A 453,776-nucleotide genomic window follows, 5' to 3' on the forward strand; every position below is an offset into this window, starting at 1 on the left:
GCGTGTCATGTGGCCCTTTTGGGGGTGGGTCTGCTTTGAGACCTCCACCAGGAACACGCCCGCCGCCATCATCGCGGGCAAGCGCCGTCCGACCCGCTCGATCATCGCGCCCGACTTGAGCCAGAACCGGCGCGAACTCGGCAATCGGTAGAGCGCCGCCGCATGCTGCTCGATAGTGAACTGATGTGCGCGCAACTGGTTTTCCAACTGGGTGAGCGTATAAGGGCGTCCGTAGCCAAATGGCGTCTCGTCCGATCTCGCCCAGAGCCCCGCGCGGTTCGGGACAATAAAGATCGCCCTGCCCCGCGGCCCCATCACGCGCCAGCACTCATCCAGCAAGGCCGAAGGCTGCTCGGAGGTCTCAAGCCCATGAAGCAGAACCAAACGGTCGACACGCCCGGTTTCCACCGGCCATGAGGTCTCCTCGCAAAGTACGGATACATTGGGCATCCCGGCTGGCCACTGCATCACGCCCTGCGGCCCCGGCATCAGCGCCATGAGCCGGCGCGCTTCGCTCAGGTATGGGCGCAGCAGTGGCGCCGCAAAGCCAAATCCCGCGATCGTCTCACCGGTGGCATCCGGCCACATCCGCAACAGCTGCCCCCGGATCGAGGCCTGCGCCGCGCGCCCCAAGGTGCTGCGGTAATAGAAATTCCTCAGATCCTGCACATCCAGATGCATTGCAGACGCTCACTGCTTCGGTCACTCTGGGGCAGTCTAGCAATGTGAAAGCGAATGACCATGCCCGATCAGACCTCTTTCCCCTCCACCGTGGCAAATGGCCTCGAAATCGTGACGGTTCCGTGTCTTGCGGACAACTATGCCTACCTCGTCAAAGGACCCGATGGCGTGGCGCTGATCGATGCGCCCGAGGCCGAGCCGATCCTGACCGCTCTGGAGGCGCGGGACTGGTCGCTTGGGGTCATCATGATTACCCATCACCACCACGACCATGTGGGCGGTGTCGCCGCACTGCGTGAAAAATTCGGCTGCCCGGTCATGGGGCCCAAGGCCGAAGCCGATAAGATCGCAGCCCAGGGGGTCACACTGGATATGGAACTGGAGCCCGGCTTTGAAGGCGGCACCGGTGCCGGGCGCTGCCAGGTGCTTGCAGTGCCGGGCCACACGCTCGGCCACATCGCTTTTTATTATCCCGAGGCGCCGGCCCTGTTCAGCGCCGACAGCCTCATGGTGATGGGCTGTGGACGCCTTTTTGAGGGCACGCCCGCGATGATGTGGCAGACGATGACCACGCTTTCTGCGCTCCCTGACGAGACGCTGATCTATTCCGGTCACGAATACACCGAGAGCAACGCAGGCTTTGCGCTCAGTCTGGAGCCGGAAAATGCAGCACTGCAAAAAAGAATGGATGAAATCACCAAAACCCGTCAAAACGGCCAACCGACCGTCCCTGCCCTTCTGTCGCGCGAAAAACAGACCAACCCGTTCCTGCGAGCTGGCGATCCAAACCTGAAGAAAACGCTTGATTTGGAAGGGGTTGAAGACGCAGAGGTCTTTGCCCATATCCGTGCGGCGAAGGATAAGTTCTGACACCAGTTTGTGGACAGATGTGCATCGCCACACAAGATATGTGAACACAATGTCGGGAATTGTGACCACAATCGCGCAAAAAGCCCTTGAAGCTTACGATCTATCAACCAAACTCTAACACTATGAGGACACGGTTATGGGACAGGACCGGCCCGCCCGGTGGCGGACGATCCCCATAACCCAAGACAGAGGAGCACGCCCGTGCCTTCATTCTCGAGCACACTGGAACAAGCCATTCACGCGGCGCTGGCGCTGGCGAATGAACGGCGTCACGAATTTGCAACCCTGGAGCACCTGCTTTTGGCCCTCACCGAGGAGCCGGATGCCGCACGCGTCATGCGTGCCTGCAGCGTGAACCTCGACGAGCTGCGATCGACCCTGCTGGAATTTGTCGACGAGGATCTGGCCAATCTGGTCACCGACATCGACGGTTCCGAAGCCGTGCCCACCGCAGCCTTCCAGCGCGTGATTCAACGCGCAGCCATCCATGTTCAGTCCTCCGGCCGCACCGAAGTGACCGGCGCGAACGTGCTGGTAGCAATCTTTGCCGAGCGCGAGAGCGACGCGGCCTTCTTCCTGCAGGACCAGGACATGACGCGCTATGACGCGGTGAACTTCATCGCGCACGGCGTTGCCAAAGATCCCGCCTACGGCGAGAACCGCCCCGTGACAGGCGCCAGCGAGTCCGACGAAGAAATCGGCGGCGGTCCGTCCATGGGCAGCCCAGAGGGCGAACAAAAAGAGTCGGCTCTGGCGAAATACTGCGTCGACCTCAACGCCAAATCCCGCGAAGGCGACATCGATCCCCTGATCGGGCGCGACAGCGAAGTCGAGCGCTGCATCCAGGTGCTCTGCCGCCGCCGCAAGAACAACCCGCTTTTGGTGGGGGATCCCGGCGTTGGTAAAACCGCCATCGCTGAAGGTCTCGCCCGCAAGGTCGTGCAGGGCGAAGTCCCCGAGGTTCTGTCGGAAACCACCATCTACTCGCTCGACATGGGCGCGCTTTTGGCCGGCACACGCTATCGCGGTGACTTCGAAGAGCGGCTGAAGGCCGTGGTGACCGAGCTTGAAGAGCATCCCGATGCGGTGCTGTTCATCGACGAGATCCACACCGTGATCGGTGCAGGTGCCACCTCGGGCGGGGCAATGGATGCGTCAAACCTGCTGAAGCCTGCCCTGCAGGGCGGCAAGCTGCGCACCATGGGATCCACCACCTACAAGGAGTTCCGTCAACATTTTGAGAAGGACCGCGCGCTGTCGCGTCGCTTCCAGAAGATCGACGTCAGCGAGCCTTCGGTCGAAGACAGCATCGCGATCCTCAAAGGGCTGAAACCCTACTTTGAGGACCATCACTCGATCAAATTCACATCGGATGCGATCAAATCCGCGGTGGAACTTTCGGCGCGCTACATCAACGACCGCAAGCTGCCGGACAAGGCCATCGACGTAATCGACGAAGCCGGCGCCGCGCAGCACCTTGTGGCCGAGAGCAAGCGCCGCAAGACCATCGGAGTCAAGGAGATTGAGGCCGTGGTGGCCAAGATCGCCCGCATCCCGCCGAAAAACGTCTCCAAGGACGATGCCGAGGTGCTGAAGGACCTCGAGGCGAGCCTGAAGCGCGTGGTCTTTGGTCAGGACGCAGCCATCGATGCGCTGTCTTCAGCGATCAAACTGGCCCGTGCCGGGCTGCGCGAGCCGGAAAAACCCATCGGGAACTATCTCTTTGCGGGCCCCACCGGTGTCGGCAAAACCGAGGTGGCCAAGCAGCTCGCAGATACGCTTGGGGTGGAACTCCTGCGCTTTGACATGTCGGAGTACATGGAGAAACACGCGGTCTCCCGCCTGATCGGCGCGCCTCCGGGCTATGTCGGCTTTGACCAGGGTGGTCTCTTGACAGATGGCGTGGACCAGCATCCCCACTGCGTGCTGCTTCTCGACGAGATCGAGAAAGCGCACCCGGATGTGTTCAATATCCTCCTGCAGGTAATGGACAATGGCCAGCTCACGGATCACAACGGCCGCACGGTCAATTTCCGCAACGTGGTTCTGATCATGACCTCCAACGCGGGCGCCTCGGAACTGGCGAAATCCGCCATTGGCTTTGGCCGCGACCGGCGCGAGGGTGAAGACACAGCCGCCATCGAGCGCACCTTCAGCCCCGAATTCCGCAACCGTCTGGATGCCACGATTTCCTTTGGGCCGCTGCCCAAGGAGGTCATCCTGCAGGTGGTCGAGAAGTTCGTTCTGCAGCTTGAGGCGCAGCTCATGGACCGCAACGTCTCGATTGAGCTTACCCGCAAGGCGGCCGAATGGCTCGCGGACAAAGGCTATGATGACAAGATGGGTGCGCGCCCCTTGGGCCGCGTCATCCAGGAGCACATCAAGAAGCCGCTTGCAGAAGAGCTCTTGTTCGGCAAGCTCTCCAAGGGCGGTGTGGTTCAGGTCGGCATCAAGGACGGCAAACTTGATCTTCGGATCGAGGGTCCAGGCAAGCCCCGCCTGAGCGGCAACAAACCACCGCTCCTGACTGCGGAATAGCGCTGCTTCGGCACCACACAGGAAGATCACGCGCCCGCCTCTGACCTCAGACGGCGGGCGTTCTCTTACGCACGGCTCAAATGCCTCAGGCCCTCAACTTCATCAGGCCCTCAACTGCCGCAGGCCGCGACAAGGTCGATGCTGCGCCGAAGAGGCCGCGGCACACGCTCCAACCGCGGTCGAGGGCGCTTTTCGAACAAAAAACGAGAGATCAGGCGCGGGTTGCCGGACCACGCAGGGCGCGAAAGATCATCATCAGTGCGATCATCAGCACGATCTGCCCGATCATGTCTCCGACAACAAAGGACGCCAGTTCCCAGAGCGTCCCATCCGGCGCAATGATGCCCGAGAAAATCAGCGTCTGGCACACCGAATTGAAGACCGATGCCAACAGCCCGGTCAGCAGCAGTGTCCGCCAGTTCACCCTGCGCCCGCCACCCGCATAAGACGCGACCCCAAGGAGGCGCAACACCTCAAACGCGGCATAGGCGGACAACACGCTCATCAGGATCGACACCGACATCTTGCCCTGCATCAAGTCCAGAATATGCGAGCTGGTAAAGATCATGTTGGCGGCCACTGCACCAGCAATGAGCGGGAGGATCGCGCGCCAACCTACCAGCCAGATGCTCAGAACCCTGACGCCATGCGGCAGATAGGCCAGGCTTGCGATCACCGACACATCATCGAGAAAGAAACGCTGCGCAGGGGCGATCACCCAAATCGTGACGCCGTGGCAAACGATGTAGGTCAGCGCGATCAATCCAAAGCCGCTCAGACCAGGGGCAAAACCGTCAGATCCTCTCATACCCAAGCTGTAGAGGCGAATGCGCGCGGTGGCAATTCCTCTCGGCGACGACCTTGAGGAAACTGTTTTACGGTAACATAATGAAATGAAGCGTCAGATTTTGCGGCTCTAGATCAGGTTTTAGTCGTGCAGCAGATCCTTGCGCACCATGTAGTGCTTGGCCCGTGCGCCTTCTGGTCGCTCTAGAAAGCCGAGCTCCAGGAGCGACCGAAGCGCGCGGTGGAACGTCGCCTGCGCGATGCCTTGGGTCAGGGGGTGCTGGCGGATCTGGTCGGACACGACAAGCTGGCCCGGCACATCTGTCAAACGATGCGCGGCCTGAAAAACGTCCTTCTCAGCGGGGCTCAGGCTTTCCAGCCCGATATCACGCTCCATCTGTCGCAGCATGTCACGCAGTTCAAATATCGCGCGCAATCTGTCCAAAAACGTCTCTCCTGAAACCAAACCGCTCATATTGCGGTCAAACACACGTCCCTATGCCAAACTGTAACACAAAGCGCAGCAGAAAAAACTCTCACGGGTGATAATTTATTGGAAAATCGCCTGAGTTGTGCTAAAAGTTGTCTGGGCGAAACCAATTAAGCCGTGAGTGGTGGTGCCGTCCTCATTTCAAATTCCCATTTTCAGCATGCAGGCTCTGGCAGGTCACACTGCCGGAGCCTTATTTTATGGTGGATTATCCAAAACGACGCCACCGCCTGTCAGCGTTCCGTAAGCTTCAATTCGATTCGGCGGTTCTGCGCGCGCGCCTCAGGCGTGTCAGCTGGATTGACCGGCTGGAACTCGCCAAATCCGTTGGCCGCAAGACGTCCCGGGGGGATGCCCAGCTCATCAATCATGTAGCGCACAACCGAAAGCGCCCTGCCCTGGCTCAGCTCCCAGTTGTCGGCGTATTTGCCCGCCCCAACAAAGCGCTGGTTGTCCGTGTGCCCATCCACACGGATGATCCAGTTGATGTCATCCGGGATGGCGGCGGCGACGTTTTGCAGGATGCGCGCCACCTTGGCGATTTCGGCCTTGCCGGCCTCTGAGAGCTCGGCGCTTCCCAGTGCAAACAGCACCTCGGAGGCAAAGACAAAACGGTCGCCTTCGATGCGTACACCTTCCTGATTGCCCAGGACGCTGCGCAACTGACCAAAGAACTCGGAGCGATATTGCTCCAGATCCTTGGCTTCATTGGCGAGACGTTCGCGCTCCGCCTCAAGACGTTTGCGCTCCTGTTCTTCGAGCATGCGGCGGCGGCGCTCTTCAGCGGCGGCACGCGCAAGCGCTGTATTCAGATCCTGGCCCAGGCTCTGGAGCTGAATCCCCTGTGCTGCGTCCCGTTCCTTGAAATCGTCCAGAAGCGACTGCAGCCCACCAAGCTGTTCACGCAGCGCCGCCACCTGCTGATTGAGCAAGGCCGTCTCGCGGCGCGCGTCTTCCGAGATCTGTTTTTCCTCCGCAAGTGCAGCGCGGGCCTGCGCCAAGAGATCCGCGCGCTGTTCTGCGAGGGTGCGCTGTTCGGAAATCTCCTGCGCAAAATCGTCTTTTTGCGCCAACGCGGCGAGAAGACGGCTCTGCAGAACCTCCTGATCGCTTGCCGCAGCCTGCGCCCGTTCCAGCGCCTCAAGCGCGATGAGCAAACGCTGTTCAACCGAAGCGCGTTCCTCTGCAGTGGAACTCGCAGCCGCGCGGGCTGCAGCCAGATCGGCCTCGGCACGCGCCAAACGCGTTTCAAGCCCACTGCGGGTTTCTTCTGCCTGACCACGCAGCGCGGCAAGCTGGTCTTCCAGATCACGCCGCGTGGTATCGGCCTGTGCCTCGAGGGTCGCAAGGCGATCTTCCAACGCTCGGCGCTCGGCGTCAAAACTCTCTTGGGCGGCGCGCAGTTGGGCCTGATATTGGCTCTCGGTTTCCACCGTCTGCGCCCGCTGTCGGATCAGCTCCGCCTCAAGGCGGCTGCGCGTATCTGCGGCCTCCTGGCGCGCCGTCTCCAAGTCTGCAGTCAGACGCTCGCGGGTTGCAGTATTCTCGTTTCTGACGCGTTCCAGCTCCGCTTCAAGCGCCGAGACTCGCGCCGTTGCCGTGCTTTCGGTGACTTCCATCTGGGCCAGAACGCGGGTCAGGCGCTCGGCCAACTCGTCGCGATCATTGACCTGCGCCTTAGCTTGCTCAATCGCGGCCAAGGCCTCTTCAAGCTCCGTATCAAGCTGGTCGCGCGCCGCCTCCGCAGCCGCCAGAAGCGTCAGCGTGTCCTCGGCCTTCTTGCGCTCTTCTTCCAGCGCAAGCGTCATTGCAGTGAGTTCCGCATCCGCGTTTTCCAACCGCGCGCGCAGGGCCTCTGCCGCAGCGGCCTCAGCCAGCCGGGTCGCCTCTTCTTCAGAGAGCGCCTCTTCGAGCGCACTCACGCGTTCAGACTGCGCCGCCCCTTCTGCGCGCAGATCCTCCACCAGCGCCTGCAAGGCCTCAGTCTGAGCGGCGGCAAGACGGGCGGCTTCGGCCTCCGCGTCCACCTCTTCGCGCAGTTGGGCCAATGCAAGGTTCAGCGCCTCCTGTTCGGAGAGCAACTCGCTGCGCGCCGCATCAAGCGCGTCCCGCTCGGCGGTGAGATCGGCAATCTGAGCCTCGGCACTTTCACGACCAGCGATCAGAGCCGCCACCTGGGCCTCAAAGTCGGAAATCTGCGTGCGGGCCGTTGCAAGATCCGATCTCGCGGCATCACGTTCCTGCGTCAGGGCGCTGATCCGCGCGGTCTGGTTCGTAATTTGCTCTCGCGCGGCATCAAGATCAGAGCGCGTCGAGGACAGCGTCGCCCCCAGCGCGCCCAGTCGGGCCTGCAACTGGCTGGCCTCGCGTTCCTTGACGCCAAGTGCCTCTGCCAGCGCCCGCACCTCGGTCGAGAGTTCATCAAGCTCGGACTCCTGACCCGAGATCGTCTCGCGCAGCACAAATTGCACCACCATAAAAATGGTGAGAACAAACATCAGAACCAGCAAAAGCCCGGTCATCGCATCCACGAAACCGGGCCAGATCGAGCCTTGAAACCGTTGACCAGTGCGCCGCTTGAGGGCCATGGGTTAGCTCTCTTTCCGCGCCGCGCGATCCATGCCACGCGGGCCTGCGAAAGCTTTGACCAGCAGGTCGATGTCCTTGCGCAGCTCCGAGAGGCTCTCTTGCCGTCCAGCGGAGATTTCCTCGAGGATGCGCAGCATTTGTACGTCGATCGAACGCAGGCGCATGCGGCTCTCGGCGTCGATGCCAACGTCACCATGGGCCCGCATCAGTTCGGCGAGCGTCTCCTGACCAACCGCGACACGCTCGAGCGCACCGGAAATCGACGCCACATCATCCTGACGGCGGTTCATGTCCTCGATGGTGTCGATCAGGCGCGAGAGCTTGCCTTCGACCTCCGCGCGTCCCTTAGCGGTTTCCACAAACATCGCCTGAAGCGCGTCCATCTGCTCCGCCATGGTATCAAGCACTCCCGCCACGAGGTTGCTGTCGCCGGTGCCGCCCTCCTCGCCCGAGGAAAAACTCACACGGGTGAAGGACGACAGCCATTCCTCGAGTTCGCGGTAAAAACGGTTCTGCCCGTGCCCTGCAAAGAGTTCGAGCAGGCCCACGATGAGCGATCCCGCCAGCCCCAAAAGCGAGGAGGCAAAGGCCACGCCCATACCGCCCAGCTGCGATTCAAGTCCCGTCATCAGCCGGTTAAAGATAGCGACACCCTCTTCGCCATCTTGGGGCGCAAGGCTGCGGATGGTGTCGACAACAGCTGGCACCGTGGTCGCCAGACCGTAAAACGTCCCCAAAAGACCAAGAAAAATCAAAAGGTTGACGATATATCGCGTGATTTCGCGCTCTTCGTCGATGCGCTCTGCAACGGAATCCAGGATGGAGCGAGTCGAGGCCGAGCCAAGCTGCATCCGCGCCCCCCGCGAGCGCAAGAGCGCAGCCAGTGGCGCCAGCATCGAGGGCGCGCGATCCTCGTCGGTGGTGACGCCGGCAGCGAAACGCTCAATCCAACGCACCGAGTTGATGAGCTGCATCACCTGCCAGAAGGTCGCCAAAACCCCGACGATGAACACAAAGGCGATAAAGCCATTAAGATAGGGGTTGGCTTCAAAGACCGGCATCACCCGCGGCAACGCCATAAAAGCGCCCGCCCCCGCCAGTCCCAATGCAATCAGCATCATGACAACCTGACGCACCGGCTGTGAAAACTGTGGCCGGCCTTCGCGTTCGTGATGCGCCATTTCTTTGCGGCTCCCGATAGGCTTTGTCTTGGTTCTGCGCCTGCAGCCTAGACCGAAAGTCCCATGGTCGCCAAGGATTTATGATAAAATATGTCGGACCCGCTCCGTGAGCCAGTTGAGGTCCGGATCGCTGAGGCCGATTTCATCGAGATGGCCCGCAGTGTTGAAGAGATATTCGCTGTTGGGACCGCGCCCACCGACCGCATGGGCGATGATCTGCGCCTGTTCTTCAAGCTCCAGATGGCAATATTGCACATGATGGGGGTCGATCACATAGACCACGGCATTCACGCGCTCGCCGCTCTCGAGGTCCACATCGAGAAACCGCTCCACATAGGCCGAAGAGATCAGCTCACGTTCGCGCAGGGCCGTAAGGGTCGCCTCCTCGTGGCCTGCCTCCACACTCAGGGCCAGCCCCTTGCAGTGGGCCTCGTCCTGTTCGTCGAGCGCCAGTACCAGCCCCGGAGCCTCTTCGCTGCCACGATGGTGGATTGATCGCATACAAAAGGAGCGCGCATAGCCATGCAGCGTCGCCACCTCGCGGCGCGCAACGGGGAACTCCGGGTTCCACAGAAGAGAGCCGTATCCAAATACCCACATCGTCATGTTACTGGTCCTTTGTTGCGAACGCCTATAAACAGCAAAACGTCCACAAGCAAAAGGGGTTCCACGGCATGAAACGCGGTCTGAAGATCCTGTTTGGGCTTTGTGTGGTCTGGTCGCTCTATTGGGCCGTTGCCGCATGGGGACTACGACAGAGCGTTGCTGGCTGGTTCGAGCAACAGGCTGCGCGGGGCTGGCAGGTGGAAGTCAAAGAGATCACCGCGCGTGATGGGTTTGGCGGCTATCCCTGGCGGCATGTGACCCGGATCGCGCAGCCCGCCCTCGCCGATCCCGGCACCGGGGCCGCATGGCGTGCGGACTGGCTGGAGCTGCAGAGCCCCGCGATCTGGCCCGGCCACCAAAGCCTGCGTTTTGCCGACGGCGACCAGCGCCTCTCCTACTATGATCAGACCGCGGTGATCACGACCCAGGGACTGCAGGCCGATCTGTTCCTCGCGCCAGGCCTTGCACTGGAGCTCGAAGAACTGGGGCTCACCTCGGGGAGCTGGCGCATTGGCGACGACGCTGAAGCGACGCTCTCGGCGGATGACCTGAGCCTGCGCATGGTGCAGGGATCGGTGGCCGAGTCCTATGAAATCAGCGCCGAGGCCCGCGCCTTTCGCCCCGGCAAGGCGCTGCGCCGCCTGCTGCGCGCCGCGCCCAAACTGCCGCAGGCCTTTGAAACCCTTAGCCTTGCGATGGATGTGACCTTTGACAAAGCCTGGGATCTCTCCGCGCTGGAACACCGCCGCCCCCAGCCTCGTCAGATCGACCTTGCGCTGCTGGAGGCTCATTGGGGCGAGATGCGCCTCAAGATGTCGGGCGCGCTCGAGGTTGACGAGGCTGGCATTCCCACCGGAGAAGTGGCCCTTCAGGTGGAAGCCTGGGCGGAGTTTCTGGAACTGGCGGAAGATACCGGATTGCTGAGCCCGACGCTGCGCGAGCAGGCCAGCCGGGTTGTGGCCGTGATGGCGCGTGCGAGCGGCAACCCGGAGGATCTCGACATTACGCTGGGCTTTCGCAATGGCAACATCACGATCGGCCCGATCCCCCTCGGTCCGGCGCCGCGGCTGATCATCCGCTAACTGAGCGAAAAGCCTGTCATGCCCGTACCCGCACAAATGCGCAGGTGTCGAAGCAAGGTCCGGTTGGATCAGCGACAGTAGCGCCCGCTGCGATGACGCGCCACATCAAGGTGGAAGTGATCGCGGTGATAGATGTCCGCCTCCGGCCCGAGCACCGTGCGAAACGGACCACAGGCCGCTTTCCAGATCTGCCGGAGCGCTCTGCTTGTCGACGCATCGGCCCAGCCCCTCAGGACGCTCACCACGGTCCCATCTTCGAGCTTGAAGCCCGAAATATCGATGGCACGGCCACGCCCATGTTCCGAGATCTTGGCGCCAGGACGGTTGTTGCGCGTGCGACAGCTGTAACCCGCCGCAACCCGCAGCTCCACGACCCGGTTGGAGCGCCCAAAGGCGGTCTCCACATCGCGCGACACCCATTTGTTGAGCGCCTTTGCAGTCTCGCAGGTCATCACTGCAGGCCGGCTGAGCCCTACGCCAGAGATCGACCGCACGCGCACGGCATCACGCGCTCCGCATCCCTGCAGCGTTCCGGCAATATTGCCCGCCTCTTCGCCCTGAATATCGATGTCGCCGCAAACGGATCCCCGGCGCCGCTTTGCGCGGCCAAACAGCACCTGTTGGGTGAATTCGGGTGTGCGCATCATGGGACGAAGGGTGCCATCGGGTGCAACCGGGATCTGCTCGGTCGGGCGGGCTGCGGCGGCAAGAATCTGAGCCGATACCGGGCGCAGCTGCGGTCGCAGTGCAGGGGCGGGTTGAGGCAAGATCGCAGCAGTGGCAATCGCGGAGACGCGTGCAGACTCGGGTGTCGCTCCTCCACGCACCGCAGGGGGGCGCAGCGTCGTTTCCGGAGCCGCCACAACAGGCATGCCCGTGAACGCGACACAGGCCAGGGCCAGCCCGGCCAGCGTATGCCGCGCCAACGCCATCACTTTTTCGCCCCGCGACCAAAGTCGGGTGCCGCGGTGTCCTGACCGGCTTCGATAATGCCGCGCCGGATCGAGCGGGTGCGAGTGAAATAGTCATGCAGATGCTGACCATCCCCGGTCCGGATCGCGCGTTGCAGCGCAAAAAGCTCTTCGGTGAAGCGGCCAAGAATTTCGAGCGTGGCATCCTTGTTGGTCAGGAACACATCACGCCACATGGTCGGGTCCGAGGCCGCAATCCGGGTGAAGTCTCGAAACCCCGCAGCCGAGTATTTGATCACCTCGCTGTCGGTGACGCGGCGCAAGTCATCCGCCACCCCCACCATCGTGTAGGCGATGAGATGCGGCGTGTGGCTTGTCACCGCTAGCACCAGATCGTGGTGGTCGGCGTCCATCTCGTCCACATGCGCGCCCATGCCTTCCCAGAGTGCGCGCAGCCGCGCAACGGCCTCTGGCGCGCTGCCGTCCACTGGCACCAGAAGGCACCAGCGGTTATCGAACAACTCGGCAAAGCCCGACTCGGGACCGGAATGCTCGGTGCCCGCAAGCGGGTGGGAGGGCACAAAATGCACGCCTTCGGGGATATGGGGTGCCACATCCTCGATCACATGGCGTTTCACCGACCCCACATCCGAAACGGTCGCTCCCGGCATCAGCGCCGGGGCAATCTCGGCGGCCACGCCCCCCATCGCCCCCACCGGCACACAGAGCACCACGAGGTCCGCGCCCTCCACCGCTGCGCTTGCCGTGTCGCAGACCCGATCACACAGACCAATCCGACGCGCGGTGTCTCGGGTCTCCGCGCTGCGGGCGTAGCCGGTGACTTCGCCTGCAAGGCCTGCGCGTTTGATGGCCCAGAACATCGACGAGGCAATCAGCCCAAGTCCGATCAGCGCCACGCGGTTGTAGACGGGCTTGGCGGTGATCTCGCTCATTCTGCCGCCCCGGCCTTAAAGTCCTTCACCGCTGCGGCCACCGCACGACAGGCGGTCTCATCGCCGATGGTGATCCGCAGCGCGGTGGGCAGGTTGTAGCCCGCGACCCGACGCACGATCAGGCCGCGCTGCTTGAGGAAATCATCACAGGACTCGGCCTCGGATTGCGAGGCAAACCGCGCCAGAATGAAATTGGTGCAGGAGGTATCCGAGGGCACCCCGAGTTCTGCCAGCTGATCCGCCAGCCAGCCTCGCCATTTGGCATTCTCAAGGCGACAGCGCTGCACATAGTCAGTGTCACGCACGGCAGCCTCAGCGCCTGCAAGCGCCGTTGTCGAAACATTGAACGGCCCGCGCACGCGGTTCAGGACATCGATGATTTCCTGTGGGCCATAGGCCCATCCCACCCGCGCACCGCCAAGACCGTAGATCTTGGAAAAGGTCCGAGTCATGACGACGTTGTTGCGCGCGGCGATCAGCTGAGCACCTGCGTCAAACCCCTCGACATATTCAGCATAAGCGCCGTCCAGAACGAGGATCGCATCCTCCGGGATACCGTCAGCGAGGCGGGCAACCTCTGCCTCAGAGATCATCGTGCCGGTGGGGTTGTTGGGATTGGCGATAAACACCAGCTTGGTCTGCGCCGTGCAGCCCGCAAGGAGCGCATCCACATCGGTTACACGCTCGCGTTCCTTGACCTCCACCGGGGTCGCCCCGGCGGCCAGCGCCGAGATGCGATACATGGCAAAACCATGCTCGGTATAGAGCACCTCGTCTCCGGGCCCGGCATAGCACTGGCACAGGAAGGCGATAATCTCGTCGCTTCCGGCACCGCAAATGATGCGCTCGGCATCGAGCCCGTGAGTCTCGGCGATAGCGGCGCGCAAGGTGGCATGATCGGAGCTTGGGTAACGATGCATCGTGGCTGCGGCTTCGGCCATAGCCTCAACTGCGGCCGGGCTGGGCCCAAGCGGGTTCTCATTTGAGGAAAGCTTGGTCACATTGCTCACCCCGTCCACATGGGCCGCGCCCCCCTGATAAAGCGCGATGTCCATGATACCGGGTTGCGGCGTGATTTGGGTCATATCGTCTGAGCTCCTTGGCGAACCTGTTCCTCATAACGCCAAGAGCGCGATGGGAAAAGGCGCAACTGCGTGAGCAACCGGATCAGCGCTTTGGAGCGCGCAGTCTTCACACCGCGATCACCGTATCCACCCGCGCCAGCAGGCCCGCGATCAACGCCGGCCTCAAGCGCTTGGTCAACAGCTGATGTCTCGCGGCAAGTATTCGCTGCCGGCGCGTCTCTGTTCGCTGGCGGCATTGTCGGCGTGACATATCGTCAGGCTCCGCACGCAGACTGCGCCTCGATAAAGCCCCCCTTTCGAAGCGGGGGCGGCGCGGGCAAAGCCCGAGGCGAAACATCCCGGGCCTCGGATCCCGTCCCGGCATCAAAGACAGGGTAGTCTTCAGGCTGCCCGTGGCTGGAAGCGCGCGGTGCTCGGATCCGCATCGTAAGCTGCCGCGATATCTTCGGCCTCCAGCACCAGCGCCTTCACGCTCTCGATCACATAATCCACGGTCTCTTCGGCCATCAGGTAAGAGAAGTTCAACCGCACCCAGCCCGGTTTCTGCAACTCCCGCCCGGCAAGAAGATCCCCAAGCAGGGCCTCAGACTGAGGCTCGTCGATCTCAAGCAGCCGGTGTGCATAAGGTCCCGCGCAGGCGCATCCACCACGCGCCTGAATGCCATAAACATCGCTGAGCATGCGGGTGAAGAGTTGCTGATGCACCGGCGCACCGGAGGCCCCTTCCACGGTAAAGGAAAAGATCGGCAGCCGGTGGGCATGCGCGTGCCCCAGAAGCGTCAGCCCCGGCACATCCGCCCAGGCCGCGCGCGCCTTTGCAGCGTACTGCGCCTCGCGGGCCTCGATCTGCTCCTGCCCCACGGCTTCCTTGACCAAAAACGCCAGCGCCGCACGAATGTCACCCACCACATTGGGCGTGCCGGCTTCTTCTCGCGCGCTGAGACTGTCAGCGTAGCGATGCGACCAAGGCGAGACAAAGCTCACCGTGCCCCCCCCTGGCCATGAGGGGTTTTGCGCCCGCACCGCATCGCGGCGCAGCACCAGAACGCCAGAGGCCCCCGGCCCGCCCGGAAATTTGTGCGGCGACACCACAACAGCGTCCTTGGGCTCGGCGCCATGCGCGCCCATGTCGATGGGCAGATAGGGCCCACCCCCGGCATAGTCCCAAACCGCAAGTGCGCCATGCGCGCGCAACAGCCGCGTGACCGGGTCGGTATCGGTGATGATCCCCGTCACGTTCGACGCCGCCGAGAAGCTGCCGATCTTCAGATCCGCCTCCGCATGCGCAACCAAGGCCGCCTCAAGGGCTGCGAGATCCACGCCGCCATCAGGGCCTTCGGGGATTTCGACCACCTCGGCGCGGCTCTCGCGCCACGGCAGGATGTTGGAGTGATGCTCGTAAGGGCCGATAAACACAACCGGGCGCGTGGCCTCTTCAATCCCCAAAAGCTTCACCAACCGGTTCAAACCCGCCGTGGCACCGGAGCCTGCAAAGATCACCTCGCAGTCGTCCCCCGCACCCGTCAGCCGCGCGATTTCTGCCCGCGCCTCACGCCGCATCCGGGTCACATACTGCCCGCAATAGGACGCTTCGGTGTGCGAGTTGGCATAAAACGGCAGGAGCTTTTCGGCAATGAAGTCTTCGACTGGGCGCATCGCGCGCCCAGAGGCCACATAGTCTGCATAGACCAGCGGCACGTCGCCTCTGAGGCCGGGAATCATGACCCCTTCGCCAATCAATGTCGCGGCCAGTTGCCCCGCGTCCGCTGTGTTTTTGATCGACGTTTTGAACTCATCAAAGATCATATGCGCGCCCTCATTGCTATTTCTGCAATGATAGACCACCTATGAGCGTTCATTTTCACCTAAGTTCACGGGTGACAGCGGTATATCCATTTCATATGATCGATGAATGTCGAAGAACTTAGATCAGATTGACCGCGACCTTCTGCGCGCGCTGCAGCGTGATGGCAGCCTTTCGCAACGCGACCTCGCGCAGCGAGTCGGCCTTTCGCAGAATGCCTGCTGGCGACGGCTCAAGGCCCTGCAGGACAAGGGCATCCTGCGCGGCACCCGGGCCGAACTGGACCGCAGCCAGCTCGATCTCGGTCTGGTGGTGTTTGTCATGTTGCGCACACGGCATCACTCCGCAGAGTGGCTGGCGCAGTTTCGCCGCCATGTGCTGACGATCCCGGAAGTGGTAGATTTTCACCGCATCGGGGGCGACTACGACTACCAGCTGAAGGTGGTGACCCGGGATATGGCGACCTACGACAAGGTCTACCAACGGCTGATCGCGGGCGTCGAGCTCGATAGCGTGACGTCCTATTTCGCCATGGAAGCCATTGCCGAAAGCCGCCCGCTGCCGGTCTGAGGGGCATACGCCCGTCACCACAACGCGTGTTCACGACGCATGACCTCAGGTGGTGAGAACCAGCTTCTTGCCCACCGCCGTCGGCGTTTCGCGATAATCGACAAACCCCATGGCGCTGTAGTAGCCCAAACCTTGCACGTTATCGGCGCCGATCAGGGCTTCGATCGCGGGCAAACGCGCAGCCTCCGCCGCCGCGCGCGTCACTGCAAACAAGTTACGCCCAATCCCTTGCCCGCTCGCCTCAGGATGGAGATGCGTGCCGATCACGCCCCATCCCGCCGGCGCACCATAAGGATTGCCCTCCGGCGCAATCTGCAAGGACTGAAACCCCAGCAGTCGCCCCGCAGAATCAATCGCGACCGAACAGGCGATGCGATGGCTATTCTCAATGTAAGTCTCGCGTATAAATGCCGCGTCTCCTGCGGTCTTGCGCCTCCCCGCTGACGCAGAGCCTCCAACACGGCGGCAATGCTTTCGGCGTCCGCTGACACGGCCGGTCGAATGGCTATCATATTTTTTCCGATGAATTACTTGAAAAATAAGGGGCGAAGATCGCGGCGCACCTCCCCTGCCCCCTTTCGATTTCAGTGCCCAAACGCCGCGTTCGGCATCCACTTCGGACGTTTCCCCGCAGGCCCTGCCCGCATGTGCAAACAGGCGGTATTGGTGCGCTGGAACCACAACGCCTTGAGCGGATACCAGCCCGCTTTCGGGACTTCGACCTCCACAGCAAAGGTTTCCTCGCAGGGCTGGCGTCCATCATACTCCCCAACCACCTGACCGCCTACGGTGGCATGCAGCCCGTCATTGGTCAGAAAGTCGATCGTATACACCCCCGGCCTTTCAAACCGGACGTAGCCGCGAATATCCGCCACCACGCGCTCGGCTCGTTTGGCAGTCAACACGTTTTGCCCAAGCTCGGTATCGCGATAATCCAACCCCGCAAGAGGCGCCCCCTGCTCGACCTTGTATTTGAGCGCATTGCGCGCAGCAGAGAGCGTTTTGACGTCGGCCGGATAGGCGTAGCGCACGGATAGTCCCGGCTTCAGATTTGAGGGTTGCGGATCAGCCGGCGTGAGCTTCAATGGCGCAGCCAGTGCCACGGCCGATAGTGCAACGGTCAATGTCGCGGCCCCCGCCAACGCGCGACACAGGGTGGAAATCTTCGACATAGTGGTCTCCCCAATCTCAAAGGGGCACAGTCTTGGCTGCGATGCCCCGGCTTTTACGCTACCCTAAGCGGCAAAACCCCTGAACCCCAAGCCTTAGCTGCACGCACAGCGGACAAATGACCAAAATGCAAAAAGCCGCCCCAATCGGAGCGGCTTTCGCAATGTCTCTGCATGCGCCCGAACGGCGCTGCGAACTTAGTTTTTGGCGTAGAATTCGACCACGAGGTTCGGTTCCATGACGACCGGGTACGGAACGTCAGCCAGGCCGGGTGCGCGCACGAAGGTGGCGGTCAGCTTGGAGTGGTCCACTTCGATGTAGTCAGGCACGTCGCGCTCGGCGAGCTGAACAGCCTCGAGAACGGCAACGTTCTGCTTGGACTTTTCGCGCACTTCGATCACGTCACCCTCTTTCACGCGGTAGGAGGGGATGTTGACGCGCTTGCCGTTCACCAGAACGTGGCCGTGGTTCACGAACTGACGGGCCGCGAAAACGGTCGGCACGAATTTCGCGCGGTAAACGACGGCGTCCAGACGACGCTCCAGCAGGCCGATCAGGTTTTCACCGGTGTCGCCCTTCACACGCTCGGCTTCGCCATAGATGCGGCGGAACTGCTTTTCGGTCAGGTCGCCGTAGTAGCCCTTGAGCTTCTGCTTGGCGCGCAGCTGGATACCGAAGTCAGAGAGTTTGCCTTTGCGGCGCTGACCGTGCTGGCCGGGGCCATATTCGCGACGGTTCACCGGGGACTTCGGGCGGCCCCAGATGTTTTCGCCCATGCGGCGGTCAATTTTGTACTTGGCAGACGTGCGTTTGGTCACGGCTGATCTCCTTTATATTTGGCTCCGCAACTCGCTCCGAAAACCGGTTCCCACTTTTCGGGTTGCGGACGCGCGCGACGCACAACCGTCAGAACCAGATCAGGCTCGCCACGGCGATAAAGGGCGTTGTCCTCTTGGATTTGGATCTGATGATCCTCGACCTTGACAGGCATCCCCTTGCGGGGGCCACCAACACCAATGAAGTCGCGCTTCTACAGGAACGCGGCAGGGTGTCAAGCGCGAAGCTCAGGCGCTAGCCCAAATACCGGGGAATTCCCGCGCAGGGGCGTTGCCCCTCTTGGCCTTCGGCCAATTCACCCCAGGATATTGTGGGTTAGAAGAAGCCGCAGGTGCTCCCTCCTTCTTCTAACGTCAAATATCCCGGAGCGCGAGGCAGAGCCTCGCACATAAGAAAACTCAGCGCCAAAGACGCTCCATTAGGCTGCGCTATGCCTGAGAATCGCAGCCTCAGAGGCTGACAGATTGCGCCGCGCAAATGCCCCGTAGCTTGCGGGGTCATGCTCGATCGAAGGCAATCTGCGCAACAGTCGCTTGCGATCCATATCATCAAGCGCGCAAAGGGCTGCGTGGGCGGGGTGGAAGCTCTCGGTCTCGACGCCATTGGCCCAGATCACCTGGTGGTGTTCCAGAAGCAGGTGGACATAAGTCACCTCGCGCACGGTGGTGTCCACATCAATGGTATGCCCGTTGATGAGATCCCGCGCCGCCACCAACACCTCGGATTCGTTAAACAGCGCCCGTGCCGCCGCACCACGCACAAGCATCCGATGCTCTGGCGAGACCAGCAATTCGCGCTCCGGGCGGTCAATGCCCAGGGCTCCGGCGCGGATGCGGACCGGACGCAGCGCGGGCATCACAAAGAGACGCGCACCGCTCATTCGGCGCACCCCGATCCATTGCACGACCTGGGCGCCGTTGTCGCGGGTCTGAACCCGGTCGCCTTCGCGCAGGCTTTCGACGGGCTTTGGCCCTTCGGGGGTGGCAATGCGCGTGCCCGGGGTGAAACAGATTACCCCCGGGTTCTGTGGAGCTTGGTCCGCGCCCATGTAGCCAAGCGCGTGATGGACCACCCAGAGATCCGTGTTGCGCGGCGGAATGTCATCGACAAACATCAAGAGTGGCGGACGTCCACGCCCCGCCTCGATCACCGTCACGGTGTAGCTCTGCACGCCGTTGGTGACAATGAAACTACTGTCGGACACAGGATCGTCAATCTCGATCGCATGAACATCGCTGCGATTCTGCACGGCAGCGCCCACAAGGCGTCTTACCGTGCGCGCTGCACGGCGTCGGAGGTCCTGTTCTCCATCTGCCATATCCAGACGCAGCAGCTCTGAGGGTCCATCCACGCGCAGGGCGTCGCCATGCCATGACCACGCGGCTCCCACGTCGAGTGCCGCAACAGGTGCAGCATCGAGCCCATCAATTTCCGTTTGCGTCCAAGAGATGACAAACGTGCCTCGAAAGCCCGTCTTCATCCGCTCTAGCCTGCCTCAGTTGAGTTGATCTCAATCCTTAACGAAGCGTTAACAAATCAGACCCCTAGGCGAAAGTCTTAATGTCTGACCAGAGGGTCCTTTTCACACGCGCACCGTGGCGAAAAAATCACTTTAAAAGGTCCAGCGCAGACGCAGAGAGCCAACCAGTTGCCCTTCGGGCTGGCTGGAGAGCTCTTTGCCCAGATAGGTAATCCCGTAAAAGAAGTCGCGCCCATCGCCTTGCCAATGCAGACCCGCGCGCAGGCGATCGCGGCGTGCGTTCAGATCATAGCCCCGTCCCTCGGGCAGGTAGACGGATTGCGCCACATGCGCCACATCTGCCCCAAGCGTGAAGCTGATGCCGCGCGTTTCATACATGGTTCTATAGCGTTGTCCGGTGACAGGGTCGCGCACCATGAGCTCGCCAATGCCGGCCGACCCGAAGGTCCAATCCGCGCCAATGCGCACCAAGGTCTCATCCCCTGCCCGCGCTTCGACAAAGGGGCGAAGGTGACTGCGCGGGCCAAGAGAAATGGTTCTGCCAACCTCGGCCACCAGGGTCGGGCGAATGGTATTGGAGACCTGCGCCGCTCGTACCGCGTCGGATGGGCGCGTGGTATTGGCGAGGTCGTGCAGCGCATCCTGAAAGTCATCGAGTCCTGTTTGCGGGCCGATGAATACGAGATCCCCACCGAGCGAGAGCTCCAGCGTGCCGCGCCGCATATGGGTATGCACCCCGAGCGACAACGCCCCGGCCCAGGGCCGATCTCCGGCTGCCGGAGAGCGCAGGTTATCTGGCGCCAGAATCTGACCGAGGAAACGCAGTTCCAGAAGTTCGCCGAACCCCGCAGGAGCCTGACCGTCCCACCCGAAGCCATAGATCCGCGACGACGCCACCGAACCGGTGCGCCAGCGGTCCTTTCCATCCCCGATCAGATCATTGTCGATCAGATGACCATAGCCAATGCGATGACGTTTCAAAGGTTCTGCTCGGACCGGATCGGCTGCAAATGCAGCGCCCGTCGCAGAAAGCGCAATCGCGGCGCACAGAGCCAGCGCAAGAGATCGGATCATGGGTGTACCTGCTGGAGGAGAGGGTCTTTGGTTGGTTACATCTGATTAACCATCCTCGCAGCACCCCACTAGTGCAGCCGCGCCACAGATGCGCGCAAAGCCCGACTCCGCTGCCTTGGAATAGCCCTGTTTTGGGCGGGTTTTGAACGCCTTATGCGACTCTGCCGGCGAAGCTTAGGACTCGTCCACAGGCTCCACCACCGGCCCGCCAGCAGAGCGCCAGCCGGAAAAACCATCGCTGATATGCGCGGCCTCGAACCCCATATCCTGCAAGAGCGCAACCGAGAGCGCCGAGCGCCAGCCAGAGGCGCAATGGAAGATAAACCGCTTCTCCTCGGCAAAGATCTCTTTGAAATAGGGGCTGTCGGGATCGACCCAGAACTCCAGCATGCCTCTTGGACAGTGAAAGCTACCGGGGATGAATCCCATGCGTTGACGTTCACGCACATCGCGCAGATCGACAAACACCACATCGGGCGCATCATGCAGCGCAATGGCGGCGGCGGCGTCGATCTCTTCAATGCGGGCGCGGGCGGCGGCAACCATCTGTGCCGATGAGGTCTTGAGCTGAGCCATGAAGGCCTCCTGAACCGTTTGACCTCAACACTCTAGGAGGCGCGGGGCGGCAAGACCACCCCGCATGCGCCACGCCGTGCGCTCTGCTGTTCACAGCGATTGACAGCTGCCCTGCCCTGCCCCAGTGTCGCCTCGACGCCGGGCCGACTGCGCCCATTCGGCAGACCCCCAAAACACTCGAGGAGCCCAGCGTGCGCGCAGACACATCCCTGTCCCAATCCAACGCCGAGCCAATCTCTTTGTGGGACCATTCGTCCGAGGAGCCCGCCTACGCAAATCCAAACGCCCGTGAAAGCCGCGTTGACGTGGCGATCGTCGGAGGTGGCTACACGGGTCTTTCGACCGCGCTCCATGGCGCGCTCAAGGGGCTGTCCTGTCATGTGCTGGAAGCCGCAGAAATCGGTCACGGAGGCTCCGGGCGCAATGTCGGGTTGGTCAATGCCGGGCTCTGGCTGCCGCCACAGCAAGTGGAACACCTCTTGGGCAAGACGCACGGCGGCGCCCTTGTGCGCACGCTGGGCGAGATGCCAGACTATGTTTTCTCGCTGATCGAGCACCATCAGATCCGCTGCGAGGCAACTCGCGCGGGCACGATCCACGCGGCCCACGCCGCCTCGGGCCTGCGCGATCTCGAAGCGCGCGCCGCAGGCTGGCAGGCACTTGGCGCTCCGGTGCGGCTGCTGTCGGCCGAAGAAACCGCCGAGAAGACCGGCACCGTCAAATTTCACGGGGGCCTCCTGGATGCCCGCGCGGGTACCATCAATCCGATGGGGTATGTGCGCGGATTGGCCCGCGCCGCACGGGCCGCCGGGGCCGAGATCTCCACGCAGACCAAGGTACTGTCGCTGCAGAAAGACGGTGCGGACTGGAAAGTGGAGACCGATCGCGGCGTGATTACCGCTGGACGTGTGGTCCTTGCCACTAATGCCTACAGCGCGGACCTCTGGCCGAAACTGGCGCAGAGCTTTACCCCAATCCATTTCTTCCAACTTGCCACGGCCCCCTTGGGCGCTGAGGCCAGCGCGATCCTCCCCGATGGTCAGGGCCTTTGGGACACCGGCAAGATCATGTTCTCTCTGCGCCGCGATCGTGCGGGGCGGCTGATCATCGGCTCCATGGGGTCGGTCGTGGGCGGCACCGCAGGGCTCTCGCGCCGGTGGGCGGAACGCAAGTTGCGTCGCCTGTTTCCAGATCTTGGTACACTTGACTTTGAGGATGCTTGGCACGGGCAGATCGCCTTCACTCCGGACCATCTGTTTCGCATTCACCGCCTCGACGAAGGGCTCTATGCACCGGTGGGCTATAACGGGCGCGGCATAACAACCGGGACACTGTTTGGTCGGGCGTTGGCGGATCTTTTTGCCGGCGCACCCGAAGAGAGCCTGCCGCTGCCGATCTCTGACCTTGTGCCGGACAGGGGGCGCGCTGTGAAAACACAGCTCTATCGGAGTGCGTTTCTCGCCAAACAGGCGGCAGAGAGCATTCTCTGACACCAGGTGGGGCGCCCGTAAGACGCGCGCTGACCTGAAACTCCGGGGCGCATCAGTTCGCAGCGTCCTCCCACACGGCATCAAGCGTGGCGTTGATCTCGGCGGCCGCGGTTTGCAGTGCCTCAAGATGCAGGCGCGCGAATTCTTCGACAGGTTTGTAGGGCCTGAGCCAGAGCACCGACAGACCGCCCACCACGCGCCCACGGGCCTTGATGGCGACGGCGATGGCGCGCAAATCGGTGTCCCAATCCGGATCGCTCATCGGCGCAGAGAGGCGCTCTGCATAGCCCACTTGGCGCACCTGTTCGATCCGCGCCATCAGCCCCGCGAGGTCCAGCCCGAAACGCACCGGACCCCACTGAAGATCGGGCTTGAAGGCCTCGTAGATGGTGGCGATTTCAGAATCTTTCATCTCTGCCAGACAGGCGAGCCCGGTGGCCGAGCCAAAATGGCTGACACGCTGGTTGATCTGGCCGCGCTCGACGTGAAAGGTGCTGGCGTGGCGGGTATTGTCGATGATCCGCATCGCACGCGTTTCGCGGATATGGATGTCGGACGGCCAGCCAATCTCCTTGGTCAACGCAAGCGCCCGCGGGATCGCCGCCTCTGAGATATGCAGCATCCCCTTTGGCATGACCTCGCCCGAAATATCTGGAAATACAACCAAGGTCCGATAGAGCTTGTCTGCAAGGGAACGGCGCACAATCTTGCGCGCAATCAAGGTCTGCAAAAGACGGCGCAGCGTGCTCTTGGGCAGGCCTGTCGCCCGGTGCAGATCCGCAAGCGACATCGCTCCCTCGCGCGCGAGGGTTTCCAGAATTTCGATACCACGATCCAGAGAGCGATTTTCTTTCAGCATATCTCGTCATGCCACCCAGCGGCATGTTTTGCCAAAGGGTTTTTGTGCCTCCCGACCTAACCTATCGTCGTTTTGGCACTCGGAACAAGGCATGCGCTATGAATATTCTCTTTATCATGTTCGACCAGCTCCGGTTCGACTACCTGAGCTGCGCGGGCCACCCGCATCTCAAGACGCCTCATATCGACCGGCTGGCCGAGCGCGGCGTGCGGTTCACTAACGCTTATGTGCAATCCCCGATCTGCGGCGCCGCACGGATGAGCTGCTATACCGGGCGCTATGTGTCCAGCCACGGGGCGCAATGGAACAACTCGCCGCTGCGGGTGGGCGAATGGACCATGGGGGATCACCTGCGCAAGGCGGGCATGGGCTGCTGGCTCATTGGCAAGACCCATATGAACGCTGACAGCGAAGGCATGGCCCGCCTCGGTCTCAGCCCCGACAGCGTGATTGGCGCACGCCAGGCCGAATGCGGCTTTGACGTCTGGATCCGCGACGATGGCCTCTGGGCCGAGGGGCCGGACGGGTTTTATGACCAAAAACGCAGCCCCTATAATGAATACCTTAAATCAAAAGGTTACGCGGGTCACAACCCCTGGCACGACTTCGCCAATGCGGGTCTTGAGGGCGAAGAAATGGCGTCCGGCTGGTTCATGGCCAATGCGCAGAAGGCCGCAAATATTGCCGAGGAAGACAGCGAAACCCCGTGGCTCACCACCAAGACCATCGAGTTCATTGAACAGGCCGAGGGGCCATGGTGCGCGCATGTGAGCTATATCAAGCCGCACTGGCCCTATATCGTGCCCGCGCCCTATCACGACATGTACGGACCGGAGCATGTGCTGCCCGCCGTCAAAGACCCCGCGGAGCGCGACGATCCGCACCCCGTTTATGGGGCCTTCATGGGCAATGCCATCGGTCAGGCCTTCTCGCGCGAGGAGGTCCGACAGGCCGCCATCCCCGCCTATATGGGCCTCATAAAGCAATGCGACGACCAGATGGGGCGGCTGTTTCAGTACCTTGAGGACACCGGCCGGATGAATGATACGATGATCGTGATCACCTCTGACCACGGCGACTATCTGGGCGATCACTGGCTGGGCGAGAAGGATCTCTTTCACGAGCCCTCCGTCAAAGTACCGATGATCATCTATGATCCCCGCCCCGAAGCCGACGCTACCCGGGGCACCACCTGCGATGCACTGGTGGAAAACATCGACCTGCTCCCGACCTTTGTGGAGGCCGCAGGCGGCGAGGTCGCAGATCACATTCTGGAAGGCCGCGCGCTTACACCATGGCTGCATGGCCAGACACCCGAAGCGTGGCGGGACTACGCAATCAGCGAATACGACTATTCCGGCACGCCGATGAGTGTGAAGCTTGGCATCGCCCCCCGCGATGCGCGGCTGTTTATGGTGACGGACACGCGCTGGAAATTCATGCACGCCGAGGGCGGCCTGCCGCCAATGCTGTTTGATCTGAAAAACGACCCGCAGGAATTTCACGACCTTGGCCGCAGTCCAGACCACACTGAGGTGATCGATATGATGTATGCGCGCCTCGGGCAGTGGGGGCGGCGCATGTCGCAACGCATCACCCGCTCGGACGCGCAGATCATTGCGGGGCGCGGCGCTTCACGCGGCAAAGGCATTTTGCTTGGGGTCTATGAACCCGAGGACGTCCCCGCTGAGTTAACCGTAAAATATCGCGGCAAACCGCCGACCTGAGACAGAATGCGCCCGGTTTTGAGCCGGGCGCTCACTTTCTCAACTCAGCTCAGATACGTCGCCGCAACCATGTCCCGCGCCTCTCAGGAGGATCGTGACGTAGCGTAAATCGACCTGCCCCCGGTGGCCGCACCGCAGCGCGAAACGCGGACATCCCTCCCCGCGCGCAGTGCATTGCAAAGGCCCGGAATAGCACGGGTAAATCCTCTCGACGCCGCGCCGTGCAGGAGGTGCCTAAAATCTAGTCAGTTTCTCGATTTCCCCGCCGATCACGGCGTTGCAGCCGTGTTATGATACGCATGCCCTTTAAAAATTACCTTTTTCTTATATGCTTTTGGTTGAGAACTTCGATCTGAGAGCAACCATGGAACAACCAACAAGCTTTGATGAGATGTGGGGAACAAGTGGGTCTCTTAGGGAGCCCTATCGTGAATTTCACGATTGGTTTGGCAGTGAGGATCCGGCCCGCCTGCGCAAGAAACAGCGGGACGCGGACAAGCTGTTTCGGCTGACCGGGATCACCTTTAACGTCTACGGAAAGGCCGAGGCCGAAGAGCGCCTCATCCCTTTTGACATCATCCCCCGCATCATTTCAGGCAGCGAATGGGCGCGCCTGTCGCGCGGGATTGAGCAGCGCGTGCGCGCGATCAATGCCTTCCTCTATGACATTTACCATAAACAGGAAATCGTGAAGGCGGGGCGGATCCCCAAAGAGATGATCAGCCGCAATGATGCCTTCCTGCCCCATATGATCGGGGTGGAGCCGCCGGGTGGGGTCTACACGCATATTGTCGGCATCGATCTGGTGCGCACCGGCCCGGGCGAGTTTTACGTGCTGGAAGACAACGCCCGCACCCCCTCTGGCGTGAGCTACATGCTTGAAAACCGTGAAACCATGCTGCAGATGTTCCCGGAGCTTTTCAGTCAGAACCGGGTGCAGCCGGTGTCAAATTACCCGACCGATCTGCGCCGGTCTCTAGCGGCAAGCGCACCGCAGAGTTGCACCGGCAAACCCGTGGTCGCCGTGCTGACCCCGGGCATCTACAACTCCGCCTATTTCGAACATGCGTTTCTGGCCGACAAAATGGGCGTCGAGCTTGTCGAGGGGCAGGATCTCAGGGTGATCGACGGGCGCGTCGCCATGCGCACGACCCGAGGCTACAAACCCATCGATGTGCTTTATCGCCGGGTGGATGACGAATTTCTCGACCCGCTGAACTTCAATCCCGAGAGCGCGCTGGGCGTGCCGGGGATCATGGATGTCTACCGCGCAGGCAACATCACGATCGCCAATGCGCCCGGCACCGGCATCGCCGATGACAAGGCGATCTACAGCTACATGCCGGAGATCGTCGAATTCTACACTGGCGAGCGCCCCCTGCTGCAGAATGTGCAGACCTGGCGCTGCTCGGAGCCTGATGCGCTGGCCTATGTGCTCGACAATCTCGAGGATCTGGTGGTCAAGGAAGTGCATGGATCCGGCGGCTATGGGATGCTGATCGGGCCGACTGCCAGCAAGAAGGATCTTGCCGCCTTCCGTCGCAAGCTCAAGGCGCGGCCGGGCAACTATATCGCGCAACCGACCTTGGCGCTCTCGACCGTGCCGATCTTTTCGCGCGCGGGGCTGAGCCCGCGGCATGTCGATCTCAGACCCTTTGTTCTGTGCAGCCCCAACAAGGTGCATATCACCCCCGGTGGTCTCACCCGGGTTGCGCTCAAGAAAGGGTCGCTCGTGGTCAACTCCTCGCAGGGAGGTGGCACGAAGGATACATGGGTGCTGGAGGACTGACGCAATGCTGGGAAAAACCGCAAATGGTCTGTTCTGGATGTCGCGATACCTTGAACGGGCAGAAAACACCGCACGCCTGATCGAAACAGGTCAGCGCATCGCGCTCACACGGCTCGGCAGCGCCGAGGATGAGTGGGTTTCCATCCTGCAATCGGCCGGGTCACTGGGCGGCTTTCGAGAGGCCTATGACACCCATGGCCAGGATGCGGCAGTGGACTGGATGCTGCGTGGCAAGGACAACCCCTCCTCCATCATGTCGTCGATTGCGGCCGCCCGCCAGAATGCGCGGCTGGTGCGTGCGGCGATCACGGGAGAGGTCTGGGAAGCGATCAATGCCACTTACATGACCGCAAGCGACCTGCTCGCGCGCAAAGTGAGCGCACGCGACCTGCCGGATGTTCTGGCGTCGATCCGCCAGCACACCGCACTGATGCGCGGCATGGTCCATGGCACGATGCTGCGCAATGACATCTACGATTTTCTGCGCATCGGCACCTTTCTTGAGCGGGCCGACAACACGGCACGCATCCTCGATGTGAAATATTACGTGCTGCTGCCCTCCGTGAGCGCCGTCGGCAGTTCCATCGACAATGTGCAATGGGAGAGCATCCTGCGCTCGGTCTCTGCGCGCGGTGGCTTTCGCATGGAATACGGCGCCGATGGCGGACCGCAGGAAATCGCGCATTTCCTGATTTTCGACAAGCGCATGCCACGCAGCCTTGCGTTTTGCGTCAGCAAAATCAAAGACAACCTGCGCTATCTCAATGCGGGACAGCCGACCCCCTCGCCATCCCAAGAGCTCGTGACCCATCTGGAGAACACCTACCTGTCTCATGGGATCGAAGAGGTCTTTGACTACGGCCTGCACGAATTCATCGAGAAGATGCTCGAACTCCTCCTGGAACTCGCACATCAAATCCAACTCGACTATCGCTTCTATGAGTAAGCCATGCGCCTGACCATTCATCACACAACCCGCTATCGCTTTGACGAACCGGTCTCCTTTGGCCTGCAACAGCTTCGCAAAACGCCAAAAACCAACACCAACCAACAGGTTGTGGAATGGCAAACCCGTATTATCGGGGGCCAGAAGGAGGTTTCCTTTGACGACCACCACCACAATGTGACGGAACTTATCAGCTTTGAGCCCGGCGTGACGGAGCTGGAGCTGGTCTCAGAGGGCGTGGTCGAGCTGACCGACACTCACGGCGTGGTGGGGCGTCACCGAGGCCCTTCGCCCCTGTGGCTCTATACCCGTCCCACCGCGCTGACAGAGGCACGCGCCGGGGTGCGAGAATTGATCCGCGATCTCGACGACAGCAACCCTGTCGACATGCTGCACCAGCTGTCCGCCCGCATTCGCGAGGCCATCACCTATCAGATCGGCGTCTCGGAGCTTGGCTGGAGCGCGGAAGACGCGATCCAGTCAGCGCATGGCGTCTGTCAGGATCATGCCCATGTCTTTATCGCCTGCGCGCGCAAGCTTGGCCTGCCGGCACGCTATGTCTCGGGTTACCTCATGCTCGACGATCGCACCACTCAGGATGCCATGCACGCCTGGGCGGAGGCTCATGTCGAGGGGCTCGGATGGGTCGGCTTTGACGTCTCCAACGGCATCTCGCCCGATGCGCGCTACGTGCGTGTTGCAACAGGGCTGGACTATTCTGATGCGGCCCCTGTATCTGGAACGCGAATTGGAGGCGCGGGCGAAGCGCTCGACGTTCAGATCGAAGTGGCGCAACAGTGAGGCCTAGATGACATATTGTGTGGGAATGATGCTCGATGCCGGGCTGGTTTTCATGTCCGACACCCGCACAAATGCAGGGCTAGACAATATCTCAACTTTCAAAAAGATGACCTCTTGGGAGACCCCCGGCGAGCGGGCCATCACCCTGCTGTCCTCGGGCAATCTTGCCACCACGCAGGCCGTTGTGAGCCTTCTGGAGGAACGCCCCCACGCGCACGGCGAACGCGACCCGTCGATCCTTGGCGTGCCCTCGATGTTCCAGGCCGCTCGGTTGGTGGCGGATACGCTGCGCGAGGTGATCGCACAGCATGATGCTGCGGGACAACAGGCCGACAGCGCCTTTGGGGCCACGTTGATACTGGGTGGTCAGATCAAAGGCGGGCCGCCGCGCCTCTTCATGATCTACCCCGAGGGCAATTTTATCGAAGCCAGCTCGGATACGCCTTTCTTTCAGATTGGCGAAACAAAATACGGCCGCCCGATTCTGGTCCGGGCGTATGATCCGAAAATGTCCTTTGAGGCTGCGATCAAGCTGCTCCTCGTGAGCTTTGACTCCACCGTCAAAGCCAACCTGTCGGTGGGAGCACCGTTTGATTTTCACTTCTATCGCAAGGACTCGCTCCAGCTCGACACCACGGGGCGTATCGATGCGGACAATCCCTATCTGCAGCTGATCTCTCAAGGCTGGGGCGATGCGTTGAAAAACGCGCTCGAGAGCCTGCCAGACTTCGCGCTCGAGTGATCTGCCCGCCTGCACCCCTATTGGTGTGGGCCAAGGATCCGCATACATGCGGCAGAAACGCTGGTCACACAGAAACGCAGGCACATCAAGCCAGCTTGCATGGATGCGTTCTGATGGACCGTGCAGGCCCGGAGCCCCTGTTGCAGGCCGGGCCCAAGATCTAGGCCGGAATCCGAAGCGCCGCGATGAGGGCCTGCATGTCCTCGGGCAGCGGCGCCTCAAACCGCATCATTTCTCCGCTCACCGGATGCTCGAACCCCAGAACGGCCGCGTGCAATGCCTGTCTTTGAAAGCTGTTGATTGCCGCAAGCCCGGCCGCGCTCAGCGCCTTGGGAGAGATCTTGCGCTTGCCGCCATAGGTGGGATCCCCCAAGAGCCCATGGCCCGCATGCGCCATATGCACCCGGATCTGATGCGTGCGTCCGGTTTCAAGCCAGCACTCGACCAAAGAAGCAGCCGCGGGCGCACCAAAGGCCTCGATGATCCGGGCGCGAGTGACCGCGTGGCGCCCGCCCTCAAACAACACCGCCTGACGCTGGCGGTCGGTTTTATGGCGTGCAAGCTGCGTGGTGATCTTGAGGATGTTGCCCGGCTCGAAGCTGGCACCGCGCACCCCGCGCAGACGGGGATCATTGCCATCCGGCACCCCATAGCAGACCGCCTGATAATAGCGTTCCACCGTGTGACGTTCGAACTGCGCCGCCAGACCCTGATGCGCGGCATCCGACTTTGCCACCACCAAGAGCCCCGAGGTCTCCTTGTCGATCCGATGCACGATGCCGGGACGTTTGACGCCCCCCACCCCGGACAGATCCGCGCCGCAGTGATGCAGAAGCGCATTGACCAGCGTGCCGGAAGGGCTACCCGGAGCGGGATGCACCACCATGCCAGCGGGTTTGTTGATGACGATGAGGTCGGCGTCCTCGTGGATCACATCAAGCGGAATGTCCTCGGGGCCGATATGACTGTCCTCGGCCTCTTCGACGGTGATGACGATCAGTGCGCCCTCGGCAACGCGGGACTTGGCATCATTGGCGCGGGCGCCATCCACCGAGACACCTCCGCTTTCGATCAGACGCGCCAGACGGGTGCGCGACAGGTTCGCTTCCTCTGGCACATCGCGCGCAATCGCTTTATCAAGCCGCTTGGGCGGGTTGTCCGCGATCACAAATTCAATGCGGCGGCTGGCCATGACACATCCTTCCGAACCTGAAGACATTACCGAACCGACGCAGCTGCGTTTCCTGCGCCGTCTCGTGACCACGTTGACCGTGATCATGGTGGGCGGGGTTCTAGTGGTTATTGCGTTGCTTGTCATCCGTTTGTCGGATGATACCCGCGCACCGCAAGTGCCGGCAGATATTTCCTTGCCCGAGGGCGTCACCGCGCGTGCCGTGACCTTTGGCACCGGCTGGCTGGCGGTGGTAACGACAGAAGATCAGATCCTGATCCTCGACAGTGAAACCGGCGCTCTGCGCCAGCGAATTCAGATCGACTAGGCCTCGCCCGAGCGACAAAACCCGACAGCTTTGCCGCCAGCGCGGCAAAGCATTGATCCCGCACCAATCGGCAAGATGCCTGCATGTCGCAAGCGAAGGTTTTTAGCAATCTGGGGAGGGTGGTACCACCTCCTGGTCTCGAACCAGGGACCTCTTGATCCACAATCAAGCGCTCTAACCAACTGAGCTAAGGCGGCACTGAGGGCGATTTACATCACAGAAAATCGGAGTGCAAGAGCCCATGTCACAAGTTTTTTGCACTTTTTTGCGCGGCGGCAAATTCTTGTGGATTTCTCCAAGCACCACTTGGCGGTCACGCAGGCACTACTCCGATGGAGCCCGGAGGATCCCTGTTCTGCGCTGCAAAACACCTGCGCCAGCGGGATGGTGATTCCCTTGTTTTGGGCCGTGTCGCGCTCTGGATTTACGCTGCAGCGCTCTGATGCACCGATGAGGCGGACATCTTGCATTTTAGAGGGTTGCAGGCTAGCACGTTGGCTCACCGCGACCCGAAGGAGCTCGACATGGGGATCAACACCGAACGTGACATTGAGGCGAACATGCAGATCGGCCCTACTGATGTCGGGATGGTCCGCATCTTTATCGAAGCCGATGGGCTAGAGATCCCGATGGACTTCGATCCCGAAGAAGCCGAGGAAATCGCTGACGAAATCCGCGCAGCCGCGCAGGCCGCCCGCGCCGTCAGCTCCTGATCCCTCGCACACAGCCGACGAGATCGCCGGGCCTTGCGCCCGGCTTTTTTGTGTCACGGTAACCGCCTTCTTGCCGCGCCCATCTCACTCTTGCCCATAAAGTTACCGCAAGCACCGGCGCGATCACGCGCGCGGCCAAGCTATGCTGCAAAATCAATAGGATTTTAGGGGCTCCGTTTACGGAGGTTAGGACCGTGTTAACCTATCCCTCCAAATGATTAACGGACGTCAAGTGTTTGCTTGGAGCGTAAGTGATGTACCATTTTACAACCCCGCCGTTGGGACCAGTCGTGATCTTACCGAGCGCCATCGCCACCGCGAATGGCCCCCAAGCTGCCGCCGTCTCCATTTCTGACAGTGAGAGCCTGACCACAAATCAGTTGCACAATCAGCTGTCCGAGGCCCGTCGCGCTCGTGACAAGATGATCGAGCAAGTCAGTCGGCCACCGGAGCCCGGCTGGAAATCCGCGATGCATCAGATCTCGGATACCGTCGACCACATGGAGAAAGTCCTCGATCTCCTGCGCTCTCATGTTTCCGCCTTGCCTGCGTCCCCGGCGACAGGGTCAGATCCGCTTGCGGTCTACCCATCCGGCGTCGCAATGCAGCAGTCTGGCAGGACGCCAGACACTCCACCGTCGGTGGCAGAAGCCCCGGCGGCCCCAACCGCTGTGTCCGATCCGGCAGCCCCCCCCGCGGCTGGCCCTCAGGACCCCAATGCAAGCGCTCAGGCGCTGGCCTCCTCGCAGCCACGGGTGATCTACGTGATGAATGACGGCGTTGTCATCATCGGCCTCCCCCAAACCGAAGCGGACGCCACCACCGGGACCGCTGAGGCGGCCTCCCCCGCCTCGCGCGACAACAGCACTGATGCGGCAGGACGTGCCGATCCTCTGCAGCCCCCGCAATCAGGAGCACCCATGACCGCCAATACCGTGATCAGCCTGCCCCTCACCGAAGACCAGAAACGTGCCAGCGCTGATCTGATCGCGCTGGCTAAAAAGGCCTACGCCTATCAGGCTCAGCCTCGGGATGCACAAGCGGCAGAGCTGATTTCTGACGAGAATGTGGGCCTCACCGGTGCACTGTCCGAGTCGCCTGAACTCAGCGCCCCTGACCGGCCGGAGCGGGCTCCGGTGCCGCGCATCCTGACGGCGGAGCTGGCGCAACCCGATGCCGGGTCGCAGCGCCCTGCGGCCAATGATGATCCGCTGATTGCCGCCGCAGCACCGTATGCCCGCGACCCGCAGCGCGAGGCGGCACAGGCCCAGGAACAGCAGCAGATCCTCGCGCTACAGCTGGATGGCCATCACGACATCATCTATATTGTGCCTCCGGCGCAGGCGGCGATTGATCTGACGGCTTGATCCCGCGCGCATTCTAGAGGCCTGGGCGCCGGTGCGGTCTGGCCGAGATATACCCGCCAGACGCAGCGCAGCGAGTCTCGCCTCAGCTGTCGCCGTGCACCTCTGACACCGCAAAGGCAAAGGCCTCATGTCCGGGGCGTGGATCACGCAGCCGTTGCAGGCGACGGGCCGCATCCATGGCGAACTTCTGTGTCATTTTCTTGCGGCGCGCTGGTGCCACTTTCTGCTCAGGCCCCATGCGTACCACCTCTGCGTCATAGGCATCCGCAAGGATCAAACCGGTGCCTTCGGGCAGAAGCTCGGTGGGAAACTCCACATCCACCGCCCAGAAATACCGGTCGCACCACTCAAGGTAGCCCTGCCATTTGCCATCGCTTTGAAAATCGGCGCGGCTGGATTTGCATTCGATGACCCAGAGCTCCCCCTTGGGACCCAAGGCCATCACATCGACCCGCAAACCGCGCTGCGGAACAAATTCTTCAAGCGCCGCAAACCCCATGGATCGGAGGTAGCGACTGACGCCACGGGCAAGACGCTGCCCCGGCTGCATGAGCGCCAAAGTCGCCGCATCCGCATCCATATCGCCTGTTCCGACCTCTCCCTGATCCGCCTCGTCGGCTGGGCGCCCCTCCGCCTCAGACCGATCTGGGGCTTGGGTGTCGAAACCTTCGGTGATTTTGTGTTGCTCTGCCATGATCCAAAAGTGAACAATTGGTGAACAAAAATCAAGCACAACATCTGCGCCCGCCCCCTTGTGCACAAGCGCGCTGCGCACTACCTATGGCGCAGGCGGGTTCTCCCCTTCTCGTGACAGGCAGCATTCCAGTGGCCTTAAGCAATTCCGAGGGAGCTGGCTCTGTCCGGATCCTGGTCCGTTTACCTGGCGCCCACCTGTACATACAGGTCCTCGGGAATCAACGCCGCACGGTTGACTGGTGGTTCCCGCCGCTTCTCCCCCCAAGATACTCAAAAGCCGCGCAAACTGGGCGCGGCCTTTTGGTGTCGGGTGATGACGACGCCAGACAGTGCTGGCTATCAGCGAAGGGTCCGGCGCTGCGGCTTGGAGGCTTTGGCCGGGATCGGCACGGGCTGCATCTCGGGGCCAACCCATGTGCCGCCGCGCGGAGTATCATCGCGCTCCGCCATCGCCATGATCTTAAAGCCAAACTGCACACCTCCAAAAACCACTGCGTTGGAAATCCACAGCGCCAGAACGGCGATCACGCCCGAATCCGAGCCAAAGACCAGCGCGCCGAGATTGGCAATGTTGAACCACAGCAGGATCGCAACAAAGAGAGCGGCCAGCACCAGCCCCCAAAGGGCGCTTTTGATGTAGAGCTTGATCAGTTCAGGCATGGCATCCTCCTCAGGTGTGTCACACCATCAAGGTAGAATGCCTCAGCATCTCTTTCCAGAACGCATAAGATAGTGCGACGATTTTGCACGTATGCTGCGTATAATCTGAACTATTGCGCAGGCATCTGCTTGCCAAAGTAGGAGCAAACCCGTGAACGCAGAGCTCGGGGACAGGCACAGGGACGCGACAGATATGAAGATCACCCGCCGCATCGGCCGCTTTCTGGTCAACCAGCCGCATCTGATCAACTGGGGCATCGGCGCCGCGATTGTTGCCCTGCCCGTGGTGGTCTGGATGGACCTGATGGCGATCACCGATCAATCGCTGCGCCGCCAGGGGCAGGCTCTGGACGCGGTCTTGGACACCGTGCGCAGCTATTATGCCCGCAATGTGATTGGCCGCTTGAATCCGGACGGGTCGACCTTTGCCACCCACGACTATCACGACCGTGACGGGGCCATCCCGATCCCCGCGACCATGGCGATCGAGCTCGGCGATCAGATCGGCACCCATGGGCTGAACGTGCAGTACCGATTTGCCTCGGACTATCCCTTTCATGGCCGCGAGACGACAGAGCTGACCTGGGCGGAGGATCACGCGCTGAGCCGGTTTCGCGAGGGGGTGGACGATCACTACCTGTTCTACCGGGGCGAAGAATCCGGGCTGCTGACACATGCAGTAACAATGATCACTCCTGTGGTGATGGAAGAGGCCTGCGTTGCCTGCCACAACAACCACTCCGACAGCCCCAAAACCGATTGGGCGGTTGGCGACATTCGCGGCGTGCAGTCCTACAGCATTGTGCAGCCGGTGGCGGTGAGCCTGTTCTCCTTTAGCCACCTGCTGGCCTATATGGTGGTCGCTGGCGGCTTTGGTGCGTTTTTTGCACTGCATCAGCTGCGACTGGCGCAGCGATTTCGCAAGATAAGCGAGGAGCTGTCCTCCAACAATGAATTCCTCGCCGGGATCTCGATGAAGATTTCGCGCTACCTGTCGCCGCAGGTATATCGGTCGATCTTCTCCGGCGAAAAGGACGCCTCGATCTCCACCGAACGCAAAAAACTGACGGTGTTCTTTTCCGACATCAAGGATTTCACCCAGACGGCAGAGACCTTGCAGCCGGAGGAGCTGACGGCGCTTCTGAACGAGTATTTCACCGAGATGTCCGCCATCGCGGCCAAACATGGGGCGACCATCGACAAGTTCATCGGCGATGCCATCGTGGCCTTCTTTGGTGATCCTGAAACGCTGGGCACTGCTGAGGACGCGCGGGCTTGCGTGCGGATGGCGCTGGAGATGCAGGAGCGTTTGAGAGAGCTGGAAAAAGAATGGCGCGCGCGTGGCATCGACAGGCCTTTCCGGGCGCGCATCGGTATCAACACGGGCTATTGCAACGTCGGCAACTTCGGTTCGGAAGAACGGATGGATTACACCATCATCGGCGCGGAGGCCAATCTGGCCGCCCGCCTGGAGGCGGCAGCGGAACCGGGAGGCATCGTGATGAGCCATGAGACTTATGCCCATGTGCGCGACTTCGTGGCTGCCACCCCCATGCCGCCGATGCAGTTCAAGGGCATCACGCGCGACGTGCATCCCTATGCCATCGCGCCGGGGCAATCGGGCAACCTGCCACCCACCGAGACCAGCATGGACGGCAAAAGCCTAACCGTGCATTTGGAGCGGCTCGACGACACCACGCGCGCGCAGCTGGAGGCGATCCTCGGCAAGCCGCTGAAAGGCTGACCGATCCGCCCTGTCCAGACTGACCCTATCCGCAAACCCAAATGCAAAACGGCGCCCCCGCATGGGAGGCGCCGTTTCTGTTTTCCGTGATCTGAGGGCCTCAGCGGCCCTCACTTAGGTCGCTTTTCGCTCGCTCATCAGGCCGCGCAGGATTGCATAGCACATCACCAACAGCACAACCGTGAACGGCAGGCCCGTAGAGATCACCATGGACTGCAACGATTGCAGGCCGCCGGCGCTCAGGAGGAGAACGATCGCAACCGCACCTTCAAAGACGCACCAGAAGGCCCGCTGCGGTACCGGCGCATCTACCTTGCCGCCAGCGGTGATGGTGTCGATCACCAGCGACCCCGAGTCCGAGGAGGTCACAAAGAACACGATCACCAGCACGATGCCGACCAGCGAGGTGATCCCGGCAAGCGGCATCACATCCAGCATCTTGAAGAGCTTCAGCTCCAGCGCCGCATCCTGCGCTACGGTGTAGCCATCAGAAAGAACCTGATGGATCGCAGTGCCGCCGAATACGCTCATCCACAGGACGCAGACCATCGACGGGATCAACAGCACGCAGATGATGAATTCACGCACGGTCCGGCCACGGCTGACGCGGGCGATGAACATGCCCACGAACGGCGACCAGGAAATCCACCACGCCCAGTAGAACGACGTCCAGCCCTGCATGAAGTTGACATCCTCACGTCCGACCGGGTTCGAGAGCGCCGGGAGATACTGGAAATAGGCCATCAGCGAGTCCCAGAACAGCGACAGCAGGAACACGGTCGGCCCCACCAGCAGCACAAAGACCAGCAGCACAAAGGCCAGCCCCATATTGATCTCCGACAGGATCTTCACACCGCCATCAAGCCCGCGCAGCACCGAAACCAGTGCGATTGCGGTGATGGCCGAGATCAGGATGACCTCAGTAGTGGACCCGATCGAGATGCCAAACAGCTCATTGAGGCCCGCATTGGCTTGCGTTGCGCCAAATCCGAGCGAAGTTGCCAGGCCAAAGAGGGTCGCAAAGACGGCAAGGATGTCGATCACATGGCCAACCCAACCCCAGACGGCATCGCCAAAAATCGGATAGAAAGCAGACCGGATCGTGAGCGGCAGGCCCTTGTTGTAGCTGAACAAGGCCAGCGCAAGCGCCACAACGGCATAGATCGCCCAAGGGTGAAGCCCCCAGTGAAAGATCGTCGCCGCCATCCCGAGGCGCACGGCCTCGGCTTCATTACCACCTGCGGCCCCAAGTGGTGCCCAGTCGGTACGCACGCCGCCCTCGGATGCGGTGCCCCCGATGGAAGAGGCAAAATGGCTCAGAGGTTCGGAAACCCCATAGAACATCAAACCGATGCCCATACCGGCTGCAAACAGCATCGCAAACCAGCCAATGTAGCTATAGTCGGGTTCTGCCTCCGTGCCGCCGAGCCTCACATTGCCAAAGGGCGTCACGATCAGGAACAGGCAGAAGATCACAAAGATATTTGCGGCACCGAGGAAGAACCAGTCAAAGCCCTTGGTCACTGCGCTAAAGAGCCAGGAGAACACGTTGCCGGCCTGCTCGGGCAGTGCGAGCGTGTAGAACACGAAGGCCACAACCGCGATCCCGGAGATGGCAAACACCGGGTTGTGGATGTCAAAGCCAAAGGGGCCAACGGATCCCTCGACGTTGTCCTGCCCGATTTCATAATCCGTATCAATGATATGTGCTGCGCCGTCCGGGCTTGGGATGCCGTCGGGCGTTTCCGTCGTTTGGTCGGTCATAACTACCGCCTTTCGTTTCGGAGTTTCAGTTCTGTTATTCGTTAATCACGCACCAAGAGCACCGATGCGGCACTATGGGCGGCAACATGCGCCCCGTGACCGGCCCAGATGTAGTCTGAAATATTCGGCACATGGGTCGCCATCACCACCAGATCTGCCTTGAGATCCGAAATCGCGCGTTCCAGCGCCTTGTTGAGATCAACGGCGGGATCATGGCTCATAATGGCATGGGCGCTGGCGGTGATCCCGTGTTGTGCGGCCTGGCTTTGGGCAAACTGCTCCAGCTTGGAGGCATATTCCTCCGGGCTGCGCGCCACCGCCCCCGGATTGGCCGAGGCCACCCCCACATAGCACACGTCGGCGGAATGCGTTTTTGCCATAGCAGCCGCCACATCCAAGGCTCTCTGCAAGGCGGCTTCATGTGCCAGATCCACTGGCACGACTATTTTTTGAAACATGTCCCCTCCTGTTTCTTGCGGCCCCGATGGGGCCTATTCGTTTCCGGGTAGGACAGCGGCTGCACATTTCACAGGCAGGTCTGTCCAGTACTCTTAAGCTGACACCTTTTCACGGTTGACGCAAATTTTCCGGGAAAACCCGAAGATTGCGTCAGATGAGGCCTATGAACTGGTCCCAGATCTTCAGGTTTCAACAAAAAAAGGCGCAGGACTTATCGTCATACGCCTCTTTACTGCTGTTTTGCGCTCTATCTCAGAAGGCTTCGGGCTTTGCCTCACGTGCCATGTGATCCAGCACTGCATTGACAAAGCTCGCCTCGCGCCCTTCCGGGAAGAAGGCGCGCGCAATATCAACGTATTCATTGATCACCACTTTGACCGGCGTGTCGCTCTCGACAAATTCCGCTCCGGCAGCGCGAAACAACGCCCGCAGGGTTGGGTCGATCCGCGCGATCGGCCATTTCGCCACAAGGGCACGGTCGGTCATCTGGTCGATCTTGGCCTGATGGTTCACCGCATCATTTACCAGCTGGCGAAACAGCTTGGTATCGCCCTCGGCATATTCGTCACCCTCATAGGTCGCGCCAAAGCGATGGTCTTCGAATTCCACGATCACCTTGTTGGTGCTCTGATCGCTCTGCTCCATCTGAAACAGCGCCTGCACCGCATAAAGACGCGCGGCAGAGCGCGCCTGCGTCTTGTTCTTTCCCGGTTTCGGGGCGTCTTTGGAGGTCATGAGCGAGGGATCCGTTGTTGAAATCAGGCGAGCCGGTACGAGTCGGAGGCAGGTTTAAACCCAACTCCCTTGGTCTGGGCGCCCCACTTACGCGCGAGCGCGATCAGATGCAAGGCCGCAGCTGCCGCGCCGCCACCCTTGTTTTGATCCTCGGGGTCCGCGCGCACTTCGGCCTGTTTGCGGTTTTCTACCGTCAGAATACCGTTGCCGATGCAAAGCCCCTGCAGCCCAAGCAGTTGGATCGCGCGCGAACTGTCGTTGCAGACCGTATCGTAATGGGTGGTTTCGCCCCGGATCACACAGCCCAGCGCAACATAGCCGTCAAAGTTCGAGGCCCGATCCGAGATCCCGATCGCAGTGGGGATTTCCAGCGCACCCGGGACCTCAACAACCTCATAGGTTCCGCCGACGGCTTCGATTTCGGCCACGGCACCGGCAACCATATTATCAGCGATGTCCTTGTAATAAGGCGAAACCACGATGAGCAGCTTTACCGGCTTGTCAAACTCAGGGCGCGGCAGGATGTAGTGGCTTTCTTGTCCGGCCATGGCGGAGGACTCCTTTAGCTGTCTCGGGACAGGATGGGACGGGTGCCGACAATCGACAGCCCATAGGCATCCAGCCCAACATATTTGGTTTGCGGCGAGTCGGTGAGCAGGATCAGTTCCTCAACGCCGAGTTTATTCAGAATTTGCGCCCCGAGACCGGTCTGTTTGATGGTGCGCACCCCTTCCTCGTCGGAGGCATAGAGCGCGTTGCGCGGCTGGCGGAACAGACAGACGATCCCGCGCCCCTCGTCGGCGATCAATTCCATCGCGCGCGGCAGCTCCCCAGCGGGCTTGGGACCAAGCCCCAACAAGTCGGACGCCTCATGCAGCGCATGAGTGCGCGTCAGCACCGGCTCTGGCGTGGTGATGTCGCCCTTGATCAGGACAACATGCTCCACATCATGGGTCTGATCGGTGAAGATCCGCATCTCCCAGTCGCCCCCATATTCCGAGGTAACGGTAGAGCGGGCGGTCTCACCCACGAGGTTGTCGTTCTTGGCGCGGTAGGCAATGAGATCCGAGATGGTGCCGATTTTCATATCGTGGGTTTTTGCAAATTCCACCAGATCCGGCAGTCGCGCCATGGTGCCATCGTCTTTCATGATCTCGCAGATCACGGCCGATGGGTGACAGCCCGCGATGCGCGAAATATCGACAGAGGCCTCGGTGTGCCCGGCGCGGACCAGCACACCACCACGTTTTGCGCGCAGCGGGAAAACATGGCCCGGCGTTGCAATCGCCGCCATGGTATTTTGCTCATTGATCGCCGTGGCCACGGTCAGCGCACGATCCGCCGCGGAAATCCCGGTATCGACCCCCTCTCGCGCCTCGATCGACACAGTAAAGGCCGTCTCGTGGCGCGAGGAATTGTTCACCGCCATCATCGGCAGGCCCAAACGATCAATGCGCTCGGCCGTCATTGGCAGGCAGATGAGTCCACGCCCATAGGTGGCCATGAAGTTGATCGCATCCGCGTCGGCAAACTCCGCCGGGATGATCAGATCACCTTCGTTTTCGCGGTCCTCATGATCGACAAGAATATACATCTTGCCCGCGCGCGCGGCGTCGATGATCTCTTCAATCGGACTGATGGCGTCGCGCAACTCAGACTCGACTGGACCGGGCGTCTCATAGCTCATATGCAACAGGCCTTTCGCTCATGGGGCCGCACGGTCAAGAAACCCTTGCCCGCGCCGCTGTCGTCCCTGCCGGGATAGACCACGCGCTGCGCAAATACCAGCCCCGCAAACGGCATATGCCCTCTCGCGAGCGGCACGTACGAAGGGGCTTTGCCCCTCTTGGCCTTCGGCCAATTCACCCCAGGATACTTTACGTTGGAAGAAACAGGGCATCCCATGCCGTCTTCTAACTCCAAATATCCCGGAGCGCGAGGCAGAGCCTCGCATGACCAATGACCCGAGGACGCGACCGATCAGGGCCTCCGGGCAGAGGCGCCAAAATACTCTGCAGCGCTCAGATAGGCGGCGGCCCGACCAGCGGCGGCCCATTCGTTTTCCAACGGGGCATCACCGATAACCAGCACCGACGCCCCTGACAGTCCGCGCTGACGCATCACGCCTTGGAGCTTTGCGCGCATCTCTGTCCAGCCCTCGGTAAAGACGGGGGCGGTGTCGGCGGCATCAATCTCGGGGTTGACCCGAGCCACCTCTGACGGGCGCAGCGGCGGGTAGGTCAGGGCCAAGCGCTCCGCCCGTTTAAGATGCGCCAAGCGCGCGCGCTCCACTTCCGGCAAGCGGGGGTCTTTCAACAGACGCAGCGCATTGGAGGAAAACAATAGCCCCAACACATCCTGCCCCGAAGTCTGGCGCACCTTTGCGTAGGTCTTGTAATCCATGCCCAACTCCGCCGCTCGCTTCAGCCGCATCTGCAGCACCAGCTTTGGGAGTGTGTTGGGCATCAGTTTCTTTTGCGCCGAGCGCCAGGCATGGGTGCGCCAGAGCGCGCCGGGCTCCAGACTGGGGCCGCCGTTGTGGCCAAGCCCCGGCACCGATCCAAGCGTCGGACGCCCCCCCATCAGAGGCTCTCTTGCAGCCGCGCGACATAGCGGGCCAGCGTGTCGATTTCGAGGTTGATGAGATCCCCCACCGCCACATCACCCCATGTGGTGACCTCCTTGGTGTGCGGGATGAAATTGATCCCAAAGTTACAGCCCTCCACCTCGTTTACCGTCAACGAGGTGCCATTGAGGGCAACCGAGCCTTTGGGGGCAATGAAACGCGCAAGCTCCTTGGGGGCGCGCAGGGTGACCCGGGTGCTGTCGCCTTCATCGCGCATGGCCACCACCTCGGCCACGCCATCCACATGGCCCGACACGATATGGCCGCCAAGCTCGTCACCGACTTTGAGTGCGCGTTCGAGATTGACGCGCTTGCCAACGAACCAGCCCTTGTGGGTGCCGCGGGCATCGATGTTGGTTTTCGACGTGGTTTCTGCCGAAATCTGCACATCGTACCAATCTGGCCCCAGAGCCACCACGGTCAGGCATACGCCGTCCGAGGCAATCGAGGCCCCCATGTCGATGCTGCTGGTGTCATAGGCGGTCTGGATACGCGCGCGCAGATCGCCAGCTTGTTCCAGCTCGGTGATGGTTCCCACATCGGTAATGATCCCGGTGAACATGGGTGAACTCCTTGATAGTGCCGTGCCCGCGCGGTGCGGGTGCTTCTCGACCAGAGCTAGCCCCTGCCCGCCTTGGGCTCAAGGGGCGTGCTGCGGCGCATAAGGTAATTGGTCACACTTTTGCTCTAGTTTTAGTCTAACCATCTTTACCACGATATGACTTTCGGCAGATAAAACGAACATTCCGACACGCGACCGAGCGGGCCTCAGGAAGAGAGAAAAACCCTCCGCCCCCGCCGGTGAGAGCACTGGATCGAGCACCAATGCCAATGAGATCGAAAAATGGATCAGCTGACGCCCGCAGCTTCCTGTTTCTGCAGGGGCCTCATGGGCCGTTTTTTGCAGCTCTGGGGCGCATGTTGCGCGCAGCGGGCTGCAGTGTGCACCGGGTTGGGTTCAACACGGGCGACCGCGTCTTCTGGCCGGACCGGCAGAGCTATATCGCCTATCGCGATACACCAGAGGCCTGGCCGGAAAGGTTTGGCGCGCTCCTGGATCAGCGCGCGATCACCGACATCGTGCTCTATGGTGACACCCGCCCGATCCACGCGGATGCAATCGCGATCGCAAAGGCACGCGGTATCACAGTCCATACTTTCGAAGAAGGCTATCTGCGCCCCTACTGGGTCACCTATGAGCGCGACGGCACCAATGGCAACTCGCGCCTGATGCAGATGCCGGTCCCTGAGATGGAGCAAGCGCTGGCAAACAGCGACCTCGAAATGCCAATGCCTCCGGCGCATTGGGGCGACACACGACAACATGTGATTTACGGCGCGCTTTATCATTGGTTCGTCATGTTTCTGAACCGGGGCTATCGCAACTTCCGCCCCCATCGCGCCCTGCCGGTCACAAAGGAGTTCCAGCTCTATCTCAACCGGCTGCTGATGATGCCCTTGCATGCCTTGCACCGCCGTCTGGCCACGATGCGCATTCAGCGCGGCGGATTTCCCTATCATCTGGCGCTCTTGCAGCTGGAACATGACAGCGCGTTTCAAGCCCATTCGCCTTTTTCGACCATCACCGAATTCCTCGAGGTGGTTGTGGCCGGCTTTGCCGAGGGCGCGCCGCGCCACCACCACCTTGTCTTCAAGGCGCACCCGCTTGAGGATGGCCGAGCCCCGATCCGACGGGCGTTGAAACGTCTGGCCGCGGAACATGGCGTCGAGGGGCGCGTACACTATGTGCGCGGCGGCAAGCTCGCCGCGCTTTTGAATGAGGCGCGCACCGCCGTCACCGTGAACTCCACGGCAGGCCAACAGGTCTTGTGGCGGGGCTTGCCGCTCAAGGTCTTTGGCCGCGCGGTTTATGACAAACCGGAATTCTCCTCGACCCAAAGCCTGCCGGAGTTTTTTACCGCTCCCGCCCGCCCCGATGGGCGCGCCTACAAGCAATATCGCCGCTATCTGTTGGAAACCTCTCAGTTTCCTGGCGGGTTTTATTCGCGCTCCGGGCGGCGCCAGCTGTTGCGGCAAGTGGTGGATATGATGCTTGCTGCCGACGATCCCTATGACGCGCTCCTGCGCGGCACAGCAGCGCCACGGCAACACTTGCGTGTCGTGAGCTGACCCCAGATGCAAGCGCGACTGGATTTTTGCGTGACAGTCCGCTAATTTGGGCGCAAAACTTGAGGCAAAATAAACATAGGTCGAGGAGACCGAGCAGTGAAACCCATGACTTTACGGTGGGCGCGCCCCGTGGCCTTGCTGGCTGCGGTTGCCCTCGCAGCATCATGCGGGCTGCCCAAGGTGGGCCCGAACAAACGTGAGATCTTTGCAGGGTCGGTACAAAAACAGGGCGATGCCTTTGTGGTCTCGGTCAACGACCGCGTTGCCCGGGCAACAGCCGTGGTACCCGCACTTGGATTTTCCGACGCCTTCACCAAAGCATCGGTTCTTACCTCCGACATCATTCGCCCCGGCGATATCCTTGGCCTGACGATCTGGGAAAACGTCGACGACGGGCTGCTTGCCAGCGCCGGCGCCAATGCCACCCTTCTCGAAGAAGTGCAGGTTGATGGTGCGGGCTTCATCTTTGTGCCCTACGCAGGCCGCGTGCGCGCCTCGGGCAACACACCAGAGCAGTTGCGCGAAGCCATCACCAAGAAGCTCGAAGACCAGACGCCCGACCCGCAGGTTCAGGTGCGCCGCCTTGCCGGCGATGGCGCTACAGTCAGCCTCACCGGAGCGGTGGGCGCGCAGGGGGTCTATCCAATCGAACGTCCGACGCGCACTCTGGCCACCATGCTGGCGCAGGCTGGCGGCGTGGCGATCGAACCCGAGATTGCGCAGGTCTCTGTGACCCGCCAAGGGCAGACTGGCACGATCTGGTTCGAGGACCTCTACGACCACCCCCAGATGGACATCGCGCTGCGCAATGGCGACAAGATCCTTGTGGAAGGCGATACGCGCTCCTTTACAGCGCTGGGAGCGACCGCGGCGCAGGCCCGTGTACCTTTCGAGAGCCAGAACCTTTCGGCGCTTGAAGCCCTTGCACAGGTCGGCGGCCTGATCGCCACGGCATCCGATCCCACCGGTGTCTTTGTCTTCCGCAATGAACCTGAAGCGATCTCAAATCAGGTGCTTGGGCGGGACGATCTGATCGGCGCGCAGCGCATGATCTACGTGCTGAACCTCACTCAGCCCAACGGTCTCTTCATTGCCCGCGACTTCGTGATCCGCGATGGCGACACCATCTATGTGACCGAAGCACCCTATGCCCAATGGACCAAGACGCTGTCTCTTCTGACCAGCCCGCTGTCCACGGCTGCAAGTGTCGAGACCCTGTTCGGCGGCAGTTAAGCAGCAATGATGCAAGGGCCTTTGCCGCATCTGGACGAGACCAGAACCGGGAGCAAACGCTCCCGGTTGTTTGTGTATAACGGAGGGTTTCTGACCCAGTCCCGTGTCCGGCGCATTCTTGATCTAGCGGGCTATGACATCCGTCTGGGCCTGCCCAAAGAGGGCGATCTGGTCGGTATCTGGGGCAACAGCCCCACCGCCCATCGCGGCCGCAAGATTGCCCAAGAACATAACGCGCCCTTGGTGCGCATTGAGGATGCGTTCCTGCGATCGGTGCATCCGGGCCGCGATGGCGAGCCCCCGATGGGATTGCTGATTGACCGCGCTGGCGTGCATTTTGACCCGGCCCTTCCAAGCGACCTCATCACGCTCCTGAAAGAACACCCGCTCGATGACAGCGCCTTGATGAAGCGCGCGCGCGACGCCATGGCAAGGCTTCAGGACGCGCATCTGAGCAAATACAACGCCTTCCATCCCGATGTTCCCCCACCAGAACCCGGCTACGTGCTGGTGGTGGATCAATTGCGCGACGATGCGTCCGTCAAGGCCTCGATCCCCTTCCCCGGCGCGGACCGGGGACGCTTTCAGGAAATGCTGGCCTTTGCGCGCGAAGAAAACCCCGGCGCGCGCGTATTGATCAAGACCCATCCGGAAACCACCAAGGGCCACCGTGCCGGCTATTTCGACGCGCGTGACACCAACGATCAGGTGGAACTCTTTGATGCGCCAGTCTCGCCACATCTGCTGCTCGAGGGCGCTGTGGGCGTCTATACCGTGTCGTCGCAACTCGGGTTCGAGGCCATCCTTTCCGGGCACAGGCCGCGTATCTTTGGCCAGCCTTTCTATGCCGGATGGGGCCTGACGCAGGATGAGTTCCCCCCCGCGGGGCGTCATCGTCGCCTGACCCGCGCACAGCTTTTTGCGGCGGCCATGATCCTCTTTCCCACCTGGTATGATCCCCATCACGACCGGCTGTGCGAGCTGGAGGACGTGATCGACTCTCTGGAGGCGCAGGTCCGGGCCTGGCGCGAAGACCGCGCTGGCTGGGCTGCCTCAGAGATGCGTCTGTGGAAGCGCGCGCCCTTGCAGCAGTTCTTCGGGCGCCACAAGCGCATGAGTTTCACCGAAAAAACCGCAACCGCCAAAAAGAGCGGCAAGAACTGGATGGTCTGGGCCAGCAAGGCGACCAAGGATCACGCCGGGGCGCATCATCTGGAGGATGGGTTCTTGCGCTCGCGGGGGCTCGGGGCTGAACTGGTGCCGCCCTTGTCATTGGTGCTGGATCGTCAGGGCATTTATTATGACCCGACCCGTCACAGTGATCTGGATGACCTGATCCGCGAACGCGTCACGCTGAGCCCGCAGCAGGAACGCCGGATCGAGGCGCTGGTGATGCGGCTCATCAAACATGAGGTGACAAAATACAATCTCGATGGCGCACTGCCCGATTTGCCCAAAGGGCATCGGGTTCTGGTGCCCGGCCAGGTCGAGGATGATGCCTCCCTGCGGCTCGGAGCGGGTAAGATCAACACCAATATGAAGCTGTTGCAGGCCGTGCGGGCGGCGCGCCCCAATGCGGTGGTGATTTACAAACCGCACCCGGATGTGGAGGCAGGCCTGCGCAAGGGCCGCATCAGCCACGCCGAGGCCTGGGCGGATGTGGTGGCAGAGCATGCCAACCCGGCGGCGCTGATCGACAGTGTCGATGAGGTCTGGACCATGACGTCGCTCCTGGGATTTGAGGCCTTGTTGCGGCGGGTGCCGGTGACTTGTGTGGGGCTGCCGTTTTATGCTGGATGGGGGCTGACGCGGGATCGGCTTCAGGCGCCCCATTGGCGCGATGCGCGCCCTGGTATCCTTGGGCTCGCCCATGCGGCGCTCATCGACTATCCGCGCTATTTTGATCCGGTCTCAAAGCTGCCCTGCGCGCCCGAGGTTGCTGTCGATCGGCTGATTGCCGGAGAGCTGCCTGCGCGCAGCCCCCTGAACAGCAGCCTCTCGAAATTGCAGGGGCTCTTTGCCTCATTTGCTCCGCTCTGGCGCTGAGGGGAAAGCGAGGCGCTGCCTCGCGCTCCGGGATATTTGAGTTAGAAGAAAGCCTGCGCTGTGCGCTCAGTTCTGAGGGCGACGCCAGCGGTGCAGGATGTCGGCGCCAATCGGGCGTGTCTCATGAAGGTCGAACCTTGGGGCCTCTGAAAGGTGGCCAATGCCAAGCGCCCCGATGGAGGGCAGCCCTTCGGCACCGATCGTCAGACCAGCACTGAAGCCCACCAACTCATCCACGAGGTCATGCGCCAGCAGGCTGGCCGCCAGCGCGCCTCCTCCTTCGCAGAACACGCGTGTGAGTCCTACGCTGCCCAGTTGCTGCAGCACATCATGCGGGTCAAGCTGGGTGCCAAGAGCGTTGCACGGCAACAGATGCGCTCCCAGCCCGTCCCAGGCCCGCAGACGTTCGATATCCGCGCCTGTGCCATGGCAAAGATAGAGCGGGACCTCCGCCGCGCTGCGCGCAAGCTTGCTGATGAGCGGCAGGTCAAGATGGCGCGAGACCACCACCCGCGCCGGCTGCTGGTCAATCCCCAGATCGCGCACGGTGAGCGAAGGGTCATCCGCGCGTGCCGTCCCTGCCCCGACCATGACAGCATCGTGACGCGCACGCATCGCATGCACCACACGGCGCGCCTCCGGCCCGGTGATCCACTGGCTTTGACCGGAGCCGGTGGCAATACGACCATCAAAACTCGCGGCGAGTTTCAGCGTCACAAAAGGGCGGCCCTGTTCCGTTTTCAGAAAGAACCCTTCGTGATCAAAGCCAGCCTCCTCGGCGCGCACTCCGGTGGAAACGGAAATCCCCGCCGCGCGCAGCATCTCAAAGCCCTGACCGCTGACACGCGGGTCGCTGTCTTCGATGGCGGCGACGACACGGGCAACACCGGCCTCGATCAGCGCTTGCGCGCAGGGGGGCGTTTTGCCGTGATGGGCACAGGGTTCGAGGCTCACATAGGCAGTGGCGCCGCGCGCTGCGGCTCCCGCCTGCGCCAGCGCCATGGGTTCGGCGTGGGGACGGCCTCCGGGCTGGGTCCAGCCCCGGCCCACCACGCGACCCTTTTGGACAATTACACAGCCGACCGCCGGGTTTGGCCAAGTCCGACCCTGCCCTCGCCGCCCGAGCGACAGGGCGAGCCCCATAAAACGGTGGTCGTCGCTTTTGCTCAATGGATCAGACCTTTTGCCAGACTCTGCGCAGGCAGCGAGGCCGGGATCTCAGCTCTCGGGCGGCGCAGGGGGGCGCAGCTCGTGCACAAAATCCTCAAAGTCGTCGGCCGCCTGAAAATTCTTGTAGACGCTTGCGAAGCGAACATAGGCGACGGTGTCGATGCGGGCCAGAGCCTCCATCACGATTTCGCCGATCTTTTTGGAAGGAATATCCGTCTCGCCCATGCTCTCCAGACGGCGCACGATGCCCGAGATCATTTGATCGATCCGTTCCGGGTCCACCGGGCGTTTCTGCATCGAGATGCGAATGGAGCGTTCTAGCTTGTCGCGGTCGAAATCCTCGCGCTTGCCGTTGGTCTTGATCACCACGAGGTCGCGCAGCTGCACCCGTTCATACGTGGTAAAACGGCCACCGCAGGCAGGGCAAAACCGGCGTCGGCGGATCGAAACGTGATCCTCTGCCGGACGCGAGTCCTTTACTTGCGTATCGACATTTCCGCAAAATGGGCAACGCATCCTCTGGCCCCTCCCCTCGCGATAAATTGTTCTTGTGCGCAGGTTTGCGCATTTATCCACAACTATAGGGGACCAGCTAGGATTTGGGTAGAGGGGAAATGCGACCCCAAGACCTTGGTGGCGCCGGTGGGAGTTCGCCCAGTTGTCAGGCCAGATGAGCAACGATTTGGCGCTGATGTGGAGCGTCACGGTGCTCAAAAAGATAAATCCCCTGCCATGTGCCCAAGACCATCTCGGCGCTCGAAACGGGGATCGAGAGACTCACCGGCATCATCGCCGCCTTGATATGCGCAGGCATGTCGTCGGGGCCTTCATAGGTATGGCGCAGGTAGGACATCTGCGGATCGGTCGTCGGGGGCACCAAGCGCGCAAAATAGGCCTTGAGATCCCCCTGCACCTCCGGGTCTGCGTTCTCTTGGATGAGGAGCGAGCAAGAGGTATGGCGCACATAGAGAGTGAGCAGCGCCTGAACAGCACCGCTTGAGCGGACAAAGCTGCGGATCTCATCGGTGATCTCGTAGAGACCCTGGCCGTGGGTAGAGAGCGTAAAGGTGCGCTGTTGGATGTTGCTCATGCGATCAGAAGAAGAACACCGGCTCAATGTCTCGACAGAGGCTTTCGCCGGTGGAAACGCTGAAATTGTCGCCGAGCTTGAAACCGAACGTCTTGATAAAGGGGCTCTTGTCCGTGACGCTTGGCACCGGAGACAAGGAGAATGTCACAGCATCAATGCGCCCGCTGACCGTGCTGGGTGCGCGTCCTTTGGCAACATATATGTCCTGTGACCAGCCCGCGCCGAGAGCCCTGCGGGCATATTCTGAGGCGGCGCACCAATATGCAGCGCCTTCGGCACCGATCTCTGGCACCACTTCGAAACGGCCATCCTCAAGCGCGTAGATCCGCGCTAGCGCGCGGGACGAGAAGTAATCAGCCTGCGGCCCGGTGCTTTGAATATCCGCGCATCCGGCCAAAGCGGCTGTGACTGCCAGCGCAGGCAGCGTAAATCGGCGGGTCATGGATTGAGAGCTCTGGCGCATGGAGGGCCTCCCTTTGGCCGTTTGGCCAAAATGTAGTTCAGCCCTCAGCCGGGAACAAGGGATCCCTCAGAAATCAGAATTCATTCGTAAATTGCGATCCGACATCGGATTGCCTGCCTTGTTCGCATAATTATGCTCGCCCGGCACGTCCACCGCTTGGGAATTTGATGATTTCGGCGGTATGGCCGTTCCCCAGCGTCTTTTCCAACATGTCCAGAGCTTGTGGATTTGGCGTCTCCCCACCATCGGCCCGGTAGCGCACCCGTGCTTTTTGGCGCAGCATATCGCGCGTTTCCTGCGGGCTCATCCGGATGAGTTCTTGCTCATGTTCGCGCAGGGCCGAGACCAGAAAGGAATTCACCTCTGTCATCGTATCCAAAGCATTGAGCTTTTCATCCAATTCGCTCAGCGCGTTTTTCATTTCGTTCGTTCCACTCATCGTCACCCCCCGGTGTATGGATTGAATGTATCATAGGAACTCGAAGCGAAAATAAGTTATCGAAAACTTAAATCAATATTCCGACGGTCATAATAGTTAACAAAACCGGGGGAATTGGTTAACAAAATGCGCGCTCCGGCGCGGCGTGTCCGCATAGCCAGAAGTTCGCTTTGCGCCGCGCTCGTGAGTCTACCGTGAAAGGCCAGAGGTGTCGGTCAATTCCGGGCCTGCGCGGCCAGTTCTTGCGCGTCCCACAGGGGCAACGGATAGCCCGCATCGATTGTGCCAGGATCGCAATCCAGCTCTGCCAAGGTTTCCTCACCCTTTTCGACCATGACCCCCGCGGTCAGAGCGGGCTCGCCCTCCGAGAAGCGATCAATACTGTAAAAGACCCGATAAGAGACATCTCCGTTGCGAAACTGGAAGTCCTCCCAGATGCTACGCCCCACGCCGGGCCATGGGGTCATCTCCACCTCCTGCACGGGACGAGCGAGCGCGAGATCCGGACGTTGTCCCGTCTTTCCATAGGCATAGGTTGCGAAGTTGCCCAATAGGCAGGTCTCAAGATAGGCGCTGCCGGATTTCAAGCTGCAAGATACCAGAGGGGTCGCGCCTTGCGGACATGATAACGCCGGGGCTGCAATAAACACCGCAAATATCGGGGCGATTTTGAATATGGATGTCATGTCATTTTGACCTTTCGACAAAACCTTGGACAATACCTTTCGCACGTTCAGATCACATGCTGCGCCCATATAACAGAGGGGGTGCAGGATCCCGCACGCTGTATGATTGGGCCAAACATGCCTCCCTTTGCAGGTGCCGTCAGAATGAATTCTTCGCAAAACACCTCGGCACCTTGCGAGACTCCCAGAGTGGACGCAAAAGGCAGCGGCTCAACCAGCCCATTTTTTTCAGAGGGTCGTACAAAAAACGCCCCCTTCCGGGGGCGTCTTTACGTTAACACTTTTTACTGATCGAGGAAGCTGCGCAGCTTGCGAGAGCGGCTCGGATGCTTGAGCTTCCTGAGCGCCTTGGCCTCGATCTGACGGATCCGTTCGCGGGTCACGCTGAACTGCTGGCCCACCTCTTCGAGCGTGTGATCGGTGTTCATGCCGATACCAAACCGCATCCGCAGCACGCGCTCCTCGCGCGGGGTGAGCGAGGCCAGAACCCGCGTGGTGGTTTCCTTGAGGTTTTCCTGAATGGCGCTGTCCAGGGGCAGCACGGCATTCTTGTCCTCGATGAAATCGCCCAGCTGGCTGTCTTCCTCGTCCCCGATCGGAGTCTCGAGCGAAATGGGCTCCTTGGCGATCTTCATCACCTTGCGGACCTTCTCGAGCGGCATCTGCAGCTTTTCTGCCAGTTCTTCCGGCGTCGGCTCGCGGCCGATCTCGTGGAGCATCTGACGGCCGGTGCGGACCAGCTTGTTGATGGTCTCGATCATATGCACCGGGATACGGATGGTGCGCGCCTGATCGGCGATCGAGCGGGTGATCGCCTGACGGATCCACCAGGTTGCATAGGTCGAGAACTTATAGCCGCGACGGTATTCGAACTTGTCGACCGCCTTCATCAGGCCGATGTTGCCTTCCTGAATGAGATCGAGGAACTGCAGACCGCGGTTGGTGTATTTCTTGGCGATGGAGATCACGAGGCGCAGGTTGGCCTCGACCATTTCCTTCTTGGCCTGACGGGCCTCTTTTTCACCTTTTTGCACCTGCTGCACGATGCGGCGGAATTCCGAGATGTCCAGACCGACGTACTGACCGACCTGTGCCATGTCGGCGCGCAGCTCTTCGACCTTCTCGGTCGAGCGCTCGATGAACATCTGCCAGCCCCGACCGGGCTTTTCGCTCATCTCGGAAAGCCAGTTGGGGTCAAGTTCGCGACCACGGTAAGCTTCGACGAATTCCTTGCGGTTGATACGGGCCTGGTCAGCGAGTTTGACCATGGCGCTATCGATCTGCATGACACGGCGGTTGATACCATAAAGCTGGTCGATCAGCGCCTCGATGCGGTTGTTGTGCAGGTGAAGACCGTTCACCAGTTCCACGATTTCAGAGCGCAGCTGCTGGTACTTGGCTTCGTCATCAGCCGAAAAGGACCCATCCTCATTGAGCGTCGCAGAGATCCGCAGATCCTGCATTTCCGACAGCATCGCAAAGTCACTGGAGATCCGCTCGAGCGTTTCCAGAACCCGATCCTTGAGCGCCGCTTCCATGGCCGCAAGGGACATGTTGGCCTGATCATCGTCGTCGTCGTCATCGTCGTCGTTGTTGAGGATCGGGTTGCCATCGGCATCAAGCTCGGGCCCGGAGTCTTTTTCTGGCTTTGCAGCGCCAGACACTGCAGAGGGATCGACAACCGGCTCGGCGACGTCGCCGTCCTCGTCCATCTGATTGCCAAAGGTCGCCTCAAGATCAATCACATCGCGCAGGAGAATATCCTCGGAGAGGAGTTCGTCATGCCAGATGGTGATCGCCTGAAATGTCAGCGGGCTTTCGCAGAGCCCGAGGATCATGGTGTTGCGCCCGGCCTCGATGCGCTTGGCAATCGCGATCTCGCCCTCGCGCGACAACAGTTCCACACTGCCCATTTCGCGCAGGTACATGCGGACCGGATCGTCGGTCCGGTCGAGCTTCTCAGTCGCAGCGCCAGCCACGGCGACTTCACGGTTGGATTCCGTGGTCACCAGTTCGGTGGTGCCTTTGTTCTCTTCTTCCTCGGCCTCTTCATCTTCGATGATGTTGATGCCCATTTCCGACAGCATAGACATCACGTCTTCGATCTGTTCGGAGGAGACCTGATCCGGCGGCAAAACCTGATTGAGCTGATCGTAGGTGATGTAGCCCTTCTCGCGGGCTTCGGCGATCATCTTCTTGACTTGCGCCTGGCTCATATCGAGCGAAATTTCGGCGTCCTGATCGTCAGGCTTGCGGTCGTCAGTATCTTTGGCGGCCATTCATTGCTCCTCTAAGGGGCTGCGGGCGATTCGAGTGGAGCGAATCTTTAGAGTGCTCTCGTGATTCGTCACCCCGTTTACCCAATTTTTCTATAGGCTTCTTTAGCAAAACGTCACATCGCGGCGTCGCGGACACAGTTGAGCCCGCGAATCGTGCTCATTGCGTCATTTGCTGTTGAAACCGATTCGCTTGAGCAGGTCTCCGAAGGCATCGCGCTCATCCCGGTTGAGCCGCGCCCCGTTCTCCCCCACGTCGTAAGTTGCCTTATCCTCATTTTCGCTGCGCACAGCCCGGTTGCGGGCCTCTGCCGCCTGACGCAATCGCCAGGTCAGGGCCTCATCCGCCAGACCATCCAGATCTTCCTCGGCTTCCGCCAGCTCAGCATTCAGCCCCGCGATGCTCTCGAGTTTTGCGAATTCCTCGGCCAGGGTCAGGCTGGCCATATCCAGGTCGCCAGGTTTGCGCACGCAGGGGCTAATAGCCACATGGCGCAGCGACAGCAGGTTTTCAAGAGCGTCCGGCCCAAGAGCATAGGCAATTTCATCGCGCAACCGCTCCGGGGCCTCGATCCCATAGCGCAGAACCAGATCGCGCAGGTGGGCATGTTCCATGTCCTGACACTGCATGCGCTCAAGATTGATTTCGAATTCCGGGATCACCGTGGGCGTGGTGATTGCTGTGGCGAGGATCACCGCCTCGCGCACGCGGGCAAAGTCCTGTTCCTCGGAGGAGGCCACCATCGAGGCCCGTGTGGTGCTGCGGGGCGGGGGCGGCGCACCCCAAGGCATGCGGGCGCCGTCGCGAAATCCACCCTGCATGCGGGAGCCCGGTTTGAAACCGCCGTGCCGCTGGCCATAGCCGGTGCCCCCCTGCCCGCCACCGCCACGCTGACCGCGAAAGAGTTGAAAGCGAAGCTCCTTGATGTCATTGGCGTAATGCAGGCGAATAGAAGGGTCACGGATCAATTTGATCTTTTCACGCAGGGACTTGTCCAGGGCCGCTTTGCGCTCGGGGCTATCAAACACCCGCCCTTCGGTCTCGCGGCGCCAGAGCAGCTGTACCATCGGGATCGCCTGATCCAGCACCGCCTGCACCGCCTCTGGTCCCTCGGCGCGAATAAGATCATCTGGGTCCTTGCCCTCGGGCATGATGGCAAAGCGCAAGGACTTCCCGGCCTCGAGCAGAGGCAGCGCCATATCGATCAGCCGCATCGCCGCGCGCAGACCAGCCGTATCCCCATCCAGCGCAATCACCGGCTCGTCCGACATGCGCCATAAAAGATGCAGCTGGTTGTCGGTGACGGCTGTACCCAAGGGCGCCACCGCCGACTGGAACCCCGCCTCGGACAGCGCGATCACATCCATGTAGCCTTCGGCCACGATTAAGGTGCTGCCCCGTCCCGAGGCCGCGCGCGCGGGCCCGTGGTTATAGAGATTGCGCCCCTTATCAAACAACTCGGTTTCCGGCGAGTTCAGGTATTTGGCGTTGTCATTGGGATCCATCGCCCGGCCGCCAAAGGCGATCGCCCGGCCCCGCGCATCCCGGATCGGGAACATGATCCGGTTGCGAAACACATCATAGGGCTTCTTGCCCTTGTTCGAGGGTTTGGCCAGCCCGGCACCGAGGATCAGATCATCCGCGATGTCCTTGCCTTTGAGCGCATCCCAAAGGTTCTGCCAGCCATCGGGGGCAAAGCCGATCTCCCAGCGGTCCAGCGCTGCCGCATCAAGCCCCCGACGCGCGAGGTAGGCGCGCGCCTCACTCGCGGCTTGAGTCTTGAGTTGCAGGCGGAAGTATTTCACCGCCTGTTCCATCACCTCAGTAAGCTGCGTGCGACGGTCCTGTTTCTCAGCCGCTTTGGGGTCGCGCTTGGGCATCTCCAGCCCGGCCTCGCCCGCAAGAATCTCTACCGCCTCCATAAAGGAGACATTCTCTGTCTCCTGCACGAATTTCAGCGCATCCCCTTTGGCGTGACAGCCAAAGCAGTAGTAGAACCCTTTGCGATCATCCACATGAAAAGAAGCGGTTTTTTCATGATGAAAGGGGCACGGAGACCACATGTCGCCCTTGCCCGGCTGGCTTTTGCGCTGATCCCACATGACCTTGCGCCCGACAACGTCAGACAGGCTGATGCGGGTGCGCAATTCATCAAGGAAACCGGGGGGCAGCGACATTCACAAAAGGTCCAGTGCTCAGAGGAAAATGCAGCCCGGCAGGCCGGGCTGCGCAGATGCGGGCGTTAGCCTCCGGAGAGGTTCTTTTTCATTTCCTGGATCTGATCCCAGTTCTCGACACACTGGGTTTCAAACACTTCACCCAAGTCGATGTTTTTCAGATCGCGGCGCTTCATCTGGTAGACATGCTGGGTGAGTTGCGGAATCGCATTGGAGAAATTCTCTGGCCACTCTGGATTGCTGGCGCGAATGGTCTCTTCGACCTTGGCTTCGGGCACCCGGTCCAGACGCGCAGCCTGCACGGCGGCCATCACTTGCCCCTGATATTTGCAGCTGTCTTCCTTGCCATAGTCATCGGCACTTGCAGGAGAGGCGAAAAGGGGCGCGGCCACAAGCGCGGCAGCGAAGATGTTGCGGATCATGGATCAGCTCCGGAATCAGTTTCGTGATCCCTATCAATCTAGCCCCGTGCCGCCACGGCTTCCATCGCTCTTTTCAGATCATGGATCAGCGTCTCGGAAAACGACCGGAACACCATGATTTGAAACGCTTTTGGCCCAATGCGCGTGATCGATCCCATCATGTGCTTGATCTCGGTGCGCGCAGTGTGGCCGCGTTTGAACACCGTGGCGCGCAGATCAATGGGGATGAGACGGGCCAGCACATTCTCGGCCTGATCCCCCTCTAGGCGCACCACCGCCCAGCCATCGCTGAGATCGGTCAGAGCCGCATGCGCTGCAAGGCTCGGATCAGCCGCGGGCCCGATCAGCAAAGCCTGCGCCCGGCCAAACCAGATGGCACGCCCTCCGACTTTGCCGGTCGCGCGATTTGGCGCAGGAAACGCCATGCCATGCGCCGCGTTCAGAGCCTTGCTCAATGCGTCCTTGCGCCCCTTGTAGGGCGCAATCAACGTCATGGCGGCGGGCATGTCCTCGGTAAGGGTCACATCACCTATGGTCAGCGGCAACAGCCCCTCACAGGGGGATTTTGCGGCAAGTTGCATCTTGATCTCAGCCACGAACGCGCCCTCCCTCAGGGTCAAAGAACACAGGGTTCACCACTTCACACAGGGTGTCGATGCCCCGGGTGTGATCCACCAGACGGATGGTGTCGCCCATCCTGTCCGGCCCGCCCGACAGCATCGCCAGCCCGATCATATGCCCCAATGTCGGTGAGAATCCCACCGAGGTGACATATCCAAGGTCATTGACCCGCTCGACAGTGGCGTCGGGATCAAAGAGATGCGCCCCTGCGCTCATCTCTTGTGCCGCGCCCACGGGCTTGAGGCCCACAAGCCGCATCCGGTCGTCATGCATCAACCCATCCCGTTCGGACAAGGCCTTGCCCCAGCAGGATTTCTTTTTCGAGATCAGTCCCTGCATACCAAGGTCAAAGGCCGTCACCGTGCCATTGATCTCCGCGTGGGTGATAAAGCCCTTCTCAATCCGGAGCACATTCAACGCTTCCATCCCGTAGGGTCCACCGCCCAGCGCCTCAGCCCGCTCCAGCAGCCGCTCATAAAGTGCCTCGCCGTAGCGCGCGGGCACAGCGATCTCATAGGCGTGCTCGCCCGAAAAGGAGATCCGGAACAGCCGCCCGGCCACCCCCTGCACGGTGATCGCCCCGCAGGCCATGAAGGGGAAGGTCTCACCGTTGACGCCCTCATCCACCAGCCCGTCGATCAGATCGCGCGCCTTGGGGCCAGCCACCGAGAACTGCGCCCATTGATCGGTCACAGACGTGAAGCGCACATCAAGGTCCGGGCGCACCACCTGCGTGAGATATTCCAGATGCGCCATCACCTCTCCCGCCGCCGCGGTGGTGGTGGTCATGACATAGTGGTTTTCCCCTAGGCGCGCAGTGGTGCCGTCATCCATGACAAAGCCGTCTTCGCGGAGCATAAGACCATAGCGGACGCGCCCTACCTTCAGGGTCGAGAAGAGGTTGGTGTACACCAGATCCAGCAGCTCTGCCGCGTCCGGTCCCTGAATGTCGATTTTGCCCAGCGTCGAGACATCGCAGACCCCCACGGCATTGCGCACCATGGTGACCTCGCGGTCGCAGGATTGCCGCCAGGTGCTCTCGCCGTCCTTAGCGAAATAGCTGGCGCGATACCACAGGCCGACCTCGATGTTGGCCGCTCCGCGTGCCAGCGATGCCTTATGCGAGGTCAGATAGCGCTGCGGCATAAACCCCTGATCCTCGGCCCCTGCCCCCATCGCGGCAATGGACGTGGGCACAAAAGGCGGGCGGAAGGTGGTGACACCGGTTTCCGCAATGCTGCGCCCGGTGGCATCGGCCAGCACCGCCAAGGCCGCCACGTTGGAGTTCTTGCCCTGATCGGTGGCCATGCCCTGTGTGGTGTAACGCTTCATATGCTCGACCGAGCGGAAGTTCTCCCGCGCTGCCTGCGCCACATCCTTCACGGTGACGTCGTTCTGGAAATCCAGCCACGCCCGCCCTTTGCCCGGCACTGCCCACAGAGGGCTGATCTGGTAGGGCGCATCACTGGCCTCGGGGACAGCCACCGCAGCAGCAGACCTCCCGATCTTGTCCAATGCCGTCGCGGCCGCCTCGGCCCCGTCTCGAAGGGCACCATGGGTAGAAAACACCCCATTGGCAGCCCCTGCGACCACCATACCCGGCACAGCATCCGGTTTGGGCAGGAACGCCGCCAGCTCCCGGTTCCACTCCGGGCGCGCGCCCATGTGGCAGGTCAGATGCACCGAGGGGTTCCAGCCGCCAGATACGGCCAGACAATCGGTTTGCAGCTTTTCCTCGCCATTGACGCTGCGGATGGTGACACTCTCCAGCCGCTGCCGCCCGGCGCTGTCGCAGATCACCGCGCCCTTGATGACGGGGAATTCGCCACTGTCGGGCGCGTCATGGCGGCTGTCGACAACGGCGGTGACATGCACGCCCTCCGCCACCAGATCCCGCGCGGTGCGATGGGCATCATCATTGTTGGCAAACACGGTGATCCGCTCGCCCGGCGCAACTCCCCAGCGATTGAGATAGGCCCGCACCGCCCCCGCCATCATGATGCCGGGGCGGTCGTTGTTGCGAAAGGCAATGGGGCGTTCAATAGCCCCCGCCGCCAGCACCGCGGCTTTGGCGGCGATGCGCCAGAAACACTCGCGCGGGCGATGCGCGGTCTTCAGGGACTGGCTCGGCGGAAGGTGGTGCGAAACCCGCTCGAGCGCCGAATAGGTCCCTTGATCGTAGACGCCGGTGACCGCGGTGCGCGGCATCAGACGCACGTTCTCCATGGCCTCCAGCTCCGCCAGCACCTCTGCCACCCAGACATCCGCAGGCTTGCCGTCGATCTCCTCGATCTCCGCCAGAAGACGCCCGCCCATCCGGCTGTCATCCTCGGCGAGGATCACATCCGCCCCCGCACGCCCTGCCGTCAGTGCAGCCATCAGCCCGGCTGGGCCAGACCCGATCACCAGCAGGTCGCAAAAGGCAAAGGCCTTCTCGTAAGGGTCCTTGTTGGCCGCCCCGGACAAGGCCCCAAGCCCCGCCGCCCGGCGAATGATCGGCTCGTAGAGCTTCTCCCACAGGGGCGCGGGCCACATGAAGGTCTTGTAATAAAACCCCGCCCCGAGGAAGGGCGCTGCCAGATCATTCACCGCCATGACATCGCGTTCGACCGAAGGCCAGCAGTTCTGGCTCTGCGCTGCCAGCCCCTCAAAAATTTCCTGCTGGGTGGCGCGGATATTTGGATCTCGCGCTGCCCCGCGTCCCACGCTCACCAGCGCGTTGGGCTCCTCGGAGCCTGCTGTCAGGATACCCCGCGGGCGGTGGTATTTGAACGACCGCCCCACCAAGTGCACATCATTGGCCAAAAGCGCCGAGGCCAGAGTGTCCCCCTCCAGCCCCATGTAGGCCTTGCCATTAAAGGAAAAATTCACAGTACGGTTGCCGGACAGAAGCCCCTTGCCAGATACTCTCATGACGCCTCCCCCGGCACTGCGAGTTCCGCGTCCTCAGCCAACATCACATCTAGCATCTCGTGAGTTGCAGTATTGCGCCGTACCTTCAGCCATGCCCCGCAACCCATCGAATGCTGCCAAAGCTCCTCATGTGGTCCAGCCGGATTGTCGCGCAGATGCACATGCGCGTCCCACGCGGCCTCTCCGGCGTCGAGCGCAGGCACTGCCAAGGCAGCCCCCCTGTATGTAAACTCGCGGTGGTCGCGCGCGCCGCACAGCGGACAGGTGATCCTCATGAAAACCGCCCCTTCATCTTCTTAAAAATATCCCCGCCGGAGGCTCCCCAGCTGCGCGAAAAGCGCTTAGTGCAGATTATGTTGCGCACCGGTGCCCTCCTCGTCCATTAGACCAAAGCCGCTGCGGAACCGGTCGAGCCTGAACCGCGTGGCCGCCTCGTGCGGGCGACCGGTGGCGATCAGATGCGCGAAACAATCCCCCGACGCAGGCGTCGCCTTAAAGCCGCCATAGCACCAGCCTGCATTGAGATAGAGACCATCAATCGGCGTCACATCAATGATGGGCGAGCCATCCGGCGTCATATCCATGATGCCGCCCCAGCTGCGCAACAGACGCGCCTTGGTGACGGCGGGCACCATGGCGGTGATCGCCTCCATCGTATGTTCCTGCATCGCCAGGTTGCCCCGCGCCGCATAGGAGCTGTAAAAATCCAGATAGCTGCCAAACACCAGACCGCCCTTGTCGGACTGGCTGATATAGAGATGCCCTGCCGCAAAGGTGATCACATGGTCGATCACCGGCTTCAGCCCTTCGCTCACAAAAGCCTGCAACACATGGCTCTCGATGGGCAGCGTCAGCCCCGCCATCGCCGCTACCTGGCTTGACCGCCCCGCCGCCGCCAATGCAACCTTCTTGGCCTTAATCGGGCCGCGGGCTGTTTGCACGCCGGTGACCTTTCCGCCATCGACATCAATGCCGGTTACTTCGCAATTCTGGATCAGATCGACACCGTATTGATCTGCGCCACGCGCAAAGCCCCAGGCCACCGCGTCATGGCGTGCCGTCCCCGCGCGGCGCTGCAGCAATGCGCCCATGATGGGAAAGCGGTTGTTGTCGTAGTTCAGGAACGGCACCAGCTTTTTCAGCTGATCGCGATAGAGGATCTCTGCATCGTCACCCTGATTGATGATGGAATTGGCGCGGCGCACGGCGGCATCGCGCTGACCGTCGTTGTGAAACACATTCAGGATGCCGCGCTGGGACATCATGGCGTTGTAGTTGAGATCCTGCTCCATCCCCTCCCAGAGCTTCAGAGAATGGGAATAAAACTCCGAATTGCCGGGCAGATAATAGTTGGCGCGCACGATGGTTGTGTTGCGCCCGACATTGCCGCCGCCAAGGTAGCCCTTTTCAAGAACCGCAATATTCCTAAGCCCGTGAGTCTTGGCGAGGTAATAAGCCGTAGCCAGCCCGTGCCCACCTCCACCGACGATGACCACGTCATATTCGCGCTTGGGTTCCGGGTCGCGCCAATGAGCGGCCCAGCCTTTGTTGCCGGTCAGCCCCTCTTTCAAAACGCGCCAGCCGGAAAACTTTTCCGAAAACCCCATGGCCCACTCCTCAAACGGTGTCTCGACGATGTGCAGCACTGATACACACCGCAATCTCTGTGCCAAGTGCTAGCGGGTTTGAGCCAGCGCTCCTAGCCCACGGGCGACAAAACCACAGTCTATTTGCACTAGGTGGGCACGAACTAGGCACTTATGTCCAGTGCAATTTCATCTCCATGCAACTGCCCTCTGTTTTCGCCGTTCTTTCCCGTCTCGATTGCCATTACCGACTAATGTCGGTAATAGAGTGTATGCGTACCCGCCTCTCCCGCAGTGCCCGCAGGGCCGAAATCCTAGGAAACGCCCAAAAGCTGATCGCCGCGCGTGGCTTCAGTGGCACCGAGATGGAAGACATTCGCCTTGCCAGCGGCATTTCACGGGGCGGGCTCTATCATCATTTTGCCAACAAGCATGCGGTCCTTGATGCGCTGGTAGCAGAGGAGGTGCGCCGTCTTGCAGACCAGCTAAAAGCCGCGCAAGGCTCTCCGATCCCCGCGCTTCTCCGCGTAGGGTCGAGCGACCTTGGCAATGATCCCGGTCTGGTCTCGCATCTTCACACGCCCGAGGAGAAACGCGCTTACCTGTCGAGCCTTGAACAGGCGATACCCGCAGAGCTCGGCCCGGTGCTGCACGAAAGACTGCGGGGCCACACCGCTGAGGGCGCAGCCCCCGCCCATGTCGCCGAGCTCTTTTTGACGATCACCGCTCATATCAACCGCCGCCGCATATTGAACGAGTGGCCCCCAGAAGAGGCAGCGGGATTTACCGCGACGGCGCTTCGGGCTCTGTTGCCCTTGCTGACATCGCAAGCGGCGCTCCAGCCGATCATCGCAGAACTGAAGCGGGTGGCGGCGACATCCTGATGCTGATCGGTTTTCTCGCGCTGACCTTTGGCATTTCGCTTTTGAGCTTTGCCTGCATTGTTGCGATCCCAGCGGCCCAAACGCCCGAAAACGCCGCCGGTTTGCCTTTTTGGCTCGTCATGGTCTGGGGGCCATCACTCGCGGCCATCCTGATCAGCGCGCAGAACGGTCAACTGCCCGCTTTGCTGTTGCACAGCATAGAATTCTCCACCGTCCCGCCGGTCGTCTGGATCTTGGTGCTTTCACCGCTGCTGATGCTGCTCATGCTCCGCCCCTTCGCGCCCGAGCAGCGGCGTCCGGTCGGTCCGGGCGTCATCGCAGCCATGGTTGGGCTCAATCTGATCCTTGGGCCACTCGGCGAAGAACTCGGTTGGCGCGGCATCATGCAGGCAGACCTCAATCCACGGATCGGGTGGCTTTCGGCATCGCTTCTGATCGGGGTGGTCTGGCTGATCTGGCACCTGCCCCTTTGGACGATCGACACGCCACATTCCCAGATCGCCCTGCCGTTGTTTGCCGCGCACTGTCTGCTCTATGCCGTGATCATCGGCGCGGCATACACGCTGTCAGGCGGCTCGATATTGCCCGCGATCCTGATCCATCTGACCGTCAATCTTGCTTCGAACTTTGCCACCTTTGCCGGGTTTCGCGATCCCAACGCATGGTTCAAAGCGAGCCTCTGGCCCTATTTGGCGCTTGCTGCTGGCGCGGTTGCATTGGTCTATGCGCATCTCGGCCAGTTTGGGCTCTGGCCGCAGCCTTGAGTTCTGTTTCGGGTCACAAGACGGCGCAGCGGGCCTGTCGCGTGATCATCGCCCATAGAAAAACGGCGGGATAACACCCGCCGCTTTCCAAAGATATGAATAGGGCTCAGAGGCCCTTGGCGCGGTAGCTCGAGGCAACCTTGTCGATGGAGACGAGATATGCGGCGGTGCGCAGATCAGAGACGTCATCGCGTTCGTGCCACACCTGCCGCATGGACTGATAGGCAATCCGCATGGTGTCATCGAGACCCGAGCGCACCAGCTCCAGCTCACCTGCACCGCGGAGGTATTTTTCCTTGAACTTGGGATCGAGCGACCATGTCTTGCCCATGCTCTCAGAGAGCATTTCCAGTTGATCGACCACAAGCTGGTGGCGTGCCTCTTCCTGACGGCGCTGCATCCGGCCAAAGCGGATATGCGAGAGGTTCTTGACCCACTCAAAGTAGGAAACCGTCACACCGCCGGCGTTGGCATACATGTCTGGAATGATCACCGTGCCCTTCTTGCGCAGGATCTCATCTGCGCCCGCGGTCACAGGACCGTTCGCAGCCTCGATGATCAGCTTGGCCTTCACGTTTTCGGCGTTGGAGAGGTTGATCACCCCCTCAAGCGCCGCCGGGATCAGGATGTCGCAGTCCTCTTCGAGGTATTTGGCGCCGTTCTTGATGTAGCGTCCCGACGGGTAGCCATCGACGCCGTCATGCTTTTCGATCCACGCGCGCAGGTCTTCGATGTCGAGCCCGTTCTCATCGTAGAGACCGCCATCGCGTTCAATCACCGCAACGATCTTGCAGCCATCTTCCTCGGAGAGGAACTTGGCCGCGTGATAACCCACATTCCCGAGGCCCTGCACGATGACGCGCTTGCCATCGAGGGTGCCCGAGAGACCGGCCTTGGCCTTGTCTTCCTCGTACCGGAAGAACTCCTGCAGCGCGTACTGCACGCCCCGGCCCGTGGCCTCGACGCGGCCTGCAATACCGCCAGCATTGAGCGGCTTGCCGGTGACACAGGCGCGGGCGTTGATGTCCGTGGTGTTCATCCGGGCGTATTGGTCCGCCATCCAGGCCATCTCGCGTTCGCCGGTGCCCATGTCGGGCGCGGGCACGTTCTGCGAGGGGTTGATCAGGTCGCGTTTGGCCAGCTCATAGGCAAAACGACGGGTGATCAGCTCTAGCTCGTGTTCGTCATACTGACGCGGGTCGATGCGCAGACCGCCCTTGGAGCCCCCAAAGGGCGCTTCCACCAGCGCGCATTTGTAGGTCATCAGCGCCGCGAGCGCCTCCACCTCGTCCTGGTTCACCCCCATCGCGTAACGAATGCCGCCTTTGACCGGCTCCATATGCTCCGAGTGGACCGAGCGATACCCGGTAAACGTGTGGATCTGCCCGCGCAGGCGCACCCCAAAGCGGACTGTGTAGGTGGCGTTACAGACGCGGATCTTTTCCTCAAGCCCCGGCGGCAAATCCATCAGCGCCACGGCGCGGTTGAACATGAGATCCACACTTTCACGGAAGCTTGGTTCTTTGAGATTGCTCATGGGGTGATCCCGTCCTTCTGAAACGACTCAAGTGGTTACTATGCGTCCCATCTATGCAGAGAACGTTACCAACTGCGACTGATATTCCCCGACTTTGCACAATTTTTTGGCAGTTTGTGAACTTTTCTGAAAACGAATCGAATGAAGCCCGCCCGCACCCCGAACGTGAGGCTGCGAGATTGTTTCAAACCCGCCAACAACCCCCAAACTCCGATACAATTAAGCTCAAACTTGCACCAGAAACGCCAATTTGGGCCGGTTTTCGCCCCAGTTCGGCCACCTTCGTCAACGAATAATGAAGAGTAATTTTACGTCCTCCTGCGCGCGCCCGCTTTCGCCCCTGAGCGCTGTGCGCCGTGCCCGCGGACAGAAGGAAAGACGGAAACATGAAGGTAAACTTCTGGACTTCATCTGCCCTGACCGGTGCGCTCGGTCGCCGGGCCATTGTGGACCGCATGCGTCAGTTTCGCAGGGACGAAAGTGGTGTCCTTGCCAAGCCGATGATCATGATTGTGGTCTTGATGTTCATGATCGGCGGTCTGGGTATGGATATGGTACGTCTCGAACGCGACCGTACCAAACTGCAATACACTCTGGACCGCGCAGTACTTGCGGCGGCGGATCTCGACCAGCCCCTCGATCCCGAGGCAGTGGTTCTCGACTATATGTCAAAGTCGGGCCTTGGCGATTACACCACGGTGGTCGTCCCTGAGGTTTCACCCACGGCGAAGCGCGTAAAGGCGAGCGTCGATACCAATTTTACCGCATCCTGGATGAACAACGTCTTTTACGACGACTACATCCGCAATCCCGATACTTACCAGCTTGAGCCAATCACACTCCCGCTACTGGCGTCCTCGACGGCGGTGGAGAGCATCGGCAACGTCGAGATCTCGCTGGTGCTGGACGTTTCGGGATCGATGCGCAGCAATGATCGTCTGGTGAACCTCAAACGCGCCGCCAAGGAGTTCGTCCAGACGATGGATGACAACACCGAAGACGGCAAGATGAGCATTTCCATCGTGCCCTACTCGACACAGGTTTCCATGCCGGAGGCCTTTCTTGATGAGTTGAACGTCAGCAGCGAGCATGACTATTCCCACTGCATCAACTTCTCGGGGTCCGATTTCAACAACGCCGGGATCAGCACGACCCAGGCCTACGAGCGCACCATGCACTTCACCGTCTGGAACAGCGGCGACTATCGCTCAAGAACCCGCCTCGTTCGTCAGCCGACCTGTGCCGCCCATTCCGACAACCCAGAGCGCACCGCGCTGTTGTTGTCGGACAATGTCACGCAGCTGCAAAACTACATCGACGCCTTTGTCCCATCCGAGAACACATCGATTGACCTCGGTATGAAATGGGGCTCTGCCCTTCTCGACCCATCCGTGCAGCCCGTGATTGCCTCGTTGGCTGATGATGCAAATCCCAATCAGTCCATCGCATCGCGCTTTGCCAACCGTCCCGTCCCCTACACGGACACAGAGACGCTGAAGGTGATCGTGATGATGACCGACGGTCAGAATACGTCGCAGTACTACCTCAGGAACAGCTACCGCGAGGGCGACAGCCCGGTTTGGTACAACGCCCAAGAGCGCGTTTATTCCACCTATGACCCCAACCGCGGTTCAAAACCCTATTACTGGGACAACCTGCAGCGGTGGGCGGATCACCCCTATGGCAACGGCACCTACGAGGAAACCTACTGCACCGGCACGCTCTACTACGGCAACTGCTATTACGGGTCCTGGCAGACCCGCACCGTGGACGAGCCCGGCACGGCCGTACAGCTGAGCTATCCTGATCTCTTTGCCGACACCTCGCTCAGGTATCTGCGGGATCGCCTGTTTGGCGACTGGATGAGCAACGCGAATTACTACTGGTTCTCCGGTCTGTTCAGCTCTGTCGGCTCCACTACAAAGGACGCACGCACGCTGGACATCTGTGAAGCGGCCAAAGCCAAGGGCGTTGTGGTCTTTACCATCGGGTTTGAGGCTCCGAGTCGAGGCCAGGAAGTCCTGCAGGCCTGCGCAAGCTCTGCATCCCATTACTACGATGTTGACGGGCTGGAGATCTCCGATGCCTTCGCTTCGATTGCCTCCGCGATCCGCCAACTGAGGCTGACAGAATGATCCATCTGCGTTTTATATCCAAACCGTTCCAGCAGTTCCGCCGCGATGAAGAAGGCAATGCAACCGTCGAGTTTGCAATGCTCTTTCCCCTGATGCTGATGGTGCTCTTTGCCTCGGTGGAGCTCGGCATGATCACTTTCCGTCAGATCATGCTGGATCGTGCCATGGACATGACCGTGCGCGACATTCGTCTCGGTACCGGCGGAGACATGCAGCATGACGACATTCGCGACACGATCTGCGCACGCACCAGTTTCATCGATCAAGCCTCTTGCGATGTGTCCCTGAAGCTGGAGATGGTGCGCCTCGATCCCTTCAACTGGGCGGGCATCCCGCCAGAGCCCGATTGCGTCGACAGTGTCGAAGAGGTCGATCCGGTTCTGACCTTCACCAACGGGGCCTCAAATGACCTGATGTATCTGCGCGCCTGCGTCAGCATCGAAGCGCTGTTTCCGCATTGGGGTCTCGGCAAAGCCATTCGCAAAGATGACGATGGCCGCCTGAACCTCTTTGCCTCCAGCGCCTTTGTTCAGGAGCCTCAGTGATCCATGTTCAGAAAAATCGCACATAAATTTCGGGCGTTTCGCCGCGATGAAGAGGGCAACATCGCCGTCGAGGCCGCGCTCTACCTGCCACTCTTGCTGTTTGTCTTTGCGGCGACCTACACGCTGTTTGACCTGTTCCGTCAGGAAACCGTCAACACCAAGGCCGCTTATACCGTCTCGGACCTGATTTCGCGGGAAACCACGGCGCTGAACGACGAATACATCAACAGTATCTATACCCTCAGCAAGCTGATGGCGCGCGCGGGCTCTGATATGTCGATGCGCATTTCGGTGATCCGCTGGGACGCTGCGGATGATCGCTATTATGTCGATTGGTCCGTCGAACGTGGCAACCAGCTCGACATCTGGACGGATGCCACCGTCACCGCGATCAACGACAAGCTCCCCACCATGCCTGATCAGGAACGTGTCATCGTGGTCGAGACATGGAACAACGTCGACCCGGCGTTCAAAATCGGGATCGGGCAGCGTGAAATCTACAATCTGATCTTCACCCGTCCCCGTTTCGCCTCCTTGGTGGCCTTTGAAGGCACCGTCGTAAGCGATGGCACGGTGCATGACGATGACGTGACGGACACGGGTTCCTGATCGCCGCAGCGCGCAAGCGTTCGAGTTTGAATTGCAAAGGCCGCCGGAGCTTGAGCCCGGCGGCCTTTGCTGCTCTGTCAAAGATGGGACGCGGATGACCCGCGCGGGATTAAGGATCGATCACCAGATGCGGTTGCCCGTCAGAGGTCTGCTCGCGACTGAAGCCTTCAGGGCCAATCACGCCGTTGACCCGGCGTCTGAAACTGGAGAACCGCTGTGATGTGACCACGTCAACCGGCACCTCCAGATCCAGCTCCAGCCTGACCCAGCCCACGCGCCCCTCTACCGCGGTCGCCCGCAGCACGCGCGCGGAAAAGGGTTGCGACAGGTAGCGCCCCCGGACCACCTGCCCGGGCTGGTAACGCTGCGCCTCGGCCTGCGACAGCATCGCAGCGCATAGGTTCCAATCGCGAAACCCCAGCTGCCGGGCCACATGTTCAAGCGCCGCGCCGTGGCGCAGGCTCTCGCCCGCCTGCTGGCGCGCTGCGCGCCACTCTCTAGCCATGGCTTTGGCCAGTGCAATCGTTGGCAAATTCTCGGTCATGCGCAGCGCTCCTGCACTTTGGAGGTCACTTGGTCACGCCTGCGACGAAGGTCCAGCAGAACCAGCCCCGTCAGCACAAGGAGCCCCGCCTCGGCAACGGGCGCAGCAAGCCAGATCCCGGGCTCCCCCCAAAGCGCAGCAAGCACAAAGGTCAGCGGGATCGAGAACAGATAGGGTTTGGAGAGCCCCAGAAGCGCAGCCCGCGGGGCATCTCCTATCGCCTGAAAATGCATTGCCACCATCATGAGCGGCCCCGCGAGCACAAAAAGAGCGCCAAGAATGGGCAGGATGCGCGCAACATCTTCGATAACGCCCTGATCGTCCACAAACCACGCTGCAATCCATGCAGCGCCCCACGTCAGACCGGCCTGCATCACCGCGCAATAGATCAAGGCGCTCACGACCGCGAACCGGAGGCTTTGCCCCACTCTCAGGGTTTGACCTGCCCCATACAGGTTCCCGGTGATGCTCTGCATCGCATGCGACAGCCCCAAAAGCGGCAGGAACGTGAAGGTCAAAAGTCGTGTGATGACCCCATAGGCGCTCACCGTTGTTGCATAATCAGAGACATCAACCCATTGCAGTGTAAACATAATCACCGCCGACCCCAAGGCGATGCCGATAAAGTTGAGACTCTGCGGCGCGCCCAGCGCAAGCATCCGCCCCCAGCCGCCCCAAAGGCTCTGTCGCCAAAGACAGCTTGGCCGCAAAACTGTATCGCCACGCAGGCGGAACGCCACGATCAGCGAGAGCGCCAGAACCTGCGCCAAAGCCGTTCCCAACGCCGATCCCGCCACGCCCAATCCCGCCTGGGCGATCAGCAGATAGTTGAACGCAATATTCGACAGCGAGACGACAAGGCTCATGAGGGCCATCAGTCCGGCCCGGCCCTCGTTGCGCAAGGCGTCGGAATTCACCGAGAGCACGAAAAGGAGCGGCGTACACCCCACAGTGATCCGCAGATAGGTGTACCCCATGTCAGCAAGGAGGCGGTCGCCCCCGGCGGCGGCATGCGCCACAGCGCTCCCCCAGAGCGCAAAAGCCGCCATGAGGCCCACCGCGACCGAGAGCGCCAGACCATGCGCCGCCGCAAAATCGGCCTGCGCCGCCTCGGTATCGCCCGCACCGAGATGACGGGCCAGCCGACTGGCCATGCCGCTGGCCACCAGCGTTGCCAGAGCCACAACCAACATGTAGCCGGGAAACATCAGCGTCACAGCGGCCAAAGCCTCGGGCCCGACGAAATGCCCCAGAAACAGCGCGTCCGCCACGGTCAAAAAGCCGTTCATCCCCATCACAAATATGATGGGCAACGCAGTTTTTGCATAAACCGGCCCCAAGCGGGCGGTCAAAAATCGATTTGGAGGGGAGGTAGACATATCCCCGATCTCCTCTTGCAGGTATCGCGCAAGAACTGGATGGGACCCGCATTACCACCCGCGCGACAGGCGTGGAGGATGATCAAAAGACATATCCGTCTGCAAGACTTCACCAAGGCCAGAATGGCCAGCGGGCGGCAGGGGCTTGCTCCCTCGTCTTTCGTTAGGCCCTCGCGTCCCCTGCGTCAAGCCCAATGGCGGCACGGGACGCAAGGGCTGCGTAAAGGAGGTAGTAACGGTTTCTTGACCGCACGCGGCTATGGTGACTGTCGAAAACGTATCTTTTTCTTTGGGTATGTCCCCTGATGTCTGACCTCGACGCCTCGTGGATTCTGGTCTGCGCGCTTCTTGTGCTGCTGTTGCAGGCTGGCTTCCTCTGTCTTGAGGCTGGCACCGTTCGGGCGAAAAATTCCGCCAATGTCGCGCTGAAAAACCTGTCCGATGTCTGCATCGTCAGTACCTGTTTCTGGCTGGTCGGCTTTGGCCTCATGTTTGGCGAGAGCTTCAATGGCCTCTTTGGAACCACACAGTTTTGGCTCGCGCTCGACAATGACAGCGGTCACGCGGCGTCGATTTTCCTGTTTCAGATGGCCTTTGCGGCAAGTGCAGCCACGATCGTCTCGGGCGCAGTTGCCGAGCGGGAGCGATTTCTGGGCTATATGCTGGTCTCTGTTGCACTCAGCGCCCTTGTGTATCCGGTTGTCGGGCATTGGATCTGGAACCAGGCGGGCTGGCTGCGCCAGATGGGATTTGTCGATTTTGCGGGCGCGACGGTTGTACACAGCGTGGGGGGATGGACCGCTCTGGTGACCATTATCATCCTGGGGCCGAGGCTCGGGCGATATGGCCCCAAGAAACGTCGGTTTGATGAGTATTCGCTCTCTCTGGTCACGCTGGGCGGATTGCTCTTGTGGGTGGGCTGGGGTGCGTTCAACGGCGGCTCCGCCATGGCGTTTGGGACCGGTGTTGGCCCGATTATCGCGCGCACCATGCTGCTGGCGGCAGGCGCAGGGGTGGCGAGCATTGTCATCGGACTTGGCCTTTTTCGGCACGTCAGGGCAGAGCTTTTGGTGAACGGCTTTCTCGGAGGATTGGTCGCGGGCACCGCCGGGGTGCACCTGATGACAGCCACAGTTGCCTTTGGCATCGGCGCCCTTGGCGCAGTCACCGTGATCATCGCCCGCGATATACTCGACGCGCTCAAGATCGACGATGTTGTGGGCGCCGTCCCCGTGCATCTGGCGGCAGGGTTGCTCGGGACGCTCTCGATTGCCTTCACTGCCCCGGTTGACCTGTTGCCCGCAGGCAGCCGGCTGGCACAGCTGGGCGTTCAGGCGCTGGGTATCACTGCAGTTGGCGGATGGGTGGTCTGCTCGATGGCGCCGCTCATCCTGCTGCTGCGCGCAAGAGGTTTGCTGCGCGTCCACCCCAAGGACGAGGTGCGCGGGCTCAATCTCACCGAAAACAACCAACGAAACGCGCTTATGGACCTGCTGGCCGAAATGAAACGGCATCAGCGTTCCGGCTCTTTCAGCCGCCGCGTACGCATTGATCGGTCCACCGAATACGGTGTGCTTGCCTACCGCTACAACCGGGTTCTCGACCGGGTGGAGGCGGAAATCAACGCACGTGTCGACTCGATCCGCAAGGAACGCATGAGCCGCCTTTTGGCAGAAGAGGCGTTTGAATCCATGCGCGAGGCGCAAGAAGAAAGCGCCTGGTCGGCGCGGCATGACAAACTCACCGGACTTGGCAACCGCAAGTACCTCGAAGAGGTTGCGGTCGAGACCAGCACCGGACCACTTGGCGCGACTTTGCTCATTGCGATCGACCTTGATCGGTTCAAGGAGATCAATGACACCTACGGCCATGAGGCAGGAGATGTGGTGCTGGAACACACTGCCCAGCGGCTCTCTGAAAAGATCAGAACAGGGCGTGATTTTGCCTTCCGCATCGGCGGTGATGAGTTTGTAGTCCTCATGGAGTTTGCGGGCACCCAAGACGACGCTTTTGAATATTGCTCGGACTTGTTGTTCGAATTGCTGCAACCCGTCAGATACAAAGCAACCGATCTGCAGGTCGGTGCCTCCATTGGATTTGCCCTCTGCAAGCCGCCCGAAACGCTCGGCGCGGCGCTGCGACGCGCAGATCTTGCGCTCTATGCTTCAAAGGCTGACGGACGCTCCTGCGTCAACGCCTATTCTGCCTCCATCGGATCGGCCCATGACGAAAAGATGAACCTCATACGCGATTTCAAACAGGCCTTCGCCAATGATGAAATCGAGGTGACGCTGCAGCCGCAGATCGATGGCAAGACCATGGAAATCGCCGGCTGCGAGGCGCTGGCGCGCTGGCACCATCCCGTGCGCGGCATCGTGAGTCCGGATGTTTTTGTACCCGTCGCAAAAGAAGTGAACATGCTGGCCGATCTTGATCGCCGAATTCTCGATCTTGCCCTTGCGGCCTATTGGAATTTCGCGAGCCACGGCATCGCGCTTCCCAGCCTCTCGGTGAATGTCTCGGCGGAGCGGCTGGGGCACCCCGACTTGATCAAGGAACTCCAGCAGCGCGAGGATCTGCCACCAGATGGATTGGCGTTTGAACTTCTTGAAACGGTCTTTCTCGATCAGTTGACCGAGAATTACGCCAACCAGATTGCCGCGCTCAAGGCGATGGGCATCGCAATAGAAATCGATGACTTTGGCACCGGGCACGCCAGCATCGCGGGGGTGCTCGCGCTGAAGCCCGACCGGCTCAAGATCGACCGGATGTTCACCTCCGGGATTGATGAAAAACCCGCCAGACGCGATCTGATGCGCGGCCTCATTGAGATGGCTGCAAGTGCTGGGGCAGAAACGGTGGTTGAGGGTGTCGAGACGGAGGCGCAGGCACAGGTTCTTTCGGAGCTAGGCGCAGATGTGCTGCAAGGCTTTGCCTTTGCCCGCCCGATGGATCAGGAGCGCTTTTTGCTCTGGGCGCAGGACTGGAATGCAGCGCGCCAGATGCCAAAGACCGGATAAGGCCCTAAAAAGGCGCGCATCATCTGTGGTGCGATCTTTGGCGCGGTCACCAGCCGCTCAGCCTGCGTCGCGCTCGACCATCAGTGCCGCAAGAATCTCGGTCATGGTCTTGGTTTGGGAGCCGGGAGTCACCCCGCCCACACCGATGCGCCGTCCCATGCGCCACCAAAGACCGGGATACCAGCAGCGCTCTGCAGATGTCGTGCTGCGCATAAGGAACCCGTTTGAAGGCTTGAACGCAAAAAAGCCGCGATCAAGATGCTGCAGATCTTGGATGCGAATGATCTCGGTGCCATCCGAACAGCGCAGCCCCGCCGCCGTGAGCTCGATGCGATGCGCGGTGGCATGCCACATGCGATAGCCCATCCAGAGCGCCAAGCCCGACACCAGCATCAGGAACCCCTGCCATGCCACGCCCGGTGTGCTCGCCATGGCGACATAGAGGGTCATCAGCCCCAGCCCGATCAACATGGCCACGCCAATCACCCGGCGGGCTGGCGATGCTTCCACGGTGGCGAGCACTTCGCCGCTGTCGATTTCGTGGCTCATTTACGGTCTCCCTCGGATCACTGGCGATGGGTTAGCGAAAAACACCGGGATCGAACAGCCCTTTTGGTGATCGCGCGACGGATCAGCTCAGGGCCCCGAGATGGGTGCAGGCCCAGAACACCCGCGCTTTGTCAGGGCCGGTGCTACGCACACCATGGCGCAGGGTACTGTCGTAATAGGCGCAATCTCCGGCGGCGAGGATCACTGGTTCGTAATGCTCCACCCGCAGTTCGACCTCCCCTTCGAGCACCAGCAACAGCTCCTCGCCATCATGGCGGTCCAAGTGGGCAGGCACCCCTTCGCCCTTGGCGCAGATGGTGCCGATCAGCGGGATGATCTTCTTCCCGGTGAGCCCGTTGCACAGCACTTCATAATCATAGACCTTGCCCTCGACCGAGCGCCCCTGCCCCGCCCGCGTCACAGTGAGCCGGGTGGTGTGAACCTCGTCTTCAGGTTCAGCGATGAGCTTTTCAAGCCCAACGCCATAGCCCCGCGCGAGTCGCAGCAGATTCTCAAAACTCGGGGATACTTTGCCGTTTTCGATCTTGTAGATCGTCGAAACGGCAAGTCGCGTGCGCTCGGCAGCTTGCTCGAGCGTCATCCCCGCCGCGCTGCGTAAGCCTTTGACTCGCCTGCCGAGTTCAAGTCGTATGCGCTGTTTTTCTCCTTCATCAAGCACCGCCGAATGCGTGTCGGCGGAAAACGAAGACTCTTTTCCTGTTGTTTCAGACATATTTTTTCTTATTTTACCAAAAATTTCCCATAGGCCGGAAGCGAGATCGATTTGGGTGAAAGTATGCATGACCAACACAGGCGAGGCCAGCAAATAGCCATGAAACCTGCCTACACCGCCAGGCCCAACCCCGCAGTACGCAGTCCAAACCTGAGCCTCGCCGGGTCGCCTGATGGCGGTCCTCGCGCCCGTTGCGGCGTTTCCAAGACAGTCCGACGCAGACGCACGCCCTAGGCAGGGGCCGCATCCCTAACTGGGCCGTAGTGCCCTCTCACAATGTCCAAGTTCGTTCATTCCCAGTGTGTTTTTGTGTTTCAGGATCATGTGATGACCCCAATTCCCCGCTCTTGCTGCTTAGATTGCCACCGGCCAAAGCGAGCCGAACATGATCGGGATGTGATCCCGCGCCACCGCGCAGAAACTCTCGGCTGGTTAGGGCCTCTCTGCACGCTCCGCACAGTTCCCCCACTCGAACGCCACGCGACGGGTTGACCCACCCTCCCACGTACTCACCAACGGCCAGCCCCTTTTTTTTGGCGGATCACAGCGCCCTGGGGGTCGGCCTTCTTCACGATAAAGAGGACATCTTTTATGCCATTGCAGAAAACGGACATCCGTCCCTCCATCGGCCTAGCGCTGCTGCCGATCGTGCTGACGCTCGCCATTCTTGGGGTGCAGATCTTTTACTTTGGGGATTTCACCCCCCATATCCCACTTGCAATCGGGATCGCCCTCACCGCGGTGGTGGGCCTGATCGAAGGGCTGAGCTGGGATGAGATCGAAAAAGGCGCCTTTCATGTGATCGCAGTGTCTTTCCCGGCGGTGTCGGTGCTGATCCTTGTCGGCATGATCGTTGGCACATGGATCGCCTCCGGCACCGTTCCCACGCTGATCTATTACGGGCTGTCGCTGCTTTCGCCAGAGCTGTTTCTCGCGGCGGGGATGATCCTCTGCTCCATCGTCTCGCTTGCCCTCGGGACATCCTGGGGCACGGTCGGCACAGTGGGTCTCGCGCTGATGGGCATCGGCGAAGGCTTTGGCATCCCGGCCTACTGGACTGCAGGCGCGGTGGTTTCAGGCGCCTTCTTTGGCGACAAGATCTCGCCCCTTTCGGATACCACCAACCTGGCCCCGGCCGTGACTGATACGCAGCTATTTGACCACATCCGCAACATGTTGCCGACCACTGTTCCCGCGATGCTGATCGCGCTGGCGATCTACACTGTGATGGGGTTCAACCTTGGTGACGGCGCGCCCTCCTTTGAACGCATCGAGAGCTTCAAGGGCGCGCTGGAGGGGTCGTTTGACATCACGCCCTGGCTGCTATTGCCCGCGCTTTTGGTGGTCGGGCTTGCAATGATGCGCATGCCGGCGATCCCGACTCTGTTCATCGGTGTCGTGGTAGCGTCTCTGATTGCGATCTTTGTGCAGGGCGCATCGCTGCATGACGTTTTCACCTATGCCAACTACGGCTATTCGGTCGAAACCGGCGTCGCCGCAATGGACTCGCTGATGAACCGGGGCGGGATCCAGTCGATGATGTGGACCATCTCTCTGATCCTGATCGCGCTTGGCTTTGGCGGCGCGTTGGAGCGCACGGGCTGCCTTGCGGCCATCATCGAGCTTTTGACCAAGCGGGTGAAAACCATCGCGGGTGTGCAGACCTCGGCGATCCTGTCCTCCATGGCGACCAACACCGTGGCGGGCGATCCCTATCTCTCGATCGCGCTGCCTGGGCGGATGTTCAAGCCGGTCTACGACCGTATCGGCTATTCGCGCCTGAACCTGGCACGCGCCACCGAGGAAGGCGGCACCATCATCTCGCCGCTGATCCCGTGGAACGCCGGTGGCGCCTTTGTGATCTCGGCCCTCGCGCTGGGTGTCTCGGACGGCAAGATCGAAAACCTGCTCTACATCCCGCTGTCCTTTGCCTGCTGGCTGGCCCCGGTCTTTGGGATCTTCTACGCATGGACCGGCCTTTTTACACCCAAGGCCGAAGCGGCTGACACCGTGCGCGCAGAAGCCGCGCAGCACCCCGCAGAGTAATACTCACAAGGATATGCGCCTGACTACAAATCGGGCGCATATCACCCTGCATTCCTGCACAGACGCAGTGAGCCAGTGCAGATTTTCCTAATCCGACATCTCACCTATTCTTGGGACACACCCTCTCATCAGGAGAAGTTTCATGTCCCTGCGCCCGATTTTGGAAAAACGTTCAGCCCAGCCAACCATGGAAGGCGCTGGCGTACATCTGCACCGCGCTTTTGGGTTTCAGGATCCAAGCGAGCTGGACCCTTTCCTGCTGTTTGATGATTTCCGCAACGACCATCCGGAGCTGTATCAGCAGGGATTTCCCTGGCACCCACACCGCGGCATCGAGACGATCACCTATGTGCTGGCGGGCTCTGTTGACCACGGTGACAGCCTCGGCAACACTGGCACGCTGGGCGCAGGGGATGTGCAGTGGATGACCGCCGGTTCGGGTATCCTGCATCAGGAAATGCCGAGCGGAAACCAGAAGGGGCAGATGCACGGGTTCCAGCTTTGGGGCAATCTGCCGTCGGCCCAAAAGATGACGGCCCCACGGTATCAGGATGTCCAGGGCAAGGATATTCCCGAGGTGATCGACGATGACGGCACCCGCGTCAAAGTGATCGTGGGCGAATTCTGGGGCAAGCGCGGCCCGGTTGATGGCATCGCCGCCGACCCGCAATATCTCGACGTATATGTCCCCGCCGGTGTCAAAAAGACGTTCAAAATCGACACATACCGACGCGCTTTTGCCTATATTTTTGAAGGCCAAGCCGCCTTTGCGGATGCCTCCCAGCCGCAGGGTGTCCTGTTGGAAAAAGAGGTTGCAGGCCAGGAGGTCAACATCCGCGATCTCTCGGGAGATCGCACATTGGTGCGTTTTGGCACTGGCGACGAGATCACCGTGCAGGCCGGCCCCGAGGGCGTGCGTTTCCTGCTCATTTCTGGCGCACCGATCGAGGAGCCGGTGGCATGGCATGGCCCGATCGTGATGAACACACAGGCCGAGCTGCAAAAAGCCTTCTCCGAGTTGCGCAACGGAACCTTCATCAAACCCGCTCACTGATAGGGAGAACCGCCCCCCCCTTTTCTCTCGGGGCGGTGCAGGCCACAGGATGGCAAACCCAGATTGAGTCCACACCCAATGCGGATCGGGTCAAGGGGCCCAGCGGCCCCGCCCGGCACGGGCGGCGTGCCCTTGACGCGCCGACGTCAATTGAAACTTGAAAAGGCTCCTGAGGGCAGACCTGCCCCTCGGGGCCGTCTCAGCCCAAACGCGCAAACACCCGCACCAAACGAGACGCCAGAGATCGCCCATCGCCTTAAGGCCTGCTGAACAAAAGCCGCGCGGAAGCGCTCCACTTTGCAGCGCCTTGAAAACTCAGCCCCGTGCGGCATCCCAAACATAGGTCATCTCACCCGAGGCAGTTTTCTCGCCGGGTTCAAATCCGCATTTCTCGAGGACACGGGCCGAGGCGGCGTTCTCGGCCATCACGCCACCGGACAACACCACGGGCGTTCCTCGCAGCTGATCTTGCAGCGCGCGCAGCATCTCGCTGGCATAGCCCTGCCCCCATGCCCGGCGCGTAAAGAGATAGCCCAAATTGCGCTGGCCCGCGGCGTCATGGGCAAAAGACAGGATTACGAGACCGACAATCTCTTGATGTTGAGCGCTCAGCGCGACGACCTCGGCCTCTTGTTGCAGCGCGTCAATGAGGTGACGCCGCGCTGCATCGGTCCTCAGGTTTTGAAACCCCGGTGGAAGGAACGCCACAACCTCCGGCGCGAACAAGGCTTCGCGATCCGCCGCCGTCATCTGCGCAGGCTCCGTTGCATGCAACCGCCCGGATTTCAGATCCTTCAGCTCCATCGCGCTACACCCCGACAGATTTGCGCACCATATCCCAATAGAGCGTCTCCACCTCTACAAGCGACAACCGCCCGCCATCACGATACCACGTCAAAACCCCGTTCAGCATCGCAATCACCGCAAGTGCTGCGATCTTGGTATCTGGCACCTGAAACAGCCCTTGCGTGACCCCGGCCTTCAGGATGCCTTCGAGCTGGTCCTCATAGGTGCGGCGGCGTTCTTCGATGCGGGCGAAGTTCTCATCGGTCAGGTTGCGCAACTCCATATACGCAATAAAGACCGCATCAGGGCGTTCGAGGTTATAACGGATGTGAAACCGCACAAACCGTTCCAACTGCCCCATTACGTCCTCAGGCAGATCCTCCGCTGCCCAGGCCGTCAGAAGCCCCTCCATATGAGCCTGCATCAAGTCAAACAGCAGGCTCTGCTTGTCAGCAGTGTAGTTATAAAGCGCGCCCGCCTGCACGCCCACCGCCCCGGCGATCTGACGCATGGAGACCGCCGCATAGCCATGACGGGCAAACAGCTCCTGCGCCGCTGCGCGAATACGCGGGCCGGTGATGTCGGAATGAGAACCTTGAGTACGTGCCATATATACAGAGTAACTGAACATATGTTCAGATAAAAGCGGCATAACGGGCGACGCGGATTAACTTGTACCCACAGGCGCATTTGTGCATCAAGGGCAAAAGCCCCGACGGAAACTCCGGTACGCCCATGACCGCCACACCCGCTGCCCGCCTGTTTTTTGCACCTACGCCGCGCTCGACGCGCCTTGGGGTGCTCCTCGCCTGCACCCTACTGAGCCTCGCAACCGCCTGCTCGCGCGTACCGGAACTTGAGGACCGTCTCCCGGCGGATCTGCGCAGCCAGCCCTACCCGGATCTTTTGCCGTTGGAGACCGCTCTCAGCGATGAGCCGCTGCCCGAAGATGAAAGCGCCGCGCTCTCGGAGGCACTCGACGCGCGCGCCGAAGGTTTGCGCAGACGCGCAGAAGAATTGCGCCGCCGCCAATTCTGACCCCCCGCTCACCCTGTTGAGCGTTGCACCAAAGGGCCAGAGCCGCTAAGGCGGCATCGAACCCATAGATCGTCAAGACAATAAGGACCTCCACTATGACTGAACCGCTTCGACTGGGGATTGCAGGTTTGGGCACGGTCGGCATTGGCGTGGTGAAGATCATTCGCCGCCATGCTGCCCTGTTGGAGGCGCGAACTGGCCGCCCGGTGGTGATCACTGCCGTTTCGGCCCGCGACGCCACCAAGGATCGCGGCGTGTCGCTCAAGGACTATGCGTGGGAAACCGATCCAGTCGCCCTTGCCACGCGCGATGATGTCGATGTGTTTGTCGAACTGATGGGCGGGCACGAAGGCCCGGCTCGGCTTGCAACGGAGGCTGCGCTGGCAGCCGGCAAGGATGTGGTCACCGCAAACAAGGCGCTCCTGGCGATCCACGGCCAGGATCTGGCCGAACGCGCAGAGGCCAATGGCAGCGTCATCCGCTTTGAGGCGGCGGTTGCCGGTGGCATCCCCGTGATCAAATCCCTGACCGAGAGCCTTGCAGGCAATGAAATCACCCGCGTCATGGGCGTGATGAACGGCACCTGCAACTATATCCTCACGCAGATGGAAGCCACAGGCCGGGGTTATAACGCTCTCTTTGAGGAATGCGGCAAGCTTGGCTACCTGGAGGCCGACCCGCTGCTGGACGTGGGCGGTATTGATGCCGGCCACAAGCTAGCGCTCCTGGCCTCTATCGCGTTTGGGACCAAACCGGCCTTTGACGATGTCAAACTCGAAGGCATTCAGCGCATCGCCATTGAAGACATCCGCCACGCCGCCGATATGGGCTATCGGATCAAGCTTCTGGGCGTTGCACAGCGTTCGGCTCGCGGGCTTGAGCAGCGCATGACCCCCTGCCTGGTGCCCGCGAATTCTCCGCTCGGGCAGCTTGAGGGCGGCACCAACATGGTGGTGATCGAGGGCGACGCCATCGAACAAGTGGTGCTGCGCGGCCCCGGCGCGGGCGAAGGCCCCACCGCCAGTGCGGTGATGGGCGATGTGCTCGACATTGCGCGCGGCCTGCGGATCTCGACCTTTGGCCAGCCGGCCAAGACGCTCTCGGAAGAGCCGGCCGCACAAACCGGCCTGCCTGCACCCTATTATGTGCGTATGGCGCTGCAGGACAAACCCGGCGCGCTGGCCAAAGTCGCCGCAGCATTGGGGGATGCGGGGGTCTCCATCCACCGGATGCGCCAGTATGATCACGCCACCACAGTGGCTCCGGTGTTGATCGTGACTCATAAATGCACGTCTGCCATGCTGGAACAGGCCCTTGAGGCGCTGGCCGCAACAGGCGTGGTTGAAGGCGCCCCCGTGGCGCTGCGCATCGAAGAGCTGTGAGGCAGAACCTCTGAAACGCGCCGCGTGCGCGCGCTCGGGTGCAAATGCCCAAGGGCGCGCTCAAGGCGCAAAATATATGTTGTTAGCGACATCAGCCGCGCTGCAGCCTTGCCCCCGTGGGGCTGGGCGGGCTATGCCGGGCGAGATCGCGCAAGTTTGAGATAGGATTACTGGGAATGACTTCGACCACCGCCGACGCGCCGTTTCACGACCGCCTGCTGTCCCTGGGCCTCGCCCGAGTTGCGGAACAGGCTGCTCTGGCCTCTGCCCCGCTGATCGGACGCGGCGATGAAAAGGCCGCAGACCAAGCCGCCGTAAACGCGATGCGCGAACAGCTGAACCTTCTGGACATCGCCGGTGTGGTGGTGATCGGCGAAGGCGAGCGCGACGAGGCGCCGATGCTCTATATCGGCGAAGAAGTGGGCACCGGCAACGGCCCCGGCGTGGACATCGCGCTGGACCCGCTCGAAGGCACCACGCTCACCGCAAAGGACATGCCCAACGCGCTCACCGTGATCGCCATGGGTCCACGTGGCTCCATGCTGCATGCGCCCGACACCTATATGGACAAGCTGGCCGTGGGTCCGGGCTACCCCGAGGGCGTGGTCTCTCTGGACATGTCGCCACGCGAACGCGTTGAGGCGCTGGCCAAGGCCAAGGGCTGCACACCCGCTGACATTACTGTCTGCATCCTGGAACGTCCCCGCCATGAGGCGATGATCGCTGAGGTGCGCGAAACCGGCGCGTCAATCCGCCTGATCACCGACGGCGATGTGGCGGGCGTCATGCATTGTGCAGAAGCAGAGGTCACGGGCATCGACATGTATATGGGCCAAGGCGGCGCGCCCGAAGGCGTGCTGGCGGCAGCGGCACTCAAATGCATGGGCGGTCAGATCTTTGGCCGTCTCTTGTTCCGCAACGACGACGAAAAAGCCCGCGCCGCCAAGGCCGGCATCACCGATCTGGACCGCGTCTATTCCCGCGACGAGATGGTGACACAGGATGTGATCTTTGCCGCTACCGGCGTCACCGGAGGCTCGCTGCTGCCGCGCATCAAGCGTGAGCCGGGCTGGGTCGAGACCACCACACTGTTGATGCGCTCCAAGACCGGCTCGGTGCGCCGCATGAGCTATCGCACACCTCTGAGCGCGCATCAGTAACCCAGAACAAACCTCAGCGCTTGCCGCGCGGAGCGGGATTTAGGTATTTGGGAAAAGATGAAGGCCGGGTCCCACGCGGGTCCGGCCTTTTTTACACAGAAGACGAGGGAATAGAGTTGAGCTTTCTGGGTGTCGAGACCTCACTGACCGGACGCCGCTGGGTGGGACCCGGTGTGGATCAGGCCCGCGCAAGCGAGCATCTGGCGCAGGAAACCGGGCTACCTCCTGCGGTGTGTCAGGTCCTCGCACGCCGGGGCGTGCCCGCGCATGAGGCCACCGGGTTTCTGACGCCGCAGCTCAAGGATCTCTTGCCCGATCCGCGCCGCATGAAGGACATGGAGACCGCAGCGGCGCGCTTTCTGCAAGCCGTGGAGCGGCGCGAGCGGATTGCGATCTTTGCCGATTACGACGTCGATGGCGGCTCTTCGGCGGCGCTTTTGCTGGTGTACCTGCGACAGATGGGCCAGCAGGCGACACTCTATATTCCGGATCGCATTGATGAGGGTTATGGCCCCAATGATGCGGCAATGGCGGCGCTGGCGCGCGATCATGACCTTATCATCTGCGTGGACTGTGGCACACTTTCGCACGGGCCCATCGCAGCGGCGAAGGGCGCGGATGTGGTGGTCCTGGATCACCACCTTGGCGGCGAGACCCTGCCCGACTGCGTGGCAGTGGTGAACCCCAACCGGCAGGATGAGGACGGCGATCTGGGCTATTTCTGCGCCGCTGGTGTGGTGTTCCTGATGCTCGTCGAGGTGCGGCGTCAGGCGCGCGACAAGGGGCTTGGCGCAGGCCCGGATCTGATGGCGATGCTCGATCTGGTGGCGCTGGCCACCGTGGCAGATGTGGCCCCCCTGATCGGCGCGAACCGCGCGCTGGTGCGCCAGGGTCTGAAAGTGATGGGGCGACGCCAACGTCCGGGTCTGGTTGCCCTCGCGGATGTGAGCCGGATGGATTCGGCGCCCTCAACCTATCACCTCGGCTTTCTCCTGGGGCCGCGGGTCAATGCGGGCGGGCGGATCGGCAAGGCGGACCTTGGTGCGCGCCTGCTGTCGACGGATGACCCGCATGAGGCTGCTGCACTCTCCGAACGGCTTGACCAGCTCAATACGGAGCGGCGCGACATTGAGAACGCGGTGCGTGCTGCCGCACTGGAACAGGCCGAGGCGCGCGGCTTTGACGCGCCTTTGGTCTGGGCGGCGGGGGAAGGCTGGCATCCGGGCGTGGTCGGCATCGTCGCCTCGCGCCTCAAGGAAGCAACGGGTCGACCTGCGGTGGTCATCGGCCTAGACGGCGAAGAGGGCAAAGGATCGGGGCGCTCGGTGTCGGGCATCGACCTTGGGGCCTCGATCCAGAAGGTCGCAATGGAAGGGCTGCTCTTGAAGGGCGGCGGGCACAAGATGGCTGCGGGCCTCACAGTGGCGCGCAGCCAGCTGGAACCCGCGATGGCCCGCCTTGCAGAGCTCTTGGACAAACAGGGCGCAGGCGATCTGGGCCCCGCGGATCTGAAGCTCGACGGGATGCTGATGCCCGGCGCCGCCAGTGTGGAGCTGATCGAGCAGATCGAACAGGCCGGGCCGTTTGGCGCTGGGGCCCCTGCCCCCCGCTATGGGTTTCCTGACGTCGCCGTACGCTTTGCCAAACGGGTTGGAGAATCGCATCTCAAGGTCAGTTTCACCGATGGGATGGGCGGCAATATCGACGCCATCGCCTTTGGCGCCTTTGACACCAACCTCGGGCCGCGCTTGCTCGAACACGGAGGCGCGCGCTTTCATGTCTCCGGACGGCTAGAGGTCAACACCTGGGGCGGGCGCCAAAGCGCGCAATTGCGACTGGAGGACGCAGCCGAGGCCTGAACCTCGCTAGAAATGGCGAGGACTTCGCCTGTGGATAAGAATTTTCCGCTGTAGATGTTTTTTTCCCTTGCGACGCCCGCCGCAAAACCCTAAACACCCGCTCACACCAAGAGTGCTCCGTTCGTCTATCGGTTAGGACGCCAGGTTTTCAACCTGGAAAGAGGGGTTCGATTCCCCTACGGAGTACCACTTTACTCTCCCGTAGAATTGCAGATCAGACATGACCTCGCTGCTAGGCTGCGAGTCTCAGCGTGCGCACCCTTGTTGCGGCTCGCGTCGTACTGCATTGATAAATATACCTTTTGTCTGAATGTGCGGAGCTTCTCAAAAACTTTGGGATTTGTGTTATTTTCCTCTTGCACGGCCGCGCGTGCTTCAGTAAACACCCGCTCACACCAAGAGTGCTCCGTTCGTCTATCGGTTAGGACGCCAGGTTTTCAACCTGGAAAGAGGGGTTCGATTCCCCTACGGAGTACCATTTTTCTCTCTGAGAAATTGGCGCATTCCACCACTCACGCACCGCCGAGAAGCAGGGGATTATCCTGTTGAGGAAATCGTCGCGCGCAGGCGCGACAGGGCTTCTGCCTGCTCATCAAGATCATTGAGGCAGGCGCCCAGAACCACCCCATTGAAGGCGCCCGCGCGGCGGCTGTAGCTCGAGAGCGCCTCAGCACCCACACCGGCTGCGCGTGCGGCTGTTGTCACGGTCTGATCGCAAATTTCGGGACGCAGATGCAGCACGACCTGCATGCCAGCTTGGTAATCCTCCACATGGCCCACATCAGAGAAATCCGAGCGCAACCGCGCGATCAGGGTCCGGTGCCGTTCTGCATAGATTCGGCGCACCCGGCGCAGGTGCCGGTAGAACTCTCCGTGCTGCATAAACTCCGCCAGAGCCGCTTGGGGCATGGCACTGGCACGCGCACCCTTGCGACGCATCGCCCGCACGAGGCGCTCCACCAGCGCCTCGGGGGCCACGATGTACCCCATCCGCAAGCTGTTCGAGAAAATCTTGGAGAAGCTGCCGATGTAGACTGTCCGCCCCTGCCCGTCGACACCTGCCAGCGCGGGAATCGGTCGGCCCGCATAGCGAAATTCCGAATCGTAATCGTCCTCGATGATCCAGCCCTGTGACTGCGCCGCCCAGCGCACAAACTCTTGTCGCCGACCCGCGCTCATCGCGCCACCAAGCGGGTATTGATGCGACGGCGTCAGAACCACCACATCGGTGCCATCGCCAGTTGTAGGGACTTCGGCCCCTTGGGAATCGAGCGCCAAGTCTCGGATGCGACGCCCCTGCGCCTGCGCAAACCGTCGGATCGGGGGATAGCCGGGATCCTCCACCCCAACCGCTCCGGTGTTCGAGGCCAGCGCCGAGAGGCAAATATCCAACGCCTCGGTCGCGCCAGAGGTGACCAGCACCTGATCCGGCCGCGCGGCGATCCCGCGCCAATCGTTCACATGGGCGGCAATGGCCTGGCGCAGCTCCGGATGACCAAAGCGCCCGCAGCCCATCAACATATCTTCTGGACGTGTGCGGCAGAGGCGAGCAACGGCTTTTGCCCAGGCGCGGTGCGGAAAGAGACGCATGTCCGGCTGGCCAGCCTCCAAGAGCAGGTCTCCCCGCTCGCTGAGGTCCGCAGGTGGCGTGGGCGTCCCTTTCGCCGGAAGCTCCACCTCGCCCATGGCACAGACGGTATAACCCGATCCGCGCCGCGCCATGAGATAGCCCTCGGCCACCAGCTGCTCATAGGCCGTCACGACCGTCGCACGCGCCACCCCCAGATCCCCCGCAAGCGCCCGCGTTGCCGGGAGCCGCGCCCCGGTGGCAAGGGCTCCGGAGCGAATTCGAGATCGCAAGGCCGTGCAGATCTGCTCAAAGATCGGCACATCAGATCGCCGATCCGGCGTAAAGGCGGGCAAATCGCTTGGCATAATTGGTCCGATCAGAGTGTCCTCTTGGCAACGTTATGCCTGCGCCAATCGACAGACAAGCAAAGACCGGGCACAACGCCCGGCCCCTGTCTTTCCCAGATGCGCACTCACTCGGCGGCGCGCACCCCGGCATAGGCGCGCAGCTCAACGAAGGTCTCGTTATAGCAGGCCCCGTCGCCAATATCGGTGCGTACCTCCGCCGGGATCAGAGCGTTTGCGGTGAGGCCCGTCTTGGAACTGATGCGCCATGTACCCTTGGGGGCATACGTCACACCGCGCTGCATCGCATCCGAGATCTTGAGACGGAACGTGACGCTTCCGCGGGCGTTGGCAACCTCGACCAGATCACCATCCTGCAGCCCCCGTGCGGCGGCGTCTTCGGGATGCACCTCGATGCTCTCGGGCCCTGCGGAAAGCGGCGCGCTGCCGAAAGTGGCATTGATGCGTTTGTCCGAACTCGGGGTGATCAACACCAAGGGCAGGTCCTGCGGCATCGGATCATAGCGCGGCACGCCAAAGCCGGTCTCCGCCTCGAGCGCGGCGCTAAAGAGCTCAATCCGGCCTGTTTCTGTGTCAGGCGTCACCGTCTCGCAGAGGATCAGAGCAGCGCCATCGCTTTTTTGCATTTCCAACGCGCGATCCACCGGCATCTGGCTTGGGGGGCGGCCTTCAAATTGCGGATGGCTGGCATCCATCGCGTCATCCATCAACTGCACGTCCGAAGCCTGATGCTCTGGCTCGATATAGCCAAAACGCGCGGCCAGACGGCGGAAAATCTCCGTGTTCGGCAGACTTTCCCCGATGGGCGCGATCACGGGCTCGGCCCGCTGGACATAGTTCTGACCATAGGCGGCAAAGATCTCATCGTGCTCAAAGTGGGTGGCTGCGGGCAGGATCACATCGCAATAGGCCATGCTGTCGGTCATCACCACGTCGCAGCCAACGGTAAAGATCTCAGGCTGACTCAACGCCGCAATCATCCGAGTCTGGTCGGGGTGTGTCGCGACAGGATTGTGGTTGTAGATCATGACGGCATTGATCGGTTTGGATTGCTCGCGATCAAGCATCAGCTGTGCCACATCAAGGATATTCACCACCCGTGTTTCAGGGTCGATCAGGTGATCGCCCTGCAGACGGGCACGTGTCTTGGGGGAGGCCAGTCCGGATTTGGCCACCACCCCGGCTCCCAATCGCCCGTGCTGCCCCAGGAGCGCATTGAGCGCCATCGCCGCGCGCAGCCCCGAACCTCCGGAGCGTCCCCGTTCCATCCCATTGCCGGTGGAGGTGGCCAGCCTCTGCGCAGTCTGCATCCAATCCGCCAGCTTCAGGATATCGCTGACAGCGAGGCCGCAGATTTCAGAAGCGTTTTCAACGCTGTGCTTGCGCGCCTCGTCCATATACTCGTCAACGCCATGCACCCAATGCGCAATAAACTCCACATCAAATGCGCCGCGCCGTTCGAGTTCAGCCGCAAGCGCATGGGCAAGCACCACATCGGTTCCGGGTCGCACCTGAAGATAGAGGTCGGCCTGCTCTGCGATCTTGATCCGCTTGGGGTCAATCACCACCAGACGCGCACCCTTGGCGCGGGCCGCTTTGACGATCCGTGTCAGATGCAGGTTGGACACCGTCACATTGTTGCCCCAGACCACGATGAGATCGGCATGCTGGGCCTGTTCGGGCGGCATTCCGGGAGCATTGCCATAGAGGCTCTCATAGGCGAGGCTGCGCACCCCGCCGCAGAGCGGGCCGCGATCCATTCGCGTGGCGCCCAGACGGTAGAAAAATCGCCGATCGAGCGAGCCCCCCGCCAGCTCCCCGTGAGGTCCAGCATAGTTCAGCGGCAAGATCGACTGCGCGCCATGCGCATCAATGGCAGCGTGAAACCCTTCGACCACAAGATCCAGCGCATCCTCCCAACTGATGCGTTCAAACGTGCCAGCCCCCCGCGGCCCCACCCGCCGCAGCGGATGTGTGAGCCGCGCCGGACCATGTACAAAGTCAGGGTATGCGCGCGTGACCTTGTTGCAGACCACACCGGCCGTAAACGGATTGGCATTTGAGCCGCGTACGGCAGTAATCTGATCGCCCGTCACCTCGACGCTGAGGCTGCAGGTGTCCGGGCAGTCCAACGGGCATACGCTGGGCACGACACGCGTGTCTTGAGAGGATCTGGCTTGTCTGGACATCGAAGGCTCCACTTTTGGCGTCCTCTCCGGCTAGTGCAAAAGAAGCCCTATCAAAAGCGCCAATATCCGAGAAAAAGAGCAGTCCAATTTTAGACTTCGAGCCATGCCAGATCGAAAAGGCCCACACGGAAGAAATCCGTATGGGCCAAATACCTTTTGCGCGAAAGCGGCGCCGCGGAGAGGTATGTGCGCTGTCAGGCAGACTTGCTGTTTTGCTCGACCAGATCCATCTCATCTTCGAGGCTGGGCGTATAGAACATATGCTGCGCTTTGCCCGCCCGTTTGGAGGCGTAGAGCGCAAGGTCGGCCTGATGCAATAGCGTCGCCGGCAGAGGCTGCGCGACATCCGTGGACAAGGTGGTGCCCGCAGAGGCGGAAATCCGGCACTCATCCGCGCCATACATGATCGGCTCTTCAAGGCGCTCGATCAGGCGGCAGGCCAGGTCATTGATCCGGTTGCGATCCATCAACCCCTCAAACACCAGCACAAACTCGTCACCACCGATGCGCGCAACGGTGTCAGATTTGCGTGTACACTCCACCATGATGGAGGCCACCCGCTGCAACACCGCATCACCTGCGGCATGACCGTAGGTGTCATTGACAGATTTGAAGAAGTCGAGATCGACATTCATCAGGGCAAAGTCGCGCCCGCCGCTGATCAGGCGGTTCAACACATGGTCCATGGCGCGACGGTTCTTCAGCCCGGTCAACGTATCGGTAAAGGCCTGCTCCTCGGCGGCAATCTTGGCCCCTTGCAAGCGCAGGTTCAGCTGGCGCGACGCCTCCATAGCGGCGGATTTCGCCTCCACCAGGTAAAGCATCTCGATCGTGAGATCCGTGGGCGAGAAATCCTGACTGGTCAGATTGAAGTCGCGCACCGCATCCAGCACCGAAATCCCGAAAGAGAGATTTATGAATGCGCCCCGCCCCTTGGGGAGCGGAACCAACACGCCCTTCATCCGGGTGTGCGGCGCGTCATGAAGCTGAAAGTGCAGTTTGCTGCCAGCGGTATTCATGAGATCAGCAACGGCTTTGACGGAGCGAGGCCGCTGCAGGTCCAGCACCTCGAGCACCGGTTTGCCCAACCAGCCATTGTCGCCCCGAATCTTGTCGAGGGTCGGACCGTGGCTCACGATCAGGCCATCCGCATCGATGATCACATGCATTGGGCAGAGTTGGTCGGCAAGGCCGGTCAGCTGTTCGAAGGTCATCATAATGTATGCGCCCCCAGTTCAAACGCGCGCCCCTCGCTGAAATCGCTTTCCACGAGAGTGATCGAAATCACGTCGGAGCCCTCCTGCTCGCCCACGAGATCAAGGATCACCAGAGCGCCGTAATCATCCGCCATCGCACGAAGAACCCCCGTCATCACCTGTGCATAGCCCGGCACGCCCGGTTGGCACAGCAACTGGAACTGACCCGGCGCCTGTTCGATCAACTCAAGCCCCGGCAAATGCAGATCCGACACTGCAAGGCGGGCGCGATCCGGCAGGTCATCAAGCGAGTGCAGGAATTCAACGTAGTTCACGCCACCAAAGCGCAGCAGGCGCCTGAGAGCCTCGACCTGAGGGTTGGAGACCAGAAATGTCCCCACATCTTCGAGGATTTCATCAAGGGGGCGTTCGAGTTTGGCTTCGACCGCGCGCAGCATTCGAATCGATTGATCTTCAGGGTACACAAGCATGGCCTCGAACTCGGTAAACCCGAGCCCGCTTTCATCCATGATGTCTGCCCAGCGCTTGTCACCATAAGTGCTTGTGACAAAAGCCTGAACAGCCCTGTTGATCAAACCGTGCATACGGTTGCTTCCCTATTTCACCTCTGTTTTTTCTTAAGCAAACAAACTTAAGAAAGCCCAAAGACCTCCCCACATCGACGGGCTTGAACCGAAAAAACTCGGCGCATTGCGTCACTTTTCTCAGACCAAGCGGGACACCATGCCGGTGGCACAAGCAAAAAACCGGCAGCGGGATGTCTCCCACGGCCCAATACCACCACCAAGACTTGTAGTTTCAACGCGCTGCGCACTGTTCAGTTACACTGCTTGCGAATTTCAAGATTCGAAAGCTCTGAACGAATTCAGCCCCTACCCCATTCAATCGTATCTGCGCCTATCATACCGCAAGCACCATGGAGGCTCCAACCCCATAGTGCCCGCTCCCCTTGTGGAAGCGCGTAAAATTGCTTGCGCCGCGTCAATTGAGTAACAATGGTTAAAAATCTGTGGGGGCTCCGCCTTCTTCCTTCCGGCGGGCGACGAAGGCCTGCAGCTCTTCGCGAATGCCCTCATCAAGCGTCGGAGCCTCGAATTCGTTGATGATCTGCTTGAAGAGACCGTTTGCTCGCTGCGCGGTCCAGGTTCCGCCCGCGGCCTCCCAAGCCTCATAATTGTGCCAGTCGCTCAGGAACGGCTGATAAAAGGCTGTCGCATAACGATCCTGCGTGTGCTGGATGCCGAAGAAATGTCCATCATTTCCGACCTCCCGGATCGCATCGAGCGCGATTTCCTCGGGGCCGGTGGCATTGATGACCGGATCCATGTAGCGCTGGATCATCTGCAAGACCTCGCAATCCATGATGAATTTCTCTGGAGAGGCGATCAGCCCGCCTTCGAGCCAGCCCGCAGCGTGGTAGACCATATTCGTGCCCGACTGCACCGCTGCCCAAAGCGAGTTCGACGTCTCCCACATGGCTTGCCCATCCGGCACATTGGCCGCGCAAACGCCGGAGGACCGCATCGGCAATCCGTAAAATCGTGCCATCTGCCCGGTCATTTGAGTCGCGCGCATATATTCAGGAGTTCCAAATGCAGGTGCTCCGGACTTCATGTCGACATTGGAGGTAAACGTCCCGATCGCGCAGGGCGTGCCGGGGCGGACATATTGGAATAGGGCAATGGCGCAGAGCGCCTCTGCCAGCGACTGCGCCACGGCCCCCGCCATGGTGACTGGAGCCATCGCACCTGCCAGCGTGAACGGTGACACGATCACGGGTTGGCCCCGCCGCACCAGCCTCAGCGCACCATCAATCATCGGCTCGTCATGCTTCAAGGGCGAGGTGGAGTTGATGTTCGTGTACATGTGCGGCTGGGCGTCGAATTCCTCATGGCTCAGACCACCCGCGATGCGCACCATCTCCATCACGTCCTCGACCCGCTCTTTGCCGAGCGAATAGGCATGCATCACCTTGTCGGTGAGCGTGAGCTTGTCATAAAGCACATCGAGGTGACGGATCGAGGCATGGAGATCGACAGGCTCCACCGGATAGCCCCCCGCAAAATGGATGCAGTTGAAATACTGCGTCAATTTCAGCAGGTTCTGGCAGTGTTCACGGGTGCCGGGGACCTTCTTGTTCAGGTCCATATCCCAATAGTTCGGCGGCGAGGACACATTGCCAAAGACGATCGAATTGCCGCCGATGCGAATGGCGCGCTCTGGGTTGCGCGGCGTCAGGGTGAACTCCGAGGGGGCCTTGCCCACCATCTCCATCACAAACTCGCGGTCCATGCGCACCAAAGCGCCATCCACCTTGAGCCCCGCCTCCTTGAAGATCTCAAGCGCTTCGTCGTTCAGGAACTCGACGCCGATCTCCTCGAGAATGCGCATCGCGCCATCATGGATTGCGGCAATACCCTCTGCGGTGAGCGGCTCGACCGGGCGGTCAATATTGACCGGAGGCTTCCATGGCATCTGCTCCAAAGTGGCGGCTCCCCGACGGGCGGCTGCACCGGCCCGGCCTCCTCCCCGGCGTCGGCGCGCTTGTGTCTGCGACATGGGATTCCCTCTCCTGCGACGGATTTTTTACCCGTCCAGATTGGGCCGGATGACACCAGACACACCTGTCCAATACCGACACCTCATGTCGCATTTGCCCTTCGTGATGCCGCCGGAGTGCGTTCCAGCCTCAGGCCTGCGCAAGCCAGTCCGGGATATGACCGATATTTGGCAGCACTACATCGGCCAAATCGGCCAGATCCTCGGCGCGAGCCAAACCGGTCAGAACGCCGATGGTGCGCATCCCCGCTGCACGCCCCGCGATCAGGTCGTGGCGGCTGTCGCCGACCATCGCGGTTGCGTCGGGGGCGACACCCAAATGGCTACAAAAGGCCAGGAGCGGGTCGGGATCGGGTTTGGCGCCAAACCCGCTGTCAGCCCCGATCACCATGTCAAAATGGTCATAGACGCCAGAACGGGTCAGATGCCGTTGCGCCGAATGCGCGCCGTCATTGGTCATCACGCCCAACTTCAGGCCAGACGCGCGCAAGTCCGACAGAAACGGCGCAAGCGGTACCGCCTGTGCCAATTCGGCCTCACCCGCAGTGCGGATCAGGTATTGCTCAAGATCAGCCTCACTCATCTGCGGCACATGCGGCGACAGCACCTCGGCCACCTCGTCATTGGTGCCTGCGATCACCAGGCTGTCGGGACGAAAGGCGCGTTCGGTCAAATCGTAGCGCACCGCCTCGGCCATCGCGCCCAGACGCCCTGTGTCCTCACCGGCCAACTCCGTGAGCATCCCCAGCGCCCAGCCATTCCAGGTCTGGGCAAAGTCAAAGAGCGTGCCGTCCTTGTCGAAAAGAAGCGCAGAGAGAGTCATGAGAAGTCCTTGGGAAAATCCGTTTGGCAGCGTGTATCACGTCCAGTGCACCTGTTCACCCCCGGGCAGCGTCGCGCGGGCTTCCACAAGCGACGGATATGGCACGCCCTCATGGTCACAAAACGCCATCACCCAGGAATCGTCCATCAGCAGAAAGTCCAGCACTGCGCCGAGAAACTCCGGGTCGTTCACGCGGTCGCGCAAATCACTGAGCGAGGCTCCGCTGGACCCCAGAAAGATTGGCAAGAGCTCTTCGTTCCCGGCCAGCCAAGTGAGCGCCTTTAGGCCCAGAACCTCGGCGCGATCGGCGGAAAATGGCATAACGGCCTCCTTGTCGACATTTTTAAGTCAATTTGCACTACCCCCGAAAGGGTTTGTTAACCAGTCTCAACAACACTCAAACACAAGCAAAAGCCGGGAATGAAGGTGTTTTCAACGTGCAAGGCACGATCCTAGTCATAGATGGGGTATCCACCAATCGCATCATCTTGAAGGTGCAACTGACAGCAGCCTGTTTCCAGGTGCTGCAGGCCGACAGCCTGTCGGCCGCGATGGCCCTGATGAAAGACAACCGCCCGGATCTCGTCCTCACTGCAATGACCCTGCCGGACGGCGATGCCGCGGATGTCAAACGCGCCCTGGACCGGGTGCGCCATGGCGCCGGGGTGCCGGTGATTGCGCTCTGCCCGCAAAACGATCGCGGCACCCGCATCATGGCGCTGTCGGCGGGTATCGACGAGGTGCTGCCGCTTCCGGTGGACGACATGATCCTGCAGGCGCGCATCCGCAGTCTGTTGCGCATGCGCATGCAAGACGACGAACTGCACCTGCGCGAAGAGGGTGTTGCCGCCTTCTCCGTACCGCTGAAGGACACCACCGCCGCTCAGATCACACAATCGGATGCGACTGTCGCATTGGTTTGTCATGATCTGCAGACGGCGCAGAAGTGGAAATCCCGCCTCAGCGCCAACGTGGACTTCCGTCTGAAAGCTTACAATGTCGACGCGATCCAGGATCTGATGCGCACGCCGGTGCCGGATGTGATCGTGATCGAGCTTAACGAACACTCGGCTGGCATGGCGCTACGTCTGTTGGCGGATCTGCGTGCCCGGATCAGCACCCGCGACAGTGTGGTGATCGCGGTGCCGAACCCCGCCGATGCCAGCATCGCGGCAGAGGCGCTGGACCGGGGGGCGCATGACGTCTTGCACTGCGGCTTTCAGGTGGATGAACTGACCCTACGGATCACCGCGCAGCTTGCACATCAGCAGCGCGCCGAAATGATCCGCAACACCCTGCGTGATGGCTATCGTGCGGCGATGCGTGATCCGATGACCGGGCTCTACAATCGCCGCTACGCACGCCCGTTCCTCGAACAGGTGACCCAAGACGCCCAATCTGCGGGATCAAATTTCGCCGTGATGGTTGCGGATCTGGACCATTTCAAGCGCATCAACGATGCCTATGGCCACCCGGTGGGCGATGCGGTCCTGATCGAAGCCGCGCGTCGCCTTCAAGCGGAGTTGCGTGGTTGCGACCTGCTGGCGCGGATCGGTGGGGAGGAGTTCATGCTGGTGCTGCCGGATCTGCACCCCGACGAGGCAAGCACCGTGGCCAACCGACTGTGCCGCGCGATCAGCGGCAGCCCCTTTGTGGTCAAAGGCTGCGCACAGCCTCTCGAGGTCACGATCAGCGTCGGCGCCATCGTCGCGCAGCAAGGCACGCAGCCGTTGAGCGCCGATGATCTCTTTGTGGCAGCGGACCGCACGCTCTATGAGGCCAAGCACGCGGGCCGCAATCAAGCCGCGATCAAGGGGCTCACACAGAGCGCCGCCGCCTGATCCCTCTGCATCCATAAGATCTGCAGATCACGCGTCCTTCGGGGATTATGGACGATCTTCGCGTGGCTTGCGAAACCGTGCAATGTGGTCCCTTACCTTTTCGGCAAAACCTGCACGCTCTGCGGGCGTCATCTTCTGCAGCTCTGCAATCCAGACCTCATGCATGGAGCTGCGGAAGGCCTGCGCAGACTGGCTCTGCGCGTCGATCTCGGCGCGCAGGCGATCGGCATCAAGCGGGTCCTGCTGGATCACCTCCAGCAGCACATTGAGTTCGGCCAGCCGCCGCTCGACAATGTCGCCGTGCTTGCCACTTGCGAGCCTGCGCAATGCGCGCCGCTCCGCATCATCAAAGGAGCGATACATCACCGCCCCGATTGCATCTGCCGCCGCAGGAGGTGGAGCCTTGTGGCGATGCGGACCGGGACGACCCTCGCGCAGCGCGGCACCCACCATGATCCCCACCACCGCGAGATTGCCCGCAAGCGACAGCGCAAACACGGCCTTCAGCCAGCGTGGCATCCGCGAAATCCCCTTGGGTTCAGCTGTATGTGTCATTGCAAATCCTCAGCCAGCACCGTGGCCAGATCAAAAGTTTCATAGGCCGCATAGTCTGTTGTCTCACTGCCTGTGCGGGCCAGCGTCTGCAAGCCCGGCGTGTCCAGCATCAGGTCCGGTGCATTGATCCCGACCCAGAGCCCGACGCAACTCGCGGCCACCAGCCCTCCCAGCGACGGCCAGCCCCCCAGCGCTGCAATCAGAACCTCAATCGGGCCACGCCGAGGAGGCTCTGTCGCGGTGCTGCTGAGGTGCCCCGCCTGCGCGTCGGCTGCATCGGCGAGGATGGACTCCATCAGGGAGGCGGGCACCTCGGGACGGGTCGCGCGCGCCTCGGCAAAGAGTGCGTCGAGATCGTCAATTTCGGTCTGGCTATTTGGCTTGTTACCCATCTTGATACCCCAATTCCTCGCGCCGACCCGCCAATGCTGCGGCCAAAGCGCGTTTGCCCCGTGCGGTCAGGCTTTCCACGGCCTCCACGCTGATCTCCATGACCCCGGCGATTTCCGGGTTCGTCAGTTCCTCGATGTGGCGCAGCACCACGGCCTGACGTTGCCGCTCGGGCAAGGTCATCAGCGCATCTTGCAGCGCGTCCCGGCGCGCCCCCTCCTGAAGAGCCTCCGCCGCCCCGGCCGCAGGGTCAGGAGGTTCCGGGATCGCGTCCAGATCCACATGCCCGCCACGAACCCGGCGTTTGTGGTCGATGCAAAGATTCATCCCCACACGATAGAGCCAAGTAGAGACGCGGGCCTCGCCATTTCGCCAGTCGGGCGCGATTTTCCACAGCCTGAGCATCGCTTCCTGGGTCACGTCTTCGGCCTCTGCGCGATTGCCCAATACCCGTGTCGCCAGTGACAGCACCCGCGGCGCAAGCCTCCGGGTCAGCTCTGTCGCCGCCGAAGGATCGCCATTGCCGAAGCGGATCAGCAAGGCTTCGTCGCTGAGCGCGGGCTCCACAAAGGTGGCCCGCGTCGCGCCATGCGCACGATCAACGCCCGTCTCGGCGGTCATCGGTGCTCCGCTCGCAAGCGGAGACACCGGTTTTTTGGCACCCATATGCACTGTGTCGTTTGGATCAGGTTTACTCCGAGTCCTGGCCCGCACCTGCACGATGCTTTTCGGGCCCACCGCGATGATGCTGACGCTTTCTGATCTCTTCGACAAGAGCCTGTGCGGTATCGAACTCCGCTTTGGAAATGGAGCCATTGCCATCGGTATCCGCCTTTTCCAGCAGATTGATCGCACCGTGGCGGCGCGGCATTTCCTCGGCGCTCAGGCCTCCATCCCCATCAGTGTCAAACCGCTCGATCATCTTGGCTGTGCGACGGGCCATCCGCTCTTGCGCGCGGGCATTCAACTCGTCGGCGCTCAGGACGCCATCCCCGTTTTGATCAGCCTCGGCAAACCGCGCTTGCCCGCGCGCCGCAAGCTCGTCTTGGGTCAGCGCGCCATCGCCATTGGCGTCCAGCTGTTCAAACGTGGGCTTTTCATGGCGCGGGCCAAAGCCTTGCTTGGCCAGAACCTGCCCCCCCGCCAGAGCGGTGGTGAGCGTCAGCAGAGAGGCGATCAGGATCTGTTTCTTCATGACATCGTTCCTTCGTTGAGCCGCAGCAGCACCATGCTGCCCGATGTATGAGTAAAACGCGCGCCCCCGCAGTTTCCGTCGCAGATTGTCGAAATTTCTATGTCGCCCTCGGAAAGGTAAGTTTTTACGGAGGTTTTACCCCCCCGCGTCACCCGGTCACAGCGTAATACATCTGTGATTTGCATATTTGGGATAAACCATTGAAGTAATCACGACCACTGCACACGAATTATTACCCAAGCGCGCATAGGTCACGGAGTATTCAGATGACAGACACGCAAGGCCTCACCCCGCAGCACGCCTCCGTTGATGAGGAACGTCAGACCAAACCGGCCCTCTGGAAGGGCTGGCGCGGACGTTGCCCGAACTGCGGCGAAGGCAAACTGCTGCACAGCTATCTCAAGGTCAACGACAGCTGCTCTGAATGTGGTGAGGAGTTCCATCACCACCGTGCCGACGATGGCCCCGCCTATCTGACGATCCTGATCGTGGGACACCTGATGGCCCCTTTGATGCACTATATGGCGTTTGAGTGGCGGCCCTCGCCCTGGGTCATGGCTTCGGTATTCTCGACCGGCTGTCTGGCGGCCTCGCTCTATCTGCTGCCGCATCTCAAGGGCGTGGTGGTTGCCTATCAATGGGCCCGCCGCATGCATGGGTTCGACAAGACGCCAAAAGAAAAGACCTCCGCCGCCTGATCGCCCCCTTTTCTTTCCATGTCAAAGACGTGACACTGCAAACGGCCCGCCCCTGCGGGCAGTTTTCTTCATGTCAGAGGGCACAGCGATGGCAGCGACCGGTGCAAGCGACACAAGCATAGACAAGACCACGATTCGCGATGCCGCGACGGTGATCGTGGTGCGCGATAGCAAAAGCGACGACCCCAAGGTCCTGATGGGCCAGCGTGGCGCCAAGGCCGCGTTTATGCCCAACAAATTTGTGTTCCCCGGTGGCGCAATGGATCTGGGCGATCGCGAGATTGCCCTGGCCGGTGACATTGGTGCGCCCTGCCGGAACCGCCTGCAAGAAGATGGGGGAGCAGAAGTCTGGCGCGCGCTCTGCGTGGCCGCAGCCCGTGAACTCTGGGAGGAAACAGGACTGATCCTTGGACAGCCGGGGTATTGGCCCGCCGAGGTGCCCAAGGATTGGCAGAGCTTTGCCGCAACGGGCCATGTTCCGGATGCTTCGGCGCTGACATTCGTGTTTCGCGCCCTGACCCCGCCGGGTCGCCCGCGCCGCTTTGATGCACGGTTCTTCTTGCTCAAAGCGGAGGATCTGCGCGGCGATCTAGATGACTTCTCCCGCGCCTCCGACGAGTTATCCCACCTGCAGTGGATCCCGCTCAGCCAGGTGCGCAGCTTTGATCTGCCGTTCATCACCGAGGTCGTGCTGGCAGAGGTCACCGCCAACCTGCGCCACGAAAGCCCCCCGGAGAGCACGCCCTTTTTTCGCAATGATGATGAAGAGAGCCTCTTTTTGCGCTTGCATGGCCGCCCGATGTCGCAGGCGGATTGAGCTCATCCGCAGCGGGTCGGGCGCGCTCAGAGCGCCAGAATAAGCGCGAGGATCGAGAGCACCAGGAGGGCCATGCCAATGATCTCCCGCCGCGTCACCTCTTCCTTGAAGACCAGAAGGGATGCGAGGAGAGACAGCAGAAGTTCCACCTGGCCCAGCGCTTTGACATAGGCTGCGTTTTGCAAGGTAAAGGCCAGGAACCAGCAAAAAGAGCCGCCCATGCTGGTGAGCCCCACCCAAACCGCGACCCGGCGCGCATCCCAGACCCGCAGGATCTCGCCGGGATCTCGCGACAGCAGCCACACAAGCATCATCGCGGTCTGCAAACAGACAACCACCCCTAGTGTGACCGCCGCCCGCAGCACGGCGTCCGGCTCCTGCAATTCAAGTGAGGCGCCGCGATAGCTCACAGCGGAAAAGGCAAAGAGCACCCCCGACCCCAGCCCCAAGAGCGGCGCGCGCCCGGTAAGTTGCCCCCAAAGCCCCTTGGGTCCGTCCTTGGTCTTTGACAACACCAGCACCGCCACCAGTCCAATGAGGATCGCAACCCACCCCAGCGGGGAGACCTCATCGCCCAAAATAACCAGACCCACGATCGCGGTCTGGATCACCTCGGTTTTCTTGAAGGTGATGCCAACCGCAAAATTGCGCTCCTTAAAGAGCGCGACGACGCAGACCGTTGCCAGGATCTGCGACAGGCCGCCGATTATGGCAAAACCCCAGAACGCTGCGCTCAGGGCCGGCAGCTCGGCGCCCGTTGCGCCCACATAGGCCCAAAGCAGCAGCAGGATCAGGGGCGCCGAATAGACGAACCGTGAAAACGTCGCCCCCGCCGCGCTCAGGGTGACGCTGCTCAGGACCTTTTGCAGCATGAAGCGCACGGTCTGAAAACTGGCAGCGGCGAGGGTGACGGGGATCCAGAGCGGCATGGGTTGACCTTATGGTATACTATCGCATACCGCCCTTATGCGCCTTTACTCGGAGGATTTCCAGAGCGGATGTGGCACCGGGTCTTTGGCGCGAAAGGCAAACTGGCGAAACACGCTCGCATAGCTGGGCAGCACATAGCCGTCATTCCGGTCCTGAAAGCGCGCGCGGTGCTGACGATAAAGCCTGGGCAACCGGTGCCACGGTACGCCGGGATAGAGATGATGCACAATATGGAGATTGTTGTTCAGGAACAGAAAACTCAGGATCCAGCCGAGCACTCCCCGTCCCTCCACGATTGCCGTGCGGCCGTGCATATCCTCATGGGCGCGGTGTTCCAGATAGGTACGGATCTTGAGCAATGCCAGTCCGATATAGGCAGCGCCCAGATAGGCAAGAACCGACATCTCCGAGAGGCTCACGATCCCCAAGACCAACAGGATTCCGATCCCGTGCAGCGCCCAATCGCGTCCGATCCCGCGCACACCATTGCGTGCCAACCGCCAGTCCGTCTGCATAAAGCAGATCTGCCCGATCATTGGCCCCAAGAGTATGCGCCCCAGAAGCGTATTGTTCACACGCAAGAGGCTCTGTCGCCATTTTGGCAGGCGCGCCCAGATCTCCGGATCCATGAAATTGCTCTCGGGATCATCATAAGGATCGGTGAGGTTTTCATCCTGGTGGTGCGCAAGATGCGTGTCGCGAAACCGGCCATAGGGCACACAAAGATTGAGCGGCAAAAACACCAGCGCCTCGTTAAGCGCGCGCCTCGCAAAGGGGTGCCCGTGCAACACCTCATGGCAGAGCGAGGAATGCAACGCCAACATTAGCCCCGCCGCCACGACGGCCAGAGCCTGCGATACCTGCGCCAGACCAAAGAGAGCGCCTGCCCAAAGGAGATAGCAAGCCACAATCAGGAGGAAAGTTCCCCATTCCGGATGTTTGGGCAGGACCGCTCGGGCCTCTGCTTCGGAGACGTCGATCGCGGGCGGGACCTCCAGCAAGTTCTCGGGCATCCCGATCGCGCTCTCGGCTGTCCTTGATGCCGGTTGCATGGCACTCATGTCATGCATGGTGACGCCCCCAGCGGATGCCCGCCCAAACCCGCTCGTAAATCAGATAGCTCAGGAAGCCGAGCGCGGTATTGATCCCCGCCATCATGCCACCTGCACTCAAGGAGCCGGTGGCGATAAACCCCACCGCCGTCATCGAGATCAGCCCGATCACATTCCACACAATCGCCTTCACGAGGGAGCGCCCGCGCGTTTCCATAGGTCCTCCAATGTTTGCTACACCTGCAAACTAGGCCAACGGCAGACTGTGCAGAATTCTGTATGTGATTAACAAAATTCATCAGATGTGATATTTGTCATCACATGACGGATAAAATCGACAAACGCCTCCGGGCGGTACAGTTTCGGGACCGCCTTGAGCGCGCGCTGCGCGACAGCGGCCTCAGTCAGAGCGCTTTGGCGCGCGCCACCGGTGTGGATCGCTCGACAATTTCGCAGCTCTTGACGGACGATGGCGCGCGCTTGCCCAATGCGCATGTGGTCGGCGCCTGCGCAGAGGCATTGGGTGTGTCGGCCGATTGGTTGCTGAGCCTCTCGGAGCGCCCAGAAAGCGCCGCGGAACTGTTGGCCTCCTCTATTGCGATGACCGAAGCGCCACGCGCGCTGGTGGATGAACGGATTTACGAGTGGCATCGCGAGGCCGCCGGCTACAAGATCCGCCATGTGCCCGCGACGCTGCCCGATATGCTCAAGACGCGCGCGGTGCTCGAATGGGAATATGCGCCACACCTGGGGCGCACCGCCGATCAGGCCATCGGCGCTTCCGAGGACCGGCTCACTTGGATGCGGCAGGCCGGGTCAGATTACGAGATCGCGCTGCCCATCTATGAGGTCGACAGCTTTGCCAAAGGGGTAGGCTATTACGAGGGGCTATCGGCTGAAATCCGCATCGAGCAGCTTGAGCATCTGGAGCGGCTGACCACGCAGCTATACCCGCGCCTGCGGGTCTATCTCTACGATGCAAAGCGATTATATTCGTCGCCGTTGACGGTGTTTGGGCCGCTCTTATGCGTGTTCTATGCCGGCAGTCACTACATGGCCTTTCGCGATCGCGCGCGGGTGGAAACCTACACCGGTCATTTTGATCGCCTGGTGCGCGAGGCAGACATCACCGCCCGGCAAGTTCCCGGGCGCCTGCGCGCACTGCGCGCACAGATCGGGGTGGCGACGTAGCGCTGCGCCATCCGGGCGGCTGGCGGCACCTGATCCGAGTGACCAAAACGCTCCGTGTTTGACGCCGGTCCTATACCTTCGGATCCGGGTTTTCCGTGTGGCCATCCACCGCAATGACCTGACCGGAGATGCGCCGCGAAGCCTCGGAGCCAAGGAACACCGCCATGTTGGCCACATCCTCAGCCGTGACCCAGGTGCGCATAGACGTGCCCGCGGCATAGCCCTCGTGGACCGCATCGCGGCTCATGCCTTTGAGTGCCGCCTCGCGCGCCAGAACGCCCTCCATGCGCGGCCCCTCGACCGCGCCGGGGCAGATCGCATTGGCGCGGATACCAAAGGGGCCGAGCTCCATCGCGAGGGTTTTCATCAGGCCAATCACAGCCCATTTCGCGGCCGCATAGGGCGCACGATTGGGATAGCCGTAGATCCCCGCCGTAGACGATGTAAGCACGATGCTGCCCTGCCCGGCCGCTTTCATGAGCGGTGCCGCGTATTTCGCCGCCAGAAAGGCACCCTCGAGGTTGACGCTGACACAGGCGCGCCAGTCCTCCAGCTGGATGTCTTCCACCAAGGCGGTCGGCCCGGCCACGCCAGCATTGGCGCAGAGCACATCAAGCCCGCCTGCCTGCGCAATCTCGGCAAAGAGCGCGCGCATCGCGACCTCGTCGGTGGCATCGACCTGCCGCGCGTTCCACCCGTCGGGCAGCGCGGCCAGGGCGTCGCGATCCACATCGGAAACCCAGACTTCGGCGCCCGTCGCGACAAAGCCCTCTGCCATGGCGCGCCCGATACCGGACGCGCCCGCCGTCACCAAAACGCGCATTAGCGGGGCGCACCGATGGCGCGACCCAGCCCTTCGGGTGCGGGCAACGCCGCATGTGCCTCGGCGAGCTTCACAAGATTGGCCTCGATATGCGCGGCCGGCGGTGCCGAGCGGCGGGTTTTCAGATCCACATGCAAGAGCATATGCTCGCCGGTCGCCAGGAGGCGGTCGCCTTCATACATCTCGTGCCAGAGGTGCATCTTCTTACCCGCGCCCATGATGACCCGCGTTCGGACTTGGACCGGGTGGCCCGCGTGGACCTCGTCGATATGGCGGATATGGGTCTCGGCGGTGAAGTAGCTGCCGCCTGAGGCGATATAGTCGGCGTCACAGCCGATGATCTCCATCAGCCGGTCGGTGGATTGGGCAAAGGCATCCAGATAGCGGCTCTCGGTCATGTGGCCGTTGTAGTCGGTCCAATCGAGCGGCACGACGCGGCTCTGGGTGAGAATGGGCTGCGACAGATCGGCAACGTCCTCCATGCTGCGCGCAAGCCCCGCCTCTGACAGGCGCGCGGCGTCATGAGCATTCTGAAGCGCCCCGGCACCCCAGTTGTTTGCGCCCAGCGCCCGCATCATCCCCACGAGGTTGTCATCGCGGATACGCTCGAGCTCGCGGATGGAATACTGCCCTGACTGTGCGTCCGACTGGCCTGCGATCAGGTCGACCAACGCATCATTATACTCGGGCACATCCATCAGTTTGGTCCAGGGCCAGCTGAGAGCCGGGCCGAACTGCGCCATGAAATGCTTCATGCCCGCCTCGCCGCCCGCAACGCGGTAGGTTTCAAACAGCCCCATCTGCGCCCAGCGGATGCCAAAGCCATAGCGGATTGCGTTGTCGATCTCTTCGGTGGTGGCGATGCCATCTTTTACCAGCCACAGCGCCTCGCGCCAGACCGCCTCAAGGAACCGGTCCGCCACATGAGCGTCGATTTCCTTTTTCAGGTGCAAAGGATACATGCCGATTTCGGTGATGATCGCCTTGGCCTTGGCAATCATCTCGGGCGTGTTCACATCAGTTGTGACCACCTCCACCAGCGGCATGAGATAGACCGGGTTGAAAGGATGCGCCACCACGATCTGCGCGGCGTTGGTGAACCCGTCCTGCAATTGCGAGGGCTTGTAGCCCGAGGTCGACGAACCAATCACCGCGCCGCCGGGCGCATGCGCCTCGAGCTCTGCGTATACTTTCTGTTTCAGATCGAGCCGCTCGGGCACGCTCTCCTGTACCCAGTCGACGCCCTGCACGGTTTCCGCGAGGGTCTCGTGATAGCTCAGACTTCCTTCGGGTGGCAGCGCCACATTGCCAAGCCCGGGCAGGCTGCGGCGGGCATTGGCAAGAACATCGCCAATCTTGCGCTCGGCTTCGGGATCCGGGTCAAAGACCCGCACATCCCAGCCATTGAGCAAGAACCGCGCGGCCCAACCGCCGCCGATAACGCCACCGCCAATGATTGCTGCTGTTTTTGTCATATCCCGTTGTCCCTAGTTCTGGGGCACCATCTCCAGGGCCCCGGTGTCATATCCATTCTTGCGCAGGACCGCTTTTGCAGCCTCCAGCTCTGTCGCGCTGATGTTGGGCGTGCGGGCCAGAATCCAGCCCTGCTTGCCTTTTGGCGTGCCGATGACCGCCACCTGATAGTCCGCGTCCACGTCCAGCACCCAGTAGTCCCCCCATGTGAAAGGCAAGAGCCGCAACCAGGAGACAAAGCTCACCTCAAGCTTGCCAGGCCCTGCGACGCGCGCCACGCCTTCGGCCGTTTCCAGCGGTCCCGTCACGCCACCCTTGCGGCAGCTGTTCACCACCTTGATGCGATCCTTGGGAAGCGGGCTGTACTCTGCGGTCACCGCCGCACAGCCCTGCTCAAACCGGTTGGGAAACCGCGCGATCTCGTACCAAGTGCCAAGATAGCGCGACAGGTCCAGATCCTCTTGCACGGTCATCGCAACATCGGTGTCGCGATACCCTGCAGCCTGCACCGGTGCCGCGAGTGTAAGAGCAACCAGGGTGGCGGCGAGTGTGGAGCGAAAAGCAACTGCAATCATGATACGGACCTCCGGGGGCAAAATGTCTTTCAACTCTAACCCCTGCCCCCGGCTTTCGTTCCCGATTACTTGGTGATCGGGGCGCGTTTCTGCAGGCCAAGCTTCTCGCGCACTTCTGCCGGCGTGATCACACGCGCGCCAAGGTTGGACACGATGGTGCCTGCGCGCTCCACCAGTTGCCAGTTTTCGGCCAGCACGCCCTTGTCGAGATAGAGGTTATCCTCCAGCCCCACGCGCACATTGCCGCCTGCCAGCACTGAGGCCGCCACATAAGCCATCTGATCACGCCCCAGCGAGAACGCCGACCAGTTCCAGTCGTCGGGCACGTTGTTGACCATCGCCATAAAGGTATTGAGATCATTGGGCGCCCCCCATGGGATCCCCATGCAGAGCTGCACCAGAGCATCCGATTTCAGCACGCCGTCTTTGACCAGTTGCTTGGCATACCAAAGATGCCCGGTGTCAAAGGCTTCGATCTCGGGCTTCACACCGAGATCCGTCATCATCTGCCCCATCGCCTGCAACATGCCGGGCGTGTTGGTCATCACATAGTCGGCCTCGGCAAAATTCATGGTGCCGCAATCCAACGTGCAGAGCTCCGGCAGGCATTCCGCCACATGCGCCACACGCGCGCTTGCGCCGATCATGTCGGTGCCGTCTTCGGTCACGGGCAGCGGGCGCTCGACCCCGCCAAAGACGATATCGCCCCCCATGCCCGCAGTAAGATTCAACACCACATCGGTATCGCTCTCGCGGATGCGGTCGGTGACCTCGCGGTAAAGACCAAGATCCCGCGAGGGCGCGCCGGTTTCTGGGTCGCGCACATGACAATGCACAATCGCGGCCCCTGCCTTGGCGGCGGCAATCGCGCTTTCTGCAATTTCCTTGGGCGAACGAGGCACATGCGGGCTGCGATCCTGCGTTCCCCCAGAGCCGGTCACTGCACAGGTGATAAAGACCTCTCGGTTCATGGAAAGCGGCATTTTGTGTATTCCCTCTGATGTACAGGGTTGTGCCCCGGGTTATCCCCAGGCTTCTCCCCGGATTCCAATTTGCGCTGATCTGCAGTCTGGCTCAGCCTTGGCAGCAAGAGTTGACGCGAAGCGAATCGAAGTTGATGAAATCCGCAAAAAACATCCTCCAGCCGGAGAACCGCCCCCTCAAGACCGCCGTTCTGGTGATGGATGAGTGTAACACATTGTCCTTTGCCGCAGCAGTCGACCCCATGCGCGCCGCCAATCGGCTGGCGGGGCGGGCGGCTTTTGACTGGGACTATGTCAGCGCCACAGCCGAGCCGCCGATGCTCACCTCCGGCCTCACCGTGCCGACCACGCCGCTGGCGCGGTTGGATGACTGTGACCTCTTGATTGTCGTTGCCGGCTTTCAACTGGCACGCCATGCCACACCAAGCCTTCTGGCCGGTCTGCGCCGCATCGCGGGCAGTGGCGCCACCATCGCCGGGATCGACGGGGGCCCCTGGCTCATGGCCGAAGCCGGGCTGCTGGACGGCCATGCGGCAACGACCCATTGGGAAGATCTGGAGAATTTCTCGGCCCGCTTCCCCGATATTCACTGTCGCACGGATCGCTTTACCGTCTCCGAGGGGCGCATGACTTCAGGCGGGGCGACGCCGGCAATCGAGATGATGTTGCATATCATCGGCGCGCGTCACGGGCATGGCTTTGCCTCACGGGTGGCAGGCCTCTTCCTTTATGACGGCACCGCCTCGCCCCAGCGCAGCCAGAGCCGCCTTGGTCATCACAAGCACAACGCCCTCACCGCGAAGGCCAACGCCATAATGGAAGCCGCGCTGGATGACCCCAAACCGCTGGCGGAAATCGCCGAAGTGCTCGGCACCAGCCCCCGCAGCCTGCAACAGCAATTCCGCCTGCGCCTCAACACAACGCCACAGGATCACTATCTGCAACTGCGTCTGGCAGAGGCCCGCCGACTGGTCACAGACACCAATCTGCCCTTGATGGAAATCGCGGTGGCGACCGGATTCACGTCGCAATCCACCTTTGCGCGCGCCTTTCGCACCGCGCATGGGCTCTCGGCGCGCGAGCTACGCCAGAACAGTGCCGAGACCGCGTTTGCAAGCTACCCTGTGCTCAAGGCAACCAGCCACGCCAGCCACAGCACCAACTAGCCCTTCATCTTTTTACAAATATCCCGGGGGTGAATTGCCCGATCAGGGCAAGAGGGGGCAGCGCCCCCTCCGTTGGCCTCAGTACGGCATCGCATGGGCGCGATGGGCCTGATCGATCTGAGCCAGAACTTCGGGCGCCAGTTCAAGATCCGCACCTTCAAGGATATGCGCGAGCTGCGCCACATCGGTCGCACCAAAGATCGCCGAAGCCATAAACGGCCGTGTCCGGCACCACCCCAGCGCCATATGCACCGGATCCAGCCCATGATCGGCCGCGATCGTCAGGTAGGCCGCGACGGCCGCCTCTACCCGATCAGACTGCCGCCCGCCCATCTCCGGGTTGATCGACTTGCGCGACTTCTCCGGCACCGCACCCTCTTGATATTTCCCGGTGAGATACCCGGCCCCCAAAGGAGAGAACGACAGCAAGCCAACATCCTCATAGTGGCTCAGCTCTGCCAGGTCCGTGTCATAAAGCCTGCACAGCAAAGAGTATTCGTTCTGGATCGAGGCAACCCTCGGGCCCTTGCCCTCTTCCGCCAGACGCAGCCATTGCGCAGTGCCCCAGGCGCTTTCATTGGAAAGCCCAAAGGCGCGGATGTTGCCCTTTTCGACTTGCGCCTGCAACGCGGCGAGGCATTCTTCCATATCCGCGATCACCTGCGCGCGATCATAAGAAGAAGCGGTCGGATCATAACTCCAGTTCTTGCGGAACATGTAGCTGCCGCGGTTTGGCCAGTGAAACTGATAAAGGTCAATGTAGTCGGTCTTGAGCCGCTTCAACGATGCCTCAACGGTCGCCGCAATGGTTTTGCCTGTGATCGGCGCCCCATCGCGCGCCACGGAGCCCTCGCCCGAATGTTTTGTCGCAAGAATATAGTCCTTCCGGCGGCCTGTCTTTTGGTTCCAGTTGCCGATGATCTCTTCGCTCAGACCAAGGGTCTCCGCCCGAATGGGGTTCACTGGATACATCTCAGCGGTATCGAGGAAGTTGATCCCCGCTTCCAGTGCCATGTCGATCTGCGCATGCGCATCTGCTTCATCGGTCTGAGTGCCATAGGTCATGGTCCCAAGGCACAGATCGGTCACCATCATATCTGTGCGGCCAAGCCGGTTCTTCTTCATCTCGCGCTCTCCTGATGTTCTGTTCCTCGCGGACCCTAGCCCGCCGGGGAGCGGATGCAAGTCATTGAACGGCGCTCCTGGGGCGCGTTGCCCACCCTTTTACCTACTTGCCTCAAATCTGGTCCTTTCCCCTTTGCATGCCCGACACCCCCTTGCACAGGCCAGCGCCACACTGCGATCTGCGCCGCATTGGCCACAGCACATGAAAAACGACCCCCGAACGTCGAAAACGCAACTGCACCGATCTGGCAAATCCCTATGGTCGGCCCTGTTATGCGCACGATCCTCTCTTTTGCCGCCCTCTTTCTTTCCGTGATTTTGCTTCAGCTCTCGACCGGAGGCGTGGGGCCGCTGGATGCCATTTCCGGTGCCGCGATGGGGTTTGACAACCGCCAGATCGGCCTTCTGGGCTCGGCGCATTTCTTTGGCTTCTTTATCGGCTGCTGGTGGACCCCGCGCCTTATGGGTCGTGTTGGACATTCGCGCGCTTTTGCGGTTTGCACGGCACTTGGCGCGATGGGCCTCTTGGCGCATACGCTCACGGACGATCCCTACGCATGGGCCGCCATGCGCATCGCATCTGGCCTCTGTGTCGCGGGCTGCTACACGGTCATCGAGGCCTGGATCAACGCAAAGGTCACCAATGAGAACCGGGGCCGCACCTCCGGTCTCTATCGGATCGCCGACACCAGTGCGTCTCTGGCGGCGCAGCTGTTGATCGCGGTGCTGCCGCCTGCGCATTACATCTCGTACAACCTGCTGGCGATCCTGTGCTGCGCAACGCTGCTGCCGCTGATGATGACCCGCGCGAGCCAGCCCGAGATGCCCGCCGCCCCGCGCCTGAGACCCCGTCTGGCCTGGCGTTGTTCACCCCTCGGGGTGGCCGGCGTGATCGTCTCCGCCCTGAGTGGCGCCTCCTTCAGGATGGTTGGCCCGATCTACGGTCAGGAAGTCGGACTGGTGATCGACCAAATCGCCTTTTTCCTTGCCGCCTTCGTTCTCGGCGGCGCACTCGCGCAATACCCCGTGGGCTGGCTTGCGGATAAATTCGACCGTCGCTGGGTGCTCATCTGGCTCTCAGGCGTCTCGATGATTGCCTGCGCCGTAACCCTGCCTGCAAGCGGTGGCGGCACGATTGCCATCATGGCGTCGGCGGCTTTCTTCGGCCTGACGACAGTGCCGATCTTTTCTGTCTCTGCCGCGCATGCCAATGACTTTGCCACCTCCGAAGAGCGGGTGGAGCTCTCGGCGGCCTTGATGTTCTTCTACGCCACGGGCGCGATTGCCGCACCCTTTATCGCCTCGGCCCTTATTGAGGCCTTCGGGCCAGGGGCGCTATTTGTCTTTATCGCAGTGGGGCATGCGGGGTTGATCGTCTTTGGCCTTGCAAGGATGCGCAGCCGCGCCACCCCAACCGAACGCACCCGCTACGTCTATGCGCCGCGCACGTCATTCACGATCGGCAAGATGCTGAAACGCGCCCGTGAAGGGCGACAGTAGGAGTGCCCAACCTGTCAAAGGCGAGGCAAACCTGTCTGTCTGAGATTGGGACTAAGTGAGCATTCGCTGCAACTGCGCCAGTGGCGTCTTTCGAATGGGCAGCGAGATGGTTGGGGGTACGCGCGCTAGTATTCTCAAGCACTCTATGACGGGGCTTTGGTGTCTTCGAGCAGTTTAAGACGATTCGAAACCTCATTTTCTTTTGACTTCGCCATTTGGGTACGCCCAAACATCAAACCGGCGCAGATGAAATACCAACGAAAGAACCACGGGCTGACAATTGCCAAACCCCCGAGCCCTAGAACCAGGCTGAAGACTGCCCCCAAAAACCCTGTGTTCTCAAGCAGGACGACTGACAAGATGCCAATCGGGATCATTGGCAAGAAGAACCAAATCCATAGAGTGCCAAAGGCGAATAGGGCGAACAAAGGTACTTTTTGCGCGGCTTTGACCGCCCAAATTTCATGCCGATTAAAGTTCAGTTTTACCCAACGGGAGACTCTCTTTAAACGAGATGACCCACGATTTTCGCTTGCTTTCACTTCAATCATCCAAACAAGAGTTGTTTCTGCAGGCTCTGAGTAGCAGACGTTTGTCCTACTTGCAGCATCCGTCAAGATGGACTCAAAGCTGCCAAACCCGTATTCACATTCCATCGCGCCCAAAACAAAAAGGGCCAGCGCGCGGCCAGCCCTTTCCGATGTCTCAGCGCATCAGCGCTTAGTGAACCTCTGAGGTCTTCGCCTCATCCGTTGCCTCCGGGTCGGCGGCGACTTCGGGGGCGATGTCATTGCCCTCCAGCATGCCGTTCACCACGCCGGACACGCCGTCCTCCATGGAAATACCCAGTTCACGGCCGAGTGTTTTGAGCGCCGGCATCTGCACCGCCATGCCCATGATGGAATCGAGCGCCTGATTGACCACGGGTTTGTCGCCAGAGGCACCGGCCCCGGTACTGCTGTAGGCCGCACCGCCGCCCACGCCGCCGACCTGATGGATCTTGATCGAGTCGATTTTCTCGGCCGGTTTCACCATCTCTGCAATGATCGAGGGCATCGCCTCGATGCGAGCGAGGTCAACCTTCATGCGCACCAGTTCCGGCGAAAGCGCATTGTCAGCGTCGACCAGCGCGCGTTTACCTTCGGCCTCCGCCAGCATGTCGTTTTTCTTGGCCTCAGCGCGAATATTAAGCGCATCGGCCTCGGCCTGTGCTTCCTCGCGGCGCGCTTCGGCGCGGTCGGCGGCAGCTTCTTTTTCGGCCTGTGCGGCCAGACGAATGCCGGTGGCTTGGCGCTCCGCCTCTCGCGCGGCCTCAATGAGGACAATCTGCTTTTGACGCTCGGCCTCGGCCACCTGACGGGCGGTTGCCACGGCCTCGGTCGCCTTGATGGCCTCGGCACGGGCGAGGTCGGCAGAGGCGCGGGCGCGGCTTTCTTCCTCGGATTTCTGCGCAATGATGATCTGGCGTTCCTGCTCGGCCACCTCCAGTTCGCGCTCCTTGGTGATCTCGGCCTCGCGGATCTTGCGCTCGCGCTCAATATCGGCGGCGCGGATGGCTTCTTCGCGGGCGATGCGGGCGCGTTCGGTTTCACGCACCGAGTCCTCGGTCCGGGCTGCGATCTCCGCCTCTTGGGCGACTCGCATGGTCTCGACCTTTTGCATCTGCTCGATGCGGGCCTGCTGTTCATCCTGCTCGATCAACAGCTTGTGACGCTCGGCTTCCATTGCGGCGCGGCGCACGGCGACTTCTGCCTCTGCATCGATCTGCGCGCGCTCTTTTTTGGAGGTCGCAATCACCTCTGCCAGCTTGCGCATACCGACCGCGTTAAAGGCGTTGTTTTCATCCAGCGCCTCAAAGGGTGTCTGGTCGAGCGCGGTCAGCGAGACGGATTCAAGCGACAGACCGTTTTTCAGCAGATCCTCGGAGACGGCATTCTGCACCTCCTGCACAAAATCGGCGCGGTTTTCATGCAGCCCGTCCATCGTCATCTGGGCCGCCACGGCGCGCAGACCATCGATGAGCTTGCCTTCGATCATCTCGCGCAGCTGCTCAACGTCGAATGTGCGATCCCCAAGCGTCTGCGCCGCGCGCGAAATCCCTTCTTCGGTGGCCATCACCGAGACGTAGAACTCCACACCCACATCGACCCGCATGCGGTCCTGGGTAATGAGTGCCGCCTCACCCGAGCGCTGCACCTCCAGACGCAGGGTCTTCATGTTGACCGGGCTGATTTCATGCAGCAGCGGAACCACAACCGTACCGCCGTCCATAATGACCTTTTTGCCGCCAGAGCCGGTCTTTACCAGGCTGACTTCACGGGTGGCCCGGCGATAGAGCCGTCCAAGGACAAGCCCGATGAGGGCAACCAGCGCCAAGATACTGATGACCGGCACCAATAGGAAAGATCCATCCATCCCAATTCTCCTTTTTGTTCAAATAATTCGTATCGCTTTGAAGTCTGAGCGCCGCTTATTCAGAGAGCGGCACCAGAACATATCGTTTGCTCCGCCGATCCCGGATCACGAGCACCTCGGTGCCCTGCGCAATCTTTTCCTGATCGCTCAGGGGTTCTGCGCGCAGGTAGTGCGCGTTTCCATAGCGGTCGGTGACGCGCACTTCGGCGGGGCGACCGCGTTGCGCGGTGCCTTGGGTGATCACGCCGCGTCTGCGGCCCAATGCGCCCTCCGAGACGGCTTCGGTCTCGGTCTGTGGCAAGATGCGCGCAAAAACGGCGCCAAAACCACGCGTGAACCAGAGACCAAACACACCTGCAGGGATCGCAACCAGTCCGGCCGGTGCAAAGCTCTGAAAGAGGCTCCGCGCGCCCAGCTGCAACGCCATACCAGAGAGGCCAAAGGCCAAGCACAGACAACCGATCCAGATCAGGAAGGGCATGCGGCCGATGCCAAGCCAACTCAGAACACCGCCCCCGCCAGTGACGTCAGGCGCGGCCGAACCCGTGTCGGCTTCAAGACCCTCCACTGACTCAAAGTTCAGAGCCTCCAGATCCGCGCTATCCAGCGCATCCAGATCCACAGCCCCCATATCGAGATCCGCATCCAGTTCAGGCCCGCCGGGGCCATCCAGATCGGCATCGCTGTCACCTCCAAGGAGGCTGCCTCCCAAGAGCAATGCCAGAACTTCCATCCCCACCAAACCGAGCAAAAGCGCAAGAGCCACGGTGAATGGGGCAAAGGCCCCGTCGAGAAGAAGATCTGTCATCTGCAAAGATAGTTCAATATGTATGCCATTGTATGCAAATCGATATGTTCACGCATGCGCGAGGTTTCAAGGGCTTGGGCGTCAAATTCGCCTCGAACCTCCCCGATGCGGTGCCGTCGGTCAAGGCAGGATGCACCCGAAACCCGAGCGTTTCACCGGTTTCTTTGCCTTGCACAGGATCATGGGGTTTTCGTACCTTCCCGCATGGGATAGACGGGCTGCCAGACAAGCGACGTGGATGGACGATATGGCCCGAATTCTCATCACCTCGGCACTGCCCTATATCAATGGGATCAAGCACCTCGGCAACCTCGTGGGGAGCCAACTTCCTGCCGATCTCTATGCCCGCTACAACCGGGGACGCGGCCATGAGGTCATGTTCCTCTGCGCGACCGACGAACACGGCACCCCCGCAGAACTCGCCGCAGCCAAAGCCGGCAAGCCGGTGGCCGATTATTGCGCCGAAATGCACGCCGTGCAGGCCGACATCGCCAAGCGGTTTGGCCTGTCGTTTGACCATTATGGCCGCTCCTCGAGCCCGCAGAACCACGCGCTGACCCAGCATTTTGCGGGCAAGCTCGAAGAGGCTGGCCTGATTACCGAAGTGTCGGAAAAACAGGTCTATTCCAACGCCGATGGCCGCTTTCTGCCTGATCGCTATATCGAGGGCACCTGCCCCAACTGCGGCTTTGAGAAGGCGCGCGGCGATCAATGCGAGGAATGCACCAAACAGCTCGATCCGACCGACCTCATCAACCCGCGCTCTGCGATCTCGGGGTCGACCGACCTTGAGGTGCGCGAGACCAAGCACCTGTTCCTGCGCCAGTCCGCAATGCGCGACCAACTGGACCAGTGGATCGACTCCAAGACCGACTGGCCGGTGCTCACCACCTCGATTGCCAAGAAATGGCTGCATGATGGCGACGGTTTGCAGGACCGGGGCATCACCCGTGACCTCGACTGGGGGATTGCGGTCAAAAAAGGCGACGCGGACTGGCCTGGCATGGAAGGCAAGGTCTTCTACGTCTGGTTCGACGCACCGATTGAATATATCGCAGCCGCTGGCGAATGGGCCGAGGCCCATGGCAAAACCGATGCCGATTGGGAGCGCTGGTGGCGCACCGACAAGGGCGCGGATGACGTCAAATATGTGCAGTTCATGGGCAAGGACAACGTTCCCTTCCACACCCTGTCCTTCCCCGCGACCCTGCTGGGGTCGGGCGAGCCGTGGAAGATGGTCGATCATCTGAAATCCTTCAACTACCTCAACTATGATGGCGGTCAGTTCTCCACCTCGCAGGGGCGCGGCGTGTTCATGGATCAGGCGCTCGAGATCCTGCCTGCCGATTACTGGCGCTGGTGGCTGCTGTCCCATGCCCCCGAAAGCTCCGATTCCGAATTCACCTGGGAGAACTTCCAGCAATCGGTGAACAAGGATCTGGCGGATGTGCTTGGGAACTTTGTCTCGCGCATCACCAAATTCTGCCGCTCGAAATTTGGCGAAGAGGTGCCCGATGGCGGCACCTGGGGCGAACAGGAACAGACCCTCATTGAAGAGCTCTCCACCCGCATCGGCGCCTTTGAACGCCATATGGAGGCGATGGAGGTGCGCAAATCGGCGCAGGAACTCCGCGCGATCTGGGTTGCGGGCAATGAATACCTGCAATCTGCCGCGCCTTGGTCGGTGTTCAAGGAAGACCCCGAGCGCGCGGCAGGTCAGGTCCGCCTCGGCCTCAATCTGATCCGTCTCTATGCGGTTCTGTCGGCGCCCTTCATTCCAGATGCCTCCGATCGCCTGTTTGCCGCTCTCGGCACCGAGGATCGCAGCTGGCCCGAAGACGTTGCCGCCGCACTCGCCGCCTTGCCCGCAGGCCATGCTTTCACGGTGCCGGAGGTGCTCTTTGCCAAGATTACCGATGAGCAGCGCGAAGAGTGGCAAGAGCGCTTTGCCGGAGGTCGCAGCGCCTAAGGCGCGCACCGCACGCTCAACCGCATCAAAGGCCGCCCCACCCGGGCGGCCTTTTTCATTGCCCATCCCCCATTCGCAACTTTGGAAAAATCAAAGTTTGCCAAGGGAAGAATTAGCCGATTGACATATCTGACCAAATAAATCAGGAATAAGGCAATCCAGCCAACCTGTGTGATACAGGCCAGCCGACAACCTGAACCTTGCGTCCCGCACATGTTGAACTTCACTGGCCAAATCCCCACGCGCACCGACCGTGATGCCGACCCAGAGCCCGTTGCGGATCTGTGGCAGACCGTCCTGTCGGAAGAATTGCCCCAGCAAAATTCATGCGTTGAGTGGCTGTTCGACAAGGTGGAGCAGAACACGCACAGACAGAGGTCTCTTTTATGAGCAACCTGAAACCGATTTCCCAAGCCGACATCACCGCCGCCACGCAGCCGGAAACCTATCCGACCTACCACGCCGAGGATCTCACGCGCGGGGGCGTGCAGGCGCGCATTCTTCTCAATGGTCAGATCTACTCGCTGCGGATCACCCGCGCGGGCAAGCTGATTTTGACCAAGTGACCCCACAGGCGCCCCGCGCCTCTTTTTCAAAATTCCAACGAGGATGATTTTATGAAAACGCCGCTTTTCACCGGTGCTGCCGTGTTGGCTCTGGCCGCAGGGACCTCTGCTGCATTCGCCACGTCCAAGGGCGAAGTGCTGACCAACTACGCCAATATCGCCGAAGCAAAATACGAGGACAGCCTGATCACGGCCAAGACGCTTCAGGCGGCGGTTGGGGCCCTGATCGACGCGCCCTCCGCCGAGACCCTCGCCGCTGCCAAAAAGGCTTGGCTGGCTGCCCGGGTGCCCTATCAGCAGACTGAAGTCTATCGTTTTGGCAATGCCATCGTTGACGACTGGGAAGGCAAAGTGAACGCATGGCCTCTGGATGAGGGTCTCATCGACTATGTGGATGCCTCTTATGGCGGCCCCACGGATGAAAACGCCGCAGCAGTGCTCAATGTGGTCGCAAACCCCGATTTCAGCCTGTCAGGCCAGGCGATCGATGCGTCCGAGATCACGCCCGAGCTGCTGGCAGAGACCCTGCACGAAGCGGACGGCGTCGAAGCAAATGTCGCCACCGGCTACCACGCCATTGAATTTCTGCTCTGGGGGCAGGACCTGAACGGCACCGAGCATGGCGCCGGCGCGCGGGCATGGACCGATTACGCCACTGGCGAAGACTGCACCAACGGCAATTGTGACCGTCGGGGCGCTTACCTCAAAGCGGCCACCGATCTGCTGGTATCGGATCTCGAGTGGATCACTGCGCAATGGGCCGAGGGGGGCGCCGCGCGCGCCGAGGTGCTCTCTGACGAGAACGCGGGCATTACCGCAATTCTGACCGGCATGGGCTCACTGTCCTATGGGGAACAGGCTGGCGAGCGCATGCGTCTGGGCCTGATGCTGAACGATCCCGAGGAAGAGCATGACTGTTTCTCCGACAACACGCACAACAGCCACTATTACGATGGGCTGGGCATCCAGAACGTCTATCTGGGTGAATACGTGCGGGTGAATGGTGCGTTGGTCTCTGGTGCCGCGCTCGCGGATCTGGTCGAAGCCGCCGATCCCGCTTTGAACAGCGAACTCACCGCCAAGCTCGCCACCACCATGATGAAGCTCGGTCGCATCAAGACCGCTGCCGAGGCGGGTTTCTCCTATGACCAGATGCTCGCGCAGGGCAGCACAGCGGGCGAGGCCCTGGTCATGGGCGGCGTTGACGCGCTCGTGGACCAGACCCGTTCAATCGAACGTGTGGTGGCGGCGCTGGAACTCGACGCCGTCTCCATTGAGGGCTCGGATTCGCTGGACGACCCCTCGGCGGTCTTTCACTAACGCAGGTCCGGTCCCCGATCTGTCCGGAGTCGCGCCTTGGCGCGGCTCCATTTTTGATACTCGGACCTGAGTTTTGGCCACCCAAAGCCTGTATGCGGCCCATTTTACAACTGCGGCTCACAATTTCCTGATCAAAACAGTCCGATTTACCCTTGAAAGCTTATTCTTTTACTCGGATATTGATCCAAAGCCTGTAGCTTACAGAATCTCTTGGGATCGACGCCCCGCCATGATCATCTGCCACTGCACCGCCATTTCGGATCACGACATTCATGCAGCGATTGACTGGATGCGTGCCTCTGACCCACAAACCATTATCACTCCTGGGAAAATCTACCGCGCCTTGGGCAAGCAGGCGGAATGCGGAGGCTGCATGTCGCTCTTTCTGGACACGATGCGCGCCAACGCTAAGGTGGTTGTACCTGCACAGCTGCAGAACTTGCGTACAGCCATATCTCCGGAGAGCAATTATGAAGGGCGACCCCAAAGTCATCGAATATCTCAACAAGGCACTTAGGAGCGAGCTGACTGCTGTCAGCCAGTACTGGCTGCACTACCGGCTCCAGGCGGACTGGGGCCTTGGGCACATGGCCAAGAAGAGCCGCGAGGAAAGCATCGAAGAGATGAACCACGCGGACAAGCTGATCGACCGGATCATCTTTCTCGAAGGTCATCCCAACCTGCAGACACTCGACCCGCTGCGCATCGGCCAATCCCCCAAGGAAACCTTGGAATGCGATCTGGCCGCCGAACAAGAAGCCCGCGCGCTTTATAAAGAAGCGGCAGAATACTGTAGGACCCATGGTGATTTCGTGTCTGAGGAGCTGTTCAAAGAGCTACTCGCAGACGAAGAAGGCCATATTGATTTCCTGGAGACCCAGCTTGAATTGCACGACCGCGTTGGCGCCGAAAACTACGCGCAGCTCAACGCCTCCAAGATGGACGAAGCCGAGTAACTCGGCCCCAGTTCTCGGTGCGGCCCTCGCTCTGGTGCTGGCCGCACCGCTTCATGCGACGGACCGCCCTGCCCCCGCGGCGCCTGGTTTGGCAGAGCCGCATCTGTCGATCTTGCCCCGAACCACACATGAAACCCGTCGGGTGGAACGCGTCACCGCGCCCACTGAGGACTTTGCTGCACCCGAAGCGTTCGAGGAAAACTCTGCCGGAACTGCGACCCTGCCGCACAGAGATGATCGCGATGCCTTCAGCCAGCCGCCCGCAAACCTCACCTTTGAGCAAGGGTTGGAGTTTCATCTCGGGGAAGCGCTGTTTGACAAACTATGGGTGTTTTCTCCGGCCTCGACGCTGGCGTCAGATGGGCTCGGCCCCGTCTACAATGCCCGCGCCTGCCAGCGATGTCATATCCGCGACGGTCGTGGTCGTTTGCCAGAGGGGCCGGACTATCGCTCTGCCTCGACGTTTTTGCGCATATCGGTTCCCGCCCCGGTGCCACCGCACCTGCGCGCCATTCCAGACTATATCGGCATGGTGCCAGAGCCGACCTATGGCTGGCAGTTGCAGGATTTTTCTGCCCCCGGCGTAGATCCCGAATACCGCCTGTCCGTCACCTTTACCGAAGAAGAAATCGCCCTGAATGGCGGCGAGGTCGCGCATCTGCGCAAACCCCAATTCGAGGCGTCTGCGCTCAAATACGGCCCGCTTGATTCAGAGGCTATGCTGTCACCGCGCGTCGCTCCACCGATGATCGGGCTCGGCCTTCTGGAGGCCATCCCGGCCGCCGACATCCTCGCGCTGGCCGACCCGGACGACCTGGACGGCGATGGCATCTCGGGGCGCGCCAACCTCGTATGGTCGAAGGAATTCGACCAGATCATGCTTGGTCGGTTTGGCCTCAAAGCCGGGACCGCCACCATTCACGAACAATCCGCGGCGGCCTTCTCTGGCGATATCGGCATCTCGACCCCTTTGTTTCCCCAGCCCTATGGGGACTGCACCGCTCAGCAGGTTGATTGCCGCGCTGCCCCTCATGGCGATGAAGACTTGCGGGGCACTGAAATCGACCAGCCCAATATGGATCTCGTGACCTTTTACAGCCGCAATATAGCAGTACCGGCCCGCCGCAACTTGGATGCGCCAGAGGTGTTGCGCGGTAAATCCGTATTCTACGAGATCGGCTGCACCAGCTGCCACACCCCGAAGTTTGTCACCCACCGCCTGATAGACCGCCCCGAACAGAGCTTTCAGCTCATCTGGCCCTACTCTGACCTGCTGCTTCACGATATGGGTGAGGGGCTGGCCGACAACCGCCCCGAAGCGCGCGCCACGGGGCGCGAGTGGCGCACCGCCCCGCTCTGGGGGATCGGGCTGACGCAACAGGTCTCTGCTCGCGCCACGTTCCTGCATGATGGCCGCGCCCGCACCCTTCTTGAGGCGATCCTCTGGCATGGCGGCGAAGCACAAGCTGCTCGCGACCGGGTGGTGGCCCTGCCCCCTGCCGACCGCGCGGCCCTTATTTCATTTCTGGAGTCCCTTTGATGCCCCTCTTGTCCCGCCTCACCGCCACCGCCTGCACTGTTGCCTGCACCGTCTTGGCACTTTCGAGCGCCGCCCGCGCGGACGCACTTGCAGAGGCGGTGATCGATCAGCATATCCTGCCGACCTACGCCCAGCTCACGTCCGAGAGCGCCGAGTTTGCAACCCTCGCCCAGAGCGACTGCGCCCCCACCTCAGAGGCTGTGCGCAATGCCTGGGGAGCGGCCTTTGACGCCTGGGTCGCTGCGAGTCATCTGCGCTTTGGCCCCTCAGAGGTGGACAATCGGGCCTTTGCCATCGCCTTTTGGCCCGACAGCCGCGCCAAGACCCCCAAAGCGCTGCGCAGTCTGTTGACCAACCGCAGCCCGGTGGTGGACACGCCCGAGGATTTTGCCACCGCTTCGGTCGCTGTGCGCGGGTTCTACGCGCTCGAATACCTCTTTTTTGATCCGGCTTACGCGGATCTCGGCGATCCGGACTATGCCTGCGCATTTGTTCAAGCGGTTGCACGGGACCTTGCGCGAAACAGCGCCGCTATTCTCGATGACTGGGAACAGGACTACGCCGATCAATTGCGCACCCCGGCAGCGCGCTACCGCAGCGAGACCGAAGCGCATCAGGAGCTGTTCAAGGCGCTGACCACATGGCTTGAGATTCTCGCCGACATGCGGATCGGGCGCCCGCTTGGCACTTTTGATGCGCCAAAGCCGAACCGCGCCGAGGCCCGTCGCTCTGGCCGCTCCCTGCGCCATATCGAGATCCAACTCCAGAGCCTGCGGGAACTGGCCCTGCTCTTGTCGGCCAATGACGGGGCACTGACCGAGCACCTGACCCAGGTGTTTGACAAGGCCGACCGCCACGCAGATCAGCTCTCGGACGATCCAAGCCTGGCGGGCATCACAGATCCGCAAAAGCGCTTTCTGCTGGAGACACTGCAACAGGACGTCTTTGAGATCAAAGAAATCGCCCTGCGTGATCTCGGCTCCAAACTGGGTGTCGAGGCTGGCTTCAACGCGCTGGATGGCGACTGACCACGTGTCGCATTGCACTGATACAGGAGTTTCAACATGCCCTCTCGACGCGGCTTTCTTGCAGGTCTGTTGGCCAGCAGCGTGACGCCAACCGCCACATGGGCCGATGTCGGTGCGCCGGCCTATCTCTCTGCGGGCAAGGACGCGCTGGGGCTGTTTGTGATGGCCGGGCTTTCGGCGGTGGGCGAGGTGCTGTTTCGCCACCCGCTGCCCGATCGCGGCCATGCGGCCAGCGCTCACCCCACACGCCCCGAAGCGGTGGCCTTTGCCCGCCGCCCCGGGCGCTTTGCCGATGTGATCGACTGCCGTAGCGGCGCGCAGCTGGCTCGCCTTGAGCCCCCCGAGGGGCATCATTTTTATGGGCACGGCGTGTTCTCGCCCGAAGGCGAGGTGCTTTACACCACCGAGAACGACTATACGCGCGGTGCAGGCGTGATCGGTGTCTGGAACGCAGGCGACTATCGCCGCATTGGCCAGTTTTCCTCCGGCGGCATCGGCCCGCACGAGATGCTCTTGCGCCGCGACGCCCCCGGTCTTGTGGTGGCCAATGGTGGTATCGAAACCCATCCTGAGAGCGGCCGCGCCAAACTCAACATCCCCTTCATGCGCCCCAATCTCAGCTATCTGAGCCTTTCGGGCGAAATACAGCACCAAATGGAACTGCCCGCCGATCTGCACAAGAACTCGATCCGTCACATCGCGGTGCGCAGCGATGGCGCGGTGGGCTTTGCGATGCAATGGCAGGGAGATCTGGGCGCTGATGTGCCCATTGTCGGCCTGCATCAACCCGGCAGCGCACCGCGCTTGATGGCTGAGGATGACCCGCGCCTGCGCAACCTCAATGGCTATGGTGGCTCGATTGCGTTCTCAGGAGATGAGACCGCACTCGCTGTGACCTCGCCGCGCGGCGGTGTGGTGCAGGTGGTGGACTGCACGAGCGGTGCCTTGCATGCGGAACATGCCCTCTCGGATGTCTGCGGTTTGGCGCCGCTGAAAGACGGTTTTCTGGTGAGCACCGGAACCGGGATCATGGCCCAGATCGGCACAGAGGTAACGACGCTCGCACAGGCGCCCCTGGCTTGGGACAACCACCTCATCGCCCTTTCCTCGGCTGCATCTGTACCACGCCAGCCCTGAGCAGATTCGCGTCAAACACCGAGACAAAGCCCCTCTGCCCTTGTGCGAGGGGCTTTCTTTTTGATGCCACCCAATACCAAAACGAAAATCAATAGTGACAATATACCTGCATTCGCCTAAAAGTATTCGCGAAAAGGAAAGCAAATGGACGCCAACGACCGCCAAAACGAAATCCTTTCCTTGCTGACCCAGCAGGATCGCGTCGAGGTCGAAGACCTCGCGCAGCGCTTTGGCGTATCCTTGCAGACGGTGCGAACAGACTTGCGTGACCTCTCTGCCCGAGGGCAGCTCAGCCGCGTGCATGGCGGCGCGGTGCGCATCAGCTCGGCGTCAAATCGCGGCTATGCCGAACGGCGCAGCCTCAACGCGACCGGCAAGCGCGCGATGGCAGCTCTGGCGGCTGAGGTGATCCCGGAAAACTGCTCCATCGCGCTCAATATCGGCACCTCCACCGAACAGGTCGCGCGTGCACTCTCTGGCCACAAGGGCCTCACGGTGCTCTCAAACAACATCAACATTATCAATATGATGATGGAAATGGAGACGCGTGACCTGATCCTTGTTGGCGGCTCCATCCGGCAAAGCGACGGCGCCATCGTCGGCGAAGAGGCCGTCGAGTTCATCAATCGCTATAAGGTCGATTACGCCGTGATCGGCGCCTCTGCCATGGACGCCGACGGTGCCATCCTCGACCACGACGCGCGCGAAGTATCCGTCGCCCGCGCGATCCTCAAAAACGCCCGCACGCGCATCCTGATGTGCGACGGCAGCAAATTCGACCGCTCTGCCCCAGTGCGCATCTGCGCGCTGGCCGAGCTGGACCTTGTCATCACCGACCGCCCCGTTCCCGCGGAATTTGCCGAGGCCGCAGAGGCCGCTGGCACACGAATCCTCATCGCAGACGGCGGCGCAGAAAACGAAAGCAGCGCAAATGACTGATTCCTCGCAAAGCACCGAGATCACCGATCTCTTCATCATTGGCGGCGGCATCAATGGCTGTGGCATCGCGCGCGACGCAGCAGGCCGTGGGCTTTCCGTGACCCTCGCGGAAAAGAACGATCTCGCGTCCGCGACATCCTCGGCCTCGACCAAGCTCTTTCACGGCGGGCTGCGCTATCTTGAATATTTCGAGTTCCGCCTCGTCCAGGAAGCCCTGATCGAACGTGAGGTACTGCTGCGTGCGATGCCGCATATCTCCTGGCCAATGCGTTTTGTGCTGCCCTTTCACAAAGACATGCGGTTCGACAACACCACACCAACCTCCAAACTGCTCACCACCTTCATGCCATGGATGAAAGGCCGCCGCCCTGCGTGGCTGATCCGGCTGGGCCTTTTCATGTACGATACGCTTGGCAAACGCGGCATCCTGCCCGGCACCACGACGGTGGATCTGACCCGTGACGAGGCAGGCAAGCCTCTGCAATCCAAATTCAAAAAGGCCTTTGAATATTCCGACTGCTGGGTCGAGGACGCCCGCCTCGTGGTGCTCAATGCGCGCGACGCCGAAAGCCGCGGCACAGAGATCCTGACCCGCACCGAAGTCATCAACGCCACCCGCCACGCCGATCACTGGGAGATCCGCCTCAGGGATCTTGCCACCGGTGAGGAAGAAACGCGCCGCGCCAAGATGCTCGTCAATGCCGGTGGCCCATGGGTTGCAGATGTGCTGCGCCAGAAGCTGGGCCAGAACAGCCGCGAAAACGTACGCCTCGTGCGCGGCAGCCATATCGTCGTGCCCAAGCTATATGATCATGGGCGCTGCTATTTCTTCCAGGGTCAGGATGGGCGCATCATCTTTGCCATCCCCTACGAGGAAGACTTCACCCTCATCGGCACCACGGATGCAGATCACCCAGATCCCGAAACAAAACCCGTCTGCACCGAGGAAGAGCAGGATTATCTGGTGCGCTTTGCCTCGAACTACTTCGAGCGCCCCGTCACGCGCGAGCAGATCGTCTGGACCTACTCGGGCGTGCGCCCGCTCTATGACGATGGCGCCAGCTCGGCGTCGGCAGCGACGCGTGAATATGTGCTGACACTCGACACCGCCCAAGCCCCTTTGCTCAACGTCTTTGGCGGCAAGATCACCACCTATCGCAAACTCGCCGAAGCCGCGCTCGAGAAGATCAACGAAGTCTTTCCAGAGCTGCCTGAGAAATGGACGGCCGGTGTCGCTCTGCCCGGTGGCGACTTCCCCGTCGAGGGCGTGACGGAACTGGGTGCCAAACTCGCGCAGGACTATCCATTCCTCACCCCCTATGCCGTGCGCCGCCTGATCCGCGCCTATGGCACAGAGGCTTGGGATGTTCTGGGCGATGCGACCACCCCGTCGGATCTCGGGGAGGATTTTGGCGCGACCATCACCGCGCGCGAATTGGACTGGACCATTCAAAACGAATGGGTGCGCTCCGGAGAGGACTACCTCTGGCGCCGAACCAAACTCGGCCTGCGTCTTGATGCAGACGCTCGCGGTGCCGTCAACCGCTACATCGAGGCGCGCATCACCGGCTAAAAGCTCAACGGAAAACAAAAATGAGGGGCCCGCGGCCCCTCTTCTTCTAACAAGAAATATCCCGGAGCGCGAGGCAGCGACTCGCATCCCCACCCCGCGCCCTGCGTTTGGGGTTTAGAATTCCACGCCCTTCTGCGCCTTGATCCCGGCACGGAAGGGATGCTTCACCTGAGTCATCTCTGTGACCAGATCCGCAATCTCGATCAATTCTTCCTTGGCGTTGCGCCCGGTGAGCACCACATGCGTCATCGCCGGTTTGTGCTCGACGAGGAACTCAAGAACCTCCTCAAGGTCAAGATACTCATAGCGCAGCGCAATGTTGATCTCATCGAGCAGAACCATCGTGTTCTTCTCATCAAGGATCATCTCCTTGGCCTTTTCCCAGCCCGCGCGCGCAGCGGCGATATCCCGGGCCTTGTCCTGCGTCTCCCAGGTGAACCCCTCGCCCATTGCGTAAAACTGACAGAGATCCGAGAAGTTTTCCTCGATCAGCGTCCGTTCGCCGGTCTGCCAGGCCCCCTTGATGAACTGCACCACCGCCGAGGGCATGCCATGGGCGATACAGCGCATGATCATACCGAATCCCGAAGAGGATTTGCCTTTGCCCGGGCCGGTGTGAACAATAATCAGACCTTTTTCGCCATCTTTCGTCTTCATCATCCGGTCCCGCGCGGCCTTCTTTTTGGCCATCTTCGAGGCATGGCGTGCCGCTTCTTCTTCTGAGATGCCGGTTTCGGACTTTTGGGATGTCTGGTCGCTCACTGTCTTGCTCCTTGCGGGTCTGACCCAGGGTTTGCCCATCTCTTGACAAAGACATGCCCCATGGCGCAAGGAAATTTCGTTGGTTCCCGAAGGTGACAGCCTTTGGGCGAAGAGGGAATGTGTCGGGCCGGGATCATCCTTGCTCCAAACACAGCCGCCCCCGCGACCGTGACCGGAGAGGTCTTCCACCGCCACTGGCGCGCCCCTTGTGGGCAGGCCGGGAAGGCAGGGAGACCGTTCGCGCCCCACTCGGGGCCGATCTATCCGCAAGCCGGGAGACCTGCCAACGCGTGAGAACCGGCGGACGGGGTGTGCCGCGACCGGTTGAGGGCCTGCCAGCACTTGCGCGCGCCCCCATCTGGCCTGCCCCGCTTCGCCCCAGAGGAGGAGAAAAGGCCGCATGGGAGAGATCCCCAATCAGAGCCCGGACGATCAAAGCCCAGAGGATCAAGGTCCGGAGCCGGTCGTTCTGACCGTCTGCACCACCTGCCGCCCAGAAGGCAGCGACCCCGAGGCTCCGCGCCCGGGACGTATTCTGGCGGACCGGCTGGCAGGCAGCGCCCTGCCCGAAGGCGTCACCGTCCGTGGGGTGGAATGTCTCTCGGCCTGCAAGCGGTCCTGCACGCTGCATCTATCGGGCGGCCCTGCGCGCTGGGGCTATATCTACGGCGATCTCGACCCCGACGCGCATCTCGACGAGATCCTTGCCGGCGCGGCCGCCTATGCCTCGACCGAGGATGGGTTCGTGCCCTGGCGCGAGCGCCCCGTGGTGTTTCGCAAGCAATCCATCGCCCGCATCCCGCCCGTCTCCATGCCAAGTGTTGCGCTCACGCCGACACAAGCCCCCGGCGCTCAGACCGAAGACACCCCAGACACACCTGCGTTGCAAAGCGCAAAGGATTGATCCGAAAGGCCGATCTCACATGACCTCATTGAACAAGATCCCCGTCACCGTCATCACCGGTTTTCTGGGCGCGGGCAAAACCACATTGATCCGTCACCTGATGCAGAACCCGCAGGGCAAGCGCCTCGCTGTGGTGGTGAACGAATTTGGCACCGCCGGAGTAGATGGCGACATCCTGAAATCCTGCGCGGATGACAACTGCCCCGCAGAGAACATCATGGAGCTCGCAAACGGCTGCATCTGCTGCACCGTGGCAGATGATTTCATCCCCACCATCGAGAGCCTGATGGCGCTGCCCGAACCGCCCGAACACATCGTTATCGAGACCTCTGGCCTGGCGCTGCCCAAACCGCTGCTCAAGGCCTTTGATTGGCCCGCGATCCGCTCGCGCATCACCGTTGACGGTGTGATCGCTCTGGCTGATGCCGAGGCCGTCGCCAAGGGCCAGTTTGCCCCAGATCTGGACGCCGTGCAGGCCCAGCGCGAGGCAGACGAGAGCCTCGATCACGAAACCCCGCTCTCCGAAGTCTTTGAAGATCAGATCGCCTGCGCCGATATTGTGCTGTTGTCCAAGGCCGATCTCGCCGGTGAGGCCGGTGTCGACAAAGCCCGCGCGATCATCGAATCTGAGGCCCCGCGCAAACTGCCGATTCTGCCGATGACCGAAGGCGTGATCGATCCGCGCGTGATCCTCGGACTGGAAGCTGCAGCCGAAGACGACCTTGATGCCCGCCCGAGCCATCACGACGGACATCACGATCACGAACATGACGATTTTGAATCGATCGTGGTCGAAATGGGCGAAGTATCCGACCCCGAAGACCTGCAAAAACGGATCATCGAGATGGCCCGCAGCCGCAACATCCTGCGGGTGAAGGGCTATGTGGCCGTGGAAGGAAAACCGATGCGAATGCTGGTACAAGCAGTGGGCGAACGTCTGCGCGCGCAATACGACCAACCCTGGGGCGCACAGGAGCGCAAAACCCAGCTGGTGGTGATCGCCGAGCATGATAACATCGACACAGCAGGCATCCACGCCGACCTCGGGGCCTGAGTTTCCACACCAAGGGCGCTGACCTCTCGCCGTGAGGTCCCGCCCGACCCTCCCCGGGAGGGCGCTTTGCACCCATACAGGGTCTGACGCTGCCCTCTCCGATTTGAACGAAGCGGACCACCCTCATGCACGTCGTCTTCCGCGAGAGCCACGGACTCGGAGAAACAGACACCCCCTATGACGTCGGGCAGACCCCTGGCGATCTGGTGGTGCTGTCGTTCTCCGACAGTGACCTTGGCGCCTTTGCGGCAGGCTGGCACCGCGCGGCGGGCAAATTGCCCTCGACCCGGCTCGCAAATCTGGTCGCGCTCAAACATCCGCTCTCGGTGGATGTCTACGCCGAGCAAACCCTCGAAGGCGCCAAAGGCGTCTTGGTGCGTCTGATTGGTGGCGAGAGCTACTGGTCCTACGGTCTGGCGACGCTTCAGGACCTGGCCCGGCGCAAGGGCATTGCGCTTGCCGTCCTGCCTGCCGACGGTCGGGAAGATCCCCGCCTTGACGAGCTCTCGACCCTGCCGATCTCGACCCTGCGCCGTCTTCAGGCGCTCTGCGATGCGGGCGGGGCCGTGGCCGCGCAGGCCGCGCTGGCGCAACTGGCACTGGCGTCGGGGCTCTATGCGAGCCCCGTGATTGGTCAAAAGACGGTGCCGGATTTTGGCTATTACGATCCCGACGAGGGCGCGCTCAGCGCCCTACCCAAGACCCATAAGCCCTTGGTGCTGGTGACGTTTTATCGCTCCTATCTGACCTCCGCTGATACGGCTCCGATCGATGAAATCCTGCGGGGATTGCGCGCGCGTGGCTATGCGGCTTTTGGTGCTTTCGCCCCCAGCCTCAAAGCCCCCGCCGCTGTCCAATGGCTACGGGCAGAGCTTTCGCAGCGCGCGCCGGTTGCGATCATCAATGCCACCGCGTTTTCGGCGCAGGGGCGCGATGGCAGCGCCTCGCCCCTGAGCCTTGTAGGATGTCCCGTCTTCCAGGTCGCGCTCTCGACCGCGCGACGCAAGGACTGGGATCTGGCGGACCGGGGCCTCTCGCCTGCGGATCTGGCCATGCATGTGGTGCTGCCGGAAGTGGACGGCAGGCTCTTTGCAGGAGTGGTCAGCTTCAAGGCGCCGACAAAACGCGACCCGGATCTGCAATACTCTCGCTTCACCCATCGCGCCGATCCCGAACGCATTTCCGCAGCACTCGACCGGATCGAGGCGCATCTCAGGCTGGCACGACAGGCGCGCGCCGAGACACGCCTTGCGCTGGTGCTTTCGACATATCCCGGACGCGACTACAACCTCGCCCATGCGGTCGGGCTGGATGCGCTCGCCTCTACCGCAGAGATCCTGAGCGCCTTGGCCCGGGATGGCTATGACGTCGCCCCTGAGGCGGACCTCGGCGCGCGTCTGTCCGAGGACACTCTGACCTGGCCCCTCTCGGAGTATATCGCGGCGCTCCACAAGCTGCCCGAAGCCTTGCGCGATGACCTCAAGGCCGCATGGGGGGCGCCCGAACAGGATCCAGCCGTACGCGATGGCGTCTTCCATTTTCGCGCGCTGCGGGCCGGCAAAGCGCTGATCGCGCTGCAACCGGAACGCGGCGACGTGCAAGCCCGCGATGACGACTATCACGACCTCGAGCGCACGCCCTGCCATGGGTATGTTGCTTTCTACCTTTGGCTTCGTGACCAGGTGGATGCGCTTGTGCATGTGGGGGCACATGGTACGCTCGAATGGTTGCCGGGCAAGGCCGTGGCACTTTCTGGGGCCTGCTGGCCCGAGGTGCTCGCGGGGGATCTGCCCGTGATCTACCCCTTCATCGTCAACGACCCGGGCGAGGCCGCACAGGCCAAGCGCCGGATCGGTGCGCTCACCCTCGGCCATATGCCGCCGCCGCTGGCTGAAACCACGCTGCCAGCCGGAATGGGACGGCTCGAGAGCCTGCTGGACGAGTATTCCACCGCCGATGGTCTTGATCCGGCGCGCCGCGATCGGCTCATTGCCGACATCCGCGCCGAAGCCCAAGGCACCGGCGTCGAAGAGGATCTCGGCATCCCCACCGAGGCCTCTGCCGCAGAGGCCATCACCCGCATTGACCGCTTTGTCTGCGACATCAAGGAAAGCCAATACGGTGAGGGGTTGCATGTCTTTGGGCGCGGGGCGCATGGCGCCGAGGAAATGCAGGGCCTGTTGCGCGCGCTTCGGGGCAAGCTGGTGGCACCGGGGCCGTCCGGGTCGCCCTACCGCGGGCGCTCGGACGTGATGCCCACCGGGCGCAACCTCTTTACCACCGATCCCCGCGCGGTTCCGTCGCGGGCGGCGCAGGCGCAAGGGGTCAAACTCGCCGAAGAGCTGTTGCGCCGCCATCTTCAGGATCATGGCGATTGGCCCTCGGGGTTGGTTGTCGATCTCTGGGGCTCTGCCACCATGCGCACCGCGGGCGAGGAATTCGCCATGGCGCTGCATCTTGCGGGCCTTGCGCCGCAGTGGGACGAAGGCTCCGAGCGAGTTTCAGGTTTTGAGGTCATCCCGCTGGCGCTTTTGGGGCGGCCCCGCATTGACGTGACCCTGCGCGTCTCGGGCCTCTTTCGTGATGTCTTTCCGGGTCTTGCGCAAATGTTCGAGGCCGCCGCCGCCGCCCTCGGTGCGCGCGAAGAAGACCCAGGCGACAACCCCTACCTTCAGACCACGCCGCGTGTCTTTGGTCCCAAACCGGGTCTCTACGGGCTGGGGATGACGCAGCATCTGGATGACTACTCCGACGAGGCCCGCGCGGCGGCTGGCGAGGCGTGGCTTGCGGCCTCTTCCCACGCGATCGATGCCAAGGGAGAGATCACCGAGGCACGCGACGCCTTGGAAAAACGCCTGCGCAACGCGGACAGTTTCGTGCATCTTCAGGATCTTGCAGAGACGGATGTGCTGGTGGCTTCTGACTATGCCGCCCATGAGGCGGGCTTTGCAGCGGCGATGAAGCGGCTTGGGGCAAAAGCGCCCTCGCTCTATCACATGGACGCAACCCGCATGGACCGCCCACAGGCGCGCAGCCTGCAAGAAGAAATCGCTCGCGTGACCCGCGCCCGGGCTGCCGATCCGCATTGGGCCACCTCGATGATGAACCACGGGTTTCGCGGCGCGGCAGAGATTGCGGCAACGCTCGATCACATGGCCGCTTTTGCGCATCTTGCGCAGGTGGTGCCCGCGCATCTCTTTGACCTCTATTTCGAGGCCACTCTTGGGCGTGAGGATCTGGTGGCGTTTCTGGAACGCGAGAACCCCGCCGCGCTGCAGGCGATGTGGGATCGCTTTCGCGCCCTGCGCGATGCCGGTCTCTGGGTGACGCGACGCAACTTCATTCTGGCCTCACTGGAGGGCGCGGCATGAGCGCCCCTGCGCCCAAAGTCTATGGCTGGTGCCCCGGTGCGCTCAGGCCGATGATGTCCGGTGACGGGCTTGTGGTGCGCATTCGCGCGCCTATGGGGCGGCTCTCGCCGGAGCAGGCCGGGGCGGTGGCAGAACTTTCCGCGCGGTATGGCAATGGCCTCCTTGACCTTTCGGCACGGGCAAACCTGCAGATGCGCGGCATCCAAGAGAGCGATCACCCGAACCTCATTGCAGCGCTGCAGGATTTGGGCCTTGTAGAAGCCGACGCCAACGCCGAAGCGCGGCGCAATATCCTGCTCACCCCCTTCTGGCGCAGCGGCGACCGGAGCCACCAGATCGCGCAGCGTCTTGCCGCGCTTCTGTCCGACGCCACAACCCTCGACCTGCCCGGCAAGTTTGGATTTGCAGTGGATGCAGGCGAGGCGCCCGTCTTGCAAGCGACCGCTGCCGACATTCGCATCGAAGGCGACGGCGACCGCCTCATGCTGCGCGCTGATGGCGCAGATGTGGCGCTTGAGGTCACTGAGACTGAGGCCGCGACTCAGGCCCTCGCGCTTGCCCGCTGGTTCCTCGAGCAAGGCGGCGCGTCCGAGGGTCGAGGCCGGATGCACGCGCTGATTTCGCGCCGCGGCGCCCCCGACACGCATGGCGCAGATGTGGCCAAGGGTGCCCCCCTGCCTGCCCCCGGCCTTACCAGAAACGGAGCGCTCGTGGCCCTCGAGTTTGGCCAGATCCACGCAACGACCCTCGCGGCGCTTGCCAAACACAGTGCCTTGCGCCTCACGCCGTGGCGCATGATGCTGGTCGAAGACGCCCAAGACATCGCGCCCCTGCCCGGCCTCATTCTGGGTGCAACAGATCCGCGCCTGCAAGTGAGCGTCTGCACCGGCGCGCCCGGATGCCTGCAGGCGCTTTCGCAAACCCGCGACCTTGCCCGTGATCTCGCACCGCATCTGCAGGCGGGCACCCACCTGCACGTCTCCGGCTGCGCCAAGGGCTGCGCCCATCCCCAGCCTGCCGATGTGACCCTGACCGCCACCGGCACAGACCGCTTTGATCTCATCCGCAAGGGCCGCGCCAGCGACGCCCCCTTGCGTTCCGACCTCACTGCGCGCACCCTGCGCGCCGCGCCGCACATCCTGACGAAAGACACCTGACATGCTGCACACCTATGAAACCGACGGCGCCAAGATCTATGCCGAGAGCTTTGCGACCATCCGCGCAGAGGCCAATCTGGCGCGGTTCACCAAGGATGAAGAGGTCGTGGCCGTGCGCATGATCCACGCCGCAGGCATGGTCGGGCTCGAAGAGCACGTGCGCTTTTCCGAGGGCATGGCCAAAACCGCCCGTGCCGCGCTGGCAGACGGCGCGCCGATCCTATGTGATGCCTACATGGTTTCAGAGGGCATAACCCGCCCGCGCCTGCCTGCGGACAACGAGGTGATCTGCACTCTGCGCGACCCCAAGGTTCCTGAGATGGCGCGTGAGATGGGCAACACCCGCTCTGCCGCCGCGCTGGAGCTTTGGCGCCCCAAACTCGACGGCGCAGTGGTCGCCATCGGCAATGCGCCAACTGCGCTGTTTCATCTTCTGAACATGCTCAAGGACCCCGCTTGTCCGCGTCCCGCAGCGATCATCGGCTGCCCGGTGGGCTTCGTCGGCGCGCGTGAATCCAAGGACGCCCTGATGGAGGACCTGCCTGTGCCGTCGATGATCGTCGAAGGACGTCTTGGTGGGTCTGCCATCACTGTGGCAGCGGTCAATGCGCTTGCCTCCTGGAAAGAATGACGGGGAAGGATCGATCATGAACGTGCCCCAATCCGGCAAAATCATCTGTGCGGGCCTCGGTCCTGGCGACCCGGAGCTGATGAGCGTCAAAAGCTGGCGCGCCCTGCAAGGCGCGACCCATGTGGCCTATTTCCGCAAGGCAGGCCGCGCCGGACAAGCCCGCGCCATCGTCGAGGGCCTCTTGCCTGCGGGCGTCACCGAATACCCAATGGAATACCCGGTCACCACAGAGATCCATTTCTCCGACCCGGAATATAACCGCCAGCTTGCTGCCTTTTATGACCAATGGGCCGACACATTGGCCGAGATCGCAGCCACGCAAACCGTGGTGGTGCTGTGCGAAGGCGACCCGTTTCTCTATGGATCGTTCATGCATCTGCATACCCGGCTGGAAGGACGCGCCGAGGTCGAGATCATCCCCGGCATCACCGGCATGTCAGGTTGCTGGACCGCCACCGGTCAGCCGATCACCTGGGGCGATGATGTCCTGACGGTCGCGATGGCGACGCTGTCCGAAGACGAACTGACCCAGCGCATCCGGCAGACCGACGCGCTGGTCGTCATGAAGATCGGCCGCAACCTGCCCAAGCTGCGCCGCGCACTCGAGGCTGCCGGCCGGTTGCAGGACGCTTGGCTTGTGGAGCGCGGCACCATGCCGGCCCAGACGGTGCAAAAGCTCACCGATGTCGACGGCGAGGTACCGTATTTCTCTATCGTGATCCTGCACGGAGAAGGACGCCGCCCATGAGTGACACCCCAAAAGGCTGGGTGGTGATTGCAGGCCTTGGCCCCGGCGCCGAGAGCATGGTGATCCCCGAGGTCCAGGACGTGCTGGCCGAGGCCACCGATGTGGTCGGCTACATCCCTTATGTAAAACGCATCCCGCCGCGCGCGGGGCTGACGCTTCATGCCAGCGACAACCGGGTTGAGGTCGACCGCGCCACCCAAGCGCTAGAAATGGCCGCAGCGGGACAACGCGTGGTGGTGGTCTCTTCCGGCGATCCGGGTGTCTTTGCTATGGCATCAGCGGTGTTTGAGGCGCTCGAAGAAGGCGCGAAGACGCAGCCTGCGTGGCTCAACCTCGAGATCCGCGTGCTGCCCGGCATCACCGCCATGCTCGCTGCGGCCGCTGCGATTGGCGCACCTCTGGGGCATGATTTTGCCGCCATCAACCTCAGCGACAACCTGAAACCCTGGGAGCTGATCGAGCGCCGGTTGCAGCTTGTGGGCGAAGCGGGGCTGGCGATGGCGTTTTACAACCCGCGCTCCAAATCCCGCCCGCATCAGTTCGAGCGCGCGCTGGAGGTGCTGCGCGCGGCCTGCGGGGACGACACGCTCATCAGCTTTGCCCGCGATGTCACAAAACCAGGGCAAGAGATCCTGACCGTGCCGCTCCGCGATGCCCGCCCCGAGATGGCGGACATGCGCACCGTCGTAATCGTCGGCAATCGCGACACCCGGCGCGTCGGCTCTTATGTCTACACCCCGCGGTTTGCACCCGGACACCAGCCTGGACACCAGCCCGCTCATCACCCAGCCGCCAACACCGCCACAAAGGACGCTTAAGCCCCGTGGTCAAGCCAGCGCATCACCTCTGCTACCGAGCCCAGCACCTCCCGTGCGGCTCCCTCGGGCCGGTCGATCATAATGACCGGCAACGCAAGACTGCGCGCGGCGCTGAGCTTGGCTTCGGCCCCCGCGCCGCCCGCGTTCTTGGCGACCACATGGGTGATCCGATGGCTGCGCATCAGAGCCTCATCCCCTGCCGCATCAAAGGGGCCGCGCGCCACAACCACCGTGGCCTTGGGCAGGCTCAGCGCGTCCTCGGGCGCATCGACCAGCCGCAGCAGATAGTGGTTCTCGGGCTTTACCGCAAACGCCGCCACATGCTGCTTGCCAATTGCAAGAAACACCCGCGCGCCGGCCTCGGGCAAGGCCGCCACGGCCCCCGCCATATCGCGTACATGGGTCCAATGATCGCCCGGCTGCGACTGCCAGGCGGGGCGTTCAAAGGCCACCAGTGGCACACCTGCCTCGGCGCAGGCCTGGGTCGCGTTGAGGCTCATCTGCGCGGCAAAAGGATGTGTGGCGTCCACGACATGCGTGATCTCTTCGCGCTCGAGATAGGCGACCAGGCCGGGCACGCCCCCAAAGCCGCCAATCCGGCAGGGCAACGGCTGCTGCGCCGGGCGCGCGGTGCGGCCTGCGTAGGAAAACACCGCCTGACGCCCGGCCACCGGATCGTCACGGACCCAGCTCTGCGCCAGGTGCTGAGCCAATCGCGACGCCTCGGTGGTGCCGCCCAGAAGCAGAAGTTTTCTCATGTCTGATCCTCTGACAAAGGGCCCCTCGCGCCCATGGCTCACCCTGATCGGGCTTGGCGAAAATGGCCTTGATGGGCTCTCGGATGCAAGCCGATCCGCACTCTCTAGGGCGGAAATCATTATCGGAGGGCCCCGCCATCTGGATCTGGTAGGCGCAGGCACACGCGGCCAATGCTGGCCTGTGCCCTTTTCCACCGCGCCGGTGCTGGCTGCGCGCGGGCGCCCCACGGTGGTGCTCGCCTCTGGCGATCCGTTCTGGCACGGCGCCGGGGGCAGCCTTCTGCGTGATCTGGAGCAGTCTGAATGGGTCTCGCACCCGGCGCCCTCCTGTTTTGCACTTGCGGCAAATGCCCTCGGCTGGAAGCTTGAAGACACGCTATGCCTTGGCCTTCATGCTACGCCCTTTGCGCGCCTGCGGCCGCTTTTGGAGGCGGGCCAGCGGGTCCTTTGTACCCTGCGGGATGGTGCCGCCGCTGCGGAACTTGCGGCCTATCTTTGCGAAATTGGGTTTGGCGCCAGCTCCCTCACCGCTCTGGAGCGCCTTGGCGGACCACACGCACGCATCCGGCACACCACCGCCGCGGGGTTTGACCTTCCTGAGGTCGACGCGCCCGTGCTGGCTGCAATCGACGCCCGGGGCCAGGGGCTGCCGCAGGCCTCCGGCCTTGAGGATACGCTCTTTGCCAGCGACGGGCAGATCACCAAACGCCCTATCCGGGCGCTGACCCTCTCGGCGCTTGCGCCGCGCAGAGGCGCGCATCTGTGGGACATTGGCGGCGGCTCTGGCTCGGTATCGGTGGAATGGTGCCTTGCTGCGCAAGGGGCCACGGCAACCACCTTTGAAGCGCGCGCAGACAGGCTCGAAAACATTCGCCGCAATCGGCGCGATTTTGGCCTTGAGCATCGCCTGACCCCGGTAGAGGGCCGTGCGCCCGACGTCCTGAAGAACCAACCTCTGCCCGATTGTGTCTTTATCGGGGGCGGCGGCTCGGAGGCGTTACTGGATTACCTCTGGCAGATCCTGCCGCAAGGCACGCGCCTCGTCGCCAATGGGGTCACGCTGGAAACGGAGACTCTCCTGATGCAGGCCCACGCGCGCCGTGGAGGCCATTTGCTGAAGGTGGAGATCGCCGAAGCGGGCCCCTTGGGCACACTGCGCGGATGGGACCGCGCGCGCCCCGTGATCCAATGGAGCGTGACCCGATGATCGTTGCAGGCTTTGGCTTTTCAAACCGCGCCTCTGAGGCCAGCCTTGCCGAGGCTTTTGCCGCATTGGACAGGCGCCCGGATTGGGTGGCCGTTTTGCGCAACAAAGCCAAGAGCCCGGTGTTTCGCGCCTTTGCCCTTGCAGAGGGGCTGCGTGTGGAACCCCTCGAGGAGTATCAGATTTCCGGGGCCCAGACCCCGACCCTTTCGCCGCGCATCCACGCGCGGTTTGACACCGGATCTGTCGCCGAAGCCTGCGCCCTTGTGGCTGCGGGCAAACACGCGCGCCTGATCCAAAGACGATTTGTGACCACGGATGGGCTTGCCACCGTGGCGCTTGCGGAGACAATAGCAAGATGACCGTTCATTTTATCGGTGCCGGACCCGGCGCCGCCGACCTCATTACCCTGCGCGGGCGTGATCTGATCGCGGCCTGCCCTGTGTGTCTTTATGCAGGCTCCCTGGTGCCCGAAGCGCTCCTGAGCCATTGCCCCGAGGGCGCCAAGATCATCAACACGGCCCCCTTGTCGCTGGATGAGATCATGGGAGAAATCGCAAGCGCCCATGCCCAAGGCCATGACATCGCCCGGCTTCACTCAGGTGATCTGTCGGTCTGGTCGGCGATGGGCGAGCAGCTGCGCCGGCTGCGCGATCTCGACATCCCCTATGACATCACCCCCGGTGTCCCAGCCTTTGCCGCAGGGGCTGCCGCACTTGGCACCGAGCTCACGCTGCCGGGCGTGGCGCAATCGCTTGTGCTCACCCGGACGTCCGGGCGTGCCTCTGCCATGCCCGAGGGCGAGACGCTGGAGAACTTTGCCGCCACCGGCGCCACCCTTGCAATTCACCTCTCGGTGCATGTGCTGGACGACGTGGTGGCCCGGCTCACACCCGCCTATGGCGCGGACTGCCCGGTGGCGATCGTCTGGCGCGCCAGCTGGCCGGATCAGAAGATCGTCAAAGCCACGCTCGGCACCGTCATCGAGGCCACGGACGGCGTTCGCGGACGCACGGCACTGATCCTCGTCGGGCGCGCCCTCGGCGCGGAGGATTTTGCGGAAAGCTGCCTCTATGGCGCGGAATATGACCGCCGCTATCGTCCGCAAAGTGCCGACAGCCCCTGGTCGGAATGGAGCGAAGGCGATGATTGATCGCATGATGTGGGCCACCAAGGACAGCGCCCGAGCTTGGGTGCGGGCGCAAGCGCCCTCCCGCGCAGAGGGGCGCACGCTGACCGGCTCGACGACCGGGCAAGAGATCTCAGGACATGAGGTAACGAAATGACCACCTTCCCCAAAGGTCTGATGATCTCCGCGCCCTCCTCCGGCACCGGCAAGACCACTGTCATGCTGGGCCTTCTGCGCGCGCTCAAGGACGATGGCCTGACCGTCCAGCCGTTCAAAAGCGGGCCGGATTATATCGACCCGGCCTTCCACCTTGCTGCCGCCAGACGGGCGTCCTTCAACCTTGATACATGGGCCATGGATGACACGCTGCTCGACGCTGTCACCACACAAGCCCAAGGCGCGGACATCTGCGTCGGCGAAGGGTCGATGGGGCTCTTCGACGGAGTCGCCACCCGCGGTCAGTCCGGCTTTGGCTCCTCTGCAGAAACCGCGCTCAGGATGGGCTGGCCGGTGGTGCTGGTGATTGATGTGGGCGGTCAGGCGCAGTCGGCGGCGGCCACCGCGCTGGGGTTCAAGATGTATAACCCCGATCTGCCCTTTGCCGGAGTGATCCTGAACCGGGTCGCGAGTCCCCGTCACGACCGGCTTACCCGGCTTGGGATGGAGCGGGCGGGCGTCAAGGTGCTGGGCTCCCTGCCGAGACGCGGCGATCTGGCGCTGCCCGAACGCCATCTCGGCCTCATTCAGGCGGTTGAACACCCCGATCTTGAGGCCGCAATCGCCGGCTATGCGGCCTTCTTGCGCGAAAACGTCGACATTGACGCGATCCGGGCGGTGGCCAGCTCCGCCGCAGCGCCGGCCCCTCGCGCCCTGCCGCGTCCGCCCGCACAACGCATCGCACTGGCGCGTGATGCGGCGTTTTCCTTTACCTATCCGCATCTTCTCGAGGGTTGGCGCGCCGCCGGAGCAGAGATCCTGCCCTTCTCGCCGCTCAACAATGAAGCCCCCGCCAAGGACGCCGATCTGGTCTGGCTGCCCGGGGGCTATCCCGAGTTACACGGCTCCACCCTCGCCGCAGCCGACACCTGGCGCAAAGGCATGGCAGAGCACGCAAAGACCAAACCGGTGCATGGCGAATGCGGCGGCTACATGGCCCTTGGCGAGGCCTTGATCGACAAGGACGGCACGCGGCACCAGATGGCGGGGCTCCTTGGGCTTGTGACATCCTATGAAAAGCGCAAGTTCCACCTCGGGTATCGCCGCGCAGCGCTAGAAGCGCCGATGCCGGGCTTTGACAGCGGCGCGTTTCTGCGCGGACATGAGTTCCATTATTCGACCATCCTCGATGAGCCAGACGCCCCACTGGCCCGGGTGATGGACGCCGACGGCAACCCGGTGCCCGAGACCGGCTCCGTCAAAGGCCATGTCACCGGCACGTTCTTTCACCTCATCACCGGAGAGCAGCCATGAGCGGGTTTGTCAGTTTTGTGTCCTCCGGGCCGGGCGATCCCGAGCTTTTGACCCTCAAGGCGGTCAAGCGGCTGGAGGCGGCTGACGCGGTACTGTTTGATGATCTGTCCTCCGGGCCGATCCTTACCCATGCGCGCGCGGATGCGGATATGGTCGGCGTCGGAAAACGCGCCGGACGCCCCTCGCCCAAGCAAGACCACGTCAGCCAGCTCTTGGTGGAATACGCCCAGTCCGGCGCCCATGTGGTGCGTCTGAAATCGGGCGATTCAGGTGTATTTGGGCGCCTCGAAGAAGAAATGGTGGCGCTGCGCGCCGCTGGCATCAAATACGAGATCATTCCCGGTGTCACCGCCGCCTCGGCAGCCGCTGCGGCGGCGGGTATTCCGCTCACGCGGCGGCTGACGGCACGGCGCCTGCAGTTTATCACGGGCCATGACGTGACCGGCGGCCTGCCCGAGCATATGAACCTCACCGCTCTTGCAGACCCCGAGGCCACAACCGTGGTCTACATGGGCAAACGCACCTTTGCGACTTTGCTTGAGCTGCTTCTTGAGGCAGGCCTGCCAGAGACCACACCGGCGCTGGTGGCACTTGGGGTCTCGACCCCCGCCCAAGAGCTGCACCGGGTGACAGTGGCCGCCCTGCCGGACCTCCTGGAGACCATCACCTCCCCCGCGCCAGTGTTGATCCTTTATGGCCCCTTGGCCGACGATGACGCGCTCGTGTCGCAATGACCGCACCGGTGATCTCGCTGTGCCGGACCTGCCAAGATGCCGATCCCGCGCTGCTGCCCCAATTGGCAGCGGCGCTGCGGGAGGCTCATCCAAGGGCCCTGCTGCAATCGGTTGACTGCATGTCGGGTTGTGCACGCCCGCAGACCCTCTCGGTGCGCCAAAGCGGCAAGACGGCCTATCTCTTTGGGGAGATCACAGCAGCGGACCTACCGGATATACTCAGGTTTCTGCGGCTCTACGAGGCAAGCGCCGATGGCACCTTCACGGATGCGCGCCCAATTGGCGAGCTGAGGTTCAAAGCCATCGCGCGCATCCCTGCTCCCCTGCCCGAAACTACTGCCGCGTCACAAACTGGCTCCACCGCCTCTCCCGAGGAGTGAGGCTGCCAGTCAAAGACCACCTGCGTGATAAAATGCCGCGAATGCGCGCTTCAAGGGCGGTTTCATGCTTGACCGATCGCGCGCCCGCGCCGCATTGTCGACGGCATACGGTGTCCCAGAGCGCAAAGCGCCGGGACTGAAACGGGAATGAGGAACGGCGGACCCAATCGCGGCGCCAAAGCCTCAACCGCCCCCGCGACTGTGAGCGGTGAGCGACATTCAGCATCCACTGGCCGCTGGGCCGGGAAGGAGAATGATCGCCGCGACCCGCGAGTCAGGAGACCGGCCGTATGAAACGAGGACAGTGAATGTGTCGTCGGGTGTGACGACACGGAGGACGAATTATGACGACCAAGACGCTCAACACGACCGCTTCTGCCAGCCAGATCATCCCGGTTCTTTTCGCCGTGGTACTGGGTCTGGGGATCATCACCGTGACCGGCCATGTGCAGGCCTCCACCCTGCATGATGCTGCGCATGATGTGCGCCACGCGACCGGCTTCCCCTGCCACTAAGCAGATGTTCGCACGCATTTTGACCGGCGCGTTGTTCGCTGGTGCTGCAGCGGGGCTGATTGCCGCCCTTCTGCAGCTTTTCTTCGTGCAGCCGGTGCTTTTGCATGCCGAACTCTATGAATCGGGCGCGCTTGTGCATTTCGGCGGCGAGACCGTATCCGCCCATCCCGAATTGCCGGGTATCTTTGACGAGCCGATGCGCAATTTGCTCAGCATCCTCTTCACCATGCTGATTTACACTGGCTACGCGCTGATCCTGGTGGCCTTGATGTCGGTTGCGGAGCGGCAAGGCCATGAAATCCGCACCGGACAGGGCCTGCTGTGGGGATTGGCTGGCTTTGTGGCGCTTCACTTTGCGCCCGGTTTTTCGCTCGCACCAGAAGTGCCCGGCGTTGCCGCCGCCGATGTGGGCGCCCGTCAGATCTGGTGGGCCGCCACAGTGGCGAGCGCAGGTGTTGCAATGTGGCTGATCGCTTTTGGCGGTAATCTGGTGGCCTATGTGGTGGCCGCGCTCTTGTTGATGGCGCCGCATGTGATCGGCGCGCCGGAGCCCGAGACCTTTGCCGGTCCGGTGCCCACCGAGATCGGCGCCCTTTTTGCGGCGCGCGCCTTGGGGATCGGCATGGCGGCATGGGCGTTGCTCGGCGTGTTCTGTGCCTATTTCTGGCAGACCGAAGCCGCACATGCGGATGCCAACACTTAGGCGGTCCTCCAGGCTGTCCCCGCTGCGTCATTGCATGCAGCGGGGACAGCCTGCGAGACTGCGCTGCAGCCTCAAATACGTTTACTTTCCGGAGAATGACCTTCCATGTCCCGTTCGCTTGCTCTGTTTGCCATTGGCCTTGTGTTTGGGGGCGGTATCGGATTTCTGACCGCCGCAGGAAACGGCGTCACCCTGGATGGGCATGATCACTCTGATCCTGCGCACCACGGTGGCGGATCCGGCGTGGCCACGCACGACCATTCCGCACTGGTGAATTCCCCCTCTGGTCCAGAGGCGCCCTCGGTCGAGATCCACGTCACGCCCGACGCGATGTCCGGTTGGAACCTGCAAGTGGAGACCAAGAACTTTCGCTTCGCCCCGGAGCATGCCTCGGGGGCCGATCAACCCGGCGAGGGCCATGCACATGTCTATGTGAACGGCGAGAAGATCACGCGCCTCTACGGGTCCTGGCTGCATCTTGCGGCCTTGCCCGAAGGCGAGACCGAGGTGAAAGTCTCTCTGAGTTCCAACAGCCATGGCACCATCGCCGTCGACGGCGTGCCGGTCGAGGCGCGCGTTGTGGTGAGTGCCCCCTGATGGGGCACTCTTGACCTCTTTGCGCGGGCGTCCCATTGCGGGGCGACGGATTTAACGGATGGAGAGCCTTCTATGCTCCAGCTCAGCCTGATCGGGATCGGCACCGGCAACCCCAAGCACCTGACCCGCGAGGCGATGGAGGCAATCTGCGCGCAGGATTTGATCCTGATACCCAACAAGGGCGCAGGCAAGGACGACCTTGCCGGGCTGCGGCAAGCGATCTGCGCCGATGTCCTGGCGGGCGCGGCATCGGCGCCCAAGATCGTCGAATTCGACCTTCCCGTGCGTGATCCGGCCACTCCGGATTACCGCCAGCGGGTCGAGGACTGGCACGACGCCATCGCAGAGGTTTGGCAGGCCACACTCGCTGCACATCTCCCCAAAGGCGGGCAAGCCGGGTTTCTGGTTTGGGGCGACCCCTCACTCTATGACAGCACCATGCGCATTGCCGAGCGTCTTGGTCGGCGCATGGAAATGCAGATGCGGGTGATCCCCGGCATCACCTCGGTGCAAGCGCTGACGGCGGCGCATGGGGTGCCCCTCAACCGGATCGGCGCGCCCGTGCAGATCACCACCGGACGCCAGCTCCGCGATGCGGGCTGGCCCGCGGGCTGTGACACGTTGGTCATCATGCTGGATGGGGAGTGCTCGTTCCAGAGCGTCGACCGTCCCGCACAGGTCATGATCCACTGGTCCGCCTATGCGGGAATGGAAAACGAGATCAATATCGCCGGGCGTCTCTCCGACGTGCAGGACCAGATCCTGTCAGTGCGCGCCCGCGCACGGCGCGATCATGGCTGGATCATGGATATCTACATGCTGGAACGCCTGCGCTGACCCCCGCCATTTTTCGTGACGCACGGCGGTTCATTCCAGATCCGCGTCCCTGACAGTCGCGGCGGCACCCAACGGGACGACCCAGCGCTGCAGCCTGTCCAAAGGACAGGCTGCCCGGCCCAACCCCAAGCGGAGACTTGCGCCAGCAAGGGTCTGCACGGGGGCGGGAGCATCCCCGCCCGGCCGCAACGCTTTATTGTTCCGAAGGGTGTGCCATCGCAGGTCAGGTCACGCGCGAGCGCACCTGATACTTGGGATCTTTCCAACTCTCTCGCTTCATCACATCCTCAAGGATCTCGGCGGCTTGCACCACATCCGCCTGATCGAGATAGAGCGGTGTGAAACCAAAGCGCATGATGTTGGGCGCGCGGAAATCGCCGATGACGCCGCGATCAATCAACGCCTGTACCACCGCATAGCCATCCTCAAAGGCAAAGGAGACCTGCGACCCTCGCAGCGCTGCCTCTCTGGGGGAGGCAAGCGTCAGTTCCGGGCAGCGGGCCTCGACTTCGGCAATGAACGTCTCGCACAGGGCCACGGACGCGCCGCGGATCTCTTCCATCGAGACCCCGTCCCAAACATCCAGTGCCGTATCAAGGATCGAGAGCTGCACAATCGAGGGCGTGCCAACGCGCAGACGCTCCGTGGTCATCGCCGGACGATAATCGGGCTCCATCGCAAAAGGCGCATCATGACCAAGCCAGCCCGCAAGCGCAGGGTCCACCTCAAGCACAATGTCGGGCCGCGCATAGATAAAGGCAGGCGCACCGGGTCCCCCGTTGAAATACTTGTAGGTGCAGCCCACCGCGAATTCTGCATTGCAGGCCGTCAGATCCACCGGCAGCGCGCCTGCGCTATGGGCGAGGTCCCAGATCATCACCGCGCCGTTCTGATGCGCGCGTGCTGTCATCTCCATCATGTCGTGACGGCGGCCAGAGCGATAGTCCACCTCCGTCAGCATCACCACCGCCACATCATCGGTGATCGCATCCGCGACCTCTTCTGGGGCAACGGTGCGCAGTTCATAGTCCTTGCCGATGGTGGAGATCAGCCCCTGCGCCATGTAGAGATCGGTCGGAAAATTGCCCGTGTCCGACAGGATCACCCGGCGCTCGGGGCGCATCTTGAGCGCCGCCGCAAGCGCCTGATAAACCTTGATCGAAAGCGTATCGCCCGTGGCCACGCTGCCCGGTGCTGCGCCGATGAACCCCGCGATACGATCGCCCACTTTTTGCGGCAGCGCCATCCAGTCGGCGGTGTTCCAGGCCTTGATCAACTGTGTACCCCATTCCTGGGTCAGCACCTTGGCGGCCCGCTCTGCCGCGCCCTTTGGCAGGGGGCCAAGCGAGTTTCCATCGAGATAGATCATGCCCTCGGGAATATCGAAGAGGTGTTTTTTGGGCAGGTGTGTCATGTCAGAGATCGCCTCTCAGGGTCCAAAGTTCAGGAAACAGCTCCACGCTCAGCATCCGGCGCAGATATTGCACCCCAGAGGTGCCGCCGGTGCCGCGCTTGAAGCCAATCACGCGCTCCACCGTGGTGACGTGGTTGAAACGCCAACGGCGGAAATAATCCTCAAGATCAACCAGCTTCTCGGCCAGTTCATAAAGGGTCCAATAGGTGTCGATGTCGCCGTAAACCTTGAGCCAGCGCTCTTGGATCGTCTCATCCAGAGCATGCGGCGCATCCAGTCTCGGCGCGGGGAGGTTTTCGGTGTGACCGTCGAGCGTCTGAAACAGATACCGGTTCACCTCGTCATAAAAACTCGGGCGCGCCAGCTCCGCACTGAGGAGCGCATGCACCTCTGGCACATGCTCATGCGGGCGCAGCATGTTGGGATTGCGATTGCCCAGAACATATTCGATCAGACGATACTGATAGGACTGAAACCCCGAGGACGGCCCCAGAGCCTCGCGAAATCGGGTGTAATCGGCGGGCGTCATGGTGCGCAGCACATCCCAGGCGCTGTTGAGCTGCTCAAAAATCCGGCTCACCCGCGCGAGCATCTTGAACATCTCGGCAGTCTGCCCCTGCTGCAAGGCCTCACGCGCCGCCTGCAGCTCGTGCAAGGCAAGCTTCATCCATAGCTCGCTGGTCTGATGCTGGATGATGAACAGCATCTCGTCATGGGCGTCGCTCTTGCAGTGCTGCTGATCCAGGAGCGCATCCAGATGCAGGTAATCGCCATAAGACATGGCATCGGCAAAGCCCATCTTTGCCCCGTCCTGGCCGGGATTATAGGCGGAATCGCTCATGGTGGACCTCTCTTTCAGGATCACGGGCGCCCGATCTGGGATCGCCCGGCAGGGGACAGCGTCGGCCAGACGGTATTGTGCCACCGGACCGGACGCAAGAAAAAAGCTTTAAGCTTAAAGAAACTGCAGTCTCCTCTCGAACGAGCTACTCGTTCGCTTGTCTCTTCACTGGAAAATCGTCCAACAATCTGAAACAACTCAGAGAAGATCCCTTAGCGGATAGCAATTCCCCTGACAGCATCTTACTGTCAAATCGTGGTATCGTATTTTGCAATACCCAATTCAGGAGACAGGCTCATGGCCAAGGCAGAGCTGCCAGTGATCATTGGAATTGCGGCATCGGCCGGCGGGTTGGAGGCAACCACGTCGCTGGTCAAGAATCTGCCGTCGCAGACCAATGCCAGCTATGTCGTCGCTCAGCACATGTCCCCGACTCACAAAAGCCTGTTGTGGTCCCTGATCGGGCGAGAAACCGAACTGCCGGTGATCGAACTCACGGACGAAGACCTGGTCCCGGAGCCCGACACGATCTATATCGCGCCGCCCAATTACGATGTCATCGTGGACAACGGCAAACTGGCCCTGCGTGATCCCAGCGGCCATCCCGGCACGCCGAAACCCTTGGCGGACCGGCTATTCAAAAGCCTTGCCGACGAATGTGGCGAACGCTGCGTCGGGATCGTTCTGTCCGGTACCGGCAGCGATGGAAGCTACGGTATCCGCGCCATTCGCGAAGCCGGTGGGGTCACCATCGCGCAGGAAATCGGCACCGCCAAATATGAGGGTATGCCCTCCTCGGCCGTGCATACGGGGTGTATCGATCTGACCATGTCGCCGGATATGATCGGCCAGCAACTCGACAGCATCCTCGCGAACCCTCGGGATTTTTCCGAACTTAGAGGATTTACCGGCAACCCCAGCGGGTTGCTCGATCTCTACCATATCCTACTTGCGCGCACCGGCGTGGATTTCCGCGAGTACAAGGAAACCACCATCAACCGCCGCATCGCGCGCAGAATGGTTGCGCAGGGCATCGACGTCTATGAGGACTATGTCGAATTCTGTCGTGAGAACGCAACCGAGGTGGATGCGCTCTACAAGGACATGATGATCTCGGTGACGCGCTTTTTCCGCGATCACGCCCATTTCAACCAGCTCACCAAGGTCATTCAGGGTTTGGTGGATGACAACAGAGATCGCCAGATCCGTGTCTGGGTTGCAGGCAGCGCCACCGGCGAAGAAGCCTATTCTCTCGCCATCCTCTTTGCCGAAGCGATGGGGGGACTGAAGGCGATCAGCAAAGAGCGTATTCAGATCTTTGCCACCGACATTGACACCGAGGCGCTGGAGGTCGCGCGACGCGGGATCTATCCGCTCTCGGCCGCCAACGACGTGCCGCGCCAATATGTCGAGACCTACATGAACATCGAAGGCGACGCGCTGGAGGTCAACAAGCATCTGCGGTCGGTGGTTCTGTTTTCGCGGCACAACCTTATTCAGGACCCTCCCTTCATCAACATGGACATGATCAGCCTGCGCAATCTGCTGATCTATTTTGGCGCGTCCCTGCAGGAAAAAGTCCTATCACGCATGGCCTATGCCCTTGTTCCCAATGGGAAACTCTTCCTGGGGTCGTCCGAAACCGTCGGCTCGATGCATGGGCATTTCGAAACCTATTCCCTGCCCGACAAGATCTATTCCAAACGCGGCCTGCGGCAGAGCGTGCAAGCCACGGCAAATTTCCTGCCCCTTACGGCCCTGCATCGCGGCCCGCTTGCACAGAGCCGTGCATCAACGCCGCCGCAGACCTTCGACATGTTCGACGCGCTCATCCGGACTTTGGCACCAAATGGGTTTATTGCCACGCAGGACCACGTTATCATCCGCATAATCGGTGATATTTCCAGCGCCACTGAACTCAACGAGAGCAGCGCGCTGCCGCGCATGTCGACCAAAATCCTGAAATCCGAGCTGCGCGCCGAAGCGGCGAGCCTCATCACTCTTTGCCTGCGCAGCAAATCGACTCGATCAGGGCGCTGGCACGATGTTGAAGGGTCGGACCTGATCCAATTGCGTATGACCTGCTTCCCGCTCTTGATGGATGGCGAGGGTGAAGACCATGTGCTGTTTTCGATCGAAGAGCGTGAATCCCAGCCTCGGACCGTCGCAACCGAGGACATGAATATCGACGACCGAATGGTCTATGTGCGCCAGATCGAGGACGAAATCGCCTCCACCCGCGAGGCGCTGCAGCAGACCATCGAGGAGCTGCAAACTTCGAACGAGGAACTACAGTCCGTCAACGAAGAGATGCAGGCGACCAACGAAGAACTGCAAGCCACCAATGAAGAGCTCGAAACCTCGAATGAGGAGCTTCAGGCCACCAACGAAGAGCTGATCACCGTCAACGAGGAAATGCAGATCAACTCCACCGAGCTGCAACAACTCTCGATTGAATTGGCCGCCGTTCTCGAGGCGACCCCCTACCCGACGCTGCTGGTCGACCCGGCCCTGCAGATCAGGCATGCCTCAGCAGCGGCGATCGATCATTTTGGCCTCTCCGAGCTGCCCCCAAACGGCACTCATATCGGCGCCTGCACCGATGGTGCAGGGCTGGCGCATCTTGTTTCCAAGGTGGCCGAGTGTTTCCGCACCCGCGAGAGCAGCACGCTCGAGGTCAATGACGAGACCTGGTCAAAGACGCTGACTTTCACACCGATTCAAAAGGGCGTCACTCAGGAAACCATCGGTGTCACTGTCACCGTTCTGTAGAACGAATCGCATAATCTTAGCCTGGGAATCGCGCATCACCTTCGAGGGTTCTTGCGCGGCCAAACCCGCAGAGCTGCGACTCGGGGTGCGGCGTAGAAAAATTGCGCGACGCCTCGAAATTAATCGCATCCCTCTAAATAGCGAGTGGACCTTCTACAAAAAACAAATGCCTCAGTCGCTTGAAACAATAATCCATCAATAATCGTTTGGCAGCGCACTTGTTCGCCAATTCACACACATGATTATTTTGATCTGTCTAGTCTTGTTTTGACAAATACCGCCTTTAATTTAGACACTTAGTGTTCCTCCAATTAAATGGTGACCCCTGTGTATGAGGTAAGTGAGTACGCCAGCAACATGCTGACCGTCGAGATCCGGGAGGCGGCAGGCGGACGCGACCAGACAGTTTCTGCGGTGACGTTGAATTCGGACGAACTGAAAAACACCCTGCACTTCTCGGGACGGCGCAGCATCTCCGATGTGTTCCACCCGGACTTCGCAGACTATCTGCAAAATCTGCTCGCCCGCGCGGTCGAGGCCCCGATGGTTCTGACCGACCCGGATGTGATCCAGTCGTTCGGCGGCGCCGTGGTTGCGCGGATGCGCATGCTCGTTAACAAGGCGGTGGATGGGGGGCGTCACATCACGGTACGTTTCGCCTATTTCATCGGAGCGATGTCTGGTCTGTTTCGCCGCGATGAGTTCAGCCATCACATGCCGCTGCCCCATCGGGAGCGCGCTGCGGTGCAGGCGCTCGACAGCATCTGCACGCCCTTGAGCAATATCGCCTCGCACCTGGATCGCATCCTTGAAAATCGAAATGCCACGGAATCCGTGCGCTCTCGTTTGCGCAAGATCGAGGATGAAACCGTCGAGCTGAAGTTCTACACAGAGTTGTTGCGGCGATATGTGGATGATTGCGCGCGAGAGCGTGCCGGGCACGAGGAAGACCACGCTCTCGAGTATGAGAACGGCGAGGCAACCACTGCCATCGAAGAGGTTGAGCGCATGATGGTGGAAACCGGGACGTAGCGCGGGGCGTCTTGTTCCACACGCTACCCCCGGGAGCATGACTGCTCTGGTTGCGGCCAGGATCCCTTGAGCCGACAGTTGGACATTGCCAAACGGGACAGACTTGAAATCGCCCCCGTTTCAGATCGCCATAGTCCGATGGCCACGCCCCCAAAGACCATGCCCAAGTGACATCCACCACGTCAGGGACCCTTTGTGCTCACCCACGTCGGGTATGGTCCAGCTGTTGCGACGCCATGGGCGCGCGATTTGGTTTTGCAAATTTCACCTTGGCAGATAGATTTTCTGATTTTCTACAAATGGTGGCCGCGGCGCCGATTCTTCCAAAATCATGGATGGTTTGTGCTTGGTGACTTTACCCGAGCAGGACAAATAGGCATGCATACCAAAAACAATTCCAAAGCCTGTGAAAGCGCTTAGAGAGAAAACCTCACAGGTTGGACACCTGATCGCCGAGATCCAACCTTTCGAGGTTCTTTTTCAATTCTGCAAAACTACGTGGTTTGGAGAAATAAAACCCCTGTAATATATCGCAACCGATGGCGCCGAGTGTTTTTGCTTTTTCAATGGTATCCACCCCCTCGGCGATGATCTTCACATCCAAAGTGTGTGCAAGGTCCACAACTGACGCCACCATTCGTTCCGCGCGCTCGCTTTTTCCAAGCGGGAAGATGATATTTCTGTCGATTTTCAGGGCGTCCGGCTCGATGTTGAGGACGCCATTGATCGACGCATGGCCGGATCCGAAATCGTCGACATCAATCTGAAAACCAAGATCCTTCAGCGCATCGATGCAGAAGATCAGCGCCTCGCCCTCATCCTCGCAGGAGATCGATTCCAGAATTTCAAACGCGTAACTCTCGCGCTGATCGGGGATGCGTGCGCGGACCGTTTCGATAAAGCTCGGCTGCATGATGCGCGCCGCGCTTACGTTGAATGCCACCCGCGGCACCAGAATGCCCTCGGCGCGCAGGCTGCGCATATCCGCCACCGCCCTGTAAAAGATGCAGCCATCCAACTCCGCCTCAAGCCCAAGCTGCTTGGCAATGCCCAGAAACCTGTCGGGGGGCAGTACACCGCGGTCGGGATGCTCCCAGCGCGCCAGCACCTCAACCCCGGCTAGATGCCAGGTCAGAGCATCATGCTGCGTGTGATAATAGGGCGTTATTTCGCCTACCTCGATCGCATAGGGCAGCCGGTCCGAGAGTGCGCGCTCTTCCAGTACCTCTGCCCGCATCTCGGATGTGAAAACTTCTACCGCGCCGCGCCCCGAAGCCTTCGCCCGGTAGAGCGCCGCATCCGCATTGCTCAGCAACTCGCTGGCCGTGATTTCACCGGGAACGCCATGCGCGACCCCAAAGCTTGCCCCGAAATTGCAGCGCTTGTTGCCCCAGACCACAGGCTCTAGCACCGCCTGAAGAACCCGGGTTGCCAGGGTTTGCGCCTGCTCGAGCGTTGTCCCGGATCGACAGAGAACGACAAATTCGTCGCCTCCCACCCGCGCGGGAACATCCCCCGCCTTCGTGTGCGCCCGAAGCACATCCGCCACATGGCAAAGCACATAGTCCCCGGCCTCGTGGCCGAGGATGTCGTTGATTTTCTTGAACCTGTCCAGGTCGATCCGCACCAGAGCAACGGGTTCTGTCTGCAATCTTCGGCTCAGCTCGCGATCCAGGTGTCGCCGGTTGGGCAAATGCGTCAGTGGATCGCTGAGGGATTGCAACTCAAGCCGGTCTTTCGTCTCTTTGAGCGCCTGCGCGGCGCGGCGCTGTTCCCGTTCATTCCGCACCAGATCTGTAATGCAGATGCGTGTCACCACCTTGTCGCCAAAATCGGTTTCATTCACCCGTGACACGATATGGCGATCGCCAGCCAGTTCCAGCTGGGTTTCTGTACAAAAGCCATGGTTGACGATGCGTTGGTTGTAATTCTGGATGTAATCCTTGGCCGAAACCCCACGCAGCAAATAGTGCCCGGATTCTACCGCGTCAGCGAGGATCTCCGTGAGGGTCATGCCGGGCACAACTTTGTCGGGGTGAACATGGCTCAACTCTCGATAACGATCGTTGCAGGTCACGAGACGGTTTTCTTCGTCGAAGATCGCAAAGCCATCTTTGGAGGCCTCCATCGCGGCCGTCACGCGCTGCGACATCCGGTTCAACTGACGCGCCTGCTCCATATGGAGATGCCACGCGCGCGCCATCTGACGGGCGAGAAACACAAAGAACAACACCAGACAGAGGCTGATCACAGCGGTGCCGGTTTTGACAATTCGGACCAGTTGTTCCTCGATCAGATCGACGTAGGGACGAAACGAGAGGCTGAGGTGCTGAAGCTCCTCAACGCCTGCTGTCAGTTCCCTGTTCAGGTCATCGGGACTTTCGATCCCCTCGACGAGGAGCCTGTCGCCGCGTGCAGTCGCCAACAGCAACTCATCCGTTTGAAACGTTGCAGTCAGCGCTGATTGGCAGATGTCAAAGGCCGGCCCCGCACCGAGGCGCAACACGGCCCGGCGTTCAAAGTCGGACAGGTTGTCGAGACACCACCGCGCCTGCGCGCGCGCACCTTCAAGAAGCGCGTGCAGCTGTTGCGCCGCCTGTGCCCCAAGCACCGGGTTTTCGTTTAGAACATCGAGGGACTCATGCACGAGGTTCAGGTGCACAAGGTTGCGCTGGCGGTATTCACTCGCCAGAGTCAAATAGCGATATCCCAGAAAAGACACCCCGATCTGAAGCGCGAGGATAAGGGCAAAGAACACCAGCGCCTGCCGCAGGCTCATCCGTCAGGCCTCCTACACAGCCACTCGATACAACACCGGGCTGACCGTAGTCGGATATATTTTCGGAAAAGCTAATGTCGCGCGTTTTTTTCGTAAGCTGGCGCCGCCCCCGCTTAATGCGCGCTGTCCCCCTTGCGTTTGCAGTGCATTTTGGGGCTCATACGGGGCGAAATACCAAACCAGAAACAGGAGCGAGCATGAAAGCCATAGTTCACACCGCACGCGGCACCGCGCGGGACACCTTGGTCCTGACCGAAACAGAGACCCCGACCCCCGGCCCCGGAGAGGTGCTGGTCGCGATGCGGGCCTCTGGGGTCAACCCATCGGATGTCAAGCTGCGCTCTGGCGCGCAGGGGCCGATGGTGGCCGAGCAGGTCTTGGTTCACAACGATGGCGCAGGCGTAATCGAGGCCGTCGGCGACGGTGTCGGACCGGCCCGGATCGGGCGTCGGGTCTGGCTCTACAATGTGAACCGCTCTGCGGATGGGCTAGGTCAGGGCCCGCTTGGAACAGCGGCGGAATTCGCCATTGTGCCAGCACATCTGGCGGTGGATCTGCCGGATGCGGCCAGCTTCGAGGCCGGCGCCTGCATCGGCGTGCCCGCAATGACAGCGCATCGCGCAGTGATGTGGGCCGGATCGGTCGCGGGTAAGACCCTGTTGATCACCGGCGGCGCAGGCGCGGTCGGGCACAGTGCCATCCAGATTGCCAAGGCCAAAGGCGCGCGCGTCATCGCCACCGTCTCAAGCGACGCGAAGGCTGAGATCGCCCGCGCAGCAGGCGCCGATGAGGTGCTCAACTACAAGAGCGCGCCTTTGGTGGATCAGCTGATCGAACTGGTGGGCGCAGGCGGAATTGACCATGTCGTCGACGTGGATATCGCCGCGCATATGGAGATCTACCCGCAGATCCTCAAGCTCAACGGTTCGGTCGGGGCCTATGCCTCCGCCAGTAACCTCACGCCCGCCCTGCCCTTTTATCCGCTGGCCTTTCGCAACATTCAGATCCAGCCAGTTTTTGTCTACTCGATGAGTGACAGCGCCAAAGCAGAGGCGATTGCAGACATCAACGCGCTCCTGTCCGCGGGTCAGCTGACGCCGCGCATTGACCGCGTCTTTGCGCTTGAGGAGATCGTTGACGCACATGAGGCCGTGGAGGCAGGCACCCTTGTTGGAAACGCGATCCTGAAGATCTGAGTGCCCAACACAAAACAAAAAGGGCCCCGCAGATATGGGGCCCTTTTTTTGAATTGAAGCACACTGGCACTCAGCTGATATGCGCGGTGGCCTCGATTTCAACAAGCGCGCGATCCTCGACAAGCCCTGCTACGATCAGCATCGACATTGCCGGGAAATGCTTGCCGAACACCTCGCGATAGGCGGCGCCCACCTCGGCCTGATGGGCCAGGTATTCCTGTTTGTCGGTGACAAACCACGTCAGGCGCGTCACATCAGAGGGCTTGCCTCCGGCCGCGTCGACGATGGCCGCGATGTTTTTCAGCGCCTGACGCATCTGGCTTACGAAATCATCACCGACAAATTCCTTGTTTTCGTCCCAGCCGATCTGGCCGCCAATATGCAGCACGCCGTCATGGGTCAGCATGCCATTGGCATAGCCTTTGGCCGGTGCCCAACCTTCGGGGTGGATGGTTTTATGGGTCATATCTGCCCTTTCATCTCATTCTCAATTTTGGTTCGGATCGGTGCGGGCCAGGGCGCTGAGCGCCCCTCGGCATTGATATGCACCAGGGTTGTTTCCGTCGAAAACCGCAGCTCCTCGCCACAATGTGCGGTCATCTCGTAGGTCAGCGAAGACGTCCCCAGCCGCGTGACACGAAGGCGCAGGACCAGATGATCCCCGTGACGACTGGGCGCGGAAAAGCGGGTCTGGATGTTTGCCGTGGGCACACCTGCGGTTTGATGCATGTCCTCAAAGGGCCAGCCAAGAACATCGGCAAACCAGCTCTCGACACAATCGTTCATCATCTCGAAGTAGCGGGGGAAAAAGACAATCCCCGCCGGGTCGCAATGTTTGAACATTACTTTCTGTGGCATCTCATACATGGCTCAGACCCCCACGTAGCGTTCGCTGATGTCCGGGGTCAGCGCCGCCATGGCACCGCTCCAGACGGTCTTGCCGCGCTCCAGCACCACGGCGCGGTCGCAGACCTGCGCCAGCTCGGCCAGCGTCTTGTCGATCACGAGGATCGCCATGTCGGTGTCCGCCTTGAGCTGGTTGATCGCCGCCCAGATCTCCTGGCGGATGATCGGCGCAAGGCCCTCTGTCGCCTCATCCAGGATGAGGAGACGCGGGTTGGTCATCAGCGCGCGACCAATCGCGAGCATCTGCTGCTCCCCGCCCGACAGTGACGCCGAAAGCTGGCTGTGGCGTTCGCCCAGCCGCGGGAAAAGCTGCGTGACGCGGGCCATGTCCCAGTCACCGGGACGGCTGGTGGCCAGAAGGTTTTCCGCCACCGTGAGGTCCCGAAAACAGCGCCGCCCCTCCGGCACCAGACCGAGGCCAAGACGTGCGGCCTTGTGGCTGGGCAGAGCGTGCAGGTTCTGGCCAGCAAACTCCAGCGTACCGCCTGCGTTGATCATGCGGCAGATTGCCTTGACGGTGGTGGATTTGCCCATGCCGTTGCGGCCCATCAAAGCCACTACCTCGCCCGGGTTGATGTCGAGATCGACACCAAAGAGGGCCTGGCTCACGCCGTAGGAGGCAGTGAGCGATTTTACGGACAAAAGGCTCATGCGCTTTCTCCCAGATAGGCTTCGCGCACGCGCGGATCGGTGCGGATCTGATCGACGCTGCCCGTGGCAATCACCTCGCCATAGACCAGAACGCTGATCCGGTCCGCGAGCGCAAACACCGCGTCCATGTCGTGTTCAACCAGAAGGATCGGGGCCTCCTGGCGCAGGCCATCCAGGAACCCGGTGAGGTTCTTCGACCCTTCCGCCCCGAGCCCCGCCATGGGCTCGTCCATCACAAAGGCCTTGGGCGCAAGCGTGAGGGCCACCGCGACCTCGAGTTGTCGGCGTTGGCCATGGCTGAGGTCAGCGCAGCGCTTGGCCTTGCTTTCTGCAAGGCCCACGCGCTCGAGCGCCGCCTCGGCACGATCCCGCAACGCAGGATCACCCAGCGCGGATGCCCAGAACCGCCACGGCCGACCAGTGGCGCCCATCGCGCCAAGGGTGGCATTCTCGAGCACCGTGTCCTCCATCGCGAGTGCAGAGATCTGGAACGTCCGTCCCAGCCCCGCCCGCGCGCGCTGATCTGTGCTTAGGCCGGTAACATCCTGCCCCATCAGCTCCACACGTCCGGCATCCGGCGTGAGCGAGCCGCAGATCTGAGCAATCAATGTCGACTTTCCTGCGCCATTGGGGCCGATGATGGCGTGAATTTCGCCGGGGCGCAGGTCAATCGAGATGTCACGGCTGGCCTTGAGCGCGCCAAAGGATTTGCTGATGCCGTGGGTGGCAAGGATCGTCTCAGTCATGGGTCGCCTCCTTCCCGGCCACCAGCCCGGTGATGCCACCGCGCGCAAAGAGCACGACCGCAAGAAGGATCAGCCCGAGGAAGATGTGCCAGAATTCAGTGATCCCGCCGAGGAAGTGTTCAAGCGCCACAAAGGTCACTGCCCCCGCGACCGGCCCAAACAGTCGTCCGACGCCGCCAAGGATAACGAGGATCATGATTTCGCCCGAGAACTGCCAGCTGAACATCGTCGGGCTGACAAAGCGGTTGAGATCGGCAAAGAGCGCGCCCGCAACGCCGGTGATGACACCGGAAATCACAAAGGCCACCAGTTTGAGGCGCATGGGATCCATGCCCACCGCTTCGACCCGCGCGGGCACCTGACGCGCTGCGTTGAGCGCAAGCCCAAAGGGAGAGCGGCGCAGGCGCGCGGTAAAGATCAGCACCACCACGAGGATCGCAAGACACAGCCCGTAGAACTGGATCGGCGCCAATGTGTTGAGGCCGGGAAAATCGTTCCTGACATAGATCGACATACCGTCCTCACCACCATAGGTGGTCCAGGAAATCGCGAAGTAGTAGAACATCTGGCCAAAGGCGAGCGTAATCATGATGAAATACGCCCCGGTGGTGCGCAGGCTCAGGATGCCAATGACCAGCGCTGCGAGCGCCGAGACCACAACAGCCAGAAGCCAGATTACCGGCATGAATTTGGTGCCTTCAATCAGGAAAGGCCACTCCATCAGCGGCGTATAGCTCTGGGCGTGGTGGGCCAGGATGCCCATGGCATAGCCGCCGATCCCAAAAAACACCGCGTGGCCAAGGCTTACAAGGCCGCCAATGCCAAGAGCAATATTGAGGCCGGCAGCCGCCAGCGCGAGGATGACTGCACGGGTCGCAAGCGTGATGGTGAAAGGCTCATCGCTCATCAGCGCCCATGCAGGCACGGCAATGAGGCCCAGCATCAGGGCTGCGTTAAAATAGGTTTCTCGTGTCATGCGCGGGCTCCGAACAGGCCAGAGGGACGCCAGACCAGTACAAGGCTCATCAGGATGTAGATCGACATCGAGGCGATCGACGATCCGGCAGATGTTGCGGGGGCCGCGTCCATAAAGAGTTTGAGCACTTCAGGCAGGAAGATCCCGACCAATGTATCCGTCAGCCCCACCAGCAATGCGCCGATAAAGGCCCCTTTGATGGATCCGATGCCGCCGATCACGATCACGACGAAGGCAAGGATCAGCACCGGCTCGCCCATGCCGACCTGCACCGACTGGATCGCGCCCACCAATGCGCCAGCGAGACCGGCCAAGGCCGCGCCAAGGGCAAAGACAAGCGTGTAAAGCTTGGAGATGTCCACACCCAGGGCGGCAATCATCTCTCGGTCGTTCTCACCCGCACGGATCTGAATGCCGATCCGGGTGCGCTCGATCAGGAGCCACAGGCCGAAGGCCACCAGAAGCCCCACCCCGATGAGCGCAAGACGATAAAGCGGATACTGGATACCTCCGGGCAGGGTAACCGGCCCCGACAAGGCATCGGGAATGTCCAGAAACAGCGGAAAAGAGCCAAAAACCCAGCGCGTGCCTTCGGAGAAAATCAGAATGAGCGCAAAGGTCGCCAGCACCTGATCGAGGTGATCGCTGTCATAGAGCCTGCGGATCACCGCAACCTCGATCACAGCCCCCGCAAGCGCCGCCGCCGCAAGCGCCGCGATAAGCGCCAGCACGAAGGACCCCGTGACGCCCGCCACAGCCGCCGCGGCAAAGGCCCCAACCATATAGAGCGAGCCATGGGCGAGATTGATGAGGCCCATGACCCCAAAAATCAGCGTCAGCCCCGCCGCCATGAGAAAGAGCATGACGCCGGACTGAAGCCCGTTCAGCACCTGCTCGATGATAAGTATCGTGGACATGTGTCTTCTTTCAGGTGTGCCCCGGCCCGCAGAGACTGCGAGCCGGGCGCGCCTCACTTACATCTTGCACTCGTCCACATAGGCGTTTGCATGATCCTCAAGGGCGGTGCCGACGATCTTGTTGGTGTAGACGTCGCCTTCCTTGATGACCTCACGCACATAGACGTTCTGGATCGGGTGGTTGTTGGACGCAAAGGAGAATTCGCCGCGCACAGAGGCAAAATCGGCCTCCTTGAGGGCCGCAGCAAAGGCTGCGTCATCATTTACATCCGCCTTGTCGATGGCCGACAGCAGCAGGTTTGCGGTGTCATAGCCCTGCGCCGCATAGATCGACGGCAGACGGTCGTATTTCTGCTGGAAGGCCGCAACAAAGGCCGCGTTGGCCTCATTGTCCAGATCCTTGGACCAGGTGGAGGAGTTCTTGACGCCAAGCGCCGCTTCGCCCACCGCTTGCAGGATGCCCTGATCAAAGCTGAAGGCCGGGCCGACGACTGGCAGGTCGACGCCGCTGTCAGAATATTGCTTCAGGAAGGAGATCCCCATGCCGCCGGGCAGGAAGAAGAACACGCTGTCGGCGCCGGATGCGCGGATCTGCGCGATTTCAGCCGCGTAATCAGTCTGGCCGAGCTTGGTGTAGACCTCCCCTGCGAGATCGCCTTCATAGAAACGTTTGAAGCCAGTGAGGCTGTCGATCCCCGCCGGGTAGTTCGGCGCGAGAATGAAGGTGTTCTTGAACCCCGCCTGCGTTGCATAGGCGCCCGCGCCTTCATGCAGGTTGTCGTTCTGATAGGCGACCGAGAAATAATTGGCGTTGCAGCCTTTGCCCGCCAGCTGTGCGGGGGCCGCGTTGGTCGAAAGATAGAACAGCCCCTGCGCAGTCGTCGCAGGCACCACGGCCATTGCAAGGTTGGACCAGACGATTCCGGTCATCACGTCGACTTTTTCGGACTGGATCATCTTGTCGGCAAGCTGCACGGCAATGTCAGGCTTGCGCTGGTCATCCTCGATGACCACTTCGACATCGTCGCGACCTGCGGCTTCCATCGCCAGCATGAACCCGTCCCGCGTGTCGATGCCGAGGCTCGCACCGCCGCCCGAAAGCGTGGTGATCATCCCGACTTTGACCTCTGCCATTGCTCCGCCCGCGGCAAGCGCCGCGGCCGCTGTGGCCAACATTAGCTTCTTCATGATCAAACTCCCTGTTTGTGGTTGGTTTGTTTTATTATTCAACGAAGCCGGAACCGCTGGATCTTGCCGGTCTGCGTCTTTGGCAGTTCTTCGGCAAAAATGATCGAGCGGGGATATTTGTAGGGCGCAATGGTCGCCTTCACGTGGCTCTGCAGATCCTTGATGAGCGTCTCAGACGGCGCGAAGTCCGCGTTGAGCACGATATGCGCCTGCACGATATGTCCGCGCGCCTCGTCCGGGGCGCCAATGACCGCACATTCCGCCACCGCCGCATGCGCCAGAAGCGCAGCTTCCACCTCGGGGCCAGCGATATTGTAGCCCGCCGAGACGATCATATCGTCGTTGCGCGCAGCAAAATGGAAATAGCCGTCCGCATCGCGGATGAAACTGTCGCCGGTGATGTTCCAACCATCCGCGACATAGCCCGCCTGCCGATCATCATTGAGATAGCGACAGCCCGTCGGCCCGCGCACCGCAAGGCGGCCAACTTCGCCATCGGGCACAGTGTTGCCTTCGTCATCGACCACCTTGGCCTCGTAGCCGCGCACAGGTTTGCCGGTGCAGGCCGGGCGGTGGTCATCAAACCGGTTGGAGATAAAGATATGCAGCATCTCGGTCGCGCCGATCCCATCGAGCATCGGCTTGCCGGTCTTGGCCATCCAATCGTCATAGACAGGTTTGGGCAGGGTCTCGCCCGCAGAGACAGCGGCGCGCAGGCTGCTCAGATCCGCACCCTCTTCCATCGCCGAGAGCATCACGCGATAGGCGGTCGGCGCAGTAAAGCACACGGTCGCGCGGTATTTCTCGATGATCTCGATCATGTTGGGCGGTGTGGCCTGTTCCAAAAGCGTCGCGGTTGCCCCGAACCGTAGCGGGAAAATCGCTAGCCCGCCAAGCCCGAAGGTAAAGGCAAGTGGCGGAGATCCCACAAAAATGTCCTCCGGCACCACATTGAGCACATCACGGGCATAGCCATCGGCAATGATCAATAGATCGCGGTGAAAATGCATGGTGGCCTTGGGCTCTCCGGTCGACCCGGAGGTGAACCCCAGGAGCGCCACATCATCGCGTCCGGTCTCTACCACCTCAAACTGCACCGGTTTCTCCAGAGCCAGCCGGTCAAGTTCAGCGTCGTGGTTGGAGGTCCCATCAAAGCCCACGACACGCTCAAGCACATCGCACTGGGCCGCGCAGGCTTCCATTTCCTCCATCAGCCGCGTATCACAGAGCGCAAACTGGATCTGCGCCTTCTCGACATATTTTTTTAGCTCTGCAGCGCGCAGCATCGGCATGGTGTTGACCACCACCGCGCCCGCCTTGGTGGCGGCGAGCCAGCAGGCCACCATCGCCGGATTATTCGCGGACCGGATCAGGATGCGATTGCCAGGCTTGACACCCAGATCCTGAACCAGCGCATGCGCCAGCCGGTTGGTCCAGTCGGCCAGTTCCTTGTAGGTGCGCTGCCGCCCGTTGCCGATCAGCGCGGTGCGGTCGCCAAAGCCGCGCTCCACCATCGCATCCGTCAGCTCCACGCCCGCGTTCAGATGCTCGGGATACTCAAATCCCTCAAGCATAAAATCGGGCCACTGATCCGCTGGCGGCAGCGCGTCGCGGGTGAATGTATCGGTATGTGCGGATGCTCCGAGCGTCATCATTTGCCCTCCAATGCCATCATCGCCTGCCGCGCGATCACCACGCGCTGAACGTCGCTCGCGCCCTCATAGATGCGCAACGCCCTGATTTCGCGATAGAGTTTTTCAACCATCGCGCCCGAACGCACGCCCTCCCCCCCAAAGAGCTGCACCGCCTTGTCGATGACGACCTGTGCCGCCTCGGTCGAGAACAGCTTGGCCATTGCCGCCTCGCGCGTGACCCGCGCCGCACCACTGTCCTTGGTCCAGGCCGCGCGGTAGACCAGCAGCGCAGCCGCATCCACATCCAGCGCCATATCGGCGATATGCCCCTGCACCATCTGCAAATCAAAGAGCGGCGCGCCCTGCACATGACGCTCGGTGACACGCCACAAGGCCTCGTCCAATGCCCGGCGCGCAAAGCCCAGCGCCGCCGCCGCCACGGTAGAGCGGAACACATCCAGCACCGACATGGCGATACGGAACCCCTGCCCCGGCGCACCGATCATGGCGCTTGCGGGGATGCGAACATCGCTGAACCGCAAGGTCGCCAGCGGGTGCGGTGCGATGGTCTCGAGCCGCTCCACCACCTCAAACCCGTCCAGATCCGGTGTGACTATGAAGGCCGAGAGCCCCTTGGCGCCCGGTGCCTCTCCGGTGCGGGCAAACAGCGTGTAGACATCGGCGATCCCCCCATTGGAGATCCAGGTCTTTTCACCATTCAGCACATAGTTATCACCATCGCGCACCGCCGTCATGGTGGAGTTCGCCACATCCGACCCCGACTGCGGCTCCGTCAGCGCAAAAGCAGCAATCGCCGCGCCGCTGCGGGTTTTCGGCAGCCACTCCGCTTTCTGCGCGTCGGTTCCAAACAGCGAAATCGCGCCTGTGCCAAGCCCCTGCATGGCAAAGGCAAAATCCGCAAGCCCATCGTGGCGGGCCAGGATCTCACGCGATAGGCACAGCTTGCGCACATCGAGGCTCTCCGAGGCACCCGCAGCCGCCGTCGGCTGCAACACCCCAGCCGCGCCAAGGTCCGCCACCAGCCTGCGACAGGCCGCATCGGTATCGCTGTGATCCACCTCAAGGCCCGCGGCCACAGCTTCGACCTTGGCAGCCCAAGCTCGATGCTCTTCGTCGAAAAAGGGCCAATTCAGAAAACTCTGGTCCGCCACGTTATCTTCCCCGTTGTCTTCATCTTCTTGTCAAATATCCTCGCCGAAGGCGAAATTCGGCGCTCTCAGTCGCCTTCAAACACTGGCCGCTCTTTCGCGACGAAGGCCTCATAGGCGCGGCGGAAATCATTGCCCTGCATGCAGATCGCCTGCGCCTGCGCCTCGGCCTCAATCGCCTGCTCAAGGCTCATGGACCATTCTTGCGCCAGCATCGTCTTGGTCATGCCATTGGCAAAGGTCGGCCCCTGAACGATGCGCTCTGCCATCTTCATGGCTTCGGCTTCCAGCGCCTCTGCAGACGCCAGCCGGTTGAAAAACCCCCAGCGTTCGCCTTCCTCAGCGCCCAACGACCGCCCCATATAAAGCAGCTCCGCCGCGCGGCCCTGACCGATGATACGCGGCAGCATGGCGCAGGCCCCCATATCGCAGCCCGCAAGCCCCACACGGTTAAAGAGAAACGCCACCTTGGCCTCAGGTGTGGCGATGCGCAGATCACTGGCCATCGCGATGATCGCCCCGGCCCCCGCACAAATGCCATCCACTGCCGAAATCACCGGCTTGCTGCAGTTGAGCATCGCCTTCACAAGATCCCCGGTCATGCGGGTGAAGGCCAGAAGCTCTTTCATGTTCATCCTGGTGAGCGGGCCGATGATGTCGTGCACATCCCCGCCAGAGGAAAAATTCCCGCCATTGGGCACGATCACAACCGCATGCACCTCGTCCGAATAGGGCAACGCCCGGAACCAGTCGCGCAGCTCTGCGTAGCTTTCAAAGGTCAGCGGATTCTTACGCTCTGGCCGATTGAGCGAGATACGCGCGATGCCGCCCTCAATCGTGCAATTGAAATGCGTTGTCTCATCGAGGCTCATGTCGGGTCATCCTTTGTCGTCTTGGGGCGCCGCAACCGGCTGGATCTGGTCCAGAAGCGCGCTCATTTCGGTGATGTCATCTGCGCCAAGCCCCGCCATCATCTCGCCGATCCAGGCTTCATGCTCGGTGGCGAGGCGGTCAAACTCGGCCTCTCCTGCAGGGGTCAGCCGCGCCACCTGGGCGCGACGGTCGCCGGGGACCGCAACCCGCAGCGCCAGACCGTCCTCGGTCAGCCGGTCCACGATGCCGGTCACATTGCCGTTGGACACGCGCAGAAAGTGCGAGAGCTGGCTCATCTTGAGCCCTTCGGGATTGCGCGAAAGCGCTGACATCACATCAAACCGCGGCAGCGTGGTATTGTGGCGATCGCGCAAGCGACGGCGCAGCTCGGACTCAATACTGCCTGACGTCTTCAAGAGCTTCAGCCACAGACGCAGCCGCGCCTTGGAGGCCGTGTCGCCGAGATCAGCTTGCGCTGCGGTGCCGCTCATATCTCGCCCCCCGTCAGGGCCAACGCGTGCCCGTTCACCGATCCCGCAGTGTCCGACGCCAGCCAGAGCGCAGCATCCGCGACCTCTTCGGGCTGCACAAAACGGCCCTGGGGATTGTCGGCCTTGAGGGCGCCTGCGGCCTCCTCGGATGTCATCCCGGTCTTGGCGCGGATATTGTCGATGCTGCGCTGGAGCATCGGCGTTTCCACAAACCCCGGACAGATCGCATTGACCGTCACGCCTGTGCGCGCCAGTTCCTTGGCGAGCGAGCGGGTGAGCCCGACCACCGCGTGTTTGGCGGCACAATAGGCGCTGACATAGGCATAGCCCTTGAGCCCCGCCGTCGAGGCCACCGCGATCATGCGCCCACGCCCGGCCTCTTTCATGCCCGGCAACACCGCCTGCCAGAGGTTCACGACGCCTCCGAGGTTCACCGCCATCATCTCCGTGAGAAGCTCCGGCTGCATCTTGGCAAAAGGCACGCTTTCGGCCGCGCCCGCATTTGCAATCGCCACAGTCACCGGCCCGCGCGCGGCGGCTGCACGCGCAACGGCGGATGTGACGCTTGGCGCATCCGTTACATCGCAGACCTCATAAGGAAGCCCCTGCTCTGCAAGCGTTTTCTCCGTTCGCCCCATCAGGGTCACTTTGGCCCCCTGGGCCGCGAAGGCCTGGGCGCAGGCGGCCCCAACACCGGTGCCGCCGCCCGTGATCAGGACATGTTCTTGGCGTGGATCTTGGCTCATGCGCGCAGGGTCTCCGCTTCTTTGTCCGCAAGACGCCAGCTCTGATCGCGCCCCGCCAGATAGGGCAGCGGCCAGTCGGGGGCTGCACGATCACCGATCTTGCTACCCTCGTGCAAGGTCCAATACGGATCCGAGAGATGCGGGCGGCCCACGGCCACCAGATCCGCGCGGCCCGCCATCAGGATCGAATTGGCATGATCTGCCTCATAGATGTTGCCCACCGCCATGGTACAGATGCCCGCCTCGTTGCGGATCTGATCCGAAAATGGCGTCTGGAACATGCGGCCGTAGACGGGTTTGGCCTCGGTGGTGGTCTGACCGGCAGACACGTCGATCAGATCTGCACCGGCCTCCCAGAAGGCACGCGCGATCTGGACGGCTTCGTCCGGGGTGACCCCATCTTCTCCGACCCAGTCATTGGCGGAGATCCGCACCGACATCGGCTTGCCTTCGGGCCAGACCGCGCGCATCGCGGCAAAGACCTCGAGCGGATAGCGCAGGCGGTTTTCAAGGCTGCCGCCATAGTCATCGCTGCGCTGGTTCGAGACCGGCGACAGGAACGACGAGATCAGATAGCCATGGGCTGCGTGCAGCTCGATCATGTCAAAGCCCGCACGATCCGCCATCTCTGCCGCGCGCACAAATTGATCGCGCACCTCGTCCATCTCGGCGCGGGTGATTTCCCGCGGGGTGGCGTTCTCGCCCGACCACGGGATCGCAGAGGCGCTGACGATATCCCAGTTGCCCTCGGGCAGCGGTGCATCCATCTCGTCCCAACCAAGCTGGGTGGAGCCTTTGCGTCCCGAGTGGCCGATCTGGCAGCAGATCTTGGCGTCGGTTTCGGCATGCACAAAATCGGTGATCCGCGACCATGCGGCCTCATGCTCCGGCGCATAGAGCCCCGGACAGCCGGGGGTAATCCGGCCCTCTGGCGATACACAGGTCATCTCGGTGTAGACCAGCCCCGCGCCGCCTTTGGCGCGTTCGCCGTAATGCACCAGATGCCAGTCGGTCGGGCTGCCATCCTTGGCCTTGTACTGCGCCATGGGCGAGACGACGATGCGGCTCTTGAGGTCCATCTCGCGCAGGCAGAAGGGGGCAAACATCGGCGCCCGCAGCGGCGCATCCTTGGGCGCCCCGGCCTGATCCATGAACCAGCGCTCCGCGCTCTCGAGCCAGTCCTTGTCCCGTTCGCGCAGGTTTTCGTGGCTGATCCGCTGACTGCGAGTCAGCATCGAGTAATTCAGCTGCACCGGATCAAGATCCAGATAGCGCTCCACCCGCTCGAACCACTCCATCGAATTGCGTGCCGCAGACTGCAGGCGCAACACCTCAAGACGGCGCTGGTCTTCGTATTCGTCAAAGGCGCTTTGCAGGTCAGGCTTTTCATGCAGCAGATCGGCCAGCGCAATCGCGGATTCCAGCGCCAACTTGGACCCCGACCCAATCGAGAAATGCGCCGTCGCGGCCGCGTCGCCCATCAGGACCACATTCTCGTGGCTCCATTTTTCGCACAGAACCCGCGGGAAACGGATCCAGGCGGAGCCGCGAATGTGGTTGGCATTGGTCATCAGCGCATGGCCGCCCAGATGATCCTTGAAGATCTCTTCGCAGGTCTTGATGCTTTCCTGCTGGCTCATGGAGCCAAAGCCAAAGGCGTCAAAGGTCTCTTGCGTGCATTCCACGATGAAGGTCGCGGTGTCGTCATCGAACTGGTAAGCATGCGCCCAGACCCAGCCGTGCTCGGTTTCCTCAAAGATAAACGTGAAGGCATCCTTGAAAGTCTGATGGGTGCCAAGCCAGACAAAATTACAAAGCCGCGTGTCCACATCCGGCTTGAAGGTGTCGGCATACAGGCTGCGTGTGCGCGAATTGAGCCCGTCGCTGGCGACCACAAGATCGTAATCCTTGCGGTAGTCCTCGGCGCTTTGCACCTCGGTTTCGAACTGCATCTTGACGCCCAGCTCGCGGGCGCGCTCCTGCAGAAGGATCAGCAGCTTCTTGCGCCCGATGCCGCAGAACCCATGACCAGAGGACACCTGCCGCGTGCCTTTGAACAAAAGCGCGACATCGTCCCAATAGGCAAAATGAGACCGGATCGACTCTGCGCTCTTGGCGTCATTGGCTGCCAGATTGTCGAGCGTCTCATCCGACAGCACCACGCCCCAGCCAAAGGTGTCATCGGCCCGATTGCGTTCGATCACCGTGACCTCATGGCTGGGATCACGCAGCTTCATCGAGATCCCGAAATACAGGCCCGCTGGCCCCCCTCCCAAGCATGCAATGCGCATCTGATCCTCATTCCCACATCGGTTATTGATGAAGTCAGGTTCTGCGCATCTCAAAACAATTTCAAGCTTGAAATTTCTATTTTTAAAGCATTAACTGCGAGGCCCTCGTGCACATCGCTCTGATGAAATCCAAATGACAACACCTAAACAATTGATTTTATTTCACAATAAAGCCACTCCGGAAGATCCCTCGCGCGCCAGGCGCTGCGTTCCGAGCGCTCAAAATCGCGTCACTGCCAATATCAAGGGCCAAGGGCAGGCCCGTCTGAGCCTGCCCTGCCGTGAGTCGCACCAGGATTTCGCCCCCCTACCAGACGCCTGTTTCCGCAAGCAGTGGCCATGTGCTGACCAGGGGCGCAGGCCCGGGCAAAGCATGCGTGCAGTACCAGATTTCCTCTGGCTGCACGTCGACGATCCGCTCCGCCCCTTTGAAGTGGGACACGCGGTCAGGGCGCCAGTCGACCGTCGCCAGACCGGTGACAAAGATCCCCGCACCGCTTTTGAAGTCGGGGATGAAAAGCCCCACGCGCCCATCGGCCTCAATGTTGCCGAGCGTGTTGAAAAACCGGTTTCCGGCAAAATCGGGAAATGAGAGCGAGCTGTCGTCGTTGATCGTCAGGAAACCGGGCCGCCCGCCACGGTGCGAAGCATCAACCCCATCGATGGGGCGCGCTGACATCTCGGCCGCGCGCGACGCGATAAAAAAGGTATCGGCCTGCGCGACCAGCGCGCGGCTTTGCGACTCCCAATCGGGCAGCGCCACGGCCTCGGGCGCTGGCGGATTGGCGGGCCATACGAGATCGCGGGTCTGGATATACTGCGGGCAATTGCCAAAGCTCAGGTCCACCGCGATCTCAAATCCTTCTCCATTGACCGCAGTGATGGTGCCGTTCATGCGGTTGCGGCGGCGACTGGCCATTTCCATGCCCACCGCGCCCACCTTGGCCCCGGCGCGAACATCCAGCCAAAGCGTTTCGCCCAACACTGGGCGCGCCCCGACCGCCAGATGACCGGGGTCGCGCGAACGCAGAAAGCCAACTTCACCCACCGCAGGTGTCGCCCAGACTCGCCCACGCGCGTCAAGCAAACCCAGAAAGAGCACCGGCAGGCTCTCAAAGAAATCGCGATGCTGTTGAGGCATCTGCGGGCGGATGGCATGGGCCACCCGCTCGCGATAGCTTGGCGCGACACCGGCGCGGTTTTGCAGGATCAATTCGCCTGCGTGGAAAACCTGCTCAGAGCGGGACATCTCAGGCGCCTCACGCAAGCTCTGGCAGCGGGGAGGCCTGCATCGGCACAAACCCCTGAAGCGCTTCGACCCGATCGATCCACGCCCGTACCTTTGGATAGGCCGCAAGGCTCACACCTCCCTCGGGCGCGTGTGCGATATAGGCGTAGGCAGACACATCCGCGATCGTAGGCGCCTCTCCTGCCAGGTAGTGCTGACCCGAGATCAGACCTTCCATCTGCTCCAGAAAGGCATGGCTGATGGCACGCGCTGTCTCCGTTTCCGGCGTGTCGCTCGCGCCGGTCAGGGTCCGCCAACGCGCCCGCGCGGGACCGGTTGCCAGATGCGATACCGTAAGCGACAGCCAGCGCTGAACTGCGGCGGCCACACCGGGCGCGCGGGGCAACCAACCCGTCTCTTTGCCGTAGGCCTCGACAAGATAGACAAGGATCGCATTGGAATCGCTGACGATGGTGCCGTTGTCGTCCAGAACTGGAACCTGCCCAAACGGGTTGAGATCCAGGAACGCGGGCGCCTTATGCGCGCCCTGCAGCAGGTCGAGGTCGACCAACTCATAGGGCAGATCGAGGATCGAGAGCATCATCTCGACCCGGTGACAATGCCCCGAGAGCGGGTGGCGATAGAGTTTGATCGGTGCGGAGGAGGAGGCAAATTCGGCGTTCATTTGGGTATCCTTGAGGTCTATCTGTGAGGTCAATCTGTCGGGAAAGTCGTGGCTCAGAGGCCAAGGTCGCTGAGGCCCGGATGGTCGTCAGGACGACGCCCAAGCGGCCAGTGGAACTTGCGATCCGCCTCAGAAATGGGGTGCTCATTGATGGAGGCGTGGCGCTCTTCCATCAGGCCGTTCTCATCAAACTGCCAGTTTTCATTGCCATAGGCGCGGAACCAGTGGCCGCTGTCGTCGCGATATTCATAGGCGTAGCGCACAGCGATGCGATTGCCGTCAAAGGCCCAGAGCTCCTTGATGAGCCGATATTCCAGCTCGCGCGCCCATTTGCGGGTCAGGAAGGCTTCGATTTCGGTGCGCCCAACGGGAAACTCTGCCCGGTTGCGCCAGCGGCTGTCAGGCGTATAGGCCAAGCTGACCTTGGCCGCGTCGCGGCTGTTCCAGCCATCTTCGGCCAGACGGACTTTTTCGATGGCGCTCTCTCGGGTGAAGGGCGGCAGCGGCGGGCGGGCTGTGGATGTCATCTCTATCTCCGATGTGGCGGCGCGGGTGTTCGCCGCTGTCGAGAGAGATAAATCACCCCGTTGCGCAAAATAATACGGCATGTCAGAAAGAGATAATTTCACGTTTTGATAGCAATCGGAGCCCATGCATGGACCGCATTCAAAGCATGCAGGTGTTTGTCGCCGTCGCCGAAGAAGAGGGCTTTGCCGCGGGCGCGCGCCGGATGGGGCTGAGCGCGCCATCGGCCACGCGGGCGATCAACGGGCTTGAGACACAGCTAGGCGCGCGGCTCTTTACACGTACCACCCGGCGGCTGCATCTGACGGACGTGGGGCAGCGCTACCTTGAGGACGTGCGCCATATCCTGACCTCATTGCAGGCGGCAGACGATACGGCGCGCGGCGCGGCCAGCGCGCCGGTGGGTCTGTTACGTCTCACCTGCCCCAATGAATTCGGTCGCATCTACATCCTGCCGATCCTGCTGGACTATCTCGATCATTATCCCGACATGCGCGCAGAATTGGTCCTGTTGGACCGGGTGGTGAACATCGTCGAAGAAGGCTTCGACGTGGCCCTGCGCATCGGCCATCTGCCCTCCTCGACGCTCTCGGCGGTAAAGGTCGGAGCGGTGCGCCGGGTGCTCTGCGCGGCCCCCGCCTATCTGGAGCGGTACGGCACACCAGAAACTCCGGCGGATCTGAGCGCGCATCGCATCGTGGCTGTCAATGTGATCTCTTCTGCGACCGAATGGCGGTTCGGCGCCCAACAAGAGATCGCCGTGCGCATCGCGCCGCAACTCTGTGTGAGCACCGTTGCAGCCGGGCGTGACGCGGCGCGCGAAGGCTGGGGGCTGTGCCGGATGCTCTCGTATCAGGCCGGACGCGATGTCGCGGAGGGGCACCTGACCTGTCTGCTCGAAGACTATGAGCCAGAAAGCATGCCGATTCATCTGGTTCACACCGAAGGACGGCGCGCCCCAGCCAAGGTGCGCAGCTTTATCGATTTCGCCCGCGACCGGCTGCGCGCGGACCCGGTGCTTCAGGCCTTGTCATCCAGCAAGGGCTGTGGGCTGAGCGCTTAGAAATCAAGCCCCAGATCGACGGTGCGCGCCGAATGCGTGAGCGCCCCCGAGGAGATGTAATCCACCCCCGTGGCTGCAATTTCCGCCACTGTGTCGCGTTTGACGTTGCCGCTGGCCTCGAGCGCCAGACGTCCGGCATTGATCTCGACCGCCTCACGCAGCTCAGCAGGCGTCATATTGTCCAAGAGCACAACGGAGGCACCGCCGACCTCCAGCACCTCACGCAACTGATCGAGCGTGTCCACTTCGATTTCCACCGCCATCATGTGGCTGGCATGCGCCTTGGTGGCGTCCAGCACCGCGCGAATACCACCCGCTGCAGCGATGTGGTTGTCCTTGATGAGGATGGCATCCGAAAGCGAGTAGCGGTGATTGAAGCCACCGCCATGCAATACCGCCAGCTTTTCGACCATCCGCAGCCCCGGCGTGGTCTTGCGGGTGCAGGTGATACGTGCCTGTGTGCCACGCGTTTCAGAGACCATGGCCGCCGTGAGCGTTGCGATCCCCGTCAAACGCCCCGCAAAGTTGAGCGCAACCCGCTCCCCCATCAGGATCGACGCCGCCTTGCCCTCGATCTCCATCAGCACATCGCCGGGCTGACACACAGCGCCATCTGCAACGCGGGTCTTCACCTCAAGAGTCGCATCCACCAGTCGAAATGCCAGCGCGGCCACCTGCATGCCAGAGACCACCGCCTCTTCGCGGGCGCGCAGGCGGGCGGAATAGGTGACATCATCGGGGATCACCGCACGGGTGGTCACATCGCCATAAGAGCCGAGGTCTTCCATCAGGGCGGATTTGACCAAGGGTTCAAGGATCAGGTCGGGCAAAGTGGCAAAGCTCATGGGGTCTCCGGGTCGGATGCACTGGCATCACACAGGCTGTCACGGAGCGCTTTGGCTGCCTCCCACGTGAGGCGGGAGCGATGCGCAAGCGCAGGCAGGGTTTCGGGAAAATCGGACCGCTCATGCGCGCCACGGCTTTCCTCGCGCAACAAGGCGGCGGCGGCGATCATGGTAGCGGCGCTACAGATGTTTTGAAAGCTTTCGCAGTCGGGCTGCGTTGCTGCGAGGGCCGCAATCTCGCTGAGGGCCGCGCGCAGCCCGGCTGCATCGCGCACCACGCCCACATTCTGTGCCATTGCGCGGCGCAGGGCCGCGACATGGGCTGGATCGGCAGTTGCCCCCCCCGGCGCAAATTCAAGGCGCACAGGCGTGGCCTCTTTGAGGGGACCCAGCGTGCGTGCGATGTCCTGGGCGGCGCGGCGTGCATAAACCAGCGCCTCCAGAAGCCCGTTGGAGGCAAGACGATTGGCGCCATGCAGCCCGGTGGAGGCACATTCACCGCAGGCCCAGAGCCCCGGAAGCGAGCTCTTTCCGTCGAGATCGGTGGCAATGCCGCCCATGTGATAATGCGCGGCAGCCGCCACCGGGATTGGCTCTTGGGTGGGGTCGATGCCATTGCGCGCGCAGGCCGCGCTGACGGCCGGAAACATGGTTGTGATGGCCTCACCCAAAGCGGCCCGCGTGTCCAGAAGCGGGCGTTTTCCTGCGGTGGACTGCGCAAAGATCGCCCGTGCCACCACATCGCGTGGCGCTAGTTCTGCGTCGGGATGTGCCTTGAGCATGAAGCGCGCACCATCGGCGTTCACCAGGATCGCGCCCTCACCGCGCAGGGCCTCTGTGGCGAGCGGTGCCGGATCTTCGCCGACATCCATCGCCGTGGGGTGGAACTGCATGAACTCCGCATCGGCGATCTCGGCTCCGGCACGAGCGGCCATGCCCAGCGCCTGCCCCCGGATGCGGGGCGGGTTGGTGGTGATCGCATAAAGCCCGGCGCTGCCGCCCCCGGCCATCAACACGGCCTCACCGCGCAGGACCAGCGGTGCCGATCCAGAGGGTGCGGAGGAGGCCAGTCGCACCCCTGTCACCGCGCCATCCGAAAGCTCCAGCCCTTCGGCCATCGCCCCTTCGATCACCTGGATCGAGGGCGTTTCCCGGACCCGTTCGATGAGGGCGCGCATGATCTCCGCGCCGGCCTGATCGCCCTTCACGCGCACCACGCGGGCATAGCTGTGCGCCGCTTCGCGCGACATCACATAGCTGCCGTCGGCAGTACGATCAAAAGGCGCGCCTAACGTGGTGAGATCAAGGATATGCTCGCGCGCCTCGCGCGTGACCAGATCCGCCACTTGCGCGTCCACTGTGCCCGCCCCAGCGCGTTCGGTGTCGCGCGCATGCGCCGCAGGGCTGTCGCTCACGTCCATTGCTGCCGCAACACCACCCTGCGCCCAGGCTGAACTGGCCCCCTGCCCCAAGGGATCCGGGGAAATCATCACCACCGGGCGCGGCGCAAGCGTCAACGCCGCATAAAGCGCCCCCAGCCCCGCACCGATGATGACGATGCGGTTGCTTTGGATGTCCTGAGAGCTTTCCATGCTGCGCTTAGATGCCCAGCTTGCGCGACAGGTCGATCATCGCCTGCACCGCGTGACGCGCTTTGGCGGCCATTTCGGGCTCGACCTCGACTTGACCCTCCATGGAGTGCAGCGACCAGAGGACTTTTTCCAGCGTGATCTTTTTCATGTAGGGGCACATGTTGCAGGGGCCGACAAATTCGACTTCGGGCAATGCGTCGGCAATGTTCGAGGCCATCGAACACTCGGTGATCAGGAGCGCCTTTTCCGGCTTCTCATCCGTCACGTATTTGAGGATGCCGCTGGTGGAACCGGAGAAATCGGCCTCTGCCACCACATCCGGCGGACATTCGGGGTGTGCGATCAGCCGGGTGCCGGGGTTCCATTCGCGGAAATCGCGCAGATCCTTGGCGGTGTATTGCTCATGCACGATGCAGGAGCCTTCCCACCAGACCACGTTCTTGTGCGGCACATCGCGGGCCACGTTCTGCGCCAGATACTGATCCGGCGTCATGATGACCGTGTCGCTTTCCATCGCGCCGACGATCTGCGCCGCGTTCGAGGATGTACAGCAAATGTCGGAGGCCGCTTTCACCTCGGCGGTGGTGTTCACATAAGACACAACCGGCGCGCCGGGATACCGGCGGCGCATCTCCTCGACCCCTTCGGCGGTGATCGACTCCGCAAGGCTGCACCCTGCATCCATGTCGGGCATCAGCACCGTTTTGGAGGGGCTCAGGATCTTGGAGGTTTCGGCCATGAAATGCACGCCGCATTGCACGATCACATCGGCCTCGACCTCGGTCGCCTTGATCGCGAGCTGCAGGCTGTCGCCCACAAAGTCGGAGATGCCGTGAAAGATCTCGGGCGTCATGTAGTTGTGGCCGAGGATCACCGCGTTGCGCTTGGCCTTGAGCTCATTGATGGCCTTGACGTAGGGCGCATAAAGCACCCAATCGACAGGCGACACCACGCGCGACATGCGCTGATAGACATCAGACATGGCTTCTGCGAGTTCGGGGTTCGGAGTGAGATCGTAGTGCTGAGACAATTCGCTGCGCAGCACGGGAATATCTAGCGACATTGCTGGGTTTTCCCCTTCATATGGTCGCGGGCCGCAGACGTATCGCAACGGCACCAAAAAATCGGACGGGTTTGCACACACGCGCTTGCGCCCGGTTACACCTCGCATCTTCCTTGCGAGCATGCGCCCGTGCATACCCGCAGGACCACATCCGTGCAAGCAGGCCACACCCTCAGATCACACCAAGCGTCACATTTTCGTCATGCCCATGGACCTTGCGCCGCGGATGGCGCAATCAGAGAGGGATTGCAGGGGCGCTCCCCGGAGGCGACGCCGACTGCAGCCGGATTTGTCCCTTGAACGAGGATCGCCATGAAACGCATCTTGTCCCTTGCCCTCGCCCTTGCGCCGCTTTCGGCCTGGGCCACACCCGATCCGGCGGATTGGCCCGCCGTGGTGGAAGATGCAAAAGGGCAGACGGTGCATTGGCATGCCTGGGGCGGCTCCACCGCGACCAATGACTTTATCGCCTGGGTGGGCGAACGTCTTGAGGACGACTACGACATCACCCTCAACCATGTGAAACTCGAAAGCACCGCCGATGCGGTCACGCGGGTGCTGACCGAGAAATCCGCGGGCCAGGATGACGATGGCGCAGTGGATCTCATCTGGATCAACGGAGCGAATTTTGCCGCGATGAAGGACGCCGATCTGCTGTTTGGCCCCTTTGCTGAGGCCCTGCCCAACTGGCAGCTGGCCGACACCGAAAACAAGACGCTGCAGCATGATTTCACCGTCCCCACCGAAGGCTACGAGTCCCCATGGGCGATGGCGCAGGTGGTCTTTATGCATGACACCGCCGACCTGCCCGAGCGGCTTGGCTCGATGGAGGCGCTATTGGACTGGGCGCGCGAACATCCCGGTCGCTTCACCTATCCGCAGCCCCCGGATTTCCTCGGCACCACCTTCCTGAAACAGGCCTTGGTTGACCTGAGCAACAATGCCGATACGCTGTCCAAGCCCGTGAATGAAGACAACTACCAAGAGGTCACTGCCCCGCTCTGGGCCTTTCTCGAAGAGCTGACGCCGCTGTTGTGGCGCGAGGGGCGCGCCTATCCCGCCACTGGCCCGCGTCAGCTGCAGTTGATGAATGACGACGAGATTGATCTCGCGATCTCTTTCAGCCCCGGCGAAGCGAGCACCGCCATCGCCAACTACCAGCTGCCCGAAAGCGTGCGCACCTTCGTGCTCGACAAGGGCACGATCGGCAATGCGTCCTTTGTGGCGATCCCCTATAATTCCGGCTCCAAGGCGGCCTCCATGGTGGTTGCGAACTTCCTGATGTCGCCCGAGGCCCAACTGCGCGCCCAGGACCCGGACGTTCTGGGCTATGGCACCGTGCTCGATCTCAATGCGCTCTCGGTGCAGGACCGCGCGGCCTTCCGCACGCTCGATCTTGGGATCGCCACACTCACCCCCGAGGAACTCGGCCCTGTGCAGCCTGAACCGCACCCCAGCTGGATGACCCGCATCTCCGAGGACTGGGTGGCGCGCTACGGCGTTGGCAACTGATCCCCAGATCACTCCCTGTGCGCCTCCCCCTTGCCCTGCCTCCGGTCTTGCCAGTCTTGACCATCCTGGTCCTGATCGGGCCGGTTCTGGCGGGGCTGTGGGGGACAATCAGCGCCGCCTTCGGCCATCTGCCGGTGGCGGGCCTCTACGGGCCGTCGCTTCAGCCGTTTGAGACACTCTTGGACTGGCCCGGCCTTGGGCCAGCGGTGCGCCTCAGCCTCGTAACGGGTGTGCTGGCCACGCTCCTGTCGCTCTTGATTACACTTCTGTTGCTGGCGGGCTGGTCCGGCACCCGGCCTTTTCAGGCGGTGCTGCGGCTGCTGTCGCCGCTCCTGTCCGTTCCACATGCGGCAGCCGCCTTTGGCCTGTTGTTCCTGATCCAACCCTCCGGCTGGATCGCCCGCGCCCTGAGCCCCTGGCTCACCGGATGGCAGCGCCCGCCTGATGTTTTGCTGGTGCAGGACCCCTGGGGCCTTGCGATGACGCTTGGGCTAGTCGTCAAGGAAGTCCCCTTCCTGCTGCTCATCAGCCTCGCCGCTCTGGGCCAGATCGACAGCCAAGGCCGTCTCCGCGTCGCCATGGCGCTTGGCTACGGGCGTGTGGCGGCGTGGATCTTCGCGGTGGGGCCAGCCCTTTATCAGCGCATCCGCCTGCCGATCTATGTGGTGCTGGCCTATTCCATGTCGGTGGTGGATGTGGCCATGATCCTCGGCCCCAATACGCCGCCGCCCCTCTCGGTGCAGATCGTGCGCTGGATGGGAGAGCCTGATCTCACGCTGCGCACGCTGGCCTCGGCGGGTGCGTTGGTGCAACTGGCACTGGTGATCGGCGCCCTTCTGCTGTGGCGCGGCGCAGAACGGGGGATCGCCGCGCTTGGCACGGGTCTGATCTATCGCGGGTGGCGGTTTTCGCGCGATGGCCTCTGGCGCGCGCTTGGGCTGGCCGCAGCCGCAACCTCTGTCGGGCTGGTGCTCGCGGGGCTTTTGGGGCTGGTGGTCTGGTCCTTTGCCGCCCGGTGGAGCTTTCCCGACCTCCTGCCCGACGGAATGAGCCTGCGCAGCTGGAGCCGCAACAGCCCCGCCGCACTTGAGACACTCGCCACCACCTTTGCCATCGCCGGTGCGGCCACGCTTGCAGCGCTCGTTCTGACGCTCGGCTGTCTTGAGACCGAGGAGCGCCGCAACCTGCGCCTCACCCGCAAGGGGCTCTGGCTCTTGTATTTGCCGCTCCTGGTGCCGCAAACCGCGTTTTTGCCGGGCATGCAGACGCTTTTGCTGGGGTTTGGCATCGACCGCACGCTTTGGGCGGTGGTGCTGGCGCATCTTGTGTTTGTGCTGCCCTACCTGCGCCTGTCGCTCGAAGGCCCCTACAAGGCGTGGGATCCGCGGCTTGGCGCCGTGGGCGCGGCCATGGGGGCCTCTCGGAACCGGATTTTTCTGCAACTCAGACTGCCGATGCTGCTGGCGCCGATCCTGACCGCGGTGGCCGTGGGCATGGCGGTCTCGGTCGGGCAATATCTGCCGACGCTTCTGGTCGGAGGCGGACGCATCCAGACCCTCACCACCGAAGCCGTCGCCCTCGCCGCCGGTGGCGACCGCCGCGCCATTGGCCTATACGGGCTGGTGCAGACGGCGGCGGCACTCCTGCCCTTTGTGCTGGCGCTGGCCCTGCCGCTGTTCGTCTGGCGCAACCGAAGAGGACTGCATCATGGCTGAGGGCCTGAGCCTGCGTGCCCTGCGTATTCTGCGGGGCGACCGCCCCCTGTTGGAACTCGACCTCACCGTGCCCCCCGCCACCATCCTGAGCGTGATGGGCCCCTCAGGCGTTGGCAAATCCACCCTGCTAGCAGCCATCACCGGACAGATGAGCGCGGATTTCAGCCTTGAGGGCGGGATCTTCCTCAATGGCCGCGACCTCTGCCCCCTGCCCCCGCAGGCGCGCCGTGTCGGCATCCTGTTCCAAGACCATTTGTTGTTTCCGCACCTGAGCGTTGGGGCCAACCTCGCCTTTGGCCTTGCACCCCATATCCGAGGCCGCGCCCGTCGCGCGCGCATCAAAGACGCGCTGGCGGAAATCGGCCTTGAGGGCTTTCACGACCGCGACCCGGGGACGCTCTCGGGCGGTCAGAAAGCCCGCGTGGCCCTGATGCGCATGCTGCTCTTCGAGCCGGATCTCTTGTTGCTGGACGAGCCGTTTTCCCGGCTGGACGCCACCCTGCGCAGCCAGATGCGCAATCTGGTGTTCACCTTCGCCCGCGACCGCGCGCTGCCGGTGCTGATGGTGACACATGATGCCGCAGACGCCGAGGCCGCAGGGGGGCCGATTGTTCAGTTGAAGCCTTGAGGTACTGAGACGAAACAGTAGATCCTATCCGTGGCCGTAAGGCAAAGCCGCACGGCCCGCGCCTGACCTTCCCCCCGGGAAGGCGCATTCGCACCTCCCCAAGGTCAGGCACGGGCCTCGGGTCCCTATCATTTTGCAACGACACCCAAATCTCTACGGATCGATATTTTGAGCTTTTCATGAGCACGTGATCGGCCTTTTCTATCCGCATTCGATGCAACAATCTCGTCTATCGCTTTCCTGACGGATTGAGGGCCAACAATCTCGCAGCGCATCTGCCAGTATGCAAAGTTTTTGGAAGCTTCGTCAGTCCCTTCCACAGCTGCACGATGATAGGCTTCTAGAAGACCAATGTAGGCTTCCTTACGCTCCTTGAAACTACGTTCTTTGACTTTGCTCCGCGCTGACAACCAACTCTGTACGAAAGCAGTCAACACGGAGCCAAGGCCAAAAGCTCCTAAAAGTGGGAACCAGTCACTTACCGCACAAACTTCTTGTGCTTAAGGCGCTTGGGCTCCAGTGCGTCCGGTCCCAAGCGGCGTTTCTTGTCTTCTTCATAGTCTTCGAAGTTGCCCTCGAACCACTCCACATGCGCGTCGCCTTCAAAGGCGAGGATGTGGGTACAGATCCGGTCGAGGAAGAAACGGTCGTGCGAGATCACCACCGCGCAGCCGGCAAAATCGACCAGCGCGTCTTCAAGTGCGCGCAGGGTTTCCACGTCGAGGTCGTTGGTCGGCTCGTCGAGCAGCAAGACGTTGCCGCCCTCTTTCAGAAGGCGCGCCATGTGGACGCGGTTGCGCTCCCCCCCGGAGAGAAGGTTCAGCTTCTTCTGCTGATCGCCGCCCTTGAAGTTGAACGAGGAACAATAGGCGCGCGAATTGACCTGCGCATCGCCCAGCTCGATGATCTCGGCGCCGCCGGAAATCGCTTCCCATACGGTGTCGTTGTCGTTGAGGTCATCGCGGGACTGGTCAACGTAAGAGAGCTTTACCGTGTCGCCATAGGTCACAGACCCCTGATCGGGCTGCTCCTGACCGGTGAGCATTTTAAACAGCGTCGATTTACCCGCGCCGTTGGGGCCGATCACACCAACAATGCCACCCGGCGGCAGCGAGAAGGACAGGTCCTCGATCAGCTGCTTGTCGCCGTAGTGTTTGCCGAGGTTTTCGACCTCGATCACCTTGCCGCCGAGACGCGGGCCGTTGGGGATGACGATCTGGGCGCGCCCGACCTTTTCCCGCTCGGAGGTGTTGGCCATCTCGTTATAAGCGGCGATACGGGCCTTGGATTTTGCTTGACGGGCTTTCTGGCCCTGACGCATCCACTCAAGTTCGCGCTCCAGCGTTTTCTGCTTTGCCTTGTCCTCGCGGGCTTCCTGCTCCAGACGTTTGGCCTTTTGCTCCAGCCAGCTCGAATAGTTGCCCTCGTAAGGAATGCCGCGCCCGCGGTCGAGTTCCAGGATCCAGCCGGTGATGTCGTCGAGGAAATAGCGGTCGTGGGTGACGCAGAGGATGGTGCCCTTGTAGTCGATGAGGTGCTGCTGCAGCCAGGCGATGGTTTCCGCGTCCAGGTGGTTGGTCGGTTCGTCCAAAAGCAGCATGTCGGGCGCTTCCAAGAGCAGCTTGCACAGCGCCACACGGCGCTTCTCACCGCCCGAAAGATCAGCGATCTTGGCATCATCCGGCGGGCAGCGCAGCGCCTCCATGGAGACGTCGACCTGGCTGTCGAGATCCCAGAGGTTCTCGGAATCGATGGCGTCCTGCAGGGCCGTCATCTCTTCCATCAGCTCGTCGGTGTAGTTTTCAGCCATCTCAACCGCGATCTGGTTGAAGCGATCGACCTTGTCTTTCTTTTCCTTGACGCCAAGCATGACGTTTTCGCGCACGCTCAGGCTCTCGTCGAGCTGCGGTTCCTGCGGCAGGTAGCCGACCTTGGCGCCCTCGGCCGCCCAGGCCTCGCCGGTGAAGTCCTTGTCGAGACCGGCCATGATCTTCATCAGGGTCGATTTACCGGCGCCGTTGACGCCGACAACACCGATCTTCACGCCGGGCAGGAAGGACAGGTGGATGTTTTCAAAACATTTCTTGCCACCCGGGTAGGTCTTGGAGACACCCTGCATGTGGTAGACGTATTGGTAGGAGGCCATGGGATTGCTCCGTCATTAGGGGAAAGAGTTTGGCCGCTGTGATAGCGCGTGCGCGACGCAGGAGCAATCGCTGCAATGCGCAGGCTTTGGGGCCGCCTCTGCCTGCAACATGACCGCAGCCCGACCAGCGCAAAAAATTGCTGCCGTGGGGTGGACCATATTCTTACCACATTTATCTTTAATCTTACGATCAAGCAGTCCAGAGCGGCGCACGTCAGGGCTGCGTCACTCAGAAAGAGACAACAGGAGACCATTATGATCGTGGCAGCACTCATACTCGGGGTCATTGGCGGCAGCGTCAGCGCCGTGAGCGCCGGAGTGTTTTTCGGGGCAAGCCTTTTGCTCTGCAGCGCGGTCTACGTTGGCTCGGGCCTTCTCGTAAGCCTCCTGACCCTCTTTGTGGGCGTGATCCTGCAGTCTCGCCGCCAGAGCGACACCCCCTCCGAAGAGCGCGCGGTCGCACACGCCTGACCCCTCTTATAACCAGACCCAAGGCGGCGATCGGGCCACTGCGAGCCTTTCTTTGCGCGCTTTCCTTCATGAAGGGACTCTCCGGCCGGTTCCGGCCTCACCCCAACGCTGTCCCAGATGTTCTGCCCCTATACGCCAGTCAGCACAGGGAGGGCGCAGGGCCCGCTTATTAACCTTTCCTAAATACTCCTCTGCTGAAATAAACCACGTTTCTTTGGCAGCGCGGACGGGAGAGAGCCGGCAAACGCACCGCCCGCTCTTTCAAATGCGACGACATGACAGACGGAGGAGAGTGCATCATGGCATTGGCTGGACTGCTGCTCGGCATGATCGCCGGACTGACGTGCGCTGCGATTGGCTTTTTTGCACTCGATCTGTCCTTCTGGATCTGCTTGCTGCTGTACTCTTTCGTGGGGGCCCTCAGCACATTGAGCATCACGGTGCTCACGCATCTCTTGCGGAGCCGGACATCCTATTGGCAATCCCCGCCATCACAAGAGACTGCGACCAGCTGATGCCCCAAGAGCAGCCAGTGTGGCGTGCAGCTTGATCGCATTGAAGGATGCGGTTTACTCGGTTTCGCGCGCATGACGCACCACACGGCATAGCCTCCCAGCGCGTATGCTAACCGTTGCCTTCCCCTGCCAAATCTGCGCATCAATCCCTGGATGAGACATGCGTACCCGTATCTTGCGCCCGGTATGACCGTGGGCCTTCTGGGAGGATCCTTCGATCCGCCACACGAAGGCCATGTGCAGATCTCGCGCGCCGCGCTCAAACGCTTCGACCTTGATCAGCTCTGGTGGCTGGTGACACCCGGCAATCCGCTAAAGGAAAACCCGCCTGCCTCCATGACCCGCCGTATCAAGGCCGCGCGCGAGATCATGGATCATCCGCGCGTGCGCATCAGTGACATCGAGGCGCGGCTCAACACCCGATACACCGCGCAAACCCTGCGCGAGCTGCGCAAACTCTATCCACAGGTCCGGTTTGTCTGGCTGATGGGGGCGGACAACCTTGCACATTTTCACCGCTGGAAGAACTGGCGCGGCATCATGGAAAGCGTTCCCGTGGGCGTCCTCGCCCGCCCCGGCGACCGGATCTCAGCCCGGCTCTCGCGCGCGGCGCGCATCTACAGCCAGCACCGCATTCCCGCCGGGCAAAGTCACCTCCTGGCGCGCGCGTCCTCCCCGGCCTGGTGCTTCTTGAACGTGCCGATGACAAAGGCCTCTTCGACCGAAATTCGCAAGCGCGGAGCGTGGACAGGCTAGAGCTGCGCCGTCGAAGCGACACGTCACATAAACTTCTTGCTGGCAAACCATCAAAGCATTTGCGCTCTGTTCGGGAATTTGCTCCAAAATACTCAATATGATTTCACGTCGTCACTTTCTCAGCACCGCCCTCGCGGGGCTTACCGCGGCCCCCGCGCTGGCCAATGCCCCCGGCTACACCCCTCGCCCCAAGGCCCGCGGGCTCAGCCCCTACACCCCCGGCGCAGATGGTCTCGACGCGATCCTGCGTGGCGCGGGGCTCTCAGGGCAGAGCACCTGTGTCGTCGCCAACGCGCGCACCGGTCAGGTCCTCGAAAGTGTGGAGGGCGACGCGCTTTTACCCCCTGCCAGCGTGGCAAAAGTTCTCACGGCGCTTTACGCGCTCGACTCGCTTGGGGCTGGCTACCGGTTTCGAACCCGCCTCATGGCCACTGGCCCGCTCAAGAACGGGATCATTCAGGGCGATCTTGTGCTGGTTGGCGGCGCCGATCCAACGCTCGACACGGATGGGCTTGCCGATCTCGCCGGCCAAATGAAGACGGCGGGCGTGCGGGGCGTCACTGGCCGCCTGCTGATCTGGGAGGATATGCTGCCCTATATCCGGTCGATCGACCCGGACCAGCCCGATCATATCGGCTACAGCCCTTCTGTGAGTGGCATCGCGCTGAACTTCAACCGGGTTCATTTTGAATGGAAGCGCGCGGGCAACAACTGGGCCATCACGATGGATGCCCGCACACAAAAGTACCGCCCCGACGTCTATACCTCGAAAATGGCCGTCGCGCGGCGCGATCTGCCTGTCTACAGCTATGAGAACAAGGCAGGCATCGATCATTGGACCGTCGCCAGCGGCGCCCTCGGCAATGGGGGCGCGCGGTGGTTGCCGGTGCGCAATCCCGCGCTCTATGCCGGGGATGTGTTCCAGACCCTCGCTCGTGCCAACGGGATCGCCTTGCCGAGCCCAAAGACCACCGCGACCCTGCCCGGCGGCACCGTGGTCGCCCAGATCCAGAGCGCGCCGCTGCCGGACCTGCTGCGCGCCATGCTCAAATACTCCAACAACCTGATGGCCGAAATGATCGGCATGACGGCCTCCCTGCAGCGCGGCGCCCGCCCCTCAAGCCTCAAGTCCTCGGGGCAGAGAATGAGCGACTGGGCGCGCAGTGCCCTCGGCATGCAGCACTGCAAGATGGTGGACCACTCGGGCCTTGGCGAAGAATCCCGTCTCAGCGCCAATGACATGGTGCGCGCGCTGCTTGCGTCACGCCGCACCGGTGCGCTGAAACCACTCCTCAAGCCCTACTATTTCAACGACGCCAAGGGCCGCCCGATCAAAACCCACCCTGTGAAGATCGCGGCCAAAACCGGCACGCTCAATTTTGTCTCGGGGCTTGGCGGATTTATCAACACGCCCGATGGCGGCGAGCTTGTCTTTGCAATCTTCAGCGCCGACCAGCGTGCCCGCGCCAAGATCAGCCGCGCCGAACGTGAACGCCCGCGCGGCGGGCGCAGCTGGAACACACGTGCAAAGAAGCTGCAGCAAAACCTGCTGGACCGGTGGGGACAGGTCTACGGCTCCTGACCCCCAGCCGCTGGCTCGCCACCCTGTTCAACACCAAGCCGGAACAAAAAAGGGCGCCATCCCGCGCCCTCTTCTTCTCATTCTTCTAACCGCAAATATCCCGGAGCGCGAGGCAGAGCCTCGCATCCCGTCCCCGATCGCGCGGGTCAGACCATGTGGCGCGCACGCGCCCCGCGCTCGATCGCGGCCGCATGCAGGCGGTCCACGTTGATCTCGTAGCGGATCTCTTCCAAAAGCCGCAGCTCGCCCTCGTTGAGCTTGCCATCCGCCGCCGCCACATCGCAAGCCAGCGCATAGCAGGTTTCATTCAGACGCTCCGGCAGGATCTCACGCACCAGCCCAAACAGCGCATCCAGCCCATCTTCCTGCTCAAAGAGGTCAAACACGGTGCGCGAGACAGCAGCAATTCGGTCCGCGTCATACTCGGCAAAGATCGGCAGCATGTTGATCGCATTCTGGATCTTCACCAGCTCGGCGGTGCGAATGTCCTCGTCCGAGGCCGACACCGCCACCATTACCGCCACAAGGCAGTCCTGTGGGGTCAGCAGCTGGATCGTTTCTTCTGTCATCTTGGGCGTCCTTTGTGCCGAAGTCCTTGCGTTGTCGCGCCCTTAGGATAAGCCCGCCCTGCCGCGCATACAACAAGAGCCCTTGCGAAAAGTGGTTTTCCGCCCACGCTTCACGGCTGGCGCTTGTTGACTCATGCTGCACAGGCACAATAGAGAAGCGCGTCAGTGTGCGTGGTGCCACTGATCATCCCTGAAAAAGACGCTGACTGGAGTACATCATGTCTGTTCTGCGCGAAGAAGCTCTGAAGAGCAAAGCCTGGCCGTTTGAAGAAGCACGCCGCATTCTCAAACGTTACGCCAAGGGCGCGCCGGAAAAGGGCTATGTGCTCTTTGAAACAGGCTATGGGCCCTCCGGCCTGCCCCATATCGGCACCTTTGGCGAGGTGGCCCGCACCACCATGATCAAAACCGCTTTCGAGGTGATCTCCGACATTCCGACCAAGCTGATCTGCTTTTCCGATGACCTTGACGGGATGCGCAAGATCCCTGGCAACGTGCCCAACGCCGAGAGCCTCACCGAGCATCTGCAAAAGCCGCTCACCTCGGTGCCGGACCCGTTTGGGACGCATGAGAGCTTTGGCCACCATAACAACGCCATGCTCCGCCGCTTCCTCGACACCTTCGGCTTTGAGTATGAGTTCTACTCCGCCACCGAGTTCTACGGCTCCGGCCAGTTCGACGAAGTGCTGAAGCGCGCGGTCGACAAATACGATGACATCATGGCGATCATGCTGAAGTCCCTGCGTGAAGAGCGCCGCCAGACCTATTCGATCTTCCTGCCGATCCACCCCGAGACCGGCCGCGTCCTTTATGTGCCGATGAAAAAGGTCTGCGCCGAGACCTATACCATCACCTTTGACGATGAAGACGGTCGCGAGTGGACCCTGCCGGTGACCGGCGGCAATGTGAAACTGCAGTGGAAGCCTGACTTTGGCGCCCGCTGGGCCGCGCTTGGCGTCGACTTCGAGATGTACGGCAAGGACCACTCCACCAATACACCGATTTATGACGGCATCTGCCGGGTGCTGGGCCAGCGCGCGCCGGAGCATTTCACCTATGAATTGTTCCTCGATGAAAACGGCCAGAAGATCTCCAAGACCTCCGGCAATGGCGTCTCCATCGACGAATGGCTGACCTACGCCTCGACCGAAAGCCTTGCGTATTTCATGTATCAAAAGCCCAAGACCGCCAAGCGGATGCATTTTGACGTTATCCCCAAGGCGGTGGATGAATATCACCAGCAATTGCGGGCCTATCACGGTCAGGACCTGAAGGCGCAGCTCAACAACCCGGTCTGGCACATCCACGGCGGCAACGTCCCGCAGTCGGATATGGTGGTGCCGTTCTCGATGCTCTTGAACATCGCCAGCGTCTCCAACGCCGAGGACAAGGAAACCCTCTGGGGCTTCATCAACAAATACGCGCCCGACGCCACTGCCGAGACCCACCCCGGCATGGATCAGGCCGCAGGTCATGCGGTGCGCTATTTCAACGACTTTGTGAAACCCGCAAAAACCTACCGCCTGCCCACCGATCAGGAGCGCGCTGCGCTCACGGATCTGGCCAATGCGCTGCGCTCTCCCGAGGCGGCACTGGCCGCGATCGCCAAGAAAAACGAACTGGTCGGCAATGATGATCCGCTGCCCGAGGCCAACTTTGCCGACGAAGAGTTCCTGCAGTCGGTGGTCTTTGCGATTGGCAAGATCCACGGGTTCGAGCCCCTTCGTGCCTGGTTCTCTGCGATCTACGAGGTGCTTCTGGGTGCAAGCCAAGGGCCACGTTTTGGCGGCTTCATCGCGCTCTATGGCGTCGAGGACACCATCACGCTGATCGAAAGCGCCTTGGCGGGCGATCTGGTCTGAGACCTACAAACACCAATAATCAAACAACGGGCGTCCCAAGTGGGCGCCCGTTTTGCGTTGGCCGTTTTCCGTTGATCCATCACATCAGTTGCGGAGCTGCCTGCAGGCAGGTTCAGATCGAAAGGCCTCACAAACGTCTCGCCGCACGCGATCCCTGCTGCGCTTGCCTCCACACCCTCCCCGTTTTTTGACCGCATGCCCCGACACGCTATCTATTCTTTCATCAGGTGTTGGTACGGAGGAGTTTTGTGATGCGGATGATGGTGACATTTGGCCTTGTGGCCGCGCTGGCGGTGGCGACGCTTGGCACGCCGGCCAAGGCGCAAAAGGAGCCGATCACCGGCGTCATTGGAGCCCAGATCGAGGCCTTCCAAGCCAATGATATGGGGACCGCCTTTGGGTTTGCCTCGCCCAATATTCGCGCGCTGTTTGGCACGCCGGAACGGTTCGCCACCATGGTCGAACAGGGCTATCCGATGGTCTGGCGTCCGGCAGATGTGCGCTACCTCGAACTGCGCGAGGTGGCCGGAAATCTCTGGCAACGCGTCATGGTGACCGATGCCGATGGCGATATTCACATGCTCGACTATCAGATGATTGAGACTGAAGCAGGTTGGAAAATCAACGCGGTACAGCTGGTCAAGGCCCCGGGCGCCAACGTCTGAAACAGCCCAAACCCGCCGGGTGTTGCGCGGGCTGCGTACGCCCTCCTGAGCGGGATTTAAGACCGGACTGCTAGAACCTTTCCCCACTCCCGACGTGGTGGAACAGGAAAGGGTCTACATATGAACAAGGCAATCACCGACGGTCTGCAACTGATGCCGCCCGCGTTTTCTCAGGGCCTTGGCGTCTGGTCCAGCGGCGATGGCACGCCCGGCTCTGACACCTATGACGGCGCCGCCAATGCGGCACTTGTGGCGGGGGATGCTGATTTTGGCGGCTGCCTTGAGCTGCAGAAAACCGACAGCACCCAGCGCCTGCGCTACATGGGCGAGACCCCGATCCTGCCGGGCTGCTATCTGCGCGTGACCGCCCGCGTCAAAGCCATGAGCGGTGCCCTTCCGACAGTGCGCATTGCAGGCTGGGCCGGTGCGGCGAACAACAGCCATGTCTCCGGCGTCATCGAGAGCGGGCCGGGCACCACCCTCAGCGCCTATGGCGAGGTGGTCGAGGCGCAGGCCATCGTCGGCACCGGCAGCCGATCCGGCGTTGATATGCCCTGGGGGCTGGACGCCGCCTATGGCCATCTCGGGCTGAACCTCACCGGCGCCAATGGTGGTGTGATCCGGGTGGACGACTTCGTGGTCGAGGACATCACCAGCGTCTTTTTGCGCGATATGCTGAGCGTCGTTGATGTGACTGATTTTGGCGCCGTGGGCGATGGAACCACCGACTGCCACGCGGCATTTGAGGCCACGGATGATGCCGCCAACGGTCGGCGCATTCTGGTGCCCGCTGGCGAATTTCGGATCAACAGCACGCTCTCGCTCAACCATGATGTGATCTTTGAGGGCACGCTGTCGATGCCTGATAACGCCATGCTTTTGTTGACCAAAAGCTATGACTACCCGACCTATGCGGCGGCGTTTGGCGATGAGGAGCTGGCCTTCAAGAAGGCGTTTCAGGCGCTGTTGAACAGTGTCGATCACGAAAGCCTCGATCTTGGCGGGCGCAGCATCGCGCTCAGTGGTCCGATCGACATGCAGGCGGCGGTGCCAAATCGCACCAGCTACGCCACCCGCCGCTATATCCGCAACGGCCAGTTTGCGGCGCAAGCGGGGGCGGCGTGGGATCACGACGTGATCACCGCACAGGCGACCTATAGCGCCTCTGACAAGAAAACGCTGACCAATGTGGCCAATATTTCCGCCATCCCCGTGGGGGCGCTGGTCGAGGGCGCGGGCGTGGGCCGCGAGGTTTACGTGACGGCCAAAAACTTAGGTGCAAGCCGCCTGACCCTGAGCCAGCCTTTGTATGACGCCGAAGGCACGCAGAATTTCACCTTCACCGCGTTCAAATACATGCTGGATTTTTCCGGATTCTCCTCACTCAAGAAATTCGGCATCTCTGGCGTGGAGTTTCAATGCAATGGCGTCGCCAGCGCGCTACGGCTGTCGCCTGCGGGCACCGTGTTTGCCCTGCACGACTGTTTCTTCACCCGTCCCAGCGCGCGCGGGATCACCTCGATTGGCAGCGGCTGTCAGGGCATGCTGGTCGACAACTGCCAGTTCCTGTCGGACGAGGATGCAGCGGATGTGGCGGATCGCGAGACCATCGCGCTCAATGTGAACTCCAACGATGTGAAGCTGCGCCACAACCGCGCCACGCGGTTCCTGCATTGGGCGGTGATGGCCGGATCGAACCACACGGTAACCGGCAACCATTTCTTTCAGGGTGACAGCGTGGCGGGTGGCATCCGCACGGCGGGCATTGTGGTCACAGACACCTATGCCTCGCATACGATTTCGGAAAACTACATCGACAACTGCTTTATCGAGTGGACCAACGAATATGACGCAAACCCCGATTTCAATGGCGGGTTCTCCTTTGCGGCCATGTCGATCACCGACAATGTCTTCCTCAGCGGCGATGTAGCGAGTTGGTTCAGCTACATCGTGATAAAGCCATATGGCAGCGGGCATTTCCTCAACGGGGTATCCGTGACCGGCAACAAGTTCCGCTCGATCAACGGCACCATCGACCGCGCCGAGCGGGTCGATACGAGCTTTGCCGACCTTGATTTCAGCCGCGCCAAGGACGTCTTCTTTGACGCCAACAGTTTCCACAACGTCACCATCCAGAGCCGCAATCCCCTGAGGGTGGAATTCGACCAGAACACCGCCGCAAGCACCTGGACAATCGCGACGGGCGGCGCGCTGCCGTTTGACGGCCACAGCCGCGCCGTGGATGCGGTGATCGTGGAAGGCTCGCTTCGAAACAGCGGCGGCTCGGTGGTCTATCCCGGCCACTATGTGCGCACACAGGAAGGCGGCAGCAACAACAAGATCGATCTCGTCTGGGAGCAGGCCGTGCGCGGCACCGTGCGGACGTTGATCCGGATCGACCGCTAGGGCACGAGGCCCAGATCCGCCGGCGTGAGGTGATAGGCCTTGCCAAAACCGCCGTTCAAAAACGCCTCCCGGATCTGGAAACGCACAAAATGAAAATCGGCAAATCCGATGTAGAGCTTTGCCTTGGGGTGGCGGCGCAGATAATGCGTGGCCATCTCCTCATGCGCCGGGCAACCATTGGGCAGGATCTCGGCCACCCCATTGAGGGTCAGGCGCGGATGGGTCAGCGGATCGCCCTTCTCGCCCGGCTCTCCCACGAGGAGCGACACCTGCGGGCGGGACGCCATCGCCTGAGCGTGCTGCGCCAGTGTCGAGACGAGCGAAATCGGCCCACCCGACGCATCGAGCGCAAAGGCGACGCGGCTCTGGACCGGGTGGCCCTCATCACTGAGCGTTGCGAGCGCGGCAAAATCTGCCTCTGCGATCAGGCTCTGGGCCAGCGTGCGCGCCTCATCATCGGTGGGGCGGATTGGAGAGGTCGGTTTTTCGGAGGGTGGGGTATCTTGTGGCATGCTCGCACGTTTCCGATCTGTAAATGTGTCCGGGCGGGCGGATCGAAATCCGGCTGGCGAGGCGGTAGGTCTGCTGTCTAGAACCTCTGCCACAACTCCAGCGTCAGGCCAAGCCGTTCCTGCCCGAAAGAGCGCCACTCCAGCCCCGTCAACAGCTCACGCTTGGGTGAGAGGCGCCAGCGCAAACCGGGCAGAACCTTCCAGATCCGCGCGCCCGCGTCGGGTCGAAAAATCTCGCCGCGAAAGATCACCGCTGGTCCGGACCTGCGCTCAAAACCAAAAGCACCGTCGAGCTTCCACGCCTTTGCCAGGCCTTCCTCGCGCCACTCTCGGATCAGGTCGAAATTGACCCAAGCTCCGCGCGTGGGCCAACTGAGCCCCCGCCCTGCCGAAAGACCGAGCCGTTTCATGCCGCTCCATTGTGTCTCGACACGCCCAAACCCGGCTGCCATCTCAAAGGCCAGTTGCCAGCCCGTCTCCGACTGGCGCAGCGGCAGGCGCGCAAAGACGAGCGCATGCGCGCTCTGGTTCTGGGCGTCCGTGCTTTGATTGAGATCGAGTCCAAAGGTCAGCCGCTGCGAGACCCCATAGGCGATATAGCCGCTGACTTCCTGCCCGGAGCCGCGCGTCCGCAGCGCGCTTGAGGTGAAACCGCCACCCTCCGCCTCAAGCCACGCCCCAGCGAGCGCGGGCAGCGTGGAAAGGGCGTAAACCAACGACAGGACGAGGGGCAGACGCATTGGCAAAGCCTTCTGAAATCACACCCACTCTCCCTATGGTAGAGCAACGCATGGTAGACTTTCAAGCGCATTGGATTACGCTCTGACGCAGGGAGGACGTTTCATGCCGACAATCCAGAAATCCGACGACCGCCAAACCGTCATCACCACCTTTGAGGTCACGCCGGGCACCTGCCAGGATCTCATTGATGCGCTGGAAGCAGCATACGCTGAATTCATCTCGTTCCAGCCGGGCTTTATAGCGGCCGGGTTGCATGTGAATGACGCACAAACCCGCATAGCCAATTACTCGCAGTGGCATCGGCGCGAGGATTTTATGGCGATGCTGCGCTCGCAGGAAATGCGCAAGCGCAACCGGGAGCTGAATGCGCTCTGCCGCAGCTTCGAGCCAGTGATGTATGACGTGGTCACAACATTTGGCTAGAGGTCTGCGCCACAGGGCTCAGATGGATTTTTCGGGATAAAGCACCCGGCACTGCGCGGCCGCCTCGGCGGCACGCTTTTGGGCGGCAGGCAACGCATCCTTGAGGCGGCGAAGCTTGCGGCGTTCGTCATCCATATCAATGCTTACCGGGGTTTCAATCGTGCGATAATAGGTCTCGGGGCACGGATAATAGCCCACCACCTTGCCGTCCTTCACCCGTCGGCAGCTGTGAAACACTGTCTCCGGGACGGTTTGGCGATGGATGGCATAGCCGCGCGCGATATTGCCTTCGCTCTCGGTGATCTGGCGTTGAAGCTGCGTCTGCTCGGAGGCGCCTTCGCGGATGCAACGCTCCTGGGGTGTGGCGCAGGCGGCAAGGACCGCGAGGGCAGGCAGGGTAAGGGAAAGGCGGAACATGAATATCGTCCTGTAATTGCGGCAATCCATTTTTGATGCCGCAATCTTAGCAGGGAGGCCTCTGTTATGCGATAACAAGGCCCCATGACCCATGCAGACGGCCTTTTAAAGCCGCGGGCCTGTCGCTCGGATCTGTCTTTCAGGCCTGCCGATCAGGCAGTGGCACAGACCTCTGCCACTGCCAGCTCCGCCAGAGCCAGAACCGCCTCACGGCTACGGGCGATCGCCAGGAACCGGCCATTGTGGCAGAAGGCAGCACCGGGCACGCCGGACGCCGCCTCAAAAGCCGCATCCGTCAGACCCGCCCAAGCCAAGGGCAGATCGGCGCGGGTTTCAAAGGTATCATCGCCCGTGCGGATCGTGGTCAGCGCCCAGTCGCTGTCGCGCGGATGGATCACAAACAGCAGATGATCGGCTCCGGCCTGCTCCACCGCGCCCCGAAAGGGCATGCCCATCGGGAGCTCGAGCACACGGCGCTCGCCCGCGTCCTCAATGGCGCGCAGCACCACATCCGTGGCCCGCAATTTGGCCGCCTTGTGGCGCAGCCGGGCTTCGACAAAGGCGCGCGCGATGGACAGCGCGTCGACAAAGGCCGCATCGTCAGCCCCATCCCGGCGATCATCAAACACCGGCTTCAAACTCTCAAGAAGCACCGGCAGCGTCAGCCCGGCGAACAGCGGCCCGGCCTCGGCACTGTCGACCGCGCCATTGTCCAAGAGATCGACAGGACGCACAAAATCCGCATCAAACGCGGCGTGAACCCGGTCTAGATCTTTCTCCAGAACCTCCAGCGCGCGCAGGTAGTCCTGGCCAAACGCGGCCCAGATCAGACCAAAGGAGCTGTAGGGCTGGCCATCGGGGCGCAGCGGGTTGGGCCGCTGGTGATGGTCAAAGATCCGCGCGGCAGCATCAAACTGCCCGCCCACGTCATAGATGATCCGCCCCTCGGCGGGGGTAATCCATGCCTTGTCCCGCGTGCGCACCAGTTCGGCATGGGGATAGAGGCGGCTCAGGATGACGGTGGAGAGGAGCTCATCCGCGTGAAAGCCACCAGAATGGGTCACAAGATGGGTAATGGTCATGGACGTGCCTTGGGGTAACGTGGGCCATAGGGGATAGTGGACGGCCTGCAGGCCGCTTTAGGGTGCCATGGGCAATCCCATGCGCGAGGTCAAGCACCACATCACCGCAGCAAGGCGGATTGTGCTGTTTTGACGGCACGTCCTAGTTGTTGGCGCTGTCCTCAGGTTGTGAAAGCCGCGCCATCAGCGCGTGAAGCGCGGGCTCCATCGCCTTGATATTCAAGGCGACACCACGCGCATTGGGATGGATGCCATCCGCCTGCATGAAGGCGCCCATCTGGGCCGGGTCCTCTCCTGCTTCTGCGGCCATCCCGGCAAAGGCAAACGGGTGCAGCACAAGATCATGCGTCGCGGTCAGATCCGGATAGATACTGTCAAAAGCGGCCTTGTAGTCGGCGCCATAATTGCCCGGCGCCTGCATCCCGATGAGCAGCACTTCGGCCCCTGCCCCGCGCGCGGCCTCAATGATCCGGCTGAGATTGGCGCGGGTGTCTTCGGGGGGAAGTCCGCGCAGCAGGTCATTTCCGCCCAGGAGCACGATCATGGCGTCCGGGGTTTCCGCAAGGGTCCAATCGATGCGCGCCGCGCCGCCGGCGGTGGTGTCGCCAGAGACCCCCGCATTGGTCAGCGCGACATCAAAGCCCTGCACCGCGAACCAGTCCCGCAGCTGCGCCACCAGACCCTCGCCCTGGGGCAGCCCATAGCCCTGCACCAAGCTATCGCCAAAAGCGGTGATCCGCACGGGCTCCGCCTGCGCCGCGCCCAGGAGCAATGGAATGCTCACCAAACTGACCACAATTTGCTTTAGAAACTTGCGCATGGCTCGGGACACTCCATATCCAAACGAGATCAAAAGAGACAGGGACCCACAGATGAGCACCGATGCCCGCCCCATTCTTACGCTTCAAGATGTGCATTTGTCGTTGAATGGCAATACCGGCCCGGTGCGGATCCTCGAAGAGATCTCGCTCGAGGTCCAATCCGGCGAGACGCTGGCCCTTGTTGGCCCATCGGGGTCGGGGAAATCATCGCTGCTGATGGTGATGGGCGGGCTGGAACAGGCCACCGGCGGCCAAGTGCGCGCCATGGGAGAGGATCTGACCCGGCTGGACGAGGACGCGCTGGCCCGGTTTCGCCGCGCCCACATGGGGGTGGTGTTTCAGAGCTTTCACCTGATCCCGACCATGACGGCGCTGGAAAATGTGGCCACGCCCCTGGAGCTGGCCGGGGCGCGCGACGCCTTTGACCGCGCCAGCGAAGAACTGGAAGCCGTGGGTCTGGGGCATCGTTGCGATCACATGCCTGCACAGATGTCGGGCGGTGAGCAGCAGCGTGTGGCTTTGGCCCGCGCCGTCGTGACCCGCCCCGAGATCCTTTTGGCGGATGAGCCCACGGGCAATCTCGATCAGGCAAACGGCGCGCAGGTGATGGATCTGCTCTTTGATCTGCGCGACCGGCATGGCTCGACACTGGTGATGGTGACACATGCGCCCGAACTGGCCGAGCGCTGCGATCGCACCATCCGCCTGCGCGACGGCCGCATTCTGACCGACGCCCAGCGCGAGGCCGCGGAATGAGCCAGCAATCGTCTTTTCGCCTCGCCTGGCGCTTTGCATTGCGCGAACTGCGCGGTGGGTTGCGCGGCTTTCGCCTCTTCCTTGCATGTCTCGCCCTTGGGGTAGGTGTCATTGCCGCCATCGGTTCGATCCGCGCCTCCATCGAGGCGGGGCTCTCGCGCGAGGGGGCAAGCCTTCTTGGCGGCGATGCGGAGCTGACCTTCACCTATCGCTTTGCCAACCCGGACGAGATCACCTGGATGGACGAGATCGCCCGCGACCGCTCCGAAGTTGTGGAGTTTCGCTCCATGGCCGTGGTCGGCGACGAGCGGGCGCTGACGCAGGTAAAATCCGTCGACGCGGCCTATCCGCTGCGCGGTGACTTTCGCCTCATGTCGGGCCAACCGCTTCATGAAGCGCTCGCAGCGGCAGATGGCCGCCCCGGCGCGGTGATGGAACGGGTGCTGGCCGACCGCCTGGGTCTGAGCGAGGGCAGCGTCTTTCGCCTTGGCACACAGGAATTTCGCCTGAGCGGCCTCCTTGAGTGGGAACCCGATGCGGCGGGATCGGGGTTCTCCATCGGGCCGCGCACCCTGGTGCGTACCGAGGCCCTGGCGCAATCCGGCCTCTTGGCGCCGGGGACGCTCTATTCCACCAAATACCGGCTGACTTTGCCGCCCGATGCAGATCTGGCGGCACTGGAACAGGACGCCCGCGCCCGATTCGAAGAGAGCGGCATGCGCTGGCGCGATGCCCGCAACGGCGCACCGGGGATTGCACGTTTCGTAGAGCGTCTGGGCGCGTTTCTGGTGCTTGTGGGTCTGTCGGGGCTTGCGGTCGGCGGTGTCGGGGTCTCAACAGCGGTGCGCGCCTATCTCGCCACCAAGACCGAGACCATCGCCACGCTGCGCACCCTTGGTGCAGAGCGGCGGGTCATTTTCCTGACCTACTTTCTGCAGATCGGCGTGCTATCGCTCTGCGGGATCACGCTGGGGCTGATATTGGGCGGGGTGGGTCCGCTGTTGCTCGGTCCGTTGATTGCAGCACAGTTGCCGTTTCCGGCGGTTTTCTCGATCTACCCTGCGGCGCTTGCGGAATCCGCACTCTATGGTGTGTTGACCGCACTGTTGTTCACCCTCTGGCCACTGGCCCGCACGGAGCGCATCCGCGCAGCCGCTCTCTATCGTGATGCGGTGAGCGGCGGGCTGCAATGGCCCGCCCCGCGCTACATTCTGGCCACGCTGGCGACGCTCGGCCTGCTGATTGCTGCCGCCGCGCTGTTCAGTGGCGCGCCAGAACTGGCGCTCTGGACGGCGGGCGGGTTGATCGGTGCGCTTGTGGTGCTGCTGATTGCAGGAGCCGCCATCGGAGGTCTGGCGCGCATGGGCAATCGTATGGCGCGGGGGCGTCCCGCACTGCGTTGGGCGCTGGCCTCCATCGCCTCGGCGCGCGATGGCGCCATGCCTGCGGTGCTGGCACTGGGTCTGGGGCTGACGGTGCTGGCCGCAATCGGGCAGATCGACGGCAACATGCGCCGCGCCATCGCCGGGAACCTTCCGGATGTGGCTCCTTCCTATTTCTTTGTCGATATTCAGCGCGACCAGATGCCCGCCTTTCTTGAGCGCGTCGAAGGCGACCCGCAGGTGAGCAAGGTCGACAATGCGCCGATGCTGCGTGGTGTCATCACCCGCATCAACGACCGCCCGGCCAAAGAGGTTGCGGGCGACCACTGGGTGATCCGCGGGGATCGCGGCGTCACCTATGCCGCTGCCAAACCCGCAAGCACCAATGTCACGGCAGGCGCCTGGTGGCCCGAGGATTACACCGGGCCACCACAGATCTCCTTTGCCGCCGAAGAGGCCGAGGAAATGGGTCTCGCGCTCGGAGACACGCTGACGGTGAATGTGCTGGGACGTGACATCACCGGCACCATCACCAGTTTCCGTGAGGTGGATTTCTCCAATGCGGGGATGGGTTTTGTGCTCACCATGAACGAAGCCGCCCTGCGTGGCGCGCCCCATAGCTATATTGCAAGCGTCTATGCCGAAGAGGACGCGGAGGCCGCTATCCTGCGCGATGTGGCCCGCGAGATGCCGAATATCACCGCGATCCGGGTGCGCGACGCGATCAACCGGGTGTCCGAGATCCTCGGCCAGTTGGCCACCGCCACCGCCTATGGCGCTGCGGCAACGCTGTTCACGGGGTTCCTGGTGCTGCTCGGGACAGCGGCAGCAGCAGAGCCTGCGCGACGCTACGAGGCGGCCCTGTTGAAAACACTGGGCGCGCCGCGCGGTCAGATCCTGCGCAGCTTTGCGCTGCGCTCCGCGATCCTCGGGGCGGCTGCGGGGGGCGTGGCGCTTCTGGCAGGCATCCTTGGGGCCTGGTCGGTGAGCCACTTTGTGCTGGAGACAGACTATGTTGTGATCTGGCCCAATGCGGTCGGGGTGATCGGCGGCGGCATTCTGGTGACACTCTTTGCGGGACTGGCCTATGCGCTGCGCCCGCTGGCGGCGCGACCGGCTCGGGTCTTGCGGGCGCGCGACTAGAAAGCGCGCGCCTGTCAGGCGGGCGTTTTCGCCGGGCTGGGGCAGGAGAGCGGCGACAGGATGCGCTGTAGATCAATGTTGTCGCAGGTCAGACTCTCGAGCGAGATCCCGTCGAGCGCGCCATAAAACGCCTCCCCCGCCCGGGTGAGCGCGTCGCGCAGACGGCAGGCCTCCACCAGGGGGCAGGTGTTGTCCACATCGGCAAAACACTCCACCATCGGCAGCCCGCCTTCGACCTGACGAAAGACATCGCCAATGCAGATGTCGGCAGCGGCGCGACCGAGCGCCAGTCCGCCATTGCGTCCGCGCTGGGTCTTGAGAAAGCCAAGCTGGCTCAATTGGTTCACCACCTGCGCCAGGTGGTTTTCCGAGATATTGCAACGCGCCGCGATTTCGGATTTGGTGACAAGGCGTCCCTCATTGAGAGCACAATACATCAACAGTCGGACCGCGATGTTGGTTCTTTTGGTGATACGCATGTCTGCGGCCCTCTCCCATTGGCGGCGATGGCCCAGTGTTGCAAACTATGGCAAAAAGCGGTTTGACATACATCAAAGCTCGCTCAAAAAACGACAAGGCCTCATGACCCCGCATTTCTTCGGCTTCGGCAGCCTCGTGAACACCGCCACCCATGTCTATGGAAACACCCGCCCCGCCCGGCTGGAGGGCTGGCGGCGCACTTGGGTGCGCACCCCCGATCGCTCCATGGCGTTCCTGAGCGTCATGCCCGCACCCGGCCACGTCATCGAGGGCCTTTTGGCGGCGGTGCCCAATGGCGACTGGGCGGCGCTTGATGAGCGCGAAACCGGCTATGTGCGTGTCGATGTCACGCCGCAAGTGGCACATGACATGGCCCCTGCCCCGCAGATTTCGCTCTATCAGGTGCCAGAGGAGTCCCACGACCGCAACGCGCGCGATCACAAGATCCTGCTGAGCTATCTCGACGTGGTGTTGCGCGGCTATCGGGAAGTGTTCGGCGATGCGGGTGCAGAGGCCTTTATGGCGACGACGGATGGGTGGGACACGCCGATCCTCAATGATCGCGCCACCCCCTATTACCCTCGTCATCAGGTGATGACCCCGGATGAACACGCCCTGCACGATGCGCTCATTGCCGAGGCTGGTGCACGGGTTTTGGCGGGCGGAGAATGATCTCGCGCAGCCTCCTGCTGCTCCGGCGCATCACGCGCCAGCTCTGGTTTCGGGTGGTTGCGATTTCCCTGTTCTCGCTTCTGGCGCTGGCGATCGCCCCATTGCTAGCGCCGATCCTGCCGCCTGCCTGGGAGGACCGGTTTGGTCGCGAGGCGGTTCTGCCGGTATTGACGATCCTTGCCTCCGGCATGCTGGCGGTGACGACGTTTTCGCTCAATGTCATGGTCAGCGCCTACCGCACCGCCTCCAGCATGGCGACGCCGCGCGTCTACCGGCTGCTGCTCGAGGACACCGTCACCCAGAGTGTACTGGCGACCTTTACCGGCGGTTTTGTCTATTCGCTGAGTGCCGTGATCCTGTTTCGCGCCGGGATCTATCCGCCGGGATCGGCCTTTGTGGTCTTTGTGATGACGGCGCTGGTGGTGATGCTGATCGTTCTGGCAATCTTGCGCTGGATCGATCACCTCTCGGATTTGGGCAGCATGGACCACACGCTGCGCCTGATCGAAAGCCGCAGCTGCAGCAGTCTGCGCGCGCGCAAAAAGACCCCCTGCCTTGGCGGCTGCTGTCTGACGACAGAGCCCCCATCGAGTGCCAGCCCCATTCCCGCAAGCCAGAGCGGATTCGTGCGCTTTGTCGATATGGCGGCGCTCAACCGGCGCGCCAAGGAGGCCGGTGTCACGCTCTACCTGACCCGCCTGCCCGGCGAATTTGTCCTGCGCGGCCGCCCGGTGGCCATGGCCGAAGGGGCCGATGAGGCCTTCTGTAAAGAGGCAAGCGGCCTCATTGATGTCGGCGATGTGCGCAGTTTCGAACAAGACCCGACCTTTGGGCTGACGCTCCTGGCGGAAACCGCGCAACGCGCCCTTTCGCCCGGGGTCAATGATCCGGGCACCGCCTATGAGGTCATGGGTCGTCTGACGCGTCTGTTGTGGGAGAACCTGCCCGAGGACTCCGAGGCCACAAAATCAGACGCGGATTTTCCACATATTCACCTGCCGCCGGTGACTGCATCCGCCTTGCTCAAGGCCAGCTTCCCGCCGATCGCGCTCTATGCCGGGGATGCGCCAGAAGTCATGGATTGGATGCAGACCTCGCTCAAGGCGCTTGAGCATCACCCCAATGCGGCCATGACGCGGGCTGCGCAAGAGATGCGGCAGGACTACTTTGAGAATTCATAAAAATACGGGCAGCGCCTTGGCCCTGCCCGTTCATAAATTGTGACGTGATCCACGCCGCGCCTGGCGCGGTGGTTTCAATCAGCCGCGGGCGCGCACGGTCTGCATCAAGGCCAGAAGTGCGGACATATCCGGGCCACGCTCCATGCCGGTGACGGCCTTGCGCAGCGGCATAAAGAGCCCCTTGCCTTTGCGGCCGGTCTTTTCCTTCACTGCTGCGGTCCATTTGCCCCAGCTCTCAGAGTCGTAGGGGCCTTCGGGCAGAAGGGTCATCGCCTCGGCGATAAACTCCTTGTCCTCGTCGGCAATCAGCGGCTCCGCTCCGTCGCGGCACAAGATCCACCAGCCCTCGAGATCCTTGAGCGTGGTGATGTTTTCCTTGGCCACCGCCCAAAAGGCCTCTTGGGTGTCTGCGGGCACGCCAATGGCGTCGAGCTCGGATTTGACTGTCGCAACCGGCAGGGTCTGCAGGTAGCGCGCGGTCAGCGGATAGAGATCCTCGGCGTCGAACTTGGTCGGCGCAGAGCCGAAACGGTTGATGTCAAAACCGTCAACCAGCTCGGCCATATCGGTGCGCAATTCCACCGGATCAGAGGACCCTAGACGCGCCATCAGCGACAGAAGCGCCATCGGTTTGACGCCCGCCTCGCGCAGATCGCGCAGCGCCAACGTGCCAAGACGCTTGGAGAGCGCCTCGCCCTGCGGGCCGGTCAGCAGCGAGTGGTGGGCAAACTCGGGATGGCCATGGCCGAGCGCAGCCATGATCTGAATTTGCGTCGCGGTATTGGTGACATGGTCAGAGCCGCGCACAACATGGGTCACGCCCATGTCGGTGTCGTCCACCACAGAGGCGATGGTATAAAGGACCTGCCCGTCGCCGCGGATCAGCACCGGGTCCGAGACAGACGCCGCGTCGATGGAGATGTCACCAAGGATGCCATCGGTCCACTCGATGCGTTCCTGATCGAGCTTGAAGCGCCACACACCATTGCCGCGCTCGGCGCGCAGGGACTCTTTTTCCGCATCCGACAGCGCCAGTGCGGCGCGGTCATAGACCGGCGGTTTGCCCATGTTGAGCTGCTTTTTACGTTTGAGATCGAGTTCGGTCGGGGTCTCGAAGGCCTCGTAGAACCGGCCGATCTCGCGCAGCTTGTCGGCCGCTTCGGCATAGCGGTCGAGACGCTCGGACTGGCGCTCCACCTTGTCCCAGGTGATGCCGAGCCATTCGAGATCCTGCTTGATCGCGTCGACGTATTCCTCCTTGGAGCGCTCGGGATCGGTGTCGTCGATGCGCAGGATGAAGGTGCCGCCCGCCTTGCGAGCGATCAGGTAGTTCATCAAAGCAGTGCGCAGGTTGCCCACATGGATATAGCCGGTGGGGGACGGCGCAAAACGGGTGGTGGTCATCGCAAATCTCCTGTTGCGCCTGCTCTGTCACAGGCGCGCGGAATTGTCCAGTTTTCGCATGGTGTGCCCCTCTGCGTGCGCCCCTGCGGGGCGTGGCCTCCGGCGGAGCTATTCTGGAAAAGATGAAGGGGTCGGAGACCCTGCACGCATTCGTGATCTAAGTTACACGGATTTCGAGCGCAGGCGCTCTAGTTTCACCACCTATCAAACAACTGGGAGACTGACATCATGACGTTGAAGCTATCTCGCCGCGCGGCTCTTGCCGGTGTTGCGGCTGCCCCGATCGCCGCGACGGTTGCGGCCCCTGCCCGCGCGGCCGGCCATGAAGCTGCCAAGGCGCCTCTGCATGCGCGTGCGTTCAAGGTGGGCGACTACACGGTTCACAGTCTGCTGGCGGGCAGCACCGGTCGCGACGGTGTGAAGGATATCTTTGGCGGCGGAGCCTCTGATGAGGCGTTTTCCGAAGTCGCGGCAGAGAATTTCATCTCTGACACCAGCGCTCAGTTTTACTTTACGCCGACACTCGTGGACACCGGCTCGGAGAAGATCCTCTTTGACACCGGCCTCAATGCAGGTGGGATCACAAAAGCGCTGGCGGATGCGGGCGTGACGCCGGAAGAAGTGGATGTGGTGGTGCTGACCCATATGCATGGCGACCACATCGGCGGCATGACCGACGACAGCGGCGCGGCGACCTTTGCCAATGCGCGCTATGTGACGGCAGCGGCGGAATATGACCACTGGACCGCAATGCCCGAAGGCAATGGCGGCGCGGATCGGGTGCGCGCCAAGGTGGCACCGCAGGCCGAGAAGATGAGCTTTATCGACGATGGTGGAGCGGTGGCCTCGGGCGTGACCGGGATGGCAGCCTTTGGGCATACGCCGGGCCATATGGTCTATATGATCGAGAGCGCCGGGCAGCAGCTGCTGCTGACGGCAGATCTGGCCAATCACTATGTGTTCCCCTTCGCCCATCCCGAGTGGCAGACCAGCTTTGACACCGACAAGGATGCGGCCTCGGCCACGCGGCGGCGGGTGCTGGAAATGCTCGCTGACAGCCGCACGCCGATGATCGGCTATCACATGCCCTTCCCTGCCGCGGGCTATGTCGAGCGGCGCGGCGAGGGGTTCCGTTTTGTGCCGGTCAGCTATCAGATGATGGGCTAAGCGCCAAAACGACTGAGGCGGAAGGGGCGCGGATCCACAATGGGCGCGTCCCCCGTCACCAGATCCGCCGTCAACCGACCGGCCCCGGGGCCAAGGCCAAAGCCATGCCCGCTGTAGCCGGTGGACACAAACAGCCCCGGACGGGAGATCACTTCGGAAATCACCGGGATCTCGTCCGGGGTCACATCGATCAGCCCGCCCCAGCTTTGGGTCACATCCGCCTTTTCCAGCGCCGGGAAGGCATCTCGAACCGCTGCAAGACCGCGACGCAGCGCTTTTTGCGAAGGTTGCGGGTCCAGCACGCGGGTCTCTTCAAACGGAGAGCGATCCTGACCGCTCCAGGGGCGGGCCTCGGCGCTCTCGATGCGCCAGCGGTCTGAGACGCGAAAGCGCAGCGCGGTCACATCACGCAGAAAGGCCGGGATAAAACGATGACCGATCCGAAAGGTGTCGGGCACGATGTCAAAGGTGTTCTCGCCGCCCGAGGCCACCGTGTAGCCCCCATCCATACGTTTGCGCAGGCCAAAACCAGCCGCCCAGAGTGCCGTTTCCGGCACACCCTCGACCGGGGAGAGGCGCATCACGGAGTTGAGGACCTTGAGCTGGGGCAGGAACAGGCCCTCGTTGCGCAGGAACAAGCGTGACCACGCACCACCTGCCACCACCACGGCGGTGGCGTTGACGCGGCCCTTTTCGGTGATGACCCCCCGGATGCGCCCCGCCTCCACATCCAGCCGTCGCACCGCGCAGCCGGTGATGACCACCGCGCCCTTATCCCGCGCAGCGGAAGCGATTGCATGCGTGGCCATCTGCGGCTCGGCGCAGCCATCCTGTGGGGTGTAGAACCCGGCGCGGATTCGGTGACCATAGCCCGGCGTCAGCTGTTCCAGTGACTCGCCGCGCAACATGTGCCCCTCGCCACCAATCGCCTTCAGATGCTCTGACCACGCAGAGAGCTCCGCCTCGCGTTTGCGGGTGTGGGCCGTGAACATGATGCCGCATTTGGTATAGCCGGTTGCATAGCCTGTACGCATATCCAGACCTTCCCAGATGCGCTGGGAATGGGTCATCAGCTCCATTTCGCGGGGATCGCGCTGGGACATGCGAACCCAGCCCCAGTTGCGCGAGCTCTGCTCCCCCGCGATCTGGCCTTTCTCGCACAGGAGCACGGAATGGCCCCGCTCTGCGAGCTCCAGCGCGGTCGATGCACCAACGATACCGCCACCGATGATGACGACATCAACCGCTTTGGGCAGCACGCGGTCCGAATTGAAGTGAGGCAGCTGAGGTCCGGGCATGGGTCCGTTCTAGTCCGGTGTCAAACAGCGGGTCCAGCCGCGCATGAAACTCATTTGACCGGTTCCCGCAGCCTGTGTTCTCGGGGCCTCAATCACGGCCAGAACACAGGTGTTTTACGAGACGGTGGCAGGGATTTTCAGCTGGGATCACGCCAGCGATTGACAATCGGATAACGCCGATCAAGCCAGAAGGCCCGCTTGGTCAGCCGCGCGCCGGGAGCGGACTGAAAGCGCTTGTATTCGCTGATATAAAGCAGGTGCTCGACCCGTTTTGCCACGTCGCGATCAAAGCCTGCGGCGACGCAATCGGCGATTGATCCTTCCTGATCCACGAGAATGTCGAGAATCGCATCGAGCTCGGGATAGTCCGGCAGGGAATCGCTGTCCTTCTGGTCCTCGCGCAGCTCGGCTGAGGGGGGCTTGTCGATCACATTGGGGCGGATCACCTCGCCCTCTGGCCCCATCATCCAGTCGCGGTGATTGGCATTGCGCCAGCGGCAGGTTTCAAACACACGCGTCTTGTAGAGATCCTTGATCGGGTTATAGCCGCCGTTCATATCGCCGTAGATGGTGGCATAGCCCACCGCGACCTCGGATTTATTGCCGGTGGTCAGGAGCATCTCGCCAAATTTGTTCGACATTGCCATCAACAGAAGCCCGCGCAGGCGGGACTGGATGTTTTCCTCGGTGAGGTCCGCGTCCCGTCCCGCAAAGAGCGGCGCAAGCGTGTTGGTGATTGCTTCGCGGCCCTCAGAGATCGGCACATAGTCGTAGTTGACGCCCAGCGCCTTGGCGACGGCCTCTGCATCCTCGAGCGATTCCTTGGAGGTATATTCCGACGGCAGCATGACGCAGCGCACGTTTTCCGCGCCCAAGGCATCGACGGCGATGGCCGCAACGATGGCAGAGTCCACCCCCCCCGAGAGGCCCAGCAGCGCTTTCTTGAAGCCGGTCTTGCCCATGTAATCGCGCAAGGACAGCACCATGGTGCGATAGTCCTGCTCCCACGCATCGGGCAGATGCGCCTTTTCGCCCTCTTTGATGCGCCAGCCATCGGCGGTGCGCTCGAGATCAAGCTGTGCGAGGCATTCGTCAAAGACCGGCATCTGCAGCGCCAAAGCCCCATGCGGGTTAAGCGCAAAGCTGCCCCCATCAAAGACCTGATCGTCCTGACCGCCCACCATGTTGAGGTAGATCACCGGCAGGCCCGTTTCGACCGCCCGGGCAACCATGTGGTTGATGCGGGTTTCCATCTTGCCGCGGTAATAGGGCGAACCATTGGGAATGAGCAGGAACTCTGCGCCGGTTTCTTCCAGCGTCTCGGCGACGTCCTCGTGCCAGCCATCCTCGCAGATCGGGCTGCCGATGCGGGTGTTGCCCACGGAATACGGCCCGCCCAGCGGGCCTGCGTCAAAGATCCGAACCTCGTCAAACACCGTCTCATTGGGGAGATGGTGCTTGAGGCATTTGGAGGCGATCTTGCCGCCCTTGAGGATCAGATAGGCATTGTAGAGCTTGCCGTCCTCGACCCAGGGGCTGCCGATTGCCAAGGCCGGACCTTCTGCAGTGGCCTTTGCAAGCGCCTCGACCTCGGCGATCGCAGCCTGATGAAAGGCCGGTTTCATAACCAGATCCTGCGTATTGTAGCCGGTGATGAACATCTCCGGCAGCGCCACGAGATCCGCATCCGCCGCGCGACCCTCCTGCCAGGCCGAGAGAGCCTTGGCGGCATTGCCCGCCAAATCCCCAACCGTCGGATTCAATTGCGCAAGGGTGATGCGAAAACTATCGGCCATCATCGGGGTCCTCGAAAACATCTCTTACCCTGCCATGTATCAGATCCCCGCCGAAGGGAAAGCCTCCGGGGGGCAAAACCGTTGCGACAGGCCCCGCACTGACATAGGTTCTCGGGTAGGCACCCCATTTGACAGACCGCTCTCGACGAACTTGAGGCAACTGAGGTTTTTATGATCCGTATCAGCTCTACTCTGCTCCTGACCTCCCTGCTCTCTTTGAATGCCGCAGGGCTCAGCGCCCCCGCCTTTGCGCAGGACGAACAGGTCCTGACCACGCAAGACGAGATCGGTGGCGTCTATGAGGGCGAATTCAAGGGCGGCCTGCAACATGGTCAAGGGACCTATAAGCTGCCAAACGGCTATGAATATTCCGGCCAGTGGGTCGAAGGCGAGATCAAGGGTAAGGGGGTTGCCCGTTTCCCAAATGGATCAGTCTACGAGGGTGAGTTTTCCAAGGGGAAACCCGAAGGTCTGGGCAAGATCACCTTTGCCGATGGCGGCACCTATGAAGGCGAGTGGCAAGACGGTGTGATCAATGGCCAGGGCATTGCGATCTATGCCAATGGGGTGCGCTACGAGGGGTCTTTTGTGGACGCCAAACACGACGGGCGCGGGGTGATGCAAAACCCCGGCGGCTACCAATACGAGGGCGATTGGGTTGCCGGGCGCAAGGAAGGCACTGGCAAGATCACCTACCCTGATGGCACCACCTATCAGGGCGGCGTCAAGGACGGCAAGCTGCACGGTCTTGGCACGCTGGTGATGCCCGATGGCCTTAAATACGAGGGCGAATGGGCCGACGATCAGATGAATGGCACCGGAGTCCTGACGCAGCCCAATGGCGACGTCTACGAGGGCCCGCTGGTCAACGGTCGTCGTCAGGGCGAGGGCGTGCTGCGCTATGCCAATGGCGATGTCTACGAGGGCCAGTTCGACGATGATCTGCGTCAGGGCGAGGGCACCTTTACGGGCACCGATGGCTATATCTACAGCGGTCAGTGGCAGGCCGGTCAGATCGAGGGTCAGGGCAAGGTCACCTACCCGGATGGGTCCGTCTATGAGGGCGAATTCCGCGATGATCTGGCGCATGGGGTTGGCAAGATCACTTACCCCGATGGCTCCACCTACGAGGGCGAATGGGTCGCTGGCGTGATCGAAGGCAACGGCAAGGCGACCTACGCCAATGGCGCCATCTATGAGGGCAGCTTCAAGAACGCCAAAAACGACGGTCAGGGCGTAATGACATCGCCCGAAGGCTATCGTTACGAGGGCGGCTGGAAGGACAGCCTGCGCCATGGCGAGGCCAAGGTGACCTATGCCGATGGATCGGTCTATGAGGGCGCGTTTGCAAATGGCCAGCGCCATGGCTTTGGCAAGATCACCCGCCCAGACGGGTTCAGCTACGAAGGCCAATGGGTCGAAGGCAAGATCGAAGGCGAAGGCATTGCGACCTATGCCAACGGCGACATCTACGAGGGCAGCTTTGTGGGGTCCAAACGTCAGGGCCCCGGCACCATGCGCTATGCCTCCGGCCAGGAGGCCTCGGGCACTTGGAACAATGGCGCGCTTACCACACCAGATGCTGCGGCCTCTGAGGCGGATCAGAGCACGGATCCGGCCGCCGAGGAGACGCCTGACGCAGAGGCAGGCTCGGCTGGGGACGAGAGCAACTAAATCGCCCGATGGCCACGCTTCTCTATCTTGTTCACGGCGCGGCCGTGCAGCAGCAACAGCAGCTTTCCTACAGTGTATTGTCCGCGCTCAAGCACGGTGTAGACGGTGTCGATATGGTGTTGATCTGCGATGCGGCCAACCGCCGCCCCGACCTGCCCCTGCGCCATGTTGTGATCTCGCCAGAGCAGATCGCGCAATGGACCGACGGCGGGCGCCGACCTGCGCGCGCGCAGCTTCATGCCCTGGATCTGGCCCTTCGGGAGACAGGCGGGCCGGTGTGCTGGGCCTCAACCGACAGCGCATTCACCGCTGCGCCAGCTCGGCTCTTGGAGCGTATCACGCCAGAGACGCCTCTGTTTTTTGACCGGGACGGCTGGCTCACGTCGCGACCGGAATGGAGCCCGATTATTGACGCCTGCAAGGACACTGCCCTCTCAGAACAGATCCACCCCAGCACAGAGGTCTTCGATACGGGCATTTTGGGGTTTTCGCCCTCAGATTTGGATTTCATAAATCAATCATTGAACCCCTCTTTTTGGCCCCGCATTCCCAACAGTGTTGACAATTTCGAACAAATCTACCTATGCGCGCTCCTTGCGCAAAACGCACAGGAATTGCGGTTCTCTCACGACCTGGTGCGGCGGTATCAGGGCTATATGCAACATGTCTACCAAGGGCGGCTGGAGGCAATGTTTCCACCCGGCGGGGCCGTGAACACCGCGCTGGCAGCGCAGTTGCCTGCTATAACAGAGCCGCCCAAACCCTTGCATTTGCGTCTAAAAGCCAAAGCCTATGCGCTCAGACGCGGGCTTGGGCATGGGACGGAGTTTGGCTATCTCGCCTATCTCTGCGCCTTTGCGGCTCCGACCCCAGAGGGGCGCAATGTCTGGGCCAATATCGCTCTGGACATGATGGAACGCTCTGCCCGCGCGCCGCAAAAGCTGGTCAAGGACCTCTCAAAGCTTGCGCCTGAGGCATTGCCTGATGCGGAGCTTTCACCACAAACCGAAGAAAGATGGCGCAGGTATTGGATGAACGCCGGGCTCTAAACTCTTTCGCCCGCGTCAAGTTTTGCGAGGAACGCGCTCGCTTCCTGCAAAATCACATCGCGTTTCTCTTCGTCCATCCGGTCCCAGGTGCGATACATGTTGCCCATGCGCGGGTTGCCCTCAAACCGTGCCCGATGGCGGTTCAGGAAATCCCAGTACAGCAGGTTGAACGGACAGGCGCCCTCGCCCGTTTTTTGCTTCACCTTATAGGCGCAACTTCCGCAATAATTGGACATTCTGTCGATGTAGGCACCGCTGGAGACATAGGGTTTGGAGGCAATGATGCCGCCATCGGCAAACTGGCTCATGCCGACGGTGTTGGGCGCCTCGACCCACTCAAACGCATCTGCATACACTGCGAGATACCATTCGTGTACCTGTGCCGGATCGACCCCGGCCAAAAGCGCAAAATTCCCGGTCACCATCAGCCGCTGGATGTGGTGGGCGTAGGCCTCCTGCCCGGTCTGCTCCACCGCTTGCGAGAGGCAATGCATGTCCGTCTCCGCCCCCCAATAGAGCGCGGGCAGCGCGCGGGTTTGCTCCAGTGCGTTACGCGTGGGGTAATCCTCCCCCTCGAGGAAATAGATCCCCCGCACATACTCCCGCCACCCGAGGATCTGCCGGATGAAACCTTCGACCGCATTGAGCGGCGCATGGCCGTCCTGATGTGCGACCTCGGCCGCCTCGCAGATCTCCAGCGGGGTCAACAGACCGATGTTGAGATAGGGCGACAGGATGGAGTGATAGAGCCAGCGCTCATCCGTCATCATCGCATCCTGATAGTCCCCGAACTGCGGCAGAGCGTGGGTGATGAAATGCGCAAGCGCCTCCTGCGCTTCTTCGCGGGTGGTGGCAAACCAGAACGGTCGCAGATCCCCGAAATGCGTGCCAAAGCGCGCCTCCACCAGATCCAGCACCTCCTCGACCTCGGCGTCCGGTTCAAACCGGGGTGGTCCCTTGTGGTCGATGGTCTTGGGGGGCGCCTTGCGGTTCTCTGAATCGTAATTCCACTTGCCGCCAACCGGGGTGTCTCCCTCCATCAGAAGGCCGGTTTTCTTGCGCATCAGGCGATAGAAATACTCCATCCGGAGCTGTTTTTTGCCCTCGGCCCACTCGGTGAAATCCTCGCGCGCGGCGAGAAAGCGGTCGTCGGCATGAAAATGAACCTTGAGGGGGGCATATTTCAACGCGTGGATCAGCCGCCACTCGCCCGGCGTGGTGGCCAGCACCTCCGAGGCGCCAAATTCTTCGGCCCGGCGCAACAACTCCCCCACGATGCTCTCCGCGCCATCCTCGTCCAGACGCCGATAGGCCACACGCCAGCCATGCCTTTCGAGACGCTGCGCAAACTTGCGCATCGCCGCCAGCACCAACGCGATCTTCTTGGGGTGATGCGGGACATATGTGCCCTCGTCCATCACCTCCGCCATCACCACCACATCATGTGCAGGGTCTGCCGCTTTGAGCGCCGACAACCCTTCTGAAAGCTGGTCCCCCAGCACCAAAACAAGCCGTGTCATGATCGTGCTAACTGGCGCAGTGGGCGGGAAAATCCACCCGCAGTCAGAAAGTTCTTGGAAATTTTCAGCTCCGCCACCTCGCCCAGCACCCGCCATCGCTGCACCGCAGAGAATTTTGGCCCTTCCCATTCGCCGCTTGGCCTGTATAACTCGGGCCATGACCACGTTTTTGCATATCCAGATTGCCGACGCTGCTTCCTGCGGCGCGCTTTCGCGTGGCCTACTGCTCCTAATCCGCCTCTGAGCGTGCCATCCGGCGCGCCCGCTCAGAGGATGTGCATGCGCGCCATGGATTGGACCCTACCCCCCGAACAACATGCCTGACGTCCCCGGGGATCAGAGCAAGAAAGACATTTGACATGACCAGCAAGACCGACACCGTGAACCAGCAGGATCGCGTTCTCATTTTTGACACCACGTTGCGCGATGGCGAGCAGAGCCCCGGCGCGACCATGACCCATGATGAAAAGCTCGAGATTGCCGAGCTTCTGGACGATATGGGTGTCGACATCATCGAGGCCGGTTTCCCGATTGCCTCGGAGGGCGATTTCAAGGCCGTGAGCGAGATCGCGGAACGCTCCAAGAACTCCGTGATCTGTGGCCTGGCGCGTGCGAATTTCAAGGACATCGACCGCTGCGCCGAAGCCGTGCGCAAGGCTGCAAAGCCCCGCATCCACACGTTTATCGGCACGTCGCCGCTGCACCGCGCCATTCCCAACCTCACCATGGATGAGATGGCCGAGCGCATCCACGACACCGTGACCCATGCGCGCAACCTCGTGGACAATGTGCAATGGTCGCCGATGGATGCGACACGCACCGAATGGGATTACCTCTGCCGGGTCATCGAGATCGCGATCAAGGCGGGTGCGACCACCATCAACATCCCCGACACGGTTGGCTATACCGCGCCGCGCGAGAGCGCCGACCTGATCCGGCGCCTGATTGAAACCGTGCCCGGCGCTGACGAGATCATCTTTGCGACCCATTGCCATAACGACCTTGGCATGGCGACCGCGAACTCTTTGGCCGCAGTCGAGGCGGGCGCGCGCCAGATCGAATGCACCATCAACGGCCTTGGCGAGCGTGCGGGCAATACCGCGCTCGAAGAGGTGGTGATGGCAATGCGCGTGCGCAACGACATCATGCCGTTCCAGACCGGGATCGACACCAAGAAGATCATGCATATCTCGCGCCGCGTCGCCACGGTTTCGGGCTTTAACGTGCAGTTCAACAAGGCGATCGTCGGCAAGAATGCCTTTGCCCACGAAAGCGGCATCCACCAGGATGGCATGCTCAAGAACAAGGAAACCTTCGAGATCATGCGCCCCGAAGACGTGGGCCTTGCGGGAACGTCGCTGCCCCTGGGCAAACACTCCGGCCGCGCCGCACTGCGCGACAAGCTCTCGAGCCTCGGGTTTGAAATCGGAGACAACCAGCTCAAGGATGTATTCGTGCGCTTCAAGGAGCTCGCGGACCGCAAGAAAGAGGTGTTCGACGACGACATCATCGCCCTCATGCGCACCAGCGGCGACGAGGACGATCACCTGAAGCTGGTGTCGATGAAAGTGGTCTGCGGCACCGGCGGCCCGGCGGAATCCACCGTCGAGATGGAAGTTGACGGCAAGGACGTTACGGAAACCGCCGAAGGCGATGGACCGGTGGATGCCACATTTAAGGCGATCCGCAAGATCCACCCCAACGCCGCGCATCTGCAGCTTTATCAGGTGCATGCCGTGACCGAGGGCACGGACGCGCAGGCAACCGTCTCTGTGCGCCTTGAAGAAGACGGCGTGATCGCCACCGGCGACAGCGCCAACACCGATACGGTTGTGGCCTCTGCGATGGCATACATTGACGCGCTCAACCGCCTGATCGTGCGCCGCGACAAGATGGGCGAAGGCGCGGATTCGCGCGAGATTTCCTATAAAGACGTGGACTGACACACGTCACATCAAAGATCAAAAAAGGGCGCCGTCGGGCGCCCTTTCTTGTTACTGTGCATGACGTTGCTGCAGGCGCGGACTACTGCCGCTGCAACAGCACAAGCGCCACCGCAGTCACGATCACGCCCGACAGCAGATAGAGCGCCGCCGCCCAGAGCCCAAAGGTCCACGCCAGCACCAACCCGCAAAGCGGTGCAAAGGCTGCGCCTAGAATCCACGACAGGTTGGTGGCCATCGCCGCACCCGAATACCGATACTGCGGCTTGAAGCGATCCGGGACGATCGCGCTCGATTGCCCGTAGGCCAGACCCAGCACCACAAAGCCGAGGATGATGTAGATCGCCGGTGCCCGCTCGAGCGTGCCGATGCTGAGGCAAAGCAACAGGATCAGGGCACTGCTGATCCACAACACCACGGGACGACCAAATTTATCCGCCAGTACGCCCGACAGGATTACGGTCACGATGGCGAGGGTGCCGCCCGCAAGCTGCAGCAACAGGATGCTGGAGAGGTTACTTTCGGTGAAGAGCAGAGAATAGCTGAGCGGGAACACCGTCACCATGTGAAAGAGCGCGTAGCTCGCCAGTGGCAGGAGCGCCGACAGGACAATGGTGCGCCATTCCTGTGACATCAACTCTCCAAGCGGCGCCGAGCGCAGCACCACCTCGTCATCGCCCGCAAAATTCGTCGACAGGAGCCGGAGCCGCGCAAAGAGCGACACCACATTAACCGCCATCACCGCAAAGAAAGCAAAGCGCCAGCCATAGGTGAGGAATTCCTCTTCGCTCAGGAATCCGGTCAGCACATAAAACAGCGCCGCCGCGACGCAAAATCCAACAGGCCCGCCGATTTGCGGCACCATGCTGTACAGGCCGCTTTGCCCTTTGGGCGCCGCCGCCTTGAGCTGCAGGGTGATCCCGTCCCATGCACCGCCAAGGCCGAGCCCCTGCATGAAGCGCAGCGCCGCCAGCGCAATTGGCGCGCCGATCCCCCAGGCTTCATAGCCGGGCAAAAGACCGATGGCGACGGTCGAGACACCCAGGATCATCAGTGCCACCGTGACTTTGCCCGCACGACCGATCACCAGTTGGAGGCGCCGCCCCAGAAGGCTTGCGATGGGGCGCGCAAGAAACGCCAGCGAGAACAGCGCAAAAGACCACAGCGTGCCCATCATCGGGTCAAGATGCGGGAAAAATACCGCCGGAAACACCAGCGCAGAGGCAATGGCGTAGACAAAAAAGCCGAAAAAATCTGTCACGCGCGCCATCACCACGGTGATGATCACGTCGTCAAACGTGACATCAGAATGCTGTGCATTTGCCTCAGTCGTTGTCATGTCAGTCTCCTCGAAAGTCAGCGTAGAGCTAGCACCAAGCGCCCCTCAAACAACCCAAACCAGTGCCTCAACGGGCCAGCGCGAACAAATGTCGCATCTGAAATGTGGGTTTTGGCCCGATCCCGTCATTGTGTCGCAGTTGCGGGCAAATCAAACCGAAATAGGTAGCAGCCCAAAGCAAATTCTACTCTATCAGAAGGGCGGCACCCCATGCGGTATCTTCGTTTCCTGTGTTGTGCTTTGGCGTTTTTGACGCTGTCGGGCTGCAATCTCGTATTGCTGTCCCCCTCCGGCGACATCGCCGCGCAGCAGGGCGACCTCATCGTTTACTCCACAGTCCTCATGCTCATCGTCATCATTCCTGTGATGGCGCTGACGGTGTTTTTTGCCTTCAAATACCGGGCAGACAATAAGGACGCCCGGTACGAGCCGGACTGGGATCACTCCGTCAGTCTCGAGATCGTGGTGTGGTTTGTGCCGCTTGCGATCATCATCTGTCTGGCAGGGCTGACCTGGGTGGCGACCCACCGGCTGGAGCCCTATGACGATCTGCGCCGCGTCTCCGAGACCAAGCCCATCGACCCCAATGTGGAACCCATGGAGGTTCAGGTGGTGGCGCTCGATTGGAAATGGCTGTTCATCTATCCCGAATACGGCGTGGCAACCGTCAACGAGGCTGCAGCCATCGTGGATCGCCCGGTGGAGTGGAAACTCACGTCCTCTACGGTGATGAACGCCTTCTACATCCCGGAAATGGCCGGGATGATCTATGCGATGGCCGGGATGGAGACCGAGCTCAACGCGGTGATCAACGAACCCGGCACGTTTGAGGGTTTTTCGGCCAACTACAGCGGCAATGGGTTCTCTCACATGCGGTTTGATTTCATCGCCGAGGATGAAGCGGGCTTTGAGGCCTGGGTCGAAGAGGTCCGTGCAAGCGGCATGACGCTTGATCAGGACTCCTATGCGGTGCTCGAACAGCCCAGCGTCGCCCATGAGGTCGAGTATTTCGGCGCGGTCGAAGACGGGCTCTGGGACAAGATCCTCAACATGTGCGCTGGCCCCAATGCGCTGTGCCTCAACGACATGATGATGGTTGACGCGCTTGGCGGTGGCGGTCTGGCGGGGCTCTACAATCGAGAACTCTATCGCGGGATCTGCTCGGCAGACGACCCCGAAGCGCTGCTGGCGATGCTAAGGCCTGACATTCAGGAAGAACAGCAGCGCGAAGACATTCTGCAGGCCATGACCCTGACCTCAGGTGACCTGCTTCCCAATTCCAACACAACAGAGGCGAACTGACACATGGCTACGATTCCTGCTACAACAGCAGCCGCTCAGTCCAGTGACGCCCTCAACCAGACCCATTGGTTCTGGGGCAAGCTCGGCTGGGACATCTTTCCCTTCTACGATCCAATCATCTTTGGCACCTTTATCGGGACCTGTATCCTTGCGGCCGGGGTGGTCGGCATAGTGCTCTACTACCGCCTCCTGCCCTATCTGTGGAACGAGTGGTTCACCACGGTGGACCACAAGAAAATCGGCATCATGTACATGATCCTTGCGGTTGTGATGTTGGTGCGTGGCTTTGCCGATGCAGTGCTGATGCGGCTGCATCAGGCGCTGGCCTCGGCGGGATATGTGGGCTTCTTGCCCGCGTATCACTACGATCAGGTCTTTACCGCGCATGGCGTGATCATGATCTTCTTCGTGGCTATGCCCTTTATCACCGGCTTCATGAACTATGTGATGCCGCTGCAGATCGGGGCGCGCGACGTGGCCTTTCCGTTCCTCAACAACTTCAGCTTCTGGCTGACGGTGTCGGGCGCGGTACTGATCATGATCTCGCTCTTTGTGGGGGAGTTTGCCGCGACCGGCTGGCTGGCCTACGCGCCGCTTTCGGGCCTGAAGTTCAGCCCCGGCGTCGGCATGGACTACTACCTGTGGTCGCTCAATATTGCCGGGATCGGCACCACGCTTTCGGGCATCAACCTCGTTGTGACCCTCGTCAAGATGCGCGCACCGGGCATGACCTGGATGAAGCTGCCGATTTTCAGCTGGACCACGCTCTGTACCAACATCTTGATTGTTGTGACCTTCCCGGTCCTCACCGCGACCCTCGCGCTGCTGACTGCGGATCGCTACCTCGGCACCCATTTCTTTACCAATGAGATGGGCGGCAACCCGATGATGTATGTGAACCTGATCTGGATCTGGGGCCACCCGGAGGTCTACATCCTGATCCTGCCAATCTTTGGGATCTTTTCCGAGATCGTCGCGACCTTCTGCGGCAAACGCCTCTTTGGCTATGCCTCCATGGTCTATGCGACCTGCGTCATCATGGTCCTGAGCTACATCGTCTGGCTGCACCACTTCTTTACGATGGGGGCTGGTGCGGATGTGAACTCCTTCTTTGGGATCACAACGATGATCATCTCGATCCCCACGGGGGCCAAGCTCTTCAACTGGCTCTTCACCATGTACAAGGGGCGTATCCGCTTTGAACTTCCGATGATGTGGACCATCGCCTTTATGCTGACCTTTGTGGTCGGGGGCATGACCGGCGTGCTTCTGGCGGTGCCGCCTGCGGACTACGTGCTGCATAACTCCTTGTTCCTGATTGCACATTTCCACAATGTGATCATCGGGGGCGTTGTGTTCGGCATCTTTGCGGGAATCACCTACTGGTGGCCCAAGGCCTTTGGCTTCCACCTTGATCCTTTCTGGGGCAAGGTCAGCTTCTGGGGCTGGGTCGGCGGGTTCTGGGTGGCCTTCATGCCGCTCTATCTTCTGGGCCTGATGGGCGTCACCCGTCGTCTGAGCCAGTTTGAAGACACCATCTACGCAGGGTATTTCTTTACCGCCCTCATCGGCGCGCTGATGATCGCGGTCGGGCTTCTGGCCTTCCTCGTGCAGATCTTCGTGTCGATCCGCAACCGCGAGAAATTGGCGGTGGGCAATGATCCTTGGGGCGGGCGCACGCTGGAGTGGTCCACCACCTCGCCGCCGCCCTATTACAACTTTGCCTTCACCCCGCGCGTCCACGAGCGCGACGCCTGGCACCATATGAAAACCCATGACGCCAAGGCGCCGACCTCGGGCTTCGTACCGATCCACATGCCGCACTACACGGCAAGCGGGATCATTCTGGCGGGGCTGATGACGGTAATGGGCTTTGCACTGGTCTGGCACATCTGGTGGCTCTCGGCGCTGATGTTCCTTGCAAGCCTCGCCTATGGGATCGCTCATACCTTCAACTACAACCGCGACTATTACGTGCCCGCCGAAGAGGTCTCTGAAATCGAGACCGGGCAGAGAACAGTCGCCACGCCTGCGGAGTAAAACATGTCACATTCTGCTGCGACACCCGCCCCAGAGGCGTTGGAGTTCTATGTCACCGAAGATCCCCATGCAGGTCATGGGGATCACCACCACGACACCGGCACCATGCTGGGGTTCTGGATCTACCTGATGAGCGACTGCCTGATCTTTGGCATTCTCTTTGCGGTGCATGCGGTGGTGGGCACAAGCTATGCCGCCGGACCCTCGCCTGCGGATCTGTTCGAGATTGACAAGATCCTGCTGGCGACCTTCTTCCTGCTGTTTTCATCCATCACCTACGGGTTTGCGGTGATCAACATGCAGCAGCGCAAGCAGCGCGCCATGATGCTGTGGCTTGGGGTTACGCTGGTCTTTGGCCTTGGCTTTCTGGTGATGGAGATCCTGGAGTTCCAACACCTGTGGCATCTCGGGGCCGGACCCGGTGCCAGCGCCTTCCTGTCGTCCTTCTGGGTGCTGGTCGGCACCCACGGCCTGCACGTCACGGCCGGGGCGATCTGGCTGGTGGTGCTTTTGGTGCAGGTTCAGATGCATGGTCTCACCGAGGCCAATACGCGTCGCATCCTCTGCCTCAGCATGTTCTGGCACTTCCTTGATCTGATCTGGATCGGGGTCTTCTCATTCGTCTATCTCACGGGGGTACTGCTATGAGCGCCCATTCACACGGCTCTTACAAATCCTACGCGATCGGCTTTGTGTTGTCGGTCATCCTGACCGTGATCCCCTTCTGGCTGGTTCTGGGAGAGGTGGACATCGGCGTCAACACGGCGATTGCCGTCATCTTTGGTCTCGGAGCGGTGCAGATCATCGTCCACATGCATTACTTTCTGCATGTGACCTATGGGGCCGAGGATGGCTGGCAGGTGATGTCGCTGGTGTTCACGGGGATCTTGCTGATCATCGTGCTGGCCGGGTCGATCTGGGTGATGGCGCATCTGCATGAAAACATGATGCCCGCACATGAACAGATCGAACGGGTCAGGAACCTGCCATGAGCACAGGCATAGACACGGAGGGCGGCGGCAAACGCCGCCCTTTCTGGGTCGATGCGGTGATCCTCGCGCTGGCCTTTGGGGTCTTTGTCACCATGGTGAGGCTGGGCAACTGGCAGATGGATCGGCTGGCATGGAAACTTGACCTCATCGAGCAGGTTGAAACACGCGCCTTTGGCCCGCCGGTGGCCGCCCCGATCAAAGGAGCAGCACCAGAATATCAGCGCGTCACCATGCAGGGCGTCTTTCGCCACGACCTGAGCCTACGCATCAAGGCGGTGACGGAAATCGGTCCCGGCTCCTGGGTGATGACCCCGATTGAGGGCGCAGAGCAGACGGTCTGGGTCAATCGTGGTTTTGTGCCGCCCCAGATGCGCCTAGACGAGATCAACCGCCCCGAGGGCCTGCAAGAGATCACCGGCCTCATCCGCAGCGACCAGCCCGGCGGCACGCTCCTTGAGCAGAACCTTCCCGACCGGGACCGCTGGGTGTCCGCCGATCTGGCGCTGATGTCCGCCGACCGCGGCATCGAGGCTGCGGGTTATTATATTGATGCAGCGCATCAGGGCGCCGCAGCCGACTGGCCACGCGGAGGTATGACGCAGCTTGATTTTCGCAACACCCATCTGAGCTATGCGCTCACATGGTACGCCATGGCGGTGCTGTTCTTTGGCGCCATGGCCTATGTGATCTGGGACCGGGTGCGCGCCCCCAAAGAGCGCACAAGCTGACCTGCGCGCTCTTTGGGTTTATCCATCGGTACAATGCGGGGCAGAAACCGTAGCGTTTACTTGAAACGCCCGCCCGCCTCGATCACTTCGATCTGGTAGCCATCGGGGTCGGCCACAAAGAAGAACCGCGCGACGCGCTCGCCCGCGGGGCGAAAGTCCACGATGTCGCGTGGCGCGCCCCCTGCGGCTTCGACCTTGGCGCGCGCCGCTTCCAGATCCTCGACCACCACAGCCAGATGACCATAGCCATTGCCCAGATCATAGGCCTCGGTCTGGGATTTGTTGACCGTAAGCTCCAACTCAAAGCTGCCCTCGGGCGCGGTCAGGTAGATCAGCGTGAAATCATCAAAATCGAGCCGGTCTGCGATCTCCATGTCGAACGCCGCCTTGTAAAACGCCACGGAGGCAGTCTCGTCGAGGACGCGGATCATGCTATGGGCAAGTTTGGTCACTGAAATCTCCGTTTTGAAACAGCGTATATAGTGCCGGATCCGCGCGGATTCCGGCATAACTGTGGTCTTGGATGGATGCGATTACGCGAGGGCCGCGCGAATTTTCTCGGCGTGGGCGGAAATGGCCTCCATATCGCCCATCTGCCCCGGCGCGCGCAGCGACAGCCCCTCGTGACGAGGCAACACATGGAAATGCAGGTGGAACACCTCCTGCCCGCCGGCAGCTTCGTTAAACTGCTGGATCGTCACCCCGTCCGCATCAAAGGCCGCCTTGCTGGCCTGCGCCAGTTTCTGAACACTGCGGATCACCGCCTCAAGCTGCGCGGCGCTGGCATCCAGCACATTGCGGCAAGGGGTTTTGGGGATCACCAAGAGATGCCCGTCCGCGCGCGGCATGATGTCCATAAACGCAAGCGTGTCGTCATCTTCATAAACCCGCATGGAGGGGATCTCTCCGCGCAGGATCTTGGCAAAGATATTGTCGTTGTCATAGGCGGTCATGGCGGGTTCTCTCTCCGTATCAACCGAAAGCGGATCACAGGATCGGGTGTCGCAGCCAACGCGCGCGGGGTCAAGCAACCAGCCCCGTCACGTCGCAGGTTCGCGTCGCGCAGAGGACATGGCAAGGCGCCAAAGACGCAATCGGATGAATATTTCACCGTCATTGAGACCCAAAACTCAAGAGGGCGCGACAATTATTCTTGATCCAGATCAAACTCCGCCATTGAAGGGCCGCGCAGGCCATTCTAAAACCACCAAGAGTCCAGAGCCGCCGGGGAATCCCCCGTGCGGTCTCTGAGGAGTATAAACAGGAGGCACCCAAATGGCAGACGCAGCCATTCAAGGTCACGGCCACGAAGACGAGCGGAGCTTTTTCACCCGCTGGTTTATGAGCACGAACCACAAGGATATCGGTATCCTTTACCTGATCGTTTCGGCGCTCACCGGCTTCATTTCCGTCGCATTCACCGTCTACATGCGACTCGAACTTATGGATCCCGGTGTGCAGTACATGTGTCTGGAAGGCTTTGCCGCAGACCCCTGTACGCCGAATGGCCATCTCTGGAACGTGCTGATTACAGGCCACGGCGTCTTGATGATGTTCTTCGTCGTCATCCCGGCCCTGTTCGGCGGGTTTGGCAACTATTTCATGCCGCTGCAGATCGGCGCGCCGGATATGGCGTTCCCGCGGATGAACAACCTCAGCTTCTGGATGTATGTTGCAGGCACCGCCCTAGCGGTCTCCTCGGTCTATGCGCCGGGCGGCAACAACCAGCTGGGCGCTGGCGTGGGTTGGGTTCTCTATCCGCCGCTCTCCGTCAAGGAAGGCGGGATCGCGATGGATCTGGCGATTTTCGCCGTGCACGTCTCCGGTGCCTCCTCGATCCTGGGCGCGATCAACATGATCACCACCTTCCTGAACATGCGTGCCCCCGGCATGACCCTGTTCAAGGTGCCGCTCTTCAGCTGGTCGATCTTCGTCACCTCCTGGCTGATCCTTCTGTCCCTGCCGGTTCTGGCGGGCGCAATCACCATGCTGCTGATGGATCGTAACTTCGGCTTCACCTTCTTTGATGCCGCAGGCGGCGGGGACCCGGTTCTCTACCAGCACATCCTGTGGTTCTTCGGCCACCCCGAAGTGTACATCGTGATCCTGCCGGGCTTTGGCATCATCTCTCACGTGATCGCGACCTTCTCGCGCAAGCCTGTGTTTGGCTACCTGCCGATGGTCTGGGCGATCATCGCGATTGGTGTTCTGGGCTTCGTCGTTTGGGCGCACCACATGTACACCGTCGGCATGAGCCTCAACCAGCAGGCCTACTTCATGCTGGCCACCATGGTGATCGCCGTGCCCACAGGGGTGAAGGTCTTCTCGTGGATCGCAACCATGTGGGGCGGCTCCATCGAGTTCAAAGCCCCCATGGTCTTTGCTTTCGGCTTCCTGTTCCTGTTCACCGTTGGCGGTGTGACCGGTGTGGTGCTGTCGCAGGCGGCCGTGGACCGGGCCTATCATGACACCTATTACGTGGTGGCACACTTCCACTACGTGATGAGCCTTGGTGCGGTGTTTGCGATCTTCTCCGGCATCTACTTCTACTTTGGTAAGATGACCGGCCGTCAGTACTCCGAACTGGGCGCACAGATTCACTTCTGGATGTTCTTCATCGGTGCAAACCTGACGTTCTTCCCGCAGCACTTCCTGGGCCGTCAGGGCATGCCGCGTCGCTACATCGACTATCCCGAAGGCTTTGCATACTGGAACAAGATCTCGTCCTATGGCGCGTTCCTGTCCTTTGCCTCCTTCATCTTCTTCTTCGGTGTGGTGATCTATTCACTGCTGCGTGGCGCGCGTGTGACCCAGAACAACTACTGGAACGAATACGCCGACACGCTGGAGTGGACCCTGCCCTCTCCGCCGCCGGAGCACACCTTTGAAATCCTGCCCAAGCAGGAAGACTGGGACAAAAGCCACAGCCACTAAGACCGGCTTGAGCTGAAACCAAAACGCCCCGGAGCCACAGGCTTCGGGGCGTTTTCTTTTCTCGCGCAGGGTCTTTTCCACCGCCCGCAAAACCGGGTCATTTTACTCGACAGGGCTGATCGCCAGACTAAACTATGCGTCATGCCCTATGATTGGACCCAGCCCCCCAGCGATCATGGAGGCGAGCTGCATCTGTGGCCGCATCAATCGCTCCCCCCCGAAGGCTACATGCGCTTTATCGGGGCGACAGCCGCGCTCATCACGGTGCCTTTGCTGCCGCTGATGGGCACACCGCTGTTCTGGGGACTGATCCCTTTTCTGACGCTGGCCGTCTTTGGCATGAAATATGCGCTCGATCAGAACCGCCGCCATGCGCAAATCATTGAGGTTCTGCGCCTCGGCCCTGAAGAGGCCGAGCTGATCCGGCGTGACGCACGCGGCAGCGAGCAGTCCTGGCGCTGCAATCGCCACTGGACCCAGGTGTCCCTGCACCCTGATCGCGGTCCGGTGCCCAACTATGTGACATTGCGCGGCGCCGGGCGCGAGGTGGAAATCGGTGCGTTCCTCTCCGAAGATGAGCGCAAGGCGCTCTACCACGATCTGCGCGACGCGATTCGACAGTCCGACAGCCGCTAGCCCATCGAAGCCACAGGTACAAAAAACCCGGCTCTGGGGTCAGAGCCGGGGTTCATCTGTCGTCGCGATGCCCGCGCCAGTTATGGCAATCGAAGACCTCAGCAGCCCCCTGCCGAGCAGAGCTGATCCTTGACCATCGGGCCCACTTTGCCAAAGTCCATCTGGCCGGTGTATTTGGCCTTGAGCGCGCCCATGACCTTGCCCATGTCGCGGATGGATTCAGCACCCGTTTCATCAACGGCGGCCTTCACTGCGTTCGACACCTCATCCTCAGAGAGCTGTTTGGGCAGGAATTCCTCAATGATCTCAATCTCGTTCATCTCGCGCTCGGCGAGGTCGAGCCGTCCGCCCTCCTCATAGGCGCGCACGCTTTCCTTGCGCTGCTTGGTCATCTTGCCGAGGATGGCGAGGATCTCTTCATCGCCGATGCCGCCTTCTTCCCCGTCACCGCGCGCAGCGATTTCACGGTCCTTGATGGCAGCATTGATCAGGCGCAGAGTGCAGAGACGCTCCATCGCCTTGTCCTTCATCGCCTGTTTGAGGGCCTCGTTGACCCGAGTTCGCGTATCCATGTTTTCTCTTCGTCCAGGTGGAGCAAGAAGAGGCAGTATTATTCAAATCCACCGCAATATTCAAGCTCCCCCAATTGTGCGAGACGCAGGGCCGGTATCGGCCTATCGGTGCTTGACCCCGCGCGGCGCGGGACTTATTGATGCGCGAATTTTGCCCGCATGGAGAGTCGAGTCATGGTCGAAACCGTTTCGCCGAAGCCAACCGCCTGCCTGGCCCTTGCAGATGGCACCGTGTTCTATGGACACGGGTTTGGCGCCACCGGGCGATGCGTGGCCGAGCTGTGCTTTAACACCGCAATGACCGGCTATCAGGAAATCATGACCGACCCCTCCTATGCAGGTCAGGTCGTCACCTTCACCTTCCCCCACATCGGCAATACCGGCGTCACCCCCGAGGATGACGAAACCGCCGACCCGGTGGCCGCAGGCATGGTGGTGAAATGGAATCCGACGCTGTCCTCCAACTGGCGCGCCACCGAAGAGCTCAAGTCCTGGCTCACCCGCACGGGCCGCATCGCCATTGGCGGCGTAGACACCCGCCGTCTGACCCGTGCGATCCGCCAGCAGGGCGCGCCGCATGTGGCGATGGAGCATAACCCGGACGGGAATTTCGATCTTGAGGCGCTGGTCGCCGCCGCCCGCGCCTGGCCCGGCCTTGAGGGCATGGACCTCGCCAAGGACGTGACCTGCGCGCAGTCCTACCGCTGGGATGAGATGCGTTGGGCCTGGCCCGAGGGCTACAGCCGTCAGGAAGAGCCCAAGCACAAGGTGGTCGCCATCGACTATGGTGCCAAGCGCAACATCCTGCGCTGCCTCGCCTCGGCGGGCTGCGATGTCACCGTACTGCCAGCCACCGCGACCTCGGAAGAGGTACTGGCCCATGGCCCTGATGGTGTGTTCCTCTCCAATGGCCCCGGCGACCCGGCCGCAACCGGCGCATACGCTGTGCCGATGATCAAGGAAATCCTGGATAAGACCGACTTGCCGGTCTTTGGGATCTGTCTGGGCCACCAGATGCTCGCACTCGCTTTGGGGGCCAAGACCACCAAGATGAACCACGGCCACCACGGCGCCAACCACCCGGTCAAGGAACACGGCACCGGCAAGGTGGAGATCACGTCGATGAACCACGGCTTTGCAGTGGATGCTCAAACCCTGCCCGAGGGCGTCGAAGAGACCCATGTCTCGCTGTTTGACGGCTCCAACTGCGGCATTCGCATGACCGATCGCCCGGTCTACTCCGTGCAGCACCACCCCGAGGCCAGCCCCGGCCCGCAGGACAGTTTTTATCTGTTCGAGCGCTTTGCAGAGGCGATGGCCGCGCGCAAGGCCTGATCGAGCCGCCGTTTCAGTTCTGACACCGCCCGGTTGCCATGCAATCGGGCGGTGTCTTTTTGCGGCGGCTTTTCATCTATTGCGGGTGTTTAACTACGGCCGCTTCCGGCGCTCTGCTAGCCTCGGCGCATGGGCCAAAACCAAATGGATCTGCACCGGCGCAGCCGCGTCCTTTATCGCCGGTCTGCGCGTGCAGGCGGGGTGCGCCCCCCTGCAGCGGCTCCGCCCGATCTTGGGGACCTCCACAGGCAGCACCTCGACAATATCGCGCGTCTGGAACGCACTCGCCAGAAGGCCGCTGTGCGGCGGATCGGGATTGATGAGCCTGACAAGGACATCCTGTCTCTGCGCCCACCCGCTTTTTGGATCAGGCATCAAGCGGTGCCACTGGAAATGCTTGGTCGAACCGCACTGGTGCTGATGGCCGATCCCGCAGGCCTTGCCGCCCTGAGGCAGGATCTTCGGGGTCAATTTGATGAGGTGATCCCAATTCCCACCCCCGCGGCAGAGATTGAGGCCATCTTGCTGAGGGCGCTTCAGGCACAGATGACACGGGAGGCTGCGCGCAGCGTTGCCCCCGCCGTCAGTTGCCGCAGCTTTGATTACCGCGCTGCCCGCGCCCCAGCCTTTGCAACGGGGACGCTTTTGTGTCTGTTTTCCATTCTCGCGCCGCATCTTGTGACTGCGGTGTTGGCTGTAGCGGCGCTTGTGACATTGCTGATGTTCACGGCCCTCAGGATCTCCGGCCTCTTGGCGGCGGCACGCCCGGACCGGCCAAAATCCGAAACACCCAAGGATCTGCCTCAGATGTCGATGCTGGTGCCGCTCTATCGTGAGGCGGAAATTGGCAAGCATCTCTTGCGCCGCCTGTGTCGCCTCACCTATCCGCGCGACCGCCTTGAGGTATTGCTTGTCCTTGAGGAAAACGACGATGTGACCCGAAATGCCGTAAAATGCGCAGACCTGCCCGATTGGTTCCGGGTGGTCGAGGTGCCGGGCGACGGCACGCTCACCACAAAGCCGCGCGCAATGAACTATGCGCTGAATTTCTGCCGGGGAGAGATCATCGGGATCTGGGATGCTGAAGATGCCCCGGAGCCAGACCAACTCGAGAGTGCGGCCAGCGCCTTTGCTCATGCCCCCCCCGACGTGGTGTGCTTTCAGGGAATTCTCGATTTCTACAATCCCAGCCGCAATCTGATTTCGCGCTGCTTTACGCTCGAATATGCGGGATGGTTTCGCGTCCTGCTCCAAGGCATTGCGCGGCTGGGGCTGGTGATCCCGCTTGGAGGCACCACGCTGTTTATCCGCCGCGACGCGCTCGAACAGCTGGGCGCGTGGGATGCACATAACGTCACCGAGGATGCCGACCTTGGCGTGCGGATTGCGCGCGCGGGCTATCGCACCGAAATGCTGCCCACAACCACCTATGAAGAAGCCAACAGCCGCATCACCCCCTGGATCAAACAGCGGTCTCGCTGGCTGAAGGGGTTCATGATGACCTACCTGGTCCACATGCGCGCCCCAAAGGCACTGCTACGGGATGTCGGGTGGCGGCGTTTCTGGGGGCTACAGGCGTTCTTTCTGGGCACCCTCGGGCAATTCCTGCTGGCACCAGTCCTCTGGAGCTTCTGGCTGGTGGCGCTCGGAGTATCGCATCCGCTCGAAGCGTCACTGCCCCGGGATATGCTGTCTGTCGCTGTCGGGGCGCTTGTGTTCTTTGAGGTGCTCAACCTGTGCATCTGGTATTGCGGCGCACGGGCTTCGGGGCGGCCAGTCCTCGCGTTCTGCGCGCCCCTGATGCCTCTCTATTTCATACTTGGCTGTTTTGCCGCCTACAAAGCCCTCTGGGAGGTGTTCGCAGCGCCGTTTTTCTGGGACAAGACCGCGCATGGGGATCATGGCGGCACCACAGAGCATTGACCTCAGCCGCCGCGTGCGCCCGCGTCCTGTTTCAATCGCGTGGTGAAGGCCACCGAGATATGATCCTTCAGCGCCTGCCCTGCCGCCGCCTCATCCCGGTTGGCAATCGCCGCGACAATCGCCTTATGCTCGTCTTGCGCGATGCGCCCGCGCCCCTCGGCAGCCAGCGATGTCGTGGCCATCAGCGCCATGGAGCGATGCACCAGATCCAGTTGCTGCACCAGATAGCGGTTGTGGGAGGCCAGATGGATCTGCTGGTGAAACCGCCGGTTCGCCTTGGCAAGTTCGACCGGGTTGTCGATCAGCGCATCGTCGGCCTCGACCATGTCGCGCAGAACCTGCACCTCTTCGTCGGTGGCATGGCGGGCCGCCAGCGCCGCCGCCAGCCCCTCCAGCTCGCGGCGCACCACATAAAGCTCTGCCATCTGGTTGTGATCAAGCGAGGCCACGATCAGTGACCGGCCATCACGCTCCAGAAGGCTCTGGGTTTCCAGCCGCTGCAATGCCTCGCGAATGGGCGTGCGCGACACCCCAAAACGATCCGCCAGATCATTCTCGACCAAGCGGTCGCCGGGTTTGAACATGCCCACGTCGATGGCGTCGAGGATCAGCCCATAGGCGTCTTTCTGGGTGCTGCTCTTCGTCTGGCTCATCGGCGTGTCGCTCTCCATTGCACCACAATGTTCTACGCCCTGCCTGCGGGGCAATCAAGCCTGAGCCCCAAGGTCGCGCGTGCTATTGCATTGCGAATCCAAGGCATAGCGCCTAGGTCTCGGGCCATGGTCAAGCAATCCTTCTCTCACGTCGAACACTGGGTGTTCGATCTCGACAACACGCTCTATCACCCTTCTGCCCGTCTGTTTGATCAGATCGAGGCCAAGATGATCACCTATGTGATGGAGACCCTCCAGATCGATCACGGGGCCGCCGACAAGCTGCGTGGCGACTATTGGCGCAATCACGGCACCACGCTGGCGGGGCTGATGAAGGAACATGACATCGATCCCGACCCGTTTCTGGTCGCGGTGCATGACATCTCGCTCGACCATCTGGAGCCGGACCAGACGCTCGCAGGTCACATCAAGGCACTCCCGGGGCGCAAGATCGTCTACACCAACGGCTCTGCACCCTATGCAGAGCGCGTGCTGGCCGCGCGGGGGCTGACGGGGCTGTTTGACGGGATATTTGGCGTCGAACATGCAGATTATCGCCCCAAACCCGAGCGCAGCGCCTTTGAACGGGTGTTTGAACGGGCCGGTGTCGACACCACACGGGCGGCGATGTTCGAGGATGATCCACGCAACCTCAACGCGCCACACGCCATGGGGATGCGCACGGTGCATGTGGCGCCCGAGGCCCACCCGGGCGATCACATCCACCATCACACCGAAGATCTGACCGCTTTTCTCGGTCAACTGCGGTAGCCTGTCGCAGCGACGAAAATGCACATGTCGCAGTCATCTTTGGCACCCTACATCGCGCAGAGACACGATATCACGGAGCCTGCCATGACTGCTTACACACTGCCCCCCAAGCTCAGCACCTTTGAGCGGATCATGTTCCGCGTTCCGCTTCTGGGACGGATCTGGAAGGAAGTCACCTATGGCGACGAAGAAAACATCTACTATGCCATCGCGACCTTCCTGAGCCTCTGGGGCATCTCTGTCATGCTGTTTGGCCTGCCCGGCCTTTATCTGCCGGCATTGGCGCTGGTGCCGGTGATATGGATCCTTTTGATCCTGATTTCGCGCGGCTGACCCTACCTGCGGCACAGCGCCGCTTGTGTTTCGCCCGCCCCGCGCCCTATGTCTCCTCCCATAGACATTGCGCGGGGCCGAGGTGATGAACCAGACATGTGACATCCTGATTTCCGGAGGCGGCATTGCCGGGTTGACGGCAGCTGCGGGGTTTGCGGCGCGGGGCTTTTCGGTGATCTGTGTCGATCCCACAGCCCCGGTCACCACGCGTGAGGACGCGGGGGCCGACTTGCGCACCACCGCGTTTTTGCAGCCGGCCAAGTCGCTCCTCGAAGAGGCGGGGCTCTGGTCCCGGTTTGCGCCTCATGCGGCGCCATTGCAGATCATGCGCATCATTGACGCTGGGGGCGCAGACCCAGAGCCCCGTGTGGTGCGTGAATTCGATGCTGCCGAGATTTCCGAGCTGCCTTTTGGTTGGAACCTGCCGAACTGGCTGTTGCGGCGCGAGATGCTGGGGCGGATTGCTGAACTCGCCAATGCCGAGTTCAGGCCCGGCGTCGGCACCCAAAGCCTGTTCACCCGAACCAACGAGGCGCGTGTGACCCTCACCGATGGCAGTCGTGTGCACTGCAAATTGGTGCTGGCCTGTGATGGGCGCGCCTCCCCCATGCGCGAGGCCGCGGGGATCGATGTGCAGACCACCCGCTATGGCCAGAAGGCGCTGGCCTTTGCCGTCACGCACGACACCCCTCACGAAAACGTCTCGACTGAGATCCATCGCACAGGCGGCCCGTTCACTCTGGTGCCGCTGCCGGATCTCGAGGGGCGCCCCTCCTCGGCAATTGTCTGGATGGAGACCAGTGCCAATGCCGACCGGCTTGCTGCATTGGATGAGGTGGATTTTGAGGCGGAGATGAACATCCGCTCTTGTGGCGTTCTCGGCCAGTTGAGCCTGGCGTCGCGCCGAACGCTCTGGCCCATCATCAGCCAGCGCGCCTCGCGCCTTGTCGGGGAGCGTCTGGCCTTGATGGCGGAGGCTGCGCATGTGGTGCCGCCCATCGGGGCGCAGGGGCTCAATATGTCGCTGGCGGATCTGCGGGTTCTGATGGACCTTGCGGATGCGCGTCCAGAGGGCTTGGGCGATCAGGCGATGCTCAACGCCTATGAAAAGGCCCGCCACAGCGACATCAAGCTGCGTGTGAGCGGGATTGATCTCCTCAATCGCGCGTCGATGATGGAGGCGCGGCCTCTGCGCGATCTGCGTGCCGGAGGACTCAACGCGCTCTATTCCCTGCCGCAGGTGCGCAAGATGCTGATGCAGATGGGGCTTGGCGTGCGATAGAAAATGGGCCTGCCCCACAGGACAGGCCCGCGCCTCCGGCGGAGGTATTTTTGAAAAGATGAAGCGGTGTCAGAGCAGCTGGTCGAGCACGGTTTTCAGCCGCGAGAGCGTGCCGTTCACGTCATAGAGTTTATCAAGGCCGAATAGGCCAAGGCGGAAGGTCATGAAGCCATCGGGTTCGTCCACCGCAAGCGGCACGCCCGCAGCAATCTGCATGCCTTGATCGGAGAATTTCTTGCCATTCTGGATCTGGGGATCATCAGTGTAGCTTACGACCACACCCGGCGCGCCAAAGCCCTCGGCGGCGACGGAGGTGACGCCCTTTTTGGCCAGCATTTCGCGCACACCATTGCCGAGTTTCCACTGGGCCTCGCGCAGGCGCTTAAAGCCATAAGCCTTGGTTTCCGCCATCGTGTCCCGGAACTGACGCAGCGCGTCCGTCGGCATGGTGGCGTGATAGGCGTGGCCGCCGTCCTCATAGGCCTGCATGATCGCACGCCATTTCTTGAGGTCGATGGCGAAACTGTCTGAGGTGGTCTCCTCCAGACGCGCAAGCGCGCGTTTTGAGAGCATCACCAGACCCGCTGAAGGGGAGGCGCTCCAGCCCTTTTGCGGTGCCGAGATCAGCACGTCGACGCCCGTGGCCTTCATATCGACCCAGGCGCAGCCAGAAGCGATGCAATCGAGCACCATCAATGCGCCGACCTCATGCGCAGCGGCCGCCATCCGGGTCACATAGTCATCGGGCAGGATCACGCCCGCAGATGTTTCCACATGCGGGGCAAAGACGATGGAGGGCTTTTGCTCCAGGATTGCCTTGGTGACGTCTTCAATGGGTGCGGGTGCAAAAGGAGAATGCGCCCCATTTCCAATCTGACGCGCCTTGAGAACGGTTGCGGATTTTGTGAGGCCGCCGGATTCAAAAATTTGGCTCCAGCGGTAGGAAAACCAGCCGTTACGCACCACCAACGCATCCTGATCGCGGGCGAACTGGCGGGCCACCGCCTCCATTGCGAAGGTGCCGCCGCCGGGCACCAATGCGGTGGCGTCAGCCTTGTAGACCTCTTTCAGCATGGCGTTGATGTCCAGCATCACCTGCTGGAATTCCTTTGACATGTGATTGAGGGAGCGGTCGGTGAAGACCACCGAGAACTCATCCAGACCATCGGGGTCGACTGTCTCCAAGAGGGCCATGTGAAATCTCCTTGCTGCAATTGTGTTGGCTGAGGCCGGTTGTCCCTGTCATGGCAGAGCCGCTCTGCTGGCTCAAGCGCCACGTGGCTACAGCTCTTGTCGCATAATCCGATTAATACGGTTCAGCCCAGGGGGCCGGGGCGGCGTTCTTCGGACAGGAGCACATTGGCGTCCACATTACCCGCCCCCGGCAGCGTCATGATCCGCCGCCGCAGGACGCGTTCGAAATCGGCGATGTCGCGCGCCACGACCCGCAGGCGATAGTCATAAAACCCCAGCACGTGTTCGACTGTCTGCACTTCGGGAATGGCCGAGACTGCGCGCTCGAAATCGTCAAGGCTCACCCGTCCCTTGGTGGCAAGTTTTACGCCCACAAAGACCGTGACGCCAAACCCCAGCTTTTGCAGGTCCAGATCCAGCACGCGGTGCGACAGGATCCCCGCCTCTTCCAGCCGTTTGATCCGCCGCCATGTGGCAGGCTGGCTGAGGCCAAGCGCCCGCCCCAAGGCCCCGGCCGTCTGGGTGGCGTCCTGTGAAAGCGCCCGCAAAAGCGCCAGATCGATTTCATCGAGCCCCGTCATAGCGGCAGCGCCGTGCGGGTGGTGATCCGCGCCACATGCATCAGCGCCTCAATATCTGTGATATTTGGCAGCTGCAGGATGTGGTCGCGGTAAAGCGCCTGATAATGGGCCATATCGCGGGCAATCACGCTGAGACGCACATCAACCTGACCGAGGAATGTCTGGATTTCCAGCACCTCGGGAATCTCGCGCGCCGCCGGGATGAATTCGTCAAAGGCCCTTGGATTGGTCTTGTCGAGCGTCACCCGCAGCGACACTTCCACCGCGTAGCCCAAAGCCTGCCAATCGATCACCGCCCGCACCCCCAAGAGCACGCCCCCCTCGCGCAGTTTTTCAAGACGGCGCGACAGCCGTGACGACGTCAGCCCAAGCCGGTCTGCGAGATCCGGAAGCGATTGGGTTGGGTCATCCTGAAGGTTGCGCAATATGCGTCGGTCAAGGTCATCAAGCATAGATATAATGATAATTCAGCATTTGGAGAATAGCTATCGCGAATCTTTGCGAATTTATACCACAATCGCTCTCGCATTCCGCGGCATGCCACCTATGCTCGTCAGCAGATTAGAAACTCAGGTCAAAGGATTGATCCGATGCGTGTGTACTACGACCGCGACTGCGACGTGAACCTCATCAAAGAAAAGAAAGTCGCCATCCTCGGCTATGGCTCGCAAGGTCACGCGCATGCGCTGAACCTGCGCGATTCCGGCGCCAAGAACCTCGTGATCGCCCTGCGCGAAGGCTCCCCCTCCGCCAAGAAAGCCGAAGCCGAAGGCCTGCAGGTCATGGGTATCGCCGAAGCCGCGGCCTGGTGTGACGTCATCATGTTCACCATGCCCGACGAACTGCAGGCAGAGACCTACAAGAAATACGTCCACGACAACATCAAGCCGGGCGCGGCGATTGCATTCGCCCACGGCCTGAACGTGCACTTCGGCCTGATCGAGCCCAAAGAAGGCGTCGACGTCATCATGATGGCGCCCAAAGGCCCCGGCCACACCGTGCGCGGCGAATACACCAAAGGCGGCGGCGTGCCCTGCCTCGTGGCGGTTCACAACGACGCATCTGGCTCCGCGCTGGAAACTGCGCTGTCCTATTGCTCCGCCATCGGTGGCGGCCGCTCGGGCATCATCGAAACCAACTTCCGCGAAGAGTGCGAAACCGACCTCTTTGGCGAACAAGCCGTGCTCTGCGGTGGCCTGGTCGAACTGATCCGCTGCGGCTTCGAGACCCTGGTTGAAGCTGGCTACGCGCCGGAAATGGCCTACTTCGAGTGTCTGCACGAAGTGAAGCTGATCGTGGACCTGATCTACGAAGGCGGCATTGCGAACATGGATTACTCCATCTCCAACACCGCTGAGTATGGCCAGTACGTCACCGGCCCGCGCATCCTGAAGTACGACGAGACCAAAGCCCGCATGAAAGAAGTCCTCGCCGACATCCAGCAGGGCAAATTCGTACGCGACTTCATGCTGGAAAACGCTGTAGGCCAGCCCACCATCAAAGCGTCCCGCCGTGCCAACGACGAGCACGCGATCGAAGCCACCGGCGCCAAGCTGCGTGAAATGATGCCCTGGATCTCTGCCGGCAAGATGGTCGACAAGTCCAAGAACTAAGGCCTGCGATTGCGGAGCTCAGGCTCCACAACCCGGACCTCTGCAGGGCGCCTCGGGAAACCGGGGCGCCTTCTCCACGTCACAGGGCTGCCGCGCGCCGCCGCCCCAGACGGTTCTGACCTGCTGACAGCAACACTCCAAGGAGACCACAATGCCGGAAATCGCACCCCGTTACTGGGCCATGGTGGCCGCCTTGGGCCTCACCTGGGGCGGCACCTTCATGGTGGTGGAACTGGCGCTGCGCGGCATCACACCCTTCTGGCTCGCGGCCGGGCGGATCGGCTTTGCCGCGCTCCTGCTTACTTCGATCTGGGGTCTGCGCGGCTTTCGCCTGTTTGAAACCCGTGCGAACTGGCCCGTGGTGATCTTCGTGGGCCTGCTCAGCTCCACCCTGCCCTTCATCCTGATCAGCTGGGGTCTGCAACATGTGACTTCGGGCTTTGCAGGCGTCAGCATGGCGGCCATCCCGCTGATGGTGCTGCCGCTTGCGCATTTCTTTGCCGCCGAACCGCTGACCCCGCGCCGACTGCTCGGTGTGGTCATCGGCTTTTTGGGGGTCGCTTTGCTGATTGGCGGTCAGGCCTTCGAAAGCAATGGCTCCGATCTGGAATGGGCCGGGCGGCTAGCCTGCCTCACCGCCGCTGCCTGCTACTCGGTTTCTTCGATCTCTGTGCGCCGCCTCCCGGCGGTCGACTCGGTGGGGCTTGCGGCGGTCCTTTTGCTGATCGGCGCTCTGGGCATTCTGCCTGCGGCCTGGCTGGTTGAAGGTCCCCCGCCCGCCATCTCCTCAGAGACATGGATGTGGCTTGCTATCCTCGGCCTGATTCCGACCGCAGGCGCAAACCTCCTGCGCGTGCTGGTCATTCGCGGCGCAGGCCCCACCTTCATGAGCCTCACCAACTATCTGGTGCCGGTCTGTGCGGTGCTTTTTGGGGCACTCTTCCTGAAAGAAGCCCTCCCCAGCGTTCTCTTGTGGTCTCTGGCACTCATTCTCGCAGGCGTCGCGCTGAGCCAATACGGCGCCCTGAAGCGTCTCTTTGGCCTGAGCTGACACCTCTTTATTTTCTCGACAAGATCTCGGGGTGACGACTCTGCCTGTGGAGACAGAGCCCCCCATGAAGGGACCAAAGCAAACCCTGCGCCGCCGACCGTAAGCCCGGGCCGCATGTGCCTACTGCGTTGCCGCCTCTACAGCCGCAACCACATCGTCGACAGCACGGTTCAGCAACACCGGGTCCTCGCTCTCGGCCATCACGCGGATGAGCGGCTCGGTGCCAGACTTTCGGATCAACAGCCGCCCGCGGCCATTGAGCTGCTTTTCAGCCTCTGCAATCGCCGTTTGCACCTGATCCGCCTCCAATGGTGCCTGCCCGGCCTCGAACCGCACATTCTTGAGCAGCTGCGGAACCGGCTCAAACTGGCGCGCCAATTCCGAGGCCTTCTGCCCGCGCCGTACCATCTCGGCGAGGAAATGCAGCCCCGCCATCAGACCGTCGCCGGTGGTGGCATAATCGCTCATCACGATATGGCCGGATTGCTCACCGCCGAGGTTAAAGCCCCCCTGCCGCATGCGCTCCACCACATAGCGGTCCCCAACGCCGGTCCGCTCAAGACCGATGCCGCGCTCATTCAAGAACCGCTCGAGACCCAGGTTCGACATGACGGTTGCAACAAGTGCGCCGCCGCTCAACCGCCCATCCGCAGACCATGCCGAGGCCAGAAGCGCCATCAGCTGATCGCCGTCGGCGACGGTGCCGGTCTCGTCGATCACCACAACCCTGTCGGCATCACCGTCAAGGCAGATCCCCACATCGGCACCATGCGCCACCACCGTCTCGGCCGCCGCCGCCGGCTGGGTGGAGCCACAGCCGCGATTGATATTGAGCCCATCGGGCGACACCCCGACGGGGATCACATCTGCACCCAGCTCCCACAGGATTTCAGGCGCGGCGCGGTGGGCGGCCCCATTCGCGCAATCGATCACAACCTTCAGGCCATCCAGACGCATGTCACGCGGCAAAGAGCTCTTGACCCGCTCGCCATAGCGAAACCGTGCATCATCGATCCGTTTGGCGCGACCAATGTTCTGCGCCTGTGCAGGCTCGACACCCGCCTCAATCAGCGCCTCAAGCTCCAGTTCCACCTCATCCGAGAGCTTATAGCCATCGGGGCCAAAGAACTTGATGCCATTGTCCTCGGCCGGGTTGTGGCTGGCAGAGATCATCACGCCCAAATCTGCCCGCATCGAGCGGGTCATCAGACCCACGGCAGGCGTTGGCACGGGCCCCAGCAAAAGCACATTCATGCCTGTCGAGGTCAGCCCCGCCGTCAGCGCGTTTTCAAACATATAGCCCGAGAGGCGGGTGTCCTTGCCGATCACCACCCGGTGCACGGTGTCGTTTTCACGCCGGAAGTAGCGCCCAACAGCGGCCCCGATCCGAAGCGCCATCTCGGCGGTCATCGGATGCATATTGGCCTTGCCACGCACGCCATCGGTTCCAAAGAGTTTCCGCATCAAAGCTGCTCCCCTGCCCAGCGCAGCGCCGGACATTCCAACTGCTGCCGTGATCTCTTTCTATCGTGTGGCCTGCCACAGGCGCAGCGCCTGCGCCGTCTCTGCCACATCATGCACCCGTAGCAATTGCACGCCTTGAGCAAAACCCGCAAGCCCCACGGCAATAGATCCGGGCGCGCGGCGTGCAGCTTGCGGTTCTTTGCCAATCGCGCCGATGAATCCCTTGCGCGACACGCCCAGAAGGATCGGACAACCAATGCCGTGAAACAGGCTCAGATTGCGCAGGAGCGCCAGGTTATGCGCCTCCGTCTTGCCAAATCCGATACCGGGATCAATCACGATTTGCTCGCGCAGCACCCCGATCGCCTCGAGCTGGTCGACCTGCGCGGCAAGGAAATCATAGACGTCGAGCACCACGTTTTCGTAGTGCGGATTGTCCTGCATGGTCTTGGGATCGCCCTGCGCATGCATCACACAGACAGGAACCCCGGCCTGTGCCGCCAGCGGCGCCAGGGCCGCATCGAACGTAAAGCCCGACACATCATTGATGAGTGATGCCCCCGCCTCCAGCGCTTCCATGCCCACGGTGGCTTTGCGCGTGTCAATGGAGATCGCAACATCGCTTTGGTCGCGAATGGCGGCGATCACCGGAGCGGTGCGGGTGATTTCTGCAAGCTCCTCGACCTCTGCTGCGCCGGGGCGGGTGCTCTCGCCGCCGACGTCGATGATCGACGCCCCATCCGCCACCATCTGCAGCGCCGCATCGCAAGCGACATCCACTTCGTCGAACTGGCCGCCATCCGAGAAACTGTCCGGGGTCACATTGAGGATGCCCATGATCTGCGGCTGCGTCATGTCGAGCCCTGCAATCGCTGCGCGGCGGCTCATCAGGCGAAACCTGATCTCTTCGGGCAACAGGCCCGCTGGCACGATACGCGGTGGCGCGCTGCGATCCAGAACTTCGACTTCAGTGAACCAGAGCGCGCTGCCGGCGAGATGAATGGCGCCCTCGGGGCGCGCATCTCCATGACGAACCAGGGGGCGGTAGTAACTCACAGGGTATGTTGCTCCTCAGCATGGGCCCGCAGAGGCACGCCGGGGTTCTCCGGCAGCTCCGCGCCAATCACGATCATTTCTTCTGCTTCGAAAGTAGAAGCGAACCACGCCGCAAGTGCAACCGCATTTGATGGCGGCTCGCTGGGACCTTCGACCGCATCCAGCACGATCTTGGAGGGCGCCCAGACGCAGATCTGGCCATTTTTCATCGCCCAGTCCAGCTCAGTACGGGTTTCCACCACTTTGCAGCGCGAATCCCGCGCCGCCAGACGCCAGGCATTTTGCTCAATTGCCAGCAAATCAATGCGGCGCTGGGTCCATTTGTGCCCGGTCTGGGGCAGCGCCAGATCATGCGCCCCCACACAGAGGATCAAGGGCCGCTCGCGGCATTCCATCTGGTCGATCCAACCAGTGAGATTGTCGCTGTCGATCGCAGCGTTGGAGAGAAACATCAGTCGTGGATGCGGTTTCACATCTTCATCGGCCTCGTGCGAAACCTGATCCGCAGAGCGTACGATCTCCACCCCCAGCTTGCCCGGGCCACGATCCAGTTTCTCGATCCGCACAAAGGCCCGCACCGCCTGCGGCTCCCAGAGGATCCGCTCTGCCACGCGCTCCGCCAGGGTTTCCAGCAGCGCCAGCCGCTCGCGGGCCAGCTCGTGGGCAATGGCCTCGGTCACCTTGTCATACGACAGGATACGATCCACATCGTCATCGAGATCCGCCGGCAGTGGCGCGATTTCCACCACAACGTTGAAACATACACGCTGCGTGGTGCCGCGTTCCTGTTGAAAAGCCCCGATCTCCACCTCGACGATGTGATCGCGCAGGGAAATCCGGTCCAGCGCGCCGGGACGGGCCGTCGCGGCAGAGCGCTCGGAGGGATGCGCGAAGGCGAGATGGATGTCAGAACTCATGGTGTGGCCCCCGGCTGGCTTTGGAACAGGAAAAAGGCTGTGTCAGGAGTCACAGTCTTAGGTCCGTTCCAGCCGGATAACAGGCTCAGACCCGCCGTGCCAGAGCCGGAAAGCGGCGTATTCCGGTCTCCGGCGGGCAAAAGGCGCCAGTCTTAGTTCGAGGCCGTGCGGTAGCGCTCGTCCCGGTAGAACAGATGTACGCCAATTCGCGCGGTCTTGGTAAACTTGCGCGACCAGCGCGGGCTGACGGCGGTGGTGTGGTAATAGGTGGCCCCTTGGGTGAGCTTTGGGTTCACCCCATCCAGCACCAGCCGCGCCACTTTGGCCACGCGCTCAAAGGCGCGGGGTTCGTGAATCACTTCTTTGTGGCCATCACAGGTATAGGTGAACTGGCACTGGTATTTGCGGCCCGTGCCCTGGTTAATGACACCGCAAAACGTATTCGGGAACTGGGCGCTTTGCACCCGGTTCTTGATCACTTCGGCCACTGCGAACTGGCCTTTGACGGTCTCGCCGCGCGCCTCGAAGTAGAGCGCCTCTGCGAGACATTCAAACTCGCTACCGCCCGTTGCGGCGGGGCGGCTGTCGAGGAAGTCGCGGGTGAATTCCACCTGCGTCACGCCATTGGTGCGGGTCTGGCGTTTTCCGCCCAAGAAACGCAGCATGCGCTCTTTGGGTGCGGCTTGAAGCGTCGACTGCTCCTGTTTGAAAAGCGCATCCAGCCCCATATCCGCAGAGGCCATGCTCCCGCCTAGTGTTGCCGCAACCACTGCGGCCCACATCAGTTTCCGTTTCATTCAGGGTACCCCCGGTCCATTTGCCTGCGGTCTGTCTCGTCCGCGTGCGACGGCTTCGGGTAACGGAAATGTATCAAAACGTCCACCCAAGCGAACGTATACCCGTTATGCCCCAAGGTACATCTTGATGCGGCGATGTGTCTTTTGCCGACGAAGAACCCTGAAATCGTTAATTTTTTATGTATGTCGGCGCAATTTGGCCGGTTTTATCCGCGATCGCCAATTGCGCTGCCGCAAGCCGCGCAACAGGCACCCGGAAGGGCGAGCAAGACACGTAATCAAAGCCCGCCTCGCGGCAAAACGCGATTGATTCGGGATTGCCACCGTGTTCACCACAGATCGACAGGGTGATTTCGGGCTTCGCCATCCGCCCCCGCTGCACCCCGAGTTGCAACAGCTCTCCGACGCCGTCCACATCCAGCACATGGAAGGGATCTTCGGGAAAAACGCCCTGCTGCACATAGGCCGACATGAACCGTCCCGCATCATCGCGCGACAGACCATAGGTCATCTGCGTGAGATCGTTGGTGCCAAAGCTCATGAAGGCCGTATGCGCGGCAATCTCATCGGCCCGGAGGGCCGCCCGTGGGGTCTCGACCATCACACCAAGCCGATAGGTGAAATCGGCGCCGCGCTCGGATTTCACGGCTGCGGCCACCGCATCGATACGCGCCTTGACCAGTTCCACTTCGCGTTTGGCAGACACCAGCGGGATCATGATCTCAGGCACCACTGGCGCCCCATCGCGCGAGGCCTCGAGCGTGGCTTCAAAGATCGCGCGCGCCTGCATGTCGTAGATCTCGGGCACCGTCACCCCAAGACGCACGCCGCGCAGACCCAGCATGGGGTTGTACTCCCCCATTTCCGCAACCCGGCGTGTCACGTCGCTCACCGGCAGGCCCAGAGCCTCGGAGAGCTCGCGCTGTCCGGCAGTGGTGGTGGGCAGGAATTCATGCAAGGGCGGGTCAAACAGCCGGATGCACACCGGCAGACCTTCCATGATACGGAAAAGCTCGCGAAAATCCTTGCGCTGCATCGGCAGGAGACGCGCCAGCACTGCCGCCCGCCCGGAAGAGGTCTCGGCAAAGATCATCTCGCGCATCACCGTCAGGCGACCCGGATCAAAGAACATGTGCTCGGTCCGGCACAGGCCGATGCCCTCGGCGTTGAAATTGCGCGCGGTCTGCGCATCGGCAGGCGTGTCGGCATTGGCGCGGATCGCAATGTCGCGCGCCGCATCCGCCCAGGCCATCAACGTCACCAGCGCATCATCCTCTGCGGCCTCGACCATGGCGGGTTCTCCAGCGAGCACCTCGCCCGAGGTGCCATCCACAGTGATGATCTCGCCTGCTTTGAACACACGCCCATCCGGGGCCGTCAGCTGTTTGCGCCGGCTGTCGAACCGCAAGCGCGACGCGCCCACGATACAGGGCAGCCCCAGCCCGCGACCAATCACCGCCGCATGGCTGGTCATTCCGCCTTTTTCCGTCAGTACACCCGCAGCCGCATGCATGCCCCGCACATCCTCTGGCGAAGTCTCACGTCGCGCCAGAATGCAGGGTTCGCCACGCGACTTGCTGGCCTGCGCCTCGGTCGCGGTGAAAACCAGACGCCCGGTGGCCGCGCCCGGACTTGCGGCAATGCCGCTGCCAATCACGTCCCGTTTGGCATTCGGGTCCACCTGGCGGTGCAGCAATTCGTTGAGCGAATAGGCATCCACCCGCATCAGCGCCTCTTCGGCGGGAATGATCCCATCCTCTGCCAGCCGCACCGCAATCCGCACCGCCGCGCGCGAAGAACGTGGCACCCGCACCCCGTCGAGAATGTGCACTCGGCCATTCTCAATGACGAATTCCACCTGCATTTCGGCACGCAGTTTTCTACGCATCAGCGCCGCATGTGCCTTCAGCTCGGCAAAGGCCTCGGGCGCCAGCTCCTCAAGTGAGGGGCCGCGTTCGTCCTGCTCGAGATAGATTGCCTCCGCATCAACCCCGAGCGCATCGCGCCCCTGGCTTTGGCTCAGATAGCGTCCGGTGATCTGCGGCAGCCCGGTCTGCGAATTCACAAGCTGCAACACGCCTGAACCGCATTCACCCTGCCCCAGCCCCGGCACCATCTCCTGCACAATGAGGCCCAGCCCCGCGTCTTCGGGCGCGCCTTTCGCGGCGCGCAACAGCCGCGCGGACGTGCCCTCCCACGCGCGCGCCATGGAGCGCAGAACCGCCGCCAGTTGCTCGCCCGGATCTTGGGGGAACGGCTCTTCGGCCTCAGCCTCATAGGCCTGCAGCATTTCGCTCAGCGCATCGGGGCCGCCGTCCTCGACGTCCTCAAACACATCCGGGTCCAGCCGCGCCACATGCACCGCATAGGACTGCACAAACCGCAAATAGAGCGCCGCCGCCGCCGCCGGCCCCAGCGTGTCGCTCAACTCCACGTAGCGCGCGTCATTCATGCCGATGTTCAAAACCGCTCCGGGACCGCCCCAGTCGGGATCCTCGGAAGAGGGCCGCACACACAAAAGCGCGCCGGGTCGCAGATCCGCAAGGATCGCGTTCACATCCACCATGTAGCCCTCGGCGATCTCATGCACCGCATCAAACGAGAGCGCCACGGTCTGCGGCACCGGTAGCTCCAAGCGAACCAGCCGCTGCAGGCACTTAGCCCGCCCGCCATGGGTCTGATTGGCGATCGGTGCGGTCGCGGTGATCAAAGTGGACTTCGGGGTGGTGTCCATCGGTTCGTCCCCTGTCTGTTTCTGCAACGCAGCGATCCTCCCTGCCCCTGAGCATAATGCGCGCAGGCCGTCCCGCAAGGAAAAGCACGTCGCCCCTGCTACAAAAACGACCCACGCCATATCTGGCGAGGGTCGAAGCGTGCAAAATATGTCTGCGCGATCAGCCCTCGATGCGGCTCAGGTCCGCCACCTGACCGCAGACCTTGCGGATCTGGCTGAGGAGATTGAGCCGGTTGCGGCGCACCACCTGATTGTCGGAATTGACCTGCACCGCCTCAAAGAAGGCATCCACCGGCGCACGCAATGCGGCCATGCCGCCCATGGCGGCCGCGAAATCCTCGGCCTCGATGGCCGTGGAGATCGCTGCCTCGTTTGCAGCCAGCGCTTCAAAGAGCGCCGCCTCGGCAGGATCCTCGACGAATTTCTTGTCCGCGCCAAAGGAATATTCGACGCCATCTTTTTCCTCGGCCTGCGACAGGATGTTGTTGGCGCGTTTGAACCCTTGCAGCAGGTTCTCGCCATCCTCGGATTTCATAAAATCCTCAAGCGCGCGGGCGCGTTTCACCAAAAGTGTCAGATCGTCACTGCCCTCCATCGCGATGCAGGCGTCGATCACATCGTGGCGAATCCCCTGATCGCGCAGGAAGACCTTGAGGCGGTCGTGGAAGAACGACAGAAGATCCGACCCATCCGCGCCCTCATAGGCTTTTGCAAAGACTTCTTTCAAACCCACTCGCACATCGTTCGAGAGCACCAACCGAATAACCCCGAGTGCTGCACGACGCAGCGCGTAGGGGTCTTTGGACCCGGTGGGCTTTTCATCAATCGCCCAGAACCCGGTGAGCGTGTCGATCTTATCCGCGAGCGCCACGGCGACCGATACTGGCTCTGTCGGCACATCATCGCTGGGGCCCAGGGGCGAATAATGCAGCTCACAGGCATTGGCGACCTCTTGCGGCAGCCCGGCAGCCTGAGCGTAATAGCGCCCCATCAGGCCCTGCAGTTCAGGAAACTCATAAACCATCTCGGAGCTGAGGTCGGCCTTGGCGAGTTTCGCCGCCTGTTCCGCCAGATCCGCATCCGCGCCAACAACGGGGGCAATCTCGCGTGCCAATCCTGCGATGCGATCAATCCGTGCCGCTTGCGTGCCGAGCTTGTTGTGGAAGGTCACATTGCCATGGCTCTCCAGCCAGCCTTCCATGCCAACCTCGGATTTCGCGATGCGCAGGTCGTTCTCCCAGAAGAACTTCGCATCCGCCAGACGCGCGCTCAGCACCTTTTGGTTGCCCGCCAGAATGGTCGCGCCATTGTCTGCGGTTTCGCGGTTGGCCACGGTGATGAATTTCTCGATCCGCCCGGTCTTGGGGTTCTTGACCGAGAAGAACTTCTGGTGCTCTTTCATAGAGGTCTGCAGCACCTCCGGCGGCAGGTCGAGGAACTCCGCATCAATCGAGCCCATCAGAACCACCGGCCATTCCACCAGACCCGCAACCTCGGCCAGAAGACCCTTGTCATCGACGACCTCAAGACCCGAGGCAAAGGCCTGATTTGTGGCATCCTGCCAGATCGCCGCCTCGCGCTCCTTGGGGTCGAGCACCACGAAGGCGCGTTTGAGCTTGGCCGCGTAGTCCTCAAACCCCGTCACGGCAAAGCGTGCGGGCGCCATGAACCGATGACCCGCGGTGCTGTCGCCCGATGTGACACCGTCGATCTCCAGCGGTACCACATCGCTGCCCTCTTCGCGGGTCAGAAGGCACAGGATGGAGTGCAACGGCCGCACCCACCGCAAAGCGCCTGCCCCCCAGCGCATCGACTTGGGCCAAGGGAAATTGCGAATGGTGTCTTCGAGCACCTCTGCAATGATCTCGGCCGCCGGGCGGCCCGGCTTTTCGATGGTGGCAAAGTAGACCGCACCTTTGGGGGTGTCGCGTTCCTCAAGCTGGTCGCGTGTCAGCCCCGCACCGCGCAAAAAGCCCTCGATGGCCTTCTCGGGCGCGCCGACCTTGGGGCCTTTGCGCTCTTCGCGCACGGTGGGGGAATGATCCAGGAGACCCTCGATGGCCAGCGTCAGGCGGCGCGGCGTCGTCAGCGCATGAGCCCCGGCATAGGTCAGCCCCGCCTCGACCAGACCGTCGGTCATCCGCTTCTTCAAATCTTCGCCCGCGCGTGCCTGCATGCGGGCGGGGATTTCCTCGGAGAAAAGTTCGATCAGAAGATCAGCCATGACGTGTCCTCAACGGTTCGGTCTGCCGTGCGCTCACGGCGATAAAGGGATGTGGCGACAGGCAGAGCTGCGCCGGATCAGTTGCTTTGCGGCCGCTTGGGGCATTCCTCGCCCACGATGGTGCCGTCATAGGCCTTCTCGCCACAGTTGTTCAGTTCGTGCCAGACGTAGCCCCGGCCGTCCTCGGTGACAGCCACGATACGATCGACACCAAATTCGATGTTCTTTTCAGAGATAAACGCCTGCGCGCGCCCGTCCTTGAGGGCGGCGCCGATGGCGGCGGCGTCAAAGCAGTCGAACCACTCCGGCGCATTGCGCGGATCGCGCGCCTCGGAAAGCTCATAGAGCTGCGCCAGCTCGGCAGGTTTCAGAGGCGTTGCAAAACAGGCGCGGTAGCGAATGGGCGAGCTGTCCGCGTCGATGGCCTGAAAATCGCTGTAGGCGATGGCCTGCGGCGTCTCGCCACCGATGGGCATGAGCACCACATCGCGACCGGGCTCTGCGACAACCTCGTCGTAAAAGCCGTAGACTTGCAGATAATACATCGAGATCCCGGCCACGAGGCCAGAGACGATGAGGATGATCGACAGGATTTTGCCGGTCATGTCAGATGCTCCTTTGCGCGGCTCAGGCGGCGGTTTCGCCTGCGGTCTCTTCGGCGTGGCCCCCCGCCTCGGTCAGCACAAAGGCATCGGCGCATTGCTTTGCCAGCGCGCGGACACGGCCGATATAGGCCTGACGTTCCGTCACGGAGATCACGCCGCGCGCGTCCAAGAGGTTGAACACATGGCTGGCCTTGATGCACTGGTCATAGGCGGGATGCGCCATGATGATGCGCTTGCCGGTCTTGGGGTCGATATGCTCTTGCGCGAGGATCGCGGCGCATTCGGCCTCGGCCTCCTCAAAGTGGCGCAACAGCACCTCGGTGTTGGCCACGTCAAAGTTCCAGCGCGCATATTCTTCTTCGGTCTGCTTGAAGATGTCGCCATAGCTCAAGGGCTGCGGCGATTGCGGATCGTTGAACGGCATGTCCATGACGTGATCCACGCCGAGGATATACATCGCCAGACGTTCCAGACCATAGGTCAGCTCGCCCGAAACCGGGTGACAGTCATGGCCGCCAACCTGCTGGAAATAGGTGAACTGCGAGACTTCCATGCCATCGCACCAGACTTCCCAGCCCAGCCCCCAGGCGCCGAGAGTCGGGCTTTCCCAGTCATCCTCGACAAAGCGGATGTCATGGAGATCCATGTCGACCCCGATCGCCTCGAGCGAGCCAAGATAGAGCTCCTGCAGATCCGGCGGGCTCGGTTTGATCAGCACCTGATACTGGTAGTAATGCTGCAATCGGTTGGGGTTTTCCCCATAGCGCCCGTCCGTGGGGCGACGCGACGGTTGCACATAGGCCGCGGCCCATGGCTTGGAGCCCAGTGAGCGCAGGGTGGTCGCCGGATGAAACGTGCCCGCACCCACTTCCATGTCGTAAGGTTGCAGGATGGCGCAGCCCTTGGAGGCCCAATAGGTCTGCAAACGCAGGATTATCTCCTGAAACGAACGCGGGGCTGTGGTCTGGGTCATGTCTCTTCCCCTCTAGGGCATCGGCGCGCCCGCCGCATGCGTGCCTCTCAAGGCCCGCACCGACGGTGCAGTGTTCGACCGTCTTCCTATGCAAGCCCCCCGGCGGGGTCAACGGCCCCGTGCGCCAGAAGCCCGCGCACGCGTCCCAACAGGGGGAAAATTCGCGCCAATGTGTCGAAGATGAGAAACAGATGCCATTTCCGGGCCCATGTGCGAAATCTCGCCGTTTCCTTTTGGGGCGCAAAATGGTTACCTGCGCGGCGACAAAATTCATTTCGTTGTACAGAGGATGAGCAATGAAGAACCTATTTGCCTCGGTGTTGTGGGCAGTGATCCTGTGCTTGAGTGCGCTATCGGGCGCCTCGCAGGCGCAGCAATCCAGTGCCGGAGGCGTCTGGATTCAGGTGGCCGCGCGCCCGTCGCTGCAACAGGCACAGGAAGAGGCGCGCAATTTCGCGGCCCGCCTGCCCGATGTGTCGGGCTATGCCTTGGGCGGCGGCTGGTATGGCATCGTGATTGGCCCCTATGCTCGCCCCGATGCCGAGCAGGTGTTGCGGGTCTATCGCGCTGAGGGCCAGATCCCGCGCGACAGCTTCATCACCTTCTCAAGCAATCTGCGCAGCCGGTTTTACCCCGTTGGAGCGGACGCTGACACGGGCACCACCGCCCCTGCGCCGCTGACCACCTCCGATGCCGAGACCGCGCCGCCAGAGCCAGCGGAGGACGCCACGTCTGAGGTGACGCCCGAGGTGGTCGTGGTGGATGAGACCCCCGCCGAAGCGCGCCAGAGCGAACGCGCCCTCACACGCGAAGAACGCATTGATCTGCAAATCGCGCTGAAGGCGGCAGGGTTCTACACCTCCGGCATCGACGGTGCCTTTGGCCGCGGCACGCGCGCCTCCATGTCTGACTGGCAGGTGGCACGCGGTTATGAGCCGACCGGCGTTCTGACCACTGCCCAGCGCCAGGCCCTGATGGATGAGTATAACGCGCCGCTGATTTCCACCGGCATGGCGTCTTATACTGACGAGCGCGCGGGCATCCGCATGGATCTGCCCTTGGGCGAAGTGGCCTTCAGCCGTTATGAGCCGCCTTTTGCGCATTTTGACACGGCCGGAGATCTCGGCGCTCGGGTGCTACTGATTTCGCAGCCCGGCGACCGCCGCACGCTCTATGGTCTCTATGACATCATGCAGACGCTCGAGATTGTGCCGCTCGAGGGACCACGCGAACGCAGCGGTGACCGCTTCACGCTCGAAGGCCGCAACAGCGACATCGTCTCTTATACCGAGGCCCGCCTCGACAATGGCGAGATCAAAGGCTTCACGCTGGTCTGGCCCGCAGGGGACGAGGCGCGCCGCGCCCGTGTTCTTTCGGCCATGCAAGAGAGCTTTACCCGTCTGGAGAACGTGCTCGATCCGGCGGCCGGCATGGATGATGCGCAGTCCATCGACCTTGTGTCGGGGCTGGAGATCCGCAAACCGCGCCTATCGCACTCGGGTTTCTTTGTGTCGGGCGACGGTGTGGTTGTGACCACCGCCGATGTGGTGAACGGCTGCGGCAGCGTCACAGTAGACCGCGATGTGAAGGCCGAGGTGCTGTTGCGCGATAGCGAGGCAGGCATTGCAGTGCTGAAACCTTCCGAGGCACTGGCCCCGATGGCGACTGCGCCGCTTGCGGCCAACACGCCGCGCCTGCGCAGCGCGCTTGCCGTGTCGGGCTACTCCTACGGCGGAATCCTTGGCGCACCAAGCCTCACATGGGGCGCGCTCAGCGATCTCAAGGGGCTGCAGGGCGAAAGCCATCTGGCGCGTCTGGACCTGACCGCCCAGCCCGGTGATGCGGGCGGGCCGCTTCTTGGCAAGGATGGCACCGTGCATGGCATGCTGCTGCCGGAGGCCACCAATGGCCCCACCCTGCCCGAGGGCGTGCGCTTTGCCCTGAAGGGCGAGGTGATCCGCATGGCGCTCGAACAGGCTGGCGTGGGCTTGCCCGCGACCGAGGCCGCCGCCACCGGCGAGCTGCCCATCTCGATCCTGCAAAAAGAGGCCACCGGCCTCACCACGCTGGTCAGCTGCTGGGAGTAAACCCGTCGGCGCCCATGACTGGCTCAGACAAAAGGCTCCCGAAGTGATCTTCGGGAGCCCTTTTTTATTGGAACGATGGGGCGTCCGCGCGACAGCGTCTGGCGCTCTTAGCCCTCGATCTCGGTGATCATATCTACGCGGGTGCCGTGGCGGCCGCCCTCGAACTCGGTCTTGAGAAACGCATCGACGATCTCAAGCGCCAGCCCCTCGCCCACGACGCGCGCGCCGATCGACAGCATATTGGCGTCGTTATGCGCGCGGATCATCTGCGCCGAGAACGTATCCGAACACACGCCGCAGCGGATGCCCTTCACCTTGTTGGCGGCCATCATGATGCCCTGACCGGTGCCGCACAGGAGAATGCCCAGATCGCTCTCGCCCGCAGCCACATGGCGCGCAGCCGCTTCACCGTGCTTGGGATAATGGGTGCTCTCGGGGGTGGTCGGACCAAGATCAGTCACCGTGTAGCCCAGAGCCTCGATGTGCTTGGCGATGGTTTGGCGCAGCGCGATGGCGGCGTGGTCACTGGAAAGAACGATACGTTTGCTGGCAGTCATGATGCGGTCATCCCGTTTTCCGGGCCGGATCAGCGGGCCGGAGGTGGTGGTTCAGATGGGGTTCGCCCCGCACATAGCCCGGATTTGCCGCGATGGCAAAGACCCAGCGCTCTCGACCGGCAGCCCTAGTAGGCGTGAACCTGACCATCCCAGGTGTGAAAACATCCCGTCGTGTCCAGCGACAGCACGTCAAATTCGTTGATCAACCCCAGCGCGCTTTCCTCGACGGTGATGTCACCGTCCTGACCCCCCATATCAGTGCGCACCCATCCGGGATGATAGATCCCCACGGCAATGCCCTCGGGTTTGAGGTCGGTGGCCAGGTTGCGCCCAATATTGAGCGCCGCCGCCTTGGACGCGCGATAGGCATAGGAGCCTCCCGGCGCGCGCGCGTGGCTGGCCATCTGCGAAGAGATGATCGCGATCTTGGGCTCTTCGGCCAGCTTGAGATTGGGCAGCATCGCCTGCACGGTCAGGAACACGCCCGTGACGTTCACCGCCAGCGATTTTGCCCAGACCTCTGCCGTATAGTCCTTGAGCGCCATGGATTTATCGAGATAAACCCCCGCGTTGCAGATCAGGAGATCCACAGGGTCGCCTTTGATCTGTGCCGCAAAGCGCGCCTGCTGGCCCGGATCGCTCACATCAAGGCGCGTGCCCGAGGAATGATCGCGCGAGGTGCCCGTCACCCGGTCCCCACGCTCTGCCAGCCTTGTCTTCAACTCGCGCCCGATGCCGCGGCTGCTGCCTGTCACGACCACATGCATTGGCGGTCTCCTTCTGCCTGCTCTGCCTCATTTGGCCTGCGCCCTTCCTTTTGGAGCGCGAGACCTGCGTCTAGTTGGTCTTGCGCGTGGGCGCAAAGGGCAGCGGCACCACCGGCACCCCCTCTTCGATGAGGGCCTTGGCCTCCTCGGGCTTGGCCTCTCCGTGGATAGAGCGCGCGGGCGCATCGCCCAGATGCATGTCGCGCGCCTCTTTCACAAAATCCTTGCCGACGTAATCTGAATTGGCTTCCACCTGCTTCTTGAGCTCCGCAATCGCCGCTTCCAGCTCGTTTGACGGAGCCGCGAGCGATGTGGGCGCAGGCGCCGCAGGCGCGGTCTGGGCCGGCAGATTCTGAGAGGGAACGTTTCCGGCGGACGGCGTCGCCACGGCTTCGCCGGCCGGGGCACTCGCTGCCTTGCGACCGGGGCGCACCCGCGGCGCCATCAAAGCCTTCTCCACCTCGGTGGAGCCACAAAGCGTACAGGCCACCATGCCCGCATCGCGCAGTTTCTCGTAGGCAGCCGCCGATTGAAACCAGCTCTCAAAGCCATGCCCTTCGGCGCATTTCAGTGCGTAACGTATCATGTCCAGTCTCGTGCTCGGGAGCCGCGATTAAATACGGTTGAGCGGGGTTTGCAAGGGCTGCCGTTGTGTTAGGAGCCTGCCACACCGTCCCATCGCCCCATCAGCCGGCACACGATCAAAGATGCAGCCAAATAGGGTCGGCGCGCCACGCGTGATCCACCAGGGCTGTCTTGAGGGTATCGGCCAATGGTTAACAGCTCATTTACCATGATTTCAGCGCGCCTCTCCTGAAGTTCCGCCCCATGACGCGTGACGCCCCCGTCAGTGACGCCTTCAAGTCAACAGCCGCTGCTGCAACCTCTCGACCATCTGCGGATAGGGTGTATCTGCCTCCAGCGCGAGACGACGCAGCGCAAAATGCACATGCGCCATTTCCTGATAATAGCCCGAATAGACGTAATTGACACTGCCCCCCGCGACCGCACCCAGCACCGGAACCATCTGCGCTGCAAGTTTCGGGCCAAGCGCGACCGCGAGACGCGGGGCGACAACGGCGATCAACTGCGACAGGCTCGCCCCCGAGAGCCCAAGGCGCAGGGTCAAGAACCCGGTGTCGGCCCCATCATCATGCGCCATGGGGCCTGCGGCGGCAAACACCTCGACCGCGTCAAAGCGCACGCTTTTGGCATTCGGGTCAAAGCCATAGTCCTGCGCGACACCCTGAATGCTGCGCATCAAAAAAGTGGTTGTAGCGGGCAGTTCCACCAGCGCGCCCGGCAGGCCCGCGGCGCCGCCCACCATCCCCATGGTGGTGCTGACCCAACGATTGGTTCTTGCGGGCTGATCCGGCACCACGCGGCGACTGAGCGCGGCGCCGCGCACCGACAGGTGCAGCGCCTGCAATACCGCGGCCTCGATCGCGCCCTGCACGGGTGCGGGAAGGCGGCGCATCAAATCCTCGCCCTGACCGCCCAGCGCATTCAAAAGCCGCATGCCAAAGCTGCCAGCTGCGCGGTATCGCACGGCAATGGCATCAAGCTCCGCATCGACATCGCGCAGGGACAGGCTCCGCGCGCTTGGCTCCAGAATCTCACCCGGCAATTCGCCCATGCATGACCTCATCTCTGTTGCTTCTTTGTATGAGATCAGGAGTCCGCGCTCTGGTTTCAAGACCTATGCCGTCGCAACCGGGAAGACTGTCACCCCTGCGCCGCACCGCTCCAGCGCGTCACCTGCCCGCGCACGCCCCCCCAGGCCCCCGGGTTGAGTGCGAGTCCCAGGACACGTTCGGGGTTGGTAGGCGGCGGCATTTCAACACCGTCCAAGCGCTCAAACCCAAATCGCTGATAATAGGGCGCATCCCCCACAAGGATCACCCGTTGCCAATGGCTGTCTTCCGCTTTCCACAGACTGTCGCGAATAAGTGCGGCACCAATGCCCTCGCCCTGTCGCGTCGGGTGAACCGCCACCGGACCCAACAACAGCGCGTCCTGCGCGCCCACATGAACGGGCCAGAACCGGATTGCGCCCGCCAGAATACCATCACTGTCGCGTGCAACCTGGCTGAGCCTCTGCACCGGCGCCACCCCATCCCGCAGCCGATAGGAGGACAAAGCCGTCCGCCCCGGTGCAAAACACAGGTCGTAAAGGGCTTCGACTTCCCAGGAATCCTCTGGCGTCTCTGGCGCGATGGTGATCACGAGTCTTTGGCTCCAACGGCTGCGCCTTGTGACCAGAGCCAACGCGACGCGGGGGTGGATTTCGCCCTAGCACGAGCGTAAGTCTGGGGCAAACACTTGGAGACATAGAATGTTCTACCGCCCCGAGGATGGCCACGGCCTGCCCCACAATCCGTTCAACGCCGTTGTGACCCCCCGCCCGATCGGCTGGATCTCCACCCGCTCCGGCGCGGGCGTCAACAATCTGGCGCCCTATTCTTTTTTCAATGCGGTTGCCTATGTGCCGCCGCAGGTGATGTTTGCCTCGACCTCGACCAAGGACGATCAGGACGGCACCAAGGATTCCATCGCCAACATCCGCGAAACCGGCGTGTTCTGCGTCAATGTGGTCGAATACGCCATGCGCGATGCGATGAACAAAACCTCTGCCGCACTTGACAAGGGCATCGACGAATTCGCCCATGCCGGTCTTGAGGCCGTCCCGTGCGAAACCATCGACTGCGCCCGCGTTGCTGGCGTGCCTGCCGCGCTGGAATGTCGTCTTACCCAGATCGTCGATCTTCCCGGTGAGGCCAACAAAGTCGCCTTTGGCGAGGTGGTCGGCGTACACTTGCGCGATGATTGCCTTGTGGATGGGGTTTTTGACGTGACACGGTATCAGCCGCTCTCGCGCCTTGGCTATCGTGACTATGCCAAGGTCAGCGACCTGTTCTCCCTCTCGCGCCCGGACGACTGACATGCCGCTGCCAGATCCCACACTGCGCCATCCGATTTTGCTGCCGGACGGGACTCCGCATGCCGGGACCGTGCTGTTGGCGCGTGTGTTGGAGAACCCGAATTTCATTGTCGGGGACTACACCTATGCATCGGATTTCGACCCACCGCGCGACTGGGGCAGCCACCTCGCACCCTATCTGTTTGCGGGGGCGCGCGAGCAGCTCAAGATCGGTCGGTTTTGCCAGATTGCGCATGGGGTGAAGTTCATCACCGCCTCTGCCAACCACGCGCAAGAGGGCCTCAGCTGCTATCCGTTTCCGGTATTTGATCCCGCGCAGATGGCCGGGTTTCAGCCCGACACCCGCGACACGGTGATCGGCAATGATGTCTGGATCGGCTACGACGCGCTGATCCTGCCCGGCGCGCGGATCGGCGACGGCGCCATCATCGGCGCGGGTGCCGTGGTGCGCGGCACCGTGCCGCCCTATGCGATCATGACCGGCAATCCTGCCAATATCGCCCGCCACCGTTTCTCCAAACCTCAGATCGCCAGGCTTTTGGCGCTGAAATGGTGGGACTGGCCCGCTGATCTGATCCTGCGCGCCGAGCCTGCGATCACCTCAGGCGACCTCGACATGCTCGAAGCGCTCGCCCCCGACTGACGGCGCCGGACCGAGCCCTGCCAGCACCCAGCTGAAAATGCCTACAAAAAAGCCGCGGTCCCTTTGGGGACCGCGACAGTTTTGAGACCTCTGTTCGGGCTTTAGTGACCGCCCAGAACCCCGGTTTTGACCGAGTAGTCCACCGCGAGACCATATTCCGGATCATCGTCGCTATCGACCATCAGATGCCCGGCCTTGGACAGGAGCTCGTGACAATCGCGGCTCAGGTGACGCAGTTGCAGCGCCTTGCCAGCGGCCTCGTATTTTCCGGCCACAGCCTCGATGGCCTGCAGCGCCGACTGATCCACAACCCGCGAGGCAGCAAAGTCCACGATCACCACGTCGGGATCGTTTTCTACGTCAAAAAGCTCGATAAACCCGTCGGTCGAGCCAAAGAACAGCGGCCCCTGGATTTCATAGACCTTGGCACCTTTCTCGCTCACGCTGTCGCGGGTGATCGCGTGAATGCGCCGCGCGTTGTTCCACGCGTAGGCCAGCGCCGACACGATGACCCCGACCACAACAGCGATCGCAAGGTCGGTCATCACTGTGACCACGGTCACCAGCACGATCACAAAGGCATCCGTCAGCGGTACCTTGGTCATGATCTTGAAGCTGTTCCACGCAAATGTCCCGATCACCACCATGAACATCACGCCCACGAGCGCTGCCAGCGGGATCTGTTCAATCAGCGGCGAGGCCGCCACGATGAACAGCAACAGAAACAGGGCCGCCGCAATCGCCGCGATCCGCGTGCGCCCGCCCGAATTCACGTTGATCATCGACTGACCAATCATCGCACAACCGCCCATGCCGCCAAAGAAACCGGTGACAATATTTGATGTCCCCTGCGCGATGCACTCCTGGCTCGCGCCGCCCCGCTTGCCGGTGATTTCGCCCACAAGGTTCAGGGTCAAAAGGCTCTCGATGAGGCCAATCGCCGCCAGGATGACCGCATAGGGCAGGATGATCTGCAGCGTTTCCATGTTGAACGGCACCATCGGCACGTGAAAGCTCGGCAAGCCCCCCTCGATGGACGCCATGTCGCCCACGCGCGGCACATCAAGACCAAAGGCGATCACGATGATCGCTGTAATCCCGATCCCCGCCAGCGGCGCCGGGATCACCTTGGTCAGCTTGGGCATGCCCCAGATGATCACCATGGTCAGCACCACAAGCCCCAGCATCATCAGAAGCTGTGGCCCGGCAAGCCATTCTTCGCCCCCGGTGCCGGGTTGCTTGAACTGCGTAAGCTGCGCCAGGAAAATCACGATCGCCAGACCGTTCACAAAGCCAAGCATCACCGGATGCGGCACCAGTCGGATGAACTTGCCCCAATGCATGACACCGGCGATGACCTGCAGGATGCCCATCAGAACCACGGTGGCAAAGAGATACTCCACCCCGTGCTCGGCCACCAGCGCCACCATCACCACTGCCAGCGCGCCGGTCGCCCCCGAAATCATGCCCGGACGCCCCCCGATGAGCGCCGTGATCAGCCCCACCAGAAAGGCCGCATAAAGCCCAACCAGAGGATGCACCCCTGCCACAAAGGCAAAGGCCACCGCCTCCGGCACCAGCGCCAGGGCCACCGTCAGCCCGGACAACAGCTCGGTGCGCACACGCGCCACCGTAAAGCCCTCATCCTGCATGATGGAAAGATTGGGAGGAGAGATATTCTTGGCCAAAAGGCCCAATACGCCGCGTGTCATGACACCAAAACCTGTGAATTCGGGAAGCTTGTTTTGAGCGCCTGTTAGCCTCTCTGCCCGCGTGACACAAGCCAAGGCCTAAAAACAAGGCCTCAAAGCCCGCCCGCTGCCGCATGCGTGGGCAAAAACCCCAGAGAAACGTCAGCCTTCCTGCCCCAATGTTTCGCGTGCGAAACAATAGGTCAGAAGCGCTGTCTGCCGTGAACCCTTCTTTAACCCTTGCCCGTCGGTGTGAGGCTCCGCAGACTGCGGGTATTGAAGCAGGAAACTTAGAGCAGCCACATGCATTTCAAAAGCTGGGACGACATTTCCCCGCCCCCAAACGCGGCAGAGCAACAACTCAAAGCCGCCGCCGAGGCAGGCGAGTTTTGCGAACTCGGCCCCCGCGATCAAATCCCCGAGGAACCCGCGAACTGGCAAACCCTGACCGCAGCGCAAGAGGCCCGCCATATCCGCGCCGAGGTGCTGCGCCTGATCCTGCTCAACGGAGATGGCTGCGACACCGCTGCGAAAGGCGTCGTGATGCGTGGCGCTTACATAAGTGGCTCACTCGATCTTACCAATTGCATCATCCCCGGTAGCCTAATCCTGTATGATTGCCGCTTGGAATACCGCATATTTGCACCCCGATCAAAATGGGCCGGAGACCTGCGGCTGAAAACCTGTGCCTTGCCCGGATTGAAGGCCGGTGGCACCGAGTTTCGTGGGCAGGTGTCTTGCGAGGCCGTAAACTTTAGCTCGCCAGAGGCCGAGGCCCTCAACCTGCAAAGAACTGAAGTGAAGGGCGGCCTCTTCCTCCGAAACACAACACTCAATCGGTCTGCTCACCTCGGCGGCGTCAAAGTCGGCGGGCAGATGTCCTGTAAGGGTACGACTTTCAACACACCAAAAGGAATGGCCCTCACCCTACGAGATGCCGAAATCACCGGCGGTCTTTACCTCAGCAACATCACTCAAATCCGGGGCATTCTTGATTTAAGCGATGCCAAAACCTCTATTCTCGTCGACAATCCCCACAGCTATCCGCCAACTGGCGCGCTGATCTTGGATGGCTTCACCTATGACCGGATCATTGGATCAACCGACTCGAAGACCCGGCTCGACTGGCTGGCCAAAGGCGACCGCTGGAACGGAGAGTTCTTCCCCCAGCCTTACAAACAGCTCGCCAAGACCCTGCATGACATGGGGCACGAGGCTGACGCCCAAGAGGTCCTCTACACGCTCGCAACCAAACTCGCTGCAGAGCGCAAGAAGGAGCTGCACAAGAAAATTGCCTCTCAACGCCCACATTCCCCCGTCCTCGGTCTTGCGATCGGCCTGAGACTCCGGCTTGGCACAGAACGGATGACAGACTTTCTGCTGCGCAGCGTTGTCGGATACGGACGCAAACCCTTTCGCAGCCTCGGTTGGCTGATCGGCCTCATCGCGCTCTGTTCGGTCTTTGCTGTTGGCGCATGGCATCACGGCGACTTCGCGCCCAACTCCGCACCCATCCTGCGCAGCGTGGAGTGGCGCGAGCTGAGCGATCACCCCAACGCAGCGCAGCACTGGGTCCAGACCTCTCCCACTGGCAAGGATTGGGAGAGCTTTCATCCCCTCGCCTATGCCGCTGATGTTGTGATCCCCATCGTCGAATTTGGCCAGACCGAGGCCTGGGCCCCTTCCACCGAGCGCGGACCTTGGGGGTATCACCTCTGGTGGCTGCGCTGGGTCTTCACCACCCTGGGCTGGATCGTCACCGCGCTGGGGGCCGCTGCCCTCACCGGCCTTATCCGGCGCGACTGATCCGTTATCTTTTTCAAAATACCTCCGCCGGAGGCATCCCATGCTTGCCAAGCCGCGCCCCGCTCGGCCATAGGTCAAAAAAGACCCGCAGGAGGGACCCCCATGACAGAGACATTGATTGCCGTGATCGGCGGCTCCGGCATTTACGAGATCGACGGGCTGGAGGGCGCCGCGTGGACCACCGTCGAGACCCCTTGGGGCACGCCCTCGGACCAGATCCTCACCGGGCGGCTTGAGGGGGTCAAAATGGCGTTCCTGCCGCGCCATGGCCGGGGTCATGTGCATGCCCCAAGCGATGTGCCCTACCGGGCCAATATCGACGCCCTGAAACGTCTCGGGGCCACGGATGTGATCTCCGTCTCTGCCTGCGGCTCCTTTCGCGAGCACATGGCGCCCGGCGATTTTGTCATCGTGGATCAGTTCATCGACCGCACGTTTGCGCGCGCCAAGAGCTTCTTTTCCTCGGGCTGCGTGGCGCATGTGGCGCTGGCGCATCCCACCTGCCCCCGTCTGAGCGATGCGGTCGAGGCCGCCGCAGGCGCGGCCGGCATCAACACGCATCGTGGCGGCACCTATCTGGCGATGGAAGGGCCGCAGTTCTCCACGCTTGCGGAATCCAAAATGTACCGCGAGCACTGGGGCGCGGATGTGATCGGCATGACCAATATGCCCGAGGCAAAACTCGCCCGTGAGGCCGAGCTCTGCTATGCCTCCGTGGCCATGGTCACCGATTACGACAGCTGGCACCCCGACCACGGCGAGGTGGATGTGACCGCCGTCATCGCCACCCTCAAAGGCAACTCTGAAAAAGGGCGCGCCTTGATCAAGGGCCTGCCCGCACGTCTCGGCGCAGAGCGCGCGCCCTGCCCCCATGGCTGTGACCGCGCACTGGAGTATGCCATCATGACCGCGCCCGAAAAACGGGACCCGGCGCTTTTGGCCAAGCTGGATGCCGTCGCAGGACGCGTGCTCTGAGGCAGATGACACTTGCATGAAAGCCCCGCTTCGGCCACACCGCTAGGGTTTGGGCGCGGCGGACTTCATTACCACTGCGCCCGCAGTCGCGAAGCCAGATCAGGGATCACAGCCCCATGAGCACCTCCAAAACCGTCAAGGACTACATCCGCACCATCGTCGATTTCCCCCATGAGGGGATCATGTTCCGCGATGTGACCACATTGTTTGCCGACCCGCGCGGGTTTCGCATGGCCGTGGACCAGATGCTGCACCCCTATGCGGGCCAGCGCATCGACAAGGTCGTGGGGCTTGAGGCGCGGGGGTTCATCCTTGGCGGCGCCATCGCGCATCAGCTGGGCACTGGGTTTGTGCCCGTGCGCAAAAAGGGGAAACTGCCCGGTGCCACAATCTCGCAGGAATACAAGCTCGAATACGGCGAGGCGGTGGTGGAGCTTCACAAGGATGCCATCCAACCGGGTGAAAAGATCCTCGTGGTGGATGATCTTCTGGCCACCGGCGGCACCGCGGGTGCGGGCATCAAACTGATCGAAAAACTCGGCGGAGAGATCATCTCCTGCTCTTTCATCATCGACCTCCCGGAACTTGGCGGGCGCAAGCATCTCGAAAGCCTTGGCATGGACGTGCATGTTCTGTGCGAATTCGAGGGCCTCTGAGCGTTTTTTTCGCCAGGATCAGTCACGCCCGATCACAGCTGCTCACGCAGGCGTGACTGGATTTCGGAAAAGCTCCCGGCTTAGGGAGCTTTTTTCATGTGTCAAATGCCCATCGGCATAGATCCGCCTCATCCAACCGCGCAGCTGCTTCGTTGTCTTTCACAGATGTCGCCGACGCGGCGTCCAATGTGACAGAGACAAGAGGAGTATCTCATGATCCGTAAGTTTGCACTCAGCACCGTCGCCAGCCTTGCCGTTGCCACCGCCGCTTTTGCGGACGGTCATTCCAAAGACATCGTCGACATTGCCTCGGGCAACGACAACTTCGACACGTTGGTCGCGGCTGTGTCTGCTGCTGATCTGGTGGACACGCTCAAGAGCGAAGGCCCTTTCACCGTCTTTGCCCCGACCGACGCAGCATTTGAAGCACTGCCCGAAGGCACGGTTGAGACTCTCCTGAAGCCCGAAAACAAGGATCAGCTGATCGCGATCCTCACCTACCACGTTGTGCCGGGCAAGGTGATGTCCTCAGACCTGACCGACGGTATGAAGGCGGCCACCGTGCAGGGCTCTGAAATCACCATTGATCTCGACAATGGCGCGATGGTCGATGAGGCCTCCGTGGTGCAGGCAGACATCGAGGCCGAGAACGGCGTGATCCATGTGATCGACAAAGTGATCATGCCAGGCAGCTAAGTGAGCAGTTCGCGCCCATTAGGCGTGGCGACAAGGGGGGCCTCCGGGCTCCCCTTTCTTGTAGGGCCGCTGTTGCCAATCGGCAGTGTCCTTTGGGCGTCGTTGTATCAGACCACAACGGCGCCGGGGTTCATGATGCCATGAGGGTCAAGCGCCTCTTTGATGGCGCGCATCGCAGCAAGCTTGACCGGATCGCCATAGCGTTCGAGATCACCGACCTTTAGGCGGCCAATCCCGTGCTCTGCACTCATGGAGCCGCCATAGTCATACACGAGGTCATGTATGATGCGTTTCACATCCCCGCGCAGGTCTTCGTAATCCGCACGCGACCGGCCCGGCGCGGGAAAGACGTTGTAGTGCAGGTTGCCATCGCCCAGATGGCCAAAGCAGTTGATCCGGAGCGACGGATCGAGATTTGCAATCGCTTTCCAGCCCGCGGGAATGAACTCGGGAATGCGCGAAATCGGCACCGAAATGTCGTGGCTTGAAACAGACCCGATCAGCCGGTTCGCCTCTGGGATATGTTCGCGCAAAGCCCAGAGCGCCTGACGCTGAGCTTCGGATTGTGCAATCACGCCGTCGTCGGTCAGCTCTGCGTCCATCGCCTGTTCAAAGAGGTCGGCCAGCGCGGCCTCTGCATCCTGGCCTTTGCCCAGGCCGAGCTCGATCAGGACGCACCACTCCGGGTGGCTCTCGAAGGGCTGGCGCAATTCCGGCAATTTTTCGGCAAGAAATTCAAGACTCTGCCGGTGGATGAGTTCAAAAGCGCTTACGCCTTCGCCCACTGCATCGCGCGCCCGCGTCAGAAGCGCCACCGCTGCCTCTGGATCGCGGACCGTAAAGATGGCCGTGCCCGCGTTTGCCGGGATCGGCGAGAGTTTGAGCGCCGCAGCGGTGATCACTCCAAGGGTGCCCTCGGCCCCGATCAGGAGGTTGCGCAGATCATAGCCGGTGTTATCTTTGCGCAGCCGTGACAGCCCGTGCCAGATCTCGCCCGTGGGCAGCACTGCCTCAAGCCCGAGGCAGAGATCGCGCGCATTGCCATAGCGCAGCACATTGACCCCGCCCGCGTTGGTCGCAAGGTTGCCGCCGATCTGCGCCGAGCCTTCGGCGGCCAGAGACAGCGGAAAGAGACGCCCCGCCTCGGCCGCGGCGGCCTGCACATCCGCCAGCACCGCGCCCGCTTCTGCGATCAATACGTTTTCCTCTGGATAGAGCGCGCGAATGCCGCGCATCCGTTCCAGCGACAACAGGATCGGGGTTGCGCCCTCGGTCATCACTTGCCCGCCCACAAGGCCGGTGCCGCCTCCATAGGGAACAACTCCCACCCGTGCCGCATGCGCCGCGCGGATGATCTCGGCCACCTCTTCGGCGCTGCGGGGCAGCGCAACGGCGGCGGCCTGCCCGGCATAACGTCCGCGCGGCTCTTCCAGATGGCGCGCCTCCGGCCGGCGCAGTGTATCGGCGGGCAAACGAGCAGAGAGCGTGTCGAGAAAGGCGGGGGTGGCGGGGTTCAAAGTCATGCCCCATGAATCCAGAATCCACCGCCCAAAGGCAAGGCCGTTATGGCGCGGTGCGACGTTGCTACACTCAGGCCTGACCGGCGGTGGTCTTGCCGCGGCGGTCGTTGCGCAGCGCCGCATAGAGCACATGGGTGCGCCAGCGCCCGTTGATCTGCAGGTAGGACTGCGCCACGCCCTCATATTTAAAACCGGAGCGCTCCAGCAAGCCGCGCGAAGCCGCGTTTTCCGGCAGGCAGGCTGCTTCGATTCGGCTCAGGTCGAGGCGGGTAAAGGCATGATGCACCACCGCACCGATCGCCTCGCGCATATACCCCCTGCGGGCAAATTGCACCCCGGTCCAATAGCCGATGGTGCCCGCCATCGCGGGGCCTCGGCGGATGTTGTCGAGCGTGATGGCCCCAACCAGATGATCGTCCTCGCGCCGGATCAGAAACAGCGGCAGGGCAGACCCCTGCGCGATCGAGCGTTTCGCCCAATAGACCCGGTTGGTAAAGGACTTGCGGCTGAGGTGGTCGGGGGACCACGCGGGCTCCCAGGGGATCAAATGATCTTTGCTCTGCTGGCGCAGGAAGGCCCAGTACCGGAAATCGGCATGCACGGGAGGGCGGAGCGTCAGGCGCTCCGTCTCCAGTTTCACCGTCCGCCGGGCCAAAAGCATCAGGCAGCGCGCCTCCGGGCGATCTCCTCAAGGCGCGGCGCTTCGGCGACCGGGCCATAGAGTGCTAGCGCAGCCGGTGCCTCGCGAGAAATCCGCGCCGCCATGGCGCGCACATCCGCGGTGGTTACCGCATCAATCTTTGCAACCGTGTCCTCAAGGCTTGGCACCCGGTCCCAGATCTGGACGAGGCGCGCCAGACGTTCCGCCCGGTTCGAAGGGCTCTCAAGCCCCATCAGCATACCGGCCTTCATCTGCGCGCGGGCACGCTCCACCTCAGCGTCGGACATGTCATCAGCGGAGCGCTTGAGCTCATCAACCGTGATGCCCAGAAGATCCGAAACCTGCGCGCCGGAGGTGCCCGCGTAGATGGTCATCATGCCGGTGTCCTCATAGGCCCCTGCCTGCGCAAAGATCGTGTAGCAAAGCCCGCGCTTTTCGCGCACTTCCTGAAACAACCGAGAGGACATGCCGCCGCCGAGCGCCGCCGCATAGATCTGCGCGGCATAGATGTCATCGGCGCGGTAGCTTGGGCTTTCAAAGGCCAGCGCCACATGGGCCTGCTCCAGCGCTTTGTCGTGGCGCGCTTCACCGCCAGTAAAGCGAGCACATTCGATCACGTCCTGCTGTTTGGGTTCCAGATGACCAAACATTTCTGTGGCGGCCTTCACCAACCGATCGTGGTCGACCGCACCAGCGGCTGAGAGGATCATCTGACCGGGACCATAGTGTTCGGCCACAAACCGGGTCAGATCTTCCTTGTTGAAGCTGCGAACCCGTTCTGCGGGGCCGAGGATCGAGCGGCCAATCGCCTGTTCGCGATAGCTCTCTTCCTGCAGCCAGTCAAAAATGATGTCGTCCGGCGTATCAAGCGCCTGACCGATTTCCTGCAGGATGACCCCGCGTTCCACTTCGATCTCGCGTTCATCAAAGACCGAGTTCAGAACGATGTCGCCGATCACATCAAGGGCGAGATCCACGTCGTCCTTGAGAATACGCGCGTAATAGGCGGTCACTTCGCGGCTGGTATAGGCGTTGATGTAGCCGCCCACATCCTCGATGGCTTCGGCGATCTGCAACGCGCTGCGCCGCTTGGTGCCTTTGAACGCCATATGTTCAAGGAAATGGGCCACCCCATTCTGTTCGAGCCGCTCATGGCGGCCCCCTGCCGAAACCCAGATGCCGAGGGCTGCGGATTGCAGCCCCGGCATATACTCGGTGACAATACGAAACCCGTTGGGCAGGGTGTCTTGTTTAACGGTCAATTGGCGATGTGCTTTCTGATATGATCTTCAATCGCGCCGAGATCATTGGCGATCCGGGTCACGCGCTCCGATCTGTCATACAGGTCTGCCATGCGAGGGGGAAGAGGCGGATGCACCTCCGAGGCCGCCTCGACCGCGGCCGGGAATTTTGCGGGATGCGCCGTGGCCAGCGTTACCATCGGCACCCCATCCTTAAGGTGTTCATTGGCAACCTTCACCCCAACTGCGCCATGTGGGCAAAGCAGCTCTCCTGAGGCCGCGAGTTCGGATTTGATCGTGGCGGAGGTCTCCTCCTCGGAAGCGCGGCCTGAGCTGTAGATTTCGCTCAGCGCCTGCATGGCCCCCTGGCTCACGTTAAAACCACCACCGGTCTTCAGTTCGTCCATCAGCTGCGCCACAGCCGCGCCGTCCTGATCGTAGGCATAGAACAAGGCCCGCTCGAAGTTCGAAGAGACCTGAATATCCATAGAAGGCGAAATCGACGGGATGGTCTCGCCTTTGAAATAGCCCTCGCCCGAGAGGCAGCGGTGCAAGATGTCGTTCTGGTTGGTGGCGACCACCAGCTGATCGATCGGCAGCCCCATCTGGCGCGCGATAAAGCCCGCAAAGATGTCGCCAAAGTTACCGGTCGGCACGGTGAAGGACACTTTGCGGTGCGGTGCGCCCAAGGCCACGGCAGCGGTGAAGTAATAGACCACCTGCGCCAAAACGCGGGCAAAGTTGATCGAGTTCACGCCCGCCAGATGCACCGAATCGCGGAAGTCAAAATCGTTGAACATGTCTTTGACCGCAGCCTGGCAGTCGTCAAAGTCTCCATCCACCGCGAGGGCATGCACATTGGCGTCCTGCGGTGTGGTCATCTGGCGGCGCTGCACCTCGGAGACGCGGCCATGGGGATACATGATAAAGACGTTGACCGCGTCCAGACCGCGAAATGCCTCGATCGCCGCCGACCCGGTGTCGCCAGAAGTGGCCCCCACGATGGTCACGCTGTCGCCCCGGCGTTTGAGCGCGACCTGAAACAGCTGACCGATGAGCTGCATGGCGAAATCCTTGAACGCCAGCGTCGGGCCGTGAAAGAGCTCCAACAGGAAGTGGTTCGGCGCCATCTGTTTCAGCGGCGCGCGGGCGGCATGTTCAAACCCGGCATAGGCGCGCGCGATGATGCCCTTGAATTCCTCTTCGGAGAAAGACCCCGACACATAGGGCCACATCACGCGAAACGCGACCTCCTCATAGGGCAGCCCGGCAAAGCCTGCGATTTCCTCTGCCGAGAGCGTCGGGATTTCTGCCGGAACATAAAGCCCGCCGTCGCGCGCAAGCCCGGTCAGCATGGCTTCTTCGAAGGTGAGTTCGGGCGCTTGGCCGCGGGTGGAGATATATTTCATGGCGTCAGTTCCTGTCAGGTTTTGGCGCGCGTACGCAAGAGAAAGGCGGCGGTCATGGCCGCCCATATGAGGGCGAGCGAGAACCAGGTGATGACATATTGCAGATGATTGTTCGGGATGCCCTTGGTCGAGACAGGCAGAGGCGTGGGATTTTCGGCGCCCGTGCGCACCACAACCAACAAGGGTTCAGTGTTCAGACGCTCGGACATATAAGCAATGTCGCGGGCGTAGAGGATGTTGGTGTCCACTTCAGGCGGCGGGGTGGTCCAGTCGCCTTCATCCGGCCAGAGGAGATTTCCAGCAAGCTCTGCGCGGCCCGTGGGGCGGGTATTTTCCTTGTCCGTGGCCCGGATGTAGCCGCGATCCACAAGGATGCGGCGACCCTCGTCCGTCACAAAGGGAGAGATCACGCGATAGCCTGCCCCCTCGGCCTCTGTGACCCAGAAGACATGTAGCTCCTCGGGTAGGATCTCACCCTCAAATCGCACCGCACGGTAGCGGTCCGCCTCGGGGTCTGGAGCCTCGGGCAGGGAGACCGGCTCTGCTGCGATGCGTGTCTCGATGGTGGCGAGGACGCCCTCTTTCCACGCCAGCCGTTGCAGCTGCCAGAGGCCCAACGAGACCAGCGCCACAAAGCCCAAGCCCCCTACCACCCAAAGAAAGATCACGCGTCGCATCAAACGACCCCTCCAGATCCGATTGCAATCTGCGCCCTGAAGTCATGCCCAGAACATGCAAGAAGCGCGCGAGGTGATCCCCGCGCGCCCCGTTAGATACGTGCTGATTGCCGAAAGGAAAACCGCAATCATGTACCCGCTACATTGAGATCAGTGCGCCAGACCGGCGGTGCCCCAGATGTAGACGGCCACGAAGAGGAACAGCCACACAACGTCAACGAAGTGCCAGTACCAGGCCGCCATCTCAAAGCCCGCGTGGGACTTCGGCGTGAAATCGCCCCGCATCGCGCGAATCAGACACACGATCAGGAAGATGGTGCCGAGGATCACGTGGAAGCCGTGGAAACCGGTGGCCATGAAGAAGTTGGAGTAGAACTCGTCGCCGCCGAACTCCCAGCCTTCGTGCAGCAGGTGCACATATTCATAGGCCTGCAGCGCAGTGAAGAAGATGCCAAGTGCGATACCGATGGCGAGGCCGTTCACCAGACCCTTGCGGTCATTGTCGTGCACAAGCGCGTGGTGCGCCCAGGTGACAGCACAGCCGGAAAGCAGCAACACCAGCGTGTTGATGAGCGGCAGGTGGAAGGCGTCAACCGGGTAGATGTCGGGCGCGACATATTCGGTGCCGACGTATTCTTCCATCGGGTACATGGCGTGTTTGAAGAACGACCAGAACCACGCGAAGAAGAACATGACTTCGGACATCACAAACAGGATGAAGCCGTAGCGCAGGCCGATCAGAACAACCGGCGTGTGATCGCCTGCCTTGTTTTCCGCAATGGTCTCAGACCACCAGCAGAAGGCAGAGTAGAGCACCGCAACCAAACCGGCCCAGAACAGCCAGGCGGTGTAGTCGTGCATCCAGAGCACCGCGCCAAACAGCATGACGAAGGCGCCAAGCGAGCTCAGAAGCGGCCAAATAGAAGGCGGCAGAATGTGGAAATCGTGGTTTTTTGCATGCGCCATTTAAGTGTCCCTCACCAAAGCGGCCTTAGTTCAGTTCTGTCTCTGCCCCGGATGTATCCCCGGTGTCGAGAGCGGCATAGCCCTCGGGCAGATCAATCTCATGAAATGTATACGACAAGGTGATCGTATGCACATATTTTGCCTCCGGGTCCTCGATAATCTCGGGGTCCACGAAGAAGGTCACGGGCATCATCACCCGCTCCCCCGGTTGCAGCACCTGCTCGTTAAAGCAGAAACACTGAATTTTATCAAAGTAATAGCCTGCCGAGAACGGCGCGACGTTGTAAGACGCCTGGCCTGCAACCGGACGGTCTGTCGGGTTGTAAGCCTCATAGAAAGCAAGACCGGTCTCGCCAATCTTCAGCTCCATGATGCGCTCGACGGGTTTGAACTCCCACGGCATGCCGCGGTCCTTGGAGGCGTCAAAACGAACCTTGATGGTTTGGTCGAGCACCTGATCGGAGCCGGTCTCGGCGACCTGCGTAACGCCGCCAAAGCCCGTGACCCGGCAGAACCAGTCATAGAACGGCACCGACGCCCAGGCGAGGCCACCCATCAGAACAACCACGCCAACCAGCTGCACCACTGTTTTTTGAGGTCCGTTCAACGCCATCAGATTACTCCGTGCCCTGGGTTTCGGGGAAGCTGAAGCCGGTGGAGGTCACTTTGACCATCGTCAGCGCCAGAACCAGCACGACGAATCCCCCTAGCAACAGGCCAACACCCACGTTGCGCCCTTTGCGGCGGTTGTGGATTTCATGTTCCTTGCGCAGGCTCATCTTACCAGCCTCCCAGTCCATAGGGTTTCAACAGCGCCTCGGCGAGAATCGCGCCAAAGTGGAGGAAGAGGTAGAGCAGCGACAGTTTGAAGAAGGAGCGTTCAACCTTGAAGTTGTCGCTCTCGCAGATCTCCTCATCGCGGCGCCAGATCTGGACCGCGCCTTTCAGGAACAGCGCATTGAGCACAACAGCTGTCGTGAGATAGATCGGCCCTCCCACGCTGGTGAAGGCGGTGGTCAGCGCAAAGGCCGCGAGAATCACGGTGTAGACGAGGATGTGCTTGCGTGTGGAGCGCCGCCCATGGGTCACGGTCAGCATCGGCACATCGGCCATGTCGTAATCATTACGCATAAAAAGCGCGAGCGCCCAGAAATGCGGCGGAGTCCACAGGAAGGTCAGTGCAAACATCAGCCAAGGCTCGACCGACATGCTGCCGGTGGCCGCGATCCAGCCGATCACAGGCGGAAACGCCCCTGCCGCGCCACCGATGACGATGTTCTGCGGCGTCGCCCGCTTGAGCCACATGGTGTAGATCACCACGTAAAAGAAGATGGTGAAAGCCAGGAACGCCCCTGCAAACACGTTGGTCGCAAGCGCCAGCATGATCACCGACAGGCCCGACAGCGCAAGGCCGAGACTCAGCGCTTCGCCCTTGTCGACTTTGCCAGCCGGGATCGGGCGGCCTTTGGTGCGCTTCATCACCTGATCGATGTCGGCATCCCACCACATATTGAGCGCGCCAGACGCCCCCCCGCCTATCGCGATGAACAGGATCGCACAGAAGCCGATCACCGGATGCACTCCGATGGGCGCGGCCATCAGGCCAACAAAGGCGGTGAACACGACAAGGGACATCACCCGCGGCTTCAGCAGCGCGAAGTAATCGCCAAGGGAGGCCTCCTCTTCGCGGGTCATGCTTGCATTGATGCTAGCGTCTGTCATGTCTCAGGCTCTTTCAGGTCATGGACGACCACGCAAAGCGCGTGGTCGCTCTTGGTCTCATCCGTCAGCACGCGGCTCTCTCAGCAGATAGCGGACGCGCGCCGAGGGTCCAGTCAGATCACTTGGAAGCGACGTCGTAGGGCTGCGGCAGGCCCGCGTATTCCTCGATCGCGCCGTTCAGCCATTCCTGATAGGCTTCTTCGCTGACCACTTTGACGGTGATCGGCATATAAGCGTGGTCCTTGCCGCAGAGCTCGGAGCATTGGCCAAAGTAGACGCCTTCTTTGGTTGGCTTGAACCACAGTTCCGCAAGGCGGCCGGGAATGCCATCCTGCTTCACGCCGAACGACGGCAGCGCCCAGGAGTGGATCACGTCAGCAGCCGTCACCTGCATCACGATGGTTTTGTTCACCGGAACAACAACCGCAGTGTTGGTCGCCAGAAGGAATTCGTCGCCTGCGTAGCCCGCTTCTTCGAGCTTCAGCTTCATCGCTTCGTCATAGACGAAGGGCGTCACATCCGCGTCGGCAGGGCGCGTGGATTCGTCCAGCGTCGCCGGGTGGCCGATGAGATAGCTGTCAAAGGCAAAGTCGTGATCCACATACTCGTAGCCCCAGTACCACTGGTAGCCGGTCACCTTGATGGTCACGTCGCCCTCGGGGATTTCCTGCTGGCGGAACAGTTCTGGCAGCGAGAAGGAGCCAATTACGATCAGGATAAGGATCGGCACCACGGTCCAAGCGATCTCGATCGGGGTGTTGTGCGTGAAGCTCGCTGCCTTGGGGTTGGCGCGACGGTTGAAACGCACAATTGCGTAAAGCAGCAGACCACCCACGAACACACAGATCGCGGTGATGATGATGAGAATCATGTAGTCGAGCTTGTGAATGCCCTCTGCCAATTCGGACGCCGCCGGCTGAAAACCGAGGTTGCCGTCCGTCGGCTTACCAATGGTTTCCAGACCTTCTTGCGCCATGGCTGGAAGGCTAGAAAGGGCGGCGATAAAGCCCGAAAGCGTCAAAGCATTCTTCATGTCGTTTCCTGATCGCTTGATCGTTGCATGGGTTGGGATCGCGGAATCGTTCGAAAAACTCTACCGCGCCCGTTGTCTTTGTTGCCGTTAAAAATCATATTCTCGGGAGGTTATAAAGAGGGTAGCGCGCGTCATAGCGTCTCTTTCTTGACTTAGATCAAAAAAATCGAGGCCGATTTGATGGATACAACCGCTTTTTCCCCGTTTGAAACCACTCTTCCCGAAGATGAGGCGCTGCCGCTCCTGCGTGACGCACTGGCAGGTGCCGACGATGGCGAGATCTTTGCCGAGCGCACAAAATCAGAGGCATTGGTATTCGACGACGGCCGTCTGCGTACGGCGAGCTATGATGCTGCCGAAGGATTCGGGCTGCGCGCGGTGCGGGGCGAAGTGGCGGGGTATGCCCATTCGACCACCATGTCGATCTCGGCGCTGCGCCGCGCGGCCGAAACCGCACGGCTCGCAGTGGGCGCTGGCGGCGGCACCATGGCCCCTGCCCCGCAGGCCACCAATCAGAAACTCTATGGCGATCTGGATCCGATCGCGGCGCAGGCCTTTCCCGTGAAGGTCGAGACCCTGCGTGAGATCGACAGCTTTGCCCGCGACCTCGATCCGCGCGTCGTACAGGTCTCGGCCACGCTGGCAGCATCCTTGCAGGAAATCGAGATCCTTCGCGCCGATGGCACCCGCGTGCGCGACGTGCGACCGATGACGCGCGTGAATGTCTCGATCATCGTCGAGGACGGCGGACGGCGCGAGAGTGGCACTGCGGGCGGTGGCGGTCGGGTTGGCCTTGATGGGCTGATCGCGCCCGAGGACTGGCAGGCCAAAGCGCGCGAGGCGCTGCGAATCGCACTGGTGAACCTCGACGCGGAACCTGCGCCCGCCGGCGAGCTTGACGTGGTACTTGGCCCCGGCTGGCCCGGCATCCTGCTGCACGAGGCGATCGGACACGGGCTGGAGGGCGACTTCAATCGCAAGGGATCCTCGGCATTTGCCGGGCTCATGGGACAGCGCATCGCAGCCCCCGGCGTTACCGTGTTGGACGATGGCACCATTCCGGACCGGCGCGGTTCGATCACCGTGGACGACGAGGGCACGCCAAGCCAGAAGACCACATTGATCGAGGACGGCATCCTCGTAGGGTACATGCAGGATCGCCAAAACGCGCGCCTGATGGGCGTGGAGCCCACCGGTAACGGGCGCCGTCAAAGCTATGCACACGCGCCGATGCCGCGGATGACCAACACCTATATGCTCGGCGGTGAGGCGACGCCCGAGGATCTGGTCAAGGAGATCAAGGACGGAATCTGGGCCGTCGGCTTTGGCGGGGGACAGGTGGATATCACCAACGGCAAATTCGTATTCTCCTGCACCGAAGCCTACCGCGTCAAAGACGGCAAGGTCGGCGCCCCCGTCAAAGGCGCTACGCTGATCGGAGACGGCGCCACTGCGCTGCAGCAAATCCGCGGGCTCGGCAATGACATGGCGCTTGACCCCGGGATGGGGAACTGCGGCAAACAAGGCCAATGGGTACCTGTCGGCGTGGGCCAGCCCAGCGTGCTCATGGGCGGATTGACGGTCGGCGGATCTGCGACCTGAGCAATCAGATGAATCCGTGACACACGTGATCTGGCGCGACACCGCGCCAGATCAGTCGACAAATAGGACGACTCGCTGATCCTCTGGGAGTCGTCTTTTCTTTTCAGGGCTCTAGGGCCAGCAAAGAATGACCGCGGCATTATTTATGCTTAACAGATCAGGGATTTTCACCTTCCTGACTGCAGTCTGTGGACGTGATTTTGCCTTGGGGCATGCTGGTCCAAACACTTTCTCCGCAGCGCCACGCCAGCGCATATCATTTATTTTCAATGACATAGCAAAAAGTACCGAAAAATCTCGATAAACTTTTGGGATGTTCACCACCTGTTAACCCCTCAGGCCTTAATCCTAATATTGCAACAAGGCGAGGCGAGGGCATGACCGGAGAAGCATATTCTTCCACTCACCCCCCACTCCCACCCACCACGGAAGATCAAAGGTATTCCTGGCTTCGCCTGTTGCGCTCCCGAGGCATCGGGACCGTGACCTTTTATCGGCTTCTGGCCGAGTATGGTTCAGCACAGAATGTGCTTGAAAAGCTGCCTGAATTGGCAGCGACTTCAGGCGTCAAAGGGTATAAAATATACTCAAAAGATGCATTGGACGCCGAGTTCGAGAACGCAAAAGCCGCCAATGCGCGGCTTTTGTGCATTGGAGATCCCCATTATCCGGCCCCGTTGGCCTCGCTTCCCAATCCTCCTCCGGCACTCTGGGCGATCGGAAATTTGTCACTTGTGACGCGACCGGCCATTGCACTGGTGGGCGCACGCAACGCATCCTCCTTGGGGCGGCGCATGGCCTATGGGCTGGCGCGAGATCTGGGCGATGCCGGATATGTGGTGGTCTCGGGACTTGCGCGCGGCATCGATGCCTGTGCCCACGAGGGTGCCCTTGCCAGCGGCACCATCGCTGTGCAGGGCGGCGGCGTCGACATTATATATCCCTCTGAGAACACCCCGCTCGCCATGACCCTTGCCGAGCAGGGTCTGCGCCTCTCCGAACAACCCATGGGCTTGCAGCCACAAGCGCGCCATTTTCCGCCTCGCAACCGCATCATAGCAGGTCTTGCCCTTGCAACAGTGGTCGTGGAGGCCGCCATAAAGTCAGGGAGCCTCATCACTGCGCGCGATGCGCTGGATTTGGGACGGGACGTGATGGCAGTGCCTGGCCACCCCTGCGACGGGCGGGCCAGCGGTGGCAACCTCTTGATCCGCGATGGCGCCACGCTGGTGCGCCACGCCGAGGACGTGATCGAGGCGCTACCTCCGCTCAATGCGCACCGCCCGCCCCAACGCCCCTTGGTGCAGGACCTGCCCTCGCCCCCGCCCGAGCGACGCAGCCTGCGTCAAACCGCAGCACTGCATCAACAAATCCTGGATCGCATCGCGGCCGCGCCCACACCGGAAGGCCAGTTGATCAAGGATCTCGGCAGCCCCGCACGCAAGGTGCGCACGGTGCTGACGGACTTGGAGCTATCCGGCGAAATCGGTCGGGAACCGGGTGGAGTGATCATCAAAAAACGCTAATTCAAAGTCGAAAACTCCCCCCTTCACGCCCGAGCTCCACGCGCTGATTTCTTCGCGTGGATTGACATTCTCCCCTTGCGCGACACATTTTGCCCGGCCATAGAGCGCGATTGAACCCGTCTGAAAAGGTGCCCACTTACATGCCAGTTGTCGTTGTCGAATCCCCGGCCAAAGCCAAAACAATCAATAAATATCTGGGCTCCGACTACACTGTTTTGGCATCCTACGGTCACGTCCGGGACCTGCCCGCAAAGAACGGATCCGTCGACCCCGAAGATGATTTTGCGATGACATGGGAGGTCGGCAACGACTCCAAAAAACATGTGCGCGCCATCGCAGAGGCGCTCAAGGACGACAACGCATTGATCCTCGCGACCGACCCCGACCGCGAAGGCGAGGCGATCAGCTGGCACTTGCAAGAAGCGCTCACCAAGCGGCGCTCCATCAAGAAGGACACCGACGTCAAACGCGTGACCTTCAACGCGATCACCAAGGACGCTGTCGCCGAGGCCATGAAAAACCCCCGCGATGTCGATATGCCGCTGGTGGAGGCCTACCTCGCCCGGCGTGCTCTCGACTATCTTGTGGGCTTCAACCTCTCTCCGGTGCTTTGGCGCAAACTGCCCGGCGCGCGCTCGGCCGGGCGTGTGCAATCGGTTTGCCTCCGCCTCATCGTGGAGCGCGAGATGGAGATCGAGGCGTTCAACCCGCAGGAATATTGGTCCGTCCGCGCAAACCTTGTCACCCCGCGCGGCCAATCGTTCGAGGCGCGCCTGACGGTGCTCGGCGGTGAAAAACTCGACAAATTCAGCCTCGCAAACTCGACGGCGGCAGAACTGGCGGTGCAGGCCGTCAGCAGCCGCAAAATGTCTGTCCTGTCGGTTGAGGCCAAACCGGCGGCGCGCAACCCCTCTGCGCCTTTCATGACCTCGACCCTGCAACAGGAAGCGAGCCGCAAGTTCGGCATGGGCGCCAAACAGTGCATGAATGCCGCGCAGCGTCTCTATGAGGCCGGGCTCATCACCTATATGCGGACCGATGGGATCGACATGGCCCCGGAGGCGGTCTCTGCCGCGCGCGATGAGATCGCCAAGCGCTATGGCCAAGAATATGTGCCCGGCGAGCCGCGGATCTACAAGAACAAGGCCAAGAACGCCCAAGAGGCGCACGAATGTATCCGCCCGACCGACATGAGCCGCGACGCCGCGAGCCTCAAAGTGTCCGAAGATGATCAGCGCAAGCTTTATGACCTGATCTGGAAACGCACGCTCGCCTGCCAGATGGCAGGTGCCCGTCTGGAGCGCACCACAGTGGACATCGGCTCTGACGACAAGCAGGTGGTGCTGCGCGCCACCGGTCAGGTCGTCATGTTTGATGGCTTCATGCGCGTCTATGAAGAAGGCCGCGATGATGTGGTCGACGAGGACGACAAGCGTCTGCCGCAGATCATGCAGGGCGAAGCACTGAAGTTTGCAGGTTCGCTTGCGGCTCAGGCGGAAAAAGCGGGCAAAGAGGGTTCTGTGCTGTCGCAGGATGGCGCAACGCTGGCACTGCAGCACCACACCCAGCCGCCGCCGCGCTATACCGAGGCCACATTGGTCAAACGGATGGAAGAGCTCGGCATCGGCCGCCCGTCGACCTACGCCAGCGTCATCACCACGATTCAGGACCGCGAATATGTCCGCAAGGACAAGAACCGCCTCTTCCCCGAGGACAAAGGGAGGATCGTGACCATCTTCCTGCTGAACTTCTTTAAGCGCTACGTGGAATATGACTTCACCGCCGCGCTCGAGAACCAGCTCGATGATGTCAGTGCAGGCGGCAAGGACTACAAGGAACTTCTGGACAGTTTCTGGCGCGACTTCTCGGCGGCGATCTCCGAGACCTCTGATCTGCGCATCTCGGAAGTTCTGGATGTGCTGGACGAGGCGCTTGCGCCCCAGCTCTACCCCCCGCGAGAAGATGGTGGCGACCCGCGTATCTGCCCCAAGTGTGGTGCCGGTCAACTACATTTGAAAACCTCGCGCACCGGCGGTTTCGTGGGCTGCGGCAACTACCCCGAATGCAACTATACCCGCCCGATCTCGGGCGAGGGTGCCGAAGGCTATGAACGCGTCCTCGGCGAGGATGACGGCGACGAGATCCACCTGAAGTCCGGCCGCTTTGGCCCCTATGTGCAACGCGGTGAGGCCACGCCAGAAAACAAGAAGCCGCCGCGCTCTTCGCTGCCGAAACAGGGCAAGGACTATCTGCCCGGCTGGGGCCCAAACGATATTACGCTCGAGCAAGCCGTGACCCTGCTGACGCTGCCGCGCGAAATCGGCGCGCACCCGGAGGGCGGCGTGGTGTCGTCGAACCTCGGTCGATTTGGCCCCTACATCATGCACCAGCGTCCCGACGAGGAAAAACCGGTCTATGTGAACCTCAAGGAAACGCTGGACGTCTTTGAAATCGGCATGAACCGCGCGGTGGAGATGCTGGCGGAAAAACGCGCCAACCCGGGCCGCGGGCGCTCTGCTGCCGCAAAACCGCTGCGCGAATTGGGCGAACATCCGGACGACAAGGCGCCCGTGAACATCATGGATGGGCGCTACGGGCCTTATGTGAAATGGGGCAAGGTCAATGCGACTCTGCCCAAGGACACCGAGGCCAAGGACGTGACCATGGAGATGGCGGTTGAGCTTCTAAATGAAAAAGCCGCCAAATCCGGCAAGAAAAAAGCGCCCGCGAAGAAAGCTGCTGCGAAGAAGACCACAGCCAAGAAAACCACCGCGAAAAAAGCACCCGCCAAAAAGAAAGAGGCCAAAGCCTCTGGCGATTAACCGCAGGCGGGGCGCGCTCCCGCCCGTCGTCGCTGCACCAGGATGCAGATCCTCCCGTTGGGCCCAGCGCCGCGCTTTCGCGCGGCGTTTGTGTATTTCGACACACACCTAGGGCCATACGCGTCTCACCCTCTTCCTCTATTTCAGAATATTCCCGCCAAAAGCACGGGGCCCTCTGGCCCCTTTGGCATGGGTAGAAATACGCAGACCATTGCGTATTCGTTGACTCGACAGCACAACTGGGGCGATTAGCTTGACCCAGAGGAAATGGAAGGGAGAGTTCCATGAAGAAGGTTTACGGCTCTGCCGCTGAGGCCCTCGACGGGGTGCTGTTTGACGGCATGACAATTGCGGCAGGCGGCTTTGGCCTCTGCGGCATCCCGGAGTTGCTGCTTGAGGCGATCAAGGACGCGGGCACCAAGGATCTGACATTTGCGTCCAACAACGCAGGCGTTGATGACTTTGGCATTGGAATCCTGCTGCAGACCAAGCAGGTCAAAAAGATGATGTCGTCCTATGTGGGCGAGAACGCGGAATTCATGCGTCAGTATCTCTCGGGCGAACTGGAGCTGGAATTCAACCCCCAAGGCACGCTGGCCGAACGCATGCGTGCAGGCGGCTGCGGCATTCCCGGGTTTTACACCAAGACCGGCGTCGGCACCCAGATCGCCGAAGGCAAGGAGGTCAAGGTCTTTGACGGCGAGGAATACATCCTCGAGCGCGGCATCTTTGCGGATCTGTCCATCGTCAAAGCCTGGAAGGCGGATGAAACCGGCAACCTCGTGTTCCGCAAGACCGCCCGCAATTTCAATCCACCCGCCGCGATGTGCGGCAAGATCTGTGTGGTCGAAGTGGAAGAGATCGTGCCCACCGGCAGCCTTGATCCCGATCACATCCACCTGCCCGGCGTCTACGTGCACCGCCTGATCCAGGGCGAACACGAAAAACGTATCGAAAAAGTGACCACCCGCCCGCGTGAGGAGGCTTGATCCATGGCTTGGGACCGCAACCAAATGGCCGCGCGCGCGGCACAGGAACTCGAAGACGGCATGTATGTAAACCTCGGCATCGGGATTCCGACGCTGGTCGCCAACTACGTGGGTGACAAGGACATCACGTTGCAGTCGGAGAACGGCATGCTCGGCATGGGCCCTTTCCCCATTGAGGGCGAAGAAGACCCCGACCTGATCAATGCAGGTAAGCAAACCATCACGGAACTGCGTCGCACGGCCTATTTCGACAGTGCCACCTCCTTTGGCATGATCCGCGGCGGCAAGATCGCGGCCGCGATCCTCGGCGCGATGGAAGTCGCAGAGAACGGTGACCTGGCCAACTGGATGATCCCGGGCAAACTGGTCAAAGGCATGGGCGGCGCGATGGATCTGGTCGCCGGTGTCGGGCGTGTCATCGTGGTCATGGATCACGCCAACAAGCACGGCGAATCCAAGCTCCTGAAAGAATGCACCTTGCCGCTGACGGGCAAAGGTGTCGTGGACCGCATCATCACCAATCTTGGCGTGTTGGATGTTGTCGAGGGTGGACTCAAAATCGTCGAGGTTGCCGAAGGCGTGACCGAAGACGAGCTGCGGGCTGCAACCGAGGCAACCATCGTCAACTGATCGCACGCGCTTAGTGTGAAACGTTGGGCGGGGGCGCGGAGGGCTTCTGCCCTCCGCGTCCCCGCCCCGATCGGATCGCAGAGCGATCCGACCTGTCACCAGGTTGCCCAGACCCCGTAGACTGATCCGCTCAGCTCATTTTCCAGCTTCGGTATAATCGAGAACACCGCTCCAGGGGCGAAGCGGAGCGCTCGCCTCATTTCATCGTTTGAAACACGCAGCCATCGGAAATCATGATCGGAGGCGTCGTGCAGAGATTTCGCGCCAGCCGGTACGCCGCAAGAACCTTTGGGACATAATCCCGCGTCTCTGCGTAGGGCGGCACCCCGCCGTGCTCACGCACCGCCCCTGCCCCGGCATTGTAGCCCGCAAGGACCAGAATCGGATCTCCCGAAAAATCCCGCATCAACTGGTCCAGGAACCGAACGCCGCCTGCGATGTTCTGTTTTGGGTCAAAGGAATCATCGACGCCGAACTGGGTCGCCGTATCCGGCATGAGCTGCATCAGCCCCTCTGCCCCCACACGACTCACCGCATCAGGCTTGCCACCGGATTCGACCGCCATCACCGCAAGCACCAAGGCTGGGGACACTTCGGTGCCGATTGTCGAGGTCAACAGCGATACCCCATAGTTGGAGATCATGCTCTGCAACTCCTGCAGTCGCGGCGTGGCAATGTCATTGCGCGCCTCAAGCACCGCGAGACTACTCTGCAACCGTCCGGGAGACGCCCCCGCGAGATCCGCCCCGACCTCATCCCAGAACCACGCATACCGCGCCTGAGGTGCGGTTGGGACAGAGCCCACATCGCTCTCACCCTGAGGGCTTGCACTCTCTTCGCCAACCTTTGGGGCTTTGGGTTCAATCTGAACCGTGATGCGCTTTTGGGTGCCTGGTGCGGGCGGGCGCACACGTTTGGCCTCAAAGTCGGCAAAGGGCGCGGGCGCCTCTTGCGCCTGCGCAAGTGCTGCAAACACCAGGCCACAGCATATCGCGAGTCCCCGATTCACACTCATTTCGCCTGCTCATCGTCTGCTTTGTGCTAGCACACTCTGCCATCGAGGCCCGAAAATCCAGTTCAGCCGGACAGATTTGGCCCATTTCGCCACATTTGCACCCCATTTGGCACGATCACGCTGGGCTTACCTGAAATCCAAACCGAAACTTTCTTTTCTAAACATGCGGTTAACAGGCCCAGTAACCTTTTCTTAAGCTTAACGGCCAAATTCCGGGTTTCGGCCCAATTCCTGCCACCCTGAGTAGGGATAACAGGCTCATCCAAAGCGGGACAGCATCTGAAGGTGAGAGAGCAGATGACACGGAACGCCCCGCCGGATGCCAACATTTACCGATCCTCAGGAGGGACGAACCATGATCAAATTCATCAAAAACTTCCGCAAAGACGAATCCGGCGCCGTGACTGTTGACTGGGTTGTGCTGACCGCAGCTGTCGCCGTTCTCGGCACTCTGGTGTACTCGCAGATCTCCGGCAGCATCGAGACTGCAACCGCTGCAACCGGCACCTTCCTCGGCGCCAACGGCTCTTCCAGCTACTAATCCACCGCGTTTCGCGACTGGTTTAGCCTGACAGAATGCCGTCCCGGGCCGTGCCATGCTTACGGCCCGGGACATGCCATCTCGGCACATTCGCTGGAGGACATCCATGAAGACACTGAAGACATTCAGAGACAGCGAAGATGGCGCTGTTACCGTCGATTGGGTGGTTCTGGCGGCAATGGTTGTCGCGCTCGGCGCCCTTGCGGGAACCGCGATGAACACCGAAGTCACAGCCTTCCTCGGCACGCTCGCCGGGGATGTGGAAGCTTTTGTAACAGGCGCGCACAACGGCACGTTCTGAGACGGCAGACGACATGCGCAAGCCTCGGCTGGCCGTTTACTGGCCTCTAGCCCGACGCCGGAACGCATGTATCACGCAACCTATTCATTGCCCTCGGTGCAAAACGCCCTGAGCATCACGGAAAGGGACCAACATGAGAGCCGCATTCGGATTAGTGCTCATCGTGGGTGTCGCCCTGGCTGGCGGCGCCGTCATGATGGCGAAAAATTACATTGAGGCCTATCAGCACGCTCTGGCCCAGGAACGGTCGAACCGCGATGCTGCAGTTCCGACCGTGAACGTCTTTGTGGCCAACAAGACGCTGACTTACGGTGAAGAGCTCACCAAGGAAAGTGTGCGGTCTGTGGCGTGGCCCGAGAACGCACTGCCAGAGGGTGTTTTCCATGAGGAGGCGGAGCTTTTCCCCTCTGACAGCCCCAAGGACGCGCGCTTCGTGCTGCGCACCATGGAAAAGAACGAACCCCTCTTGGCCGTCAAAGTCACTGCCCCCGGCGAGGACGCAGGCATTACCTCCCGGCTTGAGAAGGGCATGCGCGCCTTTGCCATCCGCGTGGACGTCGCCAGCGGCGTATCAGGCTTTCTGCGTCCCGGAGATCGGGTCGACGTCTATTGGAGCGGGCAGCCCCCCGCACGCGGTGGCCAGGAACTCGGCGGCGAAGTTACCCGCCTGATCCAAAGCAACATCGAGCTGATCGCGGTCGACCAGATGTCGGGCGGAGACTTCAGCAGCGCGATCATCGCGCGCACCGTCACCGTCAAGGCGCAGCCCGAAGAAGTGGCCCGTCTGGCACAAGCACAAGCCACTGGCCGGTTGTCGCTGGCCTTGGTCGGCGCGCAGGATGACACCATCGCGTCCCTCGTCGAGGTTGATCAACGTTCCCTGTTCGGGCTTGGCGACCTCGAAGCGGCGGAACCGGTGAAAGAAGACAGGGTCTGCACCATTCGCAATCGACGCGGTGCAGAGGTGGTGGAAATCCCGATTCCCTGCACCGACTAGATTTTTCGAAAAGAAACAGACAGTTAAAAAGGGCCCGCGGATCAATCTGATCCTGCGGGCCTCCTCTATTGTGGCTCTGCCCCCTCAGCTTTCTCTTTAATAAACGCCTCGAAGTCATTGATTCTTGCAATGAAACACGAAGTCGCGCACATTAGCCGCAAAATCGGGGCGCAAAGACCCCACATCAGAGGCGTGATCGGAAAGGCAGGTCACATGTCAATTAGACGGTATTGTGCGGCGGCCCTCACGGGGCTGGCCCTCCTATTTGCTCATTCTCCCTCGCCCGCACTGGCGCAGGGGATCAGCGTATTGAAAAAGGGCACCAACGCGGTTCTCGATGTGCCGATGAACCGGGCCGTGGTGGTCGAAGCCGATGTGCCCTTTGCGGAACTCAGCATCGCCAATCCCAGCATTGCGGATATTTCCTCACTGTCGGATCGCACGATCTATGTGCTGGGCAAATCGCCCGGCCTGACGACGCTGACGCTGCTGGACGGCTCTGGCGGGCTCATCACCAACGTGGATGTGCGCGTCGCTGCGGATGTGAGCGAGTTCAAACAGCGCCTTCAGCAGATCCTGCCCAATGAAAAGATCGAAGTGCGCACCGCTAATGATGGCATTGTTCTCTCTGGCACCGTCTCCAGCGCCCAACGCCTGCAGCGCGCGCTGGATCTGGCAGAACGCTATGCTCCGGATCGTGTCAGCAACCTGATGACCGTGGGCGGCATTCAGCAAGTGATGCTGAAGGTCCGCTTTGCCGAGATGGAGCGCTCCGTCAGCAAGTCGCTGGGTGGCTCCATGCTGATCAGATCTTCGGATGGCGCGATTGCCACCGGCTCCTTCCAAAACCGTGCCGGCAACGGAAATATTTTTGGCGATAACGCCACAAGCCCCGTTCAGCTCCAGAGCGAGACCCTTGGCGCAGCCCTGTTCGGTTTCGACATTGGCGCGGTGCAGTTCAACGTGCTCCTGGAAGCACTCGAGCAAAAAGGTCTGGTACGCACCCTGGCGGAGCCGAACCTCTCGGCCCTTTCGGGTCAAGAAGCCAATTTCCTCGCCGGTGGTGAATATCCGGTCCCCGTTGCGCAAGAAGATGGCGTGATCACGGTTGAATTCAAACCCTTCGGGATTGAGCTGAACTTCATCCCGCGCGTGGTTGATGGCGATCTGATCAATCTGGAGCTCAAGGCTGCAGTCTCGGCGATCGACACCACCAATTCCGCGACCTTTGACGGGTTCTCCATCAACGCCTTCTCGCGCCGCGAAACCGCAACGACGGTAGAGCTGCGCGATGGTGAGAGCTTTGCGATTGCCGGTCTCATTGAGGACGAGTTCCGCGACGGGGCCGCACAGGTGCCTTGGCTTGGCGATGTGCCGGTTCTGGGCGCCCTCTTCCGCAGTGCAGATTACGCCCGCAACCAGAGCGAATTGGTTATCATCGTCTCTGCTCATCTAGTGACCCCGACCCGCGGCGAAGCGCTGGCGCTGCCAACAGATCGCATTCGCCCCCCGAGCGAGAAGAATCTGTTCTTGTTCGGACAGACCGAACGCGCACAGGCCGGGGCCGCAGGCGAAGTTGCAAATCAGGACTTCAACGGCTCTTATGGCTATCTACTTGATTGATCCAGACAAACGGTGGCGCAGATGTTGAAATATGCAGCAATTTTGGGATTGGCCTTGGCGACCGGGGCCTGCGCCTACAAAGAGGCGGGCGAGCCCCTTGATCCGAAGTATTTTGGGTCCGCAAACGCCAACAACACCGCCGTGCTCTCGGGTGATCGCAGCTACCGGGTGCAACTTGCCACCCGTTTTGCCAACGAAGTTCCGTCAACAATCAACTTCGACTTTGACAGCGCGCGTCTGGATGGCGAGGCCCGCCGGGTTCTGGACACACAGGCCAAGTGGATCCGTCAGTTCCCGGAGGTGCGGTTCCGGGTCTATGGCCACACCGATGCGGTGGGCAGCCAGACCTACAACAAACGCCTTGGCTTGAGGCGCGCCCGCGCTGCGGTCAACTATTTGGTTTCGCGCGGCATTTCGCGCTCTCGGCTTGAGGCCGTCGCCTCCTTTGGCGAGACGCAGCCGTTGATCGTGACCGACCAGCGGGAACGCCGCAACCGGCGCACCGTCACCGAAGTCAGCGGCTTTGTCGCGGCGCGGGTGAACGAACTCGATGGCAAATACGCCGCCGTGATCTATCGCGACTATGTCGAGAGTGCGGTCTCCCCGACTACGATTTCGGCCAAAACCGCGCTCACGGACGAGTGATCCTCGGACCGGACGGGCCTGAAACAAATGAGCTGCGCGCCGATTTCAGGCGGGCAGTTCACCACCTGCCAAAGCGGTAACAAGTTGTTAGGCATGATTAACATTCCCTACAATCGGAGTTTTTTGGCCCCAATCTCGCCCATATTGCGAACGACACTGATCCCATAGGCGCCGTGTCCCTTGTGAAGGAACCGGCGCTGGTCCAACATCGGCTGGGTGCCGGGGCCAAACAATGTGGGGATACTGGCGATGACGAGTGGGATTTCGCAAACGGAGGCTGTGCCGATCGCAGCCTGCACAATCAGTCGAGACGTTCAGAACTTCGATCTGCTGATCGAAGACATGGAAGCGGTTATGGGCGAGGCTTGGGGCGACCTTGGCTTTACTGAATCGCTCGCGTTTTTCTATCAACCCGAAGCCGAAACTCTGGAGTTTGTGGCGCTTGCGATTGACGCGGAGGATGAGGACAATCTTCCGCTGATGATAGAGATCATCACCCAGGCCAAATCCCGCAACATCAAGGTCATTCTGGTGGCAGAGGATGTGACGCCCGCCGCGCTGCACAAACTGCTGCGCCAAGGCGCGGATGAATTCATCCCCTACCCTCTGCCGGAACAGGAACTTGCGGCCGCCATTGACCGCTTGCGTAAACCCGAAGAGGCGCCCGCCCCCGCAGCGGCGCCACAGCGGGCACATAAGTTGCATGCAGACAGCCAGCGCGAAGGCGCTGTGATCGTGACGCAGGGACTTGCCGGGGGGACCGGTGCGTCCACATTTGCCGTCAACCTCGCCTGGGAGCTTGCGGAGCTCAACTCGGGCGATCGCCCCTCTGTGTGCCTGCTTGATCTCGACCTGCAAACCGGCTCGGTGTCGACCTATCTCGACCTTCCGCGCCGCGAGGCGGTGATGGAGATGCTGAGCGAAACCGAAGCCATGGATGAGGACATCTTTGGCCAATCCCTGATTTCCTTTCAGGACAAGCTGCAGGTGCTCACGTCTCCGGCCGATATGGTGCCGCTGGAGTTCATCACGCCCGAAGATATTTTGCGGGTGGTTGAGATGGCACGGAGCCACTTTGATTTTGTGGTCATCGACATGCCGCACACAATGGTGCAGTGGACCGAAACGGTGCTGAACCTCGCGCATGTCTATTTTGCGATGATCGAACTGGATATGCGCTCGGCGCAGAACGCCTTGCGCGTCAAACGGGCCCTTCAGTCCGAAGACCTGCCCTTTGAAAAACTGCGTTTCCTGCTCAACAGAGCCCCGAGATTCACCGACCTCAACGGCAAAAGCCGGGTGAAGCGCCTTGCTGAAAGTCTTGGCATTTCTATCGACGTGCAACTCCCGGATGGCGGAAAAGCGATCCTGCACAGCTGTGATCATGGCCAACCGCTGGCGATCTCTGCCCCCAAGAACCCTCTGCGCAAGGAAATCGCCAAGCTGGCGAAGAACCTGCATGAGCTGGGACAGGCAGAGGCGGAAGCCGCCTAAGTCGCAACGCGACAGCACGGGAAGGTATCGAAATGTTTTCCAAGTACAAAAAGCAATCCTCTGCGCCTGCTGCCCCCGCAGCGGCCCCTGCCGCGGCTCCAAAACCTGCCGCCAGCCCCAGCGCACCTGCCGCCGGGGTCAAGGCTGTTCTGCGCCGTCCTGACCAGCGCAACGCAGCTGCCGCCGCTCCGCAGGACCGTGAGCGCAAGCGCAAGGAACGGCTGAGCGAGATCAAAATTGATCTGCACAGAGAGCTTTTGGAGAACCTCAACCTCGCCGCGCTTGAAAAAGCCTCTGAATCTGAGCTGCGCAGCGAGATCGCAGCCATCTCCAACGAGGTACTCCAGGAAAAAAGCATCGTTTTGAACCGCGAAGACCGTCAGCAGCTGATGAAAGAGCTGTATGACGAGGTCACGGGTCTTGGCCCGCTCGAAGCGCTTTTGAAGGATGATACCGTTTCCGATATTCTGGTGAACGGCCCCCAGCAGATCTTTATCGAACGTGCAGGTAAGCTCGAACTGAGCGACATCACCTTCAAGGATGAAAAGCACCTGATGCGGATCATCGACAAGATCGTCTCGGCTGTGGGGCGTCGGGTTGATGAATCAAATCCCTATGTGGATGCCCGTCTCCAGGATGGGTCGCGCTTTAACGCCATGGTGCCGCCGATTGCGGTGGATGGCTCACTGGTGTCGATCCGGAAATTCAAAAAGGACAAGTTGCAGATCGACGATCTGGTCAATTTTGGTGCCTTTACCGAAGAAATGGCCGCCTATCTGCAGGCTGCTGTCTCGACCCGTCTGAATGTCATCGTGTCCGGCGGGACGGGCTCTGGTAAAACGACAACGCTCAACGCGCTGTCGAGCTTTATCGACAACTCCGAGCGCATCCTGACCATTGAGGATACGGCGGAACTGCAGTTGCAACAGACCCATGTGGGACGCATGGAAAGCCGCCCGCCCAACGTCGAGGGCAAGGGAGAGGTCAGCCCGCGCGACTGTCTGAAAAACGCGCTGCGTATGCGCCCGGATCGCATCATCGTCGGCGAAACGCGTGGCGCCGAAGTGATCGACATGCTGCAGGCGATGAACACAGGCCACGACGGCTCGATGACCACGATCCACGCAAACTCTGCCCGTGACGGGATCTCGCGTCTCGAGAACATGATCGCAATGGCCGGGATCGAGATGCCGATCAAGGCTGTGCGCAGCCAGATTGCCTCGGCTGTGAACCTGATCGTACAGGCCTCGCGCCTTCAGGATGGTTCGCGCCGGATGACCTCCATCACCGAGATCACCGGGATGGAAGGCGATGTTATCTCCATGCAGGAAATCTTTCGCTTCCAGCGCGTGGGCCTTACCCCCGACAACAAGATCATCGGCCATTTTACCGCGACCGGCGTGCGCAGCCATTTCTCGGAACGCTTCCGCCTCTGGGGCTATGACCTGCCGGCGTCGATCTACGAGCCAACCGTGATGGAGAGCCGCTGATGGAATTCGGGATTGAACCGCTTATCTACGGGCTGATCTTCATCGGCGTCCTGGTGCTGGTCGAAGGCATCTATCTGGTTGCCTTTGGCAAATCCATCAGCCTCAACAGCCGGGTGAACCGTCGCCTAGAGATGCTGGAAAAGGGCGGCAACCGGGAACAGGTGCTTGAGCAACTCCGCAAGGAGATGCAGCAGCACCTCAAATCTCAGTCTATCCCGCTCTATTCCCTGCTGGCCGAGAAGGCGCAGAAGGCGGCCATCGCCTTTACACCGATCCAGTTGATCCTCGTCATGTGCGGTCTCACCGGCGTGGCCTTCATCGGGCTCAGCGTCGGCACACAAGCCGCGCTTCCTGTGCGCGTTCTTGGCTCGGTCATTATCGGTGTCGGGGCCGTATTCTTCTGGGTAAATTCCAAAGCCAAGAAACGCATGGCCAAAATCGAAGAGCAGCTCCCCGATGGGGTCGAGCTGATGGTGCGCTCGCTAAGGGTCGGTCATCCATTTTCCTCGGCAGTGCAGATCGTGGCCAAAGAGGTCGAAGACCCGCTGGCCACCGAATTTGGAATCATCGCCGATGAATGCGCCTATGGCCGTGACGTGGGCGAGGCGCTGAAGGAAATGGCCGAACGTCTGGACATGCAGGATCTGCGCTTCCTCGCGGTCGCCGTGACGATCCAACAGCAATCGGGCGGCAACCTCGCCGAAGTGCTTGCAGGGCTTGCCAAAGTGATCCGCGCCCGTTTTCGACTGTTTCGCCGCGTAAAGGCGATCACGGCCGAGGCGCAGTGGTCGGGCAAATTCCTCTCCGGCTTCCCGCTCTTCGTGCTTGCTGGCACGCTGGTTTCAGACCCGCATTACTATGACAACGTGATCGACCACCCGTGGTTCATGCCCGCCTGTTTCATCGTGGGCGGCATGCTGACGGCAAATATCTTCGTGATGCGCAAGCTGACGAACATCCAGGTCTGAGGAGACAGCCATGAACCCGTTGACCCTTGTTCAAGACCTCCTGATCCAGCACCTAGGTGAGTTTGGCCCGCTGATGGCGGTTGGATTTCTCGGGCTGCTCTTGGTGGTTGTCGCCGCTTTCTTGCTGTTCAACCAGCCCGAAGACCCGCTGAAGAAATTGCAGCGCAACCTCTCCGCCGACCAGAACGCCAAACCCCAGAATGAGCGTCTGCGCCAGGCCAGCCGCAACGAGCAGCTTCAAAAGTTTGCCAACTTCCTCGAGCCCCAGGACGCCGAGGAACTCTCTGCAATGCAGTTGAAACTGCGGCAGGCGGGATACCAGTCCAAGGATGCGGTGCGGCTCTTTCACTTCCTGCAGTTTGCACTTGGCTTGGCGGGTTTGGGTTTTGGCCTGTTTCTCGTTTACGTCCTCAATGCCGACGTTGAATATACGACCAACCAGCTTGCGATGCGTGTCCTCGGTCCTGGTGCTGCGGCCTACTACCTGCCCCGCTACTGGATCACGCGCCGCATCGAGGAGCGCAAGCAAGCGATCACCCGCGCCTTCCCGGACGCGCTTGATATGATGCTGGTCTGCGTCGAAGCCGGACAGTCTCTGGATCAATCCATTGTACGTGTCGGCAAGGAACTGCAGGCCTCCTACCCCGAGCTTGCAGAAGAATTCGAGATCGTCGCCCATGAAATGAAAGCCGGTAAGGAAAAGGACAAGGTTCTTCGCGACATGGCCACACGCTGCGGCGTGCAGGATGTCGCCTCCTTTGTGACGGTGATGATCCAATCGGCTGCCTTCGGTACCTCGATTGCCGATGCGCTCCGGGTTTATGCCGGGGAAATGCGGGACAAACGCGTGATGCGCGCCGAGGAAGCCGCAAACAAGTTGCCAACCAAAATGACCCTTGCCACAATGGGGCTGACAGTTCCGCCCTTGCTGGCGATCCTGATTGCTCCTTCTGTTCAGGGGCTGGGAAACATAGGAAAATAGGCCAACAAAATGCAGTTTCGAAACGGGCGCACCCACCTTTTCCGCCTTGTTTCACCCACAGCCGCCATCAGTGCCCTTGCACTGATGGCGGCATGTGTTTCGGGACAGGGACAGCCCCTCAAGCCGGTGTCGCCAAATGGTGTCTGGGCCCCCGGCGTCGATCAGCGCGGCGAAAGCGTTCGGGCGCTGGATGTCGGGCACAGGTTGCTGGCCGCGGATCAGTACGAACTGGCGATCGAGGCCTTCAACCGTGCCGCCCTCGAAGAGGGGCTCACAGCCGAAGTGCTGTCGGGTCTTGGCTCGGCCAACCTCGGGCTGGGGCGACTCGGACAGGCGGAAACGCTTTTGCGTCAAGCCGTTGACAAGGAACCCCAGTGGCCCGAAGCGCTCAACAACCTCGGCACCGTGCTCCTCGAAAAGGGGGAATATGCGGAGGCCGAACAGATCCTGCGCCGCGCCTATGCGCTCGACAATGGCCAAAGTGACGCAATCCGCGATAATTTGCGCCTCGCTCTCGAAAATCTTGACAACACAGGGCATACTGCCCCCACAGGCGATCAAAATAAACTGGTGCGAAAAGGCGGGGGCGTGTTCCTCATCGAAACGACACCGTAGCGCCAGAGGCAGAGCAGAAAAGGACGCAGCAAAATGCGCCACATGGGTCTATTGGCCGCAGGGTTGATTGGGGCGCTGTCCCTGACAGCGTGCAGCAAGGAAATTGATAAAGAAGCCGTCGACCGCGCGCTTCAGGACGTCAATGTCGTTGATGAAAGCAACCTCAACAGTGTCGTGCTCAACAGTGCCGACCCCAATGAGGCCGTCTCGTACTTTCAGCGCAGTGTGAAGCAGTCACCGGATCGGATTGATCTGAACCGTGGACTGGCAAGCTCGCTTATTCGGGCCAAGCGCTATACCGAAGCAGCTGCCGCATGGCAGCGCGTGGTCGATCTGCCCGAGGCCCAAAGCGCCGACAGCGTCGAGCTCGCCGATGCCCTCATCCGCAACAACGAGTGGGACAAGGCGCGTCAGGTGCTTGATACCGTGCCGCCCACCCATGAGACCTTCAAACGCTACCGCCTCGAGGCCATGGTCGCGGATTCGGAACAAAACTGGAAGGCCTCTGACAGCTTTTACGAGACAGCCGTGGGCCTGACGACGAAACCGGCAGGCGTGTTCAACAACTGGGGCTATTCCAAGCTCACCCGCGGAGACTTCAGCGGGGCCGAGCGTCTCTTTGGCGAGGCGCTGCGTCAGGACCCAAGCCTCTTCACCGCCAAGAACAACCTCGTTCTGGCCCGCGGCGCGCAGCGCAACTACAGCCTGCCCGTGATCGCAATGACCCAGACCGAGCGTGCGCAGCTCTTGCATACGATGGCGCTCTCTGCGGTGAAACAGGGCGATGTCAGCACGGGTGAAGGCCTCCTGCGGGAAGCCATCGAGACCCACCCGCAGCATTTTGATGCTGCCGCCCGCGCGCTGGAAGCGCTCGAAAACGGCTGAGCGGAGCCGCGACAGATGCATTTCCCGCCCGAGGCCGCCCTGTGGTTCCTGCCCTTCGTTGTGCCGCTGTGCTATGTGGTGGCGCTGAACGATCTGCGCAGCATGCGCATTCCGAACTGGACGGTCGACACGCTTGGACTGATCTACATCCTGCTTGGCCTCTTGGTGATGCCGACATGGGCGGACTACGGCTGGCAGCTGCTGCACCTGCCTGTCGGCATCGCCATCGGATACCTGTTCTACGCCAGCGGTCTGGTCGGGGCGGGAGATGCAAAATTTGCAGGTGCCGCAGCGCCTTATGTGGCTTTTGCGGACCTGAAGCTGATCATGATCATCTTTGCCATAACGCTTTTGTCGGGTTTTCTGGCCCATCGCCTTGCGCGCCACACCCCCCTGCGCCGCCTCGCGCCCCATTGGCAGAGCTGGAACACGGGCGCGAAGTTTCCAATGGGATTGTGCCTTGGCGCGACCCTTGCGATCTACCTCAGTCTTGCGGCCTTTGTTCCAGTCTAGCCCACTGCCCTGAAACGTCGGGCAAATATCCTGAAAATCACCGTGGTCCTTCGCGGAATTGCTGCAGGGCTGCCGTGGTCTTGCCACAGTGTTGAATAGTCTCTTTCCAAGATCAAACGTGACGGCATCGCCGTCCCAACCCGCGTGAAAAGAGGCTCGCCTGATGAACATGCAGAACCAGACGGTCATGGCTCCCCCGCCCCCCAAGGGGCTGGCAGAAATGCGTCTGCCACTGGTGATGATGCGGGACATCCTGCTCAAGACGATGTTTCGCAAAAACCTCGACATGGTGACCGATCTGGCCGGCGCGATCTGCTTGCCGACGTCTGTTACCCAAGAGCTTGTCGACCTCGCACGTGGCCAGAAGCTCCTTGAGGCCACAGGGACCCTCAATGCCAATTCCGGCAATGAGATGGGCTATCAGCTGACCGACGCAGGCAAGGCCCGCGCGCTTGATGCGCTGTCGCAGTCGGAATATTTTGGCGCAATGCCGGTGCCGCTTGACGTGTACCGCGAACAGGTAAAGCGCCAGTCGATCCGCAATATCATGGTGACGCGCCAGCAGCTTACTTCGGCCATGGGCCACCTGATCCTGCCCGACAGCCTCCTGGACCACCTCGGCCCCGCCGTAAGCGCAGGCCGGTCGATCCTGATGTATGGTCCACCCGGCAACGGGAAATCCTCTATTTCCAATGGCATCCGAGACGCGCTTGGTGACCGGGTCTATGTGCCCCGCGCGATTGAATACGCCGGCCAGGTCATCACGGTCTACGACCCGATCGTCCACACCGAGGTCGCAGCCGAGCCCATGGACCCAAACGCCCTGCGCAAGCGGCGTCGGTTTGACGAACGTTATGTCTGCTGCGAGCGCCCCACAGTGGTCACAGGCGGCGAGCTATCGTTGTCGATGCTGGATCTCGTCTACAACCCCACCGCGCGCACCTATCAGGCCCCGCTGCAACTCAAATCCACCGGCGGCATTTTCATCGTAGACGACCTTGGACGCCAGGCCGAGAGCCCGCAGGCCCTGGTCAACCGCTGGATCGTCCCTCTGGAGGAAAGCAAAGATATCCTCGCGCTGCAATCGGGTGAAAAATTCGAAGTCCCCTTTGACACGCTGGTGATCTTCTCCACCAACTTCCACCCCAATGAGATCTTCGATCAGGCGGCCCTGCGCCGCATCTTCTTCAAGATCAAAATCGACGGGCCGGATCAGGAAAACTTCCTCAAGATCTTTGCCATGGTGGCGCGCAAGAAAGGCATGCCCCTCGATGAGGCCGCGCTGGTGCATCTTCTCAAGACGAAGTACCCCACCATCGACAATGTATACGCAAACTATCAGCCGGTGTTCCTGATCGACCAGATGATCTCCATCTGCGAGTTCGAAGGCATCCCCTATCAGATGTCGCCAGAACTGATCGACCGCGCTTGGGCAAACATGTTTGTCAGAGACGAAGTCATCGTCAAATAGTCCCGGCTCAAACGCCCTGCAAAACCAAAAGGCGCCGGAGGCAACAGCCCCGACGCCTTTTTCATCTTTTCAAAAATATCTCCGCCGGAGGCAGCGGCCCCTCAGGGCCGCATCAGGCCGTCAGGCCTTCGGGCTCGGAGAGATTGTTCGCACGACAGCAGGCCGTGACCGTATTGGCCAAAAGACAGGCAATCGTCATCGGACCAACCCCGCCGGGCACCGGTGTAATCGCCCCGGCGCGCGCCGCTGCGCTCTCATAGTGGACATCACCCACCAGACGAGTCTTGCCCTCGCCCTTCTCAGGGGCGTCGATGCGGTTGATGCCAACGTCGATAACGGTTGCACCTTCCTTGATCCAGTCACCCGGAACCATCTCGGGACGGCCCACCGCCGCCACCACGATGTCGGCGCGGCGCACCACCTCGGGCAGATCCTTGGTCCGCGAATGCGCAATCGTCACCGTGCAGCTGTCCCCCAGCAAGAGCTGTGCCATCGGCTTGCCCACGATGTTGGAGCGGCCAATCACCACGGCATCGAGACCAGACAGCGAGCCATGATAGTCGCGCAACATCATCAGACAACCAAGCGGCGTGCAGGGGACCATGGATTTTTGTCCCGTCCCAAGCAGGCCCACATTGGAGATATGAAAGCCATCGACATCTTTTTCCGGCGCGATGGAGTTGATCACCAGATCCTCGTCGAGATGCTTGGGCAGAGGCAGCTGCACCAGAATCCCATGCACTTCGGAGTCCTTGTTGAGCTGGTCAATCAGCGCCAGGAGATCCGCTTCGGAGGTGTCAGCGTCGAGCTTATGCTCGTAGGAGTTCATGCCTACCTCAACGGTCTGCTTGCCCTTGGAGCGCACATAGACCTGAGAGGCCGGATCTTCACCGACCAGCACAACCGCCAGCCCCGGAGTGATGCCGTGTTCTTCTTTCAGGCGGGTCACATGCTCGGTCACCTGACCGCGGACCTTGGCCGCAAAGGCCTTCCCGTCAATGATTTCTGCTGCCATCGTATCTATCCTTCTCAGGGGGCCGAACTCGATTGTGAGTCGGCTCAAATCTCGGGGATTTCACGCGCTTCCCGCGAAATCGACCAATCCACCATATCGCGCCAGATGCGCTCCACCAGTTCCGTATCGAGACCTTCCTCATCGGCGGTCTGACACGCATTGGAAACCACCTCTTCAACCCGGGACTGGATGCGCGCGGGCCATCCGTTTGCCTGTTTCAGGGTTACGGCACGGTCGATGTAGTCAACGCGTGCCCGAAGCAGCTTTACCAGCTCCACGTCGATGGCGTCGATCGCCTGACGCAGCTCGGTCATATCTGCACAGTCTTGCGGCGGTTTGCGGTGGGTCATCTCTCTATCAAAACTCCTACGGCCCGAGGCATATGCCCCGGGCCGCAGATTGCCGATTTCGTGCCTTAGAACAAGCCTTCGATCAGGCCCTCTTCATTGAGGCAGATGCTTTCCGCCGCCGGGGTGCGTGGCAGACCCGGCATGGTCATGATCTCACCGCAAACTACCACGATAAAGCCCGCACCCGCCGAGAGGCGCACTTCGCGAACCGGAACCGAGTGGCCGGTGGGCGCACCGCGCAGGTTCGGGTCGGTCGAGAACGAATACTGGGTCTTCGCCATGCAGACCGGCAGATGGCCATAGCCCGCTTCTTCCCACTCTTTCAGCTGGTTGCGGATCTTGGCATCGGCCAGAACCTCGTCAGCACGATAGATGCGCTTGGCGATGGTTTCGATCTTCTCAAACAGCGGCATCTCATCGGGATAGAGCGGACCGAAGTTTGCACCGCCACCTTCAACAAGCTCGACCACCTTCTCAGCCAACGGCGCGGAGCCCTCGGAGCCCAGCTCCCAGTGGCGCGACAGGATCGCCTCGACGCCGTGAGAGGCGACATATTCCTTGACCGCATTGATCTCCGCATCGGTGTCGGTGACGAAGTGGTTGATCGCCACGACCGCAGGCACGCCAAAGGATTTGACGTTCTCGATGTGACGACCGAGGTTTGCACAGCCGTTCTTGACCGCCTCGACGTTTTCCGCGCCCAGATCCGCCTTGGCCACGCCGCCGTTCATCTTCATGGCGCGCACGGTCGCAACGACCACCACCGCAGACGGTGCTATGCCGGCCTTGCGGCACTTGATGTTCATGAACTTCTCGGCGCCGAGGTCGGCCCCAAAGCCTGCTTCCGTGACAACGTAATCCGCCACTTTGAGCGCGGTCTTGGTTGCGATCACGGAGTTACAGCCATGTGCGATGTTCGCAAACGGGCCACCGTGTACAAACGCCGGGTTGTTTTCCAGGGTCTGCACGAGGTTGGGCTGCATGGCGTCCTTCAGGAGAACGGTCATCGCGCCTTCGGCCTTGATGTCGCGGCAGTAAACCGGGGTCTTGTCGCGGCGATAGGCCACGATGATGTCTCCGAGACGCTTTTCCAGGTCCTTCAGGTCGTTGGCAAGGCAGAGGATCGCCATGACCTCGGAAGCCACGGTGATGTCAAAACCGGTTTCGCGCGGGAAGCCGTTGGACACCCCACCCAGCGACGCAGTGATCTGGCGCAGGGCGCGGTCGTTCATGTCGACCACACGACGCCATGCAACGCGGCGGATGTCGATTTCCTGCTCGTTGCCCCAGTAGATGTGGTTGTCGATCATGGCCGACAGCAACGAGTGCGCCGAGGTGATCGCATGGAAGTCGCCTGTGAAGTGGAGGTTCATTTCCTCCATCGGCACAACCTGCGCCATGCCGCCACCGGCGGCGCCACCCTTCATGCCGAAGTTCGGCCCGAGGGACGCTTCGCGGATACAGATCATCGCATTTTTGCCGATGCGGTTCAGACCATCGCCCAGACCAACGGTGGTGGTGGTCTTGCCCTCACCCGCCGGGGTCGGGTTGATCGCGGTCACCAGCACCAGCTTGCCGTCTTCATTGCCCTGCACGGAGTTGATGAACTCTTGGCTCACCTTCGCCTTGTCGTGGCCATAGGGCAGCAGGTCGTCGTTTTTCATGCCCAGTTTGGCGCCGATCTCCTGGATCGGGAGCTTGTTCGCCGCGCGGGCGATCTCAATGTCACTCTTATAGCTCATAGCCGGTATTCCTAAATGTCGCGTTGCAGGGCCCGGTGGCGGACACCGAGTATGCCTCTACGATTAGCGAGTCTGAAACAAACCGCGCCATTGGTTTCCGACATAATTGCGATCCAGAACGTCGCTCTTCGTATTCGCACGCTGATCGCTAACACCGAAGCCTGAGGGCCGCCCCCTTAGCGCTCTGCCGCCCAAGTGGGCTGGTCGGGCACAAAAAGACGCATCTGATCACCAAGAGCGAGCCGACCGGGGCGTTCGACCCAAGCCGTCACGCCGCGGCGATTTTCGGCGGCGGTTTTGAATTTCGGGCCAAAGCCTGCGTGGTCTTTCTCGATCTCGCGACCGGGCAGGATGCAGGGACGATTCTCGATGTCTACGGTGATCGTGACCCCATCTTTGCCCTGCAGGCGCGACGCAGGCGGCAGGTGGGTCAGGTCGGGAATGCCGCGCAGCACGACTGTTGCGCCGAGATACCGCGGATCAAGCGCCTCAAGCCCCATCTCTGCCGCGATCAGCGCGAGTTCCTCTTCGGAGAGAATCGTCAGTTGGCGCGTATTGCGGATCTCGGTGCCGGGGGCATAGAGGTTCTTGACCCGCACACAGGAGGGACGCTTCGCCCCTTCGTGCCGCTCGCCTGCGACGCCACTGAACAGCAGATCCAACTCAGTGCGGGGCTGCGCCTGAATACCTGTATCGGCGGGAACCATCCCCAACCAAGTGATCTCTGCGCTGAATTGGGTTTCGCGTAATACCGGCATGATGCTCACGTCCTGCTGTCAAATTTTGTCGGCAGTCTAGACGAAGTTTCAAGAGCAACAAGCCATTGACCGACCGCCCCGTGCGCGTCGTCTCTGACCCTCAAAGTGACAGATCGACCACGCGACGATCGCCGCAGCAAAGAGCTCCAGTAACTCCTCGTAGACCAGTGCGCGCGCGATCAGGGTGGGATCCAGAATAACGCCAAAATCCGCGAATTTGCGTCCGATGCCATCAACGCCTTTGGCGACAACAATTGCACTCACCGCAAGTGCACCACCCCAGGACCAGAGGCTCAGTTGACGCAGCCCCTTAAGAAGCTCGGGCAGGTTCACGCGCAGCAGACGCCACACCACCAAGAGCACCAAGGCAATTATGGCAATGCCGATCACCTTCTCCCACAAAGGCGCGCCCCCGGAATAAAGCCGCAGTTGCAGGATACCCTCGCTCAGAAAGCGCTTGTCGAAGTCCAGCTCGCGGCCACACAGTAGGAAAAACAGCGCGGAGAGCTGCCACTGGGTGCGCAGCGCGGTGCCGCCCACAAAGTAGAGCACCATGACAGCGCAGAGCCCCCAAAGCACCGCAGAGACTTTCTCGACCGGGCCGTCCTCATGTAACGCATCCTGAAACGCTGGATAGTGGGCTGCCGCCCCCCAAAGTGCCACACCCACGGCGAGGGTGATGAGGCAAGCGAATATAAAAGGCGCAGAACGCGGGTGAAACGCAGCCTCTGCGCGGGAGGCGGAGACCTCTTGAGGGGATTGGGAATACACGACAGCACCGAGTTAATGAAGGTGCCACTGCATATTCGAACGAAACGGTTCAGATTCAAGGGGACTGTAACAGCTTTGTGACGCAGCTGTGTAAACCGCATGGGGCGCCCCGGCAGATAAAAAAAGCCGCGGCAGAACCGCGGCTTTTCGTAATTCTTATCAGAGCCTTAGGAAGAAGGCTCAGGTTCCATATCCCCTTCGGGCGGAGTTTTCTTGGACTTTGCCTTCGGGATCGCGGTGACGGAGGTGGCACCGGTGTCGGCGTCATCATCAGCGTCATCATCCGCCTGCGGCGGCTCGCCGTTCATCACGCGCTTGATCTCTTCGCCTGTCAGCGTCTCATATTCCAGGAGACCTTGTGCCAGACGCTCCCATTCATCCTTGTTCTCTTCAAGGATCTGATAAGCGCGTTGGTAGGCCTCCTCGATGAAGCGGCGGACCTCTTCTTCGATAAGCTCTTTGGTATTGGCAGAGACCGAGAACCCAGCCGTGTTGCCGGAATAGCCCTCATGCGCTTCGGCGTAGTCGATGTTACCGACCTTGTCGGACATCCCCCAGCGCAGCACCATGGCCCGCGCCAGTTGGCTGGCCTGCTGAATGTCGCCGGCGGGGCCATTGGACACATGGCCGGGGCCATATTTGATGATCTCGGCAGCCTTACCGGCCATGGTCATCGCCAACTTCTGCTCGCACTCGTCCTTGTGCCAGTTCAGACGGTCCATCTCAGGAAGGCTCACCACCATGCCAAGCGCGCCGCCACGGGGGATGATCGTCGCCTTGTAGACTGGATCACATTCCGGCAGCTTCAGACCAACCACAGCGTGACCGGCCTCGTGATAGGCAGTCTTTTCCTTTTGATCGGCGGTCAGCACCATGGAGCGGCGCTCGGCCCCCATCATGACTTTGTCCTTGGCGTTTTCAAAATCTTCCATGGTGACAAAGCGGCGGCCCACACGCGCAGCCATCAAAGCAGCCTCGTTCACAAGGTTCGCCAGATCCGCACCGGAGAAGCCCGGGGTGCCACGCGCAATGATGCGCAGGTCCACGTCCGCACCCAGAGGGGTCTTGCGGGCATGCACGCCGAGGATCTTCTCGCGACCTTTAATGTCAGGGTTTCCGACGGTCACGTTGCGGTCAAAGCGGCCTGGACGCAGCAAGGCCGGGTCAAGCACGTCCTTGCGGTTGGTGGCCGCTAGGATGATCACGCCCTCGTTGGCCTCAAAGCCGTCCATTTCAACCAAAAGCTGGTTGAGGGTCTGTTCGCGCTCGTCATTGCCGCCGCCATAACCGGCACCCCGGTGGCGACCCACGGCGTCGATTTCGTCGATAAAGACGATACAGGGCGCATTCTTCTTGGCCTGTTCAAACATATCGCGGACTCGGCTTGCACCCACACCAACGAACATCTCGACAAAATCGGAACCGGAGATGGTGAAGAACGGCACACCCGCCTCGCCCGCGATCGCACGCGCAAGGAGCGTCTTACCAGTACCCGGAGGGCCTACAAGCAGCGCGCCTTTGGGGATCTTGCCGCCGAGACGCGAGAATTTCTGCGGGTTGCGCAGGAATTCCACGATCTCTTCGAGCTCTTCTTTCGCCTCGTCGATACCTGCAACGTCGTCAAACGTCACGCGACCATGCTTCTCGGTCAGCATCTTGGCCTTGGATTTGCCAAAGCCCATGGCGCCACCTTTGCCCCCGCCCTGCATGCGGTTCATGAAATAGATCCAGACGCCGATCAGCAGCAGGAACGGCAGAAGCGTCAGCAGGAAGGACTGGAAGGTCGATTGCTGCTGTTTTTCTGCGCGCACGGGGATGTTGTTGTCGATCAGCATCTGGGTGACTTCTGCGTCGCCCGGTTTGATCGTGGTGTAGCTCTGGCCATCCGAAGTCGTGTAGCGAACCTGTTCGCCGTCCAGCGTCACAGTGCTGACGTTTCCGCCCTCTACAGCGGTCACGAATTCCGAATAAGTCTTCTCGCGGCTCTGTAGTGTGCTGCCGGACCCGCTGAACAGATTGAACAGGGTCACAACGAGCAGAAACAGAACGACCCAGAAGGCGATATTGCGTGCGTTGCCCAAAATGGCTCTCCCAAGAATTCCAAGGACGTCACGGCCCTAGCACGCGACGACCATAAGTTGCACCTAAAATAGGGAGGTTTTGGTGAGGTTCAATGCGATAAAGCAGACAGTGCCCATGTCTCAGGCTGTCGAATTGCCGCAATCGTCCAGCCAGAGCGCTCCTGAAGCAGCGGCGCGGCGATCAACTGGCCATCACACCAGACCCCCGGAAGAGATTTCAAAAGGGCGCGCGGGGCGTCGTGACTGCGCCAATCGGGGATTTCGGCAAGGCCTTCGGCTCCGAGCGCGCGAATCTCGACGCGTCGGCTCCATCCGGCAGGCGCCTTGATCTGCCATGCCGCGTCCCAAGTTGCATCCATCGTTGCGACACCCCCCTCACCGGGCAAGAGGGCGCATGCGGAGTGTTGCACGGAGGCATATTCGCGCCCAACCCAGATCGCACCGCCCCGCACGACGATCTGGCAGCCCTGCAAGGTTACGCCCCGCCCCTCTTTCAACGCGTTCAATGCATCGAGAACAGGCGCCCGGCGCGGCGGGTATGCGGCGCCGTTTATGTGCAGAAGTGCCGACACCAGAAGACGACGCGCGATTTCGGTCTCAAGCCGATTAAACCCTGCACAATCAAGGACCACCATGCCAAGACGGATCTGCCCGACCGACGCGGCAGCGGTGCGTGTCGCACTGTCCAATGCCCTATTGGCCATGCGCATATTGTCAGCCACCGATGTCAGCGCGTCCACGGTCAGACCCAAAGGCTCCAGCGCGTTGAGCGCATCGCGAATACGCACACGCTCGAACTTCATATCAAGGTTTGAGGGATCCTCGATCCAAGCCACATCGCGCGCCGTGAGATAATCGCGCAGATCGCTTCGGCGCAGATCCAGCATCGGACGCAGGACATCGATCCCGTCGCGGTCGTGACATGTCGGCATACCGCAGAGCCCGGCCACCCCAGAGGCCCGTCGCAACCGCATCAGAAAGGTTTCAGCCTGATCGTCCGCGGTATGCCCGACCGCCACCGCGCCGAGGCCCTGCGTCCGTGCCCAGTCTCCCAGCAAGCGATAGCGCGCAGCGCGGGCCTCTGCCTGAAGGTTTCCGCTGTCAGCGGGATGTTGCCATGTCAGGGTCTGATGCGAGAGCCCAAGGTCATGTGCTTGCTGCGCCACAAACTCGGCTTCACGCCGTGATTCGGGGCGCAACCCGTGATCCACCGTGGCCACCGCCAGCGCTGTGTCTTCTGCACGGGCCATGGTCGCAAGCACATGCATCAACGCAACGGAATCGCTGCCTCCGGAGACAGCGACGCCAAGTTTCTCGGGCAAGGGACCGATACGGGCGCGGATCGCAGAGGTCAGCGCCTCTTCTGTCGGTGTCAGGAGCACGCCAGTTTGGACCGCTCCGCTTCGGCTGCGGTCACGGCGGGATCATTGGGGAAACGCACAGTGACCTCGGCCAGCGTGATACAAGCCTGATCGAGCTGCCCCAGTCGCCCAAGCGCCGCGCCCAGTTCAAACAGCGCTTCGGGTGCGATGGCGCCCGCCGTATCACCGGTAAACGCCGCCAGATAGGCCCGCGCCGCTTCACGGGTGTCACCCAGACCATCCAACGCCTTGCCGCGGCCGAAATCCACCTGAGCCGTCAGCGGACTGCCGGGATAGGCCTCTTTGAAGGTCGCAAATCGGTCCGCAGCTGCCTGATAGTTCTCAGCCTCAAGATCGCTCATTGCCAGCTTGTAGTCGGCTTCCTCGCCTACGGCGAGCTCGCCTCCGCCAACCACCGTGCTCTCCCCATCGGTGCCAGGCACCGTGGTCTGCCCCAGCTCTGTTTCGCCTTCGATGTCGCCGCCCAGCGTCGTGGTCTCGCCCAGCGTGGAGAGGTCGCCGCCTTCCAGCTCAACGAGCCTGAATTCCAGATCACCGATCCGGTTGGTGCCATCCTTGACAATGCTCTGAATGCGAAACTGAAGCTGCTCAGTCTTGGCGGTGAGCTTTTGCAGCTCGGTCTCAATTGCGGTGACCCGGTCGAGCACCGAAGATCCCGCCAGCGACGCCGAAGGGGCCCCCGTGGTCGACAGTTCCCGATTGAGGCGCTGCACTTCCACATGCAGGACGGTCAGCTCTTGGCGAATGTCCGCCAAGGTCTGTTCACGCTCCTGCGCCATGGTTGGGAGGGCGCTGGCAACTGCCAACGCCGACGCCAACAAGATCTGCCGCAGACCGCTCATGTCGATCAGCTCAGCGCGCCGCCGGCCAGCACGGTCACGGCACGGCGGTTCTTCTCATAACAGCTCTGTTCGGAGCAAATCTCGATCGGGCGTTCCTTGCCAAAGGACACCGTCTGGATCCGGCTGGCAGCAACACCCTTGGAGATCAGATAATCACGTGCGGAGTTCGCGCGGCTTGCACCGAGGGCGAGGTTATACTCGCGGGTGCCTCGCTCGTCGGCGTGGCCTTCGATGGTGACAACATAGGCTGGGTTGGCCTGCAGCCAGCGCGCCTGCCCATCGAGGATCACCTGCGCCTCGGGAGAGATGCTGGACTGATCTACAAGGAACAGGACACGGTCGCCCACGGCCTCGCGGAAATAAGCAGGGCTCGAGGGGTCCCCGAGTCCGCCGTCCACTCCGATACCGGAGCCGCCATTGCCCGCGCTGGTGTCGTCCCAGCGCGCGTCGGAACAGGCCGAAAGGGCGAGGCCCGCGACCAGTAGAATTGCTGTCTTGATACCGCTCATGTGAAATCGCCTCGTGTGATCGGACATTTCTTACCGAAGTGTTAGCATATTGTACCCGGCCACGCCACGGGCTTGCACGCGTGGTTCTTGGCCGGGCGGTTCATCAGTTCTGCAGAGGGGACCAGGAGGGGTCAGACGCCCCATCCGGCGTCTTGACCGGCTTCAGATTGCGACCTGAAATATCCACCGAATAGAGCCGCGCCTGGCCGCTGGCCCCCTGGGTTTCGCGCGTGAACATGATCACCCGGCCATTGGGCGACCATGTGGGACCCTCGTCCAGGAAGGACGCCGTCAGCAGGCGTTCCTCGCTGCCATCGGTGCGCATCACGCCAATATGAAACCGGCCCGCGTTCTGCTTGGTGAAGGCGATGTAGTCGCCACGCGGCGACCAGACTGGGGTGCCATAGCGCCCCTGACCAAAACTGATCCGCTTGGCCTCTCCACCCGACGCAGACATCACATAGAGCTGCGATGTCCCGGAGCGGTCGCTCTCAAACACGATCTGGCTGCCATCGGGCGAGAATGACGGGGCGGTTTCAATCGACGGCGCACTGGTCAGGCGCTGCGGGTTGCCAGAGTTGATGTCCATGGAAAAGAGGTCGGTATTGCCGCCTTGAGACTGCGAGTAGACAATCGTCTGGCCGTTGGGGGCAAAACGCGGCGCAAAGCTCATGGAGCCATTGCCCGCCGACAATACCCGCCGCTGCACGCGGCCGACATCCAGCACATGGATTTGCGGAAAGCCGCTCTCATAGCTGGTATAAAGCACGCGGTCGCCGGTGGGCGAGAACCGGGGCGCGAGCACAATGGCGTCCGAGTTGGTCAGATACTGCACATTGGCCCCATCGTAATCCATGATCGCAAGGCGCTTCTTGCGGTCATTCTTGGGGCCGGTTTCCGAAACAAACACGACGCGGCTGTCAAAATAGCCACCTTCGCCGGTCAGGCGAGAATAGATCGTATCGGCCACCTTGTGCGCGATACGCCGCCAGCCGTCGGTCGTGCCCGAAAGCTGAAGCCCCGCGCCAAGCTCTTGCCCGGCGAACACGTCATAGCCGCGAAAGCGCACGGTGATGCGATCGCCCGACAGGCTCACCGCGCCTGCAATCAACGCCTGCGCGTTGATCGCCTTCCAGTCGGTGAAATTCACCTCAGCGTCAAAATCGGTGTAGGGCGAAATATAGGCGACCTTGGGAATTTCGCGAAACAGCCCGGAGCCCACAAGATCCTGGGCGATCACACGGGCAATGTCCGTCGCATACTGCGCCGCTGCCGGGGTGTCGGCGATGAAATCGGGCACCGCGAAGGGCAGCGGCTCGATCACACCATCCGTGATCTCGATCCGGAGCGGCCCATCCTGTGCCTGCACCGCCCCAACGGGCAGCAGCATTGCAAGGCCAAGGAGTACTGTCGCAATTGCGTTTCTCATCTGATCCGCATTCCTTCGGGGTTAAATGTCATCTCAATATCACGCCACTGAGCGTATTTGTCAGCCGGAAGATCAAATCCTCTTGATCCACAGCGGATGATTGCACGGCGCGCGGCCTCATAGGCCTGTTTGGCAGAGCTGTCTGACCCACCAGTGCTCGACAGCATGCGAATGGAACCAATATCCGGCACGCCCTCGCGCGAGAGGGTGACCCCCACGACAACCTCCGTACGCAGCGCTTCGCTCGACAAAGAGCCGACGTTCCAGCATTGCGACACCGCAATCCGAAGGGCATCTTTTTCTCCTCGTGTCATCGGCGGGCCGGAGGGTTCGGGCGCCTCCACCTCCCCCGCGCCACTCAGCGCTTCTGCAAGCGCATCGTTGACAGCGGAACGCTCGACCTCGGGGTTTTGTTCCGCATCCGGGGCGGGCTCTTCGTCGCGGGCGGCGGTTTGGGTCTGTGGTTCAGGGTCAGGCTCTGGTTCCGGAGCGGGTCGCGCCGGGCGCGCGCGCGGACGGACACTCGCCAGAGGCGCCGTGGGCTCGGCATCATCTGCTTCGGCCTCGGTGACGATACGGTCACTTGCGGCCTCGGGTGCCGTGGCTTCCTGCACGGGCTGATTGGCCTCTGCCTCGGCATCGGGTGCAACCTCTTCCTGCACCACATCGCCAATCTGTGTGTCCGGCTCGGGCGCGCGCACCGGCTCGGGCGCGACACGGTCCGTCTGCTGAGCAGTCTGGGGCTCTGCGGTTTGCGGCAGGTCCGTCACGATTTCGGGCAGCTCTGGCGCATCAGGCACACGGCTTGGCACCTCGGGATCAGGCTCTGGCGCGGGGGGCTCTGCCGCCGTGTCTGCGACCGGCGTTTCAATCGGCGCAGGTGTTGCGGGGGTCTCGGGCGTCTGGCTCGGGCGCTCGGGGCTCGACGGGGTCGTCTCGGTGATCGCCGGTTCCTGTGGCGCCTCAGGGACGTCAGAGACCTCGGGAGCAGCATATTGCTCGCTCAATCGTGCAAACTCTTCTGCGGAAATGATCGACACATCCTGGCTCTGGAAGGGTAGCGGCTCAGGATTGAGCCACCCGCCCGCCAGCGCCCAGGTGATCAGGAGGCCATGCCCCGCGAGAGAGATCTTTGTGCCGGTTTGCACATCCGCACCCGTGTTACTCTGCCGGGGCGGCAGACCGCCCGTCGAGTGCAGGGCCGCCCTGGTCGGTCACAAGCCCCACATTGGCAAACCCACCCGCATTGAGCGCGCCCATCACCTGCATGACATCGCTGTAGGCAATCGCCCCATCAGCACGCAAATAGACCCGATCCGAGTCGCGTTCGGCCGCAATTGCCTGGAGACGCGCCACAAGCTGATCGCGCGCAACCGGCGTGGTCTGGATCTGGATGTCACCTGCGGCAGTCATGGTCACGGTGAGCGGTTCTTCATCATCCCCGGCCAGCGCGCCTGCGGCGGTTTTCGGCAACTCGACGGGCACGCCCACTGTCATCAGCGGGGCTGCAACCATGAAGATGATCAGAAGCACCAGCATCACATCCACAAAGGGCGTGATGTTGATCTCTGCCATCGGGCGCGCGCGCGACCGACGCCGTCCGCGCCGGCGGCCACCGCCTGCATCCTTTGTCTGAACACCGGCTCCCATGGCTCAGCTGTCCAACTGGCGCGAGAAGATGGTCGCGAATTCATCAGCAAAGGCCTCATAGCCGCCAATGATGCGATCAGAATCCGCCGAGAGTTTGTTATAAAAGATCACCGCCGGGATCGCAGCCAATAGCCCCAGCCCCGTCGCCAAAAGCGCCTCGGCAATCCCCGGTGCGACAACGGCAAGGTTGGTGTTTTGCTGCTCTGCGATCTCGATGAACGCATTCATGATACCCCAGACCGTTCCGAAAAGCCCGATGAAGGGCGTGGTCGAGCCGATGGTCGCCAGCACCTGTAGTCCGCTCTGAAGACCCTCGCTCTCCTTGGAGATCGCCACATCCATGGAGCGGTCGATGCGCGCCTGCGCGCCCGGTATCAGCGCTCCGTCCGTTCGGTGACTGCGGCGCCATTCGATCATGCCAGCTGCAAAGATGCGCTCTGACCGGCCCGAGGGCTCGGCTCCGATCTCCTCAAACAGCTCGTCCAGCGGGTTGCCGGACCAAAAGGCGCGCTCAAACACCTGCGCTTCGCGACGTGCTGTGCGATAGGTGATCACTTTCTGAATGATAATGGACCACGACCAGATCGACGCCACGATCAACATGATCATCACAAGTTTTACGGTGAGCGTCGCGCGTGCGAACAGCCCCCACATGGAGAAATCAATCTCCTGTGCCAGTGCCAGAGTTTCTGCTTCCATCTGCCTGCTCTATCGCCAGTTGCCGCGTCGTTTAGGTTGCGCAGCCCAATTGGGGCGAACGCTAGCGCAAAACAAGCGACATTGCCAAGGAAACAGGGGGATTGTCGCCTATTGTTACAGAGATGCGCGGACTTCTGCCGGGAGCCGGACAGGTTTTCCGCTGTACATGTCCATACAGACCGCAGTCACCTTGGCCCTAAACAGCTCTTGCCCCGCGCGCCGCACCACCTGAGACATCATCAGGCGCGCCGAGGTCATTTTCTCGGGCTGGGTTTCCACGATCAGCTCATCCTCGAACCGTGCTGGCGCGAGGTAGTCCGCTTCAATCCGCGTCACCACCCAGACGATTCCCTTGTCGCGCATCTCATTCTGATCCACCCCGAGGCGGCGGACATAGTCACTGCGGGCACGTTCGATGAAACGCAGGTAATTGGCGTGATAAACGACGCCGCCCATATCCGTGTCTTCGTAATAAACGGTGACAGGAAACTGGTGGCTCATGTGGTATGTTCCTGTTGATCCGGTGCCGGGCCTTGCAGACGCGCAAAGAGGCGCAGGGCGTGGCTTGCATCCTGAGCCGCCACCGGCATCATCCGATCGTAGGCCGCCGCAATGACGCCCGCGATCTCGGGGCGCAGAATAGTATTGCCATTTTCAGGCAGAACAGCGAGCGGCGAAACTTCGGAAAAAGCGCGTTCGCTCCACAAGAGCATCACCTGCACCGCCTGCGTGAGCGCCAGTGTCTCTGCCGGCACTTGCGCCATTTCGCCCTTCATGCGCAGGAAGACAAATGCCGCCTTTATCGCGCCCTCATCATCAAAGCGAAACGCGCGATATTGGCTAGCCTCTTCGGAAGACAGGCGATTCACGAGCGGGGCGAGCCCGGGGATCATGCGATCAAGGTCGGGCACCTCCAGAAGCTCCTCCCAGTCGCGAAAGAAGAAGAACATGAGGTTCGTTCCAAGCTCCGGATCGGTTTCAGCCATCTGATGCCCGGCCAAGGTGACAACGGCTTCGACCGCGCCTTTCACAATCGCCAGCGTCTCGTCTGCAACGCCAAAGACGATGGGCGCAATCGGGCGCCCCCAGCGCGCAAAGGCGTAAGAGCCATCCTCACGCGTAAAGAGCGCTTCGATTTCCTCTGGCAGCATAAGGGCGGGCATGCGCGGCCTCGATATTGTGATCATTTGTCGAGTGGTTTTAAGGGCGTGCAAAGGCCGCAGCAAGAGGGAAGCTCAGTGTCCTTCTCCCCTGGAGCGGCCCTCTGCGCGCTTGGCTCGCGGGGATATCGTCTCCGCAATGGACCCGCAGCCATTCGGCTGCATCAGGCGCGTTGCCGGCCTGTCATCGACCAATGACCAGTCTAAAAACTCTTCGGCCTACGCCGCTGCCCACGGTGTCAGCCAAAGAGATCGCTCTGGGATTTAGGCGGCGCAATCCCGAGATGAGTCCAGGCCTTTTGCGCCAGCATCCGACCGCGCGGCGTGCGCTGAATAAGGCCCTGCTGCAGCAGATAGGGCTCGATCACCTCTTCCAGCGCATCGCGGCTTTCGCTCAGGGCGGCGGACATGGTTTCGATGCCGACAGGCCCGCCACCATAGTTCTCCGCAACCAGTCGCAAATAGCGCCGGTCCGCGCCGTCAAGGCCCAGTTGATCCACGCCAAGCCGTGTCAGAGCCCCATCCGCCAGTTCGCGGGTGATGGTGCCATCGCCCTCGACAACCGCAAAGTCCACCACGCGGCGCAAGAGCCGTCCGGCGATCCTTGGGGTGCCGCGCGCGCGCCGCGCGATCTCACGCGCGCCTGCGTCATCGGCGGGCGCGCCCAGTTTGCGCGCGTTTCGGCTGACAATCTCAAAAAGCTCGTCGATGGTGTAAAACTGCAGCCGGGTTGGAATCCCAAACCGATCCCGCAGCGGTGTGGTCAAAAGCCCCATCCGGGTGGTGGCCCCCACAAGCGTGAAGGGCTGCAACTCGATACGCACCGTACGCGCGGCTGGCCCCTCCCCAATCACGAGATCCAGCTCGAAATCCTCCATCGCCGGGTAAAGGACTTCCTCGACGGCAGGGTTCAGGCGGTGAATTTCGTCGATGAACAACACATCGCGCGCCTCAAGGTTGGTCAGGATTGCCGCCAGATCTCCGGCCTTCGCAAGCACCGGGCCCGATGTCATCCGGAAATTTACGCCCAACTCGCGCGCAACGATCTGTGCCAGAGTGGTCTTGCCGAGGCCTGGAGGGCCGTGAAACAGCGTGTGATCCATAGCCTCGCCACGGCGACGGGCGGATTCGATGAACACCCGCAGGTTTGCCCGGGCTTCGGCCTGGCCAATAAACTCACCCAGGCCCTGCGGGCGCAGGGCGCGATCATTGTCTTCGGGCAGAGGCTCCGGGCGCAGGGTGGGGTCTGCATCAATCATTCAAAGCGTCCTCACCCTTTGGGTGCCAAGAGCCGAAGCGCGGCACGGATCAATTCCGCTTCGCCTGCGTCTGGATTGTTGGCGGCGGCCTCTGCGACCGCACCTGCGGCATCAGAAGGCCCGTAGCCAAGGTTGCCCAATGCCGACAATGCCCCCGCCGAAGCGGCTGCCGCACCGGTGGGGGCCTTTGGGGCGGCTTTGCGCGCAGGCTTTGCCGGCGCCTCAGCTGCGGGTTCGACCACTGCGTCCAACTCTGGCCCCTCAAGCGCCTCTGTAACCGTGCCCCCCATCGCCATCACGGAGGGCGCCTTGTCTTTGAGGTCGAGCACGATGCGCTGTGCGGTCTTGGGGCCAACCCCTTTGGCGGCTTTCACCGCCGCCCAATCGCCAAGGGCGATCGCACGGCTGACACCTTCGGGCCCCAGCGCACTCAGGATGGCAAGCGACACCTTGGCCCCTACCCCCTGCACCGAGGTCAGCAATCGGTGCCATTCCTTTTCCACCAAGGACGTGAACCCAAAGAGCTGCATGAGATCTTCGCGCACCAAAAGCTCGGTATAAAGCTGAACCGCCTCGCCCACCGCAGGCAGGCTCGCCAAGGTGCGATCCGAGCAGTAGACGATATAACCGACGCCGCGCACGTCGATCATCACATGGTCCGGAGCCTTGTAATCCAGACGCCCGGTCAATTTGCCGATCATGCGCCCACCTCTTTGAGTTGCCGTTGGTTGCTGCCTCCGTAATAGGCGTGACAGATCGCAATCGCCAGAGCATCAGCCGCATCCGCGCCCTTGGGCGCACAACCCGGCAGCTGCAGCTTCACCATATGCAGAACCTGTTCCTTTTCGGCATGCCCGACCCCAACCACGGTTTTCTTCACGCGGTTCGGCGCATATTCCCCCGTCGGCAGACCTGCTTTGGCCAAGGTCAGCAAGGCGACACCACGCGCCTGACCCAGCTTGAGCGTGCCCGCGCCATCCTTGTTGACAAAAGTCTGCTCAATGGCAGCCTGATCCGGTCGATAGGCGTCGATGATTTCCGTAACCTGATTGTGCAGCGACAGTAGTCGTTCGCCAAGGTCATCCCCATCAGAGTGGCACAGGCCATTAGCGACATGGCTGAGACGGGCGCCATTTGATTCGATCACCCCCCATCCAAGGGTCCGAAGCCCCGGATCGATTCCCAATATGCGCATTCCGCCGCCCGATCTTTGATTATTTATTCTCTGCTTGGAGGCCAGCACTAGCACAAAACGCGAACACATCCAATCGAATTCACGCCTCACGTATTTGTGTCAGAGCCACAATGCACGCGCGGCACCTAGCACAAAACGCCCCATACGGGGCAATTTTTGAGACAAATGCGACAGGGTAAAATACAGCTGCGACACGCATCCGCCAATACAGCCCCCAACCGCCTCAAAGCCCTTTTTTACAGGGGTGTGAGGCATGCAAAATTCGCATGGGACACATGCAACTTCACCCCTTGCGAGGGCCGGTTTCGACCTCTATCTGCCGCTCACTCGCTATCGGGCGAGAAATCGGATCATACTGAGAAAGACCCTGGATATGGCTGCAATCGACACCACCCGCACCGCGCAAGGCACCTCCGGCCTGATCGGCCGTATCGGCGCTTTTTTGTACACCACATCTGCCAAGCTGATGGCATGGAATGATGCCCGCGTGACGCGCAAGTCGCTCAGCGCGCTGTCAGACCGCGAGCTCGCCGACATCGGCCTGTGCCGCGGCGACATTGATCAAATCGACGCGCATTCGCCGCTCGTCTAAGCGCGGATCTGAATGCGGATCTGGACGCCAACCTGACGCGTCCCTGCATCACACACCCCAAAACACAAACGCCGCGCCCGGCCAATCCGGGACGCGGCGTTTTTGCATGTGTAAATCGGCGTGGTCGCCTGTTGCGATGAGACGACGTGCGGTCAGCGCAAAATGGGGCGCAACTCTTCCGCAATGCGGGTGGAAATCGGATCTCTTTGCATGAGGAACGCCCCGCCGCGCTCGACAAACGAGCCCTGCGCCAACTGCGCTACGCGCGCATCGTAGCTGGAATAGCCGAGCGCCGCCACGAGAAAGCCTTTGAACATCACCCCCACCACCAGGAACAGGATAAACACCTTCCCGGAGATGCGGGAGCGCACCACTTTTTGGGGCTCGACAACAATCAACCCATCAGAGCGCATTCGCGCCCTGAATCCATGCGCAGCCTTGGCATGCTTTCGATCCAGTTGCCGAAGGCGCTCTTGGAACTCCGCGTGTTGATGGCTCATAAAACTCACTCCGAACTGGCCCCCACCAGCGGATTGTTAGAGTTTACTTAAGGAAATCGGCGAAGTCACGGCGATTACCAGCAATTTGACTAAATTGCCGCCTACCTCTGATTTACTTTGACAAAATCAAAGTGGTCCATTCACCAATTTCAGTCCTTTTGACAAGATTGATGCCGTTTTGTGCATAAACCGCAATCACATCATCGGCCTGCTCGTTCAAAATCCCGGAGAGAATCGCATACCCGCCTGCGCGCAAATGAGCCGCCATGTCCGGCGCAAGCGCCACCAGAGGGCCTTTGAGAATATTTGCGAAGATCAGATCATACGGTGCAGCAGCCTTTAGCGCTGGTGCGTCAAAGCCTGCGGCCTCCAGACATGCGACCGCGCCCTTCATGCCATTGGCGTCCATGTTGGCCTCTGCCACATCGACAGCGACCTCGTCGATGTCGCTCGCCAGGATCTGCGCCGTGGGCCAGACCCGCGCAGCGGCCATTGCCAGGACAGCTGTGCCACATCCAATATCGGCAACCTTCTTGCCTTCGAAGCCTTCGCCAAGCAGATGATCCAGCGCCTTGAGGCAGCCAAGCGTGGTGCCGTGATGCCCGGTGCCAAAGGCCATGGCCGCCTCGATCAGAAGCGGGATCTTGTCTGCGGGAACCTTGTCGGCGTCGTGGCTGCCGTAGACAAAAAAGCGCCCAGCCTCCACCGGGGCAAGCTCGCGGCGTACATGGGCCACCCAGTCGGTCTCTGGCAATTCGGACACGGCAAAGGGTTTGGCATCGTGCATTGCGGCCAACAGCGCCAGCCCCGCCTCATCCGGGGCTTCGGTAAAATAGCCGCCCACTTCCCACAGGCCTGAGCCATCCTCGACCTCGAAAACGCCAATGCCCGTGGGCTCGGGGGTCAGACGTTCCATTGCCTCGCCCAGCGCCTCTGCCTGAGCTTTTTCGGACAGCGTGGTGAGGGCGGTGAATGTGGGCATGGGGATCTCCAACGAAACATAGAGCGCGTCGCGCGCGGTTGATCAGCGCCTACGCGAGCCTTGTGTCATTGGTCAAGGGGTGAGCAGGGCCGCGCCGCTCGCCAACGGTCCCTATTCCGCAGGTGTCGGGGCCGCGAACCGCGCAAAGATGGTCTCATTCCCGGGCTCGGGGTGGCGCGGGATCATCAGCGACAACAAGAGCGACACCAGCGCCATCATCGCTGCCAAGCCAAAGACCGCCGCCGGGGAGGCCACCCACAAAAGGCCCAGCATCACCGGCAGGAACACCGCTGCGATGTGGTTGATCGTAAACGCAACAGCGGCCGTGGGGGCAATATCGGCGGGGTCTGCGATCTTCTGGAAATAGGTCTTGAGTGCGAGGGCGAGGGCAAAGAGGATGTGATCCACCACATAAAGCGCTGCCGCCAGCATCACGCCCCAGCCGAACCAATAGATCCCGCCATAAAGGGCAAAGACAGTGGCCAGACCTGCATATTCAAAGATCAACGTGCGCCGCTCACCAAACCGGGCGACAAAGCGCCCGAGAAATGGCGCCGCCACCATGTTGACCAAGAGGTTGATGAGATAGAGCCCGGTCAGGTGATGCACCTCAAAGCCAAAGCGCTCTACCATCATGAAGCCCGCAAAGACCACGAAGATCTGACGCCGCGCCCCAGCCATGAACTGCAGCGCATAATAGAGCCAGTAGCGCCGCCGCAGCACCATCTTCTTGTTTTGCGGCGTCGGGCCGTCAAACTGGGGCACCGCAAAGAGGCAATAGAGTGCAATCAGGACCGTAAAGCCGCCTGCAGCCAGGTAGACCACATTATAAGAGAGGTTCAGTGGCTCCCAGAGGACCACGATGGCACCATAGACCACAAGCGTCGCTGCCGATCCCGTGGCCACAAGCCAGCCCAGCATCTGCGGCGCGCGCTCCTTAGAGAGCCACTGCAACTGAAGCGATTGCGCCACCGTCTCATAATAGTGAAAGCCGATGGAACTGAGGACCGTAATCATCAGGATCCCCTGAAGCGTGGGGAACCACGCTGTGACAGCCGTGGCCGCTCCCAAGAGCGCCAGAGACAAAAGCCCCAGAACCTGCTCGCGGATAAAGATGATCAGAAAGATCACAAGAAACGCCAGGAACCCGGGAATCTCGCGCATCGTGTGCAGGACGCCAATATCCGCGCCGTCGAAATTAGCCACCTCGATCACAAAGTTATTGAGCAGTGCCGACCACGTATTAAATGCGACGGGCATGGCGATCGCCATGAGGAACAAAAGCGTGATGGGGCGGCGCCAAAACGGCAGCGTGCGGCCCTGCGCAAGAGAGATGGGCGTAAACATGGCTTGGCTTTAGTGCGCTTTTTGTGCGTGGGCGAGAAAAGAATTGTACCAAGCCACGCACAGACGCCTCTGCATTTCTGCGCGCTACGACTGTGTGACAGCCTAAAGGAAGCTCTGTGGATCAATGTCCACATTGAGGCGCAGATCGCCCTTGAGCTTGAATGGCGCGATCCAGCGGGTGATCGCATCTTGAAGGGGCGCGCCTTTGTCGGCTTTCACCAGGAGCCGCACACGGTGCCGCCCCCTGACGCGCGCAATCGGGGCGGGCGCCGGACCAAAAAGCTGCGCGCCCACCTGCCGCAAGGGGCCATCGTTGCGTGCCAAGGCCCCGCCAAGATCAAAGACCTGCGCTAGATCGGTCCCCGACAGGATCACGCCCGCCATACGTCCATAGGGGGGCACGCCCGCTGCCTGTCGCTGTTCTGCCTCTGCGCGCCAGAAGCTCTCCTCATCGCCCGATAGGATCGCGCGGATCACAGGATGTTCGGGCTGAAAGCTCTGCATCAGGGCCTCGCCCCTGTGTTCAGCGCGCCCAGCGCGCCCCGCCACCTGACGCATGAGCTGAAAGGTCCGCTCCGCCGCACGCAGGTCAGAGCCTTGCAAGCCGAGATCAGCGTCGATCACCCCCACAAGCGTGAGCAGGGGGAAATTGTGTCCCTTCGCGACCAATTGCGTACCCAGAATGATGTCGGCCTCACCTGCGGCAATATCCTCGATCCGCTGTTTGAGCGCGCGTGCAGATCCAAAGAGATCAGAGCTCAGCACCGCGATGCGCGCCTCGGGAAAGAGGGCTGCCGCTTCTTCGCCCAGACGTTCGATGCCGGGGCCAACGGGGGCCATTTTGCCCTCGACCTTGCAGGAGGGGCATTCGGTTGGCACGGGTTTGGTTTCACCACATTGGTGGCACATCAGGCGTTTCATGAAGCGATGCTCGACCATCCGCGCATCGCAATTGTCGCAGGCCACCTGCGCACCACAGGCCCGACAGATCGTCACCGGTGCAAAGCCGCGCCGATTGAGGAACAAAAGCGACTGTTCGCCCCGCTCAAGGCGCAGTTTCATGGCCTGTTTGAGCGTCGGCGAAATCCACGTGGAGGGCAATAGCTCCTCATTGCGCATATCAATCGCGCGCATCTCCGGCAGCACCGAGTCGCCAAAGCGCGATGTCAGATCAAGGCGCTGGTATTTCCCGGCCTCCGCGTTTGCCCAGGTTTCAAGGCTCGGGGTGGCCGACGCAAGAACCACCTGCGCCTGACACAAGGACGCACGCCAGACCGCCAGATCCCGCGCGTTATACAGCACCCCTTCTTCTTGTTTGTAAGACGTGTCGTGCTCTTCATCGACGATGATCAGCCCCAGATCGCGGAACGGCAGATAGAGAGAGGAACGCGCACCAATCACCAGTTGCGCCGCCCCCTGCCCCACCATGCGCCAGACGCGGCGGCGTTCGGTCATTGTCACGCCAGAGTGCCATTCGGCCGGAACCGCCCCAAACCGCGCCTCCACGCGTTTCAGGAACTCTGCAGTGAGAGCAATCTCCGGCAAAAGCACCAAGGCTTGCCGCCCTTTGCGCAGACAGGCCGCCACAGCCTCAAGGTAGACTTCGGTCTTGCCCGACCCTGTCACCCCCTTGAGAAGGGTCGTACCGTAGCGCCCAGATTCCACACCGGCCTCAAGGGCGGCGGCGGCTGCGGCCTGATCTTCAGAGAGCGTCTTGCCCAGCAGATCTGGGTCAAGAGGGGGAAATGGCAGGTCCCGGGGCGCTTCTTCTTCGCGGATCGCCCCCTGTTTTATCAGCCCCTTGATGACGGAAGTGGTCACGCCAGCAAGCTCAGAAAGCTCTGACGGGGTAAACGCGCCGCCCTCATATTCCTGCATCACATCAAGCACCTTGGCGCGGGCATCTGTCATACGGTCAGGTTCACGATCACCGCGCCGCAGGATCTTGCGCATCGAAGGCGGGTCCGCCAGACCCGGTGCGCGCGTTGCCAGCCGGAGCATCATCGACATCGGTGTGAGCGTGTACTGACCTGCACGCTCCAGAAAGCCGCGCATCTCGGCGCGCATCGGTGCGAGATCCAGTACCCGGATCACCGAGCGCAGCTTTGCCGCATCAAAGTCACCGGCGCCCGGACCCCAGACGACGCCGATCACCTTGCGCGGCCCAAGCGGCACCTCGACAAAGGCTCCGAGAAAGCAGCCGCCCTCGGGCGCGCGATAGTCCAACAGACGATCCAGCGGCTGCGCCGTCAGCACCCCGACCCGCTCGCCTTGGGCAAAAAACTCCGGGCTATCGCCTGCTTTACTCATTCCGCGTGTGACCCTGCTCTGTATTTCCTTCACCTGGCGGTAGGCGCGCGCCGATGTTTACGCTAACATGCGCGCGGACGCGCCCTGCTTTGCCCCATGGTCTTTCGCACTTTCCGCCAGACCTCCTATCAGGTAAAGCCAAGGCACACCGAGGCCAAGCCATCCAGAGGACCAAAGCCCATGAAATTCTTCGTAGACACCGCCGAAATCGACGCCATTGCCGAGCTGAACGATCTTGGCATGGTCGACGGCGTCACCACCAACCCTTCGCTGATCAAGAAATCCGGCCGTGACATCATTGAGGTCACCAAAGAGATCTGTGACCTCGTGGACGGCCCGGTTTCCGCAGAGGTGACCGCTACCGACGCCGAGACCATGATCGCGGAAGGTCGCAAGCTGCTTGAGATCGCAGACAACATCACCGTCAAAGTGCCGCTGACCTGGGACGGTCTCAAGGCCTGTAAGACCCTGACCGACGATGGTCACAAGGTCAATGTGACCCTGTGTTTCTCTGCCAACCAGGCACTTCTGGCGGCCAAGGCTGGCGCCACCTTCATCTCCCCGTTCATCGGGCGTCTAGACGACGTGAACCTCGATGGGATGGATCTGATCGAAGATATCCGCACCGTTTACGACAATTACGGCTTTGAGACCGAGATCCTCGCAGCCTCGATCCGCACCGTGAACCACATCCTCGACAGCGCGCGCATCGGTGCTGATGTGATCACCGCGCCGCCTGCCGTGATCAAGTCGATGGTGAACCACCCGCTGACCGACAAGGGTCTGGACGCCTTCCTCGCCGACATCAAAGCGGCCGGGATCAAAATTCTCTGATCGCACGATGCATCCAAGCTGATTTTATGGCGCCTCAAACGGGGCGCCATTTTCTTTGGGGGCAGCGCTTTGTTGCGGACCCAAAGAATTGCCCACTTGAGCCGTTTTTGCGATTTTTCGCGCGCGCGCTGAGAAGCCCCATGTTATAGTCGCGAAAACCCGGCAGAGCTTGAGGCAAGACGATGAGCAGCTCAAACGCGGGGCTGGATGACAGCCTGCGCAAGAAAATCATAGAGAAACCCGGCGTGGTGCTGGACGACCCCAACGTGATGCGGGCGTTGGTGGCTGCGAATGAACGCGCGATGGGCTCCAATATCGTGGACCTGCGTGGCATCGCCATGGAGCGGCTGGAAACGCGGCTTGACCGGCTGGAAGACACCCATCGCTCGGTGATTGCGGCGGCCTATGAAAACCTTGCCGGCACCAATCAGATTCACCGCGCGGTGCTGCGGCTTCTGGACCCCGAGAGCTTTGCGGAGTTCATGGAAGTCCTGCGGGGCGATCTCAGGGACATCCTGCGTGTCGACGCCCTCGCCCTCATCCTTGAGACCACCCAAGAGGAGGCCGGAGCGGCAGTAGAGCGTGTTGGCGACATTCTGAAATTTACCGAATCTGGCTTTGTGCAATCTTATCTTGCGCAAGAGCGCGCCTATGGTGGCGACCGCTGTGTAACCTTGCGGCAGATCCAGGCTGGTCCGGCGCGACTCTACGGTGAGCGAGGCGCTGACCTTCGGTCAGAGGCCTGCCTGCGCCTCGACCTTGGTGCAGGACGCCTGCCCGGACTGCTTGTCTTTGGCGCCGAGGATCCCCATCAATTCACACCGCAACACGGCACCGACCTTTTGACATTTTTTGGTGGTGTATTCGAGCGCTGCATGCGCCGTTGGCTGTCTTGAGCGCGGGCGACCCGACGCTGATCTCTCCGGCGGCGCGCGATGCGTTGCAGCGCTGGCTGGACGGTCTCGGTGCGCTTGAAGGCGCGGCGGACAATACGCTCGCGGCCTATCGCGGCGATGTCGTGGAGTTCCTGTCGTTCATGAGCCTTCACTTTGGCGCCCCACAGGGACTTGGCGCCCTGCGCCAGATTACCACCGCGGACATGCGCGCCTGGATGGCCTCGGCGCGGTCGTCGGGCACGGGCGCGCGCTCTCTCGCACGCAAACTCTCCGCTGTGAAAAAATTCTACGGCTGGCTGGCCAAGCGCGAAGGGTTCGAACCCACGGCCGTTTTGTCGACCCGCGCGCCCAAGTTCCAAAAGAAATTGCCCCGCCCGCTTGATCAGGACGCTGCGCGAGCAATGATCGACACGGTCGAGTTGCAATCACAAAAGGACTGGGTGTCGGCGCGAGATGTCGCGGTTGTAACACTCCTCTATGGATGTGGCCTGCGCATCTCCGAGGCCCTCGGCCTTCTTGGCAAAGACGCCCCCCTGCCAGCCACACTTCGGATAAAAGGCAAGGGCGGCAAAGAGCGGGTGGTGCCGGTCCTGCCTGCGGCGCAACAGGCGGTGGAACGCTACTTGGCCCTCAGCCCCCACCCCAAAGAAGCCCATCTGCCCTTGTTTCGCGGCGTCCGTGGCGGCGCGCTGCATGCCCGCATGATCCAAGGCGTAATGGCCGACGCGCGTCGGCAGTTGGGTCTGCCCGCAACAGCAACCCCGCATGCCCTGCGCCACAGCTTTGCAACGCATCTCCTTGAGGCCGGTGGCGACTTGCGCGCCATTCAAGAGCTTCTGGGTCACGCGTCCCTGTCGACCACGCAGGCCTACACCGCCGTAGATACGGCGCATCTCATGGAAGTCTACGCCCGCGCCCACCCGAAGGCCTGAGTCCGCGGATCGCAAGGAGCCCGCACGTTTTGAGTGTGCAACGGGGAAGTTCCCATCGGAAAACACCGTTAAACGGCAGCGCTTCTGGGTTGCGGCCTGCCTCGAAATTCGTCATCACGGGCAGATGACGATTGAACTCCGTGCCCTCTCCGTCCACTTGCTCACCGCCACCGGTGCTGTCTTTGCCATGTTGGCAATGCTGGCGGCAGTCGATGCCGAGTGGGATCTGATGTATCTCTGGCTCGTGGTGGCCTTTGCGGTGGATGGCGTGGATGGCCCTCTTGCGCGGCACTTCGATGTCAAACAGAACGCGCCACAGTTTGATGGCGTGCTCTTGGATTTGATCATCGACTATCTGACCTATGTGTTCATTCCGGCCTTTGCATTGTTCAAATCGGACCTGATGTCCGGCTGGACTGGCTGGGCGGCAATCATCGTCATCACTTTTACCAGCGCCATGTATTTCGCAGACACGCGGATGAAGACCAAGGACAACTCCTTTTCCGGGTTTCCCGGCTGCTGGAACATGCTTGTGCTGGTGATTTTTGCGCTGGAGCCAAACCACTGGGTCAGCCTTGGTCTGGTGCTGGTCTTGTCGGCAACTCAGTTCTTGCCGCTGAAGTTCATCCACCCGGTACGTACAGAGCGCTGGCGCAGTGTCTCCCTGCCCGTTGCGCTGGTCTGGACGGCCTTGGCGGGCTGGACCGCTTGGGTGGAATTTGCGCCCGGACAGCTTGTTCACTGGGCCCTACTGGTGACATCCGTATACTTGCTGTTTGTGGGTATTGCCCAGCAAATCATCCCCAGCCGCGACTGATTCTACGGTCAGGCCTCCTCAGCGCTGGAGCCCCCCGACGCCTCCGGATTGCCCTCGGAGGCGTGTTGATCGTGCGTTTTTACTTATATTTTCCGGTCCAAAGCGCGGAACGCAGTCGCAGTAAACCGGCTATTAAGCATAACCCGTAAAAATCGACACATATGTTAGGTTTCCGAGTCTTGGCGCAGGAGTGCGATCATGTCGATGAGAGAGGACGGCCCGTCGATCAACCAACGGCAGCTTTCTGCTGTCGATGGCTACAAGAATTTCAGCAATAGCATGGCCTCGCGTCAACTCGCGCGCGCCATGGCGGAGCTACGCGAATCCGCTGCAGGCGCCAACTATCCCAGGGAAGTGGCCCCCTCCGACAAGCCCGCACCGAGCCCACTTCCGGCTGGTGATCGCGACATCGCGCAGCAAGCCTTTCTCGCCCACTGCACTCAGCACCAGATGTCTGGCCGAGAGGCCAGCCGGCTCTATGCCGGTGCCAAGGCGTTCATCTGATCGCGCCCGCAGCAAAAGCTACAACATCGCCCTGCTCAAACACACGCGCCTGACTTAAAACACGCACGAACCGTCATGAGATCTGCACAAAACGCGCTGGGTCTCGTCAGCCGAGCTTACACCCGGTCGCTAGAAAAAACCGGATCAGGATAGCCCACCCGCGCCAGATAGAGCCCATGGCCCGGGCACACAGGACCACAGGCCGCGCGGTCCTTGGCCTCAAGCGCGTGTTTGACGTCCTCCGGGCTCCATGCTCCGGTGCCCACACGCTCAAGTGTTCCGACAAAACTGCGAACCTGATTGTGTAGGAAGCTGCGCGCCCGCACATGAAAATGCACCTCTGGACCCGATAGTCCCTGAACGCGCTCCACTCTCAGTTCATCCAAGGTTTTCACCGGGCTGGCAGCCTGACAGATCGATGAGCGAAACGTGGTGAAATCGTGATTTCCAAGCAGCATATTGGCTCCCGCCTGCATCGCCGCGACATCCAGATCATGTTTGATCTGCCAGACCTGCCCCTCATCGTGAGTCGCAGGAGCGCGGCGCATCAGGATGCGGAACAGATATTGCCGCTCCACCGCACTGAAGCGGGCATGCCATTCGTCGTCCACAAGGGCTGCATCCACGATCGCAACCGGAGCGGGCTTCAGGTGGTAGTTCAGTGCTTCACTCAGGCGAAACGGATCCCAGTTCTTCTCGAGGTCGCAATGCGCAACCTGCCCAAGCCCATGCACCCCCGTATCGGTGCGTCCGGCGGCGGCAATCGTGTGCTCACCCGGCTCGATCCGCGCGAGCGCAGCCTCAATCGCCCCCTGAACAGACGGTTGGTCCTTCTGCCGTTGCCAACCGGCAAACGGCTTTCCATGATATTCAACTTTGAGAGCAAAACGCGGCATGGGCGCGGCCTAGCGCGCGACGGCAATTCTGGCAAGACCTCCTGAACGCAATCCACAGCAGCACTGGCAACCAAAGGTGCGCCCCCTTATGTTCTGTGAACAAGACGGTGATCCGCGCGTGGACACAGGCCCCACACGCCCGCCGACATAAAAGGAGCAGAATGTGTCGCGAGGAACAGGTGTTACGGGGTTGGCCGCAGAGATGGCGGATGGTGTGCTGCGCGGGGCAGAAACACTCGGCGGCGCCCTCACGAGCCCATTTGCAGCGCCTTCACTGAGGCTGGGTGTGACCGGGCTAGCGCGTGCAGGCAAGACGGTGTTTATCACCTCGCTGGTCGCCAACCTGATCGACAGAGGACGGATGTCGCAGCTCTCGGCCCATCGTGACGGGCGCATCGAGGCTGCCTATCTGCAACCCCAACCCGATGACACCGTGCCCCGGTTTGATTTTGAAAACCATCTCGCCGCCCTGACCGGGCCGAGCCCACATTGGCCAGAGAGCACCCGGGCCGTCTCCGAACTGCGCCTGAGCCTGCGGATGCGCCCCGGCGGTATGTTCGGCGGTCTGACCGGCCCGCGCATCCTGCATCTCGACATCATTGATTATCCGGGCGAGTGGCTCTTGGATCTGTCCTTAATGGACAAGGACTACCTCAGCTGGTCCGAGGATGTGCTGCGCCGCATCAAGACCCGTGCGGAGGCTCAAGCGTTCTTGCGCGCGGCAGAGGCTGCATCCCCCGCCGAGAGCCATGACGAACCGCTGGCGCAGGGGCTGGCGCAGGCCTTCGCAGACTATCTGCAGGAGGCGCGCAACGCCGGGTATTACGATTGTACGCCCGGCAGGTTCTTGTTGCCGGGGGATCTCGCGGGCTCTCCCGTTTTGACATTCGCTCCCCTGCCGCCGAGCGAGGCCCCGCGCGGCAGCCTCGCGCGCGAAATGGCACGCCGCTTTGAGGCCTATAAGTCGCAGGTGGTGCGCCCGTTCTTTCGCAATCACTTCTCGCGGATCGACAGGCAAGTGGTCTTGGTGGACGCTCTTGGTGCGCTGCATTCCGGCCCCCCCGCCATGGAGGATCTGCGCCGCGCCATGACGGATATCCTCAGCACCTTCCGCCCCGGGTCCAACCGTTTTCTGAGTCAGTTGCTACGGGGGAAACGCGTCGAGAAGATCCTCTTTGCCGCCACCAAGGCCGACCACCTCCACCATCAACAACACCCGCAACTCACGGCAATCATCGAAGCCTTAACTCATGAAGCCCGTGAGCGGGCGCAATTTGCGGGCGCTGAGACGGCGGCCCTCTCGCTGGCAGCGTTGCGCGCCACCACTGAGGAGCTCCGCATGCATGAGGGGGTGGAGTTGCCCTGCGTGCGCGGCATTCTAGCCGACAGCGGCAAGCCGGCTGCGCTTTATCCCGGCCGCCTGCCCGAAGATCCGCGGCATCTGCTGACGCCAGCCCGACAAGGAGCTGAGACCTGGCTTGATGGCAGCTACGCCTCCATGCGCTTCGCGCCACAACCGCTGACCCTGAAACCCGGCGACGGGCCACCGCATATTCGGCTGGATCGCGCGGCCGAATTTCTGATCGGAGACCGTTTGTGAGCTCTGTCCTGCGCCCCGCCACACCATTGGATGCCAGCAAGCTTGGCGAGATACTCTATCGGTTTGAGCATGAGACACCCTGGATGCCCAAAGAGCACTCGCTGGCGGAGACCATCGCTTTTTGCGACCGCATGATCGCTCAAGGGTGGATCACAGTCGCGCAGGACCCCGCATCCGGGCAGATCCTCGGCTTTTGCGCAAAGGACGGGCCGGAAATCTGCGCGCTCTACTTGCTGCCAGAGCACACCGGGCTCGGCGTTGGCAAGCAACTGCTCGATCAGGCCAAGGAGACAAGCCCAGAGCTGCAACTCTGGACGTTTGAGGCCAATCATGCCGCACAGCGCTTTTACAGGCGCGAGGGCTTTGTCGAAACGCAGCGCACCAATGGTCACCGCAACAGTGAGGGCCTGCCCGACATCGAATATCGCTGGCAGGTCAAAGAGATGGAGCATGCCACATGAGCCGCGACCCGATAGTTTTCGACGTCGAAGACGATGACTCCGCCGCCCCGCATGTGAGCGATGCGCCCCCGGTGCCTGATCTTGACACCCCCACAGCGGTGCAAGCCTCCGCGACCCTATTGGGCGCGCGCGCGCGGTCCGGTTGGGGCGGGTGGATCTGGGGCGGAGTTGCAGGATTGGTCACCACCCTCGCCACAGTGGCCGCATGGGATTATGCCACCAGTCTCCTTGACCGGATGCCGGTGCTCGGGCTGATCTTCTCGTTGGCTTTTTCAGGGCTGGTTCTTTTGGCACTGTTGTTCTGCGCCAAGGAACTTGCCGCCGTCGGCCGGGTCCGGCGTGTGGAGGGCTTGCGGCAAGCCTGCAGCGAGGCCCGTGGGGGCACGCTGGCGGAGGCTCAGAATCAGGTCGGCGCTTTGGTGCGGTTCTACAACGGACGCGCGGATCTGGAATGGGGGTTGAAAAACCTCAAGGAGCGCAAGTCAGAGATTCTCGATCCAGATGCGCTGATCGACCTTGCAGAGGCAGAGCTGATGCGTCCGCTGGACGCGCGCGCCGTTGCGGAAATCGAAGCCGCCGCCCGTCAGGTTGCTGGCGTCACTGCCCTGGTGCCGCTGGCGCTGGCAGATGTGTTGACGGCACTCGTTGCAAGTCTGCGGATGATCCGCCGGATCGCAGAGATCTACGGCGGGCGCTCGGGCCTCTTTAGCTCATGGCGCCTGACACGCGCGGTGCTGTCGCATCTGGTGGCCACCGGGGCCGTTGCAATCGGGGATGACCTTCTGGAACCGATCCTGGGCGCTTCCGTCCTATCCAAACTCTCGCGGCGTTTTGGCGAAGGGCTGGTCAATGGCGCCCTCACGGCGCGGGTTGGCCTTGCGGCGCTGGAAGTCTGTCGCCCGATGGCCTTTGAGAGCGAAGACAAACCACGCCTCGGGAAGGTGCTTCAACGCGCGCTCAGCGGATTTGCCAGATAACACAGCAACACGTGACATCGGGTCAAATCAGTTTCGGCGGCTCATCTTTGGGCTGGCGAATGGATTCGATCCCGGTGCGGAACCCTTCGCCGATGCGATCGGCGAGATGGCCCCATTGCAGCGCCTGTTCAGCCGTAACCTCGCGCTCAAGAACCGCGTGGAACAGACCAAGCCAGACCGGGAAATGCTCTGCCCGCACATCAGGTCGGGACAGGTGTTCGCGCATCGGAAACCCGTCATAGACCCGCTCGCGCAGGATCGCGTTGCGCCAGAAATTGGCAATCTTCTCCTCATGTTGAGGCCAATCCTCAACATGCGCGTTAAAAACGGGCGCAAGTACCGGATGGCGGCGGACTTCGCCGTAAAAGACCGAAACCACCCGCCTGATGTCATCGGCGGAGATCTGGAACCGCGCCAATGGTTGCACGTCTTGCATGGTTATGTCCTTCACCCGGTTTCCCGCATCGTGCCTAGCAGCATTGGCAGGCCATCTAAAGCGCGCATGACGTCGCAGCGATTGTGGCCGCAGCTGCACTTTACCCTCGTGCAACAAGCCCCTATAAGCGAGCGCATGATAGCGACTGCAAAACAACGTGTGGCCTTCATTATTCGAATTATGACCCCGGCGCTCTGAACAGACGAGACGCCGGGCAAAGGTGCTTGAGTGATCGCACCGAACCGAATATCCCCAAAATCGACCCGTTGATGCAAAAGGACGCCACCGATATGTGCGCCGATAAGACCGAAGTCACGCCCGAATACAAAAACACGCTGAATCTGCCCAAAACTGATTTCCCCATGCGCGCAGGCCTGCCCAAGCGCGAGCCCGCATGGCTGGAGCGTTGGGAAAAGATCGGCGTCTATGACCGCCTGCGCGAAAAGGAAGGCCGTCAGCCGTTTGTGCTGCACGACGGTCCGCCCTACGCAAACGGCCACCTGCATATCGGTCACGCGCTCAACAAGACCATCAAGGATATGATCGTCCGCTCGCATCAGATGATGGGTTTTGACAGCCGCTATGTGCCGGGCTGGGACTGCCACGGCCTGCCGATCGAGTGGAAAATCGAAGAGCAGTACCGCAAGAAGGGCAAAAACAAGGACGCGGTGCCGGTCATCGAGTTCCGTCAGGAGTGCCGCAAATTCGCCGAGGGCTGGATCGACATCCAGCGCGAGGAGTTCAAGCGCCTGGGCATCACCGGCAACTGGCCCAATCCCTATATCACCATGGATTATCATGCCGAAGCGGTGATCGCCGAGGAATTCATGAAATTCCTGATGAACGGCACGCTCTATCAGGGCTCCAAGCCCGTGATGTGGTCGCCAGTTGAAAAAACCGCGCTGGCCGAGGCTGAGGTCGAATATCACGACAAGGAAAGCTTCACCATCTGGGTGAAATTCAAGGTGGTTGAACCTGCCGATCACAAGCTGGCCGGGGCGCAAGTGGTGATCTGGACCACGACTCCCTGGACCATCCCTTCGAACAAGGCTGTCGTCTACGGTGCGGACATTGCATATGGCCTCTACGAGGTCACAGGTACGCCGGACGAGTGCTGGGCCACGGTGGGCGACAAATACCTGCTTGCCGACAATCTGGCCGCGGATGTGTTCAAACGCGCGCGTCTCTCGGAAGATCAATATAAGCGCGTTGCAGATGTGTCTGCAGAGGATCTTGCAGGCATCGGCCTTGCGCATCCGCTCGCGGGTTCTGAAGGCTCCGAAGGCGAATGGGACGGCATCCGTGATTTCCGCGCCGCGCCCTTTGTGACCGACACCGAAGGCACCGGTTTTGTGCACTGCGCGCCGTCGCACGGTATGGAAGAATTCGAACTCTATCGTGATCTCGGCATGCTGGAGCAAATGATCACCTACAACGTCATGGACGACGGGGGTTTTCGCGCCGATCTGCCGTTCTTTGGTGGCAAATACATCCTGAACCGCAAAGGCGGCGAAGGGGATGCCAACAAGGCGATCATCGACAAGCTGGTCGAGGTCGGCGGCCTTCTGGCGCGCGGCAAGATCAAGCACAGCTATCCGCACTCCTGGCGCTCCAAGGCGCCGATTATCTATCGCAACACGCCGCAGTGGTTTGCCGGTGTGGATCGCAAGCTCGACGACGGCATGGGCGACTATGGCGACACCATCCGCGAACGCGCACTGCGTTCCATCGACGAGCTGGTGAAATGGACCCCGCAGACCGGCCGCAATCGTCTCTATTCGATGATTGAAAACCGTCCGGATTGGGTGCTGTCGCGCCAGCGCGCCTGGGGCGTGCCGCTCACCTGCTTTACGAAGAAGGGTGCTCTGCCCACGGACGCGGATTACCTGCTGCGCAACAGCGAGGTGAACGCCCGCATCATCGCCGCCTTTGAGGAAAACGGCGCCGATGTCTGGTACGAGGAAGGCTTCAAGGAGAAGGTGCTCGAGGGCATCGTGGCCCCGGACGACTACGAGCAGGTCTTTGACGTGCTGGATGTGTGGTTTGATTCAGGCTCCACCCACGCCTTTGTGCTGCGCGACCGCGAGGATGGCACCGAGGACGGGATTGCCGACGTCTATATGGAAGGCACTGACCAGCACCGCGGGTGGTTCCACTCCTCGCTGCTGCAGGCCTCTGCCACCAAAGGCCGCGCGCCCTATCGCAATGTGGTGACGCATGGCTTTACGCTCGACGAGAAGGGCATGAAAATGTCCAAGTCGCTCGGAAACACCATCGTCCCCGAGGAAATCGTCAAGCAATACGGCGCAGACATCCTGCGTCTCTGGGTGGCGCAGACCGATTACACCGCCGATCAGCGGATCGGGGCAGAAATCCTCAAAGGGACTGCCGACAGCTACCGCAGGCTGCGCAACACCATGCGCTATATGCTCGGCAGCCTCAGCGACTTCAACGAGGATCAGCGGGTAGAGCCTGCGGATATGCCGGAACTGGAGCAATGGGTCCTGCATCGCCTGGCCGAGCTCGATCACACCGTGAAGGCAGGCTATAAAGCGTTTGATTTCAATGGTGTATGGCAAGCGATTTTCAACTTTGCCACTGTGGATCTGTCGGCCTTCTACTTCGATATCCGCAAGGACGCGCTCTATTGCGATGGCGACACGCTGAACGCCCGTGCGGCGCGCACCGTGTTGGACATCCTGTTCCACCGCCTGACCACATGGCTGGCACCGATCCTCGTGTTCACGATGGAAGAGGTTTGGCTCGAGCGGTTCCCGGGCGAAGAAAGCTCCGTGCACCTTGTCGATATGCCCGAAACACCGCGTGATTGGATCAACGAGCCGCTCGCAGCCAAATGGGCCAAAGTCCGTCAGGCGCGCCGCGTCGTGACCGCCGCTCTGGAAGTGCAGCGCACAGACAAGGTTATCGGCGCCTCGCTCGAGGCAGCACCTGTCGTGCATGTGCGCGAGGCGGACGTTCTGGAGGCCCTGAAGTCGGTGAATTTTGCCGACGTCTGCATCACCTCTGACGTGCAACTCACCAATGATCCAAGTCCGGCAGAGGCCTATCGCCTGCCAGAGGTCGATGGTGTCTCTGTGGTGTTTGAAAAAGCCGAAGGGGAGAAGTGCCAGCGGTGCTGGAAGATCCTACCCGATGTGGGCAGCCACGCGCATCCCGGCACCTGTGGACGCTGCAACAGCGCTCTGGGCGGCTGACACCCGTACGCACCTCAGATCATGAAAAAACGCCCGGAGCAAAAGCTTCGGGCGTTTCTTGTTCAGTGGAGGCACACGCTGATCAGGCAGCAACTCGAGACAGCACATCCTGGGTGTTCGTGTACATCTCCTGTGCAAAGCTCCCCGAGGAGATCCCTCGGAACACGTTGTCCTGCGCGACCTGCTGCATCTGGCTGCTCAGCGCGCTTTCCAGCGGCGGCAGGCTGATCGGGTCAAAGCTCTGCGGCAGAGGCGAAAGCAGTCCCTCCGTCTCAATGCTGCTCGCAGACGCAGAAGACGACGAAGATTTCTCGTAAGCGGGCAGCGTGTCACTGCTGAAGAGGGAGTCGAGATCCCGGTCTCTGGGCGCGGGGTCATCACTCAGGAAATTGCCCAGACGGCTGTTGGCAAATTCCGCACCGGTCGCACCGCTGTCGCTCGAAGAGAGAGCGACCGTGTCGGTGACCGTAAACACAACGGGGGTCACATTGTTTGAAGGCACACCCGCATAGGGGCGCATCGCTGTAATCATCTCAATTCCTTTCCACCTGCGTGTCGGGTCGAGACTCCCCGGATCGGGCCAGATCGGGCGTCGCGCCTAGCATATCGGAAAAGAGTTGCTCCGGGCGCGATGCTTAGGGTTTTAGGTATTTTGTTGACGCTGCACCTTGGAAGCATTGTCAGGATGCACAGGCCAAGAGCGCCCGCCCGCTGATCTGCTGCCTCATCCCTGCGCTCAATGGGGACGGTCCCGTAAACCTACGCGACATCCGGCCCGGCTATTGTCCGGCCTGTCAATGCGGTATCTGCTTGTTGACGCACGACCAAGCCCGTCACTCAAAACAGGATATTTATGTTTTCTTACAATTTGTTGGTGGTCGCATCCCGGACCATTCAGGGTTTCGTCCTTTTGCAGCAGGGGTGACTTATCCCTTGATTTGCCGGTGCCTGGAACGCCCTAGGCATCCTGTCGAAAAGGCTGCGCAGAAAGATCCGCCAATATGGTGGTGCGCCCGTGCGTGTGGCCTCAAGTTCGTGAGCAGGGAGGTTCACTGAACCGGGTCCATCTGCGACAGCATTATACATTGCATTGTAAAGAAGCGATCTGAATTCCGATCGGCATTGTTGCCCACCAAAACCTGACGAAGGACACCGCTGGCCCCAAGACAGATCTCCTGTCGAGATGTTTTGGCCCGAAGCGTACACCGGCCTGAGCAGGCAATCCGCCCCTCCAAACAGGAAAGCCCCCCAAGAGAGGGGGGCTTTGCAAGTTCGCTTTTTAGCCGGAGCGATCGTGGATCACTCTGCCGCTTCTGCGTAGTCCTCAAGCGGCGGGCAGGTGCAGATCAGGTGACGGTCGCCATAGACGTTGTCGACGCGGTTCACGGGCGGCCAATATTTGTCGACACGGAAAGCACCCGGCGGGAAGCAGCCCTGCTCGCGCGAGTAGGGGCGATCCCAGTCTTTCACCAGATCTTCCATCGTGTGCGGAGCGTTCTTGAGCGCATTGTTCTCGCGCGGCATCTCGCCGGACTCGACCGCTTTGATCTCGTCACGGATCGACAACATCGCATCGACAAAACGATCCAGTTCCGCCTTGGTTTCGGACTCGGTTGGCTCCACCATCAGAGTGCCCGCAACGGGCCAGCTCATGGTAGGAGCGTGGAAACCGCTGTCCATCAGACGCTTGGCCACATCGTCCACGGTCACATCTGCGCTGTCGGCAAAGGGACGCGTATCGAGAATGCATTCATGCGCAACCCGACCTGTCGGTCCTTTGTAGAGCACGTCAAACGCACCTTCGAGCCGTTTGGCCAGATAGTTGGCCGAGAGGATCGCAACCTTCGTCGCCTGCGTCAGACCTGCACCGCCCATCATCAGGCAATAGGCCCAGGAGATCGTCAGGATCGACGCCGACCCCAGGGGCGCCGCAGAGACAGGCCCTTCGGATCCACCGGTTTCAGGATGCCCCGGGAGGTGTTCGACCAGATGCGCTTTGACGCCGATCGGTCCCATGCCGGGGCCCCCACCGCCATGCGGAATGGCAAAGGTTTTGTGCAGGTTGAGGTGGCTCACATCCCCCCCCAGATCGCCCGGACGGCTCAGCCCCACCATGGCGTTCATGTTGGCGCCATCGATATAGACCTGACCACCCGCATCATGGGTGATTTTGCAGACCTCATGCACGGTTTCCTCAAACACGCCATGGGTCGACGGGTAGGTGATCATGCAGCCCGCGAGGTTGTCGGCGTGTTTCTCGGCCTTGGCACGGAAGTCCTCAAGATCGATGTCGCCGCGCTCGTCGGATTTGACCACAACCACTTTCCAGCCAACCATCTGAGCGGAGGCCGGGTTGGTGCCGTGGGCGCTCATCGGGATCAGGCAGATATTACGGTGCCCTTCACCGCGCGCCTTGTGATAGGCGGCAATGGTCAGGAGGCCAGCATATTCGCCCTGCGCGCCAGAGTTCGGCTGCATGGAGATCGCATCATAGCCGGTAATGTCGCAGAGCTTCTTCGAAAGGTCTTCAACCATCTCGCCATAGCCAGCCTGCTGATCCGCAGGTGCAAAGGGGTGGATGGTCGAAAACTCAGGCCAGCTGAGCGGCATCATTTCCGCTGCCGCGTTGAGCTTCATGGTGCAGGAGCCAAGCGGGATCATCGCACGGTCCAGCGCCAGATCGCGATCCGCAAGGCGACGCATGTAGCGCATCATCTCGGTCTCGGCGCGGTTCATGTGGAAGATCGGGTGCGTCAGGTAGTCCGACTTGCGATGCATGTTCGCAGGCACGCGGTAGTCCGGGGTGAAATCATCATCCGCACGCACGATGCCAAAGGCACGCCAAACCGCTTCGATGGTTTCGGGGCGGGTGGTTTCATCCACCGAGATCCCCACACGGGTTTCACCCACGCGACGCAGGTTGATCCCTTCGTCCACCGCCGATTTCATGACGGCTGCCTGCAGCGGTCCAACATCGACGGTAATGGTATCAAAGAAAGCCTGCGGGTCGACTTTGAAGCCGGCCTCTTCGAGGCCTTTGGCCAGACGCACGGCCTTGCGGTGGATGCGTTGCGCGATCGCCTTCAGACCTTTGGGACCGTGGAAGACCGCATACATGGACGCCATCACCGCCAGAAGCGCTTGCGCAGTGCAGACGTTCGAGGTCGCTTTTTCACGGCGGATGTGCTGCTCCCGGGTCTGCAGCGACAGACGGTAAGCTTTGTTGCCATGTGCATCGACAGACACACCGACGATCCGGCCCGGCATATTGCGCTTATAGGCGTCTTTGGTCGCCATATAGGCCGCGTGCGGCCCCCCTGCCCCAACAGGCACGCCAAAACGCTGGGTGGAGCCGACGGCAATATCTGCTCCCATCGCCCCCGGCTCTTTCAGCAGCGTGAGCGACATCGGGTCGGCAGAAACAACAGCGATGCCCTTGTGTTCGTGGAGCTTGGCAATGTGGTCGGTAAAGTCGCGCACATGGCCATAGGTGCCCGGATACTGGAACAATGCACCAAAGACAGCCTCGGGATCCATCTTGTCGGGGTTGCCAACGATCACCTCGATACCTAGCGGTTCGGCGCGGGTTTTCACCACCGCGATGTTCTGCGGGTGACAGTCGCGGTCGACAAAGAAAGCCTTGGCTTTGGACTTGGAGACACGCTCCGCCATGGTCATGGCTTCGGCGCAGGCCGTGGCCTCGTCCAGAAGCGACGCGTTGGCGATTTCAAGACCGGTCAGATCAGAGATCATGGTCTGGAAGTTCAAGAGTGCCTCAAGACGCCCCTGCGAAATCTCGGGCTGATAGGGCGTGTAGGCCGTGTACCAAGCAGGATTTTCAAGAATGTTGCGCTGAATCGCGGGCGGGGTCACGGTGCCATGGTAGCCTTGGCCGATCAGCGAGGTCATTACCTTGTTCTTGCCTGCGACCTCGCGCATGTGAAACAGCAGCTCGCGCTCGGACATCGGGCGACCAAAGTCCAGCGCTGCTTTTTGACGGATGGATTGCGGAACGGTCTCATCGATCAGCGCATCCAGGCTGTCGGCGCCGACCACCTTGAGCATCTCGGCCATTTCCTCGGGCGAGGGACCGATGTGGCGCCGATTGGCAAAGTCATACGGGAGGTAATCTGTCGGTTCGAAAGGCATCGTTGCCTCCTTCAGGGTCTGTCAGATCTCGGGATCAAAGGCGTGCACCATTGGGTCGGGCAAACCCGGTTACGCCCTTGCAGGTAAAAGAGGGGCCCGCACCACACGGCAACGGGCCCAAACGCATCAGCCAATGAAGTCTTTGTAGCCAGCCTCGTCCATGTAGTCGTCCATCGGCGACATGTCGGAGACTTTGAGTTTGAAGAACCAAGCTTCGCCTTCCGGGTCCTCATTGACCTTGGACGGCGCGTCCACGATGGCCTCGTTGACTTCGACCACTTCACCGTCGAGCGGCGCGAGAATGTCCGACGCTGCCTTAACGGATTCGATGACCACGATCTCGTCGTCCTTGGAGACTTCGCTGCCCACTTCGGGAAGCTCAACAAAGACCACATCGCCCAGCTGCTCGGCCGCGTGGGAGGTGATGCCAACAGTCACAACGTCGCCTTCGACCTGCAGCCATTCGTGTTCTTCGGTGTATTTCATGGGTTCTCTTCCTGTGTTGGCCGCTTTAGCGGGGACCGGTATTAGCGTTTGAAGTTGGCCGCCACGAAGGGCAGCTTTGCAACAGTGACGGGCACGCGCTTGCCGCGCAGCTCGCCAAAGACCTGTGTGTCCAGAGCAGCATGCTCTGCGGTGACGTAGCCCATGGCGACCGGGCCGCCAACGGTCGGACCAAAGCCACCAGACGTGATGGTGCCGATAGGGTCGCCACCTTCGGCACTTGCGTAAAGCACAACACCCTCGCGCATCGGCGCACGGCTCTCGGGCTTCAGACCCACACGTTTGCGCGGGGCCTTGCCACCGAGATCAGCAAAGATCGCATCTGCACCGGGAAAGCCGCCCGCGCGGTCGCCACCCGGGCGGCGTACTTTTTGGATCGCCCAGCCAAGAGCGGCCTCAAACGGGCGGGTCTCAGTGTCGATGTCGTGCCCATAAAGGCAAAGCCCGCCCTCAAGGCGTAGGGAATCTCGTGCGCCGAGGCCAATGGCCTCAACGTCGGCATGTGCCAGCAGAGCCTTGGCAAAGGCCTCTGCGCCGGCTTCGGCGACGGAGATCTCATAGCCATCCTCTCCGGTATAACCAGAGCGGGAGATCCAGAGCTCTCCGCCTTCATATGCGAAGGTTGCCACATCCATGAACTTCATCGCCGCAACGCCAGGCACCAACGCCTCCAGCGCCGCCTCAGCGGCAGGGCCCTGAAGGGCCAGAAGCGCGCGATCGGTGACAGGCTCGACTGTTACTTCGGGTTCAAGCGCGGCCTTCATGCGGGCGATGTCAGCGTCCTTGCAGGCTGCGTTCACAACCACAAACAGGTGATCACCGCGGTTGGCGAACATCAGGTCATCCTCGATGCCGCCCGTATCGTTGGTGAACAGCCCGTAGCGTTGGCGCCCCTCGGACAGCCCGAGTACATCCATCGGCACCAGCTTTTCAAACGCAGCGGCCACGGCCTCATAGCTCTCTCCACGCAGAATCACCTGCCCCATGTGGCTCACATCGAAGAGCCCGGCTTTCTCGCGGGTGTGCGTGTGTTCTTTCATGATCCCGAGCGGGTATTGCACAGGCATGGAGTAGCCAGCAAAGGGCACCATCTTGGCCCCGAGGCTCTCGTGCAATTCGGTAAGGGGAGTGGTCTTCAGATCCGACATATCGGCCTGCCTTCCGCGTCTGCGGCCGGTGCGGTCAAATCATAACATGTCAACGCGTCGATTGGCATCCGGCATCCAAGGTTTTGCGCAGGCTGAGCCTGCACGCTTTGATGCCCCCTCTGTCCCTTCGCCTGAGATCGTTATCCCTTCGGCGGCCCGATCTTGTCGGGCTCTCTCCAGAGTAGTTACGCGCACACGGTCCTTGTGGCCTGAGAGTTTCCGGGGCGGTTGCTCCTTCGGCACCGATCAGCGAGGCGCCAAGCCTCTTGGTCGGTTCTCCCATGTGCTGCGGCGGACGCTAGCAGCGCGGCACGCGTGGCGCAAGACGGAATCGATCCCCATCCTGTCGCAAACAGTAGCCTTTCTGCCCCCAGGTTCCCTTCGGACGCGATTGTATCAAGCCTGCCGCATTATTGTGCGGGTGGATTGCCGGGCGCAAAAAGCGCTGCCATAGCTTTGCCCATGAAGATAGCGATCAACGGATTCGGCCGCATTGGCCGTACAATCTTGCGCCAGATCCTGACCAGCCCGCGCGGCTCCGGGATCGAGGTGGTTTGCATCAACGACATCACCGATGCGGAGATGTGCGCCTATCTGTTCCAATACGACAGCACCTTTGGCCCCTACCCGGGCGAGGTGTCGCTCGAGGCGGGTACGCTCTGCGTCGACGGGCGGCAGATCGCGCTTCACCAAGAGGCCAATGTGACCAACCTCGACCTCGCGGGTGTGGATGTCTTGATGGAATGCACAGGCATTGCACGCACGACCGACCTGGCACAGCGTGGCCTGACCGCAGGAGCGCGCAAGGTTTTGATTTCCGGACCATCTCCGGCTGCCGAAGTCACCGTTGTATACGGCGTCAATGATGCTGACCTTGCAGGCGCGAAGATCGTGTCGAACGCCTCTTGCACCACCAATGCGGTTGCAGGGCTGGTGCAGCTGGTGGATGCGGTCGCCGGAATTGAAGCCGGTCACATGACCACCATCCACTGCTATACCAACTCGCAACCGATGGTGGACACACCGCGCGGCGACTTCGCCCGGTCGCGGGGAGGCGCACAGTCCATGGTGCCCACGACAACCTCCGCAATGCATCTGATCGACGTCGTTCTGCCTCGCCTCAAGGGGCGGATTTCCGGCGCCGCCGTACGGGTTCCGACCGCCAGCGTTTCGGCGGTGGATCTCGTGGCAACCCTGCAATCAGAATGGGATCAATCCGATCTCCTGATGGCCCTGAAGGCATCGGCCAACGGCTCGCCCATCTTGGGATGGACCGAACAGCCGCTCGTTTCTTCGGACCTGCGGGCGCGGCCAGAATCGCTGATTATCGCAGCCCCCGAAACCCGCATGGTGGGGACGCAGCAGCTGCGCATCTTCGGCTGGTATGACAATGAATGGGGCTTTTCGGCGCGGATGCTGGATGTCGCGCGCGCGATGCAGCCCTAGGCCTGATCGGCGCATTTTCGCCACGCCACTACAGCAATTCTCCTCTACATGGGCTCGACCCGGCGGGCCGAGGTTTTATGTCACCGGCCATGCGTGTAGCCTCATCCATATGCCGTTGGCTTGTTTCTGCCAGCCACGGTTCTGCACCGCCCCGCCTGCCCGCTGCCGGAGATTTCATGTTCAGATTTTGCCAATTGCGCCGGACTGCCTTTCCCCTGTGCCGCACTCTGCGCCCCTTGTCGCTGGCCTTGAGCCTGAGTGTCGCCCTATCGGCCAGCCCCCTGTCGGCGCTGGATGCAAACCTCGCCGCTCCCAAGGCACCAGACGATCTCGCCGAACGGCTGCGCGGAGCAAGCGCGGCGCTTGGGCTGAGCCAAAACTCGGAAACACAAGAGATCATTGCGGCATCGCTCTCGGACTATCGGACCTTGGTTCAAGTCCTTTATGACGCGGGATATTTTGCGCCTGTCGTCAATATTCGTCTGGATGGGCGCGAGGCTGCGGCGATCAACCTGCTGAACCCGCCAAAGCGCGTGCAGAACATTGCCATCACCGTCGATCCGGGCCCGGCCTTCACCTTTGGCCGTACCGTCGTCAACCCCCTGCCCGCGGGGGGGACCGCGTCCCTGCCCGAAGGCTTTGCGACCGGCAAACCCGCCAACACCGGTGCCATTCAGGAGGCTGCAAACGCGGGCCTTGGCGCCTGGGATCGTGCCGGCCACCCGAAGGTAGAACTTGCCGGTCAATCCATTACTGCCAATGCGGTCAAACGGCGCCTCGATGCCGAACTCAGGATCGCACCGGGACCGCGGCTGCGCCTAGGCAACCTCAGAATTACAGGCGAATCCGACGTACGGCCTCAGGCGATCCAGCGGATCGCAGGCTTTGCCAAAGGGCAAACCTATCATCCCGATCTCGTCTCAAAAGCCGCCAATCGCCTGCGCCGCACGGGGGCGTTCTCGACCGTTGCGCTGCGACAGGCCGACGTGCCGAACCCCGATGGCAGCCTCGATTTCATTGCCGAAGTCGAAGATCTGCCCAAGCGGCGTTTCACGTTCGGGGTGGAGATTTCCTCGTCGCAGGCGATGGAACTCAGCACCAGCTGGATGCACCGGAACCTGTTTGGCGGCGCCGAGCGATTGAAAATCGACTTTTCGGTGAGTGGCATCGGCAGCAGCGACATCAACAGCAGCATCACCGCACGTCTGGACCGTCCGGCTGCCCTGGGCACGGACCGCAACCTGTTCTACCTCGCCTCGATCGAGCAGTTGCGTGAGGAGCATTATACCGCCCGCAGCGCCTTGGCCGCAGTCGGGGTGCGGCGCATCGTTTCCGACACCACCTTTGTCGAAGGCGCGCTCGGATTGCGCTACATCAACGCGGACGACGCCTATGGCAGCAACCGCGAGTTCAAATATGTGGCCGCACGTCTGCGGGGCGAAAAGGACATGCGCAATATCAAGACCAACCCGACGGCTGGCTACTATCTCGACGGGGAAATCGTCCCCTTTGTGGGCGTATCGGGTGGCGATCCCGGGGTGCAGATCAACATTGATGCCCGCGGTTACAAAGCGCTAGGCAACTCTGATCGTCTGGTCCTTGCAGGGCGTGTGCAGCTTGGCTCGATCATCGGTCCAGACCCAAGCGATGTCTCTCCGACATTTCTGTATTTCTCGGGCGGTGCGGGCTCCGTGCGCGGACAGGAGTTCCAATCCCTCGGGGTTGACACCCCCGGCGGCACAGCCGGTGGGCGCGCCTACCTTGCGCTTTCGGGCGAGCTGCGCGGGCGGATCACAAATGCGATTTCGCTGGTAGGCTTTTACGACGTCGGCTTTGTCGACAAAGACAGTTTTATCAGTGGCGACAGCGAATATCATGCGGGGGCCGGTTTTGGTGTACGCTATGATGTCACCGGTGTTGGCCCGATCCGGCTCGACCTCGCGATGCCGGTGGCGGGCGACACCGAAGACGGGTTGCAGTTTTACATCGGCATAGGACAGGCGTTTTGAAACAGAACCTCCAGAGCCTCATCTTCACCTGTGGCCTCGCCACCTGCCCGGTCCTGACGCCCCTGCCCACCCTGGCACAAGACGCGTCAGAATCTGGCGGCCTCTTGGTGTCCTTTCTCGAGGATACACTCTCCGGCGACAGCCGCACGGTGAGTGTCGAGGGTCTGGAGGGCGCGTTTTCCTCGCAGGCAAAGATCGCCAAGCTAACCGTCTCTGACGCAGAGGGCATCTGGTTGACGGTCGAAGGGGCCGAACTCGACTGGAACCGCCTTGCACTGGTGCGCGGACGCTTTTCGGTCAATCACCTCAAGGCAGATCGCATTACCGTGGCGCGCAGCCCGGAACCGGTGCCCGCAGACCCGGAATTGCCCACGCCCGAGGCGACACCTTTCCGGCTCCCGGAATTGCCTGTGTCAATTGAGATCGGCGACATCGCCGCAGGTGAAATCCGGCTTGGCGAAGCCCTGACCGGCCAAGCAGCCTCCCTGTCGGTTGATGGCGCGCTGACACTAGCGGATGGGGCGCTGGAGACCGACCTCAATGTGGCACGATTGGACAGGCGCGGTGACGCGCTCCATCTTGCGGCGTCTTTTTCCAACACCACCGAACAGCTCGCACTGGATATTGCGCTCGACGAGGCACCCGGCGGCTTGCTCTCGACCGCGATGGACTTGCCCGGCCGCCCTGATCTACGCCTCGCCATCAAAGGCGAAGGCCCGCTTACAGATTTTACGGCAGACATCGGGTTTGCCAGCAATAGCCACGACCGCATCACAGGGACCGTGAGCCTGAGAGGCCTGGGAGATGTCGACAGCGATACTGATACGGGGCTGGCGTTCTCGGCGGACATCGGGGGCGACATAGACCCGCTGCTCCCGCACGCATATCGCCCCTTCTTTGGCCCCGGCATGCGCGCCAATGTCAAAGGTCGCAGCCTGAGCTCTGGCGGTGTCGAACTTGACAACCTCGTGCTGCGCACCCGCGCCTTGCAACTGACCGGCGCGCTACGCCTAGAAGCGGGCATGTTGCAGACCGCCAATCTCAAGGCTGCAATCACAGCGCCCGAGGGGCAAGCCGCGGTAATCCTTCCGGTGTCAGGCGCCGACACCACGGTTGCTGCCGTGACGATGGATTTGAAGAAGCCGGAAGGCGAAAACTGGACCATCAACGCCGAACTCGACAGCCTGCGCACAGCAGACCTCAGCATCAAACGCGCGGTCGTGAACGCCGCAGGGGCGCTGGACCAAGACGCAGGTTTCAACCTTGATGGGGCACTTGATGCGCGGCTCAGCGGCTTTGTGCTTTCGGATCCTGCGCTGGCTGCGGCAACCGGCAGCGAACTCAGCCTCAGCGCACGGCTGACGACGAAAGACGGCGCCGATTTTCTGGTGCGCGATCTCGAACTGCAGGGCGACTCTTACAGCGCGCGGGGCGAGTTGCGTTTTGACAGGCTCGAAGGAGATCTGCGCATCGCCACCACGCTCAGTCTTCTGGCAGAAAACCTCAGCCGGTATTCGGCGTTGGCCGGGCTGGATCTGTCAGGATCGGCAGAAGCCGATGTGAGCGGGCATTTCCAACCTCTGAGCGGCGCCTTCGGGGTCGATCTTGCGCTTCTGGGGCGCGATCTTGGCACCGCAATCCCGAATGTGGATCCGCTCTTGGTGGGAGAGAGCCGCCTGAAGCTGGTGGCCGCGCGCGACACGGCCGGAATCCGGATTGACCAATTTCACCTGCAAACTGCGGAAGTATCCGCAACCGGGCATGGAACGCTCGATAGTGGCGAAGGCGCGCTGCGCCTTGATGCCACGCTCGCGCGGCTCGAGCGGTTTGTGACTGACCTGCCTGGACCGCTCACGCTCTCGGCGCATTTCGACCGCAGTGGCGACCGTCTCGACGGCACTGTCGCTTTGCGCGGGCCACAGAAAACCGCGATGGATCTCGACGGCAGCTTCACGCTTGCCGGTGCAGCCGATTTTGGGTTTGAGGCCTTTGTTGGCGCGCCCGAAGCCTTTGTTCCCGAACTCGCGGGGGCGCCGGTGATTGCAACTGGCACGGCCACTCGACGCGCGGCGCAATGGACCGGGGATATGACGCTCACTGCCACTGGCGGTACGCGCGCCCGGATCAAGGGGGGATTTCATGAGGCCGACGGCGCGGTCGACCTTGATCTCTCCGCGCTATTGGCGCGAGTGGGGCAATTTGCCCCCGCCATCACTGGGCAGGCTACGGCAAGACTGATCGCATCCCGGCGGGACGGCCAGTGGCAGGCCAAAGGTGATGTCACGGCCCCCGGCGATACCACCGCAACTTTTGACGCAGGCTTTGTTGAAACCTCGGGCGATCTTGATCTCAAGCTGAAGGCGGAGGTGGCAGAAGTGCGCGCCTACGCGCCAACGCTTCCAGGGCGGGCCTCAGCGGATATTTCCGCTACCCGGCGGGCTGGCGCATGGGCGGCAGGGGGCAAGGTTACAGGGCCCGCAGGAACGGCGGCTGACCTCGATGTCGAGCTCAGTGAAACCGATGGCACGGCCCGCGTCCGCTTTGACGCCCTGGTGCGCGAGCTACAGCAGATTGTACCAGGGCTGGACGGGGCACTGAGCGCGAAGGGGGAAGCCCGCCGCGCAGATGGTATCTGGACCGTCGAGAGCACCGCAGACGGCCCACTTGGAATGGCCTCACGGCTGGCTGGAACATGGGATGAGGCGCGGGCAATCGCGGATGTCTCGGCCAAGGGAACGTTGCGGCTGGAAGGGGCCAACGCCTTTTTGAAGCCTAATCTCATCAAGGGGCTGGCCGAATTTGATCTCGCACTGCGCGGGCCGGCGCAACTCAATTCGGTGAGCGGCACAATCACCACATCCGGCGCGCAGATGGTTCTGCCCCAAGCAGCGCAGACCATCGAGGGGATCTCCACCCGTATCTCGTTGAATAGTGGTTCCGCCGCCGTGAATCTTTCGGCCCGTCCGCGTGACGGCGGGCGCATCGAGGTCAATGGCCCGGTCTCTCTTGCCGCGCCTTATGCAGGGGATCTGCGGATCTCGCTCGCTGACGTGGTGCTGACCGACAACCTGTCATTTGACACCTCCCTTGGCGGGCAGCTGCGCTTTTCGGGCGCGCTTGCGGGAAACAGTCGCCTCTCCGGGCGGATCGACATTGGCGAAACCAACTTCAACCTCAACACAGCCGGGGGCGCTGTATCAGCCGCGCCCATTCCGCCAATTCGCCACGTCGGCCAAACGGGCGCACAGATCGCAACCAGAGCCCGCGCCGGCTTGATTGAGACGGGATCTGCGGCTTCCAAGAGCAACAGCAATATCGCACTTGATGTGCTTATCAGTGCGCCAAACAAGATCTTTGCGCGGGGCCGCGGGCTCAATGCGGAACTGGGCGGCACAATCGCGGTGGGTGGCACCACCGCCAATCTTGCGCCTTCCGGGCAAGTGGGTCTGATCCGTGGCACCTTTGACATTCTGGGGCGCAGGCTGAACCTCGACGAAGGGCGCGTGACGCTCTTGGGCGACCTCAAGCCCTATCTGGAGTTTGTCTCGAGCGCCAATACCGAACAGGGCACTGCCACCCTCTCTATTGCCGGTCCCCTCGATGGCCCGCAGATCAAGGTCACGTCAGAGCCACCTCGACCAAGCGAAGAGGCGCTGGCCCTGCTGCTGTTTGGGGACAACATCCAAGACATTTCACCGCTCGCGCTTGCGCGGCTGGCCAGTTCTGCCCTGACACTGAGCGGTCGCGGCGGTGGCGCGAACAAGGCGCTGCGTGACAGCACCGGCGCAGACAATGCAGATATTGGCATCGACAATCTCGGCGTGGGGCAGCTGGGGCTTGGCGGGTATCTTGCGGACAACGTGTACACGGACGTGAACGTAACCGCCGAAGGCAACAGCGAACTGTCGATCAACCTCGACCTTACCAAATCCCTCACCGTGACCGGCAAGGCCGATAGCGAAGGCGAGACGGGGCTCGGGGTGTATTTCAAGCGGGATTATTAAGGCATGCGCACTGTGCCACCTTCCCAGTGCGACACGCGCCCACGAGGCCCCCTGCGTGTTGATGCCATTGTCATTGGGCGCAATGAGGGCACGCGTCTGCTGGCCTGCCTTGACAGTCTCGCAGGTCAGGTGCAGCGGATCATCTATGTCGACAGCGGTTCGACCGATGGTTCGGTTGCGCAGGCAGAGGCTCGTGGCGCTGAAGTCGTCGCGCTGGACATGTCACGCCCCTTTACCGCGGCCCGCGCCCGAAATGCGGGGCTTCAGCATCTTGGCGTATCCGGGACACCTGGGCTGGTGCAATTCATTGACGGTGACTGCGTGCTGGATACGGGCTGGCTGGCCCAGGCCACAGATTTCTTGGCCCATCACCCGGATGTGGCGGTTGTCTGTGGCCGCAGGCGCGAGCGCGCACCCGAAGCCAGCGTGTACAATTGGCTCTGCGATCAGGAATGGAACACGCCAGTTGGCGAAACCCGTGCCTGCGGAGGGGATGCACTGATGCGCCGCGACGCGCTTTTGGCGGTGGGGGGATACCGTGACACGCTGATTGCAGGCGAGGAACCAGAGCTCTGCGTGCGCCTGCGACACGCCGGCTGGCGGGTCTGGCGGCTGGATCACGAGATGACGCTGCATGACGCACAGATGTTCAGGTTTTCGCAGTGGTGGAACCGTACGCGTCGTGCAGGTCATGCCTTTGCCGAAGGCGCGTTCCTACATGGCGCGCCGCCCGAACGGCATTGGATCACAGAAACACGCCGTGCCATTGTCTGGGGGGCGCTGCTGCCATTGCTGATCCTGCTGAGCGCCGTCGTCTCGCCACTGCTTGCAGCCGCTGTGGCCCTTCTCTACCCGCTGCAGTTCCTACGCCTGTCGCGCAGGATGAGGCCGATCGCGGCCTTCTATTCCGTTCTCGGGAAATGCCCCGAAGCCCTCGGCGTGATCGAGTTTCATCTCAACAGGCTGCGTGGCAGCCAGCGGGACTTGATCGAGTACAAATAGCTGCCCAGCCAGCGGGGACCGAGCGGTCTCCGTCCGCTCAGCGGTGAGTGACGACCAGAGGATTGACCTAGCTTTCGCGTCTCACGGCGCCCGCATCCATCCGCAGGCGCAACGCGTGGACGACTTGGCCCGGCAAGATCAGAATGCACTTGACATAGCGCGGCATCAAACGGAGCGGGTTGCTCAGCATGCGCCAGAGCCACTCGAGCGCAAGTTTTCGCATTAGCCTTGGTGCACGCCGTTGAGCGCCCGCGATGAAATCCAACCCTGCCCCAATCGACGCAAAGCCCGTGCGCGGCGCAAGCTCCCGGCCAAGACGGGCAAAATGTTCCTGCTTGGGCGCACCGAGGGCGATAAAACACAGCCCGATGTCTTGGGCATCAAGGTCTTGCAGGATACCGCGCGCCTCTGCGCCAAACGGATCAAACCCTCTACTGGGTGCGCGTACATAGACGACCTCAAGCCCCGGCACACGGCGGCTCAGCTCTGCGCCTGCTTTTTGCAACACGGCTTCCGAAGAGCCCACGAGCGCCACCTTGGCCTTGGCAGATGCGGCCAGTTCAGCGAGCGGCGTCACCATGTCGGACCCCGGCATCAAGTCGACAGGCTGGTTCGCAAGATAGGAGAGCCAGGTGATCGGGCGCCCGTCCGCAACGATAAAATCCTGCGCCTGATACGAAGTCAGAAAAGCCTGATCATGCCCCAGCTTCACCAAATGATCGAGATTGATCGTCGCCAGCGCAAAGCCGTCGCGCTCATGGAACCTGTTCGAAATTTTGGCTTTCAACATGCGCCAATTCGGGACATTGACCGTAATGCTTTGTTTATCGAACAGAAAATTCATATTCCGACAGCTCTCTTGGTGCCTGCACAAACTTCTTTTTACCATATTTCCGAAAAACTTGTGCCCGATCTGAAGTATACCGTACTAGGGAATCTGGGTCGAAGTGAGGCGAGAATGAGTGCCTAACGCGATTGCAAACTTGATGTTGCTGGTGTGGCCAGTTGCGGTGCTGGTGTTTTTTCAACGGCTCCCCTTGCAACGTGCAATCTTGCTCTGTCTGATCGGGGGCTACCTGATCTTGCCACCTGTCGCCGCCTTTGACCTGCCACTCGTGCCGGATCTCGACAAATTCTCGATCAGTTCGATCATGGCGCTTGTCGGCTGCATCTTCGTGGCAAAAGCTCCGGTGCCGTTTTTACCCAGTGCGCTGTTCCTGCGCATTCTGGTCATCGTATTTGTGATCAGCGCGATCCCCACCGTGCTGACCAATTCCGATCGGATCCTGTTTGAAACGCTGCAAGACGCCGCGCCGATCATCTTTTATCATTCGGAACTGCCCGGTTTACGCTGGCGCGATATGGGTTCGGTGATGATCGGGCAGGTCATCGTTTTGATCCCGTTTTTCATCGCGCGCCGCCATCTTTCTACGCCAGACGCGCATCGCGAATTGCTACTGGCCTTCTGCATTGCGGGTCTGTTCTATTCCATTCCCTCCCTGATCGAGATCCGTTTCAGCCCGCAGATGAATGTATGGATCTATGGATTTTTCCAACATGACTTTGCCCAGATGATCCGGATGGGGGGCTATCGGCCAATCGTGTTCCTGCCGCATGCGCTCTGGCTTGCTCTGTTCATGTTCAGCGCCTTGATCGCTACCGTGTCGCTGGCCCGCGTGGCAGAGTCAGGCAGCCGCGCACGCCTCTACGTGGCCGCGTTCTACCTCTTTTGTATGCTGGTTTTGTGCAAAAGCATGGCATCGCTGGCCTATGGGCTCGCCTTTACCCCCGTTGTCGCGCTGGCGTCCTATCGCCTGCAGGTTAAACTGGCATTGGCTATCGCGCTGATTGGTTGCATCTACCCGATCCTGCGAAACGCGCATGTTATTCCACTAGAGACGGTCTTGACCAAGATCGAAGAATTCAGCCCGGATCGCGCGCAGTCTTTGGGCTATAGATTTGAAAACGAGGAGGTTTTGTTAGAAAGGGCTGCTGAAAAACCCGTTTTTGGCTGGGGCGCCTGGGGAAGGAACCTGATCCGAGATGAAAACGACGGCCGCATCCTTTCCATTCCAGACGGCCGGTGGATCATCACCTTTGGGAGTTTCGGATGGGTGGGCTACCTTGCGGAGATGGGGCTTTTGACGAGCACGCTTGCCCTGCTCTACTGGGCGATGCGACGACAAGAGACATCCAGAATATCACCGCATGTCTCTTGTATATCGCTGATCTTGGGTGCCACCATGATTGATATGTTGTTGAATGATACGCTGGTACCCGTCACCTGGATGTGTGCGGGAGCCATTTTGGGCTATGCGGAACGGGAACTTTACCCGAGGAGCTTTGCCCCCCGTCAAGCGCTGTTCGGTGGACGTCAGGCATTAGACATGCCCGCCAGAAAGAGCCAGTCACATCCGGTGATGGACTAAAGCAGCTGCGCAACATGGCACTCAGATCCTCAGTTTGACCACAATCCCACCTCAGCACGGCCCAAGATGTTTCGTAATCCGCACTTAAGTCGCCCAGCGCTCAGGCTCCCAAACGCCATTGTGGCGCGCATGTGGCATCTGAATTTTGTGACACTGAAGTCGGCATAGGCCGAGATAGGTCGACAGAAATGGACAAGAAGACACAAAACGGCGCTTTCAGCCCGGACGATATCGCCGTAGTCGGCATGTCGGTCGCTTTGCCGGGGGCAGCATCGGTTCAGGAATACTGGACCAACCTGCGCGATGGGATCGAGTCGATCCAGAGCGTCGATGAAGACAGTCTTCTTGCCGCTGGCGAGCGGGCGGAGACGCTGCGCGATCCCAATTATGTCCCCTCATGTGCGCCGCTTGGCGGATTTGACGAATTTGATGCGGAGTTCTTTGGGTTTTCACCCAAAGAGGCGGCGATCCTCGACCCCCAGCATCGCAAGTTTCTCGAGGTGGCTTGGGGCGCAATGGAGGATGCAGGGCATACTCCAGAGAGCCTCAAAGGTCAGGTGGGCGTCTATGCGGGCTGCGGCATGGGCAGTTATTTCTATTTCAACATCTGCTCGAACCCGGATCTGGTGGATGACGTTGGCATGTTCCTTTTGCGCCACACCGGAAACGACAAGGATTTTCTCACCACCCGTGTGAGCCATGTCTTTGATCTAAAAGGGCCATCGGTCAACGTTCAGACCGCTTGTTCGACCTCGCTGGTTGCGATCCATTACGCCGCCGAGGCGCTGCGCAATGGCGAATGCGACATGGCTCTGGCGGGGGGGGTGACGATCGAGCTCCCGCAGGGGCGCGGCTACCTCTACAAGGAAAACGAAATCCTGTCGCCTGATGGTCATTGCCATGCCTTTGATCATCGCGCTCAGGGCACCGTCTTTGGCTCGGGTGCTGGGGCGGTGGCGCTCCGTCGACTGAGCGATGCAGTCGCGGACGGCGACCATATCTGGGCCGTGATCAAAGGCTCTGCCATAAACAATGACGGCGCCGCCAAGGCCGGTTATCTGGCGCCTTCGGTGGACGGGCAGTCCGCCGCCGTGCGGAAGGCGCTGACAGCGGCGCGCGTGAATCCCGAGACCATAGACTATGTGGAATGTCACGGCACCGGCACCTATATCGGCGACCCCATCGAGGTGGCCGCCCTCACAGAGGCCTATCGCGACGGCACGGACGCAAAGGGCTATTGCCGGATCGGGTCGGTCAAAACCAATATCGGTCATCTCGATACCGCCGCTGGCGTGGCAAGTTTTGTAAAAACCGCGCTGGCGCTGGAGCACAAGACCCTGCCGCCCTCGCTGGGTTTTGAAAAGCCGAACCCAACAATCGATTTTGAAACCTCACCTTTTCAGGTCAACGACGCATTGCGCCCATGGATGTCACACAAGGGCCCGCGCCGCGCAGCCGTGAATGCACTTGGCGTTGGGGGCACCAACGCGCATGCCATCCTCGAAGAGGCCCCGGTGCGCGCTGCCTCCGAGGAAAGCGATTTCCCGTTTCAGGTGCTCTGCCTCTCTGGCCAGACCAAAGCCGCGCTCGAGGCCAACACCCAGAACCTGATCGCCTATCTGCGCGCCAATCCCGAGGTTGAACTGGCCGATGTGGCCTTTACGCTCAAGGAAGGCCGCAGAGGGTTCGCCAAACGCCGCGTTGTGGTGGCCGAAACCGCCACCGAAGCCGCTGACAAGTTGGAAGCGGCCAATCCACGCGAGGTCTTCACCCATGATCACCTCGGTCCGCAGCCCGAAACCGTCTTTATGTTCCCCGGCGGTGGAGCGCAGTTTGCGAGCATGGCGCGTGATCTCTATGAGACCGAACCAGTCTTTGCGGATTGGATGGATCAGGGTCTGGATCACCTGGAAAAGAGCCTCGATTTTGACATCCGCGCGCTGTGGCTGCCTGAACCGGGTGAAGAGGCCAGCGCCAATGCGGCCCTCTTGAAACCTTCGGTGCAATTGCCACTCATCATGATCGTGGAATACGCGCTGGCGCAGCTATGGATCAGCTGGGGCGTTCGGCCCGCCGCCATGGTGGGGCATTCGATGGGCGAAAATACCGCGGCCTGTCTCGCGGGTGTGATGCGCTTTGAAGATTGCATCGACCTCGTGCAGCTGCGCGGGCGCTTGTTCGACACGATCGAGCCAGGTGGCATGTTGTCGATCTCGCTGCCGCTGGCAGAGGTGGAGGCGCTGGTGGGCGAGGATCTGGACATCGCCAGCGTCAACGCCCCGGAACTCACCGCTGTCTCCGGCCCCAATGATCGCCTCGACGCCCTGTCCGAGCAACTTCGGGCGCGCGGCGTGGAGTTCCAGCGCATTCCCATCGATATTGCCGCCCACAGCCGCATGCTCGAACCTATCCTCGGCGCATATGGTGATTTCCTGCGCCGCCTTGATCTGCAACCTCCGACCCTTCCGGTGATGTCCAACCGCACCGGTCAGCCGCTCACGGCGGAACAGGCGATGAGCGCGGACTACTGGGTCGAGCAGCTGCGCAATACCGTGCGCTTTGCGGATTGCATCGAAACGCTCGGGGCCACCAAGGGACGCGTCTATCTTGAGGTAGGTCCCGGCAAGGCGCTGAGCGCTCTAGCTCAGATGTCTCCTGAAGTGGCACCGGGGCAGGTGCTGAGTTCTCTGCGTCACCCCGATCAAGACATTGCAGATGATGCCTATTTCTTTGGCGTAATCGGGCGCCTGTGGGCTTGCGGCGTCGAAGCGGATTGGCCGCAGGTCTGGGGCGACGCGCAGCGCAACCGCCTGAGCCTGCCCACCTACGCGTTCCAGCGCAACCGATACTTCATCGAGCCGGGGAAATCGGTGCAGCAACCCGAAGTCGCCCTGCCCGAACGCCACAAAGACATGGCCGACTGGGGCTATCGCCCGGCCTGGCGGCCACGGCTGGCCGATTGTGCACTCGACATTGAAAAAGACCTCGCGCTTGAGCCGCATACCTGGCTCATTTTCGAAGATACCACGGGACAGGGGGCCGCCTGCGCCGAGGCGCTTCTCGAAGCCGGGCACCGCGTCGCGCGCGTGCGCGCGGGTGATACATATGCGCAGCTTGCACCCGATCTCTACCAACTGGCGCCCGAAGAGGGGCGATTTGGAACCGAAGCGCTGCTGGCGGATCTGACCGAGGCGGGCTATTTCCCAAAGCGGATCGCACATTTCTGGCTGGTCACGGAAACTGAAGAGTTCCGGCCGGGCTCTTCGTTCTTTGACCGCAACGTCGAGATGGGGCTGATGTCCCTTACGGCATTGGGTCAGGCGCTGGCGCAGGCCGATTTGCCGCACTCCGTGCATCTGAGCGTGATGACCACTGGTGCCATGCAGGTCCACGGCGAGACCCTGCCCTATCCTGAAAAGGCGATGATCTCCGGGCCTGCCGGGATCATCCCGCGCGAGATCCCAGGTATCACTGTCGCCACTTGCGACATCGAATTACCGCAAGCTCCAACCGGCTGGAACGCGCTCCTTGGGGGGTCAGCCCCTGCATGCATCACAACGCGGCTCCTCGAAGAGCTGCTTGCCATGCCAGGCAACCACAGCGCTGCTTGGCGCGGTGAAAAACGCTTTGAACTGGACTATCGCCCGCTTCTTCTTTCGGAGCCGGACGCACGTGATCTGCCGCTCAAGAAAGGTGGCCATTACCTCCTGACGGGCGGCTACGGCGGCATTGGGCTCTCGATTGCGGAACATCTGATGCGCACTTACGAGGCGCGAGTGACGCTTTTGTCGCGCGAAACGCTGCCGCCCCGCGCAGACTGGGGCAGCGAGCTGCGCCGCCGCAGCCCGTCCGATCGGATCGCGCAGCGCATCCGCGCGGTTCAGAAACTGGAGGCCACCGGACGCGGAGAGGTGCTGACGCTGAGCGCAGATGTCTGCAATCTTCAAGAAATGCGGGATGCCGCCGAGGCCGCCTCTGCAGCCTTTGGTCCGATCTCCGGCCTCTTCCATGGCGCTGGCTTTATCGCCGATGCGCCCCTCTTGGCCAAAACCGACCGGCAGATCGCTGAGGTGCTCGCGCCGAAAGTGAGTGGTTTGCGGGTTCTGGATCAGGTTTTCCCGGATGGCACCATTGATCTCATGGTGCTGTTCTCATCCTCGTCGACCGTCACGCGCCCCGCAGGGCAGGTAGATTATGTCGCAGCCAATGAGTTCCTCAATGCATGGGCAAAATCCCGACAGGGCGCTCAAACCCGCGTGGTGGCGCTGGACTGGGGGATCTGGGCGGATACCGGCATGGCAGCGGACGCCATGGCCGCCCGGCGCGGCAGCGCTGCGCCTTCGGAACCACAGCCCTCAGAGGCCGCGCTCTGGCAAACCCAAGGATTTGATCGGAACGGCACGCCCATATTCAAAAGCCTCTTTGAGGCGGACAAACACTGGCTCCTCGATGAGCACCGCACCAAAGATGGCAGGGCCCTCATCCCCGGCACGGGCAATGTTGAGTTGATAGCCGAAGGGCTGACCGCGCTCGACGTCTCGCCACCATTTGAGATCCGCGATCTCTATTTTCTGCAGCCCTTTGTGGTTGAGGACGGCAGTCCGCGCGAAGCAGTGATGCATCTGGCTCCCACTCAAGGCGGCTATGACGTCCAGATCCACGCCGAAACCTCGGAAGGATACGCGCGCACCGCAGAGGCCGAAGTCGTGTCGCGTGCGCTGGACGCAGAGACCGCGCAGCTTTCGTTGGAGGCCATTGCCGCCCGCTGCACACCAAAGGCCGCAGATCCGGCAAGCGAGCGCCTGACATCGCCACAGGAGGCAAATCTGCGCTTTGGTCCACGGTGGCATGTGCTGCAATCCATGGCCCTTGGTCGCGATGAGGGGCTCGCCAAACTGTCGCTGCCGGATCTGGCCGACCAAGACGGGACACTTCTACACCCGGGCTTGCTGGACCTTGCAACCGGCTGGGCCATCGAATTGGCACCGGGATATGAGCCGAGCACGCTCTGGGTGCCGGTGTCTTATGGATCGATCCGGGTCCACGCGCCCTTGGAGAAAACAGTCTTTAGCCACGTGCGCCTTGCGCAAGAAGGCGGCGAACGCGGCTCCGTGCTGTTTGACATCACCCTCTGCGACGAGACCGGGAACGTGCTGGTCGAGATCTCGCATTTCCGCATGCAACAGCTGAGCGGCGGCTTTGATCTCTTGCCCGCTCGCACCGACACCACAGCCGCCGCGCTTGGCCTCACCTCGGAGGCGGAGATACAGCCCCTTTCGCCGGATGAACGTCGTTTGCTGGCCAATCTCGAGAATGGCATTCGCAGTGAGGAGGGTGGCGCAGCGCTCGAGCGCGCACTCGCCGCAAAGCAGCCTCAGGTCATTGTCTCTTCGCTCGATCTTTCGGCCCTGCGCGCGCAGGCGGAAAACGGGGCTAAACTCACGTCAGAAAGCGAAGGTCAGAGCTTTGAGCGCCCAGATCTGGATACGGATTATGTGGCGCCCAGCACCGAAACCGAAGAGACGCTCGCCGGGCATTTTGCAAGCCTTCTGGGCCTCTCGCGCGTTGGTGTAGAGGACAGCTTCTTTGATCTTGGGGGGCATTCCCTGATCGCAGTCCGTCTATTTGCTCAGATCAAACGCAGCTTTGGGGTGGAGTTTGCGATGTCAGTGCTGTTCGACGCCTCCACCGTGGCAGCCCTGGCGCAACGCATTGAAATGGAGGCCGGCCCTCCGGCGGTCACGGGCACATCTACCAGCGACACGGAAACCACCGCGCCGCAGAGATACAGTCACCTGGTCCGCCTTGCGTCCGGCGAAAATAGCGAAGCGGCGCCGATGTTCATCGTTGCGGGCATGTTCGGAAACGTTCTGAACCTGCGCCATCTTGCTCAAATCCTGGGAGAGGATCGCCCTGTCTATGGCCTGCAGGCGCGCGGGCTGATTGGCGCGGATGAACCCCATGAGCGGATCGAAGACGCCGCGCGCGACTATATCGCTGAGATGCGGCAGGTGCAGCCGGAAGGGCCCTATCTGATTGGTGGTTTCTCGGGCGGAGGCATCACCGCCTATGAAATCGCGCAACAGCTCAAGGCCTCAGGCGACGCTGTGGACGCGCTTGTGCTTCTTGATACGCCGCTCCCGGTGCGCCCCGACCTGAAACCGATTGACAAGGCCCTGATCAAGATCGCCGAAATCCGCGACAAAGGGCCCGGGTTTGTGACCGAATGGGCGCGCAACCGCATTGCCTGGGAAATCCGCAAACGCCAGAGCCGCCCGTCCGAAGGGGCCGAGAATGCAGGCTTCAACAATCGCAAGATCGAATTGGCGTTTTTGCGCGCTGTTGCCAGCTACACTGTGCAGCCCTGGAATGGACCGGTCACGCTCTATCGCCCGGTGCTGGACCAACACTGGAAGGTCTCTGGCGGCCAGTGGGTGAGCCGCGAGCGCGAGTATGTCTATCCGGACAATGACTGGTCGCAGTTTGCTCCTGCGCTGGATGTATGCGAGGTGCCCGGCGATCATGATGGCATGGTGCTAGCGCCCAACGTCAGTGTTCTTGGCAAGGAAATCCGCGATCTGCTGGCGACAACCAACAGTCGGGCGACCCGGCCTCACGACAGCTCCAAGGCGGCGGAGTAATTGATGGCGCGCAACACGATCCTCACGATCATCCTGAATTTTCGCACGCCTGCCATGACCCTCAAAGCGGCAGAAGCCGCATTGGAGGAGATGGAAGATCTGCCGGGCGAGGTGCTGATAATCGACAATGGCTCGGGTGATGGATCTTTCGAGGCTCTGCAGGCAGGCGCCGCCGCGCGCGGCTGGCTTGACAGCGGACGGTTGCGCATCGAGGCCTCCGCTGTGAACGGCGGGTTTGGTGCCGGCATGAATATCGGCTTTCGCGCACTGCTTTCGGACGGTACGCGGCCTGACTTCTTTTATCTGCTCAATTCAGACGCGTTTCCGGAACAAGACTGCATCTCCACCCTGAGGGACTTCTTGCTCAAGACGCCCGAGGCGGGGCTTGCAGGATCTTATGTCCATGGTGAGGACGGTACTCCGCATTGTACGCTCTTTCGATTTCCCACAATCGCAAGCGAATTTGAAGGGGGCGCGCGTACAGGTTTCATTTCGCGTTTGTTAAAACATGCCATCGTGCCCTTGGACATTCCAACTGCCGTGCAACAAGTGGACTGGACCGCCGGAGCCAGCATGATGATCCGCCGCAACGTGATCGAAGCCGTCGGCGGGTTTGACGAGACGTTCTTTCTCTACTTCGAGGAAACCGAACTGTGCCACCGCGCTGCGCGTGCGGGCTGGCGCACCTATTACGTCCCACACAGCACGATCACCCATGTCGGATCGGCCTCGACCGGAATGAAGACGTGGGCGCGCACGCCAGAGTTCTGGCTCGACTCGCGTCTTCACTATTTCACGCAGAGCCACAGCGCGCTCTATGCGGTTGCCGCAACCTGCGCACGGCTCCTCGGAGGGTCAATTTATGGCTTGCGTCGCCTGATATCCGACAAGCCCCGCGCTGATGCGCCACATTTTTATGGCGACTTGACGCGCCATCATGTCAAACGCGCGCTACGGCCACGTCCCGCACCGCGCCCCGCACGGCCCTTTGCGCCTGATCCCGTCTTGGAGGACAACAAGTCATGACTATTTCAACCGTCGTCATTGGCAATGAATCCCTGCTGATCGGTTGTTGCGAGGCCTTGCTGGCACGCGGTCATGATATTCGCGCCGTCGTCAGCACAGATGCTGAGATCACCTCTTGGGCAGCCTCCAAGGGTTTGAACACACATTCTAAGCCGCTAGAGATTGACATTGAATTCGACTGGCTTTTGTCGATTGCAAACCTGCAGGTCCTGCCAGAGGCGGTGATCTCCAAAGCGCGACTGGGGGCGGTCAACTTTCACGATGGCCCGCTGCCAGACCGGGCGGGTCTCAATACGCCAAATTGGGCCATTCTCGAAGGCGCTGAAGAGCATGGCATCACGTGGCACCTGATCGAAGGCGGCGTCGACGAGGGCGATATTCTGGCCCAGCGCCGGTTTGCGATTGCACCAGATGAGACGGCCTTTAGCCTCAACTCCAAATGCTACGGTGCTGCACTCGACAGCTTTGGCGAAGTGCTCGAGCAACTCGAGAGCGGCGCACTAGAGCGCACGCCGCAAGACCTCAGCCATCGCCGCTATCATGCACGCAAGGATCGCCCCGATGCGGCTGGCTTCTTGCGGTTTGACCGCAACCGCGACACGCTTTTGTGTCTGGTGCGGGGCCTTGATATGGGCGGCTATTGGAACCCGTTGACCACGGCCAAAATCCGCTTGCCGGGACAGGTCGCTGCGGTCGGTGCAGCGCAAGCCACCGAAGACGAGGGTATTCCGGGAGAAGTTCTCGCGGTGAGCGCAAATGCTCTGACCGTTGCCTGCGCCGATGGTGCAATAGAACTGCGCGACCTGAAGACCCTCTCGGGAGGGGCGTTGCAGCCCTCTGCCCTCCTCGAAGTGGGTGATGTGCTGCCCACCCTCTCCGATCAAGAGGTGGAGGCCCTCAATGCAGCGGCGCAGACCTGCCAAAAGGCGGAACCTTATTGGCGCCGCTCTTTGGCTGAGATGCTACCCTTGCCCGTGCCACTGCAGGGCGCGGAACTCGACGTCGAGGCCACTGCCGACATCCAGTTGCCGACGGATTGTGCGCCCCGGACCCTGATGGCCGCAGTGCTGGCGTGGCTGTTGCAGAGCCTCGGTGAGACCGCAGGCTCAATCGCGCTCTCGCTACCGGATCTGCACACGTCAGACGACTTGGGAGTGCTTTCAAACTGGGTGCCGCTGAGCGCGGAGATCGACGAAAAGATCAAAACTGTAGAGGCCCGCGCGGCCGAGGTTCTGGACCGCTTGGACAACATGGGGGGCTTTGCAACCGACCTCATCCTGCGCGCGCCGGAAGTCACGATTGAAACACCTCCAGAGGTTGCGCTGTGCCTTGGGACGAACCTCGCCCCCGCACAGGCCAAACTGGCCCTGATCCAGTCGGATAGCCGATTGCAGCTGCGCTCTTGCCAGCTATCACCCGAGGCGCTGTCGATGCTGGCTGCGCGGCTTCAGTGCCTGCTAAACACGCTGCCCGAAGACGGCGCAGCGACGCTCTCCACGCTGCCAATGCTGCCCGATTCAGAGCGGACGCGCCTGATTGAGACATGGAACGATACCGGTTGTGACTACCCCACAGATCAAACCATTCACGCCGCTTTTGAGGCGCAGGTGGCAAGAACCCCAGATGCGATAGCGGTCGTTTTTGAAGATCAACAGCTGACCTATCGCGCGTTGAACCAACGCGCTGACGCGCTGGCCCGACATCTGCATGACCTCGGTGCAAAACCGGGCAGCCATGTGGGCGTGTATCTGCGTCGCTCCATGGATCTGGTGATTGCAACGCTTGGTATTTTGAAGGCCGGCGCGGCCTATGTACCGCTTGATCCTACCTACCCCGCCGACCGTATCGCGCATTACATCACCGACAGTCAGGCCGCGGTCATAGTCACCCATGAAAGCCTCGCTGCGGAACTCCCCCAAAGCGATGCCAGGCAGCTGCATCTCGACGCGCTCGACCTCACAACCGAGGCGGACCCGATCCGGGCAGGTGCTGCCGAAGATCTCGCGTATCTGATCTATACCTCAGGCTCCACGGGCTTGCCAAAAGGCGTGATGGTGCGTCATCGCAATGTGGCGAACTTCTTTACCGCGATGGATACGCGCATCCCCCATCAGCCGGGAGACGCCTGGCTCGCGGTGACAAGCCTCTCGTTTGATATTTCGGTGCTGGAGCTTTTCTGGACACTTGCGCGCGGCTTCAAACTGGTGCTCTCCAGCGACGAGAGCCGCCTGCAGCTGGCCAACGGTCCCATCGGGCTCAGCGATCGCAAGATGGATTTCAATCTCTATTACTGGGGCAATGACGACGGCGCGGGCGAAAAGAAATACGAATTGCTTCTAGAGGGCGCCAAGTTTGCGGATGCCCATGGGTTCAATGCGGTCTGGACGCCAGAGCGGCACTTCCACGCCTTTGGTGGCCCCTACCCGAACCCCTCCGTGACCGGTGCCGCCGTGGCAGCGGTGACCCGCAATATCGGTGTGCGGGCCGGCTCCTGTGTGGCGCCGCTTCATCACCCCGCGCGCATCGCCGAAGAATGGGCGGTCATCGACAATCTGACGGGCGGGCGCGCGGGTATTGGCTTTGCCTCGGGCTGGCAGCCGGATGACTTCATCTTGCGCCCCGAGAACACGCCGCCCGCCAACAAACCAGCGCTGTTTGAAGCCCTTCAGACAGTGCGAAAGCTCTGGCGCGGTGAAGAAGTCGCTTTCCCGCGCGCGGATGGTGGCCAGCATTCGGTGGTCACGCAACCACGCCCGGTTTCAGAGGAACTTGCCGTCTGGGTCACCACGGCAGGCAACCCGGAGACATGGCGCGAAGCTGGGCGCGTGGGGGCCAATGTGCTTACGCATCTTTTAGGCCAGAGTATCGACGAGGTCGGCGACAAGATCGCGCTATACCATGCCGCGCTGCGCGAGGCGGGGTATGACCCGGCGGATTTCACCGTGACACTCATGTTGCACACCTATCTCGCCGAGACCCGCGAAGCCGCCCGCGAGGTGGCGCGCGAACCGATGAAGGACTACCTGCGCTCCGCGGCTGGACTCATCAAGCAGTATGCCTGGGCTTTTCCGGCGTTCAAACGCCCGAAGGGCGTCGACAATCCCTTTGAAATGGATCTCGGCAGTCTCAGCAGCGAGGAGCTGGAAGCCATCCTCGATTTCGCATTTGAGCGATACTTCGAAGAGTCAGGTCTCTTTGGCACGGTCGACGACGCAGTCGCGCGCGTCGAGGATCTCAAGCGCATCGGCGTCGATGAGGTCGCCTGCCTGATTGATTATGGGATTGCACCGCATGTGGTGCTTGAAGGGCTCAAACCCCTTGCCGAAGTCCTGCGCCGCTCCAATCGCGTGCAAGAGTTGGCAAATGACGACTTCTCGCTCGCTGCGCAGATCGTGCGTCACGGGGTGACGCATATGCAATGTACCCCCTCGATGGCGCGCATGATTGCCTCTGATGCAGATGCAAGCCCCGCGCTCGGGCGCTTGCGACACCTTCTCGTTGGCGGCGAGGCCTTGCCCGGCGATCTTGTTGCCGCCCTGCGCGAGCAGACCAGGGCCACGCTTCACAATATGTATGGCCCCACTGAGACTACGATCTGGTCCACGGTTGAAACGCTGGAACGCGCCCCAACGGGTATTGCCCCGATCGGAACGCCTGTGGCCAATAACTCTGTCTACGTTCTCGACGCCAAGGGGCAACTCGCCCCCGTCGGGGCGGCAGGTGAACTCTACATCGGCGGCGCAGGCGTGACGGCCGGGTATTGGCGGCGCGACGCGCTCACGGCCGAACGGTTCCCCGACGATCCCTTCGTGCCAGCGCAAAAGATGTATCGTACCGGGGATTTGGTGCGGTGGCGCGAGGACGGCAGGCTCGATTTCCTCGGGCGCACGGATCATCAGGTCAAGATCCGCGGCCAGCGGATCGAACTGGGCGAAATCGAAACCGCGCTGGCCGCAGTCGAGGGCGTGACCGCTGCAGTTGTGATCCCACGCAAGATCGGCTCAGACGAGCGGCTGGTTGGCTATGTCACCGCATCCGGCGTTTTCTCAGAGACCGAGGCCAAGGCACAACTGTCGCGGCAACTCGCCGGGGCAATGGTGCCGTCACACATAGTGGTGCTTGAGGCTTTCCCTCTGACGCCCAACAAGAAAATCGACCGCAAGGCGCTGCCCGACCCAACCCCCAGCCGACAAGAAGCACATGTAATCTCTGCCGAACCTCAGTCGCCCGTACAGCAGAAGATCTCGGAGATCTGGAAGGCGCTCCTTGGCGTGCCGGCTGTTGGCAAAAGCGATAATTTCTTTGCGCTCGGTGGGCATTCCCTATTGGCTGTTCAGGCTCATCGCGACATTCGCAGCGCGCTTGAGGTCGAGCGGTTGTCGATCACGGATATCTTCCGCTTTCCGACCCTCGACGGGTTGGCCTCACACCTGGAACACCTGCAGACCGGCGACACCGCGGTTGCGGAGACGTCCCCTGCCGCCCCGGCAGGGCGTGCAGACACCATGTCCAAACGCCGCGCAATGCGCGCCAATCGCAAAGCCCGCTCTGGATGATTGCACCCCGACCCGCGCCACAGGATATCTCGCAGCAGCGCCAGCACGCGCTGCGCCAACTCTTGTCAGATCCGATCGCAATCGCCACCTGCGACCCACATGGTGACCTCCCGGAACCCTTTGCCGAAGAAAGCGCCTGCTTGTCGCCCAATGCCGTGGAAAAGCGGCGGCGCGAATTTGCCGCCGGGCGCGCCTCGGCGCATCAGGCGATGCGCGCGTTGGACCAACCCTGTGCGCCGATCCTTATCGGGCCGAAACGCGCGCCTCTTTGGCCAGAGGGTCTGACCGGCAGCATCACGCATTGTGCCTCCTGCGCCATGGCGGCGGTTGGGTTTACACGCGACTTTACCGGCATCGGCGTCGATGTCGAAGAGGACACACCCCTGTCGCGCGACCTGTGGGACAGCATCGCAAGCCCCGCCGAACAAACCTGGATCGCTGCACAGCCTGACCCTGGCCAAGCTGGCAAACTGCTGTTTTCTGCAAAAGAAGCCGCCTACAAGGCTCAGTATTCCCGTTCGGAGCGCTTTTTCGGCTTCAGTGGGCTCGAACTTGTCTTCGACACAAACAAAGGGCAGTTCACGGCCTGTTTCACGTCGGATCAGTTGCCTTACCGCAGCGGAGATCTCCTCCGGGGTCGATTTGCGATCACCACTGGGGTAATCATCACCGCGGTTGAAATCTCAACGAGTGAGCTGTGCCCATGATGAATCGCCTGCGCCATCTGCCGCGCCGCGCTTTGCTGCTGATCTGCGCCGCCCTACCGGTTGGCGCGCTCACGCTTTGGTCTCTGGGATCGCGCGGCGGCAGCCCAGTCGAGGTCCCACCACTTCCTGCCCCGCAGGCCCCATTGACGGTGTATCACCTCGGACACTCACTGGTGGGCGCGGATATTCCGCATCTCCTGGCGCAGTTTGCAGGCTCCGGCCACGCCTACAATGTCCAGCGCGGCTCAGGTACATCGCTGAGGGCGCATTGGGAAGAAAGCGAGCCGATCCTCGACTTTGACAAGGTCAACGCCGCTCCGATCTGGCGGGCCCCCAAAGAGGCGCTCTCCACGACGGACTATGATGCTGTGATCTTCACCGAAATGGTGGAGCTGCGCGATGCGATCAAGTATTTCGACGGTGCACGCTATCTCAATCGGTGGGCCGATCTGGCACGCAAAGGCAACCCGAACGCCCGGCTCTATCTGTATGAGACATGGCACCGGCTCGACGATGCCGAGGGGTGGCTCAATCGTATTGACGCCGATCTGGAGGCGCTGTGGTTGGATGAACTCGCTGCCCGCGATGACCGCGCGACCTCAGACCAGCCCCTATATCTCATCCCCGGAGGCCAGGTGCTTGCCGCCGTTACACGCGCAGCCGAAGCCGGGGAGATCAACGGCCTCTCAGACCGCGAGGCGCTGTTTGATCTGCTACCGGACGGCACGCGTGACCAGATCCATCTCAGTCCGCTTGGCGCCTATATCGTCGCGCTTACGCATTATGCGGTGCTTTATCATCGCACTCCTGAGGGCCTGCCCCACAGGGTAGCCCTTGCCGATGGTACGGAATTCAAAGCACTCGACGCAGAAACCGCCCGCGAGTTGCAATCCATCGTATGGCGCACCGTCACCCTCCTGCCCCGCACCGGCGTAGCAAGTGCCAAATCGGAGGCATCATGAGCACGGAGGCCCTCATCACTGCCGTGATGATGATTGGGCATTCTCTGATCGGTCCTGAAAATCCGCGCATGCTGCAACAGCTTCTTCAGGCCGGGCAAGAGAACCGACCCGTGGTCGAGTTCCAGATCATCAACGGTGCGCCCCTGCGGTATAATTGGGAACACGCCGACAAGGCCCAGGGGGTCAATGCCCGCACGCGCCTCGCCGAAGCTCCGGTGGATGCGCTGATCGTGACAGAGGCGATCCCGCTCGCCAATCATCTGCGCTGGAGCGATACCGAAGGCGCGATAGAAAAATTCTATAGCGTCGCCGCCCAGTCGAACCCCAATGTGACACTATATGTTCAGGAGAGCTGGCACAGCCTCTTGAGCGGAACCGGAGAAGAGGTGCCCTTTGATGTCGGGGGCGACGTGGCCTGGCGCAGCCGCCTCGACAACGATCTGCCCCATTGGCAGGGTGTCGTAGAAAAAGTGCGCTCAAACACCGGCGGCGACATTCGCCTCTTGCCCACAGGGCAAGCCCTTGGTCGTCTCGCGGACGCCATCGAAACCGGCACCGTGCCGGGGTTGAGTAGGATCAACGATGTCTTTTCGGACGACATTCACCCCAATGACATCGGATTCTATTACCTCGCGCTTGTGCAATATGCGGTGCTCACCGGCACCTCGCCCGAAGGCCTGCCACGCGTCCTGAAAACCGAATGGGGCACACCCTACAAGGCGCCTACTGCCGATCTTGCGCTGCGCTTGCAGGAAATTGCGGCGGGCGCGGCCACGGGATCACAAGCGCGCATGACGCTTCCACCGGATCCTGTCGCGTTGCCGCTCGAGCCCGGGCCTGCAATCCTGAATGACGAGACCTCTGTTGCTGCCCTGCCATCCGGGAAACCGATTGTACGCAAGCAGCCGATTGCGATGAACCTTGCCGCGATCCGCGATTGGAGCCCGCAGGCACCTTTCCTCGATCACTTCAAGACCGCGCGCGCCTGGATCGGACATTTGCCCGGGCGCTGGGGCGGTGTCACCGAAGAAGAGCTGCGCGCCGCAGGCTATCTCGACCCGGATGGCTGGCCGCTCGCTATTCCGCCCGAGCTTGGCTCCATTGGAACCGTGCTCTTGAACGATCTGCCAGAAACCGCCACCAGCCTCTCGGGGCGCTATGTCGTGCGCTTTGACGGCAAAGGCATCGTCGAGGCGGGGGGGCGGGCAACAAATGTCCGCTATGGCAAAAACCAGGTCTCGTTTGATTTTGAGCCCGGTCCCGGCGCGGTGGATATTCGCATTCAACGCTCTGATCGCGCGGGTACGGGCGACTATGTGCGCAACATCACCGTGGTGCGCGAACGCGACCTGCCAGCCTATGATCAAGGGGCGCTGTTCAACCCGGACTGGCTTGACCGGATAGAAGGCTTTGCCGCGCTACGTTTCATGGATTGGATGGATACCAACAATTCGGACCAGATCGGTTGGGAGGATCGTCCGCGCTATCGCGACTACACTTGGAGCACCCGCGGTGTGCCCGCCGAGGTCCTCGTGACGCTTGCCAACCGCGTGGGCGCCGATCCCTGGTTCACCCTGCCACATATGTCCGACGATACTTATGTCCGCAATTTCGCCACGCTCGTGCGCGATGGACTGGACGAAGACCTAAAAGCCTATGTGGAATATTCCAACGAGGTCTGGAACTGGCAGTTCCAACAGGCCCAATGGGCAGACAAGCAGGCGCAGGAGGCCTGGGGCAAAGACGGCCTGTGGCTACAGTATTATGGGGCAAGATCCGCCGAAATCGCCGAGATCTGGACCGAGGTTTTTGCTGAAGGCACGGATCAAGTACAGCTGCCTGACCGCCTTGTTCGGGTGATGTCCACTCAGACCGGCTGGCTCGGGCTTGAAGAGCAAATCCTGACTGCGCCGCTTTGGACGGCCGAAGACCCGGATCGCCAGCCACCCTACCGCAGTTTTGATGCCTATGCCGTCACCGGATACTTTGGAGCATCACTCGGAATGCAGGAACAGGCGCCCATGGTGCGCGCCTGGCTCGCTGACAGCCGCGAGCGCGCGCGTGATGCCGGGGTTCAAAACGGCCTGCGCGGGGCGGCGTTGGCCGGCTATGTTGAGGACCATCAGTTCGACATCGCAACCGCGCAGGCCCTGGTCGAATTGCAGGATGGGTTGAACAGCGGCTCGCAAGAGGGCGCGCTAAACGACCTCTTGGCGCGCATCCTCCCTTATCATGCCAAGGTTGCGGCAGAACACGACCTGGACCTTATCATGTATGAGGGCGGCACCCATGTGGTCGGCCACGGCCCGCTGGTCGATGATGACGCGCTGACCGCGTTTTTCACGCATCTGAACTACAGTCCGGAGATGGGCGAGCTTTATCGCAAGCTGCTCAATGCCTGGCCCGACATCGGCGGAACCCTGTTTGGCGCCTATTCCGATGTGTCGGTACCAGGGCGCTGGGGCAGCTGGGGCAACTTGCGGACCCTTTCAGACAAAAACCCCCGCTGGGATGTGTTGGAGGCAGCCAGGTGACAGCCCCTCCCCAGCGCCGGATTTCCATCCTCATCCCCGCCCACAACGAGGCCGACTATATCGGTGATTGTCTCACGGCGCTTTATGCGTCTGAGATTCTCGGGCACGAGATTGAAGTCTTGGTGCTGGCAAATGGCTGCACTGACGAGACGGTTGCACGTACGAGAGAGATCCCCGCCCCCGAAGGCTGGAGGCTGCGCATTCTGGAGCGGGCAGAGGGCGGCAAACTTGCGGCTCTCTCTGAGGGTGATCACGCCGCAACTGGGGAAATTCTGGTGTATCTGGATGCCGATGTTCAGGTTGAAACAGACCTGCTGGCGCAAATTGCAGAGGCTCTCGGCAAAGGCCCAGCCCTCTACGCCAGTGGCACGCCATGTGTGGTCCCAGCACAGAGCGCGGTCACCCGTGCCTATGCACGCGCATGGGTCCGCCTCCCTTTTGTAAGGATTGGCACGCCGGGGTTTGGGATCTTTGCCATGACCCGCGCCGGGCGGGCGCGCTGGCAAGACTGGCCCGCGATCATCTCAGACGACACCTTTGCGCGGTTGAACTTTCGCCCTGAGGAGCGCGTCCGCCTGCCCGGTCGCTATCATTGGCCCATGGTCGAAGGGTTTCGCAACCTCACCCGCGTGCGCAGACGACAGGATCGCGGCGTCGAGGAGATCAAGGAGCTGTTTCCACAGCTTTTGCAAAATGACGACCGACGCCCGTCTAGCGCACACAGCCTTGCTCGCGTCGCGCTGACACGTCCTCTCGCTGCCACAGTCTATGTTGCCGTTGCACTGGCGGTGAAAACCAACCTGTTTGCTTCAAATGATGTTTGGACGCGCGGGCGCTAAGCGAAGCCACTCACTCAGTGTTTTCCGCGATCGCATCTGCAAAATGTTGCGCCAACTTCTCGGCTTCACGGTCGATATCGTGGCGCTCGAGCACGCGCGAACGCGCCTTCTGGCCCATCTCTTCAAACTGCGTTCTTGGCAATGCGGCGACCTCTACCATGAGATCCGCCAAGGCCTGTGCATCACCCGCGGGCACCATCCAGCCAGTTTCGTCTGGCACAACCAGTTCGGGTGTGCCGGCGACATAAGTGGCCAGCACTGGTCGTCCGGAAGCCATGGCTTCCATCACCACCATCGGCAACCCCTCGGCAAAAGACGGCAGCACCAAAGCGTGCGACTCCACGAGCGCCGTGCGCACGCCCGCCTCCGAGAGCCATCCGGTGAGGGTGACATTCTCGTAAAGCCCATGCGCTTTGATCGCGGTTTCCAGATCGGCGCGCATCTCGCCGTCACCAACCAAAGACACATGAATGTCAGGGACCGCGCGCACCGCTAGGGCAAGAGCCTGGATCAGAACCATCAGTCCCTTCTGCTCCACAAAGCGCCCGATGGCCACCAGTCGCAACGGGCCCTCTGGTACAGGGGCCGGGGCGCTGAACCGCGCGGGTTCGATACCGCAATGCACAATCTTGATACGCGGCCAAGCGCCATACGCCGCCCAGCGGCTAAGTTGACTGCGCCCGAAGCTTGAAATCGCCACGGCGAAACGGGCGCGGTCCACTTTCTCGCCCAACGAAAGCGCATGCGGCGCGTCGAATTCTTCGGGTCCATGGGTGGTAAAACTGTACCCCGGTGCGCCTAGCGCATTTGCCAAAAGTGCAACCGTTGTAGCATTGGTGCCGAAGTGCGCGTGAAGATGCGCGCACCCCACACGCGCAGTGACGCGGGTCACATAAGCCGCCTCCAACAGATAGATCAAATGCCGCAGTCGCTTGGACTGGGCCCTTCCAAGCCGCATCGCCAACAGGAAAGCGCGCCAGCCGGAAAGCGGCGCGCGCAAACCGCAAGCCAGAAGTGCGAACACAAGACGCGCCGCACCCGCGGCCAGCACATAGTGGCACTGCGCCGCCTCCGCCTGATCACCGGGATCCACAAGCGCCTGATCCGTCGCCCGCATCGCAAGCCGGACCACCGTGATCCCCCGCCGCTCGAGCGCTTGGATTTCACGGCGAATGAAGCTCTGCGAAGGTTGTGGGTAAGTATTGAGCACATAGGCAATTTTCACGCCGGTTGATCCCTTTCCGCGGTCCGCACTGAAACCTAGCCGGATCACCGGATTTTGCCCAGACTGAACCACCTCGCGCGCTCTTTTGCGCACACCCGTGGTCCAAAAGGCTACCCCACCCCATCTGCCCTGGTGCGGCGATTGACCTCCTGCCAGCGCGGACTTAGCCTTGGGACGACCCTCAATGGCTCGACCTGGATCCCAATGACACTCAGCACCACCAATCAGAGCCTGATGGCGCGCGTTGTGCGTTCGACGTCATGGATCGTTCTGGGGTTTGGGACTGGCCAGATCCTGCGACTCGGGTCGAATTTGTTGCTGACGCGCATCCTCTTTCCCGAAGCCTTTGGGCTCATGGCTCTGGTCACTGTGATCATCATTGGCCTCTCGCTGTTTTCGGATATGGGCATTTCCAATGCCATCGCGCAAAACCCCCGAGGCGATGAGCCGGATTTTCTCGACTCCGCCTGGACCGTTCAAATTATCCGGGGCGGGCTCCTGTGGCTGCTGACCTGCGCCCTCGCCCTGCCTGCCGCTTCTTTTTATGACGCCCCCGAACTGGCCTATTGCCTGCCGATCGCGGGGTTTAGTCTGGTCCTACAGGGGCTTTTACCGACACGGGTCGAGACGGCGTATCGCCATCTCCTTGTAGGGCGGGTGACGGCCATCAACCTCATGGCACAGGCCTGTGGCATCCTCTGCATGGTGACACTTGCCATCTGGACCCAATCGGTGATCGCACTCGCGATTGGCACTGTCGTTCAGGAAGGTGCCAAACTGGCACTTGTGCACTGGACGCTACCCGGGCGGCGCAACAGCCTGCGGTGGGAGCCCGCAGCCACGCATGAGCTGATCGGCATGGGCAAGTGGATCTTCCTTTCCACGGCCTGCTTCTTTCTCACGACCCAGGGCGACCGGGCGATCCTGGGCAAATACCTCTCGCTTGAGGCGATGGGCATCTACAATATCGCGTTCTTTCTGGCGAATTTTCCGGTCCAACTGGGCCAGGACGTCAATCAACGCCTCATGATCCCGGTCTATCGCGACAAGCCAGCGCTTGGGAGTGACGAAAACCGGCGCAAACAGCGCCAGCTTCGCTACGCGCTCACGGGGGGGATCCTGTCGATCCTGTGGCTGATGGCATGGATTGGTCCGTGGCTTGTGGAGCTCTTGTATGATGATCGCTATGCGGCGGCCGGGCCGGTGATCGTTCTGCTTGCGAGCAGCCTGGCCCCGTCGATCATCGTCCTGACCTACGATCGTGCCGCGCTGGCTGCTGGCGACACCAAGCGATTCTTCTTTTACACGGCCACCCGCGCCTTTGTTCAGACCGCACTGTTTCTGGCGGGTGTCACCCACTTTGGACTAGTGGGGGGCATTGCGGCGATGGGGCTGGCTGTTTTCTGCTCCTACCCGACATTGATGCGACACACGCGCCCTTACCGGGCTCAGGACCCCGGGCACGATCTGGTCTATCTGACCGCCAGCCTCGTGATGTGTGGGAGCGCACTCTGGTACCACTGGCCCAAAATCGCAGCCAGTGTCGGGGTCATGTAACCTAATGCCTAGCTACGCGCGTGCCGTTCCGTGCCGCGTCCGCCCAGCGCAAAGAGGCGTGCAAACAGACCTTTTTTACGCGTCGTCAGAACCGGGATCGTCACCACCGGGGACAGGCCGGTTTCCCGCTTCATCTGCCCGCTCGACCGCAGAACCGGATGGCGCAGGTCTAGGGCAAAGGCCGCAAGAACCCCCAAGACAAAGCTCGCAAGGGCGCCCTTGATCGCCAAAGACTTGCGGCCACCGCCCATCGCATAATCCGGCAGCGGTGCTGGCTCGATCACCCGCAGACGCTCGCCTTGACTGGCGGTCTCCAGTCGGAACCCGACCTCGGCCTCGGCGCGACGCGCGGTGATAACTTCAAGCTCGGACTGCATCTGCTGTTGACGCCGCTCATAGCTGGCCAATTGGCGATCCACGTCCGGGGTGAGTTCGAGAGACGCCTCCAGTTCGGAGCGGCGATCCACAAGCAGCTGGCGCTGCGCTGTCAAGCTTTCGAGCTGGGCGTCGAACTCTTCGCGAACCCGGCGCGCATAGGCTTCACGTTGTGTTGCCTCGGCCTCCTCAGCACCTTTGCGCAATTCGATCTCTTGTCGCGCGAGTTCCAGCAGGCTTTCATTGATCGCCGTAATTTCCGCGCCTCGCATCTCGATTGCACCGGGCAAGGTCACGGCGTTCTCGTGCCTGAAGTTGGCAATCTCTTCCTCAAGCGCCGTGATGTCACGCACCAATGCCGCTTCTTTTTCATTGAAGAAGAGCAAGGTTTCGCGCGCCTCGGCGAGCCGGGTGTTCTGGCTGAGGGCAATGGTGCGCTTGGAAAATTCGCGCGCGACGGCCTGCGCTTGCTCGCGGGTCGGCATATTCGCGGTGATCGTAAGCACCGAGATCGCGCCATCGTCGGACCCGCCTTCGCGGGCCGCGGCGGTCCCCATCAAGGAAACAGAGTTGCGCATCAGGGGGACAATTTCGGAATCCAGAAGCCCGGGACGTTCCGCAAAGAGGTCAAGCTGATCCACGATTTCTAGGATCGTTCCGCGCGCCATCAGCTGTTGTTCGATCAATTGGATACGTCGTGCAGAGGACCCCTCCGCAGTCGAGCGCGCCAGATCTCCGGCAATCTTTGGACGGGTAATCTGGATCACTTCGGTGCTGGAATAGATCGGCTGCTGCTGCAGCGCCAGCCAGACCGACACCACACAGCCCAGAAATGTGACGACAACGATCAGCCACACACGGCGGCGCAGCATGTCGATGAAATCTGCAATGGAATAGATAGACGCCATATTGAAATCTGTCCTCTTTTCCCGCGAGCCGTTTCAGGCGCCGCCGGAAAACTCATCCTCGTTGCGGGCACGGTTCAAAACCACCCCGAGAAGCTGGGTGTGCCCTGCAAGCATTTTCTCGCAGGCTTTGAGGTGACGCGCCGTTGTCTGGCTGCCATCCGAGACCAACAAAACGCCGTCGACCTGAGGCAGAAAGGCCGCCACATCATCGTTGTGAAGCACGGGCGGCAAATCGAACAACACGACATCGGCGCGGGTGCGCTCGACCAGATCGTCGATGATCGATGCACAACGGGTTTCGTGGAGCACTTCGGCAGCGTTGTGAAAGGTCGACGTATTCAGACCCAATGCAAGCCGGTCGGACGCGGCCACGAGATGCTCCTCGAGACGGATCTCACCGCGGAGGAACCCAAGCATATCGCCATTGTAAAGCGCCGAGCGTTCGAGGCCCAAGCTGCGGGCGATACCGGGATTGCGCAGGTTCATATCCATCAGCACCGTGCGGCTGTTGGGGACGCGTGCAAGGCTCAAGGCCAGATTGGCCGCGGTGAAGCTCGCGCCACATCCCGGTGTCGGACCACAGACAGCAACACGTTTCCACCCATGCGCCCGCAGGCTGTGCAGCATGCGGGTCCGCAACAGATCAAACGCGCGCGCCGTCGGCGAACTCCGGAAGAAATCCACCAGTGGCAGACGGCTGCGACGCTCGTTAAGCCCCGTCACTTCTACATGTCGCATGATATGCCAGGGGTCCGGCAAGGCGGCTGGCAAGCTGGCGTTGGCCTCACGTTGCGACGGCGGCGCAATATCGATCTGCGCGGCGGGCGTTACCGATGCGTCCTGCTCGGGCCGGCTCTCTCTCGAGGCCGGTTGCCGCGCGACACGACTGGCTGCAACAGACGTGTCATCATCAGCAGGCTGAAAGCGCCTCGCACTGCGTCGAGCGGTTAGGCTTTCGCGCGTCTCCGCGTGCACATCCGTCTCTACTTCTGCGGGCGACGGGCGCGAGGGCCGCGTCGGGCGCACCGGTGTCACAGGCGCAGAAGCCTCTTTGACCGACGGCTTCGACTGATCTGCCGGGGCACGATCAGCTGAAGGACGGTTCACAGAGACACGGTCGGCAGTTGACGGTTCCGAAGTTGAGGCAGAACGCACGACATCCTGCGCAGGCGTTTCTTCACGCTTGCGCCGCCGCCGAAACTTTCTGAACCCGTGGTCCGTCATCCGTGTCTCTTTATCCTCTCTCAAACATAGGACAGAGGCTATGTTTTCACCATCACGATCTACGTAGTCTTTCACATAGCACCTATCAAAACTCTGCGAGCGCTTCGCTCTTGGCCCGTTTGTCCGTATGCAGGCGGGAAAACGGGCGCCGTCAGTACCCGGTGCTGCGCAATATGACACCAAGGGTCCTGAACAAAATGTTCAGATCTTCCTTGAAGGAGAGATTGCGGCAATAGGCCTCGTCAATTCGTGCACGATCCGCAAAGCTGGTCTCGTTGCGTTCGCCCACCTGCCAGGGACCGGTGATACCCGGGCGCAGCGCGAAATATGCATCGGCTTTGCCATAGATCGACAGCTGATCCACCATCATGGGGCGTGCACCAACAAGGCTCATATCGCCGATCAGCACGTTCCAAAGCTGGGGCAACTCGTCCAGCGACGTCACCCGCATCATCCGACCCAATCGGGTCACGCGCGGGTCATCCTTGAGCTTCTGATCGCGCTCCCACTCGCGGCGCAGCTCTGGATCACGCGCGAGGTGCCATTGTAGCAGCGCCTCGGCATCGGGCACCATCGTGCGGAGTTTCAGCATGGAAAACACGCGACCGTCTTTGCCCAATCGCTTTTGCCGATAGAAAGGAGACCCGCTCTCGAACCAAAGCGCAACAACGCAGGCCAAAAGCAACGGAAGGGCAATCGGAAGGGCAAGCAGAACCAAGCCGATGTCGAGTGCACGCTTGCCAAAAGCCGCGTAGCCCCCGTGTGAATAGATGGGAGCAACCTCGCGGAGCGCTTCCGCCAGTGCAATCTCTGGAAAATCGCGCCCTGTCGGGCGTCTCAACGCCCCGTGATCGAGTGTTTTCATGTTCAACCCCCAAATATTCACACATCACTCAGACCTCCGAGAAGGTGACGTCGCTCTCCAATCCCTCGGAAAGCTTTGCCATCGGCGCGACCCATGCCCCCGCAGTGTGGTCGGTTCGATCTGTTGTTGCCCTTTGAGCGCATGCAGCTGCGCCCTGTTGTTATCTTACGAATACCGAATTTATCGAAAAATCGACTTAAATCTGTCCAAATGGTTACCTTGCCCCCGAATGGAGCTTTTACGTCGCCAATTGCGGAAACAATCCCCTTTTCGCGGATCGATTGTAGCCAGACATTATGATTGCGCGCCCCGACGAACAGGAATCACATTCACAGAGGGGAATGTTGGTTACACCCATACTCTATTGATTTCAGGACTTCACAGCAGCCTCTTTGAGCGCATCGCTCCGATAGCTTCCGGGACTTTGGTCGTACCAACGCCTGAAGGCGTCATTGAAACTGCTCAGGCTAGAGTAACCCAAAGCAAAGGAGATCTCCGAGAGGGATTTCTCGTTTTGCTGGAGGTAGCGCAGGGCCAGTGATTTTCGCACCCCCTCCAGGATCGCAAAGAAGCTCGTCCCCTCGCTGGCAAGCTTCCGGGACAGCGTGCGCTGGCTCATATCCAGCGACTCTGCCACTTGCGCCAGGCTGGCATCTCCTTCTGACATGCCGTCCATAATCAGCCGCTCAACGGTGATCGACAGATCATTGCTGTTCCTGTCCGGGCGGCGGCGCAACAGCTCCGCATGCTCCAGCAGGAGCCTCAGCAAGCCTGCATCTGCACTACGCAAGGGCTGGCGCAGATCCTGTTCGCGAAAGGTCAGGCGATTCAGGCGCCCGCGGTAGGTTGGTTTGACACCAAAGGCCAGGACCGCCTGCTCTGAGGAGGATGGCGCAGTATGGGTGAACTCAACCCCTACCGGCGCAACCGCACCGGTGCAGAGGGTTTTTAAGCTACGAACCAAGAGGGTAGCGATGAACTCGCTCCAGTGACGCAGATCCAGTTTACCCTGCGATCCAAAGTCCCAGCGCAGATCCACAAGCCCGCCACTGGCGGAGGCAGAGACGACCTCAAAGACATTACTGAGGCGGCTTAGAGTGTACAGCGCCTCGCCAGCAGTCTCCGAGGCGCTTACCGCATAGCCCACAAGTCCTGCATCACGCAGCGTGCATTGATAGGCTAAAGCGTAGCCAATCGACGTGTCGTTGCACACCCTCTCCGCCAGCCCGAAGACCAAGGAGTGTTCATAAACAGGGAGCACCTGAGCGCTCGAGCTCAGAGGTTCAGAGATTGCGAGCTTTTGGGCTAGCATGTTCTCGAAGTCATGCCCCTGACCGGTTACGTATTCGACCAGCCGGTTGATAAAGACCCCACCATTGGGGGCAAAAACATCCTTCACCACTCGCCTCCCGTACGCGCTCCGCATCTTTTGGAACGTTGGCACGGAACAGGAACGAAAAACTGTCGATGTTTCGTCGTTGTTGTTCTGTAGCCGTGCATTCCGAAGTCCTCGCAGATAGGCATACCCCATGTTTTCGCATGGGTTAACAGATTTCAAAAAATTACATAGTCAGCCGACAGGAAGTGAGGCAAAAGTTCCTGACTGTTGCCTTCATGGCAACGTTTCAACCATTAAACTTAGCAACACAACCTTGCCTTGAACGCCATCTTGGTGCGATCTCTGACAAATATGAGTGTTGCTGAGATGTTTAAAATTCGCACTATAGCATCCGCGTAATTTGCCAAACCAAAAGTATAGCGCACCTATCCTGAGTGCGCATTTCACGGGATGATTGAATTTTGCGCTTTTCCAAGGCATCAATGCCACCCGAGATTCAGAATACGGAATAGCCGCGTCACATGTCCCAGCTTGCCGACACCTGGTTTGCCTTTGACCAAACCCATCGCCCCGCTCGATTGTGGCGGATGCGCAATGCCTCTGCGGATGGGACGGTCCACATTGCTCACAGCCTCGACGAGGCCCGCGAGATCGCGCAGGACGCCTCACTTGTGACCCATGCTGCCTCCGACGGGTTGGCGCTGACCCTGCCAGCAGCAACCGCAGATCTGAGGCTCGCACCCAAGGACGGTGTCTTGCGCCTTGCGGCTATGGCCCAGACCAAACCGCACGCATGGCTGAGCGCTGCCTGCGTTCGCATCAAGGGCTTCCTGGAACTCAACAAGGACTGGGACGGCGTGTTATGCTTGCCGGGATTTGACACAACCTACTGGGTGCTCATCAGCGCCAATGAAGTGGTGAGCGTCCTCGGCTTTGTAACCTCACCTGTGGTGGAGGCGCTCTCTCCCGTTGCTCTGGATACCGAGATCGATCGAGATGCGCTTGTGGCCCCGCTTCAGGATGTCATGTCAAAGCCAGAGGCCCTTGCCCTGCGTCTCGCAGAGAGCCGCAGCCAATGGCAGAATACGGCGCTGAATGATGCGCGCGCGCACAGTCAGATATGGGGTGCAGCGCTTGGCGCGGAGCTTGCAGCAGCGCGGGCCTATTGGCTCGGCCAGAACATCGCGTTGATTGCGCCCTCTGCGCTGACCGCGCCCTACAAGGCAGCGCTTGCCAGCCAATATGTCCCCTTCACCGAAGCCGACGAAGCCCAGATGACCCTTAAGGGCTTCGCCTCGGCTTACGCCGCCTACACCCAGTCCACCTAAGAGCGCTCAGACGCGCAGCATTGCGACATCGGGTCAGCTCGGGGCGCAGAAACGCGTGCCCGGTGCAGGGGGAGAGTTTGGTGGCCCAGCAAAACACTGCGCCTGCTGCATCCAACGCTCCGCCACCTCCGAGTTTGCTTTAACGGCAGTGTCCTTCCAGTTGCGCGTCTGCGCGACGATTTGAGCAAACTCGACCGCGGACCCGGTGACGCGATTGGCTTCCTGCGGCGCATTCCAGCTCCAGATCGCACCAGAAGGGGCGGTCAGCTCCACATAGGGCGCAGGCTCTGGGACGTCCTGTCCCCAGACCCGAAAACTCCACCCGAACGTAGCGACCCCAAGATGCGCGATATTGCGGATGCGATCGCTCTCGTGACGGGTCTCGCCAAGGAGATCAAAAATTGCCTGTCCGTGTGACCAGGTTTCCATCTGTCGTGCCGTGATGGAGCTAAGGGCGCTCATTTCTGGGCCAAGCCATTTGACCCGCGCTTTGGGATCAGCCGCTTCATAGGCCTCTGCGACGCGCGCGGCGCCCTGTTGCCAGGCGTCGAACAGGGCGCGCCCTTGCAGATCCCCAAGCCAAGGAAACTGCAAATCGAGGATCTTGCCCCCCGAGGAGAACCTCTCCATGGCAGGAGCCATCATCGCGTCAAACGCGTCCGCTCCGGCCAGGGCAGCTTCGGCGGCGGCATTGAAGAAATGAAGATGACCAAGGATGTCGTCGACGGTCCAGGATTTGAACTGCGTTTTCGTGGCAAAGATGCGATCCGGCGCGGCCTCAAGGCAACGCGCCAAGATCTGGCTTTCCTCAAGAAAATCGCTGGCTTGCTGCATGTCGCCCTCCCGTTGGCACTTCTCGCGTCACAAGAGAGCCGCGCGGACCTGTCTTTGCAAGCCGCGATCTTCTGCGTGACGCAACGGATGGTGCGGGGTTGAGGCCCCGCGCTTAGGGGAGAGGGGCGGTCTGAAACAGGCGCACCTTCAAGCCGCCGTGCGCAATTGGCGCGCCAACGGGCAAGAATGGCAAGCCGGTGGCGCGCGCAAGGGCGGTATCGCTGGTGACGATCCCGACGCGCCACCCGGAAAACCGCGTTTTCAACACCTCGCCCATGGCGCCATAGACCGCAAACAGCTGTTTTTTGTTGCCAATCCTTGCCCCATAGGGGGGGTTGACCATCACGAGCCCCGCCGGACCTTCGGGACGTTGCAGGTCACTGACGGCGGCATGGGTAAAGTGGCAAATCCCCTCCACGCCAGCGCGGTCGGCGTTCTGACTAGCCATCTCGATGGCACCCGTATTTCGATCCGAACCAAAATACCGACACTCGGTGAGAACTGCCTCTGGCATGCTTGCCTTGAGATTGGTCCAGGCGGCCGCATCGTGATTTGCTAGCTGCTCAAAGGCAAACGACCGGCTGCGCCCCGCAGTGAGGCCGGACGCGATTTCTGCGGCCTCGATCACAAATGTCCCCGACCCGCACATCGGATCCACGACAGGTTCGCTCCCGTCATAGCCGCAGGCGCGCAACAGCAGCGCCGCGAGGGTTTCGCGCATCGGGGCCTTGCCAACAGCGACCTTGTGGCCGCGTTTATGCAGGCCCTCGCCAGAGGTATCGACACTGAAAATACAGGTGTTGTCGTCAATCCGAACCTTGAGCGTCACCGGCGCATCAGGAGCGATTGGCGCACCGAGTTCCTCGGTGATGGCGGTCTCGATCCGCTGCGTGGCTGCTCCCGCATGATAGATCTTGGACTTCTTGTTGGTGACCACCTCAACCTTGACCGGTACGTCCTTGCGCAGAACATCCCCCCACGGGAATTTTCGCGCGCGCTTATCCAGCTGGGCAAGGTGGAAGGCGCGAAAAGAACCGATCCGCGCCAGAACACGCGTCGCACCACGCAGCACCAGATTGGCGCGTCGCACGTCCTCCCAAGTGCCTTCAAAGCTCACACCCCCAGCAACTTGGCGCGCCGCTTCAAACCCGGCCTCGCGGGCCTCTTCACACAGGACATGTTCCAGCCCCGGAGGAGCCACGAGAAAGATTTCAAAGGAGGTATTAGCCATCATGCGCCACCTCTTAGCTGGAATCACTGGGCGGGGGTATCCCTAATAAGACATCGTCAAAACGCGCGCCCACAGTGACGCACAGGCGCGTGCCTCCCCCGCAAACTGTGCAACAGAACGCGAGGTAAGGCACCATGAAGACGCAATATAGACATTTATTATCAATGCACTATACGATTACTAAATAATTAGTTTGACATCACGGCTGGCTCGGTGAAATCCTTTAGGCCAGTCAGATGGGCAAAACATCTGACCTTGCAGACTTTAGGGAGGAAAAGATGCGGAAGTATCTTTTGACCGCAGTTGCAGCCGGGGCTGTAATTGCGGCAACGGGTTCGTATGCCGATGAGGCAGCGGCCCAGAAATGGATCGACGAGGAGTTTCAGCCGTCGGTTCTGAGCAAAGCAGAACAACTTGCCGAGATGCAGTGGTTCATCAACGCCGCCGAGCCTTACAAGGGCATGGAGATCAACGTACTGTCCGAGGGCATCCCCACGCACAGCTACGAATCCGAGGTGCTGACCAAGGCGTTTGAGGAAATTACCGGCATCAAGGTGAACCACCAGATCCTGGGCGAAGGCGAGGTCGTTCAGGCCGTGCAGACCCAGATGCAGACCAAGCGGAACCTCTATGACGCATACGTCAACGACTCCGACCTGATCGGCACGCACTCGCGCCTGCAGCTCGCTTACAACCTGAGCGACATGATGGAAGGCGACTTCAAGGATGTGACCAACCCCGGTCTCGACCTTGACGATTTCATGGGCACCCAGTTCACCACTGGCCCCGATGGCGACCTCTACCAGCTGCCCGACCAGCAGTTTGCGAACCTCTACTGGTTCCGCAAAGACTGGTTCGACCGCGAAGATCTGAAGGCCGCCTTCAAAGAGAAATACGGCTACGAGCTGGGTGTTCCGGTCAACTGGTCCGCCTATGAAGACATTGCCGAGTTCTTCTCTGAAGATGTGAAAGAAATCGACGGCACCACCATCTACGGCCACATGGATTACGGCAAACGCGCGCCTGACCTCGGCTGGCGGATGACCGATGCGTGGCTCTCCATGGCCGGTGCGGGCTCCAAGGGTGAGCCGAACGGTGTTCCGATCGACGAATGGGGCATCCGTATGGAAGAAGGCACCTGTAACCCGGTGGGCGCAAGCGTCACCCGCGGTGGTGCTGCAAACGGCCCGGCAGCAGTCTATGCGATCCGCAAGTGGGACGAATGGCTGCGCAAATACGCACCTCCCGGTGCTGCGTCTTATGACTTCTACCAGTCTCTGCCCGCACTCGCTCAAGGCAACGTCGCGCAGCAGATCTTCTGGTACACCGCCTTTACCGCAGACATGGTGAAGCCGAAGTCCGAAGGCAACAACACCGTCGACGACAGCGGCACCCCGCTGTGGCGCATGGCACCGAGCCCGCATGGCCCATACTGGGAAGAAGGCCAGAAGGTTGGCTATCAGGACGTGGGCTCCTGGACCTTCCTCAACTCCACCCCGCTGGACCGCGCACAGGCCGCATGGCTCTATGCTCAGTTCGTCGTCTCCAAGACCGTCGACGTGAAGAAGTCCCACGTAGGTCTGACCTTCATTCGCGACAGCTCCGTCAACCACGAGAGCTTCACCGAGCGTGCGCCCAAACTGGGTGGCCTGGTGGAATTCTACCGTTCGCCCGACCGGACCGCATGGTCCCCGACCGGCATCAACGTGCCTGACTACCCCAAGCTGGCGCAGATCTGGTGGCAGCAGATTGGTGACGTGAACTCCGGTGCCTTCACCCCGCAAGAGGCGATGGATCGTCTGGCGCAGGAGATGGACATCACCATGGGTCGTATGCAGCGTGCAGACGAGCAGGCGAATGTCTATGGCGGCTGCGGCCCGCGTCTGAACGAAGAAAAAGACGCGGAGTGGTGGTACGCCAATGGCGGCGCCAAGCCGAAGCTGGAGAACGAAAAGCCGCAAGGCCAGACCGTCAACTATGACGAGCTGGTGGCGCGCTGGGCCGCGAACTGATCGCGCCTCACTCTCCCCGGGGATCCCTCCCCTGACGTGCCGGGCCCGATCTCACCTTGATCCGGGCCCGGCCCCACCTGCCCCGGCTGATTGGCCTGCTATGACGCAGCCCGCCGGCCGGGGTTTTTCCTTCGACACCACGATTGCCCCGCGCGCACGCTGACTTTGGGCGCTGGGCGGGAAAGCTCCATACCACCATGGCACTCGAACTCAGATCCGTGACCAAACGCGTGGGCGGTGATCTCCATATCAAGGAGACCTCCCTGACGCTCGAGCCCGGTCACTTCAACGTCCTTCTGGGCGCCACCGGGTCGGGAAAGACCTCTCTTATCAAGATGATGGCCGGGCTTGACCCGATTGCCTCCGGCTCTGTCCTCATGGACGGGCAGGACGTGACCCGCCTCAACACACAAAAGCGCAACATCAGCCTTGTGCATCAGTTTTTCATCAACTACCCGCACATGACGGTCTACGACAATATCGCCTCGCCACTCAAAGTTGCGGGTATGGCAAAGTCGGAACTTGATGACCGCGTGCAGGAAGCGGCGAAAATTCTGCAGCTCACCCCAATGTTGCATCGCCGCCCGCACGAGCTCTCTGGCGGTCAGCAGCAGCGGACCGCGCTGGCGCGTGCGATTGCAAAGGAAAGCCGCGCTGTCTTCCTAGACGAGCCGCTGGCGAACCTCGACTATAAGCTGCGCGAGGAATTGCGCGATCAGCTGCCGGAACTCTTTGCCGGTCGTGGCGCGGTTGTGGTCTATGCCACTTCTGAGCCCGAAGAGGCGCTCCTTCTTGGCGGCAAGACAGCACTCATGCGCGATGGCCGCGTGACCCAATTCGGCCCCACCGCAGAGATCTATCGCAATCCTGAAAACGTCGAAGCCGCACGCGTGTTCTCCGACCCGCCGATCAACACGGCGACAATCACCAAACAAGGCTTTGAGGCGCGTTTGGGGCCGGATGTGCGCTGGACCCTGGATGGCGCGGCTGCCAGCCTGAAGGACGGCACCTACACCATCGCAATCCGCCCGCATCATGTCACCCCGGTGGCATCCTCGGCAGGACTGGTAAAACTCAACGGTCGCGTGCAGGTTACAGAGCTATCCGGTTCCGAAAGCTCGGCGCATTTCGATCTTGCGGCCTCCGGGCAGGAAACCTCCTGGGTGTCCCTGAGCCACGGCGTCCACCCCTACGAGGTTGGCGAATTGCATGATTTCTATATGGACCCGCGGGCGGCATATGTCTTTGCCCCTGACGGCTCCCGCGTGGCGTGAGGCGACAACATGGCCAAGATTACACTGTCGAAACTGCGGCACAGCTACCTTTCAAATCCAAAATCCGACAGCGACTACGCGCTGAAGGAGATCGATCTTGATTGGCAGGACGGCGGCGCCTACGCGCTGCTCGGCCCGTCAGGCTGCGGCAAATCCACCCTGCTCAATATCATTTCGGGCCTTCTGGTGCCGTCTGAAGGGCAGATCCTCTTTGACGGTCAGGACGTCACCAAACTGCCCCCAGACCAGCGCAACATCGCACAGGTTTTTCAGTTCCCGGTCATCTACGACACCATGACCGTCTACGACAATCTGGCGTTTCCCCTGCGCAATCGTGGCCGGGACGAGGCCACAGTGGAACAGCGCGTCATGGCAATTGCCGAGATGCTCGAAGTCACCGAGATGCTGAACCAGAAGGCGGCGGGGCTGTCTCCTGACAACAAACAGAAGATCTCCATGGGCCGCGGCCTCGTGCGTGAGGACGTGAACGTAGTGATGTTCGACGAACCGCTCACGGTGATCGACCCGCATCTGAAGTGGAAACTCCGCTCCAAGCTCAAGGAGCTGCATCAGCGGGTCAAAGCGACCATGATCTACGTCACCCACGACCAGACAGAGGCGCTGACTTTTGCGGATCAGGTGGTCGTAATGCAGCTGGGTGAAGTGGTGCAGATCGGCACGCCGGTTGAGCTCTTCGAACGCCCTGCACATACCTTTGTGGGTCACTTCATCGGCTCTCCGGGCATGAACATCATTCCCTGCAGTTATGACGGCGCGGCGAAGGTCGAAGGTCACGACATTGTGCTGGAAGGGCCGGTGCGCGGCACCCCCAATGGTCAGACCGAAATCGGCATCCGTCCGGAGTTTGTGTCTCTCTCCGACAGCGGCCTGCCCGCGACTGTGACCAAAGTCTCGGACGTAGGGCGGCACACGGTCGTTGAATGCGACTGCCTTGGTCACAAGGTGAATGCCGTGATCGAAGAGGGCGCAGCACCTGAAAAAGGGGCGCAAACCCACCTCGCCTTCCGCCAAGACCAGACCCGCCTTTATGTGGATGGCTGGCTCGCCACTGATCCGGAGTAACAAAGATGAAAACCGAAAATCAAAAAGCCTGGTTCTTTGTGCTGCCGGTCCTGCTGCTGGTGGCTTTCAACGCGCTCATTCCGATGATGACCGTCGTCAACTACTCCGTACAGGAGACCTTTGGGGACAACGTGTTTTTCTGGCAGGGTCTGGACTGGTTCCAGCAGATCCTGCGTTCGGACCGTTTCCATGCCGCGCTGGGGCGTCAGTTCCTCTTCACCTTCCTGATCCTCATTATCGAGGTGCCGCTTGGTATCGCCATTGCGCTCTCCATGCCGCGCAAGGGGTTCTGGGTACCGGTTTGCCTCGTGCTGATGGCGCTGCCGATGCTCATTCCGTGGAACGTGGTTGGTGCAATGTGGAACATCTTCACCCTTCCTGACATCGGCCTGCTTGGCTATTTTCTGAACCATGTGCTCGGCATCAACTACGACATGACCCAAGATCCGGTCGCGGCATGGGTGACCATTGTCACCATGGACGTGTGGCACTGGACCTCACTTGTGGTGCTTCTGTCCTACGCCGGTCTCGTGTCGATCCCAGACGCCTATTATCAGGCAGCCAAGATCGACGGCGCGTCCAACTGGTCCGTGTTCCGCTACATCCAGCTGCCGAAGATGAAGACGGTTCTGACCATCGCGATCCTGTTGCGGTTCATGGACAGCTTCAACATCTACACCGAGCCCTTCGTGCTCACCGGCGGTGGTCCCGGCAACTCCACCACGCTCCTGTCGATCGACCTTGTGAAGATCGCACTTGGGCAGTTCGACCTCGGCCCCGCCGCCGCGATGTCGCTCATCTACTTTGCAATCACGCTTCTGGTCAGCTGGCTGTTCTACACGCTGATGACCAAAGACGACCAGAACTAAGGGAGGGTATGATGCAAAAACGATCCATCGTCCCCATCGTCTATATTCTCTTCCTCATGCTGCCGATCTATTGGCTCGTGGCGATGAGCTTTAAGACCACAAATGAGATCCTCTCCGGTTTCTCGCTCTTCCCGCAGACCTTTACGCTCGAAAACTATAAGGTGATCTTCACCGACCCGAGCTGGTACTGGGGCTACATAAACTCGATCCTTTACGTGTCGATCAACACGGTGATCTCCGTCGCGGTGGCGCTGCCTGCGGCCTATGCCTTCTCGCGCTATCGGTTCTTGGGCGACAAGCAGCTGTTCTTCTGGCTCTTGACCAACCGGATGGCCCCGGCCGCCGTTTTCGCCCTGCCCTTCTTTCAGCTCTATTCGGCTGTGGGGCTCTTTGACACGCATCTGGCTGTGGCACTGGCGCATTGCCTCTTTAACATTCCGCTGGCGGTCTGGATCCTCGAAGGCTTCATGGGTGGCGTGCCGAAAGAGCTGGATGAGACGGCCTATGTGGACGGCTATTCCTTCCCGCGCTTCTTCGTGTCGATCTTCTTGCCCGCCATCAAGGCTGGCGTGGGCGTGGCGGCGTTCTTCTGCTTCATGTTCTCCTGGGTGGAGCTCTTGCTGGCAAAGACCCTGACGGCCGTGGCTGCAAAGCCCATCGCAGCCACCATGACAAAGACCGCATCCTCTGCGGGCTATGAGCTGGGGCTTTTGGCAGCCGCAGGCACCTTGACCATCATTCCGGGCGCCATCGTGATCTATTTCGTCCGCAACTACATCGCGAAGGGCTTCGCGATGGGGAGAGTTTGATATGTTGAGCTGGATGGCCTGGACCTGGCCCACCGCCCTTGTCTTCATCGGGATCTTCTCTGCCATTGGCGTTCTGATCCTCTTGGAAATCCGCAACCCTGGCGGGGATGCCCGCAAAGGTGTGCTTGGCCTCACCACAACACGCGGTGACCGGCTGTTCATCAGCCTCCTTGGCACCTCCTACATCTTCCTGGCCTGGCTGGGCCTGATGGGGATGCCGCTCTGGACACCGCTAGGGCTCGCGATTGCATGGGGCATCTTCTGTTTCTGGAAGGTGTGACCGCCCGCACGGCAAAGTCAAAACCGGTCCTGAGGGCACGTCTGCCCCTCAGGACCACCCCAGCCCCGACAAAAGCCCCCTGCGCCATAACCGGACATGTCTAAGATCCAGCGCATCTCTTCTGGCGGACAATCGGCGCGCGGAAGCGCACAATTTAACACCCCTCAGATGGCGAAACACGCATCTTCTAAAAAAGTAGTTTTCGAAACCACCAAAATCCCCTACCCTCGCCTGTGATCTCTTACCGATCACTGCGACTTCTCCCCGGTCGCGGCCCGAACAGCAAAGCTTGGAAAAATGCGCAAGAAACAGACCCACTCCCTTCTGACCGAGGTTGAACTCGAATTCATGACCGTGGTCTGGGATCTCGAAAAAGGGTCCGTGCGCGACATTCTGGCTGAACTGAACAAAGTACAAGAGCGCGCCTACACTTCTGTGGCCACGGTCCTCAAGATCATGGAGCAAAAGGGCTTTTTGACCAGCGAGCGGGTTGACCGTTCCCTCGTTTATCGCCCTGCCATCCCGAAGGCCGAGTATCAGAAAACGTCGCTCAAAAACCTGTCGAGCAAGCTCTTCAACGATGCTCCCGCGGCCCTCGTGGCGCGGTTGGTCGATGATGAGGATATCACTGATGCCATGCTTGAGGAAATGCGGGCCTTGCTGAACGAAAGGCTGGGGGACAATGAAAGCTGATGCGCTTCTGAACTCATATATCGAACTGAACCTTCTGGTTTGTGCCGGCGCCCTGCTGTGGCTCGCCGCGCGTTGGGTTTTGCGACGAACGGCTCTGGCGACCGCCTATGGGCCGCAGCTGCGTTTGCTCAATGGGATGACTGTCCTACTGGCAGCTATGCCGTTCCTCGTTGTTGCCCTCAATGCCATGGGCATTGGTCACCCGCCCACCCTGTCGGATGTCCTCGTATCCCAATATCTGCAAGGCAATGTCGGCATGTCCGCAGTGCAGTTTGAATCGATGATTGGCCTGCGCGAAGATCTGGTCCGAGACCTCGTTTACGGCGCAACCTTTGGGAGCCGGGTTGCCACTGTCTTTGTGGTGATCGGAACAGCTGTCTCGCTCTTTTTGCTGGGCTCCGCCATTCTGCGCCTGCACCGTGCATTGGCCTCCGCCTATCGCTGGAAGCGCATTGGCCGCGTTGATCTGCTTTTGAGCGATGATACCGCAGTGGCATACTCCACCCGCGGCCTCTTCCGCCGGTATGTGGTGTTGCCGACGTCGCTGCTTAATGACCCGCAAGATCTGCGCCTGACACTGGCGCATGAGCTTCAGCATTTTCGCCAGAGAGATGTGGAAATCGCCTTTCTGATGGAATGCCTGCGACCACTCCTATTCTGGAACCCTGCCTTCTATCTTTGGCGCCGCGACATGCGGGCGGTCCGCGAATATGCCTGCGATCAGGCTCTTAGCACCAAGGGCCGCTTCGACCCGCGCAGCTATTGCGAATGTTTAATCCGCGCCACCGAACGGGCGCGCAAATCCCCTGTCTTCCTCAGCCCGCGCAGCCCCTCTGTCGCCCTGCTTGAGCGTCGCGAAATCTTGCATACGCCCATGCTTGCACGCCGCATCATCGCCGTTACAGAGCAGCCGCCACGCGGCCGGCTCGGGCTTGTCTGGGGAGGTGTCTCTACAGCCATTGGCTGCGCCGTTATCGCAACTGCCTTCCTGATCCAGCGCCCAACGGACTGGAGCCACGATCGGCTGATGCTCTCAACAGTGGTCAATCTGGAGCGCATGGCGCAGCGCAGTTCGAACCAGGTCGCCGGGCCGCAGTGGACAAGCTCCATTCTGATCCCCGCAGGTCGCTAAAAGACCCCAAGCCCCACCCTATCCGGATCGAGGCTTTGCCCATCGCGTTCAGGCTGGGCAATTGTACCTGCCCCTGCCCTCAGCGTGTGGGAACGGGAACCTCGCCACGGTAGTCGTAGAATCCGCGCTGGGTTTTACGCCCCAGCCAGCCGGCCTCGACATATTTTGTCAGCAGCGGGCAAGGGCGATACTTTGTATCCGCAAGCCCGTCATGCAAGACGTTCATGATTGCAAGACAGGTATCCAAACCGATGAAATCTGCAAGCTCTAGCGGACCCATCGGGTGATTGGCGCCAAGCTTCATCGACTCGTCAATCGAACGCACGCTGCCCACGCCCTCATAAAGCGTGTATACCGCCTCGTTGATCATCGGCATCAGGATGCGGTTGACGATAAAGGCAGGGAAATCCTCGGCGCTTGCCGCTGTTTTACCCAGCTTTTCCACCACGGTTTGACAGGTCTGGAACGTCTCTTCATCCGTCGCGATGCCGCGAATGAGTTCCACGAGTTGCATGACCGGTACCGGATTCATGAAGTGGAACCCCATGAAACGCTCGGGCCGATCGGTGCGGCTCGCCAGACGCGTGATCGAAATCGACGAGGTGTTGGACGTTAGAATCGTATGGGGTTCCAGATGCGGCAGCAGATCCTCAAAGATCGCCTGCTTCACGGTTTCGCGCTCGGTGGCGGCCTCGATCACCAAATCGGTCTTGCCCACATCCGCCAGTGTCAGGCTGGTGGAAATCCGCCCCATGGCTGCGGCGACCTCGGCGTCGGCAATCTTGCCCTTGCTGGCCTGTCGGGCAAGGTTCTTCTGGATCAGGGACAGAGCGCTGTCGAGTGCTTGTTGGCTTATGTCGTTGAGAACAACATCAAATCCAGCCAGGGCCATGACGTGAGCGATACCGTTGCCCATCTGACCTGCACCAATAATTCCGACTTTTTTCACGTCCATGATGAATGGCCTTTCCTTGCGCCTGCCCAATGCCTGCGGGCGGATACTAAAGGCTTCGCGTCCGCAGAAACAAGGCCGATTGCCTCAGTTTTCAGCAAATTCACGGATTAGCAGTTTGGAAAGATTCGGACGGCAGTATGGCTCTTGGGTGAAAAAGTGGTGGAAGAAATGAGCTATGAACTCAAAAGCGCTGATGCGCTTGTGAGCGAGTTATGCAGCTATGGCGAGTCCAAGCTGCGCGTCAGGGGACCAGAGCGGGACTTTGGGACACCTTACATCAGTTTTCTCGGCGGAACCGAAGTCTTTGGTCGCTTTGTGGAGCGGCCCTTTACGCAGGGCATAGAGAGCCAGCTTGGCCTGACCTGTATAAATCTGGGATGTGTGAATGCCGGTATTGATGCCTTTCTCCATGATGAGCCCCTGATGGAGATCGCGGCAAGCGGACAAATGACCGTGTTGCAGGTCATGGGGGCACAGAACCTCACCAACAGTTTCTACAAGGTACATCCGCGGCGCAATGACAGGTTCCTGCGCGCCTATGATACGCTGGCGCATCTGTTTCCAGAGGTCGATTTTACCGATTTCAACTTCAACAAGCATCTTCTCACATCGCTCAAGGCGATCTCGGAGGATCGGTTTGAGCGGGTCTGTGCAGGCTTGCAGGAAACCTGGCTGACACGGATGGGACGCGTTGTCGACGCGCTCGACGGGCGCGTTGTTCTGCTGTGGATGCGCTATGATATGTCCACAACCGACGTTTTAGGCCCCGCCCCCTGCCTGGTGGACCGATCAATGGTGGATGTCTTGCGTCCGCGTGTCTTTGATGTGATCGAACTGGAAGTCACAACTGCAGGCCAGGCTCAGGACATTCCGGGGATGATATTCGGTCCGATGGATCTGCCCGCTGCGCGGTTGATGATCGGCCCCAAAGAGCATGACCGGATCGCCGATGTGGTGGCATCACGGCTGCTAAAGATGCTCTCGACAGCGTAACTCGAGCCCTTCGCTCAAGAAAAAAGGCCCATGCGCTGCATGGGCCTTTTCGAATCCAAAGCGGTGGGGTTTAACCCAGCTTTTCCGTCAGCTCAGGCACGGCCTGGAACAGGTCTGCGACCAGACCGTAGTCCGCCACCTGGAAGATCGGCGCTTCTTCGTCTTTGTTGATCGCGACGATGATCTTGGAGTCCTTCATCCCGGCAAGGTGCTGGATCGCACCGGAGATGCCAACTGCGATGTAGAGCTCGGGCGCTACGACTTTACCGGTCTGACCCACCTGCCAGTCGTTCGGCGCAAAGCCGGAGTCGACGGCTGCGCGGGACGCACCAACAGCCGCACCCAGCTTGTCGGCCAGGGCTTCGATGATCTTGAAGTCTTCTTCGGAGCCAACCCCACGGCCGCCGGAGACAACCACACCCGCAGATGTGAGCTCTGGACGATCGCTTTCGGCGAGCTTGTCTTCGACCCAGGAGCTGAGGCCGGGGTTCTCGGTCGCGGAGATGGTCTCCACAGACGCCGCACCGCCTTCTCCGGCTGCATCAAAGGTGGAAGTCCGGAAGGAGATCACCTTTTTTGCATCCGCAGATTTCACCACCTGAATGGCGTTGCCTGCGTAGATCGGGCGCTCGAAGGTGTCAGCGTCGACAACGGCCGTCACGTCGGAGATCACCATCACATCCAGAAGAGCCGCCACGCGGGGCAGGATGTTCTTGGCGTCGGTGGTCGCAGGCGCGACAATGTGGCTGTAGTCGCTGGCCAGCGCAGCAACCAGAGCCGCTGTGGGTTCTGCAAGACGGTGGCCGAGGCTTTCGTCTTCGGCTACCAGCACCTTGGCTACGCCATCGATTTTGGCGGCAGCTTCGCCCGCTGCAGCGGCGGACGCCCCAGCAGCCAGAACAGTAACATCGCCCAGCGACTTTGCAGCAGAAACAGCCTTTGCGGTCGCATCAAGCGCCAGTTCACCCGCGTTGACTTCGGCAAGGAGAAGAACAGCCATTACACAGCTCCCGCTTCTTTGAGTTTCGCAACCAGCTCGTCCACGGATCCCACGATGACACCTGCAGAGCGGGCTTCGGGTTCCTTGGTCTCCACCACGGTGAGACGCGGTGTGACGTCAACGCCGTAGTCAGCGGCAGTCTTCTCGTCGAGCGGCTTTTTCTTTGCCTTCATGATGTTCGGCAGCGACGCATAGCGCGGCTCGTTGAGGCGCAAGTCCACGGTCACGATGGTCGGCATCTTGACCGAGATGGTCTGCAGGCCGCCGTCGACTTCGCGGGTCACTTTGGCGCTGTCGCCATCGATGTCCACCTCAGACGCGAAGGTCGCTTGGCTCCACCCGAGGAGAGCAGAAAGCATCTGGCCGGTGGCGTTCATGTCGTTGTCGATCGCCTGCTTGCCTGCCAGCACAAGGCCGGGCTGCTCTTCTTCGACCACTTTGGCGAGGATCTTTGCAACCGCGAGCGGCTCGATGTCCTGGTGAACATCATCTGCGGCCACCACGAGGATCGCGCGGTCGGCACCCATGGCCAGAGCAGTGCGCAGGGTTTCCTGAGCTTGCTTGACGCCGATGGAGACTGCGACAACCTCATCCGCCTTGCCTGCTTCCTTGAGGCGAATGGCCTCCTCGACGGCAATCTCGTCGAAGGGGTTCATCGACATCTTGACGTTGGCGAGATCGACACCGCTGCCATCCGCTTTCACGCGAACTTTAACGTTGTAGTCAATCACGCGTTTGACAGGCACGAGTACCTTCATAGTGCGTTTCTCCTTAACAATCGGAACCCATTTCCACGGATCCCATGAGTGCTCTCGTGGTGTTGATACCGACTAGAGGGCGACGGCAACAGGGTAAAATCGTCACGTTTTGGCTCGGGGACGTCGCGTTTGCAGCAATAGTACCGATTTTTGCTACGAAATTTTCTGTCCACAAACCCCTGAGAGAGGCACAAAAACATCATCGTCCAGAGAGGGGTCCCAGATGTTTGCGGAAACATCGGCGAATCGACCTCGCAGTTGCGGCATTGCAAGTGCAGCATCACCTACTCCGACGTCGCCCTGATGTTTCAGCGGTTGGCGCCGGGCACCCACAGAACGTCCTTGGCACCGTTTTCATTTGCAACGCGCGACGCGACGAAGAACCAGTCCGACAACCGGTTGAGATAGATCAATGCGGCAGCATTGACGTCTTCCGCCCCTGCAAGCTCAGTCGTCAGCCGTTCGGCCCGGCGCGCAACGGTGCGGCAGACATGCAGATGCGCCGAGAGCGCACTGCCGCCCGGCAACACAAAGCTGCGCAGCGGCGAGAGATCCTTGTTCATCGCGTCAATCTCGGCCTCCAGCCGGTCCACCTGGCTTTGTGCGATCCGCAACGGCGGATATTCGGCTGTCTCATCCAGATGCATATCCGGGCGGCACAGATCAGCGCCCAGATCAAAGAGATCGTTCTGGATGCGGGCAAGCGCTGCGTCCATCTCTGCTTCGGCCGCCAAGCGGGCGACACCCACCTGCGCATTCAACTCATCCGTTGTGCCGTAGGCGGTTACACGAGCAGAGTGTTTCGCCACGCGCGCGCCATTCCCGAGCGCAGTGTCGCCCTTGTCACCCGTACGGGTATAGATCTTGTTGAGAACAACCATGTCAGTTTCCAAATCCAGCGAAATAGGCAAAGGCAAGCATGAAGACCACGGCTACGAACTGAAAGAAAAGCCGCAGCTGCATCATCTTGTTGCCGTTCTTGCGGTTGAATTCCCCGCCCACGCCAAAGCCGCCGATGCCGATTGCGAGCACCACGACCACGGCGGCCATTGCGAGGATACCCAGAATGTAAAGTGGAGAGCCCATGATCGGTGTGATCCTTTGTTGTCGTTTGCTGCCGGGAGCGTGCTAGGCCGTCGGCCAGCGCATTGGAACGTCTATCTATACCGCAACAGGATGCGGTCAATCGCGCGCGTCGACAGTATCCTGCGCAATGTCCCGGCGATATAGGTCGGGGTGGTGACATAGTAGCGCGGCTTCGGGCGTCGGGCCTCGAGAGCATGCGCAAGTTTCCGGGATACCGCGGAGGGAGGCAGTTCAAACGCATCTGGCCCGCTGGAGTGATAGAGCCGTTTCAACAACGACCCTTCGTAGCGGTCCCGGATTGGCGAGTTTTTCCAGTCGATATGCTTCTCAAAATGCGGAATCGCGTTTTCACGGATCTTGGATGTGACCGGCCCCGGCTCGATCAGGATGACCTCGATCCCGCTTCCCGTAAGCTCAAGGCGCAGCGTGTCACTCAGCCCCTCGATAGCAAATTTCGTCGCCGCATAGGCGCCGCGCCAAGGATAGGTCACCAGCCCCAGCACCGAGGAATTCTGCACGATACGCCCATGCCCCTGGGCGCGCATAACAGGAATGACCTGCCGGATAAGCTCATGCCAGCCAAAGACATTGGTCTCGAAGATCTCGCGCAGCGCCTCGGTCGGCAGGTCCTCCACCGCACCCGGCAGGCCATGCGCACCGTTGTTGAACAGCGCATCTAGCCTACCGCCGGTGGCAGCCAGTACCTCAGCAAGCCCCGACTGGATGCTTTGGGCATCGGTGTAATCAATCCGCGGACTTTCAAAGCCTTCGGCTCGGAGCCGGTCGCAATCACGCTGCTGCCTGCAGGAGGCAAAAACCCTCCATCCGCGCGCGCGCATGTCGTGAGCTGCCGCATGGCCAATGCCCGACGAGCAGCCGGTAATCAGCAAAGTCTTGGTCATTGTGGTTCCCCGGATCTGTCCGGGGCCGAGTTATGACTGTTTCGCGCTCAGCAGGGAAGCCGCAATCCAGCCCACCTGGCCGGTCTTCGGGTTTTCCAGCAGGGACCAGCCGGACTCGTCGTCATTGAGAACCCGCACATTGTCCCCGGCCAGAAGTTGCATCAAAACCGGATAGTTGGTGCCGGGACCAAGGCGCACGTTGGCGCGCGACGCGCGCACCTTGCGGAACTCACCGATCGGTTCCGGCTCGATTGCTTGGCGGGTGGGTTCTGGTGCCTCAGCCGTGATCGCGCCCAACCCCGCTTCGACGGAGGCGATGCGAAGCCCCGTCACCGGCAGGTTCAGGGAAATGGGCTGGGGCAAGGACACCACCGACGCGGGATCGCGCAAGGAGATGCTCACTGCGGCAGCGCCTTCGGTGCCGGTGCGCTCGACGGCTGGCTCAACACGGCTGCCGGTCGCGGCCGTGATCAGATCTGCACCACCATCAGCGACGACAGAGTCACTTGCTGCGAAATAAGGCGTCAGAATCGGGTTCACGAGTTGGGTTTCTGCAGGACGGCTGACGATTCGACCGCGCTCACGCGCCGTACTTGTCTGTTCCTGCGCCACATCAGTCACGGGGCGTTCTGGTGGCGCAAAATCCGCACCACCACTCAATTCATAGAAAGCGAGCGCCAAGCCAGCAAAAGAAACCAACACAAACCGCGACATCACACATCCCCCAAAACCTGACGCTACGAACCCAAAACAGCTCCGCTTGACCCAGCCGACAAAGCGGCAGACCTGCAGATCGTCCAAAACTGAAATTGGCAGCGAGAATCGCCTTGCAAGCGATCAATACAGGACAATCTTAACATAAAATGAGGGGAGAGGTGGCGGTTTCCTCCCCCGTAGGAGCGGCTGGGTTTTGGATTTCCCTGTCAATTCAAGGCATGAACGCCACGCCAAGGCGCTCTTCTGTGGAAAACCAGCGTTGCCCGCTTGCCGCCTGACGAGGGGGGCAGTATCAGAATTAAATGACCGACATCGTTGATGATCCCACTTCCCCCGAGATGCCCGCAAATGGCGAATTGCGCGAACCTTTGCGCCGCGCCATTGGCGAACGATATCTGACCTATGCGCTGAGCACGATCATGCACCGGGCCCTGCCCGATGCGCGCGACGGTCTGAAACCCGTCCACCGGCGTATTCTGTACGCCATGAGCCGGTTGCGCCTGTCGTCTGCCGGTGGGTTTTTGAAATCGGCCAAGATTTCCGGCGACACCATGGGGGATTTCCACCCGCACGGCGACGCTGCGATTTATGACGCGATGGCGCGCCTCGCGCAGGATTTTGCAGTCCGCTACCCGCTGGTCGACGGACAGGGCAACTTTGGCAACATCGACGGCGACAACCCTGCGGCCTCGCGCTACACCGAGGCGCGGATGACCTTCATCGCCGAAGCGATGCTCGAAGGGCTGGGCGAGGACGCGGTAGATTTTCGCGATAATTACGATGGCCGCCTGCAAGAACCGAGTGTCCTGCCTGCGACTTTCCCGAATATTCTCGCCAATGGCGCCAGCGGTATCGCAGTGGGGATGGCCACCAATATTCCCCCGCATAACATATCCGAGCTGATCGACGCCTGTGTCCACCTGATCAAAGCGCCCAATGCCGCTGATGACACGCTGCTTCAGTATGTGCCCGGACCGGATTTTCCCACCGGCGGCACCATTGTAGAGCCGAAAGAGAACATCGCGCAGGCCTATCGCACAGGGCGTGGCTCGTTCCGGTTGCGAGCCAAGCACGAGATCGAGGATCTGGGTCGGGGCCAGTGGCAGGTTGTTGTCACCGAAATCCCTTATCAGGTGCAGAAATCCAAGCTCATCGAGAAAATCGCAGAGCTGATCCAAACCAAGAAAGTGCCGATTCTCGCGGATGTGCGCGATGAAAGCGCCGAAGACATCCGCATTATCCTCGAACCCAAGTCCAAGAACGTCGACCCGGAGGTTCTGATGGGTCTGATGTATCGCAACTCCGATCTGGAGGTGCGATTCTCACTCAACATGAACGTGCTGATCGACGGCGTGACGCCCAAGGTCTGCTCGATGAAGGAGGTGCTGCGCGCCTTTCTGGATCATCGCCGCGATGTGCTTCAGCGCCGTTCGCGCCACCGGATGGCAAAGATCGACCACCGGCTTGAAGTACTCGATGGTTTCATCATCGCGTTTTTGAACCTCGACCGGGTGATCGACATCATCCGCTATGACGAGGACCCCAAAGCCGCGCTGATGCGCGAAAACTGGGATCGCGAACACCCCCGCGCCTTTACCGAGGCCGAGTATGTCACGCCTGCCGCAGGTGACGGCGAACTCTCCGAGGTGCAAGCTGAGGCGATCCTGAACATGCGTCTGCGCAGCCTGCGCAAGCTCGAAGAGATCGAACTCACCCGCGAGCGTGACGCCCTGCGCGAAGAACGTGCGGGCCTCGTGGAACTTCTGGGCAGCGAAGAGCTGCAGTGGAAGAAGATCACCGAGCAGCTGCGCGAGACCAAGAAGCAGTTCGGCAAAAACTATGAAGGCGGCGCAAGGCGGACGCAATTTGCCGAAGCGGGTGAAATCGAGGACGTGCCGCTCGAGGCCATGATCGACCGAGAACCGATCACCGTGGTCTGCTCGCAGATGGGCTGGATTCGCGCGATGACCGGCCATATCGACCTCAGTCGTGAGCTGAAGTTCAAAGACGGCGACGGGCCGCGTTTTATCTTCCACGCGGAGACCACGGACCGGCTGTTGGTCTTTGGTTCAAATGGGCGGTTTTATACGCTCTCGGCCGCGAACCTTCCCGGCGGGCGCGGCATGGGGGAACCTGTGCGCCTGATGGTCGATCTGCCCAACGAGGTCGAGATTGTCGATCTCTTCATTCACAACCCCGAGGGTCGGCTTCTGGTGGCATCGGATGCGGGCAACGGGTTTGTCTGCGCCGAGAAAGACATCGTCGCCCAGACCCGAGGCGGCAAGCAGGTGCTGAACGTCAAGGATGACGAGCGGGCCAAGATCTGTATCCCCGTCGCCGGGGATCACGTCGCGGTGGTCTCGGAGAATGGCAAGTTTCTCGTCTTTGCGATCGAAGAGATGCCCGAACTCACACGCGGCAAGGGTGTGCGCCTGCAGAAATACAACATGGCGCGCGGGCGCCAGGGCGCGCTCGAACTTGATGGTGGGCTGGCGGATGTCACCACCTTCAACTGGGACGAAGGGCTGCACTGGGAGATGGGTGGTGGCAAAATCCGTCACGAGACCGACCTCACCCAGTGGCTGAGCAAGCGCGCGGGCATCGGCAAGCGCCCCCCCTACGGCTTCCCCAAGGACTACAAATTCAAATAGCGGCAATATATTGCCGGAAAACATGTGGCCCCCGCGCAACCGCGCGGGGGTTCGCTTTTGTGCGGGTTTACCGGAAGGGAAATCCCGGTCTATCACTTGGCGACCCTGATCCCAGAGCGATATAGAGAAATTTGATGTTGCGCACCATTGCCCTTCTGGCCCTGACCGTTTTTGTTGCCGCCTGCACACCGCCCAGCCCGGATGACGCGCTGCGTGATTTGGGCAGCTTCAAGCTCGGCCACAACATCGTGGTGGCGCCCAAGGTCCAGATGGTTCCTGGCTCTCGCCCAGTTGAAGCACAGGAATGGGTGGATCTCCTGACCAATGAGATGTCCACGCGGTTCTCGCAATATGAGGGTGATCAACTCTATCACTTTGGCCTGAGCGTGGAGGGGTATTTTGTCGCTCCCGGCGGCGTGCCACTGGTCTTGAGCCCAAAATCCGTGCTCGCCATCAAGGTCACGGTCTGGGATGACGCGGCAAACAAGAAGCTGAACGACGAGCCCAAGACCTTTACCGTGTTTGAGACCACTTCGGGCGAGAGCTTCTTGGTTGGCTCAGGGCACGCGCGCACACGCGAGGAACAAATGCTCGGACTGGCGCGCAATGCCGTCCGTGAAATCGAGATCTGGATGGAAGAACAGCACAAGGAGAACGGCTGGTTTGACGCCCAGATCGAGAACCCAGAGGAAAATGCCGCGGTCGCGGCCAGCGAATAGCGTGTTTGTCAAGAACGAACCGCTTGATTTTTGCGCGCAAACCAAATAAGCCGCGCGCGCAGAGGAAACCGGGTCTGATGTGGACCCCCCAATTTTCAAAGGGCGCCTAAGGAATGGCAAAGGAAAAGTTTGAGCGTAATAAACCGCACGTCAACATCGGCACCGTTGGCCACGTTGACCACGGTAAAACCACGCTGACCGCAGCAATCACCAAATACTTCGGCGACTTCCGCGCATACGACCAGATCGACGGCGCGCCGGAAGAAAAAGCCCGTGGTATCACCATCTCCACCGCCCACGTGGAATATGAAACCGACGCGCGTCACTACGCACACGTCGACTGCCCCGGCCACGCTGACTATGTGAAAAACATGATCACCGGTGCGGCGCAGATGGACGGCGCGATCCTGGTTGTGAACGCAGCCGACGGCCCGATGCCCCAGACCCGTGAGCACATCCTGCTGGCGCGTCAGGTTGGCGTTCCCGCGCTGGTCGTGTTCATGAACAAAGTGGACCAGGTTGACGACGAAGAGCTCCTTGAGCTCGTCGAGATGGAAATCCGCGAACTGCTGTCGTCCTACGACTTCCCCGGCGACGATATCCCGATCATCGCAGGCTCCGCTCTGGCGGCGATGGAAGGCCGTGACCCGGAAATCGGCGAAAACAAGATCAAGGAACTGATGGCGGCTGTGGATGAGTACATCCCGACCCCCGAGCGCGCTGTTGACCAGCCGTTCCTGATGCCGATCGAAGACGTGTTCTCGATTTCTGGCCGTGGTACCGTTGTGACCGGTCGTGTTGAGCGTGGCGTGATCAATGTTGGCGACAACATCGAAATCGTTGGCATCAAAGACACCACCACCACCACCTGTACCGGTGTGGAAATGTTCCGCAAACTGCTGGACCGCGGTGAAGCAGGTGACAACATCGGCGCCCTGCTGCGTGGTATCGACCGTGAAGCGGTTGAGCGTGGCCAGGTTCTGTGTAAGCCGGGCTCCGTGACCCCGCACACCAAATTCGAGGCAGAAGCTTATATTCTGACCAAAGAAGAAGGTGGCCGTCACACCCCGTTCTTTGCGAACTACCGTCCGCAGTTCTACTTCCGCACCACCGACGTGACCGGCACCGTGACCCTGCCGGAAGGCACCGAAATGGTGATGCCGGGCGACAACCTGAAGTTCGAAGTTGAACTGATCGCCCCGATCGCAATGGAAGACGGTCTGCGTTTCGCGATCCGCGAAGGCGGCCGCACCGTTGGCGCGGGCGTTGTGTCCAAGATCCTCGCGTAAGCGAAGATCCTCGCGCAAGCGACGACCAACACTAGAGAGGGCCTCCCCAAGCGGGAGGCCCTTTTTCGTGCGAGGCGCTGCCTCGCGTTCCGAGGTATTTGCGAAAGAGATGAAGAGCAGTCACGTCTGGTGTGCTGAACTGCTCGCTGACGCGACGATTTGCAAAGAGGCACGCATTTCTCCAAGCAGGTCAATTCCGCCTCAAGCACGCCCAAAAATGTTGTTTTTCCTCTTGCCACTGAGGGATGTCTCGCTTAGGAACGGCGCACCACAGGGGTATAGCTCAGTTGGTAGAGCGACGGTCTCCAAAACCGTAGGTCGCGGGTTCGAACCCTGCTGCCCCTGCCATTAAATCACCCACACTCTGCTGTTCTACGCTCGAGGCTTTGAAGTTTGGCGAGCATCCGTGTCGCCGAGCGCGAGTTGCAACAGAGACTGAATGCGACGCCTCAACGTGTCGCACATGGCGCAGAGCCGGATCCCAAATTCCATCGTGCGAGAAGGCCCAGTTCTCGGTAGAGTTGCCTCCCTAGTCTAAAGGCTCCAGTTGCACCTTGTTGCTCCTCTGAAGCGCTCTGTGACGCTCCATTGTGAGCCCACCACGGCGTTTGTGGGTGGTCTCATGCGAAAAAGAACACCGAACGCATATCCTGATCCAAAGCGAATACCGTTGGTAAATTTTGCGATCTGATCGTCGCAGAATTTTTAAAAAACGCCTTGTTTCTCCGAGCACTGGAACATATACGGGTCAGCGGAGACGTGGCCGAGTGGTCGAAGGCGCTCCCCTGCTAAGGGAGTAGGCGGGAAACCGTCTCGAGGGTTCGAATCCCTTCGTCTCCGCCATCTTACACACTTATGTGGCGAGCCAGAGCTCAGAAAATTTCTGGAGCTGCAACGGTATGCCCACCAATCACCATGTTTGTTACACGCTGCTTCAGTGCACGCTTCCTATAGCCGATCTTGGTTTGAAATTTCGCAACTGAAATGGGCATTGAGAGTGCAGGCAATTCATCGCGTGCCCTCCGCTTTGAGGCTGTATCGAACCCAGTATCGCCAACCAGCCGAGCAGCGGCGCGACACCAGCGGGACATCGCGCCTCGTGGTGCCGCACAAGTGGCCCTGCAGGGTTCGTACAGCGCCTTTCGGACGCGAAGACCAAAGGACGCGGCCGCTGCTTCATTGGCGCCGAGATCGGCGCTCGTAGCCTAGCAGATACCCGCAGGAGAAGTCGTCGGTGTCAGCGTTTTGAACCGAGGTTCAGAGTATGCTCGCGCAGCCATGCCATAAAACCACGCGGGTCGCTGTGCAGGCGCTCCATCTGCGCATCCGTCAAGGGCTCTCCGACAACAGGGGCCTGCGGTTTGTTGCAGGAACGCACGATCTCGTGCAGCAGCAACCCTTGGCGCAGGATAGGTGACATCTGGCAGGCAATCTGATAGGCGCGAGAGTTGCGGCCCGGGAAGAACATCGGCACAACCTTTGCGCCAGACCGGCGAATAAGCTGCGCGGTGAACACATTCCACTCGCGCTCCACCGCCGGTCCCCACCAGCTGTCGGAAGACATCACAACACCCGAGGGAAACAGAGCAACAACCCCCCCATCTTTGAGGTGTGCCATCGCCTTGGCCCGCATCTCCACCATCTTGCGCTGTGCGTCTGGATCGTGCGGGAACGGCACTGGGATCATGAATGAGGTCGCGGCTTCATCGAGGCCGGTCAGTACCGATCGGGTCAGTATACGATAGTCCAAACGTCGCCGCCCAATCAGATCCGCAAAGATCATGCCGTCCACCATGCCATGGGGATGGTTTGCAACCACGACGACCGGGCCGGTTTCAGGGATATTATTGATCTGCTCTTCGGGGGTCTTGAGCTCGATGCCCATCACATCGAGGGCCCCACGCCAGAATTTGTTGCCCCGGTAGTCGGCGTTACGGGCTTCGAATTTTGACACCATCCGCAGGATCGCAAACTTGCCTGTCAACCATTCCAGGGTCCGGATCGCCAAAGACGTCCAGCGGTCGTCAAAGGAGTTCGCATAGGTCAAAGTACGCCGGTCATAAATCTCGCCGGAGCCTCCCTCCTGGGGGTCTTGCGATGTCATGCCAGAGTTGTTGTCATGCGCGGTGTCAGCCACTTTCACCCGTCCCGTCATTTTGGACCGTTCCGCCAGATTAGTAGCCTTCGCCAAACTTGTCAGCCACCAAGGCTTCGACGGCGGAGGCCAGCGCTTCGGCATCAGGTCCAGAAGTTTCGACGTCAATAGTCGTTCCCTTCGACGCTGCCAACATCAAAAGCCCCATGATGCTGTCGCCTGACGCAGACATCCCGTCTTTGATGACCTCGGCAGTGGCATCAAAGCCTTCGACCACTTCGACCAGTTTGGCCGACGCGCGTGCATGCAGACCCTTTTCGTTTACAATCTTGAGCGTTTTTCGAGCCATTGATTATGCCACGCCCCCTTCAGGGTTCACATTTTGAGAATTGATATATTTACGCCCCGCCTCCATGGCGTGACGCACAGCATCTGCAACCGGCAGATGCCGCGACTTGGCCAGTTTGATCAGCATAGGAAGGTTGGCACCATAAAGAATGCGCCGGTTCGCAGGCGCACAGGCCCGCAGGCTGAGGTTTGACGGGCTGCCACCAAACAGGTCCGTCACCACGACCACACCATCCCCGACATCAACGGAATTGGCGGCAGTGCAGATCTCATCTTGCTTGGCATCGCGGTCGTCATCCGGGCCGATGGCAATCGCCACCAGCGCAGGCTGACGCCCGACAACATGTTCTACGGCAGCCAGGTATTCTTTGGCCAATCCGCCGTGTGCGACGATCACGATCCCGATCAAGGATTTCTCTCACTTCAATTGCTGGCCAGGCAGCTCGCGGTGCCTAATTGACACCTGCTGCCCCTCGCGCGCAAGGGCCTTTGCCAGTGTTTCTGCCAAGGTGACGGAACGGTGTTGCCCCCCGGTGCAGCCAAAGGCAATGGAAAAATGCGATTTGCCCTCCTCGCGATAGGCAGGAAGCAACGACAAGGTAAGGCCCAGCACGCGATCAAAAAAGCCCTGAAAGCGCGCATCAGACATCACATAGTCCTGAACTTCCTGGTCACGCCCATCATGGATCCGCAAGGCCGGCTCCCAGTAGGGGTTCGACAGAAATCGGCAGTCAAACACCATATCGACGTTGCGGGGGATCCCACGTTTGTAGGAGAAACTGTGCAAGGACACCGCAAGCCTGCGCCCGCTTGGGGCAAAAAGACGTTCCACCTCGGCCCGCAATTGATGCACGTTGAGATCCGACGTGTCGATGACCACATCGGAACGCTCCTTCACAGGCTGCATCAGATCAAGTTCGCGGCTCACCCCCAGTTCTGGGCTTTCTGCGGGGGAAAGCGGGTGGCGACGGCGGGTTTCGGAGAACCGGCGCAGCAGGATTTCGGCATCCGCGTCGAGATAGAGCACCGTCGTCTTCAAACCGCGTCGCGCCTTTAGCATGTCGATCATGTCGACCATGGCCTCGGTCGAGAAATCCCTGTTGCGCGGATCGAGTCCCAGAACAAGCGCGCGATCCGCACCGCCTGCTGCAACCAGTGCGGGGACAAGACGCAGAGGCAAATTGTCGATGGCCTCAAAATCCAAGTCTTCGAGTACGTTGATTGCAGTGGTGCGCCCCGCCCCCGAGGGACCGGTGACCAACACCAATGGCGGCTCGGTTACCGCGCCAGTCTCAGAGTTTGGGCTCTGTTTCGGGGTCAAGTGCTCCACCTTTCACATATTGGATCAAAGCTGCCGGAAAGTGCGCGCCGTCGATTCGGTTCACCTTGGGCAATGAAATTCCCAACACCTCTTCTTTTAGGTGGCGCGGCAGACGGTCGGTTTCAAGTTGACCCAAGTCGACCACGACGCAAAGTCGCACCTGCGCCAGCGTCTCAGCGCGGAGAAGCCCCACACCGCGCGCCTCAATGAGGCCTGAGATCGTTTCGGGCGCACGCGCGCGCAAAACCGCGCCGTCCCTAAAGACCTCGGTCTTATCGTCGGCCACTAGGATCGCACCACGTGCCATCAGTTCCAAAGCAAGCGCCGATTTACCGCTCCCGGAGGGGCCACAGAGCAAAACGCCGCGCTCATCGAGCGCGACGCAACTGGCGTGCAATAAAATGACGTCGAGGTCGGGCGACGCGGTATTCAACCGCTCAGACCGGCAGACCGACCACAAAACGAGCTCCGAGCGGCTCGGAGGTCAGATCCGCCTCGGTGGGGCGAATGTTTTCCGCCCAGATCACGCCGCCATGCGCTTCAACAATCTGCTTGGAGATCGCAAGCCCTAGTCCGGAATTGTTGCCAAAATGCTCTTCGGGGCGCTGAGAGTAGAAGCGCTTGAAGACCTTGGACAATGCCTGCTCTGGAATGCCGGGGCCGGTGTCTTCGACCACGATCAGGACACGATTGTCCCGCCGCCGCGCCCAGACACGGATCGCATCGCCCTCTTCGCAGAACGAAATTGCGTTGGTGATCAGATTGACAAAAACCTGCGCCAAACGGGCCTCGAGACCCCGGATCAAGATCGGCTCATTCGGCAGCTCGGTGATGTAATCGATTCCCTTGCCGCGGGCGTCTTCGCCCAAATACTGGTTGAGATTGCCGAGCATCTTGAGAAGGTCAAAGTCTTCTTCGTCCTCTTTCACCAGCTCTGCATCCAACCGGGACGCATTGGAAATGTCGCTCACCAACCGATCGAGACGGCGCACATCATGTTCAATCACTTCCATCAGCTTCTCCCGTTGGTCTTCTCGGTGAACCATCCGGAGCGTGCCGACCGCAGACTGCAAACTGGCCAGAGGATTCTTGATCTCATGTGCCACATCAGCTGCAAATTGTTCGTTACTATCGATACGATTATAGAGCGCTTTGACCATTCCACGTAGGGCGCGGCTCAGGCGACCGATCTCATCCGGGCGCGCCGAGAGGTCCGGAATGCGAATGCGTCCCGGTTTGACCTTGTCGTTGTCGCGGTCCTTGCCGAGCTCTGCCGCCTCGGCCAGATCGGCAAGGGGGTTGGCGATCGTGGAAGCCAGCACGAGGCTCAACCCGATAGAGACCAGGAGGGCGACGATGAACATCTGCAATACCCGCTCACGTTCGATGCGGACGAGACGGTCGATTTCGCCAGTTGCCGAAGTCATCAACAGAACGCCCGTTGCCTGGCCCTGCTGCAAAATCGGATTGGTCGCGGCGTAAACGGTTCCGCCTGCACTGTCGGGCACCGCCCCCACCTGTGTTCCATCGCTGAGCGCACGCTGAATGAGAGACAAAAGCTGGGGTTCGGTCAGGTCGATCTCGGCCACGACGTTTTCCGGCGCGCTTTCGCCGCCCACCGCAGACCAGATCGCCTTGAGCGTGTCAGTGATCAGGGTGCGCCCGCCCTCATTGTCGTTGAGCCGATTGAGCGCATCCGCACGCATGACGCCTTTTTGCTGGTCCAACAGGGTCAGCGACGTATCAAACACAAAAATTTCAACGCCGCCACGCAACGAAATATTATCGAGCGTGCGCGAAATATCCTCCGCGCTGGGTGTGACACCAGCCTCGCCCCCCTCAAAAAGCTGCACCTCAAGTACATCCGTAGCCAGCATCGCCTCGGATACCAATGTGCCAAGCCGCTGGTATACAAGGCTCTGCCGCGCGGAGTTCAAATAGAGGATCCCCGACACAAGGATGATCAGTGCAATCAGGTTGAAGGTGATGATTTTACGCGCCAGCGGAGAACCGCGCAGCGAAAACCAGCCACGCCGCGCCCGTTTGGCCCGCATTTCGCGCCCGACCGTCTGCTCTGGTGCGACCCAATCGTCACCCAGCACCAGATCCCCGTCCCGGCGTGAATCCCGGCCCGTCTGCCGGTGTGTATCGGTCATGCTACTATCGCGCATGCACGCATGTCTCCGCCAAAGACCCCGAACGTCGGGGTCTTATTCTTCATTGTAGCGGTAGCCGATCCCATAGAGGGTCTCGATCGCTGCGAAATCCGCATCGGCGCTGCGCATCTTTTTGCGCAGGCGCTTGATATGACTGTCGATAGTCCGGTCATCCACATAGACCTGATCATCGTAGGCCACATCCATCAGCTGGTCGCGGCTTTTGACAAATCCGGGGCGTTGCGCCAGCGCTTGCAACAGCAGGAATTCCGTCACGGTCAGCGAAACATCCTGCCCCTTCCAGCTCACGGCGTGGCGCAGCGGGTCCATCCGCAGATGGCCGCGTTCCATCACCTTGGTTTCCGGCGCGGTGCCCACCTCATCGGTGGCGACAGCTTCCTGTCGGCGCAGAAGGGCGCGAATACGCTCAACCAGGAGACGCTGAGAGAACGGTTTTTTGACGTAATCATCGGCGCCCATGCGCAGACCCAGAACCTCGTCGATCTCGTCATCCTTGGAAGTGAGAAAGATCACCGGCATCTGAGTTTTCTGGCGCAGGCGCTGCAACAGATCCATGCCATCCATGCGCGGCATCTTGATATCGAGAACGGCCATATCCGGCAGTTTCTTGTTGAAGGCGTCCAGTGCCGCCTGCCCGTCATTATAGGTTTCGACTTCGAACCCTTCGGCCTCCAGTGTCATCGACACCGAGGTCAGGATGTTCCTGTCGTCATCGACCAAAGCAATCTTTGACATCGGATTTGCCCTTATCTGCTCATTATTCGTTTATTTTATGCCCTTTGTCGCTTGGAAGGCGCCTCGAATCAATCCCTGATTAACGAATCAGGCGAAACTTTGGCGCCTATTGACGCAAAAATACCTTATCATCTGTTAAAGAGCGTCGCGTGAAACATCGCGAGCGGCTCCGTGAAACACCCCTGTTCACTATGGGAAACTTTTGGTGGCGCTAAAGGTTTGCTTGGTTGCGCTAACGACCTGAAACCCTCCTGTTCATCCTGCAAAACCTCGTGTTAAGACCGCCTCATGAGTGCGATTATTGCGCTCCGGCGCCCTATGGCGCAGCCTTTGATCTATGCGGTCCCTGTCACAGCTCCATTGCATCATGCAGGGCCGACACCAGGAGAGACAACAAGATGACATCTGGACGGGTAAACCCGAACTTCCGCCTCGAGGATCAGGGAATAGAGGGTCTGGGCAATGTCTATTATAACCTCATGGAACCGGCCCTTGTTCAAGAAGCGCTCAGCCGTGGCGAAGGCAACCTTGGAAAAGGGGGCGCTTTCCTCGTCACCACCGGCAAGTTCACGGGTCGCTCCCCCAAGGACAAACATGTGGTGAAGACGGCCTCTGTTGCCGATACGATCTGGTGGGAAAACAACGCCGAAATGAGCCCCGAGGGCTTTGACGCGCTTTATGCGGACATGGTCGAGCACATGAAAGGCCGCGACTATTTCGTGCAGGATCTCGTCGGGGGCGCTGACCCCGTGCACGCGATCAATGTGCGCATGGTCACCGAGCTGGCGTGGCACAACCTCTTTATCCGCCACCTGCTGCGTCGCCCCGACCGCGAAGATCTGGATGACTTCACCGCCGATTTCACCATCATCAACTGCCCCTCTTTCCAGGCAGACCCCAATAAGCACAACTGCCGATCCGAAACCGTGATTGCGCTGAACTTCGATCGCAAGATGATCCTGATCGGCGGCACCGAGTATGCGGGTGAGAACAAGAAATCCGTCTTCACCCTTCTGAACTACCTGCTCCCCGAAAAGGGCATCATGCCGATGCACTGCTCGGCCAACCATGCCAAGGGCAACCCGGTCGACACCGCCGTGTTCTTCGGCCTGTCAGGCACCGGCAAAACCACGCTTTCGGCAGACCCGGACCGCGTGCTGATCGGTGATGACGAGCATGGCTGGGCGTCCAACGGCACCTTCAACTTTGAGGGCGGCTGTTACGCGAAGACGATCAACCTCAACCCCGAGGCGGAGCCTGAGATTTACGCCACGACCGAGAAATTCGGCACCGTGATCGAGAACATGACCTTCGATCCGGAGACTTTTGATCTCAACTTCGATGATGACAGCCTGACGGCCAACATGCGCTGCGCCTACCCGCTGCATTATATCTCGAATGCATCTGCTTCGGCGCGTGGCGGGCATCCCAAGAACATCATCATGCTCACCTGTGATGCCTTTGGCGTGCTGCCTCCGATTGCCCGTCTGACGCCGGCCCAGGCGATGTACCACTTCCTCTCCGGCTTCACTTCCAAGGTCGCCGGGACCGAGCGTGGCGTCACCGAGCCGGAGCCCACGTTCTCCACCTGCTTTGGCGCGCCCTTCATGCCGCGTCGCCCCGAGGTCTATGGCAACCTCCTGCGCGAAAAGATCGCGGCCCATGGTGCAACCTGCTGGCTGGTGAACACCGGCTGGACAGGCGGCGCCTATGGCACCGGTTCCCGCATGCCGATCAAAGCGACCCGTGCGCTTTTGACTGCTGCGCTTGATGGCTCGCTGGCAAATGCAGAGTTCCGCAAAGATCCGAACTTTGGCTTTGACGTGCCTGTCGCTGCGCCCGGCGTTGCCGAAGTGCTGCTCGACCCGCGCCGCACATGGGACGACAAGGCCGCCTATGACGCGCAGGCAGAGAAGCTGGTGCAGATGTTCTCTGACAACTTCGAACAGTACCTGCCCTACATCGATGAGGACGTGAAAGCAGCCGCCATCTGCTGATCGGCGCTACACGCAAAAAAACACAAAGCCCTCTCTGTTCAATCCGGAGGGGGCTTTTTTGTGTTCCGCGACAAGGGGGCGGCAGGACTTAGCCCCGCAAAAGGGCGCGTCCCACCCTTTGGCTTATCGCTGTGCGTTAATGATGGCGGCCACCCGCTCTGCGATGATCCGGCTGGCTTTAGGCGAAGGGTGAATGCGATCCGGAGCGTGAAAGCTCAGATCGCCATAAGGGACCAGATCGGCCGCAGGCAGAAACGTCACACCGGCATCCCCAGCCGCCAGCTGCGCAAGCCGCGCATCCAGCAGGTCGCCTTCGTCTCGACAATTCTCGATCGGAGATGACCGACCCGGCGTGCGCAAATATCCGAGCATGATCACCCGGGCTTCGGTTTCGCGAATGCGCGTGACAAGTTCGGGAAACGCCCCGGTTGCGCCATCCTGCGAGATGAGCTTGTCCATCTTGCGGTCACATTGCCCGCAGCCACAGCCCAGCCATAGATCGTTGCCACCGCCATTGAGGATCACCCACTCCCATTTCCCCCCGCGGTATTGCTTTGGGATCGACAGACCCGCCGCACCGCTGATCGGGAGACGATAGATCATGCGCGCGCCCAGCACGGAGCGATCAGCGACCGGCTCGCCCAGTTCTTTGGAGACAACATCGGGGATGGATTGCTGGGACAGACCATTCCACGCCATCAGGGAATCGCCCATCGCGAGGATGCGGGTGTCGGTTCCGGTGACGGTTGCGCCACAGGCCGTAAGAAAGCAAAAACTGAGCAATAAGAGCGCGCGACGGATCATAAACGGGGTCTAGCACAAAAGAGGCGTACAGGAAGTTAAACCTCTCGTCGGACAGCGCACCCCGGGATGGAAACGCTGTCCGCCCATCGCGCGACCTTACGCCAGAAGACGCCGCGCGATCACCTGTGCTTGGATCTCAGCTGCGCCCTCAAAAATATTGAGGATCCGCGCATCACAGAGAACGCGAGAGATCTTATACTCTAGCGCGAACCCATTGCCGCCATGGATCTGCAAGCCGTTGTCCGCCGCCGCCCAGGCCACACGCGCGCCGAGGAGCTTGGCCATTCCTGCCTCAAGATCGCAGCGGTGGCCGTTGTCTTTCTCCCAAGCCGAGAAATACGTCAGCTGCCGCGCCACCATGACCTCGACCGCCATCATCGCAAGCTTGGAAGACACACGCGGGAAATTGATCAACGCCTTGCCGAACTGTTTGCGATCCTGTGCATATTGCATCGCAATATCGAGCGCCGATTGAGCCACACCAATCGCCCGGGCCGCGGTCTGGATCCGCGCCGATTCAAAGGTCTCCATCAACTGCTTGAAACCTTTGCCCTCTTCGCCACCAAGGAGGTTGTCCCCCTTCACATGAAAGCCATCGAACCCGAGTTCGTATTCTTTCATCCCGCGATACCCGAGAACCTCGATTTCGCCCCCCGTCATCCCTTCGGTCGGGAAGGGGTTTTCATCCGTCCCCGGCGTTTTTTCCGCAAGGAACATGCTGAGACCGCGATGGTCCGTCGTCTCGGGGTCCGTGCGCGCGAGAAGCGTCATCACATGGGTACGGGCAGCATGGGTGATCCAGGTCTTGTTGCCGGTGATCTGATAATCACCGCTCGCGTCTTTCACCGCGCGGGTGCGTAGGCTGCCGAGGTCAGAGCCGGTATTGGGCTCGGTAAAGACTGCCGTGGGAAGAATCTCGGCGCTCGCGATCTTGGGCAGCCATTGCTGTTTCTGCGCGTCGGTGCCCCCGGCAAGGATCAGCTCGGCGGCAATTTCGGAGCGGGTGCCCAGAGAGCCGACACCGATGTAACCGCGCGACAGCTCCTCAGAGACCACACACATCGACGCTTTGGAGAGCCCGAAGCCGCCAAACTCCTCTGGGATAGTCAGGCCGAAGACCCCCATTTCTGCCAGCTCTTCAATCACGTCGAGGGGAATCAACTCGTCCTTCAGGTGCCAGTCGTGCGCAAAGGGTTCGACCTTCTCCTGCGCGTAGCGGCGGAATTGATCGCGGATCATCTCCAGCTCTTCGTCGAGCCCGGAGGCCCCGAACATCGTACTCCCCGCCTGCTGCTCCATCAATTCCACAAGACGGACCCGCGCAGCCTGCGTGTTTCCCGACTGCGTAAGCGTCATGACTGCGGGTGCCATCAGCGCGCGCTGATCGTCCTGCGACAGCCCCAGATCCTGAAGGCGAAGCACCTCGCCCTGGTTCATCTGGATCCCGCCATAGATCTGCCAGAGATATTCTCCAAAGGCGATCTGGTGGATCAACTGCTCCATCTCGCCAAACTTTGCGTCTCGCTCAAGCGCCTCTGCCCAGCGATGCATCTGGCGCAGGGAATAGACGTAGGTGGCAAGCCATGCGAGCCCGTGGGCGGCATATTGGTGCTGCTCTACCAGCGCCCCGGAAACCCTGCCGTTGTTGCTGACGTTGTCACGCACCCGTGCGGTCGCGCGCTCCAGCAGCTCGTCCAGAGGCGGCAGCGCCTCCTTGGTCAATGCCAGAAGCTCCGGCAGCAGAGGGGTGTTGGGTTTCATATCCTGTCCGTCCAATTGTCCGTCATGGGGCATGCGTATGGTCCTCCTCAGGGCTTGCCCCCTGATAGGTCATTTTGCACCTGCAGCGCAATATTAAATCTCATATGGGCAAATTTTCATTCGATAATTACCCAGAGGTTTTGCAGTGCAGCACGCGCTGGGTGTGCTAAAGGCAGTGGTATGACTGATCTTATTCCCTTTCTCGCGCCGGCCGGATTCGTGCTCGCCTTCATCATTGCGCTTATTGCAGGCACCATAAAAGGCCTTGTGGGCTTTGCCATGCCCATGATCATGGTCTCGGGCCTAAGCTCCATCATGGCACCGGACCTGGCTTTGGCAGGGCTGATTCTCCCCACGCTCGTCACCAACGGGTTTCAAGCCCTGAAACAGGGACCGGCCGCCGCTTGGGCGTCGATGAAACGGTTTCGCACATTCCTTCTTGTGGGGGGGCTCTTCTTGCTGATGAGTGCGCAACTGGTGCGCCTGCTTCCGCCACAGGTGATGCTGCTCATCATTGGTGCGCCAATCACGCTCTTTGCGTTGACGCAGCTGCTTGGAAAACAGCTCGTTCTGCATGAAGCCTCGCGCCGGATGGAGATCGGCATTGGCGCTTTTGCAGGGTTCATCGGTGGCTTTTCAGGTATTTGGGGCCCCCCGACCGTGGCGTATCTCACCGCGCTCGGGACCGAGAAAAAGGAACAGATGCGCATTCAGGGCGTGATCTACGGCCTTGGGGCCGTTGTATTGTTCTTTGCTCATATCGGGTCTGGTGTGATGCGCGGCGAGACCCTGCCTTTTTCCATTCTGATGATCGTACCAGCACTCCTTGGCATGTGGGTCGGCGGGCGGCTGCAGGATCGGATCGACCAGAAGACATTCCGCCGCGCCACCTTGTTTGTGCTGCTGATCGCGGGTCTCAACCTGCTGCGCCGCGCCTGGGTGGGCTGAGGCAATGCCCTTTGGCCTCAATACCTGGCTGACAGCCAGTCAGATCGCAAGCGGGACCATTGTGGTATCCGTTGTGGTCCTGCTGCTCAAGCTCGGGGCTTGGGCCATGACCGGATCGGTCGCATTGTTCTCTGATGCGATGGAGAGTCTCGTCAATGTCTCGGCGGCGGTGCTTGCGTGGTTTGCGATCCGCTATGCCCAGCGCCCCGCCGATGACGGACACCCGTTTGGACATCACAAGGCCGAGTATTTCTCTGCCGTGATCGAAGGGATCATGATCATTCTCGCCGCGGTTCTGATTTTGCATCAGGCCTTTGCCACATTGACCGCGGGCACCCGGGCAGATCTCTCGGCGATTGGGCTGGGCGTCAATGGCATCGCGCTGGTCATCAACCTGGTCTGGGCGCAGGTCCTGCTGCGGGCCGGAAAACGCATAAACTCGCCTGCATTTGCGGCGGGTGGCCGTCACCTGATGGGGGACGTGTGGACCTCCGCCGGAGTGATGGTCGGGCTTTTGTTGGTGCTGGCGACGGGATGGCACATTCTTGATCCCATTCTTGCGCTGCTGGTTGCGGTCAACATCCTGCGAGAAGGGCTGCATGTGGTCTCTGACTCTATCGATGGCCTGATGGACAAAGCCGCCTTACCTGATGAGCAGGAGAAAATAGCCTCGGTTATTCTTGGTTCCGGTGGCGGTGCGCTTCAGATCCATGACATCAAGACCCGGCGCGCGGGCAAAGCCATATTTGTCGAGTTTCACATGGTTGTGGATGGCGAAATGTCGGTCGCTGAAAGCCATGACATCTGTGACCGCCTTGAAGCAGAGATCGAAGCCGCCCTGCCCGGCGTTCATGTAACCATCCATGTCGAGCCGGACAACAAGCTCGAGGCGGACGGCATCGAGCCGCCCGCGCTCTGACGCCCCTTGCTGTGGGGCAACTGGCGTCGCCCCGTACCTTCTCAGGCGCGCGTCGCCAAGGCGCGCAGACCGGTCATCAGGGCCAGAAGGGTTTTGGTGTACTGCTCGCTTGTGAGCCGCCCTGCGTCGTCAAACTCCTTGCTGGAGCCCGCAAGGTGCACTTCTGGCCCCGGCAGGACATTGGCTCGAAACGGCACCATAAAGCTGCGCAGCACCATCTGCGCCCGCTCCCCACCCGCACGCCCGGCGGCCGCGGACATCACTGCAACAGGCTTGTCCTGCCATGGATTGCCCTCGGTGCGGCTGACCCAATCAAGCGCATTCTTGAGCACCCCCGAAGGCCCTTTGTTGTATTCCGGTGTCGAGATCACAACCGCGTCCGCGCGCGCGACCTGATCTGCAAGAGCCTGCACCACTGCGGGAATGCCCTCAGCGCTTTCAAGATCCCCATCATAGAGCGGCATATTCAGATCGCCCTCGATCACCTCGGCGGACCCAAATAGCCGCGCGGCCTCACGGGCGAGTTTGAGGTTGGTTGCCTCCTTGCGCAAGGAGCCGGAGAGAATAAGCAATACCGGATCAGCCATCGATAAGTCCTTTCAGAAAATCTGTTTCGTGTTGAAAGCTAGGCTCTTCCCCGGCTCAGACAAACAGGGATCACCGCAGGCGGGGTGTGCATTGCCACACATGGTGCCCCGGGGTACGCAAAAGGCCGCGCTCTGGGAGCGCGGCCATATCTTGTGCACCTTTAGAAGTGCGATCAGCTTGCTTGCGGGATGATCACGATTTCCACCCGCCGATTACGCGCTTTGCCTTCGGGCGTGAGGTTGCTGGCAACGGGTTGGTCTTCGCCGCGCCCAATGATCCGCATACGGCCGTAGGACACGCCGCCTGCTGCAATCTCATCCGCGACGGCGTTGGCACGGCGCTCGGACAAGCTGTAGTTATAAGACGCAGCCCCATCGCTGTCCGTATGACCGATAACTTGCACGATGCTGCCGGGATAGCGCTGCAGGCTACCCGCCACCTTGCGCAGGTCGCTGCGCACCACCGAGGAAATCGCTGCACTGTCGGTGGCAAACGTCAGATCATTGGGCAGCGAGACGATCAGGCGATCGCCGGTATTGACGATCGAAATTGAGTCATTGTCGAGACTCTGGCGCAGCTCGGCCTCCTGCTTGTCGAGTTCACGACCAATCAGCCCGCCCGCAAGCGCTCCAACCGCAGCGGTGCCGATAATCGTTTCCGCCTTGTCGTCATCCGCAGTCGCAGCGCCAATGCCAGCCCCGATCAAGCCACCGATGATAGCCCCGTTCTGAGAGCGGTTGATCCCGCCGGGCGCACCGTAGGACGCAGGATCATCACAGGCACTGAGGGCAACGGCGGCGGTCAATACGCCAAGAGCGGGGAGTTTTGCAAAAGACATACTGTCTACCTTTTCTTCTTCAAACCTGTCTGGCTTTGCGCGCGTGTTCTGCTCGGCGCACCGACATTATGTATAGATATTGTGCGCATTACGCGGCGCAGCAAGCACCAAGACCTCCGGTTCGGCGAAATGCCGCGCACCATGGCGCCGCCAATCGGACGCATCTGATCGGTCGCCAGTGGGCTCGACTACGCTTTGTAGACATAGGTGTTGCTCTCCTGCTCCTGCCAGAGCTTACGCAACACATCTGCCTCAGCGGCAAAGGAGCAGTCGAGCAATTCTGCCGACATCATGCGCTCTGTGCGAAAGTGGCGAAAGCCGCCACGCAACTCGCACCACGCCGCAAGCAACGTGCAGTCGGTATGATAGATGAGCGCGAGAGGGCGCAGAAACCGTTCGCTGCGTTCTCCAGCGCCATTCACATAGGCCAGGTGCAACTTTTGCGAACTGCGCACCGCTTGGCGAAGGATGGCCTTTGACACACACCCCTCCTCGGGGTTGTCAAGCGGGGCGCCATAGGGCGCGACCTGCAGCCATTCAGCGCTGGCATGTACGTCGCAGATCTTACGCCCTACGCGCGCGGCTGCCTGCTGCAGCGCGCCATCACCGGTGCGCATCAACATTGCGAGGCCAACGTGCAGCGCTTCGATTTCCTCTTCGTCGAAATTGAGAGGCGGCAGATCGTAACCCTTGCGTAGCATATAGCCGATGCCCGCCTCGCCCTCGACCGGGGTACGCATGGCCTGAAGTGCGGCGATGTCACGGTAAATCGTGCGTTTGGAGACCTCAAGCTGCGCCGCAAGATCCTCGGCCCGCACCGGCGCAGGCGCCGCGCGCAGGATCTGGATCAGCTCGAACATCCGATTGCTGCGAGTCATGAAACCTCCGGTGATGGCACCTCTCTGGCACCTGATTTGATAGCCTGCTGCCAATCTAACAGGTCCCGCTGACAACAGGGTGTCAGCAGCGTTCTGGTTGTCTCGCGCATTGTACAACCCGAAACGGAGATCACGATGTCCGTTTATGATTGGATCGCACTCGCCACCCTCGGTCTTGACCGCTGGAAACAACCGCGCCAACCGCGCACCACCTATGAGATCGAACGCCAAGAGGCCTGGGATCAGATCGAGGCCCATCAACGGGCGAAACGGCGCGGAAGACGCAAAGCCTTGATGAAACTGATGCGCCGGTCAATCCGCGTGCCGTTCAGGCGACGGCCTCTGGTTCGGCCTCGGTACGGGCCGCCTCTAAAGCCAGCATCGCGCGTTTGACGGGCACACCCCAGTGATAGCCCCCCATGCCTCCGCCTTTGCGAAGGACGCGATGGCAGGGAATGAGCCAGCTGAGCGGATTCTTCCCTACGGCTGTGCCAACGGCGCGCACGGCACGTGGGTTATCGATCGCCTGCGCGATATCGCCATAGGTGGTCGCCTGACCTTCAGGGATCTGCAACAGCGCCTCCCAGACCTTGATCTGCAGCGGGGCGCCAATCAGATGGAGGGCGGTTTCTCCCTTTTGGGCAAAGGCGGCCTCAACCCGCGGGCGAAGGGCATCGGGGTCTTCAACAAACTCCGCCTTCGGCCAGCGGGCTCGCATGTCCTCCCAAGCGGCCTCTGGCCCAACCTCGGCGGCAAAGGCCAGCCCACAGAGCCCCTTCTCTGTCCCCATCGCAAGCGCCTGCCCAAAGGGGCTGTCAAACCACCCCCAGCGCACAGTAAGCCCCGCGCCACGGCGGGCATAATCTCCGGGACTCATGGCCTCCCATCGCACAAACAGGTCGTGCAACCGCCCCGATCCAGAAAGGCCCACCGCATGTGCGGTCTCCAGAAGAGGCAGATCCTCGTGGAGCAGCGCTTTGGCATGACCAAGGCGCAAATATTGCTGATACCGCTTGGGGGAAACGCCAGCCCAAGAGGAAAAGACGCGCTGGAAATGCGCGGCGCTCATGCCCATGCGCGCCGCCAACTCCTCCAGCGACAGATCGCCACCATCCGCATCGATGACCTCGATAGCGCGCCGGATCACCCCGTAGTGGTACGCCTGTTCATCCCGCTGCATGGCACCTCGTCCTCTTGTATTGGGTCAATACTCTGGAGACGCACCTTAGCCAACGTGCCGCGCGGCGGCGACCCGGAACCTGCGGTTTGGCCGTCCAGGCCCATGGTTAGCGCGTCTTTTGCATCGCAATGCGCCGCCCGCGGCAAATGCTTTGCGTTTTTAATTTGCGCCCCCGTTCCGCAGCGGGCAAAAGAAGCCCCGATGGCCAAGCAACTCGATTATCATACGCTCCGCGAGATCTTTACGCGGTTCCAGGACGCCGAGGCCGAACCCAAGGGCGAACTCGACCACGTCAACGTTTATACGTTGGTGGTGGCCGTGGCTTTGTCCGCTCAGGCCACGGATGCTGGCGTGAACAAAGCCACCAAGGATTTGTTCAAAATTGCCGATACACCCCAAAAGATGCTCGACCTCGGCGAGGAGGGTGTGATCGAACACATCAAGACGATTGGCCTTTATCGCAACAAGGCCAAGAACGTCATCAAGCTATCGCGCATTCTCGTCGACGAATACAGCGGCGAAGTTCCTTGTTCGCGCGCCGCACTGGAGAGCCTACCGGGGGTCGGGCGCAAGACCGCAAATGTGGTTTTGAACATGTGGTGGCGGTACCCGGCACAGGCAGTGGACACCCATATCTTTCGCGTCGGCAACCGGTCGGGCATCTGTCCGGGCAAGGATGTAAACGCGGTCGAGCGCGCAATCGAAGACAATATCCCGGTCGACTTCCAGCTGCATGCACATCACTGGCTGATCCTGCATGGCCGCTATCATTGCAAGGCGCGCAAACCTCTGTGTGCGACCTGCATCATCCGTGACCTCTGCCTCTACGAGGAAAAAACACTATGACCAAAACCTACCAACTCGTTGGCATCGGCAATGCTGTTGTCGACGTGATCTCGCAATGTGATGACAGTTTTCTGGATCACATGGGGATCGAAAAAGGCATTATGCAGCTGATCGAGCGCGAACGGGGTGAGGTGCTTTATGCCGCGATGAAAGAGCGGGTGCAGACCCCGGGCGGATCCGTCGCCAACACAATCGCCGGGGCAGGTGCGCTGGGGCTATCCGCCGCGTTTATCGGGCGGGTGCATGACGACGCTTTGGGGCGGTTTTATGCAGAAGCCATGCAAGACGATGGCGTTGATTTTGTGAACCCACCCGTCGCTGGCGGCGAGCTGCCAACCTCGCGTTCGATGATCTTTGTCTCGCCCGACGGCGAGCGGTCGATGAACACCTATCTTGGCATTTCATCAGAGCTTAGCTCAGCAGATGTCTCCAACGCGGTCGCCGGCCAAGCGCAGATCATGTTCCTCGAGGGCTATCTGTTCGACAAGGACAAGGGCAAATCCGCCTTTATGGAAGCCGCACGCGACTGCCGCGCGGGCGGTGGCAAGCCCGGCATCGCCATCTCCGATCCGTTCTGCGTCGAACGCCACCGCGCGGATTTCCTGAAACTGATTGAGACCGAGCTGGAATTTGTGATCGGCAACGAGGATGAGATCCGCTCGCTGTTTGAGACAGATGATCTGGAGGCGGCGCTCGCCAAGACAGCCGCGATTTGCCCGTTGGTGGTCTGCACGCGCTCTGGCGATGGTGTGACCGTCGTCAGTCAGGAAGGCCGTATCGATGTCCCTGTGATCAAGGTTGTGCCTGTCGATGCAACCGGCGCTGGAGATCAATTTGCGGCAGGTTTCCTGTTCGGGCTCGCCGAGGGACGGGATCTGGAGACCTGCGCACGCATGGGCAACGCCTGCGCCGCAGAGGTTATCAGTCACATTGGCCCCCGCCCCAAGGCGGACATGCGCGCTGTGCTGAAAGAGGCGGGTCTCCTCTAATCAATCTTGCGGCCGGACGGAGTTGAACTTTGGCCCGGTCCCGCATCGCTGAGACTATTCGTCTTACCCCAAACCACCCAACCGCAGGTAGATTTCAAATTACGAAATATGAGAATGGGTGTTTCCGCTGAGCGACCCCTATTCACATAGACGAATCGATTCGCACGAATCCAGAAAAACCATCAAATTACGCAATACAGACACCCGTGACCTGCATTCAGAACAAAAAGCTTGCATAATCGTATATCCGTGACCCAAAAGCATGTGCCGGCCGGTATGTTTGCAAATTTTTAAAGCACGCGCCGAGAAAATCCTGTGAAGGCTCAGAAAACCCACAGGACACCAAGATGTTTCGCTCAAAAAACATGCGAATTTCTCGCAAGCTGCCGCTGCTGTTTGCAGGCTTTTGCGCGGGAACCAGCTTTCTTCTCATTGCCGCTTCCTTGATCGCCTTCAACCGCTTTGCAGAACGATCTGTGCAGGACCAAATGGTGTCCCTTCTGGCCGATCGAAGCTATTCGGTGCGGCAAATCATCTCCAACATCGAGACTGATCTTGTTTCTTTGTCCCAGTCGCCCGCGACGTCCTCTGCCCTGGTGGCGTTTGACGAAGGCTGGGAGGCTCTGGGTCCGGATGCACAAGCCGCCCTGCAAACGGCCTACATCACTCAAAACCGCCACCCCACTGGTGCAAAGCACAAGCTTGATCGCGCGGAGGGAGAGGCCGCCTATCACGACGCCCATGAGACCTTTCACAATGGCCTGCGAACGCTGATTGAAGTCAAAGGCTATTATGACGCCTTCCTGATCAATCCCGAAGGCGACATTATCTATTCGGTCTTCAAGGAGCTGGATTACGCCACCAACCTCAGCGATGGAAAATATGCACAATCCGGCCTTGGTGCTGCCTATCGCGCGGCCACTAAGGCGGCGGAACGCGAGGTCGTCTTTGCAGATATGGATCCCTATGCGCCCAGCGCGGGCGCGGCGGCAGCATTTCTGGCAACCCCTGTCAAAGGCTCCGATGGCTCCCTCATCGGTGTGATCGCCGTGCAAGTACCCGTCGATATGCTAGGCGTGATCACCAACAACAGCGATGGGCTTGGCAAAACCGCGCAGGTCTTTCTTGTAGGTGCTGATTTTAAGGCCCGCACCAAATCCCGTTTCGACGGCGGCTTTGGCGTGCTGGAGACGCTGCCCGAAGTCGACCACATCAAAGAAGCCCTGCGTGGCGAGACGGGCTTTTCCGTTGGAACAATCGGCCTGGATGGCCACCCAGTATATGCGGCATCGCGCCCCCTGGGCCTCGAGCTGGCCAATTGGGCTCTGGTGGTCGAGCAAGATGTTTCGGATGTGATGGCTCCTGTGCGCCAAAAAGCGTGGGCCTTGGTTCTCATCGGGCTCGCGGTCTGCACGATCATGTCATTGATTGGCTGGCGGATCGCAACCTCGATCACGCGCCCCCTGCATCAGATCGCAGTGGGGATGGATCGCGTCGCCTCTGGAGATGTGGCCACCACAGTCGAAGAAGCCCAGCGCAGCGATGAAATCGGCGACATCGGGAAATCGCTTCTGTCGCTGCAAGAGGACCTTAAAGTCGCGCGCGATGCAGAAGAGCAGCGCATCGAGCAACAGCGCGAACAGGAGAAGGTTGTCGAAAACCTGAGCGCGGGGCTTTTGCAGCTTTCTCAAGGTGACTTCTCCGCCACGATTGATACGCCGTTCTCCGGCGAGCATGAGACGCTGCGCGCGGACTTCAACAAGACCGTCACCACACTGAATGAGACGCTTGGGCATGTGGTGACTGCGGTGAGCCGCATCCGAAACGGCGCTGCAGAGATCAATCAATCTTCCAACGACCTGTCCCATCGCACAGAGAGCCAGGCCGCGACACTTGAAGAAACTGCCGCTGCATTGGAAGAAATGACCGCAAGCGTGAAATCTGCGGCGGATAGCGCGCGCAGCGTGGAAACCATCACCGGCGAAGCCAAACAGGAGGCAGAAGCCAGTGGCAAAGTGGTGCAAAACGCTGTGACCGCGATGACCGAAATCGAAGAATCCTCAAAACAGATCGCGCAGATCATTCTGGTGATCGACGACATCGCCTTTCAGACAAACCTGTTGGCGCTGAACGCAGGTGTCGAGGCGGCGCGTGCAGGTGAAGCCGGTCGCGGGTTTGCCGTGGTCGCAAGCGAAGTGCGCGCATTGGCGCAGCGGTCTTCGGACGCCGCGATGGAAATCAAAACGCTGATCGGTGAAAGCTCCAAACAAGTGGAATCGGGCGTTGATCTGGTGGGTAAAGCCGGCGAAGCCCTCAACATGATCGTCGAGCGGGTCAATAATATCGCGCAGCTGGTCTCCGGCATCGCCGAAGGCGCTTCAGAGCAATCCAACGGGATCGAGGAAATCAACACTGGCATGGTGCAGCTGGATCAGGTCACGCAACAAAACGCCGCGATGGTCGAAGAGGCTTCAGCAGCTTGCCAGATGCTTGACACTGACGCATCTGAACTGGGTGGCGTTGTGGCCAAGTTCAAACTCTCCGGTCAAACTGCACAAAACACCCCAACCACATCCACGGCTGTGTCCTCGGCGGCTGCCAGCGACAGTTGGGATCTGGACGCGGAAACGGATGAGACGCCCATGGCGCCTACAGCACATGGGGTCCCCACCAGCAACGGCAACGCGGCCTATAACTTTTACGAGGACTTCTGATCGCGCACCACGCTGGGTCCGAGGTATCCGTCCAGCTGATGGGCACCAGCACTTGCGCCGCTCCATGAGGGGTGCGCCACGTCAGCTGCGGCCTGCGGCGGTCAGGGCCTTTGACAAAAGCTGCGCCAGATTTTCCACGTCGGCCGTCGACAGCCCCTCAAGAAGCGAAGCCTGCGTGGCCACATGTGCCTCGACGACCTGATCGATCAGAGCAATCCCCTTGTCGGTCAGCGCAATCAGGAAACTCCGGCTATCGCTGGGATTTGTCGTACGCGTGACCAGACCGTCCGCCTCAAGACGATCGATCCGGTTTGTCATCGTCCCTGAAGCCACCATCGTTGCCTTCATGAGGTCTCCGGCAGAGAGACAATGCGGAGCCCCAGCACGCCGTAGGGTCGCCAGAACATCGAACTTCGCACCGTTCAACCCAAAGCTGGCAAAGGTTTTCGCCATTGCCTTGGAGTATTCAAGCTGAAGCCTGCTCACCCGGCCGATCACCCCCATTGCGGTGACATCAAGGTCGGGGCGTTCCCGTCGCCATTGCTCTAAAACGAAGTCCACATGATCCATTCGCCAGTAATGTGCCGCCGCACGAAGAACGTCAATGTCGGCATATATCTTGACATCGAGACATATGTCAATTATCTCGACATCAAGATATACAAGAGTAGAGATCATGACACAGACAAGAGACCTTGCGCTCACGGCGCTGGCGCCCGCGATTTGGGGAAGCAGCTATTTTGTGACCACAAGCTTGCTGCCCGGAGAATCTCCCTTTTTGGTCGCACTCTTGCGCGCTCTGCCCGCAGGGATCTTGCTGCTGGCACTGGTGCGCCAGCTGCCGCCTGCGGCCTTGTTGCCAAAGATCATAGTCCTCGGTGCGCTGAACTTTTCCGTCTTTTGGACGCTCCTGTTCCTGTCGGCCTACCAGTTGCCAGGCGGGGTCGCGGCGACATTGGGGGCGGTGCAACCTCTGTTTGTCGTTGGCCTGTCGGGTGCGTTGCTCGGAACACAGATCCATAGCAAAGCCGTTGCCGCCGCGATGCTGGGGATGGTGGGCGTCGCACTGTTGGTTCTGGGACCGGATGCGCGCCTCAACGCAACGGGTGTGCTGGCAGGTCTGGGTGGCGCGCTCTCCATGGCATCCGGAGTGGTTCTGAGCCGCAAATGGCAACCTGACGTCCCCGCGCTGACCTTTACCGCGTGGCAACTCACCGCCGGGGGAATCCTACTTATACCCGTCGCCGTGATCGCACTGCCAGAATGGCCAAGCCTCAGCGCGCATAACCTTATGGGTCTCGGCTATATGAGCTTGATTGGCGGCGCGCTGACCTATGTCATTTGGTTTCGCGGCATCGCGCGCATCGCCCCCGCACAAATCTCGCTCTTGGGGGTGTTCAGCCCGCTGACCGCCGTGATCCTCGGGATGGCTTTTGCAAACGAGACCTTCTCGATCTGGCAGGCTATCGGGGCCTTTGTCGCCCTGCTCTCAGTCTGGTTGGGCGGGCAAGCGCCGCGCCCACTCCCCAAGTCCACCGCCGCGCAGGTGCCAGCCGAATAACTCTGGCGCGCCCTCGGCGGGGGCGCGCTTGCAAGCTTAGGCTTATTCCTTGTCCGACGGGATCAACGCACCGTCGAAATTGTCGGGCAACTGCGATGGGCACGCCCCGCCCTGATGGCATTGAAGAACCGTATCACCCGCGCGCCCGTCTTCGGCGGAAAAGAAGAAACCGCCACATGGCTCGACGACCGCAACCACGCGTCCTTCGATCTGTCGCGCAAAGAACAAATAGCGCGTTCCGGACACCAGACTGCCACACCACGGGCCAAGGCAATGGGCCTCCAAAATGATCTCCCCCTCGACGGGTTGGTCAAACATCCGTTGCCCCAACAAGAGCCCCGTCACCTGCGCCGGGATCTCGATTGGCTCTTCCGTCGCGCTGGGGTCTGCTTCGGAATATTGAGGTAACAGCGCTTCGTCAAAACTTACGCGGCCTTCAATAACCACAAAAGCGTCCTCGCGTTCGGACACAATCCGATAGACGTCCCCCGGCCCCATCGGCAAACAGCTGAGCGCAGCAGTCTCCGTCGCCGTCAAGAGGGCCAGCCCCGCGGCGAGGGCAATGTTACAAATGGGCTTTGAATTCCTCGACAACACGGGCGTAGACCTCCTTTTTGAAAGGAACAACCTTGTCCACCAACTGCTCCACGGGCTGCCAGCACCATGCTGAAAACTCGGGGCTGTCGGTTGCAATATTGATCTGATCGTCACGCCCAAGAAAACGCAACAGAAACCATTTCTGCTCCTGACCACGATACTTTCCGCCCCAGAAATGCGGCACAACGTCATGGGGCAAGTCATAGGGTAGCCAGCCATCGCTTTCGGCAATGACTTCGACCAGATCTGGGGTGACGCCGGTTTCTTCTTCGAGCTCGCGCAATGCCGCGAGACGGGCATCCTCGCCCTTATCAATACCGCCCTGAGGCATCTGCCATGCTTCTTTGTGGCGATCCATCCGCTGCCCGACCCAGACTGCGCCTGCAGCATTGATCATCATGACCCCCACGTTTGGGCGGTATGGCAAAGCGGCGATCTGCTCTGGGGTCATTTCCTTGGCGGGTGTTTTGCTCATGCCTCAGTCTCCGGCGAGGGTTGCTCTGCCCCTCTTAGACCGTGTGCCGCCGGGGCACGCAAGGGGGTGACGCCGCGTCTGCAGGTGACATTCCATGCGCTTCGGGCGATCCTTGCGCCCTCACGCGGTGCGCGTAACAAGTGCCGCGCAGTACACAGAGGGAGAGTGTCATGGCTGCGTACCCACATCTGCTGGCCCCGTTGGATCTGGGCTTTACCACGCTGAAGAACCGGGTTCTGATGGGCTCCATGCACACCGGGCTCGAAGAGACCCGCGACTGGAATCGCGTGGCCGAGTTCTACGCCGCGCGCGCGCGCGGCGGGGTGGCCTTGATGGTCACCGGCGGCATTGGCCCCAACCTCGAAGGCTCCGTGCTGCCGGGTGCAGCGATGATGACCACAGAAAAAGATGTCGAGAACCATTCGGTCGTCACGAAGGCCGTGCATGAGGCAGGCGGCAAGATCGCAATGCAGATCCTGCACGCAGGCCGCTATGCCTATGGTCCCAAATGCGTTGCACCGTCGCCCGTCAAGTCGCCCATCTCGCCCTTCCCCCCGACCGAGCTCGACGAGGAAGGCATCGAAAAACAGATCTCCGACATCGTGAATGCCGCACGGCTGGCGCAAGAAGCAGGCTATGATGGTGTCGAGATCATGGGGTCGGAGGGGTACTTCCTCAATCAGTTCCTCGTCACACATACCAACAAACGCGAAGACCGCTGGGGCGGATCCTATGAGAACCGCATGCGTCTGCCGGTCGAGGTGGTGCGCCGTGTACGCGAGGCCGTGGGGACGGAGTTCATCCTGATTTATCGTCTCTCGATGATCGATCTTGTGCCCAATGGCTCCACCTTCGAGGAGGTCGTGCAACTGGCTAAGGCGGTCGAGACCGCCGGGGCGACGATCATCAACACCGGCATTGGCTGGCACGAAGCGCGCATACCGACGATTGCCACATCGGTGCCGCGCGCGGCCTTTGCCTGGGTGACGCAGAAACTGATGGGGCAGGTCTCGATTCCGGTGATCACTTCGAACCGGATCAATACGCCCGAGGTTGCAGAGGACGTCCTCGCGCAGGGCTGTGCCGATATGGTCTCCATGGCGCGGCCAATGCTGGCGGATGCGGATTTTGTGGCCAAAGCCGCCGCCGGACGCGGAGATGAAATCGCGCCCTGTATCGCCTGCAACCAGGCCTGTCTGGATCACACATTTGGTGGCAAGCTCACGTCCTGCCTGGTGAACCCCCGCGCCTGCCACGAAACCGAGCTCACTCTCACCCCTGCTGAGACGATCAAATCCGTCGGGATCGTCGGTGCTGGACCTGCGGGTCTGTCGACCGCGCTTGCCGCGGCAGAGCGCGGCCACAAGGTCACGTTGTTTGATGCCGCAGATGAAATCGGCGGGCAGCTCAATATGGCCAAACAGGTCCCCGGCAAAGAGGAGTTCTGGGGGCTTGTTGATTGGTATCGCACTATGATTGCAAAGGAAGGCGTCACTCTGGAATTGGGCCGCCGCGTCGATGCCGCAGATCTCAAGGACTTCGACGAGGTGATCATCGCGACCGGAGTCACGCCGCGTGATCCACACATTCCGGGTCAGGACCACCCTTCGGTCCTAAGCTACATCGACGTCCTGCGCCACAAAGCTCCGGTTGGAGAAAAGGTTGCGGTCATCGGTGCGGGCGGTATCGGGTTTGATGTGTCGGAATACCTGCTGCACGAGGGCGAAAGCCCCGCTGAGAGCCTACCGCTTTGGATGCGCGAATGGGGGGTAACCGACCCGGCCGATCATCGCTCGGGACTCGCTCCCGAGGGCCCTCAGCCCGAGGCTCCGGCACGCAAGGTCACCTTGCTGCAGCGTAAGGCAGAGCGTCACGGCAAACGTCTGGGAAAAACAACCGGCTGGATTCATCGCGCAACGCTCAAGATGAAAGACGTCGAATTTGTCGGTGGCGTCAACTACGAGCGCATCGACGATGATGGCCTGCATGTGAGCTTTGGCGAAGCGCGCGAAAACCCAACCGTGATCAAGGCAGACAACATCGTGCTGTGTGCCGGACAGGTCAGTGAACGCTCTCTTGCGGACAAGCTCGCCGAGTTGGGAATCACCGCCCATGTCATTGGCGGCGCGGATGTTGCGGCAGAACTCGACGCCAAACGGGCCATAAATCAGGGCACCCGCCTCGCGGCCACGCTCTGAACAGAGCCCTCTCCTTCATTGGCGCAGCCGAACGAGAGGGTCCTCCTCGCCCGACGCAGAACACGCCACATCTTAGATTGTAGCGGCAAGTTCAGCCATCAAGGTCTGCACCAGGGCCTGCGCGGGCATAAACCGAGCGCGATCTGCGCCCATGCCAGCCCACTGCGCGCCAAAACTGCTGACGCCCTTGGCCGTTGCTGCCGCATTCAGGGCTTTGCCAAGATCATAAGCGCATGGGTAGGCTGGAATTTCTGCAACCGGGACATCTGAGGCCCATTCGGTGAAGGCATTGCTGAGACATCGCGCCGGGCGACCGGAGATCGCCGCGGTCATCACCGTCTCATCTCCAAGCGCCAGCCTGTCCCGATAAGCAGCATCGGCGTTGCTCTCGGGGCAGCCGATAAACGCGGTGCCGAGCTGTGCCGCGACTGCCCCCGCCGAGAGCGCCCGCGCGATCTCCGCGCCCGTCATCAGGCCACCGGCTGCGATCACCGGCAGGGTGGTCTGTTCGGCCAGCACCGCAACCAGTTCCAGCAGGCCAAGGCGTGCATCCAAGGCGCCAGGTTCAAAAACACCCCGGTGGCCGCCGGCCTCCCACCCTTGTGCTATGATCCCATGCAGCCCCGCCGCTTCGATCTGGCGGGCCTCCTCCAGCGAGGTGGCGCTCGCCAGCAGTGTTAGCCCTGCGGCCTTCATGGCGCTGATCTGATGGGGCTTGGGCAAACCAAAGTGGAAACTCACCACCGCAGGCCGCAGGTCCAGCACCGCCTCGAGAAATGCGTCTTCATCCCGAAAACTGATATATATTTCAGATAGCTCTTTGGGTGGCTCCGCCTGCATGCGGGCAAACAAAGGCGCGCTGCGTTGGATCCAGCGACCCTCGATCTCAGGGTTGCGCTGCGGCGTCTGATGGCAAAAGAAATTCACATTGAAGGGCCCATTGGTCAGATGCTGCAGCTCTTCGATCTGCTTGCGAGTCGCGCTAGCATCCAGGGCCCCCACCCCGATCGAACCAAGCGCGCCGGCGTCCGTCACTGCTGCCGCGAGTCTCGGAGTGGAGACCCCGGCCATCGGCGCCTGTATCAGCGGCAGCGAAATCTCAAGACGATCTAGAAAAGCCTCTCCCTTGGTCATAGCAACATCCCTTCGCCGTGTGATCTCGATTGCCATCACAATGGCTCAATGCAGCCGGGAAGGCCACTCCGACAGGGCCGGAGAAAAAAGCCCCTCGCTTTTCGGGCGAGGGGCAAGTCTTTCGAGGGAGTCTTGAATTGACCTTGCGGTCAGGGAGGAAGGAGATCGCACGTGGCGACCTACCAGGTTTCCATGCCTTTTTCGGCAAAGGCATGAACGAGAAAGTCAATGAATGCGCGCACCTTGGGTTGGGTAAAACGCCCCGGCGGGTAAACCGCATAGATCCCGAGCGTTTCGACTGGCAGCGAGGGCATCACGTCCTCAACCAGTCCTTCGGCCTTGGCCTCAGCGTAAAGATAGCTGGGCAGATAGGCGATCCCCAAACCAGAGATCGCTGCGTTCAGGAGCGACTGGCCATCGTTCACCGAAAGCCAACCTGTCGAGCGCACCTGTCGCTTCTCGCCCGAGGGCGCGGTCAGCTTCCAGACGTTGCCGCTGGACTGGTTGGAATAATGCAGGAGCTTGTGCTCGTTCAGATCATCGATCTTCTGCGGTCGGCCATATTTTTCGAGGTATTCGGGGGCGGCCACCATCCGCTTGGTGGTCTCTGTGAGTTTGCGCGCCCGAAGTGAGCTGTCTTCCAGCTCTCCGATGCGCAACGCCATGTCAAAACCTTCGGAGATCAGCTCCACGAAGCGATTGTTGAGCACCATGTTGACCGTAATATCGGGAAAATCGCGCAGGAAATCCGACAGCACCGGCGAGAGGTGGTTGACCCCAAAATCTGTCGCTACGGAGATCCGCAGAAGCCCGGAAGGCGCAGATTGCATCGAGGTGACCAATGCATCGGCCTCTCCTGCGTCATTCAGCACCCGGCGCGCGCGATCATAATAGGCAAGGCCGATCTCGGTAGGAGAGACCCGCCGTGTGGTGCGGTTCAACAAGCGCGCGCCAAGGCGCGCTTCGAGACTGGACACATGTTTGGACACAGCCGACTTGGAGATTCCCATCTTCTTGGCGGCGTCGGTGAAGCCACCCTGATCCACCACATTGGCGAAGGCTTCCATCTCGGTCAGTCGGTCCATCTCGCTTTCCTCGTCGCACATTCTGTATCTTGCTCTTCTTGCGCTGCAAATCGGGCAAGAACGGGGCGCGCTTGGGATAATTGCGGGGTTTTCGCCGGATCGTTCGGGTTCAGGAAACAGGGCGCGAAAACACTTCGCTACAGGCCGAAACCTTCGGTCTCCGGGTTGGTGTAGCCAGCACAGGCACCTGAAACACAAAGGAAAGACCAATGCTGACATGTGTTATCCGTTATCAGATCGACCCGACCAAACAGGATCAGTTCCGCACCTATGCGCAAAACTGGGGGCAGGCGATTCCGCGCAATGGCGCAGAGCTCATCGGCTATTTTGCCCCGCATGAGGGCTCCACGACGCTCGCCTATGGGATCTATTCCATTCCCTCGCTGGCCGCATACGAGGCCTATCGCGCCCGCCTTGCCCAAGATCCTCTCGGTCGAGAGAACTACGCATTTGCGCAAAAGGAAAAGTTCATTTTGCGCGAGGACCGCACATGGCTCACACTGGCGTCCAATCCCCACGGCAGCGCAGGAGACAGAGCGTGATTGCAGTCATATTCGAAGTTACCCCCGCAGACGGCATGACCGACGCCTACCTCGATCATGCAGCAACGCTGCGGCCCCTGTTTGAGGATATGGAGGGCTTTATCTCAGTGGAGAGATTTCAGAGTCTCACGACGCCCGGCAAACTCTTGTCGCTGTCCTTCTGGGAAGACGAGGCGGCGCTGGCGCGCTGGCGCAAGATGGAGAAGCACCGGGCCGCGCAGGCAAAAGGACGGGGCAGCTATTTTGCGGACTACCGGTTGCGCGTGGCAGGTGTGATCCGGGACTACGGCATGATGGAGCGTGAGCAGGCCCCAGAGGACAGCCGCGCCCTGCATGATCGACCCGGGACATAAAAACGGACAACTGACCGTCGGTCAGGAATGCATCACAGATCCATCAAACTCCCGTTCGGGGCCGCACCACGCTGCGGTCGCTGCCCTTATGGCGCCGACGTGTCTTCGGCGCGCGCACAGGCGCCTGCGAGGGGGGCACCGGATGCATAGAGCCGCTGGCGCTTGGCAGCGGGCACGCCTAGAATGCGCAAGCTTCGGGTCGGCATGGGATCAGACACTGTGGCAGAGGAGACAGATCCCATCTGTCTCTCGTCGGAGAACTAAGCTTGATCCTGCCCCTTATGATTTTTCTGGCGCCGCTCGCCTATAGTCCGGGACCGGGCAATCTCTTTTTCGCCGCAGCTGCCGCCAGACTAGGGCTGCGTGCGACCCTGTTGGCCCTGGCCGGATATCACATTGCCACCCTCATCATCACCCTTGCGATCGGGATGGGCGGATTTGCTGCTCTCGCGCAACGGCCCATGGCCTTCGAGATCATCAAGACCACGGGCGCAGCCTATGTCCTCTGGCTGGCTTGGCGGTTTTTTCGCGCCACTCCGATAGAGGGGGACCAACCGCAATCAACTGTCCGCTTCTCCGACGGGGTTTGGCTGTTGCTGCTCAACCCCAAGGCTTATGTGATCATCTCGTTGATGTTCTCGCAGTTCCTCTCGCTTGATGCTGGACACAGATGGCACGAGATCTGGATCATCAGTCTGGTGTTTACGTTGAACAATCTTCTTGCATTCACAGTTTGGATTCTTGCGGGGACGCAACTGCGGCGCGTCTTTTGCCATTCTGTGCAAGCGCGAGGGATCAACACCGCCTTTGCATGCCTCTTGGTCGGGATCGCAATATGGATGTTTTTCGGATGATGTGTGCTCAGGGGCGCACCAGAACCGCCTCGACGCGGCGGTTGATCTCGCGACCCTCCTCGGAAGTGTTGGGCGCCAAGGGGGCCATGTATCCGGCCCCTGCCACCTGAATGCGCGCACCTTCGACCCCGTAGCGCGTGATCAAACGCTCGCGCACGCTTGCGGCCCGGCGTTCAGAAAGCGCGATATTGCCCTGCAGCCCCCCAACCGTATCGGTGTGACCCACGAGCAAGATGACCGCGCTTTCATGATCGCTCATGAAGGTCGCAAGGTGCTTGAGGCTATCATAAGGCCCCTCGCCCACCTGTGCCGACGCCGTATCAAATTCGAGATCCAGCAGCGGGACATGGCCCTGCAACTGCAAGACATCCCGAAGAGCGCCGGTGCTCAGGCTGCCACCCTTCTTGATCGCATCAACGAGCAGAGCTTGTTCCAATCCGTTCTCGGTATTGCTTGCGGCACCCTGTGCGCTGGCATCCGCTTGGATGGTGTCGCGGTCCACAGGCTGCGTGCTGGGGCCCAGTGCGGGCAGCGTTTGCGGGCGCAAAAGATGCGCCGGGTTATGACGCTCTATGACTTGAACGTATATGGAGCCCCCCAGCCGGGACACCAGAAGCGACACCGCCGTCCCGGATTGAGGCTCCTGCGCTGAGAGAAACTCGTAGTTTGAAAGGTTGACTGCCATATCCGGTGCAGGGATCACCTCGATCCCAAAGCGAAACCCAAACCCGCCGCAGGCCTGCGCCGTGCAGGCGTAGACCTCCTCAAATCCTCGCGCGGTGAGCGCGTCCCGGATTGGCGCAAGCACCTCCAATGGGCTGAGGTCCGCGTCGATCCGCCAACTACGCCGATGAACCCGCCCTTCAAGGGCTCGGGTGGGAACATCATCGCCGGACACCGGACCAATGGGCAAAAGCAAGGTATCAAGCGGCGTCTCTTGCGTGCGCAACAGCTCCGGTGCGCCGGGCAGAGGGATCTCGACCGTGGCCGCCTGCACGGCACCTCCAAACAACACGACCGCCTTGGACGCAAAAGACAGCGCAACAAGCGCAGCCTTCAGATCCATGAGAGAGCCAGCCTTCGTGGTCACCGAAACTGCCCGTGGTATTCTGCGTTTGGCATCATGGCAGTGGCGCTGGCGACACGGTTTGTCATGTTGAAGAAGCCGGTGACATTGGCAATGTCCCAAATGTCACGATCGTTGAAACCGTGGCTGCGCAGCACCTCACGGTCAGACTCTTCGACCTCGGCGCTTGCGCGGGTCATCTTGGCTGCGAAGTCCAGCATCACGCGCTGACGCGCATCCAAGGGGGCAACACGATAGTTCATCACCAGCATCTCGCCCAATTGCGGATCTCCGGACAATTGTCGCACTGCCGCACCATGGGCTACGAGGCAATAAAAGCATTTGTTGATCGAGGAAACCACAACCGCGATCATCTCGCGCTCCAGCTTGGAGAGTTGGCTCTCCCCAAGCATCAGATCATTATACATCGCCGTGAAGGCATTCAGCTTCTCGACGTTAAAGGCATAAGCCTTGAGCACATTTGGAACCATGCCCAGCTTCTCTTGGCAGATCTCAAAATACTTCTGTGTCTCGGCGGGAAGTGGATCAGCCATGGGCAGGTCGAGCGCGGTTGGCTCCTTTGGTTTCGTCATTTCAACGCCCTCCTCCGGCGCGTGGTCTTCTAGCGTTTGATCCGGTAGTGATAACCGCCAGACTGCTGCATCCCCAGACGGGCATAGAGCGCATTGGCGCCAGCATTGGCACGGGTACACAGGACCGCAAGCTCGGTTGCGCCTTGCTCGGCAGCCCAATAGGCGGCTTGCCGCATCATCCAAACGCCCATGCCCTTGCGCCGTTGATGCGGCAGGATCTCAAGCGCATGCAGCATCGCAATACCTTCATGCACCCCGACAAAGGCTGCCCCTGCAGGTTTATCGTCCCAACGCCCCAAGAGCGAAGTCTTTGGGCGAGTTGCCCGCTCCATGATGGCCAGACGTTCAGGTCCAATGCCACCAGTGGCCCAGATTTCTCGCTGGATGGCCAAGGGCTCCCACAGGCAAAACGTCGTCACCCGCGGGATTTCGACATCCGTCAGCATTGACGGTGCGACCGTCCAGAGGGCGACCGGGTCCATCACCGCATAGCCCAAGCGTTCCAACTGACCGTCGAGCGCGTCTTGCCCATCGCGGATCATAAACAGGCGCGGCTGGTCGAAGTCCTGCATTGCCGCTTCGGCTTGGGCGATCTGGGCGTCACTCACCAAGGCGTCGCAGGTTGCGGCACTCACACGGCTCCCTCCGCCTGCACCGACGCGTAAAGTGATATCGCCAAGCTTTTCGCACCGCAGACAAGGCCATGTGGCCTCTACCACATCATAATATTTGGGATCGGTCTGCGGCTCTGTCACACGCCGAGATCCCGTGCAAGCTCTGTGATTGCGGCGTCCACACGCGCGCCTTCTGTTCCGCGCACAACGACATTGGCGCCGAAAGCACCGTTGACCTGAAACGGGTAGCAGCCAATCGAGAGGTCGCCAAATTTTTCTGCCAGCGCCGACAAGGTCGCGGCAATCTCGCCCTCCCCGCGCTCCACACGCAAGGTTTGACTCAGTAGGGGCTTACCCCCAGCCAGAGTGGCCAGAACGGTTTCCACCATTGCCTGAAACACCGCCGGCACCCCCGCCATTACGTGAACATTGCCCAAGGTAAAACCGGGCGCGCGCGATACGGGATTGTCAATCAACGCGGCCCCATCGGGTATGCGGGCCATGCGCAAACGCGCCTCGTTCAGCTCTGCGCCTGTCTTGGCGTAATGCTCTTCGAGGATCGCGCGGGCATCGGCGCGCACATCAATCGCGGCCCCGAAAGCCTCGGCAATGCAATCTGCGGTGATGTCATCATGCGTGGGGCCAATCCCGCCAGAGGTAAAGACATGGTCATAGGCCCCTGACAGCGCTTTGACGGCAGTAACGATTGCAGCCGCGTCGTCGCTCACCACGCGGACTTCCTTTAGGTCAACGCCGTGTTTGGCCAATTCGCCAGCGAGATAGTACATATTTGCATCGCGTGTGCGCCCAGACAGTATTTCATCCCCGATCACAAGCATCGCGGCGGTGGGGTTGGGCATGGCTCGTCTCCTGTGAGTTTTGCGGCGTCCACCAAGAGGATAGCCGCCCCGACAGTCGGTGCAAGCGGATTGGGCCTCTGACGCTTTGACAGCGCGCGGAATATGGCCCATCACCACGGCATGAGATTTCCGACCCCCTTGATCCCCGCGACCTTGATCAAACGCTACAAACGCTTTTTGGCGGATTGCCGGCTTGAGGACGGCCGCGAGATCACGGCCCATTGCGCCAATCCAGGCTCGATGATGGGCTTGGCCGAGCCGGGCATGCGGGTCTGGCTGGAACCCAACGACGACCCGAAGAAAAAGCTCAAATACGGCTGGCGGCTGGTGGAGCATACGAATGGCAATTTCACCGGTGTCGATACATCTGTTCCAAATCGTGCGCTCAAAGCCGCGCTGGAGGCGCACGAAATTGCAGAATTCGCCGCCTACTCCGAGGTTCAGGCCGAGGTGAAGTACGGGCAGAACAGCCGGATCGACTTTTTGCTGACGGATGCGAAGCTGCCGCGGTGCTATGTCGAGGTCAAAAGCGTGACACTGTCACGCCAGCCGGGCCTTGCGGAGTTTCCCGATAGCGTCACCGCGCGGGGGACCAAACACCTTCGCGAACTAGCAGCTATGGCGGAAGCCGGCCACAGGGCCGTGATGCTCTATCTCGTTCAGCGTACGGATTGTGACCGCTTTGCTCTCGCCGCTGATATAGACCCAGCCTACGCTGCCGAGTTCGAAACCGCCCACGCCAAAGGCGTTGAGCGGCTGGTGATCGGCACCACCATCACGCCAGAGGGCGTAAAAATAGGCGATATCCTCCCGAGCTAACCCCAAAAAGACGCCTCTGTCGCGGAGCCGCGCGCAGCCCTCGACCAGAGGCGTTTCGCCCAAGATCCGAGCAAAACCACCGCATTTCGGTCCTCGGGGCAGCGAAAGAGGCACCGCTGCCTCTGGCTCTTTGGCGATGAAACCCCTAAATAGCAGTCAAACAAACGTGATGGAGCACGCCCAATGAGATCCAAGACCGGCCGCACCACCAAAGACGGCATCCGCATCTATGAGCAAGCCGACTTTGCTGGCATGCACAAGGCAGGTGCGCTTGCGGCCAAGATTTTGGATGACATCGCAGCGCATGTGTTTCCGGGCCAGACCACAGGCGAGATCGACCGGATCATCACCCAGATGGTCGAGGATGCCGGCGCGACCTCGGCCACCATCGGCTACAAAGGTTACCAGCACGCAAGCTGCATTTCGATCAACCACGTGGTGTGCCACGGCATTCCCGGGGACAAAAAGCTCAAGGACGGGGACATTCTCAACATCGACGTCACGGTGATCGTCGATGGCTGGTTTGGGGATACCAGCCGCATGTATGTGGCAGGCAAGCTGCCCCGCAAAGCGGAGCGCCTGATCCAGATCACCCATGATGCCCTTATGAAGGGGATCGAGGTGGTCAAGCCCGGCAATACCTTTGGTGACATCGGTCACGCGATCCAGTCCTATGCGGAGAGCCAGCGCGTGAGCGTGGTGCGCGATTTCTGCGGTCACGGCCTAGGTCAGGTCTTTCACGCCCCGCCAAACGTCCTGCACTACGGCCGCCCGGGTACTGGGCCGGTGCTCGAAGAGGGCATGTTCTTCACCATTGAACCGATGCTGAACCTTGGCCGGGCCGAAACCAAGGTCTTGGCCGACGACTGGACGGCTGTGACACGCGATAAATCGCTGTCGGCACAGTTTGAACATTCTGTTGGCGTGACATCTGACGGGGTAGACATTTTCACGCTCTCGCCCGCAGGTCGGTTTCACCCGACGTACGACAAAGACTGACCTTGACGGGGCAAGGGGCGCCGCCCCTCTGGCCCTTTCGGGCCATTCGCCACGGGATATTTGAGGTTAGAAGAAAGCCAAGCCTGCACCCCAGTGCAGGCTTTTTTGTTGGCCTGTGTGGTGATGCAGCGCTGCAAGGCGGCGGGTGTGACCGCTAGGTACCCTGCGACCAGAGAAACGTCACGTGCGTGTCGCCGTATTTGCGCTGATCGTCCAAATCAAACCCCTGAGGTGGGGTCATGGGGGCGCTCTCTTCCCAGACGACAAGCGCGCCGGGTGCAATCCAGCCGCCGTCCCGCAGCGCGTCGAGCGCCTTGTGCCCAAGCGATTTTCCGTATGGCGGATCCAGAAAGACGAGATCGTGACCCTCGGCTGGATTTTGTCCGAGCTTTAGCGCGGAGCGGCGCAGGATTTGGCAGCTTTCGCCAGCGCGACACAGGTCAATGTTTTTGCGGATCAACCCCTGCGCCACCCGACCATCATCGACAAATGCGACGCTCTCGGCCCCGCGCGACAAGGCTTCGAGGCCCAGCGCGCCCGTCCCGGCAAAGACGTCCAGGACCCGCGCGCCCGAGACATCCATCTTGTGCGCCAAGACATTAAACAGGCTTTCGCGGACCCGGTCGGTGGTCGGGCGCAAATGCGCGCCCGCATCGCCCTTGCCAACGGAGGCAAGGGCGCGGCCCCGAAACGCGCCGGCAATGATCCTCATGCCTTGAGGAGCGGCTTCAGATCCGCTTCGGGATCGGCCACAATCGCCTTGTCCGCCGTTTTGCCGGCTTCGATCAAGCGTTTTGCCACCATGTAAGCGCGTGGATCATTCATTGCATCCACGGCCACCAGTTGATCCCCGGTGTAATACCAGAAGGACATGGAGCCATCTGCGCCCTGACGCGTCACAACATTGTCATAGCCTGAATTCAGACCCGCAATTTGCAGTTTCACATCGTATTGATCCGACCAGAACCAGGGCGTAGCCACATAGGCTTTTTCTGCCCCTAGGAGATTTTCCGCCACCACTTCGGCCTGATCAATCGCGTTTGGCACGCTTTCCAAGCGGATTCGCTGGCCCTTATACGGAAAGGATGCGCAATCGCCAGCGGCCCAGATTGCCGGATCCGAGGTGCGGCCCAGCTCATCCGTGCGAATGCCGTTTTCGATCTCGAGCCCCGCGTCTGCGGCCAGTTCAGAGGCTGGGGTGATCCCGACACCAACGACCACAAAATCTACATCGAGACGGGTGCCATCCGCCAGCACCGCGCAGGTCACCTTGCCTGCGTCTCCCTCCAGATGCGACAGGCCCACGCCCTCGCGGATGTCTACACCTTGCGCGCTGTGCAGCGCGCGGAAGTAATCGGAAGTCTCTGGCGCGGCGACTCGTTGCAGGATGCGGTCCGCCATTTCAACTAACGTGACTGATACACCCCGTTTGGCGCAGACCGCGGCCGCCTCAAGGCCGATATAACCGCCGCCGACAATCAATGCGCGCGCGCCATCCGTAACCGCGGGGGCCATCGCGTCTACATCCTTAAGGTCGCGCACAACATGCACACCGCCCAAATCGCCACCGATGGCAGCAGGCAGGTGACGTGGTTGCGACCCAGTCGTGAGCACAAGCTGATCATAGGACAGCGTTTCGTCGCCGATTTGCAAAGTCTTTGCAGCCGCGTCGATCGCATCCACCTTGGTACCAAGACGCAGGGTGATGTTGTTCTCGGCATAAAAACTCTCGGGCCGCAGAAACAGGCGCTCAAGTTCCATTTCACCCAGCAAATAGGCCTTGGACAGCGGAGGGCGTTGATACGGGAGCACCTTCTCGGCACCGATCAGGGTGATCTCACCGTCAAATCCGCATTTGCGCAGCTTGGCAACCAGGGAGGACCCTGCCTGACCTGCGCCAATCACAGCGATATGAGTCATCTGGGCTCTTGTCTCCTGATGCAGTTGATATACCGTTCGAGCGAACCCTACATGGAGGGCGCGCCGGGATGCAATTGTACAAAATCGCCAGGGCGCCCCAGAGAGCATAAAGGATCGACCACATGATATCTGTTGGAGACAAACTCCCCGAGGCCACCTTGACCCGACTGGGCGCCGAAGGCCCCGAAGCGGTTGCGATCCAAGACCTCGCCAAGGGGCGCAAGCTGGCCATTTTCGCTGTGCCGGGCGCCTTTACTCCCACTTGCCACTCTGCGCATGTGCCGAGTTTCATTCGTACCAAGGACCAGTTTGCGGCCAAAGGCGTTGACGAAATCATCTGTATCTCAGGCAACGATCCCTTCGTCATGAAAGCCTGGGGCGAGGCCACCGGGGCAACCGAGGCGGGAATCACCATGCTGGCAGATGCGGAGTGCAGCTTTACCGATGCAATCGGGATGCGTTTTGACGCGCCACCAGCCGGGCTCATCGGGCGTTCCAAACGCTACGCAATGATCGTCGAGGATGGTGAGGTAAAAATCCTGCACCTCGAAGAAAGTCCGGGAACATGTGAAGTGTCTGCTGGCGAAGGGCTGCTGGATGCGTTGTAATCGGGTCAGTTCGAACCGCCCGTATTGCTAAGGCTTTGTACAAAGACGAATGACTGACGCGCACAGCACCGCGAAGCACCCCGCCGCGATTATGGCCGAGGTACTGGATGAAATCGACGCCGCGCGCGCCTTCGTGGCGCGCGACGATTCCTTTGACAGTGCACAGGCACTGAGGGTGGCGCTCAGGCGATTGCGTAGCGGGTTGACCCTTTTTCGCCCGATGCTTCCCACCGAGCACAACAAAGCCCTCCTTGAAGAGGCGCGCTGGCTGGCAGCAGAGGTCACGCGTCTGCGGGATCTCTACTTGCTATGGCAAGATACATTGACCCCGGCGCGCGTCGCCTTGCCGGACAACACCGCCTTGCAGAGCCTCGAGGTGCGCGTCCTCAATCGCATTGAAAAAGAGCGTCAGCAGCTTCGCACGCTGCTCGAGAGTGACCGGGTTCAAGCGCTGATCGCGCAGGGAAACGAAATGCGCGACACTGAGTTCTGGAAGCCGGCTGCGCATAGTCCTGAGAAGCTCGAAGATCTCTGCATCGAGACCCTTGATTTGCGCCTCAGCCAGGCTCTCAAGCATGGAGAGACCCTGAAACGCCTGGATTCCCAGGCACGCGACAGCTTCCGCAAGAGCCTGCGCAAGCTGCGGGCGACGGCTGAATTTACTCAGTCGATGTTTCCCTCAAAAAAGACCAAAGCCTTTCTCAAACAGCTGAAAAAACTGTTGGATTCCATGGTCGCAGCGCGCGATGCAAGTGCCGTGCGTGACCGGCTCGAGGATCTGATGCAAGATATGGAAGAGGGCTCGGCAGAGCGCCATATCGCGCAGGAGTTGATCAAAGCCAAAGAGGCAGGGGTCGGGCTCGATCACAAGCGATTGCAGAAGCTCTGGCGCGCGACGGTTGGCTTGCCACTTCACTAACCCCTGGCGCGGTGCCCGCGTGGCGCAGCGCCTCGATGCTTAAACACCGTCTCTGACCTGAAGAACGCGATGAGACTGCGCGCTGGCTGCCTAGCGCCTTCCGATCTGGCGCACCTGTTGTGTCCTTACCGCTCTCTGCAAGAGCTAGGAGGTCAGACCATCCATCTTTCGGGCGAGCTTTGCATCGAGGGAGCTCACCCCGCCGACGTCATGGGTGGTCAGAACAACCGTCACTTTGTTGTAGATATTGCTCCATTCTGGATGGTGATTCCATTTTTCCGCCCAGATCGCGGCCTTTGTCATGAAGGCAAAGGCCTCCACAAAGTCCGCAAACTCATAGGTTTTTCGAATCGCATCTCGTCCTGTTTCAAGTTCCCATCCCGTAGCGAACAATGGCTCCAGCAGGGGGCCTCGGGTTTCATCGGAAAGCTTCTCGGTCATTCCTGTTCCTCCACATGGGTCTTCTTGAACGGCCCATAGGAGGTGAGGATCTCGATCTCTTCTCCTACGGCAGCCCGTTCTGCCTCCAGATATTGTTCGATAGCTGCACGAAACCCCGGATCTGCGACCCAATGCAGGCTGTGGGTCTCGGTTGGCAAATAGCCACGCGCCAGTTTGTGCTCGCCCTGCGCGCCAGCCTCGACCCGATCCAGTCCCATCTCGATGGCAAGATCGATCGCCTGATAGTAGCACAGCTCAAAGTGCAGGCAGGGGTGATGTTCCATGCACCCCCAGTACCGGCCATACAACGTCTTGGCCCCGATAAAGTTCAGCGCACCCGCGACCGGCACGCCGTCCCGCTCAGCCAAGACCAACGCCATGTCCTCGGCCATTGTGTCATGGATGATTTCGAAAAACGCACGCGTCAGATAGGGCGTGCCCCATTTTCGGCTGCCAGTATCTTGATAGAACCGCCAGAATGCATCCCAATGCTCGGGACGCAGGTCTGCGCCGGTGTAGGTTTCGATACTGCCGCCAAACCCCTGGGCCTGTTTGCGTTCCTTGCGGATGTTCTTGCGCTTGCGAGATGAGAGCGCCGCCAAGAACGCCTCGAACCCCGTGTAGCCGTCATTGAGCCAGTGAAACTGCTGAGAGCTGCGTGACATCAGGCCGATTTCACGCCCGGCCTCAGCCTCGTCGGAGGTGCAGAATGTCACATGAAGAGAGGACAGCTGATTGTCAGAAGCCAATTGTACCGCGCCCTGAAGCAAGGCGGAGATACCGATTTCTTCATAGCCTGGACGCACAAGAAATCTGCGTCCGGTGGCCGGGGTAAACGGCACCGCGACCTGCAGCTTTGGGTAGTAGCGCCCCCCCGCTCGCTCATAGGCATGCGCCCAATTGTGATCGAAAATATATTCGCCCTGACTGTGCCCCTTGGCATAGAGCGGCGCGCAGGCGACCAGTTGCCCATCGAGATAGCAGGTAAGGTACTGCGGCTGCCAGCCGGTCCCCTGCCCTACCGAGCCGCTGTCTTCGAGCGCGCTCAGGAACCGGTGCGTGGTAAAGGGATCAAGCGGTCGCCCGCCGGCCTCAGCCTCTGGGCAGGCACAGGCGTCCCAGTCCGATGCCGCGATCTGCGACAGGCTGCTCAACACCTGGATTTCGATTTGCGCCTGATCCATCTTGCCCCCGTCGTCTTCTTCCCTATTTGGGCGCCGGACGCGTCCGATCAAGCGCCGAAGGCAGAAAGATAGTTTTCAAACGTGACGTTATCGACGAGACCCGCGATCTCTGCCTCCTGCGCCGGAGTGCGTAGGGTCCAGGACAAGACGGGCACCCCAGCGGCGCGCAGGCTGCGCACCCGGTCACAGCCCACGTCACTCGCCTCGTGACTGATAAAGCTCGCGCTGACACGCTCGAAGTCCGGAATGTCTCGCAATTCGTCGCAGCGCGCCGGCGACAGCGGCGCCCACTCGAGCGGATCATAGGCGCTAGTGGTCAGGCCCCGCGCCAAATGGGGCGCGAGCCGCGCCACTTCGGCCATGCTGTTGGGATTAAAGGACATGAGCGCGACATCGCCCTGATAATCGCGCAAATCCGCAATCGCTGCAGCCTCCAGCGCCCCTACATTTGTCCCCATCGCGCCGTCCTGATCCTTGATCTCGATCAGAAGCGGCACCTGCCCGGCCACCAGTTCCAGAACTTCGGCAAAGCTTGGGATGCATTCACCGTCCCCATGACGCAGCGCGATAGTGCCGAGCTCCACCGCGGTGCGCGCGCGAACGGGACCGGTGGCATCCGTCAACCGGTCGAGTTCATCATCGTGAAAGACCATCGCCTGCCCGTCGGCGGACAATTGCAGGTCGATTTCGATGCCATACCCCGCCGCGATTGCCGCGCGGATGGCGGCGCGGCTGTTCTCGGGGCAATTTTCGTCAAGACCATGCAGCGCTCGATGCGTGATCGGGCGCTGCAAAAAGGCCAAAGGCAGGCGTGGGGCTGTCATGAGGGGTGTCAGACTTCGATTTCAAACACGCCGTCGATCTCGACCGCGACACCCATTGGCAGCGACGGCGAGCTCACAGCCGAGCGCGCGTGACGGCCTGCATCGCCAAGGATTTCGACCAAAAGATCGGAGGCACCGTTAACCACCTGCGGCTGCTGCGTGAAATCGGCGGTCGAGTTCACGAAGGCGCCCAGTTTCACAACGCGCTTCAGCTTGCCGAGGTCGCCCCCACAAGCCGCCTTGACCTGAGCCAACAGCGACAGAGCGCAACGTTTTGCCGCGGCCTGACCCGCTTCGACATCGAGATCCGCACCGAGACAGCCGGTGATCAGACCATTCTCATCCGCAGAAATCTGTCCAGACACATAGACCATGTTGCCGGACACGACAAAAGGCACGTAGTTCGCAGCCGGAGCCGGGGCCTCTGGCAGGGTCAGACCGAGGGATTGCAGTTTCGCATCGATGCTCATGATTGGGCTCCTGTATCAACGTCCGTGTGTCATTTCGCCGGACGCTACAGTGGAAGCCTCAGCGGGAAAAGAGGCAAATGCGACCCCTTTGGACAGGTTTCTACGCGTTCCTCAACTTTCGCGGAACGCGCGTACGAAATAGTCCGAAAGTGGTTTTACAAGATAGGCCAATGGCGAGCGATCAGCAGTGCGGATAAAGCTTTCGACCGGCATCCCCGGGATGAGAACCGTGCCCTCCGGGAGCCGATCCATTTCGCCCGCATTCAACTCGATCTCGGCGCGATAGTAGGAGGCCCCGGTGGTTTCGTCCTGGAAAGCATCCGCCGAAAACAGCGTCACCGATCCAAACAGTTCCGGCGTTTGGCGCTGATCCAGCGCGGGCAATCTGATCGAGACCGCCTGGCCGACATGGATCTGGTCAATATCCGTCGGCGCAACCCGCGCAGCGATCACCAGGGGTCGGTCCTGCGGCACCAGATAGAGTACAGGGTCGGCGGGCCGGATGACGGAACGTGGGGTGCGCACACTCATCCCATAGACTACGCCCGAAACAGGCGCGGTAATGTCCAGACGGCCCAGTCGATCAATCAGAGAACGGCGCGTTTCAATCAACTCGAGCTCTCTGTAGCGCAGGTCGCGCAGGCGGGTGATGGCCTCCTCGCGGCGCTGATTACGGAGCTTCAGCGCCTCGATTTCGATCTCGGTGATGCGACCGCGTGCCTGCGCCTCACTCGCAATCAACTCGCCCAGCGTCCCTTGCAGGTTGGCCTGATTGCGCCTGAGGTTCAGCACCACCGACGCCTGCGCAAGACCTCGATCCAGCAGGGACTGCTGGTTGCTGAGCTCTTCTTTGATCAGAACCAGCTGTTCTCGTGTGGCCTCCTGCTGGGCGCGCACGCCAGTGATCTGATCCTCGATCTGGACCGCGCGCTTTTCAAGTTGCTCCACCTCGCGGCGCACCGACTCGCGTCGGGCGCGAAACAGGCGGGCTTGCCCTTCGACGAGTTCAGCCACTTCGGGGCGTTGCTGCGCCAGCGTCAGGAGTTCTGCATCAAAGCTGATGGTGTCCACCTCATCGCGCTCGGCCTCGAGCCTGCCTCGGCGGGCCATCATCTCAAACAACTGTCCTTCGGTAATCGTGAGCTGCGAGCGCAGGTCCACCGCGTCAAGACGAACCAAGGTCTGGCCAGCGGTGACCAGATCGCCCTCGTCCACAAGAATGTCTTCCACGACTCCGCCATCGATGTGCTGCACAACCTGACGGTTGCGATCCACTTCGATCTGGCCAGAGGCGACAACCGCCCCGGCGATATTGGAAAAAACCGCCCAGGTACCAAAGCCGCCAAGCAGAATGATCACACCCAACGCGCCCGCGATCAGGGCTCCGCGTACGGACCAGCTTTTGTGCGCTGTCTCAGTCATTGGGTCGATCATTGAGGGCCTCCCTTCAGCGCATTTGCTCCCTGAGCCGGGCGGCGCGCACCAGAGGGTTGCAGTTCGCGGTGATTTGCAACCATTTTCCGCAGCACCTCATCTTTGGGGCCAAAGGCCACCATCGCGCCTTGCTCCACGACCAAAAGCTTGTCGCATTCCTGAATGGCAGCGGGACGATGGGCCATGATGAGAACAGATTTCCCCTGTGATTTCAGCCTCTTGATTGCATTATTCAAGGCAACAGAGCCATCATTGTCTAGATTGGAGTTCGGCTCATCCAGGATCAGGATCACCGGGTCGCCATAAAGGGCACGAGCCAGGCCGATGCGCTGCATCTGACCGCCAGAGAGGCGACCACCGCCAGAGCGCACCTTGGTGTCATAGCCGTCGGGCAGGCTCACGATCATCTCATGCGCCGCGGCGGCCTTCGCGGCCTCGACCACCGCCCGCGCGTCGGGGGACGAGGCGAGGCGGGCAATGTTCTGCGCGATCGTACCTTCAAAGAGCTCTACCCGTTGCGGCAGATACCCGATGTGATCCCCGAGCACCGAGGGATCGTATTGTGACAGCGCTGCGCCATCCAGGCGCACGGTCCCAGCCGCCGCACGCCACGCCCCGGTCAACACGCGCGCAAGGGTAGACTTGCCGGATCCCGAGGGGCCGATCACGCCGATGGCTTCGCCCGGCTCCACCCGAAAAGTCACGTTGCGCAGCAACGGGCGCGTCTCGCCGGGGGCTGTGGCGGCGACCGCCTCGACCTCCAGTTTCGCCTTGGGCTTTGGCAAGGCTGTCCGAATAGGCTCTGGCGGGGTCTTGCTCAGGAGGGTTTCAAGATTGCTCCAGCCCTTGCGTGCGCGCTGCACCAGAGGCCACTGCCCCAGACCAACCTCAATCGGTGAGAGCGCACGCCCCAAAAGGATCGACCCCGCGATCATCGCACCCGCACTTACCTCGCCCTGAAGCGTCAAATAGGCGCCAAGACCAAGCATCGCCGATTGCAAGAACAGGCGCAGGGTTTTGGTCACAGTGCTGAAGCTCCCGGTGACATCCGACGCGACAACGTAATCCGCCAGCGCCTTGTCTCGAGCGTGTCTCCAACGCTGGAATGCGGATTCGCGCATGCCCATGGCCTGAATCATCTCCGCCTCGGTGCGGATCTCTTCAGATTGCAGGGTCGCGTGATGACCACTGACCATCGCGGCTTTGCTGGGGGCCGCGCTCAAGAGCTGATTGAGCAGCGCAATCGCGATCAGCACGCTGCCACCTCCAATCGCCAGCATCCCCAGCCACGGGTGAAACAAGGCAATCCCCGCCAAGAAGATTGGGGTCCACGGCAGATCGAATGCGGCCATGAGACCGGGAGAAGCAATAAATTTCTGCACGCTCTCCAGATCGCTCAGGCCCGTCTGCGCCTCTGGATCATTGGCAATCGCCGAGCGCCGGATCATTGCATCAAACACACGCTTGTCCAGCGCCGCCTGAAACCGCGCCGCGACGCGACGCATGATCCGCCCGCGCACGGCGTCCAGGAGCCCCATCATCGCATAGAGGAAAATCACCAAAAGAGTGAGCGCCAGCAGCGTGGCCTCAGATCGGCTGCCCAAAACCCGGTCATAGACCTGCATCATATAGAGCGGTCCGGTCAACATCAGCATGTTGACGAATGCGCTGAACAGAGCAACCGTCCAATAAAGTTTGCGGCTTTGACGGCGTACTGCCAGAAGCTCTGCGCGTCCCGCGTTTGCAAATTTGTTGTTCATAACTTTCCAGTACAGCGCCTCTACACTTCCTTATAAAGCCTCGGCACTCATTTCAAAGAGTGACTGGAATCTGTTCCATATCTGTCACATTATATGGCTTTGCTGTGATCCGGGCTGGGAAGTGACGCAAAGATTGCTAAGTGACCCTAGGATGCGTGACCCGGCGCCAGTTATAACTGAATTGGTAGACATGATTGCCCTGTTTAAAAAATCCGTGACCGCGATGGCCTTTTCCGCGGCGGTCCTGACTTCGGCCTGTGCCACCCAAGACCCTGCCGCCAAGGCCGCCGGTGAGATTTTCGACCCCTACGAGAATACAAACCGCTCCATTCACCAGTTCAACAAAGGGCTCGACCGCTATGCGTTCCGCCCGGCGTCCAAAGGCTACGTCGCTGTGGTTCCGCCCGATATGGTTACGGCTTTTGGCAATTTTGCCGAGAACCTGTCCAAGCCCGGCGACGCAGTGAACTATCTGCTACAGGGAAATTTCAAAGGTGCTGGGCAAGCGCTGGGGCGTTTTGCCGTGAACACCGTCCTCGGGATCGGTGGGCTTGGCGATCCCGCATCTGATTTCAAGATGCCCGAAGCCCGGACCGACTTTGGCGAGACCCTGCATATCTGGGGTGCGGGCGAAGGCGCCTATGTGGAGCTGCCCGCTTATGGTCCCTCCACCACCCGTGATGCTGTCGGGATCGTGGTCGACTTTTTCACCAACCCGCTCAGCCAGTTTGAGAACAATCCCGCCGAAGACCTGCAGATCCCGGCCGAGATCGTGGATCAGCTTGGCAATCGCGGTACATATTCCGACACGATCGATTCGATTCTTTACGAGAGCGCCGACAGCTACGCACAGGGCCGCCAGATCTACCTGCAGAACCGCCGTTTCGAGCTGGGGCAGGAAGACGTGAATTCCGAGATCGATCCGTTCGAACTAGATACCGGAGGGTTCTAAGCCATGCTTCGCCGTCACTTCCTCGCCTCGCTTGCAGCGGTTGGCGTATCCACCACAGCGTTGCCCGCCCTTGCGCTCAATGAAAGCTCGGCGTCGGCCCTGATCAACGGTCTTGTGTCCGACATCAACAAGGTAATCGCCTCTGGCAAGTCAGAGCGCGCCATGTACGGCGATTTTGAGCGCATTTTCCAACGCTACAGCGACACCTCCTATATTGCGGCCTACGCGATGGGTGTGGACGCCCGCCGGGCCACCAACGCTCAGAAACGCGCTTTCTCCAACGCGTTCCAAGGCTATATCGCCCGCAAATACGGCAGCCGTTTTCGCGAATTCATAGGCGGTCGCCTTGAGGTGACCGGCGTCAAGAAGGTCAAGAGATGGTACGAGGTCTCCTGCGTTGCCTATCTGCGCGGCCAATCCCCGTTTGAGGTCACCTTCCATGTGTCAGACCGTTCGGGCAAGGATCTGTTCTTCAACATGTTCATTGAAGGCGTGAATCTTCTGCTCACCGAACGCACCGAAATCGGCGCGATGATCGACCGCAACGGCGGTGATATCGACAAGATGATCTCCGATCTCCAGAAACTAAGCTGACCTGTTCAGACCTCTTAAATAAGGCCCCGGAAGAGTGCGCTCTTTCGGGGCTTGTTGTTTGGCAATGAGATCTGAATGTAGGCAAGCCATGCTTGATCACTCAAGCGCGCAGAAACCCACAGACTCTGGTTAGCCGTGATCCTTGAGCAGGCGTTGTTTCTGGCGTGACCAATCGCGTTTGGCCTGGGCTTCGCGCTTGTCGTGGTTCTTCTTACCCTTCGCGATGCCGATCTTGATCTTCGCCATGCCACGATGGTTGAAATAGAGAACCAGCGGCACAAGGGTCATCCCCTTGCGCTGGGTTGCGTTCCACAGATCCGCCATTTCCTTGCGCGACACCAAAAGCTTCCGGCGGCGGCGCTCTTCGTGTTTGAAGACCTTCGCCTGTTCGTAGGGCGCGATATAGGAATTGACCAGCCACAGCTCGCCTTCCTCCACCGCAGCATAGGACTCCGCGATGTTGGAGCCACCCGCGCGTAGGGATTTCACCTCGGACCCTTCAAGCATGATGCCGCATTCGAGATCCTGCTCGATCGCATAGTCAAACCGCGCGCGCCGGTTTTCAGCTATGACTTTGTAATTCGGGTCTGTCTTTTGTTTCGCCATGGGGCGCAGATGTAAGTCGCCGAGCAACGGCGTGCAAGATCACCTGATGCACAAAGCAGGCATTCTGTGCTGCAAAGGCCATGCTCGGCGCGCTTTCACGCCTTCTGTCGCTGATTGCGCAGAAGCGTAAAGATCCCGCTGCCCACCACCAAGGCGGAGCCCAAGAGCGTCATCACATCCGGGCGCTCTCCAAACACTGCAATTCCAAGCGCCATGGCAAAGACAAGCCGGGTGTAGCGAAACGGCGCAACCACAGAGATTTCTCCGGTCCGCATCGCGCCCGTAAGTGCCATATAGGCCAGGACCCCGACCGCCACTGCCGCCGCGAGCGTGCCGCTCTGCGCAACGGTTGGCCAAACTGCTCCACCCGTCCAAGACAACAGGATCACGCCCGCAATCACCAGCATTGCAAAGCCAAAAAGCCCAAGCTGTGCATTGCTCATGGTTTTGGGAGCTGCGCGGGTCGCCAGATCCCGCCCCGCGAATCCAAGCATGCCCGCAACTGCGAGCAGAGAGGTGGCCTCAAATCCACTGAGCCCCGGGCGCAGGATCATCAAGACGCCGAGAAACCCGACACAGATCGCCAGCCATCGCCGCCAGCCCACGGACTCGCCAAAAAACACCACAGCCCCGGCGGTCACCACAAGCGGGGTGGCCTGCAAAATGGCTGAGGCCAGGGACAAAGGTGCCAGAACAATCGCCAGGGTGAAGAACAGACGCCCCGAGACTTCGGCCACAAAGCGCCACAACAGCGGACGCGTGCAAAACCCCGGGTGCCAGAGCGCGGAGCCTTGCGCACACGCCATGATCGCAAAGATCACCATCCCGCCCAGCCCAAAAAGGATCAGCACTTGCCCAGTGGGCATCGCAGCGGCGACCGACTTAATGATCATATCCTCGACGGCAAAGGCCGCCATTGCGAGCGCCATCAACAGGCTGCCTCGCAGGGTGTCACGTTCCATACTGAATGCCCTGATCGAAAATCTTGCGCTCAGTGGTACGCGCATTCACAACCGCAGGACAAGCCAGTGGCGTCAATCTGCCGCGCGTGACAGGGCCGCCTGCCGGTAGTGGTGCATATTCAGAAAGGCGGCTCCCGTGCTCAGGCTGCGATACCCATGCGGCTGATCGGCATCAAACCGCAAACCCTGCCCTGTCTCCAGCGCAACCCAGTCACCGTCCCGCAGCACCTCCATACGCCCCTCAAGCACAAAGACCTCTTCCGTCACGCCCGTATCGTGGGGCAGCGACTCATGGCTTTGCCCGGGTTTGAGGCTGACGTGAAATGTTTCTGCGCCCAGGCTTGGGTCATAGGGAAAGACGATTTTGACTGCGATGCTGCCGGGAAACTCGACCGTGCGATAGACTTCACCACTGCGCCCCGAGGGCCGGGTGCTCTCTTCGATCAGCGCCGTCAGAGGGAGGTGGAAGCCTTTGGCAATCTTCCACAGCGTCGCGATCGTCGGGCTGGATTCGCCGCGCTCTATCTGCCCAAGCATCGCCTTGCTGACCCCGGTAAGTTCCGCAGCCCGGGACAAACTCAGACCCGCCGCCGCGCGAATTTCGCGTAAGTTCAACGTGATACTCTCGTCGCTCATGCTGCTCCCCTGACCATTTCGGCCAATGCGGCCCTCATCCGTGGGCCATAGAAAAAATGACTTGTGCGTTATAGCGCACGAATTGTAGTGTGCGCTATAACGCACAACGCTTACCCCAGCCCCTGCCCGAGGAAAACCCTGATGCTGCGCAACCTCAAACTCTCTCACCTCGCTGCGGGAGCGATTGTTGTGCTGGTAGGATATACCAGCTCGGTCGCCATCATCTTTCAGGCGATCGAGGCGGTGGGGGCAACGCAGACACAGGCCAATAGCTGGCTGGTGGTTCTGGGGCTGGGTATGGGGCTCACGAGCCTTACCCTTTCCTTGCGGTTTCGCATGCCGATCCTCACGGCATGGTCGACACCGGGTGCCGCACTTCTGGCAACGGGACTGGATGGGGTCTCATTGCCACAAGCGGTGGGGGCCTTCCTGTTTTGTGGCGCACTCCTGACCCTAACGGGGCTCACGGGCTGGTTTGAACGACTGGCAAAACTGATCCCCGACTCGCTTGCAAACGCGCTCCTCGCTGGGATCCTGTTCCAGTTTGGACTCTCGGCGTTCCACGCCCTGAGCGATGATGCAGCACTCGTGGGGGCCATGGGCGTCACCTTTCTGGCGGGCAAAGTCCTTTTCCCGCGCTATGCGATCCCGGTCGTGCTGCTCGTCGGCTGCCTCTGGGCCGCGGGGGCAGGATCGTTTGGCGACCTTGATGCCCTCACCTTCAGCCTCAGCATGCCAGAATTCGTGGCACCAGAGTTCTCACTCCCGGTCCTGATTGGTGTGGGACTGCCGTTGTACGTCGTGACCATGTGTTCGCAAAATATGCCGGGCGTGGTGACATTGCGCGGTGCCGGATACCCGCCCCCGGTCTCTGCCAGCCTTACCGTCACCGGGCTAGCATCCCTGATCCTGTCACCGTTTGGTGGCTTTGCCTTCAACCTGGCCGCCATCACGGCCGCCATCTGTGCCGGACCCGAAGCTGACGAGAATCCCAAGAGCCGCTATCTCTCAAGCGTGATTGCCGGGGTTCTCTACTGTCTGGTGGGCTTGGGTGGCGCGACCGTCATCAGCCTGTTTCTCATCGCCCCACAGGCCTTGATCGCGACCGTTGCGGGGCTTGCGCTTCTGTCGACCATCGGCAACAGCCTCTCGGCCGCATTGGCTGAAAGCCGGGGGCGCGAGGCCGCGCTGATCACCTTCATGATGACAGTTTCGGGCGTGACTTTTGCGGGAATCGGTGCCGCTTTCTGGGCTCTCCTGATAGGGCTTGCTGTCACCCGTCTGACTGCGCTGCCACTTCCGCAACCCATCAAGACCTGATGACCTGAACCGCCGCGGTTTTGCAAAACACTGAAATCGCGGCCCCTTGAGTAATTTCGTGACCACAAACCGCCCCGACATGTTGCCTTTACTGCGCGAATAGTGTCCCTGTGGGCAAAAATATAGGGAACCAGCAATATGCCGATGTACCGATCAAGAACCTCCACCCACGGTCGCAACATGGCCGGCGCTCGTGGCCTCTGGCGCGCCACTGGCATGACCGAAAGCGATTTCGGCAAGCCGATCATCGCCATCGTGAACTCCTTCACCCAATTCGTCCCCGGCCACGTTCACCTCAAGGATCTGGGGCAGATGGTGGCCCGTGAGGTTGAGTCCGCTGGCGGTGTGGCCAAGGAGTTCAACACCATCGCTGTGGACGACGGCATCGCCATGGGCCACGATGGCATGCTCTATTCGCTCCCCTCGCGCGAGGTGATCGCGGATTCGGTTGAGTATATGGTCAACGCCCATTGCGCCGACGCGATGGTCTGTATCTCCAACTGCGACAAGATCACCCCCGGCATGATGATGGCCGCAATGCGCCTCAACATCCCGGTGATCTTTGTGTCCGGTGGCCCGATGGAAGCGGGCAAGATCGACATCGACTCCCTTGATGCCAAGAAAATCGACCTCGTGGACGCAATGGTTGCCGCCGCAAGCGACAAGCTGACCGACGAGGAAGTCCAGCACATCGAGGAAAACGCCTGCCCCACATGTGGCTCCTGCTCTGGCATGTTCACCGCAAACTCGATGAACTGTCTGGCCGAAGCCCTTGGGCTTGCGCTGCCCGGCAATGGCTCCACCCTGGCCACCCACTCGGATCGCAAGCAATTGTTCCTCGAGGCGGGGCGCAAGATCGTCGAGATCACCAAGCGCCACTATGAGCAGAACGAAAAAGGCCTGCTGCCGCGCGAAATCGCCACCTTTGAGGCGTTTGAGAACGCCATGAGCCTTGATATTGCCATGGGCGGCTCCACCAATACCGTTTTGCACCTCCTCGCCATCGCGCATGAGGGCAAGGTAGACTTCACCATGCAAGACATCGACCGGCTGAGCCGCAAGGTGCCCTGCCTGTGTAAAGTCGCGCCCAATATCGAGAACGTCCATATGGAGGACGTTCACCGCGCCGGTGGGATCTTCTCGATCCTCGGGGAGCTGTCCCGTGCAGGCCTCCTGCACAATGACGTCCCGACGGTCCACAGCGACAGCATGGGTGAAGCCATCGCCCATTGGGACATCGCTGTGGCGGACAACCAAGCGGCGAAGGACCTCTTCAAGGCCGCTCCCGGCGGAGTGCGTACGACGCAGGCCTTCAGCCAGTCCAACCGCTTCAAGGATCTCGACATCGACCGCAAGGGCGGCGTTATCCGCTCCAAGGAACATGCCTTCAGCCAGGACGGCGGCCTCGCGGTGCTCTTTGGGAATATCGCACTGGATGGCTGCATCGTGAAAACGGCGGGCGTGGACGCCTCGATCCTGAAGTTCACCGGCAAAGCCTATGTCTGCGAGAGCCAGGACCAGGCCGTCAATGATATCCTCACCGGCAAAGTTCAGGCGGGCGATGTAGTTGTCATCCGCTATGAGGGGCCGCGCGGGGGACCGGGCATGCAGGAAATGCTCTACCCAACGTCCTACCTCAAATCCAAGGGGCTCGGAAAAGACTGTGCTCTGTTGACCGATGGGCGTTTCTCCGGCGGCACGTCGGGGCTTTCCATTGGCCACGTCTCGCCCGAAGCCGCCGAAGGTGGCACCATCGGCCTCGTGGAGCATGGCGACACCATCGAGATCGATATCCCCAACCGTTCCATCCACCTGGCGGTGGATGAGGCCACCCTTGCAGCGCGCCGCGCCGCGCAGGATGAGAAAGGCTGGAAACCTGTTGCCAAGCGTAAACGCAAGGTATCAACCGCGCTCAAGGCTTACGCCTTGCTGGCCACATCTGCAGCCAAAGGCGCTGTGCGCCAACTGCCAGACGACGAGTAATCAACGCGGTTGATCGCAACGCAAAGGCCCCTCAAGCGCAAGGCTGAGGGGCCTTTTTTACCTTCGGAGTCAGCGCCACGGGTCACGGGCCGCAGAGCCGCCAATCTGCTTTGTTTTCCAGAAAGCGCAGGCCGGGCACGCGCCCGGCGCTCGGCCCAACTGGATCAGATCATTTTAATGAACGCAGCACAGGCCGGAGCCCTGCCCGCGTGCCCCGTGGATCAATCCCCGAGCTTGGCGTGGAGCTCATCAAGATCGATCTCAGCAATCGGCATCTTGTTTGCAGGGTTTTCAAAATCGTATTTGAAAACCTCGAAATCGCGTTTGTAGATCTCATAAACGAGGTGCATTGACAGATCGTCAAAATAGTCCTCGACCGGATGCGCGCGTTTGGGACCGTGCCCCTCGCTTTCGTTGAACCGGGGGATTGACGCCAGATCGACAGGATGCGGCGTTTCAATCGCATCCAGCACCTGCTGCATACCTTCGTTGAACTTCTCCGTCCAGATCACCTTGTCGTAGCGGCCTCCGTTGACGATGAATGTCGCCACATGCCCCGAGGTTGCCGACCAGTGAATGTCAGGCTCCATGGGGCGACGCCACCGGATCGTATCCCGCGCAAACAACAAGAAACGCCGAAAACTCTTGATCTGGTCAAACTCCTGCTTGCCATCCTCGCCGCCGACCTCGATGCCGTATTCATACGTCAATTGTGGTACCAGGTTGCCCCGATACCGGCGCCCATTGCGCTGTATGCCGCAAATCTTGTCAAAAAACGAGCTTAGGATCCGAGTGTAGGGATTGCGCACGCAGGTAAACGCATAGGCACGGTGCGCGATCACATTGCTCTCGATCAGGGGCTTGCTCTCGACTTGCGCCCATTTGTGCAGCCCCGCGGTCGAGTCGTGAATGTCGCCGTCAAAGAACCGCCCGTGATCTGAGTAATACATGATCTGGCCAATGGTCGAACAGGCGCATTTTGGCACCACGCGGTAGACCACGCTCTCACTCTCGGTCATCCAAGTGCCCGGAAATCCCATCTCTCACACTTCCCTTGTGTCGCGTGGGGCAAGAATGCCCTATCTGGCGGTCAATGAAGAACAATCTGGTTTATTCAGCCCTACTTCCACTTTATCAAGGAAACAGTTCGATAAAACAGGCTATTGCATCCTAACTATGGCAAAAATCGCCTATATTCTGCTCTGTCACAAGGATCCGGAGGCCATCATTCAGCAGGCCAACCGGCTCACTGCGACCGGCGATTTTATGGCGATCCACTTTGATGCCCGTGCCAAGACCCGCGACTATCGTGCTATCCGCTCCGCGCTTTCAGACAATCCCAACGTGACGTTCGCCAAGCGTCGGGTGAAATGTGGTTGGGGCGAATGGTCCTTGGTGCGCGCCACACTCAATGCGCTGGAGGCAGCTGTCGACGAGTTCCCGCGCGCAACGCATTTTTACATGCTGTCGGGGGATTGCATGGCGATCAAGACGGCGCAATACGCGCGCGCCTTTCTCGATCAGCACGACAAGGATTTCATCGAGAGCTTTGATTTCTTCGAGAGCGACTGGATCAAGACCGGGATGAAGGAGGACCGGCTGATCTATCGCCACTACTTTAACGAACGCACCCAGAAACGCCTGTTCTATGCCGCGTTCGAGCTTCAGAAGAAGCTCAAACTGACGCGGGAGGTGCCCGCCGATATTCAGGTCCAGATCGGCAGCCAATGGTGGTGCCTGCGCCGACGCACCGTCGAAGCTGTGCTCGCGATGACACGCAAACGCCGCGACGTGATGCGTTTTTTTGCCTCGACCTGGATTCCGGATGAGACATTTTTTCAGACGCTTGTGCGCCACCTCATTCCTGAAGATGAGATCGAAAGTCGCACACTTACGTTTTTAATGTTCAGCGACTACGGCATGCCGGTGAATTTTTATAACGATCACTATGATCTGTTGCTGGGGCAGGATTTCCTGTTTGCGCGCAAAATCAGTCCTGATGCAAAAGAACTGAAAACGCGCCTCGGGCGTCTGTATGCCGCGCGAGATGTGGAGTTCAAAATTTCCAACGAGGGGCGCAACCTTTACAAGTTTCTGTCCGAGCGCGGGCGCACCGGACAGCGTTTTGCACCGCGCTTCTGGGAAACCGAGAGCAGCCTCGGGCGCGAGCGTGAATTGTTGATCCTCACCTGCAAGAAATGGCATGTGGCCAAACGTATGCTGGAGCAGATCCGCACGCTCACCAATACGCCCGCGATCGAGTATCTTTTCCACGAAGAAGGCACGCCCCTGCCCGATCTTGGCGGCATCCAGCGCACCCTCGCCAAACGCACCCGTCATCGGCGCGCCCTGGTGCGGATGCTGTTTGACTATTACGAGACCGACCGGCTGATTATTTGCCTTGATCCGTCCGCGCTCGAACTGATGCATGATTTCTATTCAGACCGGTCCCACACACGGCTCCTGCGGATCGACTGCGATTTTTCGGACAGCTACCTCATTGGCCACGCGCATCGGGTCGGGCTCGCCGGTGAACATGCGGCCAAGGCAACGCTTGAGCGACTGCTACCCGCAATCCGCAACGACATCAGCAATGAAATTGACCAAATCCGCGATGCGGGTTTTGTGCGCCATTGGACGGTCGCGGAACGCGGCCCCGAGAGCGACAACGCTCTTGCGGTTTCACAGTTTCTGGACGTGCCGGTTGAGACCGCCCTTGAGGTGGTGCGCACGCCCTATCTGTTCGCCGACTAGTCAACACTGTGTAAGCGCTGTCGCCACCCCACGCCTGTTCAGCTTTACGGGGTGAAGTTCCAAGGTAGCAGCTCGTCGATCCTGCTGGCCGGGTGACCGGCGGCGATGGCTTCCAGGGTCGCCTTCAAATAGGCAAAGGGCGCGACGCCGTTGATCTTCGCGGTGGCTATCAGGGAGGCGATGCGGGCCCAGGTGCGGCCGCCCTCGTCGTGGCCGGCGAAGAGTGCGTTCTTTCTTGTCAGGGCGATCGGGCGGATCAGGTTTTCGACGGCGTTGGAGTCCATCTCGACGCGGCCGTCGTGGAGGAAGGTCTGCAGGCCGCCCCACTGGCGGTGGATGTAGGTCAGCTTCTCGCCGAGGCGCGACTTGGCCGAGATACGCAGACGCTGTGCCTGCAGCCAATCACCGAACTCGGCCACGAGGGGCGCGCTGCGGGCCTGACGGGCCGACAGACGTTGGCCCGGGCCCATGCCCCGGATCTCGGCCTCGATGCGGTAGAGCTCAGCGATCCGGCGCAGGCCCTCGGCGGCGATTTCCGAGCCGTCGCGGTCGAAGACCTCCTTCAGCTTGCGCCGCGCATGCGCCCAGCAGTGGGCCACCGTGATCGGCGCGCCGCCCTTGCGGGACGGGCGCGTCAGCCGGTCATAACCGGTGTAGCCGTCGAGCTGCAGGATACCGTCGAAGCCCTGAAGGATCTGTTCCGCGTGGGCGCCGGCGCGGCTGGGCTGGTAGGTGAAGACGACACCGGGCGGGTCTTCTCCGCCCCATCCGCGATCATCGCGGGCCAGGGCCCAGAGGTAGCCGGTCTTGGTTCGGCCGCGTCCGGGGTCGAGGACCGGAGCCGTGGTCTCATCCATGAACAGCTTTCCGGAGGACTTGATGTGTTCCGCCAGCCGGTCGACCACGGGGCCGAGGTGGAAGGCGGCGGTGCCTGCCCAGTCCGCCAGGGTGCTGCGGTCGACTTGGATGCCGGAGCGCGCCAGGATCTGGCCTTGGCGGTAGAACGGCAGGTGGTCCGCGAACTTCGAGACCAGCACATGAGCGATGGCGCCCTCGGTCGGCAGACCGCCCTCGATCAGCCGCGGCGCGGCGGGCGCCTGGGTGACCCCGTCCGAGCAAATGCGGCAGGCATACTTCGGCCGGATGTCGACCAGCACACGAAGCTGCGCAGGCACGATGTCCAGACGTTCGGTCCGATCCTCGCCGATCTGGTGCATGCGGCCGCAGCCGCAAGGACACTCAAGGCTCGCCGGTTCGATGACACGCTCGATGCGCGGCAGGTCCGCGGGCAGATGGCCGAGATTGCGCTGCCGTGTCGCGCGCGGGGTCTGGGTGGAGGGGGCGGCCTGCTCCCTGCGGGTCTCGACCTCGGCGACGGCGGTTTCCAGGTCTTCGAAGGCAAGCTGCCGGTCGTCATCACTCAGCTTCTCGGACCGTTTGCCATGCACGACATGGTTCAACTCGGCCACGAGATGCTCGAGCCGCCGGTTGGCTTCCTTCAGGGCGCCGTTTTCCTGCAGCACCGCCAGAACGGCGGCGCGCTGGCTCTCAGGGATCGCGGACAGGTCGATGGGCGGGGCGTCGGGCATGGCTGGATTATACCGGGCCCGGGGCGCCAATGCCCGGTTATTCAATAGGCTGAGTCACTCTGCCACAGCCGGTCGGCGCACCTCCAGAGATCGAACCCTGCGCCAGTCCAAACCGGCAAACAGGGCCTCGAACTGCGCCCGGTTCAGGGTCATTGCCCCATCGCGGATCGCGGGCCAAGTGAAGGTGTTTTCTTCCAGCCGTTTGTAGGCCATCACGAGTCCGCTGCCGTCCCAGAACAGGATCTTCAACCGGTCGGCGCGCTTCGACCGGAACACGAAGACCGTGCCCGTGAACGGATCCTCGGCAAGCGTCGACTGCACGAGCGCTGCCAGGCCGTCATGGCCTTTGCGGAAGTCCACCGGTTTTGTCGCAACCAAAATCCGGAGGCCCTGTGAGGGCATCAGCATGGCGAGGTCCCGAGCGCATGCGCGATCTCGGCGATCCGGGTCGCGGGCGTGCCGGGCGCCAGCTCGATCCTGACTTCGCCTGAGACGATCCGGATCACCTCTTTCGGTGCCGCCATGTCCGGTTCCGGCAGCACCTCCGGCACATCGCAGACTACCAGCGGGGCGAAGACCGGTTCGTCCAGCTCCGCTGCTGGCAACACCAGCTTCCCCTGCTTCGCCAACCGGCGCCAGGCCGACAGCTGGTTTGGCAAGACTCCATACCGCGCCGCCACGCCATTCACTGTCGCGCCCGGTTCGAGCGTATCCGCCACTGCCCGGGCCTTGGCTTCATCCGGCCACCGCCGGTGACCCGACGCGTAGATCTCCACGCCCAACGATTTGAGAAACGAATTTGTAGTGCACATTGCGAAACGCACTCCCCACTGTGAGATGTGCAAGATCTCGCAGTACGGGATAGGCGCTACAACGTGGGGCCGGGACAGCGCTTACAACACTGTTGTCCTTCGAGGCCGCGTATTGCCCAAACGACGGGCCTCAGTCTCACAAACAGAGCGTGCACTCGCAGGGTCACAACCCGTGCTTGGACTTCAACTCGGCGATCACATCAGGGTTGGCTGCCATCCAGGCATCGAATTTTTCCACCACCTCTGAATGTGTAGCGGACGAAAGATGGTAGTTTGAAACCGAGTGCGGCAACCCTTCGTCGAACACGAGGGCTTCGGCCTCCATGCCAATATCAGTCAGAACGCGGCGCACTACGTCCTGATTGGCATATGCACCATCAATCCGTCCAGCAAGCGCCTGGCGCACCATGCCAGAGAAGCTGGAATTTTCAGTTAGCGCGACTGCACCACTCTGAATTCGGTCCATCCAAGCAAACGCAGTAAAGCCCAAGACGGTGCCCAAGCGTTCGATCGACTCCACGGGCTGACCTAGATTTTCGGGTAGAACCATAACACCGTCGATCGCTTCAACCACTGGTGCAGAATAGGTGATGCTCTTGCCTTCCTTGAGGTCGGCAGACCAGAACGCGTTGTCGGGATACTTCAGATCGACGTCCCCGTTGACCATCGCCTGCATAAGCCTGGAGATCGGCAGCGCGCGATAGGTGAGCGTATAGCCCTCGTCCTCGGCAAAACGATTGAGCACATCAGCCCCAAACCCAGAATAGCTATCTCCGTCCCAATAGTAATGTGGGAGGTACTCGATGTTTTCAACGCCGACGACCAAAGTCTCGGCTGAATGGGCCGTGGGGATCCATGACACGGTGGCAAGGCCAAGCGCCGCGATCAGTTTTTTCATTATATCTCTCCGTGATGAGGTCTACGTCACATCAACGGAGTGTTAGCCGTCTGCGCTTTCGGCCCAATTAATCGGCACAGGACACAGGACCCATATTCACGGCAAAAACCAAGTAGGACTTTCAAACGATACCGCGCGTTGGAGGATGCGGTTTCGCGTCAAGACTTTCGACCAAACCAGCGCCGCAGGCCACGGGTGCGGTCATCAATCGCATCCCCGGCGGCATAGAATCCATCTTCGACGTTCTCGAACAACGGATCCAACCGATTGCGTTTGAAGCGACGCAGACGCACAAATATCGCCCAGCTCACAGCCGCGAGCAGCACCAGAATACTGATCGAAATCCAATTGATCGGCTTGTCATCCGGTCCCGCCGCCGGAGAGATGGACACCGCATTGGGGAACGATGTCAGAAGCTGACTGCGCCAGCCATAATGCATGATCCGTACCCACTCCGGGTCGTCTTTGGTGGAAATCGCATCATTCGCCTCTGTGTAGAGATTGGCGGTGTCGAATTTGAAATAGGGCGGCCAATTCCAGCCGGTGTCCTCGTTGCGATAGACAATAGCATCGCCATTGGGGCGCACCGCCTGAATGAATTGTACATCGCGATTGAGGAGCGCGGCGCTTTGGCTGTCTGGCGTCGACCAGAACATACGCGTCCAATCGCCCAGCTCCTTGCGCTCTTCATAAGTGTTAACGATGCGCACGACGTCATATTGGGGCAACGTGTAGTGCAGAAAGCTCCCAACAAAGAGCCAGAAGATCAGAATGAAAATCCACTTCACATAGGCCATTTTGCCCCCTCAAACACTGCGCCACCTTATCTAATGTCGGATCTGCGGCGTCGCAAAGCAATGACATAAGGCGAAATTTTGCGGCGACTGAGCCCGAGATCAGGGCTCAGCACCGGCCCGCGTTGGATGCAAGTCCCGCGCGCGCCGGTCAAGGGTTTTATCAGGGATTAGCCCACAACGTTGAACTCGGGCCCGTAGGGATATTTGGTGATATTTTCATTGCCGTCTTCGGTAATGATGAGAATATCATGCTCGCGATAGCCCCCTGCACCAGGTTCGCCGTGAGCAATTGTCAGCATGGGCTCCATCGAGATCACCATGCCCGGCTCCAGCACAGTGTCGATGTCTTCGCGCAGCTCAAGCCCCGCCTCTCGGCCGTAGTAGTGCGACAAAACCCCAAAGGAATGCCCGTAGCCAAACGTGCGATATTGCAGCAGGTCGCGCTCTTCAAAGAAGCGGTTGATCTTATGCGTGATCTCCGCGCAGCTCGCGCCAGGCTTCAGAAGCGACATGCCATATTCATGCGCCGCGACATTGGCCTCCCAGATCTTGAGGCTCGCGGGGTCGACCTCCTGCACAAACATCGTCCGTTCCAGGGCAGTGTAATAGCCCGAAATCATCGGGAATGTATTGAGCGACAGGATGTCTGCACGCTGCAGCTGACGTGCGGTGACCGGGTTATGCGCTCCATCGGTGTTCAGGCCAGATTGGAACCAAACCCAAGTGTCGCGATACTCCGCATCAGGGAAGCGGCGCGCGATCTCCAGTTCCATTGCGTCCCGCCCGGCCATGGCAACATCGATTTCCCTCGCACCGGCTTTTACCGCGTCGCGAATAGCAAACCCGCCCACATCTGCCACCGCAGCACCGGCGCGGATCATCTCGAGCTCTGCCGGTGATTTGTGCATGCGCTGCACCATGGTCGCCTCGTAGAGGTCCACCACTTTTGCAGGGGCGAGGAAATGGTCGAGCTTGCCGCGTTGCAACAGCGTCAGGTGATCACCTTCGATGCCGACAACGCGCTGCGCGCCCGCCACCGACAGAATAGCCCGCCAGAAGTTGTCACGCTGCCAGTCGGTGTAGGTGATGTTGTCACAAAAACAGCGCCGCCACGGCTGGCCCGCGTCGATCCCGGCACTGATGGTCACCGCCTGATCCGCCGTGACCACCAGCCCATAGGGTCGCCCGAAGGCGCAATAGGTAAACCCCGAGTAATAAGAGATATTGTGCATGGAGGTGAAGACAGCGGCCTCCACTCCCAGATCGGACATGGTGCTGCGCAAGCGCGCGATGCGCTCTTCGTATTCCGCGACAGAGAACTGCAACGGCGCTTTTTCACCGTTATGGAAGCGATACATTTCAGGACGAGCAGTCATGCTGGACCCTCCTTTTGACAAGAAGATCCCGGCGTACAGGATGTTTTTTGAGATGTTGAACCCGTGGCCAAACCACGCGCGACGCCATCGCTGGTTCTGGCGGAATGATGCGAGGAATCTCCGCATGCGGCAAGCGCTTTTTTTCCTTGCCCGAAGCATACTCCGGGCAAGGCAGATCCTCAGGCGGTGATCACCGCAACCAGATCGCTTTCTGGGTCCGCAAGCGGTTCGATCACGTTGAAATGGTGTTTTTCAAAGGCGATGACGTGATCCGCATCCCAGGCTTCCACCAGCCAGATCGCCTGATCAAGAAATGCGGGCCGCTCCGCCCCGCCGACCCAGACAGTCACTTTGGCGTCATAGCGGTTTTGCATCTCGACCGGGCTCTCAGCGGTGGCCGCGTGGGCGTCCATCTTGAACTTCTCGTTCATCGAGGTACGCAGCAACGGACGCAGATCTGAGAGTGGAGAGATCGGCACAACGTTGCGAATACGTGCCCCAACGGTCTCCGGCAGCACTTCGGGGTCAAGCATCCGCGCAACCAGATGCCCCCCGGCGGAGTGGCCCGCCAGAACGATCGGACCATCGATCTCTTTTGCAGCTGCCGTTACAGCCTGCGAAATCTGCTGCGTGATCTCGGAAATGCGCACCTCGGGGCAAAGATCGTATGACGGCATCGCCACCGCCCATCCTTTTGAGAGCGCCCCAACCGCCAGATGCGACCAGCTCGATTTATCGAATGCCATCCAGTACCCGCCATGCACAAAGACAAACAGCCCCACGGGGGTGCCTTCGGGCAGGAACAAATCAAACTTGTGTCGGTCACCTTCGCCATAAGAAAGGTTCAAGCGCGCCCGGTCCTGCAGACTGTTGCGGAAATCTTCTGCGGAGGCCGCCCAGCGCGGAGGATAGTCTGCGGCTCCTTCGATATAGGCTCCGTTGGCATAGGCGTCGTCGAGTTCCATCATTTTCCCTTAATGTGTTAAGCTTATGGACTTATCGGTGTCACTGGACAACATTAGGCCCAACTGCTTTTGATTTGCGAGACTCGAATTTGCGGAGGAACCGATGCTCGACGCGACAACCGACCTGAAATCCCTTCTGGCGGACCCCACCCTGCTGGAAGACCGGGCCTACATCAATGGCGCTTTTGTCGCTGGCGAGGGCACATTTGAAGTGACCAACCCGGCGCGCGGTGATGTGATCGCCAATGTGGCGGATGTCAGCCGCATGCAAGCCCGCGACGCCATTGCAGCAGCACAGGGCGCGCAAAAGGAATGGGCGAAATGGACTGGCAAGGAGCGCGCAGGCGTTCTGCGCAAATGGTTCGACCTGATGATGGCCCATCAGGAAGATCTCGCCGTGATCCTGACGGCTGAAATGGGCAAGCCGCTGGCCGAGGCACGCGGCGAAATCGCCTACGGTGCCTCTTTCATTGAATTCTTTGCCGAAGAGGCCAAGCGCGTCTACGGCGAAACCATTCCTGGTCACCAACGCGACAAACGGATCACCGTGATCAAGCAACCCATTGGCGTTGCCGCTTCGATCACGCCATGGAATTTCCCCAACGCCATGATCACCCGCAAGGCAGGGCCGGCACTGGCGGCCGGCTGTGCCTTTGTGGCGCGCCCGGCCTCTGAAACACCGCTCTCCGCCACCGCACTCGCCGTATTGGCAGAACGCGCGGGCATCCCTGCGGGTGTTTTCAATGTCATCCCCGCTTCGGACGCCTCCGGCATTGGCAAGGAATTCTGCGAGAACCCGATTGTGCGCAAGCTGACGTTTACCGGGTCAACCAACGTCGGTCGAATCCTGCTCCGCCAAGCAGCGGATCAGGTGATGAAATGCTCCATGGAGCTCGGCGGCAACGCACCTTTCATCGTGTTCGATGACGCCGATCTCGATGCGGCGGTCGAGGGCGCCATCATGTGCAAGTTCCGCAATAATGGCCAAACCTGCGTCTGTGCCAACCGGATCTATGTGCAGTCTGGGATCTATGATGCGTTTGCCGCCAAGCTGAAGGAAAAAGTCGAGGCCATGAAGGTCGGAGACGGGCTTGAGGATGGCACGCACTTTGGCCCATTGATCTCTGAGGCTGCGGTCAAGAAGGTCGAAGACCACATCGCGGATGCCATGGACAAGGGTGCCGAGGTAATCCTAGGCGGCGCGCCATCCGAGCTCGGTGGCACCTTCTTTGAACCCACTATCGTGACTGGCGCGACACCGGACATGGCTTTCGCGCAGGATGAGACCTTTGGCCCGCTCGCGCCGCTCTTCAAGTTTGAGACCGAAGACGAGGTGATCGAGATGGCGAATGACACCATTTTTGGCCTTGCATCCTATTTCTATGCCAAGGATCTGAGCCGCGTGTACAAGGTCGCCGAGGCGCTGGAATACGGAATTGTGGGGATCAATACCGGGATTATTTCTACCGAGCTTGCGCCCTTTGGAGGTGTCAAGCAATCAGGGCTTGGACGGGAAGGCAGCCATCACGGCATCGAGGACTATCTCGAAATGAAGTACCTCTGCATGTCCGTTTAAACCCCTTGACCGTAAAATGAATCTCAGGCGGCTGGGGGTTCGATCCCGGCCGCCAACGCCCGACACAGACGACCAATTGCATTGTCCCAGGCAGAAACCTCGGCCGCCGTGAGTTCAGCTTGCATGACCTCGCAAAACGCCAGATGCAACGCCCGTTGTGCCGTATACATCTGGTCCAATGTCAGCCCCAGGTGCTTGTGTCGTTGCAACAAGTCATCAACCAGAACCATCATGTCCCGATCTCGTCCGAGACTCTGCATCCCAGTGGTCAGAACGCGGGCAAACATTTCTGTTTGATGCGAGAAATCACGGGTGAACATGGCCTCGGCGTCAGGTAGCTCAAGAAACAGATGGTGGTAGAACTTTTCTGCCAACGCGGCCTTTTGTGCAAAGACCCTATTAAAGCTGACCTTGATGAGTTGCACTTCAATCTGACGCAGTATCGCCATTCCCATCGCACACCTCGAACATTTTGGAGGGCCGGTTTCCGTCCACGAGGATAGCAATGTTGTGTAAACACCGGCTTACACAGACGTCACGAAACATACAAAAAACCGTTGCGAATAGTTTGCACAACGCGGGCATGGCCTTGGCATCGATTTCATTCCTACAGGAGCTGCCGATGTCCCTGCGCCTAGTGTGCCTGACCTCCGCCCTCGCGCTGACCGCCGGTTTTGCGCAGGCTGAAAAAGCCTTCAACCGGATCGCGTCTTTCCCCGTCATCAAGAACATGGCCGAAGGGGCCGACCAGAGCCGCGAAAGCTCGCCCGAGATCATCGACGTGACCGCCGATGGCATGACGCTGGTCTATACCGACAGCCCGCTGGGCGCGCTTGGGATGATCGACATCACCGATGCCGCCAACCCGGTGCCCAAAGGCAATATCGCCCTTCCGGGCGAGCCCACCTCGGTCGCAGTGGTCGGTACCATCGCATATGTCGGGGTCAACACCTCGGAGAGCTACACCCAGCCTTCCGGGCAAGTCATGGCCTTTGACACCGCAACAGGCGCGGAACTTGCCTCCTGTGATTTGGGCGGTCAGCCAGACTCCCTCGCAAAATCCAAGGACGGCGCCTTCCTGTCCATCGCAATCGAAAACGAACGCGACGAAGACCTGAATGACGGGATCATTCCGCAATTGCCCGCAGGCAACCTCATTATGATCAACACCACGCAAGACGGCCTGAACTGCGCCAGCATGAAGATGGTGGATCTGACCGGTCTGGCCGAGATCGCAGGATCGGACCCGGAGCCAGAGTATGTCTCGATCAACAACCTCGACGAGACGGTTGTGACGCTGCAAGAGAACAACCACATGGTCGTCGTGTCCAGGGATGGTGAGATTCTCAGTCACTTCTCCGCAGGCGCCGTGGACCTCGATGGCATTGATGCCACCGACGAGCGCGGTGCACTGATCTTTGACGAAAGCCAGAAGGGGCGCCTGCGCGAACCTGATGCTGTGACTTGGATTGACGCAGATCACTTTGCCACCGCAAACGAGGGGGACTACAACGGCGGTTCGCGCGGTTGGACCATCTTCCACAAAGACGGCTCTGTGGTCTATGACTCTGGCGTTTCCTTTGAGCATGCCATCATCCAGATCGGCCACTACCCGGACAAACGTTCCGATGCCAAAGGTGTCGAACCGGAATCTGTGACCTTCGCAGAGTTTGACGGCACACCTTTCGTGTTTGTCGGGGCAGAGCGCGCCTCGGTCGTGGGGGTCTATGACGTCACCGACCCGGCAAAACCGGTTCTGACACAGTTGCTGCCCTCTGGTACCGGCCCCGAAGGCTATGTGACCATTCCCGAGCGCGGCCTTCTTGTTTCAGCCAACGAGAAAGACCTCCTCGAAGACGGTGGCGCACGGGCGCATGTGATGCTCTTTGAGCTTCAGGATGGCGCAGCCACATATCCTCATCTGACCTCGGCAGGAGCCAAAGAGCTGATCGGCTGGGGCGCCATCTCCGGCATGGTTGCGGATGAAGACGGTATGATCTGGGCGGTCAATGATAGCTTTTACGGCTTCCAGCCCTCGATCTTCAAGATTGACCCCTCTCAGACCCCAGCGCGCATCACCGATGTGATCCGCATTCATCGCGCCAATGGCGACGCTGCGCAAAAACTCGACCTCGAAGGGATCACGCTTGATGGCGAAGGCGGCTTCTATGTGGCGTCCGAGGGCCGCACGGAACGCGCGATCCCGCACGCGATCTATCACGTCAGCGCCGAGGGCCTGATCAAAACCAACAAGGGTGAAATCGCGATCCCCGCAGAGCTGCAGTCCGTCGAGAAGCGCTTTGGCTTTGAAGGCATCACCAAGGTTGGCAACACGCTCTGGATGGCGGTGCAGCGTGAGTGGAAAGACGATCCCGAAAACCATGTAAAGCTGGTTTCCTACAATCTGGATACCAAGGAATGGGGCGCCGTTCTTTATCCAAAGGCAGCGCCGGCCACAGGCTGGGTTGGTCTGTCGGAAATCGTGGCGCATGGCGATCATGTCTATGTGATTGAGCGCGACAACCAGCATGATGACCGCGCAGTCACCAAGAAGATCTATCGCATTGCGCTCTCGGATATGGTTCCTGCCCCGCTTGGCAGCGATCTCCCTGTCGTGACAAAGGAAGAGGTCCGCGACCTGCTGCCTGACCTGAAATCCACCGGCGGCTATGTGCTCGACAAGGTTGAAGGTCTGGCCATCCTGGCAGACGGCACCGCTTGGGTGTCGACCGACAATGACGGTGTCGATGACAGCTCTGGCGAGACGATGTTCTGGTCGTTCAAGGTCGACTGATCCGACCCACGATCTGTCCGGCGCCTGCCATCATGGCGCCGACGTCGCCGCACAGCAAAGGGGTCCCTAGCGGGGCCTCTTTTTTGCATCTTACGTCGCGCGCAATTCGCAGCTGCGTGCTTTTCTTTGCGCAATCGCTTCGCTATCAGGTTCATGCCTCATCATGAGGCGATATTCTCAGGGCAGGGTGAAAGTCCCTACCGGTGGTCACAGCCCACGAGCGGCCCTTGGTTTGACAAGGGTGACAGCAGACCCGGCGCAATTCCGGGGCCGACGGTCACAGTCCGGATGAAAGAGAATGGAGAGACCCGCGCCCTTCGCCATGTGCAGGAGGGCTTTGGGTCTATTCGTTTGCCTTGGGTCAATTGCGGACCGAGGAAAGGACAACACGCAGATGACTCAATCGCTTCCTACCCCGCTCAAGGCGGCTGGCCTCATGGTCATCGCCGGAGCCTGCTTTGCGCTGGTGAACACCGCACTGCAATCGGCCACGATGCTGCATGGGGCCTCTGCTCCGATGGTGACTTTCTGGCAGTATCTGATCGCGCTTCTGTTTTACATCCCATGGATCTGGCGCAACTGGACTGCCGTTCTGTCGACCCGGCAAATGATCACCCATGTGATCCGGGTCGTGCTGGCCGTTGCCGGTGTGCAACTCTGGACGCTTGGGCTGGCCCATGTGCCAATCTGGCAGGCGATTGCCTTGATCTTGCTTTCGCCCTTTTTTGTCACCATCGGCGCGGGTCTTTTCCTCGGCGAAGATGTTTCCTTGCACCGCTGGGGCGCTGTTGTTGTGGGCATCTTTGGTGGCATGGTGATCCTGGCCCCGTGGTCAGATCGCTTCCAGATCGCGGCCCTTCTGCCAGTCGCTGCGGCGGCCTTTTGGGCTGCGAGTTCCGTTGTGACCAAGCACCTCACACGGCGCGATAGCACCGAGACGGTCACGATCTATCTGCTGCTGCTGCTCAGCCCTGCAAATGCGCTCCTGTCACTTGGTGGCGGCTTTGCACTGCCAGAAGGCACTATCTGGCTTGTGATTGGCGCGGGACTGTTGACAGCTCTGGCGCAGCATAGCCTGGTGCGGGCCTACACGCTGGCAGATGCAGCGTTCCTTCAACCCTTTGATCACCTGAAACTGGTCTTCAACGTGGGGCTGGGCGCAGTTGTCTTTGGGTTCTTGCCGGATGGCAACATGTGGCTGGGCACCGCGCTGATCATTGTTGCAAGCGCCTATCTGCTGAATAGAGAGGCCCGTGCTAAACCGGGTTCAGCCGCGCAAAACGCCTGAGACCATCTCGGCAAATGGGGCGCGGGCCTGAACCTTAGCCGTACTCAGCACGCTGGCATCGTAATATCGCCCCCAGGCGTCGTGCGTACATCCCATCAGGGACGCAGCTCCCAAGAGCTGCGTCACCACGCCCAATGCCCCGGCAACGCCTTTGCCCTCCCAGCGCTCGGTGGCTTGCACGGTGGCGACGAGGCTTTCAAACAAGGTCGCAAAAGACGTACCCCCGTCACGTGGCAGCGCCTGATCCAAAAGCTCTCGCAACACGATCTGGGCCGAGGCGCAATCCGCCTGCAACGCCGATTGGTAGGCTGCAAAGAACGTCTCCAGTTGCTCTTCTGGCGGGCGGTCATCTTCCATCGCATCAAACAACAGTTGCAGTACCGACGACGCCGCCTGTTCAACCGCCAAAGCATAGAGCGCGTTCTTGCTCCCAAAATGGTGCAACAGCGCCTGTTTGCTGAGGCCGAGTTCCTGTGCGATGGCTGAGATGGAGGCCCCGGCATACCCATGTGCCGCAAACAAGCGGCAAGCGCTTTCGATCAACTGTGTGCGGGTACTGGTTAATGTCATCTCGGCCAGGGTCATACATCCATTAAGGCAGGCATTCTGCCGCAGGACAACCTACCGCTTGGTAAATAACGTAAATCCATGAATAAAAAGAGCTCCCGGCCAACCAGCCGGGAGCCCTCGGAATAGGACGCAACTCGCATCCTGCGTCAGATCAGTTCACGGTCGAGCCCGAAATTTCCTTGGGCTTGGACGCCGCAGCGGAGGAAATCTCGATCCGGCGCGGCTTCAGCGCTTCAGGCACTTCTCGCACGAGATCGATATGGAGCATGCCGTCGCCGTGGCTGGCGCCCTGCACCCGCACATGATCTGCAAGGGTGAAACGGCGCTCAAAGGCTCGGGTTGCAATCCCGCGATGCAGGTAAGTGCGCTCGCCGTTCTCTTCGGACTTGCGCGCGGACACGACCAGTGCGTGCTCTTTTACCTCGACGTTCAGCTCGTCTTCGGAAAAGCCCGCGACAGCGATCGAGATGCGGTAGGCATCGTCCGAGGTTTTTTCAATGTTGTATGGGGGGTAGCTTGGCTGCTGGAGATCCGAGCTCATCACCCGGTCCATCAAATCGGCAATCTGGTCGAAGCCGACAGTTGCACGGTGCAGCGGAGCAAAATCAAACGTACGCATGGTTCATCCTCATCTTTGAGCGATAACTGCTATAAAGCCCTCCCAACACGGGACGGGCGGATTGATCCAAGGCCCAGTCTTTGGCGCCTTGGGTACATCCCATGTATGAAGGGTCATTCTTGTTTCAAGAGGGGGCGAATTCAGTTGGAAATGAATTTTGCACCAATGTCGCTGCGGCGCGGTTCCCCGACCTGAACGCGACCAACCCCCTGAGGCATCCGGCTGCCGACATGGGCCCCGGTCAGCTGTGACTGCAAAAGCGCCAGTTCCTCGGCCAGCGACGCGCCCAGAGAAACGGCAGAACCCTCGACACGCGCCTTGGCTGAGACCACCGATACGATCCGCGGGCGTCCAGCGTCAAACGAGAACACAGGGGCGCCAGAGGCCCCGAAGTCCACGTCACAGGACATCACCAGGACACCATCCTGACGAGCAATCACCTTGCAGACCTCTTGGAGCGAGGGCGCCTCGGAGCGGTCCTGCGCGTAGGACACCACACCGACCCGGGCCCCCTCGCGGGGGCGCGCGTCGGTTTCAAATGGCGTAACGGTAGTGTTGCGAATGGGGCGTTGCAGTTGCAACAGGGCAATGTCGTTCCGGACTCGTTTTGCCGACAGTGTCCCGTCATAGACATAGCGCGGATGCAGGACCGCCCGCTTCACCGCGCGATAGGCCGAGGCTCGGCCGTTGCGCCATCCCGCCAAAAACTCGATTGAGGTCGGGTCGATCTGGGCCATGGTGTCGCGATCATAAAGGCAATGCGCCGCCGTCAGCACGATATCCGGAGCAATCAAGGCCCCGGTGCAGAACCCCTCGCCCGCGCGATCCAGCCGCCCTACCGCTTCCCAGTCTCGGCCTGCATCTGTGGTTTCAAGACTTTTAAGACGCGTATCATTGCCGCGCAGTGTTGTGCCCGCCACCGCAGCAGCAGACAACACGCATAAAACACCACTAACAATCAATTTCTTAATCGGCAGCACGGGCAAACTCCACATCCCCTATGCGACAGCCTAGCCAACGCTTCGGGCAAAAGTTGGGCGCAGAACGACGATTCCGCGCGCCTTTCTGTGATGCCGCCTGTGCAGCTTCAGCGCAAGATGGGAACTGAGGGTCGGCTGCGCTCCGCCGTGAGGGCGGGTGGCTGAGGGCCTCCGGTTGCCCAGTCCAAGAGCTCCACAGTGTGCACGATCGGGATCTCGGTGCCAGATCCGATTTGAATCATGCACCCGATGTTCCCCGCAGAGATGATGTCGGGATTTTTCGCCTCGAGCGTGCGCAGCTTGCGTGCCTTGAGCTGTGCGGAAATCTCCGGCTGCAGCAGATTATAGGTCCCTGCAGAGCCGCAGCACAGATGGCTGTCGGCTGGTTCAACCACTCGAAAGCCCGCGCGTTTCAGCAGCGTCTTGGGATGCGTCTTGATCTGTTGGCCATGCTGGAGCGAACAGGCGGCGTGATAGGCGACCGTCAGCCCCTTGTCCTCACCCTCTGGCATTTCAAGCTGCATCAGCAACTCGGAGATATCCATCGCCAGGTTCGACACAGTTGCCGCATCCTGTGCCAGCGCATCATTGCGGAACATGTGGCCGTAGTCCTTGACCGTGGTACCACAGCCCGATGTGTTGATGACAATCGCATCAAGGCCCTTGCCGTTCTTCTCTGCCATCCACGCGCGGATGTTCTTGGCGGCGGTTGCGTGGCTTTCGTCCTCACGCCCCATGTGATGCGTCAGAGCCCCGCAACAGCCGGCCCCGTCCGCCACAACCACCTCGCAGCCCAAACGCCGAAGGAGCCGGATGGTGGCGTCATTGATATCCGTATTGAGCGCCTTTTGCGCGCAGCCCGTCATAAGCGCCACGCGTTTCACTTGCCGCCCTTCCGGCGCAAAACTCTGCGGATCGTCATTGCGGCTCACCGGGGGGATCACCTTTGGCGCCATCTCCAGCATCGCCCGCAGCCTTGGGTCAGGCATCAGTCCCCGGAAGGGACGCGCAATCTTTGCTCCCAACAGCGCGAGACGAAACCGCGTGGGATAGGGCAGGATGCGCGCCAGGATCCATCGCAGTGCACGATCACCAAAGGGACGTTTGTAATGCTTGTCGATATAGGCACGCGCGTGATCCACAAGATGCATGTAATGCACGCCCGATGGACAAGTGGTCATACAAGCAAGGCACGACAGGCATCTGTCGATATGCTTTACGGTTTTCTCATCCGGGACGCGCTCGTTCTCGAGCATATCCTTGATGAGGTAAATCCGGCCTCTTGGGCTGTCCAACTCGTCCCCGAGCACTTGATAGGTCGGACAGGTCGCCGTGCAAAAACCACAGTGCACACAGGTGCGCAGGATCTCGTTGGCCCGCTGCGTACCGGGGTCCTGCAATTGCGCGTCGGTGAAACTCGTTTGCATTGTCTTACCCCATCAAACCCGGATTGAAGATCCCACGCGGATCAAATTGCTGCCGCAGCCCAGCTGAAATCGCCGCCAAAGGCGCAGGCTCCGGGTGATGCCGCGCCACCGGGCTGCGCCCCTCGGACCGGATCAAGGTGGCGTGACCCGCTACCGTCATCCGCTGACGCAGATCGACGCCTTTTGGCGTGACGGCCCAGATCAGCCCCCCGCCCCAATCACAGAAACACCGCGTCGCCCCAAGCGCAGGGATCAAGGCCACCGCATCCGAGGGTTTGACGGACAATCGCCAGACGTCACCCTCCACCCCAGCCAGGGCCTTGAGATCGCGAATATCGCGCCAGAGCTCTTCGGAGCCTGAAACCTCCTCCACTTCCCCGAAAGGAGCAAGCAGCGCGCGCAGGGCCTCTGCACGATAGCGCACCGCGCCCTCAAAACCCTCAAGGCGCACATATGCGACCCGTTCAGTCGGATCATAAGCCGCCCCTGTCACGTCATAGGGCGACCCAAGTGCTGCCGACAAGGCGGCAACCCCCTCTGGCAGATCCACACCCCGCACCGCGAGTGTGGTTTGTGTTTCCGCGCAGGGCAGCACTTTGAGCGAGACTTCGGTCAGCACCCCCAAGGTGCCATGGGCGCCCGCCATCAGTTTCACGAGGTCATAGCCCGTGACGTTTTTCATCACCCGGCCGCCGTTGCTCAGTACCTCTCCGCGCCCGTCGACAAACCGCACGCCCAGAAGAAAATCTCGTGCAGCGCCACATTGAATACGCCGTGGCCCCGAGGCATTAGTGGCAAATGCGCCGCCAATCGTCGGCGCGCCTTCCGTACCGAGAAGTCCGCGCAGATCCAGAGGTTCGAAAGCAAGGCGCTGGTTCTCTGCCGCCAACAGGGTTTCGATCTCCGCCACTGGCGTCCCCGCACCGACCACCAGCGTCAACGCACCCGGCTCATAAAGTTTCACGCCCGACAGTCCCTGCGTCGTCAACACCTCTCCGGGGACAGACACACCCCGGGTGCCCCCACCCTGTATGCATAGAGGCTCATGCGCTCCGGCAATGATGTCGGCAAGTTCTGCCTCGCTCTGCGCTGTCATCATTTCACCTTTTTCCAAATATCCTTGGGGGTTCGGGGGCAACACCCCCGCTTTGCGCTACTGCGCCGCAATCGCGACGTTGCGCCGGCTCTGCGTGGTTGACAGCGGAAAGACCTTTGCCGGGTTCAACAGCCACTTCGGATCAAACACATCCTTCACGCGCAACTGGGCTTCGATGTCAGCAAGTGCATATTGATGCAGCATCAGATCTCGCTTTTCGATCCCAACGCCGTGTTCGCCGGTCAGACACCCCCCGACCTCGACACAGAGCTTCAGGATCTCGGCCCCGAAGGCTTCGCACAGCTCCAGATCACCGGGTTTGTTGGCATCAAACAGGATCAGCGGGTGCATGTTGCCATCCCCTGCGTGAAACACGTTTGCCACTTTCAGGCCGAACTCCGCGCTCATCTCCCCGATGCGACGCAGAACCTGCGGCAGGGCAGAAACGGGAATCGTCCCATCAAGACACATGTAGTCGTTGATCTGTCCCATCGCACCAAACGCGGATTTGCGTCCAAGCCAGATGCGCGCGGCTTCCTCGGAATCCCCCGCTTCGCGCAACTCCACCGGGTTGTGGCGCCGCGCGATCTCGGTGATGAGCTTCAGCTGATGGTCGATTTCTGCTTCTGACCCTTCGACTTCGATGATCAGCAAAGCTTCGCACATCGGATAGCCCGCTTTGGCAAACGCTTCGCAGGCTTCAATGCAAGGACGGTCCATGAACTCAATCGCCACCGGCAGAACGCCCGCTTTGATGATATCAGAAACACAGGCCCCAGCGACTTCATTGCTGTCAAAGGCCACAAGCACGGGCCGCGCCCCTTCGGGTTTGCGCAAAATCCGGAGGGTGGCTTCGGTCACCACGCCCAGCTGCCCCTCACTGCCGCAGATCACCCCGAGGAGATCAAGCCCACCGGCATCCAGATGCGCGCCACCTATTTCGACAACCGTTCCGTCCATCATCACCATGGTGACCCCAAGAAGGTTGTTGGTCGTCACCCCGTATTTGAGACAATGCGCCCCACCGGAATTCATTGCGATGTTGCCAGCAATCGCACAGGCGAGCTGTGAAGAGGGGTCAGGCGCATAAAAGAAATCCTCTTCTTCCACGGCGCCGGACACCGACAGGTTGGTGCGCCCGGTCTGAACACGGATGACACGATTGTCGTAGTCCGTCTCCAGCACCTCGTTCATCCGCGCCACCCCGAGGATTACGCAGTCTGCGGTAGGCAATGCGCCCCCCGCCAGCGATGTTCCAGCTCCACGCGGTACAACGGGTACATTCATCTGGTGACATATCCGCAGAACGTCTGACACTTCCTGAGTAGAGCGCGGCAGAACCGCCAGCATCGGCGGACATTTATAGGCCGTCAGCGCGTCACACTCATACGCGCGTGTCTCTGCTTCATCCGAAATCAGCGCATCCTTTGGCAACACCTGTTGCAGGCGCTGCAAAAGCTCTGCCTTCAAGGACAGGATGGCGGCATTGGGGGGTGGCATCTCCATGCGGGCTCTCCTCTTTGGTAAAATAATATTACCAATCTATCACCTCTGGCAAGGCTGAACTGACTAAGCTAGGGTCGCCCTATGATTTGGATCGAGCGCCTGAGCCAGTTTTCTACGTGGGATTTCATAAGCCTGGCCTGCTATTTGCTGGGCTGGCTCTGGATTGGCTGGCGCATCGAAAATCCCAGCAAATCGCGCCCGTCCGTCTCGATCCTGATGGCAGATTTTCGACGCGAGTGGATGAAAGAGATGGTGACGCGCTCGCCCCGGATATTTGATTCGCAAGTCATCTCCTCCCTGCGCCAAGCCACGGCATTCTTCGCGTCGGCCACCATGCTCGCGCTTGGGGCGGGGCTTGCGCTCATTGGCAACACAGATCAGCTTGCAGGTGTTGCGCAGGATCTGGCACTCGGGCAAACCCCGGATTTTGTATGGGAGATCAAGATCATCCTCGTTCTGGCTGCGCTCACCAATGCGTTTCTCTCTTTTGTCTGGTCGCATCGGCTCTTTGGCTATTGTTCGGTGCTGATGGCCGCCGTCCCCAATGAACCGAGCGACCCCCGTGCCTATCCGCGCGCCTGCCAAGCCGCAGAGATCAACATCACCGCCGCGCGCAGCTTCAATCGCGGCCTGCGCGCCACATATTTCTCACTGGCCGGACTGGCATGGCTGGTGAGCGCCGAAGCCCTCATTATCGCCACGGTCATCACGCTGGCCGTGCTCTACAGGCGAGAGTTCATTTCCCGGTCGCGTCGCATCCTGATGCAATCAAAACCCGAAACCACGTCGCCCACCGAATTGTGACCTGCACAGGTCGCAACATCGGCTAGGCTGGCCCCATGCTGAGATATGTCCTGATCCCGTTCTTGGGCCTGGCCGGCCCATTTGCTGCCCATGCTGCAGATCCCGTCATCGAACAGGCGACCGCAGAGCCGAGCGGCGACACGTGGCGTTTTTCAGTTACGATCTCCCACCCCGATACCGGTTGGGAGCATTACGCGGACGGTTGGCGCGTGCTTGATATGGCGGGTAACGAAATCGGGCTGCGCGTGCTGGCCCATCCTCATGTGAATGAGCAACCCTTCACACGATCGCTTGCAGGTGTACGTGTTCCTGCGGGCACCACACAGGTGCAAATTCAGGCGCGCTGCAATCTCGACGGGTGGGCTGCCACAACAATCGTGATCGACCTGCCCTGACCTGATCAGACCCGGTGATAGGGACTGCCCGAGAGGATCGTGGCGGCGCGATAGACCTGCTCAGCCAGCATCAGGCGCACCATCATATGTGGCCAGACCATCTTGCCAAAGGAAATCGAAAAATCCGCTTCGGCGCGCAACGAGGGGTCGATTCCATCGGCACCACCGATGACAAAGACCAGATCCTGCCGCCCCATGTCGCGCCACCCTGCAAGCTTCTCGGCAAAATCCGGCGAGGATATGACCTTCCCCCGCTCATCCAAGGTACAGATCAGCGCCCCTTTGGGCAGTGCCTTGCGCAGCAGATCCGCTTCGGCGCCCATCCCTGCGTTTTTCTTGTCTTCGACCTCAATCACCCTGGCCGGGCCAAGACCCAGAGCGCGCCCGCTGCGGTCAAACCGCTGCAGATAGTCATCAATCAACGTCTTTTCCGGCCCAGCGCGCAGACGCCCGACCGCGCAGATATGTAC

At 61.0% G+C, this 453,776-nt stretch carries 415 protein-coding genes, 5 tRNA genes and 4 riboswitches (2 of these 424 only partly in view); of the genes, 189 read left to right on the forward strand and 231 right to left on the reverse strand.

Features of this window, described 5'->3' with window-relative positions; translation table 11 throughout:
* Positions 1-681 carry the 5' portion of a class I SAM-dependent methyltransferase gene (locus tag ACZ1HH_RS09675; protein WP_011539414.1) on the reverse strand. Its footprint begins 66 nt before the window's first position, so 681 of the gene's 747 nt are visible here — the first part of the coding sequence; its start codon is at positions 679-681; its stop codon lies off the left edge, out of view.
* A gap of 54 nt (positions 682-735) precedes the next feature.
* On the opposite strand from ACZ1HH_RS09675, the gene gloB reads away from it, so the two are divergent.
* Positions 736-1,551 (forward strand): hydroxyacylglutathione hydrolase, encoded by an 816-nt coding sequence (gene gloB / locus ACZ1HH_RS09680; RefSeq protein WP_472636516.1) that lies wholly within the window; start codon positions 736-738, stop codon positions 1,549-1,551.
* 201 nt (positions 1,552-1,752) lie between these two features.
* Positions 1,753-4,089, forward strand: coding sequence for an ATP-dependent Clp protease ATP-binding subunit ClpA (clpA, locus tag ACZ1HH_RS09685; protein ID WP_472636517.1), 2,337 nt, complete (start codon positions 1,753-1,755; stop codon positions 4,087-4,089).
* A gap of 211 nt (positions 4,090-4,300) precedes the next feature.
* Here the strand turns inward: clpA and ACZ1HH_RS09690 are convergent, their stop codons facing one another.
* From ACZ1HH_RS09690 to ACZ1HH_RS09710, 5 genes are all read right to left on the reverse strand, one after another.
* Complete coding sequence (locus ACZ1HH_RS09690) at positions 4,301-4,897, reverse strand: hypothetical protein (protein ID WP_011539417.1); 597 nt, start codon at positions 4,895-4,897, stop codon at positions 4,301-4,303.
* 120 nt (positions 4,898-5,017) lie between these two features.
* A complete protein-coding gene (locus ACZ1HH_RS09695) occupies positions 5,018-5,320 on the reverse strand; it encodes a hypothetical protein (protein WP_044026843.1) in 303 nt (100 codons plus the stop codon).
* Positions 5,321-5,598: 278 nt separating this feature from the next.
* Positions 5,599-7,953, reverse strand: a complete 2,355-nt coding sequence (locus ACZ1HH_RS09700; RefSeq protein ID WP_472636518.1) for a peptidoglycan -binding protein — start codon at positions 7,951-7,953, stop codon at positions 5,599-5,601.
* A gap of 3 nt (positions 7,954-7,956) precedes the next feature.
* Entirely contained in the window at positions 7,957-9,135 is a 1,179-nt protein-coding gene (locus ACZ1HH_RS09705) for a hypothetical protein (RefSeq protein WP_011539420.1), read from the reverse strand.
* Between the two features lie 78 nt (positions 9,136-9,213).
* A complete protein-coding gene (locus ACZ1HH_RS09710) occupies positions 9,214-9,741 on the reverse strand; it encodes a gamma-glutamylcyclotransferase (protein ID WP_472636519.1) in 528 nt (175 codons plus the stop codon).
* 68 nt (positions 9,742-9,809) lie between these two features.
* On the opposite strand from ACZ1HH_RS09710, the gene ACZ1HH_RS09715 reads away from it, so the two are divergent.
* Complete coding sequence (locus tag ACZ1HH_RS09715; protein ID WP_472636520.1) at positions 9,810-10,823, forward strand: DUF2125 domain-containing protein; 1,014 nt, start codon at positions 9,810-9,812, stop codon at positions 10,821-10,823.
* Positions 10,824-10,891: 68 nt separating this feature from the next.
* On the opposite strand, the gene ACZ1HH_RS09720 is transcribed toward ACZ1HH_RS09715, so the two are convergent.
* The 4 genes from ACZ1HH_RS09720 to ACZ1HH_RS09735 form a co-directional block, all read right to left on the reverse strand.
* Positions 10,892-11,755, reverse strand: coding sequence for an extensin-like domain-containing protein (locus ACZ1HH_RS09720; RefSeq protein ID WP_487320257.1), 864 nt, complete (start codon positions 11,753-11,755; stop codon positions 10,892-10,894).
* A complete protein-coding gene (locus tag ACZ1HH_RS09725; protein ID WP_472636522.1) occupies positions 11,755-12,687 on the reverse strand; it encodes a prephenate/arogenate dehydrogenase family protein in 933 nt (310 codons plus the stop codon). The genes ACZ1HH_RS09720 and ACZ1HH_RS09725 overlap by 1 nt, the downstream gene beginning before the upstream one ends.
* Entirely contained in the window at positions 12,684-13,772 is a 1,089-nt protein-coding gene (gene hisC, locus ACZ1HH_RS09730) for a histidinol-phosphate transaminase (protein WP_472636523.1), read from the reverse strand. The genes ACZ1HH_RS09725 and hisC overlap by 4 nt, the downstream gene beginning before the upstream one ends.
* A gap of 381 nt (positions 13,773-14,153) precedes the next feature.
* Entirely contained in the window at positions 14,154-15,578 is a 1,425-nt protein-coding gene (locus ACZ1HH_RS09735; protein WP_487320258.1) for an aminotransferase class V-fold PLP-dependent enzyme, read from the reverse strand.
* Between the two features lie 106 nt (positions 15,579-15,684).
* Between ACZ1HH_RS09735 and ACZ1HH_RS09740 the strand changes: the two genes are divergently transcribed.
* Positions 15,685-16,146 (forward strand): Lrp/AsnC family transcriptional regulator, encoded by a 462-nt coding sequence (locus tag ACZ1HH_RS09740; protein WP_416368841.1) that lies wholly within the window; start codon positions 15,685-15,687, stop codon positions 16,144-16,146.
* A gap of 45 nt (positions 16,147-16,191) precedes the next feature.
* Here ACZ1HH_RS09740 and ACZ1HH_RS09745 read toward each other — a convergent pair whose 3' ends face one another.
* The 6 genes from ACZ1HH_RS09745 to ACZ1HH_RS09770 form a co-directional block, all read right to left on the reverse strand.
* On the reverse strand, positions 16,192-16,827 hold the full coding sequence (locus ACZ1HH_RS09745; RefSeq protein WP_472636524.1) for a GNAT family N-acetyltransferase: 636 nt from the start codon (positions 16,825-16,827) through the stop codon (positions 16,192-16,194).
* Entirely contained in the window at positions 16,731-17,318 is a 588-nt protein-coding gene (locus ACZ1HH_RS09750) for a PA14 domain-containing protein (protein ID WP_011539430.1), read from the reverse strand. The genes ACZ1HH_RS09745 and ACZ1HH_RS09750 overlap by 97 nt, the downstream gene beginning before the upstream one ends.
* Positions 17,319-17,513: 195 nt before the next feature.
* Positions 17,514-18,134, reverse strand: a complete 621-nt coding sequence (gene rpsD, locus ACZ1HH_RS09755) for a 30S ribosomal protein S4 (protein ID WP_011539431.1) — start codon at positions 18,132-18,134, stop codon at positions 17,514-17,516.
* Between the two features lie 437 nt (positions 18,135-18,571).
* On the reverse strand, positions 18,572-19,633 hold the full coding sequence (locus ACZ1HH_RS09760) for a Hint domain-containing protein (RefSeq protein ID WP_487320259.1): 1,062 nt from the start codon (positions 19,631-19,633) through the stop codon (positions 18,572-18,574).
* A 132-nt stretch (positions 19,634-19,765) separates the two neighbouring features.
* Positions 19,766-20,707, reverse strand: a complete 942-nt coding sequence (locus tag ACZ1HH_RS09765; protein ID WP_472636525.1) for a lipid A-modifier LpxR family protein — start codon at positions 20,705-20,707, stop codon at positions 19,766-19,768.
* A gap of 174 nt (positions 20,708-20,881) precedes the next feature.
* The gene (locus tag ACZ1HH_RS09770) at positions 20,882-21,283 is read right to left on the reverse strand and encodes a rhodanese-like domain-containing protein (protein ID WP_472636526.1); all 402 of its coding nucleotides are present in this window, start codon (positions 21,281-21,283) and stop codon (positions 20,882-20,884) included.
* A 191-nt stretch (positions 21,284-21,474) separates the two neighbouring features.
* On the opposite strand from ACZ1HH_RS09770, the gene ACZ1HH_RS09775 reads away from it, so the two are divergent.
* Entirely contained in the window at positions 21,475-22,773 is a 1,299-nt protein-coding gene (locus ACZ1HH_RS09775) for an NAD(P)/FAD-dependent oxidoreductase (RefSeq protein WP_487320260.1), read from the forward strand.
* Positions 22,774-22,825: 52 nt separating this feature from the next.
* Here the strand turns inward: ACZ1HH_RS09775 and ACZ1HH_RS09780 are convergent, their stop codons facing one another.
* Positions 22,826-23,632, reverse strand: a complete 807-nt coding sequence (locus tag ACZ1HH_RS09780) for a helix-turn-helix domain-containing protein (RefSeq protein WP_472636527.1) — start codon at positions 23,630-23,632, stop codon at positions 22,826-22,828.
* 98 nt (positions 23,633-23,730) lie between these two features.
* Here ACZ1HH_RS09780 and ACZ1HH_RS09785 point away from each other — a divergent pair, with 98 nt between their 5' ends.
* The 5 genes from ACZ1HH_RS09785 to ACZ1HH_RS09805 all read left to right on the forward strand — a co-directional run bounded on the left by ACZ1HH_RS09785 (position 23,731) and on the right by ACZ1HH_RS09805 (position 29,637).
* Complete coding sequence (locus ACZ1HH_RS09785; protein WP_472636528.1) at positions 23,731-25,359, forward strand: sulfatase-like hydrolase/transferase; 1,629 nt, start codon at positions 23,731-23,733, stop codon at positions 25,357-25,359.
* Positions 25,360-25,723: 364 nt separating this feature from the next.
* Complete coding sequence (locus tag ACZ1HH_RS09790) at positions 25,724-27,148, forward strand: circularly permuted type 2 ATP-grasp protein (RefSeq protein WP_044026845.1); 1,425 nt, start codon at positions 25,724-25,726, stop codon at positions 27,146-27,148.
* A 4-nt stretch (positions 27,149-27,152) separates the two neighbouring features.
* A complete protein-coding gene (locus ACZ1HH_RS09795; protein WP_472636529.1) occupies positions 27,153-28,094 on the forward strand; it encodes an alpha-E domain-containing protein in 942 nt (313 codons plus the stop codon).
* Between the two features lie 3 nt (positions 28,095-28,097).
* Positions 28,098-28,895, forward strand: coding sequence for a transglutaminase family protein (locus ACZ1HH_RS09800; RefSeq protein WP_416368850.1), 798 nt, complete (start codon positions 28,098-28,100; stop codon positions 28,893-28,895).
* Between the two features lie 7 nt (positions 28,896-28,902).
* On the forward strand, positions 28,903-29,637 hold the full coding sequence (locus ACZ1HH_RS09805) for a proteasome-type protease (protein ID WP_472636530.1): 735 nt from the start codon (positions 28,903-28,905) through the stop codon (positions 29,635-29,637).
* A gap of 160 nt (positions 29,638-29,797) precedes the next feature.
* Here ACZ1HH_RS09805 and ACZ1HH_RS09810 read toward each other — a convergent pair whose 3' ends face one another.
* Positions 29,798-30,829, reverse strand: a complete 1,032-nt coding sequence (locus ACZ1HH_RS09810; RefSeq protein WP_472636531.1) for an RluA family pseudouridine synthase — start codon at positions 30,827-30,829, stop codon at positions 29,798-29,800.
* Between ACZ1HH_RS09810 and ACZ1HH_RS09815 the strand changes: the two genes are divergently transcribed.
* Entirely contained in the window at positions 30,828-31,136 is a 309-nt protein-coding gene (locus ACZ1HH_RS09815; protein WP_472636532.1) for a DUF6476 family protein, read from the forward strand. The two genes, ACZ1HH_RS09810 and ACZ1HH_RS09815, sit on opposite strands and share 2 nt — an antisense overlap.
* 120 nt (positions 31,137-31,256) lie before the next feature.
* Here the strand turns inward: ACZ1HH_RS09815 and ACZ1HH_RS09820 are convergent.
* Positions 31,257-31,333, reverse strand: a tRNA-His gene (locus tag ACZ1HH_RS09820).
* 327 nt (positions 31,334-31,660) lie between these two features.
* Between ACZ1HH_RS09820 and ACZ1HH_RS09825 the strand changes: the two genes are divergently transcribed.
* Positions 31,661-31,849 carry a DUF6324 family protein gene (locus ACZ1HH_RS09825; RefSeq protein WP_044027235.1) on the forward strand — a complete coding sequence of 63 codons (189 nt, stop codon included), beginning with the start codon at positions 31,661-31,663 and terminating at the stop codon, positions 31,847-31,849.
* 254 nt (positions 31,850-32,103) lie between these two features.
* Complete coding sequence (locus ACZ1HH_RS09830) at positions 32,104-33,216, forward strand: chemotaxis protein CheA (protein WP_487320261.1); 1,113 nt, start codon at positions 32,104-32,106, stop codon at positions 33,214-33,216.
* An 82-nt stretch (positions 33,217-33,298) separates the two neighbouring features.
* On the opposite strand, the gene ACZ1HH_RS09835 is transcribed toward ACZ1HH_RS09830, so the two are convergent.
* Together ACZ1HH_RS09835 and ACZ1HH_RS09840 are read right to left on the reverse strand one after the other, a co-directional pair.
* Complete coding sequence (locus ACZ1HH_RS09835) at positions 33,299-33,796, reverse strand: MmcB family DNA repair protein (protein ID WP_472637321.1); 498 nt, start codon at positions 33,794-33,796, stop codon at positions 33,299-33,301.
* Between the two features lie 455 nt (positions 33,797-34,251).
* Positions 34,252-34,572: a hypothetical protein gene (locus ACZ1HH_RS09840; protein ID WP_011539447.1), complete on the reverse strand. Its 321-nt coding sequence runs from the start codon at positions 34,570-34,572 to the stop codon at positions 34,252-34,254.
* Between the two features lie 193 nt (positions 34,573-34,765).
* On the opposite strand from ACZ1HH_RS09840, the gene ACZ1HH_RS09845 reads away from it, so the two are divergent.
* Positions 34,766-36,316: an adenylate/guanylate cyclase domain-containing protein gene (locus tag ACZ1HH_RS09845; RefSeq protein WP_011539448.1), complete on the forward strand. Its 1,551-nt coding sequence runs from the start codon at positions 34,766-34,768 to the stop codon at positions 36,314-36,316.
* Positions 36,317-36,430: 114 nt separating this feature from the next.
* On the opposite strand, the gene ACZ1HH_RS09850 is transcribed toward ACZ1HH_RS09845, so the two are convergent.
* The 7 genes from ACZ1HH_RS09850 to ACZ1HH_RS09880 all read right to left on the reverse strand — a co-directional run bounded on the left by ACZ1HH_RS09850 (position 36,431) and on the right by ACZ1HH_RS09880 (position 42,462).
* The gene (locus ACZ1HH_RS09850; protein WP_011539449.1) at positions 36,431-38,080 is read right to left on the reverse strand and encodes a BCCT family transporter; all 1,650 of its coding nucleotides are present in this window, start codon (positions 38,078-38,080) and stop codon (positions 36,431-36,433) included.
* 41 nt (positions 38,081-38,121) lie between these two features.
* The gene (locus ACZ1HH_RS09855) at positions 38,122-38,538 is read right to left on the reverse strand and encodes a universal stress protein (protein WP_011539450.1); all 417 of its coding nucleotides are present in this window, start codon (positions 38,536-38,538) and stop codon (positions 38,122-38,124) included.
* Between the two features lie 253 nt (positions 38,539-38,791).
* A complete protein-coding gene (nusB, locus tag ACZ1HH_RS09860; RefSeq protein WP_011539451.1) occupies positions 38,792-39,274 on the reverse strand; it encodes a transcription antitermination factor NusB in 483 nt (160 codons plus the stop codon).
* 23 nt (positions 39,275-39,297) lie between these two features.
* On the reverse strand, positions 39,298-39,822 hold the full coding sequence (locus tag ACZ1HH_RS09865) for a 6,7-dimethyl-8-ribityllumazine synthase (RefSeq protein WP_011539452.1): 525 nt from the start codon (positions 39,820-39,822) through the stop codon (positions 39,298-39,300).
* A 14-nt stretch (positions 39,823-39,836) separates the two neighbouring features.
* A complete protein-coding gene (gene ribB, locus ACZ1HH_RS09870; RefSeq protein ID WP_472636536.1) occupies positions 39,837-40,961 on the reverse strand; it encodes a 3,4-dihydroxy-2-butanone-4-phosphate synthase in 1,125 nt (374 codons plus the stop codon).
* A 293-nt stretch (positions 40,962-41,254) separates the two neighbouring features.
* Positions 41,255-41,857: a hypothetical protein gene (locus ACZ1HH_RS09875; protein ID WP_011539454.1), complete on the reverse strand. Its 603-nt coding sequence runs from the start codon at positions 41,855-41,857 to the stop codon at positions 41,255-41,257.
* The gene (locus ACZ1HH_RS09880; RefSeq protein ID WP_472636538.1) at positions 41,857-42,462 is read right to left on the reverse strand and encodes a riboflavin synthase; all 606 of its coding nucleotides are present in this window, start codon (positions 42,460-42,462) and stop codon (positions 41,857-41,859) included. The genes ACZ1HH_RS09875 and ACZ1HH_RS09880 overlap by 1 nt, the downstream gene beginning before the upstream one ends.
* A 263-nt stretch (positions 42,463-42,725) precedes the next feature.
* On the opposite strand from ACZ1HH_RS09880, the gene ACZ1HH_RS09885 reads away from it, so the two are divergent.
* The 3 genes from ACZ1HH_RS09885 to ACZ1HH_RS09895 all read left to right on the forward strand — a co-directional run bounded on the left by ACZ1HH_RS09885 (position 42,726) and on the right by ACZ1HH_RS09895 (position 47,309).
* Complete coding sequence (locus ACZ1HH_RS09885) at positions 42,726-44,030, forward strand: capsule polysaccharide biogenesis protein (protein ID WP_472636539.1); 1,305 nt, start codon at positions 42,726-42,728, stop codon at positions 44,028-44,030.
* Positions 44,031-44,135: 105 nt separating this feature from the next.
* Complete coding sequence (locus ACZ1HH_RS09890) at positions 44,136-45,263, forward strand: polysaccharide biosynthesis/export family protein (RefSeq protein WP_011539457.1); 1,128 nt, start codon at positions 44,136-44,138, stop codon at positions 45,261-45,263.
* Positions 45,264-45,269: 6 nt separating this feature from the next.
* The gene (locus ACZ1HH_RS09895) at positions 45,270-47,309 is read left to right on the forward strand and encodes a capsule polysaccharide biogenesis protein (protein ID WP_011539458.1); all 2,040 of its coding nucleotides are present in this window, start codon (positions 45,270-45,272) and stop codon (positions 47,307-47,309) included.
* Positions 47,310-47,375: 66 nt separating this feature from the next.
* Here the strand turns inward: ACZ1HH_RS09895 and ribD are convergent, their stop codons facing one another.
* The 13 genes from ribD to ACZ1HH_RS09960 form a co-directional block, all read right to left on the reverse strand.
* Positions 47,376-48,452 carry a bifunctional diaminohydroxyphosphoribosylaminopyrimidine deaminase/5-amino-6-(5-phosphoribosylamino)uracil reductase RibD gene (gene ribD / locus ACZ1HH_RS09900; RefSeq protein WP_487320444.1) on the reverse strand — a complete coding sequence of 359 codons (1,077 nt, stop codon included), beginning with the start codon at positions 48,450-48,452 and terminating at the stop codon, positions 47,376-47,378.
* 75 nt (positions 48,453-48,527) lie between these two features.
* Complete coding sequence (gene nrdR, locus ACZ1HH_RS09905) at positions 48,528-48,995, reverse strand: transcriptional regulator NrdR (protein WP_011539460.1); 468 nt, start codon at positions 48,993-48,995, stop codon at positions 48,528-48,530.
* Positions 48,996-49,140: 145 nt separating this feature from the next.
* Positions 49,141-49,569, reverse strand: a complete 429-nt coding sequence (locus tag ACZ1HH_RS09910) for a secondary thiamine-phosphate synthase enzyme YjbQ (RefSeq protein WP_011539461.1) — start codon at positions 49,567-49,569, stop codon at positions 49,141-49,143.
* A gap of 4 nt (positions 49,570-49,573) precedes the next feature.
* Positions 49,574-50,032, reverse strand: coding sequence for a hypothetical protein (locus tag ACZ1HH_RS09915; RefSeq protein WP_472636541.1), 459 nt, complete (start codon positions 50,030-50,032; stop codon positions 49,574-49,576).
* Between the two features lie 130 nt (positions 50,033-50,162).
* Positions 50,163-50,453 (reverse strand): hypothetical protein, encoded by a 291-nt coding sequence (locus ACZ1HH_RS09920; RefSeq protein ID WP_049763248.1) that lies wholly within the window; start codon positions 50,451-50,453, stop codon positions 50,163-50,165.
* 233 nt (positions 50,454-50,686) lie between these two features.
* Positions 50,687-51,157: a hypothetical protein gene (locus ACZ1HH_RS09925; protein ID WP_416368864.1), complete on the reverse strand. Its 471-nt coding sequence runs from the start codon at positions 51,155-51,157 to the stop codon at positions 50,687-50,689.
* A gap of 284 nt (positions 51,158-51,441) precedes the next feature.
* Positions 51,442-53,436: an RNA polymerase sigma factor RpoD gene (gene rpoD, locus ACZ1HH_RS09930; RefSeq protein WP_011539465.1), complete on the reverse strand. Its 1,995-nt coding sequence runs from the start codon at positions 53,434-53,436 to the stop codon at positions 51,442-51,444.
* A gap of 165 nt (positions 53,437-53,601) precedes the next feature.
* Complete coding sequence (gene dnaG, locus ACZ1HH_RS09935) at positions 53,602-55,611, reverse strand: DNA primase (protein WP_472636542.1); 2,010 nt, start codon at positions 55,609-55,611, stop codon at positions 53,602-53,604.
* A gap of 65 nt (positions 55,612-55,676) precedes the next feature.
* Positions 55,677-56,033 (reverse strand): hypothetical protein, encoded by a 357-nt coding sequence (locus ACZ1HH_RS09940; protein WP_472636543.1) that lies wholly within the window; start codon positions 56,031-56,033, stop codon positions 55,677-55,679.
* A 38-nt stretch (positions 56,034-56,071) separates the two neighbouring features.
* Complete coding sequence (locus ACZ1HH_RS09945) at positions 56,072-56,629, reverse strand: sarcosine oxidase subunit gamma (protein WP_011539468.1); 558 nt, start codon at positions 56,627-56,629, stop codon at positions 56,072-56,074.
* Positions 56,622-59,567, reverse strand: a complete 2,946-nt coding sequence (locus tag ACZ1HH_RS09950) for a sarcosine oxidase subunit alpha family protein (RefSeq protein ID WP_472636544.1) — start codon at positions 59,565-59,567, stop codon at positions 56,622-56,624. The genes ACZ1HH_RS09945 and ACZ1HH_RS09950 overlap by 8 nt, the downstream gene beginning before the upstream one ends.
* Positions 59,564-59,842 carry a sarcosine oxidase subunit delta gene (locus ACZ1HH_RS09955; protein ID WP_011539470.1) on the reverse strand — a complete coding sequence of 93 codons (279 nt, stop codon included), beginning with the start codon at positions 59,840-59,842 and terminating at the stop codon, positions 59,564-59,566. The genes ACZ1HH_RS09950 and ACZ1HH_RS09955 overlap by 4 nt, the downstream gene beginning before the upstream one ends.
* A gap of 66 nt (positions 59,843-59,908) precedes the next feature.
* Positions 59,909-61,174 (reverse strand): sarcosine oxidase subunit beta family protein, encoded by a 1,266-nt coding sequence (locus ACZ1HH_RS09960; protein ID WP_472636545.1) that lies wholly within the window; start codon positions 61,172-61,174, stop codon positions 59,909-59,911.
* A 251-nt stretch (positions 61,175-61,425) separates the two neighbouring features.
* Between ACZ1HH_RS09960 and ACZ1HH_RS09965 the strand changes: the two genes are divergently transcribed.
* Positions 61,426-62,037, forward strand: coding sequence for a TetR/AcrR family transcriptional regulator (locus ACZ1HH_RS09965; RefSeq protein ID WP_472636546.1), 612 nt, complete (start codon positions 61,426-61,428; stop codon positions 62,035-62,037).
* Positions 62,037-62,801, forward strand: a complete 765-nt coding sequence (locus ACZ1HH_RS09970) for a CPBP family intramembrane glutamic endopeptidase (RefSeq protein ID WP_472636547.1) — start codon at positions 62,037-62,039, stop codon at positions 62,799-62,801. Before ACZ1HH_RS09965 ends, ACZ1HH_RS09970 begins: the two co-directional genes overlap by 1 nt.
* A gap of 106 nt (positions 62,802-62,907) precedes the next feature.
* Here the strand turns inward: ACZ1HH_RS09970 and ACZ1HH_RS09975 are convergent, their stop codons facing one another.
* Entirely contained in the window at positions 62,908-64,338 is a 1,431-nt protein-coding gene (locus ACZ1HH_RS09975; RefSeq protein WP_011539474.1) for a Glu/Leu/Phe/Val family dehydrogenase, read from the reverse strand.
* Between the two features lie 386 nt (positions 64,339-64,724).
* Between ACZ1HH_RS09975 and ACZ1HH_RS09980 the strand changes: the two genes are divergently transcribed.
* The 3 genes from ACZ1HH_RS09980 to ACZ1HH_RS09990 are packed head-to-tail and all read left to right on the forward strand — an operon-like array spanning position 64,725 to position 67,627.
* On the forward strand, positions 64,725-66,473 hold the full coding sequence (locus ACZ1HH_RS09980; RefSeq protein ID WP_011539475.1) for a TadE/TadG family type IV pilus assembly protein: 1,749 nt from the start codon (positions 64,725-64,727) through the stop codon (positions 66,471-66,473).
* The gene (locus ACZ1HH_RS09985; RefSeq protein WP_472636548.1) at positions 66,470-67,018 is read left to right on the forward strand and encodes a TadE/TadG family type IV pilus assembly protein; all 549 of its coding nucleotides are present in this window, start codon (positions 66,470-66,472) and stop codon (positions 67,016-67,018) included. The genes ACZ1HH_RS09980 and ACZ1HH_RS09985 overlap by 4 nt, the downstream gene beginning before the upstream one ends.
* A gap of 3 nt (positions 67,019-67,021) precedes the next feature.
* On the forward strand, positions 67,022-67,627 hold the full coding sequence (locus ACZ1HH_RS09990; RefSeq protein WP_472636549.1) for a TadE/TadG family type IV pilus assembly protein: 606 nt from the start codon (positions 67,022-67,024) through the stop codon (positions 67,625-67,627).
* Positions 67,628-67,736: 109 nt separating this feature from the next.
* Here the strand turns inward: ACZ1HH_RS09990 and ACZ1HH_RS09995 are convergent, their stop codons facing one another.
* Together ACZ1HH_RS09995 and ACZ1HH_RS10000 are read right to left on the reverse strand one after the other, a co-directional pair.
* Positions 67,737-68,171: a glyoxalase superfamily protein gene (locus tag ACZ1HH_RS09995; protein ID WP_472636550.1), complete on the reverse strand. Its 435-nt coding sequence runs from the start codon at positions 68,169-68,171 to the stop codon at positions 67,737-67,739.
* Positions 68,168-69,550, reverse strand: coding sequence for an MATE family efflux transporter (locus tag ACZ1HH_RS10000; protein WP_472636551.1), 1,383 nt, complete (start codon positions 69,548-69,550; stop codon positions 68,168-68,170). The genes ACZ1HH_RS09995 and ACZ1HH_RS10000 overlap by 4 nt, the downstream gene beginning before the upstream one ends.
* Before the next feature lie 305 nt (positions 69,551-69,855).
* Here ACZ1HH_RS10000 and ACZ1HH_RS10005 point away from each other — a divergent pair, with 305 nt between their 5' ends.
* The gene (locus ACZ1HH_RS10005) at positions 69,856-72,570 is read left to right on the forward strand and encodes an EAL domain-containing protein (protein ID WP_472636552.1); all 2,715 of its coding nucleotides are present in this window, start codon (positions 69,856-69,858) and stop codon (positions 72,568-72,570) included.
* 57 nt (positions 72,571-72,627) lie between these two features.
* Here the strand turns inward: ACZ1HH_RS10005 and ACZ1HH_RS10010 are convergent, their stop codons facing one another.
* Together ACZ1HH_RS10010 and ACZ1HH_RS10015 are read right to left on the reverse strand one after the other, a co-directional pair.
* A complete protein-coding gene (locus ACZ1HH_RS10010; RefSeq protein WP_011539481.1) occupies positions 72,628-73,119 on the reverse strand; it encodes a hypothetical protein in 492 nt (163 codons plus the stop codon).
* Between the two features lie 82 nt (positions 73,120-73,201).
* On the reverse strand, positions 73,202-73,852 hold the full coding sequence (locus tag ACZ1HH_RS10015) for a helix-turn-helix domain-containing protein (RefSeq protein ID WP_044026855.1): 651 nt from the start codon (positions 73,850-73,852) through the stop codon (positions 73,202-73,204).
* Between the two features lie 591 nt (positions 73,853-74,443).
* On the opposite strand from ACZ1HH_RS10015, the gene nhaC reads away from it, so the two are divergent.
* On the forward strand, positions 74,444-75,898 hold the full coding sequence (nhaC, locus tag ACZ1HH_RS10020) for a Na+/H+ antiporter NhaC (protein WP_011539483.1): 1,455 nt from the start codon (positions 74,444-74,446) through the stop codon (positions 75,896-75,898).
* Between the two features lie 142 nt (positions 75,899-76,040).
* Entirely contained in the window at positions 76,041-76,952 is a 912-nt protein-coding gene (locus ACZ1HH_RS10025; RefSeq protein WP_472636553.1) for a pirin family protein, read from the forward strand.
* 315 nt (positions 76,953-77,267) lie between these two features.
* Here ACZ1HH_RS10025 and ACZ1HH_RS10030 read toward each other — a convergent pair whose 3' ends face one another.
* Together ACZ1HH_RS10030 and ACZ1HH_RS10035 are read right to left on the reverse strand one after the other, a co-directional pair.
* Positions 77,268-77,756 (reverse strand): GNAT family N-acetyltransferase, encoded by a 489-nt coding sequence (locus ACZ1HH_RS10030; protein ID WP_472636554.1) that lies wholly within the window; start codon positions 77,754-77,756, stop codon positions 77,268-77,270.
* 4 nt (positions 77,757-77,760) lie between these two features.
* The gene (locus ACZ1HH_RS10035; RefSeq protein WP_416368879.1) at positions 77,761-78,348 is read right to left on the reverse strand and encodes a TetR/AcrR family transcriptional regulator; all 588 of its coding nucleotides are present in this window, start codon (positions 78,346-78,348) and stop codon (positions 77,761-77,763) included.
* Positions 78,349-78,473: 125 nt separating this feature from the next.
* On the opposite strand from ACZ1HH_RS10035, the gene ACZ1HH_RS10040 reads away from it, so the two are divergent.
* From ACZ1HH_RS10040 to ACZ1HH_RS10065, 6 genes are all read left to right on the forward strand, one after another.
* Positions 78,474-78,776, forward strand: coding sequence for a hypothetical protein (locus tag ACZ1HH_RS10040; protein WP_011539487.1), 303 nt, complete (start codon positions 78,474-78,476; stop codon positions 78,774-78,776).
* 95 nt (positions 78,777-78,871) lie between these two features.
* On the forward strand, positions 78,872-80,158 hold the full coding sequence (locus ACZ1HH_RS10045; RefSeq protein ID WP_472636555.1) for a homoserine dehydrogenase: 1,287 nt from the start codon (positions 78,872-78,874) through the stop codon (positions 80,156-80,158).
* A gap of 176 nt (positions 80,159-80,334) precedes the next feature.
* Positions 80,335-81,318: a class II fructose-bisphosphatase gene (gene glpX / locus ACZ1HH_RS10050; RefSeq protein WP_011539489.1), complete on the forward strand. Its 984-nt coding sequence runs from the start codon at positions 80,335-80,337 to the stop codon at positions 81,316-81,318.
* 116 nt (positions 81,319-81,434) lie between these two features.
* Complete coding sequence (gene recJ, locus ACZ1HH_RS10055; protein ID WP_472636556.1) at positions 81,435-83,177, forward strand: single-stranded-DNA-specific exonuclease RecJ; 1,743 nt, start codon at positions 81,435-81,437, stop codon at positions 83,175-83,177.
* 114 nt (positions 83,178-83,291) lie between these two features.
* Positions 83,292-83,366, forward strand: a tRNA-Glu gene (locus tag ACZ1HH_RS10060).
* Positions 83,367-83,580: 214 nt separating this feature from the next.
* Positions 83,581-83,655, forward strand: a tRNA-Glu gene (locus tag ACZ1HH_RS10065).
* 59 nt (positions 83,656-83,714) lie between these two features.
* Here ACZ1HH_RS10065 and pdxR read toward each other — a convergent pair.
* The 7 genes from pdxR to ACZ1HH_RS10100 form a co-directional block, all read right to left on the reverse strand.
* The gene (pdxR, locus tag ACZ1HH_RS10070; protein ID WP_472636557.1) at positions 83,715-85,112 is read right to left on the reverse strand and encodes a MocR-like pyridoxine biosynthesis transcription factor PdxR; all 1,398 of its coding nucleotides are present in this window, start codon (positions 85,110-85,112) and stop codon (positions 83,715-83,717) included.
* Positions 85,113-85,219: 107 nt separating this feature from the next.
* Positions 85,220-87,301 (reverse strand): molybdopterin-containing oxidoreductase family protein, encoded by a 2,082-nt coding sequence (locus tag ACZ1HH_RS10075; RefSeq protein WP_487320262.1) that lies wholly within the window; start codon positions 87,299-87,301, stop codon positions 85,220-85,222.
* Positions 87,302-87,495: 194 nt separating this feature from the next.
* Positions 87,496-88,518 carry a GGDEF domain-containing protein gene (locus ACZ1HH_RS10080; protein WP_011539493.1) on the reverse strand — a complete coding sequence of 341 codons (1,023 nt, stop codon included), beginning with the start codon at positions 88,516-88,518 and terminating at the stop codon, positions 87,496-87,498.
* Positions 88,515-89,102: a heme NO-binding domain-containing protein gene (locus ACZ1HH_RS10085; protein WP_011539494.1), complete on the reverse strand. Its 588-nt coding sequence runs from the start codon at positions 89,100-89,102 to the stop codon at positions 88,515-88,517. The genes ACZ1HH_RS10080 and ACZ1HH_RS10085 overlap by 4 nt, the downstream gene beginning before the upstream one ends.
* Positions 89,103-89,517: 415 nt before the next feature.
* Positions 89,518-91,077, reverse strand: a complete 1,560-nt coding sequence (locus tag ACZ1HH_RS10090; protein ID WP_472636559.1) for a trimethylamine methyltransferase family protein — start codon at positions 91,075-91,077, stop codon at positions 89,518-89,520.
* Positions 91,078-91,207: 130 nt separating this feature from the next.
* Positions 91,208-91,900, reverse strand: a complete 693-nt coding sequence (locus tag ACZ1HH_RS10095; RefSeq protein WP_472636560.1) for an HAD family hydrolase — start codon at positions 91,898-91,900, stop codon at positions 91,208-91,210.
* Between the two features lie 36 nt (positions 91,901-91,936).
* Positions 91,937-92,221 (reverse strand): DUF3572 domain-containing protein, encoded by a 285-nt coding sequence (locus ACZ1HH_RS10100; protein WP_011539497.1) that lies wholly within the window; start codon positions 92,219-92,221, stop codon positions 91,937-91,939.
* A 116-nt stretch (positions 92,222-92,337) separates the two neighbouring features.
* On the opposite strand from ACZ1HH_RS10100, the gene ACZ1HH_RS10105 reads away from it, so the two are divergent.
* Positions 92,338-93,741, forward strand: a complete 1,404-nt coding sequence (locus tag ACZ1HH_RS10105; protein WP_472636561.1) for a diguanylate cyclase — start codon at positions 92,338-92,340, stop codon at positions 93,739-93,741.
* A gap of 45 nt (positions 93,742-93,786) precedes the next feature.
* Here the strand turns inward: ACZ1HH_RS10105 and ACZ1HH_RS10110 are convergent, their stop codons facing one another.
* The 4 genes from ACZ1HH_RS10110 to ACZ1HH_RS10125 all read right to left on the reverse strand — a co-directional run bounded on the left by ACZ1HH_RS10110 (position 93,787) and on the right by ACZ1HH_RS10125 (position 95,881).
* Positions 93,787-94,296 (reverse strand): periplasmic heavy metal sensor, encoded by a 510-nt coding sequence (locus ACZ1HH_RS10110; RefSeq protein WP_168610404.1) that lies wholly within the window; start codon positions 94,294-94,296, stop codon positions 93,787-93,789.
* Positions 94,293-94,688, reverse strand: coding sequence for a hypothetical protein (locus tag ACZ1HH_RS10115; protein ID WP_168610403.1), 396 nt, complete (start codon positions 94,686-94,688; stop codon positions 94,293-94,295). Before ACZ1HH_RS10115 ends, ACZ1HH_RS10110 begins: the two co-directional genes overlap by 4 nt.
* Entirely contained in the window at positions 94,681-95,307 is a 627-nt protein-coding gene (locus ACZ1HH_RS10120; protein ID WP_011539501.1) for an RNA polymerase sigma factor, read from the reverse strand. Before ACZ1HH_RS10120 ends, ACZ1HH_RS10115 begins: the two co-directional genes overlap by 8 nt.
* A gap of 70 nt (positions 95,308-95,377) precedes the next feature.
* Positions 95,378-95,881, reverse strand: a complete 504-nt coding sequence (locus tag ACZ1HH_RS10125; protein WP_487320263.1) for an EF-hand domain-containing protein — start codon at positions 95,879-95,881, stop codon at positions 95,378-95,380.
* A gap of 266 nt (positions 95,882-96,147) precedes the next feature.
* Here ACZ1HH_RS10125 and ACZ1HH_RS10130 point away from each other — a divergent pair, with 266 nt between their 5' ends.
* Positions 96,148-96,579 (forward strand): DUF983 domain-containing protein, encoded by a 432-nt coding sequence (locus ACZ1HH_RS10130; protein WP_011539503.1) that lies wholly within the window; start codon positions 96,148-96,150, stop codon positions 96,577-96,579.
* Positions 96,580-96,649: 70 nt separating this feature from the next.
* Positions 96,650-97,396, forward strand: coding sequence for an NUDIX hydrolase (locus tag ACZ1HH_RS10135; RefSeq protein WP_487320264.1), 747 nt, complete (start codon positions 96,650-96,652; stop codon positions 97,394-97,396).
* Between the two features lie 26 nt (positions 97,397-97,422).
* Here the strand turns inward: ACZ1HH_RS10135 and ACZ1HH_RS10140 are convergent, their stop codons facing one another.
* From ACZ1HH_RS10140 to ACZ1HH_RS10150, 3 genes are read right to left on the reverse strand one after another with little or no spacing between them, the layout of a single operon-like run.
* Positions 97,423-98,325: a DMT family transporter gene (locus tag ACZ1HH_RS10140; RefSeq protein WP_011539505.1), complete on the reverse strand. Its 903-nt coding sequence runs from the start codon at positions 98,323-98,325 to the stop codon at positions 97,423-97,425.
* A 45-nt stretch (positions 98,326-98,370) separates the two neighbouring features.
* Entirely contained in the window at positions 98,371-99,339 is a 969-nt protein-coding gene (locus tag ACZ1HH_RS10145) for a fatty acid desaturase (RefSeq protein ID WP_472637322.1), read from the reverse strand.
* Positions 99,340-99,388: 49 nt separating this feature from the next.
* Positions 99,389-99,595: a DUF2061 domain-containing protein gene (locus tag ACZ1HH_RS10150; protein WP_011539507.1), complete on the reverse strand. Its 207-nt coding sequence runs from the start codon at positions 99,593-99,595 to the stop codon at positions 99,389-99,391.
* 104 nt (positions 99,596-99,699) lie between these two features.
* Here ACZ1HH_RS10150 and ACZ1HH_RS10155 point away from each other — a divergent pair, with 104 nt between their 5' ends.
* Positions 99,700-100,569 (forward strand): helix-turn-helix domain-containing protein, encoded by an 870-nt coding sequence (locus ACZ1HH_RS10155; RefSeq protein WP_168610401.1) that lies wholly within the window; start codon positions 99,700-99,702, stop codon positions 100,567-100,569.
* A gap of 70 nt (positions 100,570-100,639) precedes the next feature.
* Here ACZ1HH_RS10155 and ACZ1HH_RS10160 read toward each other — a convergent pair whose 3' ends face one another.
* The 4 genes from ACZ1HH_RS10160 to bcoG form a co-directional block, all read right to left on the reverse strand.
* Positions 100,640-101,392, reverse strand: a complete 753-nt coding sequence (locus tag ACZ1HH_RS10160; RefSeq protein WP_011539509.1) for an SDR family oxidoreductase — start codon at positions 101,390-101,392, stop codon at positions 100,640-100,642.
* Positions 101,392-102,867, reverse strand: a complete 1,476-nt coding sequence (locus tag ACZ1HH_RS10165) for a carnitine 3-dehydrogenase (protein ID WP_011539510.1) — start codon at positions 102,865-102,867, stop codon at positions 101,392-101,394. The genes ACZ1HH_RS10160 and ACZ1HH_RS10165 overlap by 1 nt, the downstream gene beginning before the upstream one ends.
* A gap of 12 nt (positions 102,868-102,879) precedes the next feature.
* A complete protein-coding gene (locus ACZ1HH_RS10170) occupies positions 102,880-103,440 on the reverse strand; it encodes a lipocalin family protein (RefSeq protein WP_472636564.1) in 561 nt (186 codons plus the stop codon).
* A 65-nt stretch (positions 103,441-103,505) separates the two neighbouring features.
* A complete protein-coding gene (gene bcoG / locus ACZ1HH_RS10175) occupies positions 103,506-104,423 on the reverse strand; it encodes a 3-dehydrocarnitine:acetyl-CoA trimethylamine transferase BcoG (RefSeq protein ID WP_487320265.1) in 918 nt (305 codons plus the stop codon).
* 134 nt (positions 104,424-104,557) lie between these two features.
* Here bcoG and ACZ1HH_RS10180 point away from each other — a divergent pair, with 134 nt between their 5' ends.
* Entirely contained in the window at positions 104,558-105,589 is a 1,032-nt protein-coding gene (locus ACZ1HH_RS10180; RefSeq protein WP_472636565.1) for a GlxA family transcriptional regulator, read from the forward strand.
* Between the two features lie 78 nt (positions 105,590-105,667).
* Here the strand turns inward: ACZ1HH_RS10180 and ACZ1HH_RS10185 are convergent, their stop codons facing one another.
* Complete coding sequence (locus ACZ1HH_RS10185; protein ID WP_472636566.1) at positions 105,668-106,714, reverse strand: aldo/keto reductase; 1,047 nt, start codon at positions 106,712-106,714, stop codon at positions 105,668-105,670.
* A 273-nt stretch (positions 106,715-106,987) separates the two neighbouring features.
* Here ACZ1HH_RS10185 and ACZ1HH_RS10190 point away from each other — a divergent pair, with 273 nt between their 5' ends.
* Positions 106,988-108,214, forward strand: coding sequence for an MFS transporter (locus tag ACZ1HH_RS10190; protein ID WP_011539515.1), 1,227 nt, complete (start codon positions 106,988-106,990; stop codon positions 108,212-108,214).
* 143 nt (positions 108,215-108,357) lie between these two features.
* Here the strand turns inward: ACZ1HH_RS10190 and ACZ1HH_RS10195 are convergent, their stop codons facing one another.
* From ACZ1HH_RS10195 to ACZ1HH_RS10205, 3 genes are all read right to left on the reverse strand, one after another.
* Positions 108,358-108,831 carry a hypothetical protein gene (locus ACZ1HH_RS10195; protein WP_472636567.1) on the reverse strand — a complete coding sequence of 158 codons (474 nt, stop codon included), beginning with the start codon at positions 108,829-108,831 and terminating at the stop codon, positions 108,358-108,360.
* A 103-nt stretch (positions 108,832-108,934) separates the two neighbouring features.
* Complete coding sequence (locus ACZ1HH_RS10200) at positions 108,935-110,629, reverse strand: flotillin family protein (RefSeq protein WP_472636568.1); 1,695 nt, start codon at positions 110,627-110,629, stop codon at positions 108,935-108,937.
* A gap of 55 nt (positions 110,630-110,684) precedes the next feature.
* Positions 110,685-111,437 (reverse strand): OB-fold-containig protein, encoded by a 753-nt coding sequence (locus ACZ1HH_RS10205; protein ID WP_472636569.1) that lies wholly within the window; start codon positions 111,435-111,437, stop codon positions 110,685-110,687.
* 247 nt (positions 111,438-111,684) lie between these two features.
* Between ACZ1HH_RS10205 and metG the strand changes: the two genes are divergently transcribed.
* The 10 genes from metG (at position 111,685) to glpD (ending at position 122,465) form a co-directional block, all read left to right on the forward strand.
* Positions 111,685-113,406: a methionine--tRNA ligase gene (metG, locus tag ACZ1HH_RS10210; protein WP_011539518.1), complete on the forward strand. Its 1,722-nt coding sequence runs from the start codon at positions 111,685-111,687 to the stop codon at positions 113,404-113,406.
* Positions 113,407-113,792: 386 nt separating this feature from the next.
* On the forward strand, positions 113,793-113,972 hold the full coding sequence (hemP, locus tag ACZ1HH_RS10215) for a hemin uptake protein HemP (protein WP_011539519.1): 180 nt from the start codon (positions 113,793-113,795) through the stop codon (positions 113,970-113,972).
* 51 nt (positions 113,973-114,023) lie between these two features.
* Positions 114,024-115,292 (forward strand): imelysin family protein, encoded by a 1,269-nt coding sequence (locus ACZ1HH_RS10220; protein ID WP_472636570.1) that lies wholly within the window; start codon positions 114,024-114,026, stop codon positions 115,290-115,292.
* Between the two features lie 229 nt (positions 115,293-115,521).
* Positions 115,522-115,809, forward strand: coding sequence for a (2Fe-2S)-binding protein (locus tag ACZ1HH_RS10225; protein WP_416369331.1), 288 nt, complete (start codon positions 115,522-115,524; stop codon positions 115,807-115,809).
* Positions 115,763-116,248: a bacterioferritin gene (gene bfr, locus ACZ1HH_RS10230; protein WP_044026862.1), complete on the forward strand. Its 486-nt coding sequence runs from the start codon at positions 115,763-115,765 to the stop codon at positions 116,246-116,248. The genes ACZ1HH_RS10225 and bfr overlap by 47 nt, the downstream gene beginning before the upstream one ends.
* Before the next feature lie 34 nt (positions 116,249-116,282).
* Positions 116,283-117,788 carry a di-heme oxidoreductase family protein gene (locus ACZ1HH_RS10235; protein ID WP_472636571.1) on the forward strand — a complete coding sequence of 502 codons (1,506 nt, stop codon included), beginning with the start codon at positions 116,283-116,285 and terminating at the stop codon, positions 117,786-117,788.
* The gene (locus ACZ1HH_RS10240; RefSeq protein ID WP_472636572.1) at positions 117,788-118,816 is read left to right on the forward strand and encodes an imelysin family protein; all 1,029 of its coding nucleotides are present in this window, start codon (positions 117,788-117,790) and stop codon (positions 118,814-118,816) included. The genes ACZ1HH_RS10235 and ACZ1HH_RS10240 overlap by 1 nt, the downstream gene beginning before the upstream one ends.
* Before the next feature lie 36 nt (positions 118,817-118,852).
* Positions 118,853-119,953: a DUF1513 domain-containing protein gene (locus ACZ1HH_RS10245; RefSeq protein WP_472636573.1), complete on the forward strand. Its 1,101-nt coding sequence runs from the start codon at positions 118,853-118,855 to the stop codon at positions 119,951-119,953.
* A gap of 144 nt (positions 119,954-120,097) precedes the next feature.
* Positions 120,098-120,892: a DeoR/GlpR family DNA-binding transcription regulator gene (locus tag ACZ1HH_RS10250; protein WP_416368902.1), complete on the forward strand. Its 795-nt coding sequence runs from the start codon at positions 120,098-120,100 to the stop codon at positions 120,890-120,892.
* Positions 120,885-122,465 carry a glycerol-3-phosphate dehydrogenase gene (glpD, locus tag ACZ1HH_RS10255; protein ID WP_011539527.1) on the forward strand — a complete coding sequence of 527 codons (1,581 nt, stop codon included), beginning with the start codon at positions 120,885-120,887 and terminating at the stop codon, positions 122,463-122,465. The genes ACZ1HH_RS10250 and glpD overlap by 8 nt, the downstream gene beginning before the upstream one ends.
* A gap of 114 nt (positions 122,466-122,579) precedes the next feature.
* Here the strand turns inward: glpD and cobO are convergent, their stop codons facing one another.
* Positions 122,580-123,266, reverse strand: a complete 687-nt coding sequence (cobO, locus tag ACZ1HH_RS10260; protein WP_011539528.1) for a cob(I)yrinic acid a,c-diamide adenosyltransferase — start codon at positions 123,264-123,266, stop codon at positions 122,580-122,582.
* Between the two features lie 24 nt (positions 123,267-123,290).
* Positions 123,291-123,529: riboswitch (cobalamin riboswitch) on the forward strand.
* A 98-nt stretch (positions 123,530-123,627) separates the two neighbouring features.
* On the opposite strand from cobO, the gene ACZ1HH_RS10265 reads away from it, so the two are divergent.
* From ACZ1HH_RS10265 to cobJ, 7 genes are all read left to right on the forward strand, one after another.
* Positions 123,628-124,131, forward strand: a complete 504-nt coding sequence (locus ACZ1HH_RS10265; RefSeq protein ID WP_472636574.1) for a DUF1636 family protein — start codon at positions 123,628-123,630, stop codon at positions 124,129-124,131.
* Between the two features lie 19 nt (positions 124,132-124,150).
* Positions 124,151-125,185 (forward strand): cobalamin biosynthesis protein CobW, encoded by a 1,035-nt coding sequence (gene cobW, locus ACZ1HH_RS10270; protein ID WP_472636575.1) that lies wholly within the window; start codon positions 124,151-124,153, stop codon positions 125,183-125,185.
* Positions 125,186-125,310: 125 nt separating this feature from the next.
* Positions 125,311-128,556, forward strand: a complete 3,246-nt coding sequence (cobN, locus tag ACZ1HH_RS10275; protein WP_472636576.1) for a cobaltochelatase subunit CobN — start codon at positions 125,311-125,313, stop codon at positions 128,554-128,556.
* The gene (gene cobG / locus ACZ1HH_RS10280; protein ID WP_472636577.1) at positions 128,553-129,713 is read left to right on the forward strand and encodes a precorrin-3B synthase; all 1,161 of its coding nucleotides are present in this window, start codon (positions 128,553-128,555) and stop codon (positions 129,711-129,713) included. The genes cobN and cobG overlap by 4 nt, the downstream gene beginning before the upstream one ends.
* Position 129,714: 1 nt before the next feature.
* Entirely contained in the window at positions 129,715-130,344 is a 630-nt protein-coding gene (locus tag ACZ1HH_RS10285; RefSeq protein ID WP_011539533.1) for a precorrin-8X methylmutase, read from the forward strand.
* 16 nt (positions 130,345-130,360) lie between these two features.
* The gene (locus ACZ1HH_RS10290) at positions 130,361-131,092 is read left to right on the forward strand and encodes a precorrin-2 C(20)-methyltransferase (RefSeq protein WP_416368908.1); all 732 of its coding nucleotides are present in this window, start codon (positions 130,361-130,363) and stop codon (positions 131,090-131,092) included.
* On the forward strand, positions 131,089-131,910 hold the full coding sequence (cobJ, locus tag ACZ1HH_RS10295; RefSeq protein WP_472636578.1) for a precorrin-3B C(17)-methyltransferase: 822 nt from the start codon (positions 131,089-131,091) through the stop codon (positions 131,908-131,910). The genes ACZ1HH_RS10290 and cobJ overlap by 4 nt, the downstream gene beginning before the upstream one ends.
* Here the strand turns inward: cobJ and ACZ1HH_RS10300 are convergent.
* A complete protein-coding gene (locus ACZ1HH_RS10300; protein ID WP_472636579.1) occupies positions 131,907-132,668 on the reverse strand; it encodes a cobalt-precorrin-6A reductase in 762 nt (253 codons plus the stop codon). The two genes, cobJ and ACZ1HH_RS10300, sit on opposite strands and share 4 nt — an antisense overlap.
* Here ACZ1HH_RS10300 and cbiE point away from each other — a divergent pair.
* From cbiE to cobF, 10 genes are all read left to right on the forward strand, one after another.
* Positions 132,667-133,875 carry a precorrin-6y C5,15-methyltransferase (decarboxylating) subunit CbiE gene (gene cbiE / locus ACZ1HH_RS10305; RefSeq protein ID WP_472636580.1) on the forward strand — a complete coding sequence of 403 codons (1,209 nt, stop codon included), beginning with the start codon at positions 132,667-132,669 and terminating at the stop codon, positions 133,873-133,875. The two genes, ACZ1HH_RS10300 and cbiE, sit on opposite strands and share 2 nt — an antisense overlap.
* Complete coding sequence (locus ACZ1HH_RS10310) at positions 133,872-134,234, forward strand: cobalamin biosynthesis protein (RefSeq protein WP_416368912.1); 363 nt, start codon at positions 133,872-133,874, stop codon at positions 134,232-134,234. The genes cbiE and ACZ1HH_RS10310 overlap by 4 nt, the downstream gene beginning before the upstream one ends.
* The gene (gene cobM / locus ACZ1HH_RS10315) at positions 134,231-135,025 is read left to right on the forward strand and encodes a precorrin-4 C(11)-methyltransferase (RefSeq protein ID WP_472636581.1); all 795 of its coding nucleotides are present in this window, start codon (positions 134,231-134,233) and stop codon (positions 135,023-135,025) included. The genes ACZ1HH_RS10310 and cobM overlap by 4 nt, the downstream gene beginning before the upstream one ends.
* Before the next feature lie 129 nt (positions 135,026-135,154).
* On the forward strand, positions 135,155-136,471 hold the full coding sequence (locus ACZ1HH_RS10320) for a cobyrinic acid a,c-diamide synthase CobB (RefSeq protein WP_472636583.1): 1,317 nt from the start codon (positions 135,155-135,157) through the stop codon (positions 136,469-136,471).
* A complete protein-coding gene (gene cobA, locus ACZ1HH_RS10325) occupies positions 136,468-137,205 on the forward strand; it encodes a uroporphyrinogen-III C-methyltransferase (RefSeq protein ID WP_472636584.1) in 738 nt (245 codons plus the stop codon). The genes ACZ1HH_RS10320 and cobA overlap by 4 nt, the downstream gene beginning before the upstream one ends.
* Entirely contained in the window at positions 137,202-137,585 is a 384-nt protein-coding gene (locus tag ACZ1HH_RS10330; protein ID WP_472636585.1) for a DUF1636 family protein, read from the forward strand. The genes cobA and ACZ1HH_RS10330 overlap by 4 nt, the downstream gene beginning before the upstream one ends.
* Before the next feature lie 91 nt (positions 137,586-137,676).
* Positions 137,677-137,890: riboswitch (cobalamin riboswitch) on the forward strand.
* Positions 137,891-137,929: 39 nt separating this feature from the next.
* Positions 137,930-138,100, forward strand: a complete 171-nt coding sequence (locus tag ACZ1HH_RS10335; protein ID WP_084789030.1) for a CbtB domain-containing protein — start codon at positions 137,930-137,932, stop codon at positions 138,098-138,100.
* A 4-nt stretch (positions 138,101-138,104) separates the two neighbouring features.
* Positions 138,105-138,803 carry a CbtA family protein gene (locus ACZ1HH_RS10340; RefSeq protein ID WP_472636586.1) on the forward strand — a complete coding sequence of 233 codons (699 nt, stop codon included), beginning with the start codon at positions 138,105-138,107 and terminating at the stop codon, positions 138,801-138,803.
* 105 nt (positions 138,804-138,908) lie between these two features.
* Complete coding sequence (locus ACZ1HH_RS10345) at positions 138,909-139,400, forward strand: hypothetical protein (RefSeq protein ID WP_011539544.1); 492 nt, start codon at positions 138,909-138,911, stop codon at positions 139,398-139,400.
* A gap of 72 nt (positions 139,401-139,472) precedes the next feature.
* Positions 139,473-140,237, forward strand: a complete 765-nt coding sequence (cobF, locus tag ACZ1HH_RS10350) for a precorrin-6A synthase (deacetylating) (protein WP_472636587.1) — start codon at positions 139,473-139,475, stop codon at positions 140,235-140,237.
* A gap of 223 nt (positions 140,238-140,460) precedes the next feature.
* Here cobF and kynU read toward each other — a convergent pair whose 3' ends face one another.
* Positions 140,461-141,651 (reverse strand): kynureninase, encoded by a 1,191-nt coding sequence (kynU, locus tag ACZ1HH_RS10355; protein ID WP_472636588.1) that lies wholly within the window; start codon positions 141,649-141,651, stop codon positions 140,461-140,463.
* 1 nt (position 141,652) lies between these two features.
* A complete protein-coding gene (locus ACZ1HH_RS10360; RefSeq protein ID WP_011539547.1) occupies positions 141,653-142,492 on the reverse strand; it encodes a tryptophan 2,3-dioxygenase in 840 nt (279 codons plus the stop codon).
* A 297-nt stretch (positions 142,493-142,789) separates the two neighbouring features.
* Between ACZ1HH_RS10360 and ACZ1HH_RS10365 the strand changes: the two genes are divergently transcribed.
* Positions 142,790-145,264 carry a CheR family methyltransferase gene (locus tag ACZ1HH_RS10365; protein WP_472636589.1) on the forward strand — a complete coding sequence of 825 codons (2,475 nt, stop codon included), beginning with the start codon at positions 142,790-142,792 and terminating at the stop codon, positions 145,262-145,264.
* A 327-nt stretch (positions 145,265-145,591) separates the two neighbouring features.
* Positions 145,592-146,296 (forward strand): hypothetical protein, encoded by a 705-nt coding sequence (locus ACZ1HH_RS10370; RefSeq protein ID WP_416368923.1) that lies wholly within the window; start codon positions 145,592-145,594, stop codon positions 146,294-146,296.
* Between the two features lie 430 nt (positions 146,297-146,726).
* Here the strand turns inward: ACZ1HH_RS10370 and ACZ1HH_RS10375 are convergent, their stop codons facing one another.
* On the reverse strand, positions 146,727-149,075 hold the full coding sequence (locus tag ACZ1HH_RS10375) for a putative bifunctional diguanylate cyclase/phosphodiesterase (protein ID WP_472636590.1): 2,349 nt from the start codon (positions 149,073-149,075) through the stop codon (positions 146,727-146,729).
* 197 nt (positions 149,076-149,272) lie between these two features.
* Here ACZ1HH_RS10375 and ACZ1HH_RS10380 point away from each other — a divergent pair, with 197 nt between their 5' ends.
* The gene (locus ACZ1HH_RS10380) at positions 149,273-150,271 is read left to right on the forward strand and encodes an NADPH:quinone reductase (RefSeq protein WP_472636591.1); all 999 of its coding nucleotides are present in this window, start codon (positions 149,273-149,275) and stop codon (positions 150,269-150,271) included.
* Between the two features lie 70 nt (positions 150,272-150,341).
* Here ACZ1HH_RS10380 and ACZ1HH_RS10385 read toward each other — a convergent pair whose 3' ends face one another.
* From ACZ1HH_RS10385 to ACZ1HH_RS10460, 16 genes are all read right to left on the reverse strand, one after another.
* A complete protein-coding gene (locus tag ACZ1HH_RS10385; RefSeq protein WP_011539552.1) occupies positions 150,342-150,737 on the reverse strand; it encodes a RidA family protein in 396 nt (131 codons plus the stop codon).
* Positions 150,734-151,138, reverse strand: a complete 405-nt coding sequence (locus tag ACZ1HH_RS10390) for an acyl-CoA thioesterase (protein WP_472636592.1) — start codon at positions 151,136-151,138, stop codon at positions 150,734-150,736. Before ACZ1HH_RS10390 ends, ACZ1HH_RS10385 begins: the two co-directional genes overlap by 4 nt.
* Positions 151,139-151,141: 3 nt before the next feature.
* The gene (locus ACZ1HH_RS10395) at positions 151,142-151,828 is read right to left on the reverse strand and encodes an ABC transporter ATP-binding protein (protein WP_472636593.1); all 687 of its coding nucleotides are present in this window, start codon (positions 151,826-151,828) and stop codon (positions 151,142-151,144) included.
* Complete coding sequence (locus ACZ1HH_RS10400) at positions 151,825-152,574, reverse strand: ABC transporter ATP-binding protein (protein WP_472636594.1); 750 nt, start codon at positions 152,572-152,574, stop codon at positions 151,825-151,827. The genes ACZ1HH_RS10395 and ACZ1HH_RS10400 overlap by 4 nt, the downstream gene beginning before the upstream one ends.
* The gene (locus ACZ1HH_RS10405) at positions 152,567-153,550 is read right to left on the reverse strand and encodes a branched-chain amino acid ABC transporter permease (RefSeq protein WP_472636595.1); all 984 of its coding nucleotides are present in this window, start codon (positions 153,548-153,550) and stop codon (positions 152,567-152,569) included. The genes ACZ1HH_RS10400 and ACZ1HH_RS10405 overlap by 8 nt, the downstream gene beginning before the upstream one ends.
* Complete coding sequence (locus ACZ1HH_RS10410) at positions 153,547-154,467, reverse strand: branched-chain amino acid ABC transporter permease (RefSeq protein WP_011539557.1); 921 nt, start codon at positions 154,465-154,467, stop codon at positions 153,547-153,549. Before ACZ1HH_RS10410 ends, ACZ1HH_RS10405 begins: the two co-directional genes overlap by 4 nt.
* A 57-nt stretch (positions 154,468-154,524) precedes the next feature.
* Entirely contained in the window at positions 154,525-155,655 is a 1,131-nt protein-coding gene (locus ACZ1HH_RS10415) for an ABC transporter substrate-binding protein (RefSeq protein ID WP_472636596.1), read from the reverse strand.
* 38 nt (positions 155,656-155,693) lie between these two features.
* Positions 155,694-157,307 (reverse strand): AMP-binding protein, encoded by a 1,614-nt coding sequence (locus ACZ1HH_RS10420; RefSeq protein WP_472637323.1) that lies wholly within the window; start codon positions 157,305-157,307, stop codon positions 155,694-155,696.
* Positions 157,307-158,461 carry an acyl-CoA dehydrogenase family protein gene (locus ACZ1HH_RS10425; RefSeq protein ID WP_487320266.1) on the reverse strand — a complete coding sequence of 385 codons (1,155 nt, stop codon included), beginning with the start codon at positions 158,459-158,461 and terminating at the stop codon, positions 157,307-157,309. Before ACZ1HH_RS10425 ends, ACZ1HH_RS10420 begins: the two co-directional genes overlap by 1 nt.
* 65 nt (positions 158,462-158,526) lie before the next feature.
* Positions 158,527-159,330, reverse strand: a complete 804-nt coding sequence (locus tag ACZ1HH_RS10430; RefSeq protein WP_472636597.1) for an enoyl-CoA hydratase family protein — start codon at positions 159,328-159,330, stop codon at positions 158,527-158,529.
* 6 nt (positions 159,331-159,336) lie between these two features.
* A complete protein-coding gene (locus ACZ1HH_RS10435) occupies positions 159,337-159,822 on the reverse strand; it encodes a MarR family winged helix-turn-helix transcriptional regulator (protein ID WP_472636598.1) in 486 nt (161 codons plus the stop codon).
* The gene (locus tag ACZ1HH_RS10440) at positions 159,819-160,568 is read right to left on the reverse strand and encodes an SDR family NAD(P)-dependent oxidoreductase (RefSeq protein ID WP_011539563.1); all 750 of its coding nucleotides are present in this window, start codon (positions 160,566-160,568) and stop codon (positions 159,819-159,821) included. Before ACZ1HH_RS10440 ends, ACZ1HH_RS10435 begins: the two co-directional genes overlap by 4 nt.
* A complete protein-coding gene (locus ACZ1HH_RS10445; protein WP_487320267.1) occupies positions 160,565-162,859 on the reverse strand; it encodes a bifunctional salicylyl-CoA 5-hydroxylase/oxidoreductase in 2,295 nt (764 codons plus the stop codon). The genes ACZ1HH_RS10440 and ACZ1HH_RS10445 overlap by 4 nt, the downstream gene beginning before the upstream one ends.
* A 307-nt stretch (positions 162,860-163,166) precedes the next feature.
* The gene (locus ACZ1HH_RS10450) at positions 163,167-164,108 is read right to left on the reverse strand and encodes a pyridoxamine 5'-phosphate oxidase family protein (RefSeq protein WP_011539565.1); all 942 of its coding nucleotides are present in this window, start codon (positions 164,106-164,108) and stop codon (positions 163,167-163,169) included.
* A gap of 10 nt (positions 164,109-164,118) precedes the next feature.
* Complete coding sequence (locus ACZ1HH_RS10455) at positions 164,119-164,772, reverse strand: glutathione S-transferase family protein (protein ID WP_416368934.1); 654 nt, start codon at positions 164,770-164,772, stop codon at positions 164,119-164,121.
* Positions 164,773-164,825: 53 nt separating this feature from the next.
* Complete coding sequence (locus ACZ1HH_RS10460) at positions 164,826-165,299, reverse strand: nuclear transport factor 2 family protein (protein WP_472636602.1); 474 nt, start codon at positions 165,297-165,299, stop codon at positions 164,826-164,828.
* Between the two features lie 128 nt (positions 165,300-165,427).
* On the opposite strand from ACZ1HH_RS10460, the gene ACZ1HH_RS10465 reads away from it, so the two are divergent.
* A complete protein-coding gene (locus ACZ1HH_RS10465; RefSeq protein WP_011539568.1) occupies positions 165,428-166,360 on the forward strand; it encodes a LysR family transcriptional regulator in 933 nt (310 codons plus the stop codon).
* On the opposite strand, the gene nadC is transcribed toward ACZ1HH_RS10465, so the two are convergent.
* From nadC to nadA, 3 genes are read right to left on the reverse strand one after another with little or no spacing between them, the layout of a single operon-like run.
* Positions 166,357-167,205 (reverse strand): carboxylating nicotinate-nucleotide diphosphorylase, encoded by an 849-nt coding sequence (nadC, locus tag ACZ1HH_RS10470; protein WP_168610789.1) that lies wholly within the window; start codon positions 167,203-167,205, stop codon positions 166,357-166,359. The genes ACZ1HH_RS10465 and nadC overlap by 4 nt on opposite strands.
* The gene (locus ACZ1HH_RS10475) at positions 167,202-168,797 is read right to left on the reverse strand and encodes an L-aspartate oxidase (protein ID WP_487320268.1); all 1,596 of its coding nucleotides are present in this window, start codon (positions 168,795-168,797) and stop codon (positions 167,202-167,204) included. The genes nadC and ACZ1HH_RS10475 overlap by 4 nt, the downstream gene beginning before the upstream one ends.
* A gap of 7 nt (positions 168,798-168,804) precedes the next feature.
* On the reverse strand, positions 168,805-169,860 hold the full coding sequence (gene nadA / locus ACZ1HH_RS10480) for a quinolinate synthase NadA (protein WP_011539571.1): 1,056 nt from the start codon (positions 169,858-169,860) through the stop codon (positions 168,805-168,807).
* Positions 169,861-170,172: 312 nt separating this feature from the next.
* Here nadA and ACZ1HH_RS10485 point away from each other — a divergent pair, with 312 nt between their 5' ends.
* Genes ACZ1HH_RS10485 through ACZ1HH_RS10495 form a run of 3 tightly spaced genes read left to right on the forward strand, consistent with a single transcriptional unit; the run spans position 170,173 to position 173,715 of the window.
* Positions 170,173-171,372: an ABC transporter substrate-binding protein gene (locus tag ACZ1HH_RS10485; protein WP_472636603.1), complete on the forward strand. Its 1,200-nt coding sequence runs from the start codon at positions 170,173-170,175 to the stop codon at positions 171,370-171,372.
* A gap of 17 nt (positions 171,373-171,389) precedes the next feature.
* On the forward strand, positions 171,390-173,087 hold the full coding sequence (locus ACZ1HH_RS10490; RefSeq protein ID WP_472636604.1) for an ABC transporter permease: 1,698 nt from the start codon (positions 171,390-171,392) through the stop codon (positions 173,085-173,087).
* Positions 173,080-173,715, forward strand: coding sequence for an ATP-binding cassette domain-containing protein (locus ACZ1HH_RS10495; RefSeq protein ID WP_472636605.1), 636 nt, complete (start codon positions 173,080-173,082; stop codon positions 173,713-173,715). The genes ACZ1HH_RS10490 and ACZ1HH_RS10495 overlap by 8 nt, the downstream gene beginning before the upstream one ends.
* Before the next feature lie 478 nt (positions 173,716-174,193).
* Here ACZ1HH_RS10495 and ettA read toward each other — a convergent pair whose 3' ends face one another.
* On the reverse strand, positions 174,194-175,861 hold the full coding sequence (ettA, locus tag ACZ1HH_RS10500) for an energy-dependent translational throttle protein EttA (RefSeq protein ID WP_011539576.1): 1,668 nt from the start codon (positions 175,859-175,861) through the stop codon (positions 174,194-174,196).
* Between the two features lie 255 nt (positions 175,862-176,116).
* On the opposite strand from ettA, the gene ACZ1HH_RS10505 reads away from it, so the two are divergent.
* From ACZ1HH_RS10505 to dacB, 4 genes are all read left to right on the forward strand, one after another.
* Positions 176,117-176,332: a hypothetical protein gene (locus ACZ1HH_RS10505; RefSeq protein ID WP_472636607.1), complete on the forward strand. Its 216-nt coding sequence runs from the start codon at positions 176,117-176,119 to the stop codon at positions 176,330-176,332.
* A gap of 299 nt (positions 176,333-176,631) precedes the next feature.
* The gene (locus ACZ1HH_RS10510) at positions 176,632-176,847 is read left to right on the forward strand and encodes a hypothetical protein (RefSeq protein ID WP_472636608.1); all 216 of its coding nucleotides are present in this window, start codon (positions 176,632-176,634) and stop codon (positions 176,845-176,847) included.
* A gap of 153 nt (positions 176,848-177,000) precedes the next feature.
* A complete protein-coding gene (locus ACZ1HH_RS10515) occupies positions 177,001-177,603 on the forward strand; it encodes a nicotinate-nucleotide adenylyltransferase (RefSeq protein ID WP_011539579.1) in 603 nt (200 codons plus the stop codon).
* Positions 177,604-177,700: 97 nt separating this feature from the next.
* Positions 177,701-179,185: a D-alanyl-D-alanine carboxypeptidase/D-alanyl-D-alanine endopeptidase gene (gene dacB, locus ACZ1HH_RS10520; protein ID WP_472636609.1), complete on the forward strand. Its 1,485-nt coding sequence runs from the start codon at positions 177,701-177,703 to the stop codon at positions 179,183-179,185.
* Between the two features lie 146 nt (positions 179,186-179,331).
* Here dacB and ACZ1HH_RS10525 read toward each other — a convergent pair whose 3' ends face one another.
* A complete protein-coding gene (locus tag ACZ1HH_RS10525; RefSeq protein WP_011539581.1) occupies positions 179,332-179,754 on the reverse strand; it encodes a tellurite resistance TerB family protein in 423 nt (140 codons plus the stop codon).
* Positions 179,755-179,972: 218 nt separating this feature from the next.
* On the opposite strand from ACZ1HH_RS10525, the gene ACZ1HH_RS10530 reads away from it, so the two are divergent.
* From ACZ1HH_RS10530 to ACZ1HH_RS10540, 3 genes are all read left to right on the forward strand, one after another.
* On the forward strand, positions 179,973-181,616 hold the full coding sequence (locus ACZ1HH_RS10530) for a lysine--tRNA ligase (RefSeq protein WP_472636610.1): 1,644 nt from the start codon (positions 179,973-179,975) through the stop codon (positions 181,614-181,616).
* Between the two features lie 251 nt (positions 181,617-181,867).
* Positions 181,868-182,281, forward strand: a complete 414-nt coding sequence (locus ACZ1HH_RS10535) for a DUF4864 domain-containing protein (RefSeq protein WP_472636611.1) — start codon at positions 181,868-181,870, stop codon at positions 182,279-182,281.
* 120 nt (positions 182,282-182,401) lie between these two features.
* Complete coding sequence (locus ACZ1HH_RS10540) at positions 182,402-184,687, forward strand: glycoside hydrolase family protein (protein WP_472636612.1); 2,286 nt, start codon at positions 182,402-182,404, stop codon at positions 184,685-184,687.
* Here ACZ1HH_RS10540 and ACZ1HH_RS10545 read toward each other — a convergent pair.
* Positions 184,684-185,199: a HugZ family pyridoxamine 5'-phosphate oxidase gene (locus ACZ1HH_RS10545; RefSeq protein ID WP_472636613.1), complete on the reverse strand. Its 516-nt coding sequence runs from the start codon at positions 185,197-185,199 to the stop codon at positions 184,684-184,686. The genes ACZ1HH_RS10540 and ACZ1HH_RS10545 overlap by 4 nt on opposite strands.
* A 77-nt stretch (positions 185,200-185,276) precedes the next feature.
* Positions 185,277-185,939, reverse strand: a complete 663-nt coding sequence (locus ACZ1HH_RS10550; RefSeq protein WP_472636614.1) for a hypothetical protein — start codon at positions 185,937-185,939, stop codon at positions 185,277-185,279.
* A gap of 103 nt (positions 185,940-186,042) precedes the next feature.
* Between ACZ1HH_RS10550 and ACZ1HH_RS10555 the strand changes: the two genes are divergently transcribed.
* On the forward strand, positions 186,043-186,363 hold the full coding sequence (locus tag ACZ1HH_RS10555; protein WP_011539587.1) for an antibiotic biosynthesis monooxygenase family protein: 321 nt from the start codon (positions 186,043-186,045) through the stop codon (positions 186,361-186,363).
* 18 nt (positions 186,364-186,381) lie between these two features.
* Here ACZ1HH_RS10555 and ACZ1HH_RS10560 read toward each other — a convergent pair whose 3' ends face one another.
* From ACZ1HH_RS10560 to ACZ1HH_RS10570, 3 genes are all read right to left on the reverse strand, one after another.
* Entirely contained in the window at positions 186,382-186,780 is a 399-nt protein-coding gene (locus ACZ1HH_RS10560) for a hypothetical protein (RefSeq protein WP_011539588.1), read from the reverse strand.
* Positions 186,781-186,932: 152 nt separating this feature from the next.
* Complete coding sequence (locus ACZ1HH_RS10565) at positions 186,933-187,862, reverse strand: MYG1 family protein (protein WP_472636615.1); 930 nt, start codon at positions 187,860-187,862, stop codon at positions 186,933-186,935.
* 142 nt (positions 187,863-188,004) lie between these two features.
* The gene (locus tag ACZ1HH_RS10570; RefSeq protein ID WP_472636616.1) at positions 188,005-188,682 is read right to left on the reverse strand and encodes an arylesterase; all 678 of its coding nucleotides are present in this window, start codon (positions 188,680-188,682) and stop codon (positions 188,005-188,007) included.
* A gap of 52 nt (positions 188,683-188,734) precedes the next feature.
* On the opposite strand from ACZ1HH_RS10570, the gene ACZ1HH_RS10575 reads away from it, so the two are divergent.
* Together ACZ1HH_RS10575 and ACZ1HH_RS10580 are read left to right on the forward strand one after the other, a co-directional pair.
* Complete coding sequence (locus ACZ1HH_RS10575; protein WP_472636617.1) at positions 188,735-189,439, forward strand: ABC transporter ATP-binding protein; 705 nt, start codon at positions 188,735-188,737, stop codon at positions 189,437-189,439.
* On the forward strand, positions 189,436-191,964 hold the full coding sequence (locus ACZ1HH_RS10580) for an ABC transporter permease (protein WP_472636618.1): 2,529 nt from the start codon (positions 189,436-189,438) through the stop codon (positions 191,962-191,964). The genes ACZ1HH_RS10575 and ACZ1HH_RS10580 overlap by 4 nt, the downstream gene beginning before the upstream one ends.
* 14 nt (positions 191,965-191,978) lie before the next feature.
* Here the strand turns inward: ACZ1HH_RS10580 and ACZ1HH_RS10585 are convergent, their stop codons facing one another.
* Positions 191,979-192,443 (reverse strand): RrF2 family transcriptional regulator, encoded by a 465-nt coding sequence (locus ACZ1HH_RS10585; RefSeq protein ID WP_011539593.1) that lies wholly within the window; start codon positions 192,441-192,443, stop codon positions 191,979-191,981.
* A gap of 103 nt (positions 192,444-192,546) precedes the next feature.
* Here ACZ1HH_RS10585 and ACZ1HH_RS10590 point away from each other — a divergent pair, with 103 nt between their 5' ends.
* Positions 192,547-193,116, forward strand: coding sequence for a gamma-glutamylcyclotransferase family protein (locus ACZ1HH_RS10590; RefSeq protein WP_472636619.1), 570 nt, complete (start codon positions 192,547-192,549; stop codon positions 193,114-193,116).
* Positions 193,113-194,297, forward strand: a complete 1,185-nt coding sequence (locus ACZ1HH_RS10595; protein WP_472636620.1) for a DUF2254 domain-containing protein — start codon at positions 193,113-193,115, stop codon at positions 194,295-194,297. Before ACZ1HH_RS10590 ends, ACZ1HH_RS10595 begins: the two co-directional genes overlap by 4 nt.
* A 78-nt stretch (positions 194,298-194,375) precedes the next feature.
* On the opposite strand, the gene gltX is transcribed toward ACZ1HH_RS10595, so the two are convergent.
* Positions 194,376-195,701, reverse strand: coding sequence for a glutamate--tRNA ligase (gene gltX / locus ACZ1HH_RS10600; RefSeq protein WP_011539596.1), 1,326 nt, complete (start codon positions 195,699-195,701; stop codon positions 194,376-194,378).
* 228 nt (positions 195,702-195,929) lie between these two features.
* On the opposite strand from gltX, the gene ACZ1HH_RS10605 reads away from it, so the two are divergent.
* The gene (locus tag ACZ1HH_RS10605; RefSeq protein ID WP_416368954.1) at positions 195,930-196,868 is read left to right on the forward strand and encodes an MBL fold metallo-hydrolase; all 939 of its coding nucleotides are present in this window, start codon (positions 195,930-195,932) and stop codon (positions 196,866-196,868) included.
* On the opposite strand, the gene ACZ1HH_RS10610 is transcribed toward ACZ1HH_RS10605, so the two are convergent.
* Both ACZ1HH_RS10610 and ACZ1HH_RS10615 read right to left on the reverse strand, forming a co-directional pair.
* Positions 196,865-198,166 (reverse strand): NAD(P)/FAD-dependent oxidoreductase, encoded by a 1,302-nt coding sequence (locus tag ACZ1HH_RS10610; RefSeq protein ID WP_472636621.1) that lies wholly within the window; start codon positions 198,164-198,166, stop codon positions 196,865-196,867. The two genes, ACZ1HH_RS10605 and ACZ1HH_RS10610, sit on opposite strands and share 4 nt — an antisense overlap.
* 137 nt (positions 198,167-198,303) lie before the next feature.
* Entirely contained in the window at positions 198,304-199,962 is a 1,659-nt protein-coding gene (locus ACZ1HH_RS10615; RefSeq protein WP_487320445.1) for an NAD+ synthase, read from the reverse strand.
* Between the two features lie 171 nt (positions 199,963-200,133).
* Between ACZ1HH_RS10615 and ACZ1HH_RS10620 the strand changes: the two genes are divergently transcribed.
* Positions 200,134-201,636 carry an MORN repeat-containing protein gene (locus ACZ1HH_RS10620; protein WP_472636622.1) on the forward strand — a complete coding sequence of 501 codons (1,503 nt, stop codon included), beginning with the start codon at positions 200,134-200,136 and terminating at the stop codon, positions 201,634-201,636.
* Positions 201,637-201,644: 8 nt separating this feature from the next.
* A complete protein-coding gene (locus ACZ1HH_RS10625) occupies positions 201,645-202,685 on the forward strand; it encodes a hypothetical protein (RefSeq protein WP_472636623.1) in 1,041 nt (346 codons plus the stop codon).
* Here the strand turns inward: ACZ1HH_RS10625 and ACZ1HH_RS10630 are convergent.
* Complete coding sequence (locus ACZ1HH_RS10630; protein ID WP_472636624.1) at positions 202,682-204,205, reverse strand: cryptochrome/photolyase family protein; 1,524 nt, start codon at positions 204,203-204,205, stop codon at positions 202,682-202,684. The genes ACZ1HH_RS10625 and ACZ1HH_RS10630 overlap by 4 nt on opposite strands.
* Before the next feature lie 359 nt (positions 204,206-204,564).
* Between ACZ1HH_RS10630 and ACZ1HH_RS10635 the strand changes: the two genes are divergently transcribed.
* On the forward strand, positions 204,565-206,148 hold the full coding sequence (locus ACZ1HH_RS10635) for a 2-isopropylmalate synthase (protein WP_011539603.1): 1,584 nt from the start codon (positions 204,565-204,567) through the stop codon (positions 206,146-206,148).
* 82 nt (positions 206,149-206,230) lie between these two features.
* Here the strand turns inward: ACZ1HH_RS10635 and ACZ1HH_RS10640 are convergent, their stop codons facing one another.
* On the reverse strand, positions 206,231-207,487 hold the full coding sequence (locus ACZ1HH_RS10640; protein ID WP_416368959.1) for an MFS transporter: 1,257 nt from the start codon (positions 207,485-207,487) through the stop codon (positions 206,231-206,233).
* A gap of 210 nt (positions 207,488-207,697) precedes the next feature.
* Between ACZ1HH_RS10640 and cyoA the strand changes: the two genes are divergently transcribed.
* Genes cyoA through ACZ1HH_RS10665 form a run of 5 tightly spaced genes read left to right on the forward strand, consistent with a single transcriptional unit; the run spans position 207,698 to position 212,549 of the window.
* On the forward strand, positions 207,698-208,789 hold the full coding sequence (gene cyoA / locus ACZ1HH_RS10645) for a ubiquinol oxidase subunit II (protein WP_472636625.1): 1,092 nt from the start codon (positions 207,698-207,700) through the stop codon (positions 208,787-208,789).
* A gap of 3 nt (positions 208,790-208,792) precedes the next feature.
* Positions 208,793-210,829, forward strand: a complete 2,037-nt coding sequence (gene cyoB / locus ACZ1HH_RS10650) for a cytochrome o ubiquinol oxidase subunit I (protein ID WP_472636626.1) — start codon at positions 208,793-208,795, stop codon at positions 210,827-210,829.
* A 3-nt stretch (positions 210,830-210,832) separates the two neighbouring features.
* Entirely contained in the window at positions 210,833-211,477 is a 645-nt protein-coding gene (cyoC, locus tag ACZ1HH_RS10655; RefSeq protein WP_011539607.1) for a cytochrome o ubiquinol oxidase subunit III, read from the forward strand.
* Positions 211,474-211,821 carry a cytochrome o ubiquinol oxidase subunit IV gene (cyoD, locus tag ACZ1HH_RS10660; protein WP_011539608.1) on the forward strand — a complete coding sequence of 116 codons (348 nt, stop codon included), beginning with the start codon at positions 211,474-211,476 and terminating at the stop codon, positions 211,819-211,821. Before cyoC ends, cyoD begins: the two co-directional genes overlap by 4 nt.
* Positions 211,818-212,549 (forward strand): SURF1 family protein, encoded by a 732-nt coding sequence (locus tag ACZ1HH_RS10665; RefSeq protein WP_472636627.1) that lies wholly within the window; start codon positions 211,818-211,820, stop codon positions 212,547-212,549. The genes cyoD and ACZ1HH_RS10665 overlap by 4 nt, the downstream gene beginning before the upstream one ends.
* 56 nt (positions 212,550-212,605) lie before the next feature.
* Here ACZ1HH_RS10665 and ACZ1HH_RS10670 read toward each other — a convergent pair whose 3' ends face one another.
* Together ACZ1HH_RS10670 and ACZ1HH_RS10675 are read right to left on the reverse strand one after the other, a co-directional pair.
* Entirely contained in the window at positions 212,606-213,001 is a 396-nt protein-coding gene (locus ACZ1HH_RS10670) for a VOC family protein (protein WP_168610016.1), read from the reverse strand.
* Between the two features lie 81 nt (positions 213,002-213,082).
* On the reverse strand, positions 213,083-213,502 hold the full coding sequence (locus ACZ1HH_RS10675; RefSeq protein ID WP_168610015.1) for an HIT family protein: 420 nt from the start codon (positions 213,500-213,502) through the stop codon (positions 213,083-213,085).
* Positions 213,503-213,824: 322 nt separating this feature from the next.
* Here ACZ1HH_RS10675 and ACZ1HH_RS10680 point away from each other — a divergent pair, with 322 nt between their 5' ends.
* Both ACZ1HH_RS10680 and ACZ1HH_RS10685 read left to right on the forward strand, forming a co-directional pair.
* Positions 213,825-215,483: a cytochrome c oxidase subunit I gene (locus ACZ1HH_RS10680; protein WP_011539612.1), complete on the forward strand. Its 1,659-nt coding sequence runs from the start codon at positions 213,825-213,827 to the stop codon at positions 215,481-215,483.
* A gap of 141 nt (positions 215,484-215,624) precedes the next feature.
* Entirely contained in the window at positions 215,625-216,119 is a 495-nt protein-coding gene (locus ACZ1HH_RS10685; protein WP_011539613.1) for a DUF2244 domain-containing protein, read from the forward strand.
* Positions 216,120-216,217: 98 nt separating this feature from the next.
* On the opposite strand, the gene ACZ1HH_RS10690 is transcribed toward ACZ1HH_RS10685, so the two are convergent.
* A complete protein-coding gene (locus ACZ1HH_RS10690; RefSeq protein WP_011539614.1) occupies positions 216,218-216,691 on the reverse strand; it encodes a GatB/YqeY domain-containing protein in 474 nt (157 codons plus the stop codon).
* A gap of 174 nt (positions 216,692-216,865) precedes the next feature.
* Here ACZ1HH_RS10690 and carA point away from each other — a divergent pair, with 174 nt between their 5' ends.
* Together carA and ACZ1HH_RS10700 are read left to right on the forward strand one after the other, a co-directional pair.
* A complete protein-coding gene (gene carA, locus ACZ1HH_RS10695; RefSeq protein ID WP_472636628.1) occupies positions 216,866-218,026 on the forward strand; it encodes a glutamine-hydrolyzing carbamoyl-phosphate synthase small subunit in 1,161 nt (386 codons plus the stop codon).
* A gap of 129 nt (positions 218,027-218,155) precedes the next feature.
* The gene (locus ACZ1HH_RS10700; protein WP_487320269.1) at positions 218,156-219,949 is read left to right on the forward strand and encodes a glycosyltransferase; all 1,794 of its coding nucleotides are present in this window, start codon (positions 218,156-218,158) and stop codon (positions 219,947-219,949) included.
* A gap of 2 nt (positions 219,950-219,951) precedes the next feature.
* Here the strand turns inward: ACZ1HH_RS10700 and ACZ1HH_RS10705 are convergent, their stop codons facing one another.
* Complete coding sequence (locus tag ACZ1HH_RS10705; RefSeq protein ID WP_011539617.1) at positions 219,952-220,602, reverse strand: GntR family transcriptional regulator; 651 nt, start codon at positions 220,600-220,602, stop codon at positions 219,952-219,954.
* 126 nt (positions 220,603-220,728) lie between these two features.
* On the opposite strand from ACZ1HH_RS10705, the gene ACZ1HH_RS10710 reads away from it, so the two are divergent.
* The 3 genes from ACZ1HH_RS10710 (at position 220,729) to ACZ1HH_RS10720 (ending at position 222,988) form a co-directional block, all read left to right on the forward strand.
* Positions 220,729-221,373 carry a pyrimidine 5'-nucleotidase gene (locus ACZ1HH_RS10710; protein WP_011539618.1) on the forward strand — a complete coding sequence of 215 codons (645 nt, stop codon included), beginning with the start codon at positions 220,729-220,731 and terminating at the stop codon, positions 221,371-221,373.
* Between the two features lie 84 nt (positions 221,374-221,457).
* On the forward strand, positions 221,458-221,706 hold the full coding sequence (locus ACZ1HH_RS10715) for a hypothetical protein (RefSeq protein WP_472636629.1): 249 nt from the start codon (positions 221,458-221,460) through the stop codon (positions 221,704-221,706).
* 85 nt (positions 221,707-221,791) lie between these two features.
* Positions 221,792-222,988, forward strand: coding sequence for a UbiH/UbiF family hydroxylase (locus ACZ1HH_RS10720; protein WP_472636630.1), 1,197 nt, complete (start codon positions 221,792-221,794; stop codon positions 222,986-222,988).
* Positions 222,989-223,057: 69 nt separating this feature from the next.
* Here the strand turns inward: ACZ1HH_RS10720 and ACZ1HH_RS10725 are convergent, their stop codons facing one another.
* From ACZ1HH_RS10725 to ACZ1HH_RS10735, 3 genes are all read right to left on the reverse strand, one after another.
* Positions 223,058-224,182: an aminotransferase class V-fold PLP-dependent enzyme gene (locus tag ACZ1HH_RS10725; protein WP_472636631.1), complete on the reverse strand. Its 1,125-nt coding sequence runs from the start codon at positions 224,180-224,182 to the stop codon at positions 223,058-223,060.
* A 122-nt stretch (positions 224,183-224,304) separates the two neighbouring features.
* A complete protein-coding gene (locus ACZ1HH_RS10730; RefSeq protein WP_416368972.1) occupies positions 224,305-224,763 on the reverse strand; it encodes an Lrp/AsnC family transcriptional regulator in 459 nt (152 codons plus the stop codon).
* On the reverse strand, positions 224,760-225,215 hold the full coding sequence (locus tag ACZ1HH_RS10735; protein ID WP_011539623.1) for an Lrp/AsnC family transcriptional regulator: 456 nt from the start codon (positions 225,213-225,215) through the stop codon (positions 224,760-224,762). Before ACZ1HH_RS10735 ends, ACZ1HH_RS10730 begins: the two co-directional genes overlap by 4 nt.
* A 138-nt stretch (positions 225,216-225,353) precedes the next feature.
* On the opposite strand from ACZ1HH_RS10735, the gene ilvC reads away from it, so the two are divergent.
* Both ilvC and ACZ1HH_RS10745 read left to right on the forward strand, forming a co-directional pair.
* A complete protein-coding gene (ilvC, locus tag ACZ1HH_RS10740) occupies positions 225,354-226,376 on the forward strand; it encodes a ketol-acid reductoisomerase (RefSeq protein WP_005632920.1) in 1,023 nt (340 codons plus the stop codon).
* Between the two features lie 151 nt (positions 226,377-226,527).
* The gene (locus ACZ1HH_RS10745) at positions 226,528-227,427 is read left to right on the forward strand and encodes a DMT family transporter (RefSeq protein WP_472636632.1); all 900 of its coding nucleotides are present in this window, start codon (positions 226,528-226,530) and stop codon (positions 227,425-227,427) included.
* Positions 227,428-227,547: 120 nt separating this feature from the next.
* Here the strand turns inward: ACZ1HH_RS10745 and glmM are convergent, their stop codons facing one another.
* The 8 genes from glmM to ACZ1HH_RS10785 all read right to left on the reverse strand — a co-directional run bounded on the left by glmM (position 227,548) and on the right by ACZ1HH_RS10785 (position 238,197).
* Positions 227,548-228,891 (reverse strand): phosphoglucosamine mutase, encoded by a 1,344-nt coding sequence (glmM, locus tag ACZ1HH_RS10750; RefSeq protein WP_011539625.1) that lies wholly within the window; start codon positions 228,889-228,891, stop codon positions 227,548-227,550.
* Positions 228,892-228,951: 60 nt separating this feature from the next.
* Positions 228,952-229,947 (reverse strand): dihydropteroate synthase, encoded by a 996-nt coding sequence (gene folP / locus ACZ1HH_RS10755; RefSeq protein WP_011539626.1) that lies wholly within the window; start codon positions 229,945-229,947, stop codon positions 228,952-228,954.
* Positions 229,944-230,864, reverse strand: coding sequence for a dihydroneopterin aldolase (locus ACZ1HH_RS10760; protein WP_011539627.1), 921 nt, complete (start codon positions 230,862-230,864; stop codon positions 229,944-229,946). The genes folP and ACZ1HH_RS10760 overlap by 4 nt, the downstream gene beginning before the upstream one ends.
* Before the next feature lie 152 nt (positions 230,865-231,016).
* The gene (locus ACZ1HH_RS10765) at positions 231,017-231,661 is read right to left on the reverse strand and encodes a cell wall hydrolase (protein WP_011539628.1); all 645 of its coding nucleotides are present in this window, start codon (positions 231,659-231,661) and stop codon (positions 231,017-231,019) included.
* Between the two features lie 169 nt (positions 231,662-231,830).
* On the reverse strand, positions 231,831-234,395 hold the full coding sequence (locus ACZ1HH_RS10770; protein WP_011539629.1) for a putative PEP-binding protein: 2,565 nt from the start codon (positions 234,393-234,395) through the stop codon (positions 231,831-231,833).
* A 160-nt stretch (positions 234,396-234,555) separates the two neighbouring features.
* Complete coding sequence (gene glyS, locus ACZ1HH_RS10775; RefSeq protein ID WP_472636633.1) at positions 234,556-236,619, reverse strand: glycine--tRNA ligase subunit beta; 2,064 nt, start codon at positions 236,617-236,619, stop codon at positions 234,556-234,558.
* 77 nt (positions 236,620-236,696) lie between these two features.
* A complete protein-coding gene (locus ACZ1HH_RS10780) occupies positions 236,697-237,224 on the reverse strand; it encodes a DUF6446 family protein (RefSeq protein ID WP_472636634.1) in 528 nt (175 codons plus the stop codon).
* 22 nt (positions 237,225-237,246) lie between these two features.
* Positions 237,247-238,197, reverse strand: coding sequence for a glycine--tRNA ligase subunit alpha (locus ACZ1HH_RS10785; RefSeq protein WP_472636635.1), 951 nt, complete (start codon positions 238,195-238,197; stop codon positions 237,247-237,249).
* 296 nt (positions 238,198-238,493) lie between these two features.
* Here ACZ1HH_RS10785 and ACZ1HH_RS10790 point away from each other — a divergent pair, with 296 nt between their 5' ends.
* Complete coding sequence (locus ACZ1HH_RS10790; protein ID WP_472636636.1) at positions 238,494-240,284, forward strand: trypsin-like peptidase domain-containing protein; 1,791 nt, start codon at positions 238,494-238,496, stop codon at positions 240,282-240,284.
* A 107-nt stretch (positions 240,285-240,391) separates the two neighbouring features.
* Here the strand turns inward: ACZ1HH_RS10790 and rpiB are convergent, their stop codons facing one another.
* The 5 genes from rpiB to ACZ1HH_RS10815 all read right to left on the reverse strand — a co-directional run bounded on the left by rpiB (position 240,392) and on the right by ACZ1HH_RS10815 (position 243,834).
* Positions 240,392-240,841 carry a ribose 5-phosphate isomerase B gene (gene rpiB / locus ACZ1HH_RS10795; RefSeq protein WP_416368980.1) on the reverse strand — a complete coding sequence of 150 codons (450 nt, stop codon included), beginning with the start codon at positions 240,839-240,841 and terminating at the stop codon, positions 240,392-240,394.
* Between the two features lie 125 nt (positions 240,842-240,966).
* On the reverse strand, positions 240,967-241,608 hold the full coding sequence (locus ACZ1HH_RS10800) for an SDR family oxidoreductase (RefSeq protein ID WP_472636637.1): 642 nt from the start codon (positions 241,606-241,608) through the stop codon (positions 240,967-240,969).
* 70 nt (positions 241,609-241,678) lie between these two features.
* Positions 241,679-242,194 (reverse strand): DUF1178 family protein, encoded by a 516-nt coding sequence (locus ACZ1HH_RS10805; protein WP_472636638.1) that lies wholly within the window; start codon positions 242,192-242,194, stop codon positions 241,679-241,681.
* Between the two features lie 273 nt (positions 242,195-242,467).
* Positions 242,468-243,244 (reverse strand): EcsC family protein, encoded by a 777-nt coding sequence (locus ACZ1HH_RS10810; protein ID WP_011539637.1) that lies wholly within the window; start codon positions 243,242-243,244, stop codon positions 242,468-242,470.
* Positions 243,245-243,333: 89 nt separating this feature from the next.
* Positions 243,334-243,834 carry a GNAT family N-acetyltransferase gene (locus ACZ1HH_RS10815; RefSeq protein ID WP_472636639.1) on the reverse strand — a complete coding sequence of 167 codons (501 nt, stop codon included), beginning with the start codon at positions 243,832-243,834 and terminating at the stop codon, positions 243,334-243,336.
* 109 nt (positions 243,835-243,943) lie between these two features.
* Between ACZ1HH_RS10815 and ACZ1HH_RS10820 the strand changes: the two genes are divergently transcribed.
* Both ACZ1HH_RS10820 and ACZ1HH_RS10825 read left to right on the forward strand, forming a co-directional pair.
* Positions 243,944-244,549, forward strand: a complete 606-nt coding sequence (locus tag ACZ1HH_RS10820) for a flavin reductase family protein (RefSeq protein WP_472636640.1) — start codon at positions 243,944-243,946, stop codon at positions 244,547-244,549.
* A gap of 1 nt (position 244,550) precedes the next feature.
* Positions 244,551-245,192 (forward strand): CatB-related O-acetyltransferase, encoded by a 642-nt coding sequence (locus ACZ1HH_RS10825; protein WP_472636641.1) that lies wholly within the window; start codon positions 244,551-244,553, stop codon positions 245,190-245,192.
* Between the two features lie 101 nt (positions 245,193-245,293).
* Here the strand turns inward: ACZ1HH_RS10825 and ACZ1HH_RS10830 are convergent, their stop codons facing one another.
* Positions 245,294-246,904, reverse strand: coding sequence for a SulP family inorganic anion transporter (locus tag ACZ1HH_RS10830; protein WP_011539641.1), 1,611 nt, complete (start codon positions 246,902-246,904; stop codon positions 245,294-245,296).
* A 282-nt stretch (positions 246,905-247,186) separates the two neighbouring features.
* Here ACZ1HH_RS10830 and ACZ1HH_RS10835 point away from each other — a divergent pair, with 282 nt between their 5' ends.
* The 4 genes from ACZ1HH_RS10835 (at position 247,187) to ACZ1HH_RS10850 (ending at position 251,016) form a co-directional block, all read left to right on the forward strand.
* A complete protein-coding gene (locus ACZ1HH_RS10835) occupies positions 247,187-248,689 on the forward strand; it encodes a hypothetical protein (protein WP_472636642.1) in 1,503 nt (500 codons plus the stop codon).
* A gap of 102 nt (positions 248,690-248,791) precedes the next feature.
* Positions 248,792-249,664 (forward strand): S-methyl-5'-thioadenosine phosphorylase, encoded by an 873-nt coding sequence (locus ACZ1HH_RS10840; protein WP_011539644.1) that lies wholly within the window; start codon positions 248,792-248,794, stop codon positions 249,662-249,664.
* 116 nt (positions 249,665-249,780) lie between these two features.
* The gene (locus ACZ1HH_RS10845) at positions 249,781-250,320 is read left to right on the forward strand and encodes an adenine phosphoribosyltransferase (RefSeq protein WP_005619769.1); all 540 of its coding nucleotides are present in this window, start codon (positions 249,781-249,783) and stop codon (positions 250,318-250,320) included.
* 213 nt (positions 250,321-250,533) lie between these two features.
* Entirely contained in the window at positions 250,534-251,016 is a 483-nt protein-coding gene (locus ACZ1HH_RS10850; RefSeq protein WP_416368988.1) for a fasciclin domain-containing protein, read from the forward strand.
* A 107-nt stretch (positions 251,017-251,123) separates the two neighbouring features.
* On the opposite strand, the gene ACZ1HH_RS10855 is transcribed toward ACZ1HH_RS10850, so the two are convergent.
* The 10 genes from ACZ1HH_RS10855 to coxB all read right to left on the reverse strand — a co-directional run bounded on the left by ACZ1HH_RS10855 (position 251,124) and on the right by coxB (position 260,245).
* Positions 251,124-252,539 (reverse strand): FAD-binding oxidoreductase, encoded by a 1,416-nt coding sequence (locus tag ACZ1HH_RS10855; protein ID WP_416368989.1) that lies wholly within the window; start codon positions 252,537-252,539, stop codon positions 251,124-251,126.
* A 67-nt stretch (positions 252,540-252,606) separates the two neighbouring features.
* Positions 252,607-253,197: a GNAT family N-acetyltransferase gene (locus ACZ1HH_RS10860; RefSeq protein ID WP_011539648.1), complete on the reverse strand. Its 591-nt coding sequence runs from the start codon at positions 253,195-253,197 to the stop codon at positions 252,607-252,609.
* Positions 253,197-254,459 (reverse strand): M16 family metallopeptidase, encoded by a 1,263-nt coding sequence (locus tag ACZ1HH_RS10865; protein WP_011539649.1) that lies wholly within the window; start codon positions 254,457-254,459, stop codon positions 253,197-253,199. Before ACZ1HH_RS10865 ends, ACZ1HH_RS10860 begins: the two co-directional genes overlap by 1 nt.
* Positions 254,456-255,847 carry a threonine synthase gene (gene thrC, locus ACZ1HH_RS10870; protein WP_011539650.1) on the reverse strand — a complete coding sequence of 464 codons (1,392 nt, stop codon included), beginning with the start codon at positions 255,845-255,847 and terminating at the stop codon, positions 254,456-254,458. The genes ACZ1HH_RS10865 and thrC overlap by 4 nt, the downstream gene beginning before the upstream one ends.
* A gap of 14 nt (positions 255,848-255,861) precedes the next feature.
* The gene (locus tag ACZ1HH_RS10875) at positions 255,862-256,524 is read right to left on the reverse strand and encodes an SURF1 family protein (protein WP_472636643.1); all 663 of its coding nucleotides are present in this window, start codon (positions 256,522-256,524) and stop codon (positions 255,862-255,864) included.
* 150 nt (positions 256,525-256,674) lie between these two features.
* Positions 256,675-257,490 (reverse strand): cytochrome c oxidase subunit 3, encoded by an 816-nt coding sequence (locus tag ACZ1HH_RS10880; RefSeq protein ID WP_011539652.1) that lies wholly within the window; start codon positions 257,488-257,490, stop codon positions 256,675-256,677.
* 25 nt (positions 257,491-257,515) lie between these two features.
* Complete coding sequence (locus ACZ1HH_RS10885; protein WP_011539653.1) at positions 257,516-258,103, reverse strand: cytochrome c oxidase assembly protein; 588 nt, start codon at positions 258,101-258,103, stop codon at positions 257,516-257,518.
* A gap of 4 nt (positions 258,104-258,107) precedes the next feature.
* Positions 258,108-258,269, reverse strand: coding sequence for a hypothetical protein (locus tag ACZ1HH_RS10890; protein WP_011539654.1), 162 nt, complete (start codon positions 258,267-258,269; stop codon positions 258,108-258,110).
* A gap of 1 nt (position 258,270) precedes the next feature.
* Positions 258,271-259,212, reverse strand: a complete 942-nt coding sequence (cyoE, locus tag ACZ1HH_RS10895) for a heme o synthase (RefSeq protein ID WP_416368992.1) — start codon at positions 259,210-259,212, stop codon at positions 258,271-258,273.
* A 118-nt stretch (positions 259,213-259,330) separates the two neighbouring features.
* Positions 259,331-260,245 (reverse strand): cytochrome c oxidase subunit II, encoded by a 915-nt coding sequence (coxB, locus tag ACZ1HH_RS10900; RefSeq protein WP_011539656.1) that lies wholly within the window; start codon positions 260,243-260,245, stop codon positions 259,331-259,333.
* Positions 260,246-260,425: 180 nt separating this feature from the next.
* Between coxB and tldD the strand changes: the two genes are divergently transcribed.
* The 5 genes from tldD to ACZ1HH_RS10925 all read left to right on the forward strand — a co-directional run bounded on the left by tldD (position 260,426) and on the right by ACZ1HH_RS10925 (position 267,814).
* A complete protein-coding gene (gene tldD, locus ACZ1HH_RS10905; RefSeq protein ID WP_416368993.1) occupies positions 260,426-261,847 on the forward strand; it encodes a metalloprotease TldD in 1,422 nt (473 codons plus the stop codon).
* A 377-nt stretch (positions 261,848-262,224) separates the two neighbouring features.
* Positions 262,225-263,373 (forward strand): DNA-processing protein DprA, encoded by a 1,149-nt coding sequence (gene dprA, locus ACZ1HH_RS10910; protein WP_472636644.1) that lies wholly within the window; start codon positions 262,225-262,227, stop codon positions 263,371-263,373.
* Between the two features lie 140 nt (positions 263,374-263,513).
* Positions 263,514-266,195, forward strand: coding sequence for a type I DNA topoisomerase (gene topA / locus ACZ1HH_RS10915; RefSeq protein WP_487320270.1), 2,682 nt, complete (start codon positions 263,514-263,516; stop codon positions 266,193-266,195).
* Between the two features lie 284 nt (positions 266,196-266,479).
* A complete protein-coding gene (locus ACZ1HH_RS10920; RefSeq protein WP_011539660.1) occupies positions 266,480-267,184 on the forward strand; it encodes a CoA transferase subunit A in 705 nt (234 codons plus the stop codon).
* A gap of 3 nt (positions 267,185-267,187) precedes the next feature.
* Positions 267,188-267,814 (forward strand): CoA transferase subunit B, encoded by a 627-nt coding sequence (locus ACZ1HH_RS10925; protein WP_472636645.1) that lies wholly within the window; start codon positions 267,188-267,190, stop codon positions 267,812-267,814.
* 196 nt (positions 267,815-268,010) lie between these two features.
* Here ACZ1HH_RS10925 and ACZ1HH_RS10930 read toward each other — a convergent pair whose 3' ends face one another.
* Positions 268,011-268,829 carry a lytic transglycosylase domain-containing protein gene (locus ACZ1HH_RS10930; protein WP_472636646.1) on the reverse strand — a complete coding sequence of 273 codons (819 nt, stop codon included), beginning with the start codon at positions 268,827-268,829 and terminating at the stop codon, positions 268,011-268,013.
* 355 nt (positions 268,830-269,184) lie between these two features.
* Here ACZ1HH_RS10930 and ACZ1HH_RS10935 point away from each other — a divergent pair, with 355 nt between their 5' ends.
* The 13 genes from ACZ1HH_RS10935 to ACZ1HH_RS10995 all read left to right on the forward strand — a co-directional run bounded on the left by ACZ1HH_RS10935 (position 269,185) and on the right by ACZ1HH_RS10995 (position 281,354).
* Positions 269,185-269,370 carry a Flp family type IVb pilin gene (locus tag ACZ1HH_RS10935; protein ID WP_011539663.1) on the forward strand — a complete coding sequence of 62 codons (186 nt, stop codon included), beginning with the start codon at positions 269,185-269,187 and terminating at the stop codon, positions 269,368-269,370.
* Positions 269,371-269,476: 106 nt separating this feature from the next.
* Positions 269,477-269,671: a Flp family type IVb pilin gene (locus ACZ1HH_RS10940; protein WP_011539664.1), complete on the forward strand. Its 195-nt coding sequence runs from the start codon at positions 269,477-269,479 to the stop codon at positions 269,669-269,671.
* A 133-nt stretch (positions 269,672-269,804) separates the two neighbouring features.
* The gene (gene cpaB, locus ACZ1HH_RS10945; RefSeq protein ID WP_487320271.1) at positions 269,805-270,668 is read left to right on the forward strand and encodes a Flp pilus assembly protein CpaB; all 864 of its coding nucleotides are present in this window, start codon (positions 269,805-269,807) and stop codon (positions 270,666-270,668) included.
* A gap of 213 nt (positions 270,669-270,881) precedes the next feature.
* Positions 270,882-272,291 (forward strand): type II and III secretion system protein family protein, encoded by a 1,410-nt coding sequence (locus tag ACZ1HH_RS10950; protein WP_472636647.1) that lies wholly within the window; start codon positions 270,882-270,884, stop codon positions 272,289-272,291.
* 21 nt (positions 272,292-272,312) lie between these two features.
* Positions 272,313-272,936 carry an OmpA family protein gene (locus ACZ1HH_RS10955; protein ID WP_011539667.1) on the forward strand — a complete coding sequence of 208 codons (624 nt, stop codon included), beginning with the start codon at positions 272,313-272,315 and terminating at the stop codon, positions 272,934-272,936.
* A gap of 249 nt (positions 272,937-273,185) precedes the next feature.
* A complete protein-coding gene (locus ACZ1HH_RS10960; protein WP_011539668.1) occupies positions 273,186-274,430 on the forward strand; it encodes a CpaE/TadZ family protein in 1,245 nt (414 codons plus the stop codon).
* A gap of 32 nt (positions 274,431-274,462) precedes the next feature.
* On the forward strand, positions 274,463-275,920 hold the full coding sequence (locus ACZ1HH_RS10965; RefSeq protein ID WP_011539669.1) for a TadA family conjugal transfer-associated ATPase: 1,458 nt from the start codon (positions 274,463-274,465) through the stop codon (positions 275,918-275,920).
* Positions 275,920-276,888 carry a type II secretion system F family protein gene (locus ACZ1HH_RS10970; RefSeq protein ID WP_011539670.1) on the forward strand — a complete coding sequence of 323 codons (969 nt, stop codon included), beginning with the start codon at positions 275,920-275,922 and terminating at the stop codon, positions 276,886-276,888. Before ACZ1HH_RS10965 ends, ACZ1HH_RS10970 begins: the two co-directional genes overlap by 1 nt.
* A 10-nt stretch (positions 276,889-276,898) precedes the next feature.
* Entirely contained in the window at positions 276,899-277,870 is a 972-nt protein-coding gene (locus ACZ1HH_RS10975) for a type II secretion system F family protein (RefSeq protein ID WP_472636648.1), read from the forward strand.
* A gap of 9 nt (positions 277,871-277,879) precedes the next feature.
* On the forward strand, positions 277,880-278,485 hold the full coding sequence (locus tag ACZ1HH_RS10980; protein ID WP_472636649.1) for a tetratricopeptide repeat protein: 606 nt from the start codon (positions 277,880-277,882) through the stop codon (positions 278,483-278,485).
* Between the two features lie 33 nt (positions 278,486-278,518).
* Positions 278,519-279,370: a tetratricopeptide repeat protein gene (locus ACZ1HH_RS10985; RefSeq protein ID WP_011539673.1), complete on the forward strand. Its 852-nt coding sequence runs from the start codon at positions 278,519-278,521 to the stop codon at positions 279,368-279,370.
* Between the two features lie 15 nt (positions 279,371-279,385).
* Positions 279,386-279,883 carry a prepilin peptidase gene (locus ACZ1HH_RS10990; RefSeq protein ID WP_416369002.1) on the forward strand — a complete coding sequence of 166 codons (498 nt, stop codon included), beginning with the start codon at positions 279,386-279,388 and terminating at the stop codon, positions 279,881-279,883.
* A gap of 163 nt (positions 279,884-280,046) precedes the next feature.
* Entirely contained in the window at positions 280,047-281,354 is a 1,308-nt protein-coding gene (locus ACZ1HH_RS10995; RefSeq protein ID WP_416369003.1) for a P-loop NTPase family protein, read from the forward strand.
* 112 nt (positions 281,355-281,466) lie between these two features.
* Here the strand turns inward: ACZ1HH_RS10995 and folD are convergent, their stop codons facing one another.
* From folD to ruvC, 18 genes are all read right to left on the reverse strand, one after another.
* Positions 281,467-282,369 (reverse strand): bifunctional methylenetetrahydrofolate dehydrogenase/methenyltetrahydrofolate cyclohydrolase FolD, encoded by a 903-nt coding sequence (gene folD / locus ACZ1HH_RS11000; RefSeq protein WP_011539676.1) that lies wholly within the window; start codon positions 282,367-282,369, stop codon positions 281,467-281,469.
* 44 nt (positions 282,370-282,413) lie between these two features.
* Positions 282,414-282,719 carry a chorismate mutase gene (locus ACZ1HH_RS11005; protein ID WP_416369004.1) on the reverse strand — a complete coding sequence of 102 codons (306 nt, stop codon included), beginning with the start codon at positions 282,717-282,719 and terminating at the stop codon, positions 282,414-282,416.
* A 65-nt stretch (positions 282,720-282,784) separates the two neighbouring features.
* Positions 282,785-284,461, reverse strand: a complete 1,677-nt coding sequence (locus ACZ1HH_RS11010; protein WP_011539678.1) for a formate--tetrahydrofolate ligase — start codon at positions 284,459-284,461, stop codon at positions 282,785-282,787.
* 176 nt (positions 284,462-284,637) lie between these two features.
* On the reverse strand, positions 284,638-285,219 hold the full coding sequence (locus ACZ1HH_RS11015) for an MOSC domain-containing protein (protein ID WP_472636650.1): 582 nt from the start codon (positions 285,217-285,219) through the stop codon (positions 284,638-284,640).
* Positions 285,220-285,267: 48 nt separating this feature from the next.
* On the reverse strand, positions 285,268-285,888 hold the full coding sequence (locus tag ACZ1HH_RS11020) for a hypothetical protein (protein WP_487320272.1): 621 nt from the start codon (positions 285,886-285,888) through the stop codon (positions 285,268-285,270).
* 269 nt (positions 285,889-286,157) lie between these two features.
* Positions 286,158-288,071, reverse strand: coding sequence for an ATP-dependent zinc metalloprotease FtsH (gene ftsH / locus ACZ1HH_RS11025; RefSeq protein ID WP_011539681.1), 1,914 nt, complete (start codon positions 288,069-288,071; stop codon positions 286,158-286,160).
* Positions 288,072-288,160: 89 nt separating this feature from the next.
* On the reverse strand, positions 288,161-289,453 hold the full coding sequence (gene tilS, locus ACZ1HH_RS11030; RefSeq protein WP_487320273.1) for a tRNA lysidine(34) synthetase TilS: 1,293 nt from the start codon (positions 289,451-289,453) through the stop codon (positions 288,161-288,163).
* Positions 289,444-290,295 carry a tetratricopeptide repeat protein gene (locus ACZ1HH_RS11035; protein WP_472636653.1) on the reverse strand — a complete coding sequence of 284 codons (852 nt, stop codon included), beginning with the start codon at positions 290,293-290,295 and terminating at the stop codon, positions 289,444-289,446. The genes tilS and ACZ1HH_RS11035 overlap by 10 nt, the downstream gene beginning before the upstream one ends.
* 5 nt (positions 290,296-290,300) lie before the next feature.
* On the reverse strand, positions 290,301-290,804 hold the full coding sequence (gene pal, locus ACZ1HH_RS11040; protein ID WP_472636654.1) for a peptidoglycan-associated lipoprotein Pal: 504 nt from the start codon (positions 290,802-290,804) through the stop codon (positions 290,301-290,303).
* A 103-nt stretch (positions 290,805-290,907) separates the two neighbouring features.
* A complete protein-coding gene (gene tolB, locus ACZ1HH_RS11045) occupies positions 290,908-292,233 on the reverse strand; it encodes a Tol-Pal system beta propeller repeat protein TolB (protein ID WP_011539685.1) in 1,326 nt (441 codons plus the stop codon).
* Positions 292,230-293,381 (reverse strand): energy transducer TonB, encoded by a 1,152-nt coding sequence (locus ACZ1HH_RS11050; protein WP_487320274.1) that lies wholly within the window; start codon positions 293,379-293,381, stop codon positions 292,230-292,232. Before ACZ1HH_RS11050 ends, tolB begins: the two co-directional genes overlap by 4 nt.
* Positions 293,382-293,394: 13 nt before the next feature.
* Positions 293,395-293,883: a protein TolR gene (tolR, locus tag ACZ1HH_RS11055; RefSeq protein ID WP_011539687.1), complete on the reverse strand. Its 489-nt coding sequence runs from the start codon at positions 293,881-293,883 to the stop codon at positions 293,395-293,397.
* A gap of 3 nt (positions 293,884-293,886) precedes the next feature.
* Entirely contained in the window at positions 293,887-294,582 is a 696-nt protein-coding gene (tolQ, locus tag ACZ1HH_RS11060) for a protein TolQ (RefSeq protein ID WP_011539688.1), read from the reverse strand.
* 114 nt (positions 294,583-294,696) lie between these two features.
* Entirely contained in the window at positions 294,697-295,083 is a 387-nt protein-coding gene (gene ybgC, locus ACZ1HH_RS11065) for a tol-pal system-associated acyl-CoA thioesterase (protein WP_011539689.1), read from the reverse strand.
* Positions 295,080-295,745, reverse strand: a complete 666-nt coding sequence (locus tag ACZ1HH_RS11070) for a hypothetical protein (protein WP_472636655.1) — start codon at positions 295,743-295,745, stop codon at positions 295,080-295,082. The genes ybgC and ACZ1HH_RS11070 overlap by 4 nt, the downstream gene beginning before the upstream one ends.
* A gap of 236 nt (positions 295,746-295,981) precedes the next feature.
* Entirely contained in the window at positions 295,982-297,001 is a 1,020-nt protein-coding gene (ruvB, locus tag ACZ1HH_RS11075) for a Holliday junction branch migration DNA helicase RuvB (RefSeq protein ID WP_011539691.1), read from the reverse strand.
* Between the two features lie 11 nt (positions 297,002-297,012).
* Positions 297,013-297,702, reverse strand: coding sequence for a Holliday junction branch migration protein RuvA (gene ruvA / locus ACZ1HH_RS11080; protein ID WP_416369013.1), 690 nt, complete (start codon positions 297,700-297,702; stop codon positions 297,013-297,015).
* Positions 297,699-298,196 (reverse strand): crossover junction endodeoxyribonuclease RuvC, encoded by a 498-nt coding sequence (ruvC, locus tag ACZ1HH_RS11085; protein WP_416369014.1) that lies wholly within the window; start codon positions 298,194-298,196, stop codon positions 297,699-297,701. Before ruvC ends, ruvA begins: the two co-directional genes overlap by 4 nt.
* A 373-nt stretch (positions 298,197-298,569) precedes the next feature.
* On the opposite strand from ruvC, the gene ACZ1HH_RS11090 reads away from it, so the two are divergent.
* Positions 298,570-298,788 carry a DUF1127 domain-containing protein gene (locus ACZ1HH_RS11090; protein WP_011539694.1) on the forward strand — a complete coding sequence of 73 codons (219 nt, stop codon included), beginning with the start codon at positions 298,570-298,572 and terminating at the stop codon, positions 298,786-298,788.
* A 152-nt stretch (positions 298,789-298,940) separates the two neighbouring features.
* On the opposite strand, the gene ACZ1HH_RS11095 is transcribed toward ACZ1HH_RS11090, so the two are convergent.
* The 4 genes from ACZ1HH_RS11095 to ACZ1HH_RS11110 form a co-directional block, all read right to left on the reverse strand.
* On the reverse strand, positions 298,941-299,288 hold the full coding sequence (locus ACZ1HH_RS11095) for a hypothetical protein (protein WP_472636656.1): 348 nt from the start codon (positions 299,286-299,288) through the stop codon (positions 298,941-298,943).
* Between the two features lie 112 nt (positions 299,289-299,400).
* Entirely contained in the window at positions 299,401-300,270 is an 870-nt protein-coding gene (locus tag ACZ1HH_RS11100) for a 50S ribosomal protein L11 methyltransferase (protein ID WP_472636657.1), read from the reverse strand.
* A 111-nt stretch (positions 300,271-300,381) separates the two neighbouring features.
* Positions 300,382-301,617: an MFS transporter gene (locus ACZ1HH_RS11105; RefSeq protein ID WP_472636658.1), complete on the reverse strand. Its 1,236-nt coding sequence runs from the start codon at positions 301,615-301,617 to the stop codon at positions 300,382-300,384.
* A 102-nt stretch (positions 301,618-301,719) separates the two neighbouring features.
* The gene (locus tag ACZ1HH_RS11110; RefSeq protein ID WP_487320275.1) at positions 301,720-303,927 is read right to left on the reverse strand and encodes a primosomal protein N'; all 2,208 of its coding nucleotides are present in this window, start codon (positions 303,925-303,927) and stop codon (positions 301,720-301,722) included.
* 180 nt (positions 303,928-304,107) lie between these two features.
* Between ACZ1HH_RS11110 and fsa the strand changes: the two genes are divergently transcribed.
* The 5 genes from fsa (at position 304,108) to ACZ1HH_RS11135 (ending at position 307,910) form a co-directional block, all read left to right on the forward strand.
* The gene (fsa, locus tag ACZ1HH_RS11115; protein ID WP_011539699.1) at positions 304,108-304,761 is read left to right on the forward strand and encodes a fructose-6-phosphate aldolase; all 654 of its coding nucleotides are present in this window, start codon (positions 304,108-304,110) and stop codon (positions 304,759-304,761) included.
* Between the two features lie 182 nt (positions 304,762-304,943).
* Positions 304,944-305,657, forward strand: a complete 714-nt coding sequence (locus ACZ1HH_RS11120) for a DUF484 family protein (protein WP_011539700.1) — start codon at positions 304,944-304,946, stop codon at positions 305,655-305,657.
* A complete protein-coding gene (locus ACZ1HH_RS11125; RefSeq protein ID WP_416369334.1) occupies positions 305,654-306,589 on the forward strand; it encodes a tyrosine recombinase XerC in 936 nt (311 codons plus the stop codon). Before ACZ1HH_RS11120 ends, ACZ1HH_RS11125 begins: the two co-directional genes overlap by 4 nt.
* Before the next feature lie 124 nt (positions 306,590-306,713).
* Complete coding sequence (locus ACZ1HH_RS11130) at positions 306,714-307,406, forward strand: CDP-alcohol phosphatidyltransferase family protein (RefSeq protein WP_416369019.1); 693 nt, start codon at positions 306,714-306,716, stop codon at positions 307,404-307,406.
* Between the two features lie 198 nt (positions 307,407-307,604).
* The gene (locus ACZ1HH_RS11135; protein ID WP_011539703.1) at positions 307,605-307,910 is read left to right on the forward strand and encodes a hypothetical protein; all 306 of its coding nucleotides are present in this window, start codon (positions 307,605-307,607) and stop codon (positions 307,908-307,910) included.
* Positions 307,911-308,026: 116 nt separating this feature from the next.
* Here ACZ1HH_RS11135 and truA read toward each other — a convergent pair whose 3' ends face one another.
* Positions 308,027-308,806, reverse strand: coding sequence for a tRNA pseudouridine(38-40) synthase TruA (gene truA / locus ACZ1HH_RS11140; protein WP_011539704.1), 780 nt, complete (start codon positions 308,804-308,806; stop codon positions 308,027-308,029).
* 202 nt (positions 308,807-309,008) lie between these two features.
* Here truA and ACZ1HH_RS11145 point away from each other — a divergent pair, with 202 nt between their 5' ends.
* Genes ACZ1HH_RS11145 through ACZ1HH_RS11155 form a run of 3 tightly spaced genes read left to right on the forward strand, consistent with a single transcriptional unit; the run spans position 309,009 to position 311,844 of the window.
* On the forward strand, positions 309,009-310,406 hold the full coding sequence (locus ACZ1HH_RS11145; RefSeq protein WP_487320446.1) for a YcjX family GTP-binding protein: 1,398 nt from the start codon (positions 309,009-309,011) through the stop codon (positions 310,404-310,406).
* Positions 310,403-310,867 carry a GNAT family N-acetyltransferase gene (locus ACZ1HH_RS11150; protein WP_011539706.1) on the forward strand — a complete coding sequence of 155 codons (465 nt, stop codon included), beginning with the start codon at positions 310,403-310,405 and terminating at the stop codon, positions 310,865-310,867. The genes ACZ1HH_RS11145 and ACZ1HH_RS11150 overlap by 4 nt, the downstream gene beginning before the upstream one ends.
* A complete protein-coding gene (locus tag ACZ1HH_RS11155; RefSeq protein WP_472636660.1) occupies positions 310,864-311,844 on the forward strand; it encodes a YcjF family protein in 981 nt (326 codons plus the stop codon). The genes ACZ1HH_RS11150 and ACZ1HH_RS11155 overlap by 4 nt, the downstream gene beginning before the upstream one ends.
* A 22-nt stretch (positions 311,845-311,866) precedes the next feature.
* Here the strand turns inward: ACZ1HH_RS11155 and ACZ1HH_RS11160 are convergent, their stop codons facing one another.
* A complete protein-coding gene (locus tag ACZ1HH_RS11160) occupies positions 311,867-312,280 on the reverse strand; it encodes a group III truncated hemoglobin (RefSeq protein WP_011539708.1) in 414 nt (137 codons plus the stop codon).
* 290 nt (positions 312,281-312,570) lie between these two features.
* Between ACZ1HH_RS11160 and ileS the strand changes: the two genes are divergently transcribed.
* On the forward strand, positions 312,571-315,495 hold the full coding sequence (gene ileS / locus ACZ1HH_RS11165) for an isoleucine--tRNA ligase (RefSeq protein ID WP_472637325.1): 2,925 nt from the start codon (positions 312,571-312,573) through the stop codon (positions 315,493-315,495).
* Between the two features lie 82 nt (positions 315,496-315,577).
* On the opposite strand, the gene ACZ1HH_RS11170 is transcribed toward ileS, so the two are convergent.
* The 4 genes from ACZ1HH_RS11170 to gcvT form a co-directional block, all read right to left on the reverse strand.
* Positions 315,578-316,027: a hypothetical protein gene (locus tag ACZ1HH_RS11170; protein WP_011539710.1), complete on the reverse strand. Its 450-nt coding sequence runs from the start codon at positions 316,025-316,027 to the stop codon at positions 315,578-315,580.
* 767 nt (positions 316,028-316,794) lie between these two features.
* Positions 316,795-319,644, reverse strand: a complete 2,850-nt coding sequence (gene gcvP, locus ACZ1HH_RS11175) for an aminomethyl-transferring glycine dehydrogenase (RefSeq protein WP_011539711.1) — start codon at positions 319,642-319,644, stop codon at positions 316,795-316,797.
* Positions 319,645-319,770: 126 nt separating this feature from the next.
* On the reverse strand, positions 319,771-320,130 hold the full coding sequence (gcvH, locus tag ACZ1HH_RS11180) for a glycine cleavage system protein GcvH (RefSeq protein ID WP_011539712.1): 360 nt from the start codon (positions 320,128-320,130) through the stop codon (positions 319,771-319,773).
* A 41-nt stretch (positions 320,131-320,171) separates the two neighbouring features.
* Positions 320,172-321,296, reverse strand: coding sequence for a glycine cleavage system aminomethyltransferase GcvT (gene gcvT, locus ACZ1HH_RS11185; protein WP_472636661.1), 1,125 nt, complete (start codon positions 321,294-321,296; stop codon positions 320,172-320,174).
* Between the two features lie 186 nt (positions 321,297-321,482).
* A riboswitch (glycine riboswitch) is annotated at positions 321,483-321,588 on the reverse strand.
* A gap of 170 nt (positions 321,589-321,758) precedes the next feature.
* Between gcvT and ACZ1HH_RS11190 the strand changes: the two genes are divergently transcribed.
* From ACZ1HH_RS11190 to ACZ1HH_RS11205, 4 genes are all read left to right on the forward strand, one after another.
* Positions 321,759-322,742 carry a type I glyceraldehyde-3-phosphate dehydrogenase gene (locus ACZ1HH_RS11190; RefSeq protein WP_472636662.1) on the forward strand — a complete coding sequence of 328 codons (984 nt, stop codon included), beginning with the start codon at positions 321,759-321,761 and terminating at the stop codon, positions 322,740-322,742.
* 176 nt (positions 322,743-322,918) lie between these two features.
* Positions 322,919-324,751 (forward strand): autotransporter assembly complex protein TamA, encoded by a 1,833-nt coding sequence (locus ACZ1HH_RS11195; RefSeq protein ID WP_472636663.1) that lies wholly within the window; start codon positions 322,919-322,921, stop codon positions 324,749-324,751.
* Positions 324,748-328,755 (forward strand): translocation/assembly module TamB domain-containing protein, encoded by a 4,008-nt coding sequence (locus tag ACZ1HH_RS11200; protein WP_487320276.1) that lies wholly within the window; start codon positions 324,748-324,750, stop codon positions 328,753-328,755. Before ACZ1HH_RS11195 ends, ACZ1HH_RS11200 begins: the two co-directional genes overlap by 4 nt.
* Before the next feature lie 3 nt (positions 328,756-328,758).
* Positions 328,759-329,757, forward strand: a complete 999-nt coding sequence (locus ACZ1HH_RS11205) for a glycosyltransferase (protein ID WP_487320277.1) — start codon at positions 328,759-328,761, stop codon at positions 329,755-329,757.
* A 67-nt stretch (positions 329,758-329,824) separates the two neighbouring features.
* Here ACZ1HH_RS11205 and ACZ1HH_RS11210 read toward each other — a convergent pair whose 3' ends face one another.
* Positions 329,825-330,547 (reverse strand): WecB/TagA/CpsF family glycosyltransferase, encoded by a 723-nt coding sequence (locus ACZ1HH_RS11210; RefSeq protein ID WP_472636666.1) that lies wholly within the window; start codon positions 330,545-330,547, stop codon positions 329,825-329,827.
* 172 nt (positions 330,548-330,719) lie between these two features.
* Between ACZ1HH_RS11210 and ACZ1HH_RS11215 the strand changes: the two genes are divergently transcribed.
* The 8 genes from ACZ1HH_RS11215 (at position 330,720) to ACZ1HH_RS11250 (ending at position 349,451) form a co-directional block, all read left to right on the forward strand.
* On the forward strand, positions 330,720-332,186 hold the full coding sequence (locus ACZ1HH_RS11215; RefSeq protein WP_487320278.1) for a hypothetical protein: 1,467 nt from the start codon (positions 330,720-330,722) through the stop codon (positions 332,184-332,186).
* A 188-nt stretch (positions 332,187-332,374) separates the two neighbouring features.
* Positions 332,375-338,827 (forward strand): type I polyketide synthase, encoded by a 6,453-nt coding sequence (locus ACZ1HH_RS11220; protein ID WP_487320279.1) that lies wholly within the window; start codon positions 332,375-332,377, stop codon positions 338,825-338,827.
* A gap of 3 nt (positions 338,828-338,830) precedes the next feature.
* A complete protein-coding gene (locus ACZ1HH_RS11225) occupies positions 338,831-339,853 on the forward strand; it encodes a glycosyltransferase family 2 protein (protein ID WP_472636667.1) in 1,023 nt (340 codons plus the stop codon).
* Complete coding sequence (locus tag ACZ1HH_RS11230) at positions 339,850-344,409, forward strand: MupA/Atu3671 family FMN-dependent luciferase-like monooxygenase (RefSeq protein ID WP_472636668.1); 4,560 nt, start codon at positions 339,850-339,852, stop codon at positions 344,407-344,409. The genes ACZ1HH_RS11225 and ACZ1HH_RS11230 overlap by 4 nt, the downstream gene beginning before the upstream one ends.
* Positions 344,406-345,116 carry a 4'-phosphopantetheinyl transferase family protein gene (locus ACZ1HH_RS11235; RefSeq protein WP_472636669.1) on the forward strand — a complete coding sequence of 237 codons (711 nt, stop codon included), beginning with the start codon at positions 344,406-344,408 and terminating at the stop codon, positions 345,114-345,116. Before ACZ1HH_RS11230 ends, ACZ1HH_RS11235 begins: the two co-directional genes overlap by 4 nt.
* Entirely contained in the window at positions 345,113-346,078 is a 966-nt protein-coding gene (locus ACZ1HH_RS11240; protein ID WP_472636670.1) for a hypothetical protein, read from the forward strand. The genes ACZ1HH_RS11235 and ACZ1HH_RS11240 overlap by 4 nt, the downstream gene beginning before the upstream one ends.
* Complete coding sequence (locus ACZ1HH_RS11245) at positions 346,075-348,612, forward strand: hypothetical protein (protein WP_487320280.1); 2,538 nt, start codon at positions 346,075-346,077, stop codon at positions 348,610-348,612. Before ACZ1HH_RS11240 ends, ACZ1HH_RS11245 begins: the two co-directional genes overlap by 4 nt.
* The gene (locus ACZ1HH_RS11250) at positions 348,609-349,451 is read left to right on the forward strand and encodes a glycosyltransferase family 2 protein (RefSeq protein ID WP_472636671.1); all 843 of its coding nucleotides are present in this window, start codon (positions 348,609-348,611) and stop codon (positions 349,449-349,451) included. The genes ACZ1HH_RS11245 and ACZ1HH_RS11250 overlap by 4 nt, the downstream gene beginning before the upstream one ends.
* Positions 349,452-349,461: 10 nt before the next feature.
* Here the strand turns inward: ACZ1HH_RS11250 and ACZ1HH_RS11255 are convergent, their stop codons facing one another.
* Positions 349,462-350,676 carry a glycosyltransferase gene (locus ACZ1HH_RS11255; RefSeq protein ID WP_472636672.1) on the reverse strand — a complete coding sequence of 405 codons (1,215 nt, stop codon included), beginning with the start codon at positions 350,674-350,676 and terminating at the stop codon, positions 349,462-349,464.
* A gap of 204 nt (positions 350,677-350,880) precedes the next feature.
* On the opposite strand from ACZ1HH_RS11255, the gene ACZ1HH_RS11260 reads away from it, so the two are divergent.
* Positions 350,881-352,233: an oligosaccharide flippase family protein gene (locus ACZ1HH_RS11260; protein ID WP_472636673.1), complete on the forward strand. Its 1,353-nt coding sequence runs from the start codon at positions 350,881-350,883 to the stop codon at positions 352,231-352,233.
* Between the two features lie 8 nt (positions 352,234-352,241).
* On the opposite strand, the gene ACZ1HH_RS11265 is transcribed toward ACZ1HH_RS11260, so the two are convergent.
* The 4 genes from ACZ1HH_RS11265 to ACZ1HH_RS11280 form a co-directional block, all read right to left on the reverse strand.
* The gene (locus ACZ1HH_RS11265) at positions 352,242-353,516 is read right to left on the reverse strand and encodes a GumC domain-containing protein (RefSeq protein WP_472636674.1); all 1,275 of its coding nucleotides are present in this window, start codon (positions 353,514-353,516) and stop codon (positions 352,242-352,244) included.
* A 33-nt stretch (positions 353,517-353,549) separates the two neighbouring features.
* Positions 353,550-354,740: a CpsD/CapB family tyrosine-protein kinase gene (locus ACZ1HH_RS11270; RefSeq protein WP_472636675.1), complete on the reverse strand. Its 1,191-nt coding sequence runs from the start codon at positions 354,738-354,740 to the stop codon at positions 353,550-353,552.
* 151 nt (positions 354,741-354,891) lie between these two features.
* Complete coding sequence (locus tag ACZ1HH_RS11275) at positions 354,892-355,605, reverse strand: sugar transferase (RefSeq protein WP_168610599.1); 714 nt, start codon at positions 355,603-355,605, stop codon at positions 354,892-354,894.
* A 370-nt stretch (positions 355,606-355,975) separates the two neighbouring features.
* Positions 355,976-357,004 (reverse strand): AraC family transcriptional regulator, encoded by a 1,029-nt coding sequence (locus tag ACZ1HH_RS11280; protein WP_044026888.1) that lies wholly within the window; start codon positions 357,002-357,004, stop codon positions 355,976-355,978.
* A 461-nt stretch (positions 357,005-357,465) separates the two neighbouring features.
* Between ACZ1HH_RS11280 and ACZ1HH_RS11285 the strand changes: the two genes are divergently transcribed.
* Entirely contained in the window at positions 357,466-358,272 is an 807-nt protein-coding gene (locus tag ACZ1HH_RS11285; protein ID WP_472636676.1) for a 2-dehydro-3-deoxygalactonokinase, read from the forward strand.
* Positions 358,273-358,305: 33 nt separating this feature from the next.
* On the opposite strand, the gene ACZ1HH_RS11290 is transcribed toward ACZ1HH_RS11285, so the two are convergent.
* On the reverse strand, positions 358,306-359,106 hold the full coding sequence (locus ACZ1HH_RS11290; RefSeq protein WP_487320281.1) for a TIGR03084 family metal-binding protein: 801 nt from the start codon (positions 359,104-359,106) through the stop codon (positions 358,306-358,308).
* Positions 359,107-359,218: 112 nt separating this feature from the next.
* Positions 359,219-360,340, reverse strand: a complete 1,122-nt coding sequence (locus tag ACZ1HH_RS11295; RefSeq protein WP_487320282.1) for a THUMP domain-containing class I SAM-dependent RNA methyltransferase — start codon at positions 360,338-360,340, stop codon at positions 359,219-359,221.
* Positions 360,341-360,615: 275 nt separating this feature from the next.
* Between ACZ1HH_RS11295 and ACZ1HH_RS11300 the strand changes: the two genes are divergently transcribed.
* The 8 genes from ACZ1HH_RS11300 (at position 360,616) to ACZ1HH_RS11335 (ending at position 368,489) form a co-directional block, all read left to right on the forward strand.
* Positions 360,616-362,349, forward strand: a complete 1,734-nt coding sequence (locus ACZ1HH_RS11300) for an ABC transporter substrate-binding protein (RefSeq protein WP_011539736.1) — start codon at positions 360,616-360,618, stop codon at positions 362,347-362,349.
* Between the two features lie 197 nt (positions 362,350-362,546).
* Entirely contained in the window at positions 362,547-363,623 is a 1,077-nt protein-coding gene (locus ACZ1HH_RS11305) for an ABC transporter ATP-binding protein (protein ID WP_472636677.1), read from the forward strand.
* Positions 363,624-363,632: 9 nt separating this feature from the next.
* Positions 363,633-364,706 carry an ABC transporter ATP-binding protein gene (locus ACZ1HH_RS11310; RefSeq protein ID WP_011539738.1) on the forward strand — a complete coding sequence of 358 codons (1,074 nt, stop codon included), beginning with the start codon at positions 363,633-363,635 and terminating at the stop codon, positions 364,704-364,706.
* Between the two features lie 5 nt (positions 364,707-364,711).
* The gene (locus tag ACZ1HH_RS11315) at positions 364,712-365,575 is read left to right on the forward strand and encodes a carbohydrate ABC transporter permease (RefSeq protein ID WP_011539739.1); all 864 of its coding nucleotides are present in this window, start codon (positions 364,712-364,714) and stop codon (positions 365,573-365,575) included.
* A gap of 11 nt (positions 365,576-365,586) precedes the next feature.
* The gene (locus ACZ1HH_RS11320) at positions 365,587-366,384 is read left to right on the forward strand and encodes a carbohydrate ABC transporter permease (protein ID WP_011539740.1); all 798 of its coding nucleotides are present in this window, start codon (positions 365,587-365,589) and stop codon (positions 366,382-366,384) included.
* A gap of 1 nt (position 366,385) precedes the next feature.
* Entirely contained in the window at positions 366,386-366,664 is a 279-nt protein-coding gene (locus ACZ1HH_RS11325; RefSeq protein ID WP_011539741.1) for a DUF2160 domain-containing protein, read from the forward strand.
* A gap of 297 nt (positions 366,665-366,961) precedes the next feature.
* On the forward strand, positions 366,962-367,357 hold the full coding sequence (locus ACZ1HH_RS11330; protein ID WP_044026890.1) for a BlaI/MecI/CopY family transcriptional regulator: 396 nt from the start codon (positions 366,962-366,964) through the stop codon (positions 367,355-367,357).
* Entirely contained in the window at positions 367,347-368,489 is a 1,143-nt protein-coding gene (locus ACZ1HH_RS11335) for a M56 family metallopeptidase (protein ID WP_472636678.1), read from the forward strand. Before ACZ1HH_RS11330 ends, ACZ1HH_RS11335 begins: the two co-directional genes overlap by 11 nt.
* Before the next feature lie 79 nt (positions 368,490-368,568).
* On the opposite strand, the gene ACZ1HH_RS11340 is transcribed toward ACZ1HH_RS11335, so the two are convergent.
* Positions 368,569-369,444, reverse strand: a complete 876-nt coding sequence (locus ACZ1HH_RS11340) for a 3-hydroxybutyryl-CoA dehydrogenase (protein ID WP_011539744.1) — start codon at positions 369,442-369,444, stop codon at positions 368,569-368,571.
* Positions 369,445-369,612: 168 nt separating this feature from the next.
* Here ACZ1HH_RS11340 and ACZ1HH_RS11345 point away from each other — a divergent pair, with 168 nt between their 5' ends.
* The gene (locus ACZ1HH_RS11345; RefSeq protein WP_416369041.1) at positions 369,613-370,437 is read left to right on the forward strand and encodes a DUF6473 family protein; all 825 of its coding nucleotides are present in this window, start codon (positions 369,613-369,615) and stop codon (positions 370,435-370,437) included.
* Positions 370,438-370,507: 70 nt separating this feature from the next.
* On the opposite strand, the gene ACZ1HH_RS11350 is transcribed toward ACZ1HH_RS11345, so the two are convergent.
* From ACZ1HH_RS11350 to ACZ1HH_RS11375, 6 genes are all read right to left on the reverse strand, one after another.
* Positions 370,508-371,437: an electron transfer flavoprotein subunit alpha/FixB family protein gene (locus tag ACZ1HH_RS11350; protein WP_011539746.1), complete on the reverse strand. Its 930-nt coding sequence runs from the start codon at positions 371,435-371,437 to the stop codon at positions 370,508-370,510.
* On the reverse strand, positions 371,437-372,195 hold the full coding sequence (locus ACZ1HH_RS11355) for an electron transfer flavoprotein subunit beta/FixA family protein (RefSeq protein ID WP_011539747.1): 759 nt from the start codon (positions 372,193-372,195) through the stop codon (positions 371,437-371,439). The genes ACZ1HH_RS11350 and ACZ1HH_RS11355 overlap by 1 nt, the downstream gene beginning before the upstream one ends.
* Positions 372,196-372,503: 308 nt before the next feature.
* Entirely contained in the window at positions 372,504-373,076 is a 573-nt protein-coding gene (locus tag ACZ1HH_RS11360) for a cob(I)yrinic acid a,c-diamide adenosyltransferase (RefSeq protein WP_168610641.1), read from the reverse strand.
* Position 373,077: 1 nt separating this feature from the next.
* Entirely contained in the window at positions 373,078-373,281 is a 204-nt protein-coding gene (locus ACZ1HH_RS11365) for a twin transmembrane helix small protein (RefSeq protein ID WP_011539749.1), read from the reverse strand.
* A 71-nt stretch (positions 373,282-373,352) separates the two neighbouring features.
* Positions 373,353-374,183 carry an SDR family NAD(P)-dependent oxidoreductase gene (locus ACZ1HH_RS11370; RefSeq protein WP_416369043.1) on the reverse strand — a complete coding sequence of 277 codons (831 nt, stop codon included), beginning with the start codon at positions 374,181-374,183 and terminating at the stop codon, positions 373,353-373,355.
* A 30-nt stretch (positions 374,184-374,213) separates the two neighbouring features.
* Positions 374,214-374,897 carry an SH3 domain-containing protein gene (locus ACZ1HH_RS11375; protein WP_168610639.1) on the reverse strand — a complete coding sequence of 228 codons (684 nt, stop codon included), beginning with the start codon at positions 374,895-374,897 and terminating at the stop codon, positions 374,214-374,216.
* A 305-nt stretch (positions 374,898-375,202) separates the two neighbouring features.
* Between ACZ1HH_RS11375 and ACZ1HH_RS11380 the strand changes: the two genes are divergently transcribed.
* The 5 genes from ACZ1HH_RS11380 (at position 375,203) to ACZ1HH_RS11400 (ending at position 380,402) form a co-directional block, all read left to right on the forward strand.
* Entirely contained in the window at positions 375,203-377,551 is a 2,349-nt protein-coding gene (locus ACZ1HH_RS11380; protein WP_487320283.1) for a DNA topoisomerase IV subunit A, read from the forward strand.
* Positions 377,552-377,685: 134 nt separating this feature from the next.
* Complete coding sequence (locus tag ACZ1HH_RS11385; protein WP_472636679.1) at positions 377,686-378,270, forward strand: hypothetical protein; 585 nt, start codon at positions 377,686-377,688, stop codon at positions 378,268-378,270.
* Positions 378,271-378,383: 113 nt separating this feature from the next.
* Positions 378,384-379,559 carry an elongation factor Tu gene (gene tuf, locus ACZ1HH_RS11390; protein ID WP_472636680.1) on the forward strand — a complete coding sequence of 392 codons (1,176 nt, stop codon included), beginning with the start codon at positions 378,384-378,386 and terminating at the stop codon, positions 379,557-379,559.
* A 272-nt stretch (positions 379,560-379,831) separates the two neighbouring features.
* Positions 379,832-379,907, forward strand: a tRNA-Trp gene (locus ACZ1HH_RS11395).
* A gap of 405 nt (positions 379,908-380,312) precedes the next feature.
* A tRNA-Ser gene (locus tag ACZ1HH_RS11400) sits at positions 380,313-380,402 on the forward strand.
* A 394-nt stretch (positions 380,403-380,796) separates the two neighbouring features.
* Here ACZ1HH_RS11400 and ACZ1HH_RS11405 read toward each other — a convergent pair.
* From ACZ1HH_RS11405 to ACZ1HH_RS11435, 7 genes are read right to left on the reverse strand one after another with little or no spacing between them, the layout of a single operon-like run.
* On the reverse strand, positions 380,797-381,696 hold the full coding sequence (locus ACZ1HH_RS11405) for a lysophospholipid acyltransferase family protein (RefSeq protein ID WP_472636681.1): 900 nt from the start codon (positions 381,694-381,696) through the stop codon (positions 380,797-380,799).
* Between the two features lie 37 nt (positions 381,697-381,733).
* Positions 381,734-382,003, reverse strand: coding sequence for an HPr family phosphocarrier protein (locus tag ACZ1HH_RS11410; RefSeq protein ID WP_011539755.1), 270 nt, complete (start codon positions 382,001-382,003; stop codon positions 381,734-381,736).
* A 3-nt stretch (positions 382,004-382,006) separates the two neighbouring features.
* On the reverse strand, positions 382,007-382,411 hold the full coding sequence (locus ACZ1HH_RS11415) for a PTS sugar transporter subunit IIA (protein ID WP_472636682.1): 405 nt from the start codon (positions 382,409-382,411) through the stop codon (positions 382,007-382,009).
* Positions 382,412-382,420: 9 nt separating this feature from the next.
* The gene (rapZ, locus tag ACZ1HH_RS11420) at positions 382,421-383,323 is read right to left on the reverse strand and encodes an RNase adapter RapZ (RefSeq protein ID WP_472636683.1); all 903 of its coding nucleotides are present in this window, start codon (positions 383,321-383,323) and stop codon (positions 382,421-382,423) included.
* Positions 383,295-383,756: an HPr kinase/phosphorylase gene (locus tag ACZ1HH_RS11425; RefSeq protein ID WP_254658837.1), complete on the reverse strand. Its 462-nt coding sequence runs from the start codon at positions 383,754-383,756 to the stop codon at positions 383,295-383,297. The genes rapZ and ACZ1HH_RS11425 overlap by 29 nt, the downstream gene beginning before the upstream one ends.
* Before the next feature lie 4 nt (positions 383,757-383,760).
* Positions 383,761-385,494, reverse strand: coding sequence for a sensor histidine kinase (locus tag ACZ1HH_RS11430; RefSeq protein WP_011539759.1), 1,734 nt, complete (start codon positions 385,492-385,494; stop codon positions 383,761-383,763).
* A 39-nt stretch (positions 385,495-385,533) separates the two neighbouring features.
* Positions 385,534-386,235 carry a response regulator transcription factor gene (locus ACZ1HH_RS11435; RefSeq protein WP_011539760.1) on the reverse strand — a complete coding sequence of 234 codons (702 nt, stop codon included), beginning with the start codon at positions 386,233-386,235 and terminating at the stop codon, positions 385,534-385,536.
* 398 nt (positions 386,236-386,633) lie between these two features.
* Here ACZ1HH_RS11435 and ACZ1HH_RS11440 point away from each other — a divergent pair, with 398 nt between their 5' ends.
* Positions 386,634-388,232: a phosphoenolpyruvate carboxykinase gene (locus ACZ1HH_RS11440; RefSeq protein WP_168610531.1), complete on the forward strand. Its 1,599-nt coding sequence runs from the start codon at positions 386,634-386,636 to the stop codon at positions 388,230-388,232.
* 123 nt (positions 388,233-388,355) lie between these two features.
* Here the strand turns inward: ACZ1HH_RS11440 and ACZ1HH_RS11445 are convergent, their stop codons facing one another.
* A complete protein-coding gene (locus ACZ1HH_RS11445) occupies positions 388,356-389,036 on the reverse strand; it encodes an SGNH/GDSL hydrolase family protein (protein WP_168610532.1) in 681 nt (226 codons plus the stop codon).
* 96 nt (positions 389,037-389,132) lie between these two features.
* A complete protein-coding gene (locus ACZ1HH_RS11450; RefSeq protein ID WP_472636684.1) occupies positions 389,133-390,830 on the reverse strand; it encodes an acyl-CoA dehydrogenase family protein in 1,698 nt (565 codons plus the stop codon).
* A gap of 147 nt (positions 390,831-390,977) precedes the next feature.
* Here ACZ1HH_RS11450 and ACZ1HH_RS11455 point away from each other — a divergent pair, with 147 nt between their 5' ends.
* Positions 390,978-391,745: a sulfite exporter TauE/SafE family protein gene (locus ACZ1HH_RS11455; RefSeq protein ID WP_011539764.1), complete on the forward strand. Its 768-nt coding sequence runs from the start codon at positions 390,978-390,980 to the stop codon at positions 391,743-391,745.
* A 4-nt stretch (positions 391,746-391,749) separates the two neighbouring features.
* Positions 391,750-392,664 (forward strand): cation diffusion facilitator family transporter, encoded by a 915-nt coding sequence (locus ACZ1HH_RS11460; protein WP_472636685.1) that lies wholly within the window; start codon positions 391,750-391,752, stop codon positions 392,662-392,664.
* Positions 392,665-392,705: 41 nt separating this feature from the next.
* Here ACZ1HH_RS11460 and ACZ1HH_RS11465 read toward each other — a convergent pair whose 3' ends face one another.
* The 4 genes from ACZ1HH_RS11465 to ACZ1HH_RS11480 form a co-directional block, all read right to left on the reverse strand.
* Positions 392,706-393,251, reverse strand: a complete 546-nt coding sequence (locus ACZ1HH_RS11465; protein ID WP_472636686.1) for an NADPH-dependent FMN reductase — start codon at positions 393,249-393,251, stop codon at positions 392,706-392,708.
* Positions 393,252-393,424: 173 nt separating this feature from the next.
* Positions 393,425-394,090: a YiaD family glycine zipper/OmpA-like lipoprotein gene (locus tag ACZ1HH_RS11470; RefSeq protein ID WP_011539767.1), complete on the reverse strand. Its 666-nt coding sequence runs from the start codon at positions 394,088-394,090 to the stop codon at positions 393,425-393,427.
* Between the two features lie 188 nt (positions 394,091-394,278).
* Positions 394,279-394,968, reverse strand: coding sequence for a helix-turn-helix transcriptional regulator (locus ACZ1HH_RS11475; RefSeq protein ID WP_472636687.1), 690 nt, complete (start codon positions 394,966-394,968; stop codon positions 394,279-394,281).
* 328 nt (positions 394,969-395,296) lie between these two features.
* On the reverse strand, positions 395,297-396,148 hold the full coding sequence (locus ACZ1HH_RS11480; RefSeq protein ID WP_472636688.1) for a methylated-DNA--[protein]-cysteine S-methyltransferase: 852 nt from the start codon (positions 396,146-396,148) through the stop codon (positions 395,297-395,299).
* Between the two features lie 201 nt (positions 396,149-396,349).
* Between ACZ1HH_RS11480 and nth the strand changes: the two genes are divergently transcribed.
* From nth to ACZ1HH_RS11495, 3 genes are all read left to right on the forward strand, one after another.
* Positions 396,350-396,994, forward strand: coding sequence for an endonuclease III (nth, locus tag ACZ1HH_RS11485; RefSeq protein ID WP_472636689.1), 645 nt, complete (start codon positions 396,350-396,352; stop codon positions 396,992-396,994).
* Positions 396,991-397,983: an adenosine kinase gene (locus ACZ1HH_RS11490; RefSeq protein WP_472636690.1), complete on the forward strand. Its 993-nt coding sequence runs from the start codon at positions 396,991-396,993 to the stop codon at positions 397,981-397,983. The genes nth and ACZ1HH_RS11490 overlap by 4 nt, the downstream gene beginning before the upstream one ends.
* 347 nt (positions 397,984-398,330) lie before the next feature.
* Entirely contained in the window at positions 398,331-400,697 is a 2,367-nt protein-coding gene (locus ACZ1HH_RS11495) for a methyl-accepting chemotaxis protein (protein ID WP_472636691.1), read from the forward strand.
* Between the two features lie 81 nt (positions 400,698-400,778).
* On the opposite strand, the gene ACZ1HH_RS11500 is transcribed toward ACZ1HH_RS11495, so the two are convergent.
* Positions 400,779-401,267, reverse strand: a complete 489-nt coding sequence (locus ACZ1HH_RS11500; RefSeq protein WP_416369339.1) for a MarR family winged helix-turn-helix transcriptional regulator — start codon at positions 401,265-401,267, stop codon at positions 400,779-400,781.
* A gap of 106 nt (positions 401,268-401,373) precedes the next feature.
* Here ACZ1HH_RS11500 and ACZ1HH_RS11505 point away from each other — a divergent pair, with 106 nt between their 5' ends.
* Positions 401,374-402,258, forward strand: coding sequence for a DMT family transporter (locus tag ACZ1HH_RS11505; protein WP_487320284.1), 885 nt, complete (start codon positions 401,374-401,376; stop codon positions 402,256-402,258).
* Positions 402,259-402,300: 42 nt separating this feature from the next.
* Here ACZ1HH_RS11505 and ACZ1HH_RS11510 read toward each other — a convergent pair whose 3' ends face one another.
* Complete coding sequence (locus ACZ1HH_RS11510) at positions 402,301-402,855, reverse strand: hypothetical protein (RefSeq protein WP_472636692.1); 555 nt, start codon at positions 402,853-402,855, stop codon at positions 402,301-402,303.
* The gene (locus ACZ1HH_RS11515) at positions 402,824-403,306 is read right to left on the reverse strand and encodes an RNA pyrophosphohydrolase (RefSeq protein WP_416369340.1); all 483 of its coding nucleotides are present in this window, start codon (positions 403,304-403,306) and stop codon (positions 402,824-402,826) included. The genes ACZ1HH_RS11510 and ACZ1HH_RS11515 overlap by 32 nt, the downstream gene beginning before the upstream one ends.
* 194 nt (positions 403,307-403,500) lie before the next feature.
* On the opposite strand from ACZ1HH_RS11515, the gene ACZ1HH_RS11520 reads away from it, so the two are divergent.
* Complete coding sequence (locus ACZ1HH_RS11520) at positions 403,501-405,528, forward strand: 2,4-dienoyl-CoA reductase FMN-binding domain-containing protein (RefSeq protein ID WP_472636693.1); 2,028 nt, start codon at positions 403,501-403,503, stop codon at positions 405,526-405,528.
* Between the two features lie 72 nt (positions 405,529-405,600).
* Here the strand turns inward: ACZ1HH_RS11520 and ACZ1HH_RS11525 are convergent, their stop codons facing one another.
* Both ACZ1HH_RS11525 and ACZ1HH_RS11530 read right to left on the reverse strand, forming a co-directional pair.
* On the reverse strand, positions 405,601-406,662 hold the full coding sequence (locus tag ACZ1HH_RS11525) for an NAD(P)H-dependent flavin oxidoreductase (RefSeq protein ID WP_472636694.1): 1,062 nt from the start codon (positions 406,660-406,662) through the stop codon (positions 405,601-405,603).
* A 179-nt stretch (positions 406,663-406,841) separates the two neighbouring features.
* Entirely contained in the window at positions 406,842-407,747 is a 906-nt protein-coding gene (locus ACZ1HH_RS11530; protein ID WP_011539779.1) for a LysR family transcriptional regulator, read from the reverse strand.
* Positions 407,748-407,956: 209 nt separating this feature from the next.
* Here ACZ1HH_RS11530 and ACZ1HH_RS11535 point away from each other — a divergent pair, with 209 nt between their 5' ends.
* From ACZ1HH_RS11535 to ACZ1HH_RS11545, 3 genes are all read left to right on the forward strand, one after another.
* On the forward strand, positions 407,957-408,289 hold the full coding sequence (locus ACZ1HH_RS11535) for an NIPSNAP family protein (protein ID WP_011539780.1): 333 nt from the start codon (positions 407,957-407,959) through the stop codon (positions 408,287-408,289).
* Complete coding sequence (locus ACZ1HH_RS11540) at positions 408,286-408,642, forward strand: antibiotic biosynthesis monooxygenase family protein (RefSeq protein WP_472636695.1); 357 nt, start codon at positions 408,286-408,288, stop codon at positions 408,640-408,642. Before ACZ1HH_RS11535 ends, ACZ1HH_RS11540 begins: the two co-directional genes overlap by 4 nt.
* 266 nt (positions 408,643-408,908) lie before the next feature.
* Positions 408,909-409,496 carry a LysE family translocator gene (locus tag ACZ1HH_RS11545; RefSeq protein WP_472636696.1) on the forward strand — a complete coding sequence of 196 codons (588 nt, stop codon included), beginning with the start codon at positions 408,909-408,911 and terminating at the stop codon, positions 409,494-409,496.
* Between the two features lie 7 nt (positions 409,497-409,503).
* Here the strand turns inward: ACZ1HH_RS11545 and ACZ1HH_RS11550 are convergent, their stop codons facing one another.
* From ACZ1HH_RS11550 to ACZ1HH_RS11565, 4 genes are read right to left on the reverse strand one after another with little or no spacing between them, the layout of a single operon-like run.
* A complete protein-coding gene (locus ACZ1HH_RS11550) occupies positions 409,504-410,562 on the reverse strand; it encodes an OmpA family protein (protein ID WP_487320285.1) in 1,059 nt (352 codons plus the stop codon).
* A 20-nt stretch (positions 410,563-410,582) separates the two neighbouring features.
* Positions 410,583-411,155, reverse strand: a complete 573-nt coding sequence (locus tag ACZ1HH_RS11555) for a peroxidase-related enzyme (RefSeq protein WP_472636699.1) — start codon at positions 411,153-411,155, stop codon at positions 410,583-410,585.
* A 29-nt stretch (positions 411,156-411,184) separates the two neighbouring features.
* Entirely contained in the window at positions 411,185-411,910 is a 726-nt protein-coding gene (locus ACZ1HH_RS11560; protein ID WP_472636700.1) for a GNAT family N-acetyltransferase, read from the reverse strand.
* Entirely contained in the window at positions 411,907-412,629 is a 723-nt protein-coding gene (locus ACZ1HH_RS11565; protein WP_011539786.1) for a competence/damage-inducible protein A, read from the reverse strand. The genes ACZ1HH_RS11560 and ACZ1HH_RS11565 overlap by 4 nt, the downstream gene beginning before the upstream one ends.
* A gap of 120 nt (positions 412,630-412,749) precedes the next feature.
* On the opposite strand from ACZ1HH_RS11565, the gene sfsA reads away from it, so the two are divergent.
* Entirely contained in the window at positions 412,750-413,448 is a 699-nt protein-coding gene (gene sfsA, locus ACZ1HH_RS11570; protein WP_416369067.1) for a DNA/RNA nuclease SfsA, read from the forward strand.
* A gap of 183 nt (positions 413,449-413,631) precedes the next feature.
* Positions 413,632-414,447: a type I methionyl aminopeptidase gene (map, locus tag ACZ1HH_RS11575; RefSeq protein WP_472636701.1), complete on the forward strand. Its 816-nt coding sequence runs from the start codon at positions 413,632-413,634 to the stop codon at positions 414,445-414,447.
* 154 nt (positions 414,448-414,601) lie between these two features.
* Here the strand turns inward: map and rsmD are convergent, their stop codons facing one another.
* A complete protein-coding gene (gene rsmD, locus ACZ1HH_RS11580) occupies positions 414,602-415,159 on the reverse strand; it encodes a 16S rRNA (guanine(966)-N(2))-methyltransferase RsmD (RefSeq protein WP_011539789.1) in 558 nt (185 codons plus the stop codon).
* Positions 415,156-416,367 (reverse strand): NAD(P)/FAD-dependent oxidoreductase, encoded by a 1,212-nt coding sequence (locus ACZ1HH_RS11585; protein ID WP_416369070.1) that lies wholly within the window; start codon positions 416,365-416,367, stop codon positions 415,156-415,158. Before ACZ1HH_RS11585 ends, rsmD begins: the two co-directional genes overlap by 4 nt.
* Before the next feature lie 122 nt (positions 416,368-416,489).
* On the opposite strand from ACZ1HH_RS11585, the gene ACZ1HH_RS11590 reads away from it, so the two are divergent.
* Positions 416,490-416,975 carry a peroxiredoxin gene (locus ACZ1HH_RS11590; protein ID WP_011539791.1) on the forward strand — a complete coding sequence of 162 codons (486 nt, stop codon included), beginning with the start codon at positions 416,490-416,492 and terminating at the stop codon, positions 416,973-416,975.
* A 49-nt stretch (positions 416,976-417,024) separates the two neighbouring features.
* Positions 417,025-417,894, forward strand: a complete 870-nt coding sequence (locus tag ACZ1HH_RS11595; protein ID WP_416369071.1) for a CHAD domain-containing protein — start codon at positions 417,025-417,027, stop codon at positions 417,892-417,894.
* A 144-nt stretch (positions 417,895-418,038) separates the two neighbouring features.
* On the opposite strand, the gene ACZ1HH_RS11600 is transcribed toward ACZ1HH_RS11595, so the two are convergent.
* The 6 genes from ACZ1HH_RS11600 to ACZ1HH_RS11625 form a co-directional block, all read right to left on the reverse strand.
* Positions 418,039-418,335: a 4a-hydroxytetrahydrobiopterin dehydratase gene (locus tag ACZ1HH_RS11600; RefSeq protein ID WP_011539793.1), complete on the reverse strand. Its 297-nt coding sequence runs from the start codon at positions 418,333-418,335 to the stop codon at positions 418,039-418,041.
* Positions 418,332-419,519 carry a GNAT family N-acetyltransferase gene (locus ACZ1HH_RS11605; RefSeq protein WP_487320286.1) on the reverse strand — a complete coding sequence of 396 codons (1,188 nt, stop codon included), beginning with the start codon at positions 419,517-419,519 and terminating at the stop codon, positions 418,332-418,334. The genes ACZ1HH_RS11600 and ACZ1HH_RS11605 overlap by 4 nt, the downstream gene beginning before the upstream one ends.
* A gap of 47 nt (positions 419,520-419,566) precedes the next feature.
* The gene (locus ACZ1HH_RS11610; RefSeq protein WP_472636703.1) at positions 419,567-420,343 is read right to left on the reverse strand and encodes a glycerophosphodiester phosphodiesterase family protein; all 777 of its coding nucleotides are present in this window, start codon (positions 420,341-420,343) and stop codon (positions 419,567-419,569) included.
* Between the two features lie 8 nt (positions 420,344-420,351).
* Positions 420,352-420,813, reverse strand: a complete 462-nt coding sequence (locus tag ACZ1HH_RS11615) for a RidA family protein (RefSeq protein WP_011539796.1) — start codon at positions 420,811-420,813, stop codon at positions 420,352-420,354.
* Between the two features lie 111 nt (positions 420,814-420,924).
* Entirely contained in the window at positions 420,925-422,247 is a 1,323-nt protein-coding gene (locus ACZ1HH_RS11620; protein WP_011539797.1) for an HlyD family type I secretion periplasmic adaptor subunit, read from the reverse strand.
* On the reverse strand, positions 422,244-424,007 hold the full coding sequence (locus tag ACZ1HH_RS11625; RefSeq protein WP_487320287.1) for a type I secretion system permease/ATPase: 1,764 nt from the start codon (positions 424,005-424,007) through the stop codon (positions 422,244-422,246). The genes ACZ1HH_RS11620 and ACZ1HH_RS11625 overlap by 4 nt, the downstream gene beginning before the upstream one ends.
* A gap of 190 nt (positions 424,008-424,197) precedes the next feature.
* Between ACZ1HH_RS11625 and ACZ1HH_RS11630 the strand changes: the two genes are divergently transcribed.
* Positions 424,198-424,959, forward strand: coding sequence for an MlaA family lipoprotein (locus ACZ1HH_RS11630; protein ID WP_044026899.1), 762 nt, complete (start codon positions 424,198-424,200; stop codon positions 424,957-424,959).
* A gap of 3 nt (positions 424,960-424,962) precedes the next feature.
* On the forward strand, positions 424,963-425,553 hold the full coding sequence (locus tag ACZ1HH_RS11635) for an MlaC/ttg2D family ABC transporter substrate-binding protein (protein ID WP_472636704.1): 591 nt from the start codon (positions 424,963-424,965) through the stop codon (positions 425,551-425,553).
* Positions 425,554-425,682: 129 nt separating this feature from the next.
* On the opposite strand, the gene smpB is transcribed toward ACZ1HH_RS11635, so the two are convergent.
* The 3 genes from smpB to ACZ1HH_RS11650 all read right to left on the reverse strand — a co-directional run bounded on the left by smpB (position 425,683) and on the right by ACZ1HH_RS11650 (position 427,757).
* On the reverse strand, positions 425,683-426,159 hold the full coding sequence (smpB, locus tag ACZ1HH_RS11640) for an SsrA-binding protein SmpB (protein WP_011539801.1): 477 nt from the start codon (positions 426,157-426,159) through the stop codon (positions 425,683-425,685).
* Positions 426,160-426,254: 95 nt separating this feature from the next.
* Positions 426,255-427,121 (reverse strand): DMT family transporter, encoded by an 867-nt coding sequence (locus ACZ1HH_RS11645; RefSeq protein WP_011539802.1) that lies wholly within the window; start codon positions 427,119-427,121, stop codon positions 426,255-426,257.
* A 72-nt stretch (positions 427,122-427,193) separates the two neighbouring features.
* A complete protein-coding gene (locus ACZ1HH_RS11650) occupies positions 427,194-427,757 on the reverse strand; it encodes a helix-turn-helix domain-containing protein (RefSeq protein ID WP_011539803.1) in 564 nt (187 codons plus the stop codon).
* Positions 427,758-427,898: 141 nt separating this feature from the next.
* On the opposite strand from ACZ1HH_RS11650, the gene ACZ1HH_RS11655 reads away from it, so the two are divergent.
* Positions 427,899-429,077 carry a benzoate/H(+) symporter BenE family transporter gene (locus ACZ1HH_RS11655; protein ID WP_472636705.1) on the forward strand — a complete coding sequence of 393 codons (1,179 nt, stop codon included), beginning with the start codon at positions 427,899-427,901 and terminating at the stop codon, positions 429,075-429,077.
* Between the two features lie 138 nt (positions 429,078-429,215).
* Positions 429,216-431,060, forward strand: a complete 1,845-nt coding sequence (gene ilvD, locus ACZ1HH_RS11660; protein ID WP_011539805.1) for a dihydroxy-acid dehydratase — start codon at positions 429,216-429,218, stop codon at positions 431,058-431,060.
* Between the two features lie 221 nt (positions 431,061-431,281).
* Here the strand turns inward: ilvD and ACZ1HH_RS11665 are convergent, their stop codons facing one another.
* Positions 431,282-432,100, reverse strand: a complete 819-nt coding sequence (locus ACZ1HH_RS11665; RefSeq protein WP_472636706.1) for a sulfotransferase family protein — start codon at positions 432,098-432,100, stop codon at positions 431,282-431,284.
* A 136-nt stretch (positions 432,101-432,236) separates the two neighbouring features.
* On the opposite strand from ACZ1HH_RS11665, the gene ACZ1HH_RS11670 reads away from it, so the two are divergent.
* The gene (locus ACZ1HH_RS11670) at positions 432,237-433,814 is read left to right on the forward strand and encodes a DUF5928 domain-containing protein (RefSeq protein ID WP_011539807.1); all 1,578 of its coding nucleotides are present in this window, start codon (positions 432,237-432,239) and stop codon (positions 433,812-433,814) included.
* 44 nt (positions 433,815-433,858) lie between these two features.
* Here ACZ1HH_RS11670 and tnpC read toward each other — a convergent pair whose 3' ends face one another.
* The 7 genes from tnpC to ACZ1HH_RS11705 all read right to left on the reverse strand — a co-directional run bounded on the left by tnpC (position 433,859) and on the right by ACZ1HH_RS11705 (position 440,251).
* On the reverse strand, positions 433,859-435,403 hold the full coding sequence (gene tnpC, locus ACZ1HH_RS11675) for an IS66 family transposase (RefSeq protein WP_168610441.1): 1,545 nt from the start codon (positions 435,401-435,403) through the stop codon (positions 433,859-433,861).
* A 54-nt stretch (positions 435,404-435,457) separates the two neighbouring features.
* Positions 435,458-435,811 (reverse strand): IS66 family insertion sequence element accessory protein TnpB, encoded by a 354-nt coding sequence (gene tnpB, locus ACZ1HH_RS11680; protein ID WP_168595277.1) that lies wholly within the window; start codon positions 435,809-435,811, stop codon positions 435,458-435,460.
* The gene (gene tnpA, locus ACZ1HH_RS11685) at positions 435,805-436,215 is read right to left on the reverse strand and encodes an IS66-like element accessory protein TnpA (protein WP_472635111.1); all 411 of its coding nucleotides are present in this window, start codon (positions 436,213-436,215) and stop codon (positions 435,805-435,807) included. Before tnpA ends, tnpB begins: the two co-directional genes overlap by 7 nt.
* A 163-nt stretch (positions 436,216-436,378) precedes the next feature.
* Entirely contained in the window at positions 436,379-437,113 is a 735-nt protein-coding gene (locus ACZ1HH_RS11690) for a substrate-binding periplasmic protein (protein WP_011539808.1), read from the reverse strand.
* A 158-nt stretch (positions 437,114-437,271) separates the two neighbouring features.
* Positions 437,272-437,910, reverse strand: a complete 639-nt coding sequence (locus ACZ1HH_RS11695; RefSeq protein ID WP_011539809.1) for a DUF1523 family protein — start codon at positions 437,908-437,910, stop codon at positions 437,272-437,274.
* Between the two features lie 167 nt (positions 437,911-438,077).
* On the reverse strand, positions 438,078-439,286 hold the full coding sequence (locus tag ACZ1HH_RS11700; RefSeq protein WP_472636707.1) for an aminopeptidase P family protein: 1,209 nt from the start codon (positions 439,284-439,286) through the stop codon (positions 438,078-438,080).
* A 179-nt stretch (positions 439,287-439,465) separates the two neighbouring features.
* Positions 439,466-440,251 (reverse strand): alpha/beta hydrolase, encoded by a 786-nt coding sequence (locus ACZ1HH_RS11705; protein ID WP_472636708.1) that lies wholly within the window; start codon positions 440,249-440,251, stop codon positions 439,466-439,468.
* 103 nt (positions 440,252-440,354) lie between these two features.
* Between ACZ1HH_RS11705 and ACZ1HH_RS11710 the strand changes: the two genes are divergently transcribed.
* Positions 440,355-441,827 (forward strand): NAD-dependent succinate-semialdehyde dehydrogenase, encoded by a 1,473-nt coding sequence (locus ACZ1HH_RS11710; protein WP_011539812.1) that lies wholly within the window; start codon positions 440,355-440,357, stop codon positions 441,825-441,827.
* A gap of 23 nt (positions 441,828-441,850) precedes the next feature.
* Here ACZ1HH_RS11710 and ACZ1HH_RS11715 read toward each other — a convergent pair whose 3' ends face one another.
* A complete protein-coding gene (locus tag ACZ1HH_RS11715; RefSeq protein ID WP_472636709.1) occupies positions 441,851-442,276 on the reverse strand; it encodes a globin in 426 nt (141 codons plus the stop codon).
* A 173-nt stretch (positions 442,277-442,449) separates the two neighbouring features.
* Between ACZ1HH_RS11715 and ACZ1HH_RS11720 the strand changes: the two genes are divergently transcribed.
* Together ACZ1HH_RS11720 and ACZ1HH_RS11725 are read left to right on the forward strand one after the other, a co-directional pair.
* Complete coding sequence (locus tag ACZ1HH_RS11720; protein ID WP_472636710.1) at positions 442,450-444,621, forward strand: esterase-like activity of phytase family protein; 2,172 nt, start codon at positions 442,450-442,452, stop codon at positions 444,619-444,621.
* 169 nt (positions 444,622-444,790) lie between these two features.
* Positions 444,791-444,925: riboswitch (FMN riboswitch) on the forward strand.
* 90 nt (positions 444,926-445,015) lie between these two features.
* Positions 445,016-445,909, forward strand: coding sequence for a DMT family transporter (locus tag ACZ1HH_RS11725; protein WP_011539815.1), 894 nt, complete (start codon positions 445,016-445,018; stop codon positions 445,907-445,909).
* Here the strand turns inward: ACZ1HH_RS11725 and ACZ1HH_RS11730 are convergent.
* The 6 genes from ACZ1HH_RS11730 to ACZ1HH_RS11755 form a co-directional block, all read right to left on the reverse strand.
* Entirely contained in the window at positions 445,889-446,479 is a 591-nt protein-coding gene (locus ACZ1HH_RS11730) for a TetR/AcrR family transcriptional regulator (RefSeq protein WP_472636711.1), read from the reverse strand. The two genes, ACZ1HH_RS11725 and ACZ1HH_RS11730, sit on opposite strands and share 21 nt — an antisense overlap.
* A gap of 151 nt (positions 446,480-446,630) precedes the next feature.
* Positions 446,631-447,098, reverse strand: a complete 468-nt coding sequence (locus tag ACZ1HH_RS11735; RefSeq protein WP_011539817.1) for an Hsp20 family protein — start codon at positions 447,096-447,098, stop codon at positions 446,631-446,633.
* 140 nt (positions 447,099-447,238) lie between these two features.
* The gene (locus ACZ1HH_RS11740; RefSeq protein ID WP_011539818.1) at positions 447,239-448,093 is read right to left on the reverse strand and encodes a trypsin-like serine peptidase; all 855 of its coding nucleotides are present in this window, start codon (positions 448,091-448,093) and stop codon (positions 447,239-447,241) included.
* A gap of 92 nt (positions 448,094-448,185) precedes the next feature.
* Positions 448,186-449,505 carry a glycolate oxidase subunit GlcF gene (glcF, locus tag ACZ1HH_RS11745; RefSeq protein ID WP_472636712.1) on the reverse strand — a complete coding sequence of 440 codons (1,320 nt, stop codon included), beginning with the start codon at positions 449,503-449,505 and terminating at the stop codon, positions 448,186-448,188.
* A gap of 4 nt (positions 449,506-449,509) precedes the next feature.
* Positions 449,510-450,601: an FAD-binding protein gene (locus ACZ1HH_RS11750; protein ID WP_472636713.1), complete on the reverse strand. Its 1,092-nt coding sequence runs from the start codon at positions 450,599-450,601 to the stop codon at positions 449,510-449,512.
* 57 nt (positions 450,602-450,658) lie between these two features.
* Entirely contained in the window at positions 450,659-452,107 is a 1,449-nt protein-coding gene (locus ACZ1HH_RS11755; RefSeq protein WP_011539821.1) for an FAD-linked oxidase C-terminal domain-containing protein, read from the reverse strand.
* An 81-nt stretch (positions 452,108-452,188) separates the two neighbouring features.
* On the opposite strand from ACZ1HH_RS11755, the gene ACZ1HH_RS11760 reads away from it, so the two are divergent.
* Entirely contained in the window at positions 452,189-452,911 is a 723-nt protein-coding gene (locus ACZ1HH_RS11760) for a DUF599 domain-containing protein (protein WP_011539822.1), read from the forward strand.
* A gap of 35 nt (positions 452,912-452,946) precedes the next feature.
* Positions 452,947-453,306, forward strand: coding sequence for a hypothetical protein (locus ACZ1HH_RS11765; RefSeq protein ID WP_472636714.1), 360 nt, complete (start codon positions 452,947-452,949; stop codon positions 453,304-453,306).
* A gap of 5 nt (positions 453,307-453,311) precedes the next feature.
* On the opposite strand, the gene rlmH is transcribed toward ACZ1HH_RS11765, so the two are convergent.
* Positions 453,312-453,776: the 3' portion of a 23S rRNA (pseudouridine(1915)-N(3))-methyltransferase RlmH gene (gene rlmH, locus ACZ1HH_RS11770; RefSeq protein WP_416369089.1), read on the reverse strand. It continues 6 nt past the right edge of the window; 465 of the gene's 471 nt are visible here — the last part of the coding sequence; its start codon lies off the right edge, out of view; it ends in the stop codon at positions 453,312-453,314.

The organism is Epibacterium sp. HA2-3, from assembly GCF_055693725.2.

Bases quoted from the DNA above. Each gene is read 5' to 3' on its own strand.
- gloB (WP_472636516.1), top strand. From the start codon at position 736: ATGACCATGCCCGATCAGACCTCTTTCCCCTCCACCGTGGCAAATGGC.
- ACZ1HH_RS09690 (WP_011539417.1), bottom strand. From the start codon at position 4,897: ATGAGAGGATCTGACGGTTTTGCCCCTGGTCTGAGCGGCTTTGGATTG.
- ACZ1HH_RS09700 (WP_472636518.1), bottom strand. From the start codon at position 7,953: ATGGCCCTCAAGCGGCGCACTGGTCAACGGTTTCAAGGCTCGATCTGG.
- ACZ1HH_RS09705 (WP_011539420.1), bottom strand. From the start codon at position 9,135: ATGGCGCATCACGAACGCGAAGGCCGGCCACAGTTTTCACAGCCGGTG.
- ACZ1HH_RS09710 (WP_472636519.1), bottom strand. From the start codon at position 9,741: ATGACGATGTGGGTATTTGGATACGGCTCTCTTCTGTGGAACCCGGAG.
- ACZ1HH_RS09715 (WP_472636520.1), top strand. From the start codon at position 9,810: ATGAAACGCGGTCTGAAGATCCTGTTTGGGCTTTGTGTGGTCTGGTCG.
- ACZ1HH_RS09720 (WP_487320257.1), bottom strand. From the start codon at position 11,755: ATGGCGTTGGCGCGGCATACGCTGGCCGGGCTGGCCCTGGCCTGTGTC.
- ACZ1HH_RS09725 (WP_472636522.1), bottom strand. From the start codon at position 12,687: ATGAGCGAGATCACCGCCAAGCCCGTCTACAACCGCGTGGCGCTGATC.
- hisC (WP_472636523.1), bottom strand. From the start codon at position 13,772: ATGACCCAAATCACGCCGCAACCCGGTATCATGGACATCGCGCTTTAT.
- ACZ1HH_RS09735 (WP_487320258.1), bottom strand. From the start codon at position 15,578: ATGATCTTTGATGAGTTCAAAACGTCGATCAAAAACACAGCGGACGCG.
- ACZ1HH_RS09740 (WP_416368841.1), top strand. From the start codon at position 15,685: ATGTCGAAGAACTTAGATCAGATTGACCGCGACCTTCTGCGCGCGCTG.
- ACZ1HH_RS09750 (WP_011539430.1), bottom strand. From the start codon at position 17,318: ATGTCGAAGATTTCCACCCTGTGTCGCGCGTTGGCGGGGGCCGCGACA.
- ACZ1HH_RS09760 (WP_487320259.1), bottom strand. From the start codon at position 19,633: ATGAAGACGGGCTTTCGAGGCACGTTTGTCATCTCTTGGACGCAAACG.
- ACZ1HH_RS09765 (WP_472636525.1), bottom strand. From the start codon at position 20,707: ATGATCCGATCTCTTGCGCTGGCTCTGTGCGCCGCGATTGCGCTTTCT.
- ACZ1HH_RS09770 (WP_472636526.1), bottom strand. From the start codon at position 21,283: ATGGCTCAGCTCAAGACCTCATCGGCACAGATGGTTGCCGCCGCCCGC.
- ACZ1HH_RS09780 (WP_472636527.1), bottom strand. From the start codon at position 23,632: ATGCTGAAAGAAAATCGCTCTCTGGATCGTGGTATCGAAATTCTGGAA.
- ACZ1HH_RS09785 (WP_472636528.1), top strand. From the start codon at position 23,731: ATGAATATTCTCTTTATCATGTTCGACCAGCTCCGGTTCGACTACCTG.
- ACZ1HH_RS09790 (WP_044026845.1), top strand. From the start codon at position 25,724: ATGGAACAACCAACAAGCTTTGATGAGATGTGGGGAACAAGTGGGTCT.
- ACZ1HH_RS09795 (WP_472636529.1), top strand. From the start codon at position 27,153: ATGCTGGGAAAAACCGCAAATGGTCTGTTCTGGATGTCGCGATACCTT.
- ACZ1HH_RS09800 (WP_416368850.1), top strand. From the start codon at position 28,098: ATGCGCCTGACCATTCATCACACAACCCGCTATCGCTTTGACGAACCG.
- ACZ1HH_RS09805 (WP_472636530.1), top strand. From the start codon at position 28,903: ATGACATATTGTGTGGGAATGATGCTCGATGCCGGGCTGGTTTTCATG.
- ACZ1HH_RS09815 (WP_472636532.1), top strand. From the start codon at position 30,828: ATGACACATCCTTCCGAACCTGAAGACATTACCGAACCGACGCAGCTG.
- ACZ1HH_RS09810 (WP_472636531.1), bottom strand. From the start codon at position 30,829: ATGGCCAGCCGCCGCATTGAATTTGTGATCGCGGACAACCCGCCCAAG.
- ACZ1HH_RS09825 (WP_044027235.1), top strand. From the start codon at position 31,661: ATGGGGATCAACACCGAACGTGACATTGAGGCGAACATGCAGATCGGC.
- ACZ1HH_RS09830 (WP_487320261.1), top strand. From the start codon at position 32,104: ATGTACCATTTTACAACCCCGCCGTTGGGACCAGTCGTGATCTTACCG.
- ACZ1HH_RS09835 (WP_472637321.1), bottom strand. From the start codon at position 33,796: ATGGATGCGGATGCGGCGACTTTGGCGCTCATGCAGCCGGGGCAGCGT.
- ACZ1HH_RS09840 (WP_011539447.1), bottom strand. From the start codon at position 34,572: ATGCCTGAACTGATCAAGCTCTACATCAAAAGCGCCCTTTGGGGGCTG.
- ACZ1HH_RS09845 (WP_011539448.1), top strand. From the start codon at position 34,766: ATGAAGATCACCCGCCGCATCGGCCGCTTTCTGGTCAACCAGCCGCAT.
- ACZ1HH_RS09850 (WP_011539449.1), bottom strand. From the start codon at position 38,080: ATGACCGACCAAACGACGGAAACGCCCGACGGCATCCCAAGCCCGGAC.
- ACZ1HH_RS09855 (WP_011539450.1), bottom strand. From the start codon at position 38,538: ATGTTTCAAAAAATAGTCGTGCCAGTGGATCTGGCACATGAAGCCGCC.
- nusB (WP_011539451.1), bottom strand. From the start codon at position 39,274: ATGACCTCCAAAGACGCCCCGAAACCGGGAAAGAACAAGACGCAGGCG.
- ACZ1HH_RS09865 (WP_011539452.1), bottom strand. From the start codon at position 39,822: ATGGCCGGACAAGAAAGCCACTACATCCTGCCGCGCCCTGAGTTTGAC.
- ribB (WP_472636536.1), bottom strand. From the start codon at position 40,961: ATGAGCTATGAGACGCCCGGTCCAGTCGAGTCTGAGTTGCGCGACGCC.
- ACZ1HH_RS09875 (WP_011539454.1), bottom strand. From the start codon at position 41,857: ATGGGGGGGCGTCCGACGCTTGGATCGGTGCCGGGGCTTGGCCACAAC.
- ACZ1HH_RS09880 (WP_472636538.1), bottom strand. From the start codon at position 42,462: ATGTTCACCGGGATCATTACCGATGTGGGAACCATCACCGAGCTGGAA.
- ACZ1HH_RS09885 (WP_472636539.1), top strand. From the start codon at position 42,726: ATGCCAATGAGATCGAAAAATGGATCAGCTGACGCCCGCAGCTTCCTG.
- ACZ1HH_RS09890 (WP_011539457.1), top strand. From the start codon at position 44,136: ATGACTTTACGGTGGGCGCGCCCCGTGGCCTTGCTGGCTGCGGTTGCC.
- ACZ1HH_RS09895 (WP_011539458.1), top strand. From the start codon at position 45,270: ATGATGCAAGGGCCTTTGCCGCATCTGGACGAGACCAGAACCGGGAGC.
- ribD (WP_487320444.1), bottom strand. From the start codon at position 48,452: ATGGGGCTCGCCCTGTCGCTCGGGCGGCGAGGGCAGGGTCGGACTTGG.
- nrdR (WP_011539460.1), bottom strand. From the start codon at position 48,995: ATGCGTTGCCCATTTTGCGGAAATGTCGATACGCAAGTAAAGGACTCG.
- ACZ1HH_RS09910 (WP_011539461.1), bottom strand. From the start codon at position 49,569: ATGAGCAACATCCAACAGCGCACCTTTACGCTCTCTACCCACGGCCAG.
- ACZ1HH_RS09915 (WP_472636541.1), bottom strand. From the start codon at position 50,032: ATGCGCCAGAGCTCTCAATCCATGACCCGCCGATTTACGCTGCCTGCG.
- ACZ1HH_RS09920 (WP_049763248.1), bottom strand. From the start codon at position 50,453: ATGAAAAACGCGCTGAGCGAATTGGATGAAAAGCTCAATGCTTTGGAT.
- ACZ1HH_RS09925 (WP_416368864.1), bottom strand. From the start codon at position 51,157: ATGACATCCATATTCAAAATCGCCCCGATATTTGCGGTGTTTATTGCA.
- rpoD (WP_011539465.1), bottom strand. From the start codon at position 53,436: ATGGCCGCCAAAGATACTGACGACCGCAAGCCTGACGATCAGGACGCC.
- dnaG (WP_472636542.1), bottom strand. From the start codon at position 55,611: ATGTCGCTGCCCCCCGGTTTCCTTGATGAATTGCGCACCCGCATCAGC.
- ACZ1HH_RS09940 (WP_472636543.1), bottom strand. From the start codon at position 56,033: ATGATCCGCAACATCTTCGCTGCCGCGCTTGTGGCCGCGCCCCTTTTC.
- ACZ1HH_RS09950 (WP_472636544.1), bottom strand. From the start codon at position 59,567: ATGAGAGTATCTGGCAAGGGGCTTCTGTCCGGCAACCGTACTGTGAAT.
- ACZ1HH_RS09955 (WP_011539470.1), bottom strand. From the start codon at position 59,842: ATGAGGATCACCTGTCCGCTGTGCGGCGCGCGCGACCACCGCGAGTTT.
- ACZ1HH_RS09960 (WP_472636545.1), bottom strand. From the start codon at position 61,174: ATGGGGTTTTCGGAAAAGTTTTCCGGCTGGCGCGTTTTGAAAGAGGGG.
- ACZ1HH_RS09965 (WP_472636546.1), top strand. From the start codon at position 61,426: ATGCGTACCCGCCTCTCCCGCAGTGCCCGCAGGGCCGAAATCCTAGGA.
- ACZ1HH_RS09970 (WP_472636547.1), top strand. From the start codon at position 62,037: ATGCTGATCGGTTTTCTCGCGCTGACCTTTGGCATTTCGCTTTTGAGC.
- ACZ1HH_RS09975 (WP_011539474.1), bottom strand. From the start codon at position 64,338: ATGAGCAATCTCAAAGAACCAAGCTTCCGTGAAAGTGTGGATCTCATG.
- ACZ1HH_RS09980 (WP_011539475.1), top strand. From the start codon at position 64,725: ATGAAGGTAAACTTCTGGACTTCATCTGCCCTGACCGGTGCGCTCGGT.
- ACZ1HH_RS09985 (WP_472636548.1), top strand. From the start codon at position 66,470: ATGATCCATCTGCGTTTTATATCCAAACCGTTCCAGCAGTTCCGCCGC.
- ACZ1HH_RS09990 (WP_472636549.1), top strand. From the start codon at position 67,022: ATGTTCAGAAAAATCGCACATAAATTTCGGGCGTTTCGCCGCGATGAA.
- ACZ1HH_RS09995 (WP_472636550.1), bottom strand. From the start codon at position 68,171: ATGACCGAGAATTTGCCAACGATTGCACTGGCCAAAGCCATGGCTAGA.
- ACZ1HH_RS10000 (WP_472636551.1), bottom strand. From the start codon at position 69,550: ATGTCTACCTCCCCTCCAAATCGATTTTTGACCGCCCGCTTGGGGCCG.
- ACZ1HH_RS10005 (WP_472636552.1), top strand. From the start codon at position 69,856: ATGTCTGACCTCGACGCCTCGTGGATTCTGGTCTGCGCGCTTCTTGTG.
- ACZ1HH_RS10010 (WP_011539481.1), bottom strand. From the start codon at position 73,119: ATGAGCCACGAAATCGACAGCGGCGAAGTGCTCGCCACCGTGGAAGCA.
- ACZ1HH_RS10015 (WP_044026855.1), bottom strand. From the start codon at position 73,852: ATGTCTGAAACAACAGGAAAAGAGTCTTCGTTTTCCGCCGACACGCAT.
- nhaC (WP_011539483.1), top strand. From the start codon at position 74,444: ATGCCATTGCAGAAAACGGACATCCGTCCCTCCATCGGCCTAGCGCTG.
- ACZ1HH_RS10025 (WP_472636553.1), top strand. From the start codon at position 76,041: ATGTCCCTGCGCCCGATTTTGGAAAAACGTTCAGCCCAGCCAACCATG.
- ACZ1HH_RS10030 (WP_472636554.1), bottom strand. From the start codon at position 77,756: ATGGAGCTGAAGGATCTGAAATCCGGGCGGTTGCATGCAACGGAGCCT.
- ACZ1HH_RS10035 (WP_416368879.1), bottom strand. From the start codon at position 78,348: ATGGCACGTACTCAAGGTTCTCATTCCGACATCACCGGCCCGCGTATT.
- ACZ1HH_RS10040 (WP_011539487.1), top strand. From the start codon at position 78,474: ATGACCGCCACACCCGCTGCCCGCCTGTTTTTTGCACCTACGCCGCGC.
- ACZ1HH_RS10045 (WP_472636555.1), top strand. From the start codon at position 78,872: ATGACTGAACCGCTTCGACTGGGGATTGCAGGTTTGGGCACGGTCGGC.
- glpX (WP_011539489.1), top strand. From the start codon at position 80,335: ATGACTTCGACCACCGCCGACGCGCCGTTTCACGACCGCCTGCTGTCC.
- pdxR (WP_472636557.1), bottom strand. From the start codon at position 85,112: ATGCCAAGCGATTTGCCCGCCTTTACGCCGGATCGGCGATCTGATGTG.
- ACZ1HH_RS10075 (WP_487320262.1), bottom strand. From the start codon at position 87,301: ATGTCCAGACAAGCCAGATCCTCTCAAGACACGCGTGTCGTGCCCAGC.
- ACZ1HH_RS10080 (WP_011539493.1), bottom strand. From the start codon at position 88,518: ATGATGACCTTCGAACAGCTGACCGGCCTTGCCGACCAACTCTGCCCA.
- ACZ1HH_RS10085 (WP_011539494.1), bottom strand. From the start codon at position 89,102: ATGCACGGTTTGATCAACAGGGCTGTTCAGGCTTTTGTCACAAGCACT.
- ACZ1HH_RS10090 (WP_472636559.1), bottom strand. From the start codon at position 91,077: ATGTCGCAGACACAAGCGCGCCGACGCCGGGGAGGAGGCCGGGCCGGT.
- ACZ1HH_RS10095 (WP_472636560.1), bottom strand. From the start codon at position 91,900: ATGACTCTCTCTGCGCTTCTTTTCGACAAGGACGGCACGCTCTTTGAC.
- ACZ1HH_RS10100 (WP_011539497.1), bottom strand. From the start codon at position 92,221: ATGCCATTTTCCGCCGATCGCGCCGAGGTTCTGGGCCTAAAGGCGCTC.
- ACZ1HH_RS10110 (WP_168610404.1), bottom strand. From the start codon at position 94,296: ATGACACATACAGCTGAACCCAAGGGGATTTCGCGGATGCCACGCTGG.
- ACZ1HH_RS10115 (WP_168610403.1), bottom strand. From the start codon at position 94,688: ATGGGTAACAAGCCAAATAGCCAGACCGAAATTGACGATCTCGACGCA.
- ACZ1HH_RS10120 (WP_011539501.1), bottom strand. From the start codon at position 95,307: ATGACCGCCGAGACGGGCGTTGATCGTGCGCATGGCGCGACGCGGGCC.
- ACZ1HH_RS10125 (WP_487320263.1), bottom strand. From the start codon at position 95,881: ATGAAGAAACAGATCCTGATCGCCTCTCTGCTGACGCTCACCACCGCT.
- ACZ1HH_RS10130 (WP_011539503.1), top strand. From the start codon at position 96,148: ATGACAGACACGCAAGGCCTCACCCCGCAGCACGCCTCCGTTGATGAG.
- ACZ1HH_RS10135 (WP_487320264.1), top strand. From the start codon at position 96,650: ATGTCAGAGGGCACAGCGATGGCAGCGACCGGTGCAAGCGACACAAGC.
- ACZ1HH_RS10140 (WP_011539505.1), bottom strand. From the start codon at position 98,325: ATGCCGCTCTGGATCCCCGTCACCCTCGCCGCTGCCAGTTTTCAGACC.
- ACZ1HH_RS10145 (WP_472637322.1), bottom strand. From the start codon at position 99,339: ATGCCCGAGAACTTGCTGGAGGTCCCGCCCGCGATCGACGTCTCCGAA.
- ACZ1HH_RS10150 (WP_011539507.1), bottom strand. From the start codon at position 99,595: ATGGAAACGCGCGGGCGCTCCCTCGTGAAGGCGATTGTGTGGAATGTG.
- ACZ1HH_RS10155 (WP_168610401.1), top strand. From the start codon at position 99,700: ATGACGGATAAAATCGACAAACGCCTCCGGGCGGTACAGTTTCGGGAC.
- ACZ1HH_RS10160 (WP_011539509.1), bottom strand. From the start codon at position 101,392: ATGCGCGTTTTGGTGACGGCGGGCGCGTCCGGTATCGGGCGCGCCATG.
- ACZ1HH_RS10165 (WP_011539510.1), bottom strand. From the start codon at position 102,867: ATGACAAAAACAGCAGCAATCATTGGCGGTGGCGTTATCGGCGGCGGT.
- ACZ1HH_RS10170 (WP_472636564.1), bottom strand. From the start codon at position 103,440: ATGATTGCAGTTGCTTTTCGCTCCACACTCGCCGCCACCCTGGTTGCT.
- bcoG (WP_487320265.1), bottom strand. From the start codon at position 104,423: ATGCCGCTTTCCATGAACCGAGAGGTCTTTATCACCTGTGCAGTGACC.
- ACZ1HH_RS10180 (WP_472636565.1), top strand. From the start codon at position 104,558: ATGAAATCCGCAAAAAACATCCTCCAGCCGGAGAACCGCCCCCTCAAG.
- ACZ1HH_RS10185 (WP_472636566.1), bottom strand. From the start codon at position 106,714: ATGAAGAAGAACCGGCTTGGCCGCACAGATATGATGGTGACCGATCTG.
- ACZ1HH_RS10190 (WP_011539515.1), top strand. From the start codon at position 106,988: ATGCGCACGATCCTCTCTTTTGCCGCCCTCTTTCTTTCCGTGATTTTG.
- ACZ1HH_RS10200 (WP_472636568.1), bottom strand. From the start codon at position 110,629: ATGGATGGATCTTTCCTATTGGTGCCGGTCATCAGTATCTTGGCGCTG.
- ACZ1HH_RS10205 (WP_472636569.1), bottom strand. From the start codon at position 111,437: ATGACAGATCTTCTTCTCGACGGGGCCTTTGCCCCATTCACCGTGGCT.
- metG (WP_011539518.1), top strand. From the start codon at position 111,685: ATGGCCCGAATTCTCATCACCTCGGCACTGCCCTATATCAATGGGATC.
- hemP (WP_011539519.1), top strand. From the start codon at position 113,793: ATGAGCAACCTGAAACCGATTTCCCAAGCCGACATCACCGCCGCCACG.
- ACZ1HH_RS10220 (WP_472636570.1), top strand. From the start codon at position 114,024: ATGAAAACGCCGCTTTTCACCGGTGCTGCCGTGTTGGCTCTGGCCGCA.
- ACZ1HH_RS10225 (WP_416369331.1), top strand. From the start codon at position 115,522: ATGATCATCTGCCACTGCACCGCCATTTCGGATCACGACATTCATGCA.
- bfr (WP_044026862.1), top strand. From the start codon at position 115,763: ATGAAGGGCGACCCCAAAGTCATCGAATATCTCAACAAGGCACTTAGG.
- ACZ1HH_RS10240 (WP_472636572.1), top strand. From the start codon at position 117,788: ATGCCCCTCTTGTCCCGCCTCACCGCCACCGCCTGCACTGTTGCCTGC.
- ACZ1HH_RS10245 (WP_472636573.1), top strand. From the start codon at position 118,853: ATGCCCTCTCGACGCGGCTTTCTTGCAGGTCTGTTGGCCAGCAGCGTG.
- ACZ1HH_RS10250 (WP_416368902.1), top strand. From the start codon at position 120,098: ATGGACGCCAACGACCGCCAAAACGAAATCCTTTCCTTGCTGACCCAG.
- glpD (WP_011539527.1), top strand. From the start codon at position 120,885: ATGACTGATTCCTCGCAAAGCACCGAGATCACCGATCTCTTCATCATT.
- cobO (WP_011539528.1), bottom strand. From the start codon at position 123,266: ATGGGCAAACCCTGGGTCAGACCCGCAAGGAGCAAGACAGTGAGCGAC.
- ACZ1HH_RS10265 (WP_472636574.1), top strand. From the start codon at position 123,628: ATGGGAGAGATCCCCAATCAGAGCCCGGACGATCAAAGCCCAGAGGAT.
- cobW (WP_472636575.1), top strand. From the start codon at position 124,151: ATGACCTCATTGAACAAGATCCCCGTCACCGTCATCACCGGTTTTCTG.
- cobN (WP_472636576.1), top strand. From the start codon at position 125,311: ATGCACGTCGTCTTCCGCGAGAGCCACGGACTCGGAGAAACAGACACC.
- cobG (WP_472636577.1), top strand. From the start codon at position 128,553: ATGAGCGCCCCTGCGCCCAAAGTCTATGGCTGGTGCCCCGGTGCGCTC.
- ACZ1HH_RS10285 (WP_011539533.1), top strand. From the start codon at position 129,715: ATGCTGCACACCTATGAAACCGACGGCGCCAAGATCTATGCCGAGAGC.
- ACZ1HH_RS10290 (WP_416368908.1), top strand. From the start codon at position 130,361: ATGAACGTGCCCCAATCCGGCAAAATCATCTGTGCGGGCCTCGGTCCT.
- cobJ (WP_472636578.1), top strand. From the start codon at position 131,089: ATGAGTGACACCCCAAAAGGCTGGGTGGTGATTGCAGGCCTTGGCCCC.
- cbiE (WP_472636580.1), top strand. From the start codon at position 132,667: ATGTCTGATCCTCTGACAAAGGGCCCCTCGCGCCCATGGCTCACCCTG.
- ACZ1HH_RS10300 (WP_472636579.1), bottom strand. From the start codon at position 132,668: ATGAGAAAACTTCTGCTTCTGGGCGGCACCACCGAGGCGTCGCGATTG.
- ACZ1HH_RS10310 (WP_416368912.1), top strand. From the start codon at position 133,872: ATGATCGTTGCAGGCTTTGGCTTTTCAAACCGCGCCTCTGAGGCCAGC.
- cobM (WP_472636581.1), top strand. From the start codon at position 134,231: ATGACCGTTCATTTTATCGGTGCCGGACCCGGCGCCGCCGACCTCATT.
- ACZ1HH_RS10320 (WP_472636583.1), top strand. From the start codon at position 135,155: ATGACCACCTTCCCCAAAGGTCTGATGATCTCCGCGCCCTCCTCCGGC.
- cobA (WP_472636584.1), top strand. From the start codon at position 136,468: ATGAGCGGGTTTGTCAGTTTTGTGTCCTCCGGGCCGGGCGATCCCGAG.
- ACZ1HH_RS10330 (WP_472636585.1), top strand. From the start codon at position 137,202: ATGACCGCACCGGTGATCTCGCTGTGCCGGACCTGCCAAGATGCCGAT.
- ACZ1HH_RS10335 (WP_084789030.1), top strand. From the start codon at position 137,930: ATGACGACCAAGACGCTCAACACGACCGCTTCTGCCAGCCAGATCATC.
- ACZ1HH_RS10340 (WP_472636586.1), top strand. From the start codon at position 138,105: ATGTTCGCACGCATTTTGACCGGCGCGTTGTTCGCTGGTGCTGCAGCG.
- ACZ1HH_RS10345 (WP_011539544.1), top strand. From the start codon at position 138,909: ATGTCCCGTTCGCTTGCTCTGTTTGCCATTGGCCTTGTGTTTGGGGGC.
- cobF (WP_472636587.1), top strand. From the start codon at position 139,473: ATGCTCCAGCTCAGCCTGATCGGGATCGGCACCGGCAACCCCAAGCAC.
- kynU (WP_472636588.1), bottom strand. From the start codon at position 141,651: ATGACACACCTGCCCAAAAAACACCTCTTCGATATTCCCGAGGGCATG.
- ACZ1HH_RS10360 (WP_011539547.1), bottom strand. From the start codon at position 142,492: ATGAGCGATTCCGCCTATAATCCCGGCCAGGACGGGGCAAAGATGGGC.
- ACZ1HH_RS10365 (WP_472636589.1), top strand. From the start codon at position 142,790: ATGGCCAAGGCAGAGCTGCCAGTGATCATTGGAATTGCGGCATCGGCC.
- ACZ1HH_RS10375 (WP_472636590.1), bottom strand. From the start codon at position 149,075: ATGAGCCTGCGGCAGGCGCTGGTGTTCTTTGCCCTTATCCTCGCGCTT.
- ACZ1HH_RS10380 (WP_472636591.1), top strand. From the start codon at position 149,273: ATGAAAGCCATAGTTCACACCGCACGCGGCACCGCGCGGGACACCTTG.
- ACZ1HH_RS10385 (WP_011539552.1), bottom strand. From the start codon at position 150,737: ATGACCCATAAAACCATCCACCCCGAAGGTTGGGCACCGGCCAAAGGC.
- ACZ1HH_RS10390 (WP_472636592.1), bottom strand. From the start codon at position 151,138: ATGTATGAGATGCCACAGAAAGTAATGTTCAAACATTGCGACCCGGCG.
- ACZ1HH_RS10395 (WP_472636593.1), bottom strand. From the start codon at position 151,828: ATGAGCCTTTTGTCCGTAAAATCGCTCACTGCCTCCTACGGCGTGAGC.
- ACZ1HH_RS10400 (WP_472636594.1), bottom strand. From the start codon at position 152,574: ATGACTGAGACGATCCTTGCCACCCACGGCATCAGCAAATCCTTTGGC.
- ACZ1HH_RS10405 (WP_472636595.1), bottom strand. From the start codon at position 153,550: ATGACACGAGAAACCTATTTTAACGCAGCCCTGATGCTGGGCCTCATT.
- ACZ1HH_RS10410 (WP_011539557.1), bottom strand. From the start codon at position 154,467: ATGTCCACGATACTTATCATCGAGCAGGTGCTGAACGGGCTTCAGTCC.
- ACZ1HH_RS10415 (WP_472636596.1), bottom strand. From the start codon at position 155,655: ATGAAGAAGCTAATGTTGGCCACAGCGGCCGCGGCGCTTGCCGCGGGC.
- ACZ1HH_RS10420 (WP_472637323.1), bottom strand. From the start codon at position 157,307: ATGACGCTCGGAGCATCCGCACATACCGATACATTCACCCGCGACGCG.
- ACZ1HH_RS10430 (WP_472636597.1), bottom strand. From the start codon at position 159,330: ATGAGCCTCGATGAGACAACGCATTTCAATTGCACGATTGAGGGCGGC.
- ACZ1HH_RS10435 (WP_472636598.1), bottom strand. From the start codon at position 159,822: ATGAGCGGCACCGCAGCGCAAGCTGATCTCGGCGACACGGCCTCCAAG.
- ACZ1HH_RS10440 (WP_011539563.1), bottom strand. From the start codon at position 160,568: ATGAGCCAAGATCCACGCCAAGAACATGTCCTGATCACGGGCGGCGGC.
- ACZ1HH_RS10445 (WP_487320267.1), bottom strand. From the start codon at position 162,859: ATGCGCATTGCATGCTTGGGAGGGGGGCCAGCGGGCCTGTATTTCGGG.
- ACZ1HH_RS10450 (WP_011539565.1), bottom strand. From the start codon at position 164,108: ATGTCCCGCTCTGAGCAGGTTTTCCACGCAGGCGAATTGATCCTGCAA.
- ACZ1HH_RS10455 (WP_416368934.1), bottom strand. From the start codon at position 164,772: ATGAACGCCGAATTTGCCTCCTCCTCCGCACCGATCAAACTCTATCGC.
- ACZ1HH_RS10460 (WP_472636602.1), bottom strand. From the start codon at position 165,299: ATGACATCCACAGCCCGCCCGCCGCTGCCGCCCTTCACCCGAGAGAGC.
- ACZ1HH_RS10465 (WP_011539568.1), top strand. From the start codon at position 165,428: ATGGACCGCATTCAAAGCATGCAGGTGTTTGTCGCCGTCGCCGAAGAA.
- nadC (WP_168610789.1), bottom strand. From the start codon at position 167,205: ATGAGCTTTGCCACTTTGCCCGACCTGATCCTTGAACCCTTGGTCAAA.
- ACZ1HH_RS10475 (WP_487320268.1), bottom strand. From the start codon at position 168,797: ATGGAAAGCTCTCAGGACATCCAAAGCAACCGCATCGTCATCATCGGT.
- nadA (WP_011539571.1), bottom strand. From the start codon at position 169,860: ATGTCGCTAGATATTCCCGTGCTGCGCAGCGAATTGTCTCAGCACTAC.
- ACZ1HH_RS10485 (WP_472636603.1), top strand. From the start codon at position 170,173: ATGAAACGCATCTTGTCCCTTGCCCTCGCCCTTGCGCCGCTTTCGGCC.
- ACZ1HH_RS10495 (WP_472636605.1), top strand. From the start codon at position 173,080: ATGGCTGAGGGCCTGAGCCTGCGTGCCCTGCGTATTCTGCGGGGCGAC.
- ettA (WP_011539576.1), bottom strand. From the start codon at position 175,861: ATGGCCTCCTACCAATACGTCTACCACATGCAGGGTGTCTCCAAGACC.
- ACZ1HH_RS10505 (WP_472636607.1), top strand. From the start codon at position 176,117: ATGATCGTGGCAGCACTCATACTCGGGGTCATTGGCGGCAGCGTCAGC.
- ACZ1HH_RS10510 (WP_472636608.1), top strand. From the start codon at position 176,632: ATGGCATTGGCTGGACTGCTGCTCGGCATGATCGCCGGACTGACGTGC.
- ACZ1HH_RS10515 (WP_011539579.1), top strand. From the start codon at position 177,001: ATGAGACATGCGTACCCGTATCTTGCGCCCGGTATGACCGTGGGCCTT.
- dacB (WP_472636609.1), top strand. From the start codon at position 177,701: ATGATTTCACGTCGTCACTTTCTCAGCACCGCCCTCGCGGGGCTTACC.
- ACZ1HH_RS10525 (WP_011539581.1), bottom strand. From the start codon at position 179,754: ATGACAGAAGAAACGATCCAGCTGCTGACCCCACAGGACTGCCTTGTG.
- ACZ1HH_RS10530 (WP_472636610.1), top strand. From the start codon at position 179,973: ATGTCTGTTCTGCGCGAAGAAGCTCTGAAGAGCAAAGCCTGGCCGTTT.
- ACZ1HH_RS10535 (WP_472636611.1), top strand. From the start codon at position 181,868: ATGCGGATGATGGTGACATTTGGCCTTGTGGCCGCGCTGGCGGTGGCG.
- ACZ1HH_RS10540 (WP_472636612.1), top strand. From the start codon at position 182,402: ATGAACAAGGCAATCACCGACGGTCTGCAACTGATGCCGCCCGCGTTT.
- ACZ1HH_RS10545 (WP_472636613.1), bottom strand. From the start codon at position 185,199: ATGCCACAAGATACCCCACCCTCCGAAAAACCGACCTCTCCAATCCGC.
- ACZ1HH_RS10550 (WP_472636614.1), bottom strand. From the start codon at position 185,939: ATGCGTCTGCCCCTCGTCCTGTCGTTGGTTTACGCCCTTTCCACGCTG.
- ACZ1HH_RS10555 (WP_011539587.1), top strand. From the start codon at position 186,043: ATGCCGACAATCCAGAAATCCGACGACCGCCAAACCGTCATCACCACC.
- ACZ1HH_RS10560 (WP_011539588.1), bottom strand. From the start codon at position 186,780: ATGTTCCGCCTTTCCCTTACCCTGCCTGCCCTCGCGGTCCTTGCCGCC.
- ACZ1HH_RS10565 (WP_472636615.1), bottom strand. From the start codon at position 187,862: ATGACCATTACCCATCTTGTGACCCATTCTGGTGGCTTTCACGCGGAT.
- ACZ1HH_RS10570 (WP_472636616.1), bottom strand. From the start codon at position 188,682: ATGCGCAAGTTTCTAAAGCAAATTGTGGTCAGTTTGGTGAGCATTCCA.
- ACZ1HH_RS10575 (WP_472636617.1), top strand. From the start codon at position 188,735: ATGAGCACCGATGCCCGCCCCATTCTTACGCTTCAAGATGTGCATTTG.
- ACZ1HH_RS10580 (WP_472636618.1), top strand. From the start codon at position 189,436: ATGAGCCAGCAATCGTCTTTTCGCCTCGCCTGGCGCTTTGCATTGCGC.
- ACZ1HH_RS10585 (WP_011539593.1), bottom strand. From the start codon at position 192,443: ATGCGTATCACCAAAAGAACCAACATCGCGGTCCGACTGTTGATGTAT.
- ACZ1HH_RS10590 (WP_472636619.1), top strand. From the start codon at position 192,547: ATGACCCCGCATTTCTTCGGCTTCGGCAGCCTCGTGAACACCGCCACC.
- ACZ1HH_RS10595 (WP_472636620.1), top strand. From the start codon at position 193,113: ATGATCTCGCGCAGCCTCCTGCTGCTCCGGCGCATCACGCGCCAGCTC.
- gltX (WP_011539596.1), bottom strand. From the start codon at position 195,701: ATGACCACCACCCGTTTTGCGCCGTCCCCCACCGGCTATATCCATGTG.
- ACZ1HH_RS10605 (WP_416368954.1), top strand. From the start codon at position 195,930: ATGACGTTGAAGCTATCTCGCCGCGCGGCTCTTGCCGGTGTTGCGGCT.
- ACZ1HH_RS10610 (WP_472636621.1), bottom strand. From the start codon at position 198,166: ATGCCCGGACCTCAGCTGCCTCACTTCAATTCGGACCGCGTGCTGCCC.
- ACZ1HH_RS10615 (WP_487320445.1), bottom strand. From the start codon at position 199,962: ATGGCCGATAGTTTTCGCATCACCCTTGCGCAATTGAATCCGACGGTT.
- ACZ1HH_RS10620 (WP_472636622.1), top strand. From the start codon at position 200,134: ATGATCCGTATCAGCTCTACTCTGCTCCTGACCTCCCTGCTCTCTTTG.
- ACZ1HH_RS10625 (WP_472636623.1), top strand. From the start codon at position 201,645: ATGGCCACGCTTCTCTATCTTGTTCACGGCGCGGCCGTGCAGCAGCAA.
- ACZ1HH_RS10630 (WP_472636624.1), bottom strand. From the start codon at position 204,205: ATGACACGGCTTGTTTTGGTGCTGGGGGACCAGCTTTCAGAAGGGTTG.
- ACZ1HH_RS10635 (WP_011539603.1), top strand. From the start codon at position 204,565: ATGACCAGCAAGACCGACACCGTGAACCAGCAGGATCGCGTTCTCATT.
- ACZ1HH_RS10640 (WP_416368959.1), bottom strand. From the start codon at position 207,487: ATGACAACGACTGAGGCAAATGCACAGCATTCTGATGTCACGTTTGAC.
- cyoA (WP_472636625.1), top strand. From the start codon at position 207,698: ATGCGGTATCTTCGTTTCCTGTGTTGTGCTTTGGCGTTTTTGACGCTG.
- cyoB (WP_472636626.1), top strand. From the start codon at position 208,793: ATGGCTACGATTCCTGCTACAACAGCAGCCGCTCAGTCCAGTGACGCC.
- cyoC (WP_011539607.1), top strand. From the start codon at position 210,833: ATGTCACATTCTGCTGCGACACCCGCCCCAGAGGCGTTGGAGTTCTAT.
- cyoD (WP_011539608.1), top strand. From the start codon at position 211,474: ATGAGCGCCCATTCACACGGCTCTTACAAATCCTACGCGATCGGCTTT.
- ACZ1HH_RS10665 (WP_472636627.1), top strand. From the start codon at position 211,818: ATGAGCACAGGCATAGACACGGAGGGCGGCGGCAAACGCCGCCCTTTC.
- ACZ1HH_RS10675 (WP_168610015.1), bottom strand. From the start codon at position 213,502: ATGACCGCCTATGACAACGACAATATCTTTGCCAAGATCCTGCGCGGA.
- ACZ1HH_RS10680 (WP_011539612.1), top strand. From the start codon at position 213,825: ATGGCAGACGCAGCCATTCAAGGTCACGGCCACGAAGACGAGCGGAGC.
- ACZ1HH_RS10685 (WP_011539613.1), top strand. From the start codon at position 215,625: ATGCCCTATGATTGGACCCAGCCCCCCAGCGATCATGGAGGCGAGCTG.
- ACZ1HH_RS10690 (WP_011539614.1), bottom strand. From the start codon at position 216,691: ATGGATACGCGAACTCGGGTCAACGAGGCCCTCAAACAGGCGATGAAG.
- carA (WP_472636628.1), top strand. From the start codon at position 216,866: ATGGTCGAAACCGTTTCGCCGAAGCCAACCGCCTGCCTGGCCCTTGCA.
- ACZ1HH_RS10700 (WP_487320269.1), top strand. From the start codon at position 218,156: ATGGGCCAAAACCAAATGGATCTGCACCGGCGCAGCCGCGTCCTTTAT.
- ACZ1HH_RS10705 (WP_011539617.1), bottom strand. From the start codon at position 220,602: ATGAGCCAGACGAAGAGCAGCACCCAGAAAGACGCCTATGGGCTGATC.
- ACZ1HH_RS10710 (WP_011539618.1), top strand. From the start codon at position 220,729: ATGGTCAAGCAATCCTTCTCTCACGTCGAACACTGGGTGTTCGATCTC.
- ACZ1HH_RS10715 (WP_472636629.1), top strand. From the start codon at position 221,458: ATGACTGCTTACACACTGCCCCCCAAGCTCAGCACCTTTGAGCGGATC.
- ACZ1HH_RS10720 (WP_472636630.1), top strand. From the start codon at position 221,792: ATGAACCAGACATGTGACATCCTGATTTCCGGAGGCGGCATTGCCGGG.
- ACZ1HH_RS10725 (WP_472636631.1), bottom strand. From the start codon at position 224,182: ATGGCCCTCTTGGAGACAGTCGACCCCGATGGTCTGGATGAGTTCTCG.
- ACZ1HH_RS10730 (WP_416368972.1), bottom strand. From the start codon at position 224,763: ATGACGGGGCTCGATGAAATCGATCTGGCGCTTTTGCGGGCGCTTTCA.
- ACZ1HH_RS10735 (WP_011539623.1), bottom strand. From the start codon at position 225,215: ATGCTTGATGACCTTGACCGACGCATATTGCGCAACCTTCAGGATGAC.
- ilvC (WP_005632920.1), top strand. From the start codon at position 225,354: ATGCGTGTGTACTACGACCGCGACTGCGACGTGAACCTCATCAAAGAA.
- ACZ1HH_RS10745 (WP_472636632.1), top strand. From the start codon at position 226,528: ATGCCGGAAATCGCACCCCGTTACTGGGCCATGGTGGCCGCCTTGGGC.
- glmM (WP_011539625.1), bottom strand. From the start codon at position 228,891: ATGCGGAAACTCTTTGGAACCGATGGCGTGCGTGGCAAGGCCAATATG.
- ACZ1HH_RS10760 (WP_011539627.1), bottom strand. From the start codon at position 230,864: ATGAGTTCTGACATCCATCTCGCCTTCGCGCATCCCTCCGAGCGCTCT.
- ACZ1HH_RS10765 (WP_011539628.1), bottom strand. From the start codon at position 231,661: ATGAAACGGAAACTGATGTGGGCCGCAGTGGTTGCGGCAACACTAGGC.
- ACZ1HH_RS10770 (WP_011539629.1), bottom strand. From the start codon at position 234,395: ATGGACACCACCCCGAAGTCCACTTTGATCACCGCGACCGCACCGATC.
- glyS (WP_472636633.1), bottom strand. From the start codon at position 236,619: ATGGCTGATCTTCTGATCGAACTTTTCTCCGAGGAAATCCCCGCCCGC.
- ACZ1HH_RS10780 (WP_472636634.1), bottom strand. From the start codon at position 237,224: ATGACCGGCAAAATCCTGTCGATCATCCTCATCGTCTCTGGCCTCGTG.
- ACZ1HH_RS10785 (WP_472636635.1), bottom strand. From the start codon at position 238,197: ATGACCCAGACCACAGCCCCGCGTTCGTTTCAGGAGATAATCCTGCGT.
- ACZ1HH_RS10790 (WP_472636636.1), top strand. From the start codon at position 238,494: ATGAAGAACCTATTTGCCTCGGTGTTGTGGGCAGTGATCCTGTGCTTG.
- rpiB (WP_416368980.1), bottom strand. From the start codon at position 240,841: ATGACTGCCAGCAAACGTATCGTTCTTTCCAGTGACCACGCCGCCATC.
- ACZ1HH_RS10800 (WP_472636637.1), bottom strand. From the start codon at position 241,608: ATGCATGTGGTCGTGACAGGCAGCAGCCGCGGCATCGGGCGCGAGTTG.
- ACZ1HH_RS10805 (WP_472636638.1), bottom strand. From the start codon at position 242,194: ATGATACGTTACGCACTGAAATGCGCCGAAGGGCATGGCTTTGAGAGC.
- ACZ1HH_RS10810 (WP_011539637.1), bottom strand. From the start codon at position 243,244: ATGGGCGAATTGCCGGGTGAGATTCTGGAGCCAAGCGCGCGGAGCCTG.
- ACZ1HH_RS10820 (WP_472636640.1), top strand. From the start codon at position 243,944: ATGTTCTACCGCCCCGAGGATGGCCACGGCCTGCCCCACAATCCGTTC.
- ACZ1HH_RS10825 (WP_472636641.1), top strand. From the start codon at position 244,551: ATGCCGCTGCCAGATCCCACACTGCGCCATCCGATTTTGCTGCCGGAC.
- ACZ1HH_RS10830 (WP_011539641.1), bottom strand. From the start codon at position 246,904: ATGACACGCGGCGTATTGGGCCTTTTGGCCAAGAATATCTCTCCTCCC.
- ACZ1HH_RS10835 (WP_472636642.1), top strand. From the start codon at position 247,187: ATGCATTTCAAAAGCTGGGACGACATTTCCCCGCCCCCAAACGCGGCA.
- ACZ1HH_RS10840 (WP_011539644.1), top strand. From the start codon at position 248,792: ATGACAGAGACATTGATTGCCGTGATCGGCGGCTCCGGCATTTACGAG.
- ACZ1HH_RS10845 (WP_005619769.1), top strand. From the start codon at position 249,781: ATGAGCACCTCCAAAACCGTCAAGGACTACATCCGCACCATCGTCGAT.
- ACZ1HH_RS10850 (WP_416368988.1), top strand. From the start codon at position 250,534: ATGATCCGTAAGTTTGCACTCAGCACCGTCGCCAGCCTTGCCGTTGCC.
- ACZ1HH_RS10855 (WP_416368989.1), bottom strand. From the start codon at position 252,539: ATGACTTTGAACCCCGCCACCCCCGCCTTTCTCGACACGCTCTCTGCT.
- ACZ1HH_RS10860 (WP_011539648.1), bottom strand. From the start codon at position 253,197: ATGCTTTTGGCCCGGCGGACGGTGAAACTGGAGACGGAGCGCCTGACG.
- thrC (WP_011539650.1), bottom strand. From the start codon at position 255,847: ATGAAATATATCTCCACCCGCGGCCAAGCGCCCGAACTCACCTTCGAA.
- ACZ1HH_RS10875 (WP_472636643.1), bottom strand. From the start codon at position 256,524: ATGCGACGCGTGATCTTTCTTTGGGTGGTAGGGGGCTTGGGCTTTGTG.
- ACZ1HH_RS10880 (WP_011539652.1), bottom strand. From the start codon at position 257,490: ATGGCGCATGCAAAAAACCACGATTTCCACATTCTGCCGCCTTCTATT.
- ACZ1HH_RS10885 (WP_011539653.1), bottom strand. From the start codon at position 258,103: ATGGCGTTGAACGGACCTCAAAAAACAGTGGTGCAGCTGGTTGGCGTG.
- ACZ1HH_RS10890 (WP_011539654.1), bottom strand. From the start codon at position 258,269: ATGAGCCTGCGCAAGGAACATGAAATCCACAACCGCCGCAAAGGGCGC.
- cyoE (WP_416368992.1), bottom strand. From the start codon at position 259,212: ATGACAGACGCTAGCATCAATGCAAGCATGACCCGCGAAGAGGAGGCC.
- coxB (WP_011539656.1), bottom strand. From the start codon at position 260,245: ATGAAGAATGCTTTGACGCTTTCGGGCTTTATCGCCGCCCTTTCTAGC.
- tldD (WP_416368993.1), top strand. From the start codon at position 260,426: ATGGATACAACCGCTTTTTCCCCGTTTGAAACCACTCTTCCCGAAGAT.
- dprA (WP_472636644.1), top strand. From the start codon at position 262,225: ATGACCGGAGAAGCATATTCTTCCACTCACCCCCCACTCCCACCCACC.
- topA (WP_487320270.1), top strand. From the start codon at position 263,514: ATGCCAGTTGTCGTTGTCGAATCCCCGGCCAAAGCCAAAACAATCAAT.
- ACZ1HH_RS10920 (WP_011539660.1), top strand. From the start codon at position 266,480: ATGAAGAAGGTTTACGGCTCTGCCGCTGAGGCCCTCGACGGGGTGCTG.
- ACZ1HH_RS10925 (WP_472636645.1), top strand. From the start codon at position 267,188: ATGGCTTGGGACCGCAACCAAATGGCCGCGCGCGCGGCACAGGAACTC.
- ACZ1HH_RS10930 (WP_472636646.1), bottom strand. From the start codon at position 268,829: ATGAGTGTGAATCGGGGACTCGCGATATGCTGTGGCCTGGTGTTTGCA.
- ACZ1HH_RS10935 (WP_011539663.1), top strand. From the start codon at position 269,185: ATGATCAAATTCATCAAAAACTTCCGCAAAGACGAATCCGGCGCCGTG.
- ACZ1HH_RS10940 (WP_011539664.1), top strand. From the start codon at position 269,477: ATGAAGACACTGAAGACATTCAGAGACAGCGAAGATGGCGCTGTTACC.
- cpaB (WP_487320271.1), top strand. From the start codon at position 269,805: ATGAGAGCCGCATTCGGATTAGTGCTCATCGTGGGTGTCGCCCTGGCT.
- ACZ1HH_RS10950 (WP_472636647.1), top strand. From the start codon at position 270,882: ATGTCAATTAGACGGTATTGTGCGGCGGCCCTCACGGGGCTGGCCCTC.
- ACZ1HH_RS10955 (WP_011539667.1), top strand. From the start codon at position 272,313: ATGTTGAAATATGCAGCAATTTTGGGATTGGCCTTGGCGACCGGGGCC.
- ACZ1HH_RS10960 (WP_011539668.1), top strand. From the start codon at position 273,186: ATGACGAGTGGGATTTCGCAAACGGAGGCTGTGCCGATCGCAGCCTGC.
- ACZ1HH_RS10965 (WP_011539669.1), top strand. From the start codon at position 274,463: ATGTTTTCCAAGTACAAAAAGCAATCCTCTGCGCCTGCTGCCCCCGCA.
- ACZ1HH_RS10970 (WP_011539670.1), top strand. From the start codon at position 275,920: ATGGAATTCGGGATTGAACCGCTTATCTACGGGCTGATCTTCATCGGC.
- ACZ1HH_RS10975 (WP_472636648.1), top strand. From the start codon at position 276,899: ATGAACCCGTTGACCCTTGTTCAAGACCTCCTGATCCAGCACCTAGGT.
- ACZ1HH_RS10980 (WP_472636649.1), top strand. From the start codon at position 277,880: ATGCAGTTTCGAAACGGGCGCACCCACCTTTTCCGCCTTGTTTCACCC.
- ACZ1HH_RS10985 (WP_011539673.1), top strand. From the start codon at position 278,519: ATGCGCCACATGGGTCTATTGGCCGCAGGGTTGATTGGGGCGCTGTCC.
- ACZ1HH_RS10990 (WP_416369002.1), top strand. From the start codon at position 279,386: ATGCATTTCCCGCCCGAGGCCGCCCTGTGGTTCCTGCCCTTCGTTGTG.
- ACZ1HH_RS10995 (WP_416369003.1), top strand. From the start codon at position 280,047: ATGAACATGCAGAACCAGACGGTCATGGCTCCCCCGCCCCCCAAGGGG.
- folD (WP_011539676.1), bottom strand. From the start codon at position 282,369: ATGGCAGCAGAAATCATTGACGGGAAGGCCTTTGCGGCCAAGGTCCGC.
- ACZ1HH_RS11005 (WP_416369004.1), bottom strand. From the start codon at position 282,719: ATGACCCACCGCAAACCGCCGCAAGACTGTGCAGATATGACCGAGCTG.
- ACZ1HH_RS11010 (WP_011539678.1), bottom strand. From the start codon at position 284,461: ATGAGCTATAAGAGTGACATTGAGATCGCCCGCGCGGCGAACAAGCTC.
- ACZ1HH_RS11015 (WP_472636650.1), bottom strand. From the start codon at position 285,219: ATGCCGGTATTACGCGAAACCCAATTCAGCGCAGAGATCACTTGGTTG.
- ACZ1HH_RS11035 (WP_472636653.1), bottom strand. From the start codon at position 290,295: ATGAGCGGTCTGCGGCAGATCTTGTTGGCGTCGGCGTTGGCAGTTGCC.
- pal (WP_472636654.1), bottom strand. From the start codon at position 290,804: ATGAGCGGTATCAAGACAGCAATTCTACTGGTCGCGGGCCTCGCCCTT.
- tolB (WP_011539685.1), bottom strand. From the start codon at position 292,233: ATGAGAAACGCAATTGCGACAGTACTCCTTGGCCTTGCAATGCTGCTG.
- tolR (WP_011539687.1), bottom strand. From the start codon at position 293,883: ATGGGAGCCGGTGTTCAGACAAAGGATGCAGGCGGTGGCCGCCGGCGC.
- tolQ (WP_011539688.1), bottom strand. From the start codon at position 294,582: ATGGAAGCAGAAACTCTGGCACTGGCACAGGAGATTGATTTCTCCATG.
- ybgC (WP_011539689.1), bottom strand. From the start codon at position 295,083: ATGAGCCACCAGTTTCCTGTCACCGTTTATTACGAAGACACGGATATG.
- ACZ1HH_RS11070 (WP_472636655.1), bottom strand. From the start codon at position 295,745: ATGCCCGCCCTTATGCTGCCAGAGGAAATCGAAGCGCTCTTTACGCGT.
- ruvB (WP_011539691.1), bottom strand. From the start codon at position 297,001: ATGATTGATGCAGACCCCACCCTGCGCCCGGAGCCTCTGCCCGAAGAC.
- ruvA (WP_416369013.1), bottom strand. From the start codon at position 297,702: ATGATCGGCAAATTGACCGGGCGTCTGGATTACAAGGCTCCGGACCAT.
- ruvC (WP_416369014.1), bottom strand. From the start codon at position 298,196: ATGCGCATATTGGGAATCGATCCGGGGCTTCGGACCCTTGGATGGGGG.
- ACZ1HH_RS11090 (WP_011539694.1), top strand. From the start codon at position 298,570: ATGGCTGCAATCGACACCACCCGCACCGCGCAAGGCACCTCCGGCCTG.
- ACZ1HH_RS11095 (WP_472636656.1), bottom strand. From the start codon at position 299,288: ATGAGCCATCAACACGCGGAGTTCCAAGAGCGCCTTCGGCAACTGGAT.
- ACZ1HH_RS11100 (WP_472636657.1), bottom strand. From the start codon at position 300,270: ATGCCCACATTCACCGCCCTCACCACGCTGTCCGAAAAAGCTCAGGCA.
- ACZ1HH_RS11105 (WP_472636658.1), bottom strand. From the start codon at position 301,617: ATGTTTACGCCCATCTCTCTTGCGCAGGGCCGCACGCTGCCGTTTTGG.
- ACZ1HH_RS11110 (WP_487320275.1), bottom strand. From the start codon at position 303,927: ATGAGTAAAGCAGGCGATAGCCCGGAGTTTTTTGCCCAAGGCGAGCGG.
- fsa (WP_011539699.1), top strand. From the start codon at position 304,108: ATGAAATTCTTCGTAGACACCGCCGAAATCGACGCCATTGCCGAGCTG.
- ACZ1HH_RS11120 (WP_011539700.1), top strand. From the start codon at position 304,944: ATGAGCAGCTCAAACGCGGGGCTGGATGACAGCCTGCGCAAGAAAATC.
- ACZ1HH_RS11130 (WP_416369019.1), top strand. From the start codon at position 306,714: ATGACGATTGAACTCCGTGCCCTCTCCGTCCACTTGCTCACCGCCACC.
- ACZ1HH_RS11135 (WP_011539703.1), top strand. From the start codon at position 307,605: ATGTCGATGAGAGAGGACGGCCCGTCGATCAACCAACGGCAGCTTTCT.
- truA (WP_011539704.1), bottom strand. From the start codon at position 308,806: ATGCCGCGTTTTGCTCTCAAAGTTGAATATCATGGAAAGCCGTTTGCC.
- ACZ1HH_RS11145 (WP_487320446.1), top strand. From the start codon at position 309,009: ATGGCGGATGGTGTGCTGCGCGGGGCAGAAACACTCGGCGGCGCCCTC.
- ACZ1HH_RS11155 (WP_472636660.1), top strand. From the start codon at position 310,864: ATGAGCCGCGACCCGATAGTTTTCGACGTCGAAGACGATGACTCCGCC.
- ACZ1HH_RS11160 (WP_011539708.1), bottom strand. From the start codon at position 312,280: ATGCAAGACGTGCAACCATTGGCGCGGTTCCAGATCTCCGCCGATGAC.
- ileS (WP_472637325.1), top strand. From the start codon at position 312,571: ATGTGCGCCGATAAGACCGAAGTCACGCCCGAATACAAAAACACGCTG.
- ACZ1HH_RS11170 (WP_011539710.1), bottom strand. From the start codon at position 316,027: ATGATTACAGCGATGCGCCCCTATGCGGGTGTGCCTTCAAACAATGTG.
- gcvP (WP_011539711.1), bottom strand. From the start codon at position 319,644: ATGCCTTTCGAACCGACAGATTACCTCCCGTATGACTTTGCCAATCGG.
- gcvH (WP_011539712.1), bottom strand. From the start codon at position 320,130: ATGAAATACACCGAAGAACACGAATGGCTGCAGGTCGAAGGCGACGTT.
- gcvT (WP_472636661.1), bottom strand. From the start codon at position 321,296: ATGTCGGATCTGAAGACCACTCCCCTTACCGAATTGCACGAGAGCCTC.
- ACZ1HH_RS11190 (WP_472636662.1), top strand. From the start codon at position 321,759: ATGAAGATAGCGATCAACGGATTCGGCCGCATTGGCCGTACAATCTTG.
- ACZ1HH_RS11195 (WP_472636663.1), top strand. From the start codon at position 322,919: ATGTTCAGATTTTGCCAATTGCGCCGGACTGCCTTTCCCCTGTGCCGC.
- ACZ1HH_RS11205 (WP_487320277.1), top strand. From the start codon at position 328,759: ATGCGCACTGTGCCACCTTCCCAGTGCGACACGCGCCCACGAGGCCCC.
- ACZ1HH_RS11210 (WP_472636666.1), bottom strand. From the start codon at position 330,547: ATGTTGAAAGCCAAAATTTCGAACAGGTTCCATGAGCGCGACGGCTTT.
- ACZ1HH_RS11220 (WP_487320279.1), top strand. From the start codon at position 332,375: ATGGACAAGAAGACACAAAACGGCGCTTTCAGCCCGGACGATATCGCC.
- ACZ1HH_RS11225 (WP_472636667.1), top strand. From the start codon at position 338,831: ATGGCGCGCAACACGATCCTCACGATCATCCTGAATTTTCGCACGCCT.
- ACZ1HH_RS11230 (WP_472636668.1), top strand. From the start codon at position 339,850: ATGACTATTTCAACCGTCGTCATTGGCAATGAATCCCTGCTGATCGGT.
- ACZ1HH_RS11235 (WP_472636669.1), top strand. From the start codon at position 344,406: ATGATTGCACCCCGACCCGCGCCACAGGATATCTCGCAGCAGCGCCAG.
- ACZ1HH_RS11240 (WP_472636670.1), top strand. From the start codon at position 345,113: ATGATGAATCGCCTGCGCCATCTGCCGCGCCGCGCTTTGCTGCTGATC.
- ACZ1HH_RS11245 (WP_487320280.1), top strand. From the start codon at position 346,075: ATGAGCACGGAGGCCCTCATCACTGCCGTGATGATGATTGGGCATTCT.
- ACZ1HH_RS11260 (WP_472636673.1), top strand. From the start codon at position 350,881: ATGACACTCAGCACCACCAATCAGAGCCTGATGGCGCGCGTTGTGCGT.
- ACZ1HH_RS11265 (WP_472636674.1), bottom strand. From the start codon at position 353,516: ATGGCGTCTATCTATTCCATTGCAGATTTCATCGACATGCTGCGCCGC.
- ACZ1HH_RS11270 (WP_472636675.1), bottom strand. From the start codon at position 354,740: ATGACGGACCACGGGTTCAGAAAGTTTCGGCGGCGGCGCAAGCGTGAA.
- ACZ1HH_RS11275 (WP_168610599.1), bottom strand. From the start codon at position 355,605: ATGAAAACACTCGATCACGGGGCGTTGAGACGCCCGACAGGGCGCGAT.
- ACZ1HH_RS11285 (WP_472636676.1), top strand. From the start codon at position 357,466: ATGTCCCAGCTTGCCGACACCTGGTTTGCCTTTGACCAAACCCATCGC.
- ACZ1HH_RS11290 (WP_487320281.1), bottom strand. From the start codon at position 359,106: ATGCAGCAAGCCAGCGATTTTCTTGAGGAAAGCCAGATCTTGGCGCGT.
- ACZ1HH_RS11295 (WP_487320282.1), bottom strand. From the start codon at position 360,340: ATGATGGCTAATACCTCCTTTGAAATCTTTCTCGTGGCTCCTCCGGGG.
- ACZ1HH_RS11300 (WP_011539736.1), top strand. From the start codon at position 360,616: ATGCGGAAGTATCTTTTGACCGCAGTTGCAGCCGGGGCTGTAATTGCG.
- ACZ1HH_RS11305 (WP_472636677.1), top strand. From the start codon at position 362,547: ATGGCACTCGAACTCAGATCCGTGACCAAACGCGTGGGCGGTGATCTC.
- ACZ1HH_RS11310 (WP_011539738.1), top strand. From the start codon at position 363,633: ATGGCCAAGATTACACTGTCGAAACTGCGGCACAGCTACCTTTCAAAT.
- ACZ1HH_RS11315 (WP_011539739.1), top strand. From the start codon at position 364,712: ATGAAAACCGAAAATCAAAAAGCCTGGTTCTTTGTGCTGCCGGTCCTG.
- ACZ1HH_RS11320 (WP_011539740.1), top strand. From the start codon at position 365,587: ATGCAAAAACGATCCATCGTCCCCATCGTCTATATTCTCTTCCTCATG.
- ACZ1HH_RS11325 (WP_011539741.1), top strand. From the start codon at position 366,386: ATGTTGAGCTGGATGGCCTGGACCTGGCCCACCGCCCTTGTCTTCATC.
- ACZ1HH_RS11330 (WP_044026890.1), top strand. From the start codon at position 366,962: ATGCGCAAGAAACAGACCCACTCCCTTCTGACCGAGGTTGAACTCGAA.
- ACZ1HH_RS11335 (WP_472636678.1), top strand. From the start codon at position 367,347: ATGAAAGCTGATGCGCTTCTGAACTCATATATCGAACTGAACCTTCTG.
- ACZ1HH_RS11340 (WP_011539744.1), bottom strand. From the start codon at position 369,444: ATGGACGTGAAAAAAGTCGGAATTATTGGTGCAGGTCAGATGGGCAAC.
- ACZ1HH_RS11345 (WP_416369041.1), top strand. From the start codon at position 369,613: ATGAGCTATGAACTCAAAAGCGCTGATGCGCTTGTGAGCGAGTTATGC.
- ACZ1HH_RS11350 (WP_011539746.1), bottom strand. From the start codon at position 371,437: ATGGCTGTTCTTCTCCTTGCCGAAGTCAACGCGGGTGAACTGGCGCTT.
- ACZ1HH_RS11355 (WP_011539747.1), bottom strand. From the start codon at position 372,195: ATGAAGGTACTCGTGCCTGTCAAACGCGTGATTGACTACAACGTTAAA.
- ACZ1HH_RS11360 (WP_168610641.1), bottom strand. From the start codon at position 373,076: ATGGTTGTTCTCAACAAGATCTATACCCGTACGGGTGACAAGGGCGAC.
- ACZ1HH_RS11365 (WP_011539749.1), bottom strand. From the start codon at position 373,281: ATGGGCTCTCCACTTTACATTCTGGGTATCCTCGCAATGGCCGCCGTG.
- ACZ1HH_RS11370 (WP_416369043.1), bottom strand. From the start codon at position 374,183: ATGACCAAGACTTTGCTGATTACCGGCTGCTCGTCGGGCATTGGCCAT.
- ACZ1HH_RS11375 (WP_168610639.1), bottom strand. From the start codon at position 374,897: ATGTCGCGGTTTGTGTTGGTTTCTTTTGCTGGCTTGGCGCTCGCTTTC.
- ACZ1HH_RS11380 (WP_487320283.1), top strand. From the start codon at position 375,203: ATGACCGACATCGTTGATGATCCCACTTCCCCCGAGATGCCCGCAAAT.
- ACZ1HH_RS11385 (WP_472636679.1), top strand. From the start codon at position 377,686: ATGTTGCGCACCATTGCCCTTCTGGCCCTGACCGTTTTTGTTGCCGCC.
- tuf (WP_472636680.1), top strand. From the start codon at position 378,384: ATGGCAAAGGAAAAGTTTGAGCGTAATAAACCGCACGTCAACATCGGC.
- ACZ1HH_RS11410 (WP_011539755.1), bottom strand. From the start codon at position 382,003: ATGGCTCGAAAAACGCTCAAGATTGTAAACGAAAAGGGTCTGCATGCA.
- ACZ1HH_RS11430 (WP_011539759.1), bottom strand. From the start codon at position 385,494: ATGCGCGATAGTAGCATGACCGATACACACCGGCAGACGGGCCGGGAT.
- ACZ1HH_RS11435 (WP_011539760.1), bottom strand. From the start codon at position 386,235: ATGTCAAAGATTGCTTTGGTCGATGACGACAGGAACATCCTGACCTCG.
- ACZ1HH_RS11440 (WP_168610531.1), top strand. From the start codon at position 386,634: ATGACATCTGGACGGGTAAACCCGAACTTCCGCCTCGAGGATCAGGGA.
- ACZ1HH_RS11445 (WP_168610532.1), bottom strand. From the start codon at position 389,036: ATGATCCGTCGCGCGCTCTTATTGCTCAGTTTTTGCTTTCTTACGGCC.
- ACZ1HH_RS11450 (WP_472636684.1), bottom strand. From the start codon at position 390,830: ATGCCCCATGACGGACAATTGGACGGACAGGATATGAAACCCAACACC.
- ACZ1HH_RS11455 (WP_011539764.1), top strand. From the start codon at position 390,978: ATGACTGATCTTATTCCCTTTCTCGCGCCGGCCGGATTCGTGCTCGCC.
- ACZ1HH_RS11460 (WP_472636685.1), top strand. From the start codon at position 391,750: ATGCCCTTTGGCCTCAATACCTGGCTGACAGCCAGTCAGATCGCAAGC.
- ACZ1HH_RS11465 (WP_472636686.1), bottom strand. From the start codon at position 393,251: ATGGCTGATCCGGTATTGCTTATTCTCTCCGGCTCCTTGCGCAAGGAG.
- ACZ1HH_RS11470 (WP_011539767.1), bottom strand. From the start codon at position 394,090: ATGTCTTTTGCAAAACTCCCCGCTCTTGGCGTATTGACCGCCGCCGTT.
- ACZ1HH_RS11475 (WP_472636687.1), bottom strand. From the start codon at position 394,968: ATGACTCGCAGCAATCGGATGTTCGAGCTGATCCAGATCCTGCGCGCG.
- ACZ1HH_RS11480 (WP_472636688.1), bottom strand. From the start codon at position 396,148: ATGCAGCGGGATGAACAGGCGTACCACTACGGGGTGATCCGGCGCGCT.
- nth (WP_472636689.1), top strand. From the start codon at position 396,350: ATGGCCAAGCAACTCGATTATCATACGCTCCGCGAGATCTTTACGCGG.
- ACZ1HH_RS11490 (WP_472636690.1), top strand. From the start codon at position 396,991: ATGACCAAAACCTACCAACTCGTTGGCATCGGCAATGCTGTTGTCGAC.
- ACZ1HH_RS11495 (WP_472636691.1), top strand. From the start codon at position 398,331: ATGTTTCGCTCAAAAAACATGCGAATTTCTCGCAAGCTGCCGCTGCTG.
- ACZ1HH_RS11500 (WP_416369339.1), bottom strand. From the start codon at position 401,267: ATGGATCATGTGGACTTCGTTTTAGAGCAATGGCGACGGGAACGCCCC.
- ACZ1HH_RS11505 (WP_487320284.1), top strand. From the start codon at position 401,374: ATGACACAGACAAGAGACCTTGCGCTCACGGCGCTGGCGCCCGCGATT.
- ACZ1HH_RS11515 (WP_416369340.1), bottom strand. From the start codon at position 403,306: ATGACCCCAGAGCAGATCGCCGCTTTGCCATACCGCCCAAACGTGGGG.
- ACZ1HH_RS11520 (WP_472636693.1), top strand. From the start codon at position 403,501: ATGGCTGCGTACCCACATCTGCTGGCCCCGTTGGATCTGGGCTTTACC.
- ACZ1HH_RS11525 (WP_472636694.1), bottom strand. From the start codon at position 406,662: ATGACCAAGGGAGAGGCTTTTCTAGATCGTCTTGAGATTTCGCTGCCG.
- ACZ1HH_RS11530 (WP_011539779.1), bottom strand. From the start codon at position 407,747: ATGGACCGACTGACCGAGATGGAAGCCTTCGCCAATGTGGTGGATCAG.
- ACZ1HH_RS11535 (WP_011539780.1), top strand. From the start codon at position 407,957: ATGCTGACATGTGTTATCCGTTATCAGATCGACCCGACCAAACAGGAT.
- ACZ1HH_RS11550 (WP_487320285.1), bottom strand. From the start codon at position 410,562: ATGGATCTGAAGGCTGCGCTTGTTGCGCTGTCTTTTGCGTCCAAGGCG.
- ACZ1HH_RS11555 (WP_472636699.1), bottom strand. From the start codon at position 411,155: ATGACGAAACCAAAGGAGCCAACCGCGCTCGACCTGCCCATGGCTGAT.
- ACZ1HH_RS11565 (WP_011539786.1), bottom strand. From the start codon at position 412,629: ATGCCCAACCCCACCGCCGCGATGCTTGTGATCGGGGATGAAATACTG.
- sfsA (WP_416369067.1), top strand. From the start codon at position 412,750: ATGAGATTTCCGACCCCCTTGATCCCCGCGACCTTGATCAAACGCTAC.
- map (WP_472636701.1), top strand. From the start codon at position 413,632: ATGAGATCCAAGACCGGCCGCACCACCAAAGACGGCATCCGCATCTAT.
- rsmD (WP_011539789.1), bottom strand. From the start codon at position 415,159: ATGAGGATCATTGCCGGCGCGTTTCGGGGCCGCGCCCTTGCCTCCGTT.
- ACZ1HH_RS11585 (WP_416369070.1), bottom strand. From the start codon at position 416,367: ATGACTCATATCGCTGTGATTGGCGCAGGTCAGGCAGGGTCCTCCCTG.
- ACZ1HH_RS11590 (WP_011539791.1), top strand. From the start codon at position 416,490: ATGATATCTGTTGGAGACAAACTCCCCGAGGCCACCTTGACCCGACTG.
- ACZ1HH_RS11595 (WP_416369071.1), top strand. From the start codon at position 417,025: ATGACTGACGCGCACAGCACCGCGAAGCACCCCGCCGCGATTATGGCC.
- ACZ1HH_RS11600 (WP_011539793.1), bottom strand. From the start codon at position 418,335: ATGACCGAGAAGCTTTCCGATGAAACCCGAGGCCCCCTGCTGGAGCCA.
- ACZ1HH_RS11605 (WP_487320286.1), bottom strand. From the start codon at position 419,519: ATGGATCAGGCGCAAATCGAAATCCAGGTGTTGAGCAGCCTGTCGCAG.
- ACZ1HH_RS11610 (WP_472636703.1), bottom strand. From the start codon at position 420,343: ATGACAGCCCCACGCCTGCCTTTGGCCTTTTTGCAGCGCCCGATCACG.
- ACZ1HH_RS11615 (WP_011539796.1), bottom strand. From the start codon at position 420,813: ATGAGCATCGATGCGAAACTGCAATCCCTCGGTCTGACCCTGCCAGAG.
- ACZ1HH_RS11620 (WP_011539797.1), bottom strand. From the start codon at position 422,247: ATGATCGACCCAATGACTGAGACAGCGCACAAAAGCTGGTCCGTACGC.
- ACZ1HH_RS11625 (WP_487320287.1), bottom strand. From the start codon at position 424,007: ATGAACAACAAATTTGCAAACGCGGGACGCGCAGAGCTTCTGGCAGTA.
- ACZ1HH_RS11630 (WP_044026899.1), top strand. From the start codon at position 424,198: ATGATTGCCCTGTTTAAAAAATCCGTGACCGCGATGGCCTTTTCCGCG.
- ACZ1HH_RS11635 (WP_472636704.1), top strand. From the start codon at position 424,963: ATGCTTCGCCGTCACTTCCTCGCCTCGCTTGCAGCGGTTGGCGTATCC.
- smpB (WP_011539801.1), bottom strand. From the start codon at position 426,159: ATGGCGAAACAAAAGACAGACCCGAATTACAAAGTCATAGCTGAAAAC.
- ACZ1HH_RS11645 (WP_011539802.1), bottom strand. From the start codon at position 427,121: ATGGAACGTGACACCCTGCGAGGCAGCCTGTTGATGGCGCTCGCAATG.
- ACZ1HH_RS11650 (WP_011539803.1), bottom strand. From the start codon at position 427,757: ATGAGCGACGAGAGTATCACGTTGAACTTACGCGAAATTCGCGCGGCG.
- ACZ1HH_RS11655 (WP_472636705.1), top strand. From the start codon at position 427,899: ATGCTGCGCAACCTCAAACTCTCTCACCTCGCTGCGGGAGCGATTGTT.
- ilvD (WP_011539805.1), top strand. From the start codon at position 429,216: ATGCCGATGTACCGATCAAGAACCTCCACCCACGGTCGCAACATGGCC.
- ACZ1HH_RS11665 (WP_472636706.1), bottom strand. From the start codon at position 432,100: ATGGGATTTCCGGGCACTTGGATGACCGAGAGTGAGAGCGTGGTCTAC.
- ACZ1HH_RS11670 (WP_011539807.1), top strand. From the start codon at position 432,237: ATGGCAAAAATCGCCTATATTCTGCTCTGTCACAAGGATCCGGAGGCC.
- tnpC (WP_168610441.1), bottom strand. From the start codon at position 435,403: ATGCCCGACGCCCCGCCCATCGACCTGTCCGCGATCCCTGAGAGCCAG.
- tnpB (WP_168595277.1), bottom strand. From the start codon at position 435,811: ATGCTGATGCCCTCACAGGGCCTCCGGATTTTGGTTGCGACAAAACCG.
- tnpA (WP_472635111.1), bottom strand. From the start codon at position 436,215: ATGTGCACTACAAATTCGTTTCTCAAATCGTTGGGCGTGGAGATCTAC.
- ACZ1HH_RS11690 (WP_011539808.1), bottom strand. From the start codon at position 437,113: ATGAAAAAACTGATCGCGGCGCTTGGCCTTGCCACCGTGTCATGGATC.
- ACZ1HH_RS11695 (WP_011539809.1), bottom strand. From the start codon at position 437,910: ATGGCCTATGTGAAGTGGATTTTCATTCTGATCTTCTGGCTCTTTGTT.
- ACZ1HH_RS11700 (WP_472636707.1), bottom strand. From the start codon at position 439,286: ATGACTGCTCGTCCTGAAATGTATCGCTTCCATAACGGTGAAAAAGCG.
- ACZ1HH_RS11705 (WP_472636708.1), bottom strand. From the start codon at position 440,251: ATGGAACTCGACGACGCCTATGCCAACGGAGCCTATATCGAAGGAGCC.
- ACZ1HH_RS11710 (WP_011539812.1), top strand. From the start codon at position 440,355: ATGCTCGACGCGACAACCGACCTGAAATCCCTTCTGGCGGACCCCACC.
- ACZ1HH_RS11715 (WP_472636709.1), bottom strand. From the start codon at position 442,276: ATGGCGATACTGCGTCAGATTGAAGTGCAACTCATCAAGGTCAGCTTT.
- ACZ1HH_RS11720 (WP_472636710.1), top strand. From the start codon at position 442,450: ATGTCCCTGCGCCTAGTGTGCCTGACCTCCGCCCTCGCGCTGACCGCC.
- ACZ1HH_RS11725 (WP_011539815.1), top strand. From the start codon at position 445,016: ATGACTCAATCGCTTCCTACCCCGCTCAAGGCGGCTGGCCTCATGGTC.
- ACZ1HH_RS11730 (WP_472636711.1), bottom strand. From the start codon at position 446,479: ATGACATTAACCAGTACCCGCACACAGTTGATCGAAAGCGCTTGCCGC.
- ACZ1HH_RS11735 (WP_011539817.1), bottom strand. From the start codon at position 447,098: ATGCGTACGTTTGATTTTGCTCCGCTGCACCGTGCAACTGTCGGCTTC.
- ACZ1HH_RS11740 (WP_011539818.1), bottom strand. From the start codon at position 448,093: ATGTGGAGTTTGCCCGTGCTGCCGATTAAGAAATTGATTGTTAGTGGT.
- glcF (WP_472636712.1), bottom strand. From the start codon at position 449,505: ATGCAAACGAGTTTCACCGACGCGCAATTGCAGGACCCCGGTACGCAG.
- ACZ1HH_RS11750 (WP_472636713.1), bottom strand. From the start codon at position 450,601: ATGACAGCGCAGAGCGAGGCAGAACTTGCCGACATCATTGCCGGAGCG.
- ACZ1HH_RS11755 (WP_011539821.1), bottom strand. From the start codon at position 452,107: ATGGAGATGCCACCCCCCAATGCCGCCATCCTGTCCTTGAAGGCAGAG.
- ACZ1HH_RS11760 (WP_011539822.1), top strand. From the start codon at position 452,189: ATGATTTGGATCGAGCGCCTGAGCCAGTTTTCTACGTGGGATTTCATA.
- ACZ1HH_RS11765 (WP_472636714.1), top strand. From the start codon at position 452,947: ATGCTGAGATATGTCCTGATCCCGTTCTTGGGCCTGGCCGGCCCATTT.